This window comes from Natrinema sp. HArc-T2 (assembly GCF_041821085.1).
Lineage (GTDB): Archaea > Halobacteriota > Halobacteria > Halobacteriales > Natrialbaceae > Natrinema.
The window spans coordinates 218,989-634,107 of the sequence record NZ_JBGUAZ010000002.1; the positions used below are offsets into that span (position 1 = coordinate 218,989).

At 63.7% G+C, this 415,119-nt stretch carries 415 protein-coding genes, 3 tRNA genes and 1 pseudogene (1 of these 419 only partly in view); 228 read left to right on the plus strand and 191 right to left on the minus strand.

Translation table 11 applies throughout. The features are described from left to right. Together ACERI1_RS05530 and ACERI1_RS05535 are read left to right on the plus strand one after the other, a co-directional pair. Positions 1-691: the 3' portion of a type II glyceraldehyde-3-phosphate dehydrogenase gene (locus ACERI1_RS05530; protein WP_373617074.1), read on the plus strand. The gene continues 323 nt to the left of window position 1, outside the view; 691 of the gene's 1,014 nt are visible here — the last part of the coding sequence; its start codon lies off the left edge, out of view; it ends in the stop codon at positions 689-691. A gap of 80 nt (positions 692-771) precedes the next feature. Then, positions 772-1,173, plus strand: a complete 402-nt coding sequence (locus ACERI1_RS05535) for an Hsp20/alpha crystallin family protein (protein WP_373617075.1) — start codon at positions 772-774, stop codon at positions 1,171-1,173. 99 nt (positions 1,174-1,272) lie between these two features. Here the strand turns inward: ACERI1_RS05535 and ACERI1_RS05540 are convergent, their stop codons facing one another. Further along, a complete protein-coding gene (locus ACERI1_RS05540; protein ID WP_373617076.1) occupies positions 1,273-2,172 on the minus strand; it encodes a hypothetical protein in 900 nt (299 codons plus the stop codon). A 158-nt stretch (positions 2,173-2,330) separates the two neighbouring features. Here ACERI1_RS05540 and ACERI1_RS05545 point away from each other — a divergent pair, with 158 nt between their 5' ends. Further along, positions 2,331-3,110, plus strand: a complete 780-nt coding sequence (locus ACERI1_RS05545) for an SDR family oxidoreductase (protein WP_373617077.1) — start codon at positions 2,331-2,333, stop codon at positions 3,108-3,110. 4 nt (positions 3,111-3,114) lie between these two features. On the opposite strand, the gene ACERI1_RS05550 is transcribed toward ACERI1_RS05545, so the two are convergent. From ACERI1_RS05550 to ACERI1_RS05560, 3 genes are all read right to left on the minus strand, one after another. Then, entirely contained in the window at positions 3,115-3,981 is an 867-nt protein-coding gene (locus tag ACERI1_RS05550; protein WP_373617078.1) for a RimK family alpha-L-glutamate ligase, read from the minus strand. 340 nt (positions 3,982-4,321) lie between these two features. Beyond that, a complete protein-coding gene (locus tag ACERI1_RS05555) occupies positions 4,322-4,852 on the minus strand; it encodes a 50S ribosomal protein L16 (protein ID WP_373617079.1) in 531 nt (176 codons plus the stop codon). A 297-nt stretch (positions 4,853-5,149) separates the two neighbouring features. Then, positions 5,150-5,395, minus strand: coding sequence for a helix-turn-helix domain-containing protein (locus tag ACERI1_RS05560; protein ID WP_373617490.1), 246 nt, complete (start codon positions 5,393-5,395; stop codon positions 5,150-5,152). 233 nt (positions 5,396-5,628) lie between these two features. Between ACERI1_RS05560 and ACERI1_RS05565 the strand changes: the two genes are divergently transcribed. The 13 genes from ACERI1_RS05565 (at position 5,629) to ACERI1_RS05625 (ending at position 15,949) form a co-directional block, all read left to right on the plus strand. Next, the gene (locus ACERI1_RS05565; protein ID WP_373617080.1) at positions 5,629-6,804 is read left to right on the plus strand and encodes a CBS domain-containing protein; all 1,176 of its coding nucleotides are present in this window, start codon (positions 5,629-5,631) and stop codon (positions 6,802-6,804) included. A 185-nt stretch (positions 6,805-6,989) separates the two neighbouring features. Continuing rightward, positions 6,990-8,009 carry an ATP-binding cassette domain-containing protein gene (locus tag ACERI1_RS05570; protein ID WP_373617081.1) on the plus strand — a complete coding sequence of 340 codons (1,020 nt, stop codon included), beginning with the start codon at positions 6,990-6,992 and terminating at the stop codon, positions 8,007-8,009. Between the two features lie 142 nt (positions 8,010-8,151). Then, the gene (locus ACERI1_RS05575; RefSeq protein ID WP_373617082.1) at positions 8,152-8,919 is read left to right on the plus strand and encodes an ABC transporter permease; all 768 of its coding nucleotides are present in this window, start codon (positions 8,152-8,154) and stop codon (positions 8,917-8,919) included. 119 nt (positions 8,920-9,038) lie between these two features. Continuing rightward, positions 9,039-9,215 (plus strand): hypothetical protein, encoded by a 177-nt coding sequence (locus ACERI1_RS05580; RefSeq protein ID WP_373617083.1) that lies wholly within the window; start codon positions 9,039-9,041, stop codon positions 9,213-9,215. Positions 9,216-9,350: 135 nt separating this feature from the next. After that, positions 9,351-10,052, plus strand: a complete 702-nt coding sequence (locus ACERI1_RS05585) for a carbonic anhydrase (RefSeq protein ID WP_373617084.1) — start codon at positions 9,351-9,353, stop codon at positions 10,050-10,052. A 90-nt stretch (positions 10,053-10,142) separates the two neighbouring features. Beyond that, positions 10,143-10,361 carry a hypothetical protein gene (locus ACERI1_RS05590; RefSeq protein WP_373617085.1) on the plus strand — a complete coding sequence of 73 codons (219 nt, stop codon included), beginning with the start codon at positions 10,143-10,145 and terminating at the stop codon, positions 10,359-10,361. A gap of 286 nt (positions 10,362-10,647) precedes the next feature. After that, positions 10,648-10,842 carry a cold-shock protein gene (locus ACERI1_RS05595; RefSeq protein ID WP_005554588.1) on the plus strand — a complete coding sequence of 65 codons (195 nt, stop codon included), beginning with the start codon at positions 10,648-10,650 and terminating at the stop codon, positions 10,840-10,842. Positions 10,843-10,987: 145 nt separating this feature from the next. Further along, positions 10,988-11,113 carry a hypothetical protein gene (locus ACERI1_RS05600; RefSeq protein WP_373617086.1) on the plus strand — a complete coding sequence of 42 codons (126 nt, stop codon included), beginning with the start codon at positions 10,988-10,990 and terminating at the stop codon, positions 11,111-11,113. Between the two features lie 55 nt (positions 11,114-11,168). Next, the gene (locus ACERI1_RS05605) at positions 11,169-11,534 is read left to right on the plus strand and encodes a cupin domain-containing protein (protein WP_373617087.1); all 366 of its coding nucleotides are present in this window, start codon (positions 11,169-11,171) and stop codon (positions 11,532-11,534) included. 95 nt (positions 11,535-11,629) lie between these two features. After that, a complete protein-coding gene (locus ACERI1_RS05610; RefSeq protein WP_373617088.1) occupies positions 11,630-12,748 on the plus strand; it encodes a FecCD family ABC transporter permease in 1,119 nt (372 codons plus the stop codon). Beyond that, the gene (locus ACERI1_RS05615; RefSeq protein WP_373617089.1) at positions 12,748-13,611 is read left to right on the plus strand and encodes an ABC transporter ATP-binding protein; all 864 of its coding nucleotides are present in this window, start codon (positions 12,748-12,750) and stop codon (positions 13,609-13,611) included. Before ACERI1_RS05610 ends, ACERI1_RS05615 begins: the two co-directional genes overlap by 1 nt. A 50-nt stretch (positions 13,612-13,661) precedes the next feature. Then, complete coding sequence (locus tag ACERI1_RS05620) at positions 13,662-14,777, plus strand: ABC transporter substrate-binding protein (RefSeq protein ID WP_373617491.1); 1,116 nt, start codon at positions 13,662-13,664, stop codon at positions 14,775-14,777. Between the two features lie 59 nt (positions 14,778-14,836). After that, positions 14,837-15,949, plus strand: a complete 1,113-nt coding sequence (locus tag ACERI1_RS05625; protein WP_373617090.1) for an ABC transporter substrate-binding protein — start codon at positions 14,837-14,839, stop codon at positions 15,947-15,949. Positions 15,950-15,972: 23 nt separating this feature from the next. Here the strand turns inward: ACERI1_RS05625 and ACERI1_RS05630 are convergent, their stop codons facing one another. Beyond that, positions 15,973-18,381: a methyl-accepting chemotaxis protein gene (locus ACERI1_RS05630; RefSeq protein WP_373617091.1), complete on the minus strand. Its 2,409-nt coding sequence runs from the start codon at positions 18,379-18,381 to the stop codon at positions 15,973-15,975. A 193-nt stretch (positions 18,382-18,574) separates the two neighbouring features. Between ACERI1_RS05630 and ACERI1_RS05635 the strand changes: the two genes are divergently transcribed. Next, positions 18,575-20,641: a DEAD/DEAH box helicase gene (locus ACERI1_RS05635; protein ID WP_373617092.1), complete on the plus strand. Its 2,067-nt coding sequence runs from the start codon at positions 18,575-18,577 to the stop codon at positions 20,639-20,641. A gap of 147 nt (positions 20,642-20,788) precedes the next feature. Further along, the gene (locus ACERI1_RS05640) at positions 20,789-21,550 is read left to right on the plus strand and encodes a hypothetical protein (protein ID WP_373617093.1); all 762 of its coding nucleotides are present in this window, start codon (positions 20,789-20,791) and stop codon (positions 21,548-21,550) included. A gap of 92 nt (positions 21,551-21,642) precedes the next feature. Here the strand turns inward: ACERI1_RS05640 and ACERI1_RS05645 are convergent, their stop codons facing one another. Continuing rightward, positions 21,643-21,897 (minus strand): pro-sigmaK processing inhibitor BofA family protein, encoded by a 255-nt coding sequence (locus ACERI1_RS05645; protein ID WP_373617094.1) that lies wholly within the window; start codon positions 21,895-21,897, stop codon positions 21,643-21,645. 156 nt (positions 21,898-22,053) lie between these two features. Between ACERI1_RS05645 and ACERI1_RS05650 the strand changes: the two genes are divergently transcribed. Together ACERI1_RS05650 and ACERI1_RS05655 are read left to right on the plus strand one after the other, a co-directional pair. Further along, positions 22,054-22,126: transfer RNA gene (locus ACERI1_RS05650), tRNA-Pro, on the plus strand. Positions 22,127-22,763: 637 nt separating this feature from the next. Then, positions 22,764-24,866 (plus strand): minichromosome maintenance protein MCM, encoded by a 2,103-nt coding sequence (locus tag ACERI1_RS05655; RefSeq protein ID WP_373617096.1) that lies wholly within the window; start codon positions 22,764-22,766, stop codon positions 24,864-24,866. A 42-nt stretch (positions 24,867-24,908) separates the two neighbouring features. Here ACERI1_RS05655 and ACERI1_RS05660 read toward each other — a convergent pair whose 3' ends face one another. The 5 genes from ACERI1_RS05660 to ACERI1_RS05680 all read right to left on the minus strand — a co-directional run bounded on the left by ACERI1_RS05660 (position 24,909) and on the right by ACERI1_RS05680 (position 28,341). Beyond that, a complete protein-coding gene (locus ACERI1_RS05660; RefSeq protein WP_373617097.1) occupies positions 24,909-25,802 on the minus strand; it encodes a transcription initiation factor IIB family protein in 894 nt (297 codons plus the stop codon). Positions 25,803-25,898: 96 nt separating this feature from the next. After that, positions 25,899-26,234 carry a hypothetical protein gene (locus tag ACERI1_RS05665; protein ID WP_373617098.1) on the minus strand — a complete coding sequence of 112 codons (336 nt, stop codon included), beginning with the start codon at positions 26,232-26,234 and terminating at the stop codon, positions 25,899-25,901. A 90-nt stretch (positions 26,235-26,324) separates the two neighbouring features. Next, positions 26,325-27,584: a threonine synthase gene (thrC, locus tag ACERI1_RS05670; RefSeq protein ID WP_373617099.1), complete on the minus strand. Its 1,260-nt coding sequence runs from the start codon at positions 27,582-27,584 to the stop codon at positions 26,325-26,327. 57 nt (positions 27,585-27,641) lie between these two features. Beyond that, positions 27,642-28,025 (minus strand): helix-turn-helix domain-containing protein, encoded by a 384-nt coding sequence (locus tag ACERI1_RS05675; RefSeq protein ID WP_373617100.1) that lies wholly within the window; start codon positions 28,023-28,025, stop codon positions 27,642-27,644. Positions 28,026-28,092: 67 nt separating this feature from the next. Next, a complete protein-coding gene (locus ACERI1_RS05680) occupies positions 28,093-28,341 on the minus strand; it encodes a hypothetical protein (protein ID WP_373617101.1) in 249 nt (82 codons plus the stop codon). A 182-nt stretch (positions 28,342-28,523) separates the two neighbouring features. Between ACERI1_RS05680 and ACERI1_RS05685 the strand changes: the two genes are divergently transcribed. Then, positions 28,524-28,991, plus strand: coding sequence for a histidine kinase (locus tag ACERI1_RS05685; protein WP_373617102.1), 468 nt, complete (start codon positions 28,524-28,526; stop codon positions 28,989-28,991). A gap of 20 nt (positions 28,992-29,011) precedes the next feature. Here ACERI1_RS05685 and argF read toward each other — a convergent pair whose 3' ends face one another. From argF to ACERI1_RS05735, 10 genes are all read right to left on the minus strand, one after another. Then, a complete protein-coding gene (gene argF, locus ACERI1_RS05690) occupies positions 29,012-29,941 on the minus strand; it encodes an ornithine carbamoyltransferase (RefSeq protein ID WP_373617103.1) in 930 nt (309 codons plus the stop codon). A gap of 32 nt (positions 29,942-29,973) precedes the next feature. Further along, on the minus strand, positions 29,974-31,044 hold the full coding sequence (locus ACERI1_RS05695) for a [LysW]-lysine hydrolase (protein ID WP_373617104.1): 1,071 nt from the start codon (positions 31,042-31,044) through the stop codon (positions 29,974-29,976). After that, positions 31,041-32,192, minus strand: a complete 1,152-nt coding sequence (locus tag ACERI1_RS05700; RefSeq protein WP_373617105.1) for an aspartate aminotransferase family protein — start codon at positions 32,190-32,192, stop codon at positions 31,041-31,043. Before ACERI1_RS05700 ends, ACERI1_RS05695 begins: the two co-directional genes overlap by 4 nt. Further along, on the minus strand, positions 32,189-33,055 hold the full coding sequence (locus ACERI1_RS05705; protein WP_373617106.1) for an acetylglutamate/acetylaminoadipate kinase: 867 nt from the start codon (positions 33,053-33,055) through the stop codon (positions 32,189-32,191). Before ACERI1_RS05705 ends, ACERI1_RS05700 begins: the two co-directional genes overlap by 4 nt. Beyond that, complete coding sequence (gene argC / locus ACERI1_RS05710) at positions 33,056-34,102, minus strand: N-acetyl-gamma-glutamyl-phosphate reductase (protein ID WP_373617107.1); 1,047 nt, start codon at positions 34,100-34,102, stop codon at positions 33,056-33,058. Next, the gene (gene lysX / locus ACERI1_RS05715; protein WP_373617109.1) at positions 34,102-34,977 is read right to left on the minus strand and encodes a lysine biosynthesis protein LysX; all 876 of its coding nucleotides are present in this window, start codon (positions 34,975-34,977) and stop codon (positions 34,102-34,104) included. The genes argC and lysX overlap by 1 nt, the downstream gene beginning before the upstream one ends. Positions 34,978-35,068: 91 nt before the next feature. Then, entirely contained in the window at positions 35,069-35,233 is a 165-nt protein-coding gene (gene lysW / locus ACERI1_RS05720) for a lysine biosynthesis protein LysW (protein WP_008013846.1), read from the minus strand. A 228-nt stretch (positions 35,234-35,461) separates the two neighbouring features. Further along, the gene (gene argH, locus ACERI1_RS05725; protein ID WP_373617110.1) at positions 35,462-36,967 is read right to left on the minus strand and encodes an argininosuccinate lyase; all 1,506 of its coding nucleotides are present in this window, start codon (positions 36,965-36,967) and stop codon (positions 35,462-35,464) included. 2 nt (positions 36,968-36,969) lie between these two features. Further along, positions 36,970-38,172 (minus strand): argininosuccinate synthase, encoded by a 1,203-nt coding sequence (locus ACERI1_RS05730; RefSeq protein ID WP_373617111.1) that lies wholly within the window; start codon positions 38,170-38,172, stop codon positions 36,970-36,972. A 299-nt stretch (positions 38,173-38,471) separates the two neighbouring features. Continuing rightward, entirely contained in the window at positions 38,472-39,599 is a 1,128-nt protein-coding gene (locus tag ACERI1_RS05735) for a helix-turn-helix transcriptional regulator (RefSeq protein ID WP_373617112.1), read from the minus strand. Positions 39,600-39,686: 87 nt separating this feature from the next. Between ACERI1_RS05735 and ACERI1_RS05740 the strand changes: the two genes are divergently transcribed. The 5 genes from ACERI1_RS05740 to ACERI1_RS05760 all read left to right on the plus strand — a co-directional run bounded on the left by ACERI1_RS05740 (position 39,687) and on the right by ACERI1_RS05760 (position 42,493). Continuing rightward, positions 39,687-39,881, plus strand: a complete 195-nt coding sequence (locus tag ACERI1_RS05740) for a hypothetical protein (protein WP_373617113.1) — start codon at positions 39,687-39,689, stop codon at positions 39,879-39,881. 71 nt (positions 39,882-39,952) lie between these two features. Beyond that, the gene (locus tag ACERI1_RS05745; RefSeq protein WP_373617115.1) at positions 39,953-40,453 is read left to right on the plus strand and encodes a 2'-5' RNA ligase family protein; all 501 of its coding nucleotides are present in this window, start codon (positions 39,953-39,955) and stop codon (positions 40,451-40,453) included. A 219-nt stretch (positions 40,454-40,672) separates the two neighbouring features. Beyond that, entirely contained in the window at positions 40,673-41,845 is a 1,173-nt protein-coding gene (locus tag ACERI1_RS05750; protein WP_373617116.1) for a YeeE/YedE family protein, read from the plus strand. 37 nt (positions 41,846-41,882) lie between these two features. After that, on the plus strand, positions 41,883-42,179 hold the full coding sequence (locus ACERI1_RS05755; RefSeq protein WP_373617117.1) for a sulfurtransferase TusA family protein: 297 nt from the start codon (positions 41,883-41,885) through the stop codon (positions 42,177-42,179). Beyond that, complete coding sequence (locus tag ACERI1_RS05760; protein WP_373617118.1) at positions 42,176-42,493, plus strand: rhodanese-like domain-containing protein; 318 nt, start codon at positions 42,176-42,178, stop codon at positions 42,491-42,493. Before ACERI1_RS05755 ends, ACERI1_RS05760 begins: the two co-directional genes overlap by 4 nt. A gap of 8 nt (positions 42,494-42,501) precedes the next feature. Here the strand turns inward: ACERI1_RS05760 and ACERI1_RS05765 are convergent, their stop codons facing one another. After that, on the minus strand, positions 42,502-44,670 hold the full coding sequence (locus ACERI1_RS05765) for an ATP-dependent DNA helicase (RefSeq protein ID WP_373617119.1): 2,169 nt from the start codon (positions 44,668-44,670) through the stop codon (positions 42,502-42,504). A 143-nt stretch (positions 44,671-44,813) separates the two neighbouring features. On the opposite strand from ACERI1_RS05765, the gene ACERI1_RS05770 reads away from it, so the two are divergent. Continuing rightward, positions 44,814-45,224 carry a hypothetical protein gene (locus ACERI1_RS05770; RefSeq protein WP_373617120.1) on the plus strand — a complete coding sequence of 137 codons (411 nt, stop codon included), beginning with the start codon at positions 44,814-44,816 and terminating at the stop codon, positions 45,222-45,224. Between the two features lie 11 nt (positions 45,225-45,235). Here ACERI1_RS05770 and ACERI1_RS05775 read toward each other — a convergent pair whose 3' ends face one another. Beyond that, complete coding sequence (locus ACERI1_RS05775) at positions 45,236-46,180, minus strand: cation diffusion facilitator family transporter (protein ID WP_373617122.1); 945 nt, start codon at positions 46,178-46,180, stop codon at positions 45,236-45,238. A 156-nt stretch (positions 46,181-46,336) separates the two neighbouring features. Here ACERI1_RS05775 and ACERI1_RS05780 point away from each other — a divergent pair, with 156 nt between their 5' ends. The 4 genes from ACERI1_RS05780 (at position 46,337) to ACERI1_RS05795 (ending at position 49,100) form a co-directional block, all read left to right on the plus strand. Beyond that, entirely contained in the window at positions 46,337-46,852 is a 516-nt protein-coding gene (locus ACERI1_RS05780; RefSeq protein WP_373617123.1) for a metallophosphoesterase, read from the plus strand. Positions 46,853-47,179: 327 nt separating this feature from the next. After that, positions 47,180-47,326 carry a hypothetical protein gene (locus ACERI1_RS05785; protein WP_373617124.1) on the plus strand — a complete coding sequence of 49 codons (147 nt, stop codon included), beginning with the start codon at positions 47,180-47,182 and terminating at the stop codon, positions 47,324-47,326. 105 nt (positions 47,327-47,431) lie between these two features. Next, the gene (locus tag ACERI1_RS05790; protein ID WP_373617125.1) at positions 47,432-48,526 is read left to right on the plus strand and encodes an aminopeptidase; all 1,095 of its coding nucleotides are present in this window, start codon (positions 47,432-47,434) and stop codon (positions 48,524-48,526) included. A 157-nt stretch (positions 48,527-48,683) separates the two neighbouring features. Beyond that, entirely contained in the window at positions 48,684-49,100 is a 417-nt protein-coding gene (locus ACERI1_RS05795) for a universal stress protein (protein ID WP_373617126.1), read from the plus strand. 43 nt (positions 49,101-49,143) lie between these two features. Here ACERI1_RS05795 and ACERI1_RS05800 read toward each other — a convergent pair whose 3' ends face one another. Genes ACERI1_RS05800 through ACERI1_RS05810 form a run of 3 tightly spaced genes read right to left on the minus strand, consistent with a single transcriptional unit; the run spans position 49,144 to position 51,079 of the window. Beyond that, positions 49,144-49,803 carry an alpha/beta hydrolase gene (locus tag ACERI1_RS05800; protein WP_373617127.1) on the minus strand — a complete coding sequence of 220 codons (660 nt, stop codon included), beginning with the start codon at positions 49,801-49,803 and terminating at the stop codon, positions 49,144-49,146. Next, on the minus strand, positions 49,800-50,420 hold the full coding sequence (locus tag ACERI1_RS05805) for a VOC family protein (RefSeq protein WP_373617128.1): 621 nt from the start codon (positions 50,418-50,420) through the stop codon (positions 49,800-49,802). Before ACERI1_RS05805 ends, ACERI1_RS05800 begins: the two co-directional genes overlap by 4 nt. 50 nt (positions 50,421-50,470) lie before the next feature. Continuing rightward, entirely contained in the window at positions 50,471-51,079 is a 609-nt protein-coding gene (locus ACERI1_RS05810) for an FAD-dependent oxidoreductase (RefSeq protein WP_373617129.1), read from the minus strand. Between the two features lie 310 nt (positions 51,080-51,389). On the opposite strand from ACERI1_RS05810, the gene ACERI1_RS05815 reads away from it, so the two are divergent. Further along, positions 51,390-52,499, plus strand: coding sequence for a glutamate-cysteine ligase family protein (locus tag ACERI1_RS05815; protein ID WP_373617130.1), 1,110 nt, complete (start codon positions 51,390-51,392; stop codon positions 52,497-52,499). Here the strand turns inward: ACERI1_RS05815 and ACERI1_RS05820 are convergent. The 3 genes from ACERI1_RS05820 to ACERI1_RS05830 all read right to left on the minus strand — a co-directional run bounded on the left by ACERI1_RS05820 (position 52,496) and on the right by ACERI1_RS05830 (position 53,875). Beyond that, a complete protein-coding gene (locus ACERI1_RS05820) occupies positions 52,496-53,161 on the minus strand; it encodes a YIP1 family protein (RefSeq protein ID WP_373617131.1) in 666 nt (221 codons plus the stop codon). The two genes, ACERI1_RS05815 and ACERI1_RS05820, sit on opposite strands and share 4 nt — an antisense overlap. A gap of 170 nt (positions 53,162-53,331) precedes the next feature. Beyond that, positions 53,332-53,406, minus strand: a tRNA-Arg gene (locus ACERI1_RS05825). 130 nt (positions 53,407-53,536) lie between these two features. Beyond that, positions 53,537-53,875: a hypothetical protein gene (locus ACERI1_RS05830; protein ID WP_373617132.1), complete on the minus strand. Its 339-nt coding sequence runs from the start codon at positions 53,873-53,875 to the stop codon at positions 53,537-53,539. A 302-nt stretch (positions 53,876-54,177) separates the two neighbouring features. Between ACERI1_RS05830 and ACERI1_RS05835 the strand changes: the two genes are divergently transcribed. The 3 genes from ACERI1_RS05835 to ACERI1_RS05845 all read left to right on the plus strand — a co-directional run bounded on the left by ACERI1_RS05835 (position 54,178) and on the right by ACERI1_RS05845 (position 56,295). Next, positions 54,178-54,759 carry an AAA family ATPase gene (locus ACERI1_RS05835; protein WP_373617133.1) on the plus strand — a complete coding sequence of 194 codons (582 nt, stop codon included), beginning with the start codon at positions 54,178-54,180 and terminating at the stop codon, positions 54,757-54,759. After that, on the plus strand, positions 54,756-55,169 hold the full coding sequence (locus ACERI1_RS05840) for an RNA-binding domain-containing protein (protein ID WP_373617134.1): 414 nt from the start codon (positions 54,756-54,758) through the stop codon (positions 55,167-55,169). Before ACERI1_RS05835 ends, ACERI1_RS05840 begins: the two co-directional genes overlap by 4 nt. A 175-nt stretch (positions 55,170-55,344) precedes the next feature. Beyond that, positions 55,345-56,295, plus strand: a complete 951-nt coding sequence (locus ACERI1_RS05845) for a CBS domain-containing protein (RefSeq protein WP_373617135.1) — start codon at positions 55,345-55,347, stop codon at positions 56,293-56,295. On the opposite strand, the gene ACERI1_RS05850 is transcribed toward ACERI1_RS05845, so the two are convergent. Together ACERI1_RS05850 and ACERI1_RS05855 are read right to left on the minus strand one after the other, a co-directional pair. Next, positions 56,292-57,284, minus strand: a complete 993-nt coding sequence (locus ACERI1_RS05850; RefSeq protein WP_373617136.1) for a hypothetical protein — start codon at positions 57,282-57,284, stop codon at positions 56,292-56,294. The two genes, ACERI1_RS05845 and ACERI1_RS05850, sit on opposite strands and share 4 nt — an antisense overlap. 108 nt (positions 57,285-57,392) lie before the next feature. Then, entirely contained in the window at positions 57,393-58,784 is a 1,392-nt protein-coding gene (locus ACERI1_RS05855; protein ID WP_373617137.1) for a signal recognition particle protein Srp54, read from the minus strand. Between the two features lie 127 nt (positions 58,785-58,911). On the opposite strand from ACERI1_RS05855, the gene ACERI1_RS05860 reads away from it, so the two are divergent. Further along, entirely contained in the window at positions 58,912-59,133 is a 222-nt protein-coding gene (locus ACERI1_RS05860) for a type II toxin-antitoxin system HicB family antitoxin (protein ID WP_373617138.1), read from the plus strand. A gap of 161 nt (positions 59,134-59,294) precedes the next feature. After that, positions 59,295-60,728, plus strand: coding sequence for a dihydrolipoyl dehydrogenase (locus tag ACERI1_RS05865; protein ID WP_373617139.1), 1,434 nt, complete (start codon positions 59,295-59,297; stop codon positions 60,726-60,728). On the opposite strand, the gene ACERI1_RS05870 is transcribed toward ACERI1_RS05865, so the two are convergent. After that, positions 60,725-61,525 (minus strand): sulfurtransferase, encoded by an 801-nt coding sequence (locus ACERI1_RS05870; protein ID WP_373617140.1) that lies wholly within the window; start codon positions 61,523-61,525, stop codon positions 60,725-60,727. The genes ACERI1_RS05865 and ACERI1_RS05870 overlap by 4 nt on opposite strands. Positions 61,526-61,804: 279 nt before the next feature. On the opposite strand from ACERI1_RS05870, the gene ACERI1_RS05875 reads away from it, so the two are divergent. Then, positions 61,805-62,662, plus strand: coding sequence for a sulfurtransferase (locus ACERI1_RS05875; RefSeq protein ID WP_373617141.1), 858 nt, complete (start codon positions 61,805-61,807; stop codon positions 62,660-62,662). 120 nt (positions 62,663-62,782) lie between these two features. Next, entirely contained in the window at positions 62,783-63,418 is a 636-nt protein-coding gene (locus ACERI1_RS05880; RefSeq protein ID WP_373617142.1) for a rubrerythrin family protein, read from the plus strand. A gap of 132 nt (positions 63,419-63,550) precedes the next feature. Here ACERI1_RS05880 and ACERI1_RS05885 read toward each other — a convergent pair whose 3' ends face one another. The 5 genes from ACERI1_RS05885 to thiE all read right to left on the minus strand — a co-directional run bounded on the left by ACERI1_RS05885 (position 63,551) and on the right by thiE (position 67,051). After that, entirely contained in the window at positions 63,551-64,342 is a 792-nt protein-coding gene (locus ACERI1_RS05885) for a DUF2182 domain-containing protein (protein ID WP_373617143.1), read from the minus strand. A 32-nt stretch (positions 64,343-64,374) separates the two neighbouring features. Next, the gene (locus ACERI1_RS05890) at positions 64,375-64,986 is read right to left on the minus strand and encodes a DUF1326 domain-containing protein (RefSeq protein ID WP_373617144.1); all 612 of its coding nucleotides are present in this window, start codon (positions 64,984-64,986) and stop codon (positions 64,375-64,377) included. 210 nt (positions 64,987-65,196) lie between these two features. Continuing rightward, entirely contained in the window at positions 65,197-65,469 is a 273-nt protein-coding gene (locus ACERI1_RS05895) for a hypothetical protein (RefSeq protein ID WP_373617145.1), read from the minus strand. An 89-nt stretch (positions 65,470-65,558) separates the two neighbouring features. Continuing rightward, positions 65,559-66,389, minus strand: a complete 831-nt coding sequence (gene thiM / locus ACERI1_RS05900; RefSeq protein ID WP_373617146.1) for a hydroxyethylthiazole kinase — start codon at positions 66,387-66,389, stop codon at positions 65,559-65,561. Beyond that, positions 66,386-67,051, minus strand: a complete 666-nt coding sequence (gene thiE / locus ACERI1_RS05905) for a thiamine phosphate synthase (RefSeq protein WP_373617147.1) — start codon at positions 67,049-67,051, stop codon at positions 66,386-66,388. Before thiE ends, thiM begins: the two co-directional genes overlap by 4 nt. A 125-nt stretch (positions 67,052-67,176) precedes the next feature. Here thiE and ACERI1_RS05910 point away from each other — a divergent pair, with 125 nt between their 5' ends. Together ACERI1_RS05910 and ACERI1_RS05915 are read left to right on the plus strand one after the other, a co-directional pair. Continuing rightward, positions 67,177-67,866 carry a haloacid dehalogenase type II gene (locus ACERI1_RS05910; RefSeq protein ID WP_373617149.1) on the plus strand — a complete coding sequence of 230 codons (690 nt, stop codon included), beginning with the start codon at positions 67,177-67,179 and terminating at the stop codon, positions 67,864-67,866. A 379-nt stretch (positions 67,867-68,245) separates the two neighbouring features. Further along, on the plus strand, positions 68,246-69,205 hold the full coding sequence (locus ACERI1_RS05915) for an AEC family transporter (RefSeq protein WP_373617150.1): 960 nt from the start codon (positions 68,246-68,248) through the stop codon (positions 69,203-69,205). Between the two features lie 14 nt (positions 69,206-69,219). Here the strand turns inward: ACERI1_RS05915 and ACERI1_RS05920 are convergent, their stop codons facing one another. From ACERI1_RS05920 to rpl18a, 4 genes are all read right to left on the minus strand, one after another. After that, complete coding sequence (locus ACERI1_RS05920; protein WP_373617151.1) at positions 69,220-69,849, minus strand: hypothetical protein; 630 nt, start codon at positions 69,847-69,849, stop codon at positions 69,220-69,222. Between the two features lie 84 nt (positions 69,850-69,933). Then, positions 69,934-71,565 carry a signal recognition particle-docking protein FtsY gene (gene ftsY, locus ACERI1_RS05925; protein WP_373617152.1) on the minus strand — a complete coding sequence of 544 codons (1,632 nt, stop codon included), beginning with the start codon at positions 71,563-71,565 and terminating at the stop codon, positions 69,934-69,936. Between the two features lie 24 nt (positions 71,566-71,589). Further along, on the minus strand, positions 71,590-72,039 hold the full coding sequence (pfdA, locus tag ACERI1_RS05930) for a prefoldin subunit alpha (RefSeq protein WP_373617154.1): 450 nt from the start codon (positions 72,037-72,039) through the stop codon (positions 71,590-71,592). Then, positions 72,036-72,212, minus strand: coding sequence for a 50S ribosomal protein L18Ae (gene rpl18a / locus ACERI1_RS05935; RefSeq protein WP_008013772.1), 177 nt, complete (start codon positions 72,210-72,212; stop codon positions 72,036-72,038). Before rpl18a ends, pfdA begins: the two co-directional genes overlap by 4 nt. 152 nt (positions 72,213-72,364) lie before the next feature. Between rpl18a and ACERI1_RS05940 the strand changes: the two genes are divergently transcribed. Then, positions 72,365-72,676 carry an ASCH domain-containing protein gene (locus tag ACERI1_RS05940; RefSeq protein WP_373617155.1) on the plus strand — a complete coding sequence of 104 codons (312 nt, stop codon included), beginning with the start codon at positions 72,365-72,367 and terminating at the stop codon, positions 72,674-72,676. Between the two features lie 84 nt (positions 72,677-72,760). On the opposite strand, the gene ACERI1_RS05945 is transcribed toward ACERI1_RS05940, so the two are convergent. From ACERI1_RS05945 to thpR, 4 genes are all read right to left on the minus strand, one after another. Beyond that, positions 72,761-73,426 carry a translation initiation factor IF-6 gene (locus ACERI1_RS05945; RefSeq protein ID WP_373617156.1) on the minus strand — a complete coding sequence of 222 codons (666 nt, stop codon included), beginning with the start codon at positions 73,424-73,426 and terminating at the stop codon, positions 72,761-72,763. Between the two features lie 2 nt (positions 73,427-73,428). After that, entirely contained in the window at positions 73,429-73,707 is a 279-nt protein-coding gene (locus ACERI1_RS05950) for a 50S ribosomal protein L31e (RefSeq protein ID WP_138777765.1), read from the minus strand. A 2-nt stretch (positions 73,708-73,709) separates the two neighbouring features. After that, positions 73,710-73,862: a 50S ribosomal protein L39e gene (locus ACERI1_RS05955; protein ID WP_006184874.1), complete on the minus strand. Its 153-nt coding sequence runs from the start codon at positions 73,860-73,862 to the stop codon at positions 73,710-73,712. Between the two features lie 86 nt (positions 73,863-73,948). Then, positions 73,949-74,506: an RNA 2',3'-cyclic phosphodiesterase gene (thpR, locus tag ACERI1_RS05960; RefSeq protein WP_373617157.1), complete on the minus strand. Its 558-nt coding sequence runs from the start codon at positions 74,504-74,506 to the stop codon at positions 73,949-73,951. A 181-nt stretch (positions 74,507-74,687) separates the two neighbouring features. Between thpR and ACERI1_RS05965 the strand changes: the two genes are divergently transcribed. The 3 genes from ACERI1_RS05965 to ACERI1_RS05975 all read left to right on the plus strand — a co-directional run bounded on the left by ACERI1_RS05965 (position 74,688) and on the right by ACERI1_RS05975 (position 77,644). Continuing rightward, entirely contained in the window at positions 74,688-76,358 is a 1,671-nt protein-coding gene (locus ACERI1_RS05965; protein WP_373617158.1) for an FAD-dependent oxidoreductase, read from the plus strand. Between the two features lie 77 nt (positions 76,359-76,435). After that, complete coding sequence (locus ACERI1_RS05970) at positions 76,436-77,350, plus strand: tetratricopeptide repeat protein (protein WP_373617159.1); 915 nt, start codon at positions 76,436-76,438, stop codon at positions 77,348-77,350. Positions 77,351-77,353: 3 nt separating this feature from the next. Next, a complete protein-coding gene (locus ACERI1_RS05975) occupies positions 77,354-77,644 on the plus strand; it encodes a DUF424 domain-containing protein (RefSeq protein WP_373617160.1) in 291 nt (96 codons plus the stop codon). 56 nt (positions 77,645-77,700) lie between these two features. Here the strand turns inward: ACERI1_RS05975 and ACERI1_RS05980 are convergent, their stop codons facing one another. After that, positions 77,701-78,576, minus strand: coding sequence for an ABC transporter permease subunit (locus tag ACERI1_RS05980; RefSeq protein WP_373617161.1), 876 nt, complete (start codon positions 78,574-78,576; stop codon positions 77,701-77,703). After that, a complete protein-coding gene (locus ACERI1_RS05985; protein ID WP_373617162.1) occupies positions 78,573-79,547 on the minus strand; it encodes an ABC transporter ATP-binding protein in 975 nt (324 codons plus the stop codon). Before ACERI1_RS05985 ends, ACERI1_RS05980 begins: the two co-directional genes overlap by 4 nt. A 102-nt stretch (positions 79,548-79,649) precedes the next feature. On the opposite strand from ACERI1_RS05985, the gene ACERI1_RS05990 reads away from it, so the two are divergent. The 8 genes from ACERI1_RS05990 (at position 79,650) to sufU (ending at position 85,010) form a co-directional block, all read left to right on the plus strand. Next, positions 79,650-79,991, plus strand: coding sequence for an ArsR/SmtB family transcription factor (locus ACERI1_RS05990; RefSeq protein ID WP_373617163.1), 342 nt, complete (start codon positions 79,650-79,652; stop codon positions 79,989-79,991). 5 nt (positions 79,992-79,996) lie between these two features. Further along, entirely contained in the window at positions 79,997-80,314 is a 318-nt protein-coding gene (locus ACERI1_RS05995; RefSeq protein ID WP_373617164.1) for a hypothetical protein, read from the plus strand. A 40-nt stretch (positions 80,315-80,354) separates the two neighbouring features. After that, positions 80,355-80,699, plus strand: a complete 345-nt coding sequence (locus tag ACERI1_RS06000; protein ID WP_373617165.1) for a hypothetical protein — start codon at positions 80,355-80,357, stop codon at positions 80,697-80,699. Between the two features lie 5 nt (positions 80,700-80,704). Further along, positions 80,705-81,559 (plus strand): sensor domain-containing protein, encoded by an 855-nt coding sequence (locus ACERI1_RS06005; RefSeq protein ID WP_373617166.1) that lies wholly within the window; start codon positions 80,705-80,707, stop codon positions 81,557-81,559. A 369-nt stretch (positions 81,560-81,928) separates the two neighbouring features. After that, a complete protein-coding gene (locus tag ACERI1_RS06010) occupies positions 81,929-83,173 on the plus strand; it encodes an aminotransferase class V-fold PLP-dependent enzyme (RefSeq protein ID WP_373617167.1) in 1,245 nt (414 codons plus the stop codon). A gap of 283 nt (positions 83,174-83,456) precedes the next feature. Beyond that, positions 83,457-83,909: a response regulator gene (locus ACERI1_RS06015; protein ID WP_373617168.1), complete on the plus strand. Its 453-nt coding sequence runs from the start codon at positions 83,457-83,459 to the stop codon at positions 83,907-83,909. Between the two features lie 53 nt (positions 83,910-83,962). Beyond that, complete coding sequence (locus ACERI1_RS06020; protein ID WP_373617169.1) at positions 83,963-84,499, plus strand: HD domain-containing protein; 537 nt, start codon at positions 83,963-83,965, stop codon at positions 84,497-84,499. Positions 84,500-84,590: 91 nt separating this feature from the next. Beyond that, a complete protein-coding gene (sufU, locus tag ACERI1_RS06025) occupies positions 84,591-85,010 on the plus strand; it encodes a Fe-S cluster assembly sulfur transfer protein SufU (RefSeq protein ID WP_373617170.1) in 420 nt (139 codons plus the stop codon). A gap of 220 nt (positions 85,011-85,230) precedes the next feature. Here the strand turns inward: sufU and radA are convergent, their stop codons facing one another. Both radA and ACERI1_RS06035 read right to left on the minus strand, forming a co-directional pair. Then, the gene (radA, locus tag ACERI1_RS06030) at positions 85,231-86,262 is read right to left on the minus strand and encodes a DNA repair and recombination protein RadA (RefSeq protein WP_373617172.1); all 1,032 of its coding nucleotides are present in this window, start codon (positions 86,260-86,262) and stop codon (positions 85,231-85,233) included. Positions 86,263-86,410: 148 nt separating this feature from the next. Next, a complete protein-coding gene (locus ACERI1_RS06035) occupies positions 86,411-87,598 on the minus strand; it encodes a PQQ-binding-like beta-propeller repeat protein (RefSeq protein ID WP_373617173.1) in 1,188 nt (395 codons plus the stop codon). A 267-nt stretch (positions 87,599-87,865) separates the two neighbouring features. On the opposite strand from ACERI1_RS06035, the gene ACERI1_RS06040 reads away from it, so the two are divergent. Continuing rightward, positions 87,866-88,483 carry a GAP family protein gene (locus ACERI1_RS06040; RefSeq protein ID WP_373617174.1) on the plus strand — a complete coding sequence of 206 codons (618 nt, stop codon included), beginning with the start codon at positions 87,866-87,868 and terminating at the stop codon, positions 88,481-88,483. Positions 88,484-88,836: 353 nt separating this feature from the next. Here ACERI1_RS06040 and ACERI1_RS06045 read toward each other — a convergent pair whose 3' ends face one another. Both ACERI1_RS06045 and htpX read right to left on the minus strand, forming a co-directional pair. Further along, a complete protein-coding gene (locus ACERI1_RS06045; RefSeq protein ID WP_373617175.1) occupies positions 88,837-89,442 on the minus strand; it encodes a hypothetical protein in 606 nt (201 codons plus the stop codon). Positions 89,443-89,466: 24 nt separating this feature from the next. Next, positions 89,467-90,354 carry a zinc metalloprotease HtpX gene (gene htpX / locus ACERI1_RS06050; RefSeq protein WP_373617176.1) on the minus strand — a complete coding sequence of 296 codons (888 nt, stop codon included), beginning with the start codon at positions 90,352-90,354 and terminating at the stop codon, positions 89,467-89,469. Positions 90,355-90,613: 259 nt separating this feature from the next. On the opposite strand from htpX, the gene ACERI1_RS06055 reads away from it, so the two are divergent. The 4 genes from ACERI1_RS06055 to ACERI1_RS06070 all read left to right on the plus strand — a co-directional run bounded on the left by ACERI1_RS06055 (position 90,614) and on the right by ACERI1_RS06070 (position 93,903). Continuing rightward, the gene (locus tag ACERI1_RS06055; protein ID WP_373617177.1) at positions 90,614-91,738 is read left to right on the plus strand and encodes a 60S ribosomal export protein NMD3; all 1,125 of its coding nucleotides are present in this window, start codon (positions 90,614-90,616) and stop codon (positions 91,736-91,738) included. Then, positions 91,731-92,888 carry a class I SAM-dependent methyltransferase family protein gene (locus ACERI1_RS06060; protein ID WP_373617178.1) on the plus strand — a complete coding sequence of 386 codons (1,158 nt, stop codon included), beginning with the start codon at positions 91,731-91,733 and terminating at the stop codon, positions 92,886-92,888. The genes ACERI1_RS06055 and ACERI1_RS06060 overlap by 8 nt, the downstream gene beginning before the upstream one ends. Positions 92,889-92,903: 15 nt before the next feature. Further along, positions 92,904-93,026 carry a hypothetical protein gene (locus ACERI1_RS06065; RefSeq protein ID WP_373617179.1) on the plus strand — a complete coding sequence of 41 codons (123 nt, stop codon included), beginning with the start codon at positions 92,904-92,906 and terminating at the stop codon, positions 93,024-93,026. Positions 93,027-93,093: 67 nt separating this feature from the next. Then, the gene (locus ACERI1_RS06070; RefSeq protein WP_373617180.1) at positions 93,094-93,903 is read left to right on the plus strand and encodes a helix-turn-helix transcriptional regulator; all 810 of its coding nucleotides are present in this window, start codon (positions 93,094-93,096) and stop codon (positions 93,901-93,903) included. Between the two features lie 186 nt (positions 93,904-94,089). Here ACERI1_RS06070 and ACERI1_RS06075 read toward each other — a convergent pair whose 3' ends face one another. Then, on the minus strand, positions 94,090-95,916 hold the full coding sequence (locus tag ACERI1_RS06075; protein ID WP_373617492.1) for a helicase C-terminal domain-containing protein: 1,827 nt from the start codon (positions 95,914-95,916) through the stop codon (positions 94,090-94,092). Positions 95,917-96,118: 202 nt separating this feature from the next. On the opposite strand from ACERI1_RS06075, the gene ACERI1_RS06080 reads away from it, so the two are divergent. After that, positions 96,119-96,207: transfer RNA gene (locus tag ACERI1_RS06080), tRNA-Gly, on the plus strand. A gap of 96 nt (positions 96,208-96,303) precedes the next feature. On the opposite strand, the gene ACERI1_RS06085 is transcribed toward ACERI1_RS06080, so the two are convergent. Beyond that, the gene (locus tag ACERI1_RS06085; RefSeq protein ID WP_373617181.1) at positions 96,304-96,549 is read right to left on the minus strand and encodes a hypothetical protein; all 246 of its coding nucleotides are present in this window, start codon (positions 96,547-96,549) and stop codon (positions 96,304-96,306) included. Between the two features lie 117 nt (positions 96,550-96,666). Between ACERI1_RS06085 and ACERI1_RS06090 the strand changes: the two genes are divergently transcribed. The 3 genes from ACERI1_RS06090 to ACERI1_RS06100 are packed head-to-tail and all read left to right on the plus strand — an operon-like array spanning position 96,667 to position 99,356. Beyond that, entirely contained in the window at positions 96,667-97,638 is a 972-nt protein-coding gene (locus tag ACERI1_RS06090) for a YkgJ family cysteine cluster protein (RefSeq protein WP_373617182.1), read from the plus strand. 30 nt (positions 97,639-97,668) lie between these two features. Further along, positions 97,669-98,622, plus strand: a complete 954-nt coding sequence (locus tag ACERI1_RS06095; RefSeq protein WP_373617183.1) for an NAD(P)H-binding protein — start codon at positions 97,669-97,671, stop codon at positions 98,620-98,622. Then, complete coding sequence (locus ACERI1_RS06100; protein WP_373617184.1) at positions 98,619-99,356, plus strand: hypothetical protein; 738 nt, start codon at positions 98,619-98,621, stop codon at positions 99,354-99,356. Before ACERI1_RS06095 ends, ACERI1_RS06100 begins: the two co-directional genes overlap by 4 nt. Here the strand turns inward: ACERI1_RS06100 and ACERI1_RS06105 are convergent. Then, positions 99,353-99,526, minus strand: coding sequence for a DUF5786 family protein (locus ACERI1_RS06105; protein ID WP_373617493.1), 174 nt, complete (start codon positions 99,524-99,526; stop codon positions 99,353-99,355). The two genes, ACERI1_RS06100 and ACERI1_RS06105, sit on opposite strands and share 4 nt — an antisense overlap. Positions 99,527-99,705: 179 nt before the next feature. On the opposite strand from ACERI1_RS06105, the gene ACERI1_RS06110 reads away from it, so the two are divergent. Further along, positions 99,706-100,713: a DUF5784 family protein gene (locus ACERI1_RS06110; RefSeq protein WP_373617185.1), complete on the plus strand. Its 1,008-nt coding sequence runs from the start codon at positions 99,706-99,708 to the stop codon at positions 100,711-100,713. A gap of 94 nt (positions 100,714-100,807) precedes the next feature. Then, positions 100,808-101,869, plus strand: a complete 1,062-nt coding sequence (locus ACERI1_RS06115) for a zinc-dependent alcohol dehydrogenase family protein (protein ID WP_373617186.1) — start codon at positions 100,808-100,810, stop codon at positions 101,867-101,869. 267 nt (positions 101,870-102,136) lie between these two features. Here the strand turns inward: ACERI1_RS06115 and ACERI1_RS06120 are convergent, their stop codons facing one another. Continuing rightward, positions 102,137-102,424: a DUF2795 domain-containing protein gene (locus ACERI1_RS06120; RefSeq protein ID WP_373617187.1), complete on the minus strand. Its 288-nt coding sequence runs from the start codon at positions 102,422-102,424 to the stop codon at positions 102,137-102,139. 169 nt (positions 102,425-102,593) lie between these two features. Here ACERI1_RS06120 and ACERI1_RS06125 point away from each other — a divergent pair, with 169 nt between their 5' ends. Both ACERI1_RS06125 and ACERI1_RS06130 read left to right on the plus strand, forming a co-directional pair. Then, positions 102,594-103,382, plus strand: coding sequence for a PHP domain-containing protein (locus ACERI1_RS06125; protein WP_373617188.1), 789 nt, complete (start codon positions 102,594-102,596; stop codon positions 103,380-103,382). A gap of 44 nt (positions 103,383-103,426) precedes the next feature. Then, complete coding sequence (locus ACERI1_RS06130) at positions 103,427-103,591, plus strand: DUF6757 family protein (protein WP_006183007.1); 165 nt, start codon at positions 103,427-103,429, stop codon at positions 103,589-103,591. Here ACERI1_RS06130 and ACERI1_RS06135 read toward each other — a convergent pair whose 3' ends face one another. Next, positions 103,592-103,915, minus strand: coding sequence for a ferredoxin family protein (locus tag ACERI1_RS06135; RefSeq protein WP_373617189.1), 324 nt, complete (start codon positions 103,913-103,915; stop codon positions 103,592-103,594). Between the two features lie 138 nt (positions 103,916-104,053). Here ACERI1_RS06135 and hemB point away from each other — a divergent pair, with 138 nt between their 5' ends. Both hemB and ACERI1_RS06145 read left to right on the plus strand, forming a co-directional pair. Continuing rightward, a complete protein-coding gene (gene hemB / locus ACERI1_RS06140; protein WP_373617190.1) occupies positions 104,054-105,061 on the plus strand; it encodes a porphobilinogen synthase in 1,008 nt (335 codons plus the stop codon). Between the two features lie 475 nt (positions 105,062-105,536). Beyond that, positions 105,537-107,192, plus strand: a complete 1,656-nt coding sequence (locus ACERI1_RS06145) for an ammonium transporter (protein WP_373617191.1) — start codon at positions 105,537-105,539, stop codon at positions 107,190-107,192. 108 nt (positions 107,193-107,300) lie between these two features. On the opposite strand, the gene ACERI1_RS06150 is transcribed toward ACERI1_RS06145, so the two are convergent. The 4 genes from ACERI1_RS06150 to ACERI1_RS06165 form a co-directional block, all read right to left on the minus strand. Beyond that, positions 107,301-107,417, minus strand: coding sequence for a CcmD family protein (locus tag ACERI1_RS06150; RefSeq protein ID WP_138777706.1), 117 nt, complete (start codon positions 107,415-107,417; stop codon positions 107,301-107,303). 1 nt (position 107,418) lies between these two features. Continuing rightward, positions 107,419-108,141 (minus strand): cytochrome c biogenesis protein, encoded by a 723-nt coding sequence (locus ACERI1_RS06155; protein WP_212750759.1) that lies wholly within the window; start codon positions 108,139-108,141, stop codon positions 107,419-107,421. A 43-nt stretch (positions 108,142-108,184) separates the two neighbouring features. Next, entirely contained in the window at positions 108,185-108,871 is a 687-nt protein-coding gene (locus ACERI1_RS06160) for a cytochrome c biogenesis CcdA family protein (protein ID WP_373617192.1), read from the minus strand. A gap of 75 nt (positions 108,872-108,946) precedes the next feature. After that, positions 108,947-110,122 carry a c-type cytochrome gene (locus tag ACERI1_RS06165; RefSeq protein ID WP_373617193.1) on the minus strand — a complete coding sequence of 392 codons (1,176 nt, stop codon included), beginning with the start codon at positions 110,120-110,122 and terminating at the stop codon, positions 108,947-108,949. 168 nt (positions 110,123-110,290) lie between these two features. Here ACERI1_RS06165 and ACERI1_RS06170 point away from each other — a divergent pair, with 168 nt between their 5' ends. From ACERI1_RS06170 to ACERI1_RS06185, 4 genes are all read left to right on the plus strand, one after another. Next, positions 110,291-110,764: a thioredoxin family protein gene (locus ACERI1_RS06170; protein WP_373617494.1), complete on the plus strand. Its 474-nt coding sequence runs from the start codon at positions 110,291-110,293 to the stop codon at positions 110,762-110,764. Next, positions 110,761-113,193 carry a cytochrome c biogenesis protein CcsA gene (ccsA, locus tag ACERI1_RS06175; protein WP_373617195.1) on the plus strand — a complete coding sequence of 811 codons (2,433 nt, stop codon included), beginning with the start codon at positions 110,761-110,763 and terminating at the stop codon, positions 113,191-113,193. Before ACERI1_RS06170 ends, ccsA begins: the two co-directional genes overlap by 4 nt. A 3-nt stretch (positions 113,194-113,196) precedes the next feature. Further along, positions 113,197-114,366, plus strand: a complete 1,170-nt coding sequence (locus ACERI1_RS06180) for a carboxypeptidase-like regulatory domain-containing protein (RefSeq protein ID WP_373617196.1) — start codon at positions 113,197-113,199, stop codon at positions 114,364-114,366. Positions 114,367-114,516: 150 nt separating this feature from the next. Beyond that, the gene (locus ACERI1_RS06185) at positions 114,517-114,951 is read left to right on the plus strand and encodes a hypothetical protein (RefSeq protein WP_373617197.1); all 435 of its coding nucleotides are present in this window, start codon (positions 114,517-114,519) and stop codon (positions 114,949-114,951) included. Between the two features lie 102 nt (positions 114,952-115,053). Here ACERI1_RS06185 and ACERI1_RS06190 read toward each other — a convergent pair whose 3' ends face one another. Genes ACERI1_RS06190 through ACERI1_RS06200 form a run of 3 tightly spaced genes read right to left on the minus strand, consistent with a single transcriptional unit; the run spans position 115,054 to position 116,853 of the window. Continuing rightward, on the minus strand, positions 115,054-115,743 hold the full coding sequence (locus ACERI1_RS06190) for a heme exporter protein CcmB (RefSeq protein ID WP_373617198.1): 690 nt from the start codon (positions 115,741-115,743) through the stop codon (positions 115,054-115,056). Then, the gene (locus ACERI1_RS06195) at positions 115,740-116,444 is read right to left on the minus strand and encodes an ABC transporter ATP-binding protein (protein WP_373617199.1); all 705 of its coding nucleotides are present in this window, start codon (positions 116,442-116,444) and stop codon (positions 115,740-115,742) included. Before ACERI1_RS06195 ends, ACERI1_RS06190 begins: the two co-directional genes overlap by 4 nt. Before the next feature lie 4 nt (positions 116,445-116,448). Then, on the minus strand, positions 116,449-116,853 hold the full coding sequence (locus ACERI1_RS06200; RefSeq protein WP_373617200.1) for a cytochrome c maturation protein CcmE: 405 nt from the start codon (positions 116,851-116,853) through the stop codon (positions 116,449-116,451). Positions 116,854-117,134: 281 nt separating this feature from the next. Between ACERI1_RS06200 and ACERI1_RS06205 the strand changes: the two genes are divergently transcribed. After that, positions 117,135-118,481: a glutamate-1-semialdehyde 2,1-aminomutase gene (locus ACERI1_RS06205; protein ID WP_373617201.1), complete on the plus strand. Its 1,347-nt coding sequence runs from the start codon at positions 117,135-117,137 to the stop codon at positions 118,479-118,481. Between the two features lie 7 nt (positions 118,482-118,488). Here the strand turns inward: ACERI1_RS06205 and ACERI1_RS06210 are convergent, their stop codons facing one another. Then, on the minus strand, positions 118,489-118,863 hold the full coding sequence (locus ACERI1_RS06210; RefSeq protein ID WP_373617202.1) for a group 1 truncated hemoglobin: 375 nt from the start codon (positions 118,861-118,863) through the stop codon (positions 118,489-118,491). Positions 118,864-119,087: 224 nt separating this feature from the next. Here ACERI1_RS06210 and hemC point away from each other — a divergent pair, with 224 nt between their 5' ends. The 4 genes from hemC to ACERI1_RS06230 all read left to right on the plus strand — a co-directional run bounded on the left by hemC (position 119,088) and on the right by ACERI1_RS06230 (position 123,348). Continuing rightward, the gene (gene hemC, locus ACERI1_RS06215; RefSeq protein WP_373617203.1) at positions 119,088-120,221 is read left to right on the plus strand and encodes a hydroxymethylbilane synthase; all 1,134 of its coding nucleotides are present in this window, start codon (positions 119,088-119,090) and stop codon (positions 120,219-120,221) included. 14 nt (positions 120,222-120,235) lie between these two features. Continuing rightward, entirely contained in the window at positions 120,236-121,033 is a 798-nt protein-coding gene (gene cobA / locus ACERI1_RS06220) for a uroporphyrinogen-III C-methyltransferase (RefSeq protein WP_373617204.1), read from the plus strand. Positions 121,034-121,036: 3 nt separating this feature from the next. Next, positions 121,037-121,777 (plus strand): uroporphyrinogen-III synthase, encoded by a 741-nt coding sequence (locus ACERI1_RS06225; protein ID WP_373617205.1) that lies wholly within the window; start codon positions 121,037-121,039, stop codon positions 121,775-121,777. Between the two features lie 92 nt (positions 121,778-121,869). Continuing rightward, a complete protein-coding gene (locus tag ACERI1_RS06230; RefSeq protein WP_373617206.1) occupies positions 121,870-123,348 on the plus strand; it encodes a DHH family phosphoesterase in 1,479 nt (492 codons plus the stop codon). Here the strand turns inward: ACERI1_RS06230 and ACERI1_RS06235 are convergent. After that, positions 123,345-124,094, minus strand: a complete 750-nt coding sequence (locus ACERI1_RS06235) for a PHP-associated domain-containing protein (RefSeq protein WP_373617207.1) — start codon at positions 124,092-124,094, stop codon at positions 123,345-123,347. The two genes, ACERI1_RS06230 and ACERI1_RS06235, sit on opposite strands and share 4 nt — an antisense overlap. 331 nt (positions 124,095-124,425) lie before the next feature. On the opposite strand from ACERI1_RS06235, the gene ACERI1_RS06240 reads away from it, so the two are divergent. Beyond that, a complete protein-coding gene (locus tag ACERI1_RS06240) occupies positions 124,426-125,340 on the plus strand; it encodes a hypothetical protein (RefSeq protein ID WP_373617208.1) in 915 nt (304 codons plus the stop codon). Next, positions 125,337-126,140, plus strand: coding sequence for a hypothetical protein (locus ACERI1_RS06245; RefSeq protein WP_373617209.1), 804 nt, complete (start codon positions 125,337-125,339; stop codon positions 126,138-126,140). The genes ACERI1_RS06240 and ACERI1_RS06245 overlap by 4 nt, the downstream gene beginning before the upstream one ends. A 52-nt stretch (positions 126,141-126,192) precedes the next feature. Here the strand turns inward: ACERI1_RS06245 and ACERI1_RS06250 are convergent, their stop codons facing one another. Then, positions 126,193-126,597: a hypothetical protein gene (locus tag ACERI1_RS06250; RefSeq protein WP_373617210.1), complete on the minus strand. Its 405-nt coding sequence runs from the start codon at positions 126,595-126,597 to the stop codon at positions 126,193-126,195. Positions 126,598-126,819: 222 nt separating this feature from the next. Here ACERI1_RS06250 and ACERI1_RS06255 point away from each other — a divergent pair, with 222 nt between their 5' ends. Together ACERI1_RS06255 and ACERI1_RS06260 are read left to right on the plus strand one after the other, a co-directional pair. Continuing rightward, entirely contained in the window at positions 126,820-127,137 is a 318-nt protein-coding gene (locus ACERI1_RS06255; protein ID WP_373617211.1) for a DUF5783 family protein, read from the plus strand. An 82-nt stretch (positions 127,138-127,219) separates the two neighbouring features. Beyond that, positions 127,220-127,582, plus strand: a complete 363-nt coding sequence (locus ACERI1_RS06260) for a NifU family protein (RefSeq protein WP_373617212.1) — start codon at positions 127,220-127,222, stop codon at positions 127,580-127,582. Between the two features lie 66 nt (positions 127,583-127,648). Here ACERI1_RS06260 and ACERI1_RS06265 read toward each other — a convergent pair whose 3' ends face one another. The 6 genes from ACERI1_RS06265 to ACERI1_RS06290 all read right to left on the minus strand — a co-directional run bounded on the left by ACERI1_RS06265 (position 127,649) and on the right by ACERI1_RS06290 (position 135,416). Then, complete coding sequence (locus tag ACERI1_RS06265; RefSeq protein ID WP_373617213.1) at positions 127,649-128,557, minus strand: ketopantoate reductase family protein; 909 nt, start codon at positions 128,555-128,557, stop codon at positions 127,649-127,651. Positions 128,558-128,638: 81 nt separating this feature from the next. Beyond that, positions 128,639-128,932, minus strand: coding sequence for a hypothetical protein (locus ACERI1_RS06270; protein ID WP_373617214.1), 294 nt, complete (start codon positions 128,930-128,932; stop codon positions 128,639-128,641). A gap of 199 nt (positions 128,933-129,131) precedes the next feature. Further along, on the minus strand, positions 129,132-129,470 hold the full coding sequence (locus tag ACERI1_RS06275; protein ID WP_373617215.1) for a hypothetical protein: 339 nt from the start codon (positions 129,468-129,470) through the stop codon (positions 129,132-129,134). A gap of 579 nt (positions 129,471-130,049) precedes the next feature. Next, positions 130,050-133,661, minus strand: coding sequence for a DNA polymerase II large subunit (locus ACERI1_RS06280; RefSeq protein WP_373617216.1), 3,612 nt, complete (start codon positions 133,659-133,661; stop codon positions 130,050-130,052). A gap of 1 nt (position 133,662) precedes the next feature. Beyond that, positions 133,663-134,082: a PPC domain-containing DNA-binding protein gene (locus tag ACERI1_RS06285; protein ID WP_373617217.1), complete on the minus strand. Its 420-nt coding sequence runs from the start codon at positions 134,080-134,082 to the stop codon at positions 133,663-133,665. 101 nt (positions 134,083-134,183) lie between these two features. Beyond that, positions 134,184-135,416, minus strand: coding sequence for an MFS transporter (locus ACERI1_RS06290; protein ID WP_373617218.1), 1,233 nt, complete (start codon positions 135,414-135,416; stop codon positions 134,184-134,186). Positions 135,417-135,570: 154 nt separating this feature from the next. On the opposite strand from ACERI1_RS06290, the gene ACERI1_RS06295 reads away from it, so the two are divergent. The 3 genes from ACERI1_RS06295 to ACERI1_RS06305 all read left to right on the plus strand — a co-directional run bounded on the left by ACERI1_RS06295 (position 135,571) and on the right by ACERI1_RS06305 (position 139,080). Beyond that, on the plus strand, positions 135,571-136,923 hold the full coding sequence (locus tag ACERI1_RS06295) for an O-acetylhomoserine aminocarboxypropyltransferase/cysteine synthase family protein (RefSeq protein WP_373617219.1): 1,353 nt from the start codon (positions 135,571-135,573) through the stop codon (positions 136,921-136,923). Beyond that, positions 136,920-138,128, plus strand: a complete 1,209-nt coding sequence (gene metX, locus ACERI1_RS06300) for a homoserine O-acetyltransferase (protein ID WP_373617220.1) — start codon at positions 136,920-136,922, stop codon at positions 138,126-138,128. Before ACERI1_RS06295 ends, metX begins: the two co-directional genes overlap by 4 nt. Positions 138,129-138,264: 136 nt before the next feature. Beyond that, positions 138,265-139,080, plus strand: coding sequence for a hypothetical protein (locus ACERI1_RS06305; RefSeq protein WP_373617221.1), 816 nt, complete (start codon positions 138,265-138,267; stop codon positions 139,078-139,080). 124 nt (positions 139,081-139,204) lie between these two features. Here ACERI1_RS06305 and ACERI1_RS06310 read toward each other — a convergent pair whose 3' ends face one another. The 3 genes from ACERI1_RS06310 to ACERI1_RS06320 all read right to left on the minus strand — a co-directional run bounded on the left by ACERI1_RS06310 (position 139,205) and on the right by ACERI1_RS06320 (position 140,938). Continuing rightward, positions 139,205-139,582 carry a hypothetical protein gene (locus ACERI1_RS06310; protein WP_373617222.1) on the minus strand — a complete coding sequence of 126 codons (378 nt, stop codon included), beginning with the start codon at positions 139,580-139,582 and terminating at the stop codon, positions 139,205-139,207. A 189-nt stretch (positions 139,583-139,771) separates the two neighbouring features. Next, a complete protein-coding gene (gene serB / locus ACERI1_RS06315) occupies positions 139,772-140,437 on the minus strand; it encodes a phosphoserine phosphatase SerB (RefSeq protein ID WP_373617223.1) in 666 nt (221 codons plus the stop codon). A gap of 45 nt (positions 140,438-140,482) precedes the next feature. Next, the gene (locus ACERI1_RS06320) at positions 140,483-140,938 is read right to left on the minus strand and encodes a universal stress protein (protein WP_373617224.1); all 456 of its coding nucleotides are present in this window, start codon (positions 140,936-140,938) and stop codon (positions 140,483-140,485) included. A gap of 201 nt (positions 140,939-141,139) precedes the next feature. Here ACERI1_RS06320 and ACERI1_RS06325 point away from each other — a divergent pair, with 201 nt between their 5' ends. The 7 genes from ACERI1_RS06325 to ACERI1_RS06355 all read left to right on the plus strand — a co-directional run bounded on the left by ACERI1_RS06325 (position 141,140) and on the right by ACERI1_RS06355 (position 147,842). Next, positions 141,140-142,036 (plus strand): EamA family transporter, encoded by an 897-nt coding sequence (locus ACERI1_RS06325; protein WP_373617226.1) that lies wholly within the window; start codon positions 141,140-141,142, stop codon positions 142,034-142,036. A 70-nt stretch (positions 142,037-142,106) separates the two neighbouring features. After that, a complete protein-coding gene (gene serA / locus ACERI1_RS06330) occupies positions 142,107-143,693 on the plus strand; it encodes a phosphoglycerate dehydrogenase (RefSeq protein ID WP_373617227.1) in 1,587 nt (528 codons plus the stop codon). A 99-nt stretch (positions 143,694-143,792) separates the two neighbouring features. Further along, positions 143,793-144,161: a phosphoribosyl-AMP cyclohydrolase gene (gene hisI, locus ACERI1_RS06335; protein ID WP_373617228.1), complete on the plus strand. Its 369-nt coding sequence runs from the start codon at positions 143,793-143,795 to the stop codon at positions 144,159-144,161. Positions 144,162-144,164: 3 nt separating this feature from the next. Then, positions 144,165-145,349 carry a hypothetical protein gene (locus tag ACERI1_RS06340; protein ID WP_373617229.1) on the plus strand — a complete coding sequence of 395 codons (1,185 nt, stop codon included), beginning with the start codon at positions 144,165-144,167 and terminating at the stop codon, positions 145,347-145,349. A 134-nt stretch (positions 145,350-145,483) separates the two neighbouring features. After that, positions 145,484-146,155, plus strand: a complete 672-nt coding sequence (locus ACERI1_RS06345; protein ID WP_373617230.1) for a DsbA family protein — start codon at positions 145,484-145,486, stop codon at positions 146,153-146,155. 47 nt (positions 146,156-146,202) lie between these two features. Next, positions 146,203-146,340, plus strand: coding sequence for a hypothetical protein (locus tag ACERI1_RS06350; RefSeq protein ID WP_373617231.1), 138 nt, complete (start codon positions 146,203-146,205; stop codon positions 146,338-146,340). 2 nt (positions 146,341-146,342) lie between these two features. After that, the gene (locus ACERI1_RS06355) at positions 146,343-147,842 is read left to right on the plus strand and encodes a glycosyl hydrolase family 28-related protein (protein WP_373617232.1); all 1,500 of its coding nucleotides are present in this window, start codon (positions 146,343-146,345) and stop codon (positions 147,840-147,842) included. 36 nt (positions 147,843-147,878) lie between these two features. Here ACERI1_RS06355 and glmM read toward each other — a convergent pair whose 3' ends face one another. Beyond that, the gene (glmM, locus tag ACERI1_RS06360; RefSeq protein WP_373617233.1) at positions 147,879-149,255 is read right to left on the minus strand and encodes a phosphoglucosamine mutase; all 1,377 of its coding nucleotides are present in this window, start codon (positions 149,253-149,255) and stop codon (positions 147,879-147,881) included. 97 nt (positions 149,256-149,352) lie between these two features. On the opposite strand from glmM, the gene ACERI1_RS06365 reads away from it, so the two are divergent. The 4 genes from ACERI1_RS06365 to ACERI1_RS06380 all read left to right on the plus strand — a co-directional run bounded on the left by ACERI1_RS06365 (position 149,353) and on the right by ACERI1_RS06380 (position 152,475). Continuing rightward, positions 149,353-150,234: a hypothetical protein gene (locus ACERI1_RS06365; protein ID WP_373617234.1), complete on the plus strand. Its 882-nt coding sequence runs from the start codon at positions 149,353-149,355 to the stop codon at positions 150,232-150,234. 119 nt (positions 150,235-150,353) lie between these two features. Then, the gene (locus tag ACERI1_RS06370) at positions 150,354-150,881 is read left to right on the plus strand and encodes a hypothetical protein (RefSeq protein ID WP_373617235.1); all 528 of its coding nucleotides are present in this window, start codon (positions 150,354-150,356) and stop codon (positions 150,879-150,881) included. 93 nt (positions 150,882-150,974) lie between these two features. After that, entirely contained in the window at positions 150,975-151,832 is an 858-nt protein-coding gene (locus ACERI1_RS06375) for a ribose-phosphate diphosphokinase (protein WP_373617236.1), read from the plus strand. A gap of 103 nt (positions 151,833-151,935) precedes the next feature. Further along, positions 151,936-152,475 (plus strand): heme NO-binding domain-containing protein, encoded by a 540-nt coding sequence (locus tag ACERI1_RS06380; protein WP_373617237.1) that lies wholly within the window; start codon positions 151,936-151,938, stop codon positions 152,473-152,475. 37 nt (positions 152,476-152,512) lie between these two features. Here the strand turns inward: ACERI1_RS06380 and ACERI1_RS06385 are convergent, their stop codons facing one another. Continuing rightward, complete coding sequence (locus ACERI1_RS06385; protein WP_373617238.1) at positions 152,513-154,594, minus strand: CARDB domain-containing protein; 2,082 nt, start codon at positions 154,592-154,594, stop codon at positions 152,513-152,515. A 258-nt stretch (positions 154,595-154,852) separates the two neighbouring features. Between ACERI1_RS06385 and ACERI1_RS06390 the strand changes: the two genes are divergently transcribed. After that, positions 154,853-155,662 carry an SDR family NAD(P)-dependent oxidoreductase gene (locus ACERI1_RS06390; RefSeq protein ID WP_373617239.1) on the plus strand — a complete coding sequence of 270 codons (810 nt, stop codon included), beginning with the start codon at positions 154,853-154,855 and terminating at the stop codon, positions 155,660-155,662. 320 nt (positions 155,663-155,982) lie between these two features. Here ACERI1_RS06390 and ileS read toward each other — a convergent pair whose 3' ends face one another. Together ileS and ACERI1_RS06400 are read right to left on the minus strand one after the other, a co-directional pair. Further along, positions 155,983-159,189, minus strand: coding sequence for an isoleucine--tRNA ligase (ileS, locus tag ACERI1_RS06395; RefSeq protein ID WP_373617240.1), 3,207 nt, complete (start codon positions 159,187-159,189; stop codon positions 155,983-155,985). 100 nt (positions 159,190-159,289) lie between these two features. Next, positions 159,290-159,520, minus strand: a complete 231-nt coding sequence (locus ACERI1_RS06400) for a hypothetical protein (protein WP_373617241.1) — start codon at positions 159,518-159,520, stop codon at positions 159,290-159,292. A gap of 118 nt (positions 159,521-159,638) precedes the next feature. On the opposite strand from ACERI1_RS06400, the gene ACERI1_RS06405 reads away from it, so the two are divergent. The 3 genes from ACERI1_RS06405 (at position 159,639) to ACERI1_RS06415 (ending at position 161,446) form a co-directional block, all read left to right on the plus strand. Beyond that, positions 159,639-160,316 (plus strand): uracil-DNA glycosylase family protein, encoded by a 678-nt coding sequence (locus ACERI1_RS06405; RefSeq protein WP_373617242.1) that lies wholly within the window; start codon positions 159,639-159,641, stop codon positions 160,314-160,316. A gap of 416 nt (positions 160,317-160,732) precedes the next feature. Then, positions 160,733-161,152: an HIT family protein gene (locus tag ACERI1_RS06410; protein ID WP_373617243.1), complete on the plus strand. Its 420-nt coding sequence runs from the start codon at positions 160,733-160,735 to the stop codon at positions 161,150-161,152. Positions 161,153-161,242: 90 nt separating this feature from the next. Then, positions 161,243-161,446, plus strand: a complete 204-nt coding sequence (locus ACERI1_RS06415; RefSeq protein ID WP_373617244.1) for a hypothetical protein — start codon at positions 161,243-161,245, stop codon at positions 161,444-161,446. On the opposite strand, the gene ACERI1_RS06420 is transcribed toward ACERI1_RS06415, so the two are convergent. Then, entirely contained in the window at positions 161,441-162,442 is a 1,002-nt protein-coding gene (locus tag ACERI1_RS06420; RefSeq protein ID WP_373617495.1) for an A24 family peptidase C-terminal domain-containing protein, read from the minus strand. The genes ACERI1_RS06415 and ACERI1_RS06420 overlap by 6 nt on opposite strands. A 103-nt stretch (positions 162,443-162,545) precedes the next feature. Here ACERI1_RS06420 and ACERI1_RS06425 point away from each other — a divergent pair, with 103 nt between their 5' ends. After that, positions 162,546-163,061 (plus strand): HPP family protein, encoded by a 516-nt coding sequence (locus tag ACERI1_RS06425; protein ID WP_373617245.1) that lies wholly within the window; start codon positions 162,546-162,548, stop codon positions 163,059-163,061. A gap of 125 nt (positions 163,062-163,186) precedes the next feature. Here the strand turns inward: ACERI1_RS06425 and fer are convergent, their stop codons facing one another. Continuing rightward, positions 163,187-163,576 (minus strand): ferredoxin Fer, encoded by a 390-nt coding sequence (gene fer / locus ACERI1_RS06430; RefSeq protein ID WP_130499356.1) that lies wholly within the window; start codon positions 163,574-163,576, stop codon positions 163,187-163,189. Positions 163,577-163,797: 221 nt separating this feature from the next. Continuing rightward, positions 163,798-164,979 (minus strand): anion permease, encoded by a 1,182-nt coding sequence (locus tag ACERI1_RS06435; protein WP_373617246.1) that lies wholly within the window; start codon positions 164,977-164,979, stop codon positions 163,798-163,800. 319 nt (positions 164,980-165,298) lie between these two features. On the opposite strand from ACERI1_RS06435, the gene ACERI1_RS06440 reads away from it, so the two are divergent. Next, complete coding sequence (locus tag ACERI1_RS06440) at positions 165,299-165,769, plus strand: hypothetical protein (RefSeq protein ID WP_373617247.1); 471 nt, start codon at positions 165,299-165,301, stop codon at positions 165,767-165,769. Positions 165,770-165,873: 104 nt separating this feature from the next. Here ACERI1_RS06440 and ACERI1_RS06445 read toward each other — a convergent pair whose 3' ends face one another. The 3 genes from ACERI1_RS06445 to ACERI1_RS06455 all read right to left on the minus strand — a co-directional run bounded on the left by ACERI1_RS06445 (position 165,874) and on the right by ACERI1_RS06455 (position 169,638). Continuing rightward, a complete protein-coding gene (locus ACERI1_RS06445) occupies positions 165,874-166,302 on the minus strand; it encodes a universal stress protein (RefSeq protein ID WP_373617248.1) in 429 nt (142 codons plus the stop codon). A 36-nt stretch (positions 166,303-166,338) separates the two neighbouring features. Further along, a complete protein-coding gene (locus tag ACERI1_RS06450) occupies positions 166,339-167,517 on the minus strand; it encodes an anion permease (RefSeq protein WP_373617249.1) in 1,179 nt (392 codons plus the stop codon). Between the two features lie 258 nt (positions 167,518-167,775). Beyond that, a complete protein-coding gene (locus ACERI1_RS06455) occupies positions 167,776-169,638 on the minus strand; it encodes an SLC13 family permease (protein ID WP_373617250.1) in 1,863 nt (620 codons plus the stop codon). A 117-nt stretch (positions 169,639-169,755) separates the two neighbouring features. Between ACERI1_RS06455 and hisA the strand changes: the two genes are divergently transcribed. After that, positions 169,756-170,508, plus strand: a complete 753-nt coding sequence (hisA, locus tag ACERI1_RS06460) for a 1-(5-phosphoribosyl)-5-[(5-phosphoribosylamino)methylideneamino]imidazole-4-carboxamide isomerase (protein ID WP_373617251.1) — start codon at positions 169,756-169,758, stop codon at positions 170,506-170,508. A gap of 75 nt (positions 170,509-170,583) precedes the next feature. Here hisA and ACERI1_RS06465 read toward each other — a convergent pair whose 3' ends face one another. Then, positions 170,584-172,080 carry a TrkH family potassium uptake protein gene (locus ACERI1_RS06465; protein ID WP_373617252.1) on the minus strand — a complete coding sequence of 499 codons (1,497 nt, stop codon included), beginning with the start codon at positions 172,078-172,080 and terminating at the stop codon, positions 170,584-170,586. A gap of 192 nt (positions 172,081-172,272) precedes the next feature. After that, a complete protein-coding gene (locus ACERI1_RS06470; RefSeq protein WP_373617253.1) occupies positions 172,273-172,539 on the minus strand; it encodes a hypothetical protein in 267 nt (88 codons plus the stop codon). A 265-nt stretch (positions 172,540-172,804) separates the two neighbouring features. Here ACERI1_RS06470 and hisB point away from each other — a divergent pair, with 265 nt between their 5' ends. Next, positions 172,805-173,392, plus strand: a complete 588-nt coding sequence (hisB, locus tag ACERI1_RS06475) for an imidazoleglycerol-phosphate dehydratase HisB (RefSeq protein WP_373617254.1) — start codon at positions 172,805-172,807, stop codon at positions 173,390-173,392. A 15-nt stretch (positions 173,393-173,407) separates the two neighbouring features. Here hisB and ACERI1_RS06480 read toward each other — a convergent pair whose 3' ends face one another. Then, complete coding sequence (locus ACERI1_RS06480; protein ID WP_373617255.1) at positions 173,408-174,136, minus strand: hypothetical protein; 729 nt, start codon at positions 174,134-174,136, stop codon at positions 173,408-173,410. Between the two features lie 149 nt (positions 174,137-174,285). On the opposite strand from ACERI1_RS06480, the gene ACERI1_RS06485 reads away from it, so the two are divergent. Next, the gene (locus ACERI1_RS06485) at positions 174,286-174,789 is read left to right on the plus strand and encodes an amino acid-binding protein (protein WP_373617256.1); all 504 of its coding nucleotides are present in this window, start codon (positions 174,286-174,288) and stop codon (positions 174,787-174,789) included. On the opposite strand, the gene ACERI1_RS06490 is transcribed toward ACERI1_RS06485, so the two are convergent. Next, positions 174,783-175,193 (minus strand): hypothetical protein, encoded by a 411-nt coding sequence (locus ACERI1_RS06490; RefSeq protein ID WP_373617257.1) that lies wholly within the window; start codon positions 175,191-175,193, stop codon positions 174,783-174,785. The genes ACERI1_RS06485 and ACERI1_RS06490 overlap by 7 nt on opposite strands. A gap of 178 nt (positions 175,194-175,371) precedes the next feature. Between ACERI1_RS06490 and ACERI1_RS06495 the strand changes: the two genes are divergently transcribed. Further along, positions 175,372-175,986: a YigZ family protein gene (locus ACERI1_RS06495; protein ID WP_373617258.1), complete on the plus strand. Its 615-nt coding sequence runs from the start codon at positions 175,372-175,374 to the stop codon at positions 175,984-175,986. 144 nt (positions 175,987-176,130) lie between these two features. On the opposite strand, the gene ACERI1_RS06500 is transcribed toward ACERI1_RS06495, so the two are convergent. Genes ACERI1_RS06500 through ACERI1_RS06510 form a run of 3 tightly spaced genes read right to left on the minus strand, consistent with a single transcriptional unit; the run spans position 176,131 to position 180,367 of the window. Beyond that, on the minus strand, positions 176,131-178,839 hold the full coding sequence (locus ACERI1_RS06500; RefSeq protein WP_373617260.1) for a TRAP transporter permease: 2,709 nt from the start codon (positions 178,837-178,839) through the stop codon (positions 176,131-176,133). Then, entirely contained in the window at positions 178,836-179,381 is a 546-nt protein-coding gene (locus tag ACERI1_RS06505; protein WP_373617261.1) for a DUF1850 domain-containing protein, read from the minus strand. The genes ACERI1_RS06500 and ACERI1_RS06505 overlap by 4 nt, the downstream gene beginning before the upstream one ends. A 35-nt stretch (positions 179,382-179,416) precedes the next feature. Next, complete coding sequence (locus tag ACERI1_RS06510; protein WP_373617262.1) at positions 179,417-180,367, minus strand: TAXI family TRAP transporter solute-binding subunit; 951 nt, start codon at positions 180,365-180,367, stop codon at positions 179,417-179,419. A gap of 228 nt (positions 180,368-180,595) precedes the next feature. Between ACERI1_RS06510 and ACERI1_RS06515 the strand changes: the two genes are divergently transcribed. After that, positions 180,596-180,799 carry a DUF2892 domain-containing protein gene (locus ACERI1_RS06515; protein ID WP_373617263.1) on the plus strand — a complete coding sequence of 68 codons (204 nt, stop codon included), beginning with the start codon at positions 180,596-180,598 and terminating at the stop codon, positions 180,797-180,799. A gap of 89 nt (positions 180,800-180,888) precedes the next feature. On the opposite strand, the pseudogene ACERI1_RS06520 reads toward ACERI1_RS06515, so the two are convergent. Both ACERI1_RS06520 and upp read right to left on the minus strand, forming a co-directional pair. Next, positions 180,889-181,277 (minus strand): annotated as a pseudogene (locus ACERI1_RS06520) (cupin domain-containing protein). Between the two features lie 138 nt (positions 181,278-181,415). Beyond that, a complete protein-coding gene (gene upp, locus ACERI1_RS06525; RefSeq protein WP_373617264.1) occupies positions 181,416-182,093 on the minus strand; it encodes a uracil phosphoribosyltransferase in 678 nt (225 codons plus the stop codon). Between the two features lie 197 nt (positions 182,094-182,290). On the opposite strand from upp, the gene ACERI1_RS06530 reads away from it, so the two are divergent. The 3 genes from ACERI1_RS06530 to ACERI1_RS06540 all read left to right on the plus strand — a co-directional run bounded on the left by ACERI1_RS06530 (position 182,291) and on the right by ACERI1_RS06540 (position 185,186). Continuing rightward, positions 182,291-183,013: a DUF5828 family protein gene (locus tag ACERI1_RS06530; protein WP_373617265.1), complete on the plus strand. Its 723-nt coding sequence runs from the start codon at positions 182,291-182,293 to the stop codon at positions 183,011-183,013. A 177-nt stretch (positions 183,014-183,190) separates the two neighbouring features. Continuing rightward, positions 183,191-184,381: an anion permease gene (locus ACERI1_RS06535; protein ID WP_373617266.1), complete on the plus strand. Its 1,191-nt coding sequence runs from the start codon at positions 183,191-183,193 to the stop codon at positions 184,379-184,381. An 85-nt stretch (positions 184,382-184,466) separates the two neighbouring features. Further along, a complete protein-coding gene (locus tag ACERI1_RS06540) occupies positions 184,467-185,186 on the plus strand; it encodes a hypothetical protein (RefSeq protein WP_373617267.1) in 720 nt (239 codons plus the stop codon). A gap of 7 nt (positions 185,187-185,193) precedes the next feature. Here the strand turns inward: ACERI1_RS06540 and ACERI1_RS06545 are convergent, their stop codons facing one another. Further along, on the minus strand, positions 185,194-186,606 hold the full coding sequence (locus ACERI1_RS06545; protein ID WP_373617268.1) for a hemolysin family protein: 1,413 nt from the start codon (positions 186,604-186,606) through the stop codon (positions 185,194-185,196). Positions 186,607-186,718: 112 nt separating this feature from the next. On the opposite strand from ACERI1_RS06545, the gene ACERI1_RS06550 reads away from it, so the two are divergent. Genes ACERI1_RS06550 through ACERI1_RS06560 form a run of 3 tightly spaced genes read left to right on the plus strand, consistent with a single transcriptional unit; the run spans position 186,719 to position 188,181 of the window. After that, a complete protein-coding gene (locus tag ACERI1_RS06550) occupies positions 186,719-187,030 on the plus strand; it encodes a glutaredoxin family protein (protein WP_373617269.1) in 312 nt (103 codons plus the stop codon). Further along, positions 187,030-187,545 carry a redoxin domain-containing protein gene (locus ACERI1_RS06555; RefSeq protein ID WP_373617270.1) on the plus strand — a complete coding sequence of 172 codons (516 nt, stop codon included), beginning with the start codon at positions 187,030-187,032 and terminating at the stop codon, positions 187,543-187,545. Before ACERI1_RS06550 ends, ACERI1_RS06555 begins: the two co-directional genes overlap by 1 nt. 51 nt (positions 187,546-187,596) lie before the next feature. Then, positions 187,597-188,181, plus strand: a complete 585-nt coding sequence (locus ACERI1_RS06560; protein WP_373617271.1) for an L-threonylcarbamoyladenylate synthase — start codon at positions 187,597-187,599, stop codon at positions 188,179-188,181. Positions 188,182-188,188: 7 nt separating this feature from the next. Here ACERI1_RS06560 and ACERI1_RS06565 read toward each other — a convergent pair whose 3' ends face one another. Together ACERI1_RS06565 and ACERI1_RS06570 are read right to left on the minus strand one after the other, a co-directional pair. Next, positions 188,189-188,875, minus strand: a complete 687-nt coding sequence (locus ACERI1_RS06565) for a hypothetical protein (protein ID WP_373617272.1) — start codon at positions 188,873-188,875, stop codon at positions 188,189-188,191. 379 nt (positions 188,876-189,254) lie between these two features. Next, complete coding sequence (locus tag ACERI1_RS06570) at positions 189,255-189,845, minus strand: conditioned medium-induced protein 4 (RefSeq protein WP_373617274.1); 591 nt, start codon at positions 189,843-189,845, stop codon at positions 189,255-189,257. A gap of 182 nt (positions 189,846-190,027) precedes the next feature. On the opposite strand from ACERI1_RS06570, the gene ACERI1_RS06575 reads away from it, so the two are divergent. After that, positions 190,028-192,214 carry a heterodisulfide reductase-related iron-sulfur binding cluster gene (locus ACERI1_RS06575; RefSeq protein ID WP_373617275.1) on the plus strand — a complete coding sequence of 729 codons (2,187 nt, stop codon included), beginning with the start codon at positions 190,028-190,030 and terminating at the stop codon, positions 192,212-192,214. Between the two features lie 86 nt (positions 192,215-192,300). Here ACERI1_RS06575 and ACERI1_RS06580 read toward each other — a convergent pair whose 3' ends face one another. The 4 genes from ACERI1_RS06580 to alaS all read right to left on the minus strand — a co-directional run bounded on the left by ACERI1_RS06580 (position 192,301) and on the right by alaS (position 198,144). Then, positions 192,301-193,041, minus strand: coding sequence for a type 1 glutamine amidotransferase (locus ACERI1_RS06580; protein ID WP_373617276.1), 741 nt, complete (start codon positions 193,039-193,041; stop codon positions 192,301-192,303). 133 nt (positions 193,042-193,174) lie between these two features. Next, on the minus strand, positions 193,175-194,401 hold the full coding sequence (locus ACERI1_RS06585; protein WP_373617277.1) for an AMP-binding protein: 1,227 nt from the start codon (positions 194,399-194,401) through the stop codon (positions 193,175-193,177). A gap of 103 nt (positions 194,402-194,504) precedes the next feature. After that, positions 194,505-195,287: an alpha/beta fold hydrolase gene (locus tag ACERI1_RS06590; protein ID WP_373617278.1), complete on the minus strand. Its 783-nt coding sequence runs from the start codon at positions 195,285-195,287 to the stop codon at positions 194,505-194,507. Between the two features lie 79 nt (positions 195,288-195,366). Next, the gene (gene alaS / locus ACERI1_RS06595; protein WP_373617279.1) at positions 195,367-198,144 is read right to left on the minus strand and encodes an alanine--tRNA ligase; all 2,778 of its coding nucleotides are present in this window, start codon (positions 198,142-198,144) and stop codon (positions 195,367-195,369) included. Between the two features lie 254 nt (positions 198,145-198,398). Between alaS and ACERI1_RS06600 the strand changes: the two genes are divergently transcribed. Continuing rightward, a complete protein-coding gene (locus tag ACERI1_RS06600; protein WP_373617280.1) occupies positions 198,399-199,898 on the plus strand; it encodes a PAS domain-containing protein in 1,500 nt (499 codons plus the stop codon). Here the strand turns inward: ACERI1_RS06600 and ACERI1_RS06605 are convergent. Then, positions 199,895-200,893 carry a replication factor C small subunit gene (locus ACERI1_RS06605; protein WP_373617281.1) on the minus strand — a complete coding sequence of 333 codons (999 nt, stop codon included), beginning with the start codon at positions 200,891-200,893 and terminating at the stop codon, positions 199,895-199,897. The genes ACERI1_RS06600 and ACERI1_RS06605 overlap by 4 nt on opposite strands. 214 nt (positions 200,894-201,107) lie before the next feature. Here ACERI1_RS06605 and ACERI1_RS06610 point away from each other — a divergent pair, with 214 nt between their 5' ends. The 4 genes from ACERI1_RS06610 (at position 201,108) to ACERI1_RS06625 (ending at position 203,333) form a co-directional block, all read left to right on the plus strand. Further along, entirely contained in the window at positions 201,108-202,175 is a 1,068-nt protein-coding gene (locus tag ACERI1_RS06610; protein ID WP_373617282.1) for a polymer-forming cytoskeletal protein, read from the plus strand. 52 nt (positions 202,176-202,227) lie between these two features. Continuing rightward, complete coding sequence (locus tag ACERI1_RS06615) at positions 202,228-202,476, plus strand: ubiquitin-like small modifier protein 2 (protein ID WP_373617283.1); 249 nt, start codon at positions 202,228-202,230, stop codon at positions 202,474-202,476. Positions 202,477-202,479: 3 nt separating this feature from the next. Next, on the plus strand, positions 202,480-202,896 hold the full coding sequence (locus ACERI1_RS06620) for a GNAT family N-acetyltransferase (protein ID WP_373617284.1): 417 nt from the start codon (positions 202,480-202,482) through the stop codon (positions 202,894-202,896). A 71-nt stretch (positions 202,897-202,967) separates the two neighbouring features. Continuing rightward, entirely contained in the window at positions 202,968-203,333 is a 366-nt protein-coding gene (locus ACERI1_RS06625; protein WP_373617285.1) for a hypothetical protein, read from the plus strand. Positions 203,334-203,346: 13 nt separating this feature from the next. On the opposite strand, the gene ACERI1_RS06630 is transcribed toward ACERI1_RS06625, so the two are convergent. The 3 genes from ACERI1_RS06630 to ACERI1_RS06640 all read right to left on the minus strand — a co-directional run bounded on the left by ACERI1_RS06630 (position 203,347) and on the right by ACERI1_RS06640 (position 206,548). Next, positions 203,347-204,693, minus strand: a complete 1,347-nt coding sequence (locus tag ACERI1_RS06630) for a tryptophanase (RefSeq protein WP_373617286.1) — start codon at positions 204,691-204,693, stop codon at positions 203,347-203,349. Positions 204,694-204,836: 143 nt separating this feature from the next. Beyond that, positions 204,837-205,229, minus strand: coding sequence for a hypothetical protein (locus ACERI1_RS06635; RefSeq protein ID WP_373617287.1), 393 nt, complete (start codon positions 205,227-205,229; stop codon positions 204,837-204,839). A 140-nt stretch (positions 205,230-205,369) separates the two neighbouring features. Continuing rightward, complete coding sequence (locus ACERI1_RS06640) at positions 205,370-206,548, minus strand: aspartate kinase (RefSeq protein ID WP_373617289.1); 1,179 nt, start codon at positions 206,546-206,548, stop codon at positions 205,370-205,372. A gap of 254 nt (positions 206,549-206,802) precedes the next feature. Here ACERI1_RS06640 and ACERI1_RS06645 point away from each other — a divergent pair, with 254 nt between their 5' ends. Then, a complete protein-coding gene (locus ACERI1_RS06645; RefSeq protein WP_373617290.1) occupies positions 206,803-207,258 on the plus strand; it encodes a hypothetical protein in 456 nt (151 codons plus the stop codon). A 6-nt stretch (positions 207,259-207,264) separates the two neighbouring features. Here the strand turns inward: ACERI1_RS06645 and ACERI1_RS06650 are convergent, their stop codons facing one another. Next, complete coding sequence (locus ACERI1_RS06650; RefSeq protein ID WP_373617291.1) at positions 207,265-208,188, minus strand: amidohydrolase family protein; 924 nt, start codon at positions 208,186-208,188, stop codon at positions 207,265-207,267. A gap of 70 nt (positions 208,189-208,258) precedes the next feature. After that, positions 208,259-209,821, minus strand: coding sequence for a DNA-directed DNA polymerase II small subunit (locus ACERI1_RS06655; protein ID WP_373617292.1), 1,563 nt, complete (start codon positions 209,819-209,821; stop codon positions 208,259-208,261). Positions 209,822-209,964: 143 nt separating this feature from the next. On the opposite strand from ACERI1_RS06655, the gene ACERI1_RS06660 reads away from it, so the two are divergent. Further along, positions 209,965-210,843 carry a S26 family signal peptidase gene (locus ACERI1_RS06660; protein ID WP_373617294.1) on the plus strand — a complete coding sequence of 293 codons (879 nt, stop codon included), beginning with the start codon at positions 209,965-209,967 and terminating at the stop codon, positions 210,841-210,843. Between the two features lie 48 nt (positions 210,844-210,891). After that, positions 210,892-211,836, plus strand: a complete 945-nt coding sequence (locus tag ACERI1_RS06665; protein WP_373617295.1) for a S26 family signal peptidase — start codon at positions 210,892-210,894, stop codon at positions 211,834-211,836. A gap of 199 nt (positions 211,837-212,035) precedes the next feature. Here the strand turns inward: ACERI1_RS06665 and ACERI1_RS06670 are convergent, their stop codons facing one another. Then, the gene (locus ACERI1_RS06670; RefSeq protein WP_373617296.1) at positions 212,036-213,832 is read right to left on the minus strand and encodes an AAA family ATPase; all 1,797 of its coding nucleotides are present in this window, start codon (positions 213,830-213,832) and stop codon (positions 212,036-212,038) included. A gap of 1,224 nt (positions 213,833-215,056) precedes the next feature. Between ACERI1_RS06670 and ACERI1_RS06675 the strand changes: the two genes are divergently transcribed. The 4 genes from ACERI1_RS06675 (at position 215,057) to ACERI1_RS06690 (ending at position 218,201) form a co-directional block, all read left to right on the plus strand. Then, on the plus strand, positions 215,057-215,695 hold the full coding sequence (locus ACERI1_RS06675; RefSeq protein WP_373617297.1) for a GTP-binding protein: 639 nt from the start codon (positions 215,057-215,059) through the stop codon (positions 215,693-215,695). Positions 215,696-215,700: 5 nt separating this feature from the next. Then, positions 215,701-216,102: a DUF2073 domain-containing protein gene (locus ACERI1_RS06680; RefSeq protein WP_373617298.1), complete on the plus strand. Its 402-nt coding sequence runs from the start codon at positions 215,701-215,703 to the stop codon at positions 216,100-216,102. Further along, positions 216,102-217,016 carry a Zn-ribbon domain-containing protein gene (locus ACERI1_RS06685; protein ID WP_373617299.1) on the plus strand — a complete coding sequence of 305 codons (915 nt, stop codon included), beginning with the start codon at positions 216,102-216,104 and terminating at the stop codon, positions 217,014-217,016. The genes ACERI1_RS06680 and ACERI1_RS06685 overlap by 1 nt, the downstream gene beginning before the upstream one ends. Before the next feature lie 399 nt (positions 217,017-217,415). Beyond that, complete coding sequence (locus tag ACERI1_RS06690; RefSeq protein ID WP_373617300.1) at positions 217,416-218,201, plus strand: hypothetical protein; 786 nt, start codon at positions 217,416-217,418, stop codon at positions 218,199-218,201. An 80-nt stretch (positions 218,202-218,281) separates the two neighbouring features. Here ACERI1_RS06690 and ACERI1_RS06695 read toward each other — a convergent pair whose 3' ends face one another. Beyond that, positions 218,282-218,860, minus strand: a complete 579-nt coding sequence (locus ACERI1_RS06695; RefSeq protein ID WP_373617301.1) for a hypothetical protein — start codon at positions 218,858-218,860, stop codon at positions 218,282-218,284. A 344-nt stretch (positions 218,861-219,204) separates the two neighbouring features. Here ACERI1_RS06695 and ACERI1_RS06700 point away from each other — a divergent pair, with 344 nt between their 5' ends. Beyond that, complete coding sequence (locus tag ACERI1_RS06700; protein ID WP_373617302.1) at positions 219,205-219,885, plus strand: class I SAM-dependent methyltransferase; 681 nt, start codon at positions 219,205-219,207, stop codon at positions 219,883-219,885. A gap of 161 nt (positions 219,886-220,046) precedes the next feature. Here the strand turns inward: ACERI1_RS06700 and ACERI1_RS06705 are convergent, their stop codons facing one another. Both ACERI1_RS06705 and ACERI1_RS06710 read right to left on the minus strand, forming a co-directional pair. Then, a complete protein-coding gene (locus ACERI1_RS06705; protein ID WP_373617303.1) occupies positions 220,047-220,613 on the minus strand; it encodes a DUF1684 domain-containing protein in 567 nt (188 codons plus the stop codon). Positions 220,614-220,717: 104 nt separating this feature from the next. Beyond that, complete coding sequence (locus tag ACERI1_RS06710) at positions 220,718-221,428, minus strand: hypothetical protein (protein ID WP_373617304.1); 711 nt, start codon at positions 221,426-221,428, stop codon at positions 220,718-220,720. Positions 221,429-221,618: 190 nt separating this feature from the next. Here ACERI1_RS06710 and ACERI1_RS06715 point away from each other — a divergent pair, with 190 nt between their 5' ends. Together ACERI1_RS06715 and ACERI1_RS06720 are read left to right on the plus strand one after the other, a co-directional pair. Continuing rightward, positions 221,619-222,686, plus strand: a complete 1,068-nt coding sequence (locus ACERI1_RS06715) for an ABC transporter permease (RefSeq protein ID WP_373617305.1) — start codon at positions 221,619-221,621, stop codon at positions 222,684-222,686. 7 nt (positions 222,687-222,693) lie between these two features. Beyond that, positions 222,694-223,485 (plus strand): ATP-binding cassette domain-containing protein, encoded by a 792-nt coding sequence (locus ACERI1_RS06720; RefSeq protein ID WP_373617306.1) that lies wholly within the window; start codon positions 222,694-222,696, stop codon positions 223,483-223,485. A gap of 105 nt (positions 223,486-223,590) precedes the next feature. Here the strand turns inward: ACERI1_RS06720 and ACERI1_RS06725 are convergent, their stop codons facing one another. Together ACERI1_RS06725 and ACERI1_RS06730 are read right to left on the minus strand one after the other, a co-directional pair. Then, positions 223,591-226,344, minus strand: coding sequence for a PKD domain-containing protein (locus ACERI1_RS06725; RefSeq protein ID WP_373617307.1), 2,754 nt, complete (start codon positions 226,342-226,344; stop codon positions 223,591-223,593). Positions 226,345-226,444: 100 nt separating this feature from the next. Beyond that, complete coding sequence (locus tag ACERI1_RS06730) at positions 226,445-226,939, minus strand: hypothetical protein (RefSeq protein ID WP_373617308.1); 495 nt, start codon at positions 226,937-226,939, stop codon at positions 226,445-226,447. A gap of 495 nt (positions 226,940-227,434) precedes the next feature. Between ACERI1_RS06730 and ACERI1_RS06735 the strand changes: the two genes are divergently transcribed. Beyond that, positions 227,435-229,807, plus strand: a complete 2,373-nt coding sequence (locus tag ACERI1_RS06735) for an ATP-dependent DNA helicase (protein ID WP_373617309.1) — start codon at positions 227,435-227,437, stop codon at positions 229,805-229,807. A 254-nt stretch (positions 229,808-230,061) separates the two neighbouring features. Continuing rightward, positions 230,062-231,930 carry an SLC13 family permease gene (locus ACERI1_RS06740; RefSeq protein ID WP_373617496.1) on the plus strand — a complete coding sequence of 623 codons (1,869 nt, stop codon included), beginning with the start codon at positions 230,062-230,064 and terminating at the stop codon, positions 231,928-231,930. 19 nt (positions 231,931-231,949) lie between these two features. Here the strand turns inward: ACERI1_RS06740 and ACERI1_RS06745 are convergent, their stop codons facing one another. Beyond that, positions 231,950-232,126 (minus strand): hypothetical protein, encoded by a 177-nt coding sequence (locus ACERI1_RS06745; protein WP_373617311.1) that lies wholly within the window; start codon positions 232,124-232,126, stop codon positions 231,950-231,952. 181 nt (positions 232,127-232,307) lie between these two features. Continuing rightward, positions 232,308-232,619 carry a carboxypeptidase regulatory-like domain-containing protein gene (locus ACERI1_RS06750; RefSeq protein ID WP_373617312.1) on the minus strand — a complete coding sequence of 104 codons (312 nt, stop codon included), beginning with the start codon at positions 232,617-232,619 and terminating at the stop codon, positions 232,308-232,310. 97 nt (positions 232,620-232,716) lie between these two features. Between ACERI1_RS06750 and ACERI1_RS06755 the strand changes: the two genes are divergently transcribed. Then, positions 232,717-233,838 carry an AI-2E family transporter gene (locus ACERI1_RS06755; RefSeq protein WP_373617313.1) on the plus strand — a complete coding sequence of 374 codons (1,122 nt, stop codon included), beginning with the start codon at positions 232,717-232,719 and terminating at the stop codon, positions 233,836-233,838. 90 nt (positions 233,839-233,928) lie between these two features. Further along, the gene (locus tag ACERI1_RS06760) at positions 233,929-234,486 is read left to right on the plus strand and encodes a DUF5518 domain-containing protein (RefSeq protein WP_373617314.1); all 558 of its coding nucleotides are present in this window, start codon (positions 233,929-233,931) and stop codon (positions 234,484-234,486) included. 6 nt (positions 234,487-234,492) lie between these two features. Here the strand turns inward: ACERI1_RS06760 and ACERI1_RS06765 are convergent, their stop codons facing one another. Continuing rightward, positions 234,493-235,815 carry an ABC transporter permease gene (locus ACERI1_RS06765; RefSeq protein WP_373617315.1) on the minus strand — a complete coding sequence of 441 codons (1,323 nt, stop codon included), beginning with the start codon at positions 235,813-235,815 and terminating at the stop codon, positions 234,493-234,495. After that, the gene (locus tag ACERI1_RS06770) at positions 235,812-236,564 is read right to left on the minus strand and encodes an ABC transporter ATP-binding protein (RefSeq protein WP_373617317.1); all 753 of its coding nucleotides are present in this window, start codon (positions 236,562-236,564) and stop codon (positions 235,812-235,814) included. Before ACERI1_RS06770 ends, ACERI1_RS06765 begins: the two co-directional genes overlap by 4 nt. A gap of 126 nt (positions 236,565-236,690) precedes the next feature. Here ACERI1_RS06770 and rpiA point away from each other — a divergent pair, with 126 nt between their 5' ends. After that, positions 236,691-237,398, plus strand: a complete 708-nt coding sequence (rpiA, locus tag ACERI1_RS06775) for a ribose-5-phosphate isomerase RpiA (protein WP_373617318.1) — start codon at positions 236,691-236,693, stop codon at positions 237,396-237,398. A gap of 1 nt (position 237,399) precedes the next feature. On the opposite strand, the gene ACERI1_RS06780 is transcribed toward rpiA, so the two are convergent. Beyond that, a complete protein-coding gene (locus tag ACERI1_RS06780) occupies positions 237,400-237,825 on the minus strand; it encodes a hypothetical protein (protein ID WP_373617319.1) in 426 nt (141 codons plus the stop codon). A gap of 123 nt (positions 237,826-237,948) precedes the next feature. Here ACERI1_RS06780 and fni point away from each other — a divergent pair, with 123 nt between their 5' ends. Beyond that, positions 237,949-239,010, plus strand: coding sequence for a type 2 isopentenyl-diphosphate Delta-isomerase (fni, locus tag ACERI1_RS06785; RefSeq protein ID WP_373617320.1), 1,062 nt, complete (start codon positions 237,949-237,951; stop codon positions 239,008-239,010). Positions 239,011-239,120: 110 nt separating this feature from the next. Here fni and ACERI1_RS06790 read toward each other — a convergent pair whose 3' ends face one another. Beyond that, complete coding sequence (locus ACERI1_RS06790) at positions 239,121-239,288, minus strand: DUF1931 family protein (protein ID WP_008013450.1); 168 nt, start codon at positions 239,286-239,288, stop codon at positions 239,121-239,123. Between the two features lie 286 nt (positions 239,289-239,574). Here ACERI1_RS06790 and larB point away from each other — a divergent pair, with 286 nt between their 5' ends. From larB to ACERI1_RS06815, 5 genes are all read left to right on the plus strand, one after another. Further along, entirely contained in the window at positions 239,575-240,333 is a 759-nt protein-coding gene (gene larB, locus ACERI1_RS06795; RefSeq protein WP_373617321.1) for a nickel pincer cofactor biosynthesis protein LarB, read from the plus strand. Between the two features lie 119 nt (positions 240,334-240,452). Further along, a complete protein-coding gene (locus tag ACERI1_RS06800) occupies positions 240,453-240,602 on the plus strand; it encodes a hypothetical protein (protein ID WP_373617322.1) in 150 nt (49 codons plus the stop codon). Between the two features lie 73 nt (positions 240,603-240,675). Continuing rightward, positions 240,676-240,930 carry a GIY-YIG nuclease family protein gene (locus ACERI1_RS06805; protein WP_373617323.1) on the plus strand — a complete coding sequence of 85 codons (255 nt, stop codon included), beginning with the start codon at positions 240,676-240,678 and terminating at the stop codon, positions 240,928-240,930. 106 nt (positions 240,931-241,036) lie between these two features. Beyond that, a complete protein-coding gene (locus ACERI1_RS06810) occupies positions 241,037-241,981 on the plus strand; it encodes a hypothetical protein (RefSeq protein WP_373617498.1) in 945 nt (314 codons plus the stop codon). 86 nt (positions 241,982-242,067) lie between these two features. Further along, entirely contained in the window at positions 242,068-243,462 is a 1,395-nt protein-coding gene (locus ACERI1_RS06815; protein ID WP_373617324.1) for a phosphoglucomutase/phosphomannomutase family protein, read from the plus strand. 8 nt (positions 243,463-243,470) lie between these two features. Here ACERI1_RS06815 and cysE read toward each other — a convergent pair whose 3' ends face one another. From cysE to ACERI1_RS06830, 3 genes are all read right to left on the minus strand, one after another. Then, complete coding sequence (cysE, locus tag ACERI1_RS06820; RefSeq protein WP_373617325.1) at positions 243,471-243,989, minus strand: serine O-acetyltransferase; 519 nt, start codon at positions 243,987-243,989, stop codon at positions 243,471-243,473. A 204-nt stretch (positions 243,990-244,193) separates the two neighbouring features. Beyond that, entirely contained in the window at positions 244,194-244,862 is a 669-nt protein-coding gene (locus ACERI1_RS06825; protein WP_373617326.1) for a metallophosphoesterase, read from the minus strand. A gap of 151 nt (positions 244,863-245,013) precedes the next feature. Beyond that, on the minus strand, positions 245,014-245,604 hold the full coding sequence (locus tag ACERI1_RS06830; RefSeq protein WP_373617327.1) for an IMP cyclohydrolase: 591 nt from the start codon (positions 245,602-245,604) through the stop codon (positions 245,014-245,016). Positions 245,605-245,713: 109 nt separating this feature from the next. Here ACERI1_RS06830 and ACERI1_RS06835 point away from each other — a divergent pair, with 109 nt between their 5' ends. Both ACERI1_RS06835 and ACERI1_RS06840 read left to right on the plus strand, forming a co-directional pair. After that, the gene (locus ACERI1_RS06835; RefSeq protein WP_373617328.1) at positions 245,714-246,307 is read left to right on the plus strand and encodes a homing endonuclease associated repeat-containing protein; all 594 of its coding nucleotides are present in this window, start codon (positions 245,714-245,716) and stop codon (positions 246,305-246,307) included. Between the two features lie 231 nt (positions 246,308-246,538). Further along, positions 246,539-247,288 carry a rhodanese-like domain-containing protein gene (locus tag ACERI1_RS06840; protein ID WP_373617329.1) on the plus strand — a complete coding sequence of 250 codons (750 nt, stop codon included), beginning with the start codon at positions 246,539-246,541 and terminating at the stop codon, positions 247,286-247,288. On the opposite strand, the gene ACERI1_RS06845 is transcribed toward ACERI1_RS06840, so the two are convergent. Both ACERI1_RS06845 and ACERI1_RS06850 read right to left on the minus strand, forming a co-directional pair. Then, positions 247,262-248,632 carry an NADH:flavin oxidoreductase gene (locus ACERI1_RS06845; RefSeq protein WP_373617330.1) on the minus strand — a complete coding sequence of 457 codons (1,371 nt, stop codon included), beginning with the start codon at positions 248,630-248,632 and terminating at the stop codon, positions 247,262-247,264. The genes ACERI1_RS06840 and ACERI1_RS06845 overlap by 27 nt on opposite strands. A 96-nt stretch (positions 248,633-248,728) precedes the next feature. Continuing rightward, positions 248,729-249,772 carry an NAD(P)-dependent alcohol dehydrogenase gene (locus tag ACERI1_RS06850; protein ID WP_373617331.1) on the minus strand — a complete coding sequence of 348 codons (1,044 nt, stop codon included), beginning with the start codon at positions 249,770-249,772 and terminating at the stop codon, positions 248,729-248,731. A 186-nt stretch (positions 249,773-249,958) separates the two neighbouring features. On the opposite strand from ACERI1_RS06850, the gene ACERI1_RS06855 reads away from it, so the two are divergent. Both ACERI1_RS06855 and ACERI1_RS06860 read left to right on the plus strand, forming a co-directional pair. Next, entirely contained in the window at positions 249,959-251,023 is a 1,065-nt protein-coding gene (locus ACERI1_RS06855; protein ID WP_373617332.1) for an amidohydrolase family protein, read from the plus strand. Then, the gene (locus ACERI1_RS06860; RefSeq protein WP_373617333.1) at positions 251,023-251,799 is read left to right on the plus strand and encodes an iron-sulfur cluster assembly protein; all 777 of its coding nucleotides are present in this window, start codon (positions 251,023-251,025) and stop codon (positions 251,797-251,799) included. The genes ACERI1_RS06855 and ACERI1_RS06860 overlap by 1 nt, the downstream gene beginning before the upstream one ends. A 161-nt stretch (positions 251,800-251,960) precedes the next feature. Here ACERI1_RS06860 and cgi121 read toward each other — a convergent pair whose 3' ends face one another. The 3 genes from cgi121 to ACERI1_RS06875 all read right to left on the minus strand — a co-directional run bounded on the left by cgi121 (position 251,961) and on the right by ACERI1_RS06875 (position 255,351). After that, positions 251,961-252,467, minus strand: a complete 507-nt coding sequence (gene cgi121 / locus ACERI1_RS06865) for a KEOPS complex subunit Cgi121 (protein ID WP_373617334.1) — start codon at positions 252,465-252,467, stop codon at positions 251,961-251,963. Continuing rightward, positions 252,467-254,821, minus strand: coding sequence for an ATP-dependent DNA helicase (locus tag ACERI1_RS06870; protein WP_373617335.1), 2,355 nt, complete (start codon positions 254,819-254,821; stop codon positions 252,467-252,469). The genes cgi121 and ACERI1_RS06870 overlap by 1 nt, the downstream gene beginning before the upstream one ends. A 104-nt stretch (positions 254,822-254,925) precedes the next feature. Further along, the gene (locus ACERI1_RS06875; RefSeq protein ID WP_373617336.1) at positions 254,926-255,351 is read right to left on the minus strand and encodes a DUF6069 family protein; all 426 of its coding nucleotides are present in this window, start codon (positions 255,349-255,351) and stop codon (positions 254,926-254,928) included. A gap of 162 nt (positions 255,352-255,513) precedes the next feature. On the opposite strand from ACERI1_RS06875, the gene ACERI1_RS06880 reads away from it, so the two are divergent. Beyond that, positions 255,514-255,975, plus strand: a complete 462-nt coding sequence (locus tag ACERI1_RS06880; protein WP_373617337.1) for a universal stress protein — start codon at positions 255,514-255,516, stop codon at positions 255,973-255,975. Positions 255,976-255,986: 11 nt separating this feature from the next. Here the strand turns inward: ACERI1_RS06880 and ACERI1_RS06885 are convergent, their stop codons facing one another. Then, positions 255,987-257,195, minus strand: coding sequence for an anion permease (locus tag ACERI1_RS06885; protein WP_373617338.1), 1,209 nt, complete (start codon positions 257,193-257,195; stop codon positions 255,987-255,989). 98 nt (positions 257,196-257,293) lie between these two features. Here ACERI1_RS06885 and ACERI1_RS06890 point away from each other — a divergent pair, with 98 nt between their 5' ends. Next, positions 257,294-257,539, plus strand: a complete 246-nt coding sequence (locus ACERI1_RS06890; RefSeq protein ID WP_373617339.1) for a ferredoxin — start codon at positions 257,294-257,296, stop codon at positions 257,537-257,539. 33 nt (positions 257,540-257,572) lie between these two features. Here ACERI1_RS06890 and mdh read toward each other — a convergent pair whose 3' ends face one another. Next, complete coding sequence (gene mdh, locus ACERI1_RS06895) at positions 257,573-258,487, minus strand: malate dehydrogenase (protein ID WP_373617340.1); 915 nt, start codon at positions 258,485-258,487, stop codon at positions 257,573-257,575. A 201-nt stretch (positions 258,488-258,688) separates the two neighbouring features. On the opposite strand from mdh, the gene ACERI1_RS06900 reads away from it, so the two are divergent. From ACERI1_RS06900 to ACERI1_RS06910, 3 genes are all read left to right on the plus strand, one after another. Further along, entirely contained in the window at positions 258,689-259,147 is a 459-nt protein-coding gene (locus ACERI1_RS06900; RefSeq protein WP_373617341.1) for a TIGR00725 family protein, read from the plus strand. A 69-nt stretch (positions 259,148-259,216) separates the two neighbouring features. Next, positions 259,217-259,909, plus strand: a complete 693-nt coding sequence (locus ACERI1_RS06905) for an Sjogren's syndrome/scleroderma autoantigen 1 family protein (RefSeq protein ID WP_373617342.1) — start codon at positions 259,217-259,219, stop codon at positions 259,907-259,909. Between the two features lie 285 nt (positions 259,910-260,194). Further along, positions 260,195-261,043, plus strand: coding sequence for a phosphatase PAP2 family protein (locus ACERI1_RS06910; protein ID WP_373617343.1), 849 nt, complete (start codon positions 260,195-260,197; stop codon positions 261,041-261,043). Between the two features lie 19 nt (positions 261,044-261,062). Here ACERI1_RS06910 and ACERI1_RS06915 read toward each other — a convergent pair whose 3' ends face one another. Further along, entirely contained in the window at positions 261,063-263,495 is a 2,433-nt protein-coding gene (locus ACERI1_RS06915; protein WP_373617344.1) for a DEAD/DEAH box helicase, read from the minus strand. A 142-nt stretch (positions 263,496-263,637) separates the two neighbouring features. Between ACERI1_RS06915 and ACERI1_RS06920 the strand changes: the two genes are divergently transcribed. Continuing rightward, positions 263,638-264,138, plus strand: coding sequence for a TspO/MBR family protein (locus ACERI1_RS06920; RefSeq protein WP_373617345.1), 501 nt, complete (start codon positions 263,638-263,640; stop codon positions 264,136-264,138). Positions 264,139-264,176: 38 nt separating this feature from the next. Here ACERI1_RS06920 and ACERI1_RS06925 read toward each other — a convergent pair whose 3' ends face one another. The 4 genes from ACERI1_RS06925 to ACERI1_RS06940 all read right to left on the minus strand — a co-directional run bounded on the left by ACERI1_RS06925 (position 264,177) and on the right by ACERI1_RS06940 (position 268,996). Beyond that, entirely contained in the window at positions 264,177-265,397 is a 1,221-nt protein-coding gene (locus ACERI1_RS06925; protein ID WP_373617346.1) for a nitrate/nitrite transporter, read from the minus strand. A 141-nt stretch (positions 265,398-265,538) separates the two neighbouring features. Continuing rightward, the gene (locus ACERI1_RS06930; RefSeq protein WP_373617347.1) at positions 265,539-266,123 is read right to left on the minus strand and encodes a dolichol kinase; all 585 of its coding nucleotides are present in this window, start codon (positions 266,121-266,123) and stop codon (positions 265,539-265,541) included. A 250-nt stretch (positions 266,124-266,373) separates the two neighbouring features. Further along, a complete protein-coding gene (gene glyS, locus ACERI1_RS06935; RefSeq protein ID WP_373617348.1) occupies positions 266,374-268,149 on the minus strand; it encodes a glycine--tRNA ligase in 1,776 nt (591 codons plus the stop codon). Continuing rightward, the gene (locus tag ACERI1_RS06940; RefSeq protein WP_373617349.1) at positions 268,142-268,996 is read right to left on the minus strand and encodes a CBS domain-containing protein; all 855 of its coding nucleotides are present in this window, start codon (positions 268,994-268,996) and stop codon (positions 268,142-268,144) included. The genes glyS and ACERI1_RS06940 overlap by 8 nt, the downstream gene beginning before the upstream one ends. Positions 268,997-269,128: 132 nt before the next feature. Between ACERI1_RS06940 and ACERI1_RS06945 the strand changes: the two genes are divergently transcribed. Both ACERI1_RS06945 and ACERI1_RS06950 read left to right on the plus strand, forming a co-directional pair. Continuing rightward, positions 269,129-269,290 (plus strand): hypothetical protein, encoded by a 162-nt coding sequence (locus ACERI1_RS06945; RefSeq protein ID WP_373617350.1) that lies wholly within the window; start codon positions 269,129-269,131, stop codon positions 269,288-269,290. A 174-nt stretch (positions 269,291-269,464) separates the two neighbouring features. After that, positions 269,465-269,971 (plus strand): hypothetical protein, encoded by a 507-nt coding sequence (locus ACERI1_RS06950; RefSeq protein WP_373617351.1) that lies wholly within the window; start codon positions 269,465-269,467, stop codon positions 269,969-269,971. A gap of 230 nt (positions 269,972-270,201) precedes the next feature. Here ACERI1_RS06950 and ACERI1_RS06955 read toward each other — a convergent pair whose 3' ends face one another. The 6 genes from ACERI1_RS06955 to ACERI1_RS06980 form a co-directional block, all read right to left on the minus strand. Then, a complete protein-coding gene (locus ACERI1_RS06955) occupies positions 270,202-270,360 on the minus strand; it encodes a hypothetical protein (RefSeq protein WP_373617352.1) in 159 nt (52 codons plus the stop codon). A 207-nt stretch (positions 270,361-270,567) separates the two neighbouring features. Further along, complete coding sequence (locus ACERI1_RS06960; RefSeq protein ID WP_373617353.1) at positions 270,568-271,902, minus strand: ABC transporter ATP-binding protein; 1,335 nt, start codon at positions 271,900-271,902, stop codon at positions 270,568-270,570. Beyond that, the gene (locus ACERI1_RS06965; RefSeq protein WP_373617354.1) at positions 271,895-273,061 is read right to left on the minus strand and encodes an ABC transporter ATP-binding protein; all 1,167 of its coding nucleotides are present in this window, start codon (positions 273,059-273,061) and stop codon (positions 271,895-271,897) included. Before ACERI1_RS06965 ends, ACERI1_RS06960 begins: the two co-directional genes overlap by 8 nt. Positions 273,062-273,063: 2 nt before the next feature. Continuing rightward, positions 273,064-274,098, minus strand: a complete 1,035-nt coding sequence (locus ACERI1_RS06970) for an ABC transporter permease (RefSeq protein WP_373617355.1) — start codon at positions 274,096-274,098, stop codon at positions 273,064-273,066. 2 nt (positions 274,099-274,100) lie between these two features. Next, positions 274,101-275,102, minus strand: a complete 1,002-nt coding sequence (locus ACERI1_RS06975) for an ABC transporter permease (RefSeq protein WP_373617356.1) — start codon at positions 275,100-275,102, stop codon at positions 274,101-274,103. Between the two features lie 99 nt (positions 275,103-275,201). Beyond that, on the minus strand, positions 275,202-276,788 hold the full coding sequence (locus ACERI1_RS06980; RefSeq protein ID WP_373617357.1) for an ABC transporter substrate-binding protein: 1,587 nt from the start codon (positions 276,786-276,788) through the stop codon (positions 275,202-275,204). 403 nt (positions 276,789-277,191) lie between these two features. On the opposite strand from ACERI1_RS06980, the gene ACERI1_RS06985 reads away from it, so the two are divergent. Then, a complete protein-coding gene (locus tag ACERI1_RS06985) occupies positions 277,192-277,704 on the plus strand; it encodes a twin-arginine translocation signal domain-containing protein (RefSeq protein ID WP_373617358.1) in 513 nt (170 codons plus the stop codon). Between the two features lie 541 nt (positions 277,705-278,245). After that, positions 278,246-279,199 (plus strand): plastocyanin, encoded by a 954-nt coding sequence (locus tag ACERI1_RS06990; protein ID WP_373617360.1) that lies wholly within the window; start codon positions 278,246-278,248, stop codon positions 279,197-279,199. Between the two features lie 37 nt (positions 279,200-279,236). Here ACERI1_RS06990 and ACERI1_RS06995 read toward each other — a convergent pair whose 3' ends face one another. Both ACERI1_RS06995 and eif1A read right to left on the minus strand, forming a co-directional pair. Next, positions 279,237-280,349: an alanine--glyoxylate aminotransferase family protein gene (locus ACERI1_RS06995; protein ID WP_373617361.1), complete on the minus strand. Its 1,113-nt coding sequence runs from the start codon at positions 280,347-280,349 to the stop codon at positions 279,237-279,239. 128 nt (positions 280,350-280,477) lie between these two features. Further along, positions 280,478-280,768: a translation initiation factor eIF-1A gene (gene eif1A, locus ACERI1_RS07000; RefSeq protein ID WP_179261859.1), complete on the minus strand. Its 291-nt coding sequence runs from the start codon at positions 280,766-280,768 to the stop codon at positions 280,478-280,480. A 149-nt stretch (positions 280,769-280,917) separates the two neighbouring features. Here eif1A and ACERI1_RS07005 point away from each other — a divergent pair, with 149 nt between their 5' ends. Further along, positions 280,918-281,097 (plus strand): hypothetical protein, encoded by a 180-nt coding sequence (locus ACERI1_RS07005; protein ID WP_373617362.1) that lies wholly within the window; start codon positions 280,918-280,920, stop codon positions 281,095-281,097. 68 nt (positions 281,098-281,165) lie between these two features. Then, the gene (locus ACERI1_RS07010) at positions 281,166-281,426 is read left to right on the plus strand and encodes a hypothetical protein (protein WP_373617363.1); all 261 of its coding nucleotides are present in this window, start codon (positions 281,166-281,168) and stop codon (positions 281,424-281,426) included. Positions 281,427-281,447: 21 nt separating this feature from the next. Here ACERI1_RS07010 and ACERI1_RS07015 read toward each other — a convergent pair whose 3' ends face one another. Further along, complete coding sequence (locus ACERI1_RS07015) at positions 281,448-283,424, minus strand: DUF460 domain-containing protein (RefSeq protein WP_373617364.1); 1,977 nt, start codon at positions 283,422-283,424, stop codon at positions 281,448-281,450. A 63-nt stretch (positions 283,425-283,487) separates the two neighbouring features. Then, positions 283,488-284,429 carry a ribonuclease Z gene (rnz, locus tag ACERI1_RS07020; RefSeq protein ID WP_373617365.1) on the minus strand — a complete coding sequence of 314 codons (942 nt, stop codon included), beginning with the start codon at positions 284,427-284,429 and terminating at the stop codon, positions 283,488-283,490. Between the two features lie 257 nt (positions 284,430-284,686). Here rnz and ACERI1_RS07025 point away from each other — a divergent pair, with 257 nt between their 5' ends. The 3 genes from ACERI1_RS07025 to ACERI1_RS07035 are packed head-to-tail and all read left to right on the plus strand — an operon-like array spanning position 284,687 to position 287,323. Then, positions 284,687-285,781 (plus strand): CARDB domain-containing protein, encoded by a 1,095-nt coding sequence (locus tag ACERI1_RS07025; RefSeq protein WP_373617366.1) that lies wholly within the window; start codon positions 284,687-284,689, stop codon positions 285,779-285,781. A 39-nt stretch (positions 285,782-285,820) separates the two neighbouring features. Further along, a complete protein-coding gene (locus ACERI1_RS07030; RefSeq protein WP_373617367.1) occupies positions 285,821-286,828 on the plus strand; it encodes an AAA family ATPase in 1,008 nt (335 codons plus the stop codon). A 57-nt stretch (positions 286,829-286,885) separates the two neighbouring features. Then, positions 286,886-287,323 (plus strand): acyl-CoA thioesterase, encoded by a 438-nt coding sequence (locus tag ACERI1_RS07035; protein WP_373617368.1) that lies wholly within the window; start codon positions 286,886-286,888, stop codon positions 287,321-287,323. Between the two features lie 9 nt (positions 287,324-287,332). Here the strand turns inward: ACERI1_RS07035 and ACERI1_RS07040 are convergent, their stop codons facing one another. Next, on the minus strand, positions 287,333-288,400 hold the full coding sequence (locus tag ACERI1_RS07040) for a methyltransferase domain-containing protein (protein ID WP_373617369.1): 1,068 nt from the start codon (positions 288,398-288,400) through the stop codon (positions 287,333-287,335). Positions 288,401-288,529: 129 nt separating this feature from the next. Here ACERI1_RS07040 and ACERI1_RS07045 point away from each other — a divergent pair, with 129 nt between their 5' ends. Both ACERI1_RS07045 and ACERI1_RS07050 read left to right on the plus strand, forming a co-directional pair. Next, the gene (locus ACERI1_RS07045) at positions 288,530-289,090 is read left to right on the plus strand and encodes a TATA-box-binding protein (protein WP_006671604.1); all 561 of its coding nucleotides are present in this window, start codon (positions 288,530-288,532) and stop codon (positions 289,088-289,090) included. Positions 289,091-289,491: 401 nt separating this feature from the next. Beyond that, positions 289,492-289,917, plus strand: coding sequence for a hypothetical protein (locus tag ACERI1_RS07050; RefSeq protein WP_373617499.1), 426 nt, complete (start codon positions 289,492-289,494; stop codon positions 289,915-289,917). A gap of 3 nt (positions 289,918-289,920) precedes the next feature. On the opposite strand, the gene hisG is transcribed toward ACERI1_RS07050, so the two are convergent. Together hisG and ACERI1_RS07060 are read right to left on the minus strand one after the other, a co-directional pair. After that, positions 289,921-290,781, minus strand: a complete 861-nt coding sequence (gene hisG, locus ACERI1_RS07055) for an ATP phosphoribosyltransferase (RefSeq protein WP_373617370.1) — start codon at positions 290,779-290,781, stop codon at positions 289,921-289,923. Positions 290,782-291,192: 411 nt separating this feature from the next. Then, on the minus strand, positions 291,193-291,567 hold the full coding sequence (locus tag ACERI1_RS07060; RefSeq protein WP_373617371.1) for an SHOCT domain-containing protein: 375 nt from the start codon (positions 291,565-291,567) through the stop codon (positions 291,193-291,195). Positions 291,568-291,967: 400 nt separating this feature from the next. Between ACERI1_RS07060 and ACERI1_RS07065 the strand changes: the two genes are divergently transcribed. Continuing rightward, a complete protein-coding gene (locus ACERI1_RS07065) occupies positions 291,968-293,365 on the plus strand; it encodes a permease (RefSeq protein WP_373617373.1) in 1,398 nt (465 codons plus the stop codon). A 105-nt stretch (positions 293,366-293,470) separates the two neighbouring features. On the opposite strand, the gene ACERI1_RS07070 is transcribed toward ACERI1_RS07065, so the two are convergent. Next, the gene (locus ACERI1_RS07070; protein ID WP_373617374.1) at positions 293,471-293,668 is read right to left on the minus strand and encodes a heavy-metal-associated domain-containing protein; all 198 of its coding nucleotides are present in this window, start codon (positions 293,666-293,668) and stop codon (positions 293,471-293,473) included. A gap of 126 nt (positions 293,669-293,794) precedes the next feature. Here ACERI1_RS07070 and ACERI1_RS07075 point away from each other — a divergent pair, with 126 nt between their 5' ends. Both ACERI1_RS07075 and ACERI1_RS07080 read left to right on the plus strand, forming a co-directional pair. After that, positions 293,795-294,382 carry an AsnC family transcriptional regulator gene (locus tag ACERI1_RS07075; protein WP_373617375.1) on the plus strand — a complete coding sequence of 196 codons (588 nt, stop codon included), beginning with the start codon at positions 293,795-293,797 and terminating at the stop codon, positions 294,380-294,382. An 84-nt stretch (positions 294,383-294,466) separates the two neighbouring features. Further along, positions 294,467-297,070 carry a heavy metal translocating P-type ATPase gene (locus ACERI1_RS07080; RefSeq protein WP_373617376.1) on the plus strand — a complete coding sequence of 868 codons (2,604 nt, stop codon included), beginning with the start codon at positions 294,467-294,469 and terminating at the stop codon, positions 297,068-297,070. 108 nt (positions 297,071-297,178) lie between these two features. Here ACERI1_RS07080 and ACERI1_RS07085 read toward each other — a convergent pair whose 3' ends face one another. Continuing rightward, positions 297,179-298,075 (minus strand): DUF4382 domain-containing protein, encoded by an 897-nt coding sequence (locus tag ACERI1_RS07085; protein WP_373617377.1) that lies wholly within the window; start codon positions 298,073-298,075, stop codon positions 297,179-297,181. A gap of 95 nt (positions 298,076-298,170) precedes the next feature. Next, positions 298,171-298,863 carry a stage II sporulation protein M gene (locus ACERI1_RS07090; RefSeq protein ID WP_373617378.1) on the minus strand — a complete coding sequence of 231 codons (693 nt, stop codon included), beginning with the start codon at positions 298,861-298,863 and terminating at the stop codon, positions 298,171-298,173. 94 nt (positions 298,864-298,957) lie between these two features. Here ACERI1_RS07090 and ACERI1_RS07095 point away from each other — a divergent pair, with 94 nt between their 5' ends. From ACERI1_RS07095 to ACERI1_RS07105, 3 genes are all read left to right on the plus strand, one after another. Further along, entirely contained in the window at positions 298,958-300,256 is a 1,299-nt protein-coding gene (locus tag ACERI1_RS07095; RefSeq protein ID WP_373617379.1) for an amidohydrolase, read from the plus strand. 151 nt (positions 300,257-300,407) lie between these two features. Beyond that, on the plus strand, positions 300,408-301,394 hold the full coding sequence (locus ACERI1_RS07100) for a hypothetical protein (protein ID WP_373617380.1): 987 nt from the start codon (positions 300,408-300,410) through the stop codon (positions 301,392-301,394). A gap of 269 nt (positions 301,395-301,663) precedes the next feature. Next, entirely contained in the window at positions 301,664-302,953 is a 1,290-nt protein-coding gene (locus tag ACERI1_RS07105) for an adenosylhomocysteinase (protein ID WP_373617381.1), read from the plus strand. Positions 302,954-302,972: 19 nt separating this feature from the next. On the opposite strand, the gene ACERI1_RS07110 is transcribed toward ACERI1_RS07105, so the two are convergent. Together ACERI1_RS07110 and ACERI1_RS07115 are read right to left on the minus strand one after the other, a co-directional pair. After that, positions 302,973-303,755, minus strand: coding sequence for a PAS domain-containing protein (locus tag ACERI1_RS07110; RefSeq protein ID WP_373617382.1), 783 nt, complete (start codon positions 303,753-303,755; stop codon positions 302,973-302,975). Positions 303,756-303,872: 117 nt separating this feature from the next. Next, on the minus strand, positions 303,873-304,130 hold the full coding sequence (locus tag ACERI1_RS07115) for a HalOD1 output domain-containing protein (RefSeq protein ID WP_373617383.1): 258 nt from the start codon (positions 304,128-304,130) through the stop codon (positions 303,873-303,875). Positions 304,131-304,402: 272 nt separating this feature from the next. Here ACERI1_RS07115 and ACERI1_RS07120 point away from each other — a divergent pair, with 272 nt between their 5' ends. The 3 genes from ACERI1_RS07120 to hjc all read left to right on the plus strand — a co-directional run bounded on the left by ACERI1_RS07120 (position 304,403) and on the right by hjc (position 311,221). After that, positions 304,403-309,721, plus strand: a complete 5,319-nt coding sequence (locus ACERI1_RS07120) for a PAS domain S-box protein (RefSeq protein ID WP_373617384.1) — start codon at positions 304,403-304,405, stop codon at positions 309,719-309,721. Positions 309,722-309,819: 98 nt separating this feature from the next. Further along, positions 309,820-310,632 carry a lysostaphin resistance A-like protein gene (locus ACERI1_RS07125; RefSeq protein WP_373617385.1) on the plus strand — a complete coding sequence of 271 codons (813 nt, stop codon included), beginning with the start codon at positions 309,820-309,822 and terminating at the stop codon, positions 310,630-310,632. A 61-nt stretch (positions 310,633-310,693) separates the two neighbouring features. Beyond that, the gene (gene hjc, locus ACERI1_RS07130; RefSeq protein ID WP_373617386.1) at positions 310,694-311,221 is read left to right on the plus strand and encodes a Holliday junction resolvase Hjc; all 528 of its coding nucleotides are present in this window, start codon (positions 310,694-310,696) and stop codon (positions 311,219-311,221) included. 27 nt (positions 311,222-311,248) lie between these two features. Here the strand turns inward: hjc and ACERI1_RS07135 are convergent, their stop codons facing one another. Continuing rightward, positions 311,249-311,869 carry an SWIM zinc finger family protein gene (locus ACERI1_RS07135; RefSeq protein WP_373617388.1) on the minus strand — a complete coding sequence of 207 codons (621 nt, stop codon included), beginning with the start codon at positions 311,867-311,869 and terminating at the stop codon, positions 311,249-311,251. Between the two features lie 197 nt (positions 311,870-312,066). Between ACERI1_RS07135 and ACERI1_RS07140 the strand changes: the two genes are divergently transcribed. Next, positions 312,067-312,321 (plus strand): hypothetical protein, encoded by a 255-nt coding sequence (locus ACERI1_RS07140; RefSeq protein ID WP_373617389.1) that lies wholly within the window; start codon positions 312,067-312,069, stop codon positions 312,319-312,321. Positions 312,322-312,523: 202 nt separating this feature from the next. Here ACERI1_RS07140 and priL read toward each other — a convergent pair whose 3' ends face one another. Then, positions 312,524-313,606, minus strand: coding sequence for a DNA primase regulatory subunit PriL (gene priL / locus ACERI1_RS07145; RefSeq protein ID WP_373617391.1), 1,083 nt, complete (start codon positions 313,604-313,606; stop codon positions 312,524-312,526). A 134-nt stretch (positions 313,607-313,740) separates the two neighbouring features. On the opposite strand from priL, the gene ACERI1_RS07150 reads away from it, so the two are divergent. Then, complete coding sequence (locus tag ACERI1_RS07150; RefSeq protein ID WP_373617392.1) at positions 313,741-314,610, plus strand: alpha/beta fold hydrolase; 870 nt, start codon at positions 313,741-313,743, stop codon at positions 314,608-314,610. Between the two features lie 149 nt (positions 314,611-314,759). Here ACERI1_RS07150 and ACERI1_RS07155 read toward each other — a convergent pair whose 3' ends face one another. Both ACERI1_RS07155 and ACERI1_RS07160 read right to left on the minus strand, forming a co-directional pair. After that, on the minus strand, positions 314,760-315,065 hold the full coding sequence (locus ACERI1_RS07155; protein ID WP_373617393.1) for a HalOD1 output domain-containing protein: 306 nt from the start codon (positions 315,063-315,065) through the stop codon (positions 314,760-314,762). A 239-nt stretch (positions 315,066-315,304) separates the two neighbouring features. Then, positions 315,305-316,048 (minus strand): DNA polymerase sliding clamp, encoded by a 744-nt coding sequence (locus ACERI1_RS07160; RefSeq protein WP_138783192.1) that lies wholly within the window; start codon positions 316,046-316,048, stop codon positions 315,305-315,307. Positions 316,049-316,286: 238 nt separating this feature from the next. Here ACERI1_RS07160 and ACERI1_RS07165 point away from each other — a divergent pair, with 238 nt between their 5' ends. Continuing rightward, entirely contained in the window at positions 316,287-317,258 is a 972-nt protein-coding gene (locus tag ACERI1_RS07165; RefSeq protein ID WP_373617394.1) for an asparaginase, read from the plus strand. Between the two features lie 21 nt (positions 317,259-317,279). Here ACERI1_RS07165 and ACERI1_RS07170 read toward each other — a convergent pair whose 3' ends face one another. Next, positions 317,280-318,179 carry a polysaccharide deacetylase gene (locus tag ACERI1_RS07170; RefSeq protein ID WP_373617395.1) on the minus strand — a complete coding sequence of 300 codons (900 nt, stop codon included), beginning with the start codon at positions 318,177-318,179 and terminating at the stop codon, positions 317,280-317,282. Positions 318,180-318,398: 219 nt separating this feature from the next. On the opposite strand from ACERI1_RS07170, the gene ACERI1_RS07175 reads away from it, so the two are divergent. Beyond that, positions 318,399-319,175 carry a 23S rRNA (uridine(2552)-2'-O)-methyltransferase gene (locus ACERI1_RS07175; RefSeq protein WP_373617396.1) on the plus strand — a complete coding sequence of 259 codons (777 nt, stop codon included), beginning with the start codon at positions 318,399-318,401 and terminating at the stop codon, positions 319,173-319,175. On the opposite strand, the gene ACERI1_RS07180 is transcribed toward ACERI1_RS07175, so the two are convergent. Together ACERI1_RS07180 and ACERI1_RS07185 are read right to left on the minus strand one after the other, a co-directional pair. Beyond that, positions 319,176-319,352, minus strand: a complete 177-nt coding sequence (locus ACERI1_RS07180; protein ID WP_008013290.1) for a hypothetical protein — start codon at positions 319,350-319,352, stop codon at positions 319,176-319,178. Between the two features lie 60 nt (positions 319,353-319,412). Continuing rightward, the gene (locus tag ACERI1_RS07185) at positions 319,413-321,749 is read right to left on the minus strand and encodes a twin-arginine translocase subunit TatC (protein ID WP_373617397.1); all 2,337 of its coding nucleotides are present in this window, start codon (positions 321,747-321,749) and stop codon (positions 319,413-319,415) included. Between the two features lie 140 nt (positions 321,750-321,889). Between ACERI1_RS07185 and ACERI1_RS07190 the strand changes: the two genes are divergently transcribed. From ACERI1_RS07190 to ACERI1_RS07200, 3 genes are all read left to right on the plus strand, one after another. Further along, a complete protein-coding gene (locus ACERI1_RS07190) occupies positions 321,890-322,816 on the plus strand; it encodes a twin-arginine translocase subunit TatC (RefSeq protein WP_373617398.1) in 927 nt (308 codons plus the stop codon). A gap of 170 nt (positions 322,817-322,986) precedes the next feature. Further along, the gene (gene nasA / locus ACERI1_RS07195; RefSeq protein ID WP_373617399.1) at positions 322,987-325,092 is read left to right on the plus strand and encodes an assimilatory nitrate reductase NasA; all 2,106 of its coding nucleotides are present in this window, start codon (positions 322,987-322,989) and stop codon (positions 325,090-325,092) included. A 53-nt stretch (positions 325,093-325,145) separates the two neighbouring features. Next, positions 325,146-325,430 (plus strand): amphi-Trp domain-containing protein, encoded by a 285-nt coding sequence (locus ACERI1_RS07200; protein ID WP_373617400.1) that lies wholly within the window; start codon positions 325,146-325,148, stop codon positions 325,428-325,430. Here ACERI1_RS07200 and ACERI1_RS07205 read toward each other — a convergent pair whose 3' ends face one another. Then, entirely contained in the window at positions 325,431-325,787 is a 357-nt protein-coding gene (locus ACERI1_RS07205) for a hypothetical protein (protein ID WP_373617401.1), read from the minus strand. A 217-nt stretch (positions 325,788-326,004) separates the two neighbouring features. Next, on the minus strand, positions 326,005-326,850 hold the full coding sequence (larE, locus tag ACERI1_RS07210; RefSeq protein ID WP_373617402.1) for an ATP-dependent sacrificial sulfur transferase LarE: 846 nt from the start codon (positions 326,848-326,850) through the stop codon (positions 326,005-326,007). A gap of 156 nt (positions 326,851-327,006) precedes the next feature. Here larE and ACERI1_RS07215 point away from each other — a divergent pair, with 156 nt between their 5' ends. Both ACERI1_RS07215 and ACERI1_RS07220 read left to right on the plus strand, forming a co-directional pair. Beyond that, complete coding sequence (locus tag ACERI1_RS07215; protein ID WP_373617403.1) at positions 327,007-327,567, plus strand: hypothetical protein; 561 nt, start codon at positions 327,007-327,009, stop codon at positions 327,565-327,567. 35 nt (positions 327,568-327,602) lie between these two features. Further along, positions 327,603-327,998 carry a hypothetical protein gene (locus tag ACERI1_RS07220; RefSeq protein ID WP_373617404.1) on the plus strand — a complete coding sequence of 132 codons (396 nt, stop codon included), beginning with the start codon at positions 327,603-327,605 and terminating at the stop codon, positions 327,996-327,998. A 6-nt stretch (positions 327,999-328,004) separates the two neighbouring features. Here ACERI1_RS07220 and ACERI1_RS07225 read toward each other — a convergent pair whose 3' ends face one another. Further along, the gene (locus ACERI1_RS07225) at positions 328,005-328,964 is read right to left on the minus strand and encodes a DUF368 domain-containing protein (RefSeq protein ID WP_373617405.1); all 960 of its coding nucleotides are present in this window, start codon (positions 328,962-328,964) and stop codon (positions 328,005-328,007) included. A 242-nt stretch (positions 328,965-329,206) separates the two neighbouring features. Here ACERI1_RS07225 and ACERI1_RS07230 point away from each other — a divergent pair, with 242 nt between their 5' ends. Continuing rightward, complete coding sequence (locus ACERI1_RS07230; protein WP_373617407.1) at positions 329,207-331,192, plus strand: helix-hairpin-helix domain-containing protein; 1,986 nt, start codon at positions 329,207-329,209, stop codon at positions 331,190-331,192. Between the two features lie 42 nt (positions 331,193-331,234). Here ACERI1_RS07230 and ACERI1_RS07235 read toward each other — a convergent pair whose 3' ends face one another. After that, positions 331,235-331,555 (minus strand): hypothetical protein, encoded by a 321-nt coding sequence (locus tag ACERI1_RS07235; protein ID WP_373617408.1) that lies wholly within the window; start codon positions 331,553-331,555, stop codon positions 331,235-331,237. Positions 331,556-331,686: 131 nt separating this feature from the next. Here ACERI1_RS07235 and ACERI1_RS07240 point away from each other — a divergent pair, with 131 nt between their 5' ends. Next, positions 331,687-332,817, plus strand: coding sequence for an ORC1-type DNA replication protein (locus tag ACERI1_RS07240; RefSeq protein WP_373617409.1), 1,131 nt, complete (start codon positions 331,687-331,689; stop codon positions 332,815-332,817). A gap of 80 nt (positions 332,818-332,897) precedes the next feature. On the opposite strand, the gene ACERI1_RS07245 is transcribed toward ACERI1_RS07240, so the two are convergent. Next, positions 332,898-333,167, minus strand: coding sequence for a hypothetical protein (locus tag ACERI1_RS07245; RefSeq protein WP_373617410.1), 270 nt, complete (start codon positions 333,165-333,167; stop codon positions 332,898-332,900). A 278-nt stretch (positions 333,168-333,445) separates the two neighbouring features. Between ACERI1_RS07245 and ACERI1_RS07250 the strand changes: the two genes are divergently transcribed. Next, on the plus strand, positions 333,446-334,162 hold the full coding sequence (locus tag ACERI1_RS07250; protein WP_373617500.1) for a DUF4397 domain-containing protein: 717 nt from the start codon (positions 333,446-333,448) through the stop codon (positions 334,160-334,162). 116 nt (positions 334,163-334,278) lie between these two features. After that, on the plus strand, positions 334,279-336,336 hold the full coding sequence (gene uvrB, locus ACERI1_RS07255; protein WP_373617412.1) for an excinuclease ABC subunit UvrB: 2,058 nt from the start codon (positions 334,279-334,281) through the stop codon (positions 336,334-336,336). Between the two features lie 34 nt (positions 336,337-336,370). On the opposite strand, the gene ACERI1_RS07260 is transcribed toward uvrB, so the two are convergent. The 6 genes from ACERI1_RS07260 to ACERI1_RS07285 are packed head-to-tail and all read right to left on the minus strand — an operon-like array spanning position 336,371 to position 340,093. Then, complete coding sequence (locus ACERI1_RS07260; RefSeq protein ID WP_373617414.1) at positions 336,371-336,826, minus strand: phage tail protein; 456 nt, start codon at positions 336,824-336,826, stop codon at positions 336,371-336,373. A 51-nt stretch (positions 336,827-336,877) separates the two neighbouring features. Then, a complete protein-coding gene (locus tag ACERI1_RS07265) occupies positions 336,878-337,138 on the minus strand; it encodes a DUF6760 family protein (protein WP_373617415.1) in 261 nt (86 codons plus the stop codon). Between the two features lie 5 nt (positions 337,139-337,143). Further along, complete coding sequence (locus tag ACERI1_RS07270) at positions 337,144-337,701, minus strand: hypothetical protein (RefSeq protein ID WP_373617416.1); 558 nt, start codon at positions 337,699-337,701, stop codon at positions 337,144-337,146. Continuing rightward, entirely contained in the window at positions 337,698-337,862 is a 165-nt protein-coding gene (locus tag ACERI1_RS07275) for a hypothetical protein (RefSeq protein WP_373617417.1), read from the minus strand. The genes ACERI1_RS07270 and ACERI1_RS07275 overlap by 4 nt, the downstream gene beginning before the upstream one ends. Then, entirely contained in the window at positions 337,859-338,317 is a 459-nt protein-coding gene (locus tag ACERI1_RS07280; RefSeq protein ID WP_373617418.1) for a phage tail protein, read from the minus strand. Before ACERI1_RS07280 ends, ACERI1_RS07275 begins: the two co-directional genes overlap by 4 nt. Positions 338,318-338,371: 54 nt before the next feature. Next, positions 338,372-340,093 (minus strand): phage tail sheath family protein, encoded by a 1,722-nt coding sequence (locus ACERI1_RS07285; protein WP_373617419.1) that lies wholly within the window; start codon positions 340,091-340,093, stop codon positions 338,372-338,374. 403 nt (positions 340,094-340,496) lie between these two features. Between ACERI1_RS07285 and ACERI1_RS07290 the strand changes: the two genes are divergently transcribed. Beyond that, complete coding sequence (locus tag ACERI1_RS07290; RefSeq protein ID WP_373617420.1) at positions 340,497-341,750, plus strand: hypothetical protein; 1,254 nt, start codon at positions 340,497-340,499, stop codon at positions 341,748-341,750. Between the two features lie 48 nt (positions 341,751-341,798). Here ACERI1_RS07290 and ACERI1_RS07295 read toward each other — a convergent pair whose 3' ends face one another. The 4 genes from ACERI1_RS07295 to lipA form a co-directional block, all read right to left on the minus strand. Beyond that, complete coding sequence (locus ACERI1_RS07295) at positions 341,799-343,391, minus strand: 2-oxo acid dehydrogenase subunit E2 (RefSeq protein ID WP_373617421.1); 1,593 nt, start codon at positions 343,389-343,391, stop codon at positions 341,799-341,801. Position 343,392: 1 nt separating this feature from the next. Next, positions 343,393-344,385: an alpha-ketoacid dehydrogenase subunit beta gene (locus ACERI1_RS07300; RefSeq protein WP_373617422.1), complete on the minus strand. Its 993-nt coding sequence runs from the start codon at positions 344,383-344,385 to the stop codon at positions 343,393-343,395. A gap of 4 nt (positions 344,386-344,389) precedes the next feature. Further along, positions 344,390-345,496, minus strand: coding sequence for a pyruvate dehydrogenase (acetyl-transferring) E1 component subunit alpha (pdhA, locus tag ACERI1_RS07305; protein WP_373617423.1), 1,107 nt, complete (start codon positions 345,494-345,496; stop codon positions 344,390-344,392). Positions 345,497-345,718: 222 nt separating this feature from the next. Beyond that, on the minus strand, positions 345,719-346,702 hold the full coding sequence (lipA, locus tag ACERI1_RS07310) for a lipoyl synthase (protein ID WP_373617424.1): 984 nt from the start codon (positions 346,700-346,702) through the stop codon (positions 345,719-345,721). 208 nt (positions 346,703-346,910) lie between these two features. Between lipA and ACERI1_RS07315 the strand changes: the two genes are divergently transcribed. The 3 genes from ACERI1_RS07315 to ACERI1_RS07325 all read left to right on the plus strand — a co-directional run bounded on the left by ACERI1_RS07315 (position 346,911) and on the right by ACERI1_RS07325 (position 350,502). Beyond that, positions 346,911-347,426: a PH domain-containing protein gene (locus ACERI1_RS07315; RefSeq protein WP_373617425.1), complete on the plus strand. Its 516-nt coding sequence runs from the start codon at positions 346,911-346,913 to the stop codon at positions 347,424-347,426. Between the two features lie 74 nt (positions 347,427-347,500). Next, positions 347,501-348,100 (plus strand): hypothetical protein, encoded by a 600-nt coding sequence (locus ACERI1_RS07320; RefSeq protein ID WP_373617426.1) that lies wholly within the window; start codon positions 347,501-347,503, stop codon positions 348,098-348,100. 50 nt (positions 348,101-348,150) lie between these two features. After that, complete coding sequence (locus ACERI1_RS07325; protein WP_373617427.1) at positions 348,151-350,502, plus strand: DEAD/DEAH box helicase; 2,352 nt, start codon at positions 348,151-348,153, stop codon at positions 350,500-350,502. Between the two features lie 705 nt (positions 350,503-351,207). On the opposite strand, the gene ACERI1_RS07330 is transcribed toward ACERI1_RS07325, so the two are convergent. Both ACERI1_RS07330 and ACERI1_RS07335 read right to left on the minus strand, forming a co-directional pair. After that, positions 351,208-351,858 carry an HAD family hydrolase gene (locus ACERI1_RS07330; protein ID WP_373617428.1) on the minus strand — a complete coding sequence of 217 codons (651 nt, stop codon included), beginning with the start codon at positions 351,856-351,858 and terminating at the stop codon, positions 351,208-351,210. Positions 351,859-351,912: 54 nt separating this feature from the next. Beyond that, positions 351,913-352,509 carry a DJ-1/PfpI family protein gene (locus ACERI1_RS07335; RefSeq protein ID WP_373617429.1) on the minus strand — a complete coding sequence of 199 codons (597 nt, stop codon included), beginning with the start codon at positions 352,507-352,509 and terminating at the stop codon, positions 351,913-351,915. A 366-nt stretch (positions 352,510-352,875) separates the two neighbouring features. Between ACERI1_RS07335 and ACERI1_RS07340 the strand changes: the two genes are divergently transcribed. The 14 genes from ACERI1_RS07340 (at position 352,876) to pheT (ending at position 366,748) form a co-directional block, all read left to right on the plus strand. Further along, positions 352,876-353,421, plus strand: coding sequence for a hypothetical protein (locus ACERI1_RS07340; protein ID WP_373617430.1), 546 nt, complete (start codon positions 352,876-352,878; stop codon positions 353,419-353,421). 10 nt (positions 353,422-353,431) lie between these two features. Next, a complete protein-coding gene (locus ACERI1_RS07345) occupies positions 353,432-353,803 on the plus strand; it encodes a hypothetical protein (protein ID WP_373617431.1) in 372 nt (123 codons plus the stop codon). A gap of 229 nt (positions 353,804-354,032) precedes the next feature. Further along, on the plus strand, positions 354,033-354,761 hold the full coding sequence (locus ACERI1_RS07350) for a DUF4382 domain-containing protein (protein WP_373617432.1): 729 nt from the start codon (positions 354,033-354,035) through the stop codon (positions 354,759-354,761). A gap of 88 nt (positions 354,762-354,849) precedes the next feature. Beyond that, positions 354,850-355,200 (plus strand): hypothetical protein, encoded by a 351-nt coding sequence (locus tag ACERI1_RS07355; protein ID WP_373617433.1) that lies wholly within the window; start codon positions 354,850-354,852, stop codon positions 355,198-355,200. 104 nt (positions 355,201-355,304) lie between these two features. Beyond that, positions 355,305-355,550, plus strand: coding sequence for a hypothetical protein (locus ACERI1_RS07360; protein WP_373617434.1), 246 nt, complete (start codon positions 355,305-355,307; stop codon positions 355,548-355,550). Positions 355,551-355,665: 115 nt separating this feature from the next. Then, entirely contained in the window at positions 355,666-356,796 is a 1,131-nt protein-coding gene (locus tag ACERI1_RS07365; protein ID WP_373617435.1) for a hypothetical protein, read from the plus strand. A gap of 163 nt (positions 356,797-356,959) precedes the next feature. After that, complete coding sequence (locus tag ACERI1_RS07370) at positions 356,960-357,646, plus strand: hypothetical protein (protein ID WP_373617436.1); 687 nt, start codon at positions 356,960-356,962, stop codon at positions 357,644-357,646. 150 nt (positions 357,647-357,796) lie between these two features. Further along, positions 357,797-358,027, plus strand: a complete 231-nt coding sequence (locus tag ACERI1_RS07375) for an Lrp/AsnC family transcriptional regulator (protein ID WP_373617437.1) — start codon at positions 357,797-357,799, stop codon at positions 358,025-358,027. Positions 358,028-358,073: 46 nt separating this feature from the next. Continuing rightward, positions 358,074-358,850 carry a DUF91 domain-containing protein gene (locus ACERI1_RS07380; RefSeq protein WP_373617501.1) on the plus strand — a complete coding sequence of 259 codons (777 nt, stop codon included), beginning with the start codon at positions 358,074-358,076 and terminating at the stop codon, positions 358,848-358,850. A gap of 181 nt (positions 358,851-359,031) precedes the next feature. Continuing rightward, positions 359,032-360,099 (plus strand): tRNA-intron lyase, encoded by a 1,068-nt coding sequence (endA, locus tag ACERI1_RS07385; RefSeq protein ID WP_373617438.1) that lies wholly within the window; start codon positions 359,032-359,034, stop codon positions 360,097-360,099. A 163-nt stretch (positions 360,100-360,262) separates the two neighbouring features. Further along, a complete protein-coding gene (locus ACERI1_RS07390; RefSeq protein ID WP_373617439.1) occupies positions 360,263-361,843 on the plus strand; it encodes a tryptophan--tRNA ligase in 1,581 nt (526 codons plus the stop codon). 134 nt (positions 361,844-361,977) lie between these two features. Continuing rightward, a complete protein-coding gene (locus ACERI1_RS07395; protein WP_373617440.1) occupies positions 361,978-363,222 on the plus strand; it encodes a hypothetical protein in 1,245 nt (414 codons plus the stop codon). 287 nt (positions 363,223-363,509) lie between these two features. Then, on the plus strand, positions 363,510-365,036 hold the full coding sequence (locus ACERI1_RS07400) for a phenylalanine--tRNA ligase subunit alpha (RefSeq protein ID WP_373617441.1): 1,527 nt from the start codon (positions 363,510-363,512) through the stop codon (positions 365,034-365,036). Then, the gene (pheT, locus tag ACERI1_RS07405) at positions 365,036-366,748 is read left to right on the plus strand and encodes a phenylalanine--tRNA ligase subunit beta (RefSeq protein ID WP_373617442.1); all 1,713 of its coding nucleotides are present in this window, start codon (positions 365,036-365,038) and stop codon (positions 366,746-366,748) included. The genes ACERI1_RS07400 and pheT overlap by 1 nt, the downstream gene beginning before the upstream one ends. A 219-nt stretch (positions 366,749-366,967) precedes the next feature. On the opposite strand, the gene ACERI1_RS07410 is transcribed toward pheT, so the two are convergent. Further along, on the minus strand, positions 366,968-367,165 hold the full coding sequence (locus tag ACERI1_RS07410) for a hypothetical protein (protein ID WP_008013187.1): 198 nt from the start codon (positions 367,163-367,165) through the stop codon (positions 366,968-366,970). Between the two features lie 236 nt (positions 367,166-367,401). On the opposite strand from ACERI1_RS07410, the gene ACERI1_RS07415 reads away from it, so the two are divergent. After that, the gene (locus ACERI1_RS07415; RefSeq protein ID WP_373617443.1) at positions 367,402-367,710 is read left to right on the plus strand and encodes a non-histone chromosomal MC1 family protein; all 309 of its coding nucleotides are present in this window, start codon (positions 367,402-367,404) and stop codon (positions 367,708-367,710) included. 181 nt (positions 367,711-367,891) lie between these two features. Further along, entirely contained in the window at positions 367,892-368,707 is an 816-nt protein-coding gene (gene pheA, locus ACERI1_RS07420; protein ID WP_373617444.1) for a prephenate dehydratase, read from the plus strand. Between the two features lie 55 nt (positions 368,708-368,762). Here the strand turns inward: pheA and ACERI1_RS07425 are convergent, their stop codons facing one another. Continuing rightward, complete coding sequence (locus tag ACERI1_RS07425; RefSeq protein ID WP_373617504.1) at positions 368,763-368,945, minus strand: hypothetical protein; 183 nt, start codon at positions 368,943-368,945, stop codon at positions 368,763-368,765. A 117-nt stretch (positions 368,946-369,062) separates the two neighbouring features. On the opposite strand from ACERI1_RS07425, the gene ACERI1_RS07430 reads away from it, so the two are divergent. The 4 genes from ACERI1_RS07430 (at position 369,063) to ACERI1_RS07445 (ending at position 373,652) form a co-directional block, all read left to right on the plus strand. Beyond that, positions 369,063-369,518 (plus strand): peroxiredoxin, encoded by a 456-nt coding sequence (locus ACERI1_RS07430; RefSeq protein ID WP_373617445.1) that lies wholly within the window; start codon positions 369,063-369,065, stop codon positions 369,516-369,518. 58 nt (positions 369,519-369,576) lie between these two features. Continuing rightward, a complete protein-coding gene (locus ACERI1_RS07435) occupies positions 369,577-369,996 on the plus strand; it encodes an Hsp20/alpha crystallin family protein (protein WP_373617446.1) in 420 nt (139 codons plus the stop codon). 127 nt (positions 369,997-370,123) lie between these two features. Continuing rightward, on the plus strand, positions 370,124-372,781 hold the full coding sequence (gene leuS, locus ACERI1_RS07440; protein ID WP_373617447.1) for a leucine--tRNA ligase: 2,658 nt from the start codon (positions 370,124-370,126) through the stop codon (positions 372,779-372,781). 112 nt (positions 372,782-372,893) lie between these two features. Then, complete coding sequence (locus ACERI1_RS07445; RefSeq protein WP_373617448.1) at positions 372,894-373,652, plus strand: YqjF family protein; 759 nt, start codon at positions 372,894-372,896, stop codon at positions 373,650-373,652. Between the two features lie 23 nt (positions 373,653-373,675). Here ACERI1_RS07445 and ACERI1_RS07450 read toward each other — a convergent pair whose 3' ends face one another. The 5 genes from ACERI1_RS07450 to rio1 all read right to left on the minus strand — a co-directional run bounded on the left by ACERI1_RS07450 (position 373,676) and on the right by rio1 (position 379,493). Further along, positions 373,676-374,671 (minus strand): ornithine cyclodeaminase family protein, encoded by a 996-nt coding sequence (locus ACERI1_RS07450; protein ID WP_373617449.1) that lies wholly within the window; start codon positions 374,669-374,671, stop codon positions 373,676-373,678. A 71-nt stretch (positions 374,672-374,742) separates the two neighbouring features. Then, positions 374,743-375,510, minus strand: coding sequence for a class I SAM-dependent methyltransferase (locus ACERI1_RS07455; protein WP_373617450.1), 768 nt, complete (start codon positions 375,508-375,510; stop codon positions 374,743-374,745). A 453-nt stretch (positions 375,511-375,963) separates the two neighbouring features. Continuing rightward, positions 375,964-377,625 carry a thermosome subunit alpha gene (gene thsA, locus ACERI1_RS07460; protein WP_373617502.1) on the minus strand — a complete coding sequence of 554 codons (1,662 nt, stop codon included), beginning with the start codon at positions 377,623-377,625 and terminating at the stop codon, positions 375,964-375,966. Between the two features lie 282 nt (positions 377,626-377,907). Continuing rightward, positions 377,908-378,465 (minus strand): pre-rRNA-processing protein PNO1, encoded by a 558-nt coding sequence (locus ACERI1_RS07465; RefSeq protein WP_373617451.1) that lies wholly within the window; start codon positions 378,463-378,465, stop codon positions 377,908-377,910. 152 nt (positions 378,466-378,617) lie between these two features. Continuing rightward, positions 378,618-379,493, minus strand: a complete 876-nt coding sequence (rio1, locus tag ACERI1_RS07470) for a serine/threonine-protein kinase Rio1 (RefSeq protein WP_373617452.1) — start codon at positions 379,491-379,493, stop codon at positions 378,618-378,620. 247 nt (positions 379,494-379,740) lie between these two features. Here rio1 and ACERI1_RS07475 point away from each other — a divergent pair, with 247 nt between their 5' ends. The 4 genes from ACERI1_RS07475 (at position 379,741) to ligA (ending at position 384,183) form a co-directional block, all read left to right on the plus strand. Further along, positions 379,741-380,118 (plus strand): 2Fe-2S iron-sulfur cluster-binding protein, encoded by a 378-nt coding sequence (locus ACERI1_RS07475; protein ID WP_373617453.1) that lies wholly within the window; start codon positions 379,741-379,743, stop codon positions 380,116-380,118. Between the two features lie 66 nt (positions 380,119-380,184). Further along, positions 380,185-381,585 carry a selenium-binding protein SBP56-related protein gene (locus ACERI1_RS07480; protein WP_373617454.1) on the plus strand — a complete coding sequence of 467 codons (1,401 nt, stop codon included), beginning with the start codon at positions 380,185-380,187 and terminating at the stop codon, positions 381,583-381,585. An 8-nt stretch (positions 381,586-381,593) separates the two neighbouring features. After that, on the plus strand, positions 381,594-381,956 hold the full coding sequence (locus tag ACERI1_RS07485) for a 2Fe-2S iron-sulfur cluster-binding protein (protein WP_373617503.1): 363 nt from the start codon (positions 381,594-381,596) through the stop codon (positions 381,954-381,956). A gap of 88 nt (positions 381,957-382,044) precedes the next feature. Then, the gene (gene ligA / locus ACERI1_RS07490) at positions 382,045-384,183 is read left to right on the plus strand and encodes an NAD-dependent DNA ligase LigA (protein WP_373617455.1); all 2,139 of its coding nucleotides are present in this window, start codon (positions 382,045-382,047) and stop codon (positions 384,181-384,183) included. Between the two features lie 342 nt (positions 384,184-384,525). On the opposite strand, the gene ACERI1_RS07495 is transcribed toward ligA, so the two are convergent. The 5 genes from ACERI1_RS07495 to ACERI1_RS07515 all read right to left on the minus strand — a co-directional run bounded on the left by ACERI1_RS07495 (position 384,526) and on the right by ACERI1_RS07515 (position 388,158). Beyond that, positions 384,526-384,714, minus strand: a complete 189-nt coding sequence (locus ACERI1_RS07495; protein ID WP_373617456.1) for a multidrug transporter — start codon at positions 384,712-384,714, stop codon at positions 384,526-384,528. Between the two features lie 58 nt (positions 384,715-384,772). After that, positions 384,773-385,744, minus strand: coding sequence for an ArsA family ATPase (locus ACERI1_RS07500; protein WP_373617457.1), 972 nt, complete (start codon positions 385,742-385,744; stop codon positions 384,773-384,775). Positions 385,745-385,820: 76 nt separating this feature from the next. Continuing rightward, on the minus strand, positions 385,821-386,768 hold the full coding sequence (locus tag ACERI1_RS07505; protein WP_373617458.1) for an ABC transporter permease: 948 nt from the start codon (positions 386,766-386,768) through the stop codon (positions 385,821-385,823). After that, positions 386,765-387,697, minus strand: a complete 933-nt coding sequence (locus ACERI1_RS07510) for an ATP-binding cassette domain-containing protein (RefSeq protein ID WP_373617459.1) — start codon at positions 387,695-387,697, stop codon at positions 386,765-386,767. Before ACERI1_RS07510 ends, ACERI1_RS07505 begins: the two co-directional genes overlap by 4 nt. 191 nt (positions 387,698-387,888) lie before the next feature. Continuing rightward, positions 387,889-388,158: a hypothetical protein gene (locus ACERI1_RS07515; protein WP_373617460.1), complete on the minus strand. Its 270-nt coding sequence runs from the start codon at positions 388,156-388,158 to the stop codon at positions 387,889-387,891. A gap of 167 nt (positions 388,159-388,325) precedes the next feature. Between ACERI1_RS07515 and ACERI1_RS07520 the strand changes: the two genes are divergently transcribed. From ACERI1_RS07520 to ACERI1_RS07540, 5 genes are all read left to right on the plus strand, one after another. Continuing rightward, positions 388,326-389,021 carry a hypothetical protein gene (locus ACERI1_RS07520; protein WP_373617461.1) on the plus strand — a complete coding sequence of 232 codons (696 nt, stop codon included), beginning with the start codon at positions 388,326-388,328 and terminating at the stop codon, positions 389,019-389,021. A 26-nt stretch (positions 389,022-389,047) separates the two neighbouring features. Beyond that, a complete protein-coding gene (locus ACERI1_RS07525) occupies positions 389,048-390,799 on the plus strand; it encodes an excinuclease ABC subunit C (RefSeq protein WP_373617462.1) in 1,752 nt (583 codons plus the stop codon). 558 nt (positions 390,800-391,357) lie between these two features. After that, positions 391,358-391,654 carry a translation initiation factor gene (locus ACERI1_RS07530; protein WP_373617463.1) on the plus strand — a complete coding sequence of 99 codons (297 nt, stop codon included), beginning with the start codon at positions 391,358-391,360 and terminating at the stop codon, positions 391,652-391,654. Positions 391,655-391,744: 90 nt separating this feature from the next. After that, complete coding sequence (locus ACERI1_RS07535) at positions 391,745-392,224, plus strand: N-acetyltransferase family protein (protein ID WP_373617464.1); 480 nt, start codon at positions 391,745-391,747, stop codon at positions 392,222-392,224. 63 nt (positions 392,225-392,287) lie between these two features. Continuing rightward, positions 392,288-392,770: an N-acetyltransferase family protein gene (locus ACERI1_RS07540; RefSeq protein WP_373617465.1), complete on the plus strand. Its 483-nt coding sequence runs from the start codon at positions 392,288-392,290 to the stop codon at positions 392,768-392,770. Positions 392,771-392,805: 35 nt separating this feature from the next. Here ACERI1_RS07540 and ACERI1_RS07545 read toward each other — a convergent pair whose 3' ends face one another. Beyond that, on the minus strand, positions 392,806-393,225 hold the full coding sequence (locus ACERI1_RS07545) for a hypothetical protein (protein WP_373617466.1): 420 nt from the start codon (positions 393,223-393,225) through the stop codon (positions 392,806-392,808). A gap of 194 nt (positions 393,226-393,419) precedes the next feature. On the opposite strand from ACERI1_RS07545, the gene nrfD reads away from it, so the two are divergent. The 13 genes from nrfD (at position 393,420) to lpdA (ending at position 413,935) form a co-directional block, all read left to right on the plus strand. Next, positions 393,420-394,754 carry an NrfD/PsrC family molybdoenzyme membrane anchor subunit gene (gene nrfD / locus ACERI1_RS07550; protein ID WP_373617467.1) on the plus strand — a complete coding sequence of 445 codons (1,335 nt, stop codon included), beginning with the start codon at positions 393,420-393,422 and terminating at the stop codon, positions 394,752-394,754. 168 nt (positions 394,755-394,922) lie between these two features. Then, entirely contained in the window at positions 394,923-396,149 is a 1,227-nt protein-coding gene (locus ACERI1_RS07555; protein WP_373617469.1) for a putative manganese transporter, read from the plus strand. Between the two features lie 237 nt (positions 396,150-396,386). After that, positions 396,387-397,511, plus strand: a complete 1,125-nt coding sequence (locus ACERI1_RS07560; RefSeq protein WP_373617470.1) for a hypothetical protein — start codon at positions 396,387-396,389, stop codon at positions 397,509-397,511. 1,006 nt (positions 397,512-398,517) lie between these two features. Further along, the gene (locus ACERI1_RS07565) at positions 398,518-398,655 is read left to right on the plus strand and encodes a hypothetical protein (protein WP_373617471.1); all 138 of its coding nucleotides are present in this window, start codon (positions 398,518-398,520) and stop codon (positions 398,653-398,655) included. Between the two features lie 3,200 nt (positions 398,656-401,855). Continuing rightward, positions 401,856-402,533 carry a LysM peptidoglycan-binding domain-containing protein gene (locus ACERI1_RS07570; protein WP_373617472.1) on the plus strand — a complete coding sequence of 226 codons (678 nt, stop codon included), beginning with the start codon at positions 401,856-401,858 and terminating at the stop codon, positions 402,531-402,533. Between the two features lie 2 nt (positions 402,534-402,535). Further along, on the plus strand, positions 402,536-403,564 hold the full coding sequence (locus ACERI1_RS07575) for a phage late control D family protein (RefSeq protein ID WP_373617474.1): 1,029 nt from the start codon (positions 402,536-402,538) through the stop codon (positions 403,562-403,564). Continuing rightward, entirely contained in the window at positions 403,561-404,298 is a 738-nt protein-coding gene (locus ACERI1_RS07580) for a phage baseplate assembly protein V (RefSeq protein ID WP_373617475.1), read from the plus strand. Before ACERI1_RS07575 ends, ACERI1_RS07580 begins: the two co-directional genes overlap by 4 nt. An 11-nt stretch (positions 404,299-404,309) precedes the next feature. Then, complete coding sequence (locus ACERI1_RS07585) at positions 404,310-404,600, plus strand: PAAR domain-containing protein (protein WP_373617476.1); 291 nt, start codon at positions 404,310-404,312, stop codon at positions 404,598-404,600. 3 nt (positions 404,601-404,603) lie between these two features. Further along, the gene (locus ACERI1_RS07590; protein WP_373617477.1) at positions 404,604-405,002 is read left to right on the plus strand and encodes a GPW/gp25 family protein; all 399 of its coding nucleotides are present in this window, start codon (positions 404,604-404,606) and stop codon (positions 405,000-405,002) included. After that, entirely contained in the window at positions 404,999-408,187 is a 3,189-nt protein-coding gene (locus ACERI1_RS07595; RefSeq protein WP_373617479.1) for a putative baseplate assembly protein, read from the plus strand. Before ACERI1_RS07590 ends, ACERI1_RS07595 begins: the two co-directional genes overlap by 4 nt. A 66-nt stretch (positions 408,188-408,253) precedes the next feature. Further along, positions 408,254-410,227 (plus strand): putative baseplate assembly protein, encoded by a 1,974-nt coding sequence (locus ACERI1_RS07600; RefSeq protein ID WP_373617480.1) that lies wholly within the window; start codon positions 408,254-408,256, stop codon positions 410,225-410,227. A gap of 3 nt (positions 410,228-410,230) precedes the next feature. Further along, positions 410,231-412,360: a phage tail protein gene (locus ACERI1_RS07605; RefSeq protein ID WP_373617481.1), complete on the plus strand. Its 2,130-nt coding sequence runs from the start codon at positions 410,231-410,233 to the stop codon at positions 412,358-412,360. Positions 412,361-412,483: 123 nt separating this feature from the next. Next, positions 412,484-413,935, plus strand: coding sequence for a dihydrolipoyl dehydrogenase (gene lpdA, locus ACERI1_RS07610; RefSeq protein WP_373617482.1), 1,452 nt, complete (start codon positions 412,484-412,486; stop codon positions 413,933-413,935). 15 nt (positions 413,936-413,950) lie between these two features. Here lpdA and ACERI1_RS07615 read toward each other — a convergent pair whose 3' ends face one another. Further along, positions 413,951-414,247 (minus strand): hypothetical protein, encoded by a 297-nt coding sequence (locus ACERI1_RS07615; protein ID WP_373617483.1) that lies wholly within the window; start codon positions 414,245-414,247, stop codon positions 413,951-413,953. After that, positions 414,244-414,621 (minus strand): helix-turn-helix domain-containing protein, encoded by a 378-nt coding sequence (locus tag ACERI1_RS07620; RefSeq protein ID WP_373617485.1) that lies wholly within the window; start codon positions 414,619-414,621, stop codon positions 414,244-414,246. The genes ACERI1_RS07615 and ACERI1_RS07620 overlap by 4 nt, the downstream gene beginning before the upstream one ends. Positions 414,622-415,119: the final 498 nt, after the last annotated feature.

A 415,119-nucleotide genomic window follows, 5' to 3' on the forward strand; every position in this document is an offset into this window, starting at 1 on the left:
GGGCGGCGAGGACGCGGATCTCGTCGACGTGAGTTTCAACGCGCGCTCGAACTTCGCCGAGGCCGCCGACGCCGATCACGTCCGCGTCGTCTCCTGTAACACGACCGGCCTCTCGCGGGTCATCGCGCCGCTGCGGGAAGCCTACGGCGTCGAGAAGGTCCGCGCGACGCTGGTCCGGCGTGGCGGCGATCCCGGCCAGACCGACCGCGGCCCGATCAACGACATCCTGCCAAACCCGGTCACGATCCCCTCCCACCACGGCCCCGACGTCGAGACCATCTTCGACGACCTCGACATCGACACGCTCGGGATGAAAGTGCCCGCGACGCTGATGCACATGCACAGCTTGAACGTCACACTCAAGGAGGAGGTCGACGCCGCCGAGGTCCGCGAACTGTTCGCCGACGAGTCGCGACTGTTCCTCATCCCCGAGCGGATGGACATCGACGGCAGCGGGAAACTCAAAGAGTACGCCCTCGACGCGGGCCGGCCCCGTGGCGACCTCTGGGAGAACTGTATCTGGGAGGAATCGATCTCGACGGTCGGCACGGACCTCTATCTCTTCCAGGGCATCCACCAGGAAAGCGACGTCGTCCCCGAGAACATCGACGCCATCCGTGCGGTCGCCGGCAGCGCCGACGCCGAAGAGAGCATCGAGACGACGAACGAGTCGCTCGGCATCGGACTATAGACGCCGATCGCTCTCGAATCGACGAACTGAGTTATAGTAGCGACAGAAAGTTTTTGCCATCCGATACCCTAGGCACCCCCATGCGCCGAGACGACCGCGACGAACCCTTCGACGACCTGTTTCGCGAGATCGAGCGAATGATGAACGAAATGATGAACAGCGCAAACGCCAACATGAACGTCGACTCCTCGAGTAACGTCGACAACGGCTTCGGGATGGACACCCACGTCGACATCCACGAGACCGACGAGGAGATCCGCGTCGTCGCCGACCTCCCCGGCGTCGAGAAGGACAACATCGACCTCGAGTGTGACGGCAAGACCCTGACCATCTCCGCTGAAAGCGAGCACCGCCAGTACGACGAACGCGTCTCCCTGCCGACTCGCGTCAACGAACACACCGCCGCCGCGACTTACAACAACGGCGTCCTCGAGGTCGTCTTCGATCGCGCGGAGAACTCCTCGGATATCAGCCTCGAGTAATCGGGCCGTCGCGGTCGAGAACGGTTTTTGCGTTGTAACACGGGACTCGAAAACAGCGCCGTCGGATCGACGGAAGCGGCTATCGCTGTGAGAATCGGATCACGCCACGAATTTTGCACTCGCCCAGCCGAAGGTCATACCGACCAGTGCAGCGCCGCCGAGCAACAGCACGGCGTTTGCCACCCCGTTTGCCACGAGTATCGGTATTCGTCCGATGGCAACTGTCGCCAGCGTCATCCCGATGAGACCGACGATTCCCCCAACTGCCGCAACGGTCGGTGGATCGACCGACGCCGCCGAGTCGGCCCCTGCCGTCTCCGTCGAGGTCGGCGATGATACTGAATCCGCGTCTGCTGGGGCTGAACGTCCGTCCGACGTCGTAGACTCCGCGTTCGCGGAGTCGGCCTCCGTCTCGTTCCCCGAGACCGATGTCTCGGCGTCGTCTGCAGTCGAATCGGCGGGCGACTCGGGGTTGGGGTCGGAGCCTGTCGGCACGTCGTCGCCGTCCGTTTCGTCGCCCGTATCGGGAGCTGGCTCGACCTCGAGTGTCGGTTCCGTCAGTTCCGAGACTGCGACGTCCGTCACAGTTGCAGGCCGGTCCGCCAGCCACTCCCGTCCCTCCTCGACGTCGTCGGTGATCAGGCGATCGATGTCGTCTTCGACCTGCTCCATGACGCTGTCGACGGCCATCTTTGCGATGACCGACTCGGGATAGACGATCACGAGAGCGTCGAGACCTGCGTCGTCCGCCTGACTTGCCCACTCAGTGATCGACCACAGTTTGTCCTCGTCGTTGATTGGTCCCTGATCGCGCGCATCGGCGTACATTTTGTTGGCACCGGTCGCCTCGAGCAACTCGATACAGAGACGCATGTGTGCCCGGAAGCTCTCGCTGGTCGCGAATCCATGCCATCTGAGCAAGACAGCATCGAGTTCGTCGTCCCATCCGACAGTTCCGACATCCGTTCGACGATAAATATTCTCTTGAACGAGAGTCATAACAGCTGATAAATATCCATCGCAAATATATCTATTCAAAGTAACCGAAAGTAACAATAGAAAACTAGCAGACTGCAAGCGGACAGATTATGTAGATATTTATATATTAATTATATAACAACGGAAGATTGATAGTAAAGGTATTTGAGATAGTGAATATGGAGACTGTACTCGAAGGCGAGACCGCGGTGGTCACGGGCGCTGCAAGTGGGATCGGTCGCGCAATCGCAACGACGTTTGCAACAGCAGGAGCGGATGTCGTCGTTGCAGACCTCCGCGAAGAGCCACGCCAAGGCGGCGTCCCGACCCACGAACGGATCAACGAGGAGACCGACGCCAACGCAGTCTACGTCGAATGCGATGTCACCGACCAAGCCGCGCTCGAGGCGGCGATCGACGCCGCAGACGAGTTCGGGGGCCTCAGCGTGATGGTGAACAACGCGGGCGTGTTCGGCCCGATGGGGTCGATCACGGAGATTTCCGTCGAAGACTACCGCGACCTGATGGCGATCAACCTCGATAGCGTCTTCGTCGGCTCGAAACTCGCCGCCGAGTCACTCATTGAGCAGGGAGAAGGCGGTGCGATCGTGAACATCTCGAGTCTCGCCGGGATTCAGGGATACGGCGAAATCGCCCCCTACTGTACGGCGAAAGCCGGAGTTCGGAACCTCACCTACTCGCTAGCAGAAGACCTCGGTCCACACGGTATTCGGGTCAACGCAATCCACCCCGGCGAGGTCGAGACGGCGCTGACGACCGAAGACTTCCCGATCGTCGGCACCGAGCAAGAGGAAATGCTCAAACAGATGATCCCCCTGCAAAAGCTCGCACAGCCGGCGGACGTCGCCAACGCGGCACTGTTCCTCGCAAGCGATCTGGCTGGCCACATCACCGCCGAATCGCTGCTCGTCGACGGTGGTACGCGAAACACCAGCTAATCTCTCACTCGCATCGAGCGCGTATCGCTGTCGCCAACCGGTCGTAGAAGTCGGGTTCGTACTTGGTTGCTGTGTCGATCGTCGGTCTGGCGTTCGTCTCGTTGACCACCAGTCGATCGTCCGTCTCGAGCAGATCCACGCCCAGAAACGGGATCTCGAGCTCGGTGGCGACCGATTCGGCGAGCGCACGCCAGGACTCGGGAAGATCGACATCCGTGGCCTCTGCGCCGCGGTGGACGTTGTGTTTCCACTGGCCCTCACTGACCGCGCCGTCGGGCAACCGGCGTTCGACAGCGCCGACGTACTCGCCCTCGAGAACCATCACGCGGTAGTCGGTCGCCGCGGGCAGATACTCCTGGACCAGAAACGATCGGTCGCCGGTCGCCCGGTAGTCATGAACCAGCGAGAGGTAGTCACAGATCCCGAGGAAAGAATCGAGATCGTGGGCCTTCGCGACGCCGACGCCACGGGTCGTTGAGTTCGGCTTGACCACCACCGGCGGCTCGAAGCGCTCGAAGACCTCGATCAGGTCGGCCTCCGAGACGTCGTTCGAGACGTAGACGGAGTCGGGAACCGGGAGCTCGGCTCGATCGAGCCGCGCGAGTACCTCGGCTTTGTTCCGCGAGGTCAACACGGTCTCGTGATCGTTGAGCCACGGGATCTCGAGCAGCGCGTCAGCAACCCCGCCTTCCATGAGCCGACCGGGGTAAACGAAGCCGACGTCGTAGTCGTCGGGCTCCCATGGCGGGTCGCCGAGTGCGATCGTACGCTCGCGTACGGGCACGTGATGAACCTGTATATTACGCTCGGCAAGCGGCTCTTGCATCCGCTGGAACGTCGCTTGGTCGTTGGCGACCGCGAGATCGATCATACGCGGTAGTCGGGAGTAGATCGGCAAAAAGGTGCTCGAGACGGGAATTCCAACGAGCGTCAGTGGCCGGGAGCGGGCTCCGAGTATCGAGAGGAGTCCGCGACTCGGGGGAGGGCAGGCACTTACAGCGTCACGACCGCGAGCGACCGGAGGGAGCGAGCGGGCCGACGACTGATGTGAACGAGCGACTATCGGGAGCGAGTGAACGGAGGGAGGAGTGCTTTTAATCGAATCTGAGCGGGATCAAAGATCCCGCGAGGTCCAAAAGAGCGCGAGCGCTCTTTTGAAGATTTTGCTCTGCGGGCGCGGCGTCGCCGCGCCCGCAGAGCAAAACTTCGTTCTACGCAATCAACTGCTCTTCGCCCTTCTCGACGACGACACGGCACGGCGGCGAGATCTTGTTGTAGGCACGGCGGAGCGCGTCCTTGGCGAAGTCGGCATCGTCGACGTCACACCAGATCGTGAAGATGCGCTCGCCGGCGTCAATACGCGCGGCGGTGCCGACGATCTTCCCGAAGGCCTGGCGCATCCCGTCGGAAACACGGTCTGCACCCGCACCGGTTGCCTGCTTGTTCTCCCGAATGACGTGGTGGGGGAACTTCCGCAGGATCATCTTGTACTTGTTCTCGCCGGCGTTTTTCAGCATGTGGCGGTTGGCCGACAGACGCGACGCCTCGAGCGATCCGTGGCGGATCTGGACCTCTTCTTCGGTGATGAGGCTGATTTGGACGGGGTAGTCTTCGGGGTCTGCCGAGGTGTCGCCCATCTTGTGCTGTGCGATCTTCGAGCCCGGGATACCAGTGATGTATTCGCGGCGCGTGTAGGCCGGCTTACTGATCTCCCGGTACATGGAGGCAGGCTTGTCTGACATGGTTGTGGTTACTTGTGAGAACGGAAGCCCACCGCGCGGATAAAGGCTTCGAAGCGCCGCGTCGACCGTTCCGGGGACTGTCCGCGCGTGCGGTCCGCTGTCACGTCCTGAATGCCAGCGACCGCCCTGCGGGCCCACCGGTCACTCGGTACAGCAGACCGGATGACAGTCAGTGTATACACCTGATCACACTCGAGACGCTGCTACCAGCGGTGACAGCCGTTGCGACGCGCTCGAGTCTGTACTGACTGGTAGCCGAAATCCTGCTAACTGCACCGATTTACACACCGAGTTCAACTAGTTGGTCCGGCGGGTCGCGTCGATCGCGACGTAGGTGGCGTCAGTCTGTTCGACGAGCCCCTGACTCGCAAGCGAGTTGAGGACGCTCAGGATCGCCAGTTTCGGGAGCTCCAGCGACTGATGGAGATCGGTCGCGGTCGCGCCCTCGGCTGCCTCGAGGTAGAAGTAGACGAGTTTCGCCTGCGCGGAGTCGAGTTCGGACGGAAGGCCAGCCGGGTGAGCGGTGTCGTGGGTCAGTTCCATCATCGTACCAACACAAACCACGAACTGGTGTATAAATCTATGGGGTAGAAAGTATATAGTGGCTAGTCCATATTATGGTGGTTATATTTGTCAAAGGTGAGTGGTCACAAGTGTCATGATCAGTACCACAACGCGTAGCGGTTCGATCTAGCTCGAGCGAGCCCTGCTCGCACGAGCACCTGAATGCGCTGTTCGACGGCGTGTTTAAGGGTTCGCCGCCGCAAAGAGACTGTATGAGAAGCTTCCAGATCGGGACCTTATTTGGTATTCCGATCAAGCTAGATCTGACGTTCCTGCTGGTGCTCCCGCTGTTTGCGTATCTCATCGGGTCACAGATCGAGGAAGTCGCGGGACTGCTCAACGACGGGCTCACAGCGGGAATCGATATCGGGGCGATTAGCGCCGGCCTGATGCCGTGGGCCCTCGGGTTGGCTGCAGCGATCGGCCTGTTCATCGGCGTCGTCCTCCACGAGCTCGGACACTCGTTGACCGCTCGACGGTTCGGGTTTCCGATCGACTCGATCACGCTCTGGCTGTTTGGGGGCATCGCCGCCTTCTCGGAGATGCCCGAGAACTGGCGACAGGAACTCACCATCGCCGTCGCCGGGCCGATCGTCAGTGTCCTGCTCGGCATCGGCTCCTACATGCTCTTTTCGGTGATCCCCGCGAGCATCAGCGGTGCGCGATTCGTCTTTGGATATCTGGCTATCCTCAACGTCGCACTCGCAATCTTCAACATGCTGCCCGCATTCCCGATGGACGGCGGGCGGGTCCTCCGGGCGCTGCTGGCTCGAAATCAACCATACGCGCGGGCGACACAGCAAGCCGCCAGCATCGGCAAACTGTTCGCCGTCGTCATGGGGCTGTTCGGCCTCTTCTCGCTCAACATCATCCTCATCGGCGTCGCCTTCTTCGTGTTCATCGCCGCCTCGAGCGAGGCCCAGCAGGTGACGATGAAAGCTGCCTTTCAGGATATTACCGTCAGCGACATCATGACGCCGGTGAGTGATCTCCACACCGTCGACCCCGAGACGACGATCACGGAGTTGATCCAGCGGATGTTTACCGAGCGTCATACGGGATATCCAGTCGTCGAGAACGACGCGGTCGACGGCGAGCGCCTCGTCGGCCTCGTGACGCTGAGCGACGCCCGTGCAGTCGAGCCGGTCGAGCGCGATGCATACACCGTCGATGACGTGATGACGACGGACCTGGAGACGATCACGCCAGATTCGGACGCGATGACGGCAATCGAGCGGATGCAGAAACACGATATCGGTCGCCTGCTCGTCGTCGAAGACGACGATCTCGTTGGGTTGATCTCGCGAACCGACGTGATGACCGCCCTCAATATCGTCCAACAAAGCGGTGCGGCTGCCTTCTCCGGTCGACCGCGAACGGCGGGCTGAGACGGGCTACTGGAACCATTCTTGTATCGATCGCACGCGAGTTGCGTTCGACAGGCGACGTGGCAGGACACGATCACATAAATACGCACTGGTGACGGCTATCACGAGGGCCGGGAACACACCTGTTGCAGCGGAGGATGCTGCGAACAAACGGTTTAACCGTAGCCGGGGCTGACCCTGTATCGATGCCACCGGCCATCGAGACTGTCGATCTCGTCAAAGAATATGGTGAGCTACGCGCCCTCCAGGAACTGTCGCTGACCGTCGAGGAAGGCGAGTTCTTCGGCCTGCTCGGCCCCAACGGCGCGGGGAAAACGACCTTTATCAACACGCTAGTCGGGTTGGTTCGCAAAACCGGCGGCGAAGCGCGGGTCTTCGGCTACGACGTCGAGGACGACTACCAGCAGGCCCGGGATGCGATCGGGGTGGCCCCCCAGGAGTTCAACGTCGATCGCTTCTTCCCCATCAAGGAAGTGCTGATGCACAAGGCCGGCTACCACGGGATTCCCGAAGACGAGGCCGCCGACCGGGCCGACGAGGTGCTCAAACGCGTCGGGATCTACGACAAGCGCAACGAACGCTTCGACTGGCTCTCCGGCGGGATGAAACGCCGCCTGTTGCTCGCTCGAGCCCTCGTTACCGACCCCGACCTCCTGATCTTGGACGAACCGACTGCCGGCGTCGACGTCCAGTTGCGCCACGACCTCTGGGAACTCGTGACCGAACTCAACGAGGAGGGGACGACGATCCTCTTGACTACCCACTACATCGAGGAGGCCGAACGCCTCTGTGACCGCGTCGCGATTATGAACGAGGGGCGGAAAGTGACCGTCGCGACCCCGGACGAACTGAAAGGGCGCGGGACGGACACGGTCACCGTCGGCCTCGAGTCCACACCACAGACAGCACCCGAACTCGGGCCCTACGCACACGAGACGACGGTATCCGGGGATCGACTCGAGGTCCGCGTCGACGATGGCGGCTCGCTTGCCCCGCGATTGCTCAACGACCTCGAGGCACGAGGCTACGAGATCGCCGACCTCGAGATCACTCGGACCTCGCTCGAGGAGATCTTCGTCGACCTGACCGAGCGCGAGGACCGCTCCGTGACCCGTTCGACAGCCGAGAGCGCAAGCGGCGATGACGAACCCGAAACGAGCGAGACGGACACCCCGCCGAAGCGAGAACAGGAGGGGGTCGCCTGATGCTCTCGGTCGGCTTTCGTGCGCTGTTCCGGCACGAGATGCTCGAACGACCTCGAGAACGCCTCGTTCTCGATCCGTCACGGCCACTGGAACGGGTACATCCGGAAGCAGAACACTCGAGATTTCTTCACAGTGATCAAGCATGAGCGTTGCCAGTAGACAGCTAAAGTCGCTAATCCGACGCGAAGTACTTCGATTCGTTAGACGTCCGTACAACACGTTCCTCCCCCCACTGATAACAAACGTTCTCTATTTCTCCGTCTTTGGGGTGATCCTCGGAAGTAGAATCGGGACGATCAGTGATGTAACCTATATCCAGTTCGTTTTGCCCGGTCTGGTCGTACTGGGTGCCATATCGAATGCCTTCGAGAACGCGTCGTTCAGTATTTTCCACGGGAGGTGGAACGAGTACATCCACGAAGTCATAACATCACCGCTGTCGCACAGTTACACGGTTGCTGGATACGTGCTAGCGAGCGCACTTCGCGGCTTCATCATTGGTGGTCTGATAATCGGTGTTGGCTTTCTCTTTACGTCAATTCCGTTCGCTCACCCGCTCTACCTGATTAGCTTCGGTGTCGTAACTACGACACTCTTTGCCGGGCTTGGAGTTATCGGTGGACTGTTCGCAGAAGACTTTGACCACCTGACGGTCATGAACCAATTCCTTCTCCGACCACTGGTGTTCTTTGGAGGCGTTTTCTATTCATTAGACCAACTCAACGGGCTGGCCTACACCGCCTCACTGCTCAACCCGATGGTCTATATGGTCAATGGAGTCCGCTACGGAATGCTGGGGATGAGTGAGATAAACCCGAATACGTCTCTCGTCGTGCTTACAGCTGCGACCATCGTCGTTCTTTTCATCAATCTGTTACTATTCAAGCGAGGGGTTGGAATTACTGATTAGCAGAATCGTCTACTCTGCGAGCGTGATGCCCGCTGGTCTTCCTCGACGCGGTGTTTTACTCCCTCAAGACACTGCCGAGGAGTTGGCAGCAGGTCTCGTTGCTGAACCCGATGGTGTTGATGGTCGACAGCGTCCGATACGGCTTCCTCGGCTACTCGGATCTGGTGCAGGTCGCACCGGCCAGTTACGAGGGGATCGTCCCGCTGGTGTCGCTCGCTGCACTGACCGTGCTGACCGCGGTCGTCGTGGGAATCGACGTGTACCTGTTCAAGACCGGCTGCAGGCTGACGGACTGATAGTCTCGGGCACGGGCCCATGAGGGCCGGTCGCGTTACGAGTGCGATCGGTGTCTGCGGCGTGTCGGTCGATATCTGAAGACAGAATCGGAATGGAACGTAACCGTTTTGACTGCCATTGTGCCTGTGTCTCATATGGGCACAGATCAAGACGTCCTCGAGGAGTTGCTCGCCGGGAACCAGCGCCACGTTGCCGGCCTCGCCGACGACCACTTCGCCGACGTACAGGACGGCCAACAGCCTGACGTCGTCTCGATTTGCTGTTCGGACTCACGTGTGCCACAGGTCGACATGTGGGACGCCGACGAGCCCGGCACGGTCTTTACACCCAGTAACATCGGCAATCAGGTCTGGGACGAGGTCGACGGCGACCTGATTGTCAACGGCGGACTGCTGTACCCGATCGCACATGCCGACACCGAGGTCGCAGCTATCGTCGGCCACACCGGCTGCGGTGCCGTCACTGCCGCCTACAACGTGGCGACCGGTGGCGACATGCCCGGCCCGCAGGGCGTCGACAAGTGGGTCGACCTGCTCGTCCCGGTCGTCGAGGAGGCCATCGAAAGCGGTCAGGTCGACACCGACGCGGACGACGAGACGGTCATCAATCAGCTCGTTGAGTACAACGTCGACACGCAGGTCCAGTTCTTACGCGAGGCCGCGGACGTCCCCGACGACGTCGCCGTCTACGGCTTCGTCTACGACTTCCAGGGAATCTACGGCGACGACGGCGGTCGCACGTATCTCGTCAACTACGACGGCGAGACGGAGCCGGACACGATCGCCGAACAGATCCCCGACGAGTACGCCGACGCAGTTCGTCGGCTACTCGCATAGACAGCATAGCAAGTGGGGACGCCACACGCCGGCGTCTCCTCCGGACCGAGCGTCGGTACCGTTTTGCTGATCGCGTCGAAACGACATCACATGCGACAGTATCTCGAGTCAGATCTCGGCTTCTACTACGCCGTCGGGGCCTTCGTCATCGCAGTATTTGTACTCGGGATGGCAGCGGTTGCCATCATCGATCCCGACGGCGTCGGCACCGTCGAACTCGTCGGGCTCGCGGGCGGCTTCTTCGTGTTTATGCTGGTGTACTTCATCTCAGTCTCGGTCCAGCGACTCGAGGACGGCGAGAACGTCTGAGACGGACTCCTGTCAGTCAGTGCCGGTGAGACCGCGACCCGCACCGCGGGTGCACCGATACATCGGTACAGCAGACCTATGAGATGACCTGCGGTCGCAGTCCACCGGCGCACCCACACGGCGCTCGCGAACACTCCGGCACTACCTGACGGGAACCGTATGACAACAGCCCGTATGGAAAGTCGGAAATCGGCAAAAATCGACAGAGAGCGCCTGTAGCGACCGATTTATTAGTCTGATACGAGTCGGTGGGTTTATCCGTCCCCGAGCGTTCTATTTAGAAGCAATGGCGAAAGGAACCGTTGATTTCTTCAACGACACTGGCGGCTACGGATTCATCGAGACTGAGGACGCGGACGACGACGTTTTCTTCCACATGGAAGACATCGGCGGCCCGGACCTGGAAGAAGGACAGGAGCTCGAGTTCGACATCGAGCAGGCCCCTAAGGGCCCGCGCGCGACGAACGTCGAGCGCCTGTAAGGCGGAATTCGTACGGTATCGACTCTTGACTGCAGTATTTTACACCCCTGAGCGACAGCCCCGTCATCGATGACGACACACCACGAGAGCTTCTAGCGGTTAGTGTATCGACACGATACTAGATACGTCCAGCAACAGATCGTCTATGACGATTCTGACGACGCTGGGAGCCACCGAGTTCGCCATCCTGCTGTTCAACCTCGTCCTCGTCTGTGGAACCATCGGCGGGCAGTGGTATCTCCTCGCGAGGCTTCGACGGCTGATGTCGTAAAACGCGGCCAGCGACCGACCCGGACGATTTTGTGGCTCCGGTACCGACTCGGAGTATGACCGATCCAGTCCTGCGACGGAGCGACGAGATCGAATACGAACCGGTCGACGCCGCCGACGGTCTCGAGAAGGGCGTCCTGCTCAACGACGACCACGGCGCGCCGAACTTCGCGATCCGGCGGTTCGTCCTCGAAGCCGGCGGCGAAGTGCCGAAACACACCAACGAGGTCGAACACGAACAGTACGTCCTCGAGGGTGCGTATACGGTGGGCATCGGCGACAAAACCCACGAGGTCGAGGCCGGTGACTCGTTGCTCATTCCCGCGGGCACGGTCCACTGGTATCGCAACGACGGCGACGAGCCGGGAGCGTTCATCTGTGCGGTGCCCCACGGCGACGACCAGATCGAGTTGCTCGAGTAACCTGTCGTTCGGACGGCCACTCGCATCCTGCCGATCGCTGCCAACACGTCTGACAATCGCAACGACTAAACGTCTTTTAGGCACACCTAAAGACAATGGCAGAAGCGCAGTCGACCGACGGGAGAGTGTCCGTCCGGGAACGGGAGGGACGAGGCGGCTGGGTGACGTGGCGGCTCGTCCTCTTTTGTCTCGCGGGCATGGCCGTTACCGTCGTCGCCGGACTCGTCCAGGTGAGCTTCGGGGAGTATTCGATGACGATCAGCGAAGCTTGGCATGCAGTGTTCAACCCCAACGTGCTGTTCAACCTCTACGCCTGGTCGGCGTTCTTGTTCGGGACTGAACTCCCGGAGATGAGTACCGCGAGCATCGTCGTCTGGAACCTTCGGCTGCCGCGGGTGTTCGTCGGTATCATCGCCGGTGCGACGCTTGCGGTCTCGGGAGCGATCTTCCAGGCAGTGACACGAAACGAACTGGCGAGCCCGTTCGTGCTCGGCGTTAGCTCCGGCGCGGGGTTCGCCGTCCTGGCGACGCTGGTCGTCTTCAGCGGCCTCTCGCCGTTCCTGCCGCTGATCGCCGCGCTGGGTGGGACGGTCGCGTTCGTGGTCGTCTATACGATCGCCTGGAAGGGTGGGACGAGCCCCGTCCGGCTCGTGCTCGCGGGCGTGATCGTCAACATGGTCTTCCAGTCGCTCCAGCAGGGGCTGTTCTTCTTCGCGGACGATCTGGGCGTCGTCCAGACGGCGGTCGCCTGGCTCACCGGTTCGCTGACGGGCACCGGCTGGGACGAAGTCCGGATCGCGATCGTCCCGGCGATCATTTCGATCGCAATCGCCGTCGCCGGCGCACGGCAGTTGAACGTGCTCTTGCTGGGCGAACGCACCGCGCAGTCGCTCGGCATGCGCGTCGAGCGCGTCCGGTTTTTCCTCTCGGCGGTCGCAATCTTGGCCGCCAGCGTCGCCATCGCCGTCGCGGGCATCGTCAGCTTCTTCGGCCTCGTCGTCCCGCACATCGTTCGGAACACGGTCGGCGGCGACTACCGGCGGCTGATGGTCGGCTGTCTCTTCGCTGGCCCCGCACTGTTGGTCACCGCCGATGTCGGCGCACGGCTCGCGCTGAGCGGTACCCAGTTGCCCGTCGGCGTCGTAACCGGCCTGCTCGGCGGCCCGTACTTCCTCTATCTGATGCGCAAACAGCAGTCAATGGGTGAGTTATAATGGCACGCACACAGCAGGACACGACCCGAGAACAGGACCGGATCACCGACGGCGACGGCGTCGCCGTCGAGAGCGCACTGATCGGCGACGACCTCGAGCTCACGTATCCGACGATCGACGAGACGATCGTCGACTGTGCACGCATCGACATCCCCGAAGGAGCAGTGACCGCGCTTGTCGGGCCGAACGGCAGCGGAAAGAGTACGCTCCTGAAGGCGCTCTCGAACCATCTCGAGCCAGTCACCGGCAACATCGAAATTCACGGTGATCCCCTCGAGTCGTTCAGTCAGAAGGAACTGGCACGCGAGCTGGGCGTGCTCTCGCAGGAAAACGACTCGCTGGGCTCGATCACCGTCGAGGATCTCGTCTATCACGGTCGCTATCCGCATCGCAGCTTCTTCGAGAGCGTCTCAGACGAGGACCACGACGCGGTCGAGCGCGCGATCGAACTGGCGGGGATCGACGACCTCCGTGAAACCGAACTCGGCCAGTTGAGCGGCGGCCAGAAGCAACTGGCCTGGATCGCGATGGTGCTGGCACAGGACACGGACGTGCTGTTGCTCGACGAACCGACGACCTACCTCGACGTCCATCACCAGTTCCGCGTCCTCGAGACGATCCGCCAGTTGAACGAACAGAAAGGCGTCACCGTCGCCGTGATCCTCCACGACATCTCGCAGGCGGCGCGCTTCGCCGACTATCTGATCGCGATGTGCGACGGCGAACTCTACGATTGGGGGCCGCCCGAGGAGGTCGTGACCGAACAGCTCCTTGCCGACGTCTTCGGCATCGAAGCGACCGTCAGGTACGAACCGGAACTCCAGGTTCTTCCGAAGCGGTCGCTGCCGAATAGCCGGTCGTAGCGGCACCGTTCGGAACGTTTTTATATTTTTAGGCCAGCCTAAACACGATGATGACTGACGCGGAACGGTCGAGACGGGGAGTACTGAAAACGGGGGTGGCGATCGCTGGGCTCGGCGTAACTGCCGGGTGCCTCGGCGATACAGGGGTACCCGACGACGGGACAAACGGCGACGGCGGATACACCGTCACGATGGAACCCGTCGGGACTGTCGAGTTCGATACCGTTCCGGAGCGGTGGGTCCCCTACACGGGCGATTACGCCGACATGGGTGTCGCGCTCGGGCAAGCCGATGGACTGGCCGGCATCGGTCTCCGGAGTCGGTTCGCCGCCCACCACTACGACGAGTTGCCCGGCGTCTCGGTCGAGACCGGCGACCTCACACAACTCTGGCAAGACGGCACCGACCGCGAGACGTTCTACACCATCGATGCGGACGTCCACCTGATCGATCCGAACTTCATGATCAACCGACTCGGCTGGACGCAGGATGACGTCGACGAGATCACACAAACCGTCGCACCGTTCGTCGGCAACACGATCTTTTCGGCCAGTTACGACTGGCACGACTACCCTCGCTACACGCTGTACGAAGCCTTCGAAAAAGTGGCCGCGGTGTTTCAGGAACAAGAGCGCTACGAGGCGTTCGAACGCCTCCACGAAGACGTCTTGTCGAACGTACAGTCGCGACTGCCTGACGAGCAGCCCACCGTTGCGGTACTCGTTCCCGCGTCTCAACAACCCGAGGCGTTCTATCCGTACCTCATCGACGAGGGAACACAATCCAAACACTGGAACGACCTCCGCGTCGAGGGTGCACTGGCGAAAAACGGCATCGCCGACGCGCAAGCAACCGGCGGAACCATCGACTACGAGACGCTCCTCGAGATCGATCCCGATGTCATCGCGATCAGACAACAGGGAGCCGTTACCGACGCGGCGTTCGAGGACGGCATGGTCTCGTTCCTGCGAAATCACGACACCGCGAGCAAGCTCCGGGCGGTCCAGAACGATCGTGTCGTCTACGGCGGGATGACCTACCAGGGACCGATTATCCACCTTTTCCAGCTCGAGCGGGCCGCACAGGGAATCTATCCGGACGAGTTCGGTGGCGAGCAGCTGTTCGACCGACAAGCAGTCGCTGATATTGTCACAGGCGCGTTGTAAGCCGAGAGTATCGGACAGCTTCGAAACGCTTTTCAATTTTTAGGTCAGCCTAAAAAACGATGAGTGACGAACAGGCGTGGACGAGACGGAACGTACTCCGAACTGGCGGAACGATCGCAAGCGCCGGCCTGATGGCCGGCTGCCTCGGTGAGAGCGGATCATCAGACGACGACACTGCGTACACGGTGTCGATGCCGCCGGTCGGCGAGGTCGAGTTCGACGGCGTCCCGAAGAACTGGGCAGCCAGCAACGGGAGCTGGGCCGACATGGGAATCGCACTGGGACAGAAACCACCCGAGGCACTGTATCTCGCCAGTCGGTACCACACGCAGTACTATGACGAAATTCCGGGCGTGAGCGTCGACAAAAGCGATATAAAATCGTTCTGGGGAGACGGGACGCTGGGTCCGGAAGAAGTGCTCTCGATGAGCGAAACCGTCGATCTGTTCGTCATGGACCCGAACTTCGTCCTCAATCGCGGCAACGGCTGGAAGCAAGAGGACATCGACCAAGTCGAGGCGACAGGAACACCCTTCTTCGGCAACAGTATCTTTTCGAGCGGCTACAAGTGGCACGACTACGACTATCTCACGCTGTACGAGGCCTTCGAGAAGCTCTCACAGGTCTTCCAAGAAACGGAACGATACGAGGCCTTCGCAAGCCTCCATGACGAGTTCCAGTCGAACGTCGCTGATATTGTGCCACCAGAAGCAGAGCGACCGAGCGTCGCTATCATGTGGGCGGCTGAAAGTGATATGGGATCGTTTTCTCCGTACCTCATCGGCGACGGAACGAGTTTCAAGCAATGGCGTGAACTCGGAGTCAAGGACGCGTTTGCCAACACGGACGTACGCGACTTCCACAGTACACGTAGCTCGGTCGGCTACGAGACGCTGCTCGAGATCGATCCCGATATCATCCTGTTCCGTGGTCAGGAAGCGAAGACGGTCGAGGAGTTCCAGAACGCGATCGTCAGCCAGCTAGAAAACGACGACGTCGCGAGCGAATTGACTGCTGTTCAGAACGGCGAGGTCTACCGTGGCGGCCCGCTCTACCAGGGGCCGATCACGAACCTCGTCGTCACGCAACGTGCAGCCGAACAGGTCTACGGTATCGACGAACAGCTCTACGACCCACAGGAGGTCAGCGACATCATCAACGGAGACTTCTAGATCGTTCGCCTCGCTACCGCACGCTACTGTGGGCTCGTCCAGTCGAATTCTTGAATCGGCGATTCGCCCGCGTCGTCGGCAGATTCTGAGGCACGACTCGAGGCGCCAGCCGTCCCCGAACCGCCGTCCTGTCCGTCTGCTTCGACACGGTAGTCGTCAGCAGCCGGGAGTCCACGGTCAGTATCACCCGCAGTCTCGAGTGGCGTCTCGACCGACTCGACATCGACCTCGAACGCTGCCAGCGCGTTGGACAGTTCTCGTGCCCGGTCGGACAGCGACGTGGCGGTGTGTGAGACCTCGACGAGCGACGACGTCTGTTCTTCGGCAGCCGCGGCGACCGTCTCCGCTTCGGCGCTGGTCTCCCCGCTGATCGCCGTGACGTCGTCGGTCATCCGCACGATCTCCTGTGTCGCGCCGGCCTGCTGTTGGGTCGCCGCCGAGATCTCCTGGACGCCCTCGCTCGTCTCCTCGGCGAACGACGAGATTTCCTCGAGCGAGTCGACCGTCGTCTCGACCGCGTTGCGGTGGTCGGCGATCCGCTCGTCGGTCTCTCTGACGACGGTGGCGACCTGCTCGGTCTGCTCGCTGACGCGCTCGAGGCGTGCTTCGATGTCGGTCGCGGCCTCCTGGGTGTCCTCGGCGAGGGACTTGACCTGTTCTGCGACCGCGGTGAACTGGGCGTCGTCCGAACTCGAGCGGGCAGCCTCGATGCTGGCGTTGAGCGCGAGCATGTTCGTCTCCTTCGTGACGTCGGCGATGAACTCGAGGAGGTCGTCGATGGCCTCGATTTCGCTCTCGAGGCGGGCGACTTCCGTGACGGCATCGGTCGCCTCGGCTTCGATGGCGTTCATGCCGTCGATCGCCCGACGGGCCGACTCGCGGGCGTCCGCACTCGCCGTCGCGGTCTGCTCGGCGAGGCCTGCGACCTGTGAGGAGGTCGCGGCGATCTGCTGGGTGGTCGTCGAAAGTTCGTCGACCTCGGTACTGATCATCGCGAGGTGATCGCTCTGGCGCTCGGCCCCGTCGGCGATCCCCTGCACCGAGGTCGTCACCTGCTCGGAGGCCGACCGGACCTCGACGACCCCGTCGGCCGTCGATTCCGCAGCGTCGTCGACCGCGTCGGCAAAGGCCCGCGTCGCAGCCACCGTCGCCTCGAGGTCGTCCATCATGTCGTTGAACGCCGCCGCGACCGTCGCCATCGCCTCGCTGTCGGCGTCGAGGTCGAGGCGCCGCGTCAGGTCGCCGTCGGCACAGGCCCGCATCGTCGTGCCGTACTGGTCAGCCGTCTGCTCGAGTTGCCGGGAGAAGCGCTCGGATTCTGTCCGTTCTCGTTCGGCCTCGGCGCGGGCGGCTTCGGCTTCCTCGAGCCGATCGCGCAGCGACTGGCGCATCCGATCGATCGACCGATGCAGCTCGCCGAGTTCGTCCGAACGGGTCGACTCGACTGGCTCGTCCAGGTTCCCGTCCTCGATGGCAGCAGCCCGCTTCGAGAGGTCGCGAAGCGAGCGGGCCGTGTTCCGTCCGACCGTCGCACCGAGAACCAGCATGCCTCCGAACGTCACGGCAAGCATCGCAAGCAGCCAGTTCGAGATAGTCGACTGGAGCGCGTAGGCGTCAGATGCTGGGACACGGGTCGTCAGCGTCCAGCCGTCGTGCTCGAGTGGCGCGTAGCCGACGACGGTCTCGCTGTCGTCGGACCCGGCGTCGGTCGAGGTCGTGCCCGTGCCGTTCGCGACGGTGGCAGGATCGAGCGCGTCGTCTTGCAACAGCAGCGACCGGTTCTCGGCGAGGACGACCGTCCCCGAGCGGTCGACGACGACCACGTCGTCATTGTTGTCGGCGCCGATCATGTACCGGGACAACGACTCGAGGTCGACGAGGCCGACGAGGACGTGGTCGGACTCGCCAGGGACGTCGCTGACGGCGAGCATCGCCGGTCGGCCCGCCTCGGTTTCGAAGGCCTCGGAGAAGACAACCTGCGAATCGTCTTCCAGGACGGTCGAGAGGTGAGTGTCGGTCGCATCGCTGAGTCGACCGTCGTCGGTGATGACCGCGTTCGTGCCCGCGTTCGCGTGGACGACACCCGCCTCGGTATCGACGTAGTACGCGCCTTCGAACGCGGTGCGGTCGTTCATCCGGTGTAACGAGTCGCTGATCGCCACTCGGTCATCGCTGCGAAACGCCGACGAGCGGGGAAGTGACCCCAGATAGCGCTCGGTCGACTGGAACCAGATATCGAGCCGGTTTGCATCCTTCTCAGCACCGGTAACGAGCTGTGATTCGACATCTGACCGGAGTTCGGAGCCAGTCTGTGCGTAGATACTGCCGCCGAACGCCCCCACGATGAGGAAGATAACGACAAGTGCTGTGAGAAACCGTAACGCATAGCTGCGGCGAACACCGGGAATACCCTCCCACGGATTCAAGCCCATATGATGATGGAACTCGACGCACCCGGTATGTAACTCGCTAAGAGTTATATGTAGCGCTATAGATAACTCATATTCGATATCGAGAGACAGCGGTCGCGGTCCACTGGCGACCCCGGTCGGTCGATGAACCTCCAAACGGAACCAGCCGAGTCAGTCCGAACCGCTGAAATACCGCCACGCCCTACTCGCTGCCGTGTCGAAGCAGGTCCAGCAGGTCGATACGATCTTCTGTCACGAAACCGGCGACGACTACCTGATCGTCGTCGAACGTGACGGCAAACGGCTGTTCAGGGCGAAACTCGGACTCTCGGAAACGTCAGCCGGCCCCCGCCCCGCGAAGTTCCGGCTCAAACAGGGCTCGAGCGAAGAGCCCCGCCAGCCCGACGAGTTCGTCGAGCTCGCCCGTCGAGCCAAACGCATCCGCATCTCCGAGCAAACCTCGCCCGAGGGACGGCGCGAGCTCACCGAGATGCTCGAAGGCTACCAACTCGAAGACAAGGCCAAGACCGTCCGGACCTGCCGTTACTGCGCTTCTGCGGGCCAGTACTCGCCGATCACCACCGAGACAGCGGTCAAAGACGACAACGACTGGATCTGCCGGGACTGTGCCCGTCAGGAACTCGAGCGCCAGCTGTCCTTTTCGGGCAGCGGCGCGGTCACCGGCGCGGCCAAAGAGCGCCTCGAGGAACTCATGCTCGAGGTCCAGGACCTAGAACGGATCGTCAACCTGCTCAAGGGGCAGCTCGATCCCGATCTGACGAAGTTCGATACTATCTCGGCGACGACCGACGAGGTCGACCCCGTCCGGATCGACTCGCTGAACCTCCATCCGGGCTTACAGGACCTGCTCGAGGATCGGTTCGAGACCCTGCTGCCGGTCCAGAGCCTCGCGGTCGAAAACGGGCTGTTCGGCGGCGACGACCAGATGGTCGTCTCGGCGACGGCGACGGGGAAGACCCTCGTCGGCGAGATGGCCGGCATCAACCGCGTCTTAAACGGCAAGGGGACGATGCTCTTTCTCGTGCCACTGGTGGCCCTGGCCAATCAGAAGTACGAGGACTTCCAGGACGAGTACGGCCACCTCGTCGACGTCTCCATCCGCGTGGGTGCGAGCCGGATCGCCGACAACGGCAACCAGTTCGATCCCAACGCCGACGTCATCGTCGGCACCTACGAGGGGATCGACCACGCCCTGCGGACGGGCAAGGACATGGGCGACATCGGTACCGTCGTCATCGACGAGGTCCACACCCTCAAAGAAGAGGAGCGGGGCCACCGCCTCGACGGCCTTATTTCGCGGCTCAAGTACACTTGCGAGCAACGCGCGAAGCGCCGCGACGACTATGGGGGTGCGCAGTGGGTCTACCTCTCGGCGACCGTCGGCAACCCCGAACAGCTCGCGGGCGCGCTCGAGTCGACGCTCATCGAATTCGAGGAGCGACCGGTGCCGATCGAACGTCACGTCACGTTCGCCGACGGCCAAGAGAAGGTCCGCATCGAGAACAAGCTCGTCAAACGCGCGTTCGACACCGAGTCCTCCAAAGGCTATCGGGGCCAGACGATCATCTTCACCAACTCGAGGCGACGCTGTCACGAAATTTCGCGGAAACTCGAGTATTCCGCCGCACCCTATCACGCCGGCTTAGATTACAAGCGCCGCAAGGAAGTCGAACGCAAGTTCGGCGAGCAGGAACTCTCCGCGGTCGTCACGACCGCCGCACTCGCTGCGGGGGTCGACTTCCCGGCCTCGCAGGTGATCTTCGACTCGCTGGCGATGGGCATCGAGTGGCTCTCCGTCCAGGAGTTCCACCAGATGCTCGGTCGCGCGGGCCGACCCGACTACCACGACAAGGGGACGGTGTACGTCCTCGTCGAACCCGATTGCGCCTACCACAACTCGATGGAGATGTCCGAGGACGAAGTCGCCTTCAAACTCCTCAAAGGCGAGATGGAGTCGGTGATGACCCACTACGACGAGGCCGCCGCCGTCGAGGAAACGCTGGCGAACGTCACCGTCGGCGGTAAGGCCACGAAGGCGCTCAACGACCGCATGATCGGCGACGTGCCGACGAAACACGCCATCGGCAAGCTCCTGCAGTACGAATTCATCGACGGCTTCGAACCTACGCCACTCGGTCGCGTCGTCACGGAACACTTCTTAGAACCCGGACAGGCGTTTACCCTGCTTGACGGCATCCGGAAAGACGCCCATCCTTACGAACTCGTCGCAGACATCGAACTGCGCGACGAGGATCGCTGATCGGGCCAGCCGCGCCGCGGTCGGTATGCGCGGAGCCGGCCACAATCGTTTTACGCCTGCTTCAGCGGCCAGAACGATCGGCCAGAATCATAAAGGAGACGAGCGCGCAATCGACAGCCAGCACGGGGCTGCCCCGACGCTGTCACCATGGACCCGACGGACTACTGTCAGTCAGTGCCGGTGCAACCGCGACCGTCCTGTGGGTGCACCGGCAAATCGGTACAGCAGACCGTACCGACGACGCCAGCCGCGATCGACCCCCCGGCACTCGTCCTACTTGTTCACTCGAGCGACACAGTACCTGACGCCTGTGAGGAGTTGTGTGCCGACGGCGAGACGGCACATCTCTCGGTTACCTTCGCCGACGAGAAGCCGACCTGCCCCAGGGAAGCGGAAATCGGCGACCGATTCGGCCAGCTCACGGTCGGGAACGTCCTCGCCGACGACTCGGCGCCGGATTTCACTCAGTCAGTCGTCACCGAGACGGTGCCTGATCCGACCGACCTCACCGCGATCGGCATCGCAGTGAGCCGCTTTTGCAAACACTGGGGCGACACCGACGATAATCTGACAGTCTGTTTCGATTCGCTCGACGCTCTGCTCCGGCACACGCCACCGGCGGACGTCTTCCAGTTCACGCACGTCCTCGCGAACCGATTCGCGAGCGTCGACGCTCACGCCCACGTTCACTTCGATCCGACGCACCACGAGGACCGTGTCGTCTCGGCATTCGGGGTGATCTTCGACGCCGTCGTCGTTGCCGACTGCGACGAGTCACTCCCAGAAGCGACCGACAAGGATGTCGCCTCGATGCTAGCCGAGTGGACGGACACACCGCCGATCGGCAGCGAACCGGATACGGTCTCCGAAGCGACCGACGAGGAGATCGAGCGACTGCTCGGCGACTGATACGGACTCCTGTCAGTCAGTGCCGGTGCACCCCCCGACCCGTCCTGCGGACCCACCGGGACATCGGGACAGCAGACCGTATGACTCGCCAGTCACGGGACGAAGGCGATCCCGAACAGCGACAGCGCAAGCACGAGTATCGAGCCCGGAACGCCACCGACCGCGACGATCCCGATCGTCAGCGGTGACACCGCCACCGTGACGCCGAAGACGACCTGTGCGAGATACAACACGACGAGCCCACCGATCGCGTTGACAATAAATGGCCTGGCAATCGCAACGAGCTGTGCCGCCGCGAGCACGAGGAGCAAGACGAGGATCAAAAGCAGCACCTCGAGTCCGGTCATAGGTGCAGTATCACGGCATCGGGCAAAACCGTTCGCTCAGTCACCGATGACTGTCTATCAGGGGAGGAGACAGCGCCTCGCGTGCAATGGGTCACACAGCGGCGGCCAATGGGATAACGAAACGCTTTATGTTGAGGGGACGGTATCGAAGTGTACGGGATCGTGGGTTAGCTTGGTATACTTCGGGCCTTGGGTGCCCGTGACCCCGGTTCAAATCCGGGCGATCCCATAGTTCTGCTGTGCGCAACCATCGTGAGCAGTGGCTCTGATACGGTCTGCTGTCCCGATGTCCCGGTGGGTCCGCGGTGCGGGTCGCGGTTCCACCGGCACTGACTGACAGGAGTCCGTATAATACACTCACCCAATTTTCCTTCACAGCGCGAATCCGTGACTGACAGCAGCTGAGATCGGTATGACAAGCGGTAGATCAGCGGGCGGTATCGAAACCGAAGGGAGAATGAAACTACGAGTTCGGGGTGTGAGGTGTTCTACAGGAAGCAGTCAACAGGAACCACACGGAGTCCGATCAGGCTGCCCACAGTGAGGGCCGAGTGGTGTACCGATCATCTTGAGTCGTTTGAATCACCTCGAGTCTACGTAGTGGGGAACGACCAATGAAGCCTTCCGTGGAAGCAATAGTACAACTCTGTCGGACAACGGTGCCCACTGGCGGCAATAAACTCGTTTTATCAGCAGTGCTTCCAGTCACGGCTGTGCAAGCGACGACCCCATCGTTGGATGCGACCCCGAATGCACGTGCGTTCGATGACGGCTCGCAGACCGCTTGCAGTGGAAACGCCTCAAGCCGTTCAGTTTCGCCACGGTTTACGACCATTTATACCCGATGGCAGCCCTAGGACGGTGCAATGGCGCAAGCGGGCAATTCAGAACTCGTCGACTCTTTTGAGCAGTTCTTCCGCAACTACTACGACAACGAGATCAAACAGCTTGCGCAGCGCTATCCCAACGAACAGCGGTCGCTGCACGTCGACTGGCAGGATCTCTATCGGTTCGATCCCGACCTCGCGGACGACTTCATCGCCCAGCCCGAACAACTCCAGCGCTACGCCGAGGAGGCGCTGCGACTGTACGACCTTCCGATCGACGTCAGTCTCGGGCAGGCCCACGTCCGGATTCGAAATCTCCAAGAGACGGAGTCCCCCGAGATCCGGGAGATCCGCGCACGGGACATGAACTCCCTCGTGCAAGTGTACGGCATCGTCCGCAAAGCCACCGACGTGCGGCCCAAAATCGAAGAAGCCGCCTTCGAGTGCCAGCTCTGTGGCACGCTGACCCGCGTCCCCCAGTCCAGCGGCGACTTCCAGGAACCCCACGAGTGTCAGGGCTGTGAACGGCAGGGCCCGTTCCGCGTCAACTTCGACCAATCCGAGTTCGTCGACTCCCAGAAACTTCGTATCCAGGAAAGTCCCGAAGGTCTGCGTGGCGGTGAAACCCCCCAGGCACTCGACGTCCACGTCGAAGACGACATCACCGGCGAGGTCACCCCTGGCGACCACGTCTCCGCAACCGGCGTTTTGCGCCTCGAGCAACAGGGTGACAATCAGGACAAGTCACCCGTCTTCGACTTCTACATGGAGGGGATGTCCGTCGACATCGACGAAGAGCAGTTCGAGGACATGGACATCACCGGCGAAGACAAGGAAGAAATCGTCCGGCTCTCCTCGAGCGAGGACATCTACGACAAGATGATCGCCTCTATTGCGCCCTCGATCTACGGCTATAATCAGGAGAAACTCGCGATGATACTCCAGTTGTTCTCGGGCGTGACGAAGCAGTTGCCCGACGGCTCACGGATCCGTGGGGACCTGCATATGCTGTTGATCGGTGATCCGGGAACTGGTAAATCACAGATGCTGGGCTACATCCAGAACATTGCACCCCGCTCGGTCTACACCTCGGGCAAGGGGTCGTCCTCGGCTGGTCTCACAGCCGCCGCCGTCCGCGACGACTTCGGCGACGGCCAGCAGTGGACCCTCGAGGCCGGCGCGCTCGTTCTCGCCGATCAGGGAATCGCAGCGGTCGACGAACTCGACAAGATGCGCCCGGAAGACCGGAGTGCCATGCACGAGGCCTTAGAACAGCAGAAGATTTCGGTCTCGAAAGCCGGCATCAACGCGACGCTCAAATCTCGCTGTTCGTTGCTCGGCGCGGCAAACCCCAAGTACGGTCGCTTCGATCAGTACGAGCCGATCGGCGAACAGATCGACCTCGAGCCGGCGCTCATCTCACGGTTCGACCTGATTTTCACGGTCACCGACCAACCTGACGAGGAAAAGGACCGCAACCTCGCCGAGCACATCATCACCACGAACTACGCTGGCGAGTTGACCACCCAGCGCGAGGAGATGAGTTCACTCGATGTCAGCGACGCCGAAATCGACGAGATGACCGAACAGGTCGATCCGGAGATCGACGCCGAACTCCTTCGGAAGTACATCGCCTACGCCAAGCAGAACTGTCATCCGCGAATGACTGACGCGGCCCAGGAAACGATTCGAGACTTCTACGTGGATCTTCGCTCGAGAGGGACCGACGAGGACGCTGCCGTTCCCGTCACGGCCCGAAAACTCGAGGCGCTGGTTCGGCTCGCGGAAGCAAGCGCTCGCGTTCGGCTCTCGGATACGGTCGAGCAGCGTGATGCCGAACGGTCCGTCGAAATCGTCCGCTCGTGTCTCCAGGATATCGGCGTTGATCCCGAGACCGGCGAGTTCGACGCCGACATCGTCGAGGCGGGCACCTCGAAGTCCCAGCGCGACCGGATCAAGAACCTCAAGGGACTCATCAGCGATATCGAGGAAGAGTACGACGACGGCGCGCCAGTCGACATCGTCTTGGAACGGGCCGAAGAAGTCGGCATGGACCAGTCGAAAGCCGAACACGAGATCGACAAGCTCAAACAGAAAGGCGAGGTCTACGAGCCGAGTACGGACACGCTCCGGACGACGTAACTGGGAGCGGCGCTCGTTATCAGCGTTTCGACGAGTCCGACATCAGAGTTCGTCGATGTTTCTGGCGGTTGTTCGGATCGTCACTGCCGCGACGTCGGCAACCTCGGCAGCCGCAGCCTGTGTGATCGACGGCCACTCGTCGCGCTCTCCCGACGCCTTGTAGAGACAACCCGCAGCGACGCCACCGGGATTGCGACCACCGATCAGACCTGCCTCGAGCAGGGCCGCGACGTGTTCTCGCGCGCGACGCTCGACGGCGGTTCCGAGCTCGAGTTCCGACGCAAAGCGTGGGAGATACTGTGCGGGGTCGATCGGCCCTGTCGGCAGCCCAAGTTCACGGTTCATCGCATCGTAGGCGACCGAGAGTTCGGCATCGTCTGCGCGTGCAACAGCGGCGATTTCGTCGGTCGTTCGGGCGATCGAACGCGTCCGACAGGTGGCATAGACCGCAGCGGCAGCAAATCCCTCGAGCGAACGACCCTGAAAGAGTCCTTCGGACTGGGCGGACTCGAACAGTGCACAGGCTTGCTCTCTGACGGAATCCGGCAGCGAGAGCAAGGCAGTGAGCCGTCTGATCTCGGCGAAGCCATACACCTGATTTCGTTCGGCTTTCGATGAGATCCGTGCGCGGTTGTGTTCGCGGCGCAGGCGTGCGATCTGTCGCCGTTTCCGACCGGTCAAGCGAGAACTGGCACTCGAGTGCGAACCGTAGCCGATCTCCGTCGAAAGTCCACGGTCGTGTCGCGACCGCGTCAGCGGTGCCCCGGTTCGTCTCGGATCGTCGTTGTCGGTGTCGAACGTCCGCCACTCCGGGCCACGGTCGATTTCGTCTTCCGCGGAGACGAGTCCACACTCCTCACAGACGATTTCCGTCCCCTCTTTCCGTAATCTGCCGTCGCATTCAGGGCAGCCCGGCGTTGTCTCGGTATCTGCCATTGGTTATTTCTCCTTATATCCAGTTGAGACGTAGTAGTATTTAAATTATTGGTGAGGTGAACAAACAGTGCGCGCGAAACGACAGTCGGCGGAGAGCTACCGATCGAAAAGCCACGTCAGCACGGACCGTGACTGCGATGAAGATTTACAGGGATCGGGGTCCGTCGTCTCAGTCCGCTCGGCCAACAGTCGTTCGTACTGGTCGACGATCGACTGTCGTCGTCGCTCGCTGGTCTCGAGCGCCCGCTCGAGGACGGCGATGCGAGCGGAGGGCCGTATCCGTTCGACCCGAGCGGAGCGCACCGCCGGGTGGTGTGTCGAATCGGTGCGAGACCCGCCACACTGTGTGGTCGGGTGGCAGGGGTCGGTGGCGGTGATCGGACGGGACCGGTCGTCAGCGGGGGAGACGGAATCGTCCTGCTCGGCGGACATGGCTCAGTAGTCACGTCCACACGGGCCGAGAAAAAGGTCAGTCAGTCAGCAGTCAGACGCGTCTGACACGGGTCGTGCGTCCGACGGACGTTACTCCGAGAGTTGCTCGAGCACACCGTCGGTATCGGCTGGCACAGGCTCGGGTTCGCTGCCGGCGGCGGCCGCCGCGTCGGGGTCTTTGAGCAGGTGGCCAGTCGTCAGGCAGGCGACGCGCTCGTCGTCGTCGACGACGCCTTCGGCGCGGAGCTTTCGCAGACCGGCGATCGACGCAGCAGAGGCGGGTTCGACGCCGATCCCCTCGCCGGCGATGTCGCGCTGGGCCTCGGTGATCTCCTCGTCGGAGACCGCAACGGCGGTGCCACCGGTCTCGCGGATGCCGGGTAGGGCTTTGGGTGCGTTGACCGGGTTGCCGATCCGGATCGCGGTCGCGCGCGTCTCCACGTCGTCCCAGCGCCGAACCTCGTCGGCGTCGTTTTCGATCGCTTCGACCATCGGGGCAGCGCCTTCGGCCTGCACACCCGTCAGCTTGGGCACATCGTCTTCGTCGAGTTCGCCGGCCTGGACGAGTTCACGGAAGGCCTTGTAGAGGGCCGAAGTGTTGCCCGCGTTGCCGACCGGAAGCACGATCCGGTCCGGGACGGCGTCGTAATCGGCGAGGAAGCCCTCGAGGATCTCGAGGCCGATCGTCTTCTGGCCCTCGAGGCGGAAGGGGTTCAGCGAGTTCAGCAGGTAGGCCTCGCCCTGATTTGCGAGTTCCTGGACGATATCGAGGCAGGCGTCGAAGTTGCCGTCGACTTCGAGGATGCGTGCGCCGTGGAGACTCGCCTGGGCGATCTTGCCGGCTGCAACCTTGCCGGCGGGCAGGAGAACGAGCGTCTCCATCCCACCGCGGGAGCCGTAGGCGGCCAGCGCGGCACTCGTGTTGCCGGTCGAGGCACAGGCCAGTCGGCCGACGCCGAGTTCCTTCGCGACGCGGACGCCGACGGTCATTCCACGGTCCTTGAACGAGCCGGTCGGGTTCATCCCCTCGTGTTTGATCCGCAGCGCCTCGACGCCGATCTCGTCCTCGAGTCGGGGCACCTCGTACAGCGGCGTCGCACCCTCCTGAATCGAGACGCCTTCCGCGAAGGGCAGCGCGTCGGCATAGCGCCAGACGCCGTGGCCGTCGAAGTCGTCGAACGTCGGCAGCTCGGCGTAGCGAACCTCGAGCAGTCCGTCACACTCATCACACGTGTAGCGAACGTCGTCGAAGGGGGCGAACGTGTCGCCACACTCGATACACTCGAGCCAGACGCCGTCGTCGGCGTCGGCGGGTTCGTCGGGTTGCTCGGCCGAGAGACTGAGACTCATTATCGGGTGGGAGGGATGCAACAGGGAAAAAGTGAGTGGATTCGGCGATGACGTGGGTTACTCGATCGTCTCGTCGAACTCGTCGATCACGTCGTGGACCGTCGCCGTCCAGACGTCCAGCGCTTCGTGAAGCATTTCTTTGACTTCCGGCAGCGCGATCGCCGTGTACTGGTAGATGTAGCCGCCGCCGTCTAGCAGCCGCCGATCCCGGCGAACGAGGTCCCGTTCGTGCAGCGTCGACAGCGAGCGGTTCACCGTACTCCGGTCTCGCTCGAGCGTCGCGGCCAACTCCTCGATCGTACTACCGGGTTGGGAACACAGTGTCAGGTAGGTTCTGGTCTCGTGATCCTCGATGCCGAACACGCAACTCATGACGTTTTCGAACGGGGGGTTCGATTCCTCCATCAGTTCCCCGAGGCGGTGCTGAGGGGCATCGGACATACGGACTCGTACGCCCTCGAGCGTGAAAATACTCGCTACGGTTGGTCGGAACGGCTAGAGGCTGGCGTCATGCGTCTTCGGCCGTCGCTCCGTAGCCCATCTTCCGGATACAGGTCCGCATTTCGCGTTCGGTCTCGTGGCGGTGGAGCCGCGTCGGTGTATCACAGTAATACACGGAACCGTCGTACCGCAGCGTCACCTCGTACTCTTGCTGCGCTGTTGTCGTCGTAATGACGACCCGTCGTCCATCCTCGATCGCACTCATGATCGCATCCGTCTCGAGGTCGCCAGCCGAGATCCGGAGCGGGTTCGACATCGCGTGAGACTGGGTTCGCTGGTCCAAAGAAACTTCGTGTCATCACACTCCACTACCGAAACCCACCACGCTCGGTCGATTATAGACGACCTGACGGACCAAACCGAGCGCCGGGAACCGGGTGTGCACGACTAGTCCCGAACCGGGATACCGCTACACTGACTCGAGGTGTGTGCTGTCATATGGCATCAGAGACAGTAACCAAACGACCCGAACGAACTGAAACGGCACTCGAGCCCTGGCAGGCAGGAACTGTCGGCGGTATCATCGGCGCGATCGTCTTCGGCGCGATGATGGTGGTCCAGACGCCTGGCGTCCTCGAGATGGCCATTCCAGCGCTATACGGGCTCGAAGGCGGTCTCGCGGGAACGATCGTTCACCTCTCACACGGTGCGGTCCTCGGCGTCGTCTTCGCGGCGCTGCTCGTCGCGACAGGACGTGCCGACGCGAGTCCGACGACGGCCGGACTCCTCGGACTCGGCTACGGCGTCGGGGTCTGGCTGGTCCTTGCCGTCATCGTGATGCCGATCTGGCTCTCGACAGTCGGGTTCGAACTGGCACCTGCCGTCCCGAACATCGCCATCGAGAGTCTCATCGGCCACGCTGCGTACGGACTCGTCCTCGGCGTCGTGTACGCCGTCCTCGAGTGAAGAAAAGCGGGACCGAACAGCTACTCGAGCAGCCAGCTCAATAACGCCTTCTGAGCGTGAAGCCTGTTTTCAGCCTGATCGAAGACGATCGACTGCTCACCCTCGACGACATCGTCGGTAATCTCTTCGCCGCGGTGGGCCGGGAGACAGTGCATCACGGATGCATCGGGGGCGTGCTCGAGCAGGTCCGCGGAGACCTGGAAACCATCGAAGTCGTTCATGCGAACGTCGCGTTCGTCTTCCTGGCCCATCGAGATCCAGACGTCCGTGTAGATGACGTCGGCGTCGGTGGCCGCCTCGATGGGGTCGGTCGTCGTCGTCGGATCGCCGCCGAGGTCGCGGGCGCGCTCTAAGACGGCCTCGTCGACTTCGTATCCCTCGGGCGTCGCGATTGTCAGGTCGACACCGGTCAGCGCACAGCCGAGCGCGAACGACTGGGCGACGTTGTTCCCGTCGCCGATCCAGGCTGCCGAGACGTCCTCGAGGCCATCTTCGTGTTCGCGGATCGTCTGCAGATCCGCGAGCGTCTGGCAGGGGTGGGCATCGTCGGTTAGCCCATTGACGATCGGCACCGACGAGTATTCGGCGAGCACCTCGACGTTCTCGTGTTTGAAGACGCGGGCCATTACCGCGTCGACGTATCGCGAGAGTGCCCGCGAGGTGTCTTTCAGCGGTTCGCCCCGTCCGAGCTGGATGTCGTCTTCCCCGAGGAAGATCGCGTGCCCGCCCAGTTGGGTCATCCCCGTCTCGAAGGAGACCCGGGTCCGGGTGCTTGCCTTCTGGAAGAGCATCCCTAAGGTCTGTCCGGACAGGTCGGCGTGGTCCTCGCCGTTCTCGACGGCGTGTTTGTACTCCTCGGCCTTATCGAGAACTGCGAACAGTTCCTCCTCGGAGAGGTCGTCGACGTCGAGGAAATGTCTCGGCTGTGTCTCGTCCGTATCTGTCTTCATAGTATAATAACTCGTCTACGAATACTTAGTGGTCAGTCCTCACTGAGCGTCCGCGCGACGCGCTCTAAGATCGACACTGACTGGTCGAACTCCGACAGCGGGAGCCGTTCGTCGGGTGCGTGATCGAGGTCTGAGTTGCCGGGCCCGTAGGTAACCATCGGACAGTCCCAGGCTCCGGCGTAGATGTTCATGTCGCTGGTGCCGGTCTTTCGTACCAGACGCGGGTCGGCGCCTTCCTGGCGGATGGCAACGCGGAACGCCCGGGCGACCTCCGTTCGCGGGCTCATCATCACCGGAGGCACCTTGTCCTTCCAGGTGACGGTCCCGACCTCGAGTTCGGCTTCCGCGGCTTCACGGACGGTCTCGACGTCGAGCGCCGGCGGCACGCGCAACTGGACGTCCATCGTCGTCTCGACGGAGAGGCCGTCCTCGCTGACACCGCCTTCGATGTCGACCGGCTTGGTCGTTACCTGCTCGAAGATCGGTTCGTACTCGTCGCCTTCGAAGCGCTCCTCGACGGCGGACCACCAGCGAACGGCGTGTTGGATCGCGTTCGGGTCCGGTCGGGAGGTGTGGCCCGACTCGCTTGTCGCGACGTACGTGCCGGCGATCAATCCGCGATAGCCGAGTGTGATTCCGTCGGCCCCGGAGGGCTCACCGTTGACGACGGCGTCCGGCGAAGTCTCCCGGTCGTCGACCAGATAGCGCGACCCCTTCGAGTCGACTTCCTCACCGACGACACCGACGAAGGAAACACCGGTACGAACGGCAGCAGCCGCCATCGCGGCGAGCGGGCCCGTCGCGTCGACGCTGCCACGCCCCCAGAGGATCTCGTCGTCGCCGGTTTCCTCGACCTCGACGGGGATGTCACCCGGCACGGTGTCGATGTGTGAGGTGAGGAGGACGGAATCATCCGCTGGCGCGCGGACGTTCCCGACCGCGTCGATCCAGACCTCTCGATCGTGGGCCTCGAAGAAATCCACGAGGCGTTTGGCCGCCTCGCGTTCCTCGCGGGTCGGCGAGGGAATCGAGACGAGGTCGACCAGCAGCTCTCGAGCCTCCTCGAGCGAGACGTCCGTCGGGTCGCCCGTGCTCGCGTTCATGATTCGGTGTCGTCGGGGGAGATGACCGCGTCTAGCGCGTCCACGAGCTGATCCGCCGCGTCGTTGTCGATCACCAGCGGCGGAAGCAGGCGCAGGACGGTTCGCCCTGCGGGCAGCGCCAGCACCTGATGCTTCATCGCGAGGTCGCGGGCGACGCGGTTCGACCCCCGCTTCAACTCGATACCGATGAGCAGCCCCTCACCGCGGATCTCACGCACTTCGTCACCGAGGGTGGCCTCGAGTTCCGTCGTGAGGTAGTCGCCCATCGAAGCGGCGTGGGCGGGCCACTCCTCCTCGACCAGCGTCGAGATCGTCGCGTGGACCGCCGCGGTGACGACGGGGCCGCCGCTGAATGTCGAATTGTGCGAGGCCGCGCCGTCGGCGATCCAGTCTCGAACCGCGACGCCGCCGATCGGGAGGCCGTTGCCGAGGCCTTTCGCGGTCGTGAGGATATCGGGGGTGACGCCTGCGTTCTGGCAGGCCCACATCGACCCCGTCCGTCCCATGCCGGTCTGGACCTCGTCGAAGACCAGCGCCGCGCCGGCCTCGTCGGTGCATTCGCGGGCAGTCTCGAGGTAGCCCGCTGGCGGGACGTTGATCCCGCCTTCGCCCTGGATCGGCTCGAGGATCACCGCCGCAGTCTCGTCGTCCACGGCGGCTGCAAGCTCCTCGCCGTCGCCGTAGGGAACGAACTCCACGCCGCCAGCCAGGGGCTCGAACGGCTCCTTGTACTTGTCCTTCCAGGTCGCTGCGAGCGCCCCCATCGTCCGCCCGTGGAACGAGCGGGTCGCAGCGACGATCTTCGAGTTGCCGGTCGCCGACCGGGCGAACTTCAGCGCGGCCTCGTTAGCCTCGGTTCCAGAGTTACAGAACCAGGCCGACTCGAGACCGTCGGGCGTCGACGCGACGAACGCCGCGTAGGCGTCTTCCCGCGACTGGACGGGAAACGAGGAGTCGACGAACGTCAGATCGGCGACCTGCTCGGTGACCGCGTCGACGACCGCGGGATGGGAGTGTCCGAGCGGCGTGCAGGCGAAACTCGCGCCCGCGTCGATGTACTCCGTGCCGTCGGACGTGTAGAGGTACGGTCCCTCACCGCGCTCGATGCCGATCGGCTTGCTGCCGGAGACGAAATCGAGGTCGCTCATTCTGCGGCCTCCGTTTCAGCGTCGTCTTCATCCGCGAGCACGCCGGGCTCGAGGGTCGTCCCCTCGCCGTCGAGCGCGCTCGTAATCGGCTCGTCCGCGTTCGCGTCCGCAACGACGACCGAAGACGCGCCGCCCTCGAGTGCCTCCTCGGCGGCCATGACCTTCTTGGTCATGAATCCCTCGGCGGCGTCCTTGACGCCCTCGAATTCCGCAGGTGTGGCAGCCGACTCGATCTTGGTCGATTCGTCATCGGGGTCCTCGTAGACACCCGAGACGTCGGTCAACAAGACCAGATCGGCCTCGAGCGCACCGGCGATCGCCGCCGCAGCGCGGTCGGCGTCGGCATTAACGGCGGTGTAGCCGCCCGACTTCTCCTTGCCGAGGATCGGGACCGAGACGACGGGCGTGTAGCCACCGTCGAGCGTCGTCTCGAGCAAGTCGGCGTTGACCGACTCGATTTTGCCCGAGTGGTCGCCGCGCTTGATCTTCTTCTTGCCGTCCTCTTTGACGCGGACGGCGGACTTGCGTTTGCCAGAGAGTAGTTTGCCGTCAGTACCCGAGAGGCCGACTGCGTCGACACCCTCGTTGTGCAGGCTCTCGACCAGATCGGTGTTGAGCTTGCCCGGCATCACCATTTTGAAGACGTCCATCGTGCGCTCGTCGGTAAAGCGCCCAACCACTCCTCCTGGAGTCTCGACGTAGGTGGGTTCCTCGCCGAGCTCCTCTAAGGTCTCGTCGACGGCGGTCGAGCCGCCGTGGGTGAGGACGACGTCTTCGCCGTCTTCGACGAGGCTCGCAACGTCGGCGAGTGCGCCTTCGGGATCGACGGCGCGTGCACCGCCGACCTTGACGACGACCGTCATCTACGGTGCCCCCACGGGGTGGAGTCCCGTAAACTCGAGTCCAGCCGTCTCCTCGAAGCCCAGCGCAATGTTGGCAGCATGAACCGCCTGGCCCGCGGAGCCTTTCATCATGTTGTCGATGGCCGAGAAGACGACAATGCGTTTGTTCGACGGATCGAGTTCGAAGCCGACCTCCGCGAGGTTGGTCCCCGCGACCGACTTCGGTTCGGGGTAGCGGTAGACGCCGGAGCCGCCGGCGGCCATGCGGACGAACGGCTCGTCCTCGTAGCAGCCGCGATACGCTTGCCAGAGGTCGCCCTTCGAGACGGGGCCCGACGGGAAGACGTGGTTCGTCGCACTCGCACCGCGGATCATGTCCACGGCGTGGCAGGTAAACGACACCGAGGTGCCGAGGAACTGCTCGATCTCGGCCTCGTGGCGGTGGCCCGTCGGCGCGTAGGGGCGGACGACACCCGAGCGCTCGGGGTGGCTCGAGGCCTCGCCGCCGCCGGCACCCCCTTCCGAGGAGCCGACTTTCACGTCGGTGACGATCTGCTCGCCGCCCTCTAGGATGTCGTGTTCGAACAGCGGATAGAGCCCGAGGATCGTCGCGGTGGCGTTACAGCCGCCACCCGCGATGAGTTCTGCTCCCTCGAGGTTCTCGCGGTTGATCTCGGGAAGTGCGTATTCGGCCTTTTCCAAGTACTCGGGGGCCTCGTGGCCGTCATACCACTCGTCGTACTGGTCCTCGCTCTCGAGGCGGAAGTCCGCCGAGAGGTCTACGACCGTATCCGCGATCTCGAAGAACTCGTCGATCTGACCCATCGAGACGCCGTGTGGCGTCGCCGCAAAGAGGACGTCGACGCTCTCGAGATCGTCGGGTTCGGTAAAGCGCAGGTCCGTCCCGCGCAACGGCGGGTGGACGGAGCCGACGCTCTTGCCGGCTTTCGACCGGCTCGTGACCTCCGCAAGCTCGATGTTCGGGTGGCCGGCGAGCAGTCGCAGGAGCTCGCCGCCCGTAAAGCCCGATCCGCCGATGACGGTCGCGGTGACGGTGTCGGCTGCCATCAGGCGCTCACCTCGAGTTCCGGATCGGCCGCCGCGGCTTTCTGCTCGAGCCAGTCGACGACGGTGCCGGCGATGTCGGTCTCGACGGCTTCATCGAGCGCTTTGAACTCGACGGTGTGGTTGACCTCGTGGACGGTGTAGGAATCACCGGTCTCCATGAGGTCGACGCCGAGTAAGCCGCCACCGACGGCGTCGCTGGCCTTTTCGACGAGGTCCAGCGCTTCATCGTCGAGGTCGAAGACGTCCGTCTCTGCTCCCTTGGCGGCGTTAGTGATCCAGTGGTCCGACGAGCGGACCATCGCGGCGATCGGCTCGCCGTCGACCGCGAGCACGCGAATGTCGCGACCGGGTTTCTCGACGAACTCCTGGACGTAGAACACCTTGTGCTCGTAGTGGCCAAGCGTCGCCTTGTGCTCCAAGATGGCCTCGGCGGCCGACTCGGAGTCGATCTTGGCCATCAGGCGGCCCCACGATCCCACGACGGGTTTGAGGACGCACGGATAGCCGAAGTCCTCGATGGCTTCCATCGCGGTGTCTTTCGTAAACGCGACTTTCGTCGCGGGCGTGGGTACGCCCGCCTGCTCGAGCGCGAGGCTGTTTTTCACTTTGTCAGCGCAGATATCGGCGGTCTCGTGGCTGTTGACCACGGGGATGCCGTAGGCCTCGAAGAACTGCGTCGCATAGAGGCTCCGGCTCGTGGCGAGACAGCGGTCGACGACGATATCGAGATCTGCGAACGCCTCGGGTGCCTCCGAAATGTCGAAGGTCTGCTTGCGAACGTCGATCTTCGTAACCTCGTGATCGCGCTCGCGAAGCTCGTTCAACAGGAGCTTCTCGTCTTTGCGAATCCGTGAATAGAGTATGCCTACGTTCACGCGAGCCACCTCTGAATGGCTGTGAGGAACTCGCTACGAGCCCCTCGGATCGTGTGCGCAGTGCGGGCCGGTGTCGCGCCCGTCTGCAAGGTCACTCACCCCAGTCCTCTTCGAGCTCGGGGGCTCGCTCGAGGACTGGCGGCTCGGTGTCGACGACTTCCAGCTCGGCACCACAGGTCGTACAGTCAACGATCTCTCCGACTTCCAGATCGTCGTGCAGGGACAGTTCAGCCCCACACTCGACGCATTCGGTCATTGTACTCGCACGTGGGAGCCGCGATCCCTTAAAGCCTTCGAACCTAACAGCAAAATTATACTAACTGCACTGCCCTCTAACGGACCGTAGACGCCATTTCACCGCAATTCTACTTTGACATATCATGAAGCGAGTAATTCATCCCCTCACGGGGATCGTCGTCGGAGCGGGCGGTCGCCACTCCATGACGTCGCCGCCCGTCCCGTTCCGATCGCTCGAGTGACGCGGTCAGACATACCCGTTCACCTCCGACCGGAGCGCCTCGTGAGCCGACTCGAGTGCTGCGGTCAACTCGGCGTGTGCGTCGTCGCCGCCCGCGAGCGCTTCGCGGGCCGCCACGAACTGGTCGTCGACCACCTCGGGGGCGGGACCGCCCTGGGAGTCACGGCTCGCGACGCTTTTGGCGGGGTCGAGTGCGTCTGCGACGGCGTCGGGGTCGACGTAGGCCTCGAGCGACTCGCCGAGGACCTCCTGAGCGGCGGCCTCGAGGGCATCGTAGTCCGCACCGGTTTCGGCTGCGATGGCCACCAGTTCGTGTGCAGTACGGAACGGCAGCCCGTTGGCCGCCAACAGGTCCGCGACGCCGGTCGCGGTCGAGAAACCTTCGCCGGCTTCCGCGGCCAGCGTCTCTTCGTTCCAGTCGGCCGTCGCGACCGCACCCGCGGCGACTTCGCTGGCTTCGGTCACCGCGTCAACGGTCTCCCAGGCGTGGGCCGTCGCCCGCTGAAGGTCGCGGTTGTACGCACGCGGCAGGCCCTTGAGCGTCGTCGTCAGCCCCTGGACGCTGCCGGCCGCATCGCCCGCGACCGCGCGGACGAGTTCCAGCGTGTCGGGATTCTTCTTCTGGGGCATGATCGAGGACGTCGACGAATAGTCGTCCGACAGCTCGACGAAGCCGCGGTTCGCGAAGATGATCACGTCCTCGGCCAGTCCCGACAGCGTCGTCGCGTGCGTCGACAGCGCCTGGACCGTCTCGAGCAGGAAATCCCGGCTCGAGGAGGCGTCCATCGAGTTCTCGACCACGCCGTCGAAGCCGAGCAAGTCGGCGGTGCGTTCGCGGTCGATGTCGAACGTCGTGCCCGCGAACGCTGCGCCACCCAGCGGCGATTCGTTGATCCGCGCGTAGGCCTCGAGCAGGCGTTCGGTATCGCGGCGAACGGCCCCCTCGTAGGCCAGCGCCCAGTGAGCAACGGTGGTCGGCTGGGCGGGCTGAAGGTGGGTGTAGCCAGGCATGATCGTCTCCTGGTGTTCGTCGGCCACGTCGACCAGGGACTCGCGGAGCGCGAGCGTCGTCTCGATCGCCGCAAGGATGTCCTCGCGCAAGCGGTAGCGGATACAGGCCGCGACCTCGTCGTTGCGCGAGCGCGCGGTGTGCATCTTGCCGCCGTCGGCGCCAACGCGCTCGATGACGGCTGTCTCGATGGCTTCGTGAACGTCCTCGCCGTCGGGTAGCGAATCGTGACCGTCAACTTCGACTGCGTCGAGGGCAGTCAAGATCTCACCGGCAACGTCGTCGTCGATGATCCCCTGCTCGGCGAGCATGACCGTGTGCGCGCGGTCGACCGCGAGATCGGCCTGGAAAATGCGTTCGTCCGCTGCGAGCGAGGAGAGGAAGCTCCGGGCGGGGCCGCCGCTGAAGCGGTCTCGGCGGACGACACCGTCGGATCGTTCACCACCGTCAGTGAGCACCGGGTCGCGCTCGGGTTCGCCGTCGGGAGCACTCTCCTCAAACATTGTTACTCGTCGTCCTCGTCGTCGGCGTTCGCAGCGATCGCCTCGTTCGCGAGGCGGCGCTGGAAGCCGTGGTACTTCGCGACGCCAGTGGCGTCTTCCTGTTTGATCTTGCCGACCGTCTCGGTGTCGAACGAGGCGTGTTCAGCCGAGTAGGCCGCGAAGTTGCTCTCGCGAGCGACCGGACGGGCCTGGCCGCCTTCGAAACGGATCGTCACCGTGCCGGTGACGCGTTTCTGAGTCTCGTCGATGAAGCCCTCGAGCGCGCTCACAAGCGGCGCGTCGATCAGGCCCTCGTAGGCCTTCTGGGACCACTGCTGGTCGATCTGGGTCTTGAACTGGCGCTCCTCCTGGGTGAGGACGAGGCCCTCGAGGGCCTCGTGGGCGGCGAGCAGCGTCGTCGCTCCGGGGTGTTCGTAGTTCTCGCGGACCTTCAACCCGAGAATGCGGTCCTCCATCATGTCGGTGCGACCGACGCCGTAGCTGCCGGCGAGTTCGTTGAGGTACTCGATAAGTTCGACCGGCTCGTATTCCTCGCCGTCGACGGCGACAGGGTAGCCGTCCTCGAAGGTGATGTCGATCTCCTCGGTCTCGCTGCCGGGCTCGTCGGTCCACGCGTAGATGTCACGCGGCGGGACGTAGCTCGGGTCCTCCAGGTCGTCGCCTTCGACCGAGCGGCTCCAGATGTTGGTGTCGATCGACCAGTCGCCGCCGCTACCACCCTCGACGGGCAGGTCCTTCTCGGCGGCGTACTCCTGTTCCCACTCGCGGGTCAGGCCGAGTTCGCGCACGGGGGCGATGACCTCGAGATCGGAGTCACGCCAGATGGCCTCGAAGCGGAGCTGGTCGTTACCCTTGCCGGTACAGCCGTGGGCGATGCCGGTACAGCCCTGTTCCTCCGCGACGTCGAGGATCGCTTCGGCGATCACCGGGCGAGCCAGCGCCGTTCCCAGCGGGTAGCCCTGGTAGGTCGCGTTCGCGCGAACGCTGTCGAGACAGAGATCAGCGAACTCCTCTCGCGCGTCGACGACGTAGTGCTCGAGACCGAGCGCTTCGGCGGTTTCTTCAGCTTCGTCGAATTCAGAAGCCGGCTGGCCGACGTCGACGGTGACGCCAATCACGTCGTCGTATCCGTATTCCTCCTCGAGCAGCGGGACACAGACAGTCGTGTCCAGGCCGCCCGAAAACGCAAGTGCCACGCGGGTCATATCGTACTCGAGAGAACTGCCAGGAGAGACTTAAGCACATTGGTTTCAATTCCGTAAAATAGCGAGAGAGCTGCTGCTAACCGAAAATACTGCAGTTTCGGGAAAGTTGGAACGAACCGGAACAGGGAAGGAAGATAGTACGGGCTCAAAGGCCCGGTCGGAATCGTCGCGGTCGTCGCCGAGCGACGGTCCCGTCGGTACCGGTGACAGCGAGCGTGGTGCCGACGGTCTGGCTCATTGTCGGAACACTGCGGACCCACAATATTAAAACCTGCTACATCGCGCTCTCGACGACGGCCTTACTCGTCGTCGGGCAGTGACAGGACGTTCTCCCGACCGATGCGGAAGACCTCGATCTCGTCGTCCTCGCGTAAGTCGCCGACGACCTGACTCGTTTTGGCCTCGGTCCAGTCCAGTTCCGAGACGACTTCCTGCTGTTTGATCCGTCCGCCGCGTTGCTCGAGCAGTCGCAACACCCGCTCTTCGTTGCTCAACAACTCCGGCGGCGTCTCAGCGATGCTCGAGTCGGCTGCACTCGAGCCGTCCGCTCGCCACGCGACGTCGGTCTCGCCGTCGGTTCCGCGACTAGGAGGTCGATTGCGACTGCGTAGCCAGCCGGCAACGGCGACGGTCGCCAACAGGGCCAGCGCGAGGAAGACGATCACCCACGGCATCGGCGGGCCACCGGTGGCTGGCGTCTGTCCCGTCGCCGAGTCGCCGTTTTTGATCAGGACGAGCCGTGGCTGATCGTCGGGGAAGGTTTTCTCGCCGTCCCACTTCACCAGTGCCTCGGATCGTTCATCCGGGACTGGGTCGACGTGCGGTTCGCCGTCGTCCTCGTAGATCGTATACTCATCCGGCCAGCGAAACTGCAACGTCGTCTCGTTACTGAGCGTGAACCCGGACAGCGCAGCACCCGCCTCGATCCGATTCAGTTCGACGTGGGCGAAGTCCGACCACTGGAACGTGACTTTGGCATGCCCGATCTCCTCCGGTTGCGAGTCTTTTTCGGTCGTAACCGATAGGTTCGAGATGTTCATTTCACGCTCCGTGGCGTTTTCACCCTTCGCGACCGTCTCGTTCCAGTCACGTCGTTCCGTCGCGACGTACCAGTCGGTATTCGTCGAGATGTTGGACTGCAACGACTCCCACCGTGCCATCGACCCGTTCTCGTCAGGATAGAACTGATAATCTGTCGTTACCTGCGCAGAGCCGTTCTCGGCAATGAAGACATCGATATGGATTCGGTCGGCGTCCTCGAGTGCCACGGTGTCGTTCGTGGCCGTCTCACCGTCGCCAGCTTGGACCTGTCGCAACACCGTCTCCGTCCCAGCGTCCGCTGTCGCAGGTGCCACCGGGACGCACGCACCCGAACATGCAACCACCACGAGCAGGCAGACCAGGGCTCGGAGCCCCCTCACCTCCATTACGAACATATGCCGTGGCCTCACAAATAGGTCTTTCCGACACAGAAGCAGTATATTTTTCATACAGTCGTGCGAATATTAGCACATATGTCTGACATTCGCGGCGAACTTGGGGTTGAAACGCTGCTGAAACTCGTCCTCGGGCTGGTCGCCGTCTTGCTCGTCCTCGAGATCGTAGAGACGGTGATCAGTGGGCTCGCCTGGCTGCTCGGTCCGTTCGTCGTGGTCGTCCAACTCGCGGTTGCCATCCTGATCGTGCTCTGGTTGCTCGACCGCATCTAAAGTGATCAAAAGCGGACTGTCGGGCCAGAGACCACCAGACTGATAGCCACTTCGGCCAAACATCGACCGAAGTGTACAGCGTCAACGTCCCGGTCCCCGGTCGTGTCCGCCAGCTCGCGGATCGCCTCTATCCCGAGCTGGTCGGCTTCGAAACCGTCCGCGAGGACCACTCGTGTCTACTCAAGCGACTCGGCGAGGCCGACCACGTCGCACAGCTACAACACCGCGCCCACCGCGCGCTCGAGGGCGCTCCCGCCGTCGAGGCCGAAATTACGGGGATCGACTACTTCGAGGACCCGCCACTGGGGTCAGCGCCGGTCGTCTATCTGGCCGTCGAGAGTCCCGGTCTCGAGGGGATCCACGCCGACCTCACCGAGGCCTTCGACGTCGTCGAGGGACTCGAGGGCGCGGACTACGTCCCCCACGTGACGCTGGCCCGCGGCGGCGACATCGAGACCGCACGGCGGCTGGCCGATCGCGAGATCGAGCCCGTCCGGTGGACGGTCAGCGAACTCGAGTTCTGGGACGGGACGTACAAGTTGCCGGTCAGTCGCGTCTCCTTGCCGTCGTAGGGGTCGTCACACACGCTGTCGGCCGAAGCGCATGACACAGCGCGTCCGAGGTTCCCGCAAATATCGCGGCTATCGCCGTTGGCGACTGCAGCGACCCGTCACTGCGAGTGGCGTTCTAGTCGGACAAAACGCCCGAATTCGGCCATGAGAGTCGTCAAGAGTCCGGGTAGCGTCAGCCGGCTCGCTGTGGATTAAGTCCATCTGGCTACTGGTTCCGATGTGGTCGCAACGCTACTCGTCGCAGCGGTCGTGGGACTCGCCCTCGGAGCCTTCCTCCAGAAGGGGCGGTTCTGCTTCGTCAACGCCTTCCGGGACTTCTTCGCGTACAAGGACTCCCGGGTCACGAAAGGCGCCCTCGCAGCGACGTTTCTGACGATGATCTTCTGGGGTATCGCCTACCAACTGGGCTACTATCAGGGGTTCTGGACGCCCAACTGGGGGCTGACGGGACTCGTCGGCGGCTTCATCTTCGGCGTGGGCATGACCTACGCCGGTGGCTGTGCCAGCGGCACGCTCTACCGCGCCGGCGAAGGCTATCTGCAGTTCTGGCTCACGCTGCTGTTCATGGGCGTCGGCTACGCTGGCTTCACCGTCGCCTTCCCGACGCTCGAGCGCACGTACTTCGGGCCGCTGACGTTCGGTGAGGGCGTGAGCCTGTTTACCGTTACGTCCGTCCCGGCCAGCCTGGTCGGCATCGCGATCGCCGGCGCCGGCCTGCTCGTCTACGCCACGCTGGTCGGTCGCTCGTCGACGGGGACCGCCTTCGGCGAGCGCGCTGACGTGGCCCAGTTCACGCCGAGTACGCTGTCCGCACCGGTCGTGGGCCTTCGTGGGTTCGCACACGGCACGACAGCGTACGTCCGCGGGCTCGTCCACGCGTGGCGACACCCAATTGCCGCGAGCAAGCAGCCGTGGGACCCCCGCACTGCGGCGCTCGGAATCACCGCCGCCGCCGTGCTCTGGTTCACCCAGGTCTCGATCGTCGGCGTCACCGGCCCCGAGGCCCGCTGGACGGGCTATCTCCTCTCGCAGGTCGGCGTCGACGCCGGCTCGTTCGAGTACTGGGGCTCGATCCTCTTTCAGGGCCAGGGCGTCGGCGTGACCGTCGACATGGTGATGATCGCGTTCGTCATCGTCGGCGCGTTCCTCGCCGCCGTCTGGAGCGGTGACTTCGCCCTGCGCGTCCCGAAGCGCCGACGGCTCCCCAACGCCGTCGTCGGCGGCCTCATGATGGGGGCGGGCTCGCGGCTCGCCCCCGGCTGCAACATCGGGAACATCTACTCCGGCATCGCGGAGCTGTCGGTCCACTCGTTCATCGCGGCCGTCGGTATCGTTGCCGGCGTCTACGTGATGACCCACTGGATCTACCGCGACGTCGGCTGTGCGATCTGAATCGTTCGCTCACTGAACGCCACCATTACAACAGACAATGCCATCCATCGACGACGTCACGAACACGCCAGACGAACTGACCGACGACGAAGCCGAAGCGCTGCTCGAGGATGCCGACCTCGTCCAGGACATGACCGGCGAGGTTTGTCCCTACCCGCAGGTCGAGGCCAAGAAAGGCCTGCAGGACCTCGAGGCGGGCGACCTGCTCGTCCAGGAGACCGATCACGTCCCCTGTACCGAGAACGTGCCCCGCGCCGTCGGCGACGACGCCGAGGCACAGGTCTGGCGCAGCGGCGACGCGACCTACCGCATCTACCTCCGAAAGCAAGCATGATCGAGGAAGTCTCCACCGAGACGATTCGCGAACGCCTCGAGCGCGGCGACGAGTTCGACCTGATCGACATCCGTGAGGACGAGGACTACGCCGACGGCCACCTCCCCGAGGCCGACCACGTCACCATCGACGAACTCGAGGAGACCGTCGTCGAGCGCGACTGGGCCGACGAAGTGGTCGTCTACTGTTACAGGGGCAACTCGTCGATCCAGGCGGCCCGGCTCATCGCGAAGTACGGCGATGCCGAGCGCGTCGTGAGTATGGCCGGCGGCTACCAGGAGTGGGAGCCACTCGCGACAGTGGCTGCCGACTGATCTGGCTGTTAGGGTGCCGGCGGCTCGCCGTCGTACGCGTCGTGGTCGCCGTAGAAGTTCCGCATCGCGAACTTGAGTTTGTCCGGCTCGATATCGATCAGTTCCTCGCGTTCCTCGTGGGGAAAGATGCCGTTGACGCTGTACTTGCCCAGCTCCGATTTCGCCCGCCGCGAGTAGCGTCGATCGAGGAGCGCGCGGACGCCGACCTCCTCGGGTGAGCGAAGGACCCGACCCAGTGCCTGTCTCGTCTTTCGAACCGTCGGGATCTCGACGGCGTAGCGCCAGCCGGTGTCGGTGCCGTCGAAGGCGGCGTCGTAGGCCTCTTGGACTGCCTCAGCACGGTCATCCAGATGTGGATAGGGGACGCCGACGACCAGCACCGTGTTCGCGTCGTCGCCGTCGAAACTCACTCCTTCCGCGAGAGTGCCCCACAGCGAGGTACACAACACCGCGTCGTCGTCCGCGATGAACTGCTGGCGAAGGTCTTCGACGGACTGGCCCGGCTCGTCGACGTACACCGACCGGTCGCTCCGGCCTGCGATCCGATCGGCATACCGGCTCGCCTCGGCGTAGTTGGGGAAGAACGCGAGCGTATTGCCGGGAGTCATCCGAACGGCGTCGTGGATCGTCTCGGTCACCGCCTCCTGGACCGCAGGATCGTCGCGATCCGACGAGAACAACGGCGGCGTCTCGACGGCGTACGTGCGGCGGTTCGCTTCGGGGAAGCCGAGCCCGTAGGCCATCGTCACGGCGTCCTCGAGCCCCAGTACGTCCTTGGTGACCTCGAACGGCTGGATGGTCGCGCTCATCAGGACCGTCGCGTGGACCTCCTCGAACAGCCGACCGGTTACCTGTCGCGGGAGGCAGGTGTAGAGTTCCGCGCGACCGTAGACCTCGTCGGTGCCGGCGTCTCGGGTGACGGAGACGACCGGGTAGAGCCCCTCCTTCGAGCCCTCGTTCATCCAAGCGCTGACAAAGGCCGCGGCCTGCAGGGTCTGACACTCCGTCCGCGTGGCCGTCTCGCCCTCTCGGTAGGCCTCCTCGTACTCCTCGTCTAACTCCTGACCGAGTTTCATCGCAGCCTCGAGGTCCTCGCTGATTCCCCGCCCGGAGTAGCGCTGGAGAAACTCGAGAGTCAGGTCGTCCTTGCGGTCGTCGTTGGCGATAGATACGTCCGTCCAGTTCTCGGCGATCTGCTCGCGTTCGCCGAAGCCGAAGGATTCCTCGTAGGTTTCGACGACCGCGCGGTGAAACGCCGAGAGGACGTTCGCAGCGTCTTCTGAACGAGGATCATCGGTGTCGGCGAGTTCGTCGAGCGCCGAGTCGAACGTGCGCTCGGAGCAGGTCCGGGTAGCGTGCTCGCGAGCGGCGTCCTCGACGTTGTGGGCCTCGTCGAAGACGGCGATCACGTCGTCAGGATCGCGACCCAACCACCGGAAGAACTGCTCGCGAATCGTCGAATCGAGCAGGTGGTGGTAGTTACAGACGACCAGATCGACGCCCTCGATTCCCTCCTTCAAGAGTTCGTACCCACAGAGCTCCTGTCGGTCAGCGTACTCGTAGATCTCGTCGGGCGTGCGGACGTCCTCGAAGAGCCACGCGAAGAAGTCGTCCGTATCCTGTGTCAGGTTGTTCCGGTAGTACTCGCAGACGTTCTGTTCCTCGAGATCAGCGAGGCGCTCCTCGATGGTCTCGAGTTCGTCCATCACCGCTGCGCGGGCATCAGCCGCCGCGCCGTCGCCGTCCTGGCTTTCGGCCAGCAGTTCGCGCTGGCGGCGCTCGAGTTGGGCTTGGTCGCGTTCGGCGTCGACGACGGCGCGGGTGTTGTCCCGCAGGGCCTGACACTCCTCGTAGCCGACGTCGATGTGACACATCGAGGACTTGCCCTTGAAGACGACCGCGCGGATCTGTTCTTCGCGCGTGATCGCGCGGGCCTCGGCGACGAACTGGCGCATCTGCTGGTGGACATTGGTCGTGATGACGACCGTCTTGTCCTGCTCGCGGGCCACCTCGAGGGCCGGCACGAGCGACGAGAGGGTCTTGCCGGTCCCACAGGCACCCTCGAAGAGGACGTTCTGGCCCCGCGTGAGGGCGTTGTGGATGCGGTCCATCGCCTCGCGCTGATTCTCGTACGGCCGATCGTACGGGAAAAAGCGCAGATACCCGGTCTCGGACACAGTCCATGAGTGGTTCGCGCTGCGATAAAAACGTTCGTCTCGATTCAATCGGCACTTGCCGATCGGGCGAGGGCGCGGACCTCAGCCGACCGGCCAGCAACCGCGCGGTACAGGGACATATATCTCGAGACGCTGCCTCCGGTATGGCAATCCCTGGATACGATGCCAGTACCGTCGCGGAATACAGCCTCAAGCACGCGGGTGCCCGCGTCGACCTCGTGGCGAGCGTGGTCCCGGAGGCGTTCGGCCTCGCCCGAAGCGACAGCGAACCGCCGGCGGCTGCGCTGGGCGAGCCGGTCGACCTCGTGGCGTGTGACGAGCTTCGAGCGGTCGAAGCGCTCCGGGTCGTGCTCGATTACGATCCGACGGCCCTGCCGGCGGGAGCGAGTCCGACCGACGTCGCGGTCGCCGTCGAGACCGGGGACGAGTGGCAGCGACTCCACTCGGCGGTCGATCTCGAGGAGACGACGGTCACGGCAGTGCTCAACGAGCGACCGCCGGGAGCGACAGTTGTCGCCGTCTACGACGATCGTGGCGAGAAAGCCGGCGAGTAGCGTTCGGGCGGCTACGATTCGGGTTCGATGTAGATGCGCTGGATCTGGTCGTCGTGGGCTTTCAGGGCGCGCTCGAGGTCGGTGATGCGGTCATCGATCGTCTCGGCGTCGAGGTCGGACTCGAAGGCAACGTCAGCGGTGACGAGCAGTTCTTCGGCGCCGAAGTAGACGGTCCGGAAGTCGACGAGGTCGATGACGCCATCCCACTCGCTGACGATCGTCCGGAGTTCGTCTTCGTCGGCTTTCGGAAGGCTCTCGCCGAGGATGAGTCGCTTGTTCTCCCAGGCAAGCGCGACGGCAAAGCCCATGAGCATAAGCCCGATGACGAGCGCCGCGCCAGCGTCGTAGGTCGGATTGCCGGTGGTCCGCGTGAGGTAGACCCCGAGCAGCGCGATGCCCGCGCCGGCGAGTGCGATGGTGTCCTCGGTAAGCGCTGTCAGCGTCGTCACGTCGCTGGTCTTCCGGAACGCTTCCCGAAGGCTCGTCCAGCCGTACTCGTCCATCTGGCGGCTGATCCCCTGGTAGGCCTTCCAGAGTGCGTAGGACTCGAAAAGGATCGCCCCGAGCAGGACGGCGTAGTTGACGTAGACTGGGTCGAACGTCGCCCCCAGCAGCGTGACGTCCTCGCTGGCGCGGTGGACGCCACCCGCTCGCAGCGCGCTGATCCCGTGGCGCGCGCTCTCCCAGCCGGCGATGCCAAAGAGCATGACGCTGACCAGCAGACTGTAGAAGAACTGGGCCTTACCGTGGCCGAACGGGTGACTGCGGGTGGCTTCCTGTGCGCCGTACTTGATCCCGACCAACAGGAAGACCTGATTGCCCGTATCCGAAATCGAGTGATACGTCTCCGACAACATCGCGGGACTCCCCGTGAGCAGAAAGCCGCCGAACTTCAGCACCGCGATCGCACCGTTTGCGAACAGGGCGGCGAGAACGACGGAGGTACTACTGGCCATCGCCGGTGACTACGGGTGGCTCTCCCAAAAGTATAAGCCAATCTAGGGACACTCAGTTCGAATTCGACCCAATCAGCAGACCCCCAGCAGCACGCGTCGACGGACAGCGGCGATCGTATCCGAAAGGAACCTGTCACCGTGGGCCGAACGACGACCATGATCGCGATCTTTTCGGATACACACAGTCGCCGCGGCCACGAACTCGAGGACGAGGCGCTGACCGCGGCCCGCGAAGCCGACGTCGTCGTCCACGCGGGCGATTTCACGAGTGAAGCCGCACTCGAGGACTTCCAGAGGGAGTGTGACCGTTTCTTTGCAGTCCACGGAAACGCCGACAGCGCCGCAGTTCGAGAACGACTGCCGATGGCCCGCGTCGTCGAAGCGGGAGGTGTCCGCATCGCCGTCACCCACCGACAGGACGGCGGCGAAACTGGCCTCGCCATGTTTGGCCGCTCGCGCGGTGCCGACCTCGTCGTCTTTGGGCACAGTCATCGACCGACAGTCGTCGAAGCCGACGACATCTCCCTGCTCAATCCCGGCAGTCACGCCGATCCACGCGGAAACCGACCGGGATTTGCCGTCCTCGAGGAACGTGACGACGGCGGACTCGACGGATCGATCCGACAGCTGGACGGAACGCCTATCGAGTCGGTCGCAATTCGCCCGGCGTGACTCGGGGGACAGAAACAGGGTCCGAACGTGACACGGGACCAGCGCGCAACGTCAGCGGGGAGTGGTTTGTGAAGATGTCAGAGGGAGCCTGCCGTCAGCAGGGGTCGGCTGTCAGACGGCGGACGGGCAGACGGCAGGGGGTCACAGGGGAAGGCAACAGGCCTCACGGTCGCGGTCGCCTGCGTCGAGGCCTATCCGAAGGAAGGAGCCGTGCCACATTATAGTCGGCGCAAGCTGAAATTCCGATTTTAGTTACAGACGTGTCGGCGCGGATACAACCGGTCGAGGTCGAAACGGTTAACCACAGTGACAGTGTAGCGGTCGCGTATGCTGGATCCCATCATCGGTCTCCTTCCCGACGATCCCGTCATCATCGCGGTCGTCGCCATTTTGCTATCGCTGGTCTTTTTCGCGTATCTCCTCTTGCGACGAACCGTCCTCGAGTTCCGCGATGGCATGCGCGGCGAGCGCTGAGACGGGGTGACAGTCGTCCGTCCGAGCCAATCCGACTCGAGTCCGTCTCGTCGCCGACTGTCCGCATCACGAACCGTTTTTTCCCTCCCCTTCTAATACCGGAGCATGGACCCACGCATTCGGGAACACGCCGAGATCATCGCCAACCACTCGGTCGATCTGGAGGAGGGCGACAACGTCATCATCGACGCCCACCCGGTCGCCGAAGATTTGGTCGTCGCACTCCACGAAGTGATCGGTGATCAGGGGGCAAACCCCGTCACGACGAGCCAGCGAACCGGCAAGCGCAGCCAGCGGGCCTTCCTGCGGGCGTCCGACGGCGAGTTCGAGACGCCCGAGCACGAACGCGCGCTCGTCGAGCACAGCGACGTCTACATCGCGATCCGGGCAAGCGACAACGTCACCCAGACCAGCGACGTTGACCCCGAGATCAGCGCGGCCTACCAGCAGGCCCACCGCCCAATCCTGAACGAACGCCTCTCCAAACGCTGGTGTCTCACGCAGTTCCCTGCGCCCGCCAACGCCCAGCTCGCAGAAATGAGCACCGAGGGCTACGAGAACTTCGTCTGGGACGCCGTCAACAAAGACTGGGAGGCTCAGCGCGAACACCAGGAGAACATGGTCGAAATCATGGACCCCGCCGACGAGGTCCGTATCGTCAGCGGCGACACGACCGACGTGACCATGTCTGTCGCGGGCAATCCGACGCTGAACGACCACGGCGAACACAACCTCCCCGGCGGTGAGGTCTTTACTGCGCCCCAACCCGACAGCGTCGAGGGTGAGGTCCTGTTCGACATGCCGCTGTACCACCAGGGCCGCGAGATCACGGATGTCTTCCTCGAGTTCGAAGACGGCGAAGTCGTCTCCCACTCGGCGGCGAAAAACGAGGACGTCCTGACGGAGGTCCTCAATACCGACGACGGTGCGCGCCGGCTGGGCGAGCTCGGCATCGGGATGAACCGCGATATCGACCAGTTCACCTACAACATGCTGTTCGACGAGAAGATGGGCGACACCGTCCACATGGCCGTCGGTCGAGCCTACGACGACACCGTCGGCGAGGACAACGAACAGAACGACTCGGCAGTCCACGTCGACATGATCGTCGACATGAGCGAGGATTCGTTCATCGAGGTCGACGGCGAAGTCGTCCAGCGAAACGGCACGTTCCGATTCGAAGACGGGTTCGAGGAGTAGCGCGGTTCGGAGCGAACAAAGTAAGCGAGAACCGCGAGACCCGACGTGCTCCGTTCTCGAGGCAGTTTTGTCGAAGCGTTTTCACGGGAGAAGCGAGCCGCGAAGCCGATCGGTCGCCATCGGGCGGGTTTATGATCCTGAAACGCCGATCACAGGTATGGCAATACTCGTCGCGTACGATGGCTCCGCACCCGCACAGAAGGCAGTCGAACACGCGTTCACCACGTATCCCGACGAGGAGATCGTGTTGTTGCGCGTCATCGAAGCGGCGGACGGCTCCACGGGTGCCGGGATCATGGCCGCACAGGAAATGCTCCGAGACCGCGAAGAGAAAGTCTCCGAGGAACTCCCCGAAGAGATCGACGAGTTCGTCAGCGACCCCGACCTCGACTTTCGAACCGAAACAGCCGTCGGCAAGCCCGCACGCGAGGTCGTCCGCTTCGCCGAGGACAACGACATCGACCACATCATCATCGGCAGCCACGGTCGATCCGGCCTCTCGCGGGTCTTACTCGGCAGCGTCGCGGAAAAGATCGTCCGTCGTTCGCCTGTCCCGGTAACCGTCTTTCGCTGATCCGACGCTTCCGCTGACCTGACGCAGGTCTCGAGCGTAGTCGCTATCGGTCGTCGGTGAGGTCCGCAACCATTTCCGAGACGACCGCCATCTCGTCCTCGTTGATGCCGTGGCCCATCCCCTCGTAGAGACGTTTCGTCACGTCAGCGTCCATCGACTCGAAGACGGCAGCCGTCTCGTGGACCCGTTCTTCGGGAATATGGGGATCGACGTCGCTACAGCCCAGAAAGATCGGCGTCCCCTCGAGATCGCCGGGATACTCGTCGTCCAGTTCCTCGCCGATGAGCCCACCGCTGAGGGCGACCAATCCGCCGTAGCGGCGCGGGTTGCGCGCAAGGTATTCGCTGGCGAGACAGGCACCCTGCGAGAAGCCGACCAGCATGACCCGCTCGGTCGGGATGCCGGCGTCGTTCGCCTCGGCAATCGCGTCACTGATCGCCTGCAGCCCTGACGATCGGCCGGGCTCGTTTTGCTTGACGGGCGCGAGAAACGAGTTCGGATACCACGTCCGGCGGGCCGCCTGGGGGGCGAGGGCGGCGACGCCATCCTGCTGGACCTCCTCGGCCAACTGGATCATCCCGCGGGCGGTCGCGCCACGACCGTGGGTGAGGACGAGCGCCGCCTCGGCGTCCGCGAGGTCGGTCCCGCCGGTGACGAGTTGCTGGCCCTGATGGGGGCCGTCGCCGCGCCCGTCAGCGCTCATTCGAGACCACCGACGCCGGCGCTGGCGTCGGGCAGGTCGTGTTCGACGACCTCGAGCCCGACGGCCTCGATCGCACCGCGAAGGTGCTCGTCTTTGGCGTAGTCAGCCCCGTCTTCCTCGCGAAGTTCCTGGGCTTTCGCCAGCACTTCGCCCCGGCGGTCGTCGGGGATCTCGTATTTGTCCGTCGAGAGTTCGATCACGAGGCCGTTGTTGTCGCGGGTGTAGATCGAGTGGAAGATCCCCCGGTCGAAGACGTTGTAGCCGTGGCCGGCGTCCTCGAGTGCGTCCATCGTATCCTCGTACTCGTCGGGATCGATGCTGAAACAGAGGTGATGCACCGCGCCGACGCCGGCGCGCTGGCCGCGGGCGGACGGGCGGTCGTCGCTGACAAAGAAGGTCAAGATGCGGCCATCACCCGTATCGAAGAACAGGTGAGTTTGCGAGGGATCGTCGAGGTTCGGCTGGCGCAAGACCAGCGGCATCCCGAGTAGGTCCTGGTAGAACTCGATCGTGTCTTCTTCGTTGGATCCCCAGATGGTGATGTGGTCGGTCCCCGACGTGTGGACGGGGCTGTCGGGCAGTTCGTGCGTGACTGGAGTGGGTTCGTCGTGAGACATAGTAGGGTTGTGTGAGTCGGTTCGGTCGAATGGGTCGGCTGGTGTCGCGATTACTCCGCGACGTGCTCGCCGAAGACGCGCGCGGCGTCGTCGGGAACGTCGAAGTCGTGGTAGTGTTCTCCTTTTACCGTCGAGAGGATGTTGAGCGCCGCGGCAGCACCGTCGCCCACGGAGATGGCGGCCTGCCACTCCTCGGGGCGGACCATCGCGCCGGTCGCGTACGCGCCGTCGACGCTCGTCTCCATGTCGACGCCGACGTCGACGGTGTCGTCGTCAGAAAACGCACAGCCCAAGTCGTCGGCGAGGTCGCGGTTCGCGCCGGTCGCGAGCACGACGAAGTCGGCCTCGTATTCGCCGTCCTCGGTTTCGACGACGAAGCCGTCGCCGGACTCGCTGACCGCGGTCACTACCTCGTCCTGTCGGCGGTCGACGCCGAAGTCGTCGACCTGTTGGCGGGCCGTCGCCATGAACTCGCTGCCGCCGACCGAGCCGATCCCGAGGTAGTTGAACAGGTGGGCCTTGTGCATCCACGTCTCGTCGATGTCGAACACCGTCGTCTCGAGGCCGTTTTTCTCTGTGAACAGCGCCGCACTCAGTCCAGCAGGGCCGCCGCCGACAACGATCACCGATACGTCGTCCGGAGTGGTCTCGTCGCTCATCTGTAGTTACACAATGTTACTGCAGACGTATCAATCTAGCAGCGGCCCCGGAGCAACCACGTAACACTGGTGTCAGTGGCCCCGGAGATGCTCCGAGTGAGTGCTGGCAACAGCCATCACGACTTGCCGGTGCAGGCTCAACCCCTTCGCGTGGCTCGTGCATACCGCCACATCCCACAGGAGAACGACCGGCGGACGGGTCGACTGCCGTGCCTTCGGTACGGCCGTCGATCACCGACTGCCGGTCACCAGAGATGGCCCGGTGACGGATTGCTCGAGGGCCAGTCACTCCGCTCCAACGAAGACATCTATGAAAACCAGCCTCGAAGTGGAATACTGGGTCGTTGACGACGACGGCGAACTCGCCCCACCCGAGACACTGCTCGACGTCTCGGATCAGGTCGATCCTGAGTTCGTCGAGCCGATGCTCGAGATCAAGACAACCCCGTGTGAGTCGATGACCGAACTCCGCGAGGAGCTACGCGACCGGATCGGTCGCGTCGTCGACGCGGCACACGACCAGCACAAGCGGCTCGTCCCATTGGCGACACCGCTGTCCGCCTCGCCTGCCGACATCCCCTACCGCGAGAAGGACAGTACTGACCTCCAGCGACGGATCGTCGGGCCGACGTTCGACGACGCGCGGTTCTGTGCCGGGACACACGTCCACTTCGAACAATCGAACGTCGTCGACCAGCTCAACGCCCTGACCGCGATCGATCCGGCCTTCGCGCTCGTCAACAGCGCCGCACACTACCGCGGCGAACGCATCCTCGAGTGCGCCCGACCGTTCCTCTACCGTCGCTCGTGCTACGAGACCTGCCCCGAACAGGGCCAGCTCTGGCCCTACGTCGACAGCGTCGCCGAGTGGGAGCAGCGACTCGAAGATGCCTACAACTCGTTTCGGGAGCGTGCGCTGGAGCGTGGCGTCGACCGGGCTACCTTCGAAGCCGAATTCAGCCCCTACGACGCGGTCTGGAACCCGGTTCGACTGCGAACCGCGATGCCCACGGTCGAGTGGCGCTCGCCCGACACGGCCCTGCCGAGTCAGGTGCTGCAACTCGCAGGCGCAGTCCGATCGATCGTCTCGCAGGCCGACGCCAACGGAACAGTTGTCGACGACTCAGCGGCCATCGCTTCGGACGCAGCCGTCGACTCGAGAGGGGCCCGCGACCCGCTTTCCCTCCCCGCGTTCGACACCGTCGAGTCGGTCACCGACGCGGCCATCTACGATGGACTCGACGGCACGGGGGTCCAACGCTACCTGCGCGGACTCGGGTTCACGCCGTCGGCGTACGACCCCCTTGCCGACCGCATGCCCGACTCGCGGCTCACCGACCGGCAGGCACGGAACCTGCGACTCCGAGCCGCCGATCGGCTCGAAGCCGACCTCGAGCACCACCGCGTTCGAGTTACCTAAACCGGCCCGACGACGAGCACCGTCGGCACGGCGACGACGGCAAGTCCCTGTCGAAGCGTCAGCCCGCGAGCCGCGGTGATAGCATGGGCCCACAGATAGCCCGACCAGAGCGTACAGCCCACGCCGACGACGGTCGTCGCCGCGAACAACGGATCGAACCCGGGTGGCGACGCGTAGATCCGCGCCGGGGGCGTAACGCCGAGCCGCCAGATCTCGGTCGGCGTCGCCGGAAAGGCGACGAACAGCGCGACGAGTGTGACGCCGTTCGCGAGAAGCTGGGGAACGAACCCCCAGGCGACGAGACTGACAGTGCGGTCGAACCCGGATACGCTTGCGATCGGCCACGAGAGCAGGTAAAACAGCGCTGCGAACGCGATCCAGGCGACCAGCGGTAACACGAGCACCGCCCCGAGGAGAATCCCCACGGTTCCGGGGAGCGAAACCGCCCAGTCGGCCGTAACGTACTGAATCGGCGGAAACGCATCGAAGACCACCTCGTCGGGGATCACCGGCGATTCAAGCAACGAGAGCACCGGTGGAATCACCCCCAGACATACCGCGCCGGTCGCGATGAGCACGCCGACCGACTGCGAAAGTGCGGGCGCTTCGGCGTCGAAAAACGCCGCCGGATCGACGAGGAGTTGCCACACGCGACCGTCCATACGATCGTGTTGGTGGCCCGATTCTTGAGGGTTTGTGCTCGAGGACGACAAACAAGGGCCGGGCACGATGGGATTTGAACCACGCCGTCGGCTCGCTACGCTCGCCGCCGTCTAGTTCAAATCCATCTCAGTTCACTGTTCGCTCGTCACGTCCGTTCCTCGCAGAACAGCGGGCACGATGGGATTTGAACCCACGACCGTCGGATTAGAAGTCCGACGCTCTTTCCGGACTGAGCTACGTGCCCTCGAGTCAGCATCCACGATGGAACAGTATAAGCAATTGGGATTCCGGCGGCCAGTACCCGACGCGAGCGGGCGAATCGTCTGAAAAAGAGAACCAGATTACGAGCGCGTCACCGGTGTCGCTGACCGGCGTCAGAACTCGACCTCGGACTCGTCGTCGCTCTCGTTTTCGGTGACGGTGTCGCCGTCTGACTCGTTGCTCGAGTCGGTGTTTCCGTCGTCAGACTCGTTACCCAGTCCGTCGTCGGACTCGTTCCCGAGCCCACCGTCGTCAGATTCATTTCCAAGTCCACCGCCGTCGGACTCGTTTTCGTCGGCACCGAAGCCACCGGACCCGCCGGATCCATCGTTCGTTCCGCCCGACGTTTCGTCACTGGATTCACCGCTGTCCATACAACCTGCCACTGCAGCGACCAGTCCAGCGCCGACTCCGGCCGTGAACCGACGCCTGTCGATGATCTTGTCTGTCATGATACGGCACCTGTCTCTGTTCCTGACAGCCACATAACGGCGTATCTCCGTTTCAGCTATCAATCGGAGTTTGCTCGAATTATGCAGAGTTCGGACGGTTGAGCGAGATACGACCGTCGAACGCGTCGGTTCCACGTGAGAAATCGATCGATAGCGGACGCATAAGATACACCGAACCGGATTGCAACGCAGTAAAACCGGAGATAAAACCGTTGCAGCGACCCGGGAACGGCAGTCGCGGGCCACAATGGTGCGAGCGACGAACACAGCGTTTATGCACGTCTCGACGGTACGTTCCTCCGATGCACGTCATCGGAACGGTGGGACTGCCCGGCAGCGGGAAGGGCGAGGCCGCCACCGTCGCACGCGAAGACGGAATCCCGGTGGTGACGATGGGCGACGTCGTCCGCCAGGAGACGGCCGACCGCGGGCTCGATCCCGCGAAAGACCACGGGACGGTCGCACAGGCGCTGCGCGAGGAAAACGGCCCGACAGCGATCGCCGAGCGGTCGCTGCCGATGATCGAGGACCGCCTCGCGGACCACGACACGGTGCTGGTCGATGGCATCCGCTCGGACGTCGAGGTCGACGTCTTCGAAGACGAGTTCGGCGACGCGTTCACGCTGGTCAGCATCGAGGCTCCCTTCGAGGTTCGGGCCGAGCGGATCGACGACCGCGGCCGGGACGCAAGCGCCGCGGAGGGTGGCGAAGACCTAGCCACCCGCGACGAGCGCGAGCGCGGCTTCGGGATGGACGACGCGATGGACCGGGCTGACGTCGTCGTCGAGAACACCGACTCGCTCGAGGCGTTCCACGAGCAAATCCGCTCGCTCATCCGCGGAACCGACGACGAAAAACGTGCGGAGGCCGAAGCCGACCCATGAGCGAGATCTACCGCGTCGACGTCGAGATCACGGCACCGATCTACGACACCGAGGTTACGAGCCGCGTGATCGACGCCGTCGCGAATATCTTTCCCAACGCTGATATCGAAGAGGAGTTCGGCGAGGTCCGCGCCGAGGCCCACGCGATGGACCACTTCTCCGAGCTACTCCACCGCCAAGAGATTCTGGATACCGCCCGCGGCGAGTTCTTTGCGAACCGCGAGGGAGATACCTTCAGCTTCGCGCTGAAGAAGCAGGCCGCCTTCGAGGACCGCGTCAATTTCTCGGTTGGCGAGCCCGACGAGCTCGGCGAGATCGCCGTCCGCGTCCGGGTCGACGAGCCGAGCCTCGAGGAATTTATCGACCACATTGCGCCGCCGACCGAAGACGGGCGACCGGTCGACGCCTGATACGGTCTGCTGTCACTGGTTACCGGCGCACCCCAGCCCGTCATGCGGGTGCGCCGGAAATGACGTACAGTAGTCCGTCTGATTCGGTTCGACATCGGAAGGACATCTTGTAGCCCCGGTCGCACGACGAGAAGGGCACAATGACTGATGAGGTTCGACCACGTAGTGTCGTCAAATGTACGACACGATCCCAGTCACCGAGATCATGGTCGAGGACGTCGTCACCGCCCCGCCGGATGCGACCGCGACTGAGGCGGCGACGCTGTTGCGCGACGAGGGCGTCAGTTCGGTGATCGTGGCTCGAGACGGCGACCCCGTCGGCATCGTCACGGAAGGTGACTTCGCGACACAGTTGTGCGAACGGCGAGACCTCGGCCACGTCGAACTGTCGGCAGTCATGTCGACGCCGCTGACGACAGTCGAGTCGACCGCATCCATCGTCGATGCCGTCGAGTTGCTGCAGTCGTCGGACATCGAACACCTACCGGTCGTCGACGGTGGGAATACCGATGACCACGGCCCGCTCGTGGGGATCATCACGACGACGGAACTCTCCTATTACGTCCCACACCTGGCCCGCGAACGTGGCCGACCCGAGACCACACTGACACGCCGACAGGTCAGGACCGATACGAAATACGAGCGTGACGACTGGGCGTTCGAGTACCACAGTGCAGACGAGTCGACCGTCGCGGTCGGCGACACCGCTCGCTTCTCGAAGTCGATCACCGACGACGACGTCGAGGCCTTCGCGGACGTGACCGGCGACACCAATCGGCTCCACCTCGAGAACGACTACGCGGCTGAGACACGCTTCGGTGAGCGAATCGTCCACGGCGTCCTCGCAAACGGACTGATCAGCGCGGCACTCGCCCGACTTCCGGGGCTGACGATCTACCTCTCACAGGAGAGTAGTTTCCGTGCACCGTTACCGATCGGTGATCGTGCCACCGCAGTTTGCGAAGTCGTCGAAGACCTCGGGGGATCGAAGTACCGGATCGAGACCGTCGTGCTCGACGGCGACGACACGACGGTGCTCGAGGGGAGTGCAGTCGTTTTGATCGACGACCTCCCGCCGATCGCTGTCAACGAACGCGATGCGGCGACAACCGAATCGTCCGATTAGTCGGCACAGTTCCCGACCGCCTCGAGTTCGTCTTCGCCCTCGGACTGGTAGGTTCTGGCAGCCGGATCGCCGTCGGCTGCGGCGGCTGCCCCGTCCGCGAACGCCGTTGCCGCGTCGGCGAGATGGCGGTTCTGGCAGGTTGCCGTCTCGAAGTAGCCGGTAAGCCCGTCCGGGGCCTCGGTCTGGCCGGCCTCGAGTCGATCGAGCGATGTCGAAAACGTCGCCTCGGCGGTCTCGAAGGCGGCCTGTGCGGCCTCGTACTCGCCGTTATCGACGTGTGTCTGCCCACTCTCGAGTGCGCCGTATCCGTCGTCGGCGTCCAGGGTCGCGTCGTACGCACCCGCGAGCGTCTCCAGCGCAGTCACTGCATCGCCGAGCGCCGCCGCCCCGTCCTCGAGGTCGGCGAGTTTGACTCCGGAGAGTTCGGTGAGTCGGTCACTGTCGATATCCGCAATCGTCGCGTCCACCTGCTCGTAGCGTTGGCGTGCGTCGCCAAGTTTCGTGTAGCGAGTATCGATGATCTCGTTTGCTCGCTCGAGATCGCCGCTTTCCTCGAGTGTCGCATTGACGTGGTCGATGTCGTCGGCGATCGTCTCGTCGGTAACGGTCACGGTCACCGAAACGAGCCCGTCGAGGGCGTTCGCATACGAGCGCAGCGTTTCGATGTCTGCCGCGCGGTCATCGCCCAGTTCGGTTTCGGCCGTCTGGAGGTGATCGCGAGCCGTCTCGAGGTGGTCACGCGGTTCGGTCGGATCGAACTCGACTTCCTCGGGATTCTCGAGGCCTGTGAGTTCTTCGAGTGACTGTGCGGCCTTGTTCAGACTGCCTGCGGCGCGGTCGAGTGCGCGTTCACCCGTTCGATCGCTGACCGCGACGGTGGGTTCGTCCGACGATCCGGGAAGGCTACCGAGACAGCCGGAGAGTGACGCTATGAGGCCTGTGCTCACACCGGCCGCGCCGGTGCGGGCGAGATACTGCCGACGGTTCATTCTACGAGAAGGTTCGTCTAGAACGATATTAACGTAGTGGCAACAGAAACGTCGGTTTCGGTATGTGTTTCGGGAGCTGCTGTCGGTGGGAAAAGCGTCGGAAACCGATCAGAACGGGCCCATCCCGCCCATGCCACCACCGCCACCGCCGCCTTGCTGTTGCATCTGTTGCATCATGCGCTGCATCTCCTTGTCGGAGCCCATCCCCTGGAACTGCTTGATGGTCTTCTCCATCATCTTGTACTGCTCGAGCAGTTCTCGGACCTGCTCCTCGCTGGTGCCCGACCCGCGAGCGATGCGTTCGATCTGGCTCGCACCGATGGCCTTGGGATACTCCTTTTCGGCCTCGGTCATCGAGTCCATGATGACGCTGAACGTACGCATCCGCTGTTGCGTGACGTCCATCGCGTCGTCGGGTAACTGATCTTTGATCCCGCCGCCGAAGCCGGGGATCATGTCCATCACCTGGTCAAGCGGCCCCATGTTGTTCATCGCCTCCATCTGCTTTTGCATGTCGTTCAGGGTGAACTGCCCCTGCAACATGTCCTCGGGGTCCCAGTCGTCTTCCTCGATCTCGGTCTGCTCCATCGCGCGTTCGACGCGTTCGGCGAGCTGGCTGAGATCGCCCATCCCCAGCAGCCGCGAGATGAAGCCATCGGGCTCGAAACGCTCGATGTCCTGGACCTCCTCGCCGGTCCCGAGGAAGGCGATCGAGGAGTCGGTCTGATCGACCGCGGTCAGCGCACCGCCACCTTTCGCCGTCCCGTCGAGTTTCGTGATGACGACGCCGTCGATCCCGATCGACTCGTCGAACTGCTGGGCCTGATCCTTCGCACCCTGCCCGATCGCAGCGTCCAAGACGAGCAAAGAGGTGTCGGGCTCGACGACATCCTCGATGTCTTCGATCTCGTCGATCAGGTCGTCCTCGAGCGCGTGGCGACCCGCCGTGTCCACGATGTGGACGTCGGCTTCGCTGGTCTCCTCGAGGCCCTTGCGGGCGATCTCGACCGGATCGTCGTTGTCCGGGTTGCCGTAGAAGTCGACCTCGGCGCGACCGGCCATCTCCTCGGCCTGCTGGTAGGCACCGGGCCGGAAGGTGTCGGTCTGAATGACCGCCGGACGCAGCCCCTTCGTCGAGAACCACCAGGCCATCTTCGCGGCGGAGGTCGTCTTCCCCGACCCCTGCAGCCCTGCCAGCAGAATCGTCTGTTCCTCGAGGGGCAGTTCGGTCGACTCGCCGATGAGATCGACCAACTCCTCGTAGACGATGCGGAGGACGAAGTCCCGTGCCGGGGTGCCGGCGGGGGGTTCTTCCTCGAGTGCACGTTCTTTGATGCTGTCCGACAGCTCCATCACGAGCGAGACGTCGACGTCGGCGGAGAGCAGCGATCGCTGAATCTCCTTGACGATCTCCTCGATGTCTTCTTCGCTGAGTCGCGACTTCCCGCGGAGCTTGTCCAGGGTGCCCCGCAGAGAACTCCCGAGATCGTCGAGTACCATTTGCTCGGTCTACGGGGCGATGGCGTTAAAGGCTTTTTCTACAGCCGATACGAGTTGCCGGAGCGGCCATGACGAGAAGCCGAACCGCGTCGGTGAGTATTTCACCCGACCGCGACAACGCCCGCGTATGAGCTCCGACGCAGACGTAGACCCCTCCGAGTACGAGGCGCTCGCGGACGCGGACGTGACCATGCGCCAAAACGAGCACGGCCTCCACATCGCCGACGACGAGGTGACTGGCGTCTCGAGCCAGGGACAGACGCCCGAGGAGGCCATCGCAAACCTCGCGGCGGCGGTCGAGTCGTACAAGGAAGCGACCGCCGACGATCCGGGCGACGACTGGCTGTAGGTGCGGCCATCCCGACCATGTCATAGTGTGTGATACGGACTCCTGTCAGTCAGTTCCGGCGCATCCGCAACCGGTCATGCGGGTGCGCCGGTAACCAGTGACAGCAGACCGTATGAATCGCAGGCGCCCGTTTTACGCGACCGTCCGTGGACGATGCCGATATGGAGGCATACGACATCGTCGTACTCGGTGGCGGCTCGGGCAGTCAGGTCGCCACCGCAGGCGCCCAGCAGGGTCTTGAGACCGCCGTCGTCGAACCCGGACCACTCGGCGGCGCGTGTATCACACGTGGTTGCGTTCCCTCGAAGGCACTCATCCACCGTGCAGACGTGCTCGAGGAGGTACGGAGTGCCGAAGCGGTCGGCGTCGACGCACAGGCGACGGACGTCGACTACGACGAGATCACGTCCTCGATCCACGACACGGTCTACGAGCAGGCAGCGAACAAGGCCGCGAACCTGCGAGCCGGCGATAACGTCACTCTCTACCGCGGTGTGGGTCGATTCGTCGACGATCGCACGATCGAAATCGACCCGACCGACGAGACGACGAACACGGAGCGGATCCGCGGCGAGACGGTCATCATTGCCGTCGGCGGTCGACCAATGGAACCCCCGATCGACGGCCTCGAGGACATCGACTACCGCACGAGCGACGACGTGCTCTTCCTCGACGAACGACCCGACGAGCTGGTGATCGTCGGCGGCGGCTACATCGGTGCCGAACTGGGCTATTTTTTCGGCGCACTCGATGCCGACGTGTCGATCATCGGTCGGAGCGATCAACTCGTCCCCCGCGAGGACGACGATGTCAGCGCCGTCGTGACCGACTCACTCGAGACACACTGCGACGTGTATACGGGCTACGAGGCGGTCGCAGTCGACGAGGCAAACGGCAGTATCACCGTGACCGCTGAACCGACGGATGACGAGAGCGACGACACTGTCACCCTCGACGCCGACGAGCTGCTGATCGCGACCGGTCGGCAGCCGAACACTGACACGCTCGACCTCGAGGCGACGGGCGTCAAAACCGACGAAACGGGTGCCGTCGAGACTGACGAGTTCCTAAAGACAACCGCGGACGGGATCTGGGCGCTCGGCGACGCGATCGGTGCGCCGCCGTTCAAGCACGCCGCAGACTACGAAACCCGCATCGTCACCGAAAACGTTCTCGAGGAGAGCCAGCGGGCCGTCGACTACGAGGCGATGCCCCACGCGATATTCACCGATCCGCAGGTCGCCAGCGTGGGCCGGACGGAAGGCGGCCTTGAGGACGAGGGCCGCGAGTACGAGGGCGTCACCGTCCCGTACGGGGCTGCACCGCTCGGGATGATCCTGGCGGCCGACGACGGGTTCGTCAAGGCACTCGCTGGACCGGACGGCGAAATTCTGGGCTGTCACATCGTTGGTCCACAGGCATCGACGCTGCTGCACGAGGTAGTCGTCGCGATGGACGGCGGCGGCACCGTCGACGATGTCGTGGACCCGGTTCACGTCCACCCCGCGCTAAACGAGGTCGTCTACGCGGCGTTCGACGAACTGTCCGAGACGACCTACTCGACGGCGCCGGACTGGCGAGACGTGAGCGGTTAGTCGTCGACGGGGCCACTTTCGACCGCGCCGTCGTGTTCGAGCCACTCTGTGAGACTGCCCTCGTAGAAGTGGACATCCTCGTAGCCCAACGCCGTCAGAACCACGTAGGTGTGACTGATCCGGCGGGCGGTGTTGCAGTAGAGGACGATCTCGCGGTCGGGCGTGATTCCACGGTCGGCGAGCAGGTCCTCGAGGTCGGCCTCGGGTTTCAGCCGCCGGGACTGCTCGTCGACGACCTCGCGCCAGTCGAACCGCACGGCACCCGGCAGACGCGCCTCCTCGAATTCGTCTTGCTCGCGCGTGTCGACGAAGACGGCGTCACGCTCGAGGGCGTCCGCGACCGTGTCGTAGCCGACGAGCGGGCTTTCCTCTGGTTCAAGAGGGGCGGGTTCGTAGTTGGTCGGTTCGATCTCGGGCGTCTCGCTGGTCGTCTCGTGCTCGCGGTTCCAGGCGCTGAAATCGCCGTCGAGCAGCCGTACGTCGTCGTGGCCGTACTCGATAGCAGTGAGTACGAAGCGGGCAGCGAAGACGCCGTGGGTGTCGTCGTAGGCGACGATCGTGTCGTCCTCGCTGATACCTGCGTCGCCGAGCAGGTCGGCAAAGGCTGCGGAACCGGGTAAGGTGCCCCGGTCGACATCGCTGTCGTCGCGGTAGCTGTCGAACGGGACGCTCACTGCGCCCGGCAGGTGTCCGATCCCGTCGTACTCCCAGGCGTCTCTGACGTCGACGACGTGTACGGTCGGATCGTCCAGCCGCGTGGCGAGCCAGTCGGGGGACACGATAACGGATTCGTCCATGAGTCGGCCATACGTGGCGCAGATCCGTGTACGCACCGATATTACGGCGAGTGGCGGCTACCGAGACAGAGGCAATTTTTGCTTGTTCTGGAGGGCGATTCGATCGCTGTCACGCACGGTGCACTCGCGTGCGCCTCGAGGCCGCTGAATACAGGCCCCGTCCGAACACCCGCCAAGATCGACATGGAAAGCATCGGCAAGTGTTTCCGACACGGTCGACCGGTGTCCGAATTGACCGGTTAGGCAGTTCCTTTGTGTATCCCAGGTGTAGAGCTGTGTATGGCAAACGACTACGCTAACGACGCACTCGTCACGGCTGACTGGGTCGAGGAGCGCCTCGACGACTTCCAAGACGGCGATTCCGACCACCGACTCGTCGAAGTCGACGTCGACACGGAAGCCTACGACGAAGCACACGCCCCCGGCGCGATCGGCTTCAACTGGGAAACCCAGCTGCAAGACCAGACCACCCGCGACATTCTCACGAAAGCGGATTTCGAGGACCTGCTGGGCAGCCACGGCATCAGCGAGGACGACACGGTCGTCCTCTACGGCGACAACGCAAACTGGTTCGCCGCCTACGCCTACTGGCAGTTCAAGTACTACGGCCACGAGGACGTCTATCTGCTCGACGGCGGTCGCGAATACTGGCTCGAGAACGACTATCCGACCACCGACAAGGTACCCGAGTTCTCCGAAACCGAATACGACGCCGCCGGGCCGCGCGAGACCATTCGCGCCTACCGCGACGACGTCGAGAAGGCGATCGAACGCGGCGTCCCCCTCGTCGACGTCCGCTCGCCCGAGGAGTACTCCGGCGAAGTGCTGGCCCCGCCAGGACTCCAGGAGACCGCACAGCGTGGCGGCCACATCCCCGGCGCGAAGAACATCTCGTGGGCCGCCGTCACCAACGACGACGGCACTTTCAAAACGCGCGAGGAACTCGAGGACCTCTACGCGGAGGAAGGCATTACGGGTAGCGAGACGACCGTCGCCTACTGCCGCATCGGCGAGCGCTCGTCGGTCGCGTGGTTCGCGCTGCACGAGCTGCTCGGCTACGAGGACGCCGTCAACTACGACGGCTCCTGGACCGAGTGGGGCAACCTCGTCAGCGCACCGATCGAGAAAGGCAACTAAACCGCGCGCTGACGGAGCCGTTTTCCCCATCCCCGCGTATCGACGGCTATCGCCAGCGTAGACGGCTTTTGCATGCATCGTCACGATAGACCTAACTCGAGCCCTCACGAAGCATTCGCTATGACTGATCCAGAAACGTTCGTCGAAACCGTTAGTGATGAGAACCAGACCGCGCTCTCGCGGCTTGGCTCCTCGAAGTCGCTTTACGCCGACACCGGCGGCGACATCGACACCGAGCCGGTCCTCGAGGCGACCACCGACGCCGAGTACGCTGCTTGGCAGACGTTCAGCGCGTGGGCCGACGACGAGAGCGACGACGAGGCACAGGCAGCCTTCGAGACCACAGCCGAGGAGGAACAGAGCCACTACGAGACCGTCGACGAGAAACTCGCCGACGGCGACTACGAACCACAGGAGACGCCACAGCTCCACGAGTACCTGCGCGAGCGCGCCGACACTGTCGACCGTGTCGGCGCGCTCGTCGGTCGCATCCTCGCGAGCCAGCGGTCGAAAAACCAGGTCGTCGGCTACTTCGTCGGCGACGCCGACCCCCAGACAGCCAGCCTGTTCCGCGAGTTCGGCGCGGACTTAGATGACCAGCTTGAACGCGCGAAATCGCTGCTCGAGACGGTCTGTGAGACCGACGAGGACTGGAACCGGGCCGAAGACGCGGCAGCGGGCGCGATCGAGGCCGCCTACGACGAGTACGTCGAGTCGCTCGAGGCAATGGGAGCGAACCCCAAGCCGGTCTGCTGACTCCCCTCGCTCGACGGCGTCCGTTTTCGAGCTGTCGCCACCGTACGTGGGCGGCGAAAGCGACTGCCGTCGAGTTCTACCAGTAGTGTGATCCGGCACCGCCGTGTGCGTGCTTCTGCTCTCGAGCGGTGGTTAGATTATCGCGATCGCGACGATGGACACCCCGGCAGTGCCAGCGAGGAGGCCGACCGCACGTGCCAGGCGCTCACCCCACGCAACTGTCCGTTCGAGCGAGAGTACCACCGCGATGAGCGCCATCCAGACGATGTTCATCGAGCCCACGATCACCATAAACGCGAACAGCGCCCAACAGCAGCCCACGCAGAAGACGCTGAACTGCCAACTCATCCGGACAGCACCCCGAACCCCTGGCTGGTGGTGACTCATAAGGAACCCGAGCGGTGAGCGGCAATATCGGAGACATCGATGTTTGTACGGGGACAACTGGTAACCCGACAGGAGCACCAGCGTTCCGCCCATCAAGAGCCCCCCGTGGGCGGTCGCGAGACTGGCAACCGGGACGAACGCGTTGACGACAAGCGGGACGATCCCCGTCAGTGTCCAGACGAGTGCGTATGTCCCGAGAAACGCTCCGCATCGCGCTACTTTCCCAGTAGTCGTCGTTCCCTCGAGCGTCTCAGCGTACAGTCGGAAGAGCGGGACCGATGAGGGATACATCATGGCAACCATCATCACGCCCCACATGAACAGGTACAGGCTGATCCCCCACACCCCGTTCGAGAGAGCCATCGCCTCAGGCGCCCCCGGATCAGACATCTGCATGTCCGTCCTCCCACCGGGCATCGGCAGCCAGCGACCGATGATCGCCGCCCACGCAAGGAGCGCAATCACATAGGTGACGAGCGCGACAATCGGGACCCGCCGATGGGTGATCGTATCGTGGAGAGAGTCATATGCACCCATAACTGATCGTCTGGATTGCTGGATAGCCGGCGTCAGGCGTTTGCCAACTCGAAATCACCGAGGTAGGCGTTATTTCCCGAGACATCCCACGTGAACCGATCGTCGTAGGAGACGGTGGCAGTCGTCGACTTCCCGGTCTGTACCTCGTGGTCGTTCGTCAGCGGGTGTGGAGAGATCGTGCCAACCTCCTCGTTAAACCCGACTGCGCCATTCGCGTCCATTTCGAGGACGTCCTCGATCTCGACGGAGAAGTCCGTACCATCCCGTGAGAAGGTAATCGGAACGGTCGCCATCTCGGCAGATCTGACGTGCGTGTCAGCGACGGGCGCCCAGATCCCGCCTGCGCGACCGAAGTAGATGTCCTCGATGGCCTCGCGCTGGTCATCATCTGCCTCCTCGTCGACGAGGAGCACGACATCCCACTTCGTCTCCGGAGCAAACATGACGCCCTCATCGGTCGAGATGAGCATGCCAACGTCCATTCCACTCAGGTCGACGTCGCCGTAGTTTCCCTCCTCGATGTGCCACGCCAGCGAGACAGTACAGATATCATCGTCCGGTGACTCCAGCCACACGCACTGGCATGCGACATCGCAGTTGCAGGCTTCGACGTAATCCCCCTTGATGGTCCATTCTTGTGTCATTGGCAGACAACCATGTAATACGACATCATGTACCACGATAAAGCTATCAATGGTATCTATAACCGTCCAACAACCACTATACAGTATTCTAATAAAGGCATAAAATAAATTGTTGTGTGGTTTTCTGAAATCGCAGGAGCCGCCTGCCACGGCGTATTCGACGGTGAAACAGGCCACGTGGTCCGTGTGCGAACCCGCCGCTCGAGCGCCCTACACGCCCTCAACCGTCTCCCGGAACGCGCTGATCGACTCGAGCGCGTCCTCGAGGTTCGTCGCGACGGCACCGCCCTCGTCGTCCGCGATGTCGTTCAGGATGTGTTCGTGGCGTGCGAGCTGGCCGTGGTCTGGACCGCGGTCGGCATCGGCGTAGTCGTCGACCGTCGCTGCCTGATTCTGGAGTCGGTCCTGTGTCTCGTCGTCGGCTGCAGCGTCGGCTGCCTGTCGGATCGATTCGGCCGCGTTCTCGAGTTCGTCTCGACTCATACAACTCGCTTCGTCCGCGGGTGTCAAAACAGTTTCAATAGCTGTCGGCTCGAGGGAACGCTGCCTGAAGTGAGATTAAGTCCTCGCGCTCAGAGCACCTGCTCGAGTTGCTCCTCGAGATCGAACTCGGCGACAGCCTCGGCCGTCATGTCGGCAACGGCGTCACGGAAGTTCGTCCGGTAGCTGCCCGGCCCCATATGATCCATCTCGGCCGCCCGCTGGCCGGCAAGTCCAAAGGCGAGCGTGCCGTGGACGGCAGCAGTATGGGCGTCCTCGAGGGCGCCACAGAAGGTCGCGACGGTCGCACCGAGCATACAGCCGGTGCCGACGACCTCGCCGAGCATCTCGTGGCCGGCGGCGAGTCGGACGGCACCGTCGGCATCCGCGACGACGTCGTCGACGCCCGAGGCGACGACGAGCGCATCGGTCGACTCGGCGAGCGAACTGGCCGTCCGCTCGATGTCTTCGTAGTCGCCGACGGACTCGACGCCCTTGACCTCAGCTTCGACACCCGTGAGGGCGGCGATTTCGCCGTAGTTGCCCTTGATAGCGGTGAACTCGATCTCGGAGAGGAGGCTTTCGGCGACCGCCTCGCGCGAGGGCGTCGACCCGACGCCGACCGGATCGAGGACGACCGGAATGTCGCGCTCGTTTGCCTTTCGCCCGGCTTCGTGCATCGCCTCGACGCGGCTCTCCGGTATCTGACCGGTGTTTATCAGGAGGGCGCTCGCGAGATTGGCCATTTCGCCAGCGTCACCGGGCGAGTCGGCCATCACTGGTAGCCCACCCCAGTGGAGGCTCACGTTCGCGACGTCGTTGATCGTCACCGTGTTGGTCAGCGACTGGACGAGCGGTTCGGTCTCGCGAACCGTCCGGATCGAATTCGCGAGGGCAGCGGCGTCGATATCGGTTACACTCATCGTCCGTGTTCTCCGGTAGCAACTGACTTTGTCGTTTCGATGACATCGGCGAGCGCCTCGGTCGCGGCGCGGGGCCGTGAGGCTGCCGTAATCTCGCTGATGACGGCGACGCTGGACGCACCCGCCTCGACGACTTCCCCCGCGTTGTCGACCGTAATGCCGCCGATGCCGACGATCGGAATCGAGACCGCGTCGGTGATGGCAGCGATCCGCGCCGGGCCGACGCCGTCGTTCTCGTCGTCGACATCCTTCGAGGAAGTGCCGTAGACGGCTCCGACGCCAAGGTAGTCCGCCCCATCGGCTGCCGCTTTGCGAGCGGCGGCGACTGTCGACGTCGAACAGCCGACGATCGCATCCGGCCCGAGCATGTCACGGGCAGTCGCGACCGGGAGATCCGACTGGCCGACGTGGACGCCGTCGGCGTCAATCGCCTGTGCGATATCGAGTCGGTCGTTGACGATCAGGTCGACGCCCGCCTCGGCCGTGAGTTCGCGCAGTTCGTGACCGAGTTCGTACCGGGAACGGGCACTCGTCTCCTTTTCGCGCAACTGGACGGCGTCGATCCCACCGTCGATGGCCGCACGAACGATCTCCGGGGTCGTCCGATCACCCGACAACGACGCCTGCGTGACGAGGTACGTCCGCCAGTTCGATGGATTCACGGGAGATACCAGTCGGTAGTCGTACTAAGCGGCTTCGGTCGCTTCGGCACGCAGACTCTCGTTCGACCGGTTTGCCGGCGGAACGAACGGGCCACGTTCTTGTCACTCCCCCACATACTCCCGCCATGGCATTCGATCCCGACCGCGTCACGACGATCACGTTCGACTCCTACAGCACGCTCGTCGACGTCGATGCGACCGCAGCCGCGCTCACAGAGCACGCCGACATCGACGACCCGACATCGGTCTCGCAGACGTGGCGGGAACGCTCGATGCAGTATACGCTCGTCGCGAACCACCTCGAGGAGTACGAGACGTTCTACGAGATCAACCGGGACGCGCTCGCGTACGCACTCGCAGCCCACGGACTCGACGTGCCCGCCGACGACCGCGAGGCGATCCTCGAAGTGTACCACGAACTCGAGGTCTTCGACGACGTTCGCGAGAGCATCGAACGGCTACACGAGGCCGGCTACGACACCTATGTGCTCTCGAACGGCAACCCGGAGATGCTCGACTCGATGGTCGACCACGCCGGGATCGAGGACCTCGTCGTCGACACGATCAGCGCCGACGAACTCGAGACGTTCAAACCCGATTCAGATCTCTACCGCCACGCCGCCGATCGCACGGGAACGCCGATCGACGAACTCGCCCACGTCTCGGCGCTGTGGTTCGACGTGCAGGGAGCGATCCACGCCGGCATGCAAGGCGTCTGGCTCGACCGGAAATCGACGCCGTGGGAGCCCTTCGGCCCGGAACCAGATCTGATTACCGAGGGGATCGCAGAGTTGGCAGACCGGCTAGAGCGTTGAACAGTGCGTCGATCAATCGCAACTGGTGTGCGATCGGCAGTTCGAATCGCGGCTAATACTGCCGGACGAAACGGTTCATCCCTCGGTCGCACTCGAGACGCGATCGAGTATTCACTGACTGTTGTCCGGTAGTATGAAAGGCACCGCTGGGCAATCGAAATCACTCGAGAATGACCGGTCTCCCGTCATAGCTTCATTTTGTCGCCAGAAGCACTTAAAAAGACGAGCGGTGAGAGACGACGATGTCGGACGATCCCGCAATCGGAAGCCCCATAGCGGACGCAGGAAGTATCTGCCTCCGTAATGCAGAGAGCGATCGTCGCACGATCGAGGAACCCTTCGAACCGAACGCCCCAACCCGGACGACAAGCACGAACAGATGGCTGATCTGGTGGCCATCTTCGGATCCGCAGTCGGACCGATCATCGCCATCGCGGGCGTCGGCTACGTACTCGCGACCGTCAAGGAGATCGATCCGGAGCCGCTGAACACGGCCGTCGTCTACGTACTGGCACCCGCACTGGTCTTTCACAGCCTCGCCACCACACAACTCGAGGCGGCGACGCTGCTTCGCGTCACAGTCGGGATCGTCGCGTTCACCGCAGTGATGTGGGGGATCGCCGAGCTCGTCGGGCGCGCCGTCGGCGAGGAAGAGCCGGCGCTGAGCGCATTGGTACTGGTCGCGATCTTCTGTAACTCGGGGAACCTCGGCATTCCTGTCTCCGATTTCGCGTTCGGCGACCTCGGACGCGGGACGGCCGTCCTCTTTCTCTCGATCCAGTCGGTGTTGATGTACACCGTCGGCGTCTACCTCGCCTCCCGAAGCAGCGGGTCGGCCGGGTTCGCGGGCGTCCGCCGGGTGTTCTACATTCCGCTGGTCTACGCCGTCGGCGCGGCGCTGCTCGCGCGGACACTGGATCTGGTCCCACCCGAGGAGACGGCGGCGATGGAGACGCTCCAACTCGTCGGCGACGCCGCGATCCCGCTCATGTTGCTCATTCTGGGAATCCAGCTCGCACGCACCGACACCGCCGCGGCGGTCTCGCGGGCCTGGCCCGCGACGGCGCTCAAGATGGGTGTTGCACCAATCGTCGGCCTCGGGATCGCGCTCGCGCTGGGCTTTCAGCAGCCGACCGTCGCGCGCGTGTTCGTCCTCGAGACTGCGATGCCCGCCGCGGTGACGCCGCTCATTCTCGTCATCGAGTTCGCCGGTAGCGCCCGCACCGAGGGGGTGCTCGTCTCCGAATACGTCTCGACGTGTGTGTTCCTGACGACACTGCTTTCGATCCCGTCGCTGACACTCCTCATTGCGATCTTACAGTCCGGCGTCGTTATCTGACCACGCCAGCCTTTTCAACCGAAGCAGGCCACGAGCTCGCCGTGCGTTCGCGGATCTGGTTTGAACGACAGTTCGTCGGCGACGCCGTTGTATTGTGCCCGAAGAACGACGTGCTCGTCGACGTAGTAGACGGTGTGGACGTCCCACTGGTCACGCGGGCCGGTAGCTGACTGTTGGGTCCCCAGCCGGAGATCGTAGCGGATCGCCACCAGGATCGCCGGCTTCGACGACGAGCCGAGCGTCCTCGTTCGGTAGTCCGTCCGTCGGAGTTCGAACGCTCGTGTCGTCGTACCGTACCGGGCGAGAAATTCGTTCTGCCGATACGCACGCTCGAACTCGGTGACGTACGCGACCGGCTCGTCGTCGCTGGGAGACGAGCCGGTCGATCGGTCGCGAGTCGCGGCGGGGCCCATCGTCGATGGCGGTGCTGGATACGGTTTGGGCGCGAGTGCATCGTCGTTGGTCGGTGCAGTCGGCTCGGGACGTGTGACCGAACTGCACTCGTACCAGTCGGCGGATACGGTTCCGGACTCGAGTGGCGGTGTGTCCGTGGCGTTCGATGCGTACTCGAAACCGCCCGTCGCAACCGCCACCGTCGCCGACACCGACGTGAGGAGTGCACGTCGAGAGCGAGGGCGGTTCATACATCAATATTTCAGACTCACAATAAGTGTCTTCTGAAAGAGTGTTCAGCCGAGAGACTGATACGACGATCGCCAGTCGGCGAGCTACTCGTCGCCTAGGAGCCGGTCGAGCATCTCTTCGGGGTCGAACCGCTCCAAGTCGTCGTAGCCCTGCCCGACGCCGAGGAACAGGATCGGCTTTCCGGTGACGTGTGCGATCGAAATCGCCGCCCCGCCGTTGGAGTCGGCGTCCGCTTTCGTCAGGATTGCGCCGTCGATCTCGGCTGCATCGTTGAACTCGCGGGCGCGGTTGACCGCGTCCTGTCCGGCGACAGCCTCGTCGACGAACAGCGTCATGTCCGGCCCGACGACGCGGTCGATCTTCTCGAGTTGGTCCATCAGCCCCTCGTCGGTGTGGAGTCGACCCGCCGTATCACCGAGGACGATGTCGATGTCGTTGGCCTCGGCGTACTCGACGGCGTCGTACAGCACCGCGGCGGGATCGCCGCCCTGTTCGTGACTGATACACTTCGTATCCAGCGCGTCGGCGTGTTCCTGAATCTGCTCGTTGGCCCCGGCACGGTAAGTGTCGCCGTTGGCCATCACCGTCGAGTAGCCGCGTTCCTCGAAGTAGCGGCTCAGCTTGGCGATCGTCGTCGTCTTGCCGACGCCGTTGACGCCGGTGAAGACGAGGGTGACCGGCTTGTCCTCGATGGCGATCCGTTCGTTGAAATCGAACTGACCGACGCTGATCACGTCGTAGATCGCATCGTGCAAGGCCTCCTCGACGACCTCGCCAGTCGAGGTCGTAAACGTCCGCGTCTCGCCGATCAGTTCGTCGCGGATGTTGTCAAGGATCTCCTCGGCGACGCCCATCTCCACGTCGCTCGAGAGCAACGCCATCTCGAGTTCGTGCAAGGGCCCCTCGAGGTCCTCCTCTTCGATGACGAACTTCCCTTTGACGAGGGATTTGGCCTTCGCACCGAAGCCGGTTCTGCGACCGGTCGCGGCGTCAGCGTCGGGTTCTTCCTCGTCGGTGTCCGCGTCGACGGTCGACTTCTCGTCGACCTGCTGGTCGCGGTCGTCGACCGCCTCGGTCGGTTCGGCGGACGACGGTGTGTCGGGTTGGTCCTCGTCGGGAGCCACCGCGTCAGCGTCCGTATCCGATTCCACGTCGTCAGCGTCGGCATCGGCATCTGTGTCGTCGCTGGAGCCACCGAAGAGGGAACGGGCCTTGGCACCGATGCCGAGCCCGCCACCGCTGTCTTCCTCGGCGGCTTCGTCTTCCAGTTCCTCGGCGGCTTCGTCTTCCAGTTCCTCGGCGACTTCGCCTTCCGGTTCATCGGCGACTGCCGCTGTCTCTGCCGGTTCGTCACCAGCAGTCTCCGAGACCGAATCAGCGTCGTCGGCCTCGAGACGATCGCGGTCGGAATCGGTTGTCGGCTCCTGGCCGGCAGATCCAGCCGCGCCACCAGCTGCGGGCTCGGTCGTCGCTGGCTCTGACGCCGGCTCTGGCTCTGTCTCGGTCGTAACCGCTGCCGGGTCGGCTGTCTCGTCGGCCCCCGATTCAGGGGTAGTATCGGTGGCTTCCGCAGCGTCGGACTCCGTCTCCGACTCGACGTCCTCGAGTGCTTCCTCCTCGAGATCCGCTTCGTCGACGTCCTCGACGTTCTCTTCAGCGGCTTCTTCAGCGCTGTCGCGGAAGCTTCCGAGCTTCTCTTTCAGGTTATCGAACATAGGTATCGAGTGAAGGCCGCCGCGTTACTCGTCGGGGCCCTGGCCCTGTCCCATCTGCTGCATCTGCTGTTGCATCGCCTGCTGCTGGAGCTGCTGGGCCTGCTGTTCGAGCTCGCTGCTCTCGGTCTCGAGTTCGGCGATCTCCTCGTTGAGCTCGTCGATCTGCTCGTCGAGGCGTTCTTTCTTGTTCTCGAGGGCGTCGACGGCGTCGTCTTCCTCGAACTCCGCGGCGTAGTCAGCGCCGAGCTCGACGATCACTTCGTCGATGTTCTCGATCGTCGTGCGGAGGTAGGCGCCGCCGCCAAGCGGCATCTGGACGGTCGAGCCGGTCTCGAGCGTCTCGACCGCTTCGATAGCCTCGTCGACGTTGGTTTTCTCCTGCTGGATGGCCTCGACGTTCGTCTGAAGGCCTTCGATCTGTTCTTCGAGCTCCTGGAGTTGCTGGGAGAGCTGCTGGAGTTGCTGCTGGCTCATTGTTCGGATACCTCGTCGAGTTTGATTTCGGTTCGCTTGAGTCCGTGCTGGCTCCCGAGCTGGGAGAGCGTGTGTTCGCGGGCGACGTTCTCGTTTTCGGCCTCGATGCTCGTCTCGAACGGCGCGTAGCCGTCGCGGCTCTTGAACCGTCCACTGACCGTAAATTGACTCATGGCTATCCCTCCGGCAGGCAGTCGGAAGAATCTTCCCTTCCGGTTCTGCCGTTCGGAACCGACACAAGGGGATGCCGATCCTGACGGCGACCGGAGACATACCCACCGATGGAGGGTCAACGATTTTACCGCGTCGGGCCAAATCCGCGGGCATGAGCGAACTCGAGCCCAGCGAGTTGCTGCCCAGTGAGCGAATGCAAACCCAGGTTCTCGAGGGCGAGGTCACCCAGATCCACCGCGGCACCCAGTACGCCGAGGAAGGCGATACGTTCACGATCGACGGGACGACCTTCGAGGTGACCGACATCCGCGAGCGCACGCTCGGCGATCTGACCGACGCGGACGCACGGGCCGAAGGGATGGACGACCTCGCGGCCTACGAGCGCTTGCTCGAGCGTGCCCACGAGAACTTCGAGTGGGACGACGACAGTGAGGTCGTGTTACACCGCTTCGAGCGCCGGTGAGAACACGACCTGCCGAGATCTCGCGTGGCGACATCTAGCCGGTCGTCTGATAGGGGGTCGTCGAAAAGTGAAATCGCAATCGAGTCAGTCGAGATAGCCCAGCGCGTCTTCGATCCGGCCCAGTTCGGGTCCGGTCGTGTCCTCGCCGACGACGTAGCCGGCGTCGTTGGCGATCAGCCCGGAGCCAACCAGCGGTGCGCCGTAGTTGACCGTCCCGACGTCGGCTCGCACGTCGAGGGCGTCCTCGAGCGCGTCGAGTTCTGCGTCGGTGGCCTTGGGATGGCAGAGCACGCCAGTGTTGTTCGCGACGGCGGCGGTGCCGACGGTTTGGACGCCGGCGAGGTCGCCGCGTTCGACGGGCACCTCGAGCGTGTCCGTGACGATTTGGACCGCCTCGCGGGGCAGGTCCGGGTGGACGTAGGCCCCGTAATCGTTCGCGAGAACGACGTTGCCGGCGGCGTTGATACTGCCCGGCAGTTCGGCGACGGGCACGTCGACTGCCTCCTCGATCGCCTCGCGTTCGTACTCGAGGACGCGGGAACTGACGAGCAGGCCGTTTTCGTTACCCGTCGCTAGCGCGCCGACCGTCGAGGAGCCGCCGACGGTCGTCGGAACCGCGGGCACCTCGAGTTCGTCGGTCAGGTCGGCGACGACATCGTCGTCGACGTCGTGGCGAACGAGTACACACGAGTCGGTCGCACGGGCGAAGACGCCGACGTAGGACGACCCGGCGAAGGCGAGGCGTTGCAAGTTTAGTCGGCGACCTCGGCTTCGACGACGGCTTCACCCTCTTCGTCGAAGCGCGCTGCGCGGACGCGCAGCTTTCGCGGCGGGTTGGAGCGCCCGTTCGCCCAGACTGCCTCGTTGATCGAGGGGTCCAGGCGGATGGCGTCTTCGTCGACCGCGAAGTGTTTCGCGAGGTGTTCACGGACCAGCCGCATCGCGTAGTCGGCGGCCTCGTGGTTGGCTCCCTTCTTGACATCACGCAGCGGAACGGTTACGACGCGTTCCTCGAAATCACTTGCACTCATCGTTATTCGTCAGTGTCGTTGCGCCGCCAGTTGCGTCGCTTCGGGTTGCGCTGGACGTCCATGTCGGTCTTCATCATGACCCAGGCCGGCACGCGGCTGTTCTGGTTCTCGAGTTTGGCAAGACGCTTCTTCTTGCCCTTCGATTTTTTACCCATAGTGGCCGGACGTAGCCCGCGGTGGCTTAAAATCTTGTCCATCTTGCAGGGACGCCGACGGACCCATAGAATCCGACGCTGGTCGCCTACTCGAGCGGGAACGGTTCGACCGTCGAGTAGACCGGCCCGTCCTCGGTGAGGGTGCTTTCGGTCAGGCGAACCTCGTCGACGCGGGTCTCGCCGATCGTCGGATCACGCTCCTCGACGAGCTTCTGGACCAGTTCCTTGCCGCCGGCGTGTTCCATCCGCGCGAGCGTGACGTGAGGCGTGAAATCGTGTGATTCGGGGTCGAAGCCCAGATCCGTCGTCCGACCCTCGATAGCTTCGTGGAGTCGGGTAAGCTCATCGCCGCCGTCTTCGACGCCCAGCCAGAGGACGCTGATGTACTCGAGAGTCGGAAACACGCCGAGGCCGCCGTAGCGAACGGTAAAGGGATCGATATCGGCATCGTCGACGGCTGCCTCGAGTTCGCGCTCCAAGTCGGGAACGCGGTCCTCGTCGACATCGCCGAGGAACTTCATCGTGAGATGTGCCTGCTCGGGGTCCGTAAACGAGAGCCCGCTGGCCTCGGCGAACTCGGCTTGCAGGTCGGCGACCGGCTCGGCGAAGTCGTCGGGGAGGTCGACGCTGACGAACAGTCGCATACTCGAGCCATCGTGGGCAGCCCACTCAAGCGTGACGGGCAGTGAGACGGGTTGCTGTCACGAGGTCCCCGGCCGACCGCAGGGCGGTCGCAGTCCCACCGACACTGACTGACAGGAGACCGTATGAGCCGTTCGTGGTTAGGGACGCTGGTTATGTGGATAGCTCTCGCACGTGATTACAATGACAGACGTTGCCGTGGTCGGTGGTGGAATCGGTGGTCTGACTGCAGCCCACGAACTCGCTGAGCGCGGCTTCGACGTGACCGTCCTCGAGGCCAACGACCGCTTCGGTGGGAAGGCCCGGTCGATGCCGATCAGCGACGACCCCGACGCGTTACAGGGCGAACACGGCTTCCGCTTCTTCCCGGCGTTCTACCGCCACGTCATCGACACGATGGAACGAATCCCTGACGGCGACGGCACCGTCGCGGACAACCTCGTCGAGACCGAGGCGACGCTGATCGCGGAGACGACCGGACCGGGCCGGATCGCCGAAACGCGCACGCCCGACACGGTACGTGGCTGGCTCGAGGCGCTGCGTCCGGCCTTTGCCGAGGACCTGCCCCGCGAGGACGTTCACTTCTTACTCGAGCGACTGTTGTATCTGCTGACCGCCTGCGACGACCGCCGCGAGGAGGAACTCGACGAGATTTCGTGGTGGACGTTCATCGACGCCGAGAACCGCTCGCAGACGTTTCGCGACCGCCTCGCATCCACTACGCAGGCGCTGGTCGCCCTCCGACCGCAGGTCGGGAGCGCCCGAACGATCGGCACGATCTACCTCCAACTGTTGTTCGGCCAGCTCGACCCGACCCAGCCGACCGAGCGCATCCTGAACGCACCGACGAACGAGGCCTGGATCGATCCCTGGGTGTGCCACCTCGAGTCCCTCGGCGTCGACTGCCGGCAGAACGCCCCCGTCGAGCGACTCGCGTCCGACAGGACCCACGTCACCGGCGTCGTGCTGGCTGACGGCGAAACAGTCAGCGCCGACGAGTACGTGCTGGCTGTGCCGGTCGAGGCCGCTCCCGCGTTCGTCACGCCGACGCTGGAGCGGCTCGCGCCGGAACTGGGTCGCATCGACCGGCTGGACACGGCCTGGATGAACGGCATTCAGTTTTACCTCTCCGAGCCCGTCGACCTGCCACGAGGCCACCAGGTCTACGCCGACGCGCCGTGGGCGCTGACCTCGATCGCCCAACGCGAGTTCTGGACCGGCTACGACCTCGAGGCACACGGCCCCGACGACGTCGTGGGCGTCCTCTCGGTGATCGCCTCTGACTGGAATACGCCGGGGATCCTGTACGAAAAGCCGGCTCGAGCGTGTACGCGCGAGGAGATAGCCGACGAGATCTGGGCGCAACTGAAAGCCCACCTGAACGCCGCCGGGGAGCGTCTGACCGACGAGTTGCTCGTCGACTGGTTTCTCGATCCGGCGATCGTCGAGAACGGCGGTTCGTTGGAGACACAACGGGAAGGCGGTGACGCCGTCACCGACGACCGCGTCGAGAACCGCTCGCCGTTGCTGATCAACACCGTCGGCTCGCTACGGAACCGACCGCCAGCCGACGTCGGCGTTCGGAATCTGACGCTGGCGAGCGACTACGTGCGGACGAACTCGGATCTGGCCTCGATGGAGTCGGCAAACGAAGCCGGTCGCCGTGCGGCCAACGCGATCTGTGACCGACACGGGGCGCGCGGCCGGGCGCGAATCTGGGAACTCGAGGAGCCCGCGGTGTTCGAACCGTTCAAGCGGCAGGACCGGGTCCGGTACCGTCTCGGGCTGCCCCATCCGGCGGCAGTGACACAATCGCTTCGGGGCGTCACCAGACGCTTCGGCGGACGCGCCTAGGGGGGCGAGCTACGTAGCGAAACGCCGTCGGTAGCCGGGTCGCAGCCCTTAACAGTCGTCGCTGCCACATGCAACTAATGACTGACCGAGACGACGATCGCGACCATCGCTTCTCCGAGGGAGAGGGATTCGGCGATCCCTACGAGGAGTTCGATCTGGATCCGCCAGAGCTAGGCGTCGACCCGTCGAAGGTCGACCCCGTCGACTCCCGCGTCGTCACCGACACGTTAGACGCACACAACATCGATCGGGACGACGTCGACGCGAGCGAACTGCTCGACGTCGGCCTGAACTATATGCAGATCAACCGTTACGAGCAGGCCACCGATGCCTTCGAGCGGACCGCCCGCTTCGCCGAGGACGACAAACTCGCACAGGAGGCCTGGGTAAACAAAGGCGTCGCCCACGGCGAACTCGAGGAGTGGGACGAAGCGATCGGAGCCCACCGCGAGGCCCTGCGGATCGACGATTCGAGCGAACACGCCGCGACCGCCGAAACGAATCTCGCGTACGCACTCTGGGAGTTCGGCGAGACGTCCGAAGCGCTCGAGCACGCCGAACGCGCCGTCGAGATCGACGAGCGCTTCGCCGCCGCCTGGTTCAACCGCGCCTTTTTCCTCTCGGAGCGCGGCCTGGCCGAAGAGGCGCTCAACTGCATCGACAACGCGATCCGGCTCGGCCTGCGCAACGCCAAGGTAATCGAAGAAAAGGCCGAAATTCTCGAGGAACTCGGCGAGTACGATCAGGCCGAAGAACTCGCCGACGAGGCAAACCGGATGCGCGAGCAGGCCGAACAGGAGATGATCGACGACCACGAGGAGCAGTACGGGCAAGCGCCCGGCGGCGCTGGCACCGGTGGCGGACGCGGCATGGGCGGTCAGTCGCCACCGCAGCGACCGAGCGATATCGGGCTGGACGACCTCGGGCTTGGCAACCTCGGCGCGGACGATCGTGAGAGCGACGAGGACGACCGCGAGTGGGAACTCGAGTAACGAATGATCGTCAACGAACGACAGACACAGGAGGGGCTACTGGTCGCCGTCTGCGACGAGGAGGTCCTCGGTGAAACCTTCGAGGAGGGCGACCTCTCGTTGACCGTTACCGAGGAGTTCTACGGCGGCGACCCGGTCGACGAGCGTGCAGTCGTCGAGAGCCTCTCGGAGGCCGCCGTCGCCAACATCGTCGGCACCCGCGCCGTCGAACTCGCCGTCGAGGAGGGCTTTATCGACGAAGCGAACGTCATCGAGGTCGAGACGACGTTGCACGCACAGCTGTTGCGGATGTAAGCGCGACCGCCGCGAGAAACCCAGCGGAAACCGCTATTTGTGGGTGACTCGAGGGGCTACAGGCCCGTTCGCCTGAACCGGTAGTAGCCGATCGCGACGGGCACGACCAGCCAACAGAGCATGACGACGACGCCGAACCAGTCCTGCAGGTAAAACGGCGCGTCACCGGGGTAGCGCTCGACCGGCGTCATTCCAGCGGCTTGCATCTCCTGGAGCCCATACTGAAATCGAAAGGGGTAGACAGAGTTCTCGAGGATGGAACTGGCCACATTCGAATACGCGAAGAGCGGGTTGAACTGCTCGAGGACCAGATACCACGTCTCGGCCTCGACGGGGACGGCCTCGTCGTAAATAAGGTAGTAGGGGCCGGCAGTCAACAGCTCCCAGAGGGCGACGAACACCATGTAGAGCCCGACGACGAGGGCCATCGATTTGCCTCGGGTGGAGACGCTGGCGGAGACGCCGACGGCCAGTCCGACGAAGGTCAGCCCGAACAGCAAGGAGACGGCGGCGAAGCCGAGCCAGTCGATGAGCGGGATCGAGCCGAAGAGGGCAGCTCCGAGGACCAGCGAGACGAGGAAGGCCAGCCCGACGGCCAGTCCGACGACGCCCATGCGCCCGAGTAGCTTGCCGACGACGACGTCGGTCCGGTTGGGCGGCAGGCCCAGCAGGATCTTGATGCTTCCCGAGCGACGCTCGCCGACGACGGCCATGTAGCCGGCGATCAGCGCTGCGACCGGCAGGATCACCTGCAGTGGGACCCCGAGGAAGCTCAGCACCTCAGCCGCGGTGGTGTCGTCGACCGTCTGCCAGATCGCGACGTAGCCGATGACAACGATTCCGACGAGCAGCCCGATCAACGACCAGAGGAGTTTCGAGCGACCGGCATCCTCGAACTCCTTGCGGGCGACAGTCGAGATGTGCGAGCTCATCGTGCCACCTCCGGTTCCGTCGCGATCGCATCGGCTGGGTCGGCCTCCCTCGAGCCGTCGGCGTCGCCGTTTGTCAGCGCCGTAAACAGCGACTCGAGCGAAACTTCCTCGATCCGCACGTCCCGTATCGTCGCGCCAGCGTCGGCGAGTGTGGTCACCAGCCGCGCCTTCGCGGTCGGATCAGTGATCGTACACTCGAGGGTCCGCCCCGACGCGGTGACGTCGGTGACGCCCTGTAACTCGGCGGCGACCGCTTGGACCTCGGCGGCAGCGTCGGTCAGCGTGAGCGTCATCGTCGCGCCGCTGCCGAACTGCTCGCGAAGGCTCCCGATCGTGTCGACGGCGACGAGTTCTCCCTCGTTCAAAACGCCGACGCGGTCACAGACCGCCTCGACGTGCTCCAAGATGTGACTCGAGAAGAAGACGGTCGTCCCCCGTTCGGCCTCGCTGCGGACGAGGTCTTGCATCTCGCTGATGCCGTTGGGATCGAGCCCGCTCGAGGGTTCGTCCATGATCAGCAAGTCGGGGTCGCCGACCAGCGCGATACCGGTTGCGAGGCGCTGGCGCATCCCTTTCGAGTAGTCGCCGGCTGGTCGTGCGGCATCGGCAGCCGAAAGCCCGACCCGCTCGATGAGTTCGTCGGGATCGTCAGCAGCGCCCTTCGTCTTGATCGCGAACTCGATATGCCGGCGGCCAGAGAGCCGCGGGTAGATGTCGAACCCCTCGGGGAGGACGCCGACGCGGGGACTGATCGCATCAGCCTCGGCCTGTGCATCGTAGCCCAGTACCGTGGCTGACCCGGCGGTCGGTCGCGTAAAGTCCAGTAACATGTTGATCGTCGTCGACTTCCCGGCCCCGTTCGGACCCAGAAAGCCGAACACCTCGCCCTCGTCGACGGTGAGGTCGAGGTCGTCAACGGCGGTCAACTCGCCGTACTCCTTCGTCAGACCGGACGTGTCTATCGCGGTCATCTCGGTCGGTGCTACACTCGGCAGACACATAGGGCGGCAGTCACAGTTTCACGGTCGGAAACTGTGGACGCTTTTATATTATCCTTCCATACGACCAACATGATGAGCGACGATGAGGACCAGGAGGTACTCGCGTTACTCGACGACGAGTACGCCCGCCGGATCCTCATCGCAGCCAGCGAGGAACCGATGTCTGTCGATCGACTCACCGATCGCTGTGACGCCTCGCCGCCGACGATCTACCGACGGATCGACCGGCTCGAGGCGGAAGGGTTCCTCGAGACGTATCAGGAACTCGATCCCGATGGACACCACTACAAGACCTACAGTACGCGACTCGAGCGCGTGGCGATCGAGATCGCCGAGGGCTCGATGGAGATCGACGTGTACCGCCGCGACGAGGATCCCGCAGACCGGTTCACCCGGCTTTTCGAGGACCTGTGATCACGATGGCCGGGCCTGTCCTCCAAACTGTCACGGGCGGCGACGCATCGGTCGCGATCGCCGTCTTCGTCGGACAGACCGTCGCGTTCGTAATCGCCTGCTGGATCGCGAAACGCGCCTACGACGGCTACCGAGAAGCGCGCCGCCCGCCGTTGCTCTGGCTCGCATTCGGGATCGCGCTGTTGGCTGCCGTGCCGACGGCCATCCGCTTTCTGTTCCCGACGGTGTTCGGTGCATCCTCACTGACGACGACCGTTCTCGCAACCACGAGCGAGATCGTTGGGCTCACGGCGATCCTCTACACGGTCTACGGTCGCCCGTGATCCAGCTGAATCGCTCGCGTCAAGAGACGAGGTGGCTTCAATGAGCGTTCCGACCGACCTCGAGGAAGGAGCCCTCGTCGCGCCGCTCGAAACGACGGTACTCGGCCTCGACGAGTCGACGGCAATTTTCTTCATCGGGATGGCAAGCGCCGTCCTCGGCACCGTCGTCGCGTGGACGGCCTATCGGGGCTACGCCCGCAACGACAGCCAGCCGATGCTGTTTCTGGCGATCGGCGTCGCGTTCCTCACGGCGGTGCCGTTCGTGCTCTCGCATACGATCGACCGGGTGACCGACGCAACCGACGCGATCGTGTTACTGGTCGTCACCGCCTGCCACCTATTTGGTCTCGTCGCGATCGTTCGCTCATTTCGGAGGCCCAACTGACACCCATGTCCGCGTCACAACCGTTCTCGACGGACCAAACCGCTCTCGAGCGTGCTCGCGCCATCTGCCGCTGGTTCGTCGGCGTCGCCGCTCGGAAACGGACGTACGCTAACATGGCGTATCTCTTCCTCACCTTTCCGCTCGGGATCGGCTACTTTACGGTCCTCGTGACCGGCTTTGCGATCCCGGTTGGACTCCTGTTTGCGATCGTCGAAATCGCCAGAAGCGACCCCTTCGCACTCCTGGTCGCCGGGATTCCGATCGCGCTCGTCATGGTGTGTCTCGGGGTCCCGGTCGCGTTCTGTACGCTGTTTGCCTCGATCGAGTTGAGCGCACTCGAGCGCCGACTCGCCGATCGATTGCTGGGAACCGACATCCCGACGACCGACCCGGCCACTGGCCTCCGAACGTGGGCACGGCGAGTCGTCGCCGATCGCGGGACGTGGAAAGGTGTCGGCTACCTGTTCAGCAAGTTCGTACTCGGGATCGCCTCGTTCGTCCTCCTCGTCGTCGGGATGACGGTTACGTACACGCTGATCGCTGCCCCGCTTCATTATCGGAATCAAACCGTCGGTATCCACCTCGCGGACTCGATCGAGTTCGTCCCCGAGTTTACCTACCAACACGACGGCTGGACGGTCGACGTCTCTCCGATCACACTCTCGATCGCCGACGGCGAACTGCTTTCGCTGTACGTCGACTCAGTCGTAGCGGCGCTTGCCGTCTCCGCGGTCGGCGTCGTTGTCGGTCTCGTCGTCTTGCACCTGTTCAACGCCGTCGCGTGGCTCCTCGCACGGTACACGAAGCTTTTGCTTCGAAACACACAGCCGTCGATCGTGAGCGAGCCACCCGAACTGTAGGCAGTCAGTGTGTCCGCCCGACGTATCGCGGCGACGATCGCAGCCACACGACGGCGGATCGGCGGGCCAAATTTATTTGGAGATACTGGTTTCTTCGGAAGGCACTAAGACAGAACTGCGGCAGGGAAGTCTCCCAACGTACCCCCACCCCACTCCCACTTCCTTGCCGTCAGTCTTCCGACCACCCATCCCACTGTCCCCGTTTCCCCTTCCCACCGCAGTCCCCCTCGTTTCGTGGCCGTGTTCGATCGATTCGACGCCGAGACCAGTGCGACCACAGCGCCACGAGCGACCGGTTCGTTTCGATTCCGGAAACCGAAGTTCGCCGGATCGAAGGAGTGTTTTGTGTGCGGCCCATCCTAGTCACCAATGAGCCAGCAGAACCTCGAGTCGCTCGACGTCGAGGCGATCCGCAAGGAGTTCCCCATTCTCGAGCGAGAATTTGACGGCGATCAGGTCGTCTACCTTGACAACGCGGCGACGACCCAGACGCCCGATCCAGTCGTCGACGCGATGAGCGACTACTACCGCGAGTACAACGCCAACGTCCACCGCGGCATCCACCATCTGAGCCAGGAGGCGTCAATCGCCTACGAGGAGGCACACGACCGCGTCGCCGAGTTCATCGGCGCGGATGGCCGCGAGGAAGTGATTTTCACGAAGAACACGACCGAAGCCGAGAACCTGGTGGCCTACGCGTGGGGGCTGAACGAACTCGGTCCCGGCGACGAGATCGTCCTCACCGAGATGGAACATCACGCCTCGCTGGTCACGTGGCAACAGATCGGCAAGCAGACCGGCACTGACGTCAAGTACATCCGGGTGACGGAGGACGGGCGACTCGACATGGACCACGCCCGCGAGGTCATCAGCGACGACACCGCGATGCTCTCGGCGGTCCACGTCTCGAACACGCTCGGCACCGTCAACCCCGTTTCCGAACTCGTCGATATCGCCCACGAGCACGACGCGCTGGCGTTCATCGACGGCGCACAGGCCGTCCCCAACCGGCCCGTCGACGTCGACGCAATCGACGCCGACTTCTACGCGTTCTCCGGGCACAAGATGGCCGGCCCGACCGGCATCGGCGCACTCTACAGCAAACAGGACCTACTCGAGGAGATGGAGCCCTACCTCTACGGTGGCGGCATGATCCGCAAGGTCACCTTCGAGGACTCGAGTTGGGACGACCTGCCCTGGAAGTTCGAGCCCGGCACGCCACAGATCGCCGAAGCCGTCGGCCTCGTCGCCGCGATCGACTGGCTCGAGGAGATCGGCATGGGCCGGATCCAGGCTCACGAAGAGGAAATTACCCGCTACGCCTACGAGCAACTCGCGGCCGAACCCGACGTGGAGATCTACGGCCCCGAACCCGGCTCGGAGCGGGCCGGCCTCGTCGGCTTCAACTTAGAGAGCGTCCACGCCCACGACCTGGCCTCGATCATGAACGACCACGCGGTCGCGATCCGCGCCGGCGACCACTGTACCCAGCCGCTGCACGACAAACTGGGGGTCGCGGCGTCGGCTCGAGCCTCGTTCTACGTCTACAACACGAAAGACGAGGTCGACAAACTGGTTGCGGCCATCGACGATGCACGTCAGTTGTTCGCGTAAGCGAACACTGACTGCGAGGAGATGTCGACGTCTTGCCGAGCATGCGAGGCAAGGCTCGAAGCGGCCTCGCCGCTTCGTAGATGTCTTCGCGAACGAAGTGAGCGAAGGGCAACGAGATCCCCGCTCTCGTTAGGTGCGTCAGTTGTTCGCGTAAGCGAACACTGGCCGCGAAGAACAACGCGATCGAATCATCGGCGGTGATCGCTCCACAGCGTTCGCCAGATGAGAGTGTTCAGCAAGCGTGACCGGGCCGTTTTACCGACGCACACGCTATCTGGTGGAGATGGCCACGGACGGTACGCAGCCGAGCGACCCGATCGATATTCTATTAGTCGAACCGAACCCCGGCGACAGTCGCCTCTTCGAGGAGAACTTTCGAGACGCAAAACTGCTCAACACTATCCATACCGTCTCCGACGGGGAGTCCGCACTCGAGTTCGTCCACCAGCGTGGCGAGTACGCGACCGAGCCGTGTCCGGATATCGTCTTGCTCGAGCCACAGCTCCCCGGCAAACGCGGAATGGATGTCCTTTCGGAGCTGAAAAACGAGCCGTCGCTCGAGGAGATCTCGGTCGTCGTGCTCACGAGTTCGGATTCGGGCGAGGAGATCATCCGGTCTCACGGACTCGAGGCGGACACCTACATGCGGAAGCCGATCGAGCCCGAGGAGTTCGTCGAGTTCGTCCAGTCCATCGAGGAGTTCTGGTTTGCGATCGTCCAGAAGCAGTCTCAGTGATCCATACTCGAGAGTAGCGCGTTTATCATCCGGTCGGAGAAACACGAGCGACGATGCTCGAGGCAGTCCGAACCCGCGCCCGTCCCTATTTCGAGGACGCACCGCCGGCCCACGACTGGTACCACGTCCAGCGGGTCGAAACACTCGCCGAGACACTCGTCAAGCGCCATTCGGAGCCGGTCGATGAGCGCGTGGTTCGACTCGCCGTCGTCCTCCACGACATCGGCCGAACGCGGGAGGACCGAGGTGAGATCGACGGTCACGCGCGGTGGGGAGCACGGAAAGCCGGGACGATTCTGCGCGACTGCGGAGCCGGCGCGGACGATCTCGACGCGCTGGGCGCAGTCGGTATCGCTCGGGCGTTCGCCCACGGTGGTGCGATCGGCTCACCGATTTACGACCCCGCCTGTCCGGTCTCCGAGGACGACACCGACGGCGGCGCGACTCAGTACAATCACGTTTCCAAGAAGCTTCTCGCGCTACCAGCGCGGCTGCACACCGACGTGGGTCACGACCTCGCCGTCGACCGCGTGGCGTTCGTTCAGGACTTCCTCAAGCAATTCGAGAGGGAAGTCGACGGCGACCGCTGACGGAGTGGGCAGAATCCGTCGCAGACCGACGCGAACCCAGGTTTCAGCCCCGGAACCCTTTTACAACTCACTGACTTAGCCGTGTTCAACGATGGGACTGGGCTCCGATATGTACCGACAGCAGATCCTCGACCACTACAAGAACCCCCGGAACTACGGGAAACTCGAGGATCCCACGTTCACTCACATCGGCGAGAACCCGATGTGTGGCGACGAGATTCGCATGGACGTCAAACTCGACGACGAGGAGACGATCGAGCAGGTCGCCTTCTCCGGCGACGGCTGTGCGATCAGCCAGGCCTCCGCCAGCATGCTCTCGGGCGAGCTCCGGGGCAAGAGTGTCGACGAGTTACTCGAGATGGACCGCGACGACGTGATCGACATGCTCGGCGTCGACATCTCGCCGATGCGGGTCAAGTGTGCGGTCTTAGCCGAGAAGGTCGCCCAGGACGGCGCGGAGATCTATCAGGGAGACCTCGACGTCGACAAGACCACGACCGAGGACGACTGATACGGTCTACTGTCACGAGTTCCCGGTGGGACCGCAGGGCGGGCGCGGTCCCACCGGAACTGACTGACAGCAGTCCGTATGATGGTTCCTGCTGTTTTCGCGGTGTTCGATCTCCGATCGGTTTCACGTCTCGATAGCATCGTCTCGAGGCGGGAGCGGTCGTCGGTCGAAATGAGACTGCTAGGAAAAACGCCGCTGGTTCTGTCAGCCGGGGCGTTGCTTATTCCGGCTTCAGGCCCTCGTCTTGGACGCGCATGACCGCCTCGCCGTCGGCGAGGTTCGGCGCGTCGACCAGCCGGACGATCCGCTTGTCGCCTTTGGACTTGCGCAGATAGATCCGGAACGTCGACTTGTGTCCCAGAATGTTGCCACCGATAGGCTGGGTCGGGTCGCCGAAGAACGAGTCGGGATTCGACGCGACCTGATTCGTGACGATGACGGAGCAGTTGTAGAGGTTGCCGACCTTATCGAGGTCGTGAAGGTGTTTGTTGAGCTTCTGCTGGCGATCGGCGAGTTCGCCACGACCGACGTACTCCGCACGGAAGTGGGCGGTCAGCGAGTCGACACAGAGCAGGCGAACCGGATACTCTGACTCCTCGTGTTCGCCCGCGAGTTCCTTTGCCTTCTCGGCCAGCAGCATCTGGTGATTGGAGTTGAACGCCTTCGCGACGTGGATCTTCTCGAGGACGTCCTCGACGAGGTCGTCGATGGCATCCTCGTCGTCAGGCGAGCCCTCGATTTCGCGGTCCTCGAGGGCTGCATCGATCGCTTCATCCGGCAGTCCCCGTACCATGTCGTCGATCCGCTCGGGGCGGAACGTGTCCTCGCTGTCGACGAAGATACAGGAGCCGTGGAGGCCGCCGACCTCTTTCGGGAGCTGGACGTTGACGGCCATCTGGTGGGTCACCTGGGACTTGCCGGCACCGAACTCGCCGTAGACCTCGGTGATCGACTGGGTTTCGATGCCACCGCCAAGCAGGTCGTCGACCTCGTCGATATGCCAGCTGAGCTTGCCGATCTCGTTGCGGCGTTCGAGGACTGTCGAGCCAGTCTCGAAGCCGCCGATGTCGGCGGCGTCGCGGGCGGCGCGGACGATGTCCGATGCGGTAGACTCGCCAACGTCGGCTGTATTCGAAAGTTCAGAGGGAGAGGCGACGGCGAGGCTCTGGAAGGAGTCGAAGCCTGCGTCGTGGAGTTTGTCTGCGGTCGCCGGTCCGACGCCGGGGAGCGTCTCGAGATCTGCTTCGGGCATACTCCTCCGTTGTGCCGGACCCCCCATAAAGCCTCGTTAACAGGGAAGTGAAAGTGAAAGTGCTGGCATGCGTCGGGGTGCTCCGAATCGGATGCACTAGCTTTACAACGGAAGGCGCATCGTCGCGGGAAGAATCGACACCAGTCTCTCAGCGCAGCGACTCGTCCGTGTCCCACTCGAGACAGGTGAGCCGCTCGGCGTCGCTGCCGACGTAGAGCCGACCGGGTGCGACCGCAGGCGTTCCGCTGACGGCGTCCGCAAGGGAGACGTGCCACTGCGGGTCGGCATCGTCGACGTCGATACCGTAGATCGAGCCGGTTGCATCGCCGACACAGCAGATGTCGCCGACGACGACGGGACAGGATCGAACCGGCCCGTCAAGTTCGATCCCTTTCTGCGAGAACAGCCAGCCACGCAGTTTGCGCCGACCGACGGTCGTATCGGTGACGTGGCAGTAGCCGTCTCCAGCCCCGACGAACGCCGTCTCGGCGACCGTGAGTACGGTCGGCGACGTGGTGAATCCAGCCTGTATCTCGTAGGTGAACCACGTCTGGCCGGTGGCGGCATCCAGCGCGAGCATCGTCCCCGCGTCGTCGGCGACGTAGACCCGATCTGCGGCGATCGTCGGTCCGGCCACGACCGCACCGCCGGTCGGCGCAGTCCAGACCGCCTCGCCGGTCTCGGCCTCGAGTGCGACCACCGTCCCGTCCGCGGTCGCGGCGAACACCCGCTCGTCGATCCACTGCTGGTCCGGCTCCGACAGCCGGTCGTCCTCGAGCAGGGTCGGCTCGTCGGGCTCCGAGAGCGGAGAGTCTGCCGATCGGCCCCGATCCACGTCTCGCCCGTCGGCGACCGCCGGAGTGGCAGCGACTGCCGACTCAGTCTCGTACGTCCACAGCTCCGTTCCAGTCTCGGCTTCGAGCGCGGTCAACCCGTCGGCGTGCCCGGCATACAGTCGGCCATCGGCGAACGCGAGCGCGGATGCAAGCGAGCCTGGCAGGCCGGTCTGCCACGCCACCTCGCCGGTGGCAGGATCGAGCGCTGAGATCGTTCCGTCGCCGGCTCCCACGTAGAGTCGGTCGCGAGTGACGACCGGCGTCGCGTCGGTCGCCGCCGTCGTCTCGAAACCCCATCGTCTGTGGCCCGTCTCGGCCTCGAGCGCGTAGCAGTTCCCACGAGTCGTCCCGACGTAGACGGTGTCGTGATCGCACACCGGCGAGCCCGGCGAGCCGACGAGGTCGACCGTCCACGCGTCGGTCACGCGGGTGGGGCCCTCGAGGTCGCGCCGGAGTCCGGAGTGCTGCGAATCACCCTTGTACTGGTTCCACTCAGTCACTGCATGTGGCTACCGACCCTACCGATATAATGGATGGGAAGCACGCACTGCTTACATTCTCGGCACGAGCCACACGGCCAAGATTTAACCACGGTTGCAGTGGTAGACAGTCGACAGCGCTTCGATGTGTCTCCTGACGACCGGCGAGCGATCCACGCGAGCACCGTCGGATGTGAGCCGCCCCGGCGGTGGCCGATGGCTGTTACCGACAGCACTCCGTCGGTCGATTTTGAATGGGTCGACACGTACTGCGTCGGTGAACGAGCCATGAGATTCCTCGAGGTGTTGCCGCTGGTGTTCGTGATGGTTGCGGGCCCGCAGATCCTCAGTGCGATCTTCCTCGCAACGAGCGACGACTGGCGGCGAAACTCCGCTGCGTTCGTCGCTGGCGCAGCCATCTCGATCTCGCTCGTCGTCACGATTGCGTACGGGTTAAGCGCCGGTGTAACCGACCAGGGAGAATCGAATACGACGCTCAGCGCGATCGTCCTCGTCGCGCTCGTGCTCGCGATGGGCCACACCTACCGCACGCGAGAGACGTCGGAGCCGCCGCGGTGGATGGGGGCACTCCAGACGGCGACGCCGCGGTTTTCGTTCAGGCTCGGCTTTCTCCTGATGGGGTTTTTCCCGACTGATATCTTCACGTCGGTTGCCGTCGGCTCCTATCTGGCGGCCCGCGGTGCATCGTTGCTCGAGGCCATCCCGTTTATCCTGTGTACGCTGCTGGTGCTTGCAATCCCATCGCTCACGCTGGTTGCCTTCAGCGAGCGCGCCGAAACCGTCCTGCCGACGGTTCGCAACTGGATGGACGCGAACTCGTGGATCGTCAACGAACTCGTGCTCCTCTTTTTCATCGCGATGACGCTCAACAACCTGCTGGGCTAACATGACCTGCTGTCACGATATCCAAGTGGGTCCGCAGGGCGGTCGCAGGCCAACCGGTACTGCCAGACGGGCGTCCGTCTGAGCGACTGTACTCTCCGGACATGCCGAAACGAGCGTTACCAACTCTGGAAGCCATTGGCTCGCGGTCTAAAGGGGGGGACGGCAGGAGAAGGGAGCAACTGGTGTATGGCGCAGTTGTCGTGATGATGTGACGTTCGGTGATGTGACGTCTGGTTTCCTGCCGCGTATCTCCTCGTACTCGTCGAACTGCAATACCACTATCTCCAAAAGAATTTGGTACCTGTACCCGCGTTCCGTTCGGGACGCCGAACCGACTTCGGTCGCTGAATCGATCACTCCCAGGGGTGGGTCCCGCCCTCGCTAGGCCAGAGCGGGTACCAGTACTCCTTCTCACGTTCGATCTCGAGTTCACCGTCTAAGGCCGACTCGAGGGTAAACTCCGTACTCGAATCGCGTTCCCGACCGGCTCGCGGGACGAACGGATAGAAGCGGCCACGTCGGAAGGAGTAGATCCAGTAGGCAGGCCCGTCCCGGTTTCTGTACGCGAACACGGCAGCGAGCAATCGCGAGCCGTAGCCGTGTTCGATGAACGTATCGGCGGCGAAGTGCATGCTCGTAATGAGGTTCTCCGGGTCGTCGTCCTCGAGGACGACCCAGTGGTAGCCGTGGTCGTCCGACGTGACCGAGAAGTCGGTGCCGGTCTCCTCCTGGCCGGCCTCGAGGATCGCTTCGACCTCGTCAACGGCGTCCCGAAAGTCGGCCGAGTCGACGCCTGAAAAGCAGAGTGCACCGACGTCGAGCGACTCGTAGCCCAGGTCGGCCTCCATCGTGAGGTAGGCGGTGCTCATCCCGAAGAGGTCGTCAGGGTCGGCGTCGCGTCCGGCGTCAGTCTCGGCGCGCATCCCGAGCACGGCGCGGAGTCCGTCCAGCAGTCCCATAGGTCCTGTGAGCGGCGCGATCCCTTAGAAGGTCTGCATTTCGCGCTCGAGATCGCGGAGCTGTTCGACGCGCCGTTCGGTCGGTGGATGCGTGCTGAAGAGCCGCCCGACGACGCCGGACTTGATCGGGATGATGAAGAAGGCGTTCATCTCGGCCTCCTCGCGCATGTCGTCTTTGGGGACCTTGTCCATCTGGCCCGAAATCTTCAGCAGTGCGGAGGCCAGCGCCGACGGGTTGCCGGTGATTGCGGCTGCGCCGCGGTCAGCAGCGAACTCGCGATACCGCGAGAGCGCCCGGATCAGCAGATAGCTGATGATCCAGACGACCAGCGAGACGAGGATGGCGACGATAATGCCGCTGCCTCCGCCCTCGCGGCCACGGCCATGCCCGCCGCCGAAGAAGGCCCCCCAGCGGACCATCATGAACGCGATCGTCGAGAGAAAGGAGGCGATCGTCATCACCATCATGTCCCGATTCTTGACGTGGGCGAGTTCGTGTGCGAGGACGCCGTCGAGTTCGTCCCGCTCGAGCGTGTTCATGAGCCCGGTCGTCACGCAGACGGCCGCGTTGCGCTGGTTGCGCCCGGTCGCGAAGGCGTTGGGTACCTTGGAGTCGACGACCGCCACCTTCGGCTTCGGGAGGTCGGCCTGCTGTGAGAGCCGTTCGATCGAGGCGTGCAGTTGCGGATACTCGTCGCGCGAGACCGTCTTCGCGCCCATACTCCGCAGCGTGAGCGTGTCGCTGAAGTAGTACTGGACCAGCGAGAACCCGCCGAACAGGAGCGCGAACACCAGCAGTCCGCCGCCGACGTAGGCGGTGATCACGCCGGCGAAGACGATGTACAGCGCAAACAACAGAAACATCGTCACGAACATCCGAAAGCGTAGTCCCCAGTCCGCCTGCCAGTTCATATCGTCAATTACGGGACGCGACGGAATAAGTATCACCACCTGACCCGCCGCGAGGCGACCCTATTCTCGCAGCGACGATCGAACCCCTTCGTTTCGGATGGAGACCGTGTGACTGAGTCACGTCTGACGCGCTCGAACCGAGCGGCCGTCCGACGAGCGTCTGCCGCGTTCGCCGTCTCGAGCGAACGAGCGACACGAGTGGCACAACGCAACGGGTCAAGACGGGTCGCTTAACTCCGTGAGATCCCAAACAGGGATAATGAGTGAGTCGCGTGCGTTCTGTCCCCGGTGTGGGGACGCGGTGCCCGAGCGGTCGGCGAGCGACGCGAACGATCCGTTGCGGCCCGGTGCGGAGGTCGAACTCTGCGATTCGTGTTACTTCGAGGACTTCGACTTCGTGGACGCGCCGGACCGGATCGACGTTCGCGTCTGTGCCCAGTGTGGGGCGGTCTACCGCGGCAACCGGTGGGTCGACGTCGGTGCGGAAGACTACACCGACATCGCCATCGAGGAGGTCAGTCAGGCGCTTGCCGTCCACGTCGACGTCGAAGACGTCGCCTGGCAGATCGATCCCGAACAGGTCGACCAGAACACGATCCGGATGCACTGTTTCTTTACTGGCGTCGTTCGCGGGACGCCAGTCGAGGAGCAGGTGACAGTGCCGGTCAAGATCGCCCGCCAGACCTGTACGCGGTGTGGGCGGATCGCCGGCGACTACTACGCCAGCATCGTCCAGATCCGCGCCGAGGACCGGACACCGACGAGCGACGAGATGGATCGGGCAAAGGAAATCGCAAACCAGACCGTCGCGGACATGGAGGCCACGGGCGACCGCAACGCCTTCGTCACCGAGGTCGGCGAGACCGACGACGGACTGAACATCAAGGTCTCGACGAACAAGATCGGCAAGAAGATCTCGAACAAGATGATCGAGGAATTCAGCGGCACCGTCAACGACGCCGAAACGCTCGTCACGGAAGACGAGGACGGCAACGAGGTCTATCGGGTCACCTTCGCCGTCCGCCTGCCACCGTACACGCCCGGCGACATCATCGACCTCGACGACGACGACGGCGGCCCCGTCCTCGTCCGCAGCGCCCACGGAAATCTCAAGGGCATCCGCGTCACGACCGGCGAGCGCTACGAGGCGAGCTACGAGGAAGGGAATTCGCCCGACGCACGGAAACTGGGCGACCTCGAGGACGCGACCGACGCGACGGTCGTCACGGTCGAAGACGACAACGCGGTGCAGCTCCTCGACCCCGAGACCTTCCAGGCGGAAACCGTCGCGCGACCGGACTACTTCGATCCCGAGGCCGAGACGGTGCCCGTGCTGAAGAGCCGGGCCGGACTGCACATCCTGCCCGACGAGCGCGATGACTGAGGACGAAGACGATGGGGCCGCAAGCGAGACGGACCCCGACCTCGAGCCGGCAGCCGATGCCGTTCTCGAGCGAACGAACGCGGACGCGCCGCTGGCAGCGATCGTCGACAAACCGCGGACGGAGGCGGCCATCGAGTCGCTGCGCGCCGAGGGCGTCTACGACGAGTCGCGACGCGTCTGCGAGGACGGCCCCGACAGGAACGCCCTCCCGATTACGGCACCGCCGGCAGAAACGCAGGTCCGCGAGGTCGTCCGGCAACTCGAGCCCGAACCCCGAAATCCGGATCTCGAGGACCTGCTGGCCGAGCGGGGCTGGAGCGACGACGACCTCGAGTCGGCCCCGGGTTCGTGGGCGGTGATCGGCTCGGTAATCTTGGTGACCGTTCCCGAGGACTGCCCCGACGAGGCGGCGGTCGGCGAAGCCCTGCTCGAACTCCACGGCGAGGCCGACAGCGTGCTGGCCGACGAGGGGATCGCGAACGACGGCACAGCGGGCACCTACCGCGAGCCCCGCTCGCGATTGCTCGCCGGGAGCAGCGACACGGAGACGATCCACACTGAGCACGGAACGCGATACGGCCTCGATCCCACGAAAGTCATGTTCTCGCCGGGCAATCAGGCCGAGCGCGCTCGGATGGGCGAGATCGTCGGCGACGACGAACACGTCTTCGATATGTTCGCCGGGATCGGCTACTTTACGCTGCCGATAGCGCGGGCCGGCGCGCAAGTCACTGCGACCGAACTCAACCCGACGGCGTTTCGCTATCTGCTCGAGAACGCCATGCTCAACGACGTCGGCGATCGGGTCGACGCCTACATGACCGATTGTCGCGACCTCGCCGGCGACCTCACGGTCGACCGGGTCGTCATGGGCTACTACGGCAGTTCGGACGGCGACAGCGAGGACGACGGGACACGAACCGACGAAGCCCACGAGTTCCTCCCCGACGCGCTCGCGGCGCTGGCCCCCGGCGGCATCGTCCACTACCACGAGGCGACGCCGGACTCACGGCTGTGGGACCGGCCGCTCGCACGGCTCGAGCGAGCCGCCGACGCGGCCGACCGCGACCTCGAGATCCTCGAGAAACGCCGGGTCAAAAGCCACAGTGCCGGCGTCGCACACGTCGTCGTCGACGCCCGCTTCGACTAAGTGGTCCCTCCGGTCGTGACATTGATACTTGCGGGCCTCTTGTCGTCGATTATGGACAAGAATCAGGTCATCGCGCTCCTCTTTGCGTTCCTCATGGTGTCCTCGATGGTCGCCTGGGGCGCGACGGCTATCTTTTAAGACGGGATCGTGACAGGTAGCCGTCAATCGTAAGGGTTTACTGCAGACTAGTCAGTCTGGTAACTAGATGACCGACGAGTCAGCACGGGCGCTCCGCTATCTCTCCGGCTCGACCGTCCGGCCCACTATTCTCGAGCGACTCGTCGATGGCTCCGCCCAGCCGGCTGAGCTGGTCTCGGTCGCCGACGTCTCCCGGACGACCGTCCACCGGACGCTCTCCGAGTTGGGCAAGCGCGACTGGGTGCGACGCGTCGACGGCGGCTACGAAGCGACCGCGATCGGCGAACTGGCGCTGCAAACCTACGAGCGCGCTCACAGTCGGTTTCAACTCCTCGATCGACTCGAGCCGTTCTGTGCTCACGCCGAAGCCATCGCTGCTGAACTCGACCTCGACTGGCTGTGCGAGGCACGGCTGGCGACGCCGACCGAAACGAATCCCCAGTACCCGCTCGAGTGGTACGACGACCGTCTCACAGCCCTCGAACGGGCCGACGAGCACGCACGACTGTGCGTTACCACGCCGGTGCTCACTCGACAACTGCTGGCTGCCCACGACCCGATCGCCGACGCGGGAACGCCGATAGAACTCGTCGTCGACGATGCGGCCCTGCGCGCCGTCGCGACACAATCACCAGACCGGGTGTGTACGTCGCTCTCGACCGACGCGTTCGAACTGTACGCCGTGTCGGACTCGCCGTCGATCGGAATGACACTCGGCGCGGAACGGACGCTCCTGCATGCGTACGACAACGGTCGTCTCGTCGTCGGCCTCGAGAGTACGAACGATCGGCTTCGCGAGTGGGCGACCGATCGATACAGCCGACTTCGGGCTGACACACGGCAGGTGACCGGCGAAACGCTCGAGTCCCTGTCCTGACGCACGCTCGGCAGTCGTCGGACGACTGGCCACGACCGGCGACCTGTTACACACTGTGCAACATGTTACGCGAGACAGATAATTACGCGCTGGCCGTCTCGGCTCAACCGACGGCAGTGTCGGTGGACCGGGGTCGAGGTCATGCCTATTCGTCCACGACGGGACTGGTCCACCGCGAATTGGCCGTCACTCGTCGGTATCCCAGACATCCGCCAGCGGACTGGACCGGGACGATCGCCGCGACCGTCGCGATCGCGACGAGGTTCTATCGTCATGTCCGGCGTCCGCCTCACTGGCGCGGCTCGAGCGCGACGCACCCTCCGATCGTGCTGTCCTCGTAGCGCCGCCGAGGGCCGCCTGCGGATCGAACGCGGGGAGTTCGGGCCGTTCCATGCGATCGACCTGCGCCGCGAACCAGTCGGGCATGTCCGTCCGCGCGCGCTCGAACAGATCCACCAGACTCGAGTCCGCTAGATACGTCGCGCCGTAGTCGTCGGGCGCACGGACGACCCGGCCACAGGCCTGAATGACCGTCCGCAGCGTCGTCCGGTAGTACCACGCCCACTGACCCTCCTCGAGTCGGTGGGCCACCCGCGAGTCGCCAGTGTTGAGGAAGGGAGCTTTACAGAGCACCTGCCACCGGCAGAGATCGCCCTTCAGATCGAGCGCTTCCTCCATTTTCACCGAGAGGAAGACGTCTGGTTCGTCGCTGGCTTTCCAGGCCTCGAGGGCGGCATCGCGACCGTCACGGTCGTGGGTCCGAATCCGTTCGCCGACGCCAAAGTCGACCAGCAGGTCGGCGAGGCGCTCCTGAATGTCGTAGGAGTGGGCGTGAATCAACCCCTTCTCGTCGGGGTGGTGGGCCATTAGTCGGACGATCGTCCGCGCGATCTTCGGCGTCGTCTCGTCGCGTTGTTCGTAGGTCATCTTCCCCTGTGTCACGTCATATAGCGGGCGATTCTCGACGGGGAAGGTGTGCTCGACGTCGACCAGCGCGACCCGCTCGGGCTCGAGGCCAACCTGCCGACAGAACGCGGCCTTGTTTAAGATCGTCGCCGACAGGAGCGCGAACTTGTTGCCTCGGTCCCAGACGGTGTGCTGGAGGTACTTCTCGGGGTTCATCGGCTTGATCGTCAGCGGCCCGCCTGCGGGGTCGTCCTCGCTAGCATCGCGATCGCGCGGCTCGGACTGGTCGACCAGCCACGTCGTCGGACTTTGCGGATCGCGGTAGTCAGAGACGAACCACTCGAGTTCGCCGATGAGTTCCTGTAAGCGATCGCGCTCGCGGACGTCGGCGGGCGAGAGCGTCTCCTGTGCGAGCAATTCGTCTTTTCGGCGTTCACAGGTCCCTGCCAGATTGTCGGCGTAGCGGGCAGCGCGCTCGACGGAGTCGACCTCGGGAACACGAAGCTCGTCCCAGAACGGGACGGTTCGCGGGCCGAGTTGGATCGTCGCGTACATCTCGGCCCACTCGGCGAGGCCGTGGGCCTCGTCGACGACGACGACGTCACGCTTGCGAAAGACCTCGCTGCCGGCGGTCTGCATGAAGTAGGCAAGCGTCATCGCCGCGATCTCGCGGTTCGACGCGATCGCCCGGTCGGAGAAGTACGGGCACCGATGCTTGACGGCACAGTCGTAGCCCCGTTCTCGCACACAGGGGGCCTGATTGACTGGCGTCTCGCGCTCGTCGGGCAGGATGCAGGTGTAGTTCGATTTGCCGCGGATGACGTTGAGGTCGGCCAGCAGGTCGTCGGTCGCGACGTCGTCCAACTGGGAGACCTGCGGGGTCGTGTAGTAGGCCCCCGTGGCGTCGCTGGGGTCGCCTTCGTCGGCCCGCCGGGCACAGCCAGCGACGGCGCGAGCGAGCAGGGACTTGCCGCTGCCCGTCGGCGCGCGAACGAGCACGACATCGTTGCCGGCTGTGAAGGCGTCGCGGATGTCACGCAGTGCCTGCTCCTGTGCCCCGCGGTAACTCGGCGCGGGAAACTCCTCGAAGAGCCGCTCGGGATTCACCGTTCGTCTCACGGCGCGGCCACGTCCTAAAAGCTGCGGACCGTCGCGTCCCGTGTGACTGGACCGGGTTGGCGCGGCTGCTCACCGCTGGTGAAACCGGCGGCTACCCATCGGTATCAGCCGCCTACGGAACGGGAACGACCGACGGAAGACCGGTAGTCGACCGATTACAAAGATGAAATCCACCCTCGCACTGACATGCGGAAGGGTCGCTCAGCGGAAGAGCACCGCGGTGCCACCTGGCTCCGCGGCGGCACTTTGCCCCGTGGCGTTCAACTCCCACCCCTTCCGCTTGCAGTTGCTGCCGTGGTTGTAGCTGCGGTCGTGAGACCGCACGCAGTGTCATTGTCGTCACAATCGCATCCACACGCTTCCGTCACGACATTTTCACCGCGGCCCGAGTTGAGAGGCGTCGTCACCGACGCGTTCGAGCCGCTCGATATCCGCTGCCGTCGGATAGTCTGGCAGCGCCTCGAGACACGGATAACACAGTAGATGCGAAGTGCCGTCCTCGAGGTCCAGCGTGATCGCGGTCCCGACGGTGCCGGCGTCGGTCCCGAACGACCAGAGATTGGCGATTCCGCCCGAAATCGTGACCGTCCGGCCACAGCCGTCACAGGAGGCTTTCGACATACCAGAGCTTGAGTGTCGCACGGTGAAAGCCGTTCGCCCGAGCGGCGCTGGCTCGCTCGAGGCGAGGCCGCGAGTACCCGCATCACGATTATAGGCCACAGTGATGTAGCGCCGCATATGGAGGTGAACTGCGAAGGCTGTGCGGGCTGTTGTCTGGACTGGCGAGAACTGCTCGGTGATGACGACAGTGTCACTCGAGACGCTGCCGACGAACACGAGCACGAACACCGGCGGCACGACCCGTTCGCAGGCAGCGACGGGAACGACTCGTCCCGCGACCCACTCGACGACGATCCCACGTTCGTGGCGCTGACCCGCGACAAGGTGCGGGCGTTTCTCGAGGCAGGGATGGCCGACGCACTGACCCCGCGGTTCTGGTACGCCCGGGACGACGCGGAAGGCGTCACAATCGACAGCCACACCGTCGCCGCTGTCGCGGACAGGCCGGCTTTTTTCATCGGGCTCCGGAAGCCGCCGAAGCCAGTGGCCCCGTTCGAGCGCACGGCGCCGGCGTGGCTGCCGACCTGCGTCTTCCTCGATCCGACGACGCTGCAGTGTCGGATCCATGGGGACGAGCTGTTTCCCGCCGAATGTGGTGCGTATCCGGAACACAACCTCGCACTCGCACAGGAAACCGAATGCAAGCGCGTCGAGTCGGCCTTCGGCGGTGATCGGCTGCTCGAGACCGACCACGACGAACCCGACGGCCTGTTACTCGGCTCGCAGGCGATCGGCGCGAAACTGTTCTGTCATCCGCGACCGGTCGACCTCGAGGGAATCGTCGAGCGGGCCACAGCCGGCGAACTCACCTGCCGGGACCGTGCTGAGACGATCGCCGTTGCCGCCGCCTCGAGCCCCGGAACGCTCGCGATTTCCGACCATCACTACGAGCAGGCGAAAGCGACGATACTCGAGGACAGCGGTCCTGACTCGGAGTCTACAGCGGACTCGTGGGTTGGTCCCGCCATCCGCGACTGGTATGAGCGCTGCCGGGAGGCCGGCGAGGCGGTCCCGTCGCCGGCGGTCGCCGACGCCGTCGAACGCGAGCGCGGCGCACCCGAGACGCCGGGCTGGGATACCCTCGAGTGATGTTAAGCCCGTCCGGTCCGAATGGACGGTATGCGCGTACTGGTAACGGGAGCGACCGGGTTCGTGGGCCGGCGGCTCGTAGCCGCGCTCCTCGCGGAGACGAGCCACGACGTGACGGTCCTCGTGAGAGACGCCGCGAGCTACGAGCAGCCCGACGGCGTCACCGTCGTGGAAGGGGACGTCCTCAAGCCGGGCAGTTTCGAGGCCGCGCTGGCGGACGTCGACGTCGCCTACTATCTGATTCACGCGATGGGAGCCAGCGGCGACTTCGCCGAGCGGGATCGACGCGCCGCACGGAACTTCGAACGGGCCGCGAGCGACGCCGGCGTAGAGCGGGTGATCTATGTGAGCGGGCTCGGCAGCGAGAGCGAATCGCTCTCGAGTCACCTCGCCTCCCGCCGGGAGGTCGAGACGCTCCTGCGGGCGGGCAGTGCCGACGTAACCGTCCTCAGAGCGGCGATTATCATCGGCGACGGCAGCGCGAGTTTTCGACTGGTTCGCCAGCTCGCGACGCGGCTTCCGGTGATGATCACGCCACAGTGGGTCGACACCGACTCTCAGCCGATCGCGATCGACGACGTGATCGCCTACTGTCTGGCAGTGCTCGAGCGACCCGAGACGGCTGGCGAAACGTACGAGATCGGCGGGCCGGACGTGCTCACCTACCGCGAGATGCTGCTCACAACCGCCGAGATCGCGACCGGTCGCCGCCCGCTGATCATCTCCGTCCCGGTCCTGAGCCCGCGGCTCTCGGCACACTGGGTCGGGCTCGTCACCGACGTTCCCAGGGAGGTCGCCTACCCGTTGATCGAAGGCGTCCGCAATCGCGTCGTCGTCACTGACGATCGGCTCGAACGGCTGGTCAACCTCGAGCTGACGCCGTTCGACGTGGCGGTTCGACGAGCCGTCGGTCGCGAGTCGGACGACACTGATGGCGTCGGTCGCGCCGAGACGACGGCCCCAGCGGAGCGAGGCGGGAAATGACGGGATCACTGGAGTACGGCGAAACGTGGGTCTACGAGAGTCTGCTCGGGACGATTCCCGGCGTTCACGTCTCGAGCCGGACGGCGATCGGCATCCAGTTTCTCGGCTTCGAGGCGGCGATCGTCGTCGTCGCGGTCGTGTATGATCTCTGGGCGGCGGTCGTCCCCGGCACGGTCGCCGTCGTCGTCGCGACGGTCGGCAGCTGGCTCATGCTGCGGTTCAGCCGGGCCGTTCGCGAACTGCCGACACCGACGGCGTATCGGCGATTGCTGTTCGGCTCGAGCATCGATGTCGTCCTCGGCGTGGTCGCGTTCGTCGCACTCGTCACCTATCTGTTCGTCGTCGATCCACAGGGGAGCAAAGCCGGGTCGTCACTACTGGTTGATCTGTTCGGAGCCGACCCGCCGGCGCTTGCGATCGGCCTCGCGTTGCTCGTCCTCTGGGATGTGGTCTATCGGATCGGGACCTGCTGGTGGGCGAGCGTCGTCGGGTTGTGGCGAGCGATCACCTACGCGTTCGAGCCGGGCCCGACACGCGCGTACCAGCGCATCGACGCGATCAACGTCGGCTTCGCAGCGGTGCAGTTGCTGTTAGTGCCGCTCGTCGCGGATCACGAGGTGTTACTCGTCGCGGTTGTCGGTCACGTCGTCGCCGTTGCGGTCGTTGCGACGCTCTCGATCGTCGTTCAGGGACGGAAAGAAGCGAGGGGAGTGGCGTCTCCCGACCACCGTTAGTTCGACTTGATCTGCTCGAAGGTATCGAGCAGGTCCTCGGCGGAGTCGCCGGCGTCGTACTCGACCTCGCCGTGATAGATCGTCCGCTCGTCGTCGAAGTCCGTGTCGACCGTCGAAGCCTGCTTTTCGCGGCGCTCGTGCTCGTCTTCGTCATAGGCACCCATTGACATGGTAAGTAACAACATGGTACGGGCGTCGCGACTATTAATGTAACGGTCGTTCACACCCGGTGGCAGCTCACGTCGACCAGGGTGGAAACGAGTTACTCGAGTGTGAACCCGATCCGAGTGCATCCACGCAGGTGGGACACAGCGAACGATATATGCACCCGCACACTCTAGAGGTGATCGTGGCACGGCCACTTCGCTTTCGTTACTCGCCCCAGTCCTGGAGCGACGGGCGCGTACACCAAGAGATCCTCCAACCGCTCCAGTCGAACATCGGCGCAGAATCCGTCACCCCCTGGTTCAAGATCGGCGGCGACTGGCGGGCACATCGCTTCGAGATGCAAAACGGCGATGTCGCTCTCTTTGCACACGCCAACGGCGACGCCTACTGGATGGGCAACACCGAAACGCCCTCTACGTTGTGGAAAACAGACAAGTTCGGCTGGCGGGACGTCCCCCATCACGTCGCACGCTGGGCCAAGCGAGAACTGACCGCGACGCTCCACGAGCGGTCCCCCTGGCTCGCGGACTACCCGCATCTCTCGTGGTTTTTCCTGCCCGTGTTCATGTCCAAAGACGGTCGCGACTCCACCCGCGCGTTCTTCCGCGACCACGCCGCGGGCTTTCCCGACGCCGACCACCGGGAGACGACCCGGTTTTTCGAGGAGTTCCTCTCGACCGGCGTCTTAGACGAGTATCGACACGTCATGTCGGGGAAACTCGGCACCAGCGACCACGTCGACCGCGTCCGGATGAGCGCCGCGATGGCCGAGTTCATCGCCGCGAAACACCTCACTGACGCCGGCTACGACGTGGTCCCCGAGATCGAGGTCACGACCGGTCACTCGCTCGATTTCCGAGCCAAAACCGACGACACCAACGTCCTCGTCGAGGTCACCCGACCACAGCCGCCGGGCACCCGCGCCGCCACCGGCCCCGTCGCCGCCGTCCGCGAGACTGCCGAGACTAAAACCAACGGCCAGCTGGCCGACCACGGCGGCGGCGCAACCCTGTTCGTCGACTGCTCGAGCTTCCGGGACGACGAGTGGGCTGCCGTCCGCGGCGAGCAACCCGACGTGCGCCACCGCCCCGCCGTCGTCTACCGCACCCGACCGAACGGCCACGTCGAAGGCTACCGAAAGGGAGCGGTTCCGCTCGAGTTGGACGACGTCCTGACGGTACTGGACTGATCGGGCGCGGCTCCCTCGACGCCTAGTCTCGCCACCTGTCAGCCGGTGAGGCGGGAAGACACGTATTTGTAATATGCTATAGTCACACATAGCCATGCGCGCAGCAGTCCTCGAGGCACACGGCGAACCGCTCTCGATCGAAGACATCGACGCGCCGGATCCGACCCCGGACGGTGCGGTCGTCGAAGTCGAGGCCTGCGGCGTCTGCCGGAGCGACTGGCACGGCTGGCAGGGCGACTGGGGCTGGCTCGGGCTCGAGACCCAGCCGGGACAGATCCTCGGCCACGAGCCCGCCGGTCGGGTCGTCGCCGTCGGCGACGAGGTCGAGGAGGTCGACGAAGGCGACCACGTCGCGATTCCCTTTAACCTCGGTGACGAGACCTGTCCGCGGTGTCAGCGTGGCCACTCCAACATCTGTGAGAACGTGATGCCACTGGGGTTCATCGAGACGGTTCAGGGTGCGTTCGCCGAACAGGTCCACGTCCCCGTCGCCGATCACAACCTCGTGACACTGCCCGACGGCGTTTCGTCGGTCGACATGGCCGGGCTTGGCTGTCGATTTATGACCTCGTTCCACGCGCTGGCCCACCGCGCCGACATCGGTGCGGGCGACTGGGTCTCGATCCACGGCTGTGGCGGTATCGGGCTCTCGGCAGTGCACATCGCCGACGCACTCGGCGCGAACGTCGTCGCGGTCGATCTCAAAGACGACAAACTCGAGAAGGCCCGCGACCTCGGCGCCGTCGAGACGGTCAACGCCGAAGACGCTGCCAACGTCTCCGGCGAAGTGCAGGCGATTACGAACGGCGGCGCAAACGTCTCGATGGACGCACTCGGTATCGCGACCACCTGTCAGAACTCGGTGTCCAGCCTCGACGCACACGGCCAGCACATCCAGGTCGGACTCACGACCCAAGACGAACAGGGAATGGTCTCGCTGCCGACCGACGCGATGGTCATGCAAGAGATCGAGTTCATCGGCTCGCTTGGCATGCCGCCGACCCGCTACGACGAGATCTTCCGGATGGTCTCGACCGGCAAACTCGAGCCCGAGAAGGTCGTCTCCGAGACGATTGGACTCGAGGACGTCACCGACAAACTCGAGGCGATGACTGACTTCGAGACGGTCGGCATTCCGGTAATAGACACCTTCTAAATTTTGCTCTGCGGGCCGCTTCGCGGCCCTCGGCAAAATTTAGTATAAAAGCACTCCTCCTTCCGTTCGCTCGCATTGCTCGCTCACATCAGTCGTCGGCCCGCTCGCTCACTACGTTCGCTCGCGGAGGTCAACAGTTGACACCTCCGCCAGTGGAGTGCAAGTGGCTGTACCGAGCGCGCCGTCGGCGCGCTCGGCCTTTTTTAATCGAATTTTTTTGCTCGAGCGGTCGGCCGGAGGCCGACCCGAGAGTGAAAAACTTCGGTCTTAGAAGGAAACGGCGTCGGGCGAATACGGACTGCCGACCGGTGTCGGGTCGCGGTCACTATAGCCGACGCGGCCAATGGCCTTGTTGCTGACCGCAGAGTAGACGGCGAGGCGCGCGTCTTCCGGGTGCTCGAAGGTTTCGGACTCGAGGCGGGCGAGTACGTCACCAACCGTTTCGGACCCGTTGGGGAGTTCGAGGGTCCGGTCCCCGTATTCGTCGATCAGTTCCTCGGTCGTTGCGGGGTAGTCGTGGTCGTCGATGACGTCGCCGGTGCCATTGAGCAGCATTACGCCCTATCGTCCGTGAACGATAATTATAAACATTGTCCATGCATGTTTCCTAGTGTCACTAGAGACCTATTATGCCTAGTAGACAGCTAACAGACATGAAATTCGGACAACGATCGGGCACAGCCCCGGAGAAACGCCTTTAGGAGCGGCCCTGTTCGGGTACGGTATGCCATACGCGGACTTACACGTCCACACCACGCGCTCGGACGGGAGCCTCCCACTCGAGGCAGTCCCCGAGGTCGCGGCGCGCGACGGCGTCGACGTCGTCGCAGTGACGGACCACGACCGGGTCCAGCCGTTCGGCGGCCCTATCGTCGAACGCGACGGCGTGACGCTCATCCACGGGATCGAGTTGCGGGTCGGCACCGAGGCCTCCCAGCGGATCGATCTGCTGGGGTATGGCCTCGAGCCGAGTGCAGAGCTCGAGGCGATCCTCGAGTCGATCCAGGAAAACCGCATGGAGCGCGGGCGGGCCATCGTCGACTGCGTGGAGTCGCGGCTGGGCGTCGATCTCGGCGTGACGATCGACAGCGGGTTCGGACGGCCACACATCGCGCGGGCGATCGACGCCCATCCCGAACTCGAGTACGACTATCAGGGCGCGTTCGACCATCTCATCGGCTCCGACTGTCCGTGTTACGTCCCTCGCGAGGTCCCGTCGTTCGAACGGGGACTGGCGGCGCTGTCCGAGTCGTGTCGGCTCGTTTCGCTCGCCCATCCGTTGCGCTACCGCGATCCCGAGCAGGCACTCGCGTTGGCCGCCGATCTCGATGCCGTCGAACTCCAGTATCCGTACGGTCGCGAGGTCGATCGTAAGCCAGTTGAACGTGCGATCGAGCACCACGATCTGCTCGCCACCGGCGGCAGTGACGCACACGACGAGCGCCTCGGTATCGACGGGCTCTCCCGGGGGGCCTACGAGCGCCTCGAACTGACAGACAGCTTTACTAACTGACCGCTAGCGGAGGGTTCAATGCGTCGTGGTCCGTACGGGCGAGTATGAACTGCCACTACTGTGACCGCGAAGCTGCCTTCGCAGCCGAGTCCGATGGACTGAAAGTCGGCCTCTGCGAGGAACACTTCCGCGAGCGGTTACAGGAGCTCGCCGAAGCTGATGGGCTCGAGAGCCTCAAAGAGAAAGTCGACGTCGATCGAGCCGAGTAATTACGCGGTTCGACCGGCGTCGACGTCGATGGCGTCGACCGGGCAGACGTCGACACAGAGCATACAATCGATACACTGTGCCTCGTTGGCTGGGTCGGCCTTTTCTTCGCTTTCGGGATGACCCGGCGTGTCGACCCACTCGAAGACGTCGACCGGACAGTCCTCGACGCAGGCTCCGTCGGCCAGACAGATGTCGAAATCGACTGCGACGTGCGTACCGTGGATCCCGAGTTCTTCGGGTTCGTCGACGGGACCCCAGACCGAATGTCCGTCGTGTTCGTCGACCTGTTCCCGGTTCTCGGTGAACTGTGGATCGATAGCCATGACTAACATGGTAGATGTGAGACGCGTACTTAAAATTGCGTACTCACCTCACTTGGAGTCCATCGGCACGTAAGCGGGCCAGCGGCCTCGGACGAGTACGAACGCACTGCTTTTGCACGTTCCGTCAGTAAACCCGGTATGGATCTCACACACCGTCCCCGACGGCTCCGGCAGGACCGGGTTCGCGACCTCGTCAGCGAGACGAGACTCGAGTCGACCGATCTGATCGCCCCGGTGTTCGTCGACGCGACGACCGACGAGCGCGTCCCGATCGAGTCGATGCCCGGCCACGAGCGAGTGCCAGTCGACGACGCCGTCGCCCGCGTCGAGGAAGTCCTCGAGACCGGCGTCGAGGCCGTGATGCTCTTCGGAATTCCGGAGTCAAAAGACCCCGAAGGAACCCGCGCCTGGGCCGACGACGGCGTCATCCAGGAGGCGCTACGTCGAATTACGAGCGAGACTGACGCCTACGTCATCACTGACGTCTGTCTCTGTGAATACACCGACCACGGCCACTGCGGGCCACTCGAGGAGGAACTGCGCGGCGATGCGCTCGCGGACGGTCCCGCCTGCGAGCCGACGATGACCGTAGACAACGACGCGACGCTCGCAGCCCTCGAGAAGATCGCTGCCTCACACGCCCGTTCGGGCGCGGACATGATAGCACCGAGCGGGATGATGGACGGCATGGTCGGTGCGATCCGATCGGCGTTAGACGAAGCGGGATTCGAGAATGTCCCCATTATGAGCTACGCGGCCAAGTACGAGAGCGCGTTCTACGGTCCCTTCCGGGACGCCGCCGACGGCGCGCCCTCGTTCGGCAACCGGCGACACTACCAGATGGACCCCGCGAACGCCCGCGAGGCACTACGAGAGGTTCGACTCGACGCCGAGCAGGGCGCGGACGTCATGATGGTCAAGCCCGCCCTGCCGTATCTCGACGTCGTCAGTGCCATCCGCCGGGAGTTCGATCATCCCGTCGCGGCCTACAACGTCTCCGGCGAGTACGCCATGCTGCATGCCGCCGCCGAGAAGGGCTGGTTAGATCTCGAGGCGGTGGCACTCGAGTCGCTGCTGTCGATCAAACGGGCCGGTGCGGACCTGATTCTGACCTACTTCGCGGAAGACGTCGCGCCACAGCTGTAGTGTGACGACTGGCGGCGGTACTGCTTTTGAATCGATCGTCTGTGAGCACTCGAGACCGGCATGTAGACGAATGTCAACATCCGATCGACCCGACAGCGTGCGGTGGCAATATCTGCCGCGCGCAAGCGACGGGACCCCGAGACGCCCCTCCACAGCGGGCGATGACCGATAGTGTTCCCACAGAGACGTCGCATCGACGATCGACAGGGGTTGACAAACCCGTAGAATATAACTGCCGCGCGGAATCGTCCCCGTTGCTGAGTACCTTATACACATTATACTTGACTAAGCTTTGGGCGCATGAACCTATTACAGCCAGTATTCTGGACGAACAACAACGCTAATCCTTAAATGGTACAAGAGCAACGAGTCAAAACGTGATTTGGAACACGAACGCGGTGCAGATTGCAGAAGAAAAGCACGATCGTCTGGTCGATAGGGGGCGCAGTGCGTGGAGCCACGAGGTGACCGCCTGATGGATGCGACGCTCCTGCAGGCCGAGACCGAGCTGCTGATGGAGTCGATCAACTACACGTGGATCCTGATCGCCACGTTCCTGATCTTCTTCATGCACGCCGGCTTCGCCATGCTCGAGGCGGGGCAGGTGCGCTCGAAGAACGTCGCGAACCAGTTGACGAAGAACCTGCTGACCTGGAGCGTCGGCGTGACGGTGTTTTTCCTCATCGGTGTCGGCGTCGAGGGCGTCGTCGCCGGGAGCGGCTTCACGCCCGGGTTCCAGAGCGACGCGACCGGCTGGATGGACTGGCTGTACGGTGCAGTCTTCGCGATGACCGCCGCGACCATCGTGTCGGGTGCCGTCGCCGGACGGGCAAAGCTCCGTGCGTACGTCACCTACACGTTCCTGCTGGCGGCGGTCATCTACCCCGTCGTCACCGGGCTCACGTGGGCCGGCGGCTACATCGAGACGATCACTGGAACGCCGTTCGCTGACTTCGCCGGCGGCATGATCGTCCACGGGATGGGCGGCATCGCCGGTCTCACTGCGGCGTGGGTGCTCGGCCCGCGTATGGATCGGTACAACAGCGACGGCACCGCGAACGTCATTCCCGGTCACTCGCTGACCTTCGCGGTTCTCGGGACCCTGATCCTCGCCTTCGGCTGGTACGGCTTCAACGTCGGCACGTCGGCGATCATCGACATGGAAAACGGCGTCTTCCTCGGCGACCAGCTCGGTCGCGTCGCGATGACGACGACGATCGCGATGGCCTGCGGTGCGATGGGTGCCGGCCTCGTCGCCTGGCTCAAGACCGGCAAGGTCGATACGCTGTACGTTGCCAACGGCCTGCTGGCCGGCCTGGTCGGTATCACGGCGATCCCCAACACCACCGCGTGGTGGGGCGCGTTCGTGGTCGGCGGCCTCGCTGGCGCACAGCTACCGCTGGTCTTCGAGTTCGTCGAACAGTACCTGAAGATCGACGACGTGTGTGCGGTCTTCCCCGTCCACGGCTCGGCGGGCATCCTCGGAACGCTGCTGTTCCCGTTCGTGGCCGCCCCAGGCGTCGTCGACAGCGTCGCGAACGCGTTCGTCGCACAGCTCACCGGCGTCGTCCTCATCAGCGCCTGGACGATCGCGACCACGGCCACTATCTGGTACGCGTTCAAGGCGGCCGGTCAGGCCCGCGTCTCGGCTGCACACGAACGCGACGGGCTCGACGTCTCCGAACACGGCGTCGACACCTACCCCGAGTTCGGCCAGCCCGACGTCGCGACCGACGGCGGCAGCGCCGACGAGGTCATTCGTACCGATGGGGGCGAGCCGACCGACGGGCAGATCAAGATGGTCACGGCGATCGTCCGCCCCGACCGCCTCGGCCAGATCAAGACCGCCCTCGCCGACGTCGGCGCACCGTCGCTGACCGTCACCAACGTCTCCGGACGAGGCTCCCAGCCCGCCAAGAAAGGACAGTGGCGCGGCGAGGAGTACACGGTCGACCTCCACCAGAAGGTCAAAATCGAGTGTGTCGTCGCCGACATCCCGGCTGGTGACGTCGTCGACGCCATCCGCGGAGCCGCCGAGACCGGCGAACCCGGCGACGGCAAGATCTTCGTCATGCCCGTCGAGGACGCGATGCAAGTCCGGACTGGCAACACCGGCCCGGACGCCGTCTAACTCGAGATCGCCGGGATCACAGTCCGCTTTCCGGGCCGACTTCGGCCATCGAGCAGTACCACTCGACTCGACAGAGAGCAGGATCGCAATCGCGTACTGCGCCAGAACTTACTGCAGATCCTGCAGTTGTCGTTCGAGTCGGCGCAACTGCCGCTGCATATAGAGTAGATACGCGAACAACACCACGAACACGGACCCGTAGCCGGCGAGGAGAAGAGTGTCCATCTTACCGCACCTCTTCTTTCTGAAGGATGATTTTATCTTCGATTTCGTGGAGTCGGATACGAATCGCCATCACGTAGATGTAGAGCAACGCCAGCGCAAGAAACGAGATCCCGAGGATCAGCGGATCGATGTTCGCACTCACGCTCGAGTTCGCGATCGTCGGCTCGTGAAACGTCGGCGACCAGAGTCGACCGGCGGTGTACGTAATCGGGACCGTGACGAACGCGACGACGCCGTACACCGCGGCAAAGCGCTCGTCGCTTCCCCGTTCGGTCGAGGCATAGACGGCGAGATAGCCAGCGTAGATCAGCCAGACGATCAGAAACGTGACGAGCCGAATGTCGCTCCACTCCCACCAGGAGTTCCACACGACTCGTCCCCACATACTCCCGGTCGCGAGCGTCAGTGTCGCGAACAGAAAGCCGATTTCACCGCCGCTGTGTGCGAGGCGGTTCCAGAAGCGTCCCTCGTACCGAAGATACAGCAGGCTCCCGATAAACGTCGTCGACAGCGCAAACGCGGTGAGAAACGCCAGTGGAATGTGCCAGTACGCAATGAGATTGATCCCGTGTTCGATACCGTACATGGTCCGGGAGGCGACGCCGAAGACCAGCGCAAGCGAGACCAGACCGAACGCAAACGCCCCCCACCTCACGACCCGACTCCACATAACCCAGTGAAACAGGCGGATGAGTGACGCGAGCTGTCGAGAGAACGTACGCATACCGCAGTACTTGAAAGCGCCTGACTTAGTTTTTTTCCAGTCGTTATCCGACGAGCACTGCCAGAATCGCTTTGTCGAGTTCGAACAGCAGGCCGATGCCCGTCACGACGAGTGCGTACCCGCTCACTCGGCGGATCAACGCGGGCCGCTCGAGCGCGCGGACACGAGTCGTGAGCAGCGTACTCGCCCGTTTCCCGCCGTAAGCAACGGCTAGCAGCGGGCCCGAGAACCCGACACCATAGGTGAACAAAAGCGTCGCGCTCCGCGTTACGTCACCGGACGTCCCAACGTATGCGAGAACACTGCCGAGGACGGGGCCGACACAGGGAAGCCAGATAATGCCGAGAAACAGGCCCAAGACGAAGCCACTGACGAGTGGGTGTTGCGTGTTCTCGACGGACCTCGTCACTCGAGACGCCGGGCCAGTGATCCGTGAGGCAGCGGTCGTGTAGGCGTCGTGGAGGTCGTCGTCGGCCATGACCGCGCCGAACGCAATGATCAGGAGCACGAACGGCACTCTGAGTGTCTCCGGCGTCACGGCACTGAGCAGTGACGTGATAATGCCGAGTGCAGTAAACGAGGCGATACTCCCCGTGACGATCGACACCGGTCGCAGTCGGTGGCCAGCACTGCCCGCAAGAAGCGGCGGAATCATGGGGAGACAACAGGGCGTCAGCGCAGTCAACGTCCCTGCAACGAAGACAGCGACGAGTCCGGCCACATCGAACATGGCACGACGTTGTAATACGAGCCAAAAGAACGTGCTGGATCCGAGACCGACGGATCCGCGGCGACGATCGACGATCTAACCGTCGATCGATTCGTTTCGAAGCGGCTGGTCGTAGTACTCGACGTCGTCGGGGATGTCGCTCTCGTTGAGCGATTCGGTCCCGGTCGGGATCCCAGCCAGCTCGAGTTTCTTGCGCATCGGGTTCATGTCGTAGCCGAGTTCTTCCTGCGTCCGCGGGTAGTAGATGCCTTCTTCCGGCGGTCCGGTCGTCGGGAAGTCCTGCTCTTTCTCGACGAACGCGGGGCGGTCGTGGCCGTTCATGTAGCCGGCGATATCCTGGACATCGTCCCAGTCACTCACCGTATGCGGCGTGCCGTACGGCATCGACTCGCGGATGAACGACGCCGAGGTGTACATCCGGCTCATGCCGGCACCATCGTTGAACGCGTCCGGCCCCCACAGTGGGGGTGCAGTTCCCTCGATTCCCTGTCCATCATCGCCGTGACAGGAGGCGCAGTTCTCGAGGTAGAGTTCGGCACCGCGCACGGGGTTGACCTCTTCGATCGGTTTCTTCTCGTCACCCTCGGGCTTGTTCAGGTGTGACCAGTAGGGCTGGCCCTTCACTGGCACGCCTTCGCTCAGCCACTGCATGTACGCCTCCATCGCCTGCATCTCTCGGCTGTCGTAGGCTGGCGTCCCCTCGGGGGAGTCCTGGGAGTTCATACTCCGGTCGAAACAGCCCATCAGGCGCTGGCGCGAGTCGCGCATGCGGTCGCGTCGAGACGTCCACTCCGGCAGGTCCGCGTGGGTACCCACGAGCGGAATCATGTCGATATCCTGCCCGACCATCCCCTGTGTCATCCCATAGCGCGGGTCAGTGCCGCCGTGGCAGCTGGCACAGGAGAGCTCGTTGCCGACGTGTTCCGGCATCGCCTGGGAGGTGTTTTGCATGAGTTCACGCCCGTAGCGAACCATCTCGCGCTCCTGTTCGTTCGAGGGGAGCGTCGAGTCGTTCATCTCCTTGGGGGAGAACTGGACCTCGTCACCGGCGGTCGCGTTCCGGTACTCGAAGTTGTCTTTCGAGTCGCCTTCTCGGAGGTCTTCGTCGAGCACTTTCCGATCGGGCCACTCTTTGGGGAGTTCAGTCGTCTCGTTGGACTCTTGTCCGCCGGGTACCGCCGGCGCGGCACAGCCGGCGAGGGCGATTAAGACGACAACACCCAGTAGAGCGAGATGATTGCGATTTGTCATCCCGCATCACCTCTGGTTGTGATCCACAACTGATTTCGTCTCTGCATATTGCCATATATAACAACTGATGATTAAACATTTATGGTCGGCAGAAATTCACGCTAGTGCTAGATTTCAGAACCACTGCAGCGAGTGCTGATCGAGACACAAGGGACAAGTAAAATGTCAATCTCGCCGAGAAAGGTATTTACTATCACGATATTCATCGCAGCGATCGGAATCGGCTACTATTCGATGAACGCGGCACCGGTACTGAGCGACGACTCCCACACGTATCACGGAGACACGGAGTGGCGAACTGATATCGACGACGCACAGCAGCTCGCTGCCGAGCAAGAGAAGCCGCTGTTGATCTACTTCTGGACGACCTGGTGTACGTACTGCGAAGACTACAACGCGAACGCGTACTCCGATCCAGCCGTCCTCGAGCAACTCGACGAGTTCGTCCTCCTCGCAGTCAATCTCGAGGACAACAGTCAACAGGCTGGTGCGCTCCAACAGCAGTACAGCGCGAACTATCCGCCACAGCACGTCGCCGTCACGCCGGACGGCGAGGTCCTAGTCGAAATCAACGGCTACGCCGAGACGGACGCGTTTCAGGGCTATCTGGATGAGGCACTCGAGGAGTGGGAACGCCAATGATGGGTGGAACGCTCCTGATCGGCGCCGCGGTACTGTCCGGTCTCGCGGCGACGGTCCTCCTCTTTGCGAACTATCTCCGACGTGAAGAGCGGTATCTCGACGCCGTTACGCCACTGATCGGCACGACCGCCGGGCTGCTCAGTCTGGCGCTTGCCTATCTAACCTACCAGTTCGTGACCACCGATTACGCGAACGCGTACGTCTGGAACAATACTGCGAACTACATTTCGCTCTTCTATCGGATCACTGGTGTGTACGCGGGGAATCAGGGCTCGATTCTCCTCTGGGCAGCACTAACGGCCGTCGTCGCGTTCTGGGCCGTCGCCGTTCGCGGCCTCGAGCGCCGTGAGACGCGACTCGTCCAGGGGATCACGATGGGGGTCGTAACGTATTTTGCGGCGATGCTTGTGCTTGACAGTCCGTTCAAGCCGATTTCGTCGGAGTTCCCGGAGATGGATCCGGGATTCGTCCCGATCGACGGAACGGGACTCAATCCGCTGCTCATCGATCCGTATATGGCGATCCATCCGCCGATCATGTTCATCGCCTACGCGCTGTTGACGATGCCGTTTGCCATCGCCGTCACCCACTTCATCTCGACGGTTCGCGGGGAGGACGGCCTCTTCGAGGAGTGGATCGGAAGCGTCACACGCTGGCTGCGCATCGCGTGGTTGTTTTTGACCGCGGCTATCACCCTCGGCTCGCTGTGGTCGTATCGTGTGCTGGGCTGGGGCGGTATCTGGGCGTGGGACCCCGTCGAGGTCGCCGTGTTGATCCCGTGGCTGTTCCTCACGGCGACGCTCCACGCGGTGATGAACTATCGCTCCCGGTCGACCTATGCGACGCTTGCGCCCGCGATGACCGGGGCGACGCTCGCACTCATCGTCTACGCCACGGCGATCGTCCGCAGCGGCGTGTTCCGGAGCGTCCATTCGTTCGCCGATGGCGGCATCGGCGCTGCACTGCTGGTGTTGCTGGCGATCACGTCGATTCTCGGCATCGGACTGCCGCTTGGATACTGGCTCCTCCGTGAGCCGGAGACGGCGTCTGAGACAGCGGCGGACACATCGCAGTCCCAGCAATGGGTTTCGCGTGTGAACCTGAAACACCTCGCGGTCCTGAGTATCGGGCTGCTCGGCTTCGTCTCGGTCTGGGGCCTGACGTTCCCGGTGCTCAACGCCTCCGTGACCGGCGTCGAAGTCGAAGTCGGCGGGCAGTACTACAACCTCTGGAGCTACCCGATCGTCCTCGGCGTGTTACTCGTCCTCGGGTTCTACATGGACTACGACGTCGAGGGCCGTCGGCGCGCGCTGATCTCGCTGGGGATCTTCTCGCTGTTGACCGTCCTTGCGGCCCTGATCGCACCCAGCGAGACGTGGACGTTGTCGAACGTCGATGGCAGCGACGCGCTGTTGTACCGACTCGTCGGGAACGCGAGCGCGCTGTCGATTCTCCCGCCAGCAGCGTACGTCTGTCTGACGGTCATCAAGCGAACGCTCGAGTTCGTCCCCGGCAACCCGAATCGAAACTTCCAGCTCAAGCAAGTCGGGATCACGATGATCCACGTCGCCTTCGCGCTGCTCGTGGTGACGGTGACCTTCTCCTATCTCTTTACGGCCCAATCGTCGCTAGTCGTCGCCGACGCCGACCGCGAAGCGACGATCGAGGGTTCGGCTGTCCACGAGGTCCCAGACTCCAACTACGCGGTCCAGGTATCCGACTACCGCTCGTATCAGCGTCCCGAAGAGCCGAACGTCGAAAATATGGCGCTCTCGAGCGAGCAGATCGTCTCTCGCGGACAGGAGATCCACGAGACGAGACAGCCGGTCTACGGCACGGCGACGCAGATAAACACCGGGCCGAACGCAACTGTCATTCAGCTCGATAACTCGGGCATCTGGATCGGTGCGATGAACGCGAGTCAGACCGAACTCGGGATCTCAGAGGGCGATCAAGTCGTCGGCGTCGGCACCGTCATGTGGGACTTCCTGCCAAACATGCCACAGTCCGACGGCGTCGTCGTCACCGAGGCGGCAAACGTCGGCCCGGTCTCGAACCCACCGACCGCACTCGACCAGACGCGTGTCGAGGGAACTGCAGTCGGACTCACCGTGTACCAGAACGGCGAGCAGATCGCCCGCGGTAACGCCGGTCAGGAACAGTACCGCCAGCAGGGTGGGATGGAGGTCCGCGACGTGCTCGTTGACCGCGGCCTGACCCACGACACCTACGTCATCGCAGCGGTCGACGATGGGACCGTATCGCTGACAGTCAAGCAGATCCCACTGATGACCGTGATGCGTCTCAGTGTCGGCGCCCTGCTGCTGGGCATGCTCCTCGTGATCGTGTTCGATCCCGCACACGGGCTCGCCCGACTCTGGCCACAGGTCACGCGCCAGCAAACCACCGCCGAAACTACATCAGACTAACCCATGAGAAAAACAGTCCTCGGCTTCGTCGTCCTCGTATCGCTCCTGACCGTCCCCATGACCGCAACTGCCGCGTCGGTTTCGGGAACCGTAACCGTCGCCGACGGTTCTGCCGACGGTGAGACGGTCACGATCGCGCCACTGGACCCCAGTAACGAACTCGTCGGCAACGCAACCGAAACGACGGTCGAAGACGGCTCGTTCACCTACGAGTCCGTCGAGGGTGCCATCACCTACTTCATCGAACTCGAGCACGAGGGTACGACACACTACGCCCTCGTCGACGACGGTGAGCAACCCGCGTTCGTCCTGAACGACACGATCTCGGGCGAACTCGTCGACGAGAACGGCACGCCGATTTCGAACGCCACCATCACCGTCACGAGCCAGCACGGTCCCGAGGTGACACAGGTGAACGCGACGGATGGCTCGTTCACGATCGGCCCGGTCCAGCCCGATCGAATGTACACCCTCGAGATCGAGGCGAACGGCGCCGACTACGAGCGGGTGGTTTCGACCGGAAACGACACGACGGACACGACCTTCGAGTTGCCGACGCCGACGACTGATCGAGACGCACTGACTCTCGGTGGTGGCCAACCAGTGAACCACCTCCTGCGTGTCGGGCCGACACAAAACGGGACCGGGCTGTTCGTCGTCGAGACGGTTTCCGTCGAGAACGGCGCCGATCGACCGTTCGCCGGCAACGTCAGCTTTGCAGTGCCGTCAGACGCAGAGGTCGTCACGGGAATGGTCGACAACGAACGCACCGCGGTCAGCCGAACGAACGACACGGCGACGGTCGAGACGACGATCGGCCCCCAGGAAAACGCTACCGTCGACGTGTTCTATCGACTCGAGGACCGGGCGTTCGAGAAACCGGTCGGCTACGACGTCGAGCAACTCGCGATCCAGTTCGCCGAATACGACCTGACTCAGGTCGAGGTCTCAGACAACCTCGTCGAAGCCGACGCGCCGATGCCGATGGTGACGAGTACGGGGCCGCTCGAGGCGGACGACCAGATCTCGGTGAGCATCACCGAGTCCAATCAATCGGTCGCCAGCGATCAGACAGACGGCGGTTCGGGGACCGGCGAGTTCCCGCTCGGTCTGGTGAGTCTCGGCTTCGTCGCCGTCATCGCGATCGGATTGGCCGCGTATCGGTACCTGTAGGCTGACTTGCTACCGGCGGGGGACCAGCGACCGATTCACAGCGGTTGATTTCGTTCAGATTTTGCTGAACCAGCCAGTATGTAGCTGTGCGGATGCCGCACTGCCAATTACATCAGAAGTTATATAACTTATATTTATTAATAACTCAGTATGGTCTCCGACCATACTCCCTCCAGCGAAGCGTTGTCACGTCGAAAAATCCTTGCATCCAGTGCAGTGATTGGTGCGACCGGGCTTGCAGGGTGTTCAAGTAATGCCAGTTCTGATTCCCCTGACTGTACGACAACCGCTCTCGAACACGGTGACGGAGATGTCCTACAGCAAGCGAGTGCTATGATATCCGATGAATCAGTTGCACTGCTGATCTCATTGCAGGAATCAGGTAACACACACCCTATTGAGTCAATTCTTCTCAAGAACTCTGAAGGCGATCTCCTAAACGAAATCCCCACAACCGATGCTCGTGAATACCGTATCACTATTGGCTCACCACCACACCATGGTCGCCTCACACTACTCGCTAAAAACGACCAAAGCGACGAAATCGACTCAATGGAAATCGAATACCACTGCACTGATGAGTAACTAATTCATCTGAGCTCTGCATTCGCTGGATTATGACTCCATCAATCAGTCGTTAGGAAAGTCACCACCCCTAACTGATTTGGTGAAACGGATCAAAACGGCCTATCGTTCGACGACGTACTCGAACAGCGCGATCCCGATCAGGAACAACACGCCGTCGTAGGCCAGCAGGAGCCGGAACCACTGCCACAGCGGCAGTCCTTCTGAGATCGCCCGCGTGAGTTCGACGCCGGCGAGCAACACCGGAATCACGAGCGGCACGAGCAACAGCGGCAACAGGAGGTCGCTGAGCCGGGCTCGAGCCGTCATCGTCGCGATGAGCACGCCGGTCGCGGCGAAACCAAACGCCGCGAGGGCGATGACGAGCAACAACAGCGGGACCGTGCCCGGCAGGATGGTAAAGTCGAGGAAAACGACGATACACCCGAGCGTGATGACGGCGACGGCCCCCGTGAACGCGGTGTTGCTCACGACTTTGCCGACGTAGATCGCCGAGCGATCCACGGGAACGAGCAACAGGCTGTCGAGGCCGGCGTCGGCCTCTTCGACGGCGACGCTCTGGCTCACGCTGAACGTCCCGGCGAAGACGAACGCGACCCAGAGCGCACCGCTCGCGACGACGTCGATGTTCGCGAACGTGCGGGCGAAACTGAACGCGAAGATGATGACGACCAGCAGCGCGAAGACGGCTGCGGTGTTGAGCACCTGCTTGGAACGTAACTCGATGCGGAAGTCCTTGCGCGCGACCTCGAGGACGGTCCGCCAGTAGCTGACGGTGGTATTGTCGGTCATTGCAGGTTAGAGCGACCGACCGCCTCGAGATATTCGGTCTCGAACGAGTGGCGGTCGAGGTCGGTCAGCGAGACGGTTCGTTCCAGCGTGCCGTCGACGAGTACGAGTGCGCGGTCACAGTCGTCGACGGCCCGCTCGAGGTCGTGAGTCGCGATGACGACGGTTCGATCGTCGAACCGCGTCAGGATCCGCTGGAGGTCCATCGCCGACCGCTGGTCGAGGCCGGCGTACGGTTCGTCGAGCAACAGGACCGTCGGGTCGTGCAACACTGCACGCGCGATCGAGAGGCGCTTGGTCATACCGTGCGAGAAGTCCTCGACGCGGGTCGAGGCGTGCGTTCGGAGGTTCACGTCCTTGAGGACCCGTTCGACGCGCTCTGTATCGACGCTTCGCAGTCGGGCGTGCAGTCGCAGGTTCTCGCGGGCGGTAAGCGTGCCGTAGACCATCGGTCGATGGCTGACGACGCCGAGTTTCGCACGAACCGCAGTCGCGTCCGGCGTCACGTCGTCGCCGTCGATCCGGATGCGACCGTCGTCGGGGGCGGCAAGCGTCGACAGCAGTTGCATCAGGGAGGTTTTTCCTGCGCCGTTGGGACCGAACAGCCCAACGTGCTCACCGGAATCGACGGTAAAAGAGACATCACGGAGCGCGGTCGTCGAGCCGAGCCGTCTCGTCACGCCATCGACGCTGATCGTCCCCATGTCGTTATGCCTGTTCGGTCGGTGGCATTTCAGTACTGTTGGTACTGTTTCCGTCACCGCCGCCTTCGTGGGCCCGAACGGAGAGTTCGGATGCGTCGACCGAGCCGTCCTCGACAGTTCCCTTCGCGACGACGATCCGGCCCTCGGCCATCGTCTCGGGCATCGCCCCGTCGTAGACGACGTCGACGGACGTGTTGTTATCCGTGACAGCGAACCGGATCTCGTTACCGTCTTGTTCGAGGTTGGCGACTTTGCCCTCGAGGTTGACCCACTCGCCATCGTAGTCGCCGTTCTCGAGTGAGGTCGGCGTGACGAACTCCGCGGACGCGTTCATGACCGTCGTTCCGAGAACACCGAAGAGTAACACGACGCCGACGCCGGCGAAAAGTAACTTACTCCTTCGTTTCACGTCCGAATATGTCTGATCGGACTATTTCAATCTTGGCGTGTGTTATAGTAGCCACTGACAGTCAATGCACATCTGATCGCACGACTGCTGTGCGATCGGTGTGTAAACCGTTTCAGTTGTTACGATAGTGATTTCTGTTACATTCCCGTCGGACGATCAGCTCTCGGACGGACTGGCGTGAACCACGATCCCGAACGGACACGACCCGAACGCGGGCGACGGACGACGCGTCGCGACCCAACCTCGGTACTCCTTTCCCGTCCGACTCCGAAAGGGCGCGCATGACCGACGACAACTCACGCGAGCTGTACAATCGGGCGCTGTCGGTGCTGCCCGGTGGCGTCAACTCCGCCGTTCGCGCGGCGATCGAACCGTATCCGTTCTTCGTCCAGAAAGGCGACGGCGGCCACGTCATCGACGCCGACGGGAACCGCTACATCGACTGGGTAATGGGGCTCGGCCCGCTGCTGTTGGGCCACGATCTGCCAGAACCCGTCCAGGCGGGCATCCAGCAGAAAGCAAGCGAAGGGCCGATGTATGGGACGCCGACGGAGATCGAAGTCGACCTCGCGGAGTTCGTCGTCCGCCATGTCCCGAGCGTCGAGAAGCTCCGCTTCGTCAACTCCGGGACCGAAGCGACGACCTCCGCCGTGCGCCTCGCACGGGGCTACACCGGTCGGAACAAGATCGTCGTCATGCAGGGCGGCTACCACGGCGCACAGGAGTCGACGCTGGTCGAAGGCGACGCCGACAACCCGAAACCATCCTCCGCCGGCGTTCCGCAGTCGTTTGCCGACCACACGCTTCCAGTACCGTTCAACGACGAGGAGGCCGTCCGCGACGTGTTCGAGAAACACGGCGACGACATCGCGGCCGTAATGACCGAGCCCATTCTGGGCAACTATGGCATCGTCTACCCCGAAGACGGCTATCACGAGTTCCTCCGTGAGATCACCGCAGAACACGGCTCGCTGCTGATCTTCGACGAAGTGATTACGGGCTTCCGCGTCGGTGGCCTCGGCTGTGCCCAGAGCGAGTTCGGCGTCACGCCCGATCTCACGACGTTCGGCAAGATCATCGGCGGCGGCTTCCCCGTCGGTGCGATCGGCGGTCGCGCCGAGATCATCGAGGGCTTCGCACCGACCGGCGATGTCTTCCAGGCCGGCACCTTCTCGGGTCATCCAGTCACGATGGCCGCCGGCCTCGAGACGCTACAGTTCGCCGCCGAAAACGATGTCTACGACCACGTCAACGGGCTCGGTGACCGACTCCGCAGCGGCCTGACCGACATCGTCGCCGACCAGGCCCCCAGCTACACCGTCACCGGCACCGACAGCATGTTCAAGGTGATCTTCACGCGCGAGGGCCCAGGACCGGACTCGCTCGAGGAACAGTGCACCGCCGGCTGTCGGCAGGACCCGACCTGTCCGCGCTACGACACCTGTCCGAAAAACGCCGGCGACGTGAAAAACGCCGAGACCGAGCGCTGGCGGCGCATCTTCTGGGGCCAGATGAAAGACCAGAACGTCTTCCTCTCGCAGAACCAGTTCGAGTGTCAGTTCGTCAGTTACAGCCACACCGAGGAAGACGTCGAACGGACGCTCGAGGCCTACAAGGAAGCGCTGTAGGCGCTACTTAGTCAGCCGCTTCGGCCGTCGCGACGATGTCGTCCTGGTAGCTCGCGACCGCCTCGAGGACTGCCTTCCGGTCGTCCTCGTCGACATCGAATTCGGCGAGCGCATCCCCAAGGTGGGTCGCGATCACCTTGAACTCCGGGAGGGTGATCCCGAGCCCCTCGTGGGCGGTCTTCATATCGTCGCCCGTGTATTCGACCGGCCCACCGGCGACCGAACTGATGAACTGGGCCTGATGGGCGCGCTGTTGCTGCATATCCATGTCCTCGAAGTAGTATGCGACCCGTTCGTCTGCAACGACGCGGTCGTAGAATTCGTCGACAACTGCTTTGATTCCGTCTTCGCCACCGAGTCGTTCGTAGAGCGTATCGCTCATCGCGAATAACCAGACGCCAGATCACTATGAATGAATGGACGAATATATTCGCAGAACCAGAGGCTATCGGTAACGAGTTGCATGCCGATACGGACGGCTGTCAGTGGGTTCCGGTGACCGCTTCGTATTGACTTCTGTCCAGTCGTATAAGCTGCCAAACGGGTCGGCGGCCCCCTCGTCGAACAAGCGTGCGCTTTTCATACCCGAGGCACCCACTGACGCCTATGAGAACGCGCGGGACGCTACGACTGGCGACGCGGGGATCCACGCTCGCCCGGCGACAGGCCTCGCTGGTACAAGAGGCACTGGAGGACCGCCGGTACGAGGTGGAACTCGTCACCATCGAGACGACGGGAGACCAGATCGAAGACGAGTTGATCCACCAACTCGGGAAGACCGGTGCGTTCGTCCGCGAACTGGACGAGCGCGTCCTCGAGGGCGACCTCGACGGGGCGATCCACTCGATGAAAGACATGCCGACCGAACAGCCCGAGGAACTCGTGACCGCTGCGGTGCCCGAGCGCGGACGACCGGGGGACGTCCTCGTCACGCCCGACGGATCAACGCTCGAGGAGTTACCGGACGGTGCAATCGTCGGCACCTCGAGTCTCCGCCGGCGCGCCCAGCTCCTCTCGGAGCGGCCAGACCTCGAGGTCGAGCCGCTGCGCGGGAACGTCGACACGCGCCTCGAGAAGTTGCTCGCACCCGCGCTGCAAGCGGAACACCAGCAGCGCTCGGAAGCAGACAAAGAGCGGAAGGGCAACACCGGTAACGAGGACTTCGAGGCCGAGTACGACCGCACCGTCGACGAGTGGTTCGACGACCTCTCGGAACTCGAGCGCCAGGCGCTGGGTCGGGAGGTCGAGACCGAGTACGACGCGATCGTCCTCGCCCACGCCGGCCTCGAGCGGAGCCGACTGGACCACTACGTCGACTATCAGGAACTGCCGACATCGACGTTCGTCCCGGCACCGGGACAGGGAGCGCTCGCGGTGACCGCCCGGGATGGCGAGACCGCCCGCGACATTCAGACCCTCATCGACCACCCACGAAGCCGCGTCGAGACGACCGTCGAGCGGACGATCCTGGCCGAGCTCGGCGGCGGCTGTATCGCCCCAGTCGGCATCTACGCGGTCGTCCAGGGTGAGTACGTCCACGCGACCGTCAGCGTCTTCGACAGCGACGGCGAGGAGTCGGTGACCGGCAGCCGGGACCTGCCGATCGAGAACCACGCCGAAGCCGCCCGCGAGTTCGCACGCGATCTCGCGGATCGCGGTGCCGCGGACCTGATCGACGCAGCCCGCGAGGACGATGGCGACAATGCGGTCTCCGAAGAAGATACGCCCGCGGGGAAATAGCGAGGACATACCGAATGTCAGACTCCGCCATCGACGCCGAACCCGGCACCGTCTACCTCGTCGGCAGCGGCCCCGGCGACCCCGAGTTACTGACCGTGAAGGCGAAACGGCTGCTCGAGGCCGCCGATGTCGTCCTCCACGACAAGCTGCCCGGCCCGGAGATTATCGACCAGCTTCCCGAAGCGCGCCGTGAAGACGTCGGCAAACGCGCCGGCGGCGAGCGTACGCCCCAATCGGAGATCAACGAGCGACTGGTCGAACTCGCTCGCGAAGGCAAGTCCGTCGTCCGGCTCAAGGGCGGCGATTCCTTCGTCTTCGGCCGCGGCGGCGAGGAAGCAGAGTATCTGGCGGCCCACGAGATTCCCTTCGAGGTCGTCCCTGCAGTCACCTCGGCGATCGCCGCGCCCGCCGTCGCCGGCATCCCCGTCACGCATCGGGATCACGCCTCGTCGGTTTCGTTCGTTACAGGCCACGAAGACCCCACTAAAGACGAGTCGGCCGTCGACTGGGAGGCCCTGGCGGCTACCGGCGGTACCATCGTCGTGCTGATGGGCGTCGGCCGCCTGCCCGACTACACGAAGGCCCTGCGCGAGGCCGGGATGGCACCCGAGACGCCGGTTGCGCTGATCGAGCGCGGAACCTGGCCCGGCCAGCAGGTCGCGACGGGAACCCTCGAGACCATCGTCGACGTCCGCGACGAGGAAGGGATCTCACCACCAGCAGTGACGGTGATCGGCGATGTCGCGGGCACGCGCGAGTCGATCGTCGACTTCCTCCGAACCGACTACGGCGCGACCGAGGGTGAGGAGTAATCAATGAGTGACACACCCACAGTGGCCGTCTTCCGGCCCGACGACGACCGCCTCGAGCAGGCTGTCGCGTTCCTCGAGGACCGCGATGCCGAGCCGATCCCCGATCCGATGCTGGCCGTCGAGGCGACCGACGCACGGCCCCGAACCGACGCCGACTACGTCGTCTTCACGAGCAAGACCGGCGCGGAACTCATTGCCGAAGCGGGCTGGAAGCCACACGGCGAGACCGTCTGTGCGATCGGGCCGGCGACGACCGACGCGCTCCGCGCGGAAGGCTACGCGGTCGACCACGTTCCAGACGAATACACGTCGAGCGGCCTCGTCGAATCGCTCGGCACTGCGGTCGACGGCGCACGCATCGAGGTCGCCCGCAGCGACCACGGCAGCCCCGTGTTGCTCGAGGGGCTCGAGGACGCGGGCGCGTACGTCCACGAGACGATCCTCTACCGGCTCGTACGACCCACAAAGAGCGGCGAGTCGGCCGAAGTGGCCGCCGAGGGCGGGCTCGACGCCGCCTGCTTTACCTCGTCGCTGACCGTCGAGCACTTCCTCGAGGCTGCCGCCGAGCGGGGACTCCGCGAGGAAGCCATCGCGGGGCTAGAGGACGCCGTCGTCGGCGTCATCGGCGAGCCGACCCGCGAGACGGCAGCGGCACACGGCGTCGCTGTCGATCTCGTCGCGAGCGAGGCCACGTTCGACCGGCTGGCGACGGAAACCATCGACGCAGTGACCGACGACGACTGATCGACCCCACCGGCGTGAGTCGAACCCGCGGACGAACCGCAGTGAGCCAGTGATCCGCGGGTTTATGAGCGAAGCCGCCCCACGGTTTCTCGATGGCAGGGCCGGTTCCCGAACTCGAGGATCGCGCGGTAACGTGCGCCAAGCGGCTATGCGAGGCCGATCGCGTGTTGCTCGCCTCGCATATCGACGCCGACGGACTCACGAGCGCCGCGATCGCCGCGCAAGCACTCGAGCGGGCGGAAATCCCCTTCGAGACGGTCTTCGAGAAACAGCTCGACGAGGACGCGATCGCCGCAATCGCGGCGACCGACTACGAGACCGTCCTGTTTACTGACTTCGGGAGCGGCCAGCTCGACGTGATCGGCGAGTACGAGGACGCCGGCGCGTTCACGCCGATCATCGCGGATCACCACCAGCCCGCCGACCGTGACACAGAGTACCACCTCAACCCACTACTGTTCGGCATCAACGGGGCCTCGGAGCTGTCGGGTGCCGGTGCGAGTTACGTCCTCGCGCGGGCGCTCGCCGATGTCTCCGACAGTTCACCAGCCGCCGCAACTGATGGCGGAACCGCCGCCGGCCCAGCAGGGACGACAGTCCGCGCCGACAACCGCGACCTGGCCGCCCTCGCTGTCGTTGGGGCCGTCGGTGATATGCAGGCGTCCGGGGGCGAACTCCACGGCGCGAACGAGAGAATCGTCGCAGAGGGCGTCGAGGCTGCCGTTCTCGAGACGGGCAAGGACCTCGCACTCTACGGGAAACAGACCCGTCCGCTCCCCAAACTCCTCGAGTACGCCACCGACGTCCACATTCCGGGGATCTCGAACGACGCCAACGGCGCGTTGCGCTTTCTCGACGGGCTCGAGCTCGAGTTGAAACGCGACGGCGAGTGGCGCCGGTGGGCCGATCTCTCAGGAGAGGAGAAACAGACCGTCGCCAGCGCGCTCGTCCGGAAGGCTGTCTCGAGTGGCGTCCCTGCGGCGAAGATCGACGAACTCGTGGGCACGGCTTACGTGTTGAGCGAGGAGCCCGTCGGTACCGAACTCCGGGATGCAAGCGAGTTCTCGACGCTGCTCAACGCGACCGCCCGCTACGAGCGCGCCGACGTCGGACTGGGCGTCTGTCTGGGTGATCGGGATGGCGCACTCGAGCGTGCCCGGCAACTCTTAGCCGAACACCGCCGAAACCTCTCGAATGGCATCGACCTCGTCACCCGCGAGGGAACGACCGAAGAAGCCCACGTCCAGTGGTTCGACGCGGGCGACGAGATCCGCGAGACCATCGTCGGGATCGTCGCCGGCATGGCGATGGGCAACCAGGGGATCAGCCGCTCGAAGCCGATCATCGCCTTTGCAGCAAAGAACGACGACGAACTGAAAGTCTCCGCACGCGGCACCCACTCGCTCGTTCGGCAGGGGCTCGATCTCTCGGTCGTGATGGGCGAGGCCTCGAGAGCGGTCGGCGGCGACGGCGGCGGGCACGACGTCGCAGCGGGGGCGACGATCCCTAGCGGCCACAAAGCGGCGTTCGTCGAGCGCGCCGACGACCTCGTCGGTGAACAACTGACCTAACGATCCATCGACGCTGGCACCGTCGGCAGCAACGGCGCACGCGAAGTGAACAGATACGCCGACTTGCGGACGGCCCCTTTTCCGTACTGGACGGCGCTTTTGTGAATCGGCGTCCGTTTACCGTAGATCTGTGTCCGGCCCTCGAGAATCGCCTCGATGAGGTCGTCGCCGTCGATATCGGCCTTTGTCGGTGTCGCCGTGTCGGGCGTCACGAGGACTTCGGTGTATGATTTCCCCACGTTTGGGAGGTAATGGGCATCACTGGCACCGATCTGGGGATAATCTCGTCGGCTCGCAAAGAGGCGCGCGCGCCGATTCCGATATCCCGTAAAGACCATCGAGTTGTAGGTCTCGATCGCGTCGGCATCGGCGATGTGGCGTTTCCGAACGCCGTGGCGGCTGCGCTGGAAGGGATGGGGGACGATCGCCACCCCACCGCGTTCGCGGACGGTTTGGACGGTGTCCATAAACGCCTGGCCGGGCTCCGGTCGGTCCTCGACGCCGATCGCCAGCAGGTGGCCGTGTTTGGTCGAGACCTCGACGCCGGGAATCCCGATCAGGCCGTACTCCGGTGCGAGGGAAGCAGCACGCAGCGATTCGTCGATCTCGTCGTGGTCGGTGATGACAACCCCGTCGAGGCCGATATCGGCGGTGTGCTCGAGGATGAGTTCGACCGGCTCGTGACCGTCATACGAGTCCTCGGAGTGGACGTGAAAATCGATCGCAAACGGGATCTGCGTAGTCATAGGAGGCCAAGCGATCAGTATACCGTGGCTGTCGCTACCACCAATAGCTTGTTATCCAGCATAAACACTGTGCTGCCGATCACGTCCCGCCGATGGGACGATTCAATATACCATTATACGATTCATATTAACGATGCGTTCAAAGGGAGACGACAGCGTGAGCGATCCGGAGAAGCCCGAATCGGCCACGACTGCCGTGAACGATCCGCAGCAGCCACGTGCTGGGATCGACGACGTGGTCTGCCGACGAGGTATTAGGTTCGCCTAAAATCCAGAGGACTTATCATGGTTTAGGCCAGCCTAAAGACATACGAACATACTGGAGGAATTCATGGTCGGAACGACGCTCCGAGAGATTCGACAGTCCATCGAACGGCTGGCCAGCGACGACGGGGAGTACGACATTGTCTGCGCTCGCTCCGGCGAACAGCCCGTCCCAGTCGCCGGCCGGCAGTTCGCGACTCGGTCGGACGCAGCGGATGCTGCCCGCGCGACCGAACAGTACCGCGCCGCCCTCAGACGGTACGATCCACAGCTCCCGTTTTACGATCCGATCGTCCGGCAGACTCGAGCCAGTGCGGAGGGCCATACCTATGACGAGTCCGCGCGTTCGACGACTGGTCTAGATCGGCGACGAGCTGTCGATCGGGCGCGAACTGTGACGAATAACAGCCCACTTATCGGATTCTGCCACGACGTCTCCGGCGCCGTCTTCGAGGCGCTCTCGAGTCACGATCACGAGCGCGTCGAACGTGCGATCATGGACACATATCTGGCCGCCGCCGAAGCGACGACAGATCGGAACACGCTCTGTCTGGTGTTACTCGAGACGATCGCAGCCGAACTCGATCGACACCTCGCGGCAGCCGAGCGGACCCGATTGCTACGGGCAGCGGCAGCGAACCTCTCACCGGTCGATCCGGTCGACGATCCGGTCGCGACGAGTCTCGAGTATCTGGATTCGTTGTCGCTGATACGGGCATACGGGCTCACACGCGAGTCAGTCGAGACGACCGACGAGAACGTCTGGACTGTCACGCTGCGTGGATACGCGATCGACAGCGACGAACGTCGGATTCCAACACTGCCGATCGGGATCGACATCCTTCGCCGGACGGCACCGTCGACGACGTCGGTGGGTGTGCGCGAGGTCACCGCACTCGGCGATGGAGACTGGCAGTTCGTGCTGACGACCGACGAGCAGACGCGCGGCGGCCTCGTCTGCACCCGAGCGGTGGACCGATGACGGACACGACGGCAGTCCACCGAGCGCTCGAGCACGTCGTCGAGGAGCAAGCCAGGATCGTAGATCGTGACGCGGCACTCGAGACGTTCGCACGGCGTGTTCGGGCAGTCCCGGCAGCGCAACCGACATCGATCCAGTCCCGGCAAGCAGCGATGCCCACAGCAACGGCGACGCAAGCGATTCAGGGACGTGGGCCAGCCCCGTCGACGTCGGCTGACCGCTGTAGGACCGTCAGGACGGCGTTCGACGAAACCGTCGGGTCCCACAGCACCGGCGACTGTGCGGACGAATCACAGGTCGAGACGATGGCGGCGATGTTGACCGAAGACATCGCCGTTGCGCTCGCAACCGACGCCGGTTGGACGCCGCCGCTCAAAGCCGCGGTCCTCGAGGCAGTGTCGACCCGCCGCCGAGAACTCACGGTACAAGCGGAGCTCTTCCAGCAGGAACAGTCGACGCTCGAGGCGGCGATCACGGAGATCGACGAGATCGTCGACTGGCTGCAGGCAACCGCAGACGAGTCGTTCCTGCAGCATGGCTTCGATTCGTTACAGGCCAAACACGAGCAACTTGAGACATATCGGGACCGCCTCGAGACCCGTCTCAGCCGGCGGCAAGCACAGCTTACCGGGTCGACGGATCGAGACGGGCCGAGCGGAAGACGGTACCGATCGGTCGTCGAATCGATCTACGTGGGCGGCTCCGCTCAGTACCCGCTGTTATCGACCATGACACGGCTGTACGACGTCTGTACTGGGTGTCAGAGAGCGGTACGAGCGCAGCTGACGCGGCGCGTCTAGTGGCGTTCCAGACCCTACCAAAGCGGTCGGGGATCGATTGTCACTCGAGACGTTACTCCGACCGGTGATCCGACGCCGGAGAGACGCCGTCCGGAATGGGATCGGCAAGACTGGTATCCTCGAGTATCGCACCGACCGTAACTGGATCGTCAGCCTTCGAGAGGGTTGCGTGAATGCGTCGCATACACTCGAGCACGCTGTCGAGGGCGGCCTGACGCGTCGCAACGTGACCGATGGACCGAGAAATCCGAGAGTGCATCAGGTAGTACCGGTAGCGAATCGTCCAGCACCGACAGAGTCCGAGCCCCGGATGGGATTGCTCGGCGGACGCGCAGTCCGCGACCAGTTCGATCGGCGGTTTAGTGTGCCGGTAGACGAACTGATCGTCCCCCAACTCGGCCAGACCCCATCCCGGAGGCAGCGCCTCAGGAGGGAGAGGGTCCTGTGTCGTAACCATGTTTTCGGTGTCGCCAAGGGTCGGAGTGTCCGTTCCGCTTGCGTACGCGGGTGCCTGTATAGGCACCCCATACAGTTTCAGCGGACTGGTACTGGCATCTTACTGGCGGGCGCCGTACTCGGCCCACATCATCCGTAAGACGTGCACAGACCGGAAGAAACCGGATCAATGTCGAACGAACCGATCGTCCGACTTTTGTCGCCGCTCTCCTTCAGTTCGGATATGGCCGACTTCGACCCCGAGCAGTTCGAAGACAAGTACGCCAACTACTTCCCCGAACTCCAGCAGGCGTATAAAAACGCGTTCAACCGGATGAACGACCAGTACGACTCCGAACTCGTCCACGCGATCGACCAGCAAGTGCTAAACGAGAGCGAGCCCTTCTACGAGGGCGACGGCGAGTTCCGCGTCGAGTTGCCGGACGATCCCCACGGGCGCCTCACAGGCGTGGTCGTCGACGAAGAGCGCTTCGAGCAGATATTAGAGATTCACGTCGAAGAGATCGAGGCCGAACTCCAGCGCGTGTTCGGGTTCGCCTAACGCGGGCTCAGCGCGTCGGTGACGCCGGCAGTCAAATAGGGATGACGGAAGGTTTAGGGGGGCTGATACCCAAGTGGGGTTCATGAGCACCGAGACCCAGAACGACGGGGACGACCTCGAGGAGCGCGTGACGAACTTCCTGCGACGGAACTTCCCGCAGATCCAGATGCACGGCGGTAGCGCAGCGATTCAGGACCTCGACCGTGAGAACGGCGTCGTCAGCATCGCCCTCGGCGGTGCCTGCAGCGGTTGTGGCATTTCGCCGATGACGATTCAGGCGATCAAGAGCCGCATGGTCAAAGAGATCCCCGAGATCGAGCAGGTCAACGCGACCACCGGTATGGACGGCGGCGACGACATGGGCGGCGGCATGAGTCCCTCCTTCCCCGGCGAAACCGTCGACGACGACGGCGAAGCCGACGAAGGACCTGAGGCACCGTTCTAATCCCCGTTTAGCGCGTTCGAACCGTCGGGTTCGGTATTTTGCGTCGACCGTGCCAGCAGCGACGGCTCACCGAAGGTCGCGACCCTGTTCCCACGTCCGGATCAACGCCGTGAGCGTTCGATTTGTCGGCACCTCGAGCCCGTTCTCGACCGCCCGGTCGACGACGTACCCGTTGATCGCGTCGATTTCGGTGCGCCGCTCGCCCAGCACATCCTGAGCCATCGAGGACGTGTTCGCGGTCGTCGCCGATGCAACGGCTTCCATCGCTGCCAGTGCTTCACGATTCGACAGCGACACGCCACAGGCGCGTGCGACCCGTGCCGTCTCCCGGGTCGCGTCCCGTGCGAGGTCGGTCGCTGGCGCTTCGAGGGTCGCCCCATTTTCGGTGGCGGTCAGCGCTGTGATGGGGTTGATGCCTGCGTTAACAGCGAGTTTCTCCCACAGTCGGCGGGGCATGTCGTCGGCGACGGTCGTCTCGAACCCGACCGCGGTGAACGCCGCACCGACGCGGTCCGTAAGCGCCGAGGAGCCACCGTCCCGTGGCCCCAGTACGATCTCGCCGGAGCCCGTACATTCGACGTGTCCCGGTTCCTGGAGGATCGCGCCGTAGGTCGCTGTGCCAGCGAGGACTGGCGCTCCGAGCCGCGCCGCGAGCGTCGATTCGTTCCCCATCCCGTTTTGCAACGAGAGGACGGCCTCGATCGAGCCCGTCCCGAGTGCGTCGGCAGCCGTGGCGGTGTCGAAGGCTTTGACCGTGACGACAGCGAGGTCAGCCTCGAGTCCCGTCCCATCAGTCGTCGCCACAGGAAACACACGGGATGGCCCGTCGTCGAAGACACCCTCGAGACGTAGTCCCGACTCATGAACGGCACGAGCGTGAGCCTCGCGAGCGACGAGCGTGACCTCGTGGTCGCGTGCGAGCAGCCCGCCGACGAGACTGCCGAGGCTGCCAGCACCGAAGACGACGATCTCCATGGCACGAGGTGGAGCGAGCGCGGTAAAAACGGTTGTCGTCCGCGACCGCAGTCTGACGAACTGCGGTCATACAGACTACTATCAGTCTTCAGTCCAGTAGTACAGTTCCTCTCGCTTGGCACCACAGGACGGACAGCTGTCGGGGAGGTCGTTCTCGAGTCGCCCGAGCTCGCCACACTCCCAGCAGCGCCACATGAGTTCCGCCTCGCCGAACTCGTGGCCCGATCGAACGTGTTCGACGCTCAGTCCCTCGATTCCATCACGGAGCGTGACGTAGACGCCGTCCTCGTCGACACCGCGAATGCGACCGACTTTCGTGCCGTCCTCGGTGTAAACGACCGTTCCGAACCCTAGTTGTCGTTCTTCGGTTGCCATGTGACTCACCACTCGTGAGCTACGCGCCCCGCCACAATAAACTCCAACGTGCTATATGAAATTGGTGTGCGCCGGCGTCGACGAGGTCCGCGACCCCGACTCGAGCTACCGACTCATACGGACGCCTGTCAGTCAGTCAGTGCCGGTGGGACTGCGACCGCCCTGCGGGTGCACCGGGACATCGGTACAACAGACCGTATCAGTCTTCGGTCCAGTACATCAACTCCTCGCGGTCAGCGTCACAGTTCGGACACTCCGGCGGAAGGTCGCCATCGATATGGCCCATCTCGCCGCAGTCGAGACAGCGCCACATGAGCTCTGCCTCGCCGAACGCGTGGCCCGAGCGAGCGTGTTCGACGCTCATCGCCTCGGCACCCTCTCGAGTCGTGACGAAAAAACCGCTCTGCTCGAACCCGCGGATGTGGCCGAGTTCGTTGCCGTCCTCGTCGTAGACCGTCTGCCCGAAGTTGAGTTCTCGTACTTCCTCGACGGCTGCCTCCTCGCCTTCAGATGCCGGTGTCTCACCAGTGTTGACCATAGACGTGTCCACAGCCGCGACGGCGATAAAGCCACAGCGCGCAGTCGTCGGGTCCCGCTCGAGGACGTGAGAGACACGATCCTCGAACAGTCAGCGGCAGCACGTTGCATGCCCGCAATCCAAGCATTGCGAACGCAACGCGTCCGTGCAACGGAGACAGAGGGTTGACCGATACCAACCGCGAGCGACCGCAGGGGGCGAGCGGACCGACGACTGATGAGAAGGCCCCGAAGGGGCCGAAACGGAGGACGGAGTGTCTTCGTGAGCAGTGCGAGACCATCGGTCTCGCAGGCCGTTCGCGTGGCGTTGCCGCGCGAAGACAGAGCGAACGAAGGCTCGGAAGGGCAGCCTGCGAGCGATAGCGAGCAGGGTCGTTTGCCGGTGGTTTTGATCAACACTAAGCGGGAGCTTTGCTCCCGCGAGGTCCGAGAGAGCTTGAGTGATCGGGGTTTGGTTTGAAGACTCGTTTCGGAAGCGTTCGCTCGAGTCACCGGATTCGAATAGCGTACCGGTGTAGCCACGATTCAGAAGCGACGCAGACCACTCAAGCTCTCTCGAACGACAGCGTAAAAGATTGGTTTACATGAAATCCTCGATCCCTGACTGTTTGTTCTTGTCATTCTCGAAGATGCTCTCGAGCGACCGCTCTAGAACCTCGAGGCGCTGTTTCGTGTAGTCGCGACAGTCGTACTCATCGGCGACCTGAATCGCGGTCTGCATGTACTTGTTCACCGAGCCCTGATGGACGGTGAGGTTGACCCGACCACCGCACTCGCGGCAGTCGCCGGTCAACGGCATCCGGCGGAACTTCTCGCCGCAGTCAAGACATCGGGTTTCCTGTCGCGAGAACGCACGGAGGTTTCCGATCAGATCTGGCAGGAAGTGGCCTTCGATGACCCGTTCGGCGACGTCAGTCTCGTCAACGGCGACGAGTTTCCGCGAGAGTTCGAGCTGAGCATCCATCTTGTCCATCATCGACCCCAGCGTCTTGTACGCCGAGAGGTCGGGCCCCATCGCGATGTCGGTGGTGTCGTGGGTGTGTTCGAAGCCGGTGTACTCCAGGTCGGTGCCGAGGTTCTCTTCGGCGATCTCGACGTCGACGTCCTCGGGGTCGGCCTGCTCGCGGGTCGCGAGATAGAACTCGCGGGGGTACTGGGAGACGACGTCCATGTTGTGGGCCTCGTCGTCGATCTCGGAGGGGTCGATCCGCGAGGACATGACCAGCGGGGCGTCCATCTTCCCCCCGCGCTGGTCGGGCAGAAAAGATTTACTAAAGTTGAGAAGTCCGTCGAGAAGTAGCATCACGCAATCTTCGTCACCGTCGCAGTTACGTCGTTTCGCGGCGTGAAAGTACGGATGTGCGTATCCGACGGCCGCACTCGTGAAACCGATCACACGCCCGACAGTTGCCGCCGACGTGTGCGGTGCCATCCCGAAGACGAGTTCGCCAACCAGATCCTGGCGGTCCTCGAACTCGTGGAACTGCTCGAGGCCATAGTACTGCTCCAGGAGGTCGTCGATGAAGTCGGCGGTCTTGAGCATGTGCTCGGCTGCACCGTCCGAGAGGACGATGTCCTGGACTTTGAGTTCGACAAGCTGGTCTTCGTGGGTGAGTGGTTCACCGTGGATATCCTCCCCGTAGCCAAGCGCCTGCAGTTGACCGACGTCGATGTCGAGTTCGCTTGCTCGAACCGACGTGACCGGGAGGTCGGTCATGTCGTAGCGGACGGTGCCGTCTTTGAACGCCGACACGTCGTGTTTCGCCCGGAGGATCCCCTTCTCGATGGGTTCGGGGATCTTGTTCTGTGATGACAGGCCCTTGACGCCTTTCAGGATCTCGAAGGCGTTCTCGCGTTCGCCGACGGACTCGAGGGCGTCGCGGAACTCCTCGTGAACGTCGATCTCGCGGGTCTCGACGCAGGTCCCCTCGCGCTCGCAGCGATCGCACTCGACGCGGCCGGCGTCGTCGGGCTCGAGGCGCTGGTCGCAGTCGGGACAGCGGTAATCCGGCGTCGTCCGCTCGTTGCAGTCGGGACAGCGATTTTTGAACGTCTCGGTACCACAGGTCTCACAGCGCTGCCGGCCGACCTGCAGTTCGACGACGCCGGGGGTATCGGACATCGTCTCGGCGTGGGTGGCGGCGTCGGCGACGTTGCGCTGCGTACCGCCGGCCTCGCCGATGGGAAAGAGCGTATGAACGGCAGGGCTCAGGTCGCGGCTCTCCGACTTCTCGGGACGGCCCATCCGGTTGCCGATCCGGGTGGGAGCGCGCTCGCGGACTCGGAAGGGCGCGACCTCGTTGACCGCCTCGATGGCGTTGTCGCCGTCGGCCTCGTGGCCCCACGTTCGCGCGCGCTCGGAGAGGTCGTCAGTAGACCAGGTGCGCTCGAGTTCGACGGTCGGCTCCTGTTCTTCGGGCTCGAGGGCCGCGCCGTCGGCGACCGCTTGCCGAGGCTCACAGCCGAGCGTCCGGACGAACGGTCGCCAGTCGTCGACCTCGAGACGGTCCTCGTCGGGGCGCTGGCGGTGTTCGATGACGATCGTCTCGAGAGCGTCGCGGACGGGATCGGTATAGGCGAGGACGAGCGTGTCGTCTTCGACCCGGCCCTCCGCAACCGCCTCGGAGAGCGTACAGAAGGCGTCGACCGATAGGTCGTGCCAGAGGTAAGTGTACTCGGGATGGAGGGGTGCGTCGTATTCGGTTGCCCACTCGAGAGACTCCTCAGGGTCAGGGAACTCGAGGTCGATTCGAGGGTCGTCCTCGAGTGCCTGGACGTCCGCCCCCGCCGCATCGAGATCCTGGACCCACCACTCGTAGGTGTAAGCGGCGGGCGCGAGCGGATGGTTGTTCTCGACGAACTCGCCGTAGTTGACCAGGTACTCGCCGAGATCGAGGATCTTCTCGATGCCGTTTCTGATCTCGAGTGCGTCCGCGGGGTCGTCGATCCGGCGCACGTCGCCGTTTGCCAGTTTGACGGTCGGCCCCTCGATGGAGTCGACGGGGACGACGCCGGCGGCCTTGCCGGGCCGTTCGGTCTTGATCTGGGTCCCCGTCGCGAGGAAGTCGTCGACCAGGTGCATCGCGGCGGGGTGGACGCCGGCGGTCGCGAAGCCGTGGTTGCGCGCGCGACCGTAGCGCAGCCGGAAGCCGCCCTCGGCACAGGGATGGGAGAAGACGGGCCGACCAGCGATCAGATCCCGGAGGAACTTCGTGGATTCCTCGACGCGCGGAGGTCCCTCGGGCTCGTCGTCCGCGGCGTCTCCATCGGCGGCTGCGTCTTCCTCGTCGCCATCTCCCCCGTCGTCCCCGTCCGCATCGCTTCCCTCGTCTTCCTCGTCCGCAGCGTCGTCGTAGTAGGTCCCATCGATGAGATCCTGCAGCCACGGCCAGTCGATCTCGTCTAAGTTCCGGGTGTAGCGCTGGATCTTCGGTGCCTTCAGCGCGATCCCCTCCGCGAGGACCAGACACATGCCACCGCGGGCGCTGTTGGTGTCGACCCGCTCTAAGTCGCGAAAGCCAGAGACCTCCTCGTCGCCGGTGGCCTCCCCGTCGAGCATGATCGGCATATGCTCGGCGATGAACTTCGTCTCCTTGTCCTTGGGCGTGTACTGGAGGCCGGTCTCCTTGTCGTACAGCGAGATTTCCTCGGCGTAGCGCTCGATCTCCTCGTCGCGGGCGTTGTACCCATCGATCCCAACGAGTGCACGGGTGTAGTCGGCGACGAGCACCGACAGCGCCTGTGCAGTCCCACCCGCCGAGCGGATCGGGCCGGCGTAGTAGACGTTGACGAACTCGGAGCCGTCGTCGTTCTGGAGGATTTCGACCTTGTCGATCCCCTCGATCGGCGCGGCGACGACCCCCTCGGTTAACAGGGCGACCGCAGTACGCACAGCACCTTCGACCTTGCCGGCTTTCGTCTCGTAGTCGCCGACGCGGCCCTCGGCGAAGTCCTCCGCGAGCTCGAGGGCGGCCTCCTCTCTGCTCATCTGGCCTTCGAGTTCGCGGACCCGTTCGGCGACGCCGTCGATGCCCAGAATGTTCTCGACGCGGTCGGCCATGTCGCGTGCGGTCGGGATCTCGACTTCGGGCTTCGGATCGCCGCCGCGTTCTTTGGCTCGCTCGGCCACGTCGAACGCATCGTCTAACTGGGACTCGAGCCGTTCGAAGTAGCGTTCGTCTTCCGCCCGCATGTCAGAGCCAGAGGTCGAGGTCGGTCGTCTCGTCGTGGTTGCGCTCGAGAGACTCCTCGAAGACACGCATATGGACCTCGCCGGCCCAGACCGTCGCTTCGTTCAGATGGCCGGCAACCGCGTTGCCGTCCGGCCCCGAGAGGACGATGTGGGTGTGGGCGAAGCGGTCGCCGTCCAGTATGGAGACGTTCCCGACGCAACTGGCAACCTCGAGCGGTTCGTCGAATTCGATCGGCTCGTACTCGCATTCATCTTGATCGTAGAAGCACAGTTCGGCGTCCTGGACCGCGCCGAGTGCGGTAAACCAGGCGGCATCGGCGTCGACCGCGTCGGCGAGGGACTCGATCTCGGCCCGCCAGTCGGCACCCGTCTCGAGGCGGGCGACGTACTCGTCGGTCGTCTCGACGGCGCGATAGTTCATACAGCTACTGTGTCGGCCGGCAGAAAAAGCCCACCGGTCGCGACGCAAGACTGCCACGGTCACTGATAAATTGACGCTCGCTACGGCGAGAGTCGCGACGCTCAGGCGTCGCCGCGGTCGCTCGAGCGGACCCGATCGGCCGCCCCGAGCGAGAGTCGGAGGAAGATCGGGACCGTGACGAGGGCAATGGCGATCTCGAGGCCGCCGACGACGAGAAAGGCGAGATCGTAGCCGTAGCGGCTGGCGACGGTGCCGCCGAGGGCGAAGCCGCCGAGAAAGCCGAGGCTGCCGGCGAGGTTGAACCCGGCCATAGCGAGGCCGCGCTCGCTCTCGTCAGCCAGATCGGAGACCAGCGCCATCGTCGCGGGGGCGACTAGCGCACCGAGGACGCCGACGGCGATCATGGCGACCGCGGCAATCGGGACCGACGGCGCAGCGCCGACGGCGATGATGCCGACGCCGTAACACAGCGAGCCGACGACGATCGGGATCGTCCGCCCGATCCGGTCCGAGAGCGCGCCCATTGGATACTGCAGGAGGGCGAAGGGCGCGAAAAAGCATGCCAACATGAGCCCAGTCAATCCGGCGTCGAGGCCGAACTGCTGTTGGAAGTACAGCGTCCCCACGAGCGCGAAGAAGCCAGCTGTGAGTCGGTCGACGAACCCGAAGGCGTACGGAACGGAAAGCATCGGCTGCCGGCGAATCCCGTCGACGAGTGCGCGAGCAGTTCGGCGCGTGTCGGGCGTGCGGTCGTCGACGCTCGAGACGGCGAGGCTCACGCAGACGAGCAAGCCGGCGGCGACGACCAGCGGCGCGCGCGGGTCGAGCTCGGTCAGTTGGCCGCCGACCGGCGCGCCGAGTGCGGCCCCGGAGCCGATGGCGATTCCGGCCGCGCCCATGTTCCGACCGTGGCCACCCTCCAGATCCATCAGCATGGTCATCGTCAGCGAGAACGCCCCGACGGTCATCGCCCCCTGGAAGACGCGAAGGGCGAGCACGCCCGCGAAGGGGATCGAGTCCAGCGTGGGGACGGCGGCAAGAGTGGCGTAGCCGGCTGCGCCGGCGATCGCGCCGGTGACGATAAACGGCGTCCGCCGACCAGTCGTGTCGCTCACGATCCCCCAGACGCCGACGAACGCGACGTACGCCGCGAACTCGGCGATCAGAAACCACATACTCGCATCGAGCGCGCTCGCGGCAAAGGTTGAGGCCGCCTCGTCGGCCCCCAGCGTCGCGACGAGCGTCGACACGCCCGGATAGAGCAACAGCTGCGAGAACAACACCGCGAAGACGAGGACAGCGAGGACGACCCGATCGCGGTCACTCGAGTGCACGGACAGCCGTTGGTGCTACGATCCTATGAAGCGTCCGTTCTGCATCGGACTGTCGTCGCGCCGACTGTCGGCAGTGGGTGTGTAGCATTCTCTAGCCTGCTGTTTTTGCCGTTACTGCGACGCATATGTGGCTAGAGCAGTATGCATACTAAACATGAGCGACGACGCGAGCGACGGGCACGAGGCCGACTCCGGCGCCGAGCGTGGCGGGCGCGGACTCGGCACGCGCAGCGTCCACGCCGGCCAATCTCCCGATCCGACGACCGGCGCGAGGGCACCACCGATCTACCAGACCACCTCCTACGTCTTCGAGGACGCCGACACTGCCGCCGACCGCTACGCGCTCGAGGACGACGGCTACATCTACTCTCGGATCGCCAACCCGACCGTTACAGTTCTCGAGGATCGTCTCGCCGCACTCGAGGGTGGCGCGGGCGCGGTCGCGACCGGCAGCGGCATGGCCGCGCTCGACTCTGCAGTCCTGATCCTCGCCGAGGCGGGCGACAACATCGTCTGTTCGACCGACACGTACGGCGGAACATCGACCTACTTCTCGAAGACGGCCACACGGCGGAACATCGAGCCGAAATTCGTTCCCACCCTCGAGTACGACGCCTACGAGGAAGCCATCGACGAGGACACCGCCTTTGTCCACGTCGAGACGATCGGCAACCCCTCGCTCGTGACGCCCGACTTCGAGCGCGTTGCCGAGATCGCCCACGACAACGGCGTCCCCCTCGTCGTCGACAACACGTTCGCGACGCCGGCGCTGTGTCGGCCCCTCGAGCACGGGGCCGACGTCGTCTGGGAATCGACGACCAAGTGGCTCCACGGCTCGGGGACAACCGTCGGCGGTGTCCTCGTCGACGGCGGCTCGTTCCCCTGGGGCGAGCACGGCTACGACGAAATCGCCGGGCAAAACCACGCCTACCACGACGTCGACTTCTCGCGGGACTTCTCGGATGCACCGTTCGCCGCGACTGCCCGATTCCGGTCGCTACGTAGCCTGGGTAACCAGCAGTCGCCGTTCGACGCCTGGCAGACCTTACAGGGCCTCGAGTCGATGCCGCTCCGCGTCGAGAAACACTGCGAGAACGCCGCCATCGTCGCGGAGTACCTCGATGACCACGACGACGTCGCCTGGGTCACCCACCCCGGCCTCGAGTCCCATCCGACCCACGACAACGCCACGGAATACCTCGCGGACTTCGGCGGGATGGTCGCGTTTGGGCTCGAGGAAGGCTTCGAAGCGGGCAAAGCCTTCTGCGAGGAGGTCGAGCTGGCTTCCTTCCTCGCGAACATCGGCGACGCGAAGACGCTGGTGATCCACCCCGCGAGCACGACTCACGGCCAGCTCTCACCGGACGAACGGGAGGAGGCCGGCGTCACCGAAGACCTGATCCGCATGTCGGTCGGTATCGAGGACCCCGCGGACATCCTGGCCGACCTCGAGCAAGCCATCGAGGCCGCGACACAGGCCTGTCGATCCGACGGTGAGGGGCAATGACGACAAAGGATACAGTCGATCTGGGCGAGTTCGAGTTCCTCTCGGGTGAGTCGATCCCGCGTCTCGAGGTGGCCTACGAGACCTACGGCGAGTTTACCGGCGACAATGCGGTGCTGATCTGTCACGCGCTGACCGGCAGCGCCCACGTCGCCCGTCGGCCGGACGCCGGCGACGAGACCGCAGGCCAGGCCCGCGCCTGGTGGGGCGACGTCGTCGGTCCCGGGAAGGCGGTCGACACGAGCGAGTACTACGTGATCTGTGCGAACACGCCCGGCTCGTGTTACGGGACGACTGGCCCCGCAAGCGAGAACCCGGAAACGGGCGAACCCTACGGTACCGACTTTCCACCGGTGACGATCGGCGACTGGACCCGCGCCCAGCGGCGGCTGCTGGACGAACTGGGAATCGGCCGGCTGCACGCCGTCATCGGCGGCAGCGTCGGCGGCATGAACGTTCTCGATTGGCTCCGACGGTATCCCGACGACGTCGAACGGGCAGGTGCGGTCGCCACTGCCGCCAAGCTCGACCCACAGTGTCTCGCGCTCGATACAGTTGCCCGGCGGGCAATTACGTCCGATCCCAACTGGAATGGGGGCCACTACTACGACGGTCCCGAGCCCGAAGACGGGCTGGCGCGCGCGCGCCAAATCGGCCACATCATGTACCTCTCGAAGGCCTCGATGGACCGGAAGTTCGGTCGCCGATCGGCGGGCCGGGAGACGGTTCGCGAGAAGCCGCCGGACCCCGCGGCTGCCTTCTTCCCCTACCGAGAGGTCGAGTCCTATCTGGACTATCAGGCCGACAAGTTCACCGATCGGTTCGACGCCAACAGCTACCTCTACATGACGCGCGCGATGGACGACTTCGACCTCTCAGCGGGCTACGAATCCGACGCCGACGCGCTGGCGGCCTTCGAGGGCGAACTCCTCGTACTGTCGTTTACCGGCGACTGGCACTTCACCGTCGAGCAGGCCGAGTCACTGGCCGAGTCGGCACGCGAGGCTGACGTCGACGTCGCCCACCACGTCATCGAATCCGACCACGGCCACGACGCCTTCCTCGTCGAGCCCGAAACCGTCGGCCCGCCGCTGTCGGATCTGCTCGCGGACGGCCTCGGCGGCAGTTCGATCACTGACACGGCACCGGAACAACCCGACGAGACCGGAGAGTTCGCGCCCGTTCATACGAGTTTATTTTCCAGATAGGATAGTATAGTTCCTGTCATATACGAGAGATATTTAGCCCTGGCAGTACGTTAAACACGTCCGCCTGCGGATTATATTTGAGCTCGTGACAAACTGTTCCGTAAATTATAATAACACGCTTACTTATGTGTTGGTAATGTCAGACGGAGAGCAACTCGAGTACGAAGAGGAATCGGGCGAACAACGGCACGTATCACAGTCAAGCGACAATGAGCTGCCGATCAAAGAGGGGGCAGTGTTCGGGGCGATCGCCGTGGTCGCGACGTACCTCGCGCATCTCCTGATAACAGTCGTGGTCGCGGGACAGACATCACCGCAGACGTACATCGACGGGAACACCGAGAGCCCGACGGTCGTGGTGACGGACCTCGTCCCATCGTGGGTCGCAGCCGGATGGAGCTATCTCTCGACGTTCGGGATCGGATTCGAGGCCAGCGGAGAAGCCGCGACGCTCGGCGACGCGCCGAACAACGTCGCCGCGATAACCAACTCCCCGTTCTTGCTGTCCGATACGCTGCTGTTCGTCGCCACGATCGGGTCCGTCGTCGCCGCCGGATACGCGGTCGCCCGCTACACCGGTGCTGACGACCCCGTCGAAGCGGTCAAGGCTGCCGTGACGGTCGTCCCGCCGTATCTGGTGTTCGCAGCGATCGCCGCGTTCCTGATGACACACACCTACGCCGATCAGTCCCTCGTGGGAACGATCGCCGGAGTGTCGGTCGAGAACGCCAACTCGATGAACGATCTGGGTACCGTGCCGGCGCTCGACGGCGGGCAGTTCATCAACGACGATGGCGAGATCACCGGGAGCATCGAGTTCGGTCCGTCGACGAACGATGCGATCCTCTTTGCCGGCATCGTCATTCCCGCCGTCCTCGCAGCCGTCGGCGGACTGGTAACCCAGTGGCGAGACGCGATCGATACGGCCGTCGCGAAGGTCAACGAGCGGTAAGCGGCGACCGATCCGACGCTGCCGTTTTTTCGATCCGCAACTCGGACAGACGCCTGTCAGTTAGATTCGGTGCACCTACAACCCGTCATGCAGGTGTGCCGGTCACTTGTGACAGCAGACCGTCTCAGTCACCGGAGCCGTACCCGCCCTCGAGTGGAACGTACTGGTCTGCAGTCGAGCGGCCCGAGCGTCGACGAGTGATCCAGTACTGGAGATCGGAGACGAACAGCGCGAGGTTTTCGCGGGCGAGTACCTTCATCGAGACGCCCTGTGGCGAACGGAACAGCGCGATCAACGACCACATCGTCCCGGCCGCAAGCGCACCCGCAGCGGAGAAGGTCATCCCCAGCGTGAAAAACGTCGTCGCATAAACGAACCCGATGCCCATCGACGGCAGGCTCGTGCCGAGGGGGACACGCGCACTCGAGTCACGCAGCGTCGGTGCGAGAAAGACGATCGAGAGACTGCTCCCAGCCATGAATACGAGGTCTTGCCACATCATCATGGCTACTTACTCAATTGTGAGTTAAAACTCTCTCGGTCGAGAAATGGGCAGTTAGCACTGAGAGTCAGCGATCACTGATGAAGCGATAGAACCCACGAGGAGAACGGGACGAGAGCCGCGTCGACCCGTCGTCGTGGGACCACAACAGGCTATTACGCGGGCTAAATACGGCTTAGTCTCGAGCGATCAGGGCTCGGCGAGGACGGTCTCCTCGACCAGCGTCTCGCGGGCCTCGTCCATCGACGTGACGACGACGTCACAGTAGGGTTCGACCGCCGGTTTGGGTTCGAAGCCGATCGCCAGCCCGGCCACTTTGAGCATCGGCAGATCGTTAGCGCCGTCGCCGACCGCCACGGTCTCGTCGAGGTCGACGCCGACATCGTCGGCGAGGTCCTCGAGCGCGTCGTCCTTGGTCCCCTCGATCAGCGGCCCTTCGACGTCGCCGGTGAGTTCGTCTCCCTCGATCGGCAGCCGGTTCGAGACGATGTGGTCGACGGACACGTCCTCTCGTTCGAGGGCAGCGGCGACGCCGCGTTCGAATCCGCCGGTGAGGATGGCGGTCGTGACGCCGGCGTCGTTCAGTTCCGCGATGAGGTCGGCAGCGCCCTCACGGAGGACGACCTCGTCGAAGGCCGCTTCGGCCTCTGCTTTTGGGAGCCCCTCGAGCAGGGCCGCACGCGAGCGCAGACTCTCGGCGTAACCGATCTCGTCGTTCATCGCGCGCTCGGTGATCGATTCCATGTCGTCGGCGACGCCACAGCGGTCACCGAGCAGGACGGTCATTTCGGAGTCGGAAAGCGTTCCGTCGAAGTCGAAAGCGACGACTGTCATTGCTCGCCGCTTGTGGGTCACCGGATAAACCAGTTCAGGTTTCGACTCGCGAAGCTCGACGATAACCTACTCCTCACCCTCGACCGGCGTCTTGACGATCGTCACCGGTCGTGTGGCCAGCCGCGCGACGCGGTCCGTGACGCTGCCGAGTAGTTGGCGGTACTCGCCGGACCGTTCTTTCGAGCCCATCACGAGCAGGTCGACGTCTGCCTCGTCGGCGTAGTCGAGGATCTGCTCGTGGGGCGAGCCATGTCTGACGACCGTCGTCGTCTCGAGTCCCGCTTCGGCGGCCGCCTCGGCAGCCGACTCGAGGGCGTCCTCGCCGACCTGTTCGAGGGCGGCCTCTAACCCTTCGAACTCGTGGACGTACTCGTCGCCGCTGTAGGAACTGTAGACATCGCTGTCGACGATGTACAACAGGTGAAGTTCGGCCCCGGCGTGTTCGGCGACGGCGATGGCGTGATCGGTGGCGAGTTCGGTTCCTTCCTCAGCATCGGTCGGCAGCAAGATGCGTTCGTACATGGGTACCACTACACGTTCCACACCGAAAACGTTGAGCAGAGAGTTCACGTCACGAGAACCCCGGATAGCATCGCCGACTGCGGACGGATATGGGCACGTTCCGGGCCCCAAACCGATATCGTAACGTTCTCGCCGCGCTACTGGAAACGCGTCCGACGTGTCCGTACAAGACGACCGCCAGCAGCCTGCGGTGATCGACCGATGACCGCGGCGACGCTCGAGGTCGTCGCGATCGCCTTAGTCCCGGCGGTTCTCTGGGGGTTCTCGCCGATCTTCGATAAACGGGGGATGGCCGCGGGCGGCGGTGCCGTGCAGGCGTCGCTGGTCGTCGTACTCGTCGACTCGACGTGTTACTGGCTCGCCATCGCGGCCCTCGAGGGTCGGTCGGCTATGGCGGGGCTGACCGGCGAGACGCTGGCCGTCTTCGCGTTCGCGGGCGTGGTCGGCACCGCAGTCGGGCGAATTACGATCTTCGTCGGCGTCGATAGAGTGGGCGCGAGTCTCAACAGCGCGATCCTCAGCGCGCGACCGCTGTTCGCGACGCTGATCGCGCTGGTCGCGCTTGGCGAACCGCTCGGGCCCGTCACCGGCGTCGGGATCGTCGTCCTCGTGGCCGGCCTCGCACTGCTTGCGACCGCTCGCGGCGGCGACCTCGCGGGGTGGACCACCCGCGACCTGCTGTGGCCGATCGCCGCCGCAGCTACCTTCGCGGTCGCGAACGTCAGCCGCCGATACGGCATGCTCGAGACGCCGATATCGGCTCTCGAGGCGGTTGCGATAAACGAGACCGCCGGCCTGGTCGCCCTGTTGGCGTACGTCCTCGCCTGGGGTGGTCGTGACGCGCTCGCGAAACCGCGGGCGTCGTATCGCTACTTCGTGGGCAGCGGCCTGCTGACGACCGTCGCGATGCTTGCGTTGATGACCGCACTCGGCCTCGAGGGTGGCCGGATCGCCGTCGTCGACCCGCTGGTCGCAACCGCGCCGCTGTTTACCCTGCTGTTTGCTGCCGTCTTCCTGCGCGACGTCGAGCGAGTAACGAAAGGCGTCGTCGTCGGCGCAGCGTTGATCGTGGTTGGCGCTGCACTGATCACGATCTGAGACAGCGGTATGTTTTGCCGGCCACGCGCACAACGGAAGGGTTTACGTGCTCCGCACGGTTTGCTCGCACATGAAGGTTCTCGTCACGGATCCCATCGCGGATGCGGGTCTGGACGTACTCAGAGACGCCGGCCACGAGGTCGAAACGGGCTACGAACTCGAGGGAGACGACCTCCTCGAGGCAGTCTCGGACGCAAACGGGCTCATCGTTCGCTCCGGGACCGAAGTCACGGACGAGGTCCTCGCGGCCGCCGAGGAACTGGTTATCGTTGGTCGAGCAGGAATCGGCGTCGACAACATCGACATCGACGCTGCCACCGACGAAGGTGTCATCGTCGCCAACGCCCCCGAGGGCAACGTGCGCGCAGCCGCCGAGCACACCGTCGCGATGACGTTCGCGGCTGCCCGCTCGATCCCGCAGGCACACATCCGCCTGAAAAACGGCGAATGGGCCAAAAGCGACTACCTCGGTGCTGAGCTCAACGGGAAGACGCTGGGCGTCGTCGGCCTCGGTCGCGTCGGTCAGGAGGTCGCCAAGAAACTCGACTCGCTTGGCATGGACATCGTCGCCTTCGACCCCTACATCTCCGAGGAGCGCGCTGACCGCCTCGGTGCCGAACTCGTCGACTTCGAGCCGTGTCTCGAGCGCGCCGACTTCCTCACCATCCACACGCCGCTGACGCCCGAGACGGAGGGCATGATCGGCGCTGACGAACTCGATCTCCTCGAGGACGGCTACATCGTCAACGTCGGCCGCGGCGGCATCATTCAGGAGGACGCACTCGCCGCCAAAGTCGAGGACGGCACGGTCGCCGGTGCGGCACTGGACGTCTTCGCCGAGGAGCCCCTGTCTGCGGACTCGCCGCTGCTCGAGCACGACGACATCATCGTCACGCCCCACCTCGGGGCCTCGACGGAGGCCGCACAGGAAAACGTCGCGACCTCGACCGCAGAGCAGGTCAACGCCGCGATCGCCGGCGAGCCGGTCGCCAACGCCCTGAACGCCCCCTCGATCGACGAGAGCGCGTTCCCCCGCGTCGAGCCCTACATCGACCTCGCCGAAACCGCCGGCAAGGTCGCCGCGCAACTGCTCGAGGGCCGCATCGAGGATGTCGAAGTCGTCTACGAGGGCGAAATCGCCGACGAAGACGTCGAGTTCGTCACCGCGAGCGCGCTCAAGGGCGTCTTCGAGCCCCTCGAGTGGCAGGTCAACGCGGTCAACGCGCCGCAGATCGCAGAGGATCGTGGCGTCGACGTCACCGAGTCCAAGACACGCCAGGCCGAGGACTTCCAGAGCCTGATTTCGGTGACCGTCAGCAACGACGACGACGAAGTGTCCGTCGACGGCACCCTCTTTGCGGGTGACGACCCGCGGATCGTCCGCATCGACGGCTACCGCGTCGACGCCATCCCCCACGGTCGGATGGTCATCACGCGCAACACCGACGAACCCGGCGTCATCGGCCTCATCGGCTCCGTCATGGGCGCCCACGACGTCAACATCGCCGGCATGTTCAACGCCCGCGAGACCATCGGCGGCGAAGCACTGACCGTCTACAACGTCGACAGCGAGGTCCCCGCAGAAGCGAAAGCGGAACTCGAGGACGACGAGCGCGTCATCGGCGTCAGCGACATCACGCTGAACGGACAGAACTAACCGCGAGAGCGAGGCGACACACGCAGCATACGCGCTCTTTTTCGCCGAACGACAGCCGGTGGCAAAAGACCTATCGCTCGGACGACCAACGTCTCGAGTATGACCGACGACGTTGCAGTCGACTTCGGCGAGGACGGGCTCGTCCCCGCCGTGGCACAGGACGCCGATACCGGCGAGGTCCTCATGCTCGCGTACGTCTCGCCGGAGGCGCTCGAGCGAACGCGCGAGACTGGCCGCGCTCACTACTATTCGCGAAGCCGCGACGAGTTGTGGGAGAAAGGGGCGACGAGCGGCCACGTGCAAGACGTTCAGGAGATCCGCGTCGACTGCGACGCCGACACCCTGTTGTATCTGGTCGACCAGGAAGGCGGCGCGTGTCACACCGGCCACCGGTCGTGTTTCTACCGGACGATCGAGGGCGAGAACGTCGGCGAGCAAGTGTTCGACCCGGACGCCGTCTACGAGTAACCGATGAGCGAGCGCGTCCCGCCCGCCGACGCCCGCTCCGACGCCAGCAGTAGCGACGACCCGACACCGCTCGAGACCCTCGAGGCCGCCCGCGACCGCCTCGAGACGATCGAGACGCGGATCGATGATCACGGCGCGGACACCGTCGAGGAGGTTGCAACCGCCTATCGAAACGCGACCGACCTACTCGAGGACTACGTCGACCGCGCGACCGGGACCGGCAAGGAGAACTTTCAGGCGTATATCGAGCTCGAGGGGAAATTCGACGGGCTGGTCTCCGAGCTCGACGAGGACCTCCCTGAGCGCGCGGCCTTCGAGGACGCCCTCGAGGCGATCGACAAACGCCGACTCAGCGAAACCGATTTCGAACGGGCCCACGACGCTCTCAAGCCGGCAGCAAAATACGCGGACATGCTCGACGAACGCGAGGCTGCCCGCGAGGCGCTGGCGGAGGCCCGCAAAGCCGCGAACAAACGGCTGCGAACGCTCGACGACGAGATCGACGAGCGCGAGCGGCTGCTCGAACTCGCGGATGCGGATCTCGACGCCCCGGTCGAGCGACTTCGTGAGCCGATCGAGGACTACAACGAGGCGATCCGCGAGGCGTTCGAAGCCTATCGCCTCGAGACGAGCGCCCGCGAGGTGTTCGATCTCATCGAGCGAAGCCAGTGGTATCCGTTCGTGACCTACGAGCGCCCGCCCGACGACCTGCTGGCGTACGTCCGTGAGACGCCAGCAGGCGAGTACACGATCCCCGAGTTGCTCGAGTACGCCGACTACTCCCGCTCGAAGCTCTCGCATTACGTCGAGAGCGCGGACGAGCTCAAACGCACCGTCGCCACACAGCAGACCTACCTCGAAGGGATCGACGCCGGGGCGCTGACGGTCGACTGGCCGCCCGAGCCCGAGGGGGCCCTGCGATGTCGAACACGGGAGTACCAACCGTTCGTCGCACGCGTCGGCGACGAGGACGTCGTCGCAGCCTTACGCGAGGTGCGACTGCTCGCGACCAACCGCGACTACGACCGCTTGCAGACCGCAGCCCAGGCCGTCGCACAGCTGACGCCCACCGAACGCGAGCGGCTGGCCGACGGTCGCGTCGCCGACGAACTCGAGACGTTGCGGGCCGAACGGGAGCGACTCGAGGACGCGCTCGCGGTCGACGATCCGCTCTCTAGTAACAACTGAAACTGTTTACACACTGACCGCACAGCCGTCGTGCGATCAGGTGCGCACTGACGGTCAGTGGCTACGATGGTAAGCGGTGCTGCGCGCGTTGCCGAACGGCATCGTATATATATCGCTGGGCCGTTCGCCCGACTATGCGAACGACGCGGCGGTCAACCCTCGTTGCACTTGGTGGCACGCTCACGCTGTCGACCACGGCCGGCTGTCTCGGCGGTTTCGGCGGCGGATCGCTTCCCGACGACTGCGACGGCGAAGCGGTCGAAACGGTCGATTCGCTGCCCCACCCGACACTGGGCCCGGAAGACGCCCCCGTCACCGTCGACGTCTTCGAGGATTTCGCCTGTGGCCACTGTGCGAGGTTCACCACAACCGTCTATCCGCAGATCGAATCGAACTACATCGAGCCCGGAGACATCCGCTATCGGTATTTCGACTACCCGATCCCCGTCGATGAAAACTGGTCGTGGCGTGCTGCCTCGGCCGCCCGCGCAGTACAAGATCGAACCGACGCCGAGACGTTCTTTTCTTTTGCCAAGGGGATCTACGAGGAACAATCCCGACTCACCGAAGACGGGTACCAGTTCATCCGGGAGGTCGCCGACGACAACGGCGTCGACGGCTGTACGGTCGCCACAGCGGCCAAAGAGGAGGCATACCAAGCAGTTGTCGAGGCGGACAAGCAGACAGGCGACGACCGGGGCGTCCCCGGAACGCCAGCCGTCTTCGTCGACGGCGAACTCCTCGAGAACTACGCGTGGGACACTGTCAGCGCCGCGATCGACGGGCGACTCGAAGGCTCGAACTAAGCGGTCGCGAGCAGTCGGTTTATAAACGGGCAGACGAGTCACAGTGCATGAGCGGGTCAGGACCGGGACGGCGGGACGTTCTCATCGCAACATCTGGGATGCTCATGGTTGCCGGCTGTACGGATAGCATGGCTACCACATCCGGCTACGGCGCGGCGTACGGAGACGCGTACGGGAGCGAGTGAGCATGGTCGATCACACGCCACGTCTCGGACTCGGGACGTACGAGCAGGGCGAACAGTGGGACCACACCGATGCGGTCGAGGCGATCGACGCACACGCGATCGTCCGCGGGCCGATCGCCGAGCGACCGGCGACCGGCGAGTACGACGACGAACTGTATCACGCGACCGACCAGGGGATCACCTGGCGCTGGGACGCCGCAAGCGACGACTGGACCTATTTCAGCGGGCGCGGAAGTGATGAGCAGCCGGTCCCGGGAACGAGTCACTTCGAAGCTGCCCAGATCGCCCACGCTCGCACCGAAGAAACCCCCGTCTGGAACGTCGAGGCCCACGGCATCGAGGGCGACGGGACGACCGAAGTCGGCGATGCCGTCACCGACCTCCTCGAGACGGTCGCCGAAGCCGGCGGCGGGATCGTATATTTCCCGCCGGGGCGCTATCTGCTCGAGCGGACGCCGCTGATCGGCGACGACACGATCATACTCGGTGCGGGCCGTGCGACCGTTCTCGTCGGGATCCGCCCCGACGGTGAGAACGGGCGGGCGCTGCTCTCGAATATGGGCTACGACGAGCCGGGATACGACGGCGCGTCGAACTGGGAGGTCTGCAACGTCCGGATCGATTCGCCGGAGTCGACGGGGATCATGCCCGCCCACGCGGAGAACGTCCGGTTAGAGCGGATCTACGGCGACCGCATTCACTACCACCACATCGACGTCGTCTCGTCGAAAAACGTCGTCGTGGACGGCTACTGGGCGACCCGCGGCGGCGACGGCGACTCGGACGCGCCGGTGCAGTTCGACAGCCAGCAGCCGGGGACGGGCTGGAACAGTGTGTGGGACGGCAGCGACGACATGCTCGTCGCGGACGACGGGACGCCGACCAGGAATTGTACGCTCACGAACTTCGAGATCGACCCGGCGAACGACCCGGACTACGGCGTCCACCTTCACCGCGGGACGAACGAGTCGATTACCATTACGGACGGAACCATCACCGGCTGTCAGTACACGGCGATCAGAGCCGATCCGGACGAGACGGTCGCAGACCTGACGATCGATGGCGTCTCGTGTCTCGAGAACGCACGCGGGATCACCCTGGGACACGTCGCGGACGGTCGTCGGAGGTTGACGATCAGCAACGTCACGATCAGGACCACGGACGGCGATGTCGCCAGCGGCTCGGGGCTGTACGCAGCCGGCTTCGACGGCGCTGCGATAGCAAATGTCACCGTCGACGGGCCGTTTACGAACGCGATCATCTTCGACGACATGGCCGACCTGAAACTCAGCGGCGTGACCGCGACGGGCGCGGACCACCAGTCGTTCCGATTCAGAGAGAACGTCGACGCGACGCTCACGACCGCTCGCGCAGCCGACTGTGGCACTGTAGGCGTCTACGTGGGTCCGGGAAGTCGTGTCGCGTACGGCGGCGTCACGTTCGACGACGTCGGGGATCGGGTCGTCGTCGACGGCGAACTCAGAGAGTGGACCTCGTCGTGATCGAACGGGTGTAACGACCCACGCACCCGAACCAGCTTATGCGTCGGCTTTCGCAGCGGTCAGCGCCTCGTACATGTCGCCAGCGAGGGTCTCGGCGCGGTCGCCGTCGCGGGCTTCGGCATAGATTCGGACGAGCGGTTCGGTGCCGGAGGGACGAGCCAGCACCCACGCGTCGCCATAATCCAGCCGGTAGCCGTCGCGGGTGTTGAGGTCGGCGTCGGCGGCCTGGGCCTGATTGGCCGCCGCATCGAGCATCGCATCGCGTTCGGCTGTCGACTCGTAATCGACGTTGTGACGGACGTTGACGTAGCCGTCGTAGGGCGCGACGAGTTCGCTGACCGGCTTCTCGGCGACTAACTCGAGGAAGCGCGCGGCCGTGTAGGCCCCGTCCCGCGAGAGCCGATAGTCGGGGAAGAAGATCCCGCCGTTGCCCTCGCCGGCGATCGGCACGTGTCTGCCGTTTGCCTCGAGTTCCTGAATGCGGGTGATGATGTTCGTCGAGCCGATCGGGGTGAGCTCGAGGTCGGCCCCGACGTCGGTGACGACGTCGACGAGCCGCTGAGAGACGTTGACCGCCGAAACGGTCGTGTCGCCAGCCTCGAGTTCGGCGGCTGCGAGCGCGGCGAGGGTGGCGTCGCCCTCGACGTATTCGCCGTGTTCGTCGAAGAAGATAGCCCGGTCGGCGTCGCCGTCGTGAGCAACGCCGACATCGGCGTCGGTCGCACGGACGAGGCGGCCCAGATCGGTGAGGTTGTCGGGGACGGGTTCGGGATCGCGACCGGGGAAGTGGCCATCGGGCTGGCTGTTAACGGTGACGACGCGACAGCCTAATTTTCGGAAGAACTCGGGGCTGGTCAGCGAGCCCGCGCCGTGGCCCGGATCGAGTGCAACGGTGAGGTCAGCGTCGGCGATTGCCCCCCGGTCGGTCGCCGCGAGCAGTTCATCGACATAGGCCCGTCCGACGCCGTCGATCTCGCGAACGCGTCCCGTCTCGTCCCACGGGGCGACGCTGAACGATTCGGCGAGCAGCGTCTCCTCGATCTCCTCAAGCGCCGCGACGGAGAGTTCGACGCCGTCAGGGCCGACGAGTTTGACGCCGTTGTACGGCGGCGGGTTGTGCGACGCGGTGATCATCACGACCGGGACGCCCTCGCGCTCGGCGTAGGCCTGTGCCCCCGGCGTGGGGGCGATCCCGAGGCGATCGACATCAGCACCCGTACTCGCGAGCCCGCTGGCAGCCGCGTCGGCCAGCATCCGTCCGGTATAGCGGGTATCGCGAGCGATCCCGACCCGTCCCCCTCCGTGATCAGCTCCCCAAGCCGTCCCCGCCGCTTTCGCGACGCGGAGGACGAACGCGGGCGTCAGCTCTTCGTTGGCGACGCCCCGCGTCCCACTCGATCCGAAGACTTGCATCACGCGCTAGTCCGGCCGGACTCCTCAAAGGGATTCCGCAATACGACCTCTCGACTGAGGGCGGAACGTTTTCGGCCCATCCCTCTCACGTTCCTGTATGCAATCGATCGAGGAAAAACGCGTCTACGGCGACCGGCAAGGGGCGATCACAGCCTACGTCGCGAGTGCGATTGGCGTCGTTCGCGTCCGGGTCGCCGGCGACACCGTCGGCGAGTTCGGCCTCTGTGCACGCTGTGGGGCTCGAGACGTCGCAGCCAGCCACGAGACCGTCGCCGTCGCGACCGAAGACGACGTTCGCGTCCTCGCACTCGAGGAGGTCTCCGAATCCGACCGCGATGGCAACACACCGATCGTCACCGACGACGAATCGTTCGTCGAAACGGGCTTCGGCCCGGCGGTCGCCGTCGGTTTCGACGACGGTACCCTGCTCGCAGCCGGGCCCGACGGTCGCGTCGCACGCCGCGCGGTCGGGGACGGCGAATGGACCTTCCTCACAGACGACCTCGAGCCGACGGTGTGCGCGATCGACGGCGACCTCGTGGGCACCGACGACGGCGTCTACCGGGTCGGCGACGACGGTCTCACACACGCCGGCCTGTCGGCCGTGCGTGACGTCTCGGCCACCGGCATTCCCTTGGCCGCCACCGCGGACGGCCTCTACAAACTCGGCAACGGCTGGATGAACGTCTTGGAGGGGTCGTTCGAGACCGTTGCCGCCGATCCGCGCTCGGAGCGGGGTGAGCTCGTCCGCGCCCACGCAGTCGCTGCAGACGGCGTCTACGAGTTCGTCGCCGACGAGTGGCACGAGATCAACGGCTCGAGCGAGCGAATCGTCGGCGTCGGCTACGGCGAGACCACCTACGCCGTCACGGACGCAGGAGCCTTCCTCGCGTGGAGCGACGGGGCGTGGCGGACGCGAGCGTTAGGCATCAGAGACGTTGCGGGCCTCGCCGTGTCGCCACACGCCGAATCGCAGTAACCGACCCCGACCGCACGCCGTTCTCGTGGCAGTCGGGAGAGAGACGGAGACGTAAATCGGGTAGCCACGCGAGACGGAGCATACAAGAGTTAACTATACTGACTTACACACTTCGATAGATGAGCGATCTCTCACGACGACGACTGCTGGCCACGACTGGCACCGTCTGTACCGGTGCAGTCGCCGGCTGTACGGGCGGCGGCGACAAAACTGATGAAAACGGAAACGAAGAGAACGATAGCGATGATCCCAACGATAGCGGCGGGAACGACGGAAGCGCGACGGTCGATACCGAGGGGGCGCGCCTCGGTAACATCACCGTCGACAACCTGTCGAACTCGGCCCACACGATCGACGTCATCGTCGAGTTCGACCGAGAGATCGAAGCGTGGGCGACCGAAGCACTCGAGGCCAGCGGCGGCATGACCCTCGAGCGAAACTGGCCGTCCGAGCCCGGACAGTTCCGCGTGACAGTGCGATTAGATCAGGGCGAACCGGTCGAGGTAACGCCTGCTGACTGGAACGAGCCGTCGTGTCTGAATCTCTTCGTACGGATCGACCGAGAGGGGAAGCTGACGATTCTCAGCGATACGAGCAGCGGCCCGTGCGGTGCCAGCAACGAGAGCAGCGACGGCACTGACGCGTAGCCGGCTGCCACCAGACGACGGGTTCGACGCGCTCGAGGGGCGAGCGCAGGCGAGAACGAAAGCTGGTTTAGCCCCCGGAGTGTGCCACCGACTATGATCGTCAGTGGATCCACGTCCCAGGCACTCGCCGCAGCGCTCGCTCGTGAACTCGAGGAACCGCTCGCCGCCGTCGAGTACGACCGGTTCCCCGACGGCGAGCTGCTCGCGGCCGCCCCCGGTGTCGCCGACGCCGACCCCGACCGAGCGGTAATCGTCTCCTCGACCGTCTCGAGCGACGCCCACCTCGAGGTACTCCAGTTGCAAGACGCCGTCCGCGAGGCTGGCGTCGAGGAGGTCATCACCGTTCTACCGTACATGGGCTATGGCCGCCAGGACAAGGCGTTCGAGCCGGGTCATCCCATCTCCGCGCGTGCGATGGCGCGGGCGATTTCGACCGGCGCAGACCGCGTGCTGACCGTCGATCCACACGAGGAGGCGGTCTGTGAGTTCTTCGAGCCGACGGCGACTGCCGTCGACGCCGCGGGCCGACTGGCCGAACCCCTGCCCGACGACCTCGCGGATCCAGTCTTCCTCTCGCCCGACGCGGGCGCGATCAACCTCGCCGAAACGGTCCGAGAGGCCTATGGCGAAGGCGAAACCGACTACTTCGAGAAGGTTCGTCACTCCGGGACTGAAGTCGAGATCACGCCAAGCGACGTCGACGTGACCGACCGCGACGTCGTCGTCGTCGACGACATCATCGCGACGGGTTCGACGATGAGCGAAGCCGTCGGCGTCCTCCGCGAGCGATCGGTCGGTCGGGTCTACATCACCTGCGTCCACCCGCTGCTGGCTCGCAATGCCGTCACGAAGCTCTCGCGGGCCGGCGTCGAAGCGATCTACGGCACCGACACTATCGAGCGCGGCGTCAGCACCGTTTCGGTCGCACCGGCGCTCGCGTCGTACCTGTAAGCAAACGGTTAAGTACTCGCCCACACGTGGCCTAGTCGTTAGCGTTTCGCACGGAACGGTATCGACCGTGCGAGCTGCGACGACAACCCGCGAAACGGAGTCTATGCACGGAATCGTCCACAAGACCCTCAAGGAGTACGTCGTCGACCGAACTGACGACGAGACCTGGGACACGATCGTCGACCGGGCCGGCCTCGAGCCGACGCTGTACCTTCCCGTCAGCTACTACGACGACGCCGAGATCGACGCCGTCCTCGAGACGCTATCGGGGATGGCAACCCAGGACAGACACGCGATCGAACGCGGCGTCGGTCGAACGCTCGCGCCTGAACTGCTCTCGACGTTTAGCGCCCACGTCAGCCACAACTGGACGGTATCGGACCTGCTCGCCGAACTCGAGGGTGTCTACGACGACATCGAAACCGCCACCGACGACGCGTCGCTGCCTGCGATTTCCTCGCGTCTCGAGTCCGATCACGGGGTCGTCACCTACGAGACCCACCGCGACACCACCTACTGTGGCATGGCCCACGGTATTCTCGACGGGATCGTCGCCGCATTCGACGGCGACGCGACCGTCACGGAGACGGCCTGCGTCCACGACGGGGCCGATGCGTGTCGGTTCCGCGTCGATTTCGAGTAGCGACGAAGGCGGACCCGCAGCCACCGATTGCTTCCTATCAGTATTGGCGCGATCGCACCGCAACGATGAGGAGCATCGCAACGGCAATGAGCGCCGCCGGGATCCCGAAGCCGGGCACCGCCTCGAGCGCCGCAGCCGGCCCGCTCCCGACGCGTGCGGTAGCGGTTCGATCGCCGACAGCGATCTGGTATCGACCGGGTTCGTCGAAGCGAAGCTCAGCCTCGACCGTCCTCGAGTTACCGGCCCGGAGCGCCACCGGTCGCTCGGCGACGACGCCATCGGCGGTCCGGAACGCGAGGACAGTCGCTGCCGGGCGCTCGTCGGCGGCCTCGACCGTTGCGGTCACCGTCACCGGCTCGCCGGGCTCGACGCGCTCGGTTTCGACCATCAAATCGGTGACGGTCACGCTCGCAGCCGAGCGGACGACAGCGGTCAGTCGCTCGGAACCGACGCGGACCGTGTACTCGCCCGGTTCGGCAGGGGTCCACGAGAGGCGGTGGCGCGTCCCCTTGCCGGCTGCGAGTCGACCCTGGTGAGCATCGACCGGTCGGCCATCGACCTGCAGCGTCGCGTCGTACGATCCATCCCGGCTACCGACGTTGTCGACCGTGGCCGGAACCGACACCGGTTCGCCGACCGGGACCGCGATCACGCCGCCAGATGCACCGGCGATCCCAGCCGTCCCTGAGGCGTTCCAGTGCGGCCATTCCTGGCCCGCTACCTCAATGGGGCCCGAACCGAATCCGTACTCGAAGGCTGCGACTGGCTGTTCAAAGATCGCCGACTGCTGGCTCCGGGACCACATCTCCGGGGTCGCCTCGGTTCGTGTGTACCGCTCGGCAGCAGCCCGAACGTCGGCCCCGCCGTAGTCCTCGAGCGTTTGCAGGAAGTCGGCCTCGGTGATCGGGCCCTCCTGGGCGTTCAGCGCGCGGAAGACGTCCGCGAGCGTCCGGTCGCCGTCGGTCGCGAGCCGCAGTCGGCGGTCGAGTTCGCCGTAGACGAGTGCCCCCTTCACGTAGTCGGTCTTCGGATCCGCCCATGTCGAGCGATCAACCAGTATCCCATCGGCGTACGGCGAGCGCTCGCCGCGCTCGAGGAGGTCGCTGAAGTCCCCGAAGTCGGTGTCACCGCGCTCGAAAGCGAGCAGCCCCGCGTAGTAGTCGGCCTGGGCTTCGACGAGCCACGCCGTCTTCGGTGTGGTGTCCGTCGCCGCACTCGAGAAGCGCTGCCGGACGTGGACGTACTCGTGGAGCCAGGCTGGGTTCGGCTCGTCGAGTGCGGCGTCGGCGACGACCCACGCGTCGGCGCGACCGTACTGGATCCCGCGTGGCCCCCAGTCGGCCTCGGTGGGCGCTGCGATCACGACCACCTCGTCGCGTCGCATCCCGACCTCGAGTCGGTCGCGTGCATCCGCCAGCGCTGTCAGGATCGCGTCCGGCGACTCCTCGAGACGGGCGGCCTCGGGAACGACCAGCCGGATCGTTCCACCGTTGGTCGCTCGCTCGTACGTCGTTACCCGACCGAAGACGGCGATATGGCCGCCGGTCGCGCCCGGTCCGTCGACGGTCACTGTCTCCTCGATGCCGACCGGGTCGGTCCGGCGCAGGGAGATGTTGAGCGAGGGAACCGCGACGATCCCCCAGTCACCAGTGTCGACGAACGTGTATCCCGTCTCAGACGAGCGCGTTCCGTACGTCTCGCCCTGCCGGTCGGCCGGCATCGTGTAGCGGATCGTCGGCTCGTCAGTCGCGTCGGTCCACGCGTAGGTCCGCTCGCCCGTTCGCTCGAGGCCCGTCACCGATTCGACGCTCGCACCCTGCTGGAGTTGGATCTCGAACTGGGTGACGGCGTCGGGGACGTGAAACGTCGTCTCCGCCTCGAACACGTCGGTGTCGTCAGGACGATGGCGGAGGACGGTCGTCCGGTCGAACACGTCCGTGGAGCCAGTACTCGGTCCGACCGAGCCGAGCGTTTCGCTGTGACTCGCGGCCAGTGCTCCGCTGGGATCGGCAGTCCCAGTGGGTGTCGCCGCCTGCGCCGGCTCGAGGACGCCGACGCCGGCCGGCAGGCTACAGATGAGCACGACGACGAACGCAAGGGCGGGGATTCGGGCGGTCACTACCCACCTCTGGTTAGTCAGTGCACAAGACCTTTGTGACGACGGTATCTTCCACTGAGAAATTATATTTGAGCGAGATAGAATCGGCTATGTTAGATTCGAACGGTCGCCCGTGTCGCTGTCCTCGTGAGCGGACTACGAGAACACGTCGTTCTGGGCGATATAAACGGCCATACCCATGACGGACCATCATTCGGTTTCAAATTGTGTGATTTCTGGAAGGAGTCTTTATGCTGAATGGTAACGTTTATCCTGGGCATGGTCAAGAAACGAAATCTCGACGGGATGGTCGCGATCGTCACCGGTGCTGCAGGGGAAATCGGAGGCGGCATCGCACGCGAATTGGCCGCTGCGGGCTGTGACATCGTCATCGCCGATATCGGCGTCACGGAGTCCGCAGCCAATGACGACTCAAAGCCCGACAATATCGATCACGCCGAAGACCTCGCTGACGAGATCGAGGCATCGACGGATTCTGAGGCGGTGATCGTCGAGTGTGATGTCACGAGCGCAGACCAGACAGCGGAGATGATCGACGCAACACTCGACGAGTTCGGGCAGGTCGACATCCTCGTAAACAACGCCGGGATCATCACCTACTCGCCGGTCGAAGAACTGGATGAAAGCGAGTGGGACGCCGTCATGGACGTCAACGCGAAAGGGGTCTTTCTCTGTTCGCGCGCTGCCATCCCGGAACTCAAAGATGGCGGCACCATCGTCAATACCGCCTCCATCGCCGGCGAGATGAGCGCCGCAGGAATCAGTCACTACGCGGCATCAAAGCACGCCGTGATGGCGCTCACGAAAACGCTCGCACTCGAACTCGCCGAAGACGACGTCACGGTCAATGCGATCTGTCCAGGGATCGTCGACACCCCGATGTGGCGCGACGTCCTCACCCCCGCAAGCGAAGAGCCGTACGAGGAGACGATTCAGCGGTCGATTCCCCTCAACCGTGACCAGAAGCCGGAAGACATGGGCCGCCTCGCCGTCTTTTTCGCCGAGAATCGCAACGTTACGGGCGAAGCGGTCAAAGTCGATGGCGGCATCACACAGGACGTTCTCTAACGCCAGCACAAACAACGAACCGATCAGGTTCCAATACCACCTTCGCAGTAGCTGCGGTCTGTTTGTCTGATGATTCCGAAGCTATCAACGCCGCAAGAGTCAAAACCGCCTGCGACGCTCGGCGACGACTACTCAGACGCTTCCGCAGCTGCTAACGGCTCGAGCGCGATCTCTGCATCCACCTTTTCCGTTCGGGTCGCTCGCGACCACTCACGCAAAAATCTGGTCCAAAAAGCTGCCTCGCTGCTCACGGGTCGCTTTGCTCCCCGTTCGCTTCCGAGGGCTTCGCAGTCGCTCAGCCCTCGCACCGCTCGGCAGTTCTATTCCGAGGCCTCAGCAGCCGCCAGCGGCTCGAGCGCGATCTCCATCGTCACGCCGTCGACATCCCACTCCTTGCGGTGGCCGTCCTCGACCGTGCGGCGTTCGTCGGCGCGGACCTCCTGGCTGATCAGGTCCTCGCGCTCGGCGACGAGGTCGGCAACGCGGTCGTCGTCGATCGCGAGGTCGAGCGCGATCCGCTCTTCGACGTCGAGATCGAGATCCTTGCGCATCTCCTGAACCCGGCGGATGACCTCGCGAGCGTAGCCCTCGCTCTCGATATCATCGGTTAGCGAGGCGTCGACGTAGGCGACGCCGCGGTCGTCGCCGTCGGTGCCGAAGGCAGTGCCGGCGATGTCGTCGGGCGTCTGCGTGACGAAGGAAACCATCTCGTCGGTGATCTCCTCGTCGTCCTCGAGCACGTCCGCGACGGCCTCCTCGATCGCCTCGAGGCTCGGCTCGTCGATGCGGGCCTCGTTGAGCGCGTTCATGACCTGGCCGGCGCGGTCGCCGAATGCCGGGCCGAGTTCGCTCATGTCCGCCTCGGCGCTGTACTGGAGTTCGCCCCACCGGTCCTCCGGTGAGACGAGTTCGATCTCGCGGGCGTTGAGCCGCTCCTCGAGCATCCTGGTGTGGCGCTCGACGGCCTCGACGACGCGCTCGTCGTCGGCAGCGACGACCACGCGCGGGACCGGCCAGCGCAGCTTGCGACCGGCCTGCTGGCGGGCGTTCGCGCCCGCTTCCTCGATCGCACGCAGGAGTTCGACGTCCTCCTCGAGTTGCTCGTCAACCCAGTACTCGTCGACTTCGGGCCAGTCCTCCATGTGGACGGTGTCGAACGCGTCCTCATCAGTGAGGGTGCCGTAGATCTCCTCGCTGATGAAGGGCGCGTAGGGAGCCAGCAGGGCGACCGTCTCCCGCAGCACGCGGTAGAGCGTCGCGTAGGCGGCCCGCTTCGAGTCGCTGTCGGCCTCGTCCCACATGCGCTCGCGGACGGCCTGAACGTAAAAGCGCGAGACGTCCTCGACGACGAACTCGAGGAGTTCGTCGACGGCCTTGTCCTGGCGGTAGTCCTCGAAGTGGGCAGTCATCGCGGCTTTCGTCGACTGGAGCCGGGCGAGCACCCACTCGTCGAGGGGCTCGAGGGCGTCGTCGACCTCCTCGAGCGTCGTCTGCTGGGGGTCGAAGCCGTCCAGGCGCATGTACGGCAGCGGGAACCGGAAGACGTTCCACAGCGTCCGGAGGTGGTTCTCCATCGTCTGCATCCCGTCCCAGTCGAAGCGCATGTCCTCGCCCTGCGGGTTGTTGGACAGCAAGAATAGCCGCATGACGTCCCGACCGTGGCGGTCGATCGCCTCGTGGGGATCGACTAGGATGTCCTTGGACTTGCTCATCGCGCGACCGTCGGGCATCAGCGCGTGGCCGTGCATCAACACTTCCGTGTACGGGCTCTCGCCGAGTGCGGCGGTGCCCATCCCCAGCTGGGACCAGAACCAGCCCCGGGTCTGGTCGTGAGCCTCGAGGATCAGGTCGGCGGGCCAGAGCTCGTCGAACCGGCTGTCGTCCGAGGGGTAATCGAGGGTCCCCCACGAGGCGACCGAGGAGTCGAGCCAGACGTCGAAGACGTCGGGGACGCGGGTGTAGGTGGTGCCATCCTCGGTGATCGTCAGGTCGTCGACCGTGTCCTTGTGGAGGTCGACCGCCTCGGGATCGACGTCCTGATCGACGCGCTCGGCGAGTTCCTCGCGGGTGCCGATGACGATCATATCCTCGTCGTCATCCCGGTCTTCGGGGGTCCAGACCGGCAGCGGAATCCCCCAGTAGCGCTGGCGGGAGACGTTCCAGTCCGGTGCTTCCTCGACGAAGTCACGGAAGCGGTTGTCGCGAGCCCACTCGGGGTGCCACTCGCTGTCCTCGATGTTCTCGAGCAGGTCGTCTTTGATATCCGTGATCGTGATGAACCACTGGTCGGTGACGATCTGGAGGATGCCCGTGTCACAGCGCCAGCAGTGGCCGTAGCTGTGGTGGACGGTGCCCGAGGCCAGCAGCGCGCCGTTGTCCTCGAGGTCGGCCATGATCTCGTCGTCGGCGTCCTTGACGAACTGGCCCTCGTACTTGCCAGCTTCCTCGGTGTAGACGCCGTCGCCGCCGACCGGACAGAAGATCGGGAAGCCGAGTTCGCGACCGCGCTCGAAGTCGACCTCACCGTGTCCGGGTGCGGAGTGGACCAGACCAGTGCCGTCGCCGTCGGTGTCGACGTAGTCGGCGGCGTAGACTTCAAAGACGCCCTCGGCGTCGACGTGGTCGGGCACCTCCTCGGCGAGCGGGTGCTCGTAGGACCAGCCGAGTAGCTCCTCGCCGGAGAGTTTCTCGACGATCTCGTAGTCGTCGTAGCGGCCCTCCTTCAGAACCTCCTCGTGTTTCGCGTCGGCGAGATAGAGGAGTTCTTCCTCACCCTCTTTCTCGGCGCGCACGCCGACGTAGTCGCCCTCCTCGTCGACGGCGACGAAGGTGTTCGCGGGGACCGTCCACGGCGTCGTCGTCCAGATGACGATCGAGCCCTCGCGGTCCTCGAGCTCGAATTTGACGTAAATCGAGGGGTCCTCGACGTCCTCGTACTCGACCTCGTTGTTCGCGATCGCGGTCTCACACCGGGGACACTGCGAAATCGAGCGGTGGCCCTTCTCGACTAAGCCGCGGTCGGCGGCGTTCGAAAAGCCCCACCAGGCTGCTTCCATGTATTCGGGCTCGAGGGTCTTGTAGGGGTTGTCCCAGTCCATCCAGACGCCGAAGTCCTGGAAGTCCGACTGCAGGCCCTCGAGTTGCTCGTTGGCGTAGTCCTTGCATTCCTGGATGAAGTTCTCCTCGCCGAACTCCTCGATGTCTTTCTTGTTCTCGAAACCAAGCCGCTCCTCGACGCGAGTCTCGATCGGGAGCCCGTGCATGTCGTAGCCCGGCCGATCGGTGACGTCGTAGCCCTGCATCCGCAGGTATCGCAGGTAGACGTCTTTCAGCGACTTGTTCCAGGTGGTTCCCATGTGCGCCGAGCCCGACGTGTACGGCGGGCCGTCGACGAAGAAAAAGGACTCACCGTCCGATCGGTGCTCGACCGTCTGCTCGTAGGCGTCGACGTCGTCCCAGTACTCGAAGACCCGTTGCTCGAGTTCGTCTGGGTCGTACTGGTCGTCGACCTCGCCGAACCTGCTCATATCCGACCTAATCGCCTCCGACAGTAAAGAGGAATCGATATTGCGGGTTACTCCGAGCCCCGCTGGTCAGTATCAGTACGCAAAATCGAGTCGCGGTCGTTTAAATGTACTCCGCGAGGACCTTCTGATAGCCGAGCCCATACACGCCCGCATACAGCATGACGCCGCCGAGGGCAGCCAGCCACAGCGCGATCATCGCCTCGCCAGCACCGAGGTGCTGGAGACTGGCCTGTTCGACGAGTGCACCGCCAACTGTCAACACGCCGGCGACGACGGTGTAGACGAGCAGCGAGAGTGATTCCGTGAGCAGTTCCGGGCCGATCGATGTCATTACCACGCCGGTAGCCACCCAGTCAAGGTAAACCTGTCCCCTCGCGTGCGACGCGATCACACGACTATGATCACACCGAACCGACTCGAATTACTATCTCGACAACGGACGCTCGAGTGTGCCCGCGTCCGATCCAGACACCGACGGCGACGCTGACTCGGCAGCCGGCGAGCCCGCCTATCCGACCAGTCGCAACGTTCTCGAGGCAGACTGCACGCGTTGTCCCGCCCTCGCCGACGCTCGCGAGTGCATCTCGTGGGGGACCGGCAACAGCGACGCCGATGTCGTGGTCGTCGGCGAGGCTCCGGGCTACGGGAACCCCGACGCGGAGCGCTGGCAGGGTGGCAACTGGACCGGCAAGGCCTACACCTCGCGTCACTCCGGACGGCGCATCCGCCGCATGCTCGAGCAACTCGGCTACGACGACACCTACTACACGAACGCGGTCAAGTGCTTTCCCGCGGACCCCGACGACCCCACCACGAACCGCGAGCCCACCGACGAGGAGCGAGCGACCTGTCGGACGCACCTGTTGGCCGAACTCGAGGCCATCGAGCCGACAGTGGTGCTCGCGACCGGCAAACACGCGACAACGAGCGTGCTCGCAGCCGAAGATCGGGACCTCGAGGGGTTTCTCGACAGCGTCCTCGAGCCGGTGTGGTGTGACCGGCTCGGCGTTCATCTCGTGCCGATCCTGCATCCATCGTATCAGGACGTCTGGATCGGTCGACTGGGATACGAGCCCGAAGCGTATCGCGCGGCGATCGGCGAGACCCTAGACGAGCTGTGTGCGTGATCGTCCACGGGCCGAGTACGAGCACCGATCTCGATTCCACGTGACTCGCGTTGCTGGGCCAAATAAGGGCTATAATCGTCTCTAGAGTCCTCACTCACGATAGTATCATACGACAGGCAGCGTTAATATGGTGGTGCGTGGTATCGCGCACCATGTCTTCCAGCGAAAAGTTCGCGCGAACGACGTACACCTGCCCGGAATGTGCGGGCAAACTCATGAATCATCGACACACGTTCGAATGCCGGGCATGTGGGTACATGCCGTTTCGTGTGAGGTGATACTGACAGGTGTCCGTATGAGACTGCTCGAGACGAGTCCGTGACCACCCGACCACGTCTCGGGCCTGTCGCCAGCGGCCAGCGAGTCTCGAGCGCGCTCGGGAAACCTTCATACGACGAGGCGACACACACTCGCGTATGAGTACGATCTTCAGTCAGATCGTCGAGGGAGAGATCCCAGCGCGAATCGTCTACGAAGACGAGGCCACAGCCGCCTTTTTGGACGCCAATCCACTGTCGCCCGGTCACACGCTGGTCGTCCCGAAAGCGGAGTACGAGCAACTCGACGACGTTCCCGCGGACGTCGCCGCGGACCTGTACGACACCATCCACCGCCTTGTCCCGGTCGTCGAGGAAGCCGTCGACGCCGACGGGACGACCGTCGCGTTCAACAACGGCGAAGCTGCAGGCCAAGAAGTGCCACACGTCCACTGTCACATCGTCCCGCGCTTCGAAGGCGACGGTGGTGGCCCGATCCACTCCATGTTCGGCCAGCGACCCGACCTCGACGACGACGAACTCGACGACATCGCCGCCGATATCGAATCTCGCGCCTAAGCCGGCGACGCTCACTGGCTTTCGATACCCGAGTCAAAACACACACGCAAGTGCCGTGACGTTTTTACTGTCCGCCCGGGCATATCGCGTATGAGTCTCGCCGACAGGGTCGCCGTCGCCCTCGAGTTAGGCAGCGTCCTCGTCTCGTGTCTGCTCTTTGCGGGGACGTTCTTCCTTCTCGCGAGTGGCCCCCCGACCGGTCGGGGCGATCCATGGGTAGTGCTGATCGGCGTCGGAACGGCGTTCGTACTCGTCTGGACAGTGGTCGTTCCACTGTACGAGCGTACCCTATAGTAGCGTCCCCAGCAAGAGATCGCCGTAGACCAGCGCGATTACTAGCCCGGCGAACACCGGCACGAGAAACGGCGTTCCCGGCGAGACCCAGACGGTCTCTTGGGTCGCGAGCACCTCGAGTCCGTCCCGGAGCGTCTCCGGTGTCGTTCCGTATGCGGAGCCATCGATGTCGTCGAGAAAGGCCGCAGCGCCCCACGGATCGTCGGCGGCGGTCGCCGAGGCGGCGTCGCTGTCGGACTCGAGCGTCCTGCCATCGCCACGAACCGAGACGGTCGCGCTTACGGCTCCGTCGGTTGGCGGATTCGGCTCGGCGGGTAGCGTCGCCGGGTCGCGGTATCGCTCGGGGTGCTCGCGTAGATCCGCAAGGGAAAGGCCCCGCCAGCGGAGGTACATCCGCAGCGCATCGAGGTCGAGCCCGCGACGGGTACGCCCCGTCGGTGTCTCGAGCAGACTCCCATGCGTCTCCGGAATCCGCTCCCACGAGATCGGCCAGCCGATAAACATTACCGGCGCGAACCGGCCCGCAGCGGCGTTGCGAACGGCGAGGGCGAGCGGGAGTGTCACCCCGACGAGAACGGCGTTGGTCAGGATCGTAAACGAAAACGCACCGAGTGGCGGTGTCTCGAGCGGGACCGTCCACGAGCCGAGCGCATATTCGGGAAACGTCGGGAAGCAGACAGCGAGTACGAGCAGCGCCTTCGCATCGGCCCCGCCGAAGCCGCCGACCCACCAGAACAGGTAGGCGATCGGGACGACCACTCCGAGGCTGATCGCCGTCGGGAGCAGGAACTCGTAGGTCCATGCGTACTGGCCGGTGTTCCAGGCTAGCCAGCCGTCCCAGACCAGCACTGCGGTTCCGAGGAGTGAAAGTGGGATCCAGACGTTGCTCGAGATCCGTCTGGTCGCGAGGTCGCGGACAGCGGTCCAGGCGAAGACCGGAACGACGAGCAGTCGAAGGAGATCCGGGCCCGTCGCGACAGTGCCAGCGAGCGTCACGTACGGCACTCTCGAGCGCGGTGCCGTTACGTTTTCGGCATCACGGCTGGCGTCGGTCGTGAGAACGAACGTGCTATCCGTGTGCCCCCACAAAGCGACGGCCATGAGAGACCGCGGGGCGGTTGCGACACTGTACGTCGGCGTGTTGCTCGCGGTTCCGGGCACGCTGGCCTGGGTGACCGGACAGCCGCTCATCTTTCCAAGCCTCGGCCCTTCCGCGTTCCTGCTGGCGACGAGCCGCGACGAATCCGTTACCGCGCCGCGGCGGGTGATCGGCGGCCATCTCGTCGGCGTCGTAGCCGGACTGCTCGCCTACCACACGATCGCTCCCGGGCTCGAGGTAACCGCAGCTGCGCCGATGCTCGCAACCGATCAGTTCCGGCTCGTCACGAGCGGTGTCGTTGCGGTCGCACTGACTTCGGGCGGGATGCTCGCGACCGAGACGGGCCATCCGCCGGCGTGTGCGACGACGCTGATCGTCTCGCTGGGCCTCCTTCCGTTAGCCGTCGACGCGATGCTCATCGCTGTGGCGGTGATCATCCTCGTCGGGGCTCACGAACTGCTCACCCACGAATGGGAGGTCAGCGACAGCAGTACGATCGAAGACGAAAACACGTGAGTACCCGCTGACGAACACGGCAGTTGGCGCGGCGAGGTCACTACGCACGCGAGACAGGTCAGCCGACGGCGCGAAAATACGCCCCAAAGGGGCGACGGCCACGCGTCGAACGTGGCGTGTGCCGTTTAAATGACGCGGTTCTGCAGGTAGTCGAGGTGCTTTGCGTTGTAGACGATTTTGACCTCGTCGGTCTCGGCCGAGCCGATGCAGGTCAGACGGACGTTCTTGTCCTCGACCTCCTCGTCGGAGAGGATCTGCTGCATGTCCATCTGGATCTCGCCTTCCTTGACGATCGCGGCACAGTTCGCACAGGCACCGGCGCGGCACGAGAAGGGCCAGTCGTAGCCCTGCATCTCGGCTGCCTCGAGGATGTATTCGCCCTCGGCGACATCGAGCGAGCCGTAGTCCTCCTCGTCGAGGCCAGCGTCAGCGGCCTGCTCGAAGAGGTCGTCGTCGTCCATGTCCCAGCCCTGGTCGTCCAGTACTTCGTAGTTGAGGTATTCTACCGTGGGCATCACTCCCCGGTTCGAGCGCCGTACTGGTATAGCTTGCTGTTCAGACCTCAATCGTCTTTGAGTCAGGATCGACCAATTCGAATCCAAGACAGACAGGGTTCGGTGAACGATAGTGGGAACCACGGAGGGAGAAATGAAAATCCATCTCACTAACGACCAATTGATCGAAACAATTGCCGGGTTCGGACGCACAGTGCCGATCACGTCCCGACCGGCCCCGATCAGAATCCGAAGATCGGCAGGAACCGGAACGTCAGATAGGCACCGACCGTCGAGATGGCCGGCACGACGTTTTGCATGAGGATGACGCGGGCCGTCGTCGAGGGGTCGAACAGGTCCGACGCCTGTGGAATGTCTTCGGGTGCTTCCTCGCCGATCTCGGGGGAGCGTTCGCCCTCTGCTTCGGCGGTCAGAGCGCCGACCGAGACCGGTGTCTCCTCGCCGCGAGCGGCATCGGACAGCGTCGTCGTCCGGGTGGCCCGGCCCCAGCCCAGGCCAACGATGCTCATGGTCGCGATGACGACGAAACTCGCCGGAACGCCGATCGACGAGAGGCCGATGACGATCCCCGAGCTGATGACGGCGACGACGATCGCCGCGGTCAGCGGGAGGTTCGTGATGTCGTTGCCCAGCGTGTCGAGGGTTCGGCGGGCGATCGTGAAACAGCCGACCGCGACCGCTGCAGAGCCGATCAGGATCAGCGTCGTCATGTCGACGTCACCGGTGCCGTAGATCGGCGCGATCGCGTTCGCGATGTTGCTCGTTCCCGAGGAAAAGCCCATCAGACAGCCGATGGCGACGACTGTCAACGCGCCGACGATCTCTCGGCGATCGGCGTCGACACCGAACTGGAGGCGGGGCACGAGTCCCGATCGATCGATCGAGACCATCGGTCGATCGCCCTCTTTCTCCTCGATGGCGACCCAGGCGTTGATTCGGGGGTAGAAGTATCGCCCAACCACGCCGGCCACCCAGAAGCCGACGATCGGTGCGACGATCCACCAGACGACGATCTCGCCGAGCACGTCCCAGTTGAGTTCGCCGGTCGCCATGCCCAGCGCGGCGATCGCCCCGACGGCGGTCATCGACGTCGAGGCGGGGACGCCCGCGTAGTTGCCGATGAAGAGCGCGCCGCCGATGAAAAAGAGCACGGCGACGTTCGACCGCAGGGTAAAGATGGCGGTGTCGGTGACGAGTTCCTCGCCGAGCGTGGTGACGACCTTCGGGCCGATGGTGTAGGCACCGAGAAAGAAGAAAATCGACATCAGTCCGGCGGCCATCACTTTGGTGATCACGTTTGCGCCGACAGCCGGGCCGAACGCCGGGCCGGTCGTCGAGCCGCCGATATTGTAGCCGACGAAGATTGCGGTGAGGATCCCTACGATAAGCAGTACTTCCGTCACACGTAGAACTCTACCGGTGTGACCGTAAAAATGGCTCTGTCTGTCGCGATCACCGACGGTCGCAACCGCGTCACCGCCGTCGCTCGAGCGGGCCGTTTCGCCCGTGAAGTCGGACGGTCAAGTTCGAGACCGTGATCCTCGCGATTCCCAGCCAAAGAATTTCAACTGTACCTACCGTACGGTGCGGTATCATGTGCTTCGAGCAGGACTACCTTCTACAACGGGAACGACGAGACACACCTGTCGACGGGGCGGGTCGAACTGCAATCAGTCGACGCGTGGACCGCCTCGAGCCGACCCAGCCGGGTGACGGTCGACGATGCTGAATCCGGCTCGCGTCGACGCGGTCATCGACCTCGCGTACGGCGCGTTGATCATTCTCTCGATCGGCCTGATAGCCACGCTCGACACCACCGTCGGACTCGCGTTCGGCGTTGGCGTGTTCTCCTCGTACGTCCTGCACGTCGTCTGGAAGATGGCCCGGTTCGATCCGGATTGGATGACCAAAGCCGTCGAAGAGACGGTCGAGAAACAGGTCGAAGACGTCCAGACGCAGGTCGAGGAGGCGGTCGAACAGACCGTCGGCGAAACGGTCGAGGAACAGGTCGAAGACGTTCAAACGCAGGTCGAAGAGACCGTCGAGCAGACCGTCGGCGAAACGATCGAGGAGCAGGTCGAAGACGTCCAGACACAGGTCGAGGCCGTCAGCGATCGGGTTGACCGCCGCCCTCGAGAGGACGAGGTCGAGGAGATCATCGAGGAGTCGGTCGAGGACGAATCGGAGACGTAGCGGCGCGAACGTCCTCGAGACAGCGTACGGACTCCTGTCAGTCAGTGCCGGTGCAACCGCGATCGCCCTGCGGGTGCATCGGTATATCGTGACAGCAGACCGTCTCAGCGGACGAGAGTCACCGGGACCGGTGACCGCTTCGAGACCGTCTCGGCGACGTTTCCGACCAGGAATTGGCGCGTCGCACGGGTCCAGTCTTTGCCGTGACTGCCGAGGATGACCGTATCGTACTCCTCGGCGCGGTCGATGACGTTTCGAGCCGGATGGCCGATGCCGACGACCGTTTCGATCTCGCGGTCGCGGTCGGCTGCGATCTCGCGAGCGCGTTCGAAAACTTCCTCGGCGCGCTCGGCTGCGGCCTCGTCGAGGTCGTCCTCGAGCGAGAGGCCAACCGCCTCGCCCATCATCATCGACGGGACGCCGACGACGTGTAGGACGGTGACCTCGGCGTCGGGATGGTTGTCGAGGGCGTACTCGAGGGCGTGGCCGGCGTGGTCGGAGTCGTCCATCGGAACCAGAATCTTCGAGAGCATGCACGGAGTTACGGTCTCGAGCGACGTAAGTTCCCGTCAGGCGACACCCGGGAGAAGCGAGAAGAACCCGTACGCGAGGATCGTCGACATCGACGGGCCGATGATCCACATCGAGACGTACTTGATGATCGCGCGGGGGTTGAAGAGATCCTCGCCGCGAAGCACGGCTTCTGTCTCGGGCTCGCCGATTTCGGGTGCCGTCTCGCCTGCCTTCTCTTCGGCGACGATGGCGCCCAGCTCGATCTCGGGGTTCTCGACGTCGCGGGTGACCGCCTCGCGGACCGTGATCGGACGGGTCGCCCGGCCCCAGCCGATGCCGACGATCGTCATCACCGTCGCCATCACGAGGCTGATCGGGATGCCGGCCCACGAGAGCAGCGTCGTGATCGTGGACGCGGTCACCATGACGAACAGCGCCGCGAGCAGCGGGATGTCGCTGAGTTCGCCGCCAACGGAGTCCATCGTTCGCCGCGCGATCGTGAAGCCGCCGAGTCCGATCGCGAGCGTGGCGACGATGATCGCGGTGTCGGCGTCCAGTCCGCTGGCGGTCCCAACCAGCGGTGCGGCGGCGTTCGGGACGTTGCTCGCGCCGGCGCTGAACGCCATGTAACAGCCGATCACGAGGACGACGGCCGTCGTGACGAACTCCTGTCCCGTCGTGTTCGGGCCCAGCGTCGGCGTCGGAATCGTGCCACGACGATCGAGACGCAGCAACGGCCCCTCGGACTTCTCGATTTGTACCCGTTGATTGACCCACGGATAGATGTAGCGACCGATCAGCACGCCGACCCAGAGGCCGATAATCGGTGTGACGATCCACCAGGAGACGATCCCCGCGATCGTCTCGTAATTGAGCGTTCCGGTCGCCAGTCCGAGGCCGGCGATCGCGCCGACGGTCGTCATCGACGTCGGGACGGGGACGCCGAAGACGTTGGCGATGAGCATCCCTAATCCGATGAAAAAGAGCACGCCGACACCGGCTGTCAGGGTGAGGTCCGTCGTGATGATCCCCCCGCTGAGCGTGTCCATCACGTTCCGACCGACGGTCCAGCCCCCGAAGAAGACGAAGAACGTCATGACCGCCGCCGCCGTCGTCTTCGTGACGATCCCGGCGCCGACAGACGGTCCCCACGTAATCCCCGTCGACGACCCGCCGATATTGAAGCCGACGAAAATCGACGCGACGACGCCGACCAGCAGCACGGTTTCGACCATCGACCGACAGTATGCCGCTGCTCGTAAAATAACTAGTGGAACCACCTGACACATTTGTAGACTGATATGAACGTCCCGAAGCCTCGAGCGCTGCTGGTCCAAACAGCCATCCGTTGGAATCGGTCGGATACCTGAGTAACCGACCCAGAAGACGCCTGCTCGGCGGCCACCGTCGCGCCAGCCGTTCGAACCGAAACGAGAACGAGAGCGGGACTCACGGTCTCGGCTCGAGTCGAGACGAACCGACCCAAGGCGCGCTCACACTCCCCAGAAGGTAGCGATCCCGAGCACGGTGACGATCGACAACACCAACTGCAGCGGCGCACCGATCCGCGCGTAGTCGCTGAAGCGATAGCCGCCGGGGCCGTAGACGAAGAGGTTCGTCTGGTAGCCGATCGGGCCGAGGAAGGCGGTGCTCGCGGCGAAGGTCACCGCCAGCACGAACGCGAAGGGGTTCGCGCCGATGCCCGCCGCCGCGGCCGCCGCAACCGGGATCAGGAGCACGACGCTGGCGTTGTTGCTGATCACTTCTGTGAGCAGCCCGGTCAGGATGTAGAACAGCCACAGCACAACGATCGTCGGCAGGAACCCCGCCGACTGGACGACCAGCCAGGCGAGATACGTCGCGCCGCCGGTCTCCTCGAGCGCGATGCCGAGCGGGATCACGCCAGCCAGCAGGAAGATGATGTCCCACTCGACGGCGTCGTAGAGTTCGTTCGGCTCTAAGACGCCGGTGACGACCATCGCAACGACGCCCGCCAACGCGGCGACGAGGATCGGGTAGAGCTCGAGGGCGGCGACGGCGACGACGCCAATCATGATAGCGACGGCGATCGGGGCTTTGTCCGCGCGGTACTCGGGCCGGGGCGGCTCGCGCGCGACGATCACGTCGTCGCGGCTGGCGAGCCGGTCGAGCGTGTCCGGCGGCGCCTGGACGAGCAACGTGTCACCGACGTCGAGGCGCGTGCCGACGATGCGCTCGCCGACGAGTTCGCCATGGTGGCGAAGCCCGAGGACGGCCGCGTTGAACTCCTCGCGGAAGGCCTCGGGCTCGAGCCGCTCGCCGACGAGCCGCGAGTCGAGCGAGACGACCAGTTCCGTAATGATGCCCGCCTCGGTCGGCGTCGCAATTTCGTCGACAGTATCCGGACGACCGACCGGTTCGACTCCTTCGACGGCCTCGAGCGTGGCGATGGCGTCGCGGTCGGTCCGAACGACGAGCACGTCGCCTTCTGTCAGCCGCGTCGCCTGCCGCGGGGCGACCGATCGATCCTCGTCGTGGACGACCTGGACGACGTCGACGTCGGGCCCAAGGAGGGCAGTCGCCTCGCGGACCGTCTGGCCGACCAGCGGAGAGCCCGGTACGACGGCGACATCGGCGACGTAGTCTTCGACGTCGTACTCCTCGAGGTAGTCCGCCCGCGGCGGGACGCGCTCGGGTAGCAGGTAGTGGCCGACGAAGATCAGATACAGCGACCCGATGAGGAGGACGATTACGCCGAGTTTCGTGAACTCGAACATCGAGAACCGGTGGAGTTCGGGATACTGGGACCCCAGCCGGGCGCTGACGTCGCTCGCGAGGATGTTCGTCGAGGTACCGATCAGCGTGAGCATCCCGCCCATCTGTGAGGCGTACGACAGCGGGATGAGCAGCTTCGACGGCGACGTGTTCCCGCGGTTCGCGACGTCGGTGACGACCGGTACCAGCAGGGCGACCACCGGCGTGTTATTCAAAAAGCCCGACACCGGGCCGGTCGCGGCGACGGTCGCGAGCAACTGCTTGCGGAGGCTGTCGCCCGCGAACGCGGCCATCCGTCGCCCGAGTTCCTGGACGAGTCCGGTTCGGCTGATGCCGCCGCTCAGGATGAGCATCGCCAGCACGGTGATCGTCGCCTCGTTCGCAAAGCCCGAAATTCCGGTCGCGGGATCGACGCCGGTCCAGGGCTCGAGGACAACCAGCACCACGATTAACAGGATCGCAGTCACGTCGATCGGCAGGCGTTCCGTCAGGAACAAGACGAGCGCAAGGCCAACGACGCCGAAGACGACGAGGGTGTCCGTCGTCAGGTCGGGTTGAGTTACAGTCGTCTGTGCGATAAAATCGCACGCCGACACCGGCATAGGGCGACCGACACCGACCACACTTGTAACGATTCTGTCTAGATCGGGAACAATGCCGCGGCGATGGCGGTCGGCGAAACCGTCGCTTTTACTCGCGCCGGCCTCGCGCACTCGAGTATGCGCACTGATGCCAACGACGCGAGCGGGGCGTTCGAAGTGATCCCGGCGGTCGATATCCAAGATGGCGAGGTCGTCCAGCTCGTCCAGGGCGAACGCGGCACCGAAAAGACCTACGGCGAGCCCGTCGAGGCCGCCCGGCGGTGGATCGACGCCGGCGCCGAGACGCTGCATCTCGTCGACCTCGACGGCGCGTTCGAGGGGGAGCGAGCGAACGCCGACGCCATCGACGCGGTCATCGACGCCGTCGACGTGCCGACCCAACTGGGTGGCGGGATCCGCACCGCTGCGGATGCTATCGATCTCCTCGAGCGCGGCGTCGACCGGGTCATCCTCGGCACCGCGGCGGTCGAAACCCCGGAGATAGTCGCCGAAATTAGCGAGGAACACCCCGACAGCGTGGTCGTCAGCCTCGACGCAAAAGACGGCGAAGTCGTCGTCGAAGGCTGGACCGAAGGGGCCGGGATTTCGCCGGTCGAGGCCGCCGAACGCTACGACGACCTCGGGGCCGCCGCGATCCTCTTTACGAACGTCGACGTCGAGGGCCAACTCGAGGGCGTCGCGACCGAACCCGTCCGCGAACTGGTCGATGCGACGGACATTCCAGTGATCGCCAGCGGCGGTGTCGCGACGCTCGAGGACGTCCGGGCGCTCGAAGGCGCCGGCGCGGCCGCGGTTGTCGTCGGCAGCGCGCTGTACGAGAGCGCGTTCACGCTCGCCGAGGCGCAGGCTGCGGTCGAATCCGACGACTAGACGACGCGGGGGCCGTGTGGGTCATACGATCTCCGGTACCGAGGTTCCGACCGGACGCCGAGCAACCGGTTGGTTCTAGGACCTCCAGAATTCCGGCGTCAACAACACGAGCACGGGGATGATCTCGATGCGACCGATCCACATCATGACGATCATCACGGTTCGCGTCAGCGGTGAGAACGCGAGATAGTTGTCGAACGGGCCGGCAACGCCGAACGCGGGGCCGATGTTGAGGAAGATCGAGGCGGCCGCGCCAAGGGCGTCGAACTCGTTGACTGGATTGCCGACGCGGGCAGCGTCGACGACGATGACGACCGTCAACAGGAAGAAGATGACCAACGCGAGGGTGACGTACGTGAAGACGTCGCCGATGGTCTCCTCGTCGACCACGGTCTCGTCGAGTCGAAGCGGCCGAACGGCATCCGGATGAACGGCCAGAAACAGGTTGCGACGGAACGCCTTGAGGACCACCAGCCAGCGAAACGATTTGATCGAACACGTCGTCGAGCCGGCCATCCCGCCGGTGAACATACAGAGAAACAGCATGTGCTTTGCACCGGGCGACCAGAGATCGAAGTTCGCCGAGGCATAGCCCGTCGTCGTCACCATCGACACCACGTTGAACAGGCCGTGGCGAATCGTCGGCTCGAGCCCCATCGCGAGATCGGGATCGAGCGCGAGGGTGACGACCACGATCGTCGTGATCGACGCGAGGACACCGAGATAAAACCGGAACTCGGCGGACTCGAGCGGGCGCCGGAATTCGCCTTGCGTCACGGCGTACAGTATTACGAAGTTGGTCGCGCCGACGATCATGACGGGGATCAGCGTCCACTGAACGACCGGCGAGAACGCGCCGATGCTGTCGGGCTGGGGCGAGAAGCCGGCAGTCGAGACGCTGGTCAGGGCGTGTGCGACGGCGTTGTAGAAGTCCATCTCGGGTGCGAAGCCGGCGACGTGGAAGGTAAACAGAACGACCGTCGTAAGGATCGTCAGCCCGACGTACAGCCCCCAGATGAGACGAGCCGTCTGGTCGAGATGGGGATGGAGCCTGTGGACGTTTCGGGTCTGGGTTTCGGTCTCCATCAGCTGGGCACCGCCAACGAGCAGGTGCGAGAACAGGCCGATCGCGACGATCAGGATGCCGAGACCGCCGAGCCACTGCAGAATCGCCCGCCAGAGCATGATCGCGCGGGAGTGAACCGCGAACTCTGCGATCACGGTCGCACCCGTCGTCGTCACGCCGCTCGTACTCTCGAAGACGGCGTTGACCGGTCGTGCGAACACCCCCGTCCCCGCGACGAGAAACGGAATCGCCCCGACCAGCGCGACGCTGAGCCAGGTCAGCGCGACCATCAAAAACGCCTCCCGCTGGCCGATCTCGCGCTTGTCGGTCAGCGCCTCGAGGCCCGCTCCGAGGACGACGGTGACGACGAGCGTGACGAGAAACGGGAGCGGATCGTCTCCGTCGACGACGGCGAGCGCGAGCGGCACGATCGTCGGGATCGCGAGCCACTTCAGGACCGTTCCGGCGAGGCTACAACTCGAGCGCCAGTCGACGCGAAGCGCCATCTACCGACGTGTCAACGACCGGCAGGATAACGGTTCGGAGTGAGGAGACGATGCATACGGACTCCTGTCAGTCAGTGCCGGTGGGACACCGTCCTGCGGTTCCACCGGAAAGCGTCACAGCAGACCGTCTGAGCGCTGACCAGCCAAGGGTGGATCGTTGACCCGGTCGGCACCGACCGATAGCCGACCGGATCACTCTTGTTTGTATCCGTGGCCGACGTAGAGAGCGAAGACGTTGGCTACGAGCAAGAGGAGAAACACCAGCGTCACGTCGGGATCGCCAAGCCCCTGTGCGAGCAACGGGAGATGGACGAACGGGAGCGCGATCGCGATCCAAAACGAAAGAAACTGCGTTGGCCCTTTGAGTGAGCGCAGCAGCCACGAGGCTCGGTTGCGGTTAGCCTCCGACTCGGGGCTCGAGGGGGCGATCGCGTCATTTGAAACGGGGGAGTTTGACATCGAGACGAAACACCTCTTCTCGAATACGACATTCACACCACGGATCATATAACGGGTCGAAAATTGGGATGGTTTCGGTCCGTTTCACGCACGTCTTGTGAATTGCCTAATGTTTTCATACCATCTCAAATCCAACCAGACGTTTTACAACCGATTCTAAGGACGTCTCGAGTATATCGACAAACGAAAGCCAAATTAGCCATCCGAACCGACGGCTGCGGGGGCGAGCGGAACCGCCTTGTACCGGGGACGGTATGAGTTCGGCATGAGCGAGCGAACGGCAACCCGCACGCGCGAGACGGCCGAGACATCGATCGAGTGTACGATGACCGTTGACGGGACCGGGACGGCCGAGATCGACACCGGCATCGGTTTCTTCGATCATATGCTGACGTCGTTCGCCAAACACGGCCTGTTCGACCTCGAGGTCGAGTGTGACGGCGACCTCGAGATCGACGATCACCACACGGTCGAGGACGTGGCGATCGTCCTCGGCGAGGCGTTCGACGAGGCGCTGGGCGATCGCTCGGGGATCGTCCGATACGCCGACCGGAAAGTGCCGCTGGACGAAGCCGTCGCCGGAGCTGTCGTCGACGTGAGCGGTCGGCCACGGTTTTACTTCGACGGGGCGTTCTCCCAGGAACAGATCGGGGGGTTCACCAGCGACATGGCGCGTCACTTCGGCGAGTCGCTGGCGATGAACGCCGGCCTGACGCTGCACCTCGAGGTCGACGGCGAGAACGCCCACCACGAGGTCGAGGCGCTGTTCAAGACGCTGGCCCGCAGCCTCGACGATGCGACCCGGATCGACGAGCGCCGGGAGGGAACGCCGAGTACGAAAGGCACGTTGTAGGCAGCCCTCGGTTCGCTACGGACGACGCAGTTTCCCGCCGTTTTCGACGAACTCGCCGTCTTCGATGGCGTAGTCGACGATCGCGTCGGCCTCGTTGCTCTCGAGATCGTAGGCTCCCGCAGCCAGTTCCTCGACGGCACGTCGCTGCATAGGGAACTCGCGGTTTCGGAGGAGTCGAATAACCTTGTTATAGGCCCGCGGCGGGCTCGCCGACGAGGGTAGTGCGTCGGCATCGTCAGCCGCGTCCGCCGGTTCTGAGCCGGTGTCGTCCGGTTGTTCGTCGCGCTCGAGCGTGATGCCACCCGCGAGGCTCGTGGTGTCGGCGTCAGCGTCTGCTTCGTCAGTGCTTGGGTCGGACGCAGCGATGTCTGCGTCGGACTCGCTCGTCTCCGAATCCGACTCGTCGCCAGCGGATTCGCGGTCGGACGTGTCGGGAGCGGCGCGCTCGTCAGCGGCAGCGTCCGAGACGGTCGCGTTCGACGACGGGGTTCGAGATCGAGTAGCCGTCGCGCTGTCGGCGGTCGTGACGACCGACTCGCTTTCGGGGTGGTTACCGTCGGTCGCGTCGTCGGCCCCGAGGCGGGCGAGCAGCGGTTCGAGCAGCGTCTCGAGGCGATCCCGGCAGTCGGGACAGCAGACGACGCGGCGCTGTTCGGCCTCCGTCGGCTCGAATTCGGGTGGAACGATTGCGAACGTGCCGACGGCGTCGGCAGCACAGAAGTCACAGGTCCGAAGTTCTCGCATAGTGGCAGTTCATGTGGCCGGGCGCAAAAAGCATCCGTCAGACAGCAGTCTCGACACCGGATCGACTGCGAACACAACCCGTTGGCAACACCACCGGGCACGACCGATCGCCGGACATTATAGCCACGCATCCGTAGGGACGACAACGAATGTTCGACGAGATCATGGAGAAGTTCGAGGGGTCGCCGAGTCAGCAGGCCGTGATCCGCCTGCTGCTCGAGCGCGGGTTCTCCGTCAACGACGATGGACGAGTCGTCTCTGGCGGCATCGAAATTCCGAACACGGGGATAGCCCGCGAGATCGGCGTCGACCGACGGGTCGTCGACTCGACGACCGATGTCATCCTCGAGGACGACGAACTCCGGCGTATCTTTCAGAACATCTCGCAGGTGCCGAGCCTGATGGACCTGGCGCCGGTGCTGGATCTGACGGTGCTGACGATCACGCCCGACGACGCCGAACAGGAGGGAATCGTCGCCGAGGTCACGGGGACACTCGCCGACAACGGCATCTCGATCCGCCAGACCATCAGCGAAGATCCCGAATTCACCGACGAGCCGCGGCTCTACCTGATCACCGACGAGGAACTGCCGGGCGAGGTGATCACCGAACTCCGCGACCTCGCGTTCGTCCGGAAGATTGAACTTCAGTAGTCGGGGGAGTCGCCGTCGACGACGTCCGCGAAGTCGGTGAGCACCGCCTCGAGCGCGCTCGTGAGTTCCTCGAATCGATCGATCGACATGGCGTCGACCGTCACCCAGACGCCGTGGGGACCGCGGATAACTCGCGAGAGGTAGCCGTTTTCGAACATGCGGATCGTCGCCTGATACTCGCCGAGTTGCGTGTTGCGGTAGGCCGACTGGGAGTGAAAGCCCAGCCGTTCGTGGTCGGCGAATCCGACCAGATCAGCCGTTTGCTCCAGATCTGACCGGAGATAGAGCTGTTCGACGACGTCCTCAGTGAAGTACGTGATACTACGGAGTTCGTCGCCCACCGTCGTCCGGCAAACGCTGCGGAGCTCGTCCGCGAGTTGGGGATCGATCGCCTCGCGTTCCATGTGCCCACACACCGCATAGAGAAATAATAACGTACTGGTCGGGGCGAAACATACCTGACGGCCCATCTGTAGCCGCTAGACGAGGGGACCGACGGGCTCTTTTCACCAGCCGGAATAATTGCGTCATGGCCAGTCTCGAGCGCCGACAGTGGGAATATGACCCGAGAGGTGAGCGGCAGTGAGCGATGCCTATCGGACGGTCGCCGACGCCGCCACCGCCGAGTTCGTCGTCCAGGGCTCGGAGTTCATTGGCCACGTCCGACCGGTCGACTCCGCCGACGCCGCCGAGGCGTTTATCGACGCCGTCAAAGACGAGTACGCAGACGCGACCCACAACGTCCCCGCCTACCGCGTCCGGACTGACGACGACGGCGAGGGCTACTTTCTCCGGGAGTATGCAAGCGACGAGGGCGAACCCTCCGGCTCGGCGGGCAAGCCGGCGCTGAACGTCCTCAGCCAGCAGGAGCTCGAGAACTGTGCGGTCGTCGTGACCCGCTACTACGGCGGGACGAACCTCGGCGTCGGCGGACTTGTCCGGGCCTACTCCCGGGCGGTGAAAGAGGCCGTCGAGGCAGCCGGCGTCGTCGAGGAGCGCCCACACGAGCAAGTCGGGATCACCGTCGACTACGACGACTCTGGAACGGTCCGCTCGATTTTAGAAAGCGAAGGCTACGAGTTCGACGCCGACTACGAGGCCGACGTGAGATTCGACGTGCGTGTCCCGCTCGCAGAGGCCGAGGCGCTCCGGGATCGGCTACGCAGCGCGACGAGCGGTCGAGTTGGCCTCGAGTGAGACGGTCTGCTGTAACGCTTTCCGATGGAACCGCAGGACGGTCGCGGTCCCGCCGGCACTGACTGACAGGAGTCCGTCTGAACGGCGACCATCATCCGATCGGCCACGCTCACAGCGAGCGTGAACCGAAACGCGACGCGTGTGTTACGCTTCGCCCGGGTTCGGTGTGGCGGACTCCAGTTCGGACCCGGACAGTCGCGTGTAATTGCGATGCGACAGCGAGACGAGGATAGCCAGCCCGAGCAGTCGCAACAGCAACGTCGCCGTGAGACCAGTGAGTCCGGTGGATACACCGACGAGTGCGAGTGCGCCCTCGAGGACGAGCAGTGGGATCTCGGGCACCATCAAGAGGATCGAGGCGATCGCGTACAGCGCGCGTGTGCCGGCGTCGACCGACGAGTACTGGTAGCCGATGATCGTGACACCGAGTGCGTAGACGCCGAGGAACATCCCGAGGATGGGAACGACGACCTCTGGGAGGAAGAAGTCGAGGTCCATGACGTCTCCCCAGCCGATGAGTCCCCACGTCCCATCGACGTTGCGCGCGAGCAGGATGCCCGGCGAGAACACGAACGCGAACGGGACGAGGATCTTGTTCAGCGAGAGGAGGAACGCGGCGGTCGCGGTCTTGAGTTCGTCAGCTTTGGCGACGCCTGCGCCGGCGAAGGCGGCGACGGCGACCGGCGGCGTGACGTCAGCCATCAGGCCGAAATAGAGGATGAAGAGGTGTGCCGCGACAACCCAGACGCCCAGCTCCTCCATCGGCGCGCCGAGCATCGCGACCAGGATGATGTACATCGCGGTCGTGGGCATCCCCATCCCGAAGATGATCGCGGCGACGCCGGTCAAAGCGAGCAGGAGCAGTATCGACCCGCCGCTGACGGCGTCGATAAGCGCCGCGAGGTTCGGGCCGAGCCCGGAGACGCTGATCACGCCGGGGACGACGCCTGCCGCTGCGACGGCGATCACGACTGTGGTCGCGGTTCGTGCGCCCGAGTCCATCGATTTCAGGACGAACGTCCCGAAGCGGTAGCCGGCGTTGTCGGCAAGCGACGGGCAACCGAGCGATTTCGCACTCCGACGGGCGGAGTCGTCGATCGAGTCGTCGAGGGTAAGCAGCGGTGCATCCGCCCGTGGTCGGGCGAGCAGGAAGGCGACGCTGACGAGGATCGCGATCGTCCCGAGCTCCGAGACGGCAGCGCCCGCTGCGGCACCGAGCGCGTACGGGTCGGCAGCCGACTCGAGGCCGAGTAAGACCTGCACCGCAGACCCGAGGCCCACGCCGTACGTCGCGAAGGCCGCGGCGTGAGCGAGCGTGATCGAAGCGATCGAGCCGAGTAACGGCACGCGGCTGCGCTCGTCGTAGGCGGCCACGACGGCGATCAACGCGGTGATGGCGATGATCGTGTACCAGCCAGCGCGGTTGATCGACAGACGAGCGATGACGAGGAAGTAAATCAGGAGCGCGAGCGGGATCAGATAGAACCAGCCGCTGCGGAACTTCGCGAAGCCGTCGGGGAGTTCACCGCGTGCGAGGCCGCCGATCCCACCGCGGACCGCTTCGAAATGGACCATGACCCACATCCCGAAGAAGAACGCGATCGCGGGCAGGGTTGCGGCCATGATCACGTCCGAATACGCTGTCCCGGTGAACTCGACGATGAGGAACGCGGCCGCGCCCATCACCGGTGGGAGGACCTGCCCGCCCGACGACGCTGACGCTTCGACCGCGCCGGAGAACTCGGGCGAGTAGCCCGAGCGCTTCATCAGCGGGATCGTGAACGCACCCGTCGTCACCGTGTTGGCGATCGACGAGCCACTCAGCATCCCCATGAAGCCACTCGAGACGACGCTCGCTTTCGCCGGGCCACCCTTTCTGGTGCCGGTCATCGAGTAGGCGAGATCGATGAACCACTTGCCAGCGCCGCTCATCTCGAGGAAGGCCCCGAAGAGGATGAATATATAAATGAAGCGAACGCTGACGGAGACGGGCGTGCTCATGATGCCCGCCTCCGTAGTGTACCAGAGGTCGTAGACGATGCTCGCCCAGGTGTCGGGCTGGATCGCCAGCGCCCCGATGGCCGAATCGCTCGGGATGAAATACCCCCAGCGAGCGTAGACGATAAACGACGCGATCAGCGACATGAGGACGACGCCGAGCGTCCGGCGCGTTGCCTCGAGCACGAGCAGGATGCCGAGTGCGCCAAGCAGGAACGCACCGGACTGCCCCTCGAGTGGTACGATCGTGGTCAGGCCGACGGCGAGTGGCTCGAGTTGTGGCGGAACGGACTCAGCGAGCGGTGCGCCCGACTGGATGCCGAATGTCGCCAACTGCTTGATCTCGTCGTACGAGGTGACGATGTAGTACGCTGGGAACAGCGAGATGACGGCAAGACAGGCGTCAAGGGGCGTGATCCGACGTAGGCTCGGGTCGATAGCTGCCCATCGGACGCCGTCACGGAGTCGTTCGACGGCTCGTGTGACAGGGCTGTCCGGACCGAACCGGCCTTTGACAGCGGGAACGATCGCGCCGAGTCGGCGGGCGACGAATCCGTCGCCAGTGCTTGCCGGGAACAACAGAAACGCAAGGACGAGTGCGAAAGTCACGTGGATCGCGTACACCTGCAACGGCTGGAGCGACGCGATTTCGACGGTGCCGACGCCCGGCAGCGTCACACTGAACTGATAGCTGCGGGCTGCAATCCACATCTGGAACGCCGAAAACGTGATCCCGATCAGCGCAACGAGTGCAGCCGACAGACCCTGATGGGAGCGACTTCGCTCAACCTCCTGTAGTAATTCGTCCTGTTCTTCGTTCGAAAGAGACTCCGCGTCCTGTGTGTCTGTACTCATGGTATCATGTGTGAACTTCTCGGTTCGTCTATCGATACAGCTCGGGCCGCAGACTGGCGGAGTTCGTCGACGAGCGTGCGCTCGGTTACCGAGAGAGTGACTGCGTCGTCGGACAGCGAGACGAGATCGTAGCGCTCACCGTCGACGATGAGTTCGTGTCCGGCGATCGAGCCCGGAACGACGCCGATTTCGTCGTACGATTTGTCGAGTTCGAGGACGAGTCCCTCGTCGGTCGTCTCGATCGGTGCATCCGACGGCAGGCCAGCGCCGTGTGAATGAAACACCATTCGGTCCATTCGGAGCTGGGTCCCGTCGACGACGTAGATATCTTCGACGGTCGTCTTCTCGACGCTGTGAGTGTACGAGAGCGTCACGACGTCGCCATCGTCAACCGGCACTGAAAGCAACTGTTCGTTGGTGTCAGTATCGGTGACGACGAGCTGTCGCTGTGCCGACGCGGTCGACGTGACGGTTGCTGTTGCTCCAACCAGTACGAGGACGGCCACGATAACGGCCAGATAGCGGTACGGTGGGCGATTCACGGTCGGTAAATACGGAGACGGTTGTGCTGTTTGGCTTAGCCGAAGTATGCCGCAGCGCCCGGGTGGAGGTCGATCGGCATGCCGTCCTGTGCCGAGTCGACGGAGATGAACTCGGACTTCTGGTCGACGGCGTCGACGTTGTCGAAGATCGCCGTCGTGACGGCTTCGACGACCGCTTCGTCGACACCTTCGTGGGTCGCGATCATCGCCTGGACCGAGACCGTCTCGACGGCCTCGCTGATGCCGCCGTAGGTGTCGGCGGGAATCGTATCCTCGGCGAACCACTCGGCGTCGTTCATGACGGCCTCGCGGGTCTCGCCGCCAATCTCGACGAGCGAGATGTCCGCGCTGGTCGCGAGGTTCTCGACGGAACCGACCGGCCAGCCGCCGACGACGAACGCCGCGTCAACGTCGCCGTCGCGAATCTGGTCGGTCGCCGTATCGAAGTCGGTGTTCTGCTCGGTGAAGTCACCCTCCTCGATGCCGGCGGTCTCGAGGATCTGCAACGCGTTGACCTGCGTCCCGCTGCCAGCGTCACCGGTGTTGACCGTCGCACCATCGAGGTCCGCGATCGTCTCGATGCCGGAATCGGCCTGCGTGATGACGTGGATCGTTTCGGGGTACAGCGTCGCGACGCCGCGAATGTTCTCCATCGCGTTACCCTCGAGGTCCTTGTGGCCCGTGCCGTTGACCGCGAAGTAGGCGATGTCGTTTTGAATCAGCGCGAACTCGGCGTCCTCGCGATTGAGGCTGCCGACGTTCTCGAGGCTCGCACCGGTCGACTGGACTTGCAGCGAGTAGTCCGTGTTGTCCTCGACGATCGTCTTGAAATTGTTCGAGAGCGGGTAGTACGTGCCGCCGGTCCCGCCGGCGTGCCACGAGAGCGTGTTGCCGCTCGAGCCCTCGCCGCTACAGCCGGCGAGCGCTGTCAACCCGGCAGCGCCTGCTGCCGCCACGAACCGTCGTCTGTTGAGATCGTATGACATACTTTCACGATAATAGCGAGACTATTTATGCATTATCAATTTCGAAGGCCTATGCGTGTAGTTCTGTTACTTATTGTGGACAGCTACCAAATGTTTGTTCATCTATATTAGCTGTGTTGCATAATATAAGTATATAATTGGCATTCTAACTGTCGGCAGCGATCGGGTTCGACCGACCCCGGCGAAGGCAAGGGAATCTATACTCGGCTTCGGCGTGTTCGATCGAGCATGGACAGGAACGTCTGTGGAATCGATCGGGTCGGGCGTGTGCTTCTCGCGACAGGGCTCCTCGTCGTCGGCTATCGAACCAGACAGCAGACACTCGGCACGCTCGCGTTCGTCGCCGGCAGCGACCTCCTCGCCACTGCGGTCATCCAGCGCTGTCCGGTGAATACGCTGCTCGGAATCGACACCTGCGACACGACATCGTAGCGTCGAAGGGGATCACTCGAGTCCGAATCGTCCGCACAACAATCGAACCGACGCAGAACCGTCGCGCGATCGGGTGTGCAGTGATTCTGTCAGCGGCTCCGCTCCTCGTCGAACTCGTACGGAACAGCGTCGTCGACCGGCGGGGCACCGATCGCGATCAGCGAGGTCGGTTCGTCGGCGTCGTCGGGGTTGTACGCCCGGTAGGGTGCTTCGGGTTCGGCCGCGAATATCGATCCCTCGGGGACGGTGAACTCTTCCTCGGGCGTCTCGACGTGCAGCGTTCTCGAGAGGACGACGAACGCCTCTCCGCTTGAGTCTCGTGGTAGTGGTAGGCAAGCGGGAGCTGCTCGCCCGGTACTGCATCGAAGCGATCGATCGCGACTGCGTCCATCCTGGCCGCGTCGCTCAGTCGACGGAGATCGCAGGGGCAGTTATCGACGTACTCGCAGTCGTCCGGGTCGACGACGCTGTAGCTCATAGCAGTTGATCCGCAAAAGTCCGTTGTCCCGTTCAGTGAGAGACAGCGCGCAAGCGGCTCATACGGTCTGCTGTCACTGGTTCCCGGCGCACCAGCACGACTGGCGGGTACGCCGGTACTGACTGACAGGAGTCCGTCTCACGTCGTCCGGAACGCGCGGTCGCCGGCGTCGCCGAGACCGGGGACGATGAACCCGTCGTCGTCGAGTCGGTCGTCGATCGAGACCGTCAGCAGATCGGCCTCGTCGAACGTCTCACCGACGCGGAGCAGGCCTTCCGGTGCCGACACCGCCGAGAGGACGATCAGGTTCTCGGGTTCGGGTGAGTTCTCGATGACGTGATCCAGAACGGTACACATCGTACTCCCCGTCGCGAGCATGGGGTCAGCGATGATGACCGTGTCCTCCTCGGTGATTTCGGGCAGTTTGACGTAGTCGACCGTGATCGGGAACGAACCATCCTCGTCGCGGCCCGCTTCCTCGTCACGGCTCGCGCTGATGACACCCTGTCGCGCCCGCGGGAACGCTTTCAGCAGTCCCTCGACGAACGGCGTCGCGGCGCGCAAGACGTTGATGATGACCACGTCGTCCAGTCCCTTGACACGCTCGCCCATCGTCGGCTCGAGCGGCGTCTCGATCTCGACGTACTCGGTTTCCATCCGCCCATCGATGATCTCGTAACCACAGATCCGACCGAGTTTGACCAGCCCCTTCCGGAAGCTGACCTGCTCGGTCTCGACGTCGCGCAGGCGCGAGAGTGTATCCTTCGCCAATGCGTGCGTGATGAGATAAGCGGTATCGCGGTCTTCAATCGGCATATCCCAACAGCCACTCGCCGGGTAGTTCACAGTATCGATCAGCGCCGATCCACACACTGAGACCCGTGGACGGCGGGCACAACACACGTGCGTGGCGTACCGATGCCGTGTGACAGGCAGCGAGACGCGGTCGTCGCCCTGACGAGTGCCGGCAGAGAAGTTTATACTCGTTCGCACGTTATCAGTCGGCCAGTCGAATGGAAGAGAGCATCTCGGGATTCAAAGTTCGCGGTGACTGGGGCGACATCGTCGAACACGGCGAGCGCATCACGCGCGCGCTTCGAGAGGTAGACGTCCACGACTCCGAAGAGGCCGCCGACGCGGACTACACCGCCGCCTTCGAGGAGTGGGACGAATGGCGTCCCAAAGCCCACGAGACCCTCGATTCGGACGTCAGCGAGAAGACGGCCGATCAGGCCAGCGTCGAGGAGGGCAAAGGAGAAAAGGCCGGGAAAGGACCCGACGAAGACATCAAAACCGCTGGTGAGAAACTCTCGGAGTCGTACGAACGGCTCGAGGACGACGACGCCGAGGCGGCGGTCGGCACCTGGAAGGAGTCGATCGATTACGTCGCGCGAGCGGCCGACTCCGCGGGGCACAAGGCCTTGCGCCGGGTCGAGGACACGGTCTATCAGAACGTGATGACCCAGCTCGCGCCGTACTACTTCGACAACGAACTCGTCAGCGCCAACATCCAGCAGTCGACGCGCAACGGCGACAACGGCGAGCGGTTCGTCTTCGAGATCAACGTCAACGACGACGAACTCAAAGAGGTCGTCTCCGACCGCCTCGCCGAGTACGAAGACGAGATCGACCGCTGGCACGTCGAAATCGAGAAGGATACCGACGCTGCCGAGGCTATCGAAGGCGTGGAGCCACCACCCGAACCCGACGACAACTCCAAGTCGACGACGAACTGAGGCGAACGGACGCGTCAGCCGTGGGACGACCGGCAGCGCTGCTGTCAGTGGGCTCCTGTCAGTCAGTGTCGGTGCACCCGCGACCGTCCTGCGGGCCCACCGGGAACTCGTGACAGCAGACCGTCTCAGCCGAAGGTCGGCACACACTTGTAGGATCACCCAATAGGAAGGGAGTAGATGGTCGACATCGCCACAGTCGGAGCCTTCGCCGTGGCCGCGGTCGCGAGTCTGTTCATGGCCTGGGCGATCGGTGCCGGCTCGAGTGGCTCCACCCCGTTCGCTCCAGCAGTCGGCGCAAACGCGATTTCGGTGATGCGAGCCGGCTTTCTCGTCGGGCTGCTTGGCTTTTCTGGCGCGGTATTACAGGGTGCGAACGTCTCCGAGGCGGTCGGGACCGAACTTATCGGCGGCGTGACGCTGTCGTCGACCGCCGCCACGCTCGCCTTGCTCATCGCGGCCGCACTGGTGGCGATCGGCATCTTCACCGGCTATCCGATCGCGACGGCGTTTACCGTCACCGGCGCGGTCATCGGCACCGGCCTCGCCATGGGCGGCGACCCAGCGTGGGCGAAATACACCGAGATCGCCACCCTCTGGGTGCTCACACCGTTCGTCGGCGGCTCTATTGCGTACGCGGTCGCTCGAGCACTCCGGGCCGACGCGATCGCAGAGGAACACCTCGTCATCGGGCTGGCCGCCGTCGTCGGCGCGATCGTCGCCAACATCGAATTCGCGGTCCTCGGCTCGGGCGCTGGCGGCGCGTCGGTCGCACAGGTGACAGGACGCTCGCTTCCCGGCCCCGCAGTCGCGGGCACCGCTGTGGCCACGCTGGTCATCGCAGCGATCTGGGCAGGTGTGATCGCGTTCGATCTCGGCAAGGGAACCGAACGCGGCGAGCGACATTTCCTGCTCATCCTCGGCGGCCTCGTCGCCTTCTCGGCCGGCGGCAGTCAGGTCGGGCTCGCGATCGGCCCGCTGATCCCGCTCTCGAACGAGATCGAGTTACCGCTGCTCGCGATGCTCGTCGGCGGCGGCTTTGGCCTGTTGCTCGGCTCGTGGACCGGTGCGCCGCGGATGATCAAGGCGATCTCACAGGACTACTCCTCGCTTGGGCCGCGCCGATCGATCGCGGCGCTGATCCCATCGTTTATTATCGCCCAGGCCGCCGTGTTCTTCGGCATTCCGGTCTCGTTCAACGAGATCATCGTCAGCGCGATCATCGGCAGCGGCTACGCGGCAGCCGGCGCTGGCGGTGGCGTCAGCGCTCGCAAGATGGGCGTCACCGTCCTTGCGTGGGTCGGCTCGCTCGCCGGCTCGATCACCGTCGGCTACATCGGCTACACCGCTGTCGAGACGCTCCTGCTGTGAGCCGGGCAAGTGCCGAGCCGCCCGCCTGATCACGTCTGTCGAGCGACATCGAACGGTCTTTACACGACGGGTTGTGAGATCGAGTATGGACGAGGACGCCGTCGACGGCACCGAGCTCCCCGACGATGCGGTCCAGTGGCGACGCGACGCGAGCACCTCGCGTACCGTTCGGCTGCTCTGGACCTTCGGCGTCGGTACATTCTTCGCTGCGATCATTATCGTCGTCAGCTGGCGACTGTACAGAATGGCCAGCGGGGTCGGCGCTGGTATCGTCATTATTGCCCTTCTCGCGGCGCTGGCCGCAACGGTTCTCGCGCTCGCCGCCACGGACGACACCGAGCGGTATCTCGAGCGGCTCCCGATCGACGCCCCGTCGGGGGCACGTCTGGATCGAGCGATGGACGCTGCCGTCGGCACGGTCGTGATGGGAGTCGTTATCGGCTCGCTGCTGGGTGTCGGCCGGTACATCTCACAGAACGAATTGCTGGCCGTCGGTGCCAGCCCCTTCACCGCGCTGGTCACACTGTTGCTCCCGCTTGCACTCGTCGCACTCGTGCTAGCTTCGTTTCTGCAGTCGGTCGGCACGTTCGACCGCGACGCACAGACGATCTACCTCTACGAGCCGAAACAGGCGATTGATCTCGCTGTGATCGAGGATGTCACAGTCCGCCCGATCGGCGATACCGCCGTGCTGTCGCTCAGCTACGCCCAGCCAGGGGGACAGTACGTTCAAGGGCCGCGTCGACTCGTCGTCCCGCCCGCCGTCGCACGCGATGTCGCAGCGATCGTCAACGGAGAGCACTAACGCTCGTCTACCGCTCGCTCTCGTTTTCCTCGACCTCGAGCGCGGCAGCCTCGCCGTCGCTCTCCGCTTCGTCGTCGTCGCGTACTGCGAGTTTCTTGAGTCGCGCTTTCATGATCCGCGTGTTCTCGACGGTCTCGACGGTAATGCGGACACCGTCGTAGGTGATCTCCTCGCCCTCCTCGACGAGTCGACCCGCGCGGTTGAAAATGAAGCCGGCGATGGTCTCGAACTCCTGACCCTCGGGGAGATCGATCTCGAGGGTTTCGTTGACGTCCTCGATGTTGACCTCGCCACGGACGAGGACGGTGTCGTCGTCGATCGCCTCGATCGGCTGTTCCTCTCCACCCTCTAAGATCTCGCCAACGATCTCCTCGATCATGTCCTCCATGGTCACCAGCCCCTCGGTGGTGCCGAACTCGTCGATGACGATCGCCATGTGCATCCGGTTTTCGCGCATCTCCGAGAGCAACTCGTCGACGTTTTTCGACTCGGGGACGTGCAGCGTCGGCTGGATGAGATCGGCGAGCTCGAGGTCGTCGGTGCCGGACTCGCCGTAGTTGAGATCGCGGACGAGATCGCGGATGTGAACAACTCCCAAGACGTTGTCGAGACTCCCCTCGTAGACCGGCACACGGGCGTGGCCGCTTTGAATACAGGTCTCGATCGCCTCGTCGATGGCGGCGTCTTTCGGCACCGCCGTCATGTCCAGTCGCGGCGTCATAACCTCCTTGACGATCGTGTTGTTAAACCGGAAAATTCGCTGGAGCATCTCGTGTTCTTCTTCTTCCAGGACGCCCTCGCGCTCGCCGGACTCGATCATCTCCTGAATCTCGTCGCGGGTGACGTAGGGCGTCTCGATCGCACCCGTCGTCGACCCCGTGAGACGGTTAAGCTGCCGGGTGAGGTAGTCAAAGAGGATGACGAGCGGGAACATCAGCTTCTCGGCGACTTTCAGCGGTCGGGCGACGCGAATCGACCAGGATTCGGTGTTCTCGACCGCGTAGGACTTGGGTGCGCTCTCACCAAAGAGGAGGACGACGGCGGTGATCCCAAGCGTGGCGACCGTGACGGCCGTCAGACCACCGAGATACAGTCCGAGGAGCGCCGTCGCGATCGACGACATCGCGATGTTGACGATATTGTTCCCGACGAGAATCGTCACGAGTAGCCGGTGTGGGTCCTCCTTGAGCGCCTTGACACGCTCTGCGCCAGGAATCCCGTCTTCGGCCATCCCTTCCACGCGGTGTTTCGGGATCGAAAACAGCGCGATTTCGGATGACGAGAAGAACGCAGAGAGACCAACGAGTCCGACGAGGGCGAGCGCTCCGAGGATCGTCACCACCGACTGATCGATCTCGAGTCCCACCACTGGGAGCTCGTACACAGCCAACACGGTCTCGAAGGGCGGAGACAACGCCATTGATATACAGCCTTATGCCTGAATCGGTTAACAGTTTCCTATTTGACGATCAATGACGGCCATCGCCGCCGCCGACGACACGTTTACCCGGTCGTTTGCGCTACAGTCGTCCATGAGTGAGACCGCCGAGTCACCGATCACGTTTTACCGACTGCAGGGCTGTCCGTTCTGCGAGCGGGTCGCCCGGCTGTTGAACGAGTACGACCTCGACTACCGATCGCGGTTCGTCGAACCGATGCACTCGGACCGAAACGTCGTCAAACGCGTCGCCGGCGTCCGAACCGTTCCCGTCATCGTCGACGACACCACCGGCGTCACGATGGCCGAGAGCGAAAACATCGTCGGCTACCTCGAGACGACCTACGGCGACGGTGGCACCGACCATCCCGGCGCAGCAGCGGCGAGCGCGGGAGGTGAAGACTGATGCTCGGCTTCGACGTCGTCGACCTCGGTCCAGCGGACTATCCCGACCCCGGCGAGACAGCGCCCGCGTTCACCCGCCCGCTGGTTACCGACGAGTTCTGGGAAGACCGGTCGCTGTCGGCGCTCGTCGACGAGTGTGACGGCCCAACTATCCTCGTGTTCACGCCGATGACCGGTTCGTTCCTCGCGAAGTACGTCTGGGACGAACTCACGGCCCGCGACTGGGACGAGCGTGCGGGCCAAGTCGTCGGTCTCACGGCCTCGACTCCCTATGAAGTCACGCGGTTTATCGAGGACAACGACTACCCGTTCCGATTCTTCGCCGATCCGAGCAACGAGGTCGCCGAGTCCTACGGCATCGCACACGACCTCGACGGGATGACCGGCATCAGCGAACCCCGCGTTGCGTTCTTCGCGATCGACGCGGATCGCACCGTCGAGAGCGCGTGGGTCGCCACCGACTGGCCCGAGTTCCCCGACTACGACGATCTCGAGACCGACCTCGGCCTCGAGTAACACAGGTCCGAGCGACAGCTTTTTGCTCGAGATCGGTCGAGTTCGAATCGAATGAGCGAATTCGACCGTGCAGCCGAGGCGATCGACGACGGGGAGCTCGTCGTCTACCCCACCGAGACCGTCTACGGCCTCGGCGCGGCGGCACTCGAGCCCGACGCCGTCGAGCGGGTCTTCGAGGTGAAAGGACGCGATCGATCGAAGCCGCTGTCGTTTGCAGTGCCGTCGGTGCCGTCGGCGCTGCAGTACGTCCGCGCGACCGAACGAGAGCGGCGGTTCATGGCGACGTTTCTGCCCGGGCCCGTGACGGTCCTCTGTCGGCGACGCGAGGCTGTCCCCGACGAACTCACGGCGGATCGCGACCGCGTCGGCGTCCGCGTGCCGGATCATCCTCTCGCACTCAGACTCTGTGAACGGGCCGGCACGCCGATCACGGCGACGAGTGCAAACGTCAGCGGCCAGCCGAGCGTCCGCGAACTCGCCGACCTCGATCCCGAGATCCGCGAGGGTGCCGCAGTGGTTCTCGACGGCGGCAAAACGGACGGGACCGAGAGTACCGTCGTCGACGTTTCATCGGCGACGATCCACCGCCGGGGCGCGCAAGCCGACGAGATCGAGGGCTGGCTCGAGACGCACTGATACACCGTCAGCCAAGCCCCAGTAGCGACCGCAAGGTCCGCGTTTTGACCCCACATTCGGTGGCGAACTCACAGGCATCACATTTCGACCGAGCCTTCGTTCGCGGTGGTGGCCCGTCCAACTCGCGAACCGTCCTGAGCGCGCTGCGATACTGGGCTTTTCTTCTGGTCGTCATACCGACCGACCGGATCACGCCGTAGGCCGGATACTCGAGCCAGACCCGCTCGACCGATTCTTGGTGCTCCCAGGCGAGCGCCTTCGCGGCCGCGACCGCATGAACCGACTGCGATTGCCAGACGCCGGTTTCGGGCGGCGCACCCGACGAAATCAGCGCCGGCTCGAGCGGATCGGCGAGCACCTTGTGGACGATCCCACGACAGTGGCGGCCAGTCGCGAACACGTCCCTATCGGTGGGGTTACGAAGCCGTTCCCAGTCGCCTGTGTCCTCGAGACGCCGTTTCGTCGCCGCCAGCCGCTCGCGGTAGCGACTGGGTGAAACGGCGATGGGCTCAGACTCGAGGGTATCCAGTGGGGTCTCGAGCAGCGTTTCGTAGCGGGGCTCGAGGTCACGGATCGACGTGACTTCCGGCGGTGGCTCGCGCTCTTCGGCCGGCAGCGCGCGCTGATAGTAACACTTCCGCGCGCAGTAGGCAGCAGTCCGGAGATCGCTGAACGAGACGTGGGTGTGAGTCATGGGTCGTCTGGCCGCGGCTTCCTATAAGAAGTCTCGCACGGATGGCAGAATGGTCACACCGTTGCACCCGCGAGCGAACCCGCAGGGTGAGCGAGCGGGCCGACGACTGACCCGGAAGCCGCGCGATGCGCGGCTGGAGGGGAAGGAGGAGTGCTTTTGATCAACCCTAAGCGGGAGCTTCGCTCCCGCGAGGTCCGAGAGAGCTTCGCTCTCTCGAGATTTTACCGAGCGACCGACCAACGGGAGAGAGCGTGGTTCGAGACGCCTTCGGCGTCTCGTCATCAAGCGAAACCGAAGGTTTCGCGGACATTGCGAATCTTCGATTCGCTCAGTCACGAGAGCGCGAAGCTCTCTCGAACGACAGCGTAAAAGGTTGGTTCTAGAAGTCCACGTCCGTCTCCATCCCCTCCGTCGCGTCCTCGAGGCCGTCTTCGCGAACGTCGGTTGTCATGCGTTCGGTGAGGTCGGCGTCGGCGAGGATGCTGTCGAACTCGTCGCGGTAGCGGTCGTTCGCCGTTCGGGATTGGGTCTGTGCCTCGGCGACGCGGCGAGCGCGACGGATCTGGGCCTCGGTGACGTCGTACTCGTCGGCCAGCGTTGCGTCGTCTTCCTCGCGATCGCGGATCGCCGCAAGGTCGAAGTCGTCGGCGTCGGCCTCGTCGATGAGGTGCAAGGACAGCCGCGCGTCGAAAACCACGGCTTCGTCGACCCCGAGTTCGGCAGCGAGGTCGGCGTCGCTTTGCCCGTCGTAGAAGCCTCTGGCGACCGTGATCAGCTCGTCGTCGGACAGCGGCGTCTCGAACGCGTAGCGCTCGCGCATCTGCTGGACGACGCTCCGGAGGCGTTCCTCGTCCGAGCGTTCGTCTCGCTCGAGGGAGCCGCGGGTATCCTCCTGCGATTCGGTGACGGTTGCCTCACCGTCGGTCACGTCGGTGAAGATATCACGGAGTTCCTCGGTTTTCTCGTTCATGGGTGGACACTCCCGACGGGAGCCTATTTAAGCCTGTTGCCAGATAGCGTCGAGCGAAGGCGTTCGAATGCGAACCACAATTATAAACTAAAAATAATGGTATAATTTTCGCAAGACTGCATCGGGGTGTACCTCGGTGCAGTGTGACAAGAATTAAGTCACAGCCCACCACCTCATTGTGCATGAATACGTTAGCACAGGCAGACGTTGCAAGGGAGACGTACTGGGGGATTACCAGCGTCGAGTACGCGGTGTTTTACCTCCTTGCGTTCGTTACGGTTGCCGTCTTCACCTACGGTGTCTACCAGCGGTTCGCTCGGTACACGCAGGGTGACGGTGATTCGTTCTCTCGGCTCGACGAGCTGCAACGTCGCGTCGCGAACGCGGCGAAGATCGTCCTCTCGAACGAGAAGCAGTTCAACAGAGACCTCTACGGCGGGTTGATGCACTCGTTTATTCTCTGGGGCTTTCTGACGCTGTTTATCGCGACCTCGATCCTGATGGTCGAAGAGTACGGCGCACAGAAACTCCTCGGTCTCTCGTTCTGGAACGGTGACTTCTATCTCGCCTACCAGTTCATCGTCGACGCCATGGGGCTGTTGTTCGTCGTCGGCATCGGCATGGCCCTCTATCGCCGCTACTGGGTCCGCAACCACCGTCTCTGGGATCGCCACACCTCCGCTGAGGACGATCTGTTCATCTGGACGCTGTTCGCCCTCGGCATCGGTGGCTTCCTGCTGGAGGGACTGCGCGTCTACAGCGCCGGGATTCCCGACCACGAGGTCGTCAGCTTCGTCGCCTACGGGATGGCGCTTGGCTTCGACGCACTCGGCCTCCCGACGCTGGGCCCCGCCCAGGCCGGGCTCAACGGGGCCGGATTCAACGTCGAGAACCTCCACTGGCTTGCGTGGTGGACCCACTCGTTGATCGCCTTCTTCTTCATCGCGTGGATCCCCTACGCCAAGCCGTTCCACATGCTCTCGTCGTTCGCCAACGTCGTCACCCGTGACGAGAAGGCGGGTAAGCGTCTTCCCAACGTCCCCTCGGATCTGGACGCGACCAACGCCGAATCCATCGACGACTTCACCTGGAAAGAGTTGCTGGACCAGGACGCCTGTACCAAGTGTGGCCGGTGTTCGTCGGTCTGTCCCGCCAAAGCCTCTGACCGCCCGCTGGATCCGCGTAACGTCATCCTCGACCTGAAATCCTATCGCGAGGATCTCGACGCCGGCGGCGAGGAACAGCCGATCGTCGCCGACGGCGGCACTTCGGTGATCAACGCCGAGACGATGGAGTCCTGTATGGCCTGTATGGCCTGTATGGACGCCTGTCCCGTCGAAATCGAACATCTCAAGAGCTTTACCCGGCTCAACCGCCAGCTCACCGACCAGGGTGACATCGACTCGAGCATGCAGGACGTCTTCCAGAACGTCATGCAAAACGGCAACACCTTCGGTGACTCACCCCGCAATCGCGGCGACTGGACCGAGGAACTCGAGTTCGACGTGGCCGACGCTCGCGAGGAAGAAGTCGACTACCTCTGGTACGTCGGTGACTTCCCGAGCTACGACGAGCGTAACAAGCAGGTCGCGCGCTCGCTGGCGACCATTCTCAAGGAAGCCGACGTCAGCTTCGGCATCCTCTTCGACGACGAGAAATTCGACGGCAACGACATCCGCCGCGTCGGCGAGGAGTTCCTCTACATCGAACTCGCCGGCCATCACGTCGAGACCTGGGAGGACTGCGAGTTCGACAAAATCGTCTGTACGGACCCCCACTCCTACAACACCTTCAAAAACGAGTATCCCGAGGTCGACTTCGAGGAGTTCGCCGACGACCCGATGATGCCCTTCGAGTACGACGAGCAGTGGAACGCCGACGGCGAGATCGATGTCCTCCACTGGACCCAAGCCGTCGAAGAACTCGTCTCCGAGGGCCACCTCGAGCTGTCGGGGACGGAACTCGACTACACGGTCACCTACCACGACCCCTGTCACCTCGGCCGGTACAACGACGAGTACGAAGCTCCCCGCGAACTCATCAAGGCAACGGGTTGTACACTTGACGAGATGCCGCGCAACCGCGCCAATTCGTTCTGCTGTGGCGGCGGCGGTGGCGGCCTCTGGATGGACTTCGAGGAAGAGCCCAAACCCAGCGAGGAACGCATTCGCGAGGCACTCGAGGACACCGACGCCGGCAGCGGCGTCGAGAAGTTCGTCGTCGCCTGCCCGATGTGCATGACGATGTACGAAGACGGTCGCAAGACTGGCGGCTACGAGGACGAGATCGAAATCGTCGATGTCGCTGAACTCATTGTCGAAGCGATCGGCAAGACCGACGAAGCGACGGTCGACGTCGCCGCGGACTAACTACGACTCGGTTTTCGCGGTCGTCGCTCCAACTCCGTTTTCAGGGCGTGATTCGAGCGTGATCGATGCGTGAGGTGTCGAACGATTCAGTCAGAGCCGCTGGCTCGAGTCGCCGCGGCGTGACTTTCGGCCTCGGATGCAGCGTTTCCGGTCTGCACTTCGCGGACGAACTCGAGGAAGTTCTCGAAGACGAGTTTCGCCTCGCACGACTGCTGATAGTTCTCTTCGGTGATCTCGGCGAGGATCGACTCGCGGCGGTCCTCGGAGAGGTCTTTCCGGAGGACGAGGTCCCTGGCGGTCTTGCTGTCGTACTCGGGGTGGAACTGGACGCCGAAGACCCGGTCCTTGCGGAAGCCGTGGTTCGAGTACTCGTTTTCAGCGAGGGGCACGGCACCGGGCGGGAGTGTCGTGACTGCATCGGAGTGGCTCGTGAAGGCGGTAAAGGTCTCGTCGATGCCCGCGAACAGCCGCGAGTCGCCGGTGTGTTCGATCTCGCTGTAGCCGACCTCGTAGACGCCCATGTCGTCGACGGTTCCCCCGAGGACATCAGCTAATAGCTGATGGCCCCAGCAGACCCCGAGGAAGGGGACACCATGCTCGATCGCCTCGTCGACCCACTCCTTGACGGACTGTATCCACTCCTCGTCCCAGTAGACCGACGACCGGGAACCGGTGACCACAGCACCGTCGTAATCAAACCCGGTGGGAACCGTGCCGTCAGTGGCGTCGAACTCAGAAAGCGAGGCATCGAGTTCACGCCGGAAGTTTCGTGTCGTGTTCTCGTCCTGATGTGCAGCGTTCAGAACGACGATTCGGGGGTTTCCCATTACCGTCTAGTGGCAACGCGGTGAAAATAGGTCTTGTGTCCAGTGCCGGCGTTGCCGTGATCGACGACAGTCCGACTGGAGACCGTCCTCGAGTCGAGCGAGCGACCGCCGATCACGATCGGTTCGCTGTAACTCATCGCAGATGATAGGTGCCGTTCGCGTCGCGATGGACTCGATCGCCGGTGTGGAACCAGCCATCGACGAACCGACTGTGATCGTCGGTATCAGCGGACTCGTCGCGGTCGAATGCTGCGGATTCAGTCACGTAGCCGTCGGAGACTACCGGCCCCGCAAGTTCGAGTCGACCGGTCGCGTCACCCTCGAGGACCGACCCCTCGCGGTCGACCAGCCGAGCCCGACAGTTCGGTACCGGACGACCGACACCTGTCCCGTCGCCGTCAGCCCCGGCACGATCGACATCGAACCGCTGGCTGAGGGCAGTCGGACACTCGAGACGACCGTAGACTCGCGCGACCGGAACATCACGGTCGCGGTAGGCCGCGACGACATCCGCAGCGACCGGCGCGTCACAGAGCACACGCTCGAGCGACTCAGCGGCGGCATCGAAACCGGGTTCAGCCGCGATATCGCGAAGCACTGCTTCTCGACCGGGCAACAGCGTCGCGCCTTCGTCGTCGATCGCGGTGACGACGTCATCAGGGGTGAACGCTCGGTCGAGCAAGAGCGTCCCACCGACGGACAGCACCGACAGCGCGACGCGAACGAGGCTCTCGGGGGTCGATAGCGGCGTGGTGAGCGGGACGACATCGTTCGCAGCGAGCCCCCAGACCGAGACGCTCGTGGTGCAGTTTCGTTCGATCGTCTCGGCGGTGTAGCCGGCGACGGGCTGTCCCGCCCCACCGTGGAGAGCAAGCGCTGGCGTCGCCGCCGTTCCCTGCTCGTCGGCGTCGAAAGACTCGCGGTCCGTGCCGGCCAGTTCCTCGAGCGTCACCGACCGGTCGAAGGGAATCGATCGCACGAGATCGCGCTGGGCCGCCTCGAACACGACGAGGTCGGGCTCGAGCGTCTCGAACGGTCGCGTGACCGAGGCCGGCGTCAACAGGTGTGAGATCGGTGCGAACGTGGCGCCGAGTCGCCGGCAGGCGAAAAACAGCGCAAGTGAGACGATTCGGTTTCGCGTGACGAGACAGACCGTCTCCCCGGGGCCGACATCCAGCGCCGAAAGTCGCTCTGTCGTCCGCATTGCGATCGTCGAGAGCTCTTCGTAGGAGACCCGATCCTCGTTGATTGTCTCCGCAGGAACGTGGAGCCGCCGCTCGGAGATGTCGACGACCGCCGTCCGATTCGGGAACTGCTCGGCCCATCGAGCCAGCGAGAGTGTCACGTCAGAGACTCCCACGTTCGAGTACGTAGTAGGGTGGGGTGGAGGGCTGTCGCAAGCACGACCCCTGACGACACGAGACGAAACGGCGAGCGACCAGTGACTGCTGTTCGAGCCGTCGTTACTCGTCGTCGGTGTGTTCCTCGAGAAACCCGAGCAACAGATCGTTGACCGTCCGCGAGCGCTCGATAAAGCAGAGATGGCCCGTTCCCTCGAGTTCGCGGAACTCGCCGCGGGGAAGCCCCTGGGCTAGCTCCTGTCCGGCTGCAGGCGACACCAGTTCGTCAGCCTCGCCGTAGAACACCCGCGTCGGCTGGGTTACCTCGACGAGCCAGTCGCTCGCGTCGAAGTCCGCGAGCGCTGCGACCTGTGCCTCCCAGCCCGCGCGGTCCGCGTCACCGTCGGCCCGCCAGTCGACGATGCCGTCGCGCACGTCGGGCTGGGCCTTCAGAAAGTCGTCGGAGAGCCCCGCCTCGAGCGACCGGCGAAGCGCGTCGGGGTCGTCCGGCGGCGCGAACAACGGCTCGAGGTCGAACGCGTCCCCGCGCGCGGCAGTGCCAAACAGCGTCAGCGTCGCGACGCGACTCGATGTCCGGGCCGCCTCGAGTGCGATCGCGCCGCCGAGACCACAGCCCACGAGGTGGGCGTTGCGGAGGTCGCAGTCGGCGAGCACTGCCTCGAGGTCGGCAACGAGGGTCTCGAGGCTGTAGGGCCCTGACGGCGCGTCCGACCGGCCGGTTCCCCGAAGATCCCAGACGACGGCCTCGTAGGGGCCGGCGATGGCGGCGTGTTGCCAGCCCCACAGCCAGCCGCCGAGGCCGGCCTCGGGGACGAAAACGACGGGCTCGCCCTCGCCCGCGCGGTCGTAGTACAGTGAGACTGATCCGTTCGATGCAGTCGGCATGGATGAATCGTCGGGACGGGGTCCGAAAGAAGGGGTGGGTTTCGACTCGAGCGACGGTCGTGCGCCGGATCACGCCCGCTCAGGCGTTCAGGATCTGACGCAGGACCTCAGGGGCGTCCTCGAGCGCCCCGTCGAGATCGTCGACGTTGGGGCCGCCGCCCTGTGCGAAGTCCGCCGGGCCACCGCCGCCGCCGCCGACCTTCGAAGCGAGTTCGCCGACGACTTCGCCGGCGTTGACGCCGACGTCGTCGGGGACGGCGACGACGAACTGGGCACCGCTGGCACCGCTGCCGAGGACGGCGATCTTGCCGTCTTCGGCGAGGGCGTTGGCGGTCGCACGCAGTTCGTCCATGTCGGCGTCGATCCGGTCGATGACAGCCGTCGCGTCGCCGACGTCGACTTCCTCGCCGCTGCCACCGCCACCGGCGCGGGCTTCGGCGAGCTGTTCTTTCAGGTCATCGATCTGTTTGCCGCGGTCCTTCCACTCCTCGAAGAACCGTTCGGCGGTGTCGGGGACCGCCTCGGGCGAAACGTCGAGGATCTCGGCGGCCTCGTAGAGGGCGTCCTCTTTTGCCTGGGTCGCCTCAATGGCGGCCTCGCCGGCGGCGAAGGTGATCCGTTCGACGCCGTCCTGGACGCGTTCGGTGTTGAGAATCTTGATCGCGCCGATGTCGCCGGTGCGGGCGACGTGGGTGCCACCGCAGGCCTGCGTGTCCTCGTCGACGTGGATCAGCCGGATCTGCTCGCCCGGCGGGATGCCTCCCTGGTAGAGGTCGAAGCCGTGTTCGGCTTCGGCGTCGTGGCGGTCGGGCCACTCCTGGGTGACCGACGTGTTGTCCATGACGATCTCGTTGGCGCGGTCCTCGATTCGCTTGACGTCCTCGCGGCTGATGCGGTCATAGTGGCGGACGTCGATCCGGGAGCTCTCGACGCCTTTCTGGGCACCGGCCTGGCGGATGTGCTCACCGAGCACCTGCCGTGTGGCGTGGATGACGATGTGGGTCGCCGTGTGATGGCGCATCAGCTGCCGGCGACGGCCGCCATCGATCTGGCCGTTGACCAGTTCGCCCTTGCCGGGGTTCTCGTCGGTCCGGTGGAGGATGACGCCGTCCTCGATCTGGACGTCTTCGACTTCGACGCTCGTGTCGTCGGTCGAGAGCGTCCCCGTGTCAGCAGGCTGGCCACCGCCTTCGGGGTAGAACATCGTCTGATCGAGGACGACATCGTAGCCCTCCTCACGCTCGAAGACGTCGAGGACGACCGCCTCGAACTGCGTGCGCTGCTGGTCGTCGTAGTAGAGTTTTTCCGTCTCCGGCAGGTCCTCGAAGCGTTTGTCTTCGCCCTCGTCGGCCCCGGTGACAGCTTCGGGCGTGTCGTGGCGCTTCGCGACGAGACTGTAGAAGTCGTCGGGCACGTCGACCTCGGCACCCGCTTCTGCGGCGATCTCTTCGACCATATCGGGCTGGAGCCCGTGTGAGTCGTAGAGTTCGATTAGCTCCTCGGTCGGGATCGGTTCGCCCTTGTCGGCGTACTCCTCGGCCATCGTCTCGACCCGTCGACCGCCGCGCTCGAGCGTCTCGCGATACTTTTCGACCTCGGTACGGACGATGTCGCGGATCGTATCGCGGTTCTCGTACTCGAGGCGTTCGGCCTGCATGTCGACGAGTTCGTCCAGCGGCGCGTCGACGCCGGCGGTGTCACAGAGCCGTTTCGTACGTCGGAGGACCATCCGCGTGAGATAGCCAGTCCCGACGTTCGAAGGGACGATGCCGTCGCCCAGCATATAGGCCAGTGTCCGGCAGTGGTCGGCGATCGCGTAGATGTCCTCGAGAGGCTCCATCAGCGCCTCGAGTTCTGCGGGGTCGACGTCGAGTTCGGCCGCGATCTCGCCGCGGGCGGTCTCCATGTCCTCGGCCTCGTCGATGTCCATGTGGCCCGCGAGCTTCGCTGCGCGATAGATCAGGTCCTCCTCCTCGTCGGTGTGTTCGAGGTCGGCGTTCTCTTTGAGGAAGGCGATCATGTCGGGGTAGACCGCCTCGTAGACGGTCGGCGTCCCCTGGGAGACCCAGGTCCACCGCTCGAGCCCGTAGCCGGTGTCGACGATGTAGGTATCCATCGGGCTGTAGCGGTTGCCGTCTTTCATCTCGTACTCGCCGTCAGGGTCTTGCTCCATCGACATGAAGACGAGCGTCGCGAGTTCGACGCCCCGATAGATGACCTCGATGGCGGGCCCGGCGTTGCCGCCGCCGACCCACGGGTCCTCGATGTAGATGACCTCCTCGAGATCGACACCCAGCGAGTCGAAGAAGCCGTCACAGAGTTCGACGGTCCGGTCCTTCCAGTAGACCTCGCCGTGGTATGCGTACTCGTCTTCGTCGACGTCCTCGCGCGTGTTGAACGCGTGGTGGGCCATCATCTCGAAGGCCATCGTGTGCCGGCCCGTCTTGCCAACGTTGTCGATGTCCTGCATCCGGATGCACGGCTGGGAGACCGTCAGTGGGTTCGCCGGCGGTGGCGTCTCGCCGCTTGTGACCAGCGGCTGGAAGTCGTAGATCGACGCCTGGGTCAACAGGACGTCGTCGCGCCAGCGGTTCGCCGCGACCGGGTAGGGATCGATGCGTTCGTGCTCGTGATCCTCGAAGTAGGAGAGAAAGGTCTCGCGCATCTCCTCGAGGCTGTACTCGTCGTCGAACCCCGAGTTGTCGATGAAGCCGTACTCCTCGCACGGCGGCTCACCACAGGTCTCCCTGTCGTGGTCGCGCGTCCAGAAGTGAGCGCCACATTTCGGGCACTCCTTGCGCTCGAATCCTTCCTCCTCGAAGTACTCGAGGCGGTACTCCTCCTCTAGTTCGCTCATTACGCGTCTATTGCCCGTGCAGCGCGTAAAACAGTTCCGCAACCGTGGCCGAGCCGAAACCGGTCGCCATCCCGCCGACGACAGTCAGACTCGCAGTGACCACGGGACGGGCAGCGATCGAACGTGAGGCGCCGTTGGAGGCGAAGGGGTCGAACCGCGAGCGCCAGCACGAACTGTCATCCGACAGCCACAGTGGCGGCCCGGTATCGGCCTCGAGTCGGCCAGTAAATTTTTAAGGGAGATCGGGAACGCGTATGGAGTATCGACTGGCCCACCGCATGACACAGCCGACCGCGACCACGCGACCGCGACCGATCCTCTACGTCGCCGCCAGCGAGGCGACGGCCAGCGACGGCGCCGAGCGCCTCGAGACCGTCGAAGCTGGGCCAGGTCCCGGTCGGTCCGTCCGCCCAGCGACGACGATCGAGCGGGTCGAAAACTGGGCGCCCGCGGTCGACTGCGTCGTCTTCGCCGAGACGCCGACGACGGCAGCGGGCGCGAACCTGCTCGAGGTCGTCGCGGCCTGTGGGTCGACGCCGGTCGTCCTCTTTGCCGACGGCTCGTTCACGCCGGGGGCCGCGCGGTCGACCGACGGCATCGATGGCTACGTCCGTCGGGACACCGACGACGCCATGGTCCACCTCGCGGACGAGATCGAGTGGGTCTGTCGTGACGAAACGCGCTGTCAACCGGACCACGACCGGCTCCAAACGACCGTCGCGGCGCTCCCGGTCCCTGCCCTGTGGTACGAACGCGAGGACGGCGAGCCCGTCGTGCGAGCGGCCACCGACGCCGTCGCCGACATCTTCGGCACGGATCCCGACGAGCTCGTCGGCGACCCGGTCGACGAGTGGCTCGTCCCGTCCGACCTCGAGCACCGACGGACGACGCTGCGCGAGGCGTTACAGGCTGGCGAACGCCGCCAGTTCGACCGCCGCCACGACACCGGCGACGGCGTCCGCGAGTTCCGGGTGACGCTGGTCCCGCTCGAGGCGACCGCGACCGGTGAGACTGCCACGGACGACGACGCAGCCGGAGTGTTCGTCTACCACGACGTGACCGAACTGCACCGCAGCAGACGAGCGCGGGCCGCTGCCGACGCGCGACTCGAGGCGATCAGGGACCTACTCGACGACGAGGTGTGGCCGCCGCTGAACGTCGCACGCAGCTATCTCGACCTCGCTGTCGACACCGGTGCCGACGACCACGTCGCGACCGTCGCGGACGCACAGGAGCGCGTCACGGAGCGACTCGAGCGAGTGGCCGCGATCGCCGAGCGAGACGCACTCGTCGAGCGCGAGCCCGTCGGCGTCCACGACATCGCACGGCGGGCCTGGATCGGCGTCGACACCGGCGACACACGGCTCGTCACGCAGAACGCGACCGATCGCGTCCTCGCGGCCGACAAGGTCCGGTTGCGGGAGTTGTTCGAGTGTCTGTTTCGGCTCGTCGTCGCTGCCGACGGCCCAGTCCCGGCCGTCATCGTCGACGTGACTGACGATGGCTTCTATCTCACACAGTACGATCGGGACGCGGACACCGAGGCAACTGCCGCTCTCGAGACGGAGCCAGACGCGGCGGAACCGGTCGCCAGCCACTCGGCTGTGCTCGACGGGGCCGACGGCGACCTCGAGACGGTCGAGCGCATTGCCGACGCGCACGGCTGGCGCGTCGATGTCGTCGAAAACGAGGGACGAATCGCCGTCGTGTGTCGCGGTGTCGCCGACGGCGAGCGGGCGCTCGACGAAATTTAGGCCTCGTCCTCGAGCGCCAGCGACGCCAGCATCGCCTCGAGTTGCAGGCGCTCGTTGGCACCCTCGGTGATCCGGTAGTCGACTTCGCCCAGGCGCTCGAGCAGCCGGACAGTCGCCTGCTCGGGGATATCGAACTCCCACGCGGAGCGGTGCAGTTGGTCGATGACGTCGCCGCCGGCGAGTCCGCGGTCGGTCAGCAGGTCCTCCAGGGCGGCACGGGCGGCGGTGAAGTCGCCGTCGATGGCGTACTCGACCATCGCCTCGACCTCCTCGGGGCGGGCGGTGGCGGTGATCGCGAAGACGGTCTCCTCGTCGACGGTTTCGCCCATGACGGCTGCAGCTTGTAGTGCATTGATCGCCTTGCGCATGTCGCCGTCGGCCGCATAGACCAGCGCGTCGACACCGTCGTCGGTCACCGCGATGTCTTCGGTGGCGGCGATCTCGCGAACCTGCGCCTCGATAGCGCCTTCACCGAGTTCGGTGAATCGGAAGACCGCACACCGCGACTGGATGGGGTCGATGATCTGACTCGAGTAGTTACACGAGAGGATAAACCGGGTATTGCTCGAGAACTGCTCCATCGTCCGGCGCAGGGCCGACTGGGCGTCGGAGGTGAGTGCGTCGGCCTCGTCTAAGAAGATGATGCGGTGGTCGTAGCCGCCGAAACTCGAGCGCGCGAAGTCCTTGATGCGGTCGCGGACGACGTCGATCCCTCGCTGGTCGGAGGCGTTGAGTTCGAGGAAGTTCTCGCGCCAGTCGTCGTCGTAGACCTCGCGGGCGATGGCCTGCGCTGCGGTGGTCTTGCCGGTGCCGGCGGGTCCCGCGAACATGAGATGCGGGAGGTCGTCCTGCTCGACGTAGCGTTTGAGCCGTGGGACGATGTTCTCGTGGCCTTTGATCTCGTCGAGTCGCTCCGGCCGGTACTTCTCGATCCAGACTTCCGTCTTCCCGGGGGTGGGCCCCGCCGCCTCGGCGTCGGCCTCGGCCTCGCTCATACCGGCAACAGAGCGGGACGGAAAATAAATCGCCCGAAGGCCAGTCTCGCGTCGCGAACCGCCCAACGGAGGCGATCGATCCGATTGTTGACACGACTGTCCCTCGAGCGCGCCAGCGCCAACGGGGGCTGTCGACCGTCACTGGCTCCGAAACCGACATCGATCTTGATATCTGCATAACATGTTTTTGGTTGTGCTCGTCGAACGAGACGACATGGGACGAGGGGAGAACCGAAGGCCACAGTTCGTCGTCGCGTTGCTGATTGCCGTCGTCGTCATCGGCACCGTCCCGGCGACGGTCGCCGCCCAGTCCGCCCCCCAGGCCGGCGGGACGGTCGTCGTCGAGGAAGGGGAGACGGTCGACGAGCTACAGGCCGTCGGCGGCACCGTCGTCGTTCGCGGGACCGTCACCGGCGACGTCAGTGCCGCGGGTGGCGACATTCGAATCGAGGAGACCGGCCAGGTCGACGGGAACCTCGAGGGCGGCGCGGGAAGTGTCACGATCGCCGGCACCGTCGCCGGCGACGTCGATGTCGGCGCAGGGAGCGTGACGGTAGCCGAAAACGGGACTGTCAACGGCACGTTCACCGCCGGTGCCGGCACCGTCGTCATCGACGGGGCCATCGAGGACGACGCCGAGATCGGGGCCGAGACGATCCGACTGGGCGAGACCGCGACGATCACGGGCGATCTCCGCTACGGCGGCGACCTCGAGGGGAACACCGACGCGGTTGCGGGCAACATCGAGGAAGACCCCTCGCTTGGGGTCGATGTCGCGCCGGCAGTCCAGCCGTTCGCGTCGTGGCTGTTCGCTGCCTACGCCTTCGCGGTGAACCTCGTACTCGGTGCGATACTGCTCGCGCTGTTCCCGCGATTTTCCGGTCGCGTCGCCGACCGCGTCGCGACGGGGCCGCTGCGCTCCGGCCTGGTCGGACTGGGGGTGTTCGTCGGCGTCCCGATCCTGCTGATTGCGCTTGCGATCACCATCATTGGCATTCCGCTGTCGGTCATCGGCATCCTGGTCTTCGCCTTGCTGCTGTGGATCGGGACCGTCTATGGGTTCTTCGCCGTCGCCTCGTGGATCCTCTCGCTGGTCGGCCTCGGCAACCGCTGGCTTGCACTCATCGTCGGCCTCTTGGTCGGCGCTGCACTCACCCTGGTGCCGATCGTCGGTGATCTGGTCACCCTGCTCGTCCTCCTGCTCGGACTCGGCGCGATCACACGAGCGCTGTACGGCCACCGACGAGCCAACACCGGCCCAGCCGAGTCGAGGGCGGACTGATACCACACCACCGGAGCGACGTGCTCAAGGCCGTCGCGTCGTAACGCGGCGTATGCACGTCACCGTCGACGTCAAAGGCGAGGACACCTACGAACTCGAGCTCGAGGCGGTGGCCGCCGACGCGTCCGATCGGCCCGACGACCGCGCTGCGGAGGCGACGCCGACGTACGCCGATCTCCTTCGGGCAGTCGAGCTGAGCCCTCACGAGGTGAGCGTCCTCGTCGACGGTCGTCCAGTCCCCGAGGACCAGCCGGTCGAGAGCGAGCACGTAACGGTGTTGCGCTTGATCAAGGGTGGGTAATCCGTGTTCGTCCGCACCGCTACGCCCGACGACGCCCTCGAGATCCGGCGCATCCTCGACGCCGCGATGCTCGAGCCCGGCGACATCGAGGGTCGGATCGATGCCGGCGACATCTTCGTCGCGGGTGATCACCACGGGATGCCGGCGCGTGAGAGCAGCGCCGAACGAATCCTCGGCACGGTCGTCCTCGAGCCGCTTGCGGACGAGCGCGGGGCGCACGTCGGTGCGATCGGCGTCCGGCGTCGCCATCGAGACCAGGGTCTCGGTCGGGCACTGATCGAGACCGCCCTCGAGCGCGAAGGGCGGCTCACGGCACGGTTCGACGACGGCGTCCGCCCGTTCTACGAGCGCCTTGGGTTTTCGATCGAGCCGATCGACGAGCAACGTTACCGGGGTCTCGTCACGATCGACCGCGCCTAACTACGACCGCGACAGGGTCCCGTCCCCTGCCGGCAGACCTTTATCAGCAAGAACGTGGTAGCCACCGCCGCATGGCGCTCCAAGGGATTCTCAGCGGCGACCCGTCGAAGAGTTCAAAGGTCTATCTGGCGATCGGTGCGCTCTCGCTGGTGAAAGCGATCGCGGTCCGCAACGATCGAAAACGGTTCCGCCGTGAATTGCTCGACGCTGGCCTGTTTCTGGGCATCGGCCTGGCACTACGTCAGTTCGGCAAGCTGAAAGCCCAGAAACGACAGGAACTCGAGTCACAGCTCCCCGACTGGGCGGCAGCTGCGATGCGTTCGGAGTCCGCACGACGTGGAGTGCGCTCGGTCGCAAAACGGCAACTCAGCCAGTCGGAGCCCGAACCGGAACCGACGCTGCGAGACCGCGCCCGCGGCGTTCTCGCGAGCCTGTAATTCGGCGTTCGGCTTAGGCCGGACACGGCTCGAGGCGCGCCGTGAAGTGCCGAAGTTCCGGCATCGAGGGATTGGAGACGATCTCGAATCCGGCCACGTCGCGGCGATCTTCGAGGACGGCTGCGGCAGTCTCGACGACGTGGTCGAAGTGCTCGCGGTGGTAGGTGCGACGCGGAACCGCGAGCCGGACGAGTTCGGGCCGGTCGGTTTCGGGGAAGGCGAAGCTTCCGAGTTCGACCCCCCGGACCCCACCTTCGCGGTAGAGTTCGCAGACCAGCGCCTGCCCCGGAAACTCGTCGTCGGGCACGTGTGGGAACGCGGCCCCGGCGTCGAGATAGACCGCGTGGCCGCTCGTCGGCGTGTAGACCGGGATGCCGACCTCGGCGAGCCGCGAGCCGAGGTCGCGAACGCTCGCGATCCGGTCCTCGAGGTACGACTCCTCGACGGCCTCGCGCAGGCCGACGGCCAGCGCGGCGACGTCGCGGCCGGCCATCCCACCGTAGGTGGGAAACCCCTCGTAGAGGATCGCCCGCTGTTTGCACTGCTCGAACAGCGACTCGTCGTCGGTCGCGACGAAGCCGCCGACGTTCGCCAGCCCGTCTTTCTTGCCGCTCATGACGACCGCGTCAGCGTAGCCGAGTTGCTCGCGAGCCACCTCGGCGACCGTCGCCGACGCGAACTCGGCTTCCCGCTGTGTGACGAAGTAGGCGTTCTCCGCGAACCGGCAGGCGTCGATCACGAACGTCGCGCCGATCTCGTCGGCGAACTCGCGAACGCGACGGGTGTTCGCGACGCTGACTGGCTGACCCGCCGCGGAGTTGTTCGTGATCGTCTGGATCACGAGTGGCACCCGCTCGGCGCCGACCTCGTCGACGACCGACCGGGCCCGCTCGAGCGAGAAGTTCCCCTTGAACGGCGCGTCCGCGTCGGGGTCGTGTGCGTCCGGCACTGGGCAGTCGACCGGATCGGCGTCCTGATTCGCGACGTGAGCGCGGGTCGTATCGAAGTGCGTGTTGTTGAGCGCGACGTCACCCGCCGAGAGCACGGTGCCGTAGAGGACGTTCTCGGCGCCGCGTCCCTGGTGGGCCGGCACGACGTGGTCGAACCCCATCACGTCCGCGACGGCCGACTCGAGCCTGTCGAAACTGCGCGACCCCGCGTAGGCCTCGTCACCCCTGATCAGCGCGGCCCACTGAGCGTCGCTCATCGCGCCCGTCCCGCTGTCGGTGAGCAGGTCGATGAACACCGCCTCGGCGTCGAGATTGAAGACGTTGTAGCCGGCCGCCTCGAGGGCCTGTTCTCGCTGGTCTCGCGAGGGGAGGGTGATCCGTTCGACCATCTTCGATTTGTACGCGACCATATCGATCCCCACGACGGCAGACCAGTTCAAATCGAGTGAGAAAAACCGGGTGCCGTCGGACCAACTCGACGGCTGGGGTGCAACTCCGTCCGCTAGTGGGCGGGTTTGGCAGTTGTACGGCTCGGGCGGGCGAGCCGACCGGGTCAGCGTCGCCTGTCGGCAGTCTCGGTCCCGATCCAGCAGAAGTCGGCCGTCGCATCGTCGGTGTCGGACTCGACTCCGAACGCGTCCGACGGGATTCTCGTCTCGGTCGGCCCTGGGCCGACGAGTTCGAGGTCAGATCCGTCATCGCGAGCGCAGTCGTCACACCGGTCGGTCGCGTCTCCCGTCACCTCGCGTGCGGCCGCCTGCAGGTCCGCGAAGACGACCGCCGCCGTCACGTCGTCGGCGTCGACCGCCTCGTCGGTGCTCGGATCGTGCTCGCCGCCACTCGCGAGCAGCGCGTCGGGATCGTCCGCGTCGTGGGCTGCAAGGATCGCGTCCGGATCGGGGTCGATCTCCGCGAAGACCTCCGTTACTGTCGGTTCGGTACTCATGGCTGCAGTGTTACCACATCTACCCTTCGTTACGAACGCGCTACCGCTGGATTACGGGGTGAATACGTTCGTCGATATGACCATCACATCGAGAAATCGATCAGTAATCGAGAACCGCGGGCCAACCGCAAACGGCCCGCTTAGAACAGGTCCTGAGTGAGCTCGAGGGTCTCCTCGCGGTCGTCCCAGTCGACGAAGAGCGCGACGCTGGTCGCGCTGGTGATGATGTCGTTGAGCTGGATCCGAGCCTCGGCGAGGGGGTTGACGATCTCGCTGATGATTCCCGGCTGGTTGGGGAGTTCGCCGCCGGTGACGCGGACGACGGCGACCGGCGAGTCGACGGTGACACTCGAGAGTTCGTCACGCGCGATGACTTCGCGGTGGAGGATGTTCTCGGCGCGTTCGGCCTCCTCCTCGTCGAGATAGAACGTGACGGTGTCCATCCCGCTGGCGACGGCGTCGATGTTGATCTCGCTTTCGGCGAGCGAGTTCGAGAGGTGGTTGAAGATCCCGGGCTGGTTGCGGATCGCGCGACCGGCGACGGTCAGACAGGCCAGCGGTCGCTCGCGCAGGTCGACGAGGTTCTTGAACTCGCCTTCGATGCTTGTGCCACCCGAAAGCAGATCGCCGTGCTGGTAGTGGACGACGCGGACGTCGAGGCCGCCGTCTTTGTACGAGAGCGCGGACGGCGCGACGACTTCGGCCCCGCGGAACGAGAGGTTCCGGAGTTCGTCGACGGAGATTTCGCCGACGTTGCGGGCTCCTTCGACGACGTTCGGGTCGCCGGTCATGACGCCTTCGACGTCGGTGACGATGACAACCTCGTCGGCGTCCATGTACTTGCCCATCATGACCGCCGTGGTGTCACTGCCACCGCGACCGAGCGTCGTGATAGAACCGTCGGGGCCTTCTGCGAGGAAGCCAGTGATGACGGGCACAGTCCCGTCCATCTCTGCGGCGACCTCTTTGGCGCGCCGTTGGGTCTCCTCGACGTCGACCTCACCGTACTCGTCGGTGATGATCGGCCACTCCTCGCTGCCGGGTTCGAGGAAGGTCGCGTCGATCCCGCGAGCCGACAGCGCGGCCTTGAGCATCCGGACCGACGTCCGCTCGCCCATACTGACGATCTGGGCGCGGTCGGCATCGTCGGTCTCGAAGGTGATCTCGTCGAGCAGTTCGTCGGTCGTCGACCCCATCGCGCTGGCGACGACAGCGATCTCGTGGCCGTCTTCGACGGCAGCAGCAACCGAGTCCGCGGCGCGGTTGATCCGATCCCCGCTGCCGAGACTCGTTCCGCCGAACTTGGCTACGACGCGCATGCTGCCACCTCACAGACGGCCCACATTGCGATGCTGTGACTCATACTCGAGTCGTTACCAGAGCGGGCAGATAACTGTGTCCCATCGCGCCCGTTTTTACCATCCGTCCAATTGTCGACGATCGAGTCTCGAAACCGCCGATTGCCACCCCGGTCACGGTCCGTCCGCTGCCAAAATGTGAGACGAAAGCCGGCATGTCGTCGTCAATTGGGCGGGGTAACATTCACTGTTGTGCGCAGCATTACCATACGTCGATGAACGTACGTGACGCACTCGAGGCCGATGCTGACGCGCTCGCGTCGATTGCCGACTCACCGACGGACGTGATGCGAAATCTCGTCCACGACCGCACGGTGCGCGTCGCAGAGGACGGCAGTCACGATCCGAACGCGGATATCTCGAACACACAGTACGACGGCTCGGATCCAGAGGACCTGCTTGGCTTCATTAGCTTCGACGCGCGCGAAGACACCGTCCATGTCACGCAACTCGACGGTACGGGCGACGCCTGCAAGCGGCTACTGGCCGAACCGGTGCGCTTTGCCGAACGCGAGTCGATGGCCGTCGAAGTGCTCGCAGCACAGGACGCCACCGCGATCGAGCGCGCTGCCGACGAACTCGGCTTCGAACGCCGCGGTCGTGGCCCGCGGTTCGACGGCGCGCCGACCGTCCGATTTCGACTCGAGCCCGCAAGCTACAGTCCCAACTGACCCACGTCAGCCATCGTCTACCGGCTCCGATACATCTCCGAGCGCCGGGTCAGACTCGAGCCTGAGATAGTCGATCGCCGTCCGAGAGAAGAGATCCCGCATCGTCTCCTGTGGCAGGTCACGAGCGAGGAGGCCGGCCCGCTCGTTGCGATAGGGATACGGAATGTTCGGGAAGTCCGAGCCGTACATGATCGACTCGGAGAGTTCGACGAACGTCTCATCGGCGATCGAAGACGGATCGAACCCCATCGTCTCCGGGGCCGATGTCGACATCGCGAACGTCGTATCGAGATAGACCGAGTCGTGGTCACGTGCGAGGTCGACAAACGCCTCGACCTCGTAGGCCCCCATGTGCGCACAGCAGACCCGAAGGTCCGGATAGGAACCCACCAGTTCGGCGAAAGCGTCGAAGCCGACGTAGGCGTTGTCCTCGAACATCGGTGCCGTCCCCCCGTGGTAGGTGACCGGGCGGTCGTACTCCGCGACGACCTCGAGGGCGGGCTCGAGGCGCGAATCCGCGGGGCGGCACTTCTGGACCGGGCAGTGAATTTTCAGGCCGCGAGCGCCCGCCTCGAACGCGTCACGGACGATGGCCGCGACATCTTCGTCGTCGGGATGAACGGTTGCGAACGGGATCAACATATCCGACGAGGCAGCCTGCTCGCAGAGCCACGTATTGAGTTCCCGTGCGAGGTCGGCCTCGTGGGCGTAGGGAAGCGCGACGTGAGCAGCGACGCCTGCAGCCTGAAGGGCGTCTTCGATCGCTGGCCGAGTCACGGGATGTGAAAACTCCCAGTCAGCCTCGGCACTGAGCGAGCGTCGGATCGCGGCGGCGAGCCGTTCGGGAAACAGATGTGTGTGGGCGTCGATCGCGGGTCGAAACGCGGTTTCGTTGGTCTCCGCGGAGAGACTGTTGTCAGGAGATGACATATCGATCGGACGTCAGTCGCTAACGCGGTCGCGGTCAATAGCTGTACCGCTGACAGTGAGCGCAATCACACTAGCTGAATTTCTGGACGGTCACATCGAGCGTATCGAGATCGACGATCGGCGCGAAGCCGGCGTCGGGATCGATGTTGACGCTCTTCTGGAAGTCCGTCTGGGCCTGCCAGCAGCCGGAGTTGATCGCGAGGACGTTGTGGTACTTCCCGAAACCGAGTTTGTGGACGTGACCGGTGTGGAAAATGTCGGGGACCTCCTCCATCACGAGGTAGTCTTTCTCCTCGGGCGCCAGCCGCGTGTGGCCCCCGAACTGGGGCGCGACGTGGCGCTTCTTGAGCAGGTGGTACATCGCCTTGTGCGGGTCGTCGTAGCTGGCCTTTTCTTCAGGGAGTTCCGCGATGACTTCGTCCAGCGAGACGCCGTGGTACATCAGCACGGAGACGCCCTCGAGCGTCACTGTCGACGGATTACTCACGATCTGGGGGTCGTGGGCGGCCATGATCTCCCGGAGTTCCTCGTCGAATCCCGGCTGAGGTTCCGCGAGGCGGACCGCGTCGTGGTTGCCGGGGATCATGACGATCTCGATGTCGCCGGGCACTTTCTTCAGGTGTTCGCTGAACGCTTCGTACTGCTCGTAGATGTCGACGATGTCGAGTTCCTCGTCCTGATCGGGGTAGACACCGACGCCTTCGACCATATCGCCAGCTAACAGCATGTACTCGACGTGCTGGGCCTGATCGGTGTGCAGCCAGTCGGCAAACGCATTCCAGGCGTCTTCCATGAACTCCTGGCTGCCGACGTGGACGTCGCTGATCAGCGCCGCCTGCACGTGGCGATCCGCAGTCGAGGGCTCGTAGGTTCGGGGCACATCGGGGAAGTACATCGAGTCGACGAACGCGATCCCCGAGTCGTCCGCTAAGGTTCCTTCCATCGCCAACACCTCGTCGTGGAGCAACTCGTCGACGAGGTCGACGTACTCGCGGTCTTTCATCACGAGCCACGGGAAAGTCCCAGTCGCATCCTCGAGTTCGATCAGCCAGTGGCCGCTGGCAGTCGAGCGGATGTCGTTGACCAGTCCGACCATCGCGGCCTCGCTGCCGCCGGGCATCGACTGAATGGCCGTCGCCGGGCGGTGATTGACCCGACTCCGAAGTTTCGCGCCGAGTCGATCGAGCCGATCCCGAAAGACGGAGACGAAGTCGCTGTACTCACCGGTCCCCGTGCTCTCGCCGGTCATATCGCCGGCGATCTCGATCGAGCGCATCGCGGGATCGGCGGATCGCTCGGCGGGTACAGACCCCTCCGTTTCGACTGGAGATCGATCGGAAGAATTGCGTTCTCGTGTCGAGTTAGTTCCACTTGAAACAGAGGGGGGCGACTCGGTCGGTGTACCCGTCGCGGGATCGTCGGATCGAGTCACCCCGCCAGCGTCGGTCGCAAGCGCTGTCTCCACGTGTTCGGCCCGGACGACTAGCGCGTCATCCGGAACGTCCTCGAGGACACGCTCGAGCGCCGCATGTGGGTCGTCGGTCGCCGTGAGCCGCGTGACCGCCTCGCGCTCGGCGTTGTAGCCACGGCTCGTGAGTTCGCTCACGAGTCGGGCGGCGGCCTCGAGTGGCACACATCTCGCATTCTCGAGGGGCACAAAAAGGATAGCGAATCAGCGAGCGCATTGCCACGCACACTCGAACCCAGGTCACATGGCAGAGAGACGTAACGAGAGTGCCGGAAAGTTGATACCGAGGTCGGCGAAATCGAACGCCAATGGACGGTTCCGACACCGGTGAGTCTGACCCCGATCGGTCCGACCGTCTCGGAGCTACCTCGAGACGGGATAGAGACCCGACACTGGAGTCGGACGACCGCGAACAGGATGCCGATGCACGATCTCGAACACGCAGCGATGCGGAGACGATCGCAGACGTTGGGCTCGGCCGCTGGCTGCTCGAGACGGACACTCGAGTTGGCACCGCGGTTCGAGACGTCGTGACGATCGTCGCGATCGTGGCGATCAGTGGCAGCCTACTGGTCGGGATCGGCGGTGCCTGGCCGCCGCTCGTCGCCGTCGAGAGTGGCAGTATGGAACCCAACATCGAGCAAGGAGATCTCGTTTTCATCGTCGACGAGGAGCGGTTCGCCGGCGATAGTGCCGTCGCGGAAACGAACATCGTCACCGCCCAGCACGGCCACGACAGCGGCTACCAACGGTTCGGGAAACCAGGTGACGTCATCATCTTCCTGCCGAACGGCGATCCGACGAAGACGCCGACGATCCACCGCGCCCAGTTTCGGGTCGAACAGGGTGAACGATGGGTCAAAACGAAGGCCGATCCCGCGTATTTAAACGGCGCAACCTGTGCCGACCTCGCGTCGTGTCCAGCGCCCCACGATGGTTTTATCACGAAAGGCGACGCCAATCCGGCCTACGATCAGCTCCCGCGGTCGGGTGCGAAGACGACCGTCGTCAGCGCCGAGTGGGTCACCGGCAAGGCGGTGGTTCGGGTCCCGTGGATCGGCGAGCTTCGACTGGCAGTCGATTCGATCCGTTCGGTCGTCGGCACCGGTCCGATCATCGTCGCCACCGTCGCCAGCGTGTTCGCGCTCATCTGGTATGGGACGGCCGGCGAGACACGTAATCCATAGCCTGTGCGAACAGAAGGTTGATTTTCGCGCCCGGTGAAACGGGTGACGATGAGCGGCTCTAACTCCGGGACATCACCTGGCGATTCCGGCGATGACGACCGCGACCGGTCGGATGAACACGCCGGCAGTCCCCAGACGCCGTCACCGGACCCCTCACCGACCGCGTCTGATTCCAACGACGTGACGATCGAAGACGACGGAGTCATCCGCTGGTTCCTCGAGACGAACGACGAGACCGTCATGGTGACACGGGATATCTTGAGCAGCGTCGCGATCGTCGCTGCCGTTGCGCTCCTCCTGTTTGGCGTCAGTGGGATCTGGCCGCCACTCGTCGCCGTCGAGAGCGGCAGTATGGAACCCAATATGCACAGGGGAGATCTCATCTTCGTCGTCGAGGAAGGACGGTTCGCCGGCGATAACGCGATCGAGGACACCGGCGTCGTCACCCTCGAGCGCGGCCAGGAGGCAGACTACACCAAGTTCGGCAATCCCGGCGACGTCATCGTCTTCAGGCCGAACGGCAACCCCGTGGCGACACCAGTGATCCATCGGGCACACTTCTGGGTCGACGGCGGCGAACGCTGGGTCGAGACGAAAGCCAGTGAGCGCCTCGTCGGCGACGCGACCTGTGAAGAAGTCCCCAACTGCCCCGCTCCACACGCCGGCTTCGTCACGAAAGGTGACGACAATCCCGGCTACGATCAGACCGGTGGCGGTGCCGACACCACCGTCGTCAAACCCGAGTGGGTCACCGGCAAAGCACAGTACCGGATCCCGTGGCTCGGCCACGTCAGGCTGGCCGTCGACAACCTTCTCGGGGGCATGATCGTTCCGCCGTCAGCCTCGAGCCAGCTGGCAGACACACAGCCGGAGTCAGCGACGACGACACCCGCTGGTCCCGTGTCCAGCCTCGAGTCGAACGACAAACTCGCCGGCGTCGCCGGCATCGCTGGCGGCAGTATCGCACTGGCCGCAGGTCGGTATCGATCCTGAGTTGCGAGGCCGACTCACTCCTGTTGTCAGCGACGTTATCCGTCGTCTTCCGGATTCTCGAGTGGAAACAGAGGGGTACGGACGACGGCAGCGAACGGTGTGATCACGGGCCGGACGGAACGGGTCCTCGAGACCGACGCGACTGAGCGGGCGACACCAAACACGAACGCGACCGCGGTGTCGGCGGCCACGCTACTCGTCAGTTCTCGAACCGGGCCTGAATAAACGGCTGAACGTCGTCGATATCGCTCAACCGGGAGTCGCTCAGTAACACGGCCTCCGTCTCTTCGAGTGGAACGGAGAGACTGATCTCTTTGGTCCGGCCATACCGACCTTTCGAGACGACGACGGCGTTGACGATGCCGAGCATGTCGAGTTCGCTGATGAGATCCGTCACCCGACGCTGGGTCAGGACATCGGCGTCGATCTCCTCACAGAGTCGCTTGTAGATGTTGAACACCTCGCCCGTGTTGATGCTGTGGACGCCGTTTTTCTCGAGCAAGATGATCGCAAAGAGCACGAGTTTGCTCTGAGTCGGCAGCGTCCGGACGACTTCGACGACGCGGTCGAGTTCGATCTTGTCCTGGGCCTGCCGGACGTGTTCCTCGACGATCGTCTCGGCCTGAGACCGTTCGGCCAGTTCGCCGGCGGTGCGAAGCAGATCCAGCGCACGGCGTGCGTCGCCGTGTTCCTGTGCGGCAAACGCTGCACACAGCGGGATTACGTCCTCGGAGAGGGCACTATCCTTGAACGCGACGTTCGAGCGATGCTCGAGGATGTCGCGTAACTGATTCGCGTCGTACGGCGGGAAGACGATCTCCTCTTCACCGAGAGAAGATTTGACGCGCGGGTCGAGGAAATCGGTGAATTTGAGGTCGTTCGAGATGCCGATGATCGAGACACGCGAGTTCTCGAGTTCGGAGTTCATCCGCGAGAGATTGTAGAGCGTATCGTCACCGCTTTTCTCGACGAGTTTGTCGATCTCGTCTAACATGATGACGACGACCCGCTCGTCGTAGTCGACGGCGTCGAAGAAGACGCTGTAGACGCGGTCGGTCGGCCACCCGGTCATCGGGACCTCCTCGAACGAGTCTCGGTCGTCCTCGAGTTCCTCGATGCGGGCTTCGACCGCCTCACGGCTCTCGAACGGCGTCGACTCGAGGGGATGGTCCGGCGAAATCGCGGTCGGGTCGGCAGCCGCCGAGTTTCCGGTGTCGTCGACGGACATCGGATCGGGTTCGGTGGAAGGAGAGTCTGGTTTCGATTCGGACGGATCTGAGTACCCCTCTGCTTCAGGTGGAGAACTACCTAACTCAGCAGATTCGCCCGACTCAGGCTCGATCTTGTTTCCAGACGAATCGGTGGCCTCCGACGCCGTTGCGTCCTCGAGTGCGAACTCGAACGGATCGGATGCCGTTTGGTCGTCGGACCGATCAGTCGTGTTTGCTCCGTGGGTATCGCGAGCGTCGAGGGTCGCCTCGTACTCGTCGAGGGCGTCTAGCAGCGACTCGAGGGTCGAAAGTTGCTCGTCGATCCGTTCTTCGTTCTTTTCGATGAACTTGTTCGCCAGCTGTGCGAGCACGCGATACTGGGTGTCGGTCACCTCGCAGTTGATGTACTCGACGTCACACGGGACGCTGTACTTCTGGGAAGTGCTCTCGAGTTCCTTGCTGACGAACTTCGCGCTCGCGGTCTTGCCGGTGCCAGTTTTGCCGTAGATGAGGATGTTTGACGGCGTTTCACCCCGAAGGGCGGCCACGAGAATGGTCGCCATCTTGTTGATCTGGTCGCTTCGATGGGGAAGTTCGTGTGGCGTATAGGATGGACGGAGCACTTCCTTGTTCTCGAAGATAGGTTCACCGCTGAGGAGATCGTCGAACAACCCCTGGTTCGACTCCTCGTCACCGAGGTCAGTGTTCTCGAAGTTTGTCGAGAATCCCCTCGTTCCGTCGATTTCAACCTCGTCTGAATCCGCGGTTTCTGAGTCGTCTGACATCCGTCGTACACAGGCCCCCTTATTTCGTGTGGAGTGTCGAGCCGGGAATCAGGAAACTCATGGTCTGATGGTCTCCATCGGAAGATCCACGATTCCAGATACCCGATTCGGGTCCAGTTGATGCAAACGAAACAGAGGAAAACCACGGTAATAAATTCTTCCTTTCCCTTCATCTCGTGCTGGAACGACGATCGGCGACGTCTGATTCGGTTTGAACGACAGGGAAAACGACCTGCGTGCTGAGCGAGATCGCTGCGTGTCGGGTCAACGATTCTGAGAGCGCAGTGAATTGTTACCTGCCGATTGGAGGATTGTATTGTCCGAGAGACGTGGTTCATTGGCTCGTCTACAGATGCGACAGACCGGGTGCTTTGGGCGTGCTCTCGAGGGAGCTCACCGACGAACAGCAAGGGAAGACTCAAGCTGTTGTCTCCGTGTGTCGTTCTAGTGTTACGCGCGAACGGACGTGAACTGGCATTGGACTGAAAGATAGCAAATGATTGCAGGTGTATTTGGTAAGTCGATGGTTCTGGAGTAGTATGTGATAATGTAGGTGGAATGTGGCTAACCTCTGATGATCAGACTAGAGTGAGTATAGCTAGCATTCACTACACGCCACCCCCCACCCCTTCGTTTCAGGTGGAACGGCTCAAAGGAGGGGAGGGGGTGAGAGAGGATTCTATAAGAGGAAGTTTTATATTGACCAGTCAGAAATAGTAACCGTAGAACTAGCAGAACAGAGAATAGTACTAGGAAGCTGTTCTTTCTTACTAGTCTTCACTAGAATCTTTTCTTGGGACTGTTGATGCTAGTAGATGAGCAGATCAGTTACTAGAACGAATCTAAGCAGCCAATTCGTCCGTTTCTCCGGTGTAAAACCTGTCTCGAGTGGAAATGAGGGGCAGCTTCCTTTCACTCGGTCGTTCATCGGTCCACGCTCTCGTCAGTCTCCAGTCGAAACGAAGGGGTGGGGGGCTATCGCTACACCAGTCACACTCACTCTCGCTGAGATCGATCGAGAGTATCTGTAGATTTCTCTCGGAGGCTTGTGATCCGTTCGCATTGATCGTCAGCAATGCTGGAACGACAACGTCAGTTGTGGTACTAATTCACTCGTAATCGACTCTCTTCCTGTTCGGAGTGTCAACACGTCTGACGTAGGCTTAAGTGAGTTCGCTTAGTAGTACGCGCAGATGCACCCCGCGGTGCTGGAGGGCCCAATAGATGGGACTGTTCACAGAACTCAAAGATAGTATCTCTCGGGTGACGGATCGCCTGTTTTCGGAACAGGAGCCCAAACGAATCGGTATCTACGGTCCGCCGAACGCCGGCAAGACCACGCTCGCAAACCGAATTGCACGCGATTGGACGGGTGATGCCATCGGTGCGGAGAGTCACATCCCCCACGAGACGCGTCGCGCACGTCGGAAAGAAAACGTCGAAATCGAACGCAACGGCAAGACGGTGACGATCGACATCGTCGACACGCCCGGTGTGACGACCAAGGTCGACTACGAGGAGTTCACGGACGAGCTCGGGGAGGAGGATGCGATTCGTCGCTCCCGTGAAGCGACCGAAGGCGTCGCCGAGGCGATGCACTGGCTGCGCGAAGACGTCGACGGCGTTATCTACGTGCTGGACAGCGCCGAAGACCCGATCACGCAGGTCAACACGATGTTGATCGGCATCATCGAGTCCCGCGATCTCCCGGTTCTCATCTTCGCGAACAAGACTGACCTCGAGGACTCGAGTGTCAAGCGGATCGAGGACGCCTTCCCACAGCACACGACCGTGCCGCTCTCTGCGAAAGAAGGCGACAACATGGACGAAGTGTACGACAAGATCGCGGAGTTCTTCGGGTGATACCAATGCCGAAGGCAACCAATGCAGACGATTCGGAACCGTCCGACGGCGTCCAGATCGATCTGATCAGCGGCGAACGCATGGATGGGATGGCCACGATGGAAAAGATCAGAATGATCTTGGATGGCGTCCACGACGGGAACATCGTCATCTTAGAAGAGGGGCTGACCCCGGACGAGGAGAGCCGACTCATCGAGGTGACGATGGCCGAAATCAGCCCCGACGAGTTCAACGGGATCGAGATCGAGACCTATCCCAAGTCCGAGGCCAGCGACTCGTCGCTACTCGGCCGCATCATGGGTAACGACAAGGTGGAGACGAAGCTCACCGTGATCGGACCGGCCAATCAGATCGAGACGCTCCACAAGGACGAAACGCTCATCAGTGCACTCGTGTCCCGTAACTAATGCCTCATCAGTGTACGAATTGTGGCCGAACGTTCGCTGACGGCTCCAAGGAGATGCTCTCGGGCTGTCCCGACTGTGGCGGGAACAAGTTTCAGTTCGCCCCCAAGACTGCAGCCACACCTGACTCGTCCGACGGAGCTGGTGACGCAGAATCTGCCGACAGGGGATCGACAGACTCGGACAGTGTCGCGAGCCGTGCCACAGAGACCGTCCGCGAGTGGATCACCGGAGGCGACGATCCGGCGGACGGTCGGGACCGACCGCCCGCCGAACCTGCCGCCCAGTCCAGTCCCGACGACTCGAGCACAGCGATGCACTCGGAGCGCTCGTGGCCCTCGAGCGGGGAGGCTACGACCGAGGCTGATGACGTAACCGACGAGGAGTTCGCCGAGTGGCCCGAGACGGCGCGGCGACCCGAAAACCGAACTGGCACAGCGACCGCGACGAGTGATGGATCCAATGACGATGACGATGACAGCGAGCGCTCGCGCCAGCGCTCGGTCGGGCCGACGACGACGCTTGCGGACGGCGAGAATTCGGCACAGGCCGACGCCCGCAGCGAAGTCGTTCCGGAAGATGACTTGCCCGCTCACGATGGGGCCGCTGTCTCCGAACCTCACCGTCGTGCCGATACTGGCGAGCTGTCCGATTCCCCGGCAGCCGGAGGCGATCAACCGCCAGAACACGGTCGCGTCGTCAGCGAACCGAGTGGGGATCGTCCCTCGATCGAAGACCTTCGAGAGGAACTCAACGAACAGTTCGAGAGCATCAAGATCGTTCGACCGGGCCAGTACGAACTCAACTTGATGGAACTCTACAACCGCGAGGAGTACATTATCTCCCTTCAGGAGGATGGCCGATACGTCATCGATGTCCCTGATTCCTGGCGCGACGGTGGCGACAGCGACGAGTGATCGACGCGGAGAAACGCCGGTGTTCGGGACCGCCGTCGGTCATCGACCGTCGGCGACAGTCCTCATACTCGAGCCCTCTGAGCCGCTCTCACCTATAGTACCAACTGAAACTGGTAACACACTGATCGCACAGCCATCGTGTGAGCAGGTGTGCACTGACGGTCAGTGGCTACGATAGCTCTAAACCGGTGGCGATGGTGTGATGCGGCTGCTCGAGTCACGGCAATTCGACCAGAACGCGGGGACGAGCCGGTCGAGATGGCGGACGGAGACAGATGGATTTAAGCAATGGCGATACGAGACGGCACATATGAGCACTGCAACCAAGGTTGTTCTTTCCACGGTCGCCGCATCGGCACTGCTGTCGATTCTGCTCGTTTTCCAGACGGCGCTCGCCTGATGTTCGAGGCTCGTGCGCTCCCGGATCGGCTCGCGTCGGTCCGTGACGCTCACGCACCGGGCGTTCGAGTTCTCGACTGCGAGCGTGACTTCGAAACCCTTCCACCAGCGCTCGCTGAGGATCTGGGCTTACTCGTCGACAGCCTTGAGCCGGCTAGTTATCCAGCCGCCTGGCTACCCGAGGACGCACCGACGCTGCTCGCTCGCTACGCGAGTTCGGATTTCACGGTCGGAATGCCGGGCGACGGCAGCGTCGCCTGGACCCGGCAGACGGAGCCGCCGGTCGTGGTGGTCAAACCCAGAGTCGAGGGCTCGCCCGAATCGTTCGTCGACTTTTTGCTCGCCGAGGCGTTCGTCCAGCTCGGGCTCGAGGTGCCCGAACACTTCATCGGCTTCTTCGAGGACTCGTATCGCGACCTCGATCGCGCGGTGCCACTCGACCCGAACGGCACCTATCAGGTCGCCGCCGCGCTGTACGACGGCTGGGTCGGCCTCCAGACTCGGGAGGTCTTTGCGGACTGGCATGACGACCATCCGGCTCTCGCCGACGCCTGGCAGGATGCGGGGACGCGACTTGAGGATCGGGTCGCGGGGCTGCCGCGGGCGGTCGCTCGCGGCGAGACGGATTTCGCGGACGCGACCGAGCTGGCATGTGCCGCGATCAAGCACGCGATCGAACTGCCGGCCCCCTTTGCCGCACTCGATACGGACGCCTACCGAGACCACGGCCCGGCGTACGCGATCCGGTGGGCCGAGAAGACGTTCGACTCGCTCGCAGACGAGTAGCATTTCCCCTCGGTTCGAGTGTCGCGATACCAAGCCGTCTCTCGAGCGTGCGTGATATCGGACGCGACTGTACCTCGCGGTTAGAACTCGGCGTCGATGCTGCCGTCCTCGTCTAAGTCGATGATGCCGTCGAACAGCCCGCGGAACTCGTCGACGACCGCGTCGTCGTGTGGTTCCTCCGAGAGATGGAAGAGACCGACTGCGTCGTGGTCTTCGAGCAGTGCGAGGATTCGTTCGACGGCCTCGAGGGCCCGCTCGTCGCCGGCGTAGTAGGCGAGTTCGGTAACGGAATCGAAGCTGATGCGGACTTTCCCCTCGTGGTTGTCGAGGAAGGCGTCGATCTGAGCGACGATGCCGTCGATGTCGTCCGGGGCGGCCACGTAGTGGACGGTGTCGGACGAGCGCCGGGAGTAGCCACGTTCGATGCTCAGCGTATCGAGAATTTCGGCACACTCCTCGTCGACGTCGTAGTACTCGAGTTTCTGTCTAACTTCGCGAGCAGTGGTTCGCGTCGAAACGACGAGGAAGTGGTCGGTGTCGGCTTTGAGGAAGTCGGTATCGATACGGTCAGTTTCGCCGGTGCTTGGATGCAAGAGGAGGACGCCGGTCCCACCCGGTACCGTCTCCGGTGTCCCGTTTATCTCGAGCGTGTAATCCATACTGGCGTGAACAACTTTCGGCACTCCCTTAAGCGTGCGGATGTCTCTCGGGATGAAACTCGACTCCGGAAATCGGAGGAAGGGTCCAAAACTGGCGAGTGGTGGGACAGTGTGGCTCACCGAGGATCGCGAACTCCAGATGCCCACGGAGTTCGATCACCGACGACCCTTCACTCTCTAGGATTTAGGCCAGCCTAAAGTATCTGTCGATGGTTCCCATAGCAGTGAGCGCGCCTCACAAGGTCTCGTTGCATACCGGCTGCCGACCGCGACCCCGAGCGACGCCACAGCGTCCCGGATCGTCATGCGAACGCGTTTATCCCTGCGTCTCCCATCGCCCCGATATGAGCGTACGCGAGGAGTTCGACGACTGGGCAACGAGCGGTCGTGACAAAGGAATGGAAGAGAGACACTGGCACACCGCAAAACATGCGCTCGCGCGGATGCCCGTCGAACCGGGTGAGACCGTCCTCGATCTCGGCTGCGGGAGCGGCTACGCCGGTCGCGCACTCCGCGATACCAAGGGCGCTGGTCGCGTCTACGGCCTCGATGGCGCACCCGAAATGGCCCGCAACGCGGCCAGTTACACTGACGACGCGAACGTCGGCTTCCTCGTCGGTGACTTCGACGCGCTGCCCTTCGCCGACGACTCGATCGATCACGTCTGGTCGATGGAGGCCTTCTACTACGCCGCGGACCCACACCACACCCTCGAGGAACTCGCTCGAATCCTCCGTCCCGGCGGCACCTTCTACTGTGCGGTCAATTACTACGAGGAGAACGTCCACTCCCACGAGTGGCAAGAGTTCATCGACATCGAGATGACTCGCTGGGATCGCGACGAGTACCGCGCGGCCTTCCGCGAGGCGGGCCTGCACGTCGCCGAACAGGACAACGTTCCCGATCGCGAGATCACGATCCCCGACAACGACGAGTTCCCACTCGAGGACTGGGACACCCGCGAGGCGATGGTTGAGCGCTACCGCGAGTTCGGCACACTGTTGACCGTCGGTGTTGCTCCCTGACCGCTCCGAACCCCCTCATTTCCACTCGAGTCTCTGATTCCTGTCGTACAGCCCCAAACACGGTCGGTGACTCGAGTCGAAACACCCCTCTTGAGAGAACCTCTCACATCCGGATCGCTCTCGAGCGCAGGGGACGATACGGACCGCAACTTTCGAGCGTACTATTCGTACCGTTCGCCTGCCGGAATCGTGATCTCGAGCCAGTTCTCTTCTGGCGGCAGCGGACAGTCGAACGTCTCGCTGTAGGCACAGAACGGCGAGTACGCGAGGTTGAAGTCGACGACGAGTTCGTCACCGTCTTCGAGGTCGCGCTCCGCCTCGAGTTCCATGTAGCGACCGCCCTGATAGGTCTGCTGGCCCGTGGTTTTGTCCCGGAACGGGACGAACAGCGGCTCCGCGTTCGGACTCTCCTGCTGGTAGGCCGCGAGTTCGAACGTGCCGTCCTCGAGATCCTCAGCTTCACGGTCGAGGTCGAACTCGAGCGTCGCGACGCGAAGATAGCGCACCTCTCTCCCTGCGGTGGACTCCATCAAGACCACCTCGGGGTCGTCGTGGACCGTCGCGGTCGCCGTCACGCGGTAGGTCGGATCAGGGTCGAAGTACTCGAGGCCGTCGAACTCGTCGCGTTCCTCGGGCGGGATCGGCGACTGTGGATGGGTCGCAAAGAAGTCGTCTTTCTCGGCACGTTTCGACTCGAGTTCCGCGCGCCAGCGATCGACATCGTCCATACATCCGATTCGAGTGCGCGGTAGGAATGGGTTGTGTTTGTCGTCGCGTACACGCGACGACGCAGATCGGTGGATCGCGTGCGGATCCGTCCCCGTGCGATGTGTTAGAAGAACTCTTCGTCGAAGTAGATCACTGCAGCGGCAGCGATGCCGGCTGGAATGCCGACGAGGGCCGAGTTCACCACGGTGTTCCCGATGTTGATCGAGCCGAGATCCATCCCCTGGACCATTTCGGCTTCGGTACTCGCACCGGACGCACCGTCAAGCGAGTTGGCAGCTGACATCACGTCACCGGCAGACGGCGTAACCATCGACGCGATGATGACGACGATGAACGTAAACGCGACCGTCCCAACAGCTACCCCGACACCGGCGGCTCCCATTTTCGCCTGTTTCGTGTCGTCCATTTTGAAGGCGACGAGAAAACCGAACAGCGGTGCCATCAGAAACGCCAGGAAGATTGCCAGCTCGTTTGCCATGTAGGCAATCGTCAGCTGGTGCGTTGCCGCGAGGGTTTCCTCGACGCCGCTCGTTCCCGAGAACTCGCTGACGATTCCAGGCAGCAGCGATCGACCGCCGATCTGTGCAACCAGATACACGCCAAGTCCGAGGAGAGCCCCCATCGCACCCATCAGACCGGCGATCCCTCGAATGAACTGTTGTGGACCCGGTCGCTGGACGGCGTCCGTGATCGACTCCTCGGCACCCGGCGCGGGTGCCTGTCCCCGCTTCGATTGGGTCGTCTCCCGCGACTCGTACCGTTGTTCAGTTCCGCTATTATCTTCGCTACTCTGACTTTCAGTTCCTTCAACCATATCGTGTCATGTCTATTGGAGCTACAAGTAGTCTATGGCCTCAAGTTTCGAGTGCGCCGGAATCCACTGACGGGAGTCAGTATGACACGACACGAGTGCCGGATGCTGACCGCCGGACCTGCCACGCCGTCTTCGATGGTCGCCGATCGAGTCGCAAAATCAATATATCCGTGAACTAATACCTGCAGCAATGGATCTGGGGGCGTTTTTCAAGAAGGAGTGGTTCCAGTTTCGCCGAAACATCGGCGTCATCTTGATCGTGCTTGTTCTGCTACCGGGGGCGGCCGCGATGGGGACTGCGGCGTTTCAACAGACGATCCCCGAAGACGTTCCGATCGGTATCGCAGCCCAAGACGAGACTGTTGCCGAGACGGACATGGCGACGATTCAGGCCGGGACGGCACTGTACGCGTCGCCGAGCCGATACGATTCTCGAGCGGCAGCCGAGAAGGCACTCGAACGCGAGGACGTGTATCTGGTGCTTTTGGTCCCGAACGACACGTTCGAAGAGAGGGCAGATGCAAACATCACGATGATCTCCGATCAGCGTCTGGCACCGTTCCGCGAAGCGTCGAACTACACGGCCAGCGTGTTGGACTATCAGTTGGATGAGCAGCTGCCATCCGACGTGACCGTCACTCACGAACGGATCGGCGTCCAACACTCGCTGTCGGAGTATCTCATCCCGACGGCACTGTTGCTCGTGGTGGTCCTGTACGCGTTCGTTTACTTCCCGTTCGAACTGTACCGGGAGCGGGACGTGTTCGAACGTGTCGAACTCCAGTCCCGGATCGAGACTGCCGTTCTCGCGAAAATCGCGTTTCACTCGCTTTTGCTCATCATCCCGCTGACCGTGTTCCAACTGGTCAGTCTCTCTGCCGGGTACCGACTGTCACATTTCAACCCCTACACGATCGCGGTGATCGCCGTGACTTTCGTCTATCTCACGTCGATCGGGGGCCTGATCATGTTCCTGTCGAAACTGCGGCGGACTGGGATCTACCTCAATATCGGGGTCATGACCGGCATCCTCGCGCTCTCGAGTTTCGTCTTCCCGGTCGGCTTTTTCTCCTCGGTTCGCAAGACGATCGCGCTGACGTTGCCAACCTATCACTCGATGGTGATGGTACGCAGTACGATGATGAAGGGGGTGTCACTTGCCCTGTTCAGTCCGCGGTTCGAACTCCTCGTCGGCTTCACCGTCGTGATGGGGGTACTCTTACGAGCGAGCATCAACTACTATCGACGAGCGAAATAATCACAGTATGACATCTCAACGGGGCCGATCGGACAGCGACGACGGTGGAGCCAGCGACTACTACAGCCACGACATCGACCCGGCGCTCCTCGCGGAGAAACTCCCGGACGATGTCGCCCCGCTGACGCTCCACGACGTGACGAAACGATACGGCGCGCTGGACGCGCTTCGTGACGTGACGTTCGAGGTAGCGCCCGGCGAATTTCACTGTCTGGCAGGGCCGAACGGCTCGGGAAAGACGACTCTGGGAAAGATCGCGGCGGGACTGACACGACCGACGAGCGGGGAGGCGATCCTTCCGGAGCAGTCGGTCGGGTTCGGGTTTCAGGACCCGCGATTTTACCCGGACCTTACGGTACGGGAAAACGTCGCGGTGTTCTGCGAGACGGCAGCCGTCTCCCCCGAGAGCGAGTGGGTCACGGCGATCCTCTCGACGCTTCGGCTGACGCAGGTCGACCAGCAGGCCGCTTCGGAACTGTCCGGCGGTTTCAAGAAGAAACTGGACCTGGCCATCGCGATGTTGGATGCGCCGCCGTATCTGTGGCTGGACGAACCGTTGACCGACATCGACGACGTGTCCGTCCAACGGGTCGTCTCGCTGCTTGATCTGTACGCGAGTGCCGGCGGTGGCGTCGTCGTCTCGACGCACAACATGGCCGCGTTCGACGATGCGTTGACGCATCTGACCGCGTTCCTCGACGGCGATTCCTCCGATACCGCCGTGCTATCAGACTCCGAGTCGCTGTCGACCGAGGCGTTGTATCAGACGCTGGTCGACGGATTGCGGTCGTCAGCTTGAGACAGATACCGGGCCGCTCGATGTCGAAACACGCGACTTTATCGGCGAACCGCTCAGAAAACCTGTTTGACTCGACAATGGGAGCAATTGCGTTTCCCAGTGGGATTAGCGACACATCTTGCGTACGGCGACGCTACTTGCGCCGAGAGCGATTGCGATGAGCACGCTGACGGGACCGAATCCGGGTGTGCTTTCGCTCGTTTCGTCGTCAGTCACCGTCACCGAGATCGGTTCGATCGATGTCTGCTGGATATTCGACTGATTGCCGTAGTAGTAGGCCGACTGTGCGCTGATATCGTAGTCACCGGGTTCGTTGAACCGCATTCGGACTCGTAGCGACTTTTGTTCGCCGCCGGAGACGGTGACGAAGCCGGTCGAGCTCCGACTTTCTACACTCCCGCCTTCGACGCTGGCGATCGACACGCCGGTCGACGGCAGATCCAGTTGTAAGCGTGCGTCGACAGACCGATCCGGAATGTTGTTCGTCACGCTATAGGTAACGACAGCCGTCTCTCCTGCTTTGACTGTTTCGAGATTCGATGTCAGTTCGAACGAGGCGTCGGGATCGACTGTGACCACGCGCGATGTCTCACTCGTGATACCATCTGTGTTGGTCGCGGTTACTGTTACCCTATGCTCGCCGGAATTCTCGAAGATGTGTGTGATTTCTGCCCCTTTCTTGTCGGTGATGCCGTCACCATCAACGTCCCACTCGTACTGGTCAATATTGTCAGTGGAATGTGCCTTGAGCCGGACGGACGACCCTGCAATTGGTTCTGCAGGGTCGGCAGTGATCTCTGCTGATGGCGTCGGGTACACGGTGACCGTCTCCGACCGTTCGACACGATGGCCCGTATCGTCGACGACAATCAGCGTCACCTCGTGGCGACCGAGGTTCGAGAACGACCGTTCGATCGACTTGCCCCGTTTAGTTTTGCCGTCACTGAACTGCCAGATATAATTAGTTATCGTGCCGTCTGCATCGGTTGAACTGCCCGCATCGAAGGTGACGGGACGGTTTTGGCCGGCGGTGCTGGTAGAGATATCCAATTCAGGTTCTGGTGGTAGACTTACCGGAACCGTTGTCGTAGTCGTCGAACTGACGCCACCGTTGTCTGTCACTCTGAGACTGACCCTGTGACTGCCCGCGGAGTTGTAGGTGATTGTCGTCGTTTGACCGGCGCTGGCGTCGGTGTAATCGTCGTAATCGCCGTCACCATCGGTGTCCCACTCGTAGGACATGATCGTTCCGTCAGGATCGCTCGAGCCACTGGCATCGAGAGTGATCGCCTCGCCTGGTGTCGGTGCTGTCGGTGAGAACGTGATGTTCACCGATGGTGGTGGGTTTTCGACCGTGATCTGTTTGGTGACGGTGTCGGTCTTACCGCCGTTGTCGGTCACTTTGAGGCCGACAGTATAGGTGCCGCCGGACTCGAACGTCCCCCTTGTCGTTCGGCCGTTGTCAGCATCGTCGTAATCGTCGTAGTAGCCGTCACCATCGGTATCCCACTCGTAGGAGGTGATCGTCCCGTCAGGATCGCTCGAGTCGCTGGCATCGAGAGTGACTGCGTCGTCGGGATTCGGGGTCGAGGGTGAGGCGGTAAACGATGCAGTCGGTGCTGGGTTCTCAACAGTGATCTCTTTCCGTTTGGTTACGGTTTTGCCACCGTTATCCGTGACGCGAAGGCCGATGGTGTACGTGCCACCGCTGTCGTAGGACTCGGTAGTCGTCTCCCCGCTGGGAGCGTCATCGTAGTCGTCGTAGTAGCCGTCGCCGTCGGTATCCCATTCGTAGGACGTGATCGTCCCGTCAGGGTCACTTGAGTCACTGGCGTCGAGCGTAATGGTATCGTCCGGATTCGGCGTCGACGGTGAGACCGTAAACGACGCAGTCGGTGCTGGGTTCTCGACGGTGATCTCCTTCCGCTTGGTTACGGTTTTCCCGCCATTGTCTTCGACGCGCAGGCCAACAGTGTACGTGCCACCGCTATCGTAGGACTCGGTAGTCGTCTCCCCGCTGGGAGCGTCATCGTAGTCGTCGTAGTAGCCGTCGCCGTCGGTATCCCACTCGTAGGAGGTGATCGATCCGTCGGGATCGCTCGAGTCGCTGGCATCGAGCGTAATACTATCGTCCGGGTTCGGAACCGATGGCGAAAACTCGAACGTCGCTGTTGGCTCCGGATTGTCGACGGTTATCTGTTTTCTGACTGTCGTAACTGCGCCGCCGTTGTCCTCGACCCGGAGACCAACAGTGTACGTGCCGCCACTGCCGTAGGTTACAGTAGTCGTTTCCCCATTGGGTGCATCGTCGTAATCGTCGTAGTAGCCGTCACCATCGGTATCCCACTCGTAGGTGGTAATCGAGCCATCAGAATCGCTCGAGTCGCTGGCATCGAGCGTAATACTATCGTCGGGGTTCGGAACGGACGGTGTGAACTCGAACGCTGCCGTTGGCTCCGGATTGTCGACTGTGACCTGCTTTGTCACCGTCTCGGTGTTGCCGGTATCATCGGTGATCTTGAGACCAACAGTGTACGTGCCACCGCTGTCGTAGGACACGGTGGTCGTCTCCCCGCTGGGAGCGTCATCGTAGTCGTCGTAGTAGCCGTCGCCGTCAGTATCCCACTCGTACGAGACGATCGAACCGTTGTCGCTTGAGTCACTGGCGTCGAGCGTAATCGTCTCATCCGGATTGGGCGTTGATGGCGAGTAAGTGAACGCTGCTGATGGCGGCGAGTCGCTGCTGGCGATGCTTGCGTGTACTGGTTCCGTCGCTATTCGTCCGCTGTCGGCGGCCCCGACCGCTACCGGTATCGCAAGCAGCAGGAGACCGGCGACGAAAAGCGTCTGTCTATTCATTGAATCTGTCTCTATTGGATTTCATTGATATCTCAACGTAACCCGACGAACGATGGATCAGCCGGATATGTTGCTTACTGAACTATTACTGCTGTCGTCCTCACTTGGATGAGCGACCGACCGCCGCTGCGATCACTGCGACAAGGACGCCGAGAAGTGCCGTCATCGTGAACCCGCCAGCGAGCGCGGTGGCGTTATCTCCCTCGTCGGACTCGTTTGGCGGGGACGTTGGTTCTTCGACATCGAAGGCAAAACTCAAGCCATCGATCTCGCGTGCCTGATCCTCGTGGCCTTCGGGCCAGTACTGGATATCCGCAGTGACGGTTTTCTCGCCGGTTTCGTCACTGTACACCTCGGCAGCGATATCCTTGATATTCGCGCCGGGATCGACGGTAAAGCGGCTAGTAACCATCCCAGCACCGCTAGAGGTGAAGTCGGACCCGCCGGAGATCGAGACGCCGCTGGGAACGCTCATCGTGATATGGACGACGACAGGACAGTCCGCGGTGGGACTGACCTGAAACCCACCTGAGAGCCGCCCAGGACTGTCAGTCTCGACGGTCGTATCGCTTGCATGCAAACGTGCCTGTTCCATCTCTGGTTCGTCTTCTCCAGGCTCACACACGTCACCTGTGGAGTGATCGTCTGTTGTCGTCTCGTTCTCAGTCGATACGCTTGTCTGGGCAGCGACAGGTGCCGCCACCGCCCCCACGAGAAGCATCGCTACGAGCGCTGCAATGACAACGACAGAACGCGCTCTATCGGAGTCGCTATCGTCCTTCCCAATCATTCTCTTCTAATGATACGAGATTCGTCATCACTTAAAACTATTTATTGAAAACCAATCAACATAGGTCCATTTAATCTCTTCTCTGAAAACGTCAGGTATTTGTTCCTGTATCGAGTTTAAAATCAAATAGTCCTCTATTCGCAGGCCCCAATCCGTGTGATCACTCCTGTATATTTCTGAAACAGCAGTGCCACGAAATGAGCCAAAACTCACATCTTCGAGAACTGCAGGTTTACGTACAATGCTGGATCTATTGTGGTCCGTCAACTCTATGACTGACTATCTCCGAGTACGCGAAGCATGACGAACTGGCGCGCGATCTTCGGCCACGACAGTCCCTACGACCCGCAGGTCGACGGCATCGAAACCGCCATCGACACCGGACGGAAGGGCGGCTACACCGTCATCGAAGGGGCCTGTGGCACCGGGAAGACGATGATCGCGCTCACCGCGGGGATCGACCTCGTGCGCGACCCCGACACCGATTACGAGCGTGTCCTCGTCCTGACGAGCGTCAAACAGCAACTGCGCCAGTTCGAAGCCGACCTCGAGACGATCAACGCGAACCTGCCGGCCGACTGGGACCCGGTTTCGGGACTCACACTCGTCGGCAAGGCCGACGTCTGTCCGTACAACCGCGAAGGCGCGGCGGGCATCGACGACGGCAACGTCTACGACCGCTGTGAGACGCTGCGGGATCGTACCCGCGATCTCACCGGCGAGGGTGGCGACACGACCGCAAAGAATCTGGCCGCTCGCGCCCGCAGCCAGCAGATCGGCCTGGCCGACAGCGGTAGTCAGGCCACGAGCACGTTCCTCGAGACCGCGGGCGAACCGACGCCCTATCCACCCGACCTGCCCGAGTATGGCGAGGGCGGTCCCGTCGGGGCCGAAACCGAGTACTGCCCGTTCTACGCGCAGTACCTCGCGGACCTTCCGGATGACGAAGACGGCGCTGTGGCGGAAGCAGTCCCCTACGATTTCACCGATGCCGGCATGGTCACACCCGAGGACCTGGTCGCCCGCTCGGTGACACACGGCACCTGCCCCCACTCCGTGATGGGGGCTGCCCTCGGCGAGGTCGAAGTCGTCATTGGAAACTACTACCACGCGTTCGATCCCCGGACGGTCGGCTCCTTTACTGGCACACTGCTCGACGACTCCACCTTCGTCGTCTGCGACGAGGCCCACATGTTAGAGCCGCGCGTACGCGATCTGGTCAGCGAAGGCGTCGCCGATGCGACGCTCCGGGACGCCGAAACCGAACTCTCGAGAGTTATCCAGCCGATCAAGTTCGAGCGTGAGGGTCGACAGGCCGAAGGCGGCTCCAAGACCGCCGACGCCGATCTCGTACGCGGGGAGCTCAAGGAGAGCGACGTCTCGTTCGAGGAACTCAACCGAACCCTCGAGTTCGTCCGTGACCTCCGAGCCGAACTCGACCGCCGCGTGACTGCCTCTCTCGACCGGAACTATCGGGGTTGGCAGTCGAATCTGACCGACCTAAACGACGAGGAGATCCCCCTCCGCGATCCCGCCGAACCGGTCGAAGACGAACTCTCCGAGTGGGCAAGCGAAGCCGGATACGGCGACGCAGACTGGGTCCGTGCCGAAACCGTCGGCGCGGTCGTCGCCCGCATATTGAACGAGGCCGAAGACGAAGATCGAACCCGCGCCGCCCCCGCGGTCGGTCGCGTCCTCGGCGAGTGGTACCGGCAGGACCACACCGACTACTTCCGGGAAATCGAACTCGAGCGTACCTGGGACGACACCGAGCCTGCTGGCTCGTGGCGGCGGGCCTACAACGCCCGACTCGCGTTGCACAACTGCGTCCCCAGCGATGCGATCGGTGATCGACTTGGGATGTTCGGTGGTGGCATCCTGATGAGCGCGACTCTCGAGCCGATGGATGCGTTCACCGAGGTGACGGGTCTCCAGTATCTCGAACGCGAGGACGACCGACCGGTGGTCGAACGTCGATACGGCCTGCACTTCCCCGCGGAAAACCGCGAGAGTTTCGCGGTCGCCGCGCCGAAGTTCACCTACGATAACCGCGGCCAACCAGATGCAGACAATCAGACCCGGTCCCACTACGCAAACGCCATCGCGAAAATCGCTCGGCTTCCTGGCAACGTCCTCGTCGGGATGCCCAGCTACGCCGAAGCCGAGTGGGCTGCCGGCGTCCTCGAGCAACGCGTCGACAAGTCGGTCCTGCGCGACGCCGCGAGCGACGACGAGACGACCCAGTCGCTCAAAGCCGACTTCTTCGCGGGCGAGGGCAAGGTGCTCGTCACGAGTCTGCGGGGGACGCTGACCGAGGGCGTCGACTACAGCGGTGACCGGTTGGCCGCGGCGGTCGTCTGTGGCGTTCCGATCGTCAACACCTCGAGCCCGCGGACGAAAGCCGTCCGCCGGGCCTACGACGACACCTTCGGCGACGGCTTCACCTACGCGCTGACGATTCCCGCGGTGCGAAAGGCTCGGCAGGCGATCGGTCGCGTCATCCGCAGTCCCGACGACGTCGGCGTACGTGTCTTGCTAGACGAACGCTACGCTCGCGACAGCTGGGACTCGGTGCGACCGTATCTGCCCGCAGACGGCGAGTTCCAACCCGTCAGTCCCGACATGTTAGATGTCGGCCTCGAGCGGTTCCGCTCGCGGCTCTCCTCACAGTGAGCGCGGTCTCCCGGCCAGCCTCGAGTCGTCGTCCGGAGTCCGCTCAGTCAGACCCGGCGAGCCCGCGATCCGTTGGGACCAGTGACAGCAGCCCGTATCGGTCGGCGTGACCACCTCGAGACGATACCGAACCGGGCCCTTCAAACGTGACCATCACCGATCCCTGACTATCAATCGTGTCCGGATTCTTTCCCTGTCGTATCGGAGCGACTGCGCTGGCGACCGATCCCGGTGGGTTGGCAGTGACCCCCGAGATGGTGGTCGTCTTCGGGATCATCGTCGTCGCACTGGTGTTGTTCGTGACCGAGTGGCTCCCGATCGACGTGACTGCCATCCTCGTGATGGTGTTGTTGATGGTGCTTGGAACCGACGGTGTGGTGAACTTCACCGAGATCTCGACGGGCGAAGGCACGTCTGGGTTTTCGAACTCGGCGACGATCACCGTCTTGGCGATGCTCATTCTCAGTTCCGGGATCAGTCAGACGGGGGTCGTCCAGATACTCGGTCGGAAACTGTCCGCGTTCGCCGGTGACGACCTCGATAAACAGTTGCTTGCGACGATCGGCGTCAGCGGCCCGATCTCGGGCTTTATCAACAACACGCCGGTCGTCGCCATCCTCGTTCCCGTCATCTCCGATATCGCCCACAAGGGGAAGACTTCGCCCTCCAAACTGCTGATTCCGCTCTCGTATGCCTCGATGTTCGGCGGGATGCTCACGCTCATCGGCACCTCGACGAACATCCTCGCGAGCGACGTCTCCGCTCGCCTGCTCGATCGGCCCTTCTCGATGTTCGAGTTCACCCAACTGGGACTCATCGTCCTCGTCGTTGGCAGCATCTATCTCATGACCATCGGTCACCGACTGTTGCCCGAGCGCGTCCCCGTCGACGAAGACTACGTCCAGGAGTACGCCATCGAGGAGTACCTGACCGACGTCGTCGTCGACGACGACTCCCCGCTGATCGGGTCGACCGTCGACGACGCCATCGACCACGTCGCGTTCGACGCCGACATCCTGCAGGTCGTCCGTGACGGCGAGGAGTTCATCGAACCGATCGGCCAGAAGACGCTCCGGGCCGGCGACTTGCTTCGATTGCGGGCCGACCGTCCGACTGTCCAGCAACTCGTCGACAGAGAGACGCTGACGTTCGCTGGCAACCCCGAGACTGCGGACGAACTCGAGCCCGAGGCAGTCCCCGAGCAGACGCTCGTCGAAGTCGTCATCCCGCAAGGGTCGTTTCTCGCGGGCAAGTCGCTCGAGAGCTCGACGTTTCGCCAGCGCTACGACGCGACCGTGCTGGCCTTCCGCAGCCGGGGCGAGACGGTTCGGTCCAACATCGACGAGCGTCGGATCCGCGTCGGCGACACGCTGTTGGTGCAGGCGGCCCCGGACAGCATCGATCGACTCTCGCGGAACGACGACTTCATCGTTGCCCACGAACCCGACGAACCCGACTACCGGACCGAGAAGATCCCCCACGCGGCGGCGATCATGGCGGGTGTTGTCGGCGTCGTCGCGATGCCGTGGGGAACGATCGGCGCGACGGTCGCCAGCGTGACCGGTGTCGCCGCGTTCGAAGCGCTGTCCGCACTATCCCTGCCGATTCTCGTGACCGCCCTCGCGGGCGTCGTCGCGATGGTCGCGACTGGCGTCCTCAAGCCGACGGAGATCTACGACGCCGTCGAGTGGGACGTGATCTTCCTGCTGGCCGGCATCATCCCGCTGGGAATGGCCTTAGAGCAGACCGGTGGCGCTGACCTGCTGGGAAGTCTCGTCGCCGAAACCGGTACGTATCTACCGGTACTCGGCGTCCTGTGGGTGTTCTACATCGCGACGGGCCTGATTACTGGTGTCATCTCCAACAACGCGAGCGTCGTGTTGATGCTGCCGGTGGCCGTCGAGACTGCGTCCCAGATCGGCGCGAACCCGTTTGCGTTCGTGCTCGCGGTCACCTTCGCTGCCTCGACCGCGTTTCTCACGCCGGTGGGCTACCAGACGAACCTCTTCGTCTACGGCCCCGGCGGCTACAAGTTCTCGGACTTCGTCCGGGTCGGCGCACCGCTGCAGTTGCTACTCTCCGTCGTGACTACCTTCGGCATCGCCTTTTTTTGGGGGCTGTAACTCGGTCCCGATGCAGTAACTACCCGTCCGCTGTGTCGTCTTCCTCGTCCGACTCCTCCTCACCCGACTCCTCGTCGTCCTCGAGCGCCGGTTCGGCTTCGTCACCGCGCTCGAGTTCCTCGGTGAGTTCTCGCTCTCGCTGGTGTTTCTCCGCGTCGTCGGCTTGCTTGTCTCGTCCTTCTTTCGTGTCTCCCATACTCGTGGCCTACACCAGTGAGTGGCATAACACTGTGCCCGCTCGTTGCCACTATAGTAACGACTGAACCGAGTGACACATCGATCGCATCGTCCGTGGTTCGGAGCGAGAACTGCGAGCGAGAACCGCGCTCCCGTCGTGCGATCGGGTGTGCAGTGACGGTCAGTGGCTACGATAGCTGTTATCGCGATTCGACCCAGCCGAGCGGGCGAAGCGCGGTCTCGTTCGGCACGACTCGAACGAGCGTCGACGTCGGTTCGTACGCCTCGCGCCCGGTCGGTGACTTCGCCGCGACGAGCTTCCAGAACCCGGGCGAATCGAATTGCAACCGACAGCGACCGCGCTCGTTCGTCCGTACGGATTTCGTCTGCGCGTCGACGATCGCTCCCTCGACGGGGTGTCGCCGATCGTCGCGGACGTAAACGGTGATCTCGGTCCCGACAGCCACCGTTTGCCGGTCGACGCCGATTCGAAGCCGACGGACTACTTTCATGTGGTGCTCTACTACTCCTCCGTCGAAAAAGGATACCCTGTCCAATCCAGTCCCGCTGCCAGACAAAGACTTTAATCCTCCGGTGAGAGTCCCGTCTGTGACCGATCTCGCGAACGGAGCGACTGGCTCGAGCCGCCAGCGACGGTATGTCCTCGCGAGCGTCGTCGTCGCGCTCGGCGTCGTGACCGGCGCGATCTTACTCGAGGTGCTCGGGACGATCCTGCTCTCGCTGACCGTCGCGTACGTCCTCGTTCCGGTCCAGCGCTGGTTCGTCAGGCGCGGACTCACCGAGTGGACCGGTGCGCTGGCCGCGACGCTGGTCGGCTTTGTGAGCGCGCTCGCGGTCAGTGCGCCGCTGGTCGTCGCGCTGTACTTTCGGCTCGAGGATGTCGTCGACACCCTCGCTGCGCTGCCGCGGGAACTGTCGGTGTCGGCGTTCGGGATGACCTACGCGATCGAAACCGGGCAGGTTCAGGCTACCGCGCTCGAGTTCGTCCAGGGAGCTGCGACCTCGTTCGCGCTGGCGCTGCCGGTACTCGCGATCAAATTCGCGCTGTTCGTTGTCCTCCTGTTCGGCCTTCTGCTCAAAGGTGACGCAGCGGGCCGGGCGGCCATCGCACCGGTGCCCTACGCGTATCGAGATGTCGTCCACGCGCTGGCTCGGCGGGCCCGCGAGACGCTGTATGCGATCTACGTGCTGCAGGTCGCAACGTCGATTGGGACGTTTGCCGCCGCCTACCCGCTGTTCTGGATGCTTGGCTACGAGGCGGCGCTGACGCTCGCGATCGCCGCTGCAGTCTTGCAGTTCGTCCCGATCATCGGCCCGAGCATGCTCGTCGTGCCGATCACGCTCTACCACGTTGCCGTCGGTGACCTCGTCGCGGCCACGCTGCTCGGCACGCTCGGGCTCGTCCTGATCGCCTGGTTGCCAGACGTCGCCGTCCGACCACGGCTGGCCAGACGCTCGGCGGGTCTCCCTGGCAGCCTCTACTTCGTCGGATTCACTGGCGGCCTCTTTACCCTCGGTGCGATCGGCGTCGTCGTCGGCCCGCTGCTCGTCGCGGTGTTCGTCGAGGCCGTCGACTTGCTCGCAGACGAGGTCAACGGCGACGCCACGTTCACAGAGTTGGTCGAAGACGGCCACGAGGACCCCGAAAGCGGCCCCGACGAAACGGAGACGACGTTCGAGGAGCCGGATTCGAAGGTCGCTGACGACTGATCGAACGCCAGCCCTGATCGGCGACTGGGCGCTGCCGACACACCGTCTTGGACCACCGACACTTTTCTCCCTCCCGACCCTTCGTTGGGTATGGTTCGGACGCGAACGGTCGTCAACGCGATTATCGGCGCTGCCATCAGCGTCGTCGCCTCGTTTATCCCGGGCTCGACCGTCCTCGGCGGGGCTGTCGCGGGCTTTCTCGAGGGGCCAGACGAGCGAGCGGGCGCGATCGCGGGTGCGCTGGCCGGGGCGATCACGCTCATTCCCTTCTTGATTCTCGGGGTTTTCGTCGCCGGATTTCTCAGTCTCGGACTGATCGGCGGCTTCCCGATCGAAGGGGTGGTCCTGTTCACGTTCGTGCTCTTTAGCGCCGGCTTCTTCCTGCTGCTCTACACCGTCGGCTTCTCGCTGCTCGGTGGCTACCTCGGCGCGTACCTCGCACGGGAGTACCCCGATCGCCACCGGCGAACCCGGGAGACGGTCAGCTTCGACACGAGTTCGGCGGAGACCGATCGCCGTTCCGACACGCCGTCGACGCGAGACGACGAGGCGTCCGCGTTCGAAACCGAGTTCGGGGACTCGAGCGATCGCGCTGACGACCGAGACACACAGCGTGAGCGCGATCGGGATTCCGATCGAGAGCGATGAGCACACTCACTCGTATCTGAGTGCGTCGATCGGGTCCGTCCGCGCGGCTCGCCAGGCCGGATACAGCCCGGCAAGGATTCCCACGACCATCCCGACGACGATCGCGAGCGCGACGTACTCGAGCGGGTAGACCAGCGGCAGATCGATGTACTGCACCCCGAGATAGCCCGCGGCGAGGCCCAGTCCGGTCCCCAAAATCGCGCCGATGACGCCCAAGATCACCGATTCGGTCAAGAACAGTCCGAGGATGTCGCGATTTTGCGCGCCGACGGCTTTCATGATACCGATCTCGCGGGTCCGCTCGGTGACGCTGACGAGCATGATGTTCGCGATGCCGATCGAGCCGACCAGCAAGGAGATAGCCGCGATTCCCACGATGAAGTTCTGCAGGAGGTTCAACACGTCCTCGAGCTGGCTGAGCAGTTCCGTACTCGTCTGGAACTGCACCGCGAGGTCGTCGCCTAACAACTCGCTGGCGTCGGAGGCGTCGCTCTCGAGGTAGTCGGTCGCGCTCTCGCGGGCGGCGTCGATGTCGGCCTGATCGGCCGATTCAGCCTCGACGATAATCGCGAGAAAGCGGGCTTCGCCGCCGGTGATACTCTGGTTGCCAGCGCCAGCGTCACCGCTAGCCCCACTCTGGTTGCCAGTGTTAGCGCCAGCGCTGATCCCCAACATTGATGCCTGCTCCGTGTAGTAGGGGTCCGTCGGCACGTAGATCCGCGGCGAGGACTCGAACCCTTCGAACGGACTCAGTCCCTCGCTGTTGTCGGTGATGCCGACGACCTTGACTTCGGTTTGCTGCCCGCCGAGCATCGCCACGGTGAGGGTGTCGTTGAGGCTGACGTTCTCCTCGAACTGGTTTGCAGCCGCCGGGTTGAGCACCGCTTCGTCTGCTCCCATCTCGAACTGTCTGCCCTCGGCGATGCGCTCCTCGCGGATGTACGACGGCCCCGAGGCGATCAACCCGCTGCCTTGCGCTACCGTTTCCTCGCCGTTCGAGATCGCCTGCGTCTGGAGCGTCGCGTAGCCGTAGGCCGCGTCGACGTCTTCGAGTTCTTCGACTGCCTCAAGATCGTCCTGTGTGAAGACCGGCTGGGCACCGGCAAGCGGGCCGCCTTCGGTGTCGGGCTCGGCAGCCCAGCCATAGAGGTTTCGCTGGTCGTCAGGGCTGATGTCGCCGATTACGCCGGCCTGGAGGCTCGCACCCAGCGTGACGAAGGCGATCACCGCCGCGATGCCGATCACGATCCCGAGCGTCGTCAGCGCCGATCGGAGCCGGTGGCCGCGGATCGACCGCCACGCGAGGCGCAGACTTTCGAGCGGATTCATTCGTTGCTCCCTCCGGGTTCCTGGCCTGCCGGCGACCCCGTCCGCGACTCGTCGCGCTCCTCGAGTTCCTCGATTCGCTCGATCTTTCCATCGAGGAGGTGGACGATCCGGTCGGCCCGCTCGGCGACGTGGCGCTCGTGGGTGACGACGAGCATCGTCGTCCCGCCCTCGTGGAACTCATCAAAAAGATCCAGAATGTCGGCTTCGGTGTCCGTATCGAGGTTCCCCGAGGGCTCGTCGGCCAGCACGATTGCTGGGTCGTTGACTAGCGCGCGGGCGAGCGCGACCCGCTGGCGCTGGCCGCCCGACAGTTCGTTCGGCAGATGATCCGCTCGATCCCCGAGTCCGACGCGCTCGAGCAACTCGCGTGCCCGCTCGCGGCGTTCTGCCCGTTCGACATCCTGAAACAGCTGCGGCAGCGCGACGTTTTCGACGGCGTTCAACCGCGGCATGAGGTTGAACGTCTGAAACACGAAGCCGACCTCCGTTCCCCGGAGTTGCGTCCGTTCGCGGTCGCCAAGCGTTCCGACTTCTTTCCCACCGACGACCACCGTTCCCTCGGTCGGCGTGTCCAGACAGCCCACCAGGTTCATCAGCGTCGACTTGCCCGACCCACTCGGCCCCATGATCGCGGTGTAGGAGCCACGGGCTACCTCGAGGGAGACGCCGTCGAGTGCGTGGACCGGCTCGCCGATACGATATGTTTTGCGGACATTCGAAAGAGAGACGGCCGTGTCCGAACTCGCCATGTCCGTTCGACGACGGACGGTCTGAAAAAAGTTCTGCGCAACAGTGGTGTCCGGCGATTCGGTTGCATTGCTCGCCGCCGCAATGAAGTTACAACGCTTTTCCCGTCGCCGCTCGCTTGCACACGCATGAAGACGGACGGTGGCTCAGACGAAGCGAAACGACGCGCCGGCGAACGCGCGGCCGAGGCAGTCGCGGACGGCGACGTCGTCGGCCTCGGCACCGGCTCGACGACCGCCCACGCGATCCGGGCGCTTGGCCGGGCCGTCGACGACGGCCTCGAGATTCGCGGAATCGCGACCTCGTTTCAGTCCCGTCGACTGGCCCTCGAGGTCGGCATCCCGCTGACCGACCTCGACGCGGTCGGCGGTGTCGACATCGCGATCGACGGCGCGGATCAGGTCGTCGACGATCCCGATGCGCCCGCTCACGGCGCGCTCATCAAAGGCGGCGGCGCGGCCCACGCACGCGAGAAACTCGTCGATTCGGCTGCCGATCGGTTCATCGTCGTCGCTGACCCCTCGAAGCTGACCGAGCGCCTCGAGCGGTCGGTGCCGGTCGAAGTCCTTCCCGATGCTCACACCGTCGCGGCAGACCGAATTCAGGAATTGGGCGGCGAGCCGACGCTCCGGGACGCCGAGCGCAAGGACGGCCCGGTCGTGACCGACAACGGCAATCTGGTGCTGGATTGTGCGTTCGGTCGGATCGACGATCCCGACGCGCTCGCGACGCGACTGTCGGCGATCCCCGGCGTCGTCGAACACGGCCTGTTCGTCGGGCTGGCCGACGTGACCTACGTCGGCCGCGAGGACGGCGTCGAGCGCCAGGAGTACTGATTCACGTGGTCGTCGTGTTGGCGTCGGTGTCGACCGTCCGCTCGCCCTCCGTCGAGCGCGCCAGCAGGAGCACCGTCAGGTAGAGCACGCCCAGCAGCCGAGCCGCGGGCACCACCCACAGCCGTAACTCGAGGTCGTCGGTGTTGGCATACACCAGGTGCTGGCTGAACGTGATGATTGGGCGCGGAACCAAGACGAGTACCAGCCCGGCGAGTCCGAGCAGCGCGCTGACGAGCGTCGATCCCTCGCGACCGCGGGCGAGTAGCCAGACGAAGACCAGTCCCTCGAGCCGTGCGCCGGTCAGCGCGAGCGGTCGTCGCCGGGCCGCCTCGGGGTTTTGCAGGCCGATCCGCTCGCAGGCCTCGATCACCGGTCGCGGCGTGACGATCTCGACGAGCCCGAAGCCGAGCAGGAGTGTACGTAGCATGGAACACGATACCGCGGCGAGGAGCAAAAAACGCGAGTCGCCCTCGCAGTTCGTGCAGCGACCGGGACGACGAATGGACACCTTTTCAATACCGTCACGCCACCCTCCGATGGAGACGATTCGATGCCCGAGACATCCGACAGGAAAGACGATCACATCCGCATCATCGAAGAAGAAGACATCGAGACGGACGGCGCGGGGTTCGCCGATATCGACCTCGTCCACGAGGCACTGCCGGATGTCCACCGCGACGAGATCGACACGACCACCTCGCTGTTCGGCCACGACCTTGCCGCCCCCATCGTCATCGAGAGCATGACCGGCGGCCACCCCAATACGACGAAGATCAACCGGGCGCTGGCCGAAGCCGCCCAGGAGACGAATATCGCCATGGGCGTCGGCAGTCAGCGTGCCGGCCTCGAACTCGACGACGAGGACTTGCTCGAGTCCTACACGGTCGTCCGCGAGGTCGCACCCGACGCCTTCCTCTATGGCAACGTCGGCGCGGCCCAGTTGCTCGAGTACGATGTCGACGACGTCGAGCGCGCCGTCGAGATGATCGACGCCGACGCAATGGCGGTCCACCTGAACTTCTTACAGGAAGCCGTCCAGCCCGAAGGCGATGTCGACGCGCGCGGCTGTCTCGACGCGATCGAGGCCGTCGCCGCCGACCTCTCGGTACCGGTGATCGTCAAGGAGACGGGCAACGGTATCTCACGGGAAACAGCGACCCGGCTCGCCGACGCCGGTGTCGACGCCGTCGACGTCGCCGGGCAAGGCGGCACGACATGGTCGGGAATCGAGTCCCATCGCGCGGCCGCGGTCGGTGCCGACCGGCAAGAAGCGATCGGACAGCTGTTCCGGGCCTGGGGTGTCCCAACTGCAGTGAGTACGCTCGAGGCGGCGTCCGTCCACGACTGCGTGATCGCAAGCGGCGGCGTTCGCTCCGGGCTGGACATCGCGAAGGCGATCGCCCTCGGCGCGCGCGCTGGCGGGCTTGCCAAGCCGTTTCTCGCGCCGGCAGGCCAGGGAACCGATGCGGTCGTCGACCTGATCGAGACGCTCGCCCTCGAGTTGCGGACGGCGATGTTCGTCACCGGGTCAGCGTCGGTCCCGGAGCTACGCGAGACAGACTACGTGCTGCTCGGTCGAACGAACGAGTACGTGACTCAGCGCCAGCGCTGAGCGCTGGTTCGTTCCGTCCTTTTTGACTCGTTGACTATCGGTGAGCAGCGACGCGACCGACACGCACGGCTATCCGGCGTGGCGTCGATAAAAAACGAAGCGGGTCGACCTTACAGGTCGCGGGGCTGGACCGTCTTCCGGTCGTTGGCCTCTGCGCGTCGGGCAGCGTCGTCGAGCAGCTCGGAGACCTCCTCGTCGAGGGCGTCGTAGAAATCCGAGGCGACGTTTTTGTCATCGAGCGCTTCCTTTACGGCGGCTTTGACGATAAGATCTGCCATACGATCTATTTCTTTCCCGTTACCCTATATAAGGATTGTGCTTACTACCGGAAATACGGGGGTTGCAGCGGTTAATTCGCCTGTTTCGATGGCCAGAATCACCGGAAAGTATATGTCTAATGAGCAGCCGCGTTCGATTTTGCGGCTGGTTACCCACCGGATCCGGCTCGCGCGCGGTCCTCCGGGGCTCGAGCGCACGTTCAGCACCTGGCCAGCGCCGTCGCTCGCTCGATCGTTCTCGATCCTGGGTCGACGGATTCGTGTGTCTCGACCGCAGAGACCGTGTATGCGCGAACTCCTCGACGCCGTCGCCGACGGCACCGTCTCGCCAGCGGCGGCCGAAGCCGAACTCAGAGGGTATGCCACCGGCGAGGCAGGCCGGTTCGACGCGGCCCGCGACCAGCGCCGTGGCGTTCCGGAGGCGATCTTCGCGGAGGGAAAATCGATCCCACAGGTCGTCGCACTGGCCGAAACCGCCCTCGAGACGACGGGCCGGGCGCTGCTCACCCGCGTCTCCGACCAGCAGTTCGCGGCTCTCGAGGACTACGTCGCGGAGACGGCTCCGGACGCGACGATCCACCGTCACAGCGGTGCGGTTCGGGTGACGACCGCCGACTACGAGCCACCGTCGCTCGAGGCGACTGTCGGTATCGCCACCGGCGGAACGGTCGATAAGGAGGTCGCCGACGAAGCCGAAGCGGTCTGCCTGGACGCCGGTGCGACGGTCGACCGGGTCGACGACGTCGGCGTCGCGGCGCTCTCTCGAACGCTCGACCAGCTCGATCGCTTTCGTGAGGCCGACGTGATGATCGTCGCTGCCGGCCGGGAAGGGGCACTGCCAACCGTGATCGCTGGCCTCGTCGATACGCCGGTCATCGGCGTCCCCGTCTCGAGCGGCTACGGCTACGGCGGCGACGGCGAGGCAGCACTTGCCGGGATGCTCCAGTCCTGTACCGTTCTCTCGGTCGTCAACGTCGATGCAGGGTTTGTCGCCGGCGCACAGGCGACGCTGGTCGCACGAGCGATCGCCGCTGCTCGCGAATAGCTCGCATGCATCTATGGGGAAAAATATTTTCTATATGGGAAAAGCCAAACAGTGTTTGGAGAAGCCTATTTAACCATCCACCCGATATATTCGGATACCGGCTTCGGCCGGTGTGTCCAATGCCCAAGTGTAACCACTGCGGCGCCCACGTCTCCGAACGGTTCGCACGCGTTTTCGCCAACGAACGCGGTGAGATCCACGCGTGTGTCAGCTGTTCGGCGAACGCTGGAATCGCTGAAGCCGCGAAAGAACGCGCTCGCGGCGCCTGAACGTATCGCGACGACCGACCAGGGACCCCTACGGACGTGAGACTTTTTACGGCTCCGTCCCGTTCGACAGTCGATGGCCGAGGCTGATCACGTCGTCTACGTCCTCGAGTGTGCCGATGGCTCCCTTTATACCGGCTATACGACCGATCTCGAGCGACGCGTCGCCGAACACGACGCCGGCGATGGCGCAAAGTACACCCGTGGACGAACGCCGGTCGAACTCCGCTATCACGAACGGTTCGACTCGAAGTCGGCCGCCATGTCCCGCGAGTACGAGATCAAGCAACTGTCTCGAGCGGCAAAAGAGCGACTCGTCGGACTCGAGTGATGCCCTGTGCTCGCGCTCGCAGCCCAGCAGTTCGCCGGTGACTGGTCGTATCCCGACCTGGCCGTCCAACAAATAGATGTATGATGGTGATGACAGTCGGCTCGAGATGCAACTCGACGTCGTCGACGATCTCAGACAGCCCGACTACACTGGCGAGAACCGCTGTGAACCCTGTACCGTCCTGAACCTCATCATCGCGGCGGTGGCCGGCTCCCTCATCGCACGGAAATCCCGTCTCGGCGGCCTGCTTGCCGTCGGGATTTCGATCGCACTGATCTACTTACGGGGATATCTCGTCCCCGGGACGCCGACGCTGACCAAACGGTATCTCCCACCGGCAGTCCTGCGCTGGTTCGGCAAGGACCCCGACCCTGACGTGGCGAGCGGCCTCGGCGGCGATACCACGGCGACTACCGACGCAGGCCGTGGTGAACCCGGTGTCGAGCCGGCCAGCGCTGGCGACGTGACGACTGTCGGCGAAGCCGACGCGTCCGAACCCGATGCCGAGGCTGCTGTCGAAGCCACCGAGGCGCTCGACCTCGAGACGCTGTTTCTCGACCACGACGTACTCGAGCCCTGTGACGACCGGGATGACCTCTGTCTGACCGATGCCTTCGAGGCCGACTGGTTCGACGCGATCGACGCTGTCGAGGAGTCCGGCCTCGACGCTACGGCGGCCGCCGACGCCTTCGGGTTCGACGCCGACCCCGCTGAATTCGACCTCGACGATCGCGGCGAGGCCTGCACGCTTCGCTCCGCCGCCGGCGTTGCGGGTCGGTGGCCCTCTCGTGCCGCACTGCTCGCCGATGTCGCCGCCAGCCATACCCTCGAGTCGTGGCTGCCCGACTGGGATACCTTCGATCCCGAGACGAAAGGCGTGGTGCTCAACGGCCTCCGGATGTTCCTCGAGACCTGTCCTTCCGGCGGCGACGTCCGGATGGGCGAGGAGGTCGTCGAATCCTGCTGTCACTCCCACGAGGTCGTCGCGGTCACCTGCGAGGAGACGGGTGAACGGCTCTTCGAGCAGCGCCTGGCAAACGCCGACGCCTGAACTGGCCTGCTGTGGTGTGACGTGCCACATTTCTGTGGTCGCAGTTGCCCGTCGCTTTTTTCGCATCGGCCCGCGACCACCGCACCATGGAGACGATCAGTTTCGGTACCGACGGCTGGCGGGCGACGCTCGAGGAGTTTACGACGCCACGCGTCCGGATGGTCGGACAGGCGGTGGCGACGTATCTCACGGACGAAGGACTCGAGGGGCCGGTCGCGATCGGGTACGACGCCCGCGAAACCTCGCGCGGGTTCGCCGAGGAACTGTCGCGGGTGCTGTGTGCGAACGGGTTCGACGTACTGCTCTCCGATCGGGACCGACCGACGCCGCTGGTCGCCCACGCGATCGTCGACCGCGACCTCGCGGGTGCGCTCGTCATCACGGCCTCGCACAACCCGCCCGAATACAACGGCGTGAAGTTCATCCCCGAAGATGGCGCACCGGCGCTACCCGCCGTCACCGACGCCATCGCGGATCGCCTCGCCGAACCCGAGTCGCTGCCCGAAGCCGAGCACGGCACCGTCCGCGAGGTCGACTTCGCCGAGACCCACGCGGATGCCGTCTTCGATCTGGTCGAATCGATCACCGGCAGTACCGACCTCTCGGCGCTGTCCGTCGCCTACGACGCCATACACGGCAGCGGTCGCGGGACCACCGACGCCGTCCTCGAGCGCGCCGGGGCCGACCTCGAACGCTATCGCTGCGAGCGCGACCCCGACTTCGGCGGCGGCTCACCCGAACCCGCCGCCGAAAATCTCGAGACGCTGATCGCAACCGTCACCGACAACGATAGCGGCGTCGACCTCGGGATTGCCAACGACGGCGACGCCGATCGCATCGCCGTTGTCACACCAGAGCGGGGGTATCTCGACGAGAACCTGTTTTTCGCCGCACTCTATGACTTCCTGCTCGAGGACGCCTCCGGATCCGCGGTCCGGACCGTCTCGACGACGTACCTGATCGACCGCGTCGCGGAGGCCCACGGCGAGACCGTCCGGGAGGTCCCGGTCGGCTTCAAGTGGGTCGCCGACGCGATGACAGACGGCGAGGCGCTCGTCGGCGGCGAGGAGTCGGGGGGCTTTACCGTTCGGGGCCACGTCCGCGAGAAAGACGGCGTGTTGATGGCGCTACTCGCGGCCGCGATGCACGCCGCCGAACCGCTCGACGAGCGAGTCGACCGACTGCTCGCAGCACACGGGACGGTCGTCCAGGACAAGCTCAGCGTCGACTGCCCCGACGACGAGAAGGCACGGGTGCTCGACGATCTCGAGGCCGAAATCCCAGAGACCGTCGCGGATACCGAAGTCGAGGACGTCAACACCGCCGATGGGTTCAAACTCCTGCTGGCCGATGGCTCGTGGCTGCTCGTTCGCCCCAGTGGTACGGAGCCAGTGTTGCGGGTCTATGCCGAGGCCGCGGACGAAACGCGAGTGGACGAGTTGCTCGAGGCGGGTCGAGAGCTGCTCGAGCCGCTGATCTGAGTCCTTCTTTAGTCGACTCGCTCCGCCGGGACGCCGACGACGGTCGCGCCGGGCTCGACATCCTGCGTGACGACTGACCCGGCACCGACGGCTGCCTCTGCACCGATCGTGATGTCGCCGAGCAGCGTCGCGTTGGCTCCCAGTTGTGCGCCTGCTTCGACCGTTGGATGGCGCTTGACCGGTTCGTTCGTGGCCCCGCCGAGCGTGACGCCGTGGTACATGTGGACATCGTCGCCGATCTCGGCGGTCTCGCCGATGACGACGCCCATCCCGTGATCGATCGTCACTCGTCGACCGAGGTCCGCACCCGGGTGGATCTCGACGCCAGTCAACAGTCGCACGAGCTGCGAAAGCAGTCGCGCCACGAATCGCTCGCCGGTCCCGCTGCCGGTCCACAAGCGGTGTGCGATCCGGTGGGCCCAGACCGCGTGCAGCCCCGGATAGCAACACAGTACCTCGAGCCAGCCTTTCGCCGCAGGGTCGCGCTTGCGCATTGCCTGCACGTCCTCGTAGATGCGCCTAAACATCGGTCCCGATCGTCACCGCTGTCGATCCGGTCTCGAGGCGGCGCTTCCGTCGGCACGATGGAGACGGACGCGCGCGACACCACTGGCCCACGATGTGCCGTGGCTGGTTCCGATCGGTACAGACAGTCGGGCCGGTGGATACCATAGTAGAGCGTAGCCGTGGGGAGAGTGTAAAAGGCACCATTTCTGTGGTCGCGTGCCGGCTCACTCGCCGCGAGCCAGCCGCGTGCCGATACGGTCTGGGAGCCCGGCCTCGTCGACGGCTGTCTGCACCGCCTCGATGTCGTATTCAACGCGGTCGGTCTCGACAGTCAGCGCCTCGAGATCGACCACTGCATACCCCGCCTGCGGGTCTCCGTCACGGGGCTGGCCCACACTGCCGGGGTTGACGACGCTCCCCTCCGCGAATCGCTCGACGCCTTGCACGTGGGTGTGGCCGAGCACCAGGACGTCCTCGTCGTCGAGCAGCCGTGGCGTGAACTCCCGTGGGTAGGTATACCGGGTGTACCGATCCGGGTCGTCCGGATGCCCGTGGACGAGTTTCACCCGCCCGTCGCAGACGCGACGTTCGTCGGGCAGCGCGGCCAGCCACTCGAGCTGACCGTCCGAGAGCTGCTTTTCCGCGTGCTCGACGCCCGCCTGTGCCATCCCGTTGAACCGGAAGGGGGTCTCCGCGGCGACGGCGGCGTCGTGGTTGCCCATCACTGTCGGCACGTCCCGCTCTCGAAGCGTGTCGACGCAGTCGGCCGGCCAGGGGTTGTAGCCGACTACGTCCCCCGCACAGCACAGTTCGTCGACCGGCGGCATGTCTTCGAGGACGGCCTCGAGTGCGACCCGGTTCCCATGGATGTCCGAGATGAGTCCGACTTTCACGATCACAGCTAACAGGTGCCAGTGATTTGTACGTTATCCAGCAGGTGGGCAGAGCGGTGGGCGGTCGGCGACCCAGCGCCCGTCGATACTCGTTCGGGAGCGATAGCTACGCTGGGCTGGTGATTTCAGCGAGCAAAACGAGCTGTGCCGCTCAGTTGCCGTTTTCGATCGCCGTCTCGAACCCGTCGTCAGTCAGTGCGACACCGGCTGCACAGACGGCGTGCTCGAACTCGTGGTCGTAGACCTCGCTCGCGGCTGCGTCGGCGCTGTTGGCCTCGAGGTCGAACGCTTCGGGGGCGTCGTTCTCGTAGGTCGCGACCAGCGTCGGCTCGTCGACGGTCTCGACGAGCAGTGCGTCCTTTCGAACCGTGCCGATCAGTGCCTTGCCGTCGTCGCCGATCGTTGCCGCGATCCGGGGCGTGTCGTAGTCGTCCTTTTCGTAATCGAGCGCCAGCAGGCTCTCCGCGAGCGCGTCGCGGGCGGGGTAGCCGAGCTCGAGTTTCTCCGCGATCGGATCGACGTGCGAGCCGTTGCCGAAGGCAGCGGTCTCGCCGGTCGGCGTCTCGACGACGCGCAGGCAGTTGTAGGAGACGTACGGGTTGTCCGTCTCCGGTGCGTCGTCGGTCGGGCCGACGGTGAGTGCTTCCTCTCGAGCGGTGATCTCGCGGTTGGGGAACGAGCGTGAAGAGACGCGGTAGGCGCCGACCTCGGGGCCGACGACGACGAATCGTCCGACGTACATACTCGCAGGTGTGCGGGAGCAGGAAAAAGGAATGTCGGTTCGCGCTCGAGCGACCGAACTCGCCAGTATCAGGCGAGCGTTTATACCCGATAACGCGGCCACTGGTTGTGTGACGACGGACGAGGAGTGTCTCGAGGCCCTTCAGGAAGCAGCCAAGCGACTAGACGAGTCGCCGACAAAGGCACAGTACGAGGAGTTGGGATTACGGCCTGCCTCTGCAACGATTATGGAGCAACTGGGCGGCTGGAATGCAGCGAAAGAACGCGCAGAATTGGAAACGTTCGATCGCGGTGCAACCGGAGACCAGCCTGTCCAGCCGAAACCGGAGTGGGTTGATATTCCTGGCGACCTCGAGTGGGCAGACCTCACAGGACAACAGCGCTGGTACTACAAGAACCGGGAGGAGCGAATCGAGCGAAAGGACCGCCGCCGGGCGGAAATCCGGCGATGGCTCTTCGCGTACAAGGACCGACACTGCGAGTGTGCTCGCTGTGACGAGGACAGGCCACCGTGTCTCGATTTTCACCATCCCGGCGAGAAAGAACACAGCATCGCAACCATGGTCGTCAATGGCCACTCGAAGGCAAGCATTCGCGAAGAGATCGAGCGATGTATCGTTCTCTGTGCAAATTGTCATCGTCTCGAGCACGCTGATCCACCTGACTGCGAGCCGGCACGACTCCAACCCGACAATCATAAATAGGGCCACAGCCAACGATCTATCGCAGCGCAGTCCCCTGGGGTAGTGGCCAATCCTGAAGCCTTCTGGGGGCTTCGACACAGGTTCGAATCCTGTGGGGACTACTCTTTCCGTTCTTTCAACTCGAGCACCTTCTTAGCCTCTGCCTCCGGTCTCCAGTCGAAACGAAGGGGTCTGCCGATAACACTCGAGTCACCAGAAACCATATTTAATCACCGTCGGTAGCTAACTGGTATGAATCGACGGACGTTCCTCGCGGTTGGTGGGACGGTTGCTCTCGGCGGGCTCGCCGGCTGTCTCGGCGGCAACAGTGCGGCGAACGAGTACGAATACAAGACGACGACGACGAACGGCGTTGCTGTGCCGCTCGCTCCGGTCGACGATGTCTACGAATGGTACGAAAACGACGACGCACGGTTTGCCGACGCGCGCGGCCGCGCCCAGTACGAGGAACTTCGGGTCGCGGATGCCGTCTTCTCTCCCGCACCCGACGGCACCGAAAACGACCCTGTCGAAGAGTGGTCGACCGACACGCAGATCGTCACCTACTGTCGCTGTCCACATCACCTCTCGACACAGCGTGCAGCGTCGCTGATCGCTGCAGGATACGAGCATACGTACGCGATCGACGAGGGATTCGGCGCATGGATCACTCGCGGCTATCCGATGGCCGGCACGGTCGTTGAAACGCAACAGAACGAGAGCAACGACAGCGCGTCCGCCTCGGAGGCGACCTCGGACGTTCAAGTTGACTATCAGCGCTACGAGATTCACGGACGGACGCGTGGCGATACCAGCGGGATGGTCACGCTCGAGCAAGTCGGCGTCGACCGCCGCGAAGCGGCGCCGATCGCTGCCGACGGCTCGTTCACTCTGCAACTCCACTACGCGGGCTCGAGCGACGACCGATTCAGAGTCGAAGTCGACGGGAGCTCGACTGTGGGGACGCTTGCAGAGCTAACGAGTGCGCCCGTCACGGTCTGACCCGACCGTTCGCTCGTAGGCCCCCGCTCGCTCGAGTTCGCCCCGTTTTCGCAGCACACTGGGCGTCCGACAGATCCCCGGCGCACCCGTCACCTGCGGGACCGTACAGTTGTTACAACTCTCGCAGACGACACGCGGGTTCTCGTCTTCCCGTCCGGACTCGAGCAGCCGCGCACCCAGCCGCGGCTCGGCATAGAAGGGCCGGGCCATGCCGACCATGTCGCAAGCGGGCTCTGTTCCTGCGCTCGAGCCGAGCAAGCGATCCATCTCTTCGCGCTCCCGGATCCCGCCCTCCGCGAGGACGGGGATCGACACCTGCTCACGGACGCGCCGGCAGAACTCCTCGTTCCACGCGGGCTCGAAGTCGTACTGAAACGATTGGACGCGATTCGCCAGCGCGACGAGCCGTCGTCGGGTCGCGCCGCCGAAGGCCGCGTCGTACGCGTCCTGCAGTGCCTCGTTGTCCCACGCTCGCCCGGGATACGCTCCGCGGACGATGCTCATGTCCCAGGTGACCGACGTCTGGACCGGGACGACCGCATCGTAACCGATTTTCTCGAGTCGGCGAGCGATTTCGACGCCGTCGGACAGCGAGAGTTTCCGGCGGACGACGGGTGCGGGCGGGGCGGGCGTCTCGGCGGGGACCTTGGTCACCAGCGGCACATCGCCTGCCCGCTCGCGGATCTCGTCGTGGACGACCGCGAGAAACGCGAGGCGAGCTTCGGGTGAGCCGCCGAACTCGTCGTCTCGGCGATTGTAAAACGGCGAGAGGAACTGCTGGATGATACCCATGTTTGCTCCGGCGAGGTGAATTCCGTCGTAGCCCGCGTCGACGGCGCGAGCCGCTGCGCGGCCGAAATCGGCGGCGAGGTCGTACACCTCCGCGGTCGTGAGGACGTGGGGATCGTACTCGAGAAACCCGATCCGGTCCAGCAGCCGCAACTGCCACGGCGGCTCCGACACCGCGAGCTGCTCGAGGCCCGGATGCTCCGCTCGGTACTCGGCGTGCCAGGTCTCCATACTCCGCAGCCCGCCGTGCTCGAGCTGGATAAAAATCCGGCTCCCGTGGTCGTGAATCCGATCGGTCAGCCGAGAGAGTCGGGCGACGAAGTCGGGATCGTGGACGCGGGTCATCCCCGGCGCAGCACAGCCGCCCTCACCGCAGACGATCGTCGCGCCCTGGCAGATGAGCCCGACGCCCGATTCGGCGGCCGGTTCGAGATCGTCGATCAGCGTGTCGGTCGCGTCGGGGCCGTTGCCCGCACACTCGAGTAGGGGCGCACGATAGAGCCGATTGGGGACCGCCATGTCGCCGATTTCGATCGGATCCTCGAGCGTAGCCATGCAGGCCGTATCACGTGACCAGGCAAGAGTGTAGTGCCGGTCGGCTTCGCGGCTGTCGGCTCGAAACGAGTTGGCGGCTCGCGTCCGCTGACTGGCTCAGGGCGGGAGGATGACCGCCCGACCTTCGATTTCGTTGTGCTCGAGGCGCTCGGCGACTGTGTTGATCTCACCTAAGTCGTGGCGTTCGGTTCGCAGTTCGACGTCGCCGCGGTCGACGAGCGCGACGAGTTCTTGGAGTTCAGCGTACTTGCCGACGAGCGTCCCCCGGTAGGCGAACTCGCCGTTGACCAAGGCTTGACTTGGTTCGTGGATGTGGCCGCCGTAGCCGACGATGTGGTGGTCGCCGCCGGCGGCGACGATGTCGGATGCAAGGCCGGTCGTCTCGTCACCGCCGACGAAGTCGATGACCTGCTGGGCCCCCTCGTCGTCGGTCAGATCGGCGATAACGTCCGGGAGGTCCTCGTCGGCGGCGTTAACCGTGTGGCGCGCACCGAGGTCCTCGGCCAACTCGAGGGCCTCGTCTTTGATGTCGACAGCGACGATGTCGGCGGCGCTCATCGCCTCGAGACACTGCAGTCCGATGTGGCCGAGGCCGCCGACACCGATGACGACGCTGGTGTCGCCGGGATTCAGCTCGTCGACCGCCTTCTTGACGGCGTGGTAGGCCGTAATTCCCGCGTCGGCATGGGGGGCGATGTCGGTCGGATCGACGCCGTCGGGCAGCGGAATCACCGCACGCTCGTTGGTCTGGAGGTACTCGGCGAAGCCGCCGTCGGTCGTGAGGCCGTTGAATGCGCTGTTTTCACAGTACATGTCCTCGCCGAGCCGGCAGGGCCGACAGATCCCGCAGGTCTGGACGGGATGACAGATCACCGGGTCGCCCTCCTCGACCAGCGTTACTTCGTCGCCGGTTTCGGCGACGATCCCCGCGTTTTCGTGGCCCAGCGTCATCGGCAGGTCCTGTGGCGCGTAGTCAGTCCACATCCCCTCGATGATGTGATTGTCGGTCTGACACCACCCTGCGCCCTCGACGTCGATCAGGACGCCGTCGGATCGCTCGAGTTCGGGGCGGTCGATCTCGTCGACCGAGAGCGCGTCGCTCATCTCGTCGGTGTACGCGTGGAGTCTGGCTGCTTGCATGGGACAGACACACAGTTCATCGCCATCCGTGATAACGTTCCCCTCGCGTCTCGTGTCACGTGAATGTCTTGGGTTTGATACTACTGCCCGCGACTGCTAATTTTGGCTGTGAAAATAGATCCGAATGTCGTATTCATCCATTTCTGAAAAAGAGTGATGTGTTGTGGTATCGATGTGCATGGTGCGATGTATCAGCAGAACGGAGAGGAGATATTCGTCATCGATGGCCACGTCCATCTGTGGGACGCAACGGAGGCGAATATCAAACACCAGGGAGGGGAAGAGTTCATTCAGTGTTTCTACGACTATCACACGACGTTCACGCCCGAGGAACGCCAGTGGGACATAGACGAGTATCGCAAGTACGGCGCTGACCGGATGGTCGAGGATCTGTTCGGCAACGCCGCTGCCGACATGGCGATCTTTCAGCCGACGTATCTCACCGATTTTTACGACGACGGGTTCAACACCACCGAGCAGAACGCCGAACTCGCGACCGAACACCCCGAGCGGTTCGTCCTGAACGGTACGTTCGACCCCCGCGACGGCGAGGAGGGTCTCGAGTACCTCGAGGAACTCCACGAGAAATACGAGATTCCCGGCGTCAAACTCTATACTGCCGAATGGCGCGGCGACTCGAAGGGGTGGCGCCTCGACGACGAGGAGGCCTTCGAGTTCTTACAGAAGTGTGCCGACCTCGGCATCGAGAACGTCCACCCGCACAAGGGGCCGACGATCCGCCCCCTCAATCGCGACGCGTTCGACGTGAAAGATGTCGACGATGCGGCCTCGTCGTTCCCGGAACTCAACTTCATCGTCGAACACGTCGGCCTGCCCCGGCTGGACGATTTCTGCTGGATCGCCGCTCAGGAGACGAACGTTTACGGCGGCCTGGCCGTCGCCGCGCCGTTTGCCCAGAACCGACCGGGCAAGTTCTCCGAGATCATGTCCGAACTGCTGTGGTGGCTCGGCGAGGATCGGGTCATCTTCGGATCGGATTACGCCATCTGGAACCCCGATTGGCTCGTCGAGGAGGTCATGGAGGCAGAACTCACCGAGGAACACCGCGCGGAGTACGGCGTCGAGTGGGACATCGAGACGAAAAAGAAGGTCATGGGCGAAAACGCCGCCGAGCTCTACGATATCGACATCGAGGCGAAACGACAGGCGTTCGAAGACGACGAGATCAGCCAGCAGTTCGACCTCGAGGACCACTACGCAGGTGAAGAACCCGCACCCGCGGACGACTGATGAGCACGCAGACATCCGACGGCTCCGCTCCCACGCGAGCGACCGTCCGCGACCGACTCGACCGGGTCACCGATCCGGAACTCGACCGCTCGATCGTCGCGCTCGAGTACGTCGACGCGATCGAGATCGACGGTGGCCACGTCGGTGTCGACCTCACGCTCCCAACCGCGTGGTGTTCGCCGGCTTTCGCGTGGATGATGGCCGTGGACGCCCGCGACGAGATCGAATCGCTGCCGTCAGTCGAGGAGGCCCGGATCACGCTCCACGAACACATGCACGAGACGGAGATCAACCGCGGCGTCAACGAGCGACTCTCGTTCGCCGAGGCGTTTCCGGACGCCGACGGCGACGTCGCTGCGGTTCGTGCCGAACTCGACGACAAGGCCCGTGTCGCTCGCCAGTACGATGCCGTCGAAGCGCTGCTCGAGGCCGGACTCGACGCCGAGGCGATCGTCGACATTCGACTCCGAGCCCTCGAGCTGGCCGATGGAGCCGAGTCCGCCGCCGTCTACGTCAGCGACCGTTCGTTCGCCGTCGCCGTTCCGGCGGCGCCGCTCGAGCGCTACCTCGAGAAAGCTCGCGAAACCGGCCTCGTCTCGGCGCCGGACGACCGCCTCTTTCGAACGCCAGAGGGCGAACCGATCGACCCCGACTCGTTCGAGCTCGTCCACCGGCGCGGCCGACTCGCACAGGTCAACATGTCGAGTCAGGGTGGCATCTGTGACGGCCTTCGAGAAGTACGGGAAGGCCGCCTCGAGCGACGTGCGGATGACTGATACGGTCTGCTGTCACGAGTTGCCGGTGCACCCGCAGTTACGGGTCGCGGTCCCACCGGAACTGACTGACCGTCGTCAGTATGACAGTGCGGCGGTGGAACCCGAGCGCCATCGCGATTGACCATCCTCGTCGCGGTCCGACCCTGGCCGTCGCCGCGAGCCTACTTTTCGACCTCGAGCAGCGCCACCCGCTCGCAGACCAGTGCCGACAGCGATGCGTCGGTGGCCTCGCGTTCGGCGTCGGGAACGTCGAAAAAGTCACACAGCGTCTCGCTGTCCTGGACCTCGAGTGTCGGTTCGCGGGCAACGAACGCATCCAGCGTTTCGACTGCCTCGAGCGCTGCCACTTCGTCCCCGTCTGCATCGCCGTCGATGAGCACCACCGCCCGAGTCTCGCCGTCGTCGACACCCATCGCGAGCGCACGATCGATCTGCCGACGACCGGCAGCGTACAGCAGGATTTCGACGGCGCGATCGCGGGCAACGTTCTCGCCGCGGTCGATGGCGCGATCCGCGAATTCGACGGCTCGCTCAAGGTGGCGGCGGTCGGCGACGTAGCGGGCGTCAAACGCCTGGATCGTCACATCGTAGCGACCGCCGAGCTCGCCGAGGTCGGCGACGAACGAATCGATGTCGTCGATTTCGAGTCGGCATTCGAGGAGCTGCATCAGAAATCACCCAGACTCGATTGGCTGTCGTTCGTCCGTGGTGCTGTCTCGTCGGTGTCACCGTCGTCACGATTCGAGTACCCTGTCGGTTCGCTGTCTCCTCCTGTCGCAGCCGTTGACTCGACGCCATCCATCGAGGGATCTTCACGACCGGCGTTCTCGAGGATGGTCTCGGCTGTCTTCTTCCCTTTGAGTGCGCCGAGAACGACGGCTTTGTCTGCCGTTCGGAGGTCGGCGGGTTCTTGGATGCCCGCCTCGTAGAGCCGGCGAGCGCGCTTGCGACCGACGCCGCCGACAGAGACGAGTTCCAGTAGGGCTTCACTAACGCCGTGTTCGACGCGGGCGCGGGCCTCCCGTACGGCGACGGTCCACTCGCTGTCGAGTTCGGCGGCCAGCGACTCGGCAGCGCCGAGCAGCCACTCGGCGGTGTCGACTTTCCCCCGGAGATCGCCCGGTCCGATCTTGTACCGGTCGGTCAGCCGTTCCTCGTCCGTTTCGTCGGCCCAGTCCTCGAGCAACTTGCCTGTCTTGAGCGCGGCCAGCCAGTCCTCGAAGCGCTCCTCCTCGAACTCGCTTGGGGTATCACCCAGCAGTTCGGCCTCGCGCTCGTAGTAGAGTTCGCCGAATTTTTCGTCCTCACCCGAGCGCAGGTAGAGTTCGTACATATCGGGTGTCCGCGAGACGAGCTGGTACAGTCCCAGTGCGGTCGGTCGTTCGTCGGCGCGCTCTAATCCGTGGACGATCTCTGCTGCGCTCATCGGATCGAGATAGAGCCGCGAGACGGTGTGACCGAGGCTGGTGGCCCCGAGTGCCTCCTCGCCGTCGTCAGCGGCGAGGTCGGCAGCGGCGGTGAACGCGCTGCCGTCGTCTTCACTCCCGTCACCGCTGTCACTGTCGCGTTCGATGAAATCGTTCGACTCGAGATACTCCAAGACGGTGTCGGTCACCGTCTCGAGGCGACCGGCTTCGGTCGATTGGCTGGCGTAGAGGGTGGCCTCGAGGAACTCGAGAAGTTCCGCCCGCGTGCGGGCGAAGCCGGAGGCGATCGTCGCGAGTACGTGGGTCCGCAGGGCTGGTTCGGCAGCCAGTTTCGAACGCACCGGCTCGGGGTCGGCCCAGATGTAGCGGTCGAACAGCTCTTGGCTCTCGTCGTGGTTTTTCGCCAGCAGGACGGCTTCTCCGTAGGGGTCGAGCCCCGGGCGACCAGCCCGGCCCATCATCTGGTGGACCTCGAGGACGTCAAGCGGTGCCATCCCGCCGGCGCTGGAATCGAAGCGCCGCCAGTCGCGGACGATCACGCGTCGGGCAGGCGTGTTGACACCGGCGGCCAGCGTCGGCGTCGCCGAGATCACTTTCAGCAGGCGGTCGCGGAAGGCGTCTTCGACGAGGCTCCGCTGGGTGCTCGAGAGGCCGGCGTGGTGAAACGCCGACCCCTGTTCGACGCAGTCGGCTAAGTCTTTGCTCGTCTCGGTGTCGCTATCCTCGCGGATCTCGTCGGCGAGCTCGGCGAGCTCGGTTTCCTCCTCGGCGGTCAGTTCGTGTCTCGAAACGCCGCCCAGCCGCTTCGCGGCGGCTTCTGCGTTTCGCCGGGAGTTGACGAACACGAGCGACGAACCGTCCTCTTGGAGGATGTCGCGGACGAGTGCAGCCTCCTGTTTTTCCGATCCCTCGACGGGTACCTCGCGCGTCGAGCCGTCGGCGAAATTGAGCGCGTTCCCGTAGTGGACGCCCATCTGCAGGTCGATCGGTCGCCAGTCGGTGTCGACCAGTTCGGCGTCGAGCCAGTCGGCGATTTCGTCGGCATTGCCAACCGTCGCCGAGAGCGCGACGGTCTGCAGTCCGGGGTTGAGCTGGCGGAGTTTCGCGAGCGTCACCTCGAGCGTCGGCCCCCGGTTGCGGTCGTCGATCAGATGAACCTCGTCGGAAACGACGCAGGTGAGATCGGAGAGCCACTCTGCGCCGTTGCGAACGAGGGAGTCGACCTTCTCGCTGGTGGCGACGACGATGTCTTTGGTTGCGAGCCAGTCGCTGGTCGACTCGTAGTTGCCGGTCGTGACGCCAACCGTGGCGCCGAACTCCTCGTAGGCCTCGAACTCGGCCTTCTTCTCGCTGGCGAGCGCTCGCAGCGGGACGATGTACAGTGCTTTCCCGCCGCGTTCGATCGCCGACAGCATCGAGAGGGCGGCGATCATCGTCTTCCCGCTGGCGGTGGGGACGGCTGCAACGAGGTTTTCACCCTCGGTCGCGCCGGCCTCGACCGCCTCGGATTGGGGCGGGTAGAGCTCCTCGATGCCCTCGCTGCGGAAGTGGTCGATGGCACCGGGTGGGAGCCCCGACAGCTCCTCGATATTCATTGCCCGTGCTTGGCCCCGTTTGCGGTTTAAAGTATCGTCTTCCGGACTCCCTCAAGCGGGGCTCCAGCGGGGACGCTGTGCGTTCTCGCGTGCGGTGTGTCAGGTCACCGGTCGGCACTGCGGTCGGTCAGCACACCCACACAGATGACTGCTGTTGTAACGTGCATCAGCCCGAGGATCGCGCCAGCGAAGAGGCTTCCACCGGGTTGATTTGGGATGACCGTAAAATCCGGCACGAGCGAGAGGACGAGGACGACCGCTGCCACGATGAGAAACAGTCGATCAGGACTGGAACTGAGTCGCGCGAGCACGCCGTAGGTGACGGTCGCACCGATGACTCCGAGGGTCGTAAAGAACGTTACCGGGCCGTAATTCAGTGCTTCCAGTGCCGGTGCGATACCGCCGGCGTTGGCCACGAACACGATGACCCAGTTGATGATCAGCGACACTGCGAGCGCGCCCGCTCCTGCTCGTACCAGGTCGCTGAGGGAGAGCGATCGTGTCGATGATATCCCCGTTTCGGATCCCATGCCTGAGCCTCCACCTCCAACTGATGAAAAGCATTTGCCAGGAATTTATTTTATACTCGACTCGGTGATTGATAATCTGGTTGAGATGGGCTGCTATCGCTGAGTAACGACGAACCCGTGACTCACCCTGTGGATGAGAGTGAGTACGACGGCGATAGACCGATGAGTTCGGCACCCGAAGCCCGTCCCATGGCCGATCCCGACCGCGTTCTCGTCCCCACGCTTGGCCGACCACAGGAAGACGAGGCGCTTTCCTACGCCCTCGAGACGTTTCCCGACGCCGACATCACCCTGCTGGCCGTCGTGACGCCGCTCGACGCGCCCCTCAGTGAGGGAGGGGTCTTAGAGCGCGACGAGGAACGGACGACGCAGGCACGGGCCAGCGCCGAGACGTTGCTCGAGTCGGTTGCCGACCCTGACACGGAGGACCGCGTCCGAATCGATCTCGCTGAGGGCCGACCCGGAACCGTCGTTCCTCGATATGCGTCGGAGGCGGGGATCGATCACGTCGTGATGGCTGGCGACAGAAATCGCTCGAGTGGCTTTTTCAGGCGGTTTCTCGGTCGCGGAATCGACGCCACGGTAGTCGAGCGCACTGCGAAGCCGGTGACGGTCCTCGAGTGAGCCCGTGGGAATCAGCCGCCTATCACCGTCGCGAACAGTCGATACAGGCCGTATCCGACGACGACTGAACTGCCGAGCGTCAGGAGCCAGAAGGTGATCGTGACGCCGATCTTGCGCCGCGAGACGCCTGCCGAGCCGCCTGCCAGCCCGCCACCGATGACGCCCGAGAGGATGATGTTGTTCAGCGAGATCGGGATGCCGAGTGCGATCGCCAGCTGGGCAATGATGAACCCCGGGACCAGCGCCGCGATCGACCGTCGCACGCCGAGCTGAGCGTACTCTCTGGATGTGGCCTGTAACAGCCGCGGTGCGCCCATCCAGGCCCCTGCGAGGATGCCGACCGCGCCGATCGCGAGCAACAGCGATCCCGGGAGCCCGAGTTCGGTCTGAAAGAGGTTCTCGAGCGGGCCGGTCGCAAGCCCAACCTGCGAGCCGCCAGAGGAGAACGCGACGATACCGCCGAGAACCAGCAGGAACGAGCGGATCCCGCTTTCGACTGACTCGCGGACCTGCCGTCGCACCCAGGCGAACGCGAGCAGTCCAACGGCGATCGTCACGAGGACGGTCCCGAGATCGACGCCAGCGGCGAGCATCGGGCCGCCGCCGAGTTGCCGGGCGACGAATCCCGCGAGGGTTCCCTGCTCGGCGGTCGGGTCGGGAATCACGCCGAGTCGGACGTTGGCGACGATCGCGCCGACGACGCCGGCCAACAGCGGGACGCCGACTGTCTCGGGGACGTCGTCGCGTCGCAGGACCGTCGCCGTCGCGTAGGCGAGTCCGCCCGACATGATCGGGACCAGCAGCCAGAAGATGCCGAGCCGGCGGTAGGTCGCTATCGCCGGGTCGCCGCCGAGCGAGAGTCCGACGCCGACCATCGCACCCGTCGTCGCGAACGCCGCGGGGATCGGATATCGCGTGTAGATACCGATCGACATGAAGCCAGCCGCGGTCAGCAGGCCAGCGGTGGCCGCAAGCGGCGTGATCGTCACGCCGTCGATGAGGTCCGCACCGATTGTCTCGGAGATGCTTCCGCCTTGCATGAGCGCGCCCGCGGCCGCGAGCAGTCCGATGACGAACGCCGCTTGCATCGTCGAGATCGCGTTCGCACCGATCGCGGGCGCAAACGGCGGCGAGTTGCTGTTCGCACCGAGCACCCACGCCATGAACAGACAGGTGAGAACGGCGATTCCGACGAGGACAACGAAAGAGAGTACGACCATTTCGTCTCGTTTTCCGTTCGGTGAGCGATTGGAAAAGCGTTCCCTCGAGCCCGTCGATGACCGCTACCGATTTACCGCGACCGCTCCAAACGCTGCCCATGAAGATCGAATACAACGAGGACACCTGTATCGGGATGTTCCAGTGTGTCGCCGAATGGGACGCCTTCGAGGAGGACAAATCGAAGGGCAAGGCCGTCCTCGAGGGAAGTGAGGAAGTCGAGGACGGCGTTTTCGTCCGCGAGGTGCCCGAAGACGCGGAACTCGACGCCAAGTTCGCCGCCCGGACCTGTCCCGTCGACGCGATCACAGTCTACGACGACGACGGCGAGCAGCTAATCCCCTGACGACAGCAAAAACCGATCCGCACCGATCGTCGATTACGCGATCTTGTCGTACTGTTCGGAGAGCTTCTCAGCGGCTTCGCCGAGTTGGTTACGCTCGAACTCGGTGAGTTCCCACTCGACGATCTCCTCGACGCCGTCGGCGCCGAGTTTGACGGGGACGCCGAATGCGGTGTCCTCGTGGCCGAACTCACCCTCGAGTTTGACGCTGCCGGGCAACACCGCGCCGGTATCACGGAGGATGGCCTCGACCATGTGGCCGACGCCGGTCGCCGGGCCCCACTCCGTCGCGCCTTTCTTCTCGATGACGTTCATCGCCGACGTCTGGAGTTCCTCGAGTAGCTCTTCTTTTTCGTCCTCGTCGAACTCGGGGTCCTGTCCGTTGACTCGTACTTTGGAGAACACGGGGACCTGTGCGTCGCCGTGTTCGCCGAGGATGGTCGCATCGACGTTCTGGACGGGGGCGTCGAAGCGCTCGGAAATCACGTACCGGAAGCGCGCGGAGTCGAGGCGACCGCCGAAGCCGATCACTTTCTCGCGGGCGCGGTCACCCGTCTCGTAGAGGTGCCGATTGAGCAGGTCGACGGGGTTCGACGTGGTGACGGTGATGAAGTCGTCGTTGTGCTCGGCCAGCGAAGAGCCGATGTCCTCCATGATCGGTGCGTTGTCGCCGGCCAGATCGATCCGGGTCTGGCCGGGTTGGCGCGGGATCCCCGCCGTGATGACGACGACATCCGAGCCCGCGGTGTCCTCGTAGCCACCCTGTCGGATCGTCGTGTTCGAGTCGTAAGCCACGCCATGGTTGGCGTCGGCGGCCTGTCCGACCGTATCGTCTTCCTTGTCCGGAATGTCGACGAACACGAGCTCGTCCGCAACGTCCCGAAGCGCGATGTTGTAGCCTGCAGCGGCCCCGACGGTGCCGGCCGCGCCGACCACGCTCACTTTCGTCATACCACGTAATGCTTCCCCATCCCACACGTTAAATCCGTCGGAATTTCCAACCTCACACGAGTTTGATGATATGAGAATTCGATGACTGTCGTTCCCTGCGACGGGCTCGGAGCCGACCCGTCATCGAGGCACCGTCAGTCGCGTCTCCAGACGCGCCTCGAGACCGAACCGATCATGGCCGATGCCTGCGCCCGTTCGAGTATGCGCGTCAGCGTCATCGGCGGCGGAACGATCACCGACGAACAGGCGGCTCGCGCCGAGACGGTGGGCCGCGAACTCGCCGCACGCGGCCACACGGTCGTCTGTGGCGGTCGCGGCGGCACCATGAAAGCGGTCTGTCGGGGCGCGAAAGCCGCAGGCGGAACGACGATCGGCATCCTGCCGAGCGAGCGCCGGGAGCAGGCAAACGACTACGTCGACGTTCCCATCGCGACCGGGCTGGGCCACGCCAGAAATGCACTCGTCCCACTAAATGGTGATGCCGTCATCGCACTCGCCGGGGGCGTCGGCACCCTCTCGGAACTCGGCTTCGCCGGGATCTACGACCGACCCGTCGTCGGACTCGAGGCTCACGACGTCACCGACGCTGGTGTCGACCTCGAGCCTGTCGACACTCCCGAAGCGGCTGTCGACGCCGTCGAAACCACACTCGAGACGTAAGTGCCACTGTCACGGCCCAGGAATCTCGCTGTCGCAGCTTTTTCGACGCTCCGACACCTCTAGGTGGATATGAGCGACTTCGACAAGGAAGCAGAGCGCGAGAAACTCCGCGAGAAGTACGAACGCGACAAACAAGAGCGCAAGGCCACCCAGCGAATGAGCGATCTGTTGCTCAAGGGCGCAACGATGACCAACACCCACTGTGGGACCTGCGGCGATCCGCTGTTCCAGATGGACGGCACCACGTTCTGTCCCAGTTGCCACGGCAACCCCGATGCTGTCGAGGGAACCGACCTCGAGGCCCAGCCGGCTGACGAACAGTCGTCCACGGAGCAGTCTGCGACGGCACAGTCTGCCGCCGATGATCGCACCGATACTGCACCGATCGAGACGACGACAGAAGCCACGTCGGAGACGCCAGACACCAAGCCGGATGCAATCGGCCAGCGGGCGTCGTCCCCCGGCGCAACACAATCTCAGGACGAGCGCCAGTCCACACCTCAGTCCGATGTCGGGACAGCTGGCTCCGATGTCTCGAGTCCGACTGCCGACAGTCGAGCGAGCGAGCCGAGCGCCCCATCTCGGACTCCTGTGTCGCCCTCACAATCAGCTGACGGCGACCTTCACGTCGCTCACGACGCGCTCGTCCGCACGCTCGAGAAGTTCGCCACCGAGGCAGCCGCGACGGACGACCCACGATACGCACGGGAGTGTCTCGAGGCGGCGCGCGAGGCCGGCGAGACGCTGTCGACCCTGCGCTGACAGCCGACGGCGCTCGAGACAGTCGTACTGCTTCCTGGATTTTCTTGACTTTCTCTGCTGTGAGTGTGTTGCTCCATCGACCTGTAATCGATTCTCTACGCCCAATATGACAGACAAAATCCAAATCACTAGATATATATTTGATAGTATGGTGTGCTGTGACACAGATCGAAGTGAGTCAGATCGACCGCTGTGTCGGTCGTGCGCCGGGTAGACTCCGATTTCGCCCTCCATGCTACCGACCCGCGGTCACTCACCGACCCACGGAGAGAGGAGACCCTACCGATGGCACTTGGATTCGTCGTCTCACTCACGGTACTCGTCGTTTGTATCGGCCTGCTCGGGACTTGCGTGATCTGTCTCGATCGAACCGCTTTGAAGCGGACGGCAACCGACTACGATCGTCGACTCACCGAAATCTCGCCGTACGTTGGCGTCACGGCACTATTTTTCCTCGGCAAGCGGGCGACTCACGGCCACAGTTTACGGCTCTCGCGCGCGCTCGACTGGGATCTCACCGCTGAAATCTACGCCATCGAAGGCGAGTTCGTCGCGGTGATGCAAGACGTCGTCCCCGAGGCGACACTCGAGTTCTTCTCGGCGATGTATATGTTCGGGTTCCCGTTCCTGCTGGTGACCGCCCTGGTCCTGTATTTCCTGTTGCCCACCCAGCGACATTTGAAAGAACTGCTCATCGCGTACCTGCTGAACTACTTCATCGGGACCCTGTTGTATACGCTCTTTATCGTCTACGGGCCGCGCAATCACCTCTCGTCCGTCGACGGCCTGATGTACTCGTTTTACCCACAAACACAGGAAGTCACGGCGGCAGTGTCGGCGAACACGAACGTTTTCCCCTCGCTCCATACGTCGCTGGCAGTCGTCGTCATGCTGTTCGCCTGGCGCTCACGCGAGGAATACCCGCGGTGGTTCGGGATCTCGTCGTTCGTGACGAGTTGTGTCGTGTTCTCGACGATGTACCTCGGGATCCACTGGCTGATCGACGTTCTCGCGGGCGTTCTCCTCGCTCTCGGGAGCGTTATCGGTGCCGAACGGATCGTCACCCGCGTGGAGGGTACAGCAGGCTCCGTTCCCACCGGCGAGGACGCCATCGCATCCGACGCGAGCGACTAATCGCCGTGCCGCTCCTGTCTTACCCAGTATAGTCGCTTCCGATAACTTCTCGAATCCGCTCGGCGGTCACCTGCCCGACGCCGTCAGCTGCTTGCAGTTCGTCTTCGGTCGCGATCATCACGCCCTCGACCGTGCCGAACTCCTCGAGGAGCGAGCGCGCGGTGACGGGACCGATCTCGGCGATCGAGGCGACGACGTACTCCTGTTGCTCGCTCAGGGTCTTACTGGCTTTCTCGCCGTGGACCGACACCTCCCGGTCGGCGGTCGCCTGTTCCCGACCGGCGATCACGGCCAGCAGTTCCGTCGTGTCGGCTTCGCTTTCGGTCCGCAGAACGCTCGCGCCGAAGTCGACCGCGAGACTCGAGAGCGCGCCCCGAACCGCGTTCGGGTGAATGTCGCGTTGTTCGTACAGCCCGTCGCCTTCGACGACGACGATCGGTCGCGAGTAGTGTCGCGCCATGGCGCCGACCTGCTCGAAGACCGACCGGTCGCCCCCGACCAGCGAGTCGACGAAGTCGGCGACGGACTTGCGCTCGACGGCCACTCGATCCGAGAGGACGTAGTCGCCGACGGCGAGCGTCTCGAGGCGGACGTCGATCTCTTCGCGTCGTGAGAGGTCGCGGGCGATGTTGGCGTCCATCTCGCGCTGGTCCGCAACGATTTCGACGGCGTCGCCGTCGGCGTGTGGTTCGTGCGTTTCGACCTCGCTGTCCTCGTCAGGGTCCGACTTTGCGTCGGCGAACTCCTGTAAACCGGGCTGATCTGCAACCCCTCCGCTTCCGGTGGAAGAATCGCCGACGGCGTCGACTTTTCCGTCGTCCTCGTCTACTTTCACTCCGCGCTCACTGTCGCTTCCGGCCTCGAAATCGGCCAGTGACTGCTGGGAGTCGTCGAGTTCGTCCTCGAGCTCGTCGGCCATCCCTTTCAGGTCGCGTAACTCGCTTTCCATCTCTTTTTCGCGCCGCCGGGAGATCCAGAAGTAGGCCTCGTCGCGGGTGTCCTCGGCCATCAGGACGACGACGCGCCCCTCAGACTGACGACCCGTTCGACCCTTGCGCTGGATCGAGCGGATCGCGGTCGGGACGGGCTCGTAGAAGAGTACGAGGTCGACTTCCGGAACGTCGAGTCCTTCCTCCGCGACCGACGTGGAGACGAGCACCTCGAACTCGCCCGCCCGAAACTCGTCTAACACCTCCTGTTGTTGCTTCTGGGTCATGCCGTCTGAACCCTCGCGGTCGCCCTGTCCAACGAAGCGCTTCGCGTCGAAGCTCTCGCTCAAAAAGTCCGTCAGCGCTTCTGCCGTGTCGCGGGACTCGGTGAAAACGATCACGCGCTCGCCGCCCTCGAGCCCCAGCGTCTCGGCCAGCAGCATACGGGTCTTGCGGTATTTGGGGTGGAGCTCGTCGAAACTCTCTGCCTTCCGCATGGCCTCACGGACGCGCGGGTCCGAGACCATCCGCTGGCTCGCCTTCGACGCGCCCGACGAGCGAGCCTGGTTGCGCTGGCGCTCGAAGTACCGGCGCAGAGCTTCGACGCTCTGGGTTTCGACCAGCGTGACCGCCTGTCGGAGTTTCATTACCTCGGCGTGGACCGACATCCCCTCGAACCCCTCCGACTGGTCGTTGTTGATCAGCTGCTGGAGTTCCGCGCGCATCCGATTGAGATCCTTCTGGGACTGATCGGGCTGGGTCGACTTCGCCACGCCCAGTTCTTTGAGCTTCTCGAGGCGGTCTTTGATGACTTCGTTCAACGTATCCCGAATCTCGATGACCGCGTCGGGCAGATCGATGCGCTCCCACTCGACCTCGGTCTCGTGGGTGAACTCGTCGACGTCGGCGTCCTCTTCGGTCATCACCTCGACCTCCGCGATGCCGAGGTTTTCACAGACCTCGAGGATGGCTTCCTCGTCGCCGCCGGGCGAGGCCGACATGCCCGTCACCAGCGGTGCGTTGGCGTCAGCGTGGTACCGCTCGGCGATGTAGTTGTAGGCGTAGTCGCCGGTCGCGCGGTGGCACTCGTCGAAGGTGACGTGGCTTACGTTCGCAAGCGAGACGCGGCTCCCGACGAGATCGTTTTCGATCACCTGTGGGGTCGCCATCACGACCGTTGCCTCCGTCCACAGCTCGGCGCGGTCGTCCGGGCTCACGTCGCCGGTGAAGACGACGATCTCCTCGTTGGGGATTTGGAGAGCCTCCCGGTAGAAATCGGCGTGTTGCTGAACGAGGGGTTTCGTCGGCGCGAGCATCAGGGATTTGCCGCCGACCTCCTCGAGCCGTCGGGCCGTGACCAGCAGGCTCACCGTCGTCTTCCCGAGCCCGGTCGGGAGACAGACGAGCGTGTGGTGGTTCGCGGCCGTCCCCGCGAGTTTCAGCTGGTAGAGGCGGCGTTCTAGAAAGTCGGGCTCGAGCAACGGATGCTCGATCGACGCGACGTCCTCGTCCGTCGTTGCCATTGGCTGCGATTCGACGCGGGCGCTGTTAAGGATTGAGATAGCGGAGTGAAAGTGGTCTCGCGGCTGCAGTAGCCGCTGGTGCTGGCTGACTCGTGGTCGGTTAGGCTGCTGATATATACATCGAGACAGCCTACACTGCCGCATGGAAACCCGAACGATCCGCCAACGCCTGCCGGACCTCGGGTCGATCCTCACCGCGGTCGGCTTCGTCCTGCTGGTCAACCTCGTCGGGGCGGCACCGAGCGCGATCGGATCGCCCGATACGCCGTGGTTTCGCGCCCTCGAGAAACCGTGGTTTTACCCGCCGACGATCGCGTTTCCGGTCGTCTGGACGCTGCTGTTTACCCTGCTGGGCGTTGCGCTGTGGCTCGTCTGGCGCAGCGATGCCGACGGTCGGCGGCTCGCGCTGGGGCTGTTCGGCGCACAAATGCTGTTCAACGTTGTCTGGACGCCGACGTTTTTTGCGCTCGAGGCGCCGCTTGCTGCCCTCGGCGTTATCGTCGTCCTCTGGGGACTCGTCGTCGGGACGATCGTCGCGTTCCGACGGGTCGACCGCCGTGGGGCGGCGCTGCTGGTCCCGTATCTCGCGTGGGTGACGTTCGCAGCCATCCTCAATTTCGAGCTCTGGCGGTTGAACGCATGAGGACAACGAACGCAGCATTTCGCTTCGTTCGGCCACTGTCACTGTTCCGATAGTGTGGGAAGCCACCGCGTCAAGGCTATCGCGACGACGACGAGGCCGGCCAGCACGAGGTACGCCTCGTCGAAGTAGCCCCGGTCGGCGAGCGCACCGAACAGGACCGGACTCGCCGCGCCGGTGGTCATGTAGACGGTCCGCAAGAATCCGAGCCCCGTCCCCTGCATATCCGACGGAAACGCCGTCGTCATGTACGGCAGGGTGATCGTCCCGTAGCCGAGGATGCTCGAGAGAAAGACAGTCCCGACGGCGATGGGCCAAAAGCCCTCGAGAAACGGCAACGCGACCAGCGAGACGACGATAACGCCCAGCACCGGTGGCAGCGCCGTCCGGATGCCGAACCGGTCGTAGAGCCGACCAGTCAACGGCTGGACGACGATCCCAGTCGCGAAAAAGGCGCTGAACAGCCCGGTCGCGACCCCCTCCGAAAAGCCCTTGATCTCGATCAGGTAGGTCGGATAGAAGCCCGTAAACGCCTGCCAGGCGCAGTAGGTGAGGATCTGGATCGCGGTCACGGTCACGATCTCCCGCCGGCGCAGTTGCGAACCGACATAGCGTGCCGTCTCGAGCGAGACGCTATCGACGGCACTGGTCGTACTCGAGGTACGTGCGGGGACGACGAGCCGGAGGCCGATCGCCACGGCGACGAACGCCGGGACGACGAGGCCGAAGCCGTACTGCCAGGCGAACGCCGAGGCGATGCCGCCAGCCGCAAGCGGGAGGACGGTGTTGCCGACCTGACCCGCCGCCATCGTGATCCCGATCGCAGTCCCGTCGTTGTCGGGGTAGATATTCGACAGCGTCGTAAACCGGGCGACGCCGTACAGCGCCGTCCCGAAGCCGAAGGCCGCCGTCGCGAGATAGACGACCGGCGCGGAGCCAGCGACAGCGACGAGACCGAGTGTCACTGCCGAAATCACGGTGCTCGCGACGAGAACGTTTCCTTCACCGAATCGGTCGGCAAGCAGTCCGCCCGGGAGCTGTCCGAGCGCATAACAGAGCCAGAGTGCAGTCAGCAGGAAGCCGGCAGTCGTCAGATCGAGGCCGTAGCTCTCCCGGAGATACGGGAGCAACACCGGATACGCGAGTCGGACGCCGATCGAGAGGAACCAGCCGGCGGCGACGGCAACCAAAATCCCTCCGCGCCCGTCCGCCAGAAATCCGCGGACGGTTGCGAGTCGACGCTTCGTTCCCAGACGTGACACGGTTCTCTCGTTCGTTTGCGCGCGGCTGCCTTGAGCGACTCAGAACGGTACGACCTTGCCGATACCGGAACCGGTCGATGTCCGCTTTCGCTTCACAACTCACGTCCTGTGGCCGTCCGCACTGTGCGGTCGCGACTGGGCCTACAGCGGCACGACCTCGAGTGCCATCCACGCCAGACAAGCGGCATAAATCGGGATCGTCAGGTTGTCATCGATGATGTAGGTGCGGATCTCGAGGGTGACGCCGTCGGCGATCGTCGCGCCGAGGGCGGCGACCAGCGCGACCGCAAGCGGCAGGAACGGGATCGCGACGACCGTCGAGACGAGAAACATCGTGATGAGCACTTTCGGCGGCTTGACCCGCTGGAGGGTGTTGTCCGAGACCGTGCCGCTGATCGGATCGCCCAGCGCGAGCATCAACATCGCCGGCAGGGCGATATCCGGCTCGAAGACCACCACGACGGCAGCCATACTGATCAGATACAGCGCGTAGGCAGCGGGGTTGTCCTGCTCGTACTCCCGGGTGAGCACGTCGTAGAGCCGCCAGTTGAGTCCGACCTGGAGTCGCAGAAACTCGAGGACGAGCGCCCCGGTCGCGAGCAGAATCAGCAAGAGCTGAAACCGGAACCACGTGAGTCCGAGCTCGAGGGCGTCGGCAAGCAGATAGAGGACGACAAGCCCCGAGCCGCTGGCGTGGACGAGTCGCCGCTTCAGTTCGTCGGCCATTATGTCGTGGCTCGAGAGAGATGACCTTCAGTCCGTCGATCACCTCCAACCTTTTACACTGCGGTCTGCCGCGAGCGAGGCACGAAGCGCCTCGCTCGCGGCGTCCCTCGGTAAAAGGTTGATCAAAAGCCTCCTCCCTCCGTTTCGGCCCCGAAGGGGCCTTCACATCGGTCGTCGGCCTGCTCGTTTACCCTTCGGTTCACTCGCAGAGACAACAAAACCTGTACCGCTACCACTGCTACTGTAGCTGCTACAGTTCTTCGAACTCGAGGTCGCCAGCTCGAATCGCCGACAGCGTCTCGGCGAGTTCGTCGACCGGGAGTCGCTTCTGGTCGGTCGTATCTCGTTCACGGACCGTAACCGTTGTTTCCTCGTCTTCGATCGTCTCGTAGTCGACGGTCACACAGAACGGCGTGCCGACCTCGTCCTGGCGGCGGTAGCGCCGACCGATGTTGCCCGAGTCGTCGTAGGTGACCGACAGACCTGCCTCGCGCAGGTCCTCGACGATCCCGTCGGCCTGGGCCTCGAGGTCGTCGTCGTTTTGTAGCGGGAAGACGCCGACGAACATCGGCGCGACTTCCGGCTCGAGCTCGAGGAAAGTGCGATCCTCGCCGTCGACTTCGTCCTCGCGGTAGGCGTGGTGGAGGACGGTGTAGACCAGCCGGTCGACACCGAAGGAGGGTTCGACGACGTGTGGGGTGATGTGCTCGCCGGATTCGGTCTGTTCCTCGACCGCGAAGCCGGTTTTCTCGACGGGGATCTCGTGGGTTTCACCCTCGAGTTCGAATTCGACGGTCTCGCCTTCGAACGCCTCGCGGTCGCGAGCGGCGAGGTCCTCGAGTTTGCCGACGACGGCCTGTGCGTCGCCGCCGAATTCGGGCCCGAGATAACTCATGTCGGGGTCGACGGTGGCGCGCTCGACGGTCTGTGGCTCGTCGTACTGCCGGAAGATGGTAAAGCGGTCGCCGGAGTGTTCGGCGTGTTTCGAGAGGTCGTAGTTGCCTCGATGGGCGAAGCCGGCCATCTCGATCCAGTTGCCGTCGATCTCGCTTTCGGCGTCCCAGCAGTCGCTGGCGTAGTGGGCCCGCTCGCCAGCTAAGTGCTGGCGGTAGCGGAATCGGTCCATGTCGACGCCGACCGCCTCGTACCATGGCTTGGCGACGCCGAGGAAGTACGCGACCCACGGGTCCGTGATGATATTCTCGTCGACGGCTGCGCCGATCGTCGTCTCGAAGGCCTCGCCGTCCTCTTCGTTCTGCTCGCTGGCCGGGTAGAGGGTGACTTCGACGTCCTCGACGCTCGAGAGGTCCGGTTCGTCGACCTCGGGATCGATGAAGTACTCGAGTTCGGCCTGTGTGAACTCGCGGGTCCGGATGATCGATCGCCGCGGGCTGATCTCGTTGCGATACGCACGACCGATCTGGGTGACGCCGAAGGGGAGCTGGTTGCGCGCGTACTCCTTGAGGCGGGGGAACTCGACGAAGATGCCCTGTGCGGTCTCGGGGCGCAGGTAGCCGGGATCGGAGTCGCCGGGGCCGATGTTCGTCGCGAACATGAGGTTGAAGTCCTCAACAGCTTGGCCTGCCAGCCCGGCACCACAGGAGGGACAGACGAGTTCGTACTCGGCGATGACCTCCTCGACTTCGGGGATCTCGAGGCTCTCGGCGTCCTCGTACATCGTGTTGTCCTCGACGATGTGGTCGGCGCGGTGGCTCTCGCCACAGTCGGGACACTCGACGAGCATGTCGTCGAAGCCGTCGAGGTGGCCCGATGCCTCGAAGACGGGTTCAGGCATGATCGTCGGCGCGTCGATCTCCATGTTACCCTCCGCGACGGCAAAGCGGTCGCGCCAGGCGTCCTCGACGTTGCCTTTCAGGGCTGCACCCTGCGGGCCGAAGGTGTAGAAGCCGCCGACGCCGCCGTAGGCGCCCGACGACTGGAAGAAGTAGCCGCGTCGCTTGGCCAGTTCGACCAGTTTCTCGCTCGTGCTGTCGCTGCCGTCGTCCGTGTGTTGTTGCTCACTCATACAGTGCCTCCAGCAGATCGATATCACGGACGATGCCGACGAGGTCTTCGCCCGTGACCAGCGGGATCTGTTCGATGTCGTTGCTGATCATCCGCTGTGCGGCTTCCTGTACCGACGTACTGACTGCAACCGTCACCACGTCGTCGCTCATGAACTCCTGGACCGGCCCGGTCGGGATCTCGATGTCCCGCGTGGGGAGATAGCGGCTGCCGACGGCCTTGATCCCTTCCCACGACCAGTCGTCGTCCTGATCGCCGAAGTTGTCACCGGTCGACTCCTCCCCCTCGACGATCCGGGCGACGTCGATGATGTCGACCTCCGTGAGGATCCCGCTCATCCGACCGTCGTCGTCCAGTGCCACGGTGTAGGGGACGTTCGCGTAGGAGAGTCCCCGTTCGGCGACGGGCAGCGGTGCCCCCTCGTAGGTCGTGTTCACGTCCTCGCTGACGTAGGATTCGACGGTGGCATCGGTCTCCTGATCGCCCGTCGCGATCGCGTGGATCACGTCCGTCACCGTGACGATCCCCTCGAACTCGCCGTCGACAACGGGCACGCGCCGTGCACCTTCTTCGACCATCGTCCGAGCGACGGCCTCGAGGCTCGTCTCAGCCGTCGTCGTCGGCATGTCTTCTTCCATCAGCATGACGAGCTGGTCCTCGTCAGGCTGTTCGATCAGCGTCTCCCGCGTGACCAGTCCGCGGTACTCGAGCCCGTCGTCGGTCTCTTTGACGACCGGCACGGACGAGAACGACTGCTCTTGGAGATACTCGAGCACGTCGGTCCGGGTGCCCGGCAGATCGACGGTCACCACGTCCTCGCGAGGCGTCATCGCGTCGGCTACGTTCATATCCCCACCGTACGGCTAAAATGAGTATAAACCCAGTGTTTCACACCCAGTCTCTGTCCGATTTCCGATCAGTATTGCGATCGGATAGTCAACTTCGACGACTTTATATACTAGTGAGTGTGACTCACTATCATGGCAACATCCCCCAACGCCATGGCGTCCGACGATACGATCGTCGGTTCGATCGATTCGACGGCCGCGAGCGACGAGTACGTCATTGCGGATATCTCCGCCGACGGTGCCTGGCTGTCCATGGAGGCCGAGGATGCACCGACGCTGCCGGCCTGGCGATAACGGGGGGTGGGATCGGGATTTTCTTCGGTGAGACCGGTCGCGACGTCGATCGCGACCGAAACTAACAGTTCAACAGTCACGACTGGCCGCTGTGCTGTCCCGTCCATCCGTTGCTCACGTCTGAGTCGCGTTCACACCGGTAATCGTTTGGCACTCTATGACATAGCATTGCACATGTCGCTCGAGCAACTGTTCGATCAGCTTCCGGACCCGAGGTCACACTCGTTTCCCGACTACTCGCTGCCACGCGGCGATCCCGTGTTGCCGATTGCGATCACACGGACGGAACTGTCGACAATTCTCGAGCTATACGAGACGTTTCAGGGTGTCGATCCGACGGGCCTGGACGCGAACCCGTTTCTCGAGGCGGCGACGACGTACATGCAGCGGTCGTTCGGAATACCCCAATATCGACCGGACGAGCAGTTACACGACGATATCGCAGCCCTGCTTAACGATTTCTCGGACGACCTCGGCGGCCGATCGATGGGCGTCGTCGACGCGACGCCGGCTCACCACCGGACGCTGTATTTCTTCCTGATCAGTTGCCGTGGCTATCACACTGCGCCTCACATTCGGTTCACACCCGACGAGGCGGCGGTGGAGACGCTGTATGACGTCTATCAGCGCGTGACCGAACAGGACGTCTATCTCAAGCGACCGTCGTCTGTGCTCGAGTAACCCGTCAATAGCGATGTCTCGTGTCGGCTGTCGGTATGACTCCCGACGTAGTGGCCCGGTGAGTCACACTCGGCGACGGATGACTGCGTGCGGATTGATCGATCGGAATCGAGGGAAAGAGAGGGAAGGTCGGTCATCGACTCGAGTCTGCATACGGACTCCTGTCTGTCAGTAACGGTGGGACCGCAGGCGGTCGCGGTCTCACCGGTCACTCGGGACAGCAGATCGTATCACCCGGTGAGGAAGCCACCCGGCGAGATACGAGTCGCGGGACGGCCCTGTTCGTCCGTCGCCTGGTCGTCGCCGAGTTCGGGGGAGTGGGCGATCGTTCGTCGTGCCTTTGCGATTCGCTGCGTGCTTGCCGTGACGGTGGCGAGAATCTTACTCATACATGAGTAAAGAAGAAAGCGGCGTACTTAAGGGTTTTCGAGATGAAAGATCGTGTATGTTCGACGGCGATGGTCACGATTTCGCCATCGAGTGAACTGAACTCCTGACCCGTCTCGAGCCAGAATTCGTCAAATTCTCCGAGCCAAAATTCTGTGGTTCGGGATCGATTCACAACCATACAAAAACCGACATTAGGGACGGTCCGGTCACCGATGAAGATGACAGGCAGTAATGTGGTCGCCGTCGCCGTATTCGGCCTCGAGTTCGTAGGCCGGTCGCTCGCGGGCACAGATGCTCTCCGCGGCGAAGGCCTCGAGCAACAGGTCGGTCGCTGCCGTCCACCGCTTGGAGTCGTCGTCGCTGTCGGCGTCCGCACCGCGGTCGGTGGCGACGAGATCGATCGCCTCCTCGACGACCGCGCCCGCCTCGCCCCGTGGGGGGCTCCCATCGAAGAACTCGGCCTCGATCCGCGCGGCCGTCGTCGGTTCGAACGTCCGTCGTTTGACCGCTCGCATGAACGCCCGCGTCTGCGTCCACTCCTCGTCGGTCCAGCTATACCTGTCGGGTTTGATCAGGCGCGGACACCGCGTCCGGAACCGACAGCCCGAGGGCGGATCGACCGGGCTCGGAACCTCGCCCTCGAGCACCCCACGCGAGCCGGTTTCCCGCGGATCGGGAACGGGGATCGATTCGAGCAACGCCTTCGTGTAGGGGTGGTGGGGGTTCTCGAAGAGTTCTTCCTTGTCGGCGAGTTCGACGATGTGGCCCAGATACATCACCGCCACGCGGTCGCTGATGTGACGGATCACCGAGAGGTCGTGGGCGATAAAGAGGTACGTCAGCCCGAACTCGTCTTGCAATCGCTCCATCGTGTTCAGCACCTGCGCCTGGATAGAGACGTCCAGCGCGGAGACGGGCTCGTCACAGACGACGAAGTCCGGGTCGACCGACAGCGCCCGCGCGAGGTTGATGCGCTGGCGCTGCCCGCCGGAGAAGGCATGAGGGTACCGGTTGTAGTGGCGCGGGTCGAGCCCTACCTTCTCGAGCAAGTCCTTCGCCCGGGCGCGCCGACTCTCGTCGTCTAACATGTCGTGGGCCCGCATCGGTTCCTCGATGATCTGCCCGACCTTCATTCGGGGATCGAGCGAGGACTGAGGGTCCTGGAAGATCATCTGCATGTCCGACCGACGCTGTCTGAGCGCCTCGCCGCCGAGGTCGGCCAGGTTCTCCCCTTTGAAGTAGATGTCTCCCTCGGTGGGCTCGAGCAGGTGCAGGATCGTCCGTCCGAGCGTGCTCTTGCCACAGCCGCTCTCGCCGACGAGCCCCAGCGTCTCGCCGGGCTGGATCGCAAGCGAGACGTCGTCGACTGCCGACACCCGCTCGCGGTCGACGCTGATCGGCGGGAACTCGCTGGGATCGAACTGCAGGCCTGCGAGCAGCCCCGATTCTTGGTCGAAGTGTTTCGAAACGCCCTCGAGCTCGAGCAGCGGGCCGTCCCGGTCGTACTCGCGTTCCTCGTCCAGCCGAAGCCCGCTACTCATGCCCGTCACCTCCGCCGTCGTCGCTGGCCGGGTTCGCCGCGAGTTCCGATGCCGGCGTCTCGCTTGGCTCGCTCCGTCTGTCGCCACCTGCCCCCTCGAGCGGCGGGCTCCCGTCGTAGTCGACGTCGAAGGCGTCGTGTTTCACGCAGGCCGCGCGGTGGGGCTCGCCGTCGGCGTCGGCGACGACCATCGTCTCCGGGTGGACCCGCTCACACACCGCCCGCGCGTCGGGACAGCGCGGATGGAACCGACAGCCCGAGGGCGGGTCGATCGCTTCGGGCATCACGCCCTCGATCGTCTCGAGTTGTGCGACGGTTCGGTCGGGTCGGGGAATCGAGTTCAGTAAGGCGTTCGTGTAGGGATGGTTGGTGTCGTAGAACAGCTCGTCGACCGGTGCCTGCTCGACGATTTCGCCGAGGTACATGACGTTCACGCGGTCGCAGATCTCGGCGACGACGCCCAGATCGTGCGTGACCCAGATGACGCTCGTCCCGTACTTCTCCTGCAGCTCGTCGACGAGGTCGATGATCTGCCCCTCGACGGTGACATCGAGCGCGGTCGTCGGCTCGTCGGCGATGATGAGGCTGGGCTCGCAGGCCAACGCCATTGCGATGAGCACACGCTGGCGCATGCCGCCGGAGAACTGGTGGGGATACTCCTCGTATCGCTGCTTGGGATCGGGGATGCCGACCTCCCGGAGCATCTCGATCGCCTCCTCGCGGGCCTCGTCTTCTGCCAGCCCACGGTTCCGTTCGATGAACTCCCGGAGCTGGCCGCCCACGGTGAAGACGGGGTTGAGCGACTCCATCGGATCCTGGAAGATCACCGCGATCTCGTTGCCCCTGATCCGGGTCCGGAGTTCCTCGTTCGAGAGGGCGTCGTCCCGTCTCCGGGGCTGGCCGTCCGGTCCCTCCTCGACGGCGATGATCGTCTCGCCCCTGTAGCTGATCTCGCCGGCGACGATCTCGCCGGGGCTCTCGACGAGCCCCATGAGACTCATCGAGGCGACGCTTTTCCCGGCGCCGCTCTCCCCGACGAGGCCGACGATCTCGCCTTCGTGGACCTCGAAGGAGATGCCGTCGACGGCGTGTACTGTACCTGCCTCTGTGAAGAACTGTGTCGTGAGGTTCTCGACGCGAAGGAGTGGGTCCGAATGCATGGTTAGTCCTCGATTCGCGGGTCCAGGGCGTCCTGCAGCCCGTCGCCGAACAGGTTGAAGCCCATGATGGTGATCATGATCGCCAGTCCCGGCCAGATCGACAGCCAGACGTTCGAGTGCATGTAGCTGTCGTGTGCGACCTTGAGCATCTGTCCCCAGTCAGGAGTCGGCGGCTGTGCACCGTAGCCGAGAAACGAGAGCCCGGCGACGATGAGGATCGTCACGCCGATCTGGAGTGTCGCGTACACCAGCACCGGCGCGAAGCTGTTCGGAACGACGTGTCGCAGGATGATGTCTCGATCTTTCACGCCGGCTGCCCGGGCCGCCTCGATGTAGTCCATCTCGCGGATGCTCAGCACCCGGCTCCGGATGATCCGGGCGAAGACGGGAACGAAGGCGATGCCGACGCCGAGTACCGCATACCAGATGTTCGCCCCGCCGACGAAGACGGTGAAGACGATAATGAGGATCAGCGGCGGGATCGCATACACCGTCTCGACGAGTCGCATCAGAACGTCGTCGACCTTCCCGCCGTAGTAGCCCGCGACGGCACCGACTGCCGTCCCGCCGGTGAGGCCGATGAACGTCGAGACGAGTCCGACGAACACCGACACCTGCGTGCCGTAGACGACCCTGGTGAAGTAGTCGCGGCCGGTGTGGTCGGTACCGAGCGGGTGCTCGAGCGTCCCACCCGCCGGCAACGGATTCCACGACTGCTCGGCCAGCGGGAAGTACGGCGGCATATGCTGGGTTCCCTCGCCCGGCGGCGGGATGTGCGTGGGGTGGTCGAAGATCGGCAACAGCCTCGCGAACGTGTAATCCGAGACCTGGCCGAACGTGAGCCGCGAGAGGTTGCTGTCGACGAGGGCGTACACCGCGACGAACATCACGATCGCCACGATGTACAGCCCCCACCGGGCCGTCGTATCCTGCTTGATCCGCGCGACGGTGTAGCGCCAGCCAACGCGGGCCTCGACATCGTCCTCGTCGGTTACTGCGCCCGTGTCGCGTTCGAGCGATGAGTCGCCGATTGCCATCGTTATTCTCCCTCTCCGTAGGTGACCCGCGGATCGACGTACGCGTACGAGATGTCCGTGATGATGACGCCGATCACGAACAGCGTGCCGAGCACCATCGTGACGCCCATGACGAGCTGGTAGTCGTTGCGCTGGATCGCCTCGACGAACAGCTGGCCCATGCCGTTGATGTTGAACACCGTCTCGACCAGGACCGCGCCGCCGATCGCCGTCGACAGGTTGAGGCCGACGATGGTGATAATTGGCAGCTGGGCCACCTGAAACGCGTGCTTGCGGAGGATCGTCCGTTCAGGCACGCCGTAGGCCCGGGCCAGCTTGACGTACTCACCTTGCAGTGACTCGAGCATCTGCGTGCGCTCGACGCGCATGATCGTCGCCATCTGCAGGGTTCCCAGCGCGATCATCGGCAACAGCAGGTGGCGCAGCGACTGATAGTACAGCTCGAGGTGGCCATCGATCCCGTGGTAGGAACTGGGCGGTCGCCACGGGTAGATGAGCCCGCTCGAGGGCAGCCAGCCGAGCTGGACCGCGAAGACCAGGATCAGGACGATGCCGATCCAGAACGACGGAGTGCTGACGCCGACGAGCGCGACGAGCCGCGAGGCGTGATCGGTCGGCTCGTTGCGCCGGTCGGCGGCGACGATGCCGAGCGGGATCGCTGTCACCAGCGCGAACGCGTACGCCGAGAGGACCAACAGGAGCGTCGGCCCGAGTCGGTCCAGCATCAGATCGGTGACGGGCCGCTGGTAGTAGATGCTTTGACCGAGATCTCCCTGCAGCAGGTTGGCCATATACGTCACGTAGCGCTCGTGGAGCGGTCTGTCGAGGCCGTAGCGTCGCTCGATCGTCCGGACCAGCTCCTCGCTGTGTTCTTGACCCTGTAACATGAGGCTGACCGGATCGCCCGGCCCCAGGTTCGCGAGCAGGAACGTGATGATAGAGATCCCGATCAGGACGGGAATCGCTTGCAAGAGCCTGTATATCGTGTACTTGAGTAGCTTCATTGGTCCCTGAGTCTGGCTTGCACTGGGTCGACGCCGTTGGACCGAAGCGGCGGGGTGCCATGGGCCGTCGAACTCGAGCTAAGCTGTCCGGCTGCCCGCTCACTCGAGCGACACGTTCGTGTAGTCCGCGACCAGCGTCGGGTTCCGCGTCACCTCCGGATGAGCCTGTAGCCCCTGGACGTAGTCGCGCGCGGCCATCGTGTTGTCCTGGGTGAATGCAGGGAGGACGGGCACCTGTTCGACGATCTCCCGGATGACCGGCTCGTAGATGTCATAGCGTTCCTCCTGTCCGGCGGAGTTGCGCCCCTCGGCGATCGCCGCGTGGAAGCCGCTGCTGCCGGCGTAGTAGTGACCCTGATTGACTCCGGCCTGACTCTCGTGAAAGAGCGGATAGAGGTAGTAATCCGGGTCGGGCCCGCCGGTCCAGCCCAGCAGGTACATCTGGTAGTCGTCGGCGCTGCCGCTGGTGTAGGTGTCGACCAGCGTCGCGAAGTCGAGCACCTGTACGTCCGCCCCGTAGCCGATCTCGTCCAGTCGGGTGGCGATCCGCTCGGCCAACTGCGCGCGAATCCCCTCCGGCGTAATGATCGTCGGCGTGAAGTCGTCGGGCGCGTGTTCGTCCAGCAGCGACTGCGCCCCGTCGGGATCGTAGTCGGGGAGCAGCTCCTGATACTCGTCCTGTGGGAATCCCCAGACCTCGTTGACGACCGGCGGAATTGGACTGTACATCGGCGAGGTCACGTTCCCCGCATTGGATTCGATGAAATCCGACATCGAGAACGAGTGGGCGATGGCCCGGCGCACCTCAGGATTCGTCGTCGGTCCCTCGTTGCAGTTGAACGCCATGTACATGAACGTCGGGCTCTCCGCCGAGTAGAGGGAGACGCCCGATTCGTCCTCGAGGACGTCCCAGTCTTCGTTTGGCACGCCGGCGATGACGTCGGTGTTCTCTGCCCGGATGTCCGAGACCCGGCCCGCGTCGTCGTCGTGGGCGACGAAGCGGACTTCCGGAACGTTCGGCTCGAGGTCGTCCCAGTAGTCGTCGTTGCGCTCTAGGTCGACGTACTCGTTTTCCTGCAGGCCGGCGAACTCGAACGGGCCGGAGCCGACCGGATCCGTGTTGAACGCCTCGCGGTCCTCGGTGCGGACGCTTTCGGGCACGACCGTCACGCCCATCGTCGCGAGTTCGAACGGGCCGTACGGGTCTTCCCCGAGGTCGACCTGGAGCTGATAGTCGTCGATAACCTCGGTGCTCTCGATCATGTCGTACTCCGAGGCGTTCTCCGTCTCTTCTTCGACGGGTGCAGTAAACGAGTGTGCGACGTCCCCAGCAGTTACCTCGTCCCCGTTGTGGAACGTCGCACCCTCCTCGAGTTCGAAGATGTACCGTGTGCCGTCGCGCTCGACGGTCGGCTCGCCGGTCGCGAGTTTGGGCTGGAGCTCGAGGCCCTCGCCGTACTCGTAGAGTCCGTCGAAGACGAGTTGAATCACCTGAAAACTGTAGGCGTCGTTCGAGACGACGGGATCGAACTGTTCTTCGCGCGATTGCTCCTGCGTAAAGTGCAATCGGTCGCCACCTCCGGGCCCTTCCCCACCGATGCAGCCTGCGATCAGTGACGCAGCGATGGCAGCCCCGGAGCCGAGGAGTCGTCGCCGCGTCACAGCTGAGTGATTCGGCACCACCATGATTGGTAATATCTCCCACGCTATTTTGGTATCAGCAGGGTACTGACCCCAAAGGACGTGTTACTGGTCGATAAGAGACTCGTACTGGATCGAATAGGTCCGAAAGTTGTTCATCGATGTCGATTTGTGTTCGTCAGTGGTGTGAAGGTATCGCCAACGCGTTCCGAAGACGCTCGCAGTTCAGTGACCGACGACTTTCTGTCCGTTCCCGGTCTAAACGACCGGAGTGAACTGGCGACCGCCTTCGGTTCGTGCTCCGAAGCGTGATTTATGGTGCCACTGCACCAGTTCCGTCCCGCACCACTCTATAGTAGATGATAGTGCTATATTGTGGTGTGTATTGTCATACCATTCTAGCAGAAGAAGGTATCAATTTTTATGTTCTCAGGCTAAACGTCCGTTGATGGCACAAGACAATCCAGTTTCGCGGCGGACAGCGCTGAAGCTGACGGGTGCGGCGGCATCGACGGCCCTCATCGCTGGCTGTAGCGGTGGAGGCAACGGCAACGGCAACGGCAACGGCAACGGCGGTAGCGACGGCCCTGCGGAGATCGAATCTGGCGCAAAGATCGAGTTCGACGGGCAGACGGGCGGCTGGGAAGGCCTCTCTCCCTCCTCGATCGAAGGCGCGACGAACCCGACGCTCGTCCTCACGGAAGGAGAAACGTACGAGATGGGCTGGACGACCGGTGACGGCGCCCAGCACAACATCGAAATCCGTAACGACAGCGGCGACGTCGTCAACGACCTCAAGACGGAGGGAACCTCCTCCCAAGAACCCGAAGACCAGTGGCTCGAGTTCGAGGCCAGCAGCGACATGACCACGTACATCTGTGAGTTCCACACGACGACGATGGTCGGCGAGCTGCAAGTCGAAAGTGGCAGCGGTAGCAGCGGCAACGAATCCAGCGAGTAACTCCACAACCAGTTGGGTTACGACGTCGAATTCGACCTCTGACTGAATCGAATTCGTCGCCGTTCGTTCCGCTTCTCCCGTATTTTCTCCGCCAACGCTGGATGACCGCCGATAGCGAACGCGGTCGCATCTCCCATTTCCTCTCCCCCATTTAATTCGGAAATAAATGCGTTCAAGCTTGTTACGAAATCAGGTACGATTTGTTCCGATCAGTGGACCCGTCGAACGGTGTTGCGGAACGGATTTCACTGCCTCGAGTGCGGTTACCCTCTGGGAGGGCGCAATCCTCGAGGGTACGGCCAGCAGCGAACTGGCGGTGTACCGCTGTGAACCCACCCACTGATGGAAGGCGAGAGCACGGTCGAATAACGACCCTCGATTGCTGCTCCTGACCGATTTTCCCTTATTTGAAAGGGACTTTAGGCTGTGGCTGGTTCCGGTCTGTGTGCTTCTTTCCCGTCTGCTGACCGCTATGTGGCCATAATATTTTCATACTTGTATGTAAGGAAGACTTATACGACTGGCGAGAAAGCGATTGAATATGTCTGAGAAAGATACTTTCCGCACTCGGCGAACAGTATTACAACTCGCCGGTGTTGCGGTCGCCAGTGGATCACTCGCGGGCTGTCTGGACGACAGCACCGGTGACGACGATGCGGACCCGACCAACGCCGGGACCATCGAGTCGGACGACAACAGCACCGACGACAGTGAGGGGAGCGATGCCGACGATACCGACAATACTGTCCAGGGAATCGAAATCGAACCCGGAACGGCGATCGAGTTCGACGGACAGACGGCCGGCTGGGAAGGGATCGCGCCCTCCTCGATCGAGGGTGCGTTGAATCCGACGCTTGTCCTCACAGAAGGAGAAACGTACGAGATGGGCTGGACGATCGGTGACGGCGCCCAGCACAACATCGCAATCCGTAACGACAACGGCGCGGTCGTCGACGACCTCGCGACGGAGGGCGTCGTCGAGCCCAGAGACCAGTGGCTCGAGTTCGAGGCCAGCAGCGAGATGACCACGTACGTCTGTAAGTTCCACGAGACGACGATGGTCGGCGAAATCGTGATCGTGGACAGTGACGGGACGGTGGTGGAGTCGGATACCACCACTGACGACGAGCCCGACGAGACCGTGGACACGTACGGGAAGACGGTCGAACTCGAGCCCGGTGCGGACATCCGGTTCAGCGGCCAGACTGTCTCTTGGGAAGGACTCTCGCCAGCCGCACTCGAGGGCGTCGAAAATCCAACGCTCGTTCTGCAGGAAGGCGAAGACTACTCGATCGGCTGGACTGACGGCGACGGTGCCATGCACAATCTGCAAATCCGCAATGACAGCGATGAAATCGTTAACGGGCTCGAGACGCCTATGGTCACGGAGCCAGACAAAGATCAGATCCTCGAGTTTACCGCCAGCCCTGAGATGACGCAGTACGCCTGTCACCCACACGAGACCACGATGATCGGCTCAATCCGGGTCGAATAACGGTCGTCGATTCGGAAACCGAACGCTCGAGCGCCAATTACAATCCAGCGACGTCCTCGATGGCGTCGGTGAGTTCCTTGATGCTCTCGAGGTCGTGTTCGCCCATATGTCCGATGCGGAACGTCTTCTCGCCGAGCTGTGAGCCGTAGCCGTTCGAGAAGACGAAGTCGTACTCCTCGCTGACGGTCTCGATGGTTTCCGCGACGTCGATCCCCTGCGTGTTCTCGATACAGCTCACCGTCTGGGACTCGTAGCCCTCCTCGGGGAACATATCGAAGTGCTCGCGGGCCCACTCGCGGGTGTACTCTGCCATCTCGCGGTGGCGCTGGTCGCGGGCGTCGTGACCTTCCTCGAGCATGTGTTTCATCTGCTTGCGGTAGGCCAGCATGATCGGGATCGCGGGCGTGGAGTGAGTCTGGCCTTTGCGCTCGTAGTAGTCGATCGTCCGCTGGAAGCCGCCGTACCACGACGCCGAATCTTTCTCGAGTTCGCGCTCGTAGGCATCGTCGCTGACGACACAGATCGCCAGGCCCGGCGGCATGGCGAAGGCCTTCTGTGAGGAGGCGAAGATCACGTCGATGTTGTGCTCGTCGATGTCGACGTAGTCGCCACCGAGCGAGGAGACGGCGTCGACGACGAAGTAGGTGTCAGGATAGTCGGCGATCACGTCGCCGATCTCCTCGACGGGGTTGCGCACGCCCGTCGAACTCTCGTTCATCACGGTTGCGACCACGTCGTAGTCGGTGTCGCTTTCCTCGAGTTCCGCGCGGATGTCCTCGGGCTTGATGGCCTGGCCCCACTCGTACTCGAGGCGGTCGACGTTTTTGCCCAGTCGCTCGGCGACGTTGGCGTGGCGCTCGCTGAAGCTGCCACAGGTCGGGACGAGGATGTTCTCGTCGACGAGGTTGAGCGTCGACGCTTCCCAGAACTCCGTCCCCGAGCCCGTGAGGATGACGACCTCGTTGTCGGTGCCGAGGAATTCTTTGGTGTCCTCGACGATGGTCGTATAGAGGTCGGTCATGCGGTCCATGCGGTGGCCGAACATCGGCTCGCACATCGACTCGATGACGTCGTCGCGGACTTCGGTCGGCCCCGGAATGTACAGCTTCTTATCGGGATAGTCGTCTTTGTATTCCTGTTTCTTGGTCACGGAAACCACCTAAGTACGCTCCACTGCGTCGCGCGGTGGTATGGTACTTTTGATACCGCACCGGAACGGGTTGGTGGTCGGACTCCCGCGACTGCGTTCAGGATGAAGCCACGCAAAACGAGCGGCGGTTACTGAATGTGTCCTTCGCGACGGAGCTGATCGGCGTCGCTTTTCTCGTAGCGCCAGGTGATGTCGGCCTTTTCGTCCTGCCAGTCCCAGGGTTCGACGAGGACCACGTCGTCTTCGCGGATCCAGATGCGTTTTTGCATCTTGCCGGGAATGCGTGCGGTGCGCTCTTTCCCGTCGGCACAGCGTACTTTCACGCGATTCGCCCCGAGCATGTTCGTGACGGTCGCGAAGACCTCGTCGTCCTCGGGCATCCGGAGGTTCTTCCGACCGCCATCTCCGTCGTCGCTCATGGCGGCGGCTTCGCGTTCAAGCGGTTTAACCCTTTATCGTTTCTTCGCCCTCTCGTTGGGCACAGCCGACAGTCTCGGCTACTGGCGACCGCTGTCGAGCGGCGCGGGGAACCACGCTGCTTATTTCGCTTGGCTCTCGACGCGTGGATATGTTACGAAACCTCGGTGCGGTCGGCGTCGTCGGAATCGTGCTCTTGCTCGCCGGCATCGCACTCGTCGCGTACGAGAGCCTCTTGATCGCCGCGGGGATGGCCCTCATCCTCGCCGGCCTCGGACTGGTCGTCAAATCCCTGGTTTCGAGGATGCTCCAGAGCTTCGGGATGTTCTGATCGCTCGAGCGGCGATCGACCCGGAACCGGGGGTCAAGCGTTTTGCGCTTGGGCCGCGTACTGTCCGTATGGAATACACGCTCCAGTACTACGACCTCGTCTTGAGCGGTATCGGAGCGAGCCTCGGCCTCGGAGCCCTCATCGGCTACGCGACCGCCGTCTCGTTTTTGGCTGCGATCGTCGGCTTCGGCGGCGTCGCGATCGCGCTCATCACCCACGCGCTGTTCATCAACGGGCCGGTCGACGACACCGACGATCTGACCGAGGAGGTCGCGCTCGAGGAGGTGCCACAGGTGTTGTCGCCGATCGAACCCGGTCCCGAATCGTAACGGACAGCGACTCGAACCCCGTCAGACCTCGTTGTTCCCGGCGCGGTGCTCGCTGATGAGCTGGTCGACCATCGCTGCTTTCCGATCCCGTTTCCGGGCTTCGGCGCGCTCGTGCCAGTCGTCGATGACCGCCTCGACGTCGTCCTCGCGGGCGACGGCGAGTTCGTCGACCTCCTGCATGGCGACGTCATCGGCGGGCCCGACCGGGATCTCGGCGTCGAAGAGGATCTCGTCGGCGATCTCCGAGAGGCCGCCGTCTTTGAGGATCACGCGGGGGTCGAACTCGGCCATGAGTTCGGCCGTCGACCGGCCCGCGCCGCTTGCATCCCGAATGTAGACCACGTCCCCGCTGGCGATGCCGTACTGGTCGTCGGCCTCGCGGATCGCGCCTTTCGTAAACTTCTCGACGACCTTGACCGGGACCAACCCCTCTTTCTTCGCGGAGACATCGCTGAAGTTCGAGTGATCGAGCTTCCAGAGGGCCTTCATCCGCTCGACCTTCTTTTCGAGTTCCTCGACCTCCTCGCGAGCCTCGTCGCGTTCGCGCTCGAGCCGGTTTGCCTTTCGCTCTAAGCGGCTCACCTCGCGGTCTTTGCGGACTTCCTTGCGCTCCTGGCGTCTGGCACCGCTGAGGCTGTTCTCGAGTTCGTTGATCCGTTCGTCGCGGTCCTCGACGCGCCCCTCGAGAGTGTCGACGTGTGATTTGAGCCGCTCGACCTGCCGCTCGAGGGAGTTGATCCGCTTTTCTTCGGCGGTAAGCTCGCGGGGCTCGTGCTCGGTCGCGTCGTCCTCGCTGTCGCCCTCGTCGTCGCGCAGGTCCCGCAGGACGGCTTCGACGCTTTCCTCGCCGGCGACGACGCGAGCAGTGACTTCGCCACGATCCATGCCCGGCGGGAGCTTGGCGGCGATCCGCTCGAACTGGTCTTCGTGGGCGTCGAGGGCGTACAGTGCGGCCGCCATCGCGTCGCGCTGGTGGTCGTTCTCATACGGATGCTCGCGCGTGCGATGTTGTTTCTCGTCGACCGGCAGGTCCCGCGTGGGCGTCCAGGCTGCGGCGTCGAAGCTCCGGCGGAACTTCTCGACGGTTTCGGGGATCGGCGTCACGTCGGCCGCGACGATGATCGGCCGACCGCGCTCGACGATCCACTCGATCACCTCGGCGGTGTCGCTGGTCCGTGAACTCCAGACATCGAGTACCTCCCCCTCGAGGCTGACGATGGCGACGGCGGTGGTCGTCCCGGGGTCGATCCCGACGATGACGTGGTCACGGCGTTTGACCAGTGGCCGGAACTCGATCCCGTCGCGACGCTCGCGTTCGATTTCGACGCGGACGTCGCCCGACCGGTTGCGCGAGACGGGGATATCGCTCGGGCGCGCTTCGACGGTGAAGACGGCGTTGGCGAAGCCGCCGTAGGCCTCGCGGACGTCTCGCTCGTACTCGAGGTTCGCCTCTTCGAGTGCCGACTCGACCTCGCGGGCCCGTTTTCTGACCGAGCCGTGGATGCGGCGGGTGTAGCGATCCTCGCTCCAGCCGCCGCTGCCGGTCGAACGGCCTCGGGAGACTTTGACCTCTGTCGTATCGGTAAACGCCGACACTTCGTGGCCGACGTTGTGGGCGGCCAGCCGGGCCGCGGCTTCGGCCTCTTGCATCGGATCCTTCCCGTAGGGGATCCCGTGGCGTTTCGCGACGCGAGACAGCGGCTCCGGCTGTTCGGCACCTGTCACCTGGACGAGCCGCGTATCGGCAGGTAACGAGCCGAGAAAGTGGATCAGCTGATCCTTGTCGGCGGCGAGCTCGTACATGTTGTCGGTCGCGACGATCGCCGGCTCCTCGTCGTCGATCAACCGCCTGAGTTTCCGGTGGGAGACGACGTCCCGGCTGACATCGTCGCCGTCGTAAACCGCCAGTGCGTACGATGGCGCGTCACCGCGCACGTCACCGCTCTGAATGTCGACACCGAAGACGACCGCATCGAGCGCACTCGTTCGCGTACTCACAGGCGCCTCTAGGAACGAGTCGGCTATAAATCCGGCGCGGGTTTCGCGGTGATCGCCGGTCGATTACTCCTCGCTGTCGGGATACGGAATCTCGAGTTTTTGCCCGTCGTCGGGGACACAGACGTTCTCGGCCTCGCCCGCGAAGACCTCACGGGCCTGCCCGAGGTGGTCGCCCGCGTAGCCGGCATAGCGCGACGAGATGTGCATCAGTGCGAGCCGATCCGCGCCGGCTCGGTTTGCGATCTCGGCGGCCTGCCGAGCCGTCGCGTGGGCAGTATCGGTGGCCCGATCGGCGCTGTCGTCGGCGAACGTCGCGTCGTGGATCAGTAAGTCTGGTTCGTCGGTGACCTCGATCGTCGCCTCCGCGGGGCGGGTGTCACCGGTGTAGACGATCGACCGACCGGGCCGGGGCTCGCCGACGACCTGCTCGGGGTCGACGACGGTGCCGTCCTCGAGTTCGACGGATTCGCCTTCGTGGAGTTTCGAGAACTTCGGGCCGACGGGAACGCCGAGTTCCTCGGCGCGCTCGCGGTCGAACCGGCCCTTGCGGTCGTCTTCGACGAGCGCGTAGCCGACCGATCGAGTGTCGTGGTCGGTCGCGAACGCACGGACCTCGTACTCGTCGGCGCGGTAGGCGACGTCGCCGCCGCCGACCTCGTTGATCCGCACCGGAAACGAGGGGCGGTTCCCGAGGGCGTTGACGAGCGACTTGAGCTGGCGGCGCGTGCCGTGGGGTGTGTGGATCGCCAGCGGCTCCGTCCGATCGTTGAAGGCCATCGTCTCGAGCAGCCCCGGTATTCCGAGGACGTGGTCGCCGTGGAGGTGCGTGACGAACAGGTGCGAGATCGAAAAGCCGGTGCCAAAGCGCATCATCTGGCGCTGAGTTCCCTCACCGGCATCGAACAACAGTCCCTCGCCCTCACGGGCGACGAAGACGCTGCTTGGGTTCCGTTCGGTCGTCGGAATCGCCCCGGCCGTCCCCAGAAACGTCACGCGAAGCGGCATTGGTCGACGTTCAACGGGCCGTGGCTAAACCGGCTTCGAATCGTGGGTGTGTCTGGGCTGTGTCTCCATGCCCGTCGGCTCGCGCGAGCCGGTGTCGGACACAGATACTATGGTATAGTAACCCAAACCATCTGTCGGCTGTGCCTACCGACTGACGGATCGTTCGAGACGCACCCTTTGAACTGTGTTATCGATTTGCAAACAGTCAGCGCGTTTTACGGTCGTCGAACCCGAAGCCAAATGCGACGGCACCCCCAATGAGCTCGAGAGTGACGTTCGGGACGTTCAAGCGGATCGGCGCGATCCTGATCGCGATCGCGATCGTCATCGCGGCCGGAATCCTCGTCGGGCAGGCACCTGCCATCTTCGGCGTCGAGGAAGAGCCGGACGCGTCGATCACGTTCGACGACCAGCGGGGCAACGGCACCAGTGTCACGATCCAGGAAGTGACCCTCTCTGACGGTGGCTACGTCGTCATCACCGACGGCAGTGACCAACCGCTTGCCGTCTCCGACCGGCTCGAGGCCGGGACACACGAGAACGTGACCATCGAGCGCGAGGACGGCGCGAGCCGTGACCTCGTCGGACAGCTCACCGCGACGGCCCATCAGGATACCTCCGGGCAAGAGGGCTACGCCTACGAGGCCACGGACGGTGAGGAGGATCAACCGTACCTCGCGGACGGGTTCCCGGTCAGCGACACCGCGACGGTGTTAAGCGGCGAAAGCGCGGTCAGCAATTCGTTCGTCGTCGACTCGATCGACGCGCCGTCATCGGCGACCACGAACGAGACGATCTCCGTGAGCGCCCAGATCCGCAACCCGACCGAGTTCCAGGCCCAACAGCCCGTCGAGGTCCGCATCGGCGGGGCCGTCTTCGCCCGTCAGGTGTTCGAACTCGAGTCCGGCGAAGTCCGGAACGTGACCTTCGAGACGGAGACCAACGGCGCACCAGCCGGTAACCAGTCGATCGGCGTCTACACCGAGGACGACGGTGCGCTCAGCCGGATCGACCTCGAGTTCCACACCGAGCCCAGCGTCGCGGTCGACGACGCGAGCAACGAGAGTGTGATCGTCTCCGCGGCGATTCCCGAGGAGGGGTTCGTCGCACTCGACCGAGACGGAACGATCCTCGGTACGAGCGAGCGACTCGACCCCGGCGAGCACGGGAACGTCACCATCGACCTGCCGGCTGACACGTCGATTGACGCGGACGACGAGCTGACGGCCATCCTCTACGCTGGTGATCCGGGCACCGTCGATGCGGCCACCCCGATCGAGTCCGGGGGCGAGCCGGTACAGACGACGTTCACGTTCGGGGCCGTGGCCGGCGACTCCGGTGACGACGAGTAACCGACCGATTCTTACCCGGGCCGGCCCTACCCGCGTTCGATGGACGCGCCGCTGTGGACCGAAACCCACGCCCCGGAGCTGGCCGAGTTGCCACAGGACGACGCTCGCGAGTACCTACAGCGAGCCGTCGCAGAGCCGATCAACCTCCTTCTGCAGGGACCGCCGGGAAGCGGGAAGACGGCTGCAGCGCGCGCACTCGCCCGCAAAGCCCACGAGGACCCGGACAACGACTTCGTCGAAATCAACGTCGCTGACTTCTTCAGCCGGACCAAAACCGAGATCAAGAACGACCCGCGGTTCGAACACTTCCTCGTCGGTCGCTCGTCGCTGTCGAAACGGGACATGATCAACCACGTCCTCAAAGAATCCGCCAGTTACGCGCCTGTCTCGGGCGGGTACACAACGATCCTGCTGGACAACGCCGAAGACGTCCGCGAGGACTTCCAGCAGGCGCTGCGCCGGATCATGGAACAACACCACCGGACGACCCAGTTCATCGTCGCGACGCGCCAGCCGACCAAGCTCATTCCGCCGATCCGCTCGCGGTGTTTCCCCGTCTCTTTCCGCTCGCCGACCAGCGAGGAGCTCGTGACCGTCCTCGAGCGGATCGTCGAGCGCGAGGGGGTCGAGTACGACGCTGACGGCCTCGAGTTCGTCGCCGGGTACGCCGACGGCAACATCCGGCAGGCGATTCTGGCGGCCCAGACGACCGTCGAGGACGAAGGCAAGCTCACGATGAGTGCGGCCTACGAGACCCTCGGCGAGGTCGGACTCGAAGACGAGATCGAGTCGATGCTCGACGACGCCGAGGCCGGCGAGTTCACCGACGCCCGGTCGACGCTCGACGACCTGCTCGTCGACGAGGGGCTGGATGGGACCGAGGTACTTGAGTCGATCCTCGGGGTGGCTCGCACGCGCTATCAGGGACCACAACTGGCACGAGTCCACCGGCTCGCTGCCGACATCGAGTTCGAGCTGCACGAGGGGACCAGCGACCGCATCCACGTCTCGCATCTGCTCGCCGAACTGGGTCGCAACGCCGAATAGACGACTCTCGTGCCGTGATCGAAGCATCTTTCTCCGCGCTGGGGGTGAGCACTCTGTATGCCAACGGTTCATGACACACATATCCAGAACCGCTTTCTCGTGCACCCAAATCATGCGAACAGCAACGGTGTGCTCCACGGCGGCAATCTAATGAAGTGGCTCGACGAGGTCGGCGGGATGGCGGCGATGCGGTTCGCCGGCGAGACCTGCGTCACCGCACAGATCAACAGTCTCGCGTTCGAACGCCCGATCCAGATCGGCGACACGGCACTGGTCGAGGCCTACGTCTACGACGCCGGTCAAACGAGCGTCCACGTCGCGCTTCGGGCCCAGCGTGAAAACCCGCGAACCGGTGAGACCGAAAAGACGACCGAATCCTCGTTTACATTCGTGGCGATCGACGATGACGGCTCGCCAGTTCCAGTGCCCGACCTCAGTGTCGAAACGGACGAGGGCGAGCGCCTCCGCCAGCGCGCCCTCGAGGCTGACTACTAACGCCGATCGCTACTCGAGCACCATCACGGACCGCGTCAGCGAGCGGTGCACGCGGCGCTCGAATGTCGATTTGATATTCCAGCCGGCGGCTCGCGCCTCGCTCGCCCACGAGCGATCGGCGACGACGACTGCCCGAGGGGCCACCCGCCGAGCTTCGGTGAGTGCCCCCGCGACGAGGTCCTCGAGTCGGTGGGTGTCGATTTTCGACTGGCGACCGTAGGGGGCGTCGAAGACGACGCCGTCGACCGTGTCGTCGGCAAGCGGGAGTCGGGTCGCATCGCCACGGCCAACGTGCCACGTGCCACGTTCGCAGCCGGTCGGTGAGGGGTCGTCGCGTGCGAGGAAGTGCTGGAGGTTCGTCCGCGCGCCGTCGGCCATCTTCGCCTGCGCGTCGGTGCCGATCACGTCCGCACCGACGAGACCGGCCTCTACGAGCACGCCCCCGGTGCCACACATCGGGTCCAGGATCGTCGCCCCTGGTCGCGCGCCGGCGATGTTCGCGACGGCGCGTGCGAGCAGCGGATCCATGCTGCCGGGCTGGAAGAAGGGCTTGTCCGTCGGAGCACGGGTCCCGAAGTCACGGACGCTCTCGGCTTCGAGCCAGCCGAGCGCACAGACTGAGCCCGCCTCGCTCGCGAGCTCGTCGCCGTCGCCGTCCTCTCCGCCGTCGGCTTCGGACTCGAGTGGTCCCGCAGCAAAGACGACGCGCAGACAGTGGTCGGGGTCGTCGAGGTCGACCGCAAAGCCACGGTCGACCAGCACCTGACCCAGTTCGCGTTCCGCGCGCTCGGTGCTCACGCCGCTCGAGCCGTGGACGTCGGTCGCACGGACTGCGACCGTTCCTTCTCGTTCGATCGGGGCGGCCTCGAGGACGGCACAGGCGCTCGCGATGTCGGCGTCGCCGCGACCGACGAGGTCGCTGGCACGATGGGTGTAGGCGAGTCCCCGGATGCGCTCGGGGACGATCGCGTCGGCGACGGCGAGGCCGGGTGCGAGTCGGTCGACGCCTGCCGCGGCGCTCGCTACTTCGCGGGCCGCGAAGGCATCGTCCTCGCCGCCTAACTCGAGCAGGTACACGGTCGATGGTGGCCCGCCCGCGCCTATGAGGCTGCCGTTTTCCCGGCTCGATACCGATCATATATACCGGATATATCAGGTGGCGGCACCAACCTTTATAAACCTTAAATACGTCTTTTTAAGCGACTAATGACGGATCCGAAGGACACTATCAACATCGAAAACGTGGTGGCGTCGACCGGTATTGGACAGGAACTCGACCTCCAGAGTGTCGCGATGGACCTCGAGGGGGCCGACTACGACCCCGAGCAGTTCCCCGGCCTCGTCTACCGCACCCAGAACCCCAAGTCCGCCGCGTTGATCTTCCGATCGGGGAAGATCGTCTGTACCGGCGCGAAAAGCACCGACGACGTCCACGAGAGCCTGCGGATCGTCTTCGACAAGCTTCGTGAACTCCAGATTCAGGTCAACGAAGACCCCGAAATCGTCGTTCAGAACATCGTCACCTCGGCCGATCTGGGCCGTAACCTCAACCTGAACGCGATCGCCATCGGGCTCGGCTTGGAGAACATCGAGTACGAACCCGAGCAGTTCCCGGGGCTCGTCTACCGCCTCGACGAACCCGAAGTCGTCGCCTTGCTGTTCGGGTCGGGCAAACTCGTCATCACCGGCGGCAAAAAGCCCGAAGACGCCGAACATGCCGTCGACAAGATCGTCTCCCGGCTCGAGGACCTGGGCCTGCTCGAGTAACGCCGTCCGCGTCTGGTTTCGCTCGAGTCGACGCCACCAGCGTCAGTCCGTTCATACTGCCGGCCAACGCGGGACACACGCCGATCGCACGCGAGCTGTGACGGTCCCGGTCGTTGTCCGACAGTTACAGCGACGTGTCGCCGGTGACCGACGACCGTCGGTCACGCGCCCGTGAACGTCCGCTTTTCTTCCTTCTTGGAGTGACGACGTACCACCGTTCAGGACTGTCTTGGAAGTTTTACTCTACGGTTCGCACCGATCACGCGAATAATAATCACTTTACTCGGATTATCGATCGTTCATTCCGGCCCCAGAGCGGCTGACTGGGCTGAATTGGGACACAGTCATCGAAACGACCGGCTCGGTTTATCCGGTGTCTGGTTGCTGACTCTCACGTGCCAATGACGATCAACTCTGATCGGTCGCCCGCCGTTTCGGATCGGTTTCACCTCGGTAACGACGGCGTGATCGGTCGCTATCCGCTCCCACGCGAGACGATCGACCGTATCGTCGACAGCGACCGTCGGCGTGCGGTGCTTCGTTGCGTGCTCGCAGCCGATGAGCCGGTCTCGGTCCGGCGGTTGGTCGCGACGCTCGCCGACGCCGAATACGATCCGACGGTCGGGACGTCGATCCATCAACTCCGTCAGCGGATCCACGTCTCGCTGTGTCGGACACATCTCCCGCTGCTCGAGGAACACGATACCGTCCGCTACGATCCGGCGCGAAACCTCGTCGCGCCGGCAGCACACGCCTCGGCGTTCGAATTCTTGCTCGAGCCCGACTCCGAGTCACCAGAGCGACCGATCGCTGCCCCGCTTGAGTAGGGCTTACTCGACGAGGCGCTCGATCTCGGTCACCAAAATATCGCTCGCGCCGGCGGCTTTGACCTCCGTAATCGTCTCGAAGACGTCGCTCTCGTCGACGACGGCATGCACTGCGACCGTTTCTTCCTCGTTGTTCTCGTCGGCGATGTCCATGATTGTCGGCCCGCCAAGCCCCGGAATGACCTCACGAACGTCACCGAGTTTGTCCTGTGGCACGTTCATCATCAGGTAGCGCTTGCCCTCGGCGTGTTTGACCGACGAGAGCGCGGTCCTGACCTCCCCGACTTTCGGGTCCTCTACGACGTCGTCACGGCCGAACAGCCGCACTGAACTCGAGAGCACCTCGTCGACGACGGCCAGCCGGTTCATCTTCAGCGTGGTGCCGGTGCTCGTGATGTCGACGATGGCGTCGGCCATCTCGACGTGTGGGGTGAGCTCCGTCGCGCCCGAAACCTCGACGATGTCGGGTTCGATGCCGGTGTCGGCGAAGAAATCGGCGGTGATATTTGGAAATTCGGTGGCGACGATCTTGCCCGCCAGATCGTCGACGGACGTGATGTCCCCGTCTTCGGGCGCTGCGAGAACGAGCCGGCAGCGTCCGAACTCGAGGTCGAGCAACTCCTCGACGTTGTCTACGCGGGCCTCACAGACCTGATCGAAGCCAGTGATGCCGAGGTCGGCCGCGCCGTCGGCGACGTACTCCGGGATGTCGGCCGCACGGGCGAACAGCACAGTGACGTCGGGATCGACCGTGTCGGCGTAGAGTTTCCGGTCGGCTCCGTTCTCGAGATGGAGCCCCGCCCGCTCTAAGAGATCGATCGTCGGCTCGTGCAGGCGGCCCTTGTTGGGAACGGCAATTCGCATATGCCTGCCCTTGGGTGTCGGCGGGGAATTGTCTTTTCATCGGGGCAAACGGTCGGCAACGTCGGTCGCGCGGTCGCCGCTCCAGCCGTGGGTCGGCGTCGTCGATCCGCTGTGTCTTTTATCGACGGCCACCTAGACCACCATATGTTCGGGTCGCGAACCGCGACCGCCGTGGTGGGACTGCTGGTGAGCCTCCTCGTGAGTGCCGTCCTCTGGTGGCGGTTCGATACGGTCGCAGTCTTTCTGTTCGTTCCCTTCGTTCCGTTTCTGTTCGGTAGGTCGAGACGAAAGTCATCGGAACCACCAGTTCGAACGTGTCCCGTTTGTGGGTTCCAGACACGCGATCCGGCGTACGAGTACTGTCCGCGCGACGGGACGGCTCTGGAGACGTCACACGCTGGCGAGTCTCCCTCAGCGTGAGTCGCGCTCGAGCGCTTCCCGGCGCTGTTCGTACTCCTCGTCGCTCATCTCGCCGCGGGCATACGCGAGTCGAAGTTCCTCGAGCGCGCGGTCGCCATCGCCGTCCGTTCCAGTGACCGCTCGATAGAGGAGATAGCCGCCACCGACGATGGCGGCGACGAACAGCAGTTGCATCAGGACGGCGACGAGGGGCATCCAGCCGGGTGCCGTTCCACTACCCCACGTTCCGTGGCCCCACATGCCGCCCATCATCGGGCCGAAGCCCATCATTCCGAACCCCATGAAGACCATCGGCAGTACGACAAGGACGCCGATGGCGATGAGGACGATCGTGACGATTCGTGTATCTGTCGTGTTTGTTGCCATGATGGCTCACCGGCGGCGGATCGTCCCGCCTCCATCTAGGAAGAAGGCCTCCCGACTCAATGCAGTTCTCCCTTCGAATCCAATGTCCGAAAGCGACCGTGTGCCGACGGCGTTCGTTCATCACGATCCAACTGTCCTGATCGAACTGTTAGTCATCGAAACTGGACATTCGAGGGCGTCCGCTACGTGTTCGCGGTTCCGTGGGTCGTCGCGTCCGGTTGACACAGCGGGTCGAGCGAGCGGGAGCTGTCTCGACCCGGCGAGAACTGGAGCGGTCACGGATTCGCGCTGACATTCAAACGCTGAGGCGCCGATCACTTTCGATCCACTCGTTCGAACCGGTAGCGACGCCGCTTTTCGAAGGGCAACCGCAATAGCCGATCCATCCGATAGACTACGTATGGTGGTGCCACCCCTCGAAGGGGTGCTCGAGTCACTCCGGATCGGGCTCGGGTTCCTCTGGACAGCAGCCTGGGCGATCATCATGGGGCTCACGATTACGAGCCTCGTGCAGGTGTACGTCTCGAAGGAGCGAATGGCGCGGATGCTCGGGGATGACGACCTCTCGAGTCTTGCGATGGCGACGGCGTTCGGCGCGGCGAGTAGCGGCTGTAGCTTCGGTGCGGTCGCTATCGGCAAGGGGCTGTTCGCGAAGGGCGCACACGTAGTGAACTTCCTTGCGTTCATGTTCGCCTCGACGAACCTCATCGTCGAACTCGGCCTGATGATCTTGATCCTGCTGGGCTGGGAGTTCCTCGTCGCGGAACTGCTCGGCGGGCTCGTCCTCATCGCGGTCATGGCGCTTATCGTCCGGCTGACGCTCCCGGAAACGCTGTTCGACGACGTTCGCGCGGAACTCACCCGACAGGACCACGATCACAGCGCCATGGTGGACCCGACCTGTGGCATGGAGGGGTCCGACGAACACACGATCGTCACCGACGGCGGTGAGACGCTGCAGTTCTGTTCCGAGGGCTGTCTCGAGACCTATCGGCAGCAGACAGCGGGCAGCGGCACGTGGTACGACGACCTCCGGTCGTGGGGTGGGTGGTACAAACTCGGGAACCAGTACCGCAAGGAGTGGTCGATGATCTGGACGGACGTCGTCGCGGGCTTTCTCATCTCGGGGTTCGTGATCGTGTTCGTCCCACAGTGGGTCTGGAACGCGCTGTTCCTCGAGGGCGATGGGCTTCTGATCACCGCCGAAAACGCGATCATGGGCGTCACGATCGCCGTCATCAGTTTCGTCGGGAGCATGGGTAACGTCCCCTTCGCGGTCGCGCTCTGGGGCGGCGGCATCAGTTTCGCCGGCGTCATCGCGTTCGTCTACGCCGATCTCATCACGATTCCGGTTCTCAATGTCTACCGGAAGTACTACGGCTGGACGGTCATGCTCTACATCCTCGGCGTCTTCTTCGTGACGATGGCCTTCACCGGGTTTCTCATGGAGTTGCTCTTCGACGCGCTCGGAATCGTCCCGAACCTGGCCGGCGGCGAGACGGCGACCGAGCAGACGTACTTCGCGGTCGACTACACCTTCTATCTCAACCTCGTCGCGTTCGCACTGTCTGGCTTCCTCTTGTACATGTATCGTCGCGGGCTCGGTGCTCCCGGCCAGTACCGCGATCCGGTGTGTGGGATGCGTACCGATGACGACGGTCCGAGCGCCACGCACAACGGTGAGACCTACTACTTCTGTTCGAGCACCTGTAAACGCGCGTTCGAGAACGAGCCTGCCGAATTCGCGGACACCCCGCCACGTATTTCCGATGCTGACCAGTCACACGAGCACCACTGATACGGACGGCTGTCAGTCGGTGCCGGCACACCCCGCGATGGCCGTGGGTGCGCGGACCAGTGAAAAACTAGTGCTTCGATCGCCCAACTCGAGGCGGTGTGATGTCTACGCCGACGCGTCGTAGCCGGCCTCGTCGACCGCGCTGACGAGGTCTTGGGTCGCCGCGTCGCCCTCGACGGTCGCCTGCGCTGCGTCCAGGTCGACGTCGACCGACTGCACGCCCTGAACGTTCGCGAGTGCGTCCTCGACGCTCTGTTCGCAGTGTTCACACGACATTCCTTCGACGGTGAGTGTCTGACTCATACGGACGTGTATGGACGCCCGATCTTTGTGCATTACTACTTTCGATCCAAAACAGAGTTCGACCGAAACCTTCGACTCGAAAGTAGCTGTCGCCATGCTCTTTGCTATCGAGAACCAACTGCCAGTATGCGCGACCTCGACGAGACTGACATGGAAATCCTGCGGCTGCTGGCCGAGAACGCGCGCCGCCCGTACAGCGAGATCGCCGAGCAGGTGGGTCTTTCCGGGCCGGCCGTTTCCGACCGGGTCGAACGCCTCGAGGAAGCGGGCGTCATCGACGGCTTCACCGTCGATGTCGACCAGTCACAGCTTCGGGCGGGCGTCCCGGTGTTCATTCGGGCGACCGTTCCGCCGGGTGCCGTCGGTGAGTGCAAGGCAGCGCTCGTCGACGCCGACGCGGTCGAACACGTGTTCGTCACCGCCGACGGCGACTGCTGGTTCTATGCACGCGCCCAGCTCCAGCGGGTTCACGAGTGGCTCGAGGGACTGTTTCCCGTCGACGGCGTTGACTTCGACGTGACGCTGATCGACGACGCGGAATGGACGCCGTCGCTTGACGGAGCGGCGTTTGCGCTCACCTGTGTGGAGTGTGGCAACACCGTTGACAGCGAGGGCGAGTCGACCCGCATCGATGGCGAGGTGTACCACTTCTGTTGTCCGTCCTGTCGAGGCCGGTTCGAACAGCGATACGACCGGCTCGAGGAGGGTGCGTGAGTTACGATTTCAAAGTAACGGAGGCCCAAAACTTTGCGTTCTGACCAGTAAAGAGGGTAAGTCACCACCCCCTAGTGGTTACTAATGAGTACCCGGACCGCACACTTGGATATCCGGGGCATGAGTTGTGCGAACTGTTCGCAGTCTATCAACAGTGCCCTGGAGTCCACAGACGGCGTACACGACGCGAGTATCAACTTCGCCACCGACGAGGGAACCGTCGAGTACGACCCTGAACAGGTGTCGCTCGCCACGGTCTACGAGACGATCGATGACGCCGGCTACCACGCCGATCGCGCGAGTCGGTCGATCGGCATCACGGACATGAGCTGTGCGAACTGCGCCGAGGCCAACGAGACGGCACTCGAGTCCGTCCCCGGCGTCATCGACGTGGAGGTCAACTACGCGACCGACGAGGCCCAGGTCGAGTACAACCCCGTCGACGCCTCGCTCGAGGACCTCTATGCGGCAATCGAGAACGCGGGCTATATGCCCGTCCGCGAGGAGGAAGGCGACGATGGCGACGGGCAGTCGGACCAGGAGCGCCGTGACGCGGCCCGACAGGCCGAAATCCGCAAACAGCTCCGGCTGACGCTCTTCGGTGCGGTGCTGTCGGCCCCGTTCCTGTTCTTCCTCGCGAACAAGTTCCTGCTCGGCGGGGAGTTGCTTCCCGAGACGATCTTCGGCGTGAGCTTCGGCTGGGTCGAGTTCCTGCTCGCGACGCCGGTATACGTGGTGCTCGGCCGCGAGTTCCTCGCGAACTCGTATACGGCGCTCGTCAAAAACCGGACCGCCAACATGGATGTCCTGATCGCACTGGGCTCGTCGACGGCCTACATCTACAGCCTCGTCGTCCTGCTTGACCTCCTCGCGGGGAACCTCTACTTCGATACCGCCGCGATGATCCTCGTGTTCATCACGCTGGGCAACTATCTCGAGGCCCGCTCGAAGGGCCAGGCCGGCGATGCATTGCGGAAACTCCTCGAGATGGAGGCCGAGACGGCCACGCTGGTCGACGACGACGGAACCGAGCGAGAGGTCCCACGCGAGGACGTCGCGGTCGGCGACCGGATGAAAGTCCGACCGGGCGAGAAGATCCCGACCGACGGCGTCGTCGTGGACGGCCAGTCCGCAGTCGACGAATCGATGGTGACCGGCGAGTCCGTCCCCGTCGAGAAGGAGGACGGTGACGAGGTGATCGGCTCGACGATCAACGAGAACGGCGTGCTGGTCGTCGAGGCGACGAAAGTCGGCGAGGACACCGCCCTGCAGGGAATCGTTCAGACGGTCAAGGAGGCCCAGGCGCGCCAGCCGGAGATCCAGAATCTCGCGGATCGCATCTCGGCGTACTTCGTCCCCGCGGTCATCCTCAATGCGACGTTCTGGGGCCTGATCTGGTTCCTCTTCCCCGAAGCGCTGGCCGGCTTCGTCGGCGCGCTCCCGCTGTGGGGGCTGGTCGGCGGCGGCCCGGCCGCGCTCTCGACGTTCGAGTTCGCGATCGTCGTCTTCGCCTCCGCCGTGTTGATCGCCTGTCCCTGCGCGCTCGGGCTGGCGACGCCCGCCGCGACGATGGTCGGCTCCACGCTGGGCGCACAGAACGGCGTCCTGTTCAAGGGCGGTGACGTCTTGGAGCGCGCGAAAGACGTCGACACCGTCGTCTTCGACAAGACTGGGACGTTGACGACCGGCGAGATGACCTTGACCGACGTGGTCGCTCTCGAGGGCGAGTCGGCTGTGGCGGACGGCGGCGAGACAGCGACCGACGGTGGCACGCTGACTGCCCGCCGGTCTCTCGAGGACGCCGAGGTGCTCCGCCTCGCGGCCAGCGCCGAGCGCGATAGCGAACACCCGCTCGCACAGGCGATCGTCGAGGGTGCCGAGGAACGCGGCCTCGAGCCGGTCTCCCCCGACGAGTTCGAAAACGTCCCTGGACAGGGCGTCCGGGCGACCGTCGAGGGCCGCGAGGTGCTGGTCGGCAACCGGCGGCTGCTCGAGGGAGAAGGCGTCGACCCCGCGCCTGCAGCCGACGAGATGGAACGGCTCGAGCGCGAGGGTAAGACCGCGATGTTGGTCGCGGTCGACGGCGCGGTCGCGGGCGTGGTCGCGGACGCCGACACGGTCAAGGAAAGTTCGGCTGACGCGGTCGCAGCCCTGCAGGAGCGCGACCTCGACGTCATGCTGATCACCGGCGACAACGAGCGAACGGCACGGGCTGTCGCCGAGCAGGTCGGGATCGATCCTGAGAACGTCCGTGCAGGGGTCCTCCCCGAAGACAAGGCCGACGCGGTTGAGGACATTCAGTCCGGCGATCGGAAGGCGATGATGGTCGGCGACGGCGTCAACGACGCGCCCGCGCTCGCTGTCGCGTACGTTGGCACTGCCATTGGCTCGGGGACGGACGTGGCCATCGAGGCAGCGGACGTGACGCTGATGCGTGACGACCCGCTTGACGTGGTGAAGGCGATCCGGATCTCGCAGGCCACGCTGGACAAGATCAAACAGAACCTCGTCTGGGCGCTTGGCTACAACACCGCGATGATCCCGCTTGCCTCGCTGGGCCTGCTCCAGCCGGTGCTCGCAGCCGGTGCGATGGCGCTGTCGTCGGTGTCGGTCCTCTCGAACAGCCTGCTGTTCCGCCGGTACACGCCCGACCACGACTACCGGCTATTCGGACGGCTCCGGCGCTGATCGATTCGAGCCGACGGCTTCCGAGCTGTCGACCCGGTCGCAAAAATACTATTGATCCGGACGGCAGCGGGCGACTCGTCGCCCGCTCCGAGAAGCGCGTTTGCTTCGTCAGTCTTTCTGCGGCGGTTCGTCACCTGCTTGCTGTCCGGGTTCGTCTTCCCGCTCCGCTTCGCTCTCGTCTTTCTGCTCGTCTTCGTTTTTCCTCTCGTCCTCGCCTTTCTTCTCGTCGACGTCCTGGATTTCGACCTCGTCGCCGGTGCCGCTCTGGCTGATCACCGGTTTGAGGATGTACTTCCCGCTTTTCCCGGCTTTGTGTGGCGCGATGTCATAGACGAAGTCGACCGACTTGTTGTTCCCGACGGTAAACGCCGTGTGTAACTGGAGTTTGTTACTCGGCAGTTTCACGCGCGTCTTCGTCCCGTCGGTCAGGACGCCCTCGGTGTCGCTGACGTGGATGAAGACCGTCTCGTACTCGCCGGCGGGCAACTCGAACTCGTCGACCATGGACGCGTTCGCGCCTTTCAACTCGGTGAGGTCGACCGTCGTTTCGTTGACGTCGTACTCGATCCAGCGCTCCTCGGACGCATCGTCTCCGTCGCCATCCGTCTCGCCGCCGGTCTCGTCCGCTTTCGGCTCGTCAGTGTCCGTTTCGTTGTCCGACTCGGTGTCGGCTGTTGGTTCGCCTTCATCGTCAGACTCGTTTCCGCTCTCATCGGACTCGGTTGTCTCACCATCCGTTTCGTTCGTCGCGTTGGCGGTCACGTTACCGGTCTTCTTGAACCCGACTTTCGTGATCGTCACGTTGAGGTGCTCGAAGTCGTCGATCACGTTCGGTTCGTCGCTAATATAAAACGAAGCCGTCCCGGTTCCACCGTCGCTCGAGTCCGCCAGTGACGAATCATCAGTCGGCGCGTCAGTTCCTGGGTTGCCGCCCATCCCACCGGCACAGCCGGCGATGGCGACGAGGGCTGCCACCAATACGAGTTGGATTGCGCGTCTGTTCATATTCGGGCACAGTCACCTGATCGAGAAAAAGGGGGACGACGATTCGATCCGTTCACGATCGTTCAATAGCTTATAAACCGGATAAACGGCCCCGATTACGGGGACGCTCCCATGGCCTCGAGCCGGTCGGCAAACAGCGCCTCGAGCAGCGCGGGCGTGACGAACGCCTCGACGACGGCGGCGACGACCAGCAGGAGCCAGCCCGCGAGGACGAGTAGGCCGGTTCGGTAGAGATAGCGTTTCGTGACGATCGCATCGCGCGTGCCACGAAGTCGCTGACCGACCCGGTAGAGCAGCCGAAAGCCGACGCCGGCGGCGATAAAGAGCGCGGGCAGTTCGAAGATCCCGTGGGGGAGCAGGCCGACGAGGATGTAGCCGATGCCGACGCTGCTGGCGATGAACGCGCCGACGTTCCCGACGATGATCCCGTTGAACAGCATCGACCAGGCCGTCAGGAGCCCGAGCGTCAGCACGCCGAGGATTGACAGCAGGAACGCTCGGCTGTTGTTGACGAGCAAGAACTGTGCCAACTCGAGCCGGCTTCGGTCGCTGATATCGGGGAACAGCGGCTCGCCGACCACCTCTTGGATGATCTCGAGCAAGTTGTAGCCGGCGACCATCAGCGCGATCCCGATGACGATGCCGACCGCGAACAGGCCGGCAGCGAAGCCGACGTACCGGCTGTGTTCGTCCCACGCGTCGGCGAGCGCGGCACGCGGTGGATACCCGTTCGTGGTTGAATCACCACTCTTGGTGGGATCGCGCCCGCGCTGGGTCCGATTGTCCATACGTTCATGTTGTCAAACTGACCCATAAACCCCGCGGCTCGGCTCCTCGCGGTCCATCGACAGGCTAAGGCCGCCCGAGGAGAATCTCGAGTCAATGACGACACTTGCGATCACTGACGGGCAAATCCTCCGGCCCGATCTGACGGTGACTGCCGCAGACGTACTGATCGATCAGGACGCCGGCGACATCATCGAACTCGGCTCCGACCTCGAGGCCGACGCCGACGAAACGCTCGACGCCGCCGGGTCGCTCGTGACGCCGGGGTTCGTCAACGGCCATTGCCACATCGCGATGACGCTCCTGCGGGGATACGCCGACGACAAACCGCTCGACGCGTGGCTCCAGGAGGACATCTGGCCCGCCGAAGGTGAGCTGACGCCTGAGGACGTCCGCGTCGGAACCGAACTGGGGCTGCTCGAGCTGATTAAATCAGGCACCACGGCCTTCGCGGACATGTACTTCCACGTCCCCGAGATCGCCGCTGTGGTCGAGGAGGCGGGGCTTCGTGCCCGCCTGGGTCATGGAATCGTCACCATCGGCAAGGACGGCGATGTCGCCCGTGAGGATGCCCGGACGAGCCTCGAGATCGCCCGCGAGTACGACGGCGCGGCAGACGGTCGGATCTCGACGGCGTTTATGCCCCACTCGCTGACGACCGTCGGAAGCGAGTATCTCGAGGAGTTCGTCCCCGAAGCCCGCGAGGCGGGCGTGCCGATCCACTATCACGCGAACGAAACCGAAGACGAGGTCGCACCGATCGTCGAGGAACACGGACAGCGGCCACTCGCATATGCAGCTGAACGGGGGATGCTCGAGTCCGAGGACTTCGTCGCCCACGGCGTCCACGTCGACGAATCCGAGATCGAGTTGCTCGCGGAGGCTGGCACCGGCGTGATCCACTGTCCCGCGTCGAACATGAAACTCGCCAGTGGCATGGCACCCGTCGAGCGGATGCGCGAGGCGGGCGTCACCGTCGGCCTCGGCACCGACGGCGCGGCCTCGAACAACGACCTCTCGATGCTGGATGAGGCCCGCGACGCGGCCATGCTTGGCAAACTCGCCGCCGACGACGCCAGCGCGGTCCCCGCCGAGGCTGCCGTCGAGATGCTTACGGCTGGCAGCGCCGACGCGATCGGCGTCGAGGCCGGTCGACTCGAGGAAGGCGCGCCCGCCGATTTCGCGGTGATCGGCCTCGAGCAACCACATCTCACCCCGCCACACGACCTCGTCAGTCACCTCGCGTATGCAGCCGCGGCGTCTGACGTCCGTCACACGGTCTGTGACGGGCAGGTGCTCATGCGCGACCGCGAGGTGCTGACGCTTGACGAAGCGGCGGTTCGCGAGCGAGCGCTCGAGGCAGCCGAGGCGCTGGCCGCTCGCGCCGGCCAGTGAGCCACCTTCCGTTCGGGCGTGTGAACGAAAACTGAACTCTCAGATTTCGTTATAAACGTTTAAAACGGCTCTCGTACTGTTTTGCTCGAGCCGAAAACACCGAGAACTGCCGGGTGGGTTTATTCACGGATGACTGAATGTCTCGAGTGAGATGAAACGAAACCGATTGTTCGTGGTGGCGTTGGCTGCCGCGATGATCCTGTCTGTGGCCGCCCCGCTGGGAACAGTGTCGGCGGCGGCAGCCAGTAACGATGATATAGACGAAGTGAACGTCGATGTCGACGCCGACGACACCGTCGTGATGGTCACGTCGAACGAGAGTCCAGTCGAAAACGCGACAGTTACCGTGACGCCGGTCGATGAGAACGCGACCTACGAGGGCGCAGACGAGAACTACACGACCGACGCCGATGGCACGGTTGTGCTTCCCGAACCCACAGAAACGGTCAACGTGACGGTCGCCGCGTCGTACGAGAACGTCTCCGGCGAGCTGCTCACCGCTGAGACGGAGACGACGCTCTACTCCGGCCTCTTTGTCGCCGTCGAGCAGGACAACGACGACGTCACCGTGACCGTCACGGACAACGAGACCGCGGTCGCAAACGCGACGGTCAACGTCTCGCCTGTCGACGAGAACGTGTCCTACACTGACGAGGGCACATACACGACGGACGAGAACGGCACGGTGAGCCTGTCCGCGCCGTTCGAGAACGATAGCGTCGAGGTCGTCATCACCGCGACGACCGACAGCAAATCCGCCGAGACGACGGCGACGCTCGAGCCTGCCGAATACGACACCTTCGGCTCGCTGGTCTCTTCCTTCGTCGAGGAAGAGAAGGAGAACGAATCCGACACGCCGCTCGGGCTGCGAGTTGCCGGCTTCGTCGTCGAAAACAACCCAGGTAACGCGCCGGCCCACGCCGGACCGCCGAGCCACGCTGGCCCGCCGACTGATGACGACCTCGAGGACGACGACAGCGAGGACGTCGAGGAAGACGATGACGACGAACGAGGGCCACCAGAACACGCTGGCCCGCCGACTGATAGCGACGACGAAGACGAGAGCGACGACAGCGAGGACGTCGAGGAAGACGATGACGACGAACGAGGCCCACCCAGTCACGCCGGTCCGAACTAATACCGCTCTCGACCTGCGTTCGAGGGGCTGACGCTGACACGCGGTCCGTCAGCCATCGCCGGTATTGAACCACGATCGCGGCGCTCGCCACCTGACTGTGGCCGCTCCGATCGATCAGGCACGTAGTAATCGCGGCTCACCCACCGTTTTCGCCGTTCATTTCGACTCCGCTAGAGATACGTCTCTCCTGTCACGTTCGAACCGCCGTCAGAAATCGGTCGCCGGAGCGGTTCGGTAGCGTTTTTGCTCCGCTCCCACTCAATCGACCCATGACCGACACCGAGTATCCCCCGATCAGCGAGCAACTGGACGATCTCGAGTCCGCTCGCGCGGAGGGACGCCGGAAGATGGACTGGGCAGCCCAGCACATGCCGATTCTCGAGCACGTCCGCGAAGAGTTCGTCGCCGACCAGCCTTTCGAGGGCGAGCGCATCGCGATGGCGATGCACGTCGAGGCCAAGACGGCGATCCTCGTCGAAACGCTCGCAGAGGGTGGCGCGGAGGTCGCCGTCACGGGCTGTAATCCGCTGTCGACCCACGACGACGTCTCGGCGGCGCTGGATACCCACGAGAACATCACCAGCTACGCCAAACGCGGCGTCGATGACGACGAATACTACGACGCCATCGAGGCCGTCATCGCCCACGAGCCGACGATCACCGTCGACGACGGGATGGACCTCGTCGCCGCGATCCACGAGGACTACCCCGAACTGATCGACAGCATCATCGGCGGGGCAGAGGAGACGACGACCGGTGTCCACCGCCTGCGCGCGATGGACGACGACGGCGCGCTCGACTATCCCGTATTTGCTGTGAACGACACGCCGATGAAGCGGCTGTTCGACAACGTCCACGGCACTGGCGAGTCCTCGCTGGCCTCCATCGCCATGACGACCAACCTCTCGTGGGCCGGCAAGAACGTCGTCGTCGCCGGCTACGGCTACTGTGGCAAGGGCGTCGCGAAGAAGGCATCGGGCCAGAACGCGAACGTCATCGTCACCGAAGTCGAGCCACGTCGCGCACTCGAGGCCCATATGGAGGGCTACGACGTGATGCCGATGGACGAGGCCGCCGAAGTCGGCGACGTCTTCCTGACGACGACGGGCAACCGCGACGTCATCGTCGAGGAACACTTCGAGAAGATGCAGGATGGCGTCCTGCTGGCCAACGCCGGCCACTTCGACATCGAGATCGACCTCGAGGCACTCGACGACCTCGCCGTGGATCGCTACGAGGCTCGCGACGGCGTCGAGGCCTACGAACTCGATGACGGTCGCCGGCTGAACGTCATCGCCGAGGGACGGCTCGTCAACCTCGCTGCGCCCGTCTCGCTTGGCCACCCCGTCGAGGTCATGGACCAGTCCTTCGGGATTCAGGCCGTCTGTGTCCGCGAACTACTCGAGAACGGCGACGCCTACGACGCCGGCGTCCACGACGTGCCCGACGACCTCGACAAGGAAATCGCCGAGATCAAACTCGCAGCCGAAGGCGTCGACTTCGACTCGCTGACGGATACCCAGCGCGACTATATGGGCAGCTGGGATCACGGAACGTAGGATCGGACGGCGCTAGTCGTCAGTCGTCGTGTTCAGGACCGCTCGCGTCGGCCTCGCTGACGACGAACACCAGACTGCCGTCTTCGAGACCACCCAGCCGAACCCGGACCGGAACCGTCGCCCCTGTCCGTCGTCGGGCGGTGCAGGTGCCGGTCCATCGCCATCCTTCTGCGACGGTCGGCAACGCCGCTGACTCGAGGTAGGAAACGGCGTCGGCAGTAAACAGTTCCCGCCACGGGGTGCCGGTGAGATCGTCGCCGTCGGCACCGAACTGCAGCCGAAAGGACCGGCTCGCAAACTGGATCGATTCGGCGGGATCGACGATCGCGATCGCGTCGCCGGCGAGTTCGACGCTCGCGAGCGACCGCCGCGAGAGGTGGGTCAGTCGATGGCGCTCGAGGAGATCGATGATGCGGGCGGCGAGTCGCGTGCGCGGCCCGTTCCGGTCGATCACGGCGGTCCACTCGTACGCCCGGATCGCGCGCATGAGAGTGGGCGTTACCTCATCAGCGAGGACGACGATCGGGAGTTCCGGTGTGTCTGTCCTGACTGTCTCGAGCCACCCGACGTGCTCGTCGCTGTCGCCGTCTGCCACCGCTGTCGGAACGACGAGACAGTCGATCTCGTCGAAACTGGTCCGTGCGACCGCGAGCGTAGGAGCCGTCTCGACGACCACGGACTCGTCGTCGAACGCGCGTTCGATGTGGGTGCAGTCGCGTTCCTGATCGACGACGAGGACGGTGCACTGTGTCCGTTGCCTTTGAACGGATGGCTCGATCTCCGCTGCTGGTGGGACTAACATTCAGCTCGCCTCCGGTTGCCGGTTGCGTGTGGTGTCTGCGAGACCGGAGTGAGACTGTTTCCAGCGGTCATCTCCTGCCGGCCTCGACGTGGTGGGGCGGTCGACTCGACTCGCCGCTTATCGGCTGCCATGGACGGCTCCATCGACCATGACGGTGCCGTCGCCTCGAACCTCGACGTGCGAGTCGCCGTACTCGAACGTGACGCGGATCTCGTCGCTCGAGTCGGGTCGAAATAGCCGATCGAGCGCCTCGGGATCGACGGTATTGTACAGTGGCTCGAGTTCGTTCGGGGCGGTGTTAGTCGCGTCCGCGAGGGCTTCGACGACGCGCAGACTGATCGAATCGCTGTGATAATCGAGTGTGGCTCCAGACATCTTGGCTGGACTAATACGACCTGTCGGTATTGGCTTGGCCGTTATACACGTAACTCTACCAGTGGCTGACCACTACGTGTATAGTGTCTCGACCGTCCCGTCGTGAACCCGTGACTTCCCCTCACTTAGTGGTCGATAGCTGTCGTACACGTCCCAACTCCGTCGATACGACTGTCTAACTAGTTTGTACTCGAGCAGCACTTCAATAGTAATTTGACTATCGAGGTGAAATAAACCGCTCATATCATTGCCAGTCATTCCATAGGCGTACTATGGACGGGATCGCGGTTCAGAGTGAACTGCTCGCAGATGACTCGAGGTGGTCGCGTGCGGTTCTGTTTGGCGTGATCGGCGTTGCAGTCTTGATCGCCGCTGGCGTCTTGGTCTCCGACGTCGTACCCCGAGGAGTTGGCACGCAGACGGGACCCGGACTGCTCGTCGTGGGCCTTGCCGCACGGAGCGGCTCCGATCGGACGAACGACATCGAGCGGCTCACCGACGCGCTCCAGGAGTTTACCTCGCGCCTCGAGGACGAGTCTCCACTGCCCACGTCTGAACCGCCGGCACAACTGTCTCCCGTCGACGAGTCGATCGATGTCACAGTCGATCGCGAGGACGAACTCGGAACGCTCTCCGAGACCGTCACCGACCTGACGGCGGTGGTGTGTGATCGCGAACGGCGACGCGCCGAGAGCGAACGATATCGTCAGGAACTGTACCGGATCACGTCCGATCCGAACACGGATGACGAGACGACGATCCGTCACCTGCTCGAGTTGGGCTGTGATCGGCTCGGCCTCGAGACCGGATTCGTCTCCCGATTCGACGAGTCGACCGAACGACACGAGATCGAGGCGGCCGTCGGATACGAGGCCGACCTCGAGGGAACGGTCCTGGAACTTTCCGAGCCCTGTGACGACCTGCTCGAGTCGACCGATGGACAGGGACCAGCCGACGCTGCTGTCGTCGAGTGGGGCGACCATCCGATCGCCGACGAACTCGGCGTCAACTGCCATCTCGGTGGGCAGATCGTCGTCGAAGGCGACTACTGCGGAACGATCTGTTTTCTGGACCGCGAATCCCGGGATCGATCGTTTACCCCCGCCGAAACGTCGTTCGTGGACCTGATCGCTCGATGGATCGGTCAGACGTTCGAACGCCGCAGCTACGTCCAGCGACTTCGGGAACGGGAACGCCGTCTCGAGCGAGCACAGGCGTTTACCAACGACATGCTGGACGCGGTCGACGACGTCGTCTATCTGCTCGACGAGGACGGCGCGGTACGGCAGTGGAACGAGAGTTTGGGCGAGACGACGGGGTATGCCGACGCCGAGATCGAGTCGATGCACGCGTTCGATTTCTTCGACGAGGAGGCACACGATCGGATCGCGAACTCGATGGCTGAGGCGCTCGAGACTGGTTCGACGCGTCTCGATGCCCCGATCGGAACCAGTGACGGCGAGCGGATCCCCTACGAATTCGTCGCGTCGGCGCTCGAGGATCCAGTGGGCGAGCAGGTCATTGCTGGCGTCGGTCGCGATGTCAGCGGGCGCCGAGAGAAACAGCGACGACTCGAGCGATACGAACAGTTCACGAACGACGTGATCGATGCGTTAGACGACGTGTTTTACGTCCTCGACGAGGACGGGGAGCTCAAGCGCTGGAACGAGACGCTAGTCGAGGTGTCGGGGTATTCGGATGCCGAGATCGACGAGATGCACGCCCTCGATTTCTTCGACGAGGACGATCAGGCGGCGATCCGTGAGTCGATCACCGAGGCCTTCGAGACGGGTGAGACGTGCGTCGAAGCGGCGCTGCAGACGAACTCGGGCGAGCGGATTCCCTACGAGTTCATCGCGTCGGTCCTCGACGATCCTGACGGCAACCCAGTCGAGGTCGGTATCGGGCGGGACATCTCCGAGCGCAAAGCAAAAGAGCGCCGGCTTCGCGAACGCGAGGCTCACCTCGAGCGGACGACGCATCTGCTCGAGCAAGCCCAGCGGCTGGCGAACGTGGGCGCCTGGGAACTCGACCTGACCGATGATCCGCCGGACCTTCGTTGGACTGACGAGGTGTTCCGGACTTTCGGGCGCTCACCCGAGCAGGGAGTCGATCTCGAGTGGGTTCTCGAGCACCTGCCACCGACCGATCGGTCACGGCTCAACGAGGTCCTCGACCGTGCGATGACAGACGGCGAAGCCTACGACATCGAAAACCGGATCATCACGGCCGACGGTGAGCGCCGCTGGATCCGAAGTATCGGTGAGCCGGTTCGTGACGACGGTGAGATCGTGGCCATCCGCGGTGCAGCACAGGATATCACCGCGCGCAAGGAACACGAACGCGAACTCGAGCGCGCCGAGACGATCATTCAGGCGCTCGACGAGGTGGTGTATACGATCGACGCGGACGGGAACTTCCAGTTCGTCAACGACGCGCTGACACAGATCACCGGCTACGATCCTGCCGATCTGATCGGCGAGCACGTCTCGACGGTGATGGCCGACGAGGACATCGAGACGGCACAGGATCGCATTCGGGAACTGCTCAGCGAAAACGAGCCGTCAGAGACGTTCGAGATGGTCCTCGAGACCGTCGACGGCGAGGTGATCGACGTCGAAAACCACATGGCGTTGTTGCCGATGGCCGACGGCGAGTTCACCGGTACCGCAGGCGTTATTCGTGACATCACCGAGCGCAAAGAGCGCGAGCGCCGACTGGAAACGACGACCGCCCGGCTCGAGGCGCTGTTCGAGAACTCCCCCGACATGATCAACGTGCTCGACACCGAGGGGACGATCGTCGACGCCAATCGCCGGCTTGCGGACGCGCTCGGCTACACCGAAGACGACCTGGTCGGCACGAAGATCTGGGAATACGACGCGCTCGTCGACGAGACCGAGGCGCTCTCCTTGCTCGAGGGGCTCTCGGTCGGCGACCGCCGAAAGTTCGAGGGCCAGTATCACTGTCACGACGGCTCGACGTTCCCCGTCGAGGTCCACCTCATCTGTCTCGACCTCGAGAACCAAAACCGGTATCTGGCGATCAGTCGCGACATCACTGAACGCAAAGAGCGCGAGCGGGACCTCCGCGAGACGAAACGCCGGCTCGAGCTCACACTCGAGGGGACGAACACGGCGGTCTGGGAGTGGGATCTGGACACTGACGAGGTCATCTGGAACGAGACCTACGAGCGACTGATCGGGCTCGAACCGGGGGCGTTCGGGGGCACCTTTGACGCCTTCACACAGCGCGTCCATCCGGACGAGGTCGACCGTGTCGTGCGGGAAGTCCGTGAGGCCATCGACAACGACGAACTGTTCCAGACGGAGTTTCGGCTCCAACACGAGGACGGCGGCTGGATCTGGGTCGGCGCCCGCGGGCGGGTCGTCGACGACGAAGCGGGCCCGCGAATGGTCGGGATCAACAACGACATCACCGAGCGCAAACGACACGAAAACGAACTCGAGCGGACGACGGAGTTGCTCGAACAGGCCGAGCGACTCGCCAGTATCGGCGGTTGGGAACTCGATGTCAGTGACGACCAACCGGACGTGGTCTTGACGGACGGGCTGCGTCGGCTGTACGAACTGCCATCGGACGCAGACGTCGGCCCCGAGCGCGCGGCCTCGTTTCCACACCCAGCGGATCAAGCGACCGTCCACGAGGCCGTCGACGCGGCACTCGAGGCCGGCGAGAGCTACGATATCGAACACCGCGCCCGGACGGCTAACGGGAACGAACGGTGGGTCCGCTCTATCGGCGAGCCCGTCTGGAAGGGAAAGCGATCCGGCTCCGACGGCAGCCACCGAGCCGACGACATCGTTGGCGTCCGGGGGACGATCCAGGACATCACCGAGCAAAAGGAACACGAGTTCGCCCTCGAATCGCTCCATGGCGCTGCACGTGACCTCCTCGGCACCGACAGCGAGCACGAGGTCGCGGAGCTCGTCGTCGAGACAGCCGCCGACGTCCTCGAGACCGCGGGCGTCGCGGTGTATCACCTCGATCCCGACGTCAACCGGTTCGAGCCGATCGCCCACACCGACGAGTTCGCACGCCTCTGTGACGACACCGCGTCGGTCGCCGTCGGCGACACCGACGCTGCCCTCTGGAACGTCTACGTTACGGGGACGGGGATGGTCGTCGACGATCCTGCGTCGTTCGACCAGTCGCGGATCTTCGGACCCGGTGTCGAAAGCGGCGTCATCGTTCCGATCGGCGACCACGGCGTCTTCGCGGTCGCGTCGGATGGTGAGCCGATCGACGCCGACGCCCGGCGGCTGATCGAGACGCTCGTCGCGACGACTGAAGCCGCGTTCGACCGCCTCGAGAGCGAGGCCAGCCTTCGCGAGCGAGAACTGGAACTCGAGGAACGCAACCGCCGGCTCAACCGCCAAATCTCGATCACCGAACTCATCAGACGGATCGACCAGTCGCTGATCGGTGCCGAGAGCCGTGCGGACATCGAACAGACCGTCCCCGAACGGTTGGTCGAGGCCGACGACATCGCGTTCGCGTGGATCGGCCAACTCGACGCCAGTGGCACACGACTCGAGCCCTGCGCCTGGGCTGGCTCTGGCCAGGAGTACTTAGACGACATGCAACTCGCATACGACGCGTCAGTCGAACCGGCCGTCCGAACCGCCCGGAGCGAGACGCCGACGGTCGTCTCGAACGTCGTCGACGGACTCCAGAGCGAGGACTGGCGGCGACCGGCCCTCGATCGGGGCTTCCAGTCAGTCATCAGCGTCCCGCTGTCGCACGCGGAGTACTCGTATGGCGTCCTCACGCTGTATGCGGACGAACCGGATGCCTTCGCCGACCTCGAGCAGACCGTCGTGACGGAACTCGGCGACGGGATCGCAAACGCGATCAACGCCGTCAAAACACGTGAGGCGTTGCACGCCGAACGGACACTCGAGCTGACGCTCCGGCTCGAGGGGGCGGACGATCTCCTCTCGCGAATCGCAGCGAAGACCGGTGCCAGCGTCGACTATGCGGGACTGGGAACGCATTCGGGCGACGAGACGCTGCTGTTTTTCGAGACCAGTGGCGTCTCGCCCGACGAGATCCACGCGGCACTCGAGGACCTCGTCTCGGTGACCGACTCCCGGCTCATCAGTCGGACCGAAACCGACTGCCGGTTCGAGGCGACCGTCGCCGGTGAGGTCATCGCCTCGCGGCTGGTCCGCCACGGCGGCAGTCCACGCTCGATGCACGCCGATGCCACGGGGACCGAAGTCATCGTCGACGTCCCGACGGGGACCGACGTCCGCGAGTTCGTCGAGATGCTCCGCGAGGGGTATCCGACCGTCGAACTGCAGGCCCGCCACCACGTCGAGCGATCGATGCGCACGCGACACGAACACGTCTCGTCGCTGCTCGATGCACTGACCGACCGCCAGCTCGAGGTGCTCCGGACGGCCTACTTCGCCGGCTTCTTCGAGTGGCCCCGCGAGAGCACCGGCGAGGAGATCGCCGAGTTGCTCGAGGTGACACAGCCGACGGTCAACCGTCACCTGCGGATCGGTCAGCAACGGCTGTTGACACAGCTGTTCGAGGAGGGCGGGCCGGTCCTCGCGGACTGATCGGTCACGACGCCGGCACTGACTGACAGGAATCCGTATGAGAGGTGTCCGTATCAGAGAGAGGAACGCCCAAGGGCCCAGTCGCCCTATCCCCTGCTATGGAAACGCCCTCACGCCGTCGCGATGGTCCAGTTCGGACGACGCTCGTCGCGATCGGGCTGGCAGCGTTCGGGATTCTCGCCAGCCAGTTTACGGTCCTTCCCGCGTTCGTGCTCGAGCCGGCGCTGGTCACGGCACCGGCGGAGGCCTCGCTCGTGAGCCGAACGGTCTTGCTGATCCTGAACTTCCTCGGGTTCGTCCTCGCCGGTGCGCTGTATCTGGCTGCGACCGACCGCGGGTGGTCGTACGTCGACCTCCGGTGGCCGACGAAACGCGGCTGGCTCTATGTCCTCGCCGGTATCCTCGGTAGCTTCGTCTTTTATATCCTCGTTAGCCTGGTGGTGCAAGCACTCGCCTTGCCGTCCGCGGAGAACCAAGTCTCGATGTACATCGGGAACGATCAGACGATGGTCCTGATCATGATCGGGATCGTCTTCTTCTTCAACGCGCCGGCTGAGGAGTTCCTCTTCCGGAACATCGTCCAGAAACGCCTCTATGCGGCGTTTGACCGACTCACCGCGGTCGTCGTGGCCAGCGCGATCTTCGCGCTGATCCACATCATGTCGTATGCGTTCTTCTCGGACTCGCTGCTTGCGACCCTCGTTCCGGTCATGGTCGTCTTCGGGGGCTCGATTATCTTCGGCCTGCTGTATGCGAAAACCGACAACCTCGTCGTCCCGATCGCCGCCCACGCCGCGTTCAACGCCATCCAGTTCGGCTTGCTGTATCTCGCCCTCGAGTACGACCTCGAGACTGCCGATCCGTCGTCGATGTCGCTGCTGGTCGACGTCGTAGCGACCCTCCCACTCTAATCTCCTGTCTGGCCGTCCCGTCGTCCGGTCTTTTATTGTCTCCCGCGGGTGAGAGGGTTGTATGTCTCATGCGAAGGGCGACCGCCGCGAACGCGAACTCGTCAACGCGCTCGACGAGGCCGGCTTCGCGGTGATGCGTGCGCCCGCCAGCGGCGCGGCGACCGACCGCGAACTTCCCGACGTGCTCGCCGGTGACGGTGAGCAGTTCTACGCCATCGAGGCGAAATCGAGCGCGGGCGACCCCATCTACCTCACCGGCGAAGAGGTCGAAGCGCTCATCTACTTCGCCCAAAACTTCGGCGCGAAACCCCGGATCGGCGTCCGCTTCGACCGCGAGGACTGGTATTTCTTCCACCCCGGCGACCTCTACGTGACCGACGGCGGCAACTACCGGGTTAAAAAGGAGACGGCCCTGGCCGAGGGGACTGACTTCCCCGAGTTTACTGGCCAATCCGAGAAGGTCACGCTGGCGGAAGCTGCCGCCGATGGCAGTGTCGACGACGCTCCGGATGAGGAGATCCTGCGTGTGCTCAACGCCGTCGAACAGGGCGTGATGGATGTCGAGGAAGCTGCGGAACTGCTCGAGTAACGCCGTAGAGAACGATATATTCGGACGCTACGCTTTCTCGAGGCGCGTTCGCGGGAAGACGTAGACCTTCAGTGACGCGGGAACGACGCCGTTCGATGCGACGGTGGCGTGGGGGTAGACCGCACCCACGACGGGCACGTCAGGATCGTAGCCGTCGTTCGTCGCATACTCGGCGACGGTACAGTCTGCGGCCCCGATTTCCACGGCGTCGGCTCGCAACTCCGAGACGTCGACGACGGTGAGTCGGTCTCCGGTCTCTCGGTCGACGACGGTGTCGCCCGGATAGATCGTATGGTCGTCGCAGTAAAACGGCGCGGCTGCGTCCTCGTCGACGAAGAACGGTTCGCCACAGTCGTGACAGCCGACTGCGATCTCGCCTGGCGGTGGCGTCCGCCCAGCCGTGATCTCGAGTGCGACCCGGCGAACGTGCTTGCATCGGGTGTTGCGGAAGACGTGATCCGGACAGGTACACCGGCTCGCCTCGAGATCGACGAGGTAGGTGTGGTCGCTTGCGGATTCGACCTCGTAGAGACCGTCGCCGAGTGGCAACACCGACATCGGTTCGGTGTGTGCCCGGCGCGATCGCTCCGGGAGGCGGGCTGTGCGTGGGACTGGAAGCGGTGCTTTCGGTGACGCTGTTGTTTTCATGGATGCGTCGGAATGGAATCGGTGGTCGGCTGGCTATTCGACGTTTATAGGGAACTGACGGGCATAACCACCGTGCCTGCATGCCCATGGTCGGCGTTTATACGTGACCGACGACAGAACGCAGGGTATTATCGTCCGATCGCCGTCCGAGAACCCCTTCGAAGCGCTTTTGACCGGGCCGGCGAAATCGCTCGGCAATGGTCGAACGCGAATCGGTTATCGAAATCGTCGTCTCCGTTGGTGCCGTCGTCGCGATGCTGGCGGCCATGTTCGCTATCGGGTCGTCCTACGGCGCCGCAAACAGCACGCTCTCGCCCGAGGGCGGCCAGATGCTCGTCTGGGTGATCGTCGGGTTCATTCTGGTGATGACCGCTGTCGGGGTCGCCCTGGCCTACCTGCTGAACCAGCCCGATGACGGCCTCGAGACCGACGGCGGCAACGTCAGTGCCTAAAGCGACACGACAGTAGCCACTGACCGTCACTGTACCCCCGATCGCACGACGGGTGCGCAGGTCGGAACGAGTCCCGAACCGCCCTGCAGATGCCTCAGAAATTCGTGACAGCAGACCGTCTCATACGGGCTGCTGTCACTGTTTACCGGTGCAACCGCGACCGTCCTGTGGTTGCACCGGCAATGATTTACAGAAGTCCATCTCAGTCTCCGCTTGCGGACTGTTCGTCCTCTCGTTCCCGCCAGTCCTCGAGTTCCTCGTCGTCGGCCTCGTCGATCCGGTTTTCGTAGTAGGCCATCGGATGCGGAATCCGTTCACAGAGGTCGTCTTTGTTCACGCAGTCGCCGTACGACTGCATCGTCGAACAGGCCGGTGCCGAGTACTCCGTCGGCGAGCTATCGCCGCGGATGTGGTCGGTCTGATAGCGCGTCATCTCCTCACCGAACGACGAGTTGACCCGGTAGAGGTCGACGATCTCGTCGGTCGACATCCCGATACTCGTCAGGAAGGCAGTGATCGCAAAGCGAGAGTGATGGGGTAAGTGTTCGCCTTTCTGGACCTGATCGAGCAGGGCCTTCATACACGGCGGGAAGAGATCGGGTACGACAGTGTCGATGTCCTGCGTGAGATCGAGTTCCGCCAAGGCCGCACGGATCTCGGCGGCGTCGTCCTCGAGCGCACTCGCGATCGCGTCGGGCACGTCGAAGGGGAGGCCATCCTCGATCCGGCTCCGGATCGCCTCCCGGAGCAGCGCGAGCAGTTCGTCTTCATCGACGGGCACTTCGCCGCTGTCCAGCGGTCGGTTGACGAGCCGCCACTCGTCTTCCCACATGTCTTCGGCCAGCGGCAGGTAGGTGCCGACGTCGATACGATAACCATCGCCGGTCGTCTCGCGGACGTCGTCTTGCAGGTCGAATTCCGTCAGGAGCTCCGTGAGCTCGAGCCCTGTTGACGCGACACTTTTCAGTTCGGTGGTGTCGGCCATGTCGGCGGTAAAGCGGTCGTAGGCCGTCGCAGCCTCCCCGCGGGCGTACTTGCGGACGAGCACGCGCTCGCCGACCAGTGAGACGAGCACCCGCGCGACGGGATAGGAGAGCAATTCGACGCGGGGATCGCGGGCCGGTTCGCCGACGGTGCCCTCTTCGAGCGCGGTAATAACACGTTGGCGCGCGCGGTCGACGACCGCCCGGTCTTGCTCGACGACGGTCGCGAGATCGACCGCTTCCGTCGCGACGGACTCGCGAGCGGCTGCGAGAAACGGGTACCGGGCGTGAAGTCGCTGCATCGGTAAAACGAAATTACTCCGGCGGGATAAGCGCGCTGATTATCGTAATCACGGTTTATATTCAGGTCGGCTCGCTGCTGCGAGCGCGGCGCTCGAGGATCGATTTCAAGAGTGTTCGACACGTCCCCTCGAGTATGCCACAGGCGACGAGAGATGGTGTGTCGATCTACTACGAGCGCGACGACAGCGACGGTGATGGAACCGCGCCCGTCGTCTTCGTTCAGGGGCTGGGCTTTGGGCGGTGGATGTGGCGGTGGCAACGCGAGGCTGTCGCCGATCACTACGACGTGATCGCGCCCGATAACCGGGGGACTGGCCGCTCCGATGTCGGCTTGCCGCCACTCGTCCCGCGGCTGCCGGGGATGCTCCGCGGACTCGTCTTGCTCAAACTGGCGGGCTATTCGATGGACGGACTCGCAGCCGATCTCGAGGCTGTCCTCGACGATGCGGGGATCTACAACGCCCACATCGTCGGTGCGAGCATGGGCGGGATGATCGCCCAGCGCTACGCCGTTGAGTACACCCGGGCGAAATCACTGACGCTGTGTTGTACGTCCCACGGCGGCCCTGACGCCGCGCCGGTGCCCGAAGAAACCCAGGCACACATGTTCGAGACGCCCGATGGGGCAAGCGAGCGAGAGACCATTCGCCACCGCATGCGTCCCGCGTTCACCGAGCGCTTTACCAACCGGAACCCTCACCTGATGGATCAGATAATCGAGTGGCGACTCGAGCAAGACGCCGGTGACCCGGCTCGTGAAGCCCAAGGCGCGGCTGTGCAGGGCTTCGATGTCAGCGACCGTCTCGGGCGCGTCCGTGTCCCGACGCTGATCCTCCACGGGACTGACGACCGGGTCGTCCCCGTCGAGAACGCGCGCCTGCTCGAGGAAAAACTGCCGAACAGCCGACTCGACCTCATCGAGGGCGGCTCCCACCTCTGCTTCATCGAGGATGATGATCTGGTCAACGAGTACCTCTTGGCGTTTCTCGACGAGCAGGACTAATTCTGTCTGATAAAACGGATTACACATCGATCGCATTCGAAACACTGTCGCCGGCGGCGACAGGCGTCAAGACACGATCGGGTGTTCACGGACTGTTGTCCGACAGTATAAGCGATGCGGCAGGATCGCTGGCGGTATCGACGAGCCGATCAACTGGCCGCGGTGGCGTCTTCGATCTGGATTCGACCGTCGCTTCGGACGCCAACGGCGAACCCCTCGTAGGTGAACCAGACCAGATGGACGCTGTCGGTGGATTTTCTGTGTGCGTGTTCGACCAGCTCGTTGAGCGCACCCGGGTCGATGGCATCGTACAGCGGCGACAGCTCGGTCGGATCCCGCTCGAGCCGTGCGGCGACTGCGGTGACGATGGCCTCGCTCGGTCGACCATCCGCCGGATCGAACGCCGTGACGTACTGGTCCGTCGGCTCGTCCGTTGGATCGTTCGGGGAGGGCATAGTGCATCGGAGGGGATGTCACAGGGTAGTCACTCCCCTGTCCATATCGAAGTTTTAAGTATCGGGACCGACCGGAGATCGAAACCATGGCTCTCGGAACGCGTGTTCGGTTATCGACCCGATCGGCAGAACAGTCGACGACGGTCGTTCGATCGCTCAAATGGACGCCTGTCCGTCAGTGCCGGTGCGCCCGCGACCTGTCATGCGGGTACGCCGGGACCCAGTGACAGCAGACCGTCTCAGTCGCTCTGGATGCGCGGCGCGAGCATGTAGGTGACCTGTCCCTGTCCCTCCGCGAAGCCGAAGTAGATCTTGACGGGGAACTCCTCGCCGAGGTCGAGCGTGACCTCGGTATCGCCCGGGATTGCCTTGTTCATGTCCTTGAGATAGTCGAGCGAGAACAGCGAGTGAGCGGGGCCGACCTGCAGGTCGATCAGGTCCTCCTGGGTCAACTCGAGGTGGACGTCGTCGGTGTCGCCCTCCGCATTCACATAGAAGAACTCCTCGCCCTCGTCGACGCCCAGCGCGATGTGATCCGAGACCATGTCCGCCGCGGTCACCGAGCGGTTGACGTCTTTGCCTTCGAGGACGACCTCAGCGGGCAGGTCGAGGTCCGGAATGTCGGGCTCCTGGCGGATCGAGTCAGGGTCGATGAGCGCGAGTGTGTATTCGAGCCCGTCGATCTGGATGTGGAGCTTGCGGGTCTCCTCGTCGAGCTCGAGCTGGATGAGCTGGCCGGAGTCGGCCATGCCGGCGATGTCTTCCAGCCGCGAGAGGTCGACGCCGATCAGCCCGCCGTCTGCTTCATAGGACTCGAACGCAGCCGAATCGAGCGAGAGGTCGACCATCCCGACGTTCGCGGGGTCGACGGCCCGGATTTCGAGGCCGTCTGCCTCGAGGTGGATCTTGCACTCGTCGACCAGCACGCTGACCGAGTCGAGCGCGCTGGTGAGCGTTTCGGCGCTCACGATGGCCTTGAACATATAGCTCGGCGTACGGACGGTTGGCATAAAAAGGCACCCTTTACGGGTGACAGCGGGACCGCGGCGTGTCTGGAGCGATCGGCTGCTCGTCCGGAACCAGTCTGTCAGCCGATACGAATCGCGCCGGTCGCCCTCGAGCCACAGGAGACGATCGCATGGCGTCCAACGGGACGATCGGTACCGTCCGCGGCAGGCTGCGGTGTTTTGAGGATGGCGCTGGTAGCCCTTCGAACGACGTATGCACGTGACCGTACTCAGCACGGGCGGCACGATCGCGAGCACCGGCGGCGACGACGGTGCATCGCCGACCAAGCGAGGGAACGAACTCGTCAGCGCGGTCCCCGAGTTGGCGGACTATGCGGACATCGATGTCGAACAGGTCGCCCAGATTCCGAGCTTCGAGATGGACGCCGCAACGCTCGAGTCGATCGGCGACCGGGTTCGCGAACTCGACGAGGACGTGAGCGTCGACGCGGTCGTCATCACCCACGGCACGGATACGATCGAAGAGACGGCGTACTATCTCGATGTTACGATCCAGCCGGAGACACCGGTTTTCCTGACTGGCGCGCAACGCCGCCCGGACGAGTACAGCCCGGACGGGCCGTCGAACCTGCTCACGGCGTTTCGAGCCGCTGACGCGTTCGACACCCGCGGCCACGGTGGCGTTTTCGTGGCGTTCAACGAGACGATCCACGCCGCACGACGCGTCACGAAGACCCACACCTCGAAGCTCGAGACCTTCTGCTCCGTCGGAACGGGTCCGGTCGCCACCGTCGACCGGAACGGCGTTGCGATTCATCGGACACCGGAGAGCGAATCGACCCACGTTCCGGCCACCTCGCTCGCGGCGGCCGTCTACACGGTCACAAGCGCCAGCGGCGTCACGGGCGAGCTGCTCGAGGCGGCACTCGAGCGGGGCGCGGACGGCCTCGTCGTCGAAGGGACGGGCCTCGGAAACGCGACGAAAGAACTCGGAACCGCCGTCCGCGACGCGATCGGCGAGGGGGTGCCGGTCGTGGTCACGTCGCGCTGTCTCGAGGGCCGAACCGCGCCCGTCTACGGCGGGGTCGGTGGTGGCGACCGGCTTCGAGAGTACGGCGCGATCTTCGCGGGCGATTTGCCGGCACAGAAGGCCCGCATCAAACTGACGCTGGCGTTGGCCGCATACGATGACGAGGAGTCGATTCGGCGGACGTTCGCCGACTGATTGGCTGCCGTCCGATCACGTTCAGATGTAGTCGCCCTCGCTCTCGTATATCGATGGGTCGTCTTCGTACTTCTGGGCGATCGTCTCCAGCGTCTGGAACTCGGCGTTCTCGTGGCTCTCGACGTACTGAATGAACTCTTCTAAGTGTGCGATCATGTGGGGGAGCCCGTGGAGGTCCGGATGGATCGTGAACGTGTAGACGCCCGCGCCGCGGCGATTGTAGAGGAAGTCGAACTGCCGTTTGTAGTACTGTTCGTACATCATCTTCGGGTCCTTGTACCCGGCATGGTAGAGCGGCTGTTTGATGAACAGCATCGGGGGAATATCGTCACGGTACCAGCTGATCGGGATCTCGACCACGTCGGTCTCCTCGCCGTACTCGTAGGGTTCCATCCACGTCTCCGGGTCCTGATCGTACTGGATCGGCGTCCAGTCGTCGCCTTTCCGCATCCAGCCGGGTTCGAACTCGCGTTCCATCAGGCTGCTGTCGTACAGGAATCCGTGTTCCTCGACGAGTTCCGGCGTGTTCTCGCTGAACTCCCACCAGCTCGCACGGTGGCCGACCGGCTCCTCGCCGGTGACGTCCTCGATCAGGTCGATCGAGACCTCGAGGATCGCGTCTTCCTGCTCGCGCGAGAGGTCCGTCGGGTTCTCGTGGGAGTAGCCGTGGACACCGAGCTCGTGGCCAGCGGCCGCGACCGCTTCGATCTCGTCGCGGAACGTCTCGAGCGTGTGGCCCGGCACGTACCACGAGGTCGAGATGTCCTCGTCCTCGAACAGCTGCAGGAGACGTGGAATGCCCTCGTTTCCTGCCGAGAGCCCGCGTGACAGATCCGCTGGTGAGTCCGCACCGCCGTACGAGCCTAACCAGCCGGCGACACAGTCCGCGTCGACACCGATCGCGACGTCAATATCTCCCATGATAACACCGCTCCCGTATTCGACCTGCCGGCTAATAGTGATCCTCCCTGCCGGAGATATCGACCGATTCAATCCTCTGATGACACTCTCTCGAGCCGAACAGTGGCTCGAGGTGATCGACCCCAAGGCCTCGGTGTGGGGCCGGACACGTCTCCCCGGCCATCCGCCATGCTTACCCGCGGCGACTTCCTACGCCCGTACTAACTGACGAGAGTCTCTATGGCAGGCAAAGACCACTACTACAACAAGGCGAAACAGGAGGGGTACCGCTCACGAGCGGCCTACAAGCTCAAACAACTCGACGATCTCGAGGGTGTCTTCGACCGCGACGATACGGTTGTGGACCTCGGGGCCGCACCGGGTGGCTGGCTCGAGGTCGCCGCCGAGGAGGTCGGTCCGCAGGGGAACGTGATCGGCGTCGACTTCCAGCGGATCAAGGACTTCGAGGATCACGACAACGTCGAGACGCTCCGCGGGGACATGACCGAGGAGAAAACGCGTGACCGCGTCATCGACGCCGCCGGCGGCTCGGTCGATGCTGTCATTTCGGACATGGCACCGAATATGTCCGGCGAGTACTCGCTCGATCAGGCCCGCTCGCTGCACCTCGCGCGGCAGGCATTCGAGACCGCCCTCGAACTCCTCGACAGCGGCGGGGACTTCGTGGTGAAGGTCTTCGAAGGGCCGGACGTCGACGATTTCCGAGCCGACGTCGAGGAGGAGTTCCAGTACGTCCGCGCGACGTCTCCCAAAGCGAGCCGCGACGAGTCCTCCGAGATCTACCTCATCGGCAAGGGGCGGCTCACTGCGCCGGTGCGCCCGGGCGACGAACTCGAGGTCGAGATCGTCGATGTCGGCAGCGAGGGCGATGGTATCGCGTCGGTCGAGGGCTACCGGCTGTTCGTGCCGGGTGCAGAGGTTGGCGAGACCGTCGATGTCCGCGTCGAGGATATGAAACCGAACTTCGGGTTCGCACAGCGTCTCGACCGCGACTAATCACTCCTGGTTCTCGAGGCGGTCGTGGCGCTTGTCGATCTCGTCTAGGATGTCCAGATTCTTTCGAATCGAGGACCGAATCGCGTCGCTGCGGTTGACGAACTTCCCGTCGTCGCCGACGTGATCGTCTAAATCATCGAGGAGTTCCTGCGGGATTTCGACGCTGATCTTGGGCATCAGTTGGCAACCCGTTCGCACGGTTCCGACTTAAGGGTGGTTGGTCGCGTCGTCCACTCGTCACTCCGTGGTCGCCACCTCGGCGTCTTCGGCATCGGGGTCGACTGTTGGCCCGCCGCCACCGCCGAACAGCCGCCCGCCGCCGGTCAGCACGTAGAGGATGGCGAGGCCGATCAGGTAGGTGAGCGCGATCGGGAAGGCAACCAGAAACATCGTGAGTACGCCCTTCGGACTGGCGAAGGCGGCGAGAGCGAAGATCCCGACGACGATCGGTCGCCAGCGCTCGAGCATCGCGCGATAGCTGACGATGCCGCCCACGTGGAACAGCGCCATCGTGACGATGATGTTCAGCAGGAAGCCGATGCCGACAGTCGTGAAGATCACGAGCCAGAAGAAGTTCTTGATCCGATAGGAGATGACCATCCCGTTGCTGATCGCATCGGAGACCAGATACGAGATGATCGACGGTGCGATCCAGAAAAAGCCGAGGTAGGTGCCAACGGCAAAGCCGACGAGCAGGGAGCCACCCCAGACGACGAACGTGCGCCGGTCGCCGTAGACCAGTCCGCGCTCTTTGGCGGCCGGCCAGGCGTAGTACAGGATCAGCGGCAGGACGGCGACAGCTGCGAGCAGGGTCCCGAATTTCACCTCGAAGATCAGCACCTCGACGGGATGTAAGGCGATGACGATGTCCATCTGATTGATGAGTTCCTGCAGGGTCATCCCCTCGGGATCGACATCGTTGCGGACGGCGACTTCGTTGAGGACATCCTGTGGAACCCGACTGAGAAACAGGGCGAACACGTCCCGGAGCCCACCCGAATAGAGCCAGAAAAAGGTCCCGCCGGCGACGAGCATGAACAGGCCGACGATGTGGAACATCTTCGAGGAGAGACTACTGAGGATGAACATGATGTCGTAGCCGTAGCCGCCGATGTCGTCTTCGGTCGTCTCGTCCTCGGTAAAGGGATCGAGCATACCGGCGGCAGTACTCGCAAGTAGACTTTCGTCCTCGCCGGACTCGCTGGCTCCACTGCCTGCGTCGGCGCTGCCGGCACTGCCTGCAGACGTGGGGTCGCCGCCCTCGGCTGCGTCGAGCGAATCGAACCGATCGAGGATGGCCTGGGCTTTCTCCCGGTTGTCGTCGTACATCGCCTCCCGGGAGTACTCGAGCGCCTGGTCTTCGCTCATATTCTGGAAGACTGGCGTCGGGATGTCAGCGATGTCCTCGGCCGCGAGCGTCTCGAAGTCGATGTCCTCGTGGGTGTCGGCACGCCGAATGTCGTCTTCACGCGGATACACTGGGCCCTGGAGGACGCGAATCGTGTAGCCGAGCAGGACGACGAAGCCGACGGCGGCGGCGATGATCACCCCGACCGCGACGTCGCCGGCGAGGCCGTGTGTGTTCGCCGTCGTCTCGAGACCGAGCGGTCCCGTCGGTCGAATCAGGTCGGGGAGGGCGGGGAAGACCACCTCGTGGAGGTAGCCGAATGCGCCCTGGTTGACGGCGGCGGCGACGACGACTGCAATGGCAGCGAGAGCACCGCCGAACTGGAGGAGGCGTCGCTTGACGTGGTCGGTCCCCGTTCCTTCGGAGTTCGCCGCCCCGCGTCGGCGAACGTTGGAGACGACCTTCGAGAGACCGAGACTGAAGATATAGAGGATGATCATCGGCATCGCCCACATGATCTGTGTGAACGGATCCGGCGGCGAGAACACGGCCCCGAAGGCGGCGATGAGGACGAACGCGTGTCGCCACCGGTTACGGAACGTCTCGTAGGGAACGATCTCGGTGTAAGCCAGAATGCTCATCATGAGCGGCAACTGGGCGGCGAGTCCGAACGACAGCGTCAACAGCGCCATGAACTCGGTGAACTCGGTGATGCCGAAGCTCGGTTTGATACCGGCGCTGACGGCGTTCTTTGCGAGGAACGCGAACGCGAAGGGGAAGAAGACGCTGTAGGCGTAGACGATCCCGCCGACGAACAGCGACAGCGACAGCCCGACGAAGCCGGCGACGTACCCTTTCGAAATCGGCACGACGCTGTGGTAGCCACGCCGGCGAATCGCATCTCGGGAGAAAAAGAGCAATGCGGGAATCGCGACGATGATCCCCGTAATCATCCCGATCTTGGCCTGTAAGAGGATCACCTCGAACGGCGTCCGCGTGATGATGTCGGTCGAGTCGGCGACCGTCTGGCCCATCTGCTTTGTCGCGGTCGCCTCGAGGAAGTCCCAGATGACCATGCGAAGGGCATAGAAGGAGCCGATAAAGCCCACGAGAAACACGATGAACACCTTCTGGAGGTGTTGCTGGGCGCTCGAGAGGAGTGTGCCGACCGTTTCCCGGCCGGTGTTGATGGCGCGGGCGGTATCCTCGTCGAGGGCAGAACTCATTGGGTTGGGGTAACTGACATCCAGTTATCAACCTTTCGAGTGGATATGCGGGGGCGACGCCCGAGCGAACGACCTTCTCACTCTCGTCCGGTCACCGTAAGAAAAAGGCCTATAACCGGTGGCCTATCACTATCCCGTAGATGTCGGACGAGTCGGTGGATGACCGCGACCTCGAGGGTCTCCCAGAGCCACAGAACGGCTCCGACGAGCAGCAGCCACCGATCGCGGACGCCGCTGCCGCGGACTCACCGAACGTAGAGACCGACGGCGAAGGCGTCGTCGGCGATCACCCGTCTCCCGAGCCGACGTATCCAGACTCTGACGATGACATCGGTGGGGTCTCGACGCCGCCGGGCGACGAGGAGATGCCCCTGGCCGATCACATCGAGGAGATGGTGCTTCGGCTGGCAGTCGTATTGCTGTTCGGCGCCGGTGGGACGGCGATCGGCCTGTTGTGGGCCTCACAGGCCATCGAGTTCGTCTGGTTCTCTGTCTTCCCATCCGGCAGCAATGCGCCGCCACCACACGTCTACCAGCCCCTCGAGCTGTGGCTGACCCGGATCAAGGTCGCGTCGCTGCTCGGGATCATGGTCGCGCTGCCGGCGTTCGTCTACGAGTGTTACCTGTTCATGCGACCGGGGCTGTATCCAAACGAGCGCAAATATTATCTCGCGGCCGTGCCGACGAGCGTCGTGCTCGGGGCGGTTGGCATGCTGTTTTCGTACGTCCTCGTGTTACCGATCCTCTTTCAGTACTTCACCTACTACGCCGAGGACAGTGCGATCGTTGCCTACGCACTCGGCGAGACGTTCAATCTGGTCATCACGCTGATGGGCTTTCTCGCCATCGTCTTCCAGATTCCGCTCTTTATCATGCTCGCGATCATGATGGGCGTGACGACCCGTCGCTGGCTGGCTCAGAAGCGCCTGTACTTCTGGGCGGCGTTCGCGGGGCTGTCCTTTATGTTCACGCTCGATCCGACGGGGATGGCCCCGATTCTCGTGGCCGTCACCATGATCCTGCTGTTCGAGGGAACGCTGTTCATCCTGAAGTGGGTCGGACGATAGCCAATCGATGTCGTGTTCTCTCCTCGCGTGTCGGCACCAGACCGTCTCCGCATACTGTCGACCAACACGGCTCATCCATCGATCGAACGCGAGACACGATCGAGCCCGCACGGACTGTTGGCCGACCGTATCACTGACCTGTGTTTCTTCGATCGGCGGAGGTGGGTGCCGTGACTGACCACGTCCCGTCGACGTGTATGCGGTGTGCAGTCGGCTGTGGACTCCGCCAGCAGCCAGCCGACCAGGGGGACGGCCTCGAGGCCGTCAGCGGCGATCCCGCTCACCCGGTCAGCCGAGGATCGGCATGCCGTCGTGGCATCCGAGAGACCGCCGATCCGGACGGCGAGCGGCTGACCCGCCCGCTCGTTCGTGAGGACGGTGAACTCGTCGCGACGACCTGGGAGTCCGCACTCGAGCGCGCGGCCAACGGACTCGAAACCGCGCTCGCCCGGAGCAGCGACGCCGTCGCCGTACTGGGCAGCGGCCAGCAGACGACCGAGGCTGCCTACGCGCTGGGGAAACTCGCCCGCGGTGGCTTCGGCACGCGGTACTACGACGCCAACACGACGCTCTGTATGGCCTCGGCAGTGACTGCCTACTACGACGCCTTTGGCAGCGACGCACCGCCGCCGACCTACGATGACATTCCCGTGGCCAAGCGCCACATCGTCTGGGGTGCGAACCCGGCGGTCGCGCACCCAGTCCTGTTTCGCTGGATTCGTCAGTCTGCAGCCGAAGACGACTCCCGACTCATCGTTGTCGATCCCGTTCACAGCGAAACCGCCGCAGCTGCCGACTACCACGTCCCGCTCAAGCCCGGCAGCGATCTCGCACTCGCGCGGGCTGTCCTCGCTCGCGTCCTCGAGACCGACCGGGTTGACGAGGGCTTCGTGTCCCAGGCGACGACCGGGTTCGACACGCTCCGCGCGGACCTCCCCGACGCGGCTACAGCCGCCGAACGGGCGGGCGTCTCGATGACCGATGTCGACAAGTTAGCCGACGCGCTCGCTGTTCCGGCGCTTCTGTACTGGGGAATGGGAATCAACCAGAGTGTCAACGGGACCGCGACCGCGGGTGCGCTGATCGATCTGTGTCTCGCAACCGGCAACCTCCGACCGGGTTCGGGACCGTTCTCACTGACTGGCCAGGCAAACTCGATGGGAACCCGCGTCTGTTCAGCGAAGGGGACCTGGCCCGGCCACCGCCCGTTCGGCGATCCCGATCACCGCAGGACGGTTGCCGAGGCGTGGGACGTCTCGGTTTCTCGGCTGCCCGACGATCCGGGACCGGGGCCGGTCGGACTCGTCGACGCGATCGACGACGAGATCGACGCAGTCTACGCGGTCGCAACTAACCCCGTCGCGGGCATGCCCGACACGACGCGCGTCCGCGAGCAGCTTGCGGACGCGTTCCTCGTTGTTCAGGACGCCTTCCGCAGCGAGACGGTCGCATACGCCGATGTCGTCCTGCCTGCGGCGACGTGGGGCGAGACCGAGGGGACGACGATGTCGATGGACCGGACCGTCTCCCGGGTGCGGGCCGCGACGGAACCGCCGGGGGTGGCCCGAACGGACCTCGAGATCATCGGCTCCCTCGCTGCTCGCCTCGTTCCTGACCTGTTCGACAGCGCACTCGAGCCCGCCGCGGTCTTCGAGGAGTTCGCGGCGCTAACTGCCGACACGCCGGCCGACTGTTCGGGAATTAGTTACGAGCGCCTCGCGGCCGAGCGCGCGGTTCGCTGGCCGGCACCTGCGGCGGATGGCTCGGCTGGGTATCGATATTACACCAGTGGAGCGGCGGGCGAGTCGTGGACGTTCCCCATATCGTCCGGTCGCGTGCAGTTCTCGAGTGGCGAGGCGCGACCGCTGCCCGACCCACCTGACGATGCCTACCCGTTGACGCTGACGACCGCACGCCAGCCGGACGCGTACAACACTGGGGTGCGGTCCCGCGACGAGGTGGGGCCACCGACGGCGCGGCTCAGCCCGGCGACGGCAGCCGCGTTCGCGGACGGCCTCGAGCAGTCCACTGACGACCACGCTGACGACGGGCGGCTGGCACGCCTCGGTTCCCGGCGTGCTGCGGTCACCGTCCGCGTCGAACCAGACGCGGCGATCCCCGATGGCGTCGTCTGGCTGCCGATCCACCATCCGAGCGTCAACGCCCTCACGACAGCCGCCGTCGATCCACGGTCGAAGGAGCCGAACTTCAAACAGTGTGCGGTTCGCCTCGAGCCGCCCCAACCGGACCGCGAGAGCCGTCTCGACGGACCCTGACCGCTGCCGTTTTCGAGCGTGTATTTATCAACTGTCGGAACGTACTGGGATGTATGCCAGAAGAAGTGCTGTTCAAATCCGAAACCGACATGAACAGAAGCGAAATCGCGTCGTTACTCCGTCGCGTCGCGGACAACCTGGATGCCGGCGAGGCGATCACGCTCTCGGCTGGTTCCGACTCCGTCACGCTCGAGCCGCCGGCGCGGCCGACCTTCGAGGTCAAAGCCGAACGTGAAGGGCCCACCAACGCGCCCGGTGAACTGTCCATCGAGTTCGAACTCGAGTGGGACGAGGATGGCGGCGACGGCGGCACCGGCGGCGATCTGTCCATCGAGTAACTACCGGTGTTCGCGGGTGCGCTCGTAGGCGTACTCGAGTGCGTCCTCGAGCGAGCCGGGACCGTCGTACCTGGCCGAGAACAGATCCATGAACTGCTGTGCGATCCGATCACAGCGTCTGAACGTCAGGACGCGTCGCACTCGCATCGTTTCAGAGAGATCCAACCCCGGGTAGCTCGTTGCGGTCAACGCGTAGCCGGGGTGGTCCTCACCGTCGAGTGAAGCCGGCGCGACTTTGAGGCGGAGATCTCCTGATTCGTGGCGATACGTCCGATACTCCATCTCCCGGTCGGTATGCGTCGGGGTGTAGGTCCGAGAGTCTTCGGTGGTCCACTCGAGCGGCACGTCAGCGTCCATCGATCACTCCTACTGGTCCAAAAGCTACGTCCGTATCGCAACGTGCAATATTCCCGAACACAACGACTCTATGTTCACTATCTGCGAGTTCATGCCCCGAAATGTGGTTATATTTTGACCATGCGTCTATCCAAACCCCTTCGAGACGGACGATCGGCGAATCTCCGATCCCGTCCTCGAGGGGCGCCCGGTGGTCGCCGGGCCGATGGGTGCGGTGTCAGTCGTCGCTCGTCGACTCCGCCGTAGCCTCCTCGTCGCCCGCGGGGCTGACGCTGCCAGTCCGGTAGCCGTGGAGATCGAGCGTGACGTGGTCGAATCCCAACTGTGAGAGTTCCTCACGAACCGTCTCCGCGAACTCGCGGGTCAGTGCACGCTCGAGTTCCTCGGGCGCGACCTCGATCCGTGCGAGGCCGTCGTGGTCGCGGACGCGGAACTGGTCGAAGCCCCACTGTCGTAACAGGGCCTCGGCCCACTCGATCCGCGTGAGTCGATCGTCGGTGACTTCGAGCCCGGTCGGGATGCGCGATGAGAGACAGGCCATCGAGGGCTTGTCGGCGACCGAGAGGCCGTAGTGGGCGGCGATCTCGCGGACCTCCGCTTTCGTGATGTCGTGGGCCAGCAGCGGCGAGTGCACGTCGAGTTCGTCGACCGCCTGCAGGCCGGGTCGGTGGCCCGCACCCGGATCGTCGGCGTTGGTCCCGTCACAGACCGTTCCGATCCCGAGTTCACGGGCCGTCGCTTGCATCTCGCCGAGGCGCATCGTCCGACAGTGATAGCAGCGATCGTCGTCGTTTTCGACGAACGCCTCGCTCTCGAGTTCCGAGAAGGAGACGATCTCGTGGCGGATGCCGATCTCGTCGGCGACGCGTCTGGCGTCCTCGAGTTCGGCCTCGGGGAGGGTTTCGCTTTTCGCGGTGCAGGCGACGGCGTCGTCGCCGAGCGCGTCGTGGGCGAGTGCGGCCACCACGCTCGAGTCGACCCCGCCGGAGAAGGCCACGAGGACCCCCTCGCGGGCCGCGAGGTCGTCGCGGACGGCCTCGCGTTTCGCCTCGACCGATGTCATGGACCGTCGTTCGGGCCGCGCGGCCAAAAGGACGTTGTCACGACGCCGGGCGGTCCGAGCCCGCTCGCTCCAGCGACGCATCGCGAGCGGGGTGCAGTCAGCAGCGCGCCCGGCGGTTAAGGCGTCGTCCGGCATAGGGCTGGTACCGAGACGACTATGATTGTAGTAGATCGCCTCCGATCGATCGCCGAGACCGAGGGACATACCGAAGCCGCAGATAACCGTCCGCGTGAGGAACACGTCGCCGACGCCGTCGTCCGCGGGATTCAAGGCGGGTTCGTCGCGACGCTCATTATGACCGCTTTTCGCCTGCCGCTCTTGCGATCACTGCCCCCGTCGGCGAACTTCTGGTCGCAGTACGTCGCCGGCGGCGATCCAGACGACCACTCGGTTGCCGCCCTCGCCTTGCACCTGCTCTACGGGATCAGTTCGGGCGCGGTCTTCGGCGTGCTGTTCTCCCTGTACGACGCGGGTCGATCCATCGAGCCCGAACAGCGCGGCCTCGTCTGGGGGTCGATCTACGGCCTGGCCCTGTCTGCCTTCGGCGTACAGGTCGTGTTGCAAGGGCTGCTCGACATCCGCCTCGAGGCCGATGAACTCGCACTCTTCCACGCCGGCCACCTCGTCTACGGCCTCTCGCTGGGTGCCTGGGTCGGCTCCCGAACCGAGGGCGTCGAGGATCCCGAACGAGAGTACGAGTACGCTGGCGGCAACTGAGCGTCGTTCACCGTCGTCCGTGAAGCAGGCTCGAGGTGGCTGAACACGCAAGCCGGATGCCGATTGTCTACCGCCGCGTAGCCGCTGCCGTGACCGACTACTCGATGCATGAACCCGATGTTTCGGGGACGACGACCGAGGAATGGGACGAGCCACAACTCGAGGACTTCGACACCGATGATCTGAGCGAGGTTGCGGATCACTTCATTCTCTCGGCGTCGGGGTTCCTGCCGGAGAACTTCACCGACCTCAAACTTTCGGTGGTCGAGCCCGACAGCGACCTCAACAAGAACGCCTTGCAGACGGCCAAAAGCGGCGGCCACGGCATTGGCGCGATCGACGATATAGACGATGACAAACAGGACTCGGTCGAGGAGTTGATCGACGACCTCGCGAACGACCACTTCGAGGACGCCGATTTCGGCGACTGAGCGGCGTTACTCCGGATCGAAGCCGCCGACGAGGTACTCGAGGCCGAACAGAGCGATCACACCGACGCCCGCCCATGCGGCGGTTAGCGTTATCGTTCCCGTCGTCCACGCGTGCGTCGCGGCGATGTTGGTCAGGGGGGCGGGCACCGAGCCGGCGATGAGGCTCACGAGGAAGACGAGCGTGAGTTCGCGACGCCGGTCGAGGGCGATGCGGACGATGCGCGCGATGGTGACGAGGCCGGTGACACCGCCGATGACGAACAGTACCACGGTCGTTCCCGGATCGGTGACGGCCGCAAGCGAACCACCACCGGGGAGGTCGCCCAGTGCGTGGACGAACGCGCTCAGTTCCGACGAGAGGAAGACGTACTGGCCGAGTAAGATTAGAATCAGCGACCCTGAGATCCCCGGGAGGATCATCGCGCTGACCGCGATCGCACCCGCGAGGACGATCACCATCGGGCCGCTTCCGGGCAGCGAGACGATGTCGGCGGCGACCAGCAACGCGAGCCCGGTCCCCGTCACGGCGGCCGCGACGTGTGTCGGCGACGAAATCGACAGACTTCGACCGAGCGTGATCACCGAGGCAGCGATCAGGCCGGTAAAGAAGCCGAACATTGCGACTGGATGGGACTGAGCGAGATTGGAGACGGCGTCGGCGACGATGACGACCGCGGTGATGATGCCGACACCGAGCGGGAGCAAGAATCCCAGATCCAGCTCGAGCAGCGCTTCACGCGCCTTCGTCCGCTGGTCGGGATGGTAGCCCCGGAGCACGGCGGCCGCCCGCCAGGGTGTAAACGCGGTGACCGCGGCGATCAGTCGACCATAGAAGCCAAGCAACAGCGCGACGGTCCCGCCGGAGACGCCCGGGAGCGCGTCTGCCGTTCCCATACAGAGCCCGTAGCCGTAGGTCCGCAGCCACTCGAGGCGGTCGTCGACCGCGTCCGAACGCTCATACTCCATGCGTTCGGCTCGGTCGGTCCCGACGTACGTCCGTTTGCCGCCACTGTCTCCGATCGGGCCATTCGGGCTGCCGTTTCGGTTGCACGTCCGGACGATAGTCGCGTGTCCGTATAAATACTCGACACCGCTGTCAGCCCGTGCTACGTGGTGTGTCGACATAGAGCATATGAACTTGTCACGTCGATTCCGCCCGATCCGGGCGGGAACTTTTTCTCGCTCCGGTTTGATACGCACCTCGAGAGATGGACCTCGAGTCGATTCCGGGCGTCGGCGAGAAGACGGCCCGCGCGCTCGCTGCCCTCGACGACCCCGAGCGCGCGTTGCGGGCGGGCGACGTGGCGACGCTTGCGACCGCGCCGGGAATCACCCAGGGTCGGGCCGCCCGCATCGCACGAGGGGCGATCCGGCTCGAGCACGACGATCCGGGTGGGTTCCTCGCGACCGACCGCGCCCGCGAGATCTATCAGGAGGTCCTCGGCCTGCTCAAAAGCCGCACCGTCACCGACTACGCCGCCCAGCGCCTCGAGACGCTCTATCCCAGCCCGCGACGCTCGCGCATCGACGAGGTGCAGGCGTTCGCCCGCGAGGCCCTCGAACGTGAGCCTACCCCCGATGTCCTCGAGGCGCTCGCGGGGGTCGAACCCCTCCGGGAGCCGGGCGACGTGCGCGTCCGCGAGCGCTGTCTGGCGACGACCGACGCCGAATGCTACAGCGAGGCCCGCGAGGCGATCCCGGAACTCTCCGTCGAGGTCGTCGAGGACACACAGGGGCTGGCGGAACTTGCCCGCGGCTACGCGACGGTGATCGCCCTCGACGAATCCTTTGCCGGCGTCGCACTCGACGGGGACGTGCAGGTCCGACCCGACGCCCTCGAGAACCCGGCCGAGGTCGTCCCCGAGCGCCCGCTCGCCTTCTTCGCGCGCAATCGCGATCGGCTCCAAGCGGCTATCGCAGTCCATCGAGCCGCCGATCTCGAGGCCCCCTGCGATCTCGCGGCGCTCGAGGGCGGGCTCTCGCGGCTGACCGACGACGGCACGGTTGCGGGCGACGACGAACTCGACCGGCTGACGACGGCGGTCGACGATCTGGACGCGGCGGCGAGCGCGGCAGAAAGCGTCGCCAACGACCGGCTCCGGGAGGCGATCCGCGAACAGGACGTCACGATCGAGGGGTCAGACCTCCTGTCGCTGGTCGAGCGCGGGGCCGGCGTCGATTCCTTGCTCTCGCGGGAACTCGCGGACGAGTACGCCGACGCCGTCGCGGCGGCTCGCGAGCACCTCGTCGACGCGCTCGACCTCGAGGCCGGCGAGGCCGAGATCGCCCGCCGTGCGTTCGGCGACGAGCCGACGTTCCCGGTCGAACGCGACGAGGACACCGTCGGTCGGCTGCGCGAGGAGTTGACTGCGGCCAAGGAGCGCCGTGCGGGACGACTCAAACGCGAACTCGCGGCCGACCTGGCCGACCAGCGCGAGGGTGCCCGCCAACTCGTCCGCGACGCGCTCGAGCTAGATGTCGAACTCGCGATCGCCCGCTTCGCCGATGACTTCGACTGCGTGCTGCCCGCGTTCGTCGACCCGACCGACGCTGTCGGCTTCGACATCGAGGGTGGGCGCTCCCCACTGCTCGACGAACCGCTCGAGCGGATCGATCCCGTCGACTACGCGGTCTCGGGCGTTGCCTTGCTCTCGGGAGTCAACAGTGGCGGGAAGACCTCCACGCTGGATCTGGTCGCGAGCGTAGTCGTGCTGGCCCACATGGGTCTGCCCGTCCCAGCCGAGCAGGTGCGGTTGCGGCGGTTCGACGATCTGCACTACCATGCGAAGACTCAGGGAACGCTGGACGCGGGGGCCTTCGAGTCGACCGTCCGGGAGTTCGCCGACCTCGCGCAAGGCGGCGAGGGCTCGCTCGTGTTAGTCGACGAACTCGAGAGCATCACCGAGCCCGGGGCGTCGGCGAAGATCATCGCCGGCATTCTCGAGGCGCTGTCCGAGAACGGCGCGACCGCGGTGTTCGTCTCCCACCTCGCGGGCGAGATCCGCGAGATGGCCGCCTTCGACGTGACTGTCGACGGGATCGAGGCGGTTGGACTCGTGAATGGCGAACTCGAGGTGAACCGCTCGCCGGTCAAAGATCACTTGGCGCGGTCGACGCCAGAGCTGATCGTGGAGAAACTGGCGGGCGAACACGATAGCGCGTTCTACGGGGAACTCCTGGAAAAATTCGAGTAGGCGATCGATACGAGACCATGGCAATCGAACGTCTACGCGTCGCTACTCGTGCCACTGAAGGATTTGCTGGTGGCCCCACGACTCTTCGTCGTCGCTCGAGTCGCCGGTAATCTCCTGGAGTGAATCGGCATCGTGCTCCGCTAAGAACGCGGCGAGTTCGTCGACGTAGTCGCCGATCGCCGCGCGTGTTTCGTCGTCCTGGAGCGCGAACGCTTCTTTGATGCTATCGGGCATCTCGTCGGGCGCGACATACGTTTCTTTCCGCGCGTACTCACCGGTGCCCCGCAAGGTCGCCGGAGAAAGACCGTCGAACTGTTCGAGCAGGAAGTCCGGGATCGCGTCTGGGGGTGTCGGTGGTTCCATTTCTGTCACACATATGTGTATAATGAACATTAAGTCTTGTGACTATGTCAAAAAGTAACAGGCAACATGATATTCGTCCGGTGTATGGACCCACCGAAGGGTTAAGATGCTGCGGAAGCAGGGTGAAAGTGATGGCAGACGACCCCGACGGGGGAATGTTGTCGTGGGACGAATCCGTGTTCAAAAACGAGCACGTCTTCGAGATCGACTACGTCCCCGAGACGTTCAAGCACCGCGAGGGCCAGACCCAGAGCCTGACGTACGCGCTGCGCCCGGCGGTTCGGGGGTCGCGACCGCTGAACGTCGTGGTGCGGGGCCCTCCGGGAACGGGGAAGACGACGGCGGTCCAGAAGTTGTTCGACGAGATCGGGACGCAGACGAGCGACGTCCGGACGATCCGCGTCAACTGTCAGGTCAACGCGACGCGGTACTCGGTGTTTTCGCGGCTGTTCGAGGGGACGTTCGACTACGAGCCGCCGTCGTCTGGTATCTCGTTCAAGAAGCTGTTCGGCCAGATCGCCGAGAAGCTCGTCGAGGAAGACAGGGTCCTCATCGTCGCACTCGACGACGTCAACTACCTCTTCTACGAGAACGAGGCCAGCGACACCCTCTACTCGCTGCTGCGGGCTCACGAGGAGTACCCCGGTGCGAAAATCGGCGTCATCGTCGTCTCGTCCGACCCCGCCTTGGACGTCATCGACGAACTCGACTCCCGGGTCCAGAGCGTCTTCCGCCCCGAAGACGTCTACTTCCCGGTCTACGACCAGCCCGAAATCGTCGACATCCTCGCCGAACGCGTCACACGCGGCTTCCACGACGGGGTCATCTCACGGGACACCCTCGAGTACGTCGCCGACCTCACCGCCGAGAGCGGTGATCTTCGGGTTGGGATCGACCTCTTGCGCCGGGCGGGGCTCAACGCTGAGATGCGAGCCAGCCGCACCGTCGAGCGCCAAGACGTCGAAAACGCCTACGAGAAGTCCAAGTACATCAACCTCTCGCGATCGCTGTCAGGACTGAGCGACACCGAACGGGCGCTGCTCGAGGTGATCGCCACCCACGACGGCGAACAGGCCGGCGACGTCTACGAAGCCTTCCACGAGCGAACCGAGCTGGGCTATACGCGCTACTCCGAGATCGTCAACAAACTCGACCAGCTCGGGCTGATCGACGCCGACTACACCGACGTCGACGGGCGGGGTCGCTCTCGGTCGCTGTCGCTGTCCTACGAGAAAGCAGCGGTGTTAGAGCGCCTCGAGTGACGTCGCCACGCCAAGCCGTCCTCGTCTCTCTTGGTGGCTCGCGTTCGATCGGCCCATGATACGTGTCCGCCGATACTCTTTCAGTCCTGATAGATTGATTCGCGATACTCCTCGACCGCTTCGATCGCCGAGTCGACCTTCGTCTCGGTGTCACCGTCAGCCTGCTTGCGGACCTGCCGGAGTGTGTTGAGTCGCTCGTCGAGGAGCGCGTGATCTGGTGTGGTATCCCCCAGTACGTAGTCAGCGAACGCGTCCGTCGTTTCGCGGATCTTTTCGCGAACATCATCGCTGTCTGCTGATGTCGCCGCTTCCTCGAGGTCGTCGCGGGCTTGCTGGAGGTGCTCTGTCATGGTCGGGTTCACCGCGGGCGGCTCTATAACGGTTGGGCGGGCAGTGGCCACGTGCCGGTGTATCCGGCTCGAAGCTGCGGTGTTCGCGATCCCTACTCGTATTGGCAGCCCCTACGCGTTGGTGTATGGGTGGCATTCAGGTAGCAGGATCGACATACACGAGCGGCGACACGAGAAACGTCGAAACTACTTATGTTACTGACTGGGCGATTTTTTCCGTCAGCGCCCTCGCCGTTACTCGCATCATGCCAGTATCACGACGCACGGCCCTGAAAACGATGGGCGTCGCAGGTGGGTTGACTGCAGCGAGTGGCACCGTTTTGGCCGGCGGCGAATACGAACACGACAAGCGCTCGAGTGATGCGGACTCGGTCGAGACGTCGAAAGACATGGCAGGTGCGGCTGTCCGGGTCGCACACTTCTCTCCGGACGCGCCGAACGTCGATGTCTACGTCGACGGCGAGCAGGTACTCGCAGACGTCGCCTACGGTGACGTCTCGCCGTACCTAGAGCTCAAACCGGGCACCTACACGGTAACGATCACGGCTGCCGGCGATCCGAACACGGTCGCCTTCGAGGGCGACGTGACCTTCGGCGCCGCGTACTACACCGTCGCCGCGATCGGCGAACTCGAGGCCGAGACATTCGAGCCGGCGGTGCTCGTGGACGCAGGCTCAGCGCTCGCCCGACTCGTTCACGCCACACCCGACGCGCCGGCGGTCGACGTCTACGCCGACGACGAACTGGTCTTCGAAAACGTCGCGTTCACCGACGCGACCGACTACGTCCCGGTTCCCGCCGGATCGTACACCCTCTCGGTCCGACCGACCGGCGATCCGGAGACGACCGTCGCCTCGTTCGACGTCACGCTCGAGCGGGGGATGGCCTACACCGGCTACGCGATCGGCTACCTCGAGCCGCCACAGGGCGTAATGGATCGCGAGTTCACCGTCGAGGTGACGGTCGACGGGCCGACGACCGACGACGACAAGTAGACGACCGACAGGTCGACCGATGTGGTGAGACTGCCGGGCAGGGGCGATTCGTTGTTCCCCTTCCGGCTGCCGGTGTATGCGAGCGGGTCAAGTGTCTGGAGGCCCTGATCCCGACAATGAGCGACGCGCAAGGCCCGCTGCAGCCGGACCGTCCTGACGTCGACCGACCGTTCGCAGTCGACGCCCCCTTCGAGCCTGCGGGCGACCAGCCCGAGGCGATCGAGGAGCTGGCTGAGGGTTTTCAGTCTGGGATGGACAAACAGACCCTGCTTGGGGTGACCGGCTCCGGGAAGACCAACACCGTCTCGTGGGTAATCGAGGAGATCCAGAAACCGACGCTGGTCATCGCCCACAACAAGACGCTAGCGGCCCAACTCTACGAGGAGTTCCGCAATCTGTTCCCCGAGAACGCCGTCGAGTACTTTGTCTCCTACTACGACTACTACCAGCCCGAGGCCTACGTCGAGCAGACAGACACCTACATCGACAAGGACGCCTCGATCAACGACGAGATCGACCGTCTCCGACACTCCGCGACCCGGTCGCTGCTCACTCGCGAGGACGTCATCGTCGTCGCCTCCGTGTCGGCGATCTACGGCCTCGGTGATCCGCGCAACTACGTCGACATGTCCCTGCGCCTCGAGGTCGGCGAACAGACCGGTCGCGACGAGCTGTTGGCCCAACTGGTCGACCTCAATTACGAACGCAACGACGTCGACTTCACACAGGGGACCTTTCGCGTGCGGGGCGACACCATCGAGATCTACCCGATGTACGGCCGCTATGCCGTCCGCGTCGAACTCTGGGGCGACGAGATCGATCGTATGGTCAAGGTCGACCCACTCGAAGGCGAGACCAAAGGCGACCAGCAAGCCGTCCTGATCCACCCCGCAGAGCACTACTCGATTCCGGAGACGAAACTCGAGCGTGCGATGGACGAGATCCGCGACGACCTGGATTCGCGTATCTCGTATTTCGAGCGCCAGGGCGATATGATCGCCGCCCAGCGCATCGAGGAGCGGACGACCTTCGACCTCGAGATGATGGCCGAGACCGGCTACTGTTCGGGAATCGAGAACTACTCGGTCTATCTCTCGGATCGCGACTCCGGCGACGCGCCCTACACCTTGCTGGACTACTTTCCTGACGACTTCTTGACCGTTGTCGACGAATCCCACGTTACACTCCCGCAGATCCGCGGGCAGTACGCCGGCGACAAGTCCCGCAAGGACTCGCTGGTCGAGAACGGCTTTCGGCTGCCGACGGCCTACGACAATCGCCCGCTGACCTTCGAGGAGTTCGAGGCGAAAACGGATCAGACGCTGTACGTCTCGGCGACACCGGGCGACTACGAAACCGAACACAGCGACCAGATCGTCGAACAGATCGTTCGCCCCACCCACCTCGTCGACCCACAGATCGAGGTCGCGGACGCGACCGGCCAGGTCGACGATCTCATGGACCGCATCGACGAGCGTATCGACCGCGACGAACGCACCCTCGTGACGACGCTGACCAAACGGATGGCCGAGGACCTGACCGAGTATCTCGAGGAAGCAGGCGTCGACGTCGCCTACATGCACGACGAGACCGACACCTTAGAGCGCCACGAGATCATCCGCTCGCTCCGACTGGGGGAGATCGACGTGCTCGTGGGGATCAACCTCCTGCGGGAGGGTCTGGACATCCCCGAGGTCTCGCTGGTGGCGATCTTAGACGCCGATCAGGAAGGGTTCTTGCGCTCGGAAACGACGCTCGTCCAGACGATGGGCCGGGCCGCCCGCAACGTCAACGGTGAGGTCGTCCTCTACGCCGACGAACCCTCGTCGGCCATGGAGTCCGCGATCGAGGAGACCCAGCGCCGCCGGCAGATTCAACAGGAGTACAACGAAGACCACGGCCTCGAGCCAACCACGATCGACAAGGAAATCGGCGAGACCAATCTCCCCGGATCGAAGACCGACACCAGCGAGGTTTCCGGTCGCGAACTCGACGACGAAGACGACGCCGCACGCTACATCGACGAACTCGAGACCCAGATGCAGGAGGCGGCGAACAACCTCGAGTTCGAACTGGCGGCCGACATCCGGGATCGGATTCGAGAGGTTCGCGAGGGGTTCGACCTCGAAAGTGACGAAGACGAGGGAATCGCGCCGCCGACCGAGGAGTTCTGACTGGCTGCGGGAGACGGCTACCCAGCCGTCACCCTCAGTCCGGCATTCCTGACAGCGTCGAGAAACGCTCGTAAGCCAACTCGATCGACTCGATCGCCATTCCTCGTTTGGTACTCACGAGGTCCGGTCCCGACCACTTCGTCGGATAGGCGCCGGCGAACTCCCACCCCCATTGACTGTCGCCACGAAAGCCATCTTTTACCGTGACGATGACGTTTTTCCTAGTGAGCGTCCCGCTCATAACCGTCTGGATCCACTCCCAGAAGGTCGTGTTTTTCGTCAGCCCGCGCTGGAGGACGAGGTTTGCGTGTGCGAACTGGCCGGGTAACTGGTGGACGTGATCGTTGACGCCGCCCTCTCGGTACGGGACGGTTTCCAGTTCCATCGTTATCCCGGCGACCTCGGCGAAGCCGGCGACCGGCTTGCCGTCGACCTCGACCTCGAAGTTGTACTGTGCGTAGGGATCGGTTTGGTTCGTGTCTGTAGCCATCGTCTCAGTACTGCACGGTGGTATCTGATCCCCAGATACCGTGGTTCGTGGTCAGTCGGAGTCCGGTGGATTCCGCAGGACGATCCCACCGCTGGCATCGTCGCGTCCGCGTCCGCGACCCCGACCGACACTGCGCCGGTGGTTCCGCCCTCGCTCGGATGGTGTCTCGTTCATTCGGTCGTTAATCTCGCTGATCTCCGTACACCAGCGCTGGCGTTCCCAGTGTGGCATGTTCAACACCGCCTCGTGGCTCCACCCGAAATGGTAGGCCACGAACGCGACCTCCTCGTAGAGGCGGTCCGGCTCGTACAACCGGATTACTCTACTGGGTTTCCCGACGCCGATTCCTCACTGTCGTTCGACTCGGCACTGGCCGCGTGCATCTCGGTGGCCTCGAGCCCGGAGCCGATCGAACCGATCCCACCGAGATCATCGCCGACGCCGGTCGCGCCGGCATCCATGCTAGCCTGATTCATGGGACTGCTCACTCCATCTGACGTGAGGTGAGCACCGCTTTCGGCGTCGATCTCGAATCGCTCGCCACACTCAGGGCAGGCCGTCTCGACGGCGTTTACCCCCTGGTTGTTGATTCGCTCGTAGAGTGCCTGCAGGTACTCGAGGTCCGAGACGAACAGATCCTCGATGACGCTGACGTCGATCGTCTCGAGGTCGCCGAGTTCGGTTACGACCCGCGACAGCAAGACAAGCGTCAGGTACGAGGAGTTCGACTGGACTCGAGGGGTCTGCAGCGGCTCGATCTCGTCGGCCGCCGTCGCGAGGCGCATCCGGCCCTCCTTGTGGAGCGTTCCCTCGTCGTCGACGTACCCCTGTGGAAGGGTAAATTCGAACTCGGTCTGAAGCGTGCTGCCGGTCATGGTCGATCACTGTTCCGTTCAGCGGTGACGACGACGCGCTCGGCGAACGGTGCTGACCGACCGGTGTGTACCACACCCTCGTCGTCGACGTGCCAGTCCGACTCAAATCGGGCAGGCGAAACGGTACCTGCATCCGGAAACTGGGTTGCTGGCCGTGTCATACGTTCTTGCGCTCCATTTCGTCGAAGGTAACGACGTAAGACTCTGTCGCGAGATTACCCTGTCCGCCCCCGCCGTGGGAGTTGAGCGTCGGCGGTCGGTACTCCTTGATCCACGCATTCGTGAACTCGAACCGAAGCACCGAGTCGCCGACTTCGTTCATGATGATCACGGCGATGTTCTTGCGACCGCCGTCGTCCATCTTTCCCTGATCGACGGCTTTCCGCCACTTGTAGAGTTCCTCGTTTTTCTTGTTCGCACCGCGAACGAGAATGAGGTCGTCGTACTGGGTATCCCCCCAGAGCTTCCGGTTGTGTGATGGGTCGTTCCCTTCGCGGTATTCGACCTGTTCGGTTCGCATCGCTGGTAGTTCGACCTCGACGAAGCCGGGGACGCCGACGCCGTCGAGCTCGACCTTGAATTCGGTTTGTCGAAGTGGACCGTGTGAATCTGTCATGCTGATGTCGATCTGGTGTTGGTTGTGTCGGTAGCAGATAAAGTGGATGCGGCGCTACATGTCGCCGGTGTCCTGACTAATTCTGAAGACGACGAACTCTGCTGGTTTGACGGGTGCGATGCCGATTTCGACGATGAGTCGTCCGTTGTCGATGTCGTCCTGCGTCATCGTCTCCTCGCCGCATTTGACGTAGAATGCCTCGTCGGCAGTGCTTCCCTGTAGGCCGCCGTCTCGCCAGACTGTTGTCAGGAAGTTCTCCGCGGACTGACGGACGCGGGCCCATAGATCCTCGTCGTTGGGTTCGAAGACCGCCCACTGGGTCCCTTCGTCGATCGACTGCTCGATGTAGAGGAACAGTCGCCGCACGTTCACGTACTTCCAGGACGGATCGCTGGCGGTCGTCCGCGCACCCCAGAGGCGGATCCCGCGACCCTGAAAGCTCCGAATGCAGTTGACTCCCTTCGGATTCAGAACGTCCTGTTCGCCCTTGGTGATCGTGTGTTGTGTGCCGAGGATACCCCTGACGACTTCGTTTGCGGGAGCCTTGTGGACGCCGTGTTCGACGTCGCTTCGCGCGAAGATCCCAGCGATGTGGCCACCAGGCGGGACGAGTCGCTTTTGATTGGTCAGCGGATCCGTCGCCTCGACCCATGGATAGTAGTAGGCCGCATACGAGGAATCCACGGGTGTCTCCATCTCCGAGATCGCACCCGCGTTCTGCGGTGCCTGCAAGATTGCGAACCGCTCACCCATGTTCTCACAGTGAGCGACGAGCGCCTCAGTCAGCCCCTCGATCTCGTTTTCGTCAGGGACACACATGAGTGAGACATCGTCGAGCTCCCTGAACGCCGCAAGACCGGTTCGCATCCCGGGCTTGTCGATTCCTTCGTAGTCACTCAGCGACACCGCCTCGGTCTCGGGCATTGCCGAGAGATCAGAGACAACGTTGACATCAACCTCCATTTCACCGGCACGGACCTCCTCGAGCTCCGCCTGCAGCTCCTCCTGTGACTGGGATGCATCGATGTCGAACGGTTTGGCGATCCCCTGGAGCGCGGTGTAGTCTCGGTCCTCGAGATCTGGGGGGATGTAAGCAGCAGTCTCCGACTCATCGTCGACCTCGATTAGCCCACCGTCGGTGTACTCCTCCGGGACCTCTCGAGAGAGCCAAGAGAGCCCTTCGGCGGGTCGACCGTCGCCTTGCTGTTCGAGGTTGACGAGTACGGATCCCGGGATCTGTTTCTCGTAGAACTGGCTGGATTCGGGATCTGCCGACATGTCCTCGTAGACTTCTTCGATGTCGGGTGCGGGATCGGGCTGATCAGATGCGGGTTTGCTGACCGCCTCGAGCTCACACGACCAGTATCGCAGCGTCAGTGTGAAATACTCGTTCTCGCCGTCGTCGACGATCGCGGCGATGGAACTTCCCCATGCGCCCGGCCCGATCGCTTCGACGGCGATGACGTCGTTTCGGTCCTCGTCGACGAGCGTCGTCGTCGCGACGTCCGTCGGCTCGGCGGCTGCGACGCGGCCGACGTAGCAGCGACTCCCGCCGTTTTTGAAGAACCCGTCGACAGCCGCATCGAGATCAGATGATCGTGGACTCGAGCCGAACGTTCGTTCGAATTCGGAAACACTCGTTACGAGTGTCGGTTCGACAGGGCCGCGCTCCGTTTCTCCAAGAAAGCCAGCAGTGCTGGTGCTGACACCTTCGACGGATTTGGTGCCGCTGTCGACTTCTTCGACGTATACGCCTGGTGAGAGGTATTCTGGCATTCGTGTCACTCCTCCTATCAGTTGTGTGGCGACACTATATTCGACTACATATACTATAAAACTTACTTATTTAAGATAGATGAAAATAGTGGCAATGGCTGTAATTTACAGGTATCTATTGGCTGTTTTAATCTACAAAATACTGTCTAACCCGGGATGAAATGAAGTTAGAAAATAGTTCGCTACGATAGTAGCCACTGAGAATCAGTGCACAGCTGACCGCACGGAGGCTATGCGATCTCTGTGTGAACCGTTTCAGTTGTTACGATAGATTGCTGTCACAGTGATCGGAGCGAGCGCAGTTCGTCTGCGACCGTTGCCTCCTGTATATTTCAGTATGTTAAACCACTCATTTCTATCCTTCCGCTACGATTAAATATGTGTGAAACGCTAACTGAACGACATGAACCGCGATACGGACAATCGGAATGGGGAACGAGGCAGTCTCTCTCAGTTTCGCAAGAACCGCTTCTTTAGCGGGAAACTGATGACGCCCCGTGATATGGACGCAGAACAGGCGTACCACGCCGAGCGGTTGCACACGTTCGCCCGGTTCGTCGCCGGACGTGGCGTCGTCTACGGACTCGAGGTGCAATCGATCAACGACACCGGCGACGGACTCGAGGTGACGATCGAGCCTGGCATCGCGCTGGACGGAAACGGTCGACCGATCGTCGTCGACCGGGTAACGACCGCGTCGCTTCCACACCCCTCTGGAGACGAACTTTCACTCTACATTCAGTACGACGAGATCGCACTGGAACCGGTTCCAGTTCCGAATACCGACGACGCCATCGACGACGAATCGACGGCGAATCGGACGCTCGAGAGCTTCGAGCTGACGTACCGAGAGGAAACGAGTGACGACCGCACGCAACGACCAGCCGTCGAGATCCCGGACATCGAGAGCGACTGTCCCGATGCGGAATCGGTCTCCCAGCAACTCCTCGAGCGATACCACGACCAATACCGGTCTTCGATCCCGTCCGACTCGGAGACGGGGGTGTTTCTCGGTTCGTTCGAGCGGACGCCCGACGGTGACTGGACGGACTCAGAGGCGTCGGCACCTCGGGAGTTCGTCTACGATCACGACCTGCTCTTTGGGACGATCATCGACCATATCACGGACACCGACAACCCCCACCGAACGCCGGTCGAACGGGAGCCGCCCGACATCCCGGACGATATTACGGCGGTTTCGGATCGACTCGACGCCCTCGAGACCGACATCGGGCGTGTCAAACAGGATCAGGCTGCGCTGACCCGATATGTCATGCGCAAGACGCTCACAGAGCGGGCGCGCGTTTTCGACGCCCTCGCAGAGCGGTTAGAACGGCGGACGAGCGAGGGCGACGGCTGCCGACTCGCTCGTGAGCTCGCCACGACCGCTCGCACAGCCAGTGAACAGGCTTGTGAGAGTGAGGACGCCTACCGTCGTCACGTCCAGCACGTCCTCGAGCAACTGATCGATCTTGGCGACCGACTCGAGGGGACGACGACCGAAGCGAGTCTCGAGCGCTATCTCAGATCTGTCTCCGACCTGCAGGAAACGCTCGAGGACGACGGCACCGTACTCGCGTTGGCCGAGACACAGGATCGCGTCTGCGAGGCCGCGGATGCACTCGAGGTCCTCGTCGATATCGTTCCGGACGAGTGACGACTGGCCGTCGATCACGACGCGACGGCCGATGGGGGAGCCCTCGAGTCACTCGAGCAAGAGGAGATCCGGCTGCTCGAGGTACTCCATGACGGTGTTCGTAAACCGGGCACCGACAGCACCGTCGACCAGCCGGTGGTCGAACGACAGCGAGAGGGTCAGCACCGAGCGGGGTTCGATCGATTCCGTGCCATGCTCGTCGGTGACGACGCGTGGCTTGCGCTTGATTTCGCCGATCGCGAGGATGCCCGCTTCGGGGTAGTTGATGATCGGCGTGGCGTATTCGCCGCCGATGCCACCGACGTTGGTGATCGTAAACGTCGATCCCTGGAGGTCCTCGGGACTGATCGTCCGGTCGCGAGCCGTCTGGACGAGTTCGTTCATTTCCGACGACAGTTGCAACAGCCCCTTCCGGTCGGCGTCGTCGACGACTGGCACCATCAGCCCGACATCGGTCGCAGTTGCGACACCGATGTTGTAGTAATCGCGGTAGACGATCTCGTCGTTCTCCTCGTCGATGACCGCGTTCAGCTCGGGGTATTCGTTCAGGGCCGCCACGACGGCCTTCATGATAAACGGCATGTAGGTCAACCGGATCCCCTTCTCCTCGGCGCGGGGTTTGAGCGTCTCGCGCGTCTCGACGAGGGCTGTCACATCGACCTCGTCGTGGTGGGTGACGTGAGGCGCGTTGTATTTGGACTCGACCATCGCCTCGGCGACCGTCTTGCGAACGCCACGGAACGGCTCGCGGCGTTCGCGCTCGCCGGGCGCGAACTCGGTCCCCGTCGTTCCGACCGGTTCGCCCGCTTCGACCGCCTCGCGATCCGCTTCTTGTGCCTGCCGCTGTGTCTCGGCGTACTCCCGAACTGCCTCGGGCGTGACGAACGCCTCGCCGTCGCGTTCTTCGGTGGCTGGGACAGCGTCGATATCGATGCCTTCCTCCCCGGCGAGCCGCCGGGTCGCAGGTGCTGCCAGGGTCGTCTCGCGATCGGCGGCCTCGAGTCGCGCCGATGATGGGGTCCGATCGGAAGCCGCCGGCTCGACTTCGCCAGACCCAATGGTGTCAGCGCCGTTCTCATCGACAGTCGCCGCGGGTTCGGCGTCGGTCACAGGCTCCTGTGACTGGGGCTGTTCCGGCTCCGTCTCGGCGATTCCGCCGGTAGCTGCCCGCACGTCGGCTGCAGTGATTCGACCACCGGGGCCGCTTCCGTCGATACTCGAGAGGTCCAGTCCCTGTTCGCGGGCCATGCGACGCACGCGCGGTGGTGCGAAGACCCTGCCGTCAGGCGGCGTGACGTCCTCGGCTTCGGCTCCGGTCGCGCCGGGACTTCCGGTAGCGTCGTCGGCTGGTTCGCTCGGCTCGGGTTCCGCGGTCGCTTCTGTCGGTTCGGCTTCCGTGTCGCCTGCGACATCGAACGAGATGATCACCGTTCCAACTGGGACGACCTCGCCTTCTTCGACGTGTAACTCGCGGACGGTCCCGTCGACCGGTGCGGGCACCTCTACGAGGGCTTTGTCGGTTTCGACCTCCGCGACTGGCTGGTCCTCCGCAACCTCGTCGCCTGTGTCGACCAGCCACGAGACCAGTTCCCCCTCGGCGACGCCTTCGCCGACGTCGGGGAGTTCGAACTCTCTGACCATGTTAGAACCCCACAGCGTCTCGAATCCCGTCCTCGATGCGGGCCGGTTCGGGCAGGTAGTAGTCCTCGAGCGCGTACAGCGGGAACGGTGTGTCGAAGCCCGTAATGCGCTCGACCGGCGCTTCCTGATAGAGCAGCGCCTCCTCCTGGAGGGTCGCGGTGATCTCGGCTCCGAGGCCGCCCGTCTTGGGTGCCTCGTGGACGACAGCGGCGCGACCGGTCTTTTTGAACGACTCGACGATCGTCTCTTCGTCTAACGGGGAGAGCGTCCGCAGGTCGATCACCTCGACGTCAATCTCGCCCGCGAGATTGTCGGCGGCCTCGAGCGTTGGCCGGGTCATCGCACCCCACGTGTAGACCGAAATGTCGGATCCCTCACGGCGGACTGCGGCCTCACCGATCGGGATCTCGTAGGACTCGCTGGGGACTTCCTCGCGGAAGGCCCGATAGATGAGCTTTGGCTCGAGGAAGATCACCGGATCGGGACTCCGAACCGCGCTGGTGAGCAATCCCTTGGTGTCGTACGGCGTCGAGGGGATGACGACTTTGAGCCCGGGCTGGTGGACGAACATCGCTTCGGTCGACTCGGAATGGTGTTCGGGCGCGCGGATACCGCCGCCGTAGGGGGCCCGAACCACCATCGGACACGTATACCGACCGCGCGAGCGCGTCCGCAGGCGAGCGGCGTGGGAGACGATCTGGTCGAACGCGGGGTAGATAAAGCCCATGAACTGGATCTCGGAGACCGGGCGCTTCCCGTAGGCTGCCATCCCGATCGCCGTACCGACGATACCCGATTCTGCGAGCGGAGTGTCGATCACCCGGTTTTCGCCGAACGCCTCGTAGAGGCCGTCGGTCGCGCGGAAGACGCCGCCGTTCTCGCCGACGTCCTCGCCCATGACGATGACGTCGTCGTCGCGTTCCATCTCCGTGTGCAGTCCGTCTCGGACTGCCTCGACCAGCGTGAGATTCTCTGCTTGTGATTGTGTCGCCATCGTATCACTCCAGGAGGGCGTCGTCGCCGTGTTGTTCGCGGATCGATTCGAAGTACTCGAGTTGGCGTTGCAGTCGGCGGGGCATTCCCTCGTAGACGTGTGCGAAGATCTCCTCGGGTTCGGGTCGTTCGAACGATTCGGCTCCGTCGATGGCGTCGGCAACATCGTCTTCGATCCGCGCTTCGATCGCGTCGACTCGCTCGTCGTCGAGCATGCCGTTCGACCGCAGATACGTCTCGAGGCGCGGGATCGGATCCTTCTGCTTCCAGCGCTCGACCTCCTCGTCGCTGCGGTAGACGGAAGGGTCGTCGGCGGTCGTGTGGGCTCCGAAGCGGTACTGGACCGCTTCGATGAGCGTCGGGCGGAGTTCGTCCTCGTCGGGATCTTTGGCCTTCTCGACGGCCTCGCGAGTAACCTTGTACACTGCCAGCGGGTCCATCCCGTCGACTTGCACGCCATCGAAGCCGTAGGCGGTGGCCTTCTGCGCTAAGGTCGCACTCGCCGTCTGGCGCTCGCGTGGGACCGAGATGGCCCACTGGTTGTTGTTACAGAAGAAGACGGTCGGCGTATCGAAGACGCCGGCGAAGTTCAGCCCCTCGTGGAAGTCACCTTCCGAGGTCGCCCCGTCGCCGAAGTAACAGATGAACGCCTTCTCCTCGCCGTCGAGTTTCGAGGCCCAAGCAGCCCCCGTCGCGTGGGGGATCTGGGTCGCGATGGGGACCGCGACCGAGAAGATGTTGACATCTTCGGGCATGTAGTTACCCCGTTCGTGGCCCATCCAGTAGAGCAGGGTTCGCTCGAGGGAGAGCCCCCGAACGAGGCCGACGCCGTGTTCGCGGTAGCTGGGGAAGACCCAGTCCTCAGTGTCTAAGGCGTGAGCGCTGCCGACCTGTGCGCCTTCCTGGCCGGACAGCGGCGGGTAGGTTCCCATCCGCCCCTGGCGCTGGAGGCTGACGGCCCGCTCGTCGAAGCGGCGCACGAGCCGCATCTGCTCGTACATCTCGACGAGTTCGTCCTCGGTGAGGTCCGGTACGTCGGCACCCTCTCGGACACGGCCCGCCTCGTCGAGTATCTGGACTCGCTCGCGGGGATCGCGCTGTATCGTACTCACGGGAAAACCCACCTATACATACCCTAGCACACGACCGCTCAGGCTAAAGGAGTTTCCCAAAATAGTTTACTACCCGAGACATTCTTCCCAGCGCCCCTCAGAAATGCCGTACGCAACCGGACGATTGTGGACGGAACTGAACGGAACTGGCCATTTAGTGCCGATTATCGAATCTCAGGCGATGGACGGGAACGAGACTGGACGAACCAGCGTTCGATCCAACTACGTCTCGGTCTGCTGTGGCTGCGTCCGGCGTGCGTCGGCTCGCGCCTCCGCGACGCTTTTGCCCTCACGCAAGATGGCGTCGACGAACAGTTCGCCGGCCTTGTACGACGACCGCACCATCGGACCGCTCGCACAGTAGAGAAAGCCTAACTCCTCTTCGGCGACGCGCCGCCACGTCTCGTACTTGTCCGGGTGGTCGTAGCGTTGGACCTCGAGGTGGTTTCGCGAGGGCCGCAGGTACTGGCCGAGCGTGACGATGTCGACGCCGCGCTCGCGCAGGTCCGCAAGCGTCTGGTAAACCTCGTGATCGTACTCGCCGTGGCCGAGCATGATCGAGGTCTTGGTGTAAATGTCGGACTCTCGTTCGACTTGCTCGAGCACCGAGAGGCTCTGTTCGTAGCCCGCACGCCGGTCGCGGACGGGAAACTGCAGCCGTTCGACGGTTTCGACGTTGTGGGCGATCACGTCGGGCTCGGCGTCGATGATCTTCCGGACGAGGTGGTCTTCGCCCTGGAAGTCGGGGATAAGCACTTCCACGAGGATGCCGGGATGGCGGGCTTTGATCTCGCGGATCGTCTCCGCGAAGTGGCCCGCGCCCTGATCGGGGAGGTCGTCACGGTCGACGCTGGTCAGCACGACATAGTCCAGGCCGATCTCGGCGATGGCGCTCGCGACGTTTCCAGGTTCGTCGGGGTCGAGTGGCTCCATCCCGCCGGTCTGAACGTCACAGAAGTTGCAGCCTCGAGAGCAGCGATCGCCCATCAGCATGAACGTCGCCGTCCCACCGCGGTCCTGATTGCCGGCGCCGTCCGCGTCGCCGGCTTTGGTGCGTCCGGACCAACACTCGCCCAGGTTCGGACAGTTGGCCTCCTCGCAGACGGTGTGGAGTCCGTGGTCCCGAAGCGTCTCCCGAATGCCGGCGAACTCCCGTCCCGATGGCGGACGGCTCTTCAGCCAGTCAGGTTTGCGCGCGCGGCTCATAGTGTGTCATGGGACCGCGCGGTGAAAAACCGTGTCGGTCGTCTCGAGTTAGTAGCCGACTGTGCCGGCAGGTGACGCGGTCGGTCGCCAACTGATGATGGCGATGGATCGATCTAGTGCGCCAAATCGGCTGAACCTCTCCGTCAGAGCCGTTACGCACTCCATTCTGCCGGCAGCTTTACGGACGGCGATGGACTACTCCGTTCCGATGGCTTTCGGCTCGACACCCGACTGGTTTCACATCAGCGAGGACGAGGATATCGTCTGGGAGAGTCGGCCCCACCCGATCACGATGGGGGCCAGACTGCCGGTCGGGATCGGACTCGCGCTTGCGGGCCTGGTCGTCGCAGGCTGGAGCGTAATCGACGGCGGCACCCTCGTGGCGCTTCTCGGTCTCGGCCTGCTCGCCGTCGGCGTGGTCGTTGCGGTCGCCCGCTATCTCGTCTGGACGAACACCCGCTACGTCATCACCTCCTCGGAACTCTACAAGAAACGCGGTATCGTCTCGAGAGACGTCACCCAGTTTCGCCTCGAGCGCGTCCAGAACACCAGCCTCAGTCAGAGTGGGCTCGGTCGCCTGCTCGGCTACGGCGATCTGACGGTCTACACCGCCGGCTCCGGCGAGCCGGAGCTGACCTTCGAACGTGTCCCGCAGCCGGAGGTGGCGAGTAGCCGCCTCAGCGACCGGCTCGAGGTCGTCGCGACCGACGAATCGGCGCTCTGATCGGCGAGCGTCGGAACCGACCGCTCGAAAAACCACAAAACCCATTAGCCGACTCGGCTTCGAGAGTCGGTACGATGCCCTCCCAATCAGTCCCCGCCGAAGAGCCACCGGTCTCGCGTCGCTCGAGCGTTGCAGCGAGTGCGGGACTCGGCGTCTTCGCCGCCGTGATCGGCTATCTCCTGACGTACCTGCTGGTCGCCAGTGAGGTCCGCGAGGCCGTCGGCGACACCGTCGCCGAGTGGAAAGCCGTCGCCTGGTTCTTCTACGAGGCGCACCTGATCGACATCGAGGTCAGCGGTCAGATCGGCTCGTTCGCCGGGATGAGTACCCTCGATCTCATCGCCCAATCGGACGCTGCGGGCGCGACCCTGTTGTACGTGGTGCCGCCGCTCGTGTTGCTCGCGACCGGTGCGATGCTGGCCGTCCGGTGGAACGTGACCGATCTCGGCGAGGCCGTCGTCGCCGGCGCGCCGGTGGCGATCGGCTATGCCGTGGTCATGGGCCTCGGAGCTGTCGTCACTGAATCCACCACCGAAGCGTCCGCGCTCGGCATCGAAGCGAGTAGTTCGATCGCACCGGCGCTCCTGCCAGCGATCGTCCTCGGCGGCGTGTTGTATCCGCTGGTGTTCGCGACTGCCGGGGCCGCGATCGCCGCTGCCGTCGCCACGCGATAGGTTGGACGCGAAGGAAACGCCTTTGATAGACCGCCACCCGTTTCTGCCTGATGGAGGTCGCCGAAGTTCTCCCGGGGTTCGCCGATGCGTTCGCGTTCGAGGAGTTCAACCGGATGCAACGCGAGGCACTGCCCGCATTACTCGAGTCCGACGAGAATGTGGTCGCGAGCGCGCCGACGGCGTCGGGAAAGACGGCGCTCGCGGAGTTGGCGATCTGTAAGGCGCTCGCCGACGGCGGCACGGCGCTGTTTATCGCCCCGATGCGAGCCCTGACGAACGAGAAAGAAGACGACTGGGATCGATTCGAGGACCTGGATTACTCGGTGTACGTCGTCACCGGCGAGCGCGACCTGAATCCTCGTCGCGCGCGTCGGGCTGATATTCTCGTGATGACCCCCGAAAAGCTCGACTCGGCGACCCGGAAACACGACTCCCGACGGTACGACTTTGTCACCGATGTCGACGTCTGCGTGATCGACGAGGTCCACCTGCTGGATGCGGATCGCCGGGGCTCCGTGCTCGAGGTAACGATCTCCCGGCTGCGCCGGCTCTGTGAGCCCCGAATCGTCGCGCTCTCGGCGACGATGCCCAACGTCGGCGATGTCGCGGCGTGGCTCGACGCGCCCGAGGAGTGTACATTCGAGTTCGGCGAGGAGTACCGCCCTGTCAACCTCAATGCTGGCGTCAAGACCTACACGCACGGCGAGAACTCTTTCGCGGACAAGTACCGCCGCCTCTACCGGGCGCTCGATCTCGCGGAACCGCACCTCCGGGAGGACGGGCAATCGCTCGTGTTCGTCTCCTCCCGCCAGGACACCGTCCAGGCCGCAAAGAAGGCCAGAGACGAGATCGCCGAACGCGACATCCCGATGGGTGCACGCGGTGACTACGACTTTCATACCGAATCGAAAGCCCTCGAGAACGACACCCTTCGAAATTCCGTACTCGACGGTGTGGCTTTCCACCACGCCGGCCTCTCGAAGAACGACCGCGACCTCGTCGAGGAGTGGTTCAAGGCGGGTCACGTCGAACTCCTCTTTTCGACCTCGACGCTGGCCTGGGGGGTCAACCTGCCCGCGCGTTGCGTCGTGATCCGCGATACGAAACTGCACGACCCCCTCGAGGGCGAGATCGACATGAGCTCCCTCGACGTGCTCCAGATGCTCGGGCGCGCGGGGCGTCCGGGCTACGACGACATCGGCTACGGCTGGGTGGTCTGCGATACGGCGGAGGCCGACAAGTACCGCCGACTGCTCCGCGATGGCAAAGAGATCGAGTCCCGGCTGGCCGAGAGCTTAGCGACCCACCTCAACGCCGAGATCGCGATGGGCACGATCACGGATCTCGAGGACGTGATGGACTGGCTCGAGACGACCTTCTACTACGTCCGCGGGCAGTCCAAACCCGACGACTACGACTTCCCGAATCTGCGTGAGCGGGTTCGGGACTGTCTCGAGGGGCTGGTCGACCGTGGCTTCGTCGAGACCGGCGAGGACCTCTCGATCGAGGCGACGCCGCTTGGCGTGCTCACGTCGAAGTACTATCTCCGGCTCGATACGGCGGCTCATTTCGCTGATCTCTGCGACCGGGCCGAATCGGACGGGCTCGCAGCCGGCGACATCCTCGAGACGATCGCAACCGCTGAAGAATTCGACTCCGTCTCGGCCCGCCAGGACGAACGCGACGCGATCAACGCGGTGCTGGTCGGCGAGGAGACCGGCGACCTCGAGGCAGGCCAACGGAAGGTGCTCGCGATCCTCCGAGGTGCAGCCAGTGGCTCGACGCCCGCAGAACTGCGCAGCGACGCCTGGGTTATCCGACAAAACGCCACGCGGCTCGTCTCGGCGCTCGAGGCGTTTCTCGATCGCTTCGTCGGCCCCCACGCCGCCAACCTCGCGCGGCGAGTCGAGGCCCGCATCGAGAACGGCGTCGCTGAGGACGCGGTCGGACTCACTGCCATCGACGGCGTCGGCCCGGGTCGCGCGAGCAAGTTAGCGACAGAGGGGCTGTCGACCCCCGGCGACGTGGTCGACGCGGGCGTCGCGGGCCTCGTCGACGCGGGTCTCACGGAGGGCGTCGCCGAGGGCGTCTACGAGGGAGCACAGTCGCTGCCCGCGATCGACCTCGAGTGGGGGCAGTTCCCCGATGCCATCGCGACCGGCGAGAACGAGGTTTGCGAGGTCACGGTCCGCAACGTCGGCGAGCCCGCCCGCGCCGGCATTCGCGTGACCGTCAATGGGGTCGAGATGACGAGCACGAACACCTACTTGCGCGACACGGAAACCGTCCCGGTGGGCGTCTTCGGTGCCGACGCAGACGAACTCGAGTTCACCGTCAGCGTCGCCTTCCCCGAGGAGCCGCTGGTGCCGGTCGAAGCGACCCGGACGGTCGAGGTCCGGTAGCGACGACCCCTGACGGCGGCTCCGTTACTGCTTCGTAGAAGTCTTCGCATAACTCCAGTGTCGCAATCTGATGAACGGTACGTTCAGGTCAAATACACACCTCTCAAAACCCGCTCAGTCAGTATCGTCTCTCGAATGGTTATTCTGCCACGTGGGTGTGACAAGCAGCGGTACGAATCGGACACTCCGCAGTATGCGTCACGAATGACGGGCGATCGTTGCGGATCTCGGCTACAACACCCAGACAGTCTTCATAGTCTGAGGTCGTGAGGCGATTCCAGTTCCCATCCATCTGTCGGACCATCACCGTCACGGGTGCATCCGGCCAGACGCAATCGAGTGTCACCATGTTTGGGTCCGTCAGAATCTCATGGGTTTCCAGATATGCGACTTCATCAGTATCTTCCCGGTCTATTCTAACGTCCACCGTGACAGGCTCTCTACGTGGATTTGTCAAATCCAGCCTCTGCAACGTTGCGTATGTCTCTCCACCAAAAGATAGACAGCCTGCCGTGGCACCCATGCCACCGCTCGAGGCAAGCGCAAGAAACCGGCGTCTCTTCATATCACTTCTAAGATATTGACTAATAAATATATTCTGCGATCGATGGATTCGATCTATTCAGAGATCTACTTATCAGTCAATCCAGTCCAGAGTGCCGTGTAATCTCCCCTGTAGAACGAACGCTGGGATTCCGTTTACTGCTACGTGGTCAACTCGAGCACCCGCTCGCGAAGTTCCGCGGGCGAACCGACGATCACGTCCGCAGCAGAGCGATCGATATCGCCGTGGGCGTCGATCCGGTAGGCGACGACGGTCATGGCTGCTCGCGCGGCCGCCTCGATCCCGTTTGCCGAGTCCTCGACGGCGACGCAGTCGGCGGCGGGAACGCCGAGTTCGCCCGCGGCGTACTCGAAGACGTCCGGTTCGGGCTTGCTCGCGGCGTCGATGTCGTCGGCACTGATGACACGGTCGAACGAGTCCTCGAGGGCGAATCGCTCGAGGACCATGCCGATCCAGTTGTGGGGTGACGACGAGACGAGCGCCGTCGGCACGCCGCGAGCGTCCAGCTCGGCGAGCAACTCGGGCAGGCCATCGAGGAGGGTGGCGCGCTCGGTGTAGATCTCCTCGGCAGCCGCATTGAAGCGCTGGATAAACTCCTCGCGGGAGATGGCAGTCCCGTATTCGGACTCGAGGTAGTCGTAGATCTCGCGGAAATTCATGCCACTCGTCTCGGCGACGGCGACGTTCGCGTCGGGGACAGCGGCCGGCAGGATCTCCTCGCGCTGGAAGTCGACCCAGAAGTCTTCGCTGTTGACGACGACGCCATCCATATCGAACAGCACAGCAGTCATGTACGCCGGGGTAGTCGACCGGCCCGTATAGCCGTTTGGCACGCAGCAGTGTGGTTATCGGACGACCTCGCCGTGTCGTTCGTGTTCCATCTCCGTCTCGACCGCTGTCGCGATCTCTGCGCCGAATTCGCGCTCGAGCACCCACAGCGCCAGATCGATCCCCGCGGTAACGCCGCCGGCGGTGAGGACGTCCCCGTCGTCGACGACGCGCGCGTCGACCACGTCCGCGACGTGGGCCTCGAGGTCGTCGACGGCGACCTGATGAGTCGTCGCCGGCCGTCCCTCGAGGAGACTGGCTTCGGCCAGCACCATCGCGCCGGTACAGACCGAGGCGACAGTTGCGCCAGCGGTAGCGCAGTCGTCGACCGCCGCCGGCAGGACACCGTCCTCGATAACTGCGTGAACGCCGCGGTCGGCAGTCGTCCAGCCCCCGCCGGGGACGAGCAACAGATCCGGATCACCGAGCGTCCCATCCGGTTCGACCCGAAGGTCGTGACTCGCCGTTACGAGATCCGTCTCTGCGAGCGTGACCAGTCGCGTCTCGAGGGATGCACCGGCCTGGGAACCGTTCTGAAACACTTCGTAGGGACCGATCGCGTCGAGTTCGTCGAAGCCGTCGAACAGCACGATTTCGGCGGTCAGGTCGACCATACCCCATCGTCGACGGTACTGGAGAAAGCCGTTGTGTCCACGCTGGCTCCAGTACCAACTGCACGTCAGTGTCTCCTCGATCGCACGACGGCGACGCGATTGATGTGGAAACCGTTTCGGTCGGTACGATAGTGATGCGAGGCGGGTCCGCGAGTCGGCCCGCGATAGCGCGTGCCGCGTCGATTCGCTCGGCGGCGTCGCCACGTCCTGGCTCACTGGGTGTCCCGGTGACGCTCCTGTCCGATCCGCGTTGAACGGGCCACAAACCGACGAAAACGTCGGTTAAATGGCTTCAAACTCCCGAAAAGCGTGTTCACGACGATCCCCCTTCAAGTCGGTCCGGCCACCGAGCATCGGTTGCAAGCTATGAAACGAACGACGCTCATCGCTGCTGTGTTCGCAGTACTGATCATGGCGACCGGGTTCGCCGTCGCGGCACCCGGAAACGCACCCGTCGACGTTGACACGGGTGCGGATAGTACCGACGACCACGCGGAGAGCGAACCACAGCACGCGACCGACCACGACGATCGACGCGAAAACGCTGCTACCGAACGCAACGGGAACGGTGCCGCTGCCGACGAGCACAACGGGAACGGCGCCGCCGACGAACGCAACGGTCAGGGACCGAACGTCGATCTCCCAGCTCAGGTTCCCGACCACGTCTCCACGATCCACGACCGGATTTCGTCGTTCCTGAGCGGTGACCTCGAGACCTCACTCGGCGACGCGATCAGCGAGGTGACGCCGGATGACGAGAACGCAGACGAGAGCGACGAGGCGGGCGACGCCAGCGAAGACGAGACTGACGACGAGCAGACCGACGACGAGCAGACTGCCGATGAACAGACCAACGACAAGCAGACCGACGACGAACAGACCGAGTCGGACGACACGCAGTCCGATGCCTAACTGACACGCCATGCCAACACCAGCGCCGCCGTCGCTTGGCATCGAAGACCGGCTGCTGGCGTTCGCCGTGAGCCTGCTGGTCGGCGGTGTGGCCCTCCACGTCGGCACCCACGTCGTCGCGGACGCTCGAGACTACGCCCACGCGGTGCTGACCGCGCTGCTCGGCGCGGTCGTCTGGGCCGTCCTCGAGCCGGTGCCACTGCTCGGCGGGCTGCTGGCGCTGCTCGCGTGGGTCGCGATCGTCAGGTGGCGCTACCGGCTCGGCTGGCTGCGGTCCGCCGGGGTCGGTGTCGTTGCCTGGACGGCTGCCGTCGTCGTGATTGCGGCCCTCGAGTTGGTCGGCATCGGCTCGGTCTCGGCACTCGGCGTGCCGGGTGCCTGAATTGCGTCCCCGCTGACGCTTCCCTCCACGACACCATTTCTGTCGCCGTATCTGTCCCAACGTGTGACTTCGACCGATCCGTTTTCGAAGCCGCAACTGGTCGGCAGTTGCTCGATCCGTAGCACACTCAATGCAGGGGGTTTCGACGGAACAAACGGAATCAACGGTCGGAAAATCGGAGTAACTGTCTTCTGGGTATATCTATCGACAGTGGTTGTCTCCAGTCGCAATGAATCCAATCGATGCCGTCGGACGACGCGACTATCTCAAGCTAACGAGCGGCGTTGCCGCTGCCAGTACCGTCGGGCTCAGTGGCTGTCTCGGAGGGAACGGTGGCGACGAGGCCGAAACAGGGACGCTCGGCACGAAGGTTACTGACCAGCCCGGTGATATCGCCGATTTCGACTCCTGCGTGGTGACGATTCAGGGAATCTGGGTCAAACCATACACCGAGGAGGAGAGTACCGACGAAGACGAGAGTGCTGGAGACGAAGCGAACAGTACCGACAACGACAGTGACGACGAAGGCGAGACGGACGTCGACGAGAGCGAAGGCAGAGAGTACCACGAATTCGACGAGCCACAGGAGGCAGACCTCGTCGACCTGCAGGGCGACAACACGCAGCTGATCGACGAGCGTGAACTGACTGCCCAGGAGTACGAGTTCCTCCAGCTCGATGTCTCCGACGTTGCAGGCAAGCTGAAAGGGGGCGGCGACGCGGAGGTATCAACGCCCGGAAACGCGCCGTTGCAGTTCACCGAGCGCTTTGAGATTCGACCGGACCAGCGGACCACCTTCGTCGGTGACTTCACACCCGTTCGCCGGGGACAGCAGGATAGTTATCTCCTGCAGCCGGTCGCCCAGGGAACGCGAGTCGTCTACGAGGACGAGGAGGACGAGGCCAACGAGACCACCGAAACCAGCAACGATACCAACGGGTCCGAGAACGATGCATGATCACCGTCTCTCTCCGGACGAGCGCACGTCAGGATCGACTCGGCAGCGATACCAGAGCTATATCCGCTCTAACGGAGAATAGGTAACGATGGTACCACTCATCGGCCCGCTCGTCGCATTCCTCGTTGCCCTCCTCGTCGGTGGGCTGGCGATCTTCGTCAGCGCGAGGATCGTCGTCGACGTCGACGACTATTCACACGCGCTCGTCACGGCCCTCCTCGGTGCGATCGCGTGGGCGATCACGTCGTGGGTTCCGCTGCTTGGCCCGATACTGGCACTGATCGCCTGGATCTGGGTCATCAACTGGCGGTACCCCGGCGGCTGGGGGACGGCCGCGGCTATCGGGCTCGTCGCCTGGCTCGCCGCACTCGTCATCCTGTTCGTACTCAACGCCATCTTCCGGCTCGGCGTCGGCGCGTTCGGCGTCCCCGGAATGTAGCGGTTTCCGGACGCTGAAACCGCTCGATATTCGGCACAAACCGGCTCAAACCGGAGTCACGAACTGACCAGTTGATTGTGGTGACCGTCCGTCGTCCGATCGTGATGCAACGACGAACGCTACTCACGATCGCGATCGGACTCACACTCCTCGTCGGTTCGATAGGTACCGTGACGGCACAGCCAGCCGATGGCCCGCCGGACGACCTGCCAGAACCGGTCCCGGAGTTCGTCTCCGAGATCCTCGAGACGATATCTGACTTCGTTAGCGGGACGCTCGAGTCACTCGGCGAGGCCGTTCGAACACTCACTCCCGGCGGTGACGCGGTCGAGCCGAACGGTGATGGATAGTGAATTAAAATTGACTGGTTTCATACCAAATTTGGCGTATGGGGCCGAAAAAGTACGAGAAATCCGGTTCTACGACTTTCGTATGCTTTAAGCGATGTGGCAAGTACCGACTCGTATGAACGGTCGCGTCGGCGTGACGGTCGTGGTCGTCGCGGTACTCCTCACCGGAGCGGGGCCGGTTACCGCCGCTACAGGAGCGACGGATTCCGCACAGGCCCGCTCGAGTCCGTTTGCACTCCAGCAGGACGGGATCGACGCGGACGAGGTCCAGATGGATGTCGCGCTCCAGCCGAACGGTACTGCCGAATGGACCCTCGAGTTCTGGGTCCGACTGGACGACAACGAGAGCACGACGGCGTTCGATTCGTTGCAGGACGACATCCGGGACGATCCGGAGAATTACACCCAGACCTTCGCTGCGCGGATGAACGAGACAGTCGCCACGGCGAGCAACGCTACGGGCCGTGAGATGTCCGCTGACGGGTTCGCCGTCGAGACCGAGCGCCAGTCGTTCGCCCGCGAGTACGGCGTCGTCAGGTACACGCTCCGCTGGCACGGGTTCGCCGCCGTCGAGGGCAACGAACTCCGGGCGGGCGACGCTATCGAGGGGATCTACCTGGACGAGGGCACGCGATTGCTGGTCACGTGGCCCGAGAGCTACGAGCGAACGTCGGTCACGCCCGATCCAGACGACGACCGCGAGCACGCGGTGATCTGGCGGGGCGGCGAGACCGACTTCGTCTCTGGAGAGCCTCGTATCGTTGTCACTGCTGGGGGCAGCGGACTCAGTACGACGACGATCGCGGGCGTCGCGGTTGCCGCAGTCGGACTCGGTGCTGTCGGCGCGTGGTGGTACCGCAACCGAACGTCGACGGTGGGCCCGCCAGCAGACGGAGATGGGGAGCCGGATCGTACATCCGATCCCGGGTCCAGCCCGGAAACGGCGACGGCGTCAGCAGAGGCGACCGACGAATCGGCGGGGCCGAGTGCGACCAGCACACCCGATATGGAACTGCTGAGTAACGAAGAGCAGGTCCACCGACTCGTCAGGGACAACGGCGGTCGGATGAAACAGCAGGCGGTCGTCGAGGAACTCGGCTGGACCGACGCGAAAACCAGCAAGGTGGTCAGTGGCTTGCGCGAGGAGGGAGAACTCGAGTCGTTCCGTCTCGGTCGCGAGAACGTACTCTCGTTGCCCGACGCGGACGACCCCATGGCGGAACTTGACAGTGACAGCGCAGAATGACACGAACACGCTACGCGAACCGACCGACGAGCACGCCACGGCCACGCTCGTCGAAATCGACGGACAGCATCGGGTCGAAAACGGCGTTGAACGACGTTAATTGTCGTTGAACCCACGTCATCGTCTCGAGTGTATATCACTACGCGAATACGACCAACGAGCAATGAACCGAACCACCGCGATCACACTGACAGCGATCCTCGCCGTTGCGATGGTCGCAGTTCCCATCGCTGCGGCAGGTATCGTCTCGAGTGGGACTGTACAGGACACTTCCGACGGGGACGACGGGAACGCATCGATCAAGCCCGGCGAACAGTTCAGCGCCGCCGTCGGCGTTCAGAACGCCGAACTCGACGGCGAGGTCTCGGAGCGAGCGCTCGGCGCGAAGATCGCGGCTGCCGAGACGGACGAGACGAGAGCAGCCGTCGTCGCAGAGGGATTCACCGAGAGCCAGACCCGCCTCGAGGAACTCGAGACCAGACTCGAGCGGTTGAACGAGTCCCGTGAGGCCGGCGAGATCAGCGAGGGCCGCTATCGCGCCGAAGTCGCGACGACCGTCGCCGAGTTGCGAACTGTCGAACGACGGCTAGCAGTCGTCGAGACGACGGCAGCTGAGCTTCCCGCCGAGGCCCTCGACGACCGCGTCGACGTCGAATCGATTCGAGCGCTTCGCGACCGAGCGGGCGAACTCGGCGGTCCCGAGACCGCGTCGATCGCGCGCTCGATCGCCGGTGATGACGTCGGCCAGTCGGTCAGCGACGACCGAGCGCCGCGTGGACCGTCCCAGCGGGATGCCAACGAACGCCCGGACGGCCAGATCGGGACTGCCGATCCGTCGGGCGAGGACTGATACGGTCTGTTGTCACGATGTACGGTGCACCCGTAGGGCGGTCGCGGCCCCACCGGCACTGACTGACAGGAGTCCGTACGATACCACCGGTCGTCCCGCGAGCGCGACTGCACTCGTGTTTTTTGGTTCCTGAGCCCGTACTTCGGTGGGATGGTCGACGCGTATGCGATGCTCGATACCGCGGCTGGAACCGCCGACGACGTCTGTCAGTCACTGCACGATACAGAGGGTATCGTCGAGGTCCACGCCATCGCGGGCGACTTCGACGTTATCGTCGAGTTGACGGGCGATGACCCCCGCGATCTCCTCGAGACGGTCACCGACACGATTCGACCGCTCGAGGGCGTCGGGACGACGCGAACGTATGTCTGTATCGACTGAGACTGTCGTCCGCGGGTTTACATACGAAGCCGCGGCCAGACCGTCCATGATCGACGATGCGATCCGCGTTCTCGCGGGTGACTGTACCGTTATCGCCGAAAACGACGACCGCCAGGAGTACCGCGGCCGGGTGACGACGATCGTCAAACCCGACAACACCGTTCTCGTCCACGACATTGACGGCTACCAGCCTGTCGCGTGGCTGACCCGCGCCGACAGCGTCTCGAGCGATCGCCGCGACGGCTTCACGCTCGTCGCGAAAAAGGACACCCAGACGCTGCGGATCGCTGCCCACGACCAGGACGGCTTTGCCCACTACCCGTCGTCGGCAGCCGGCACACCCGTCGGGACGTGTCCCGACTGTGGCGGTACACTCGTGCGCTCGAGCGGGGTCCACTGTGTGGGCTGTGGCGACCGGTACGGCGTGCCAGCCGACGCGACGATCCGCGACGACCAGTGTGATTGTGACTGTGGGCTCCCGAAGATGCGCGTCGAGCGCGGCCTGGCCTTTAACGTCTGTCTCGACCGGAGTTGTGAATCCCTCGACGCGGCAGTCACGGAAGCGTTCGACCGCGAGTGGTCGTGTCCGGAACCGGGTTGTGACGGTGACCTCCGGATCCTCCGGCGTGGCGGTCTCATCGCTGGCTGTGAGCACTATCCGGACTGTGACACCGGCTTTGCCGTTCCCGCCGGCGTCGTCGACGGCGAGTGTGGCTGTGGGCTGCCCACCTTCGAGACCACGAGCGGTATTCGGTGTCTCGATGCGACCTGTGAGCGTGCGCTCGAGGGGACGGTCGCGACCGAGCCCGCGGCTGACGACTGATCACCAGCCGATACCGGATCAGCTACCGCGCGATAACCGCGCGACCAGCCGCCGCTGCGGTGGGTGGGACTGAAAGGGGCTTTCGAGGTAGTTGCATTTGGCGATCCAACCCAAATCGGATCACGACTGACGAACGGGAATCGATCCGCAGCCCCTTAGTCGCGGCTGCCCAACACCCGCTATGACACTCGAGGGGCGGTTCGAGGACGGCGTCGTCCGCGTCGGCGGCGACGCACGTCAGCGGTATCACGATTCGCGGGGGTATGGCTATCCACTCGAGGGCAACGAGATCGCTCTCGCACCCGTCGAGGCGGCCCACCTGCTGTATCGGGGCGACCTCGAGGCGGTGGTCGCCGAGAGCGGCGAGCGACTCTCCTTTCGGGAGTTCGTCGCACGTGAGCCCGGTGAGAACTTCGACGTGCGGTTTCTGGTCTATGCGGATCTGCGCTCGCGTGGGTTTTACCTCTCGCCGGCCACCGAACCGTGGGTGCCGAACCCGCCCGGCGGCGCGACCGACTTCGCGGTCTTCCCGCGTGGGAAAGGCCCTCGCGACGGCGAGATCGAATACGCCCTGCGAGTCATCGGCGAGCGAACCGACGTTCCCGCCAGCGAACTTCAGGCGGGCGTGCTGGCGGTCGTCGACGAAGAAAGCGAGATCACCTACTTCGAGGTCGACCGTCGCGATCCAACCGGGACCTCCGGCACCGACGCCGCGTTTCCCGACAATTGTGAAGCCGACTTGCTTGCTGACCGGGTCGTCGTCTGGGAGCCACCACTCGACCTCTACGAGCGGACGTTCTACGGCCAGCCGCTCGAGGGTCGGGAGTACGACGAGCCGACGCTGCAGTGTTCGCTGCTCGAGGCAGCCTACCTCGCCGAACGTGGGGCCATCGACCTCGAGCCGGCGACGGTCCGCGAGCGGGGTCGTGAGGTCGAGGGTGAGCGGTTTGACCGACGGCTGACCGTCTACACGGCCCTGCGTGAGCGCGGTGTCGTCCCCAAGACGGGCTACAAGTTCGGTGCAGACTTCCGGACCTACGCCGACGTGGAGTCGGTCGAAAACCTGGGTCACTCCGAGTTGCTCGTACGGGTGCATCCAGCCGACTACGTCTTCGAGCCCCGCGATCTGGCACTGGACGTGCGGCTTGCCCACGGCGTCCGGAAGACGATGGTGTTCGCGCTGGTCGGTGACAATGTCGATGACAGCGACGGCATCGAGTGGTGGTCGCTCGAGCGATTGACACCATAGGCCGGTCGCTGATACGGACGCTGTCAGTCAGTGCCGGTGGGATCGCGACCCGCCCTACGGGTGCACCGGCACATCGTGACAGCAGACAGTATGAAACGAGCGTCTGTATCGAACGCGCCCGAAGCCGAAGGCTTTTGCGCGCTGCCGAGCCAAACCCGAGGTAATGACCGGAGACGACCCACTCGAGGAGTCCGAGTCAGGGGAACCGCTGACCGATGGAGGGGCCGCTGGAGCCGATGATGTTGCGCTGGACCCCTGGGGATCCTCGAGCGTCTCCGACTACCGCAAACTCTTCGAGGAGTTCGGCATCGAGGAGTTCGACGAAGTACTCGAGGAAGTACCCAATCCGCACTACCTGATGCGCCGGGGTGTCATCTTCGGCCACCGGGACTATCGCCCAGTCGCTGAGGCGCTACAAAACGACGAGCCCGCAGCCGTCCTCTCGGGCTTTATGCCGACCGGCGACCCCCATATCGGCCACAAGCTGGTCTTCGACGAGATCATCTGGCATCAGCAACAGGGAGCCGACGCCTACGCCCTGATCGCCGACCTCGAGGCCAATTCGGCCCGCGGGATGAGCTGGGACGAGATCGACGAGCACGCGCGCGATTATCTGCTCTCCCTGCTCGCGCTCGGCTTCGACCCCGAGGAGGGCACACTCTACCGCCAGTCGGAAAACCGCGACCTCCAGGATCTGGCGTTCGAACTCGGCGCGGAGGCTAACTTCTCGGAGCTGCAGGCGATCTACGGCTTCGACGGCGAGACCGACGTTTCGCACATGCAATCGGTCGTCACCCAGATGGCCGACATCCTCTATCCGCAACTCGAGGAGCCCAAACCCACGGTTATCCCCGTCGGCCCCGACCAGGACCCCCACGTCCGGCTGGCCCGTGACCTGGCCGAACGGATGCGCTTTTTCAAGGTGAGCGAGGCCTACGCCAGCTTCGAACTCGAGCCCGCCGAGCGGGACCTGGTCGTCGAGTTCTACGAGCGACTCGAGCCTGCCGACTTCGACGACGACATGCTTCGGTGTGTCCACGTCGCCGAGGCGCTCGAGGAGACGCCGCTGTCGGAGCTCGGCGTCGGTGCCGACGTCCTCGATTCGGTGTTGACGAAGCTGAACGAGGCTGGCATGGAGCCGATCCGACCGCGCACGCGCTTTTTCGACCGGCGGGCGACCGACGAGGCGTTCGACGCACTCATCGACGCCGTCGAGGGCGAAAAGCGGGTCTACGAGAACCACGTCGACGCCTTCGAGATCGATCTCGCCGAGGCCGAGGAACTCGCCCGCCAGGTCGAAGTCGACACCGGTGGCTACGGCTTCCAGCCACCGTCGTCGATCTACCACCGCTTCATGACCGGGCTGACCGGCGGGAAGATGTCCTCTTCGATCCCCGCGAGCCACATCTCACTGCTGGACGACCCCGAAGACGGCTACGACAAGGTGAAGGCGGCGACGACTGGGGGCCGCGAGACCGCCGACGAACAGCGCGAGAAAGGCGGGAAGGCCGACGAGTGTCCGGTCTACGAACTCTACGCCTACCTGCTGTCCGGCGACGACGATGAGTTCGCCAAGCGCGTCTACGACGAGTGTGTCGGCGGTGAACGCCTCTGTGGCGACTGCAAGGAACAGGCGGCGCAGTTGATGCGAGAGTTCCTCGAGGAACACCAGGAGAAACGTGACGAAGTCGAGGAGTTGCTCGAGGACGTCGACATCGAACTCGAGTCACCGCGTCGTCGCTGACCGACTCGGAGACTCGCGACGAGTGTCGGCGGCTTGCGGTTGATAACCCGCACTCGTGTGTTTCTGGCAGCGTGTGCGACGACCGGGTGTCTGACGAAAGTATATACGGTCGTCCGTGAAATCCGGAACTATCGATGGCTCGGCCCCTCCACGAGTCAGACGACTTGTTGGTCTCCGCTGACGTCCTCGGCGCGTTCGGCGTCACTCCTGCGGATCTCGATCAGACGCCGGCCAGCGATGACTCTCTCGAGACCGCGCTTGCCGACGCGCTCGCGACGGGTGTCGACCGGACGACGGTGCTTCGCCGGACCATCACCCGGAGCGATCGTGGGCTGTCCTGCCCGGCCCGGTACGCGGCGGCAGCTCTCGAGCGCGAACTCGTCGCCGTTTTCGAGGCGATCGGCTGGTCGTTGTCCGTCACCCACTCCGGCGAGGGACTGACACTCACCGCGGCTGACCGCCACGATCGCCGGCGCGAGACGACGATCACGTATCCCGACACGCCACTTGGGACCGACAACCTTCCTGCCGTCCTGTGGGCGATCAACGACGCCGTCTTCGCGGGAACCGACGCGCGGTTCGTCCTTCTTTCGGCAGGTATCGACCGCTGGCGGGCCGGCCTGATCGACGAAGCCGAACTCGAGCGACTTCGCGATCGCTACGGTTCGCGAATCGAAGCCGTCGAGCAGCCGCTGTGTCCCGAATATGGGTTCGCGGCGTACGTGCCCGATGCAACGGCCAACGACGCGATCGGAGCGACAAACGGCGACCCGTGGCCGCCGTGGGCGCTCGAGCGGGACACTCGTGGGAGGGACACGGCCACTCGAACCGCGGACGACGGCGTCAACTCGCTCATCGACGAAGCGGAGCCGTCGACGGGATCGGATGCGGTGTCGGTGTCCGACGGCTCGAGCGAAATCGACGGCTTCGAACTGCGAGGGACGCCCGCACGCTCGCGACACGGAGACGACGACGAAAACGCAACGGATGACGCGACGCCGACGTGGTCACAACCCTCGAGTCGGAACAGTCGATCGACGGACACCGACGACTTCGGCACGCTCTCGGGGCCCAGCCAGACGACACGCGTCACGAACGACTCGTTCGGGACGGATATCGACTCCGGGTCCGACGACGACCGCTATCGTGCGCTCGGGGCCGCCCTCGACGCCGGTGGCACCGTCTCGGTTCGCGGGCTGCTCGAGGACGACGATTTCCTGCCCGAACTGCCGGCCACCGAATCCGAGGCGGTCCGCATCGAATTTACCGAGGAGTTCGATCCCGCGGCGATCACCGAAGCGACGGCGACTGCCGAGGAAGAAGGGTTCGAGTGGGTCGATTCCGGCTCGCTCGAGACGACGCGCATCTCCGACGGGTAACGCCACTCCGTGATGTGATGATCCGTATCACAATGTTTTAGCCCGCTCGCGAATCATCCCGGATATGGCACTCGAATCCCGCGGGCGTGCCGGTGTCAGTAGCCAGCCACAGCGACCGCACACGGGATTCGGCTTCTTTTTCGCCCGGTGAGCCGGGCCGGTGGATCCGCGAGCGTCCACATCGGACGCACGCGGCGAAACCGACCGTTCGACGCCGCTGCCGGGGAGCCGCCCGGGGCAGTATCGGAACCGCTAACTGACCGACACGCAGCCATCCAAACAAGCGAATGCAACTTCCAGCACAACAGGTCGCGGTCTTAGAGACCGCGAGTGCGGACGAGGCAACGTCCGTCGACGCCCTCGCCGCGGCGACTGATCTCCCCCCCGAGACCGTCACCGGAGCGGTCTTCGAACTCGAGGACGAGGGGCTGGTCGCCGTCAGCGAACGCGTCGACGAAACGATCGCGCTCACCGACGAAGGACGTGAGTACGCCGAGGAGAAACTCCCCGAGGTCCGGCTCTACGAGGCTGCCCTCGAGGCCGGTGCCGACGACGATCCCGTCTCGATGGGACAGGTTATCGGCGCGTCCGGGCTCGAGGGCGGCGCGGTCGATATCGCGCTCTCGAACTACGCGCGCAAGGGTTACGGCATCATCGACAGCGGTGAAATCACCGCGGATCCCGACGCAGAGCCCGATACGGACGCCGAAGCGAACGCGCTTGCGGCACTCGCCGATGTCGACGATGCGCCAGTCGACAGCGTCGCTGTTGACGCGGACACGCTGGATCAACTCGAGCGCCGCGGCCTGCTCGACCGTCACGAGTCGACGGTTCGTGAGGTGACGCTGACCGAACTCGCCGTCACGGAGCTGATGGCGGGGATCGAGACCGCCGAGACGGTCGGCCAGGTCACGCCGGAACTGCTCACCAGCGGCGACTGGGAGAACGTCGAGTTCGCCGAGTACAACGTCGAGGCAGACGCCGAACAGTTCGAAGGTGGCAAGGTTCACATCTTGCGCCAGACCGCCGAGCGCGTCAAGGACGTCCTCGTGGGGATGGGCTTCCAAGAGATGGAAGGCCCCCACGTCGACGCTGACTTCTGGATCAACGACTGCCTGTTCATGCCCCAGGACCATCCCGCACGCACCCACTGGGATCGGTTCGCCCTCGAGCAGCCGACCCACATCGACGAGTTGCCCACGGACCTCGTCGACCGCGTCGAGCGCGCGCACAAGGAGGGCGTCGGCCCGGACGGCGAAGGCTATCACTCGCCGTGGGACGAGGACTTCGCGCGGGCGCTGGCCCTGCGCGGGCACACCACCTCGCTGTCGACGCGATACCTCTCCGGCGAGGAGATCGGCGAACTCGAGCCGCCACAGCGCTATTTCAGCGTCGAGAAAGTGTATCGCAACGACACGCTCGACCCGACCCATCTGCTCGAGTTCTTCCAGATCGAGGGCTGGGTGATGGCCGAAGACCTCTCGGTGCGCGATCTGATGGGCACCTTCGAGGAGTTCTACGCCCAGTTCGGGATCGAGGACATCCAGTTCAAGCCCCACTATAATCCTTACACGGAGCCGAGTTTCGAGCTGTTCGGCACTCACCCGACGACCGGCGAGCTCGTCGAGATTGGTAACTCGGGCATCTTCCGCGAGGAGATGCTCGAGCCGCTGGGTGTCGAGTGTGACGTGATGGCCTGGGGACTGGCCTTAGAACGACTGCTCATGCTGATGTACGGCTTCGAGGACATCCGGGACATCCACGGGACGCTGTGTGATCTGGAACTGCTTCGCGAGACGGAGGTGACCTACTGATGCCTACGGTCGACATTGACCCCGACGAACTGCGCGACCTGACCGGCCACGAGGAGAAAGGCGACGAGGAGCTGAAAGAGGACTTGTTCGGCCTCGGCCTCGAGTTCGAGGGCCGAACCGAAGAGGGAACGTTCGAACTCGAGTTCGCGCCGGACCGGCTCGACCGGCTCTCGGTCGAGGGCGTCGCCCGGTCGCTGCGTTACCAGTACGGCGACGCGCGAGGGGTCCACGTTCCCTCGCCGAACTCGGCGGACTGGACCATTGAAGTGGACGAGTCGGTCCCCGACGAGCGCCCGTACGTCACGGGCGCGGTGATCCGCGACGTGGACCTCGACGAGGAGGCCCTCGAGTCGCTCATCCAGCTCCAGGAGAAACTTCACGCGACGATGGGGCGCAAGCGCGCGAAGGGCGCGATCGGGATTCACGATCTGACGATGCTGAAAGGGACGGCCGCAACCGAAGGCAACCCGACGATCGAGTACGTCGGCGTCGAACCCGACGGCGATCAGTTCGTACCCCTCGATTCCGACGCGGAGATGACGCCCGCGGAGGTGCTCGAGACCCACCAGACGGGCCAGACCTACGCTGATCTCATCAGCGAGTACGAGCGCTACCCCGCGATCTACGACGACATCGGGCTGTTCTCGTTCCCGCCGGTGATCAACGGCCGTCGCACGGAGGTGTCGACGGACTCGCGGGACCTGTTCGTCGAGATGACTGGCACCGACCAGTGGACGATCGACAAGATGCTGAATATCGTCTGCTACGCGCTGTCAGCCCGCGGAGCCACGGTCGAGGAAGTCACCGTCGAATATCCCGACCACGACCTCGTCCGCCCGGACCTCTCGATGAAGACGAAGACGGTCGCCCACGACCGTATCGAAACGATCCTCGGAATCGGGCTCGACCCCGCCGAAGTGATCGATCTGGCCGAGCGATCCGGTCTCGAGGCCGAAAAGGAAGAAAACGAGGATGGGGACCTCGTCTACGAAGTGACGATCCCACCGTATCGCGTCGACGTGCTCCACCCGCTGGACATCATCGACGATCTCGGGCGCGCCTACGGCTTCAACGACCTCGAGCCCCGCTATCCCGACGTGGGGACCGTCGGCGGTCGTCACGAGCGGTCTCGCCTCGAGCGCGCGGCCCGCGAGGGGCTCGTCGGGCTGGGCTTCGAGGACCTCCTGAACTTCCACATGATCAGCGAGGAAGAGAACTACGACCGGCTCGACGTCGAGCCGGGCGCGGACGTCTACGGGGCCGGCGAACCCGCGACGATCAAAGAACCCTACAGCGAGGACTTCACCATGCTGCGGACCTGGGTCATGCCCTCGCTGTTGATGGTCTTAGAGCGCAACACCCATCGCGCGTACCCGCAGGACCTCGCCGAGATCGGCTTCGCCGCCGCAGTCGACGAAGACGAAAACACCGGTGTCACGGAAGGGCGCCGCGTCGGGGCCGTCATCGCCAGTCATGACGCCGGCTACGAGGATGCCAAGGCACGGCTCCAGGCGCTCGCGCGCAACTTCGACGTCGACCTCGAGACACCGCCGACCGACCACCCGACCTTCATTTCGGGTCGAACCGCCGCGGTCGTCATCGATGGCGAGGAGGTCGGCGTGATCGGTGAAGTCCATCCGAAGGTACTCGTCGAACACGACCTCGAGGTACCGGTCTCTGCGTTCGAGTTCGATCTCGAGGCGCTGCGCTGAGAAGACGGCGACTTTCTCGAATTTGGCTCTGATTCTGCAGTAGCGGTCAAGCGTTTGTACCGCGAGCGAACGAAGTGAGCGAGCGGCTCTTTTTGGTCGAGATTTTTGCGCCCAGCGCGGGACCTCCGGTCCCGCGTGCCGTGCGAACGGACGCTTCGCGTCCGTGAGCAGAGAGTGGTTCGCTCGCAGAGCGAACCCGAGGCGTAAAAAGGTCGTTCTTTAGAACTCGTGTTCGACGTCGTCTTCGTCGGCTTTCTGGATGATGATTTTGCCGTCCCGGACTCGGACGAAGACCTCGTCGCCGATATCCATGCCCGCGACTGCGAGTTCATCCTCGTGGAGATTGAGGTGGACGTTGTGATAGTTGCCGTCGTCGTCTTTCGCACCGCTTGGACTCAGCTTCTTTTTCCGTACCATCGCGGGATTCTATTCCGAACTTCGCCGTAGGATGTACTTAAGTGTTTTCGACGCCTGTGCGAATGATCGTCCACGACGTGCTGAGGCGGTAATGACGACACGGCGCCAGTCTCCGACTGGAGATACTGTGAAAGGATGGCATTCGCGCTGTACTTAAACATACCGACGCAGTCGGTCGGTTTTCGGGGATATCTTTATGTCGGGTCGTGTGCTCGTTTGACACGGAGGCGACAATCATGGTACGCGAAGACGGTAAACGAAACTTTGCACTGCGCGAATCGGGCGGTGACGAATCGAGTGTCTTCTCCGGCAATACGCCCCGTCAGGCCGCGCTCAAGGCGGCCCGACGGCTCGAGCCGGGTTCGAGCGAGGAGGAAGCCGACCGCGTCGAGCTCAAACTACGAGAGAAGGGGACGGACAAGGTACACATCTACGAGGGCTGGGCGTGGGAGGAGACGGCGCCGAGCGACAAGCCTGACTGGATGCCCGACGAGATCACGGAAGCGAACGTCTCGAAGAAAGGAATCGATCACTTAGACGAGTAGTCCGTCCGATGGGTTGTTTTCTCTCGTTTGACCAGCCGGTAGCGATGCCGTCGTCCAGCGCGCGTGGCGTGTACCAGCCCTGACAGCCGAACCACGGTCGTCTCGGGGGCGGCTGCGGGAGGTGTCGATCGAACTGGAAGACCCGACGGCCTTTTGACCCGTACTGCACTATCGGCCCGTAATGGCTGCAGTTACGCTGGGACCCGAAGGAACCTATTCACACCGGGCGACGAGCGCGATCGCCGACAACGGCGAGATCGACTTCCGCCAGTCGGTGACGGCGATCGTCGACGCCGTCGCCGCCGGCGAGTACGACCGCGGCGTCATTCCCATCGAAAACAGTATCGAGGGCTCGGTGACCGAAAGCCTCGACGCGATCGCGGAGTACGACGTCGCCGTCGTCCGCGAGATCGTCACCCCGATCCGCCACGCCTTGCTCGCACAGGGTCCGGAGTTCGACACCATCGCCAGTCACTCGCAGGCGCTGGCGCAGTGTCGTTCGTATCTCGAGCGCGAGTATCCCGACGCAACTCTCGAGGCTGTCGCGAGCACGGCCCAGGGCGTTGAGTTCGCCCGCGATGACCCGTCGGTCGCGGGCATTGGTCATCCGGCGAACGCCGACGGCGACGGTCTCGAGGTGCTGGCCGAGGACATCCAGGATCAGGATTCGAACGCGACGCGGTTTTTCGCGCTCGCGCCCGCCGACGAGCGCTCGACCGGCGGCGGCAAGACCTCGCTGGTGGTCTACCCGAACGCGAACTACCCCGGCCTGTTGCTCGAGTTGCTCGAGCCGTTCGCGGATCGAGACATCAATCTGACCCGTGTCGAATCGCGTCCAAGCGGCCAGCGGCTGGGCGATTACGTCTTCCACATCGACTTCGAGGCCGGTCTCTACGAGTCGCGCACCCAGGAAGCGATCGCAGATTTAGAAGAGCTTGCCGAGAACGGCTGGGTCCGGCGGCTCGGCTCGTACGACACCGAACACGTCGTCGAGTAAGCGGGTGGCATCGCGTCGAACGAGCAGCGCGACGCCTCGAGCGGCGGTCAACCGATTATTCTGCGGCGGTGTTGTCGGCAGGACGAACCCAGTCTCGAATGCGATCGGCGTAGGTCATTGCGCCGAGTCCCGCGAGGAACGAGAGGAACGCCGGGACGAGGATCCACAGGAGGTCTGGGTGTTCCGATCCGGTGTGAAGGACGGTGTCGATCATCGGCAGTTCTAGGCGAACCGTCATGCATAATCCGACCGACGTGGGCAGAATTGGCCGTTACCGAACCAGGCCAGTATCGTCTCGGACACCGCCGTATTGGCCGACCACAAACTGTTTTTCGGGCCCCGCGCTACCACGAGTATGCCTCTCGTTCCAGGCGACGACACGCCGACCGTAACCGCACCGAATCAGGACGGCGAGACCGTCAGCCTCGCGTTCGCAGCGCCGACGGTCCTCTATTTCTACCCGAAAGACGACACGCCCGGCTGTACCGTCGAGGCAAACCAGTTCCAGCGTGAGCGCGAGACTTACGCGGACGCTGGCGTCGACGTCTACGGCGTCTCGACCGACGGCGTCGATTCCCACCAGTCCTTTTGCGAGTCGGAAGGCCTCGAGTTCGACCTACTCGCAGATCCCGACGCCGAGCTCGCTGCGGCCTTCGATGTCGAACTTCGGAACGGCAAACCCGCGCGGACGACGTTCCTGCTAGCCGACGGCGAAGTGCAGGCGGTCTACGAGGGCGTCGATCCTGACGGCCACGCACGCGAAGTTCTGCGTGACGCCCTCGAGGACGGCCTCGTGACCCTTCCCGAGTGAGCGTTCTGTCGTCGTTCTGCGGGCAGAATTTATCCCGGTCGGCGACCTACAGATGCGTATGCGACGCAATCCGTTCGACGAAGTAGAGGAACTGCTCGACCGCGTGAGTCAACAGGTCGAAGAGGGGATGGCTGCCGGCGGGCTGCAGGTTCCGGGGACGGTGCCGGTCGATGTCGCCGACCGCGACGAGGAGTACGTCGTCACGGCTGACCTCCCCGGCTACGAGACCGAGGACATCGAGCTGACGCTCTCGGACGGGACGCTGCGCCTCGAGGCCGACCGGATCGACGAGGGCGAGTTCGCCGAGGGGCATTACATTCGCCGCGAACGGACGGAGACCTCGGTGAATCGACGAATTCGACTCCCCGAACCGGTCGACGAGGACGGGGTGGCAGCCGGCTTCGAAAACGGTGTGCTGACGGTTCGGCTGCCGAAGGAGTCGGGTGGCGAGGATTCGAAGCAGATCGACATCGAGTAATCCTCGAGCGAAAAGTCGGCTCCCGTAAACTCGTTTTCGAGGGCGGTACGCGGTGCCGTACAGTGGCCTGACGGGCTAGTGTATGGAAAGGTATAGGGAGATGTCTCACAGAGACGTATATAAGCAAATGAGTGACGAGGGATACGACCACGCGACGGTCGAACGGCGCTGGCAGGAGGCGTGGGACGATGAAGACGTCTACCGGACGCCCGACGACGTCGAGGATCCGACGTACGTCCTGGGGATGTACCCGTATCCGTCCGGCAAGCTCCACATGGGCCACGTCCGCAACTACACGATCACGGACGCGTACGCCCGCTATCGCCGGATGCAAGGCGACGACGTGCTCCATCCGATGGGATGGGACGCCTTCGGTCTCCCCGCGGAGAACGCGGCCAAGGAACGCGACACGAACCCGCGTGACTGGACGTTCGACTGCATCGAGACGATGACCGACCAGATGGAGTCGATGGGCTTTGGCTACGACTGGGAGCGCGAAATCACCACCTGCACGCCGGAGTACTACCAGTGGAACCAGTGGCTCTTCTCCCGGTTCCACGAGGAAGGACTGGTCGAACGACGTGACGCCGAAGTCAACTGGTGTCCCGAGTGTGAGACCGTGCTGGCCGACGAACAGGTCGAAGGCGAGGCCGAACTCTGCTGGCGCTGTGACACCCCCGTCGAACAACGCGAACTCGAGCAGTGGTTCCTGAAGATCACCGAGTACGCGGACGAGCTGTTGGAGGCCATCGACGACTTAGAGGGATGGCCCAACTCGGTGCGCCAGATGCAGCGCAACTGGATCGGTCGCCAGTACGGGACGGAACTGGACTTCGAGATCGAGGGCTACGGTTCGGTCGAGGCCTTCACGACCCGCGTCGACACGATCTACGGCGCGACGTTCTTCGCGCTCGCGCCCGACCACCCGATCAGCGAGGAGCTGGCCGCGGAGAACGACGACGTTCGACACTTCATCGAGCACGAAGCCGACCCCGAGGGCGACGAACCAAACGGCGTCGAGACGGGCCTGACTGCAACCAATCCCGTCACCGGCGACGAGATCCCGGTCTACGTGGCGGACTTCGTCCTCTCGGACGTCGGGACGGGCGCGCTGATGGCCGTGCCCGGCCACGACGAGCGCGACCACGCGTTTGCCGAGAAGATGGGGATCGAGATCAAGCCCGTCATCGCCCCCGAACCCGACGACTGGGACGGCGAGACGGCTCCCGACGCACCCGACGTCAGCGAGGCGGCGTTCACCGACGACGGCGTCCTGATCAACTCCGGCGAGTACAGCGGCCTCGACAGCGAGACGGCCCGCGAGCGACTCACCGAGGACATCGAGAGCGCCGAGGAGGCTACCCAGTACCAGCTGCGCGACTGGGGCATCTCCCGCCAGCGCTACTGGGGGACGCCGATCCCGGTCATCCACTGTGACGACTGTGGCCCCGTCATGGTCCCCGAAGAGGACCTGCCGGTCGAACTGCCGGAGTTCATCAACACGACCGGGAATCCGCTCGACGCCGCCGAGGAGTGGAAGGCGACGACGTGTCCGGACTGTGGCAGTCCGGCGACCCGCGAGACCGACACGATGGACACCTTCGTCGACTCGTCGTGGTACTTCCTGCGATACGTCTCGCCCGGTTCCGAGGAGGTCCCCTTCGACCTCGAGCGGGCCAACGACTGGATGCCCGTCGACCAGTACGTCGGCGGCATCGAACACGCCGTGATGCACCTGCTCTACTCACGATTCTTCACCAAGGTGCTCGCAGACCACGAAGGCCTCGAGCACCGCGAGCCCTTCACCAATCTGCTGGCACAGGGCATGGTCCAGCTCGAGGGCGAGAAGATGTCCAAATCGAAGGGTAACGTCGTCTCGCCCCAGCGGATCGTCGAGGACTACGGTGCGGACACGGCGCGGCTGTTCATGATGCAGGCCGCCCAGCCCGAGCGTGACTTCGACTGGAGCGAGGAAGGTGTGCAGTCGACCTATGCCTTCCTCACCCGACTCGAGGGGATGGTCGAGGACTACGTCGCGGATCAGCCCGACGGCGACGACGATGCGATCGCCAGCTACGTCGACGCGGAGATCGACGCGACGATCGCCATCGCCAGCGGTGAGTACGACGACCTGACGTTCAACAAGGCGTTGCGCGAAACGCAGGATCTGGTGCGGACGCTGCGCCAGTACGCCGACTACACCGAGCCCCACGCCGAGACATACGAGCGTGGGCTGTCTGCCGTCGTCCGACTACTTGCGCCCGTCGCGCCCCACCTCGCTGAAGAGCTATATGATGAACTTGGCGGCGACGGCTTTGTTGCCGAGGCCAACTGGCCGACCGCGAAGATCGACCGTGATCGCGTCGCCAAGCGTCGTCGGCTGGTCGAGAATACCCGCGAGGACATCCGCGACATCGTCGAGGTCGCGGGCATCGACGATCCACAGGGGATCGACGTCGTCATCGCCCCCGACTGGAAGTACGACGCCTTGGAAATCGCCATCGAGAGCGACGCGGACAACTTGATCGGCGAACTGATGCAGCAGTCGCACATCCGCGAGCAGGGCGATGCCGCTGCCGACTACGGGCAGGACCTCCAGGCCGAACGTGAAGCGCTGTCGATGAGCCTCACACCCGAGGAAGAGTACGACGCACTCGAGGCGGCCGCGTGGCTGATCGAACGCGAGTTCGAGGCCCCAGTCAACGTCGTCCAGGCCGACGAGGCAGACGAGAGCGTCCTCAAAAACGCTGAGCCCGGTCGGCCAGCGATCGAAATCGAGAACTGACCGGTCGCACCTACGGTGGCGATATCCGAACCATCCTTGGATCTGACAACAGACTATCTAGTTTATACCCCGGTCCGCTGTAGGTGTGGGACAGCAGTCGCTGGTTCCGAGGATGTCCGAACAACGCACGGTGCCGTTTCGATGGCCGTTCACAGGCGGGTCGGCACTGAACGTCCCACACGTCACTTCGATGACCTGGCGCGATGGGTTGTTCGCTCACTGGCGAGTCGATCCGGAGGCACTTCGACCGCACGTGCCCGGGCAGTTGGCCCTCGAGACGCGGAACGGTCACGCCTGGGTGAGCGTCCTCTCGTTTGTGCTCACGAACGTCGGTCTCCGCGGGTCGCCGCCGATCATGCGGCTGGCGTTTCCAGCACTCACCGTCCGAACCTACGTTCGATATCGGGGCGATCCCGGGCTGTTTTTCTTCAGTATCGATATCGACAGGTCGCTGCTCGCGACGGCCATCGGTCGAGCGATTCGGTTGCCCGTCTCCGACGCGACGATCCAGGTTGGGGCCACCGCGGAGAATCACGTGGTTTTCGCGAGCGACCGGCTGCAGACAGCGCGGACGCGTGATGGCCCCGCCCGGTTTGCCGCGACGTATCGCTCTGATGGTCCTGTCTTTACCGCCGAGCCAGACACGCTCGCATATTGGCTCACCGCCCGGCGTCGCTTCTACGCGCCGACTGGCCGTGGCGTCCTCGTCGGTGAGATCGCCCACGATCCGTGGCCGCTCCAGCCCGCTGCCGTAACGATCCACGAGAACACTCTGTTTGAAGCCAACGGACTCCCGACACCGGTCGGCGACCCGGTCGTCCACTACGCTGACGACCTGTCGATGACTGGCTCCATTCCACGGCGATTGTGAGAGCCACCGGTCAACGGGTTTGGCTACGACTCGCCGACGCCGATCATGTCGAACGGGTGGCCCGCACCGTCTGTCGATGCCTGCTTGTAGACCACGTGTGCGGCCGCTACGTCCTGGATCGCGAGTCCGGTCGAGTCGAAGACCGTGATGCCAGTCTCGTCGGTCCGCCCGTCTTTCGCCCCGACGACCAGTTCGCCGATCTCGCCGTGGATATCCGCATCAGTCAGCACATCCTCGCCGTAGGGGACGTTGATCTCGCCCGAGTGGGTACACTGCTCGTGGTCGTCGATGACGATCCGGGCCGCCTCGAGCACCGCGTCGGCCAGTTCGTGTTTCCCCTCGGCGTCGGCGCCGATGGCGTTGATGTGCGTGTGCTCGCCGACATCCTCGAGGCCCACGATCGGATCCTCGACCGGCGTTACCGTCGAGAGCACGTCGCAGCTCCCGGCCTCCGAAATCGAGCCGCCGCGAACGTCGAACTGGTCGTCGTAGGTCTCGACGAAGTGCTCGACGCGGTCCTCGTCAAGGTCCGAGACGACGACCTCCTCGATCGGTCGGATCTGGCTGATCGCCTCGAGTTGCATATAGGACTGGACGCCGGCCCCGACGAGCCCGAGACTCGAGGCGTCCTCGACGGCCAGATAGTCGGTGGCGACCGCCGCCGCTGCGCCGGTGCGTTTCATCGTGAGTGTCGTCCCGTCCATGATCGCGAGCGGGAACGCGGTCTCCGGGTCGGAGTAGATCATCGTCCCCAGGACGGTCGGCAGGTCGTGGTCCTCGGGGTTGTCGGGGTGGACGTTGACCCATTTGAGTCCTGCGGCGTCCCACTCGCCGGTGTCGAGGTAGGCGGGCATGGACCGGAAGTCGCCGTTATATTGTGGGAGGTCGATATAGGATTTCGCGGGCATCTGCGTATCGCCACGTTCGAAGGCCCCGAAGGCACCCTCGACGGCGTCGATGACATCAGCGAGCAGGGCGTACTCGTCGACGTCGTCACTGTCCAGAAGGAGCGTGTTCATACTCGTGACTATTGTGGGTAAGTACTTATATTTCGTCAGTAGCTACCGACAGCAGGCACCACGACGTATCGTCAGGCAGTCACGTGAAGCAACACGACGCCGGTTCGGTACGACGCGAGCCGTTCGCCGTCGGCCTCGTACTGAAACTCGAACTCCGCCTCGAGGTCGGTCGGTGCGTCCGACAACAACGATCGAATCCGCTGGCGGTCTCCCTCGGGGACGGCCATGCGGTCGAGCCAGGCGTCGACCTCGAGTTCTCGGCTCGTCTCGTGGACCGTTTCGACGGTCAACCCCGTCGCGTCGAGCCAGTCGAGCCACTGTGCTCGGGAGTAGGTCTCGACGTGCCCCGAATCGCGTAATCGCTCGATCCGGTTGACGTAGGCTGCTAACTCGGGATCTGCCGGCACGCAGAGATCCTCGAACGCGAACACGCCTCCAGGTTTGAGGACGCGCTCGACTTCCGCAAGGAAGGCCTCGGGGTCGGGAAAGTGGTGGGCGGCGAACCGACAGGTGACCGCGTCGAACTGGTCCGCGGGAAACGGAAGCCGTTCGGCATCGACCGCCACGCCCTCGAGTCCACGGTACTCCGTCGTCGCCGTCTGGACCATTGCCGGCGAGAGATCGGACGCGACGACCTTCGAGACGCCAGCGTCGGCGAGCGACCCAGCAACGTGGCCCGCACCAGTCGCCACGTCCAGCGCACACGTCGCGTCACCGCACCAGTCGACGAGTTGCTCGAGGTCCGCGCCTTGCTTGAGGACGTTCCCTTCCAGATAGCCGTCCGTCGCGTCGCTGAAGGACGCCGCGACGTCTCGTTTTCTGCCGGTATTATTCGTCACTCCCACCACTTGTAGTGAAAAATATATGATTGTTTCGTGTGGGGTGTTGACTAACGATTAGCTGCTCGAGATTCCGAGAGGTGGGATGTGTGAATTGAATGCAGAAATGACGACGAACCGGCAACGAAAGATGGGCCGACTCGAAATAGGAGGCGGTGTTGCAAGCGGTAGTAGTCCCACCGTGGCCGCTCAGCCTTGGACCCACTGTCGGCGAGCGAGCGGTTCGAAGAACCCGAGCGACGCCGTTCACCGAACGCGTCGCGTTCGGGCCGACGACCGATGTGACGGGTCGCGATGCGACCCGGAACGGAGGGAGGAGTGCTTTTATACTAAATTTTGCCGAGGGCCGCCTTCGGCGGCCCGCAGAGCAAAATTTAGGTTTAGCTCGCGGGTCACTCCGTTCCCCGCTCGCTTTCAGCGTTTCTCACTCACTACGTTCGTTCCGAACCGCTCTTACATCATGCCGCCCATGCCACCGCCCATACCGCCCATGCCGCCCATGCCACCGCCGCCCGGCGGCATCTCGTCTTCCTCATCGTCGTCGTGGGAGACGGCGAGGTCGCCAGCGGCGATGACGTCGTCGATGCGCAACAGCATAACGGCCGCTTCGGTGGCGGATTCGATGGCCTGGGTCTTCACGCGCAGCGGCTCGTAGACGCCTTCGGCGTCCATGTCGATGGTGTCGCCGGTGTAGGCGTCGAGGCCGGCACCGGTGTCGCCACCGTCGTGGGCGCTACGGAGTTCGACCAGCGAGTCGATGGGGTCGAGCCCGGCGTTCTCGGCCAGCGTGCGTGGGATGACCTCGAGCGCGTCCGCGAAGGCTTCGACAGCGAGCTGCTCGCGGCCGCCGACGGAGTCGGCGTAGTCACGCAGGGCGAGCGAGAGGTCGATCTCGGGTGCGCCGCCGCCGGCGAGGACTTTGCCGTCCTCGATGGTGGTGCGCACGACACCGAGGGAGTCCTCGATGGCGCGGTCGATCTCGTCGATGACGTGCTCGGTGCCACCGCGGAGGATGAGGGTGACAGCCTGGGCATCGTCGACATCCTCGACGAAGATGCGCTGGTCGCCAGCGATCTCCTTCTGGGCGACGCTGCCAGCGACGCCGAGGTCCTCGGCGGTCAGGTCGTCGACGCTCGAGACGGGCGTGGCGCCGGTCGCGCGGGCGAGCTGGCTCTGGTCGCTGGACTTGACGCGGCGGACGGCGATGATGTCCTCCTGTGCGAGGTAGTGCTGGGCCATGTCGTCGATGCCGCCGTCGACGAAGACGACGTCGGCACCGGCGTCGGCGACCTGCTCGGCCATCTCGCGGAGCTGCTGTTCTTCCTGCTCGAGGAACTGCTCGAGCTGGTCGGGGTCGGTGACGTTGACTTCGGCGTCGATCTCGGTCTCCTTGATCTCGAGGTCGCCGTTGACGATCGCCACGTTGGCGTCCTCGGCGAAGTACGGCATGTTCTCGGAGACGCGCTCCTTGTCGACGATGACACCCTCGACGAGCTCGGAGTTCTCGATCGAGCCGCCGACGACCTTCTCGACTTTGATGTTGTCCGTGTCGACGCCATCGTCGTCAGCGACCGCGCGAACGGCCTCGACGACGAGTTCCGAGAGGAGGTCTTTGGCGCTTTCGGCACCTTTGCCGGTCATCGCCGTCGCGGCGATCTGCTCGAGCACGTCGGTGTCGTCCTCGTCGACGTCGATGGCGATCTCTTCGAGCGCGTCGATCGCTTCCTCGGCGGCCTCTCGATACCCCTGTGCGAGGGTGGTCGCGTGAATGTCCTGGTCGAGGAGGTCCTCGGCCTGACTGAGGAGCTCGCCGGAGATGACGACGGCACTCGTCGTGCCGTCACCGACCTCTTCTTCCTGTGTCTCGGCGACTTCGACGATCATGTCGGCTGCGGGGTGGTCGATCTCCATCTCCGAGAGCAGGGTGACACCGTCGTTCGTGACGATGACGTTCCCCGAGGAGTCGACGAGCATCTTGTCCATCCCCTTCGGGCCGAGCGTCGTCCGAACCGATTCGGCGACCGCTTTCCCGGCCTGTACGTTCATGGACTGTGCGTCCTCTCCGGAGGTGCGCTGGCTGTCCTCCGAGAGTACGATAAGGGGCTGGTTGCCCATCTGCTGTTGAGCCATAGTCACCCGAAGGATTGATTGTGATTCTATATAACTCTTTTGCTGCCGGTCGAATGGGAACACTCGATCGCCCCCTCGTCTGCCGGTTTCGGATTCCTATGTATCGGGTATTTATACCGCTAATTCTCGAGAACGTACGATTGGTTGACGCGCCGGCAGCGACTCGCGTGGCGGGAGACAAAATCAGGCGGACCGGCAGCGCTCATGCGGTTCGAATCCCATCTCGTGTTCCGTTACAAATCGGAAACGGAGGGCGAGCAGGAGAACTTAGGACTGGCCGCCGGGGAACCGGTGGTACTCCAGCCCCTGGTGTTTCATCTCGTTGTGTTTCTCCTCGAGGAAGGAGTAGACCGCACCGTGGGGGGCCCCATCCAGCAGCATTTCGGCGGCGCTGCGGACGGCGTCGACCTCCTGTGGTGCGCCGATGACGCCGAGCGTCGAGCCGTAGATGACGACGTCGGCACCAGTGAGTTCTTCCATCAGTTCGCGGGTCCGACCACCTTCGCCGATGAGTCGGCCCTTCTTGCGTTTCATGTCGTTTTTGTTGCGTGCGGCGGCGTCGATGTCGACGACGTCGAACAACATCATGTCGTCCTCGAGCAGTCGCAGGGCGTCCTCGGGAGCGAAGCCGCGACCGATGGCGCGGACGATCTCGGGACCTTTGAGTCCGAGCACGGGATCGCCGACGGCTTCGACGGCGACGGAGCCGTTCTCCGAGTCGATGTCGAGTCGCACTTCGGCTTCCGCCTCGATCTCGCGCATCGTCTCGCCTCCTTCGCCAATAAGAACGCCGATGCGGTCCTGCGGAATCTTCACGTGCTGCATACAGTCCGTTACTGGCTGGGTGAGGTTAAGACCTTGGTCCGGCCCCACTGAATGCGTGTGTTGAACCCACGCATTCGGCTGTTTGGGACGACAGCTATGTTTCGTACTCCGGGCGTCCTGTCGGATCTGTCTCTGTTACCGAGCTGCAGCGATCAGTCTCGAGACGGGTCCGGCTCCGGGCTCGTGACGAACTCGAGGAGGTCGTCTTCGGTCACGTCCAGTCCCTGTCGGGAGAAAAACGAGGCGACGTTTCGGCAATCGCGTTCCAAAAAGTCGCGACTGTTGGGGTGGTGGACGGTGACGGCCTGCCCGAGGTCGATGAGCACGAGTTGGCCCTCAGTCTCGTCGAAAACGACGTTGTACTCGCTCAAGTCGCCGTGGATCAGTCCAGCCGAGTAGAGCCGGCGCATGTACTCGCGCATGACCTCGTAAGCGGTCTGGGGGTTCTCGATGTGGACCTCGCCGAGGCGTTTCGCGCGACCGTCCTCGGTGCCGATGTACTCCATGACTAAGACGTTGCGCTCGGTCGCGATCGGTTCGGGCACCCGCACCCCGGCTGCTTTCGCTCGCCGGAGGTTCGCCAGTTCCTTTTTCGTCCACGCGAGGACGACGTCTTTCTTCTGACCGCCCAGTCCTTCGAAGCGGGGATCGCCCTCTAAGTAGTCGCGCATCTGCCGGAAGTTCGAAGCGTTGATCCGGTAGATCTTGACCGCGACTTCGCGATCGTCACCCAATGCGTGATAGACGTTCGCCTCCTTGCCCGTCGAGAGCGGCCCGCCGAAGGCCTCGACGTAGCCGTCTTGGACCAGTTTGTACAGTGCTGCGAACGTCGCATCGTCGAACACAGATTGCTCGACTTTGAACTGGTCGGCGTCTTTGATTCGCTCCTCGAACTGTTCGAACTCCCGGTCGCGCTTGCGGGCGATCCGATCCGCTTCGGTATCTGAGACGTCGATCTCTTCCCACTCGTCGCCCGGGCTGTCGACCTCTTCGAGATCGACCAGTCCGAATTCCGTTCCCTGTCCCATCTATTCGGCTCTACGGGTCGAGCGTGGGTAAATACTGGGACTCGTTCGAAGACCCCGCTGGCGTCGACGACAGTCATACGGACGCCTGTCAGTCAGTGCTGGCGCGACCGCGAGTCTCCCTGCGGTCGCGCCGATAACTCGTGACAGCAGATCGTATCAGGCGACCCCCAGGCACACTTTTTGCGACGTCGGTGGTAGCATCGACTGTGAGTAACTCGACCGAACGCCGCCCTGCGGGGATCGAGCGATGACGAGCCACGACATAACCCTCGAGCGGCTCGACGGCCCGAACCGGACGATCGAGGTTGCCGACGACGAGACGGTCCTCGAGGCGGCCCAGCGGGCGGGCGTCCGGCTGCCGTACGACTGCCGGAAGGGGACCTGCATCACCTGCGTCGGCCGGCTGCTCGCGCTTGAGGACGGAGTGTCCGAATCCGACGCGAGCGGAGCGGAGCAGCCACGCGACACCGACGCGTTCACCTATCGGCGTCCCCCGGCGGCGCTGACCGACCGCGAGCGGACCGACGGCTACGTCCTGTTGTGTATCGCGTCCCCGCGAACCGACTGCCGCATCGAGGTCGGCCCGAGGGTACGTGCCGAAGTCGGCGACAGCCCCTGGTCGTAGCTTCTGTACCTTCCCGTCACGTCCCCTCGGGTCAGATTTATACCCGTGTTTGTGGTTGGCGACGCCATGAGTGATAGTCCCACGCAAGGAAGCGCACAACCGGAGCACGACCACGAGCACCACCACAACCACGAGGGACCTGGGTACGCGACGCCACAGGCCGCGATCGAGGAGGGCGGTCGGGAGAAGCTGGCCTACGTGATGAGCCTCTACGTCGGCACTGACGTCGACGCGCCGGACTTCGTGGCAGTCGTCGACCTCGATCCCGAGTCGGACACGTACTGTGAAATCGTCGACCGCATCGAGATGCCAAACCGCGGTGACGAACTCCACCACTTCGGGTGGAACGCCTGCTCGTCGTCGTGTCACATGGAGGGCCTCGAGCGCCAACACCTGATCGTCCCCGGTCAGCGTTCCTCGCGGCTCCACGTGATCGACGCGGCGGACCGGCGCAATCCCGAACTGGTCGAGGTGATCGAACCCGAGGAGGTCTTCGAGTACGATCTCTCGGCCCCGCACACAGTTCATTGCGTTCCGGACGGACAGATTCTGATCAGCATGCTCGGCGACGCCGACCTTCCCGGCGGCTTCCTCGAGTTGAACGAGGACTTCGAGATCGAGGGCCGGTGGGAGCCTCCGGGCGAGATCGAGATGAACTACGACTACTGGTATCAGCCCCGCCAGAACGTGATGGTCTCGACTGAGTGGGCCGCGCCGAAGACCTACTATCCGGCCTTCGACTTAGAGGACGTCGAGGAGGGCAAGTACGGCCAGAAGATCCACTTCTGGGACTGGGAGGATGGCACCGTCGAACAGACGATCGACCTCGGCGAGGAAGGCCAGATTCCACTCGAGGTACGATTCCTCCATACGCCCGAATCGACGCACGGCTTCGTCGGGACTGCACTCTCGTCGAACATGTTTCACTTCTGGCGCGACGAGGAGGCTGGCGAGTACCGCGCCGAGAAGGCGATCGACTTCGAGGCCCGCGAGCATCCCGACTGGGATATGCCCGTTCCCGGCCTGACGACGGACATCCTGATCTCGCTGGACGATCGCTACCTGTTCGGCTCGAACTGGCTCCACGGCGAGGTCTGGATGTACGACATCTCGGACCCGTCGAACCCACGACGGGCCGACTCGTTGTCGGTCGGCGGCACCTTCGGCGACGTCCGGGAAGTCCAGGGACGGGAAATCGTCGCTGGTCCGCAGATGCTGCAACTCTCGCTGGACGGCGAGCGACTCTACTGGACCACCTCGCTGTTCTCCTCGTGGGACGACCAGTTCTACCCCGAGGAGGCCGAACGTGGCTCGGTAATGTTGAAAGCCGATGTCGATCCCCGAACGGGCACCCTCGAGCTCGACGAAGACTTCCTCGTCGACTGGGGCGAATGCCCGGCGGGTCCAGCCCGCGCCCACGAGATCCGCTGGCCCGACGGCGACTGCACGAGCGACGTCTGGCAGTGACCGGGCCGATGGACCGTCACGAGATTCGTCTCGAGTGGCCTACCGGTCGGACGCGGACGCTCGCGGTCCGCGAAGACGAGACGGTTCTCGAGGCGGCCGGACGCGATGGGATCGGACTGCCCTATGGCTGTCGAACCGGTGCCTGTGGGACCTGTGCCGGTCGGCTGCTCGAGGCCACCGGACACGAGTCAGACGACCGCACTCTCGACGTCGACGACGCGTTCGCGTATCGCCGGTGCCAGCGAGCACTGAAGGACCGACACCGGGCGGACGGCTACGTCCTGCTGTGTGTCGCCGAGCCGCGGGCCGACTGCCGACTCGCCGTCGGCCCGAGCGTGCACACCGAACTGGTCGAGAACCCGTGGAAGTAACCCGCTAGACTGTCTCGAGACGATCGCTGGCGGCTCGGCCACGCCCGGTCAGTTAGCATTAACCGGGGCGAGACGCTACCCTCGAGCGATGCCAGTCGCCGACGAGAACGCGGACGAGGACAACCCCTATCTCCGGGAGCCACCGACCGATTTCGACCCGGTCGAGGAACTCTCAGAGACAGAGGCCGAACGCCAAGTCGAGCACCTCCGGGAGGCCATCCGCGTCCACGACCGCCGGTACTACGTCGAACACGAGCCGCTGATCGCGGATCGGACCTACGACACGCTTTTCGCTCGCCTGCAAGACCTCGAGCAGGAATTCGACCTCGCCCATCCCGACAGCCCCACGCGAAGCGTCGGCGGCGAGCCGCTCGAGGCGTTCGAGACGGTCGACCACGTCGCGCCGATGCTGTCGATCGACGCGAGCGGTGAGGCCGAGGACGTTCGAGCGTTCGCCGACCGCGTCCAACGCGAAGTCGGGACCGTCCGGTACGTCTGCGAACCCAAGTTCGACGGCGTCTCCATGGAGTTCGTCTACGAGGACGGTCGACTCGAGCGCGCCGTGACCCGCGGGGACGGGCGAGAGGGTGACGACGTGACGGCCAACGCGCGCACTATCGGCTCCGTCCCGCAGCGACTCCACGGCGACCACCCCGAGTTCCTCGCGGTGCGGGGCGAGGTCTACATGCCCAAAGACGCCTTTCAGGAGTACAACCGCGAGCGCATCGAGCGTGGCGATGAGCCCTTCGCGAATCCCCGCAACGCTACCGCTGGCACGATCCGCCAACTCGATCCGTCGGTCGTCGCCGAGCGCCCGCTTTCTGTCTTCTTCTTCGACGTGCTCGAGGCCAGCGAACTCGCGGATAGCCACCAGGCCGAACTCGAGTCCTTCCCCGACTATGGCCTGCGGATAAACGACCGCGTCGAGGTCGTCGGCGAAAGCGCGGAACGGAGTTCCGCGGACGAGTCGAGCGGCGATGAGCCGCGAGACCCGATCGAGGGCGCGATCGACTACCGTGATCGGATGCTCGAAGCCCGCGACGATCTGGACTACGAGATCGACGGTGTCGTGATCAAGGTCGACGACCGCGAGGCCCGCGAGGAACTCGGTCGGACGGCCCGCCACGACCGCTGGGCGTACGCCTACAAGTTCCCCGCCCGCGCGGAGGTGACCACGATCGCAGACGTTGCCGTTCAGGTCGGTCGAACGGGCCGACTGACACCCGTGGCCCTGCTCGAGCCGGTCGATGTCGGCGGCGTCACCGTCTCGCGGGCGAGCCTGCACAACCCCGCGGAGATCGCCGAGAAGAACGTCAACGTCGGCGACACGGTCCGCGTCCAGCGGGCCGGCGACGTGATCCCCTATGTCGAGGAGGTCGTCGAAAAGGGTAGCGAGGGCCACTACGAACTGCCAGACACCTGCCCGGTCTGTGACAGCCCCGTCGAGCGCGACGGGCCGATTGCCTTCTGTACCGGTGGCCTGGGATGTGACGCTCAGCTGCGCCGGTCGATCGAGTACTACGCCGGTGACGACGGCCTCGACCTCGAGGGCCTCGGCGAGAAAAGCGTCCGCCAACTCGTCGACGCCGGGCTCCTCGAGTCCGTCGCCGACCTCTATGCCCTCGAGCGCGACGACCTGACCGACCTCGAAGGCTGGGGCGAGCAAAGCGCTGACAACCTCCTCTCAGAAATCGAGGCCAGCCGCGAGCCGCCGCTTCCCGATTTTATCTCGGCGCTTGGTATCCCCCACGTCGGCCCGACGACGGCCCGCGAACTCGTAGGCGAGTTCGGGACGTTTGGGACATTCCGCGAGGCCGCCGCGGCCGACCCCGACCGACTCGAGGACGTCGACGAGATCGGCGACACCGTCGCCGAGACGATCCACGACTTCTTTACGAGCGACGCTAACGCCGCCGTCGTCGACGACATCCTCGAACACGTCTCGCCACAGGAAGCCGACACCGATGCTGGCGGCGACGAACTCGACGGGCTCACGTTCGTCTTTACGGGCTCGCTCGAGGGGATGACCCGCAGCGAAGCGCAGGAAACGGTCGAAGCACACGGCGCGAACGCGACGAGCAGCGTCTCGGGAAACACGGACTACCTCGTCGCCGGCTCGAATCCGGGCGCGACGAAACGGGAGGACGCACAGGACAACGGCGTCCCGATCGCCGACGAAGACGAGTTCCGGACGCTGCTCGCTGATCGCGGCGTGACGCTCGAGTGACCGTTCGGGAACCCGTTTCTCGAGGTCAGCGAACCGAGGCGGTGTCGGTTACTCGACCCGAACGAGTCGCTCGTTCCAACACTCCTGACAGGTCGTGTCGTTGGTCTCGTACGTACAGCCGCAGTTCGTACACCGGTAGATCTCCGCCGGGGTCGTCCGAAACAGCCGTCTTAGGTGCGTTACCAGGAAACTCATGTCGGCCAGTAGTGTGTCAGCTACGAGTTCGAGCAGTCAGCGATCCATTATAAGTTTCGTGGTTGTTACGATTCGACTGACACGAACTCGAACCACTGCTTCGGCGCGCACACGACTGGGTTCGGACCGGATCGCCACCATCGGGAGTCATCCACGACGGACGACGAACACGAAGACTGCGATCACCGCAGCGATCACGCCGACGATCGTCGGGACGAGCTGTCCCGATCCCCACTCCCACCCGAGAAACTGCGTGCCGACGAACGCGACGAGCGCGAAGACGATACCGATCGCTGTGATGACCGGCGACGACTTCCATCCGAACGATCGTGCCATAGTTGAATGTGAACGCACCGACACATTAGTGTCCGGGTCGAACCTGTCGGACGGTCGCTCAGCTCGGTAATCGTTCGGCGATAACCGACAGCGACTCCGGACCCTGTGCCTCCCCTTCGAGATCCGGCAGCGTCACGACCTCGAGCTCGGGGAACGTCTCGTGAATCTCGGCGAGGCGCTCCTCGTGGCGCGCCTGTCGGGACTGACAGCGCGGACAGCCCTCGTGTGGGTCCTCGAGCACTCGATTGACGATCACGCGCTCGACAGGTACGTCAGCCTCGCGCAGTCGCGTGACGAGTCGTTCGGATTCCGCGATGGCCATCGCCTCCGGGATGAGCACCACGCGAAACTCGGTACGTGCTGGATCGACCAGTACGTCACGAGCACGCTCGAGGCGGGCCTGAAACGACTCGAGACTCTCGTCATCGCCGTCGGTCCCAAACATCGACAGCGGCCCGAACATCGCCGTGCGGGCAGCCGAGCCGATCCGGCGAGCCTGCCCGCGTAGCGACTGGGCCGTCTCGAGCGCACGCCCCATGACGCCGGGCATGTCGAACAGCCGGAGGGTGTGCCCCGTCGGCGCGGTATCGAGGACGACGACGTCCCACTCGCCGGAGTCGACGTACTCGACCAGCAAGTCGAGCGCTGCGATTTCGTCGCTGCCGGCCGGCATGCCCCCGGAAAAGAGCTGTTCGATCTCCGCATCCGAGAGACTGATCCCGGCGCTGCGCAGATCGGCTGCCAGCGCACGTGCCATTTTTTCGTATCGTTCCTGTTGCGTTTCAGGGTCGATCTCGACGGCCCACAGTTCAGCTGCGTGGTTCGTCTCTGGCTCGAGCGCTCCAGCGAGCTTGAGTTCGGTCGGCTCCGGTCCGATGTCGGCTTCGATGGAGTCGGATAGCGAGTGGGCGGGATCGGTCGAGACGACGAGTGTTCGCTTGCCTGCAGCGGCCAGCGAGAGCCCAGTCGCCGCCGCACAGGTCGTCTTCCCAACGCCACCCTTGCCGCCGTAGCAGATGCAGTCAGTCACGGCCACGGATACCACGATCGATGATATAAACGGTCTCCCGAAAACAGATGCTGCCGTTTCGATCGGGGCCGAGCGGTTAGATGTCGACCCGATCGAACCGATAGAGTGCGACGGCCAGCGGGATGGCGATCCAGAACAGCAGGATCAGGAGGGAGAACCAGTCTTCCAGATAGAACGGCAGTCCATCGGGGAACGCAGCCGTCGGGAACCGTGTCCCGATCCGGTCACTGGAGAGGGCGCTAAACAGCGTGATCGTGTTCTGATAGGCGTTCCCCGGATCGATCATGTCGATAAACAGCGCCCAGTCGGGAAGTCGGGTCGTCTCGATCTGTTGGCCGGTGAAGTTCGTCGTCGTGTAGGTGACGCCCTCGATGAAGCCACGTTGCATCAGGAGGCCGAGTGCCGTTCGGATCGAGTTCCAGACGATGTAGAACAGGACGAAGATGCCAAACATCGCCGCGCCGGCCATCGTCGTCGACCGGGTCAGCGACGACAGCGAGACGGCGAGACTCATGTACGCGAGCCCGTAGACGATCGTCATCGCGAGGAAGGCGATGTACGCGGGGAAGGAAAACTCCGAGACCGCGAACACGACGGCGACCATCGCGATAAGGAAGCCGATGAGCAACGAGAGCGAGAGCACGGCCGTCCGACCGAGCAGCTTGCCCAGCAGCACGTCTTTCCGAGAGTGAGGCAGCGACAGTAAGATCTTGATGCTACCCGCTTCGCGCTCGCCGGCGATGGCCTTCCAGCCGAGGAGCAGCGCGATCAGTGGGATGATCAGCTTACAGACTTGACTGACGAGGGCGATGAAGCTGATCGTCGTAAAGTTGTCCGGATTCGCCCACGAGATGAATCCGGCCAAAGCAGCCATCAGCGTAAAGAAGAACGCGCTCAGGCCCCAGAACAGCCACGAGCGAACTGCATCCTGAAAGTCCTTCTTCGCGATCGTGCGGACGCTCTCTGTGTCGATCGAACTCGCGGGCGACCCGCTCGAGCCTGCCGTCGTGGTTTCGGTACTCATCGCGCGTGCACCTCCGTCTCCGCGCCGGTCGTATACGACTGGAAGACGTCCTCGAGCGAGGCTTCGGTCGTTTCGAAGTCACGGACCTCGATGCCGCGGTCCTCGAGCGCCGAGAGGACGGTCGTCTTCGAGCCGTCGACGGTGACGACGATCGTCGGCGGCGTGTGGTCGTCGACGGTGGCGTCGGCCACGTCGGGCAGCGAGCGAACTGCCTGCAGGGCGTCGTCGTCGATCCGGTCGACAGTAACCTGCAGCGTCGTGCCGTTCCCGAGGGAGTCACGCAGCCCCTCGACGGAGTCGACGGCGACCATCTGGCCATCACGCAGAATGCCGACCCGGTCACAGACCGCCTCGACCTGTTCCATGCTGTGACTCGAGAAGAAGACGGTCGCGCCGCGTTCGTTCTCCTTACGGACGATCTCGCGCATTTCGAGGGCCCCGTTCGGGTCGAGGCCGGTGGAAGGCTCGTCTAGAATCAGCAAGTCGGGCTCGCCGACCAGCGCCATCGCGAGCATGAGCCGCTGGGCCATCCCTTTCGAGTAGCCACCGGCCTTCCGATCGATCGCGTCGACCAGTCCGACGCGCTCGAGCAGCGCTTCGGGGTCGTCGGCGGCGTCTTTCGAGTCGATGACGAACTCGAGGTGCTGGCGGGCGGTCAGGCGATCGTACAACTCGACGCCTTCGGGGAGCACGCCGGTTCGCTGGCGGATCTCCCGGCTCTGTCGCTGGGCGTCCATTCCGAGGACGCTGGCCGAGCCCGACGTCGGGCGAACGAAATCGAGGAGGACGTTGATCGTCGTCGACTTGCCGGCGCCGTTTGGCCCGAGAAAGCCGAACACCTCGCCGTCCTCGACCTGGAAGGAGAGCGCTTCGAGTGCGACGGTCTGACCGAACCGCTTGGTCAGCTCGTCGACTGTGATAGCGGGCATGGCTGTGTGGTCGGAGCGGTGCCGGATAAGGTTTGTGCCACCCGAATCCAGGCTGAATTCATTGGTTTCAGGCGGTATAATGGCTATTCGGGAGTTAAACGGACGCTGCAGATCAGATCGGATCGTCCGGATCGTACCATTGGTTTCAGGCGGTATAATGGCTATTCGGGAGTTAAACGGGCCGCTGTAGATCAGATCGGCTCGTCCGGATCGTACCGGTCGGCGGTCCGTTCGACCTCCGTAGCGTAGCGTTCGCGGGTTTCCTTGTCCGGCACCGTCTCGAGTTCCTCTTCGGGAATCTCGACCGCTGCGGTGACCTGTGGGCCGGTCCGCAACGCCGTCGATGATCGCTGGCGCTGCTGATAGCGCGAGCCGTCCGGCGTCGCGTAGACCAGCGTGACGAAATCGCGGTCGCCCAGTTCCCGTTCGACCAGCCAGCACTGGACCGTCGAGTCACTCATAGCCCGCGGTTTGGGATCGAGCACCGAGAATGTACCGCGTTTGCGCCGCCTCGAAAGGACAGCCTACGGGTGCGAACGACGACCGTACACGCGCGAACGACACCCATACGCCGCTGAACGAGCCCCGACGTACTTGGTGGTCGGCGGTGGACGGGAGACGACCACCGATGACCAGCCGGACCGACCGCATAGACGAGTGGCGCGAGCACGTCGACGAATTGTGTTACGACGGCGAACACGTCGAACATCGCGTCGACCTCGAGCGCGCGACGGTCGTCGTCACGACGCAGCGCGTGCTGGCGTTCGTTCCCCACACTGCTGGCCCGGCCTTTCGCCACGTCGATCGACCGAACGTCGGGACCGTGACCGTCGAAACGTCACAGCGACTGGCCGTCCTCTGTGCGGGGGTCATCGCCGCGTTCGCCGGCGTCGCCACGCTCGAGATGGCGACCAGCGTCGGCGTCTCGTCGGTCGTTCCGACCGCCGACCTCGAGGGGATCGCGCCCCTGCCCGGCTCCGGTCTGCTCGTCGGTTTCGTCGAGGCGGTGCTCGCGGCCATCGAAACGGTTCTGTTACTGCTGCAGTGGAGCGCCCTCCTGGTCGGCGCCGCCGCACTCGTCGTCGCCGTCGGTCTCATCGCATACTACGTTCGCTCGCGCACGCGGCTGCTCGTCGTCCGCGTCAGCGGTGACGATGACCTCGCGATTCCCGTTCGCGGACCCGATCTCGAGGACGAACTGGCCGCTGACCTCGAGGCTGCGATCCGGCCAGCGTCGAAATCGGAACCGATACTCGAGAGCGAGGATGGCCAGCGCGCCAGCAACCGGAACTGGGCCGAGGTCGATCACGAGGAGTCAGGCTAAAACCGTCCCGCTCCGTAGGGCCGCCGATGAACGCCGATGGGGTTCGCGAGCGCGCCGGATCGCTGCCGCGAGAGCCCGGCGTCTACCAGTTTCGGGCGGGTGAGACGACCCTGTACGTCGGGAAGGCAGTCGACCTTCGGGACCGGGTGCGGTCCTACGCTGACCCGCGCAGCGCGCGGATTGGACGGATGGTCGATCGAGCCGACGACATCGAGATCGCCGTCACCGACACCGAGACGCAGGCGCTGTTGCTCGAGGCGAACCTGATCAAGCGCCACCAGCCCCGCTATAACGTCCGGCTGAAAGACGACAAGTCCTATCCGATGGTCCAGGTGACCGACCACGACGCGCCGCGGATCGAGGTCACCCGCGATCCCGACGAGTCCGCGACCGTCTTCGGCCCCTACACCAGCAAGCGCCAGGTCGAGACCGTCGTGAAGGCGCTGCGCGAGACCTACGGAATCCGGGGCTGTTCGGACCACAAGTACGCGGGCCGCGACCGACCGTGTCTGGACTACGAGATGGGGCTATGTACCGCCCCCTGTACCCGCGAGATCGATCTCGCGAGCTACCGCGAGGACGTCACCGCCGTCGAACGCTTTCTCGAGGGTGAGACGGGAATCCTCGCCGACCCGTTGCGCCGGGAGATGGAAGCCGCTGCGGAAGCACAGCAGTTCGAGCGCGCGGCGAACCTGCGGGACCGGCTCGAGACCGTCGACGCGTTCCACGGCGAGGGCGGCGAGGCGGTCCAGTCGGTCGGCGACGAGCGAGCCGTCGATGTCCTCGGCGTCGCCATCGAAGGCGAGGACGCCACCGTCGCCCGCCTGCGCGCCGAGGACGGCAAGCTGGTCGATCGGGATCGGCATACGCTCGAGGCCCCCGGCTCTGCGGGCGCGACCGGCGAGGACGAGGGCGTTGCGAGCGTCCTCGCCGCCTTTATCGTCCAGTACTACGCCGAGCGCGACCTGCCAGATGCCCTGCTGTTGCCCGAGCGCCACGACGACGAAGAGGTCGCGTCCTGGCTCGCAACCGAGGGCATCGCGGTTCGCGTCCCGGGTGCCGGCCGGGAGGCCAAGCTGGTCGACCTCGCGCTGAAAAACGCCCGGCGCAACGTCGGTCGGCGCGACGAGTGTAGCATGCTCGCGGACGCGCTCGAACTCGACACCGCCCGGCGGATCGAAGGGTTCGACGTGAGCCACGCCCAGGGAACGGCAGCGGTCGGCAGTAACGTCACCTTTGTCGACGGCAGCGCCGAAAAAGCATATTATCGACGGAAGAAGCTCACCGACCAGAACGACGACTACGACAACATGCGTGCCCTGCTCGAGTGGCGCGCGACGCGAGCAGTCGAGGGCCGCGACGACCGGCCCGACCCCGATCTGTTGCTGATCGACGGCGGGGAAGGCCAACTCGAGGCGGCCCGCGACGCGCTCGCCGACGTGGGCTGGGACGTGCCGGCGGTCGCGTTGGCGAAAGCCGAGGAGCGAGTGATCACTCCCCGGCGGACGTTCTCATGGCCGAGCGACGCGCCACACCTGCACCTCCTCCAGCGCGTCCGTGACGAGGCCCACCGCTTTGCGGTGCAGTATCACCAGACCGTCCGCGACGAGGTGAAGACGGTGTTAGACGACGTCGATGGGGTCGGCCCCGAGACCCGGAAACGGCTGCTGGGCCGCTTCGGTAGTGTCGAGAACGTCCGCGAGGCGAGCCTCGAGGATCTCCGGAGCGTCGAGGGGATCGGCGAGAAGACCGCCGAGACGATCAAGTCGCGACTCTGAGATGGACCTGTCAGCGGATTCCGGTCCAGCAGACCGTCTGAATCTGCTCGCGAACCGTCTCACCGTGGTGAGGTCCGTAAATAGCGATCGCTGCTGGCTGAGAACTGTCGGACGAGAGTCGCGGGTTGACCGCTCAAAACTCGTAGTGAGCGATCTCCCGTGAGTTGCAGTTCGGGCACTGTTCGAGGTCAGGCGCGAGCTTCGTCCCACAGTTTCGGCATTCGTACAGCCCCGTGTCGTTTGTTTTCCCGCGCAGTGTTCTAAGCACACCCATCTTTGATCCCCCTTATCCAGAGGTTCGGCGTGTACAACCATTAACATTGTCGAGGGTTGGAGTGAGACTCACGTTCGCTCGACAATCGGTGTGAAAGACCGCTCGGAACGACTGCATCGAGACACATACTGGTGGTGGGGTCGTCGTGTGACCGGGACGGTCGTGGCGACGACAACTGGCGAAACGACGGGCATAGCGACCTCCGCTATCGTCGAATACCACCCACAGCGAACCCGTTGCGACAGCAAGGACAGGACTATCCCCGCGCACATCCATGTGTGTGTATGGCAGACGAAGACGACCTCGAGGACCTGCTCGAGGAATTGGATAGTCAGGGAGATCTCGAGACTGCCGAACAGGTGCTGTCGCTGCGGATCGAAAAACGACGCTACGACAAGCCGGTGACGATCATCGAGGGGTTCGACCTGTCGAAATCGGAACTCGAGTCGACCGCCTCGGGTCTCAAGAGCGCGCTGGGGACCGGTGGGACGGTCACCGATGGCCGAATCGAACTGCAGGGCGATCACCGTGGCCGCGTGCCCGATCTCCTGCGCGATCGGGGCTTCGAGATTCGCGAGTGAACGATTCCCACGACCGATCGGCGACTAGCTGATCGGATGTTTCCTTTTGATGGTACGGAGTTATTTATACTCGACATTCAATAATGAGGTATGGACATTCGATCCGCGACACCCGACGATTTCGAGGCGATTACCGCAGTCGCTCGCGAAACCTGGCACGCCACCTACGACGAACTCGAGGCCGACATGATCGACCAAACCGTCGACGACTGGTACACCGACGACTCGATGCCACTCGAGGCGCCCGGCACGATCGTGCTCGTCGCCGAAGAAGACGGCGAACTCGTCGGCTTTACCCACGCCGTTGCCCAGGGCGACAAAGCTGACATCCTTCGGCTGTACGTCCACCCCGACCACCAGAACGAGGGGATCGGGTTGGCCCTTCACGAGCGGCTGATGAAAGAAATCGAATCCTACGACGTCGATCGCGTCAGATCGTTCGACTTCGCGTTCAACGACGCCAGTCGCGCGTTCTACGAAGGGCTCGGCTTCGAACAGACCGACGAAGGCGAGGTCGAAATCGACGGCGAGTACTACTTTGAGGCCGTCTACACGCACGACGTATCGTAGCCAACGAGATCACCTAACTGAGATGGTGTAACTCCTTTGCTGCTCGCTGTCGTAACACACAGTATGGAGATCCGACCAGCGAGCCACGACGACCGCGACCAGATCAGAGCCGTCGCCCGCGAGACCTGGCACGATACCTACGACGAACTCGATGCCGAGACCATCGACGAGACCATCGACGAGTGGTACAGTGACGAGGCACTCGAGACGGCATTGACGAAACCCGGTACGGCGTTTCTCGTCACGGAAGCCGACGGCGAAATCGTCGGCTTTACCCACGGCGTCGTCTCCGAGGACGAAGGCGATGTCCTGCGCATGTCCGTCCATCCGGACCATCAGAACGAGGGCATCGGCACCGCACTCTACGAGCGACTGCGCGAGGACTTACAGGACTTCAACATGGAGCGTATGCGCGCGATCGATCTCGCCTCGAACGAGGGCGGTCGCGAGTTCTACGAAACCCATGGCTTCGAGCCGACCGACGAGGACGACGTCGAAATCGGCGGCGAAAAGCGACGTGAGGTCGTCTACACGCTCGAGCTATAATCCACCGGGAACGAACCGACGGATCGGGTCGCCTCCTATGACCGGTTGGCGATTCCGATGTTGAGGTCGTCGTTCGAACAGGATAGTTCGACGAGCTGTCCGGTAAACCACAGCGTCCGCTTGTCCCCGCCCGGGACGAAGAGGCTCCGGCTCGAGGGGAGGTTGGCCGGCGTCGCGACGTATCTGTTCTCGCCGACCCGACCTGTGACGCGGACCGTCACGCGGCCACCGCCGCCGGAACACGCCTGTACTGTCACCGCACCGGTCGACCAGTCGTCTGCCGTCAGTGCCGCGTCGTTGCAGCCGCGGGTCCGGATGGTTCCATCGCCCTGTGCTGTGCCCGTCTCCGTCAGAGCTGTCGCGCCCGTCAGCGCCCCGATCGCGCCGAGCAACGTCCGTCGGCGTGGGAACGTCCCGTCACGCTCACTCGAGTCGGACGGATTGTCATTGGTCATTGTGAGCTCCACCCATTGGCTATGGCTCGAAACATGAAATACCGCTGTTACGGTTCAACGAACTGGTATCGCGCTGAACGAAATTCGGGTGTTGAAATCGCACGGTAGCGATGTTACATCGACCGATCGGGGATGTCCTTGCAAATGCACCGCAGGGACGCAAGTGAGTCGGTGTCGTGTCTATAGCTAGCACGATGGGGACGAAAACGCCGAGCGAGGCCGACATCCTGCGACCGATCGGATCGACATCAAGAACGTACTTCATCATGGTCGCCATCGCGGGACTGGCGTTTGTCGCCTTTCTCTTGGGATGGGCCTACCAGCTTCAGGAAGGGCTGGTCGTCACTGCCCTCGGTGACTGGGGCAGCGGCGGTGGCGCCACGTGGGGGATCTACATCGGCGCGTTCATCTGGTGGGTTGGGATCGCCCACGGCGGGATCATCCTCTCGGCTGCCGTTCGGCTGCTGGGGATGGACCGGTATATGCCGGTCGCGCGCCTCGCCGAATTGCTGACGATCAGCGGACTCTCCGCGGCGGGCTTCTATATTATCGTCCACCTCGGTCGGCCCGATCGAATGGTCACCAGCGTCATCGGCCACTACCACATCACGGTCCACGGCTCGCCGCTGGTGTGGGACGTGACCGTCATCACGGCCTACTTCGTGTTGACGGCGACCTACCTCGGGCTCACGCTTCGATACGACGTGGCCCGGCTGCGCGATCAGCTGCCCGATCGGCTCGATCCGATCTATCGGGCCATGACGATCGGCTACACGAAAAAAGAAGACGCGATCATCGAGCGCATGGTCTGGTGGATCGCGCTCGCGATCATTATCATGGCGCCGCTGTTGCTCCACGGTGGCGTCATCCCGTGGCTGTTCGCCGTGTTACCGAACTATCCGACCTGGTTCGGCGGCGTGCAGGGGCCGCAGTTTCTCACGATCGCACTCACGTCAGCCATCAGCGGCGTGATCATCCTCTCGTTCGCGTTCCGGCGCGCGTACGATTGGGATCACATCATCACTGATGACATCTTCCGCGGACTGTTGCTGTGGCTCGGGTTCTTTTGTCTCCTCTTCCTGTGGCTGCAACTCCAGCAGAACATCACTGGCCTCTTCAAGGCCCCTGTCGACTTGACTATTGCAGCCATCGCCAGAGCCACCAACCCCATATACATCACGTCGATGTCGCTGGTCTTCCTGACGCTGTCGTACATTTTCGCTCAGTCGATCCGGCCGGCGCTGTTCACCAAGCGGCGGGCCGTCATCGCTGGCCTCGCCGTCCTCACCGCGACGATCCTCGAGAAAGTCCTGTTCGTCGTCGAGGGGTTCTTACACCCCACCTTCGACATCTACGAGGCCGTTCCAGGCGTCTACGTCCCAGGGTTGATCGAGGTCCTGTCGATTCTCGGAACGATCGGCATGGTCTGTTTGTTCTTCCTCACCGTCGCCAAGATCTTCCCAGTGGTCGAACTCCACGCGATCGAACACCTGCGTGACGGCCACGAGTCGATCAACGACCACGAGTAGCGGCGAGCAGTCCCCGTTTTCGCGTTCTATCGACCGGCTGAAAGCGGAATCTGTGGGTCCTCGAGCCGCCGGTAGACCACCAGCAGCTATTTACCTGATGGTGCTAAAGCTGTTTTTAGAGATGTCTAAACTTTACCCGACCATCGATCAACCTGCGAGTGAGGTGCGATGAACGAGCTGCTGGACGTGTTGTTCGCGTCGCTCCGGGACGGCTACGTCCAGGTGAGCGCGTTCGTTGCGGTGACGGTGCTTGCGTTCGGGCTGGTCCAGTATCGGACCGACGGCGCGCTCATCAGCGCGATCGAGGACAACGAGCGACTGCAGGTGCTCTTCGGCGGGCTGCTAGGACTGACGCCCGGCTGTGGCGGCGCGATCGTCGTCATGCCGCTGTACGTCCGTGGGACAGTCAGTTTCGGGACCGTCGTCGCGACGCTCGGCGCGACTGCGGGTGACTCGGCGTTCGTCATCCTCGCGCTCGCCCCCGAAGCCGCGCTCTACGCCTACGCTATCGCCTTTGCGGCCTCCGTCGCGACCGGCTATCTCGTCGATTCCGTCGGCCTCGGCGTCTCGCGGGTCGACGCTGCCGTCGCGCGACTCTCGCCTGCCGCGCGGCCCGACGGCGGTACTGCCGTCAACGGCGGTGTCACGCCGAATCCAGCCCATGACTACTGCGGGCCGGCACCGACTCACGCCCACGAGACGGGGCCGGATCGTCGCTCTCGAGTCCTCACACCCCTCTCCCATCTCGCACACGTCACGTGGTGGATCGCCGCCGTCGCGGGACTGGTCCTCGGGACGCTCTACCTGCTTCGCGGCGGCCCCGAGGTCGCACTCGAGGTCGGCGTCGGCTTCGACGGCCTCTTTACGATCGTCGGCATCACCGGTGCAGTGCTGTCGCTGTACCTCTACCTGGTCGGTCGCCACTACGTCGGTGAAGGGGAGATCGCGCGGGCTCGAGACTCCTTTCGCTCGACCTACGATACGCTCACCCACGCCGCGATGGAGACCAGCTTCGTCACCGTCTGGGTGCTCGTGGCCTTCCTCGTCTACGAGTACGCCGTGGTTCTGACGGGGCTGAACGTCGCCACCCTTGCCGCAACGGCGGGCGTGCTGGCTCCGATCGGCGGCGCAGCTGTGGGCCTGATCCCCGGCTGTGGCCCCCAGATCCTGCTGACAAGTGTCTATGCCGAGGGTGGCTTGCCTTTTTCGGCGCTGACCGCCAACGCGATCGCTCAAGATGGGGACGCCCTGTTCCCGCTGCTGGCCGTCGACGCCAAGGCTGCCGTCGTCGCGACTATCTACAACTTCCTCCCCGCCGTCGTCGTTGGCGTCGCACTCAACCTGCTGTGGGGGCCCGTCTTCGGCATGGCGGAGTTCGGCTTCGGCGTACTGTGAGGGTGCTCCGAGCAGTATCGCGGCGTGTTCGGTGCTGTTGGTGGCGCAATCGTATTTCCACTCCCTTCACTAATCCGGTAGCATAGGACATTATATTTTAGTAGTATACTATAGATATTATGGGACAGATAATGGATAATATATTCGAGACGGACAACGGACTCTCGATGCGATCGGCTGATGCGAAATATAACGGCCTCTTCGACAGCGCTACAATCTGGGTGAACCGGTGAGACGATGCGCCGACTCTTACAGGCAAAAACGGCTGTTCAAAAGCGGCTGCCCGCGGTTTCTCGACTCTCCGTCGCGGCGCTGCTTTTCGCGCTGGCGCTACTCGCTGTGGTTGTCGCAGCAAGTGTCGTCGAATCCGAATTCCCGTCGAGCACTTCCGTAGACGTGTGGGTCGCTTCATCGCGACTCGTCCTCTGGAGCACCATTGTCGTTCTCATGCTCGTCACGATCAGTGGCTATCTGCTCTCTCGACGGTACGAGGAGGTGCTCCTCGATCAGTGGAGTCAGTTGTCGAGTTGGGCGCAGGCGATCGTCGCTGGTATCGTCTGTGGAACGGTCGTTGCAATCGGTCTCGGTGTCGCCACTCTTGCTGGAGCGGTCCCGCTGGCGTTAGTCCCTGTGGGATCGCTGATCGCCTGGCCTGTTGCGACGGTCTGTACGCTCCGCCAGCGCCGCAAACCGCATGCGGACGATTCCTCGTCCGCGCTGGAGTCGCTACTTATCACGGTCGGATACGCGCAGGCCAAGCACCTCCAGACACGCACGCTCGCTGGCATCGTGGGTCTTGTCGGTGCCGTCCTCGGAAGCGTCGGCGTTCGTGTGCTGCTCTCGTGGTTCCCGTGGTTCGACGGGACCCTCACACCACTTCAGACTGCCGTCCTCGCTGTGTGTGGATGGCTACTCGCGACGGTGATCGTCTACAATCGCTACGCGTCGACGATCACCGATCGGATCGATCTCCAGCTCGTTGCCGTCTCGAGCCCGGAACTACGGGACGGTCGCGAGCTGACGATCAAAAACACCGGAACCGTCCCCGTCGAGTTGACGCAAGCGAAGCTTCGTGATACGAACCGTGACTGCTATCAGTTCGGTGTCGGCGTCACGCTCGGACCGGGCGCGTGCTGCTCGTTCGCGGTTCCGGCGTCGTTTTCGCTCGAGTCGAATGAAACCACGATGGCTCTTCCGCTTGGGTATACGCTCACACAGGGGAGCGAACACCCGATTATTTACACTCGAGACGGCGAGCAGTACGTCCTCCGGGAAGGGACTGAACTGCTGGATCGTGATTCCACCCGAGAGACGACCCGACAGACGGTCGCGCTAGGTGTCGAACCAACGCCACAGGAGTAGTCGAACCCGGATTCCACCATGCTATGTGACGATCTCGAATGCGAGTCGACACTGCGAGAGATCAGCGTACTTCGCCAGCAGCCGACGACGGACGATTCGTCGATAGGAATCGAGTCGAACGACCGTCGATCGCCCGCTCGACTCGAGTCCAGCGTCACGGCGATCGCGACGCTGGCGCCCGATCGATTGGCCGGCGGACTCGGTGTCCGTATTGCCCGGAAACGGAGTCCGGTCGAGTTGTTGTTTCGGTTACCTCTTCTGACACGTCCTGATGACGGGCTGGGAGACGAGTCGGCGGTTTCGGTCGTGGCTCCGTCTCCGTTAACCGGGACGAAAACAGGACATCGCAAGAGTTCGGGTTCGGCTGTCATCCCAGCAAGCTATCTGAACTGTACCGACCAGTCTGGCGGTATCCACAATCAGTCCGCCATCGAGCCGATACGTGCTCCTCGTTCGGCCACCGACACGGTGGGTAACTCGGGTGCAGCGTCACGACGACCGACCGAGTCACTCTGGACCGATGCAAAGCGGACACGACGACGGAAGCGACGGTCTCCGACGGGGGTGAGACGATCGATGTTCACGGGAGTCGGTACGGAGCAACTAGACTCCCTCGTCTCGGATGACAGCGGACGAGCGATAGTCATGCCCAACGTGGCTGGATGCGGCTGGTCACACGCACTCGCCACTCGAACCGTGCCGTCGATCGACGAGACTGCTGACCCGTCCGCCGGTCACGCTCCCTCGAGCCACGTCGTCGACCGTTCCGATACGACGCTCGAGCTTGTAGTCCAGCAGACTGGCCTTTATGACGGTACAACGGATCCAATCGCGCGACCCGAGCGGACCGAGACACGAGGTGTGGCTCCACCCGCAGACGACAGCGGACAGAGTCGGCTCTCTGAGGCTGGTTCGACCGTCTGGATGACGGATCGACACACGGTGACAGATGCTGTGGCCGACAATCGACACACTCCTATCTGGCACCGTTCGATGCGACGGCGCGATGGACTGGCGTTGTGCCAGTATCGTCCGCGACGGAACGATCGTGCACGTGGCGGTCTCGATCCTCTCGCCGCCCGCTCTTCCGACGACCGACACGCTCGGACACGCGACCGTCCACCTAGAGGGTTCGATACACTAGATACCGTCTCTCACCCTCACTGTGTGTCTCGATTGCGCTCGCCGTTCTCGTCCCACCGGTCGACATCGTTCACGACGAGCACCGATCGGAGTCCGAAGCAGCCACGCCTCGAACTGACCGCTTCGATTGCGCCACACGAGGGACCGATCCCCGCGCAGTCTCGTCTCGTTTCGGTCGTGTCTCGAGGTGTGCACACGCCGGTCCGATACGCTCGAACGGCCCGCAATCCAGTGGCTCGAGCGCCAACGGCTTCGACTTCCCGCGTCGTTACGAGTGAGTCACAGCGAACGGCTACCCCGCCCACAGTGCCGATGTGGCTGTCGATCGACACTCATGGCTCTCGTGTCCCACGCAGTCGGTTGTGGCTGCCGCCGCCCACTCATCAGGATCGCAATGTCTCTGGTGGCACCGCCAGCCAGCATCCGCTTCGTTTACAGCGTGTAACCGGGGCTGACCCCGTCCATCCGTCGGGAACCGCCTCGCCGACCGCGGGTCTGTCCACTCCATTCGATAGCCGACGTATTCGCCACAACCCCGGGCCCGACACACAGCGTCGCACTAACGAAGTGCGATCACGAACCGACGAGCGAGCGCCATCGGATCGTGCTCGCCAACCTCGCCGTCTCCTGTCGATTCGATCCGAGAGCGACGCTGCTGTCGGACTGATCGCACGCAGACCGAGCATGGAGGGGGCAGTCGAGGGAGATGGTGTCGGTTCGGTTCGGTCGATCCGGAGGCGATCTCCGATCCCGAGGGCCGTCTCGTCTTCGGTCAGTGCGACCCATGCCGATAGCAGCCGATCAGACCGACAACAGCCGGTCTCCGTGAAAACGAACTCGGCCACCACTGCACACGGAGTGTCACCGGTTGAACGACGCTGGCCACAACAAGTGTCACAACCAGCAATGTCGTTGGGACGGCTCGCCGCTCCGCGATCCGCTCGAGCAGTGTCGCACCTCGGTTCGCACCGCGCCCTCGAGCGTGCGGTCAATATGATGACCGAACGGAAGTCCCACAGCGACGACAGCGTTCGCCTCTCGCCCCGGCCTCTCTCAGCGTTGCGAGTGGTACGGTCATCGATCCAGCGACCAGAACGCTCTCGCCGTTTACGACGCGAAACTGGGCGCATCGACGATACCGTGGTTGGTCTGTGGGAAACCGTGACCACACCGAACAGATCTCTATACGTGAACCCGTCCGACACGGCGTCTCGAATGCGAATTGCCGCCGATCGAATCAGGAACAGGGCTGTTAGCGCTGGCTCCACGGATTCGGTATCTGAGATCCGAGGGCTCTACCAGTCGAACCCCCTCGCTCGCGGCGGTGCATTCGGCACAATGCCTGTCCAGCGCGACCGACCGGGTGAAAACGAACTCGACGCGAGTTCCCGGCTGCTGGTGCCCCCAACGGTTACTGACGACCGATCGCATTCCCGCTTGTCCGACAGGACGACAGCAACGGCGCTCACGATGATCGAATCGTCGGGACCGATAGCCGGTTCAGGACGACCGGCCTCGAGCGATCGACACCTCGTCGCAAGACTGCAATCGAGCGCACGGACATCGCGGGAATCGTCTCACTCACGGCATGGATACGAGCCGAGCGGGCATGGTCGAAACGGGATCGACCCGACCTGTGGCGTTCGATCACCACCGCTTGGGATCAACGAGACAACCCGACGACAGCACTCGTCGTGGATACAGCGCAAACAACGTGGTGAGAGACGCGTCTCGGTGGGTGGCGGTCGATCAGCGGACGTATCGACTGCGTTCGATGTCGTCGAGTTGCCCTCGGATTCGATTGCGCCGCCGAGGAGCGGCCCACGATCGGGCCCACCGTCCGTGATTGGGATAGAAATTCGTGGCGATTGCGGTGCTTGTTCGACCGGTGCCGACGATCGGGGTCGTAATCTGCAGGACGGAACGGCACCGCTCTCGCCGACGCGCCCTGCTGTCTCACCGTCTCGTGTCGCTGTCACTCTTCCTCGAACGACACGTTCGGAGCCGACCGTGGCAACGAGTCGACACCGATACCGGCCTGCTGGCGATCGGACTCGTCTACGTACCGATCGTTCGATTCCTGACCTGAGCGACGCTGGCGTGCCGTCACGTGAACCCGTGTGGCCCAAGTGCGGTGATCGGACAGTGTCGCCTCGTCTCTTTCGGACGACAAGACGATCCTCGCACTCTACCCTGTGGACGGCGGCTTCCCGAGCCCCCGTCGTCTCTCAGCTAGATTACGTCGGGTCTCTCGCCTTGAAGCTCCCAGTCGCGGCCACCGTCGACGAAACTGATGACCGTGTCGGTATCGATACTGCCGACTCGGTTACGGCTCCACAGCCCCGTCTGTCGATCGCGAGCCCAGCCAACTTCAGGAATCGGCGGTTCCAACCCAGCCGCCGTCTGCGGCGGCGGTTGTCGACGGCGGACTCTTCGGCGCGTCGATCGCTCGACGAACCCCGACTCGAGAACGATCGTCTGGGGGCTCCGTCGCTTGTATACCCTCCTCGAGAGTACGGCTCGGAAGCTATCGTGACGGCACTAGATTCGCCGTCACGCGGACGGTGGGTGGAATATACTTCGAACCGGATGTATAGAACAACAAATAATAGTGTTGAATTAATAGAAGAAAATAAAATGGAAGTAGGGCTGCGACCGAACGCAGGAACAGAACGTCCCTCATTGACGTACCGAACAACGGCAGATGCGGATATGCCATCCGTCGATCGGGACAGGTCGCATCGACTGACTGACGATGTGTCGAACTCGACAGCCGCGTCGACTGGAGCCTCTCGTGGCTCCAGCCCACGGCGTTCCAGTCGGAATCTCAGGCAGGATCGACACCAGCGCTGGGGGCCGGAACATGCAGCGCCAGCCGATGACGATAGCGACCGAACGCAAGCAGCGTTCCGTTCGGATACCGATCCGAATCCGGGCTCGGCACATCGTGGGCAATCTGGGAGTCGTGACGACGGACATCCCTGGCCGGACGAAACACGACAATCACCGATCCAACGACCGGGGCTATCGATCGATCCCGCTCCTGACTCGACTCACCACCACGGGCACCGCTTCGATGGCGTCGACGTGCCATCGGGCACTGACCCACGCTTCGACGCCGATGTCGATCGTGCCGTCCAGGAACTCTATCGGAAACTCGAGCGGAAACTCAGGATCGAGCGCGACCGGAGGGGGCTGTAGATGAGTGCCCGGAGCGGCAAACTCGAGAAAGCCCAGCTCATGATCGTCAACGGGAAACAGAAGGGCGAAACGATCGAGTGTGCGTTTAACCCGAATGCCTACACGGTCGAAAAGAGCGTCAACTACGGCGAACTCAAGGCAACGGGGTCGGGAGCGTCGATCATGCAGTTCGTCGATGGGAACGCTGAAACACTGTCGATGGAACTGTTTTTCGACACGACCGATGAACTCGATTCGAACGGGTCGCCCGATACGAAGCAGGTGGATGTCCGCGAGCGATACACACAGCACATCGATACGCTCCTGTCGGTCGACGGGGAGTTACACGCGCCGCCGGTGTGTCGGTTCGTCTGGGGCGATGGGATCGATTTCACGGCGTTGCTCCAGCGGGCGAACAAACAGTTCACGAAGTTCCTCCCGAGTGGCGTTCCCATCCGCGCTCGAGTGAACGTCGTGTTCAAGGAATACAAGACAGCCGATTATCACAAGTCGGAGGTGTCTCCGGAGTCGACGGACAAGACCAAGGTCTGGACGGTCACTGACGGCGACACTCTCTGGTTGATCGCTGCCGAGGAGTACGGCGACGCCGCACACTGGCGGACCATCGCGAACCACAACGATATCGAGAATCCCCGCGCGATCGAGACGGGCGACACGCTCGAGTTACCGCCATTGTAGCTATGCAGACTGGAACGAGCATTCAGCCACGCTACTCGCCGCGGTTCAGGGTCGATGTCGGTGATACGACGTTTCAGGAACCGGGCGGTCGAATCGCAGATCTCGTCGTCGAGACGACGCTCGACGGCGCGGACCGGTTTTCGTTCACGCTCAACTTTCCGTTCGACGAGGAACTCGGCGAGTTCAGCGGGCTGACGTGGGACGATTTCGCAATCGGGACGGCCATCGAAATCGCGATGGGGTATGGCGGCGACGGAACCCTGACACCGTTGCTAACTGGCTCGATTCGATCGATCAACGCCGAGTTCACGACCGATCGAGGACCGTCGGTTACGGTCTCCGGCTACGGGCTACTCTGGGAGCTCATGCAAGGAACGAGTTCGGAGTCGTGGACGGAGACCACGGTCGGAGAGGTCGTCACGGACGTGCTATCGTCGTACTCGTTTTCGACGGTCGACGTCTCGGACGCGGCGATCAACCGCGAAACGCTGATCCAGGACGGACAAAGCGATTACCGGTTCGTCCAGCAGCTGGCCGAGACCTACGGATTCGAGTTCTATGCCGAACGGGATACCGTCCGGTTTCGGCCCCACTCGGCGAAAGCCGAGGATGACGAACCGGTCGCCGAACTGTGGTACGGCGAGGCACTCCACGATTTCTATGCAGAGATCACACAACGAACGCAGGTCGACGAAGTCGAGGTTCGGAGCTGGGACGGCCAGAACAAATCGGAAATCGTCGCCACCGCCGGTAGCCCGAACGCGAACTACAAGGAAGTGTTTCGAGTCCAAGCCATGTCACGGAACGAAGCGGAACGAGTCGCCGAAACGAAGCTGAATCGATTCTCCAACGGCGTCATCACCGGCCACGGTGAGGCCGACGGCACGCCGACGATCAGGGCCGGTGCCGTCGTCCGACTCGAGGAACTGGGCGAGCGCTTCTCGTCGGACTACTACGTAACCGATGCGACCCACCGGATGGGGAGCGCTGGCTATCGAACGTCGTTCGACGTAACGGAGGTATCTTCGTGAGACCTACCGGATTCATCGATGGCGGTGGCACGGACGACGGTGGCATCCGCGGCGTCGCTATCGGGATCGTGACGGACAACGAGGACCCGAAGGACCTCGGTCGGGTGAAGCTCCGGTTCCCGTGGCGTGACGCCGACGACGAGAGCCACTGGGCTCGGATCGCGACCGAGATGGCAGGTACCGAGTACGGCACCTACTTTCTGCCGGAGATCGACGACGAAGTGCTGGTCGCGTTCGAGAACGGCGACGTTCACAGGCCCTTTGTCATCGGTGCGCTGTGGAACGGCACGCAGAAACCACCGCAGACGAACGACGACGGGAAAAACGATATCCGCGAGATACGGTCCCGTAGTGATCACGTCATCGCGTTTGACGACGCCGACGATGGCAGCATCACGATTCGGACGACTGGCGGCAACGAGATCGTGATCGACGATTCGGGAGCTTCCGAGACGATCCGGATCTGCGACGCAGACGCCGACAATAGTCTCACGCTCGACTCGGCAAGTGGTGCGGTCGAGATCGACGCGAAATCAGAACTATCGCTGTCGGCATCGACGATCGCTCTCGATGGAAATTCGGTGACGATCTCGGGTACGAAGGGAGTCACGATCTCGGGGAACGGGCCGATAGATGTCGACAGCAAGGCAAAACTCTCGCTCTCCGGGTCGATGCTCGATATCGATGGGGCTGGAATAGTAAAAATTAAGGGAAGTTTAATTGAATTGAATTAACTAAGAGAATCATGAAGCCTGCAGCGAGGCTCGGTGATCAGACAGCACACGGGACACCACTTACCGGGACAGCCAGTCCGAACGTCCTGATCGGGACGCGGCCCGCATGGCGGGCGCTAGTTGACGTCCACACGTGTCCGCTCGTTACGGGAGCCGTCCCTCACGTGGGTGGCACCGTCTCGAAGGGCAGTACAAGCGTGTTGATCAACGGGATGCCCGCCGCGCGGATGGGCGATACGATCGTTGAAAGCGGCCCGCCGAATACGATCACAAGCGGGTGTCAAACAGTCCTGATCGGCTGACTCATGTCGGATACATTTCTCGGAACGGGCTGGGCGTTTCCAGTGGAGACGGACCCTCGAGGCTCAGTTCGGACCGCCGACGCCGAAGACGATATCCGGGACGCGATCCGTATTATTCTCGGGACCGCCAAAGGTGAGCGGGTGATGCGGCCCGAATTCGGTTGTGCAATTCACGACCACGTGTTTTCGGCCGTGACGCCGGCAACACTGAACGTCATCGAAAGTAGCGTTCGTGAAGCGCTCGTCCGGTGGGAGCCCAGAATCGACATCGAAGACGTCGACGCACGGCTGGACGACGAGCAGCCGAGCGTAGTCCGCATCGGGATCGAGTACCGGGTACGAACGACCAATAGCCTCTCGAATATGGTGTATCCGTTCTACATCACCGAGGGTGATGGATGAGCCAACGCCCGATCGTTGACGACAGAGACCGGGAAGCGTTGTATGCCGAGTTACGGGAGCTTGCAGCACAGTACACCGAATCCTGGGGTCCGTCAACGGACGACAACGCGACGGTTCTGTTGCGGATCTTCTCGCACCTCGGTCGAGACGTGATCCAGCGGTTGAACGATATGCCTGCAAAACACCGACTCGCGTTCCTCGACACGCTCGGATTCGACAGACGACCGCCACAGGCTGCGCGGCTCCCGTTGACGTTCGAGGTGTCGACCGACATCGATCGCAACGTTGCGATCCCCGGTGGGACGCAAGCAGTCGCGGAACCAAACGACGGACCGACACAACTCTTCGAGCTCCCACAGGACGGCGGATTCGAAGCGACCGGCGCGTCGCTGACGGATGTGATCGCGGTCGATCCGTCCGCAGATCGAATCGTCGATCACAGCGAGCGCCGAACTGGCGACGAGTCCGTCGAACTGTTCTCCGGTGAAACCCTTCAGGAACACGTTCTGTATCTGGCCCACGACGATCTCCTCACGCTCGAGGCCGGCTCTCCGATCACGATAACGGTCGAGACGACCGTTGACAGATCCGTTCTCGAGACTGAGCTCGTCTGGGAGTATTACGGTGAAGCCGACGATGGGACGGTCGGTTGGCAGCCACTCGAGCAGTGGAATCGCGCTCCATCGGTCGATGACGACTCCGGTCTCAATGCACTCCGGAAGCGACTGCAGTCTGAGGCGTCGTCACGGGCTGACGACGATCGGGTCGAACTTCGATTTCGGCTCCCCGGTGAGACGGTTCACCACACCGTCGACGGCGTCGAGAGTCGCTGGCTTCGCTGCCGAATCGCCGGCGACGGAGCCGATTTCGAGTCGTTCTCGATGCGCCTCCAGTCAATCTCGGCCAGCACCGGTCGCGACACACGCGAGGACGCGCTCGTTCCCGATCGTTTGTTGTCGAACGACGTGCCTCTCTCGACGGACGCTGAGAGTAATATCTGGCCACTCGGACGATTGCCACACCCCCCTTCGACGTTTTACGTCGCGTCCGAGGAGGCGTTTACCAAACGAGGTGCAATCGTCGAGATACGGCTCGAGCCACCTGCCGACCCCGATGTGGACGGGGCCACTGCCGTAGCGGACCCCGACGCAATCGAGGAGGTCACCGTCGATGTCACCGACCACGGCGAGGACGGATCATCGATTCAGGGTGCCGGGGTACTCGATGGGCCACCGGAACTCTCCTGGGAGTACTGGACCGGCAGCGGCTGGAGTCGTTTGCCCGTCCTCGCAGACGAGACGAACGATTTGCAAACTGCCGGTCGTGTTCGCTTTTCGGTCCCTGCGGACATCGAGTCGACGGCGGTGTCGGGCCACGAAAGCGTCTGGATCCGCGCTCGGCTGGTCCGCGGGAACTACGGTCAGCCATCACTCGGTGTCACCGATGCCGGCGCACGCGGATCGCTCGCCGATTCGCCCAACCCGCCACGCTTTGGCGGTGTGTCGATCCATTATGACTGCAACCAACAGCCGTTCGAGGCGATCCGTACGAAGAACAACGCGTCTCTAAACAGCGTATCCCCGGAATACGGCGGGTCACTGACGCCGTTTGTGAAACTACCCGACGAGACGCAGACGCTGTATCTCGGTTTTAATGGCACGCTTCGCGATGGACCACTCTCTGTTTTCGTCTCGATCGAGGACAGCACGTATCCGCGTTCATTTGACCCCGGCATGCGCTGGGAGTACTGTTCGGACCCAGACACGCGCGACTGGTCGAAACTCACGGTGCAAGACCGGACCGCCGGCTTGACCGAACGCGGTCTCGTCAGGCTGACGTTTCCCGAACCGACGACCGAATTCGAACTCTTCGGTCGACAGCGCCACTGGATCCGAGCCCGCGTTACGCAAGACGAATTCGACCGACGTCTGGACACCGACGCGCGGTCGACACGATCGGCTGGCGAGACTGACCGACTGCGTCAAACGACGGCTCCGCCAACCCTCGAGGGACTGTATCCGAACACACAGTGGGCTTTCAACACCAGGACGGTCGAAGACGAGGTCCTCGGCTCGAGCGACGGATCACACGATCAGTCGTTTGCGTGTGCCCATGCGCCAGTTATCGACATCGACGTGTGGGTCGATGAGCTCGAGACGCTGTCAACTAGCGAGCGGCGTGACCTCCTGGCCACCCGTCCCGAGGACGTTCGACGCGTTACTGACGCAAGCGGTGACGTGACGGAGTGGTGGGTCCGGTGGCAGCAGGTCGCAGACATGCTGGATTCAGCGCCGACGGATCGACACTTCGTCGTCGACAGAATCGATGGAACCGTCAGCTTCGGCGATGGAAACCAGGGACGAATCCCCCCGGCTGGACAGGGAAATATCACTGTGACGTATACGACTGGCGGTGGCCGAGATGGGAACGTCGCGACCGACACGATCACTGATCTTACGAGTTCGATCCCGCTGGTTACGGACGTCTCGAACCCGAAACCCGCAGACGGTGGCGTTGACACCGAACCCAGAGATGCGCTTGTGTCCCGCACCACAACCCACCTCAAACATCAGGGCCGGGCAGTCACCCCGTCCGACTACGAGCAGGTGGCTACTGCGGTGTTTCGAGAATTAGCGAAAGTCGCCTGTAACCCGTGTGGTGTGGCTGACGACGGCAATATCGTCCTATTGATCGTTCCGGATGTCAGACGGGAAAAACCGATGCCATCGATGGAACTCGAGCAACGGATTCGTGATGCGGTACGCGAACGCGCACCCGCGTCGCTCGTCGAATCCGACGCGTCCCGAATCGTCGTCCGTGGCCCGACGTACGCCGAGGTGTCGGTGTCAGTGTCGGTCTCGCTGTCTCCGGCCGATGCAACGAGCGTCTCGTTACTCAAAGAGGCCATCGAACGGCGACTCGACGAGTTCTTGCATCCGCTCGACGGAAACGGTGGCGAGGGATGGGCCTTCGGTACGAGGCCGTCTGTGGATGCGCTTCTCGATACCGTTACTGATACCAAACACGTCGCTGCTGTGAACGATCTCGACGTGACGGTCGAGGCCGATGGCGACCTCACGTCGCGATCCGGACGGGAGACGATGTCGTCGCTTCCACCGGATGCGCTCGTCTGTAGCGGTACACACGAGGTGAGCGTCTCGATGGCGGGAGGTGAACATCAGTGATTCAAACGAGCCGCCGAGTGCGGATTCGGAGACCGAGTTGCTCTCTCGATCTCCACGTCGTTGGAGGTGACAACTGTGGGACTTGACGTTCCGGAACTCGACGACAGAACCTACGAGGAGATTCTGACCGAGGCCACGAAATTGATTCCGGCCTACGCCGAGGAGTGGACCGATCTTAACCCCCACGACCCCGGTGTTGCGATCCTCGAGGTACTGGCTTGGCTGACGGAAACGTACATCTATCAGCTCGATAGAGTGACGGACGACCACCGCGAGAAATATCTCGCGTTGCTGGGCGAGCGCCGACGACCGCCGACGCCGGCATCAACGCGACTGCGATTACAACTCCCAACCGATACTGCGTGGGCGCACGTTCCGGCTGGGATGCGGCTTTCGGCCACTGAGGCCGACGATGGCGATGCACGCTACTGGTTCGAAACCGACCACCCAGTCACCCTGACGGCGGCGACGCTCGAGTGTGTGCTGACGGTGACCGATACTGGACAAACCGATAATACGCACGCAAACCGGACTGACGGAATGTTCTACCGTGCGTTCGGCGACGACCCTGCCGCCGGAGACGCGTTCTATCTGGGATTCGACGTCGATCCGTTCGCTCACGCGCGAACGCTGACTCTGACTGTTCGCTATCACGACGAGGACCTGTCCGACCCGGTGACGCACGGATCGATCGAGCCGTCGTTTACACCCTCCGTTGATCCGGCCTGGGAGTATCGCCACGAAGACGACGACGCGTGGCGACGGCTCGTCGTGGAGGCCGACGGAACGAACGCGTTCTATCGGGACGGCCAGCTCACGCTGGCGCTGCCCGACGATAGGTTGGCGTCCGAGAACGACGCTGACAGTCTCGAGCTCCCGGCTGACAATCAGTCGTCGGCACGGACCTGGCTCCGTTGTCGTCTCGAGACGGCTGGATACGAGATCCCGCCGCAGTTTGACGCCATCGAACCGAACGTCGTCTCGGTTAGCCACCGCCTGTCGGTGACCGACGAGGAACTGACGACCGTCGATCGCCTCGACGATGTGCCGGCACTCGATGGCCAGACCTACGCCTTCGAGCGGTCGCCGGTGCTTTCTGTGACGGTATTCGTCGACGGTCATCGGTGGCACGAGGTTCCGGACTTCGATGCGTCGGGTCCCGACGATGACCATTTCGTCCTTGATCGGGAGGGCGGAACCATCACGTTCGGCGACGGAATCACGGGTCGTGTTCCACCTGCTGACGCCTCCATCGTCGCCGACTACGTCGCTGGTGGCGGTGCGGCGGGGAACGTTCCGACGACCGCCGCGTGGCACGTCTCCGACCCGACCGTCTCGATTGAGGGACCAGTCGACGGCGCTGACATCGATCTGGTTCCACTAGGTGCGGCGACCGGCGGCTCCGATGGGGAGTCGATCGACGACGCACTCACCCGTGTTCGACGCGCTCGCCGGACCCCATCTCGGGCAGTCACTGCCGACGATTACCGCTCGATTGCCGCACAGACGCCCGGACTTCGGATCGGTCGGACGAACGTACTCGTCGAGGACGACGAGATCACCGTCGTCGTCGTTCCCTTCGCACCGCCCGATGTCGGCGCGCCGGAACCGAGCGAGGGATTCGTCCGTGCCGTTCGCCAGCACGTCGCGGAACGAAAACTGCTGAGCGATCGCGTGTGCGTAACCGGTCCCCAGTACGTCGGCCTCGAAATCGAGGTTACTGGACATGCCAGGGCACGATACGCTGGTAGCGGCCACGATGTCGCTGTCCGGACTGCAATCGAGGAATTCATCCATCCACTGACTGGTGATGGGGGCGATGGGTGGCCCTTTGGCCACACACTATACCGCTCCGACGTGATCGACCGGCTCACAGAGCTGGACGTGATCGACCGGATTGATGAGGTCGCCATCACCGCCCACGGCGGTGCGACGGTCGACGACGGTGCTGTCCATATCGACGACACCGCATTGTTCGCCGTCGAAGACGTGACGACGTCCCTTTCGATTCGGCCTGACTCGGCCACTGGAGGTGAATAACGCGTGGACTTTTCGTACGCGACGACGACGAGCACCGCTGATTGGCAGGAGTGGATCGGTCGGAATACCGATGTCCGTGATGGCGGAATGGAACTAGCGACGACGACTGCCATCGATCGGTCGATGATCGCAGAAGATGTCGTTGACGTAGCGATCGACTCGAGCGGTATCCTGTATACGCTTCGCTCGTCAGGCTCGCTCTCTCGACATGACCCGACATCCGGCCTCACGCATCGCCTCTGGGACCGCTCCGGCAGTGTCGTCGCTACTCCCTGTGCACTCTGTGTCGACGGCGACCGGGTTTTCGTCGCGGACGGTACTGACGGTTCCGTTACCGTCGTTTCAGCCCAGCTTCAGCGGACGATCGGGACGATCGAGACGGACGCGATAGATCCGATCCGGATCGCCTACGCGAACGGAACTCTCTTTCTTCTCGACAGCGTTGGTCGGATCCGAATCGTCGGGGAGGATACCGGTACCACCATCACCCGAAGCACTGCTCTCGTCGATCCGGTCGACCTCGCTGTCGACGCTGACGGTCGTGGATACGTGCTCGAGCGCACCGACGGCGATCCGGTCATTCGATCCGTCGGCGCCGCAGACGGCGACTACGACGACCGGTTCCCGATTACGAGCGCCGCGTTCGTTACGGCGAACGGTCCGTTCGCGCCGACCGCGCTATCGCTGGCCGACGGCACGCTCTTCGTCGCCGGTTGTCTCGAAAACGGATGTCGAGCACTGTTCGAACGGGATCTCGAGTCGGGATCGTTTCACGAGCGCCACCGCCTCGAGAACCCGTGTCGAACGCTCGTCGCACGATTGCTCTCATCCGACGACCGGCTGGTCTACGCAGCTACCGGTCCGAACGGGCACGGTCGGCTGCTCCGCGAACGACGCCAGCATGTCCGCCATCCACGACGAGAACGTTACCTCGGTACTGCGTTCTATCGATACGACTCCGGCGCGGACGATACCCAGTGGCACCGTCTTGCGCTCGAACACTCCCAGACGACCGCGAGTACGCAGATTCGAGTTCGCTACGCCGCGACGAACCGTCCTGTGCCCGTCGGTGGCGGGATAGACGACCTCGAGGTTGTCCCGACCGACGCTGTCGACGCCCTGTACGAACTGCAGATCACGTCCGTGTGGGGCCTCGCCAACAGTGATCCCGCCCGGCTCGCGTCGGCACTTCCAGATTGTTCCCGGTCGGACGTGCAGACGTGGCAGGACGCGGCGACCGACACGCTGGCGGCACACGCCGACGCTGACTGGACGACCGCCGATTCGGCAACTCCGGACGATATCCTGTTACGCAACGCCGACGGTCGATACCTGTTCGTTGCGCTCGAACTCGAGGGAAGCCCACAGTCGTCGCCACGCATCGATTCGGTGACGGCGTTCTGTCCACGCCAGTCGTATCTCCGCTATCTTCCGGAACTGTATCAGGAGGACGATCGTTCGGCTGCGTTCTTAGCGCACTATCTCTCCGTCTTCGAGTCCGTCTTCGTCGATATCGAAACGGAGATCGAACGGATCGGTCGCTACTTCGATCCCCACGCCGTGCCGAGCGAGGCCCTCTCGTGGCTCGAGCAGTGGCTTGCACTCGAACCCGACGACGAGTGGCCCGAAGACGCGCGCCGGGAACTGCTCTCCCGGGCCCCGGAACTGTACAAACGACGCGGCACGAAAGCGGGCCTTCGATCGATGCTCGAACTCACGCTTCGCCACGTCGCTTCGTCGGGTATGGACGATCAGACGTCATCGACGGCGACGACTAATGGCGGTGATGGGACCAGCACTGATACTCCCTCGGGTCATCGGCTGTTCTTTTTCGTTGACGACGATCTCGACTGTATCGACCGCAAGTCGGTGCGTCGCCAGTATCCCCTCCCTGCAGGGCCACAGTCGTTCGTCGTGTTCTGTGGGCCATTCGAAACCGCCACCGAGCGGACCACGGTCGAGTCGATCGTTACGTCGGAGAAACCGGCCCACGTCGGTGCAGATGTCGTCGAACTCGACGTCGGACTCAGTCTCGACGGTGCTACCTTTCTGGGGATCAATAGCCGCTTGACGACACGGCAGTTCTCGCTCGGCACGACGACGCTCGGCGAGGACACGGTCCTCGTCGACTGATCGTATCTAACATACTGCCCGTCTCGCTCCGTGTTTGATGTCAATACAATTATGAGATTCCGTTCCGTTTTTGCCTGTTGACAAGGCATACCTACACTATCCTCCGTCCCGTCTCTCCGCGTAATGGTCGTTGGAGACGTTACTACTGGTACGGATGTATTGGTCATCGGCGCAGGCCCTGCCGGCTACGTGGCTGCGATTCGTGCCGGACAGCTCGATCTGGATGTCACGCTCGTCGAGAAAGACGCCTACGGCGGAACCTGTCTGAACTACGGCTGTATCCCCTCGAAGGCACTGATCACCGCCACCGACATCGCCCACGAGGCCGCCACCGCCGAGGCAATGGGAATCCACGCCGACCCCGCGATCGATCTCGCCGGAATGATCGAGTGGAAAGACGGTGTCGTCGACCAACTCACGAGCGGCGTCGAGAAACTCTGTAAGGCCAATCAGGTAACGCTGCTCGAGGGGACCGCCCGCTTTGTCGACGACCAGACCGTCCGCGTCTCTCACAGCGGCGAGGGACAGGGCTCGGAGACCCTCGAGTTCGAACACGCGATCGTCGCGACCGGCTCGCGTCCCATCGAGATTCCGAACTTCGAGTTCGACGACGAGCCCGTCCTTGACTCGAGGCAGGCCCTTGCACTCGACTCGGTCCCCGACTCACTGGTCGTTGTCGGAGCCGGTTACATCGGGATGGAACTCGCCAGCGTCTTCGCCAAACTGGGTGCCGACGTGACCGTCCTCGAGATGCTCGATTCGATCCTCCCCGGGTACGACGACGACCTCAAACGTCCAGTCAAGAAGCGGGCGAACGAACTGGGGATCGATTTCGAATTCGGCTACACTGCCACGGAGTGGCGCGACCGTGATGAAGATGGAATCCGTGTGATCGCCGAGCCAGCTTCCACGGATGGTGGAGAACAGGCTGCTGGCGACCAGCTAATGCTCGATACCGACCACGTGCTGGTAGCAGTCGGTCGCGAGCCAGTTTCGGACACGCTCGCTCTTGAGGATGCCGGCGTCGAGACGGACGATCGCGGCTTTGTGAAAATCGACTCGCGCGCACGCACGACCGTCGATCACATCTTCGCTGCCGGCGATATCGCTGGCGAGCCGATGCTCGCACACAAAGGGAGTGCGGAAGGGAAAGTCGCCGCCGAAGTGATCGCCGGCGAACCGGCGGCCATCGACCACCAGGCGATGCCTGCCGTCGTCTTTACCGACCCTGAAATCGCCACTGTGGGTCTGACCGAAACCGAGGCCGCGGAAGCCGGGTTCGAGACTGTCACCGGTCAGTTCCCGTTTCGCGCAAGCGGTCGCGCGCTGACAACCGGCGACTCGGATGGCTTCGTCAAAATCGTCGCCGACGAGGCGGATGGCTATGTCCTGGGTGCGTCGATCGTCGGCCCCGAAGCCTCGGAACTGATCGCCGAACTCGGGCTCGCAGTCGAACTGGGGGCGACCCTCGAGGACGTCGCCGCGACGGTCCATGCCCATCCGACCCTCTCGGAGTCGGTGATGGAAGCAGCCGAAAACGCGCTCGGACACGCCATCCACACGCTGAACCGATAACCGATCGGTTCGTCGTTACTGGACGTACAGCGAGTACGCGATCACCAGAAAGCCGGCCAACACGAGCAGGCTCTCGAGAAGAATCCCCGTCACGAGGTGCACGCCGAGTAACTCGTATAGCATTCCCGCAAGGACGAACCCGAGCGTTACGAGGCCAAACCCGGCGGTGAGACAGCCGAGTGCTCGCTGTCTGGTCCGTCGGTACGCCTTGAACGAGAAATACGTAATCACGCTGCCGACGACGAGCACGAGCGTCTTGACGACCGCGAGCGCGAGTGTCAGCTCCATCGGTCCGGCAGGGAGCGGATTCATGTTTCTTTTCGCACCTCCGACCACAGGTCCGCAAGTCGTTCGTCCGCCGTCCGTGCCGGTCGGTCGATCTGCACCGATAGCGACAGGTCATCGTCCAACCCGAGGGAAATTTCGTCGAACGCGATCGAGTACTTGCTCGCGTGGTGGCCGTCCTGTCGAATCTCCGTCGACTCCTCGAGCAGCGTCGCCTCGGTCAACAACTCCAGTTTTCGGTACAGCGTCGATTGCGGGATCTCACATCGCTTCGTTAGCTCGGACGCCGTCATTGGTTCCTCGAGATTTTGGATAATCTCACGACAGTCGGGATCGTCCAGCGCAGCGCAGATCTCCGCTGCGGACGGTGTCGACTCCGAAGCGAACGGGTCCCGGACCATTCGTCTGTCCCTTACGACGCACGTGGTTTATCGGCATCGATGCGTCCCCCACTCATCGGCCCCCGACGCGACACTTTCTTGCGCATGCGCCCTCGAGTACGACGCACGCGGGTATCATCCGGCCCGACCGTACCTTCGAGGGTGGGATGACCGGCCGACCTCCGCCCGCGTGACAGCTTTACGACGTTGGCTCGAACTGTGAGCGGTGCGTCTGGCCACCAGTCTCTGACATACTATTCTCGTGGAAAGAAATAGCATGGTACTGGTTTCCGTCACCGGTCTCGTCCGATGGCCTTATATATACGCCCGGCACTCGATATGAATGCGAACGACGTGGCGCACGCCGCCACGTCCCCTCCGGCCGTTTCCCGGCATGGAGGTAGGATTACACCCTCCCTGGGACTCTGGCTGTCACGATCGGTTTCCGATCGTGACGATCCAGAGGCCTTATATGTGACTGGGCGTTCAATTGTGATCGCACACACCCACGCCGGCTGT

Bases quoted from the DNA above. Each gene is read 5' to 3' on its own strand.
- ACERI1_RS05535 (WP_373617075.1), top strand. From the start codon at position 772: ATGCGCCGAGACGACCGCGACGAACCCTTCGACGACCTGTTTCGCGAG.
- ACERI1_RS05540 (WP_373617076.1), bottom strand. From the start codon at position 2,172: ATGACTCTCGTTCAAGAGAATATTTATCGTCGAACGGATGTCGGAACT.
- ACERI1_RS05545 (WP_373617077.1), top strand. From the start codon at position 2,331: ATGGAGACTGTACTCGAAGGCGAGACCGCGGTGGTCACGGGCGCTGCA.
- ACERI1_RS05550 (WP_373617078.1), bottom strand. From the start codon at position 3,981: ATGATCGATCTCGCGGTCGCCAACGACCAAGCGACGTTCCAGCGGATG.
- ACERI1_RS05555 (WP_373617079.1), bottom strand. From the start codon at position 4,852: ATGTCAGACAAGCCTGCCTCCATGTACCGGGAGATCAGTAAGCCGGCC.
- ACERI1_RS05560 (WP_373617490.1), bottom strand. From the start codon at position 5,395: ATGGAACTGACCCACGACACCGCTCACCCGGCTGGCCTTCCGTCCGAA.
- ACERI1_RS05565 (WP_373617080.1), top strand. From the start codon at position 5,629: ATGAGAAGCTTCCAGATCGGGACCTTATTTGGTATTCCGATCAAGCTA.
- ACERI1_RS05570 (WP_373617081.1), top strand. From the start codon at position 6,990: ATGCCACCGGCCATCGAGACTGTCGATCTCGTCAAAGAATATGGTGAG.
- ACERI1_RS05575 (WP_373617082.1), top strand. From the start codon at position 8,152: ATGAGCGTTGCCAGTAGACAGCTAAAGTCGCTAATCCGACGCGAAGTA.
- ACERI1_RS05580 (WP_373617083.1), top strand. From the start codon at position 9,039: ATGGTCGACAGCGTCCGATACGGCTTCCTCGGCTACTCGGATCTGGTG.
- ACERI1_RS05585 (WP_373617084.1), top strand. From the start codon at position 9,351: ATGGGCACAGATCAAGACGTCCTCGAGGAGTTGCTCGCCGGGAACCAG.
- ACERI1_RS05590 (WP_373617085.1), top strand. From the start codon at position 10,143: ATGCGACAGTATCTCGAGTCAGATCTCGGCTTCTACTACGCCGTCGGG.
- ACERI1_RS05595 (WP_005554588.1), top strand. From the start codon at position 10,648: ATGGCGAAAGGAACCGTTGATTTCTTCAACGACACTGGCGGCTACGGA.
- ACERI1_RS05600 (WP_373617086.1), top strand. From the start codon at position 10,988: ATGACGATTCTGACGACGCTGGGAGCCACCGAGTTCGCCATCCTGCTG.
- ACERI1_RS05605 (WP_373617087.1), top strand. From the start codon at position 11,169: ATGACCGATCCAGTCCTGCGACGGAGCGACGAGATCGAATACGAACCG.
- ACERI1_RS05610 (WP_373617088.1), top strand. From the start codon at position 11,630: ATGGCAGAAGCGCAGTCGACCGACGGGAGAGTGTCCGTCCGGGAACGG.
- ACERI1_RS05615 (WP_373617089.1), top strand. From the start codon at position 12,748: ATGGCACGCACACAGCAGGACACGACCCGAGAACAGGACCGGATCACC.
- ACERI1_RS05620 (WP_373617491.1), top strand. From the start codon at position 13,662: ATGACTGACGCGGAACGGTCGAGACGGGGAGTACTGAAAACGGGGGTG.
- ACERI1_RS05625 (WP_373617090.1), top strand. From the start codon at position 14,837: ATGAGTGACGAACAGGCGTGGACGAGACGGAACGTACTCCGAACTGGC.
- ACERI1_RS05630 (WP_373617091.1), bottom strand. From the start codon at position 18,381: ATGGGCTTGAATCCGTGGGAGGGTATTCCCGGTGTTCGCCGCAGCTAT.
- ACERI1_RS05640 (WP_373617093.1), top strand. From the start codon at position 20,789: ATGGACCCGACGGACTACTGTCAGTCAGTGCCGGTGCAACCGCGACCG.
- ACERI1_RS05645 (WP_373617094.1), bottom strand. From the start codon at position 21,897: ATGACCGGACTCGAGGTGCTGCTTTTGATCCTCGTCTTGCTCCTCGTG.
- ACERI1_RS05655 (WP_373617096.1), top strand. From the start codon at position 22,764: ATGGCGCAAGCGGGCAATTCAGAACTCGTCGACTCTTTTGAGCAGTTC.
- ACERI1_RS05660 (WP_373617097.1), bottom strand. From the start codon at position 25,802: ATGGCAGATACCGAGACAACGCCGGGCTGCCCTGAATGCGACGGCAGA.
- ACERI1_RS05665 (WP_373617098.1), bottom strand. From the start codon at position 26,234: ATGTCCGCCGAGCAGGACGATTCCGTCTCCCCCGCTGACGACCGGTCC.
- thrC (WP_373617099.1), bottom strand. From the start codon at position 27,584: ATGAGTCTCAGTCTCTCGGCCGAGCAACCCGACGAACCCGCCGACGCC.
- ACERI1_RS05675 (WP_373617100.1), bottom strand. From the start codon at position 28,025: ATGTCCGATGCCCCTCAGCACCGCCTCGGGGAACTGATGGAGGAATCG.
- ACERI1_RS05680 (WP_373617101.1), bottom strand. From the start codon at position 28,341: ATGTCGAACCCGCTCCGGATCTCGGCTGGCGACCTCGAGACGGATGCG.
- ACERI1_RS05685 (WP_373617102.1), top strand. From the start codon at position 28,524: ATGGCATCAGAGACAGTAACCAAACGACCCGAACGAACTGAAACGGCA.
- argF (WP_373617103.1), bottom strand. From the start codon at position 29,941: ATGAAGACAGATACGGACGAGACACAGCCGAGACATTTCCTCGACGTC.
- ACERI1_RS05695 (WP_373617104.1), bottom strand. From the start codon at position 31,044: ATGAACGCGAGCACGGGCGACCCGACGGACGTCTCGCTCGAGGAGGCT.
- ACERI1_RS05700 (WP_373617105.1), bottom strand. From the start codon at position 32,192: ATGAGCGACCTCGATTTCGTCTCCGGCAGCAAGCCGATCGGCATCGAG.
- ACERI1_RS05705 (WP_373617106.1), bottom strand. From the start codon at position 33,055: ATGACGGTCGTCGTCAAGGTCGGCGGTGCACGCGCCGTCGATCCCGAA.
- argC (WP_373617107.1), bottom strand. From the start codon at position 34,102: ATGGCAGCCGACACCGTCACCGCGACCGTCATCGGCGGATCGGGCTTT.
- lysW (WP_008013846.1), bottom strand. From the start codon at position 35,233: ATGACCGAATGCGTCGAGTGTGGGGCTGAACTGTCCCTGCACGACGAT.
- argH (WP_373617110.1), bottom strand. From the start codon at position 36,967: ATGTTTGAGGAGAGTGCTCCCGACGGCGAACCCGAGCGCGACCCGGTG.
- ACERI1_RS05730 (WP_373617111.1), bottom strand. From the start codon at position 38,172: ATGACCCGCGTGGCACTTGCGTTTTCGGGCGGCCTGGACACGACTGTC.
- ACERI1_RS05735 (WP_373617112.1), bottom strand. From the start codon at position 39,599: ATGGAGGTGAGGGGGCTCCGAGCCCTGGTCTGCCTGCTCGTGGTGGTT.
- ACERI1_RS05740 (WP_373617113.1), top strand. From the start codon at position 39,687: ATGTCTGACATTCGCGGCGAACTTGGGGTTGAAACGCTGCTGAAACTC.
- ACERI1_RS05755 (WP_373617117.1), top strand. From the start codon at position 41,883: ATGCCATCCATCGACGACGTCACGAACACGCCAGACGAACTGACCGAC.
- ACERI1_RS05760 (WP_373617118.1), top strand. From the start codon at position 42,176: ATGATCGAGGAAGTCTCCACCGAGACGATTCGCGAACGCCTCGAGCGC.
- ACERI1_RS05770 (WP_373617120.1), top strand. From the start codon at position 44,814: ATGGCAATCCCTGGATACGATGCCAGTACCGTCGCGGAATACAGCCTC.
- ACERI1_RS05775 (WP_373617122.1), bottom strand. From the start codon at position 46,180: ATGGCCAGTAGTACCTCCGTCGTTCTCGCCGCCCTGTTCGCAAACGGT.
- ACERI1_RS05780 (WP_373617123.1), top strand. From the start codon at position 46,337: ATGATCGCGATCTTTTCGGATACACACAGTCGCCGCGGCCACGAACTC.
- ACERI1_RS05785 (WP_373617124.1), top strand. From the start codon at position 47,180: ATGCTGGATCCCATCATCGGTCTCCTTCCCGACGATCCCGTCATCATC.
- ACERI1_RS05790 (WP_373617125.1), top strand. From the start codon at position 47,432: ATGGACCCACGCATTCGGGAACACGCCGAGATCATCGCCAACCACTCG.
- ACERI1_RS05795 (WP_373617126.1), top strand. From the start codon at position 48,684: ATGGCAATACTCGTCGCGTACGATGGCTCCGCACCCGCACAGAAGGCA.
- ACERI1_RS05800 (WP_373617127.1), bottom strand. From the start codon at position 49,803: ATGAGCGCTGACGGGCGCGGCGACGGCCCCCATCAGGGCCAGCAACTC.
- ACERI1_RS05805 (WP_373617128.1), bottom strand. From the start codon at position 50,420: ATGTCTCACGACGAACCCACTCCAGTCACGCACGAACTGCCCGACAGC.
- ACERI1_RS05810 (WP_373617129.1), bottom strand. From the start codon at position 51,079: ATGAGCGACGAGACCACTCCGGACGACGTATCGGTGATCGTTGTCGGC.
- ACERI1_RS05815 (WP_373617130.1), top strand. From the start codon at position 51,390: ATGAAAACCAGCCTCGAAGTGGAATACTGGGTCGTTGACGACGACGGC.
- ACERI1_RS05820 (WP_373617131.1), bottom strand. From the start codon at position 53,161: ATGGACGGTCGCGTGTGGCAACTCCTCGTCGATCCGGCGGCGTTTTTC.
- ACERI1_RS05830 (WP_373617132.1), bottom strand. From the start codon at position 53,875: ATGACAGACAAGATCATCGACAGGCGTCGGTTCACGGCCGGAGTCGGC.
- ACERI1_RS05835 (WP_373617133.1), top strand. From the start codon at position 54,178: ATGCACGTCATCGGAACGGTGGGACTGCCCGGCAGCGGGAAGGGCGAG.
- ACERI1_RS05840 (WP_373617134.1), top strand. From the start codon at position 54,756: ATGAGCGAGATCTACCGCGTCGACGTCGAGATCACGGCACCGATCTAC.
- ACERI1_RS05845 (WP_373617135.1), top strand. From the start codon at position 55,345: ATGTACGACACGATCCCAGTCACCGAGATCATGGTCGAGGACGTCGTC.
- ACERI1_RS05850 (WP_373617136.1), bottom strand. From the start codon at position 57,284: ATGAACCGTCGGCAGTATCTCGCCCGCACCGGCGCGGCCGGTGTGAGC.
- ACERI1_RS05855 (WP_373617137.1), bottom strand. From the start codon at position 58,784: ATGGTACTCGACGATCTCGGGAGTTCTCTGCGGGGCACCCTGGACAAG.
- ACERI1_RS05860 (WP_373617138.1), top strand. From the start codon at position 58,912: ATGAGCTCCGACGCAGACGTAGACCCCTCCGAGTACGAGGCGCTCGCG.
- ACERI1_RS05865 (WP_373617139.1), top strand. From the start codon at position 59,295: ATGGAGGCATACGACATCGTCGTACTCGGTGGCGGCTCGGGCAGTCAG.
- ACERI1_RS05870 (WP_373617140.1), bottom strand. From the start codon at position 61,525: ATGGACGAATCCGTTATCGTGTCCCCCGACTGGCTCGCCACGCGGCTG.
- ACERI1_RS05875 (WP_373617141.1), top strand. From the start codon at position 61,805: ATGGCAAACGACTACGCTAACGACGCACTCGTCACGGCTGACTGGGTC.
- ACERI1_RS05880 (WP_373617142.1), top strand. From the start codon at position 62,783: ATGACTGATCCAGAAACGTTCGTCGAAACCGTTAGTGATGAGAACCAG.
- ACERI1_RS05885 (WP_373617143.1), bottom strand. From the start codon at position 64,342: ATGGGTGCATATGACTCTCTCCACGATACGATCACCCATCGGCGGGTC.
- ACERI1_RS05890 (WP_373617144.1), bottom strand. From the start codon at position 64,986: ATGACACAAGAATGGACCATCAAGGGGGATTACGTCGAAGCCTGCAAC.
- ACERI1_RS05895 (WP_373617145.1), bottom strand. From the start codon at position 65,469: ATGAGTCGAGACGAACTCGAGAACGCGGCCGAATCGATCCGACAGGCA.
- thiM (WP_373617146.1), bottom strand. From the start codon at position 66,389: ATGAGTGTAACCGATATCGACGCCGCTGCCCTCGCGAATTCGATCCGG.
- ACERI1_RS05910 (WP_373617149.1), top strand. From the start codon at position 67,177: ATGGCATTCGATCCCGACCGCGTCACGACGATCACGTTCGACTCCTAC.
- ACERI1_RS05915 (WP_373617150.1), top strand. From the start codon at position 68,246: ATGGCTGATCTGGTGGCCATCTTCGGATCCGCAGTCGGACCGATCATC.
- ACERI1_RS05920 (WP_373617151.1), bottom strand. From the start codon at position 69,849: ATGAACCGCCCTCGCTCTCGACGTGCACTCCTCACGTCGGTGTCGGCG.
- ftsY (WP_373617152.1), bottom strand. From the start codon at position 71,565: ATGTTCGATAACCTGAAAGAGAAGCTCGGAAGCTTCCGCGACAGCGCT.
- pfdA (WP_373617154.1), bottom strand. From the start codon at position 72,039: ATGAGCCAGCAGCAACTCCAGCAGCTCTCCCAGCAACTCCAGGAGCTC.
- rpl18a (WP_008013772.1), bottom strand. From the start codon at position 72,212: ATGAGTCAATTTACGGTCAGTGGACGGTTCAAGAGCCGCGACGGCTAC.
- ACERI1_RS05940 (WP_373617155.1), top strand. From the start codon at position 72,365: ATGAGCGAACTCGAGCCCAGCGAGTTGCTGCCCAGTGAGCGAATGCAA.
- ACERI1_RS05950 (WP_138777765.1), bottom strand. From the start codon at position 73,707: ATGAGTGCAAGTGATTTCGAGGAACGCGTCGTAACCGTTCCGCTGCGT.
- ACERI1_RS05955 (WP_006184874.1), bottom strand. From the start codon at position 73,862: ATGGGTAAAAAATCGAAGGGCAAGAAGAAGCGTCTTGCCAAACTCGAG.
- thpR (WP_373617157.1), bottom strand. From the start codon at position 74,506: ATGCGACTGTTCGTCAGCGTCGACCTCCCCGACGACTTCGCCGAGCCG.
- ACERI1_RS05965 (WP_373617158.1), top strand. From the start codon at position 74,688: ATGACAGACGTTGCCGTGGTCGGTGGTGGAATCGGTGGTCTGACTGCA.
- ACERI1_RS05970 (WP_373617159.1), top strand. From the start codon at position 76,436: ATGACTGACCGAGACGACGATCGCGACCATCGCTTCTCCGAGGGAGAG.
- ACERI1_RS05975 (WP_373617160.1), top strand. From the start codon at position 77,354: ATGATCGTCAACGAACGACAGACACAGGAGGGGCTACTGGTCGCCGTC.
- ACERI1_RS05980 (WP_373617161.1), bottom strand. From the start codon at position 78,576: ATGAGCTCGCACATCTCGACTGTCGCCCGCAAGGAGTTCGAGGATGCC.
- ACERI1_RS05985 (WP_373617162.1), bottom strand. From the start codon at position 79,547: ATGACCGCGATAGACACGTCCGGTCTGACGAAGGAGTACGGCGAGTTG.
- ACERI1_RS05990 (WP_373617163.1), top strand. From the start codon at position 79,650: ATGAGCGACGATGAGGACCAGGAGGTACTCGCGTTACTCGACGACGAG.
- ACERI1_RS05995 (WP_373617164.1), top strand. From the start codon at position 79,997: ATGGCCGGGCCTGTCCTCCAAACTGTCACGGGCGGCGACGCATCGGTC.
- ACERI1_RS06000 (WP_373617165.1), top strand. From the start codon at position 80,355: ATGAGCGTTCCGACCGACCTCGAGGAAGGAGCCCTCGTCGCGCCGCTC.
- ACERI1_RS06005 (WP_373617166.1), top strand. From the start codon at position 80,705: ATGTCCGCGTCACAACCGTTCTCGACGGACCAAACCGCTCTCGAGCGT.
- ACERI1_RS06010 (WP_373617167.1), top strand. From the start codon at position 81,929: ATGAGCCAGCAGAACCTCGAGTCGCTCGACGTCGAGGCGATCCGCAAG.
- ACERI1_RS06015 (WP_373617168.1), top strand. From the start codon at position 83,457: ATGGCCACGGACGGTACGCAGCCGAGCGACCCGATCGATATTCTATTA.
- ACERI1_RS06020 (WP_373617169.1), top strand. From the start codon at position 83,963: ATGCTCGAGGCAGTCCGAACCCGCGCCCGTCCCTATTTCGAGGACGCA.
- sufU (WP_373617170.1), top strand. From the start codon at position 84,591: ATGGGACTGGGCTCCGATATGTACCGACAGCAGATCCTCGACCACTAC.
- radA (WP_373617172.1), bottom strand. From the start codon at position 86,262: ATGCCCGAAGCAGATCTCGAGACGCTCCCCGGCGTCGGACCGGCGACC.
- ACERI1_RS06040 (WP_373617174.1), top strand. From the start codon at position 87,866: ATGAGATTCCTCGAGGTGTTGCCGCTGGTGTTCGTGATGGTTGCGGGC.
- ACERI1_RS06045 (WP_373617175.1), bottom strand. From the start codon at position 89,442: ATGGGACTGCTGGACGGACTCCGCGCCGTGCTCGGGATGCGCGCCGAG.
- htpX (WP_373617176.1), bottom strand. From the start codon at position 90,354: ATGAACTGGCAGGCGGACTGGGGACTACGCTTTCGGATGTTCGTGACG.
- ACERI1_RS06055 (WP_373617177.1), top strand. From the start codon at position 90,614: ATGAGTGAGTCGCGTGCGTTCTGTCCCCGGTGTGGGGACGCGGTGCCC.
- ACERI1_RS06060 (WP_373617178.1), top strand. From the start codon at position 91,731: ATGACTGAGGACGAAGACGATGGGGCCGCAAGCGAGACGGACCCCGAC.
- ACERI1_RS06070 (WP_373617180.1), top strand. From the start codon at position 93,094: ATGACCGACGAGTCAGCACGGGCGCTCCGCTATCTCTCCGGCTCGACC.
- ACERI1_RS06085 (WP_373617181.1), bottom strand. From the start codon at position 96,549: ATGTCGAAAGCCTCCTGTGACGGCTGTGGCCGGACGGTCACGATTTCG.
- ACERI1_RS06090 (WP_373617182.1), top strand. From the start codon at position 96,667: ATGGAGGTGAACTGCGAAGGCTGTGCGGGCTGTTGTCTGGACTGGCGA.
- ACERI1_RS06095 (WP_373617183.1), top strand. From the start codon at position 97,669: ATGCGCGTACTGGTAACGGGAGCGACCGGGTTCGTGGGCCGGCGGCTC.
- ACERI1_RS06100 (WP_373617184.1), top strand. From the start codon at position 98,619: ATGACGGGATCACTGGAGTACGGCGAAACGTGGGTCTACGAGAGTCTG.
- ACERI1_RS06105 (WP_373617493.1), bottom strand. From the start codon at position 99,526: ATGTCAATGGGTGCCTATGACGAAGACGAGCACGAGCGCCGCGAAAAG.
- ACERI1_RS06115 (WP_373617186.1), top strand. From the start codon at position 100,808: ATGCGCGCAGCAGTCCTCGAGGCACACGGCGAACCGCTCTCGATCGAA.
- ACERI1_RS06120 (WP_373617187.1), bottom strand. From the start codon at position 102,424: ATGCTGCTCAATGGCACCGGCGACGTCATCGACGACCACGACTACCCC.
- ACERI1_RS06125 (WP_373617188.1), top strand. From the start codon at position 102,594: ATGCCATACGCGGACTTACACGTCCACACCACGCGCTCGGACGGGAGC.
- ACERI1_RS06130 (WP_006183007.1), top strand. From the start codon at position 103,427: ATGAACTGCCACTACTGTGACCGCGAAGCTGCCTTCGCAGCCGAGTCC.
- ACERI1_RS06135 (WP_373617189.1), bottom strand. From the start codon at position 103,915: ATGGCTATCGATCCACAGTTCACCGAGAACCGGGAACAGGTCGACGAA.
- hemB (WP_373617190.1), top strand. From the start codon at position 104,054: ATGGATCTCACACACCGTCCCCGACGGCTCCGGCAGGACCGGGTTCGC.
- ACERI1_RS06145 (WP_373617191.1), top strand. From the start codon at position 105,537: ATGGATGCGACGCTCCTGCAGGCCGAGACCGAGCTGCTGATGGAGTCG.
- ACERI1_RS06150 (WP_138777706.1), bottom strand. From the start codon at position 107,417: ATGGACACTCTTCTCCTCGCCGGCTACGGGTCCGTGTTCGTGGTGTTG.
- ACERI1_RS06155 (WP_212750759.1), bottom strand. From the start codon at position 108,141: ATGCGTACGTTCTCTCGACAGCTCGCGTCACTCATCCGCCTGTTTCAC.
- ACERI1_RS06160 (WP_373617192.1), bottom strand. From the start codon at position 108,871: ATGTTCGATGTGGCCGGACTCGTCGCTGTCTTCGTTGCAGGGACGTTG.
- ACERI1_RS06165 (WP_373617193.1), bottom strand. From the start codon at position 110,122: ATGACAAATCGCAATCATCTCGCTCTACTGGGTGTTGTCGTCTTAATC.
- ccsA (WP_373617195.1), top strand. From the start codon at position 110,761: ATGATGGGTGGAACGCTCCTGATCGGCGCCGCGGTACTGTCCGGTCTC.
- ACERI1_RS06180 (WP_373617196.1), top strand. From the start codon at position 113,197: ATGAGAAAAACAGTCCTCGGCTTCGTCGTCCTCGTATCGCTCCTGACC.
- ACERI1_RS06185 (WP_373617197.1), top strand. From the start codon at position 114,517: ATGGTCTCCGACCATACTCCCTCCAGCGAAGCGTTGTCACGTCGAAAA.
- ACERI1_RS06190 (WP_373617198.1), bottom strand. From the start codon at position 115,743: ATGACCGACAATACCACCGTCAGCTACTGGCGGACCGTCCTCGAGGTC.
- ACERI1_RS06195 (WP_373617199.1), bottom strand. From the start codon at position 116,444: ATGGGGACGATCAGCGTCGATGGCGTGACGAGACGGCTCGGCTCGACG.
- ACERI1_RS06205 (WP_373617201.1), top strand. From the start codon at position 117,135: ATGACCGACGACAACTCACGCGAGCTGTACAATCGGGCGCTGTCGGTG.
- ACERI1_RS06210 (WP_373617202.1), bottom strand. From the start codon at position 118,863: ATGAGCGATACGCTCTACGAACGACTCGGTGGCGAAGACGGAATCAAA.
- hemC (WP_373617203.1), top strand. From the start codon at position 119,088: ATGAGAACGCGCGGGACGCTACGACTGGCGACGCGGGGATCCACGCTC.
- cobA (WP_373617204.1), top strand. From the start codon at position 120,236: ATGTCAGACTCCGCCATCGACGCCGAACCCGGCACCGTCTACCTCGTC.
- ACERI1_RS06225 (WP_373617205.1), top strand. From the start codon at position 121,037: ATGAGTGACACACCCACAGTGGCCGTCTTCCGGCCCGACGACGACCGC.
- ACERI1_RS06230 (WP_373617206.1), top strand. From the start codon at position 121,870: ATGGCAGGGCCGGTTCCCGAACTCGAGGATCGCGCGGTAACGTGCGCC.
- ACERI1_RS06235 (WP_373617207.1), bottom strand. From the start codon at position 124,094: ATGACTACGCAGATCCCGTTTGCGATCGATTTTCACGTCCACTCCGAG.
- ACERI1_RS06240 (WP_373617208.1), top strand. From the start codon at position 124,426: ATGGTCGGAACGACGCTCCGAGAGATTCGACAGTCCATCGAACGGCTG.
- ACERI1_RS06245 (WP_373617209.1), top strand. From the start codon at position 125,337: ATGACGGACACGACGGCAGTCCACCGAGCGCTCGAGCACGTCGTCGAG.
- ACERI1_RS06250 (WP_373617210.1), bottom strand. From the start codon at position 126,597: ATGGTTACGACACAGGACCCTCTCCCTCCTGAGGCGCTGCCTCCGGGA.
- ACERI1_RS06255 (WP_373617211.1), top strand. From the start codon at position 126,820: ATGGCCGACTTCGACCCCGAGCAGTTCGAAGACAAGTACGCCAACTAC.
- ACERI1_RS06260 (WP_373617212.1), top strand. From the start codon at position 127,220: ATGAGCACCGAGACCCAGAACGACGGGGACGACCTCGAGGAGCGCGTG.
- ACERI1_RS06265 (WP_373617213.1), bottom strand. From the start codon at position 128,557: ATGGAGATCGTCGTCTTCGGTGCTGGCAGCCTCGGCAGTCTCGTCGGC.
- ACERI1_RS06270 (WP_373617214.1), bottom strand. From the start codon at position 128,932: ATGGCAACCGAAGAACGACAACTAGGGTTCGGAACGGTCGTTTACACC.
- ACERI1_RS06275 (WP_373617215.1), bottom strand. From the start codon at position 129,470: ATGGTCAACACTGGTGAGACACCGGCATCTGAAGGCGAGGAGGCAGCC.
- ACERI1_RS06280 (WP_373617216.1), bottom strand. From the start codon at position 133,661: ATGCGGGCGGAAGACGAACGCTACTTCGAACGGCTCGAGTCCCAGTTA.
- ACERI1_RS06285 (WP_373617217.1), bottom strand. From the start codon at position 134,082: ATGAACTATCGCGCCGTCGAGACGACCGACGAGTACGTCGCCCGCCTC.
- ACERI1_RS06295 (WP_373617219.1), top strand. From the start codon at position 135,571: ATGAGCGACGACGCGAGCGACGGGCACGAGGCCGACTCCGGCGCCGAG.
- metX (WP_373617220.1), top strand. From the start codon at position 136,920: ATGACGACAAAGGATACAGTCGATCTGGGCGAGTTCGAGTTCCTCTCG.
- ACERI1_RS06305 (WP_373617221.1), top strand. From the start codon at position 138,265: ATGTCAGACGGAGAGCAACTCGAGTACGAAGAGGAATCGGGCGAACAA.
- ACERI1_RS06310 (WP_373617222.1), bottom strand. From the start codon at position 139,582: ATGATGTGGCAAGACCTCGTATTCATGGCTGGGAGCAGTCTCTCGATC.
- ACERI1_RS06320 (WP_373617224.1), bottom strand. From the start codon at position 140,938: ATGTACGAACGCATCTTGCTGCCGACCGATGCTGAGGAAGGAACCGAA.
- ACERI1_RS06325 (WP_373617226.1), top strand. From the start codon at position 141,140: ATGACCGCGGCGACGCTCGAGGTCGTCGCGATCGCCTTAGTCCCGGCG.
- serA (WP_373617227.1), top strand. From the start codon at position 142,107: ATGAAGGTTCTCGTCACGGATCCCATCGCGGATGCGGGTCTGGACGTA.
- hisI (WP_373617228.1), top strand. From the start codon at position 143,793: ATGACCGACGACGTTGCAGTCGACTTCGGCGAGGACGGGCTCGTCCCC.
- ACERI1_RS06340 (WP_373617229.1), top strand. From the start codon at position 144,165: ATGAGCGAGCGCGTCCCGCCCGCCGACGCCCGCTCCGACGCCAGCAGT.
- ACERI1_RS06345 (WP_373617230.1), top strand. From the start codon at position 145,484: ATGCGAACGACGCGGCGGTCAACCCTCGTTGCACTTGGTGGCACGCTC.
- ACERI1_RS06350 (WP_373617231.1), top strand. From the start codon at position 146,203: ATGAGCGGGTCAGGACCGGGACGGCGGGACGTTCTCATCGCAACATCT.
- ACERI1_RS06355 (WP_373617232.1), top strand. From the start codon at position 146,343: ATGGTCGATCACACGCCACGTCTCGGACTCGGGACGTACGAGCAGGGC.
- glmM (WP_373617233.1), bottom strand. From the start codon at position 149,255: ATGCAAGTCTTCGGATCGAGTGGGACGCGGGGCGTCGCCAACGAAGAG.
- ACERI1_RS06365 (WP_373617234.1), top strand. From the start codon at position 149,353: ATGCAATCGATCGAGGAAAAACGCGTCTACGGCGACCGGCAAGGGGCG.
- ACERI1_RS06370 (WP_373617235.1), top strand. From the start codon at position 150,354: ATGAGCGATCTCTCACGACGACGACTGCTGGCCACGACTGGCACCGTC.
- ACERI1_RS06375 (WP_373617236.1), top strand. From the start codon at position 150,975: ATGATCGTCAGTGGATCCACGTCCCAGGCACTCGCCGCAGCGCTCGCT.
- ACERI1_RS06380 (WP_373617237.1), top strand. From the start codon at position 151,936: ATGCACGGAATCGTCCACAAGACCCTCAAGGAGTACGTCGTCGACCGA.
- ACERI1_RS06390 (WP_373617239.1), top strand. From the start codon at position 154,853: ATGGTCAAGAAACGAAATCTCGACGGGATGGTCGCGATCGTCACCGGT.
- ileS (WP_373617240.1), bottom strand. From the start codon at position 159,189: ATGAGCAGGTTCGGCGAGGTCGACGACCAGTACGACCCAGACGAACTC.
- ACERI1_RS06400 (WP_373617241.1), bottom strand. From the start codon at position 159,520: ATGACATCGATCGGCCCGGAACTGCTCACGGAATCACTCTCGCTGCTC.
- ACERI1_RS06410 (WP_373617243.1), top strand. From the start codon at position 160,733: ATGAGTACGATCTTCAGTCAGATCGTCGAGGGAGAGATCCCAGCGCGA.
- ACERI1_RS06415 (WP_373617244.1), top strand. From the start codon at position 161,243: ATGAGTCTCGCCGACAGGGTCGCCGTCGCCCTCGAGTTAGGCAGCGTC.
- ACERI1_RS06425 (WP_373617245.1), top strand. From the start codon at position 162,546: ATGAGAGACCGCGGGGCGGTTGCGACACTGTACGTCGGCGTGTTGCTC.
- fer (WP_130499356.1), bottom strand. From the start codon at position 163,576: ATGCCCACGGTAGAATACCTCAACTACGAAGTACTGGACGACCAGGGC.
- ACERI1_RS06440 (WP_373617247.1), top strand. From the start codon at position 165,299: ATGCTGAATCCGGCTCGCGTCGACGCGGTCATCGACCTCGCGTACGGC.
- ACERI1_RS06445 (WP_373617248.1), bottom strand. From the start codon at position 166,302: ATGCTCTCGAAGATTCTGGTTCCGATGGACGACTCCGACCACGCCGGC.
- ACERI1_RS06450 (WP_373617249.1), bottom strand. From the start codon at position 167,517: ATGGTCGAAACCGTGCTGCTGGTCGGCGTCGTCGCGTCGATTTTCGTC.
- ACERI1_RS06455 (WP_373617250.1), bottom strand. From the start codon at position 169,638: ATGCCGGTGTCGGCGTGCGATTTTATCGCACAGACGACTGTAACTCAA.
- hisA (WP_373617251.1), top strand. From the start codon at position 169,756: ATGCGCACTGATGCCAACGACGCGAGCGGGGCGTTCGAAGTGATCCCG.
- ACERI1_RS06465 (WP_373617252.1), bottom strand. From the start codon at position 172,080: ATGGCGCTTCGCGTCGACTGGCGCTCGAGTTGTAGCCTCGCCGGAACG.
- ACERI1_RS06470 (WP_373617253.1), bottom strand. From the start codon at position 172,539: ATGTCAAACTCCCCCGTTTCAAATGACGCGATCGCCCCCTCGAGCCCC.
- hisB (WP_373617254.1), top strand. From the start codon at position 172,805: ATGAGCGAGCGAACGGCAACCCGCACGCGCGAGACGGCCGAGACATCG.
- ACERI1_RS06480 (WP_373617255.1), bottom strand. From the start codon at position 174,136: ATGCGAGAACTTCGGACCTGTGACTTCTGTGCTGCCGACGCCGTCGGC.
- ACERI1_RS06485 (WP_373617256.1), top strand. From the start codon at position 174,286: ATGTTCGACGAGATCATGGAGAAGTTCGAGGGGTCGCCGAGTCAGCAG.
- ACERI1_RS06490 (WP_373617257.1), bottom strand. From the start codon at position 175,193: ATGGAACGCGAGGCGATCGATCCCCAACTCGCGGACGAGCTCCGCAGC.
- ACERI1_RS06500 (WP_373617260.1), bottom strand. From the start codon at position 178,839: ATGAGTACAGACACACAGGACGCGGAGTCTCTTTCGAACGAAGAACAG.
- ACERI1_RS06510 (WP_373617262.1), bottom strand. From the start codon at position 180,367: ATGTCATACGATCTCAACAGACGACGGTTCGTGGCGGCAGCAGGCGCT.
- ACERI1_RS06515 (WP_373617263.1), top strand. From the start codon at position 180,596: ATGGACAGGAACGTCTGTGGAATCGATCGGGTCGGGCGTGTGCTTCTC.
- upp (WP_373617264.1), bottom strand. From the start codon at position 182,093: ATGCCGATTGAAGACCGCGATACCGCTTATCTCATCACGCACGCATTG.
- ACERI1_RS06530 (WP_373617265.1), top strand. From the start codon at position 182,291: ATGGAAGAGAGCATCTCGGGATTCAAAGTTCGCGGTGACTGGGGCGAC.
- ACERI1_RS06535 (WP_373617266.1), top strand. From the start codon at position 183,191: ATGGTCGACATCGCCACAGTCGGAGCCTTCGCCGTGGCCGCGGTCGCG.
- ACERI1_RS06540 (WP_373617267.1), top strand. From the start codon at position 184,467: ATGGACGAGGACGCCGTCGACGGCACCGAGCTCCCCGACGATGCGGTC.
- ACERI1_RS06545 (WP_373617268.1), bottom strand. From the start codon at position 186,606: ATGGCGTTGTCTCCGCCCTTCGAGACCGTGTTGGCTGTGTACGAGCTC.
- ACERI1_RS06550 (WP_373617269.1), top strand. From the start codon at position 186,719: ATGAGTGAGACCGCCGAGTCACCGATCACGTTTTACCGACTGCAGGGC.
- ACERI1_RS06555 (WP_373617270.1), top strand. From the start codon at position 187,030: ATGCTCGGCTTCGACGTCGTCGACCTCGGTCCAGCGGACTATCCCGAC.
- ACERI1_RS06560 (WP_373617271.1), top strand. From the start codon at position 187,597: ATGAGCGAATTCGACCGTGCAGCCGAGGCGATCGACGACGGGGAGCTC.
- ACERI1_RS06565 (WP_373617272.1), bottom strand. From the start codon at position 188,875: ATGACTCACACCCACGTCTCGTTCAGCGATCTCCGGACTGCTGCCTAC.
- ACERI1_RS06570 (WP_373617274.1), bottom strand. From the start codon at position 189,845: ATGAACGAGAAAACCGAGGAACTCCGTGATATCTTCACCGACGTGACC.
- ACERI1_RS06575 (WP_373617275.1), top strand. From the start codon at position 190,028: ATGAATACGTTAGCACAGGCAGACGTTGCAAGGGAGACGTACTGGGGG.
- ACERI1_RS06580 (WP_373617276.1), bottom strand. From the start codon at position 193,041: ATGGGAAACCCCCGAATCGTCGTTCTGAACGCTGCACATCAGGACGAG.
- ACERI1_RS06590 (WP_373617278.1), bottom strand. From the start codon at position 195,287: ATGCCGACTGCATCGAACGGATCAGTCTCACTGTACTACGACCGCGCG.
- alaS (WP_373617279.1), bottom strand. From the start codon at position 198,144: ATGAGCGAACTAGAGGAGGAGTACCGCCTCGAGTACTTCGAGGAGGAA.
- ACERI1_RS06600 (WP_373617280.1), top strand. From the start codon at position 198,399: ATGGAGTATCGACTGGCCCACCGCATGACACAGCCGACCGCGACCACG.
- ACERI1_RS06605 (WP_373617281.1), bottom strand. From the start codon at position 200,893: ATGAGCGAGGCCGAGGCCGACGCCGAGGCGGCGGGGCCCACCCCCGGG.
- ACERI1_RS06610 (WP_373617282.1), top strand. From the start codon at position 201,108: ATGGGACGAGGGGAGAACCGAAGGCCACAGTTCGTCGTCGCGTTGCTG.
- ACERI1_RS06615 (WP_373617283.1), top strand. From the start codon at position 202,228: ATGCACGTCACCGTCGACGTCAAAGGCGAGGACACCTACGAACTCGAG.
- ACERI1_RS06625 (WP_373617285.1), top strand. From the start codon at position 202,968: ATGGCGCTCCAAGGGATTCTCAGCGGCGACCCGTCGAAGAGTTCAAAG.
- ACERI1_RS06630 (WP_373617286.1), bottom strand. From the start codon at position 204,693: ATGGTCGCGTACAAATCGAAGATGGTCGAACGGATCACCCTCCCCTCG.
- ACERI1_RS06635 (WP_373617287.1), bottom strand. From the start codon at position 205,229: ATGAGTACCGAACCGACAGTAACGGAGGTCTTCGCGGAGATCGACCCC.
- ACERI1_RS06640 (WP_373617289.1), bottom strand. From the start codon at position 206,548: ATGCGCGTCGTAGCCAAGTTCGGCGGAACGAGTCTCGGCAGCGGGGAT.
- ACERI1_RS06645 (WP_373617290.1), top strand. From the start codon at position 206,803: ATGAACGTACGTGACGCACTCGAGGCCGATGCTGACGCGCTCGCGTCG.
- ACERI1_RS06650 (WP_373617291.1), bottom strand. From the start codon at position 208,188: ATGTCATCTCCTGACAACAGTCTCTCCGCGGAGACCAACGAAACCGCG.
- ACERI1_RS06660 (WP_373617294.1), top strand. From the start codon at position 209,965: ATGGACGGTTCCGACACCGGTGAGTCTGACCCCGATCGGTCCGACCGT.
- ACERI1_RS06665 (WP_373617295.1), top strand. From the start codon at position 210,892: ATGAGCGGCTCTAACTCCGGGACATCACCTGGCGATTCCGGCGATGAC.
- ACERI1_RS06670 (WP_373617296.1), bottom strand. From the start codon at position 213,832: ATGTCAGACGACTCAGAAACCGCGGATTCAGACGAGGTTGAAATCGAC.
- ACERI1_RS06675 (WP_373617297.1), top strand. From the start codon at position 215,057: ATGGGACTGTTCACAGAACTCAAAGATAGTATCTCTCGGGTGACGGAT.
- ACERI1_RS06680 (WP_373617298.1), top strand. From the start codon at position 215,701: ATGCCGAAGGCAACCAATGCAGACGATTCGGAACCGTCCGACGGCGTC.
- ACERI1_RS06685 (WP_373617299.1), top strand. From the start codon at position 216,102: ATGCCTCATCAGTGTACGAATTGTGGCCGAACGTTCGCTGACGGCTCC.
- ACERI1_RS06690 (WP_373617300.1), top strand. From the start codon at position 217,416: ATGTTCGAGGCTCGTGCGCTCCCGGATCGGCTCGCGTCGGTCCGTGAC.
- ACERI1_RS06695 (WP_373617301.1), bottom strand. From the start codon at position 218,860: ATGGATTACACGCTCGAGATAAACGGGACACCGGAGACGGTACCGGGT.
- ACERI1_RS06700 (WP_373617302.1), top strand. From the start codon at position 219,205: ATGAGCGTACGCGAGGAGTTCGACGACTGGGCAACGAGCGGTCGTGAC.
- ACERI1_RS06705 (WP_373617303.1), bottom strand. From the start codon at position 220,613: ATGGACGATGTCGATCGCTGGCGCGCGGAACTCGAGTCGAAACGTGCC.
- ACERI1_RS06710 (WP_373617304.1), bottom strand. From the start codon at position 221,428: ATGGTTGAAGGAACTGAAAGTCAGAGTAGCGAAGATAATAGCGGAACT.
- ACERI1_RS06715 (WP_373617305.1), top strand. From the start codon at position 221,619: ATGGATCTGGGGGCGTTTTTCAAGAAGGAGTGGTTCCAGTTTCGCCGA.
- ACERI1_RS06720 (WP_373617306.1), top strand. From the start codon at position 222,694: ATGACATCTCAACGGGGCCGATCGGACAGCGACGACGGTGGAGCCAGC.
- ACERI1_RS06725 (WP_373617307.1), bottom strand. From the start codon at position 226,344: ATGAATAGACAGACGCTTTTCGTCGCCGGTCTCCTGCTGCTTGCGATA.
- ACERI1_RS06730 (WP_373617308.1), bottom strand. From the start codon at position 226,939: ATGGAACAGGCACGTTTGCATGCAAGCGATACGACCGTCGAGACTGAC.
- ACERI1_RS06735 (WP_373617309.1), top strand. From the start codon at position 227,435: ATGACGAACTGGCGCGCGATCTTCGGCCACGACAGTCCCTACGACCCG.
- ACERI1_RS06740 (WP_373617496.1), top strand. From the start codon at position 230,062: ATGGTGGTCGTCTTCGGGATCATCGTCGTCGCACTGGTGTTGTTCGTG.
- ACERI1_RS06745 (WP_373617311.1), bottom strand. From the start codon at position 232,126: ATGGGAGACACGAAAGAAGGACGAGACAAGCAAGCCGACGACGCGGAG.
- ACERI1_RS06750 (WP_373617312.1), bottom strand. From the start codon at position 232,619: ATGAAAGTAGTCCGTCGGCTTCGAATCGGCGTCGACCGGCAAACGGTG.
- ACERI1_RS06760 (WP_373617314.1), top strand. From the start codon at position 233,929: ATGGTTCGGACGCGAACGGTCGTCAACGCGATTATCGGCGCTGCCATC.
- ACERI1_RS06765 (WP_373617315.1), bottom strand. From the start codon at position 235,815: ATGAATCCGCTCGAAAGTCTGCGCCTCGCGTGGCGGTCGATCCGCGGC.
- ACERI1_RS06770 (WP_373617317.1), bottom strand. From the start codon at position 236,564: ATGGCGAGTTCGGACACGGCCGTCTCTCTTTCGAATGTCCGCAAAACA.
- rpiA (WP_373617318.1), top strand. From the start codon at position 236,691: ATGAAGACGGACGGTGGCTCAGACGAAGCGAAACGACGCGCCGGCGAA.
- ACERI1_RS06780 (WP_373617319.1), bottom strand. From the start codon at position 237,825: ATGCTACGTACACTCCTGCTCGGCTTCGGGCTCGTCGAGATCGTCACG.
- fni (WP_373617320.1), top strand. From the start codon at position 237,949: ATGCCCGAGACATCCGACAGGAAAGACGATCACATCCGCATCATCGAA.
- ACERI1_RS06790 (WP_008013450.1), bottom strand. From the start codon at position 239,288: ATGGCAGATCTTATCGTCAAAGCCGCCGTAAAGGAAGCGCTCGATGAC.
- larB (WP_373617321.1), top strand. From the start codon at position 239,575: ATGCGCGAACTCCTCGACGCCGTCGCCGACGGCACCGTCTCGCCAGCG.
- ACERI1_RS06800 (WP_373617322.1), top strand. From the start codon at position 240,453: ATGCCCAAGTGTAACCACTGCGGCGCCCACGTCTCCGAACGGTTCGCA.
- ACERI1_RS06805 (WP_373617323.1), top strand. From the start codon at position 240,676: ATGGCCGAGGCTGATCACGTCGTCTACGTCCTCGAGTGTGCCGATGGC.
- ACERI1_RS06810 (WP_373617498.1), top strand. From the start codon at position 241,037: ATGCAACTCGACGTCGTCGACGATCTCAGACAGCCCGACTACACTGGC.
- ACERI1_RS06815 (WP_373617324.1), top strand. From the start codon at position 242,068: ATGGAGACGATCAGTTTCGGTACCGACGGCTGGCGGGCGACGCTCGAG.
- cysE (WP_373617325.1), bottom strand. From the start codon at position 243,989: ATGTTTAGGCGCATCTACGAGGACGTGCAGGCAATGCGCAAGCGCGAC.
- ACERI1_RS06830 (WP_373617327.1), bottom strand. From the start codon at position 245,604: ATGTACGTCGGACGATTCGTCGTCGTCGGCCCCGAGGTCGGCGCCTAC.
- ACERI1_RS06840 (WP_373617329.1), top strand. From the start codon at position 246,539: ATGAATCGACGGACGTTCCTCGCGGTTGGTGGGACGGTTGCTCTCGGC.
- ACERI1_RS06845 (WP_373617330.1), bottom strand. From the start codon at position 248,632: ATGGCTACGCTCGAGGATCCGATCGAAATCGGCGACATGGCGGTCCCC.
- ACERI1_RS06850 (WP_373617331.1), bottom strand. From the start codon at position 249,772: ATGCAAGCAGCCAGACTCCACGCGTACACCGACGAGATGAGCGACGCG.
- ACERI1_RS06855 (WP_373617332.1), top strand. From the start codon at position 249,959: ATGTATCAGCAGAACGGAGAGGAGATATTCGTCATCGATGGCCACGTC.
- ACERI1_RS06860 (WP_373617333.1), top strand. From the start codon at position 251,023: ATGAGCACGCAGACATCCGACGGCTCCGCTCCCACGCGAGCGACCGTC.
- cgi121 (WP_373617334.1), bottom strand. From the start codon at position 252,467: ATGCAGCTCCTCGAATGCCGACTCGAAATCGACGACATCGATTCGTTC.
- ACERI1_RS06870 (WP_373617335.1), bottom strand. From the start codon at position 254,821: ATGAATATCGAGGAGCTGTCGGGGCTCCCACCCGGTGCCATCGACCAC.
- ACERI1_RS06875 (WP_373617336.1), bottom strand. From the start codon at position 255,351: ATGGGATCCGAAACGGGGATATCATCGACACGATCGCTCTCCCTCAGC.
- ACERI1_RS06880 (WP_373617337.1), top strand. From the start codon at position 255,514: ATGAGTTCGGCACCCGAAGCCCGTCCCATGGCCGATCCCGACCGCGTT.
- ACERI1_RS06885 (WP_373617338.1), bottom strand. From the start codon at position 257,195: ATGGTCGTACTCTCTTTCGTTGTCCTCGTCGGAATCGCCGTTCTCACC.
- ACERI1_RS06890 (WP_373617339.1), top strand. From the start codon at position 257,294: ATGAAGATCGAATACAACGAGGACACCTGTATCGGGATGTTCCAGTGT.
- mdh (WP_373617340.1), bottom strand. From the start codon at position 258,487: ATGACGAAAGTGAGCGTGGTCGGCGCGGCCGGCACCGTCGGGGCCGCT.
- ACERI1_RS06900 (WP_373617341.1), top strand. From the start codon at position 258,689: ATGCGCGTCAGCGTCATCGGCGGCGGAACGATCACCGACGAACAGGCG.
- ACERI1_RS06905 (WP_373617342.1), top strand. From the start codon at position 259,217: ATGAGCGACTTCGACAAGGAAGCAGAGCGCGAGAAACTCCGCGAGAAG.
- ACERI1_RS06910 (WP_373617343.1), top strand. From the start codon at position 260,195: ATGGCACTTGGATTCGTCGTCTCACTCACGGTACTCGTCGTTTGTATC.
- ACERI1_RS06915 (WP_373617344.1), bottom strand. From the start codon at position 263,495: ATGGCAACGACGGACGAGGACGTCGCGTCGATCGAGCATCCGTTGCTC.
- ACERI1_RS06920 (WP_373617345.1), top strand. From the start codon at position 263,638: ATGGAAACCCGAACGATCCGCCAACGCCTGCCGGACCTCGGGTCGATC.
- ACERI1_RS06930 (WP_373617347.1), bottom strand. From the start codon at position 266,123: ATGGCCGACGAACTGAAGCGGCGACTCGTCCACGCCAGCGGCTCGGGG.
- glyS (WP_373617348.1), bottom strand. From the start codon at position 268,149: ATGAGTGAGCAACAACACACGGACGACGGCAGCGACAGCACGAGCGAG.
- ACERI1_RS06940 (WP_373617349.1), bottom strand. From the start codon at position 268,996: ATGAACGTAGCCGACGCGATGACGCCTCGCGAGGACGTGGTGACCGTC.
- ACERI1_RS06945 (WP_373617350.1), top strand. From the start codon at position 269,129: ATGGCAACATCCCCCAACGCCATGGCGTCCGACGATACGATCGTCGGT.
- ACERI1_RS06950 (WP_373617351.1), top strand. From the start codon at position 269,465: ATGTCGCTCGAGCAACTGTTCGATCAGCTTCCGGACCCGAGGTCACAC.
- ACERI1_RS06955 (WP_373617352.1), bottom strand. From the start codon at position 270,360: ATGAGTAAGATTCTCGCCACCGTCACGGCAAGCACGCAGCGAATCGCA.
- ACERI1_RS06960 (WP_373617353.1), bottom strand. From the start codon at position 271,902: ATGAGTAGCGGGCTTCGGCTGGACGAGGAACGCGAGTACGACCGGGAC.
- ACERI1_RS06965 (WP_373617354.1), bottom strand. From the start codon at position 273,061: ATGCATTCGGACCCACTCCTTCGCGTCGAGAACCTCACGACACAGTTC.
- ACERI1_RS06970 (WP_373617355.1), bottom strand. From the start codon at position 274,098: ATGGCAATCGGCGACTCATCGCTCGAACGCGACACGGGCGCAGTAACC.
- ACERI1_RS06975 (WP_373617356.1), bottom strand. From the start codon at position 275,102: ATGAAGCTACTCAAGTACACGATATACAGGCTCTTGCAAGCGATTCCC.
- ACERI1_RS06980 (WP_373617357.1), bottom strand. From the start codon at position 276,788: ATGGTGGTGCCGAATCACTCAGCTGTGACGCGGCGACGACTCCTCGGC.
- ACERI1_RS06985 (WP_373617358.1), top strand. From the start codon at position 277,192: ATGGCACAAGACAATCCAGTTTCGCGGCGGACAGCGCTGAAGCTGACG.
- ACERI1_RS06990 (WP_373617360.1), top strand. From the start codon at position 278,246: ATGTCTGAGAAAGATACTTTCCGCACTCGGCGAACAGTATTACAACTC.
- eif1A (WP_179261859.1), bottom strand. From the start codon at position 280,768: ATGAGCGACGACGGAGATGGCGGTCGGAAGAACCTCCGGATGCCCGAG.
- ACERI1_RS07005 (WP_373617362.1), top strand. From the start codon at position 280,918: ATGTTACGAAACCTCGGTGCGGTCGGCGTCGTCGGAATCGTGCTCTTG.
- ACERI1_RS07010 (WP_373617363.1), top strand. From the start codon at position 281,166: ATGGAATACACGCTCCAGTACTACGACCTCGTCTTGAGCGGTATCGGA.
- rnz (WP_373617365.1), bottom strand. From the start codon at position 284,429: ATGCCGCTTCGCGTGACGTTTCTGGGGACGGCCGGGGCGATTCCGACG.
- ACERI1_RS07025 (WP_373617366.1), top strand. From the start codon at position 284,687: ATGAGCTCGAGAGTGACGTTCGGGACGTTCAAGCGGATCGGCGCGATC.
- ACERI1_RS07030 (WP_373617367.1), top strand. From the start codon at position 285,821: ATGGACGCGCCGCTGTGGACCGAAACCCACGCCCCGGAGCTGGCCGAG.
- ACERI1_RS07035 (WP_373617368.1), top strand. From the start codon at position 286,886: ATGCCAACGGTTCATGACACACATATCCAGAACCGCTTTCTCGTGCAC.
- ACERI1_RS07045 (WP_006671604.1), top strand. From the start codon at position 288,530: ATGACGGATCCGAAGGACACTATCAACATCGAAAACGTGGTGGCGTCG.
- ACERI1_RS07050 (WP_373617499.1), top strand. From the start codon at position 289,492: ATGACGATCAACTCTGATCGGTCGCCCGCCGTTTCGGATCGGTTTCAC.
- hisG (WP_373617370.1), bottom strand. From the start codon at position 290,781: ATGCGAATTGCCGTTCCCAACAAGGGCCGCCTGCACGAGCCGACGATC.
- ACERI1_RS07060 (WP_373617371.1), bottom strand. From the start codon at position 291,567: ATGGCAACAAACACGACAGATACACGAATCGTCACGATCGTCCTCATC.
- ACERI1_RS07065 (WP_373617373.1), top strand. From the start codon at position 291,968: ATGGTGGTGCCACCCCTCGAAGGGGTGCTCGAGTCACTCCGGATCGGG.
- ACERI1_RS07070 (WP_373617374.1), bottom strand. From the start codon at position 293,668: ATGAGTCAGACACTCACCGTCGAAGGAATGTCGTGTGAACACTGCGAA.
- ACERI1_RS07075 (WP_373617375.1), top strand. From the start codon at position 293,795: ATGCGCGACCTCGACGAGACTGACATGGAAATCCTGCGGCTGCTGGCC.
- ACERI1_RS07080 (WP_373617376.1), top strand. From the start codon at position 294,467: ATGAGTACCCGGACCGCACACTTGGATATCCGGGGCATGAGTTGTGCG.
- ACERI1_RS07085 (WP_373617377.1), bottom strand. From the start codon at position 298,075: ATGAACAGACGCGCAATCCAACTCGTATTGGTGGCAGCCCTCGTCGCC.
- ACERI1_RS07090 (WP_373617378.1), bottom strand. From the start codon at position 298,863: ATGGACAATCGGACCCAGCGCGGGCGCGATCCCACCAAGAGTGGTGAT.
- ACERI1_RS07095 (WP_373617379.1), top strand. From the start codon at position 298,958: ATGACGACACTTGCGATCACTGACGGGCAAATCCTCCGGCCCGATCTG.
- ACERI1_RS07100 (WP_373617380.1), top strand. From the start codon at position 300,408: ATGAAACGAAACCGATTGTTCGTGGTGGCGTTGGCTGCCGCGATGATC.
- ACERI1_RS07105 (WP_373617381.1), top strand. From the start codon at position 301,664: ATGACCGACACCGAGTATCCCCCGATCAGCGAGCAACTGGACGATCTC.
- ACERI1_RS07110 (WP_373617382.1), bottom strand. From the start codon at position 303,755: ATGTTAGTCCCACCAGCAGCGGAGATCGAGCCATCCGTTCAAAGGCAA.
- ACERI1_RS07115 (WP_373617383.1), bottom strand. From the start codon at position 304,130: ATGTCTGGAGCCACACTCGATTATCACAGCGATTCGATCAGTCTGCGC.
- ACERI1_RS07120 (WP_373617384.1), top strand. From the start codon at position 304,403: ATGGACGGGATCGCGGTTCAGAGTGAACTGCTCGCAGATGACTCGAGG.
- ACERI1_RS07125 (WP_373617385.1), top strand. From the start codon at position 309,820: ATGGAAACGCCCTCACGCCGTCGCGATGGTCCAGTTCGGACGACGCTC.
- hjc (WP_373617386.1), top strand. From the start codon at position 310,694: ATGTCTCATGCGAAGGGCGACCGCCGCGAACGCGAACTCGTCAACGCG.
- ACERI1_RS07135 (WP_373617388.1), bottom strand. From the start codon at position 311,869: ATGAAAACAACAGCGTCACCGAAAGCACCGCTTCCAGTCCCACGCACA.
- ACERI1_RS07140 (WP_373617389.1), top strand. From the start codon at position 312,067: ATGGTCGAACGCGAATCGGTTATCGAAATCGTCGTCTCCGTTGGTGCC.
- priL (WP_373617391.1), bottom strand. From the start codon at position 313,606: ATGCAGCGACTTCACGCCCGGTACCCGTTTCTCGCAGCCGCTCGCGAG.
- ACERI1_RS07150 (WP_373617392.1), top strand. From the start codon at position 313,741: ATGCCACAGGCGACGAGAGATGGTGTGTCGATCTACTACGAGCGCGAC.
- ACERI1_RS07155 (WP_373617393.1), bottom strand. From the start codon at position 315,065: ATGCCCTCCCCGAACGATCCAACGGACGAGCCGACGGACCAGTACGTC.
- ACERI1_RS07160 (WP_138783192.1), bottom strand. From the start codon at position 316,048: ATGTTCAAGGCCATCGTGAGCGCCGAAACGCTCACCAGCGCGCTCGAC.
- ACERI1_RS07165 (WP_373617394.1), top strand. From the start codon at position 316,287: ATGCACGTGACCGTACTCAGCACGGGCGGCACGATCGCGAGCACCGGC.
- ACERI1_RS07170 (WP_373617395.1), bottom strand. From the start codon at position 318,179: ATGGGAGATATTGACGTCGCGATCGGTGTCGACGCGGACTGTGTCGCC.
- ACERI1_RS07175 (WP_373617396.1), top strand. From the start codon at position 318,399: ATGGCAGGCAAAGACCACTACTACAACAAGGCGAAACAGGAGGGGTAC.
- ACERI1_RS07180 (WP_008013290.1), bottom strand. From the start codon at position 319,352: ATGCCCAAGATCAGCGTCGAAATCCCGCAGGAACTCCTCGATGATTTA.
- ACERI1_RS07185 (WP_373617397.1), bottom strand. From the start codon at position 321,749: ATGAGTTCTGCCCTCGACGAGGATACCGCCCGCGCCATCAACACCGGC.
- ACERI1_RS07190 (WP_373617398.1), top strand. From the start codon at position 321,890: ATGTCGGACGAGTCGGTGGATGACCGCGACCTCGAGGGTCTCCCAGAG.
- ACERI1_RS07200 (WP_373617400.1), top strand. From the start codon at position 325,146: ATGCCAGAAGAAGTGCTGTTCAAATCCGAAACCGACATGAACAGAAGC.
- ACERI1_RS07205 (WP_373617401.1), bottom strand. From the start codon at position 325,787: ATGGACGCTGACGTGCCGCTCGAGTGGACCACCGAAGACTCTCGGACC.
- larE (WP_373617402.1), bottom strand. From the start codon at position 326,850: ATGACATCGGTCGAGGCGAAACGCGAGGCCGTCCGCGACGACCTCGCG.
- ACERI1_RS07215 (WP_373617403.1), top strand. From the start codon at position 327,007: ATGATTGTAGTAGATCGCCTCCGATCGATCGCCGAGACCGAGGGACAT.
- ACERI1_RS07225 (WP_373617405.1), bottom strand. From the start codon at position 328,964: ATGGAGTATGAGCGTTCGGACGCGGTCGACGACCGCCTCGAGTGGCTG.
- ACERI1_RS07230 (WP_373617407.1), top strand. From the start codon at position 329,207: ATGGACCTCGAGTCGATTCCGGGCGTCGGCGAGAAGACGGCCCGCGCG.
- ACERI1_RS07235 (WP_373617408.1), bottom strand. From the start codon at position 331,555: ATGGAACCACCGACACCCCCAGACGCGATCCCGGACTTCCTGCTCGAA.
- ACERI1_RS07240 (WP_373617409.1), top strand. From the start codon at position 331,687: ATGGCAGACGACCCCGACGGGGGAATGTTGTCGTGGGACGAATCCGTG.
- ACERI1_RS07245 (WP_373617410.1), bottom strand. From the start codon at position 333,167: ATGACAGAGCACCTCCAGCAAGCCCGCGACGACCTCGAGGAAGCGGCG.
- ACERI1_RS07250 (WP_373617500.1), top strand. From the start codon at position 333,446: ATGGGCGTCGCAGGTGGGTTGACTGCAGCGAGTGGCACCGTTTTGGCC.
- uvrB (WP_373617412.1), top strand. From the start codon at position 334,279: ATGAGCGACGCGCAAGGCCCGCTGCAGCCGGACCGTCCTGACGTCGAC.
- ACERI1_RS07260 (WP_373617414.1), bottom strand. From the start codon at position 336,826: ATGGCTACAGACACGAACCAAACCGATCCCTACGCACAGTACAACTTC.
- ACERI1_RS07270 (WP_373617416.1), bottom strand. From the start codon at position 337,701: ATGACCGGCAGCACGCTTCAGACCGAGTTCGAATTTACCCTTCCACAG.
- ACERI1_RS07275 (WP_373617417.1), bottom strand. From the start codon at position 337,862: ATGACACGGCCAGCAACCCAGTTTCCGGATGCAGGTACCGTTTCGCCT.
- ACERI1_RS07280 (WP_373617418.1), bottom strand. From the start codon at position 338,317: ATGACAGATTCACACGGTCCACTTCGACAAACCGAATTCAAGGTCGAG.
- ACERI1_RS07285 (WP_373617419.1), bottom strand. From the start codon at position 340,093: ATGCCAGAATACCTCTCACCAGGCGTATACGTCGAAGAAGTCGACAGC.
- ACERI1_RS07290 (WP_373617420.1), top strand. From the start codon at position 340,497: ATGAACCGCGATACGGACAATCGGAATGGGGAACGAGGCAGTCTCTCT.
- ACERI1_RS07295 (WP_373617421.1), bottom strand. From the start codon at position 343,391: ATGGTCAGAGAGTTCGAACTCCCCGACGTCGGCGAAGGCGTCGCCGAG.
- ACERI1_RS07300 (WP_373617422.1), bottom strand. From the start codon at position 344,385: ATGGCGACACAATCACAAGCAGAGAATCTCACGCTGGTCGAGGCAGTC.
- lipA (WP_373617424.1), bottom strand. From the start codon at position 346,702: ATGAGCCGCGCGCGCAAACCTGACTGGCTGAAGAGCCGTCCGCCATCG.
- ACERI1_RS07315 (WP_373617425.1), top strand. From the start codon at position 346,911: ATGGCTTTCGGCTCGACACCCGACTGGTTTCACATCAGCGAGGACGAG.
- ACERI1_RS07320 (WP_373617426.1), top strand. From the start codon at position 347,501: ATGCCCTCCCAATCAGTCCCCGCCGAAGAGCCACCGGTCTCGCGTCGC.
- ACERI1_RS07325 (WP_373617427.1), top strand. From the start codon at position 348,151: ATGGAGGTCGCCGAAGTTCTCCCGGGGTTCGCCGATGCGTTCGCGTTC.
- ACERI1_RS07330 (WP_373617428.1), bottom strand. From the start codon at position 351,858: ATGACTGCTGTGCTGTTCGATATGGATGGCGTCGTCGTCAACAGCGAA.
- ACERI1_RS07335 (WP_373617429.1), bottom strand. From the start codon at position 352,509: ATGGTCGACCTGACCGCCGAAATCGTGCTGTTCGACGGCTTCGACGAA.
- ACERI1_RS07340 (WP_373617430.1), top strand. From the start codon at position 352,876: ATGAAACGAACGACGCTCATCGCTGCTGTGTTCGCAGTACTGATCATG.
- ACERI1_RS07345 (WP_373617431.1), top strand. From the start codon at position 353,432: ATGCCAACACCAGCGCCGCCGTCGCTTGGCATCGAAGACCGGCTGCTG.
- ACERI1_RS07350 (WP_373617432.1), top strand. From the start codon at position 354,033: ATGAATCCAATCGATGCCGTCGGACGACGCGACTATCTCAAGCTAACG.
- ACERI1_RS07355 (WP_373617433.1), top strand. From the start codon at position 354,850: ATGGTACCACTCATCGGCCCGCTCGTCGCATTCCTCGTTGCCCTCCTC.
- ACERI1_RS07360 (WP_373617434.1), top strand. From the start codon at position 355,305: ATGCAACGACGAACGCTACTCACGATCGCGATCGGACTCACACTCCTC.
- ACERI1_RS07365 (WP_373617435.1), top strand. From the start codon at position 355,666: ATGAACGGTCGCGTCGGCGTGACGGTCGTGGTCGTCGCGGTACTCCTC.
- ACERI1_RS07370 (WP_373617436.1), top strand. From the start codon at position 356,960: ATGAACCGAACCACCGCGATCACACTGACAGCGATCCTCGCCGTTGCG.
- ACERI1_RS07375 (WP_373617437.1), top strand. From the start codon at position 357,797: ATGGTCGACGCGTATGCGATGCTCGATACCGCGGCTGGAACCGCCGAC.
- ACERI1_RS07380 (WP_373617501.1), top strand. From the start codon at position 358,074: ATGATCGACGATGCGATCCGCGTTCTCGCGGGTGACTGTACCGTTATC.
- endA (WP_373617438.1), top strand. From the start codon at position 359,032: ATGACACTCGAGGGGCGGTTCGAGGACGGCGTCGTCCGCGTCGGCGGC.
- ACERI1_RS07390 (WP_373617439.1), top strand. From the start codon at position 360,263: ATGACCGGAGACGACCCACTCGAGGAGTCCGAGTCAGGGGAACCGCTG.
- ACERI1_RS07395 (WP_373617440.1), top strand. From the start codon at position 361,978: ATGGCTCGGCCCCTCCACGAGTCAGACGACTTGTTGGTCTCCGCTGAC.
- ACERI1_RS07400 (WP_373617441.1), top strand. From the start codon at position 363,510: ATGCAACTTCCAGCACAACAGGTCGCGGTCTTAGAGACCGCGAGTGCG.
- pheT (WP_373617442.1), top strand. From the start codon at position 365,036: ATGCCTACGGTCGACATTGACCCCGACGAACTGCGCGACCTGACCGGC.
- ACERI1_RS07410 (WP_008013187.1), bottom strand. From the start codon at position 367,165: ATGGTACGGAAAAAGAAGCTGAGTCCAAGCGGTGCGAAAGACGACGAC.
- ACERI1_RS07415 (WP_373617443.1), top strand. From the start codon at position 367,402: ATGGTACGCGAAGACGGTAAACGAAACTTTGCACTGCGCGAATCGGGC.
- pheA (WP_373617444.1), top strand. From the start codon at position 367,892: ATGGCTGCAGTTACGCTGGGACCCGAAGGAACCTATTCACACCGGGCG.
- ACERI1_RS07425 (WP_373617504.1), bottom strand. From the start codon at position 368,945: ATGACGGTTCGCCTAGAACTGCCGATGATCGACACCGTCCTTCACACC.
- ACERI1_RS07430 (WP_373617445.1), top strand. From the start codon at position 369,063: ATGCCTCTCGTTCCAGGCGACGACACGCCGACCGTAACCGCACCGAAT.
- ACERI1_RS07435 (WP_373617446.1), top strand. From the start codon at position 369,577: ATGCGACGCAATCCGTTCGACGAAGTAGAGGAACTGCTCGACCGCGTG.
- leuS (WP_373617447.1), top strand. From the start codon at position 370,124: ATGAGTGACGAGGGATACGACCACGCGACGGTCGAACGGCGCTGGCAG.
- ACERI1_RS07445 (WP_373617448.1), top strand. From the start codon at position 372,894: ATGTCCGAACAACGCACGGTGCCGTTTCGATGGCCGTTCACAGGCGGG.
- ACERI1_RS07450 (WP_373617449.1), bottom strand. From the start codon at position 374,671: ATGAACACGCTCCTTCTGGACAGTGACGACGTCGACGAGTACGCCCTG.
- thsA (WP_373617502.1), bottom strand. From the start codon at position 377,625: ATGGGCAACCAGCCCCTTATCGTACTCTCGGAGGACAGCCAGCGCACC.
- ACERI1_RS07465 (WP_373617451.1), bottom strand. From the start codon at position 378,465: ATGCAGCACGTGAAGATTCCGCAGGACCGCATCGGCGTTCTTATTGGC.
- rio1 (WP_373617452.1), bottom strand. From the start codon at position 379,493: ATGGGACAGGGAACGGAATTCGGACTGGTCGATCTCGAAGAGGTCGAC.
- ACERI1_RS07475 (WP_373617453.1), top strand. From the start codon at position 379,741: ATGACGAGCCACGACATAACCCTCGAGCGGCTCGACGGCCCGAACCGG.
- ACERI1_RS07480 (WP_373617454.1), top strand. From the start codon at position 380,185: ATGAGTGATAGTCCCACGCAAGGAAGCGCACAACCGGAGCACGACCAC.
- ACERI1_RS07485 (WP_373617503.1), top strand. From the start codon at position 381,594: ATGGACCGTCACGAGATTCGTCTCGAGTGGCCTACCGGTCGGACGCGG.
- ligA (WP_373617455.1), top strand. From the start codon at position 382,045: ATGCCAGTCGCCGACGAGAACGCGGACGAGGACAACCCCTATCTCCGG.
- ACERI1_RS07495 (WP_373617456.1), bottom strand. From the start codon at position 384,714: ATGGCACGATCGTTCGGATGGAAGTCGTCGCCGGTCATCACAGCGATC.
- ACERI1_RS07505 (WP_373617458.1), bottom strand. From the start codon at position 386,768: ATGAGTACCGAAACCACGACGGCAGGCTCGAGCGGGTCGCCCGCGAGT.
- ACERI1_RS07510 (WP_373617459.1), bottom strand. From the start codon at position 387,697: ATGCCCGCTATCACAGTCGACGAGCTGACCAAGCGGTTCGGTCAGACC.
- ACERI1_RS07515 (WP_373617460.1), bottom strand. From the start codon at position 388,158: ATGAGTGACTCGACGGTCCAGTGCTGGCTGGTCGAACGGGAACTGGGC.
- ACERI1_RS07520 (WP_373617461.1), top strand. From the start codon at position 388,326: ATGACCAGCCGGACCGACCGCATAGACGAGTGGCGCGAGCACGTCGAC.
- ACERI1_RS07525 (WP_373617462.1), top strand. From the start codon at position 389,048: ATGAACGCCGATGGGGTTCGCGAGCGCGCCGGATCGCTGCCGCGAGAG.
- ACERI1_RS07530 (WP_373617463.1), top strand. From the start codon at position 391,358: ATGGCAGACGAAGACGACCTCGAGGACCTGCTCGAGGAATTGGATAGT.
- ACERI1_RS07535 (WP_373617464.1), top strand. From the start codon at position 391,745: ATGGACATTCGATCCGCGACACCCGACGATTTCGAGGCGATTACCGCA.
- ACERI1_RS07540 (WP_373617465.1), top strand. From the start codon at position 392,288: ATGGAGATCCGACCAGCGAGCCACGACGACCGCGACCAGATCAGAGCC.
- ACERI1_RS07545 (WP_373617466.1), bottom strand. From the start codon at position 393,225: ATGACCAATGACAATCCGTCCGACTCGAGTGAGCGTGACGGGACGTTC.
- nrfD (WP_373617467.1), top strand. From the start codon at position 393,420: ATGGGGACGAAAACGCCGAGCGAGGCCGACATCCTGCGACCGATCGGA.
- ACERI1_RS07555 (WP_373617469.1), top strand. From the start codon at position 394,923: ATGAACGAGCTGCTGGACGTGTTGTTCGCGTCGCTCCGGGACGGCTAC.
- ACERI1_RS07560 (WP_373617470.1), top strand. From the start codon at position 396,387: ATGCGCCGACTCTTACAGGCAAAAACGGCTGTTCAAAAGCGGCTGCCC.
- ACERI1_RS07565 (WP_373617471.1), top strand. From the start codon at position 398,518: ATGGACTGGCGTTGTGCCAGTATCGTCCGCGACGGAACGATCGTGCAC.
- ACERI1_RS07570 (WP_373617472.1), top strand. From the start codon at position 401,856: ATGAGTGCCCGGAGCGGCAAACTCGAGAAAGCCCAGCTCATGATCGTC.
- ACERI1_RS07575 (WP_373617474.1), top strand. From the start codon at position 402,536: ATGCAGACTGGAACGAGCATTCAGCCACGCTACTCGCCGCGGTTCAGG.
- ACERI1_RS07585 (WP_373617476.1), top strand. From the start codon at position 404,310: ATGAAGCCTGCAGCGAGGCTCGGTGATCAGACAGCACACGGGACACCA.
- ACERI1_RS07590 (WP_373617477.1), top strand. From the start codon at position 404,604: ATGTCGGATACATTTCTCGGAACGGGCTGGGCGTTTCCAGTGGAGACG.
- ACERI1_RS07595 (WP_373617479.1), top strand. From the start codon at position 404,999: ATGAGCCAACGCCCGATCGTTGACGACAGAGACCGGGAAGCGTTGTAT.
- lpdA (WP_373617482.1), top strand. From the start codon at position 412,484: ATGGTCGTTGGAGACGTTACTACTGGTACGGATGTATTGGTCATCGGC.
- ACERI1_RS07615 (WP_373617483.1), bottom strand. From the start codon at position 414,247: ATGAATCCGCTCCCTGCCGGACCGATGGAGCTGACACTCGCGCTCGCG.
- ACERI1_RS07620 (WP_373617485.1), bottom strand. From the start codon at position 414,621: ATGGTCCGGGACCCGTTCGCTTCGGAGTCGACACCGTCCGCAGCGGAG.